Origin of the sequence: Streptomyces sp. NBC_01445, assembly GCF_035918235.1 — a bacterium.
GTDB lineage: Bacteria > Actinomycetota > Actinomycetes > Streptomycetales > Streptomycetaceae > Streptomyces.
On record NZ_CP109485.1, the window covers coordinates 4,474,862 to 4,929,425 of the forward strand.

The 454,564-nt window shown below is 70.1% G+C and carries 432 protein-coding genes, 4 tRNA genes, 3 rRNA genes, 8 pseudogenes and 2 riboswitches (2 of these 449 cut by a window edge); of the genes and pseudogenes, 146 read left to right on the forward strand and 301 right to left on the reverse strand.

Annotated features, from left to right (window positions below; all coding sequences use genetic code 11):
* A protein-coding gene (locus OG574_RS20255) for a sigma-70 family RNA polymerase sigma factor (protein WP_326774385.1) crosses the window boundary here: on the forward strand, positions 1-795 show its 3' portion. The gene continues 198 nt to the left of window position 1, outside the view; the window shows 795 of its 993 coding nt (coding positions 199-993); the start codon falls outside the window, past its left edge; the stop codon is at positions 793-795.
* On the opposite strand, the gene OG574_RS20260 is transcribed toward OG574_RS20255, so the two are convergent.
* Positions 697-1,068 (reverse strand): STAS domain-containing protein, encoded by a 372-nt coding sequence (locus OG574_RS20260; protein WP_326774386.1) that lies wholly within the window; start codon positions 1,066-1,068, stop codon positions 697-699. The genes OG574_RS20255 and OG574_RS20260 overlap by 99 nt on opposite strands.
* A gap of 187 nt (positions 1,069-1,255) precedes the next feature.
* Between OG574_RS20260 and OG574_RS20265 the strand changes: the two genes are divergently transcribed.
* Complete coding sequence (locus tag OG574_RS20265) at positions 1,256-2,179, forward strand: AEC family transporter (RefSeq protein ID WP_326774387.1); 924 nt, start codon at positions 1,256-1,258, stop codon at positions 2,177-2,179.
* Positions 2,180-2,237: 58 nt separating this feature from the next.
* On the opposite strand, the gene OG574_RS20270 is transcribed toward OG574_RS20265, so the two are convergent.
* The 7 genes from OG574_RS20270 to OG574_RS20300 all read right to left on the reverse strand — a co-directional run bounded on the left by OG574_RS20270 (position 2,238) and on the right by OG574_RS20300 (position 10,715).
* Positions 2,238-3,515, reverse strand: a complete 1,278-nt coding sequence (locus tag OG574_RS20270; protein ID WP_326774388.1) for a thymidine phosphorylase — start codon at positions 3,513-3,515, stop codon at positions 2,238-2,240.
* A gap of 93 nt (positions 3,516-3,608) precedes the next feature.
* Positions 3,609-3,998, reverse strand: a complete 390-nt coding sequence (locus OG574_RS20275; RefSeq protein ID WP_100594725.1) for a cytidine deaminase — start codon at positions 3,996-3,998, stop codon at positions 3,609-3,611.
* Entirely contained in the window at positions 3,995-5,284 is a 1,290-nt protein-coding gene (locus OG574_RS20280) for an ABC transporter permease (RefSeq protein WP_326774389.1), read from the reverse strand. Before OG574_RS20280 ends, OG574_RS20275 begins: the two co-directional genes overlap by 4 nt.
* On the reverse strand, positions 5,281-6,426 hold the full coding sequence (locus tag OG574_RS20285; protein WP_100594727.1) for an ABC transporter permease: 1,146 nt from the start codon (positions 6,424-6,426) through the stop codon (positions 5,281-5,283). Before OG574_RS20285 ends, OG574_RS20280 begins: the two co-directional genes overlap by 4 nt.
* Positions 6,423-7,991, reverse strand: coding sequence for an ABC transporter ATP-binding protein (locus tag OG574_RS20290; protein WP_384262329.1), 1,569 nt, complete (start codon positions 7,989-7,991; stop codon positions 6,423-6,425). The genes OG574_RS20285 and OG574_RS20290 overlap by 4 nt, the downstream gene beginning before the upstream one ends.
* A 193-nt stretch (positions 7,992-8,184) precedes the next feature.
* Positions 8,185-9,246 carry a BMP family lipoprotein gene (locus OG574_RS20295; RefSeq protein ID WP_326774390.1) on the reverse strand — a complete coding sequence of 354 codons (1,062 nt, stop codon included), beginning with the start codon at positions 9,244-9,246 and terminating at the stop codon, positions 8,185-8,187.
* 209 nt (positions 9,247-9,455) lie between these two features.
* Entirely contained in the window at positions 9,456-10,715 is a 1,260-nt protein-coding gene (locus OG574_RS20300; RefSeq protein ID WP_326774391.1) for an amidohydrolase, read from the reverse strand.
* A 195-nt stretch (positions 10,716-10,910) separates the two neighbouring features.
* Between OG574_RS20300 and OG574_RS20305 the strand changes: the two genes are divergently transcribed.
* Positions 10,911-11,042, forward strand: a complete 132-nt coding sequence (locus OG574_RS20305; RefSeq protein WP_326774392.1) for a hypothetical protein — start codon at positions 10,911-10,913, stop codon at positions 11,040-11,042.
* A gap of 9 nt (positions 11,043-11,051) precedes the next feature.
* On the opposite strand, the gene OG574_RS20310 is transcribed toward OG574_RS20305, so the two are convergent.
* From OG574_RS20310 to OG574_RS20330, 5 genes are all read right to left on the reverse strand, one after another.
* Positions 11,052-11,834, reverse strand: coding sequence for a glycoside hydrolase domain-containing protein (locus OG574_RS20310; RefSeq protein WP_326778552.1), 783 nt, complete (start codon positions 11,832-11,834; stop codon positions 11,052-11,054).
* Between the two features lie 182 nt (positions 11,835-12,016).
* Positions 12,017-13,105 (reverse strand): hypothetical protein, encoded by a 1,089-nt coding sequence (locus OG574_RS20315; protein WP_326774393.1) that lies wholly within the window; start codon positions 13,103-13,105, stop codon positions 12,017-12,019.
* Positions 13,106-13,191: 86 nt separating this feature from the next.
* Entirely contained in the window at positions 13,192-14,130 is a 939-nt protein-coding gene (locus tag OG574_RS20320) for an N-acetylneuraminate synthase family protein (RefSeq protein WP_326774394.1), read from the reverse strand.
* A 14-nt stretch (positions 14,131-14,144) separates the two neighbouring features.
* Positions 14,145-15,443, reverse strand: a complete 1,299-nt coding sequence (locus OG574_RS20325; RefSeq protein ID WP_326774395.1) for an N-acylneuraminate cytidylyltransferase — start codon at positions 15,441-15,443, stop codon at positions 14,145-14,147.
* Positions 15,444-15,469: 26 nt separating this feature from the next.
* Positions 15,470-16,786 (reverse strand): DUF6716 putative glycosyltransferase, encoded by a 1,317-nt coding sequence (locus OG574_RS20330; RefSeq protein WP_326774396.1) that lies wholly within the window; start codon positions 16,784-16,786, stop codon positions 15,470-15,472.
* A 198-nt stretch (positions 16,787-16,984) separates the two neighbouring features.
* On the opposite strand from OG574_RS20330, the gene OG574_RS20335 reads away from it, so the two are divergent.
* The 4 genes from OG574_RS20335 (at position 16,985) to OG574_RS20350 (ending at position 21,435) form a co-directional block, all read left to right on the forward strand.
* Positions 16,985-17,965: a glycosyltransferase family 2 protein gene (locus OG574_RS20335; RefSeq protein WP_100594735.1), complete on the forward strand. Its 981-nt coding sequence runs from the start codon at positions 16,985-16,987 to the stop codon at positions 17,963-17,965.
* Positions 17,962-19,299 carry a polysialyltransferase family glycosyltransferase gene (locus tag OG574_RS20340; protein WP_326774397.1) on the forward strand — a complete coding sequence of 446 codons (1,338 nt, stop codon included), beginning with the start codon at positions 17,962-17,964 and terminating at the stop codon, positions 19,297-19,299. The genes OG574_RS20335 and OG574_RS20340 overlap by 4 nt, the downstream gene beginning before the upstream one ends.
* The gene (locus OG574_RS20345) at positions 19,296-20,441 is read left to right on the forward strand and encodes an acyltransferase family protein (RefSeq protein WP_326774398.1); all 1,146 of its coding nucleotides are present in this window, start codon (positions 19,296-19,298) and stop codon (positions 20,439-20,441) included. Before OG574_RS20340 ends, OG574_RS20345 begins: the two co-directional genes overlap by 4 nt.
* A 94-nt stretch (positions 20,442-20,535) precedes the next feature.
* Positions 20,536-21,435, forward strand: a complete 900-nt coding sequence (locus OG574_RS20350) for a class I SAM-dependent methyltransferase (protein ID WP_326774399.1) — start codon at positions 20,536-20,538, stop codon at positions 21,433-21,435.
* A 20-nt stretch (positions 21,436-21,455) separates the two neighbouring features.
* On the opposite strand, the gene leuE is transcribed toward OG574_RS20350, so the two are convergent.
* Together leuE and OG574_RS20360 are read right to left on the reverse strand one after the other, a co-directional pair.
* Positions 21,456-22,112, reverse strand: a complete 657-nt coding sequence (leuE, locus tag OG574_RS20355) for a leucine efflux protein LeuE (RefSeq protein ID WP_326774400.1) — start codon at positions 22,110-22,112, stop codon at positions 21,456-21,458.
* A 65-nt stretch (positions 22,113-22,177) separates the two neighbouring features.
* On the reverse strand, positions 22,178-23,758 hold the full coding sequence (locus tag OG574_RS20360) for an acyl-CoA mutase large subunit family protein (protein ID WP_100594740.1): 1,581 nt from the start codon (positions 23,756-23,758) through the stop codon (positions 22,178-22,180).
* A 233-nt stretch (positions 23,759-23,991) separates the two neighbouring features.
* On the opposite strand from OG574_RS20360, the gene OG574_RS20365 reads away from it, so the two are divergent.
* Positions 23,992-24,840, forward strand: a complete 849-nt coding sequence (locus tag OG574_RS20365; RefSeq protein ID WP_326774401.1) for a L,D-transpeptidase family protein — start codon at positions 23,992-23,994, stop codon at positions 24,838-24,840.
* A gap of 258 nt (positions 24,841-25,098) precedes the next feature.
* Here the strand turns inward: OG574_RS20365 and OG574_RS20370 are convergent, their stop codons facing one another.
* The 9 genes from OG574_RS20370 to OG574_RS20410 all read right to left on the reverse strand — a co-directional run bounded on the left by OG574_RS20370 (position 25,099) and on the right by OG574_RS20410 (position 31,909).
* Entirely contained in the window at positions 25,099-26,244 is a 1,146-nt protein-coding gene (locus OG574_RS20370; RefSeq protein WP_326774402.1) for a hypothetical protein, read from the reverse strand.
* On the reverse strand, positions 26,244-26,930 hold the full coding sequence (locus OG574_RS20375) for an RNA polymerase sigma factor (protein WP_326774403.1): 687 nt from the start codon (positions 26,928-26,930) through the stop codon (positions 26,244-26,246). The genes OG574_RS20370 and OG574_RS20375 overlap by 1 nt, the downstream gene beginning before the upstream one ends.
* A 300-nt stretch (positions 26,931-27,230) precedes the next feature.
* A complete protein-coding gene (locus OG574_RS20380; protein WP_326774404.1) occupies positions 27,231-27,959 on the reverse strand; it encodes a hypothetical protein in 729 nt (242 codons plus the stop codon).
* Positions 27,956-28,573 carry an RNA polymerase sigma factor gene (locus OG574_RS20385; RefSeq protein ID WP_326774405.1) on the reverse strand — a complete coding sequence of 206 codons (618 nt, stop codon included), beginning with the start codon at positions 28,571-28,573 and terminating at the stop codon, positions 27,956-27,958. The genes OG574_RS20380 and OG574_RS20385 overlap by 4 nt, the downstream gene beginning before the upstream one ends.
* Positions 28,574-28,686: 113 nt before the next feature.
* On the reverse strand, positions 28,687-29,136 hold the full coding sequence (locus OG574_RS20390) for a hypothetical protein (RefSeq protein WP_326774406.1): 450 nt from the start codon (positions 29,134-29,136) through the stop codon (positions 28,687-28,689).
* A 152-nt stretch (positions 29,137-29,288) separates the two neighbouring features.
* The gene (locus tag OG574_RS20395; RefSeq protein ID WP_326774407.1) at positions 29,289-29,747 is read right to left on the reverse strand and encodes a hypothetical protein; all 459 of its coding nucleotides are present in this window, start codon (positions 29,745-29,747) and stop codon (positions 29,289-29,291) included.
* Between the two features lie 28 nt (positions 29,748-29,775).
* A complete protein-coding gene (locus OG574_RS20400) occupies positions 29,776-30,576 on the reverse strand; it encodes a hypothetical protein (RefSeq protein WP_326774408.1) in 801 nt (266 codons plus the stop codon).
* Between the two features lie 111 nt (positions 30,577-30,687).
* Positions 30,688-31,512, reverse strand: a complete 825-nt coding sequence (locus OG574_RS20405; protein WP_326774409.1) for a hypothetical protein — start codon at positions 31,510-31,512, stop codon at positions 30,688-30,690.
* Positions 31,513-31,690: 178 nt separating this feature from the next.
* Positions 31,691-31,909 carry a hypothetical protein gene (locus OG574_RS20410; protein ID WP_326774410.1) on the reverse strand — a complete coding sequence of 73 codons (219 nt, stop codon included), beginning with the start codon at positions 31,907-31,909 and terminating at the stop codon, positions 31,691-31,693.
* A gap of 118 nt (positions 31,910-32,027) precedes the next feature.
* Between OG574_RS20410 and OG574_RS20415 the strand changes: the two genes are divergently transcribed.
* Together OG574_RS20415 and OG574_RS20420 are read left to right on the forward strand one after the other, a co-directional pair.
* Positions 32,028-32,858, forward strand: a complete 831-nt coding sequence (locus OG574_RS20415; RefSeq protein WP_326774411.1) for a helix-turn-helix domain-containing protein — start codon at positions 32,028-32,030, stop codon at positions 32,856-32,858.
* Entirely contained in the window at positions 32,839-33,153 is a 315-nt protein-coding gene (locus tag OG574_RS20420; RefSeq protein WP_442816834.1) for a DUF397 domain-containing protein, read from the forward strand. Before OG574_RS20415 ends, OG574_RS20420 begins: the two co-directional genes overlap by 20 nt.
* Positions 33,154-33,162: 9 nt before the next feature.
* Here the strand turns inward: OG574_RS20420 and OG574_RS20425 are convergent, their stop codons facing one another.
* On the reverse strand, positions 33,163-33,732 hold the full coding sequence (locus tag OG574_RS20425) for a DinB family protein (protein ID WP_326774412.1): 570 nt from the start codon (positions 33,730-33,732) through the stop codon (positions 33,163-33,165).
* 92 nt (positions 33,733-33,824) lie between these two features.
* Positions 33,825-34,277: a hypothetical protein gene (locus OG574_RS20430; protein WP_326774413.1), complete on the reverse strand. Its 453-nt coding sequence runs from the start codon at positions 34,275-34,277 to the stop codon at positions 33,825-33,827.
* A 125-nt stretch (positions 34,278-34,402) separates the two neighbouring features.
* On the opposite strand from OG574_RS20430, the gene OG574_RS20435 reads away from it, so the two are divergent.
* On the forward strand, positions 34,403-34,834 hold the full coding sequence (locus OG574_RS20435; RefSeq protein WP_326774414.1) for a hypothetical protein: 432 nt from the start codon (positions 34,403-34,405) through the stop codon (positions 34,832-34,834).
* A gap of 148 nt (positions 34,835-34,982) precedes the next feature.
* Here OG574_RS20435 and OG574_RS20440 read toward each other — a convergent pair whose 3' ends face one another.
* Positions 34,983-36,203 (reverse strand): MFS transporter, encoded by a 1,221-nt coding sequence (locus OG574_RS20440; protein ID WP_326774415.1) that lies wholly within the window; start codon positions 36,201-36,203, stop codon positions 34,983-34,985.
* A 72-nt stretch (positions 36,204-36,275) separates the two neighbouring features.
* On the opposite strand from OG574_RS20440, the pseudogene OG574_RS20445 reads away from it, so the two are divergent.
* Positions 36,276-36,476: pseudogene (locus OG574_RS20445) on the forward strand (transcriptional regulator); the annotation flags it as partial.
* Positions 36,477-36,496: 20 nt separating this feature from the next.
* Here OG574_RS20445 and OG574_RS20450 read toward each other — a convergent pair.
* Positions 36,497-37,258 (reverse strand): hypothetical protein, encoded by a 762-nt coding sequence (locus OG574_RS20450; protein WP_326774416.1) that lies wholly within the window; start codon positions 37,256-37,258, stop codon positions 36,497-36,499.
* A 227-nt stretch (positions 37,259-37,485) separates the two neighbouring features.
* On the opposite strand from OG574_RS20450, the gene OG574_RS20455 reads away from it, so the two are divergent.
* Positions 37,486-37,863: a hypothetical protein gene (locus OG574_RS20455; RefSeq protein ID WP_326774417.1), complete on the forward strand. Its 378-nt coding sequence runs from the start codon at positions 37,486-37,488 to the stop codon at positions 37,861-37,863.
* 217 nt (positions 37,864-38,080) lie between these two features.
* Positions 38,081-40,759, forward strand: a complete 2,679-nt coding sequence (locus OG574_RS20460; protein WP_326774418.1) for an FG-GAP-like repeat-containing protein — start codon at positions 38,081-38,083, stop codon at positions 40,757-40,759.
* A 221-nt stretch (positions 40,760-40,980) separates the two neighbouring features.
* Here OG574_RS20460 and OG574_RS20465 read toward each other — a convergent pair whose 3' ends face one another.
* The 6 genes from OG574_RS20465 to OG574_RS20490 form a co-directional block, all read right to left on the reverse strand.
* A complete protein-coding gene (locus OG574_RS20465; RefSeq protein WP_326774419.1) occupies positions 40,981-41,376 on the reverse strand; it encodes a hypothetical protein in 396 nt (131 codons plus the stop codon).
* 15 nt (positions 41,377-41,391) lie between these two features.
* Positions 41,392-41,745, reverse strand: coding sequence for a hypothetical protein (locus tag OG574_RS20470; protein ID WP_326774420.1), 354 nt, complete (start codon positions 41,743-41,745; stop codon positions 41,392-41,394).
* Positions 41,745-42,302, reverse strand: a complete 558-nt coding sequence (locus tag OG574_RS20475; RefSeq protein WP_326774421.1) for a hypothetical protein — start codon at positions 42,300-42,302, stop codon at positions 41,745-41,747. The genes OG574_RS20470 and OG574_RS20475 overlap by 1 nt, the downstream gene beginning before the upstream one ends.
* A 74-nt stretch (positions 42,303-42,376) precedes the next feature.
* A complete protein-coding gene (locus tag OG574_RS20480; RefSeq protein ID WP_100594755.1) occupies positions 42,377-42,886 on the reverse strand; it encodes a hypothetical protein in 510 nt (169 codons plus the stop codon).
* A gap of 102 nt (positions 42,887-42,988) precedes the next feature.
* Positions 42,989-43,678 (reverse strand): DUF4328 domain-containing protein, encoded by a 690-nt coding sequence (locus tag OG574_RS20485; protein ID WP_326774422.1) that lies wholly within the window; start codon positions 43,676-43,678, stop codon positions 42,989-42,991.
* 116 nt (positions 43,679-43,794) lie between these two features.
* Positions 43,795-45,414, reverse strand: coding sequence for a beta-N-acetylhexosaminidase (locus OG574_RS20490; protein WP_326774423.1), 1,620 nt, complete (start codon positions 45,412-45,414; stop codon positions 43,795-43,797).
* 327 nt (positions 45,415-45,741) lie between these two features.
* Between OG574_RS20490 and OG574_RS20495 the strand changes: the two genes are divergently transcribed.
* From OG574_RS20495 to OG574_RS20515, 5 genes are all read left to right on the forward strand, one after another.
* On the forward strand, positions 45,742-46,341 hold the full coding sequence (locus OG574_RS20495; RefSeq protein ID WP_326778554.1) for a 2-oxo-4-hydroxy-4-carboxy-5-ureidoimidazoline decarboxylase: 600 nt from the start codon (positions 45,742-45,744) through the stop codon (positions 46,339-46,341).
* A 149-nt stretch (positions 46,342-46,490) separates the two neighbouring features.
* On the forward strand, positions 46,491-46,871 hold the full coding sequence (gene sdhC / locus OG574_RS20500) for a succinate dehydrogenase, cytochrome b556 subunit (protein WP_100594758.1): 381 nt from the start codon (positions 46,491-46,493) through the stop codon (positions 46,869-46,871).
* Between the two features lie 8 nt (positions 46,872-46,879).
* A complete protein-coding gene (locus OG574_RS20505; protein ID WP_326774424.1) occupies positions 46,880-47,368 on the forward strand; it encodes a succinate dehydrogenase hydrophobic membrane anchor subunit in 489 nt (162 codons plus the stop codon).
* 23 nt (positions 47,369-47,391) lie between these two features.
* The gene (gene sdhA, locus OG574_RS20510; RefSeq protein ID WP_326774425.1) at positions 47,392-49,146 is read left to right on the forward strand and encodes a succinate dehydrogenase flavoprotein subunit; all 1,755 of its coding nucleotides are present in this window, start codon (positions 47,392-47,394) and stop codon (positions 49,144-49,146) included.
* Complete coding sequence (locus OG574_RS20515) at positions 49,146-49,910, forward strand: succinate dehydrogenase iron-sulfur subunit (RefSeq protein ID WP_116510811.1); 765 nt, start codon at positions 49,146-49,148, stop codon at positions 49,908-49,910. Before sdhA ends, OG574_RS20515 begins: the two co-directional genes overlap by 1 nt.
* A 77-nt stretch (positions 49,911-49,987) precedes the next feature.
* Here the strand turns inward: OG574_RS20515 and OG574_RS20520 are convergent, their stop codons facing one another.
* Positions 49,988-50,422, reverse strand: a complete 435-nt coding sequence (locus OG574_RS20520) for an Lrp/AsnC family transcriptional regulator (RefSeq protein WP_100594762.1) — start codon at positions 50,420-50,422, stop codon at positions 49,988-49,990.
* 110 nt (positions 50,423-50,532) lie between these two features.
* Between OG574_RS20520 and OG574_RS20525 the strand changes: the two genes are divergently transcribed.
* The 6 genes from OG574_RS20525 (at position 50,533) to OG574_RS20550 (ending at position 55,001) form a co-directional block, all read left to right on the forward strand.
* Positions 50,533-51,462: an SMP-30/gluconolactonase/LRE family protein gene (locus OG574_RS20525; protein ID WP_326774426.1), complete on the forward strand. Its 930-nt coding sequence runs from the start codon at positions 50,533-50,535 to the stop codon at positions 51,460-51,462.
* 44 nt (positions 51,463-51,506) lie between these two features.
* Positions 51,507-51,908 (forward strand): VOC family protein, encoded by a 402-nt coding sequence (locus tag OG574_RS20530; protein ID WP_326774427.1) that lies wholly within the window; start codon positions 51,507-51,509, stop codon positions 51,906-51,908.
* 111 nt (positions 51,909-52,019) lie between these two features.
* Positions 52,020-52,430 carry a hypothetical protein gene (locus OG574_RS20535; protein ID WP_326774428.1) on the forward strand — a complete coding sequence of 137 codons (411 nt, stop codon included), beginning with the start codon at positions 52,020-52,022 and terminating at the stop codon, positions 52,428-52,430.
* Between the two features lie 5 nt (positions 52,431-52,435).
* Positions 52,436-52,945 (forward strand): thiol-disulfide oxidoreductase DCC family protein, encoded by a 510-nt coding sequence (locus OG574_RS20540; protein ID WP_326778555.1) that lies wholly within the window; start codon positions 52,436-52,438, stop codon positions 52,943-52,945.
* Between the two features lie 111 nt (positions 52,946-53,056).
* The gene (locus OG574_RS20545) at positions 53,057-53,728 is read left to right on the forward strand and encodes a TetR/AcrR family transcriptional regulator (RefSeq protein WP_326778556.1); all 672 of its coding nucleotides are present in this window, start codon (positions 53,057-53,059) and stop codon (positions 53,726-53,728) included.
* A gap of 82 nt (positions 53,729-53,810) precedes the next feature.
* A complete protein-coding gene (locus OG574_RS20550) occupies positions 53,811-55,001 on the forward strand; it encodes a D-alanyl-D-alanine carboxypeptidase family protein (RefSeq protein ID WP_326774429.1) in 1,191 nt (396 codons plus the stop codon).
* A gap of 236 nt (positions 55,002-55,237) precedes the next feature.
* Here the strand turns inward: OG574_RS20550 and OG574_RS20555 are convergent, their stop codons facing one another.
* Positions 55,238-55,744: a MarR family winged helix-turn-helix transcriptional regulator gene (locus OG574_RS20555; RefSeq protein ID WP_100594768.1), complete on the reverse strand. Its 507-nt coding sequence runs from the start codon at positions 55,742-55,744 to the stop codon at positions 55,238-55,240.
* Between the two features lie 94 nt (positions 55,745-55,838).
* Here OG574_RS20555 and OG574_RS20560 point away from each other — a divergent pair, with 94 nt between their 5' ends.
* On the forward strand, positions 55,839-57,152 hold the full coding sequence (locus OG574_RS20560) for an MFS transporter (protein ID WP_326774430.1): 1,314 nt from the start codon (positions 55,839-55,841) through the stop codon (positions 57,150-57,152).
* Here the strand turns inward: OG574_RS20560 and OG574_RS20565 are convergent.
* Complete coding sequence (locus tag OG574_RS20565) at positions 57,082-59,547, reverse strand: MMPL family transporter (protein ID WP_326778557.1); 2,466 nt, start codon at positions 59,545-59,547, stop codon at positions 57,082-57,084. The two genes, OG574_RS20560 and OG574_RS20565, sit on opposite strands and share 71 nt — an antisense overlap.
* 434 nt (positions 59,548-59,981) lie before the next feature.
* Between OG574_RS20565 and OG574_RS20570 the strand changes: the two genes are divergently transcribed.
* Positions 59,982-60,656: a response regulator transcription factor gene (locus OG574_RS20570; protein WP_227300528.1), complete on the forward strand. Its 675-nt coding sequence runs from the start codon at positions 59,982-59,984 to the stop codon at positions 60,654-60,656.
* A gap of 17 nt (positions 60,657-60,673) precedes the next feature.
* Positions 60,674-62,182, forward strand: coding sequence for a sensor histidine kinase (locus tag OG574_RS20575; protein WP_326774431.1), 1,509 nt, complete (start codon positions 60,674-60,676; stop codon positions 62,180-62,182).
* A gap of 106 nt (positions 62,183-62,288) precedes the next feature.
* Here the strand turns inward: OG574_RS20575 and OG574_RS20580 are convergent, their stop codons facing one another.
* The 3 genes from OG574_RS20580 to OG574_RS20590 form a co-directional block, all read right to left on the reverse strand.
* A complete protein-coding gene (locus tag OG574_RS20580) occupies positions 62,289-63,845 on the reverse strand; it encodes an ABC transporter substrate-binding protein (RefSeq protein WP_326774432.1) in 1,557 nt (518 codons plus the stop codon).
* Between the two features lie 252 nt (positions 63,846-64,097).
* Positions 64,098-65,417 carry a metallophosphoesterase gene (locus OG574_RS20585; protein WP_326774433.1) on the reverse strand — a complete coding sequence of 440 codons (1,320 nt, stop codon included), beginning with the start codon at positions 65,415-65,417 and terminating at the stop codon, positions 64,098-64,100.
* 54 nt (positions 65,418-65,471) lie between these two features.
* On the reverse strand, positions 65,472-65,711 hold the full coding sequence (locus OG574_RS20590) for an SCO4848 family membrane protein (RefSeq protein WP_234374403.1): 240 nt from the start codon (positions 65,709-65,711) through the stop codon (positions 65,472-65,474).
* Here OG574_RS20590 and OG574_RS20595 point away from each other — a divergent pair.
* Complete coding sequence (locus OG574_RS20595; RefSeq protein WP_326774434.1) at positions 65,650-67,173, forward strand: D-alanyl-D-alanine carboxypeptidase; 1,524 nt, start codon at positions 65,650-65,652, stop codon at positions 67,171-67,173. The genes OG574_RS20590 and OG574_RS20595 overlap by 62 nt on opposite strands.
* Before the next feature lie 57 nt (positions 67,174-67,230).
* Here the strand turns inward: OG574_RS20595 and OG574_RS20600 are convergent, their stop codons facing one another.
* From OG574_RS20600 to OG574_RS20615, 4 genes are all read right to left on the reverse strand, one after another.
* On the reverse strand, positions 67,231-68,151 hold the full coding sequence (locus OG574_RS20600; RefSeq protein WP_326774435.1) for a YihY/virulence factor BrkB family protein: 921 nt from the start codon (positions 68,149-68,151) through the stop codon (positions 67,231-67,233).
* Complete coding sequence (locus OG574_RS20605) at positions 68,139-68,654, reverse strand: GtrA family protein (RefSeq protein ID WP_442816835.1); 516 nt, start codon at positions 68,652-68,654, stop codon at positions 68,139-68,141. The genes OG574_RS20600 and OG574_RS20605 overlap by 13 nt, the downstream gene beginning before the upstream one ends.
* Before the next feature lie 65 nt (positions 68,655-68,719).
* The gene (locus tag OG574_RS20610; protein WP_326774437.1) at positions 68,720-69,775 is read right to left on the reverse strand and encodes a decaprenyl-phosphate phosphoribosyltransferase; all 1,056 of its coding nucleotides are present in this window, start codon (positions 69,773-69,775) and stop codon (positions 68,720-68,722) included.
* The gene (locus OG574_RS20615) at positions 69,772-70,281 is read right to left on the reverse strand and encodes a phosphatase PAP2 family protein (RefSeq protein WP_326774438.1); all 510 of its coding nucleotides are present in this window, start codon (positions 70,279-70,281) and stop codon (positions 69,772-69,774) included. Before OG574_RS20615 ends, OG574_RS20610 begins: the two co-directional genes overlap by 4 nt.
* A gap of 360 nt (positions 70,282-70,641) precedes the next feature.
* On the opposite strand from OG574_RS20615, the gene OG574_RS20620 reads away from it, so the two are divergent.
* Both OG574_RS20620 and OG574_RS20625 read left to right on the forward strand, forming a co-directional pair.
* The gene (locus OG574_RS20620; protein ID WP_326778558.1) at positions 70,642-71,979 is read left to right on the forward strand and encodes an FAD-binding oxidoreductase; all 1,338 of its coding nucleotides are present in this window, start codon (positions 70,642-70,644) and stop codon (positions 71,977-71,979) included.
* Between the two features lie 211 nt (positions 71,980-72,190).
* Positions 72,191-72,946: a decaprenylphospho-beta-D-erythro-pentofuranosid-2-ulose 2-reductase gene (locus OG574_RS20625; RefSeq protein ID WP_100594776.1), complete on the forward strand. Its 756-nt coding sequence runs from the start codon at positions 72,191-72,193 to the stop codon at positions 72,944-72,946.
* A gap of 36 nt (positions 72,947-72,982) precedes the next feature.
* Here OG574_RS20625 and OG574_RS20630 read toward each other — a convergent pair whose 3' ends face one another.
* Both OG574_RS20630 and trpS (OG574_RS20635) read right to left on the reverse strand, forming a co-directional pair.
* On the reverse strand, positions 72,983-73,564 hold the full coding sequence (locus tag OG574_RS20630) for a 2'-5' RNA ligase family protein (RefSeq protein WP_326774439.1): 582 nt from the start codon (positions 73,562-73,564) through the stop codon (positions 72,983-72,985).
* A 63-nt stretch (positions 73,565-73,627) separates the two neighbouring features.
* On the reverse strand, positions 73,628-74,641 hold the full coding sequence (gene trpS, locus OG574_RS20635; RefSeq protein ID WP_326774440.1) for a tryptophan--tRNA ligase: 1,014 nt from the start codon (positions 74,639-74,641) through the stop codon (positions 73,628-73,630).
* Positions 74,642-74,833: 192 nt separating this feature from the next.
* Between trpS (OG574_RS20635) and OG574_RS20640 the strand changes: the two genes are divergently transcribed.
* From OG574_RS20640 to OG574_RS20650, 3 genes are all read left to right on the forward strand, one after another.
* Positions 74,834-75,481, forward strand: a complete 648-nt coding sequence (locus OG574_RS20640) for an RNA polymerase sigma factor (RefSeq protein WP_199841823.1) — start codon at positions 74,834-74,836, stop codon at positions 75,479-75,481.
* Entirely contained in the window at positions 75,474-76,337 is an 864-nt protein-coding gene (locus OG574_RS20645) for a hypothetical protein (RefSeq protein ID WP_326774441.1), read from the forward strand. The genes OG574_RS20640 and OG574_RS20645 overlap by 8 nt, the downstream gene beginning before the upstream one ends.
* A 134-nt stretch (positions 76,338-76,471) precedes the next feature.
* A complete protein-coding gene (locus OG574_RS20650; protein ID WP_326774442.1) occupies positions 76,472-77,227 on the forward strand; it encodes a hypothetical protein in 756 nt (251 codons plus the stop codon).
* A 103-nt stretch (positions 77,228-77,330) separates the two neighbouring features.
* Here the strand turns inward: OG574_RS20650 and OG574_RS20655 are convergent, their stop codons facing one another.
* Complete coding sequence (locus OG574_RS20655) at positions 77,331-78,779, reverse strand: glycine hydroxymethyltransferase (RefSeq protein ID WP_326774443.1); 1,449 nt, start codon at positions 78,777-78,779, stop codon at positions 77,331-77,333.
* Positions 78,780-78,840: 61 nt separating this feature from the next.
* A riboswitch (ZMP/ZTP riboswitch) is annotated at positions 78,841-78,927 on the reverse strand.
* Between the two features lie 45 nt (positions 78,928-78,972).
* Between OG574_RS20655 and rocD the strand changes: the two genes are divergently transcribed.
* Entirely contained in the window at positions 78,973-80,271 is a 1,299-nt protein-coding gene (gene rocD, locus OG574_RS20660; protein ID WP_442816836.1) for an ornithine--oxo-acid transaminase, read from the forward strand.
* Positions 80,272-80,400: 129 nt separating this feature from the next.
* Complete coding sequence (locus OG574_RS20665; protein WP_326778560.1) at positions 80,401-81,246, forward strand: hypothetical protein; 846 nt, start codon at positions 80,401-80,403, stop codon at positions 81,244-81,246.
* Positions 81,247-81,462: 216 nt separating this feature from the next.
* Here OG574_RS20665 and pdxR read toward each other — a convergent pair whose 3' ends face one another.
* Positions 81,463-82,887, reverse strand: coding sequence for a MocR-like pyridoxine biosynthesis transcription factor PdxR (gene pdxR / locus OG574_RS20670; RefSeq protein WP_326774444.1), 1,425 nt, complete (start codon positions 82,885-82,887; stop codon positions 81,463-81,465).
* Positions 82,888-82,934: 47 nt separating this feature from the next.
* Between pdxR and OG574_RS20675 the strand changes: the two genes are divergently transcribed.
* Entirely contained in the window at positions 82,935-83,477 is a 543-nt protein-coding gene (locus OG574_RS20675) for a carboxymuconolactone decarboxylase family protein (protein ID WP_326774445.1), read from the forward strand.
* Positions 83,474-83,962, forward strand: coding sequence for a carboxymuconolactone decarboxylase family protein (locus OG574_RS20680; RefSeq protein ID WP_326774446.1), 489 nt, complete (start codon positions 83,474-83,476; stop codon positions 83,960-83,962). Before OG574_RS20675 ends, OG574_RS20680 begins: the two co-directional genes overlap by 4 nt.
* 120 nt (positions 83,963-84,082) lie before the next feature.
* On the opposite strand, the gene OG574_RS20685 is transcribed toward OG574_RS20680, so the two are convergent.
* The 9 genes from OG574_RS20685 to OG574_RS20725 all read right to left on the reverse strand — a co-directional run bounded on the left by OG574_RS20685 (position 84,083) and on the right by OG574_RS20725 (position 96,208).
* Entirely contained in the window at positions 84,083-85,024 is a 942-nt protein-coding gene (locus tag OG574_RS20685; RefSeq protein WP_326778561.1) for an ABC transporter substrate-binding protein, read from the reverse strand.
* Between the two features lie 53 nt (positions 85,025-85,077).
* Positions 85,078-87,048: an ABC transporter permease gene (locus OG574_RS20690; protein ID WP_326774447.1), complete on the reverse strand. Its 1,971-nt coding sequence runs from the start codon at positions 87,046-87,048 to the stop codon at positions 85,078-85,080.
* Positions 87,048-88,265, reverse strand: coding sequence for a quaternary amine ABC transporter ATP-binding protein (locus OG574_RS20695; protein WP_326774448.1), 1,218 nt, complete (start codon positions 88,263-88,265; stop codon positions 87,048-87,050). Before OG574_RS20695 ends, OG574_RS20690 begins: the two co-directional genes overlap by 1 nt.
* Positions 88,265-89,803, reverse strand: coding sequence for a GMC family oxidoreductase (locus OG574_RS20700; protein ID WP_326774449.1), 1,539 nt, complete (start codon positions 89,801-89,803; stop codon positions 88,265-88,267). The genes OG574_RS20695 and OG574_RS20700 overlap by 1 nt, the downstream gene beginning before the upstream one ends.
* Before the next feature lie 102 nt (positions 89,804-89,905).
* On the reverse strand, positions 89,906-91,408 hold the full coding sequence (locus OG574_RS20705) for an aldehyde dehydrogenase family protein (RefSeq protein ID WP_442816837.1): 1,503 nt from the start codon (positions 91,406-91,408) through the stop codon (positions 89,906-89,908).
* A 335-nt stretch (positions 91,409-91,743) separates the two neighbouring features.
* Entirely contained in the window at positions 91,744-92,736 is a 993-nt protein-coding gene (locus OG574_RS20710; RefSeq protein ID WP_326774451.1) for a malate dehydrogenase, read from the reverse strand.
* Between the two features lie 350 nt (positions 92,737-93,086).
* On the reverse strand, positions 93,087-94,262 hold the full coding sequence (locus OG574_RS20715; RefSeq protein ID WP_326774452.1) for an XRE family transcriptional regulator: 1,176 nt from the start codon (positions 94,260-94,262) through the stop codon (positions 93,087-93,089).
* Between the two features lie 625 nt (positions 94,263-94,887).
* Positions 94,888-95,310: a DUF3017 domain-containing protein gene (locus tag OG574_RS20720; RefSeq protein ID WP_326778562.1), complete on the reverse strand. Its 423-nt coding sequence runs from the start codon at positions 95,308-95,310 to the stop codon at positions 94,888-94,890.
* Between the two features lie 34 nt (positions 95,311-95,344).
* Positions 95,345-96,208, reverse strand: coding sequence for a bifunctional methylenetetrahydrofolate dehydrogenase/methenyltetrahydrofolate cyclohydrolase (locus OG574_RS20725; RefSeq protein WP_100594794.1), 864 nt, complete (start codon positions 96,206-96,208; stop codon positions 95,345-95,347).
* Positions 96,209-96,443: 235 nt separating this feature from the next.
* Here OG574_RS20725 and OG574_RS20730 point away from each other — a divergent pair, with 235 nt between their 5' ends.
* Positions 96,444-97,085 (forward strand): proline-rich domain-containing protein, encoded by a 642-nt coding sequence (locus tag OG574_RS20730; RefSeq protein WP_326774453.1) that lies wholly within the window; start codon positions 96,444-96,446, stop codon positions 97,083-97,085.
* Positions 97,086-97,738: 653 nt separating this feature from the next.
* On the opposite strand, the gene OG574_RS20735 is transcribed toward OG574_RS20730, so the two are convergent.
* The 3 genes from OG574_RS20735 to purN form a co-directional block, all read right to left on the reverse strand.
* Positions 97,739-99,769 carry a zinc ribbon domain-containing protein gene (locus OG574_RS20735; protein WP_326774454.1) on the reverse strand — a complete coding sequence of 677 codons (2,031 nt, stop codon included), beginning with the start codon at positions 99,767-99,769 and terminating at the stop codon, positions 97,739-97,741.
* A 369-nt stretch (positions 99,770-100,138) separates the two neighbouring features.
* A complete protein-coding gene (purH, locus tag OG574_RS20740; protein WP_326774455.1) occupies positions 100,139-101,701 on the reverse strand; it encodes a bifunctional phosphoribosylaminoimidazolecarboxamide formyltransferase/IMP cyclohydrolase in 1,563 nt (520 codons plus the stop codon).
* On the reverse strand, positions 101,698-102,363 hold the full coding sequence (gene purN / locus OG574_RS20745) for a phosphoribosylglycinamide formyltransferase (protein WP_100594959.1): 666 nt from the start codon (positions 102,361-102,363) through the stop codon (positions 101,698-101,700). The genes purH and purN overlap by 4 nt, the downstream gene beginning before the upstream one ends.
* 212 nt (positions 102,364-102,575) lie before the next feature.
* Here purN and OG574_RS20750 point away from each other — a divergent pair, with 212 nt between their 5' ends.
* Complete coding sequence (locus tag OG574_RS20750; protein ID WP_326774456.1) at positions 102,576-103,373, forward strand: hypothetical protein; 798 nt, start codon at positions 102,576-102,578, stop codon at positions 103,371-103,373.
* Positions 103,374-103,858: 485 nt separating this feature from the next.
* On the opposite strand, the pseudogene OG574_RS20755 reads toward OG574_RS20750, so the two are convergent.
* A pseudogene (locus tag OG574_RS20755) lies at positions 103,859-105,109 on the reverse strand (cell division protein PerM); the annotation flags it as partial.
* A 122-nt stretch (positions 105,110-105,231) separates the two neighbouring features.
* Here OG574_RS20755 and OG574_RS20760 point away from each other — a divergent pair.
* Positions 105,232-106,428, forward strand: coding sequence for a helix-turn-helix domain-containing protein (locus OG574_RS20760; protein WP_326774457.1), 1,197 nt, complete (start codon positions 105,232-105,234; stop codon positions 106,426-106,428).
* Positions 106,429-106,531: 103 nt separating this feature from the next.
* Here OG574_RS20760 and sucD read toward each other — a convergent pair whose 3' ends face one another.
* From sucD to OG574_RS20795, 7 genes are all read right to left on the reverse strand, one after another.
* The gene (gene sucD, locus OG574_RS20765; protein ID WP_326774458.1) at positions 106,532-107,413 is read right to left on the reverse strand and encodes a succinate--CoA ligase subunit alpha; all 882 of its coding nucleotides are present in this window, start codon (positions 107,411-107,413) and stop codon (positions 106,532-106,534) included.
* 21 nt (positions 107,414-107,434) lie between these two features.
* The gene (gene sucC / locus OG574_RS20770; RefSeq protein WP_326774459.1) at positions 107,435-108,616 is read right to left on the reverse strand and encodes an ADP-forming succinate--CoA ligase subunit beta; all 1,182 of its coding nucleotides are present in this window, start codon (positions 108,614-108,616) and stop codon (positions 107,435-107,437) included.
* Positions 108,617-109,139: 523 nt separating this feature from the next.
* Positions 109,140-110,525 carry a hypothetical protein gene (locus OG574_RS20775; RefSeq protein WP_326774460.1) on the reverse strand — a complete coding sequence of 462 codons (1,386 nt, stop codon included), beginning with the start codon at positions 110,523-110,525 and terminating at the stop codon, positions 109,140-109,142.
* A gap of 147 nt (positions 110,526-110,672) precedes the next feature.
* Positions 110,673-111,341 carry a hypothetical protein gene (locus OG574_RS20780; protein WP_326774461.1) on the reverse strand — a complete coding sequence of 223 codons (669 nt, stop codon included), beginning with the start codon at positions 111,339-111,341 and terminating at the stop codon, positions 110,673-110,675.
* 461 nt (positions 111,342-111,802) lie between these two features.
* Positions 111,803-113,002 (reverse strand): VWA domain-containing protein, encoded by a 1,200-nt coding sequence (locus tag OG574_RS20785; RefSeq protein WP_326774462.1) that lies wholly within the window; start codon positions 113,000-113,002, stop codon positions 111,803-111,805.
* On the reverse strand, positions 113,002-115,386 hold the full coding sequence (locus OG574_RS20790; RefSeq protein WP_326774463.1) for a DUF5682 family protein: 2,385 nt from the start codon (positions 115,384-115,386) through the stop codon (positions 113,002-113,004). Before OG574_RS20790 ends, OG574_RS20785 begins: the two co-directional genes overlap by 1 nt.
* On the reverse strand, positions 115,383-116,522 hold the full coding sequence (locus OG574_RS20795; protein WP_326774464.1) for an ATP-binding protein: 1,140 nt from the start codon (positions 116,520-116,522) through the stop codon (positions 115,383-115,385). The genes OG574_RS20790 and OG574_RS20795 overlap by 4 nt, the downstream gene beginning before the upstream one ends.
* A 179-nt stretch (positions 116,523-116,701) precedes the next feature.
* Here OG574_RS20795 and OG574_RS20800 point away from each other — a divergent pair, with 179 nt between their 5' ends.
* Positions 116,702-118,108, forward strand: coding sequence for an SWIM zinc finger family protein (locus tag OG574_RS20800; protein ID WP_326774465.1), 1,407 nt, complete (start codon positions 116,702-116,704; stop codon positions 118,106-118,108).
* Positions 118,109-118,170: 62 nt separating this feature from the next.
* Positions 118,171-119,811 (forward strand): DUF5691 domain-containing protein, encoded by a 1,641-nt coding sequence (locus OG574_RS20805; RefSeq protein ID WP_326774466.1) that lies wholly within the window; start codon positions 118,171-118,173, stop codon positions 119,809-119,811.
* A 101-nt stretch (positions 119,812-119,912) separates the two neighbouring features.
* Here the strand turns inward: OG574_RS20805 and OG574_RS20810 are convergent, their stop codons facing one another.
* A complete protein-coding gene (locus OG574_RS20810) occupies positions 119,913-120,329 on the reverse strand; it encodes a cobalamin B12-binding domain-containing protein (protein WP_100594811.1) in 417 nt (138 codons plus the stop codon).
* A gap of 431 nt (positions 120,330-120,760) precedes the next feature.
* Between OG574_RS20810 and OG574_RS20815 the strand changes: the two genes are divergently transcribed.
* Both OG574_RS20815 and OG574_RS20820 read left to right on the forward strand, forming a co-directional pair.
* Positions 120,761-121,756, forward strand: coding sequence for a lipase family alpha/beta hydrolase (locus OG574_RS20815; protein ID WP_326774467.1), 996 nt, complete (start codon positions 120,761-120,763; stop codon positions 121,754-121,756).
* Between the two features lie 96 nt (positions 121,757-121,852).
* A complete protein-coding gene (locus tag OG574_RS20820; protein ID WP_442816838.1) occupies positions 121,853-123,583 on the forward strand; it encodes a M23 family metallopeptidase in 1,731 nt (576 codons plus the stop codon).
* A gap of 56 nt (positions 123,584-123,639) precedes the next feature.
* Here OG574_RS20820 and pcrA read toward each other — a convergent pair whose 3' ends face one another.
* On the reverse strand, positions 123,640-126,150 hold the full coding sequence (pcrA, locus tag OG574_RS20825; RefSeq protein WP_326774469.1) for a DNA helicase PcrA: 2,511 nt from the start codon (positions 126,148-126,150) through the stop codon (positions 123,640-123,642).
* A 253-nt stretch (positions 126,151-126,403) separates the two neighbouring features.
* Positions 126,404-126,567: riboswitch (cyclic di-AMP (ydaO/yuaA leader) on the forward strand.
* A gap of 8 nt (positions 126,568-126,575) precedes the next feature.
* Here pcrA and OG574_RS20830 point away from each other — a divergent pair.
* Together OG574_RS20830 and OG574_RS20835 are read left to right on the forward strand one after the other, a co-directional pair.
* A complete protein-coding gene (locus OG574_RS20830) occupies positions 126,576-127,733 on the forward strand; it encodes a C40 family peptidase (protein WP_326774470.1) in 1,158 nt (385 codons plus the stop codon).
* A 27-nt stretch (positions 127,734-127,760) separates the two neighbouring features.
* Positions 127,761-128,708, forward strand: a complete 948-nt coding sequence (locus OG574_RS20835) for a tellurite resistance/C4-dicarboxylate transporter family protein (protein WP_326774471.1) — start codon at positions 127,761-127,763, stop codon at positions 128,706-128,708.
* A gap of 1 nt (position 128,709) precedes the next feature.
* On the opposite strand, the gene OG574_RS20840 is transcribed toward OG574_RS20835, so the two are convergent.
* Positions 128,710-129,063: a hypothetical protein gene (locus tag OG574_RS20840; RefSeq protein ID WP_116510905.1), complete on the reverse strand. Its 354-nt coding sequence runs from the start codon at positions 129,061-129,063 to the stop codon at positions 128,710-128,712.
* A gap of 293 nt (positions 129,064-129,356) precedes the next feature.
* On the opposite strand from OG574_RS20840, the gene OG574_RS20845 reads away from it, so the two are divergent.
* Positions 129,357-130,427 (forward strand): C40 family peptidase, encoded by a 1,071-nt coding sequence (locus OG574_RS20845; RefSeq protein WP_326774472.1) that lies wholly within the window; start codon positions 129,357-129,359, stop codon positions 130,425-130,427.
* Here OG574_RS20845 and OG574_RS20850 read toward each other — a convergent pair.
* From OG574_RS20850 to OG574_RS20860, 3 genes are read right to left on the reverse strand one after another with little or no spacing between them, the layout of a single operon-like run.
* Positions 130,411-131,097, reverse strand: coding sequence for a hypothetical protein (locus tag OG574_RS20850; protein WP_326774473.1), 687 nt, complete (start codon positions 131,095-131,097; stop codon positions 130,411-130,413). The two genes, OG574_RS20845 and OG574_RS20850, sit on opposite strands and share 17 nt — an antisense overlap.
* A 6-nt stretch (positions 131,098-131,103) precedes the next feature.
* Positions 131,104-131,823 carry a response regulator transcription factor gene (locus OG574_RS20855; RefSeq protein ID WP_326774474.1) on the reverse strand — a complete coding sequence of 240 codons (720 nt, stop codon included), beginning with the start codon at positions 131,821-131,823 and terminating at the stop codon, positions 131,104-131,106.
* Entirely contained in the window at positions 131,820-133,109 is a 1,290-nt protein-coding gene (locus tag OG574_RS20860) for an ATP-binding protein (RefSeq protein ID WP_100594961.1), read from the reverse strand. The genes OG574_RS20855 and OG574_RS20860 overlap by 4 nt, the downstream gene beginning before the upstream one ends.
* 162 nt (positions 133,110-133,271) lie before the next feature.
* On the opposite strand from OG574_RS20860, the gene OG574_RS20865 reads away from it, so the two are divergent.
* Both OG574_RS20865 and OG574_RS20870 read left to right on the forward strand, forming a co-directional pair.
* A complete protein-coding gene (locus tag OG574_RS20865) occupies positions 133,272-134,663 on the forward strand; it encodes a PspC domain-containing protein (RefSeq protein ID WP_326774475.1) in 1,392 nt (463 codons plus the stop codon).
* On the forward strand, positions 134,650-134,874 hold the full coding sequence (locus tag OG574_RS20870) for a hypothetical protein (protein WP_326774476.1): 225 nt from the start codon (positions 134,650-134,652) through the stop codon (positions 134,872-134,874). The genes OG574_RS20865 and OG574_RS20870 overlap by 14 nt, the downstream gene beginning before the upstream one ends.
* Before the next feature lie 123 nt (positions 134,875-134,997).
* On the opposite strand, the gene OG574_RS20875 is transcribed toward OG574_RS20870, so the two are convergent.
* The 3 genes from OG574_RS20875 to OG574_RS20885 all read right to left on the reverse strand — a co-directional run bounded on the left by OG574_RS20875 (position 134,998) and on the right by OG574_RS20885 (position 137,945).
* Positions 134,998-135,525 carry a DoxX family protein gene (locus OG574_RS20875; protein ID WP_326778564.1) on the reverse strand — a complete coding sequence of 176 codons (528 nt, stop codon included), beginning with the start codon at positions 135,523-135,525 and terminating at the stop codon, positions 134,998-135,000.
* A 126-nt stretch (positions 135,526-135,651) separates the two neighbouring features.
* A complete protein-coding gene (locus tag OG574_RS20880) occupies positions 135,652-136,917 on the reverse strand; it encodes a hypothetical protein (protein ID WP_398375416.1) in 1,266 nt (421 codons plus the stop codon).
* Between the two features lie 236 nt (positions 136,918-137,153).
* Positions 137,154-137,945 (reverse strand): class II aldolase/adducin family protein, encoded by a 792-nt coding sequence (locus OG574_RS20885; protein ID WP_326774478.1) that lies wholly within the window; start codon positions 137,943-137,945, stop codon positions 137,154-137,156.
* A gap of 130 nt (positions 137,946-138,075) precedes the next feature.
* On the opposite strand from OG574_RS20885, the gene OG574_RS20890 reads away from it, so the two are divergent.
* Positions 138,076-138,558 (forward strand): pyridoxamine 5'-phosphate oxidase family protein, encoded by a 483-nt coding sequence (locus OG574_RS20890; RefSeq protein ID WP_326774479.1) that lies wholly within the window; start codon positions 138,076-138,078, stop codon positions 138,556-138,558.
* Positions 138,559-138,636: 78 nt separating this feature from the next.
* Here the strand turns inward: OG574_RS20890 and guaA are convergent, their stop codons facing one another.
* Positions 138,637-140,223 carry a glutamine-hydrolyzing GMP synthase gene (gene guaA / locus OG574_RS20895; RefSeq protein WP_100594962.1) on the reverse strand — a complete coding sequence of 529 codons (1,587 nt, stop codon included), beginning with the start codon at positions 140,221-140,223 and terminating at the stop codon, positions 138,637-138,639.
* A gap of 321 nt (positions 140,224-140,544) precedes the next feature.
* On the opposite strand from guaA, the gene OG574_RS20900 reads away from it, so the two are divergent.
* Positions 140,545-140,838 (forward strand): chorismate mutase, encoded by a 294-nt coding sequence (locus OG574_RS20900; protein ID WP_100594826.1) that lies wholly within the window; start codon positions 140,545-140,547, stop codon positions 140,836-140,838.
* A 615-nt stretch (positions 140,839-141,453) separates the two neighbouring features.
* Here the strand turns inward: OG574_RS20900 and OG574_RS20905 are convergent.
* A complete protein-coding gene (locus OG574_RS20905; RefSeq protein ID WP_326774481.1) occupies positions 141,454-142,170 on the reverse strand; it encodes a hypothetical protein in 717 nt (238 codons plus the stop codon).
* Between the two features lie 312 nt (positions 142,171-142,482).
* Here OG574_RS20905 and OG574_RS20910 point away from each other — a divergent pair, with 312 nt between their 5' ends.
* The gene (locus tag OG574_RS20910) at positions 142,483-143,490 is read left to right on the forward strand and encodes an LAETG motif-containing sortase-dependent surface protein (RefSeq protein ID WP_326774482.1); all 1,008 of its coding nucleotides are present in this window, start codon (positions 142,483-142,485) and stop codon (positions 143,488-143,490) included.
* A gap of 108 nt (positions 143,491-143,598) precedes the next feature.
* Here the strand turns inward: OG574_RS20910 and OG574_RS20915 are convergent, their stop codons facing one another.
* The 7 genes from OG574_RS20915 to OG574_RS20945 all read right to left on the reverse strand — a co-directional run bounded on the left by OG574_RS20915 (position 143,599) and on the right by OG574_RS20945 (position 157,234).
* The gene (locus tag OG574_RS20915; protein WP_326774483.1) at positions 143,599-145,434 is read right to left on the reverse strand and encodes a GMC family oxidoreductase; all 1,836 of its coding nucleotides are present in this window, start codon (positions 145,432-145,434) and stop codon (positions 143,599-143,601) included.
* A 30-nt stretch (positions 145,435-145,464) separates the two neighbouring features.
* Complete coding sequence (locus OG574_RS20920; RefSeq protein ID WP_326774484.1) at positions 145,465-147,093, reverse strand: succinic semialdehyde dehydrogenase; 1,629 nt, start codon at positions 147,091-147,093, stop codon at positions 145,465-145,467.
* A 171-nt stretch (positions 147,094-147,264) separates the two neighbouring features.
* Positions 147,265-148,974, reverse strand: coding sequence for a serine/threonine-protein kinase (locus OG574_RS20925; RefSeq protein ID WP_326774485.1), 1,710 nt, complete (start codon positions 148,972-148,974; stop codon positions 147,265-147,267).
* Between the two features lie 70 nt (positions 148,975-149,044).
* On the reverse strand, positions 149,045-150,637 hold the full coding sequence (locus OG574_RS20930) for a serine/threonine-protein kinase (protein ID WP_326774486.1): 1,593 nt from the start codon (positions 150,635-150,637) through the stop codon (positions 149,045-149,047).
* Positions 150,638-150,738: 101 nt separating this feature from the next.
* On the reverse strand, positions 150,739-152,313 hold the full coding sequence (locus OG574_RS20935) for a serine/threonine-protein kinase (protein WP_326778565.1): 1,575 nt from the start codon (positions 152,311-152,313) through the stop codon (positions 150,739-150,741).
* A gap of 229 nt (positions 152,314-152,542) precedes the next feature.
* Positions 152,543-155,008, reverse strand: a complete 2,466-nt coding sequence (locus tag OG574_RS20940) for a protein kinase (RefSeq protein ID WP_326774487.1) — start codon at positions 155,006-155,008, stop codon at positions 152,543-152,545.
* Positions 155,009-155,137: 129 nt separating this feature from the next.
* On the reverse strand, positions 155,138-157,234 hold the full coding sequence (locus OG574_RS20945) for a serine/threonine-protein kinase (protein WP_326774488.1): 2,097 nt from the start codon (positions 157,232-157,234) through the stop codon (positions 155,138-155,140).
* Between the two features lie 114 nt (positions 157,235-157,348).
* Between OG574_RS20945 and OG574_RS20950 the strand changes: the two genes are divergently transcribed.
* Positions 157,349-158,380, forward strand: coding sequence for a serine hydrolase domain-containing protein (locus OG574_RS20950; RefSeq protein WP_326774489.1), 1,032 nt, complete (start codon positions 157,349-157,351; stop codon positions 158,378-158,380).
* Positions 158,381-158,595: 215 nt separating this feature from the next.
* Here OG574_RS20950 and OG574_RS20955 read toward each other — a convergent pair whose 3' ends face one another.
* Positions 158,596-160,302 carry a glycerol-3-phosphate dehydrogenase/oxidase gene (locus OG574_RS20955; protein ID WP_100594836.1) on the reverse strand — a complete coding sequence of 569 codons (1,707 nt, stop codon included), beginning with the start codon at positions 160,300-160,302 and terminating at the stop codon, positions 158,596-158,598.
* A gap of 285 nt (positions 160,303-160,587) precedes the next feature.
* On the opposite strand from OG574_RS20955, the gene OG574_RS20960 reads away from it, so the two are divergent.
* Positions 160,588-161,841: a nucleotide sugar dehydrogenase gene (locus tag OG574_RS20960; protein ID WP_326774490.1), complete on the forward strand. Its 1,254-nt coding sequence runs from the start codon at positions 160,588-160,590 to the stop codon at positions 161,839-161,841.
* Between the two features lie 109 nt (positions 161,842-161,950).
* Here OG574_RS20960 and OG574_RS20965 read toward each other — a convergent pair whose 3' ends face one another.
* From OG574_RS20965 to OG574_RS20980, 4 genes are all read right to left on the reverse strand, one after another.
* The gene (locus tag OG574_RS20965; RefSeq protein WP_100594838.1) at positions 161,951-163,075 is read right to left on the reverse strand and encodes a GuaB3 family IMP dehydrogenase-related protein; all 1,125 of its coding nucleotides are present in this window, start codon (positions 163,073-163,075) and stop codon (positions 161,951-161,953) included.
* A 114-nt stretch (positions 163,076-163,189) separates the two neighbouring features.
* Positions 163,190-164,695: an IMP dehydrogenase gene (guaB, locus tag OG574_RS20970; RefSeq protein WP_326774491.1), complete on the reverse strand. Its 1,506-nt coding sequence runs from the start codon at positions 164,693-164,695 to the stop codon at positions 163,190-163,192.
* A 356-nt stretch (positions 164,696-165,051) separates the two neighbouring features.
* Entirely contained in the window at positions 165,052-165,636 is a 585-nt protein-coding gene (locus OG574_RS20975; protein WP_324903690.1) for a sigma-70 family RNA polymerase sigma factor, read from the reverse strand.
* A gap of 253 nt (positions 165,637-165,889) precedes the next feature.
* Entirely contained in the window at positions 165,890-166,501 is a 612-nt protein-coding gene (locus OG574_RS20980; protein WP_003948568.1) for a response regulator transcription factor, read from the reverse strand.
* Positions 166,502-166,883: 382 nt separating this feature from the next.
* Between OG574_RS20980 and OG574_RS20985 the strand changes: the two genes are divergently transcribed.
* The gene (locus OG574_RS20985) at positions 166,884-167,222 is read left to right on the forward strand and encodes a WhiB family transcriptional regulator (protein WP_100594840.1); all 339 of its coding nucleotides are present in this window, start codon (positions 166,884-166,886) and stop codon (positions 167,220-167,222) included.
* A gap of 82 nt (positions 167,223-167,304) precedes the next feature.
* Here OG574_RS20985 and OG574_RS20990 read toward each other — a convergent pair whose 3' ends face one another.
* Complete coding sequence (locus OG574_RS20990) at positions 167,305-168,255, reverse strand: LysR family transcriptional regulator (protein WP_326774492.1); 951 nt, start codon at positions 168,253-168,255, stop codon at positions 167,305-167,307.
* An 80-nt stretch (positions 168,256-168,335) separates the two neighbouring features.
* Between OG574_RS20990 and OG574_RS20995 the strand changes: the two genes are divergently transcribed.
* The 3 genes from OG574_RS20995 to OG574_RS21005 all read left to right on the forward strand — a co-directional run bounded on the left by OG574_RS20995 (position 168,336) and on the right by OG574_RS21005 (position 170,827).
* A complete protein-coding gene (locus OG574_RS20995) occupies positions 168,336-169,034 on the forward strand; it encodes an MOSC domain-containing protein (RefSeq protein ID WP_326774493.1) in 699 nt (232 codons plus the stop codon).
* Between the two features lie 176 nt (positions 169,035-169,210).
* Positions 169,211-169,984 (forward strand): SDR family NAD(P)-dependent oxidoreductase, encoded by a 774-nt coding sequence (locus OG574_RS21000; protein WP_100594843.1) that lies wholly within the window; start codon positions 169,211-169,213, stop codon positions 169,982-169,984.
* A 135-nt stretch (positions 169,985-170,119) separates the two neighbouring features.
* Positions 170,120-170,827, forward strand: a complete 708-nt coding sequence (locus OG574_RS21005) for an ester cyclase (protein WP_326774494.1) — start codon at positions 170,120-170,122, stop codon at positions 170,825-170,827.
* A gap of 115 nt (positions 170,828-170,942) precedes the next feature.
* Here OG574_RS21005 and groL read toward each other — a convergent pair whose 3' ends face one another.
* The 4 genes from groL to OG574_RS21025 all read right to left on the reverse strand — a co-directional run bounded on the left by groL (position 170,943) and on the right by OG574_RS21025 (position 175,103).
* On the reverse strand, positions 170,943-172,562 hold the full coding sequence (groL, locus tag OG574_RS21010) for a chaperonin GroEL (RefSeq protein WP_326774496.1): 1,620 nt from the start codon (positions 172,560-172,562) through the stop codon (positions 170,943-170,945).
* Between the two features lie 110 nt (positions 172,563-172,672).
* The gene (gene groES / locus OG574_RS21015) at positions 172,673-172,981 is read right to left on the reverse strand and encodes a co-chaperone GroES (protein WP_073810087.1); all 309 of its coding nucleotides are present in this window, start codon (positions 172,979-172,981) and stop codon (positions 172,673-172,675) included.
* Between the two features lie 236 nt (positions 172,982-173,217).
* Complete coding sequence (locus tag OG574_RS21020) at positions 173,218-174,189, reverse strand: polysaccharide deacetylase family protein (protein WP_442816929.1); 972 nt, start codon at positions 174,187-174,189, stop codon at positions 173,218-173,220.
* Between the two features lie 5 nt (positions 174,190-174,194).
* Entirely contained in the window at positions 174,195-175,103 is a 909-nt protein-coding gene (locus tag OG574_RS21025) for a polysaccharide deacetylase family protein (RefSeq protein WP_326774498.1), read from the reverse strand.
* A gap of 124 nt (positions 175,104-175,227) precedes the next feature.
* On the opposite strand from OG574_RS21025, the gene OG574_RS21030 reads away from it, so the two are divergent.
* Positions 175,228-176,460: a class I SAM-dependent methyltransferase gene (locus tag OG574_RS21030; RefSeq protein ID WP_326774499.1), complete on the forward strand. Its 1,233-nt coding sequence runs from the start codon at positions 175,228-175,230 to the stop codon at positions 176,458-176,460.
* Here OG574_RS21030 and OG574_RS21035 read toward each other — a convergent pair.
* Positions 176,457-177,722, reverse strand: a complete 1,266-nt coding sequence (locus OG574_RS21035; RefSeq protein WP_326774500.1) for an RNA polymerase sigma factor — start codon at positions 177,720-177,722, stop codon at positions 176,457-176,459. The two genes, OG574_RS21030 and OG574_RS21035, sit on opposite strands and share 4 nt — an antisense overlap.
* Positions 177,723-177,785: 63 nt before the next feature.
* Entirely contained in the window at positions 177,786-178,142 is a 357-nt protein-coding gene (locus OG574_RS21040) for a YciI family protein (protein ID WP_100594848.1), read from the reverse strand.
* A gap of 182 nt (positions 178,143-178,324) precedes the next feature.
* Here OG574_RS21040 and OG574_RS21045 point away from each other — a divergent pair, with 182 nt between their 5' ends.
* Positions 178,325-178,921: a class I SAM-dependent methyltransferase gene (locus OG574_RS21045; RefSeq protein ID WP_326774501.1), complete on the forward strand. Its 597-nt coding sequence runs from the start codon at positions 178,325-178,327 to the stop codon at positions 178,919-178,921.
* 4 nt (positions 178,922-178,925) lie between these two features.
* Here the strand turns inward: OG574_RS21045 and OG574_RS21050 are convergent, their stop codons facing one another.
* The 5 genes from OG574_RS21050 to tsaB form a co-directional block, all read right to left on the reverse strand.
* On the reverse strand, positions 178,926-179,912 hold the full coding sequence (locus OG574_RS21050; protein ID WP_326778566.1) for an LCP family protein: 987 nt from the start codon (positions 179,910-179,912) through the stop codon (positions 178,926-178,928).
* A 130-nt stretch (positions 179,913-180,042) separates the two neighbouring features.
* Positions 180,043-180,300 carry a hypothetical protein gene (locus OG574_RS21055; RefSeq protein WP_326774502.1) on the reverse strand — a complete coding sequence of 86 codons (258 nt, stop codon included), beginning with the start codon at positions 180,298-180,300 and terminating at the stop codon, positions 180,043-180,045.
* Positions 180,297-181,394 (reverse strand): tRNA (adenosine(37)-N6)-threonylcarbamoyltransferase complex transferase subunit TsaD, encoded by a 1,098-nt coding sequence (tsaD, locus tag OG574_RS21060; protein WP_326774503.1) that lies wholly within the window; start codon positions 181,392-181,394, stop codon positions 180,297-180,299. Before tsaD ends, OG574_RS21055 begins: the two co-directional genes overlap by 4 nt.
* Positions 181,387-181,890 carry a ribosomal protein S18-alanine N-acetyltransferase gene (gene rimI / locus OG574_RS21065; RefSeq protein ID WP_100594968.1) on the reverse strand — a complete coding sequence of 168 codons (504 nt, stop codon included), beginning with the start codon at positions 181,888-181,890 and terminating at the stop codon, positions 181,387-181,389. The genes tsaD and rimI overlap by 8 nt, the downstream gene beginning before the upstream one ends.
* A gap of 17 nt (positions 181,891-181,907) precedes the next feature.
* The gene (gene tsaB, locus OG574_RS21070; protein WP_326774504.1) at positions 181,908-182,561 is read right to left on the reverse strand and encodes a tRNA (adenosine(37)-N6)-threonylcarbamoyltransferase complex dimerization subunit type 1 TsaB; all 654 of its coding nucleotides are present in this window, start codon (positions 182,559-182,561) and stop codon (positions 181,908-181,910) included.
* A gap of 108 nt (positions 182,562-182,669) precedes the next feature.
* Here tsaB and OG574_RS21075 point away from each other — a divergent pair, with 108 nt between their 5' ends.
* Complete coding sequence (locus OG574_RS21075; RefSeq protein WP_326774505.1) at positions 182,670-183,224, forward strand: hypothetical protein; 555 nt, start codon at positions 182,670-182,672, stop codon at positions 183,222-183,224.
* A 35-nt stretch (positions 183,225-183,259) separates the two neighbouring features.
* Here OG574_RS21075 and OG574_RS21080 read toward each other — a convergent pair whose 3' ends face one another.
* The 8 genes from OG574_RS21080 to OG574_RS21115 all read right to left on the reverse strand — a co-directional run bounded on the left by OG574_RS21080 (position 183,260) and on the right by OG574_RS21115 (position 190,780).
* Entirely contained in the window at positions 183,260-183,463 is a 204-nt protein-coding gene (locus OG574_RS21080; protein ID WP_326774506.1) for a hypothetical protein, read from the reverse strand.
* A gap of 135 nt (positions 183,464-183,598) precedes the next feature.
* Positions 183,599-184,114 carry a tRNA (adenosine(37)-N6)-threonylcarbamoyltransferase complex ATPase subunit type 1 TsaE gene (gene tsaE, locus OG574_RS21085; RefSeq protein WP_326774507.1) on the reverse strand — a complete coding sequence of 172 codons (516 nt, stop codon included), beginning with the start codon at positions 184,112-184,114 and terminating at the stop codon, positions 183,599-183,601.
* Positions 184,086-185,312: an alpha/beta fold hydrolase gene (locus OG574_RS21090; RefSeq protein WP_442816930.1), complete on the reverse strand. Its 1,227-nt coding sequence runs from the start codon at positions 185,310-185,312 to the stop codon at positions 184,086-184,088. The genes tsaE and OG574_RS21090 overlap by 29 nt, the downstream gene beginning before the upstream one ends.
* A complete protein-coding gene (alr, locus tag OG574_RS21095) occupies positions 185,284-186,444 on the reverse strand; it encodes an alanine racemase (RefSeq protein WP_326774509.1) in 1,161 nt (386 codons plus the stop codon). Before alr ends, OG574_RS21090 begins: the two co-directional genes overlap by 29 nt.
* A 250-nt stretch (positions 186,445-186,694) precedes the next feature.
* A complete protein-coding gene (locus OG574_RS21100) occupies positions 186,695-188,146 on the reverse strand; it encodes an NAD(P)H-hydrate dehydratase (RefSeq protein ID WP_326774510.1) in 1,452 nt (483 codons plus the stop codon).
* Positions 188,147-188,270: 124 nt separating this feature from the next.
* Positions 188,271-188,639 carry a holo-ACP synthase gene (locus OG574_RS21105; protein ID WP_100594859.1) on the reverse strand — a complete coding sequence of 123 codons (369 nt, stop codon included), beginning with the start codon at positions 188,637-188,639 and terminating at the stop codon, positions 188,271-188,273.
* A gap of 30 nt (positions 188,640-188,669) precedes the next feature.
* Complete coding sequence (gene glmS / locus OG574_RS21110; protein ID WP_326774511.1) at positions 188,670-190,529, reverse strand: glutamine--fructose-6-phosphate transaminase (isomerizing); 1,860 nt, start codon at positions 190,527-190,529, stop codon at positions 188,670-188,672.
* Positions 190,530-190,552: 23 nt separating this feature from the next.
* The gene (locus tag OG574_RS21115; RefSeq protein WP_398375446.1) at positions 190,553-190,780 is read right to left on the reverse strand and encodes a hypothetical protein; all 228 of its coding nucleotides are present in this window, start codon (positions 190,778-190,780) and stop codon (positions 190,553-190,555) included.
* Positions 190,781-191,022: 242 nt separating this feature from the next.
* Between OG574_RS21115 and coaA the strand changes: the two genes are divergently transcribed.
* Together coaA and OG574_RS21125 are read left to right on the forward strand one after the other, a co-directional pair.
* Entirely contained in the window at positions 191,023-192,012 is a 990-nt protein-coding gene (gene coaA / locus OG574_RS21120) for a type I pantothenate kinase (protein ID WP_100594970.1), read from the forward strand.
* A gap of 25 nt (positions 192,013-192,037) precedes the next feature.
* The gene (locus tag OG574_RS21125; RefSeq protein WP_326774513.1) at positions 192,038-192,988 is read left to right on the forward strand and encodes a DUF389 domain-containing protein; all 951 of its coding nucleotides are present in this window, start codon (positions 192,038-192,040) and stop codon (positions 192,986-192,988) included.
* 15 nt (positions 192,989-193,003) lie between these two features.
* On the opposite strand, the gene glmM is transcribed toward OG574_RS21125, so the two are convergent.
* The 3 genes from glmM to rplM all read right to left on the reverse strand — a co-directional run bounded on the left by glmM (position 193,004) and on the right by rplM (position 195,540).
* The gene (gene glmM, locus OG574_RS21130) at positions 193,004-194,362 is read right to left on the reverse strand and encodes a phosphoglucosamine mutase (RefSeq protein ID WP_326774514.1); all 1,359 of its coding nucleotides are present in this window, start codon (positions 194,360-194,362) and stop codon (positions 193,004-193,006) included.
* Between the two features lie 168 nt (positions 194,363-194,530).
* Positions 194,531-195,052, reverse strand: a complete 522-nt coding sequence (rpsI, locus tag OG574_RS21135) for a 30S ribosomal protein S9 (protein WP_100594864.1) — start codon at positions 195,050-195,052, stop codon at positions 194,531-194,533.
* 44 nt (positions 195,053-195,096) lie between these two features.
* On the reverse strand, positions 195,097-195,540 hold the full coding sequence (gene rplM, locus OG574_RS21140; protein ID WP_100594865.1) for a 50S ribosomal protein L13: 444 nt from the start codon (positions 195,538-195,540) through the stop codon (positions 195,097-195,099).
* A 430-nt stretch (positions 195,541-195,970) separates the two neighbouring features.
* Here rplM and OG574_RS21145 point away from each other — a divergent pair, with 430 nt between their 5' ends.
* The gene (locus tag OG574_RS21145; protein WP_442816839.1) at positions 195,971-196,828 is read left to right on the forward strand and encodes a hypothetical protein; all 858 of its coding nucleotides are present in this window, start codon (positions 195,971-195,973) and stop codon (positions 196,826-196,828) included.
* A gap of 4 nt (positions 196,829-196,832) precedes the next feature.
* Here the strand turns inward: OG574_RS21145 and truA are convergent, their stop codons facing one another.
* From truA to OG574_RS21335, 38 genes are all read right to left on the reverse strand, one after another.
* Positions 196,833-197,702: a tRNA pseudouridine(38-40) synthase TruA gene (gene truA, locus OG574_RS21150; RefSeq protein ID WP_326774516.1), complete on the reverse strand. Its 870-nt coding sequence runs from the start codon at positions 197,700-197,702 to the stop codon at positions 196,833-196,835.
* A gap of 79 nt (positions 197,703-197,781) precedes the next feature.
* On the reverse strand, positions 197,782-198,279 hold the full coding sequence (gene rplQ, locus OG574_RS21155; protein ID WP_100594869.1) for a 50S ribosomal protein L17: 498 nt from the start codon (positions 198,277-198,279) through the stop codon (positions 197,782-197,784).
* A 158-nt stretch (positions 198,280-198,437) separates the two neighbouring features.
* The gene (locus OG574_RS21160) at positions 198,438-199,460 is read right to left on the reverse strand and encodes a DNA-directed RNA polymerase subunit alpha (RefSeq protein WP_003966937.1); all 1,023 of its coding nucleotides are present in this window, start codon (positions 199,458-199,460) and stop codon (positions 198,438-198,440) included.
* A gap of 152 nt (positions 199,461-199,612) precedes the next feature.
* Entirely contained in the window at positions 199,613-200,017 is a 405-nt protein-coding gene (gene rpsK / locus OG574_RS21165) for a 30S ribosomal protein S11 (protein ID WP_003948617.1), read from the reverse strand.
* A 65-nt stretch (positions 200,018-200,082) separates the two neighbouring features.
* Entirely contained in the window at positions 200,083-200,463 is a 381-nt protein-coding gene (gene rpsM, locus OG574_RS21170) for a 30S ribosomal protein S13 (protein ID WP_100594870.1), read from the reverse strand.
* A 186-nt stretch (positions 200,464-200,649) separates the two neighbouring features.
* On the reverse strand, positions 200,650-200,763 hold the full coding sequence (rpmJ, locus tag OG574_RS21175; RefSeq protein ID WP_003974245.1) for a 50S ribosomal protein L36: 114 nt from the start codon (positions 200,761-200,763) through the stop codon (positions 200,650-200,652).
* A gap of 59 nt (positions 200,764-200,822) precedes the next feature.
* Positions 200,823-201,044 (reverse strand): translation initiation factor IF-1, encoded by a 222-nt coding sequence (gene infA / locus OG574_RS21180; protein ID WP_003948620.1) that lies wholly within the window; start codon positions 201,042-201,044, stop codon positions 200,823-200,825.
* Positions 201,045-201,236: 192 nt separating this feature from the next.
* On the reverse strand, positions 201,237-202,073 hold the full coding sequence (gene map, locus OG574_RS21185) for a type I methionyl aminopeptidase (protein WP_326774517.1): 837 nt from the start codon (positions 202,071-202,073) through the stop codon (positions 201,237-201,239).
* Between the two features lie 100 nt (positions 202,074-202,173).
* A complete protein-coding gene (locus OG574_RS21190; RefSeq protein ID WP_100594872.1) occupies positions 202,174-202,827 on the reverse strand; it encodes an adenylate kinase in 654 nt (217 codons plus the stop codon).
* Positions 202,827-204,140: a preprotein translocase subunit SecY gene (secY, locus tag OG574_RS21195; protein ID WP_326774518.1), complete on the reverse strand. Its 1,314-nt coding sequence runs from the start codon at positions 204,138-204,140 to the stop codon at positions 202,827-202,829. The genes OG574_RS21190 and secY overlap by 1 nt, the downstream gene beginning before the upstream one ends.
* Positions 204,141-204,421: 281 nt before the next feature.
* A complete protein-coding gene (gene rplO / locus OG574_RS21200; protein WP_100594874.1) occupies positions 204,422-204,877 on the reverse strand; it encodes a 50S ribosomal protein L15 in 456 nt (151 codons plus the stop codon).
* A 2-nt stretch (positions 204,878-204,879) separates the two neighbouring features.
* The gene (gene rpmD, locus OG574_RS21205) at positions 204,880-205,062 is read right to left on the reverse strand and encodes a 50S ribosomal protein L30 (RefSeq protein WP_041985698.1); all 183 of its coding nucleotides are present in this window, start codon (positions 205,060-205,062) and stop codon (positions 204,880-204,882) included.
* Positions 205,062-205,667, reverse strand: coding sequence for a 30S ribosomal protein S5 (gene rpsE, locus OG574_RS21210; protein ID WP_326774519.1), 606 nt, complete (start codon positions 205,665-205,667; stop codon positions 205,062-205,064). Before rpsE ends, rpmD begins: the two co-directional genes overlap by 1 nt.
* A gap of 42 nt (positions 205,668-205,709) precedes the next feature.
* A complete protein-coding gene (gene rplR / locus OG574_RS21215; RefSeq protein ID WP_100594876.1) occupies positions 205,710-206,093 on the reverse strand; it encodes a 50S ribosomal protein L18 in 384 nt (127 codons plus the stop codon).
* A 3-nt stretch (positions 206,094-206,096) separates the two neighbouring features.
* Positions 206,097-206,636, reverse strand: coding sequence for a 50S ribosomal protein L6 (gene rplF, locus OG574_RS21220; protein ID WP_100594877.1), 540 nt, complete (start codon positions 206,634-206,636; stop codon positions 206,097-206,099).
* Between the two features lie 21 nt (positions 206,637-206,657).
* Positions 206,658-207,056, reverse strand: a complete 399-nt coding sequence (gene rpsH, locus OG574_RS21225; protein ID WP_030221010.1) for a 30S ribosomal protein S8 — start codon at positions 207,054-207,056, stop codon at positions 206,658-206,660.
* A gap of 223 nt (positions 207,057-207,279) precedes the next feature.
* A complete protein-coding gene (locus tag OG574_RS21230) occupies positions 207,280-207,465 on the reverse strand; it encodes a type Z 30S ribosomal protein S14 (protein WP_003948630.1) in 186 nt (61 codons plus the stop codon).
* 5 nt (positions 207,466-207,470) lie between these two features.
* Positions 207,471-208,028, reverse strand: coding sequence for a 50S ribosomal protein L5 (gene rplE / locus OG574_RS21235; protein ID WP_100594878.1), 558 nt, complete (start codon positions 208,026-208,028; stop codon positions 207,471-207,473).
* Positions 208,028-208,351, reverse strand: a complete 324-nt coding sequence (gene rplX / locus OG574_RS21240; RefSeq protein ID WP_100594879.1) for a 50S ribosomal protein L24 — start codon at positions 208,349-208,351, stop codon at positions 208,028-208,030. Before rplX ends, rplE begins: the two co-directional genes overlap by 1 nt.
* Before the next feature lie 2 nt (positions 208,352-208,353).
* Positions 208,354-208,722, reverse strand: coding sequence for a 50S ribosomal protein L14 (rplN, locus tag OG574_RS21245; RefSeq protein WP_003974257.1), 369 nt, complete (start codon positions 208,720-208,722; stop codon positions 208,354-208,356).
* A 97-nt stretch (positions 208,723-208,819) separates the two neighbouring features.
* Positions 208,820-209,104 carry a 30S ribosomal protein S17 gene (gene rpsQ, locus OG574_RS21250; RefSeq protein ID WP_100594880.1) on the reverse strand — a complete coding sequence of 95 codons (285 nt, stop codon included), beginning with the start codon at positions 209,102-209,104 and terminating at the stop codon, positions 208,820-208,822.
* Positions 209,104-209,328 (reverse strand): 50S ribosomal protein L29, encoded by a 225-nt coding sequence (gene rpmC, locus OG574_RS21255; protein WP_059079052.1) that lies wholly within the window; start codon positions 209,326-209,328, stop codon positions 209,104-209,106. The genes rpsQ and rpmC overlap by 1 nt, the downstream gene beginning before the upstream one ends.
* Positions 209,328-209,747: a 50S ribosomal protein L16 gene (gene rplP, locus OG574_RS21260; RefSeq protein WP_030782563.1), complete on the reverse strand. Its 420-nt coding sequence runs from the start codon at positions 209,745-209,747 to the stop codon at positions 209,328-209,330. The genes rpmC and rplP overlap by 1 nt, the downstream gene beginning before the upstream one ends.
* Before the next feature lie 5 nt (positions 209,748-209,752).
* The gene (gene rpsC / locus OG574_RS21265) at positions 209,753-210,595 is read right to left on the reverse strand and encodes a 30S ribosomal protein S3 (RefSeq protein ID WP_116511058.1); all 843 of its coding nucleotides are present in this window, start codon (positions 210,593-210,595) and stop codon (positions 209,753-209,755) included.
* On the reverse strand, positions 210,595-210,942 hold the full coding sequence (gene rplV / locus OG574_RS21270) for a 50S ribosomal protein L22 (protein ID WP_026249422.1): 348 nt from the start codon (positions 210,940-210,942) through the stop codon (positions 210,595-210,597). Before rplV ends, rpsC begins: the two co-directional genes overlap by 1 nt.
* Before the next feature lie 42 nt (positions 210,943-210,984).
* Positions 210,985-211,266, reverse strand: a complete 282-nt coding sequence (rpsS, locus tag OG574_RS21275) for a 30S ribosomal protein S19 (protein ID WP_100594882.1) — start codon at positions 211,264-211,266, stop codon at positions 210,985-210,987.
* 12 nt (positions 211,267-211,278) lie between these two features.
* On the reverse strand, positions 211,279-212,115 hold the full coding sequence (rplB, locus tag OG574_RS21280) for a 50S ribosomal protein L2 (RefSeq protein ID WP_266561187.1): 837 nt from the start codon (positions 212,113-212,115) through the stop codon (positions 211,279-211,281).
* Between the two features lie 39 nt (positions 212,116-212,154).
* Positions 212,155-212,571: a 50S ribosomal protein L23 gene (gene rplW, locus OG574_RS21285; RefSeq protein ID WP_100594884.1), complete on the reverse strand. Its 417-nt coding sequence runs from the start codon at positions 212,569-212,571 to the stop codon at positions 212,155-212,157.
* On the reverse strand, positions 212,571-213,224 hold the full coding sequence (gene rplD, locus OG574_RS21290) for a 50S ribosomal protein L4 (RefSeq protein WP_100594885.1): 654 nt from the start codon (positions 213,222-213,224) through the stop codon (positions 212,571-212,573). The genes rplW and rplD overlap by 1 nt, the downstream gene beginning before the upstream one ends.
* A gap of 7 nt (positions 213,225-213,231) precedes the next feature.
* Positions 213,232-213,876, reverse strand: coding sequence for a 50S ribosomal protein L3 (rplC, locus tag OG574_RS21295; RefSeq protein WP_100594886.1), 645 nt, complete (start codon positions 213,874-213,876; stop codon positions 213,232-213,234).
* Positions 213,877-213,893: 17 nt separating this feature from the next.
* On the reverse strand, positions 213,894-214,202 hold the full coding sequence (rpsJ, locus tag OG574_RS21300) for a 30S ribosomal protein S10 (protein WP_003948644.1): 309 nt from the start codon (positions 214,200-214,202) through the stop codon (positions 213,894-213,896).
* A 472-nt stretch (positions 214,203-214,674) separates the two neighbouring features.
* On the reverse strand, positions 214,675-214,881 hold the full coding sequence (locus OG574_RS21305; protein WP_326774520.1) for a hypothetical protein: 207 nt from the start codon (positions 214,879-214,881) through the stop codon (positions 214,675-214,677).
* 129 nt (positions 214,882-215,010) lie between these two features.
* Positions 215,011-215,442, reverse strand: a complete 432-nt coding sequence (locus OG574_RS21310) for a hypothetical protein (protein WP_326774521.1) — start codon at positions 215,440-215,442, stop codon at positions 215,011-215,013.
* Complete coding sequence (locus OG574_RS21315; protein WP_326774522.1) at positions 215,442-219,719, reverse strand: DUF6531 domain-containing protein; 4,278 nt, start codon at positions 219,717-219,719, stop codon at positions 215,442-215,444. The genes OG574_RS21310 and OG574_RS21315 overlap by 1 nt, the downstream gene beginning before the upstream one ends.
* Positions 219,716-220,084: a hypothetical protein gene (locus OG574_RS21320; protein ID WP_326774523.1), complete on the reverse strand. Its 369-nt coding sequence runs from the start codon at positions 220,082-220,084 to the stop codon at positions 219,716-219,718. Before OG574_RS21320 ends, OG574_RS21315 begins: the two co-directional genes overlap by 4 nt.
* A gap of 129 nt (positions 220,085-220,213) precedes the next feature.
* Positions 220,214-220,519: a hypothetical protein gene (locus OG574_RS21325; RefSeq protein ID WP_326778567.1), complete on the reverse strand. Its 306-nt coding sequence runs from the start codon at positions 220,517-220,519 to the stop codon at positions 220,214-220,216.
* Between the two features lie 141 nt (positions 220,520-220,660).
* Positions 220,661-220,870: a DUF397 domain-containing protein gene (locus OG574_RS21330; protein ID WP_326774524.1), complete on the reverse strand. Its 210-nt coding sequence runs from the start codon at positions 220,868-220,870 to the stop codon at positions 220,661-220,663.
* On the reverse strand, positions 220,867-221,739 hold the full coding sequence (locus OG574_RS21335; protein ID WP_398375456.1) for a helix-turn-helix domain-containing protein: 873 nt from the start codon (positions 221,737-221,739) through the stop codon (positions 220,867-220,869). The genes OG574_RS21330 and OG574_RS21335 overlap by 4 nt, the downstream gene beginning before the upstream one ends.
* 166 nt (positions 221,740-221,905) lie before the next feature.
* On the opposite strand from OG574_RS21335, the gene OG574_RS21340 reads away from it, so the two are divergent.
* The 5 genes and pseudogenes from OG574_RS21340 (at position 221,906) to OG574_RS21360 (ending at position 226,513) form a co-directional block, all read left to right on the forward strand.
* Entirely contained in the window at positions 221,906-222,469 is a 564-nt protein-coding gene (locus OG574_RS21340; protein ID WP_326774525.1) for an ATP-binding protein, read from the forward strand.
* A 156-nt stretch (positions 222,470-222,625) separates the two neighbouring features.
* On the forward strand, positions 222,626-223,573 hold the full coding sequence (locus OG574_RS21345; protein WP_326774526.1) for a helix-turn-helix domain-containing protein: 948 nt from the start codon (positions 222,626-222,628) through the stop codon (positions 223,571-223,573).
* Positions 223,570-223,913: pseudogene (locus OG574_RS21350) on the forward strand (hypothetical protein). The gene OG574_RS21345 and the pseudogene OG574_RS21350 overlap by 4 nt, the downstream one beginning before the upstream one ends.
* Positions 223,913-224,260, forward strand: a complete 348-nt coding sequence (locus OG574_RS21355; RefSeq protein ID WP_326774527.1) for a hypothetical protein — start codon at positions 223,913-223,915, stop codon at positions 224,258-224,260. The pseudogene OG574_RS21350 and the gene OG574_RS21355 overlap by 1 nt, the downstream one beginning before the upstream one ends.
* Positions 224,261-224,440: 180 nt before the next feature.
* Complete coding sequence (locus tag OG574_RS21360) at positions 224,441-226,513, forward strand: PIG-L family deacetylase (RefSeq protein ID WP_326774528.1); 2,073 nt, start codon at positions 224,441-224,443, stop codon at positions 226,511-226,513.
* 124 nt (positions 226,514-226,637) lie between these two features.
* Here OG574_RS21360 and tuf read toward each other — a convergent pair whose 3' ends face one another.
* The 4 genes from tuf to rpsL form a co-directional block, all read right to left on the reverse strand.
* Positions 226,638-227,831 carry an elongation factor Tu gene (gene tuf / locus OG574_RS21365; RefSeq protein ID WP_100594894.1) on the reverse strand — a complete coding sequence of 398 codons (1,194 nt, stop codon included), beginning with the start codon at positions 227,829-227,831 and terminating at the stop codon, positions 226,638-226,640.
* Positions 227,832-227,968: 137 nt separating this feature from the next.
* A complete protein-coding gene (gene fusA / locus OG574_RS21370; RefSeq protein ID WP_100594895.1) occupies positions 227,969-230,095 on the reverse strand; it encodes an elongation factor G in 2,127 nt (708 codons plus the stop codon).
* A 39-nt stretch (positions 230,096-230,134) separates the two neighbouring features.
* The gene (gene rpsG, locus OG574_RS21375) at positions 230,135-230,605 is read right to left on the reverse strand and encodes a 30S ribosomal protein S7 (protein WP_116511074.1); all 471 of its coding nucleotides are present in this window, start codon (positions 230,603-230,605) and stop codon (positions 230,135-230,137) included.
* 2 nt (positions 230,606-230,607) lie between these two features.
* Positions 230,608-230,979, reverse strand: a complete 372-nt coding sequence (gene rpsL / locus OG574_RS21380) for a 30S ribosomal protein S12 (RefSeq protein ID WP_003948652.1) — start codon at positions 230,977-230,979, stop codon at positions 230,608-230,610.
* Between the two features lie 349 nt (positions 230,980-231,328).
* Here rpsL and OG574_RS21385 point away from each other — a divergent pair.
* Together OG574_RS21385 and OG574_RS21390 are read left to right on the forward strand one after the other, a co-directional pair.
* Positions 231,329-231,549, forward strand: a pseudogene (locus tag OG574_RS21385) (Crp/Fnr family transcriptional regulator); the annotation flags it as partial.
* A 394-nt stretch (positions 231,550-231,943) separates the two neighbouring features.
* Positions 231,944-232,240, forward strand: a complete 297-nt coding sequence (locus tag OG574_RS21390) for a hypothetical protein (RefSeq protein ID WP_326778851.1) — start codon at positions 231,944-231,946, stop codon at positions 232,238-232,240.
* 142 nt (positions 232,241-232,382) lie between these two features.
* Here OG574_RS21390 and OG574_RS21395 read toward each other — a convergent pair whose 3' ends face one another.
* The 10 genes from OG574_RS21395 to OG574_RS21440 all read right to left on the reverse strand — a co-directional run bounded on the left by OG574_RS21395 (position 232,383) and on the right by OG574_RS21440 (position 245,664).
* Entirely contained in the window at positions 232,383-236,282 is a 3,900-nt protein-coding gene (locus tag OG574_RS21395) for a DNA-directed RNA polymerase subunit beta' (RefSeq protein WP_326774529.1), read from the reverse strand.
* Positions 236,283-236,406: 124 nt separating this feature from the next.
* On the reverse strand, positions 236,407-239,892 hold the full coding sequence (rpoB, locus tag OG574_RS21400) for a DNA-directed RNA polymerase subunit beta (RefSeq protein ID WP_326774530.1): 3,486 nt from the start codon (positions 239,890-239,892) through the stop codon (positions 236,407-236,409).
* A gap of 674 nt (positions 239,893-240,566) precedes the next feature.
* Complete coding sequence (gene rplL / locus OG574_RS21405) at positions 240,567-240,950, reverse strand: 50S ribosomal protein L7/L12 (RefSeq protein ID WP_100594898.1); 384 nt, start codon at positions 240,948-240,950, stop codon at positions 240,567-240,569.
* Positions 240,951-241,061: 111 nt separating this feature from the next.
* Complete coding sequence (gene rplJ, locus OG574_RS21410) at positions 241,062-241,592, reverse strand: 50S ribosomal protein L10 (protein ID WP_100594899.1); 531 nt, start codon at positions 241,590-241,592, stop codon at positions 241,062-241,064.
* 331 nt (positions 241,593-241,923) lie between these two features.
* Positions 241,924-242,643, reverse strand: a complete 720-nt coding sequence (locus OG574_RS21415; RefSeq protein WP_326774531.1) for a hypothetical protein — start codon at positions 242,641-242,643, stop codon at positions 241,924-241,926.
* A 141-nt stretch (positions 242,644-242,784) separates the two neighbouring features.
* Positions 242,785-243,513 carry a 50S ribosomal protein L1 gene (gene rplA, locus OG574_RS21420; protein WP_100594901.1) on the reverse strand — a complete coding sequence of 243 codons (729 nt, stop codon included), beginning with the start codon at positions 243,511-243,513 and terminating at the stop codon, positions 242,785-242,787.
* Between the two features lie 83 nt (positions 243,514-243,596).
* Positions 243,597-244,031, reverse strand: a complete 435-nt coding sequence (gene rplK, locus OG574_RS21425) for a 50S ribosomal protein L11 (protein WP_100594902.1) — start codon at positions 244,029-244,031, stop codon at positions 243,597-243,599.
* Between the two features lie 177 nt (positions 244,032-244,208).
* Positions 244,209-245,117 carry a transcription termination/antitermination protein NusG gene (gene nusG, locus OG574_RS21430; protein WP_326774532.1) on the reverse strand — a complete coding sequence of 303 codons (909 nt, stop codon included), beginning with the start codon at positions 245,115-245,117 and terminating at the stop codon, positions 244,209-244,211.
* Between the two features lie 77 nt (positions 245,118-245,194).
* Positions 245,195-245,482, reverse strand: coding sequence for a preprotein translocase subunit SecE (secE, locus tag OG574_RS21435; RefSeq protein WP_100594904.1), 288 nt, complete (start codon positions 245,480-245,482; stop codon positions 245,195-245,197).
* A 109-nt stretch (positions 245,483-245,591) separates the two neighbouring features.
* Positions 245,592-245,664, reverse strand: a tRNA-Trp gene (locus OG574_RS21440).
* A gap of 190 nt (positions 245,665-245,854) precedes the next feature.
* Between OG574_RS21440 and OG574_RS21445 the strand changes: the two genes are divergently transcribed.
* Entirely contained in the window at positions 245,855-247,093 is a 1,239-nt protein-coding gene (locus tag OG574_RS21445) for a pyridoxal phosphate-dependent aminotransferase (RefSeq protein WP_326774533.1), read from the forward strand.
* Between the two features lie 197 nt (positions 247,094-247,290).
* Positions 247,291-248,319 (forward strand): adenosine deaminase, encoded by a 1,029-nt coding sequence (locus OG574_RS21450; protein ID WP_326774534.1) that lies wholly within the window; start codon positions 247,291-247,293, stop codon positions 248,317-248,319.
* Between the two features lie 18 nt (positions 248,320-248,337).
* On the opposite strand, the gene OG574_RS21455 is transcribed toward OG574_RS21450, so the two are convergent.
* Positions 248,338-249,063, reverse strand: a complete 726-nt coding sequence (locus tag OG574_RS21455; RefSeq protein WP_326774535.1) for a DsbA family protein — start codon at positions 249,061-249,063, stop codon at positions 248,338-248,340.
* 31 nt (positions 249,064-249,094) lie between these two features.
* The gene (locus OG574_RS21460; RefSeq protein WP_100594908.1) at positions 249,095-249,691 is read right to left on the reverse strand and encodes a TetR/AcrR family transcriptional regulator; all 597 of its coding nucleotides are present in this window, start codon (positions 249,689-249,691) and stop codon (positions 249,095-249,097) included.
* 88 nt (positions 249,692-249,779) lie between these two features.
* Between OG574_RS21460 and OG574_RS21465 the strand changes: the two genes are divergently transcribed.
* Entirely contained in the window at positions 249,780-250,412 is a 633-nt protein-coding gene (locus tag OG574_RS21465; protein ID WP_326774536.1) for an NAD(P)-dependent oxidoreductase, read from the forward strand.
* 37 nt (positions 250,413-250,449) lie between these two features.
* On the opposite strand, the gene OG574_RS21470 is transcribed toward OG574_RS21465, so the two are convergent.
* The 9 genes from OG574_RS21470 to OG574_RS21510 all read right to left on the reverse strand — a co-directional run bounded on the left by OG574_RS21470 (position 250,450) and on the right by OG574_RS21510 (position 255,775).
* Positions 250,450-251,565, reverse strand: coding sequence for a UDP-N-acetylmuramate dehydrogenase (locus tag OG574_RS21470; RefSeq protein ID WP_326778569.1), 1,116 nt, complete (start codon positions 251,563-251,565; stop codon positions 250,450-250,452).
* Between the two features lie 47 nt (positions 251,566-251,612).
* Complete coding sequence (locus OG574_RS21475; protein ID WP_100594910.1) at positions 251,613-251,993, reverse strand: DUF3291 domain-containing protein; 381 nt, start codon at positions 251,991-251,993, stop codon at positions 251,613-251,615.
* A 43-nt stretch (positions 251,994-252,036) separates the two neighbouring features.
* Positions 252,037-253,482, reverse strand: coding sequence for a DHA2 family efflux MFS transporter permease subunit (locus OG574_RS21480; protein WP_326774537.1), 1,446 nt, complete (start codon positions 253,480-253,482; stop codon positions 252,037-252,039).
* A 131-nt stretch (positions 253,483-253,613) separates the two neighbouring features.
* Entirely contained in the window at positions 253,614-254,183 is a 570-nt protein-coding gene (locus OG574_RS21485) for a TetR/AcrR family transcriptional regulator (protein ID WP_326774538.1), read from the reverse strand.
* A gap of 139 nt (positions 254,184-254,322) precedes the next feature.
* A complete protein-coding gene (locus tag OG574_RS21490; protein ID WP_100594912.1) occupies positions 254,323-254,751 on the reverse strand; it encodes a MaoC family dehydratase in 429 nt (142 codons plus the stop codon).
* 2 nt (positions 254,752-254,753) lie between these two features.
* Positions 254,754-255,206 (reverse strand): MaoC family dehydratase N-terminal domain-containing protein, encoded by a 453-nt coding sequence (locus OG574_RS21495; protein WP_326774539.1) that lies wholly within the window; start codon positions 255,204-255,206, stop codon positions 254,754-254,756.
* A 126-nt stretch (positions 255,207-255,332) separates the two neighbouring features.
* Entirely contained in the window at positions 255,333-255,497 is a 165-nt protein-coding gene (gene rpmG, locus OG574_RS21500) for a 50S ribosomal protein L33 (RefSeq protein WP_100594914.1), read from the reverse strand.
* An 87-nt stretch (positions 255,498-255,584) separates the two neighbouring features.
* Positions 255,585-255,657, reverse strand: a tRNA-Met gene (locus OG574_RS21505).
* 45 nt (positions 255,658-255,702) lie between these two features.
* Positions 255,703-255,775 (reverse strand) — tRNA-Thr (locus tag OG574_RS21510).
* 308 nt (positions 255,776-256,083) lie between these two features.
* Here OG574_RS21510 and OG574_RS21515 point away from each other — a divergent pair.
* Positions 256,084-257,346: an amidohydrolase family protein gene (locus tag OG574_RS21515; protein ID WP_326774540.1), complete on the forward strand. Its 1,263-nt coding sequence runs from the start codon at positions 256,084-256,086 to the stop codon at positions 257,344-257,346.
* 78 nt (positions 257,347-257,424) lie between these two features.
* Here the strand turns inward: OG574_RS21515 and OG574_RS21520 are convergent, their stop codons facing one another.
* Positions 257,425-258,498 (reverse strand): hypothetical protein, encoded by a 1,074-nt coding sequence (locus OG574_RS21520; protein WP_326774541.1) that lies wholly within the window; start codon positions 258,496-258,498, stop codon positions 257,425-257,427.
* 76 nt (positions 258,499-258,574) lie between these two features.
* Between OG574_RS21520 and OG574_RS21525 the strand changes: the two genes are divergently transcribed.
* Positions 258,575-259,231: an SDR family oxidoreductase gene (locus OG574_RS21525; protein WP_100594918.1), complete on the forward strand. Its 657-nt coding sequence runs from the start codon at positions 258,575-258,577 to the stop codon at positions 259,229-259,231.
* Between the two features lie 7 nt (positions 259,232-259,238).
* Here OG574_RS21525 and OG574_RS21530 read toward each other — a convergent pair whose 3' ends face one another.
* Entirely contained in the window at positions 259,239-259,463 is a 225-nt protein-coding gene (locus OG574_RS21530; RefSeq protein ID WP_326774542.1) for a hypothetical protein, read from the reverse strand.
* 262 nt (positions 259,464-259,725) lie between these two features.
* Here OG574_RS21530 and nadE point away from each other — a divergent pair, with 262 nt between their 5' ends.
* Positions 259,726-260,556 (forward strand): ammonia-dependent NAD(+) synthetase, encoded by an 831-nt coding sequence (nadE, locus tag OG574_RS21535; RefSeq protein WP_326774543.1) that lies wholly within the window; start codon positions 259,726-259,728, stop codon positions 260,554-260,556.
* A gap of 281 nt (positions 260,557-260,837) precedes the next feature.
* On the opposite strand, the gene OG574_RS21540 is transcribed toward nadE, so the two are convergent.
* From OG574_RS21540 to OG574_RS21550, 3 genes are all read right to left on the reverse strand, one after another.
* A complete protein-coding gene (locus OG574_RS21540) occupies positions 260,838-261,377 on the reverse strand; it encodes a hypothetical protein (protein ID WP_326774544.1) in 540 nt (179 codons plus the stop codon).
* Between the two features lie 337 nt (positions 261,378-261,714).
* Positions 261,715-262,134, reverse strand: coding sequence for a hypothetical protein (locus tag OG574_RS21545; RefSeq protein ID WP_326774546.1), 420 nt, complete (start codon positions 262,132-262,134; stop codon positions 261,715-261,717).
* Positions 262,135-262,241: 107 nt separating this feature from the next.
* Complete coding sequence (locus tag OG574_RS21550; protein ID WP_326774547.1) at positions 262,242-262,451, reverse strand: hypothetical protein; 210 nt, start codon at positions 262,449-262,451, stop codon at positions 262,242-262,244.
* Between the two features lie 538 nt (positions 262,452-262,989).
* Between OG574_RS21550 and OG574_RS21555 the strand changes: the two genes are divergently transcribed.
* The 7 genes and pseudogenes from OG574_RS21555 (at position 262,990) to OG574_RS21580 (ending at position 266,358) form a co-directional block, all read left to right on the forward strand.
* Positions 262,990-263,202, forward strand: a complete 213-nt coding sequence (locus tag OG574_RS21555; protein ID WP_326774548.1) for a hypothetical protein — start codon at positions 262,990-262,992, stop codon at positions 263,200-263,202.
* 56 nt (positions 263,203-263,258) lie between these two features.
* Positions 263,259-263,777: pseudogene (locus tag OG574_RS21560) on the forward strand (DNA primase); the annotation flags it as partial.
* Positions 263,774-264,103: a hypothetical protein gene (locus tag OG574_RS21565; protein ID WP_326774549.1), complete on the forward strand. Its 330-nt coding sequence runs from the start codon at positions 263,774-263,776 to the stop codon at positions 264,101-264,103. The pseudogene OG574_RS21560 and the gene OG574_RS21565, both read left to right, overlap by 4 nt.
* Positions 264,100-264,357: a hypothetical protein gene (locus OG574_RS52770; RefSeq protein WP_442816957.1), complete on the forward strand. Its 258-nt coding sequence runs from the start codon at positions 264,100-264,102 to the stop codon at positions 264,355-264,357. Before OG574_RS21565 ends, OG574_RS52770 begins: the two co-directional genes overlap by 4 nt.
* Positions 264,261-264,740, forward strand: a complete 480-nt coding sequence (locus tag OG574_RS21570) for a DUF3987 domain-containing protein (RefSeq protein WP_442816840.1) — start codon at positions 264,261-264,263, stop codon at positions 264,738-264,740. Before OG574_RS52770 ends, OG574_RS21570 begins: the two co-directional genes overlap by 97 nt.
* 34 nt (positions 264,741-264,774) lie before the next feature.
* Entirely contained in the window at positions 264,775-264,939 is a 165-nt protein-coding gene (locus tag OG574_RS21575) for a helix-turn-helix transcriptional regulator (RefSeq protein WP_442816841.1), read from the forward strand.
* Between the two features lie 59 nt (positions 264,940-264,998).
* Positions 264,999-266,358: pseudogene (locus OG574_RS21580) on the forward strand (tyrosine-type recombinase/integrase).
* 7 nt (positions 266,359-266,365) lie between these two features.
* Here OG574_RS21580 and OG574_RS21585 read toward each other — a convergent pair.
* Together OG574_RS21585 and OG574_RS21590 are read right to left on the reverse strand one after the other, a co-directional pair.
* A complete protein-coding gene (locus OG574_RS21585; RefSeq protein ID WP_326774550.1) occupies positions 266,366-266,782 on the reverse strand; it encodes a hypothetical protein in 417 nt (138 codons plus the stop codon).
* Between the two features lie 216 nt (positions 266,783-266,998).
* Positions 266,999-267,080: transfer RNA gene (locus OG574_RS21590), tRNA-Tyr, on the reverse strand.
* 216 nt (positions 267,081-267,296) lie between these two features.
* On the opposite strand from OG574_RS21590, the gene OG574_RS21595 reads away from it, so the two are divergent.
* Positions 267,297-267,785, forward strand: coding sequence for a YajQ family cyclic di-GMP-binding protein (locus OG574_RS21595; RefSeq protein WP_100598068.1), 489 nt, complete (start codon positions 267,297-267,299; stop codon positions 267,783-267,785).
* A gap of 217 nt (positions 267,786-268,002) precedes the next feature.
* Here the strand turns inward: OG574_RS21595 and OG574_RS21600 are convergent, their stop codons facing one another.
* The 13 genes from OG574_RS21600 to OG574_RS21660 form a co-directional block, all read right to left on the reverse strand.
* Positions 268,003-268,395, reverse strand: coding sequence for a YccF domain-containing protein (locus OG574_RS21600; RefSeq protein ID WP_100598067.1), 393 nt, complete (start codon positions 268,393-268,395; stop codon positions 268,003-268,005).
* The gene (htpX, locus tag OG574_RS21605; RefSeq protein WP_100598066.1) at positions 268,392-269,255 is read right to left on the reverse strand and encodes a zinc metalloprotease HtpX; all 864 of its coding nucleotides are present in this window, start codon (positions 269,253-269,255) and stop codon (positions 268,392-268,394) included. The genes OG574_RS21600 and htpX overlap by 4 nt, the downstream gene beginning before the upstream one ends.
* Positions 269,256-269,439: 184 nt before the next feature.
* The gene (locus tag OG574_RS21610; RefSeq protein WP_326774551.1) at positions 269,440-269,895 is read right to left on the reverse strand and encodes an MscL family protein; all 456 of its coding nucleotides are present in this window, start codon (positions 269,893-269,895) and stop codon (positions 269,440-269,442) included.
* A 49-nt stretch (positions 269,896-269,944) separates the two neighbouring features.
* Positions 269,945-271,492 carry an NADH-quinone oxidoreductase subunit N gene (locus tag OG574_RS21615; RefSeq protein ID WP_326774552.1) on the reverse strand — a complete coding sequence of 516 codons (1,548 nt, stop codon included), beginning with the start codon at positions 271,490-271,492 and terminating at the stop codon, positions 269,945-269,947.
* On the reverse strand, positions 271,489-273,063 hold the full coding sequence (locus OG574_RS21620; protein ID WP_326774553.1) for a complex I subunit 4 family protein: 1,575 nt from the start codon (positions 273,061-273,063) through the stop codon (positions 271,489-271,491). The genes OG574_RS21615 and OG574_RS21620 overlap by 4 nt, the downstream gene beginning before the upstream one ends.
* A gap of 6 nt (positions 273,064-273,069) precedes the next feature.
* Positions 273,070-275,064: an NADH-quinone oxidoreductase subunit 5 family protein gene (locus OG574_RS21625; RefSeq protein WP_326774554.1), complete on the reverse strand. Its 1,995-nt coding sequence runs from the start codon at positions 275,062-275,064 to the stop codon at positions 273,070-273,072.
* On the reverse strand, positions 275,061-275,477 hold the full coding sequence (gene nuoK / locus OG574_RS21630) for an NADH-quinone oxidoreductase subunit NuoK (RefSeq protein ID WP_100598061.1): 417 nt from the start codon (positions 275,475-275,477) through the stop codon (positions 275,061-275,063). The genes OG574_RS21625 and nuoK (OG574_RS21630) overlap by 4 nt, the downstream gene beginning before the upstream one ends.
* A complete protein-coding gene (locus OG574_RS21635) occupies positions 275,477-276,076 on the reverse strand; it encodes an NADH-quinone oxidoreductase subunit J family protein (protein ID WP_326774555.1) in 600 nt (199 codons plus the stop codon). The genes nuoK (OG574_RS21630) and OG574_RS21635 overlap by 1 nt, the downstream gene beginning before the upstream one ends.
* Positions 276,073-276,696, reverse strand: a complete 624-nt coding sequence (locus OG574_RS21640; RefSeq protein ID WP_100598059.1) for a NuoI/complex I 23 kDa subunit family protein — start codon at positions 276,694-276,696, stop codon at positions 276,073-276,075. Before OG574_RS21640 ends, OG574_RS21635 begins: the two co-directional genes overlap by 4 nt.
* Complete coding sequence (locus OG574_RS21645) at positions 276,696-277,664, reverse strand: complex I subunit 1/NuoH family protein (RefSeq protein WP_326774556.1); 969 nt, start codon at positions 277,662-277,664, stop codon at positions 276,696-276,698. The genes OG574_RS21640 and OG574_RS21645 overlap by 1 nt, the downstream gene beginning before the upstream one ends.
* Positions 277,661-278,815, reverse strand: a complete 1,155-nt coding sequence (locus OG574_RS21650) for an NADH-quinone oxidoreductase subunit C (protein ID WP_326774557.1) — start codon at positions 278,813-278,815, stop codon at positions 277,661-277,663. The genes OG574_RS21645 and OG574_RS21650 overlap by 4 nt, the downstream gene beginning before the upstream one ends.
* A complete protein-coding gene (locus OG574_RS21655; protein ID WP_326774558.1) occupies positions 278,812-279,444 on the reverse strand; it encodes an NADH-quinone oxidoreductase subunit B in 633 nt (210 codons plus the stop codon). Before OG574_RS21655 ends, OG574_RS21650 begins: the two co-directional genes overlap by 4 nt.
* Positions 279,435-279,812 (reverse strand): NADH-quinone oxidoreductase subunit A, encoded by a 378-nt coding sequence (locus OG574_RS21660; protein WP_326778570.1) that lies wholly within the window; start codon positions 279,810-279,812, stop codon positions 279,435-279,437. The genes OG574_RS21655 and OG574_RS21660 overlap by 10 nt, the downstream gene beginning before the upstream one ends.
* A 180-nt stretch (positions 279,813-279,992) precedes the next feature.
* Here OG574_RS21660 and OG574_RS21665 point away from each other — a divergent pair, with 180 nt between their 5' ends.
* The 5 genes from OG574_RS21665 (at position 279,993) to OG574_RS21685 (ending at position 286,804) form a co-directional block, all read left to right on the forward strand.
* On the forward strand, positions 279,993-281,171 hold the full coding sequence (locus OG574_RS21665) for a sensor histidine kinase (RefSeq protein ID WP_326774559.1): 1,179 nt from the start codon (positions 279,993-279,995) through the stop codon (positions 281,169-281,171).
* A gap of 123 nt (positions 281,172-281,294) precedes the next feature.
* A complete protein-coding gene (locus OG574_RS21670; RefSeq protein ID WP_326774560.1) occupies positions 281,295-282,644 on the forward strand; it encodes a sensor histidine kinase in 1,350 nt (449 codons plus the stop codon).
* A 175-nt stretch (positions 282,645-282,819) separates the two neighbouring features.
* The gene (locus tag OG574_RS21675) at positions 282,820-283,479 is read left to right on the forward strand and encodes a response regulator transcription factor (RefSeq protein WP_326774561.1); all 660 of its coding nucleotides are present in this window, start codon (positions 282,820-282,822) and stop codon (positions 283,477-283,479) included.
* A 321-nt stretch (positions 283,480-283,800) separates the two neighbouring features.
* Positions 283,801-285,732 carry a 2-oxoacid:acceptor oxidoreductase subunit alpha gene (locus tag OG574_RS21680; RefSeq protein ID WP_326774562.1) on the forward strand — a complete coding sequence of 644 codons (1,932 nt, stop codon included), beginning with the start codon at positions 283,801-283,803 and terminating at the stop codon, positions 285,730-285,732.
* The gene (locus OG574_RS21685) at positions 285,725-286,804 is read left to right on the forward strand and encodes a 2-oxoacid:ferredoxin oxidoreductase subunit beta (RefSeq protein ID WP_326774563.1); all 1,080 of its coding nucleotides are present in this window, start codon (positions 285,725-285,727) and stop codon (positions 286,802-286,804) included. The genes OG574_RS21680 and OG574_RS21685 overlap by 8 nt, the downstream gene beginning before the upstream one ends.
* A gap of 31 nt (positions 286,805-286,835) precedes the next feature.
* Here OG574_RS21685 and OG574_RS21690 read toward each other — a convergent pair whose 3' ends face one another.
* Positions 286,836-287,210, reverse strand: a complete 375-nt coding sequence (locus OG574_RS21690) for a winged helix-turn-helix transcriptional regulator (protein ID WP_326774564.1) — start codon at positions 287,208-287,210, stop codon at positions 286,836-286,838.
* A gap of 92 nt (positions 287,211-287,302) precedes the next feature.
* Here OG574_RS21690 and OG574_RS21695 point away from each other — a divergent pair, with 92 nt between their 5' ends.
* Both OG574_RS21695 and rarD read left to right on the forward strand, forming a co-directional pair.
* A complete protein-coding gene (locus OG574_RS21695; RefSeq protein WP_326774565.1) occupies positions 287,303-288,160 on the forward strand; it encodes an SDR family oxidoreductase in 858 nt (285 codons plus the stop codon).
* Between the two features lie 200 nt (positions 288,161-288,360).
* A complete protein-coding gene (gene rarD / locus OG574_RS21700) occupies positions 288,361-289,326 on the forward strand; it encodes an EamA family transporter RarD (RefSeq protein ID WP_326778571.1) in 966 nt (321 codons plus the stop codon).
* Here rarD and OG574_RS21705 read toward each other — a convergent pair.
* Positions 289,313-290,677, reverse strand: a pseudogene (locus tag OG574_RS21705) (MFS transporter); the annotation flags it as partial. The gene rarD and the pseudogene OG574_RS21705 sit on opposite strands and share 14 nt — an antisense overlap.
* 102 nt (positions 290,678-290,779) lie before the next feature.
* Here OG574_RS21705 and OG574_RS21710 point away from each other — a divergent pair.
* Both OG574_RS21710 and OG574_RS21715 read left to right on the forward strand, forming a co-directional pair.
* A complete protein-coding gene (locus tag OG574_RS21710) occupies positions 290,780-291,262 on the forward strand; it encodes a winged helix-turn-helix transcriptional regulator (protein WP_326774566.1) in 483 nt (160 codons plus the stop codon).
* 92 nt (positions 291,263-291,354) lie between these two features.
* Complete coding sequence (locus OG574_RS21715; protein ID WP_326774567.1) at positions 291,355-291,942, forward strand: flavodoxin family protein; 588 nt, start codon at positions 291,355-291,357, stop codon at positions 291,940-291,942.
* 15 nt (positions 291,943-291,957) lie between these two features.
* Here OG574_RS21715 and OG574_RS21720 read toward each other — a convergent pair whose 3' ends face one another.
* The 5 genes from OG574_RS21720 to OG574_RS21740 all read right to left on the reverse strand — a co-directional run bounded on the left by OG574_RS21720 (position 291,958) and on the right by OG574_RS21740 (position 297,645).
* Positions 291,958-292,863 carry an ABC transporter permease gene (locus OG574_RS21720; protein ID WP_326774568.1) on the reverse strand — a complete coding sequence of 302 codons (906 nt, stop codon included), beginning with the start codon at positions 292,861-292,863 and terminating at the stop codon, positions 291,958-291,960.
* Entirely contained in the window at positions 292,850-293,806 is a 957-nt protein-coding gene (locus OG574_RS21725; RefSeq protein ID WP_326778572.1) for an ABC transporter ATP-binding protein, read from the reverse strand. Before OG574_RS21725 ends, OG574_RS21720 begins: the two co-directional genes overlap by 14 nt.
* Positions 293,807-293,906: 100 nt before the next feature.
* On the reverse strand, positions 293,907-295,172 hold the full coding sequence (locus OG574_RS21730) for a LolA family protein (RefSeq protein ID WP_326774569.1): 1,266 nt from the start codon (positions 295,170-295,172) through the stop codon (positions 293,907-293,909).
* Positions 295,173-295,403: 231 nt separating this feature from the next.
* Positions 295,404-296,417 carry a CHRD domain-containing protein gene (locus tag OG574_RS21735; protein ID WP_326774570.1) on the reverse strand — a complete coding sequence of 338 codons (1,014 nt, stop codon included), beginning with the start codon at positions 296,415-296,417 and terminating at the stop codon, positions 295,404-295,406.
* A 217-nt stretch (positions 296,418-296,634) separates the two neighbouring features.
* A complete protein-coding gene (locus OG574_RS21740; RefSeq protein WP_100598042.1) occupies positions 296,635-297,645 on the reverse strand; it encodes a polyprenyl synthetase family protein in 1,011 nt (336 codons plus the stop codon).
* Positions 297,646-297,869: 224 nt separating this feature from the next.
* Between OG574_RS21740 and OG574_RS21745 the strand changes: the two genes are divergently transcribed.
* Positions 297,870-299,384, forward strand: coding sequence for a peptide MFS transporter (locus OG574_RS21745; RefSeq protein WP_326774571.1), 1,515 nt, complete (start codon positions 297,870-297,872; stop codon positions 299,382-299,384).
* 28 nt (positions 299,385-299,412) lie between these two features.
* Entirely contained in the window at positions 299,413-301,413 is a 2,001-nt protein-coding gene (locus tag OG574_RS21750) for a CocE/NonD family hydrolase (protein ID WP_326778573.1), read from the forward strand.
* Positions 301,414-301,464: 51 nt separating this feature from the next.
* Here the strand turns inward: OG574_RS21750 and OG574_RS21755 are convergent, their stop codons facing one another.
* The 3 genes from OG574_RS21755 to OG574_RS21765 form a co-directional block, all read right to left on the reverse strand.
* The gene (locus OG574_RS21755; RefSeq protein ID WP_326774572.1) at positions 301,465-302,289 is read right to left on the reverse strand and encodes an HAD family hydrolase; all 825 of its coding nucleotides are present in this window, start codon (positions 302,287-302,289) and stop codon (positions 301,465-301,467) included.
* Positions 302,290-302,377: 88 nt separating this feature from the next.
* Positions 302,378-303,580 (reverse strand): FAD-dependent oxidoreductase, encoded by a 1,203-nt coding sequence (locus OG574_RS21760; protein WP_326774573.1) that lies wholly within the window; start codon positions 303,578-303,580, stop codon positions 302,378-302,380.
* A gap of 81 nt (positions 303,581-303,661) precedes the next feature.
* Positions 303,662-304,915 (reverse strand): carboxylate--amine ligase, encoded by a 1,254-nt coding sequence (locus tag OG574_RS21765; protein WP_326774574.1) that lies wholly within the window; start codon positions 304,913-304,915, stop codon positions 303,662-303,664.
* Between the two features lie 213 nt (positions 304,916-305,128).
* On the opposite strand from OG574_RS21765, the gene fahA reads away from it, so the two are divergent.
* Positions 305,129-306,391 (forward strand): fumarylacetoacetase, encoded by a 1,263-nt coding sequence (fahA, locus tag OG574_RS21770; RefSeq protein WP_326774575.1) that lies wholly within the window; start codon positions 305,129-305,131, stop codon positions 306,389-306,391.
* An 82-nt stretch (positions 306,392-306,473) separates the two neighbouring features.
* Here fahA and recQ read toward each other — a convergent pair whose 3' ends face one another.
* The 15 genes from recQ to OG574_RS21845 form a co-directional block, all read right to left on the reverse strand.
* Entirely contained in the window at positions 306,474-308,450 is a 1,977-nt protein-coding gene (gene recQ / locus OG574_RS21775; RefSeq protein ID WP_326774576.1) for a DNA helicase RecQ, read from the reverse strand.
* A gap of 271 nt (positions 308,451-308,721) precedes the next feature.
* Positions 308,722-310,371, reverse strand: coding sequence for an NADH-quinone oxidoreductase subunit NuoN (gene nuoN / locus OG574_RS21780; RefSeq protein WP_326774577.1), 1,650 nt, complete (start codon positions 310,369-310,371; stop codon positions 308,722-308,724).
* On the reverse strand, positions 310,368-311,939 hold the full coding sequence (locus OG574_RS21785) for an NADH-quinone oxidoreductase subunit M (protein WP_326774578.1): 1,572 nt from the start codon (positions 311,937-311,939) through the stop codon (positions 310,368-310,370). Before OG574_RS21785 ends, nuoN begins: the two co-directional genes overlap by 4 nt.
* 5 nt (positions 311,940-311,944) lie before the next feature.
* On the reverse strand, positions 311,945-313,846 hold the full coding sequence (nuoL, locus tag OG574_RS21790; RefSeq protein ID WP_100598033.1) for an NADH-quinone oxidoreductase subunit L: 1,902 nt from the start codon (positions 313,844-313,846) through the stop codon (positions 311,945-311,947).
* A 14-nt stretch (positions 313,847-313,860) separates the two neighbouring features.
* Positions 313,861-314,160, reverse strand: coding sequence for an NADH-quinone oxidoreductase subunit NuoK (gene nuoK / locus OG574_RS21795; RefSeq protein ID WP_100598032.1), 300 nt, complete (start codon positions 314,158-314,160; stop codon positions 313,861-313,863).
* Positions 314,157-314,966 (reverse strand): NADH-quinone oxidoreductase subunit J, encoded by an 810-nt coding sequence (locus OG574_RS21800; RefSeq protein WP_326774579.1) that lies wholly within the window; start codon positions 314,964-314,966, stop codon positions 314,157-314,159. The genes nuoK (OG574_RS21795) and OG574_RS21800 overlap by 4 nt, the downstream gene beginning before the upstream one ends.
* The gene (gene nuoI, locus OG574_RS21805; protein ID WP_326774580.1) at positions 314,963-315,574 is read right to left on the reverse strand and encodes an NADH-quinone oxidoreductase subunit NuoI; all 612 of its coding nucleotides are present in this window, start codon (positions 315,572-315,574) and stop codon (positions 314,963-314,965) included. The genes OG574_RS21800 and nuoI overlap by 4 nt, the downstream gene beginning before the upstream one ends.
* The gene (gene nuoH / locus OG574_RS21810) at positions 315,567-316,949 is read right to left on the reverse strand and encodes an NADH-quinone oxidoreductase subunit NuoH (protein WP_326774581.1); all 1,383 of its coding nucleotides are present in this window, start codon (positions 316,947-316,949) and stop codon (positions 315,567-315,569) included. The genes nuoI and nuoH overlap by 8 nt, the downstream gene beginning before the upstream one ends.
* The gene (locus OG574_RS21815; RefSeq protein ID WP_326774582.1) at positions 316,946-319,444 is read right to left on the reverse strand and encodes an NADH-quinone oxidoreductase subunit G; all 2,499 of its coding nucleotides are present in this window, start codon (positions 319,442-319,444) and stop codon (positions 316,946-316,948) included. The genes nuoH and OG574_RS21815 overlap by 4 nt, the downstream gene beginning before the upstream one ends.
* Positions 319,441-320,796 carry an NADH-quinone oxidoreductase subunit NuoF gene (nuoF, locus tag OG574_RS21820; protein WP_326774583.1) on the reverse strand — a complete coding sequence of 452 codons (1,356 nt, stop codon included), beginning with the start codon at positions 320,794-320,796 and terminating at the stop codon, positions 319,441-319,443. The genes OG574_RS21815 and nuoF overlap by 4 nt, the downstream gene beginning before the upstream one ends.
* A complete protein-coding gene (gene nuoE, locus OG574_RS21825) occupies positions 320,793-321,671 on the reverse strand; it encodes an NADH-quinone oxidoreductase subunit NuoE (protein ID WP_326774584.1) in 879 nt (292 codons plus the stop codon). The genes nuoF and nuoE overlap by 4 nt, the downstream gene beginning before the upstream one ends.
* On the reverse strand, positions 321,668-323,002 hold the full coding sequence (locus OG574_RS21830; protein WP_326774585.1) for an NADH-quinone oxidoreductase subunit D: 1,335 nt from the start codon (positions 323,000-323,002) through the stop codon (positions 321,668-321,670). Before OG574_RS21830 ends, nuoE begins: the two co-directional genes overlap by 4 nt.
* Complete coding sequence (locus tag OG574_RS21835; RefSeq protein ID WP_100598024.1) at positions 323,002-323,742, reverse strand: NADH-quinone oxidoreductase subunit C; 741 nt, start codon at positions 323,740-323,742, stop codon at positions 323,002-323,004. Before OG574_RS21835 ends, OG574_RS21830 begins: the two co-directional genes overlap by 1 nt.
* A complete protein-coding gene (locus tag OG574_RS21840; RefSeq protein WP_006133126.1) occupies positions 323,739-324,293 on the reverse strand; it encodes a NuoB/complex I 20 kDa subunit family protein in 555 nt (184 codons plus the stop codon). The genes OG574_RS21835 and OG574_RS21840 overlap by 4 nt, the downstream gene beginning before the upstream one ends.
* Positions 324,294-324,306: 13 nt before the next feature.
* Complete coding sequence (locus OG574_RS21845; protein WP_007383963.1) at positions 324,307-324,666, reverse strand: NADH-quinone oxidoreductase subunit A; 360 nt, start codon at positions 324,664-324,666, stop codon at positions 324,307-324,309.
* Between the two features lie 714 nt (positions 324,667-325,380).
* On the opposite strand from OG574_RS21845, the gene OG574_RS21850 reads away from it, so the two are divergent.
* Positions 325,381-326,187 (forward strand): C40 family peptidase, encoded by an 807-nt coding sequence (locus OG574_RS21850; protein WP_326774586.1) that lies wholly within the window; start codon positions 325,381-325,383, stop codon positions 326,185-326,187.
* A gap of 84 nt (positions 326,188-326,271) precedes the next feature.
* On the opposite strand, the gene OG574_RS21855 is transcribed toward OG574_RS21850, so the two are convergent.
* Both OG574_RS21855 and OG574_RS21860 read right to left on the reverse strand, forming a co-directional pair.
* The gene (locus OG574_RS21855) at positions 326,272-326,598 is read right to left on the reverse strand and encodes a putative quinol monooxygenase (RefSeq protein WP_100598075.1); all 327 of its coding nucleotides are present in this window, start codon (positions 326,596-326,598) and stop codon (positions 326,272-326,274) included.
* A gap of 180 nt (positions 326,599-326,778) precedes the next feature.
* A complete protein-coding gene (locus OG574_RS21860) occupies positions 326,779-328,062 on the reverse strand; it encodes a geranylgeranyl reductase family protein (RefSeq protein WP_100598022.1) in 1,284 nt (427 codons plus the stop codon).
* A gap of 98 nt (positions 328,063-328,160) precedes the next feature.
* On the opposite strand from OG574_RS21860, the gene OG574_RS21865 reads away from it, so the two are divergent.
* A complete protein-coding gene (locus OG574_RS21865; protein ID WP_100598074.1) occupies positions 328,161-328,667 on the forward strand; it encodes a GNAT family N-acetyltransferase in 507 nt (168 codons plus the stop codon).
* 65 nt (positions 328,668-328,732) lie between these two features.
* A complete protein-coding gene (locus tag OG574_RS21870; RefSeq protein WP_326774587.1) occupies positions 328,733-329,074 on the forward strand; it encodes a PASTA domain-containing protein in 342 nt (113 codons plus the stop codon).
* Positions 329,075-329,104: 30 nt separating this feature from the next.
* On the opposite strand, the gene OG574_RS21875 is transcribed toward OG574_RS21870, so the two are convergent.
* The 6 genes from OG574_RS21875 to OG574_RS21900 all read right to left on the reverse strand — a co-directional run bounded on the left by OG574_RS21875 (position 329,105) and on the right by OG574_RS21900 (position 335,895).
* Positions 329,105-331,648: a zinc ribbon domain-containing protein gene (locus OG574_RS21875; RefSeq protein ID WP_326774588.1), complete on the reverse strand. Its 2,544-nt coding sequence runs from the start codon at positions 331,646-331,648 to the stop codon at positions 329,105-329,107.
* 168 nt (positions 331,649-331,816) lie between these two features.
* Complete coding sequence (locus OG574_RS21880) at positions 331,817-332,506, reverse strand: demethylmenaquinone methyltransferase (RefSeq protein ID WP_266673174.1); 690 nt, start codon at positions 332,504-332,506, stop codon at positions 331,817-331,819.
* 34 nt (positions 332,507-332,540) lie between these two features.
* Complete coding sequence (locus OG574_RS21885; protein WP_326774589.1) at positions 332,541-333,140, reverse strand: hypothetical protein; 600 nt, start codon at positions 333,138-333,140, stop codon at positions 332,541-332,543.
* A 7-nt stretch (positions 333,141-333,147) separates the two neighbouring features.
* Positions 333,148-334,347, reverse strand: a complete 1,200-nt coding sequence (mqnC, locus tag OG574_RS21890) for a cyclic dehypoxanthinyl futalosine synthase (RefSeq protein WP_326774590.1) — start codon at positions 334,345-334,347, stop codon at positions 333,148-333,150.
* A gap of 79 nt (positions 334,348-334,426) precedes the next feature.
* Positions 334,427-335,164, reverse strand: coding sequence for a prepilin peptidase (locus OG574_RS21895; RefSeq protein ID WP_326774591.1), 738 nt, complete (start codon positions 335,162-335,164; stop codon positions 334,427-334,429).
* A 35-nt stretch (positions 335,165-335,199) separates the two neighbouring features.
* Positions 335,200-335,895, reverse strand: a complete 696-nt coding sequence (locus OG574_RS21900) for a hypothetical protein (RefSeq protein WP_326774592.1) — start codon at positions 335,893-335,895, stop codon at positions 335,200-335,202.
* A 51-nt stretch (positions 335,896-335,946) separates the two neighbouring features.
* Between OG574_RS21900 and OG574_RS21905 the strand changes: the two genes are divergently transcribed.
* Complete coding sequence (locus OG574_RS21905; protein WP_326774593.1) at positions 335,947-336,453, forward strand: hypothetical protein; 507 nt, start codon at positions 335,947-335,949, stop codon at positions 336,451-336,453.
* Here OG574_RS21905 and OG574_RS21910 read toward each other — a convergent pair.
* Both OG574_RS21910 and OG574_RS21915 read right to left on the reverse strand, forming a co-directional pair.
* Complete coding sequence (locus tag OG574_RS21910; protein WP_326774594.1) at positions 336,431-338,116, reverse strand: serine/threonine-protein kinase; 1,686 nt, start codon at positions 338,114-338,116, stop codon at positions 336,431-336,433. The genes OG574_RS21905 and OG574_RS21910 overlap by 23 nt on opposite strands.
* A gap of 312 nt (positions 338,117-338,428) precedes the next feature.
* The gene (locus OG574_RS21915; protein WP_326774595.1) at positions 338,429-339,292 is read right to left on the reverse strand and encodes a menaquinone biosynthetic enzyme MqnA/MqnD family protein; all 864 of its coding nucleotides are present in this window, start codon (positions 339,290-339,292) and stop codon (positions 338,429-338,431) included.
* Between the two features lie 292 nt (positions 339,293-339,584).
* Between OG574_RS21915 and OG574_RS21920 the strand changes: the two genes are divergently transcribed.
* Positions 339,585-339,788 carry a cold-shock protein gene (locus OG574_RS21920; protein ID WP_006138897.1) on the forward strand — a complete coding sequence of 68 codons (204 nt, stop codon included), beginning with the start codon at positions 339,585-339,587 and terminating at the stop codon, positions 339,786-339,788.
* A gap of 120 nt (positions 339,789-339,908) precedes the next feature.
* Here the strand turns inward: OG574_RS21920 and OG574_RS21925 are convergent, their stop codons facing one another.
* Positions 339,909-340,472: a helix-turn-helix domain-containing protein gene (locus OG574_RS21925; RefSeq protein WP_100598012.1), complete on the reverse strand. Its 564-nt coding sequence runs from the start codon at positions 340,470-340,472 to the stop codon at positions 339,909-339,911.
* A gap of 85 nt (positions 340,473-340,557) precedes the next feature.
* Between OG574_RS21925 and OG574_RS21930 the strand changes: the two genes are divergently transcribed.
* The 3 genes from OG574_RS21930 to OG574_RS21940 all read left to right on the forward strand — a co-directional run bounded on the left by OG574_RS21930 (position 340,558) and on the right by OG574_RS21940 (position 343,075).
* Positions 340,558-341,421 (forward strand): AzlC family ABC transporter permease, encoded by an 864-nt coding sequence (locus tag OG574_RS21930; RefSeq protein ID WP_326774596.1) that lies wholly within the window; start codon positions 340,558-340,560, stop codon positions 341,419-341,421.
* The gene (locus OG574_RS21935; protein WP_326774597.1) at positions 341,418-341,732 is read left to right on the forward strand and encodes an AzlD domain-containing protein; all 315 of its coding nucleotides are present in this window, start codon (positions 341,418-341,420) and stop codon (positions 341,730-341,732) included. Before OG574_RS21930 ends, OG574_RS21935 begins: the two co-directional genes overlap by 4 nt.
* A gap of 293 nt (positions 341,733-342,025) precedes the next feature.
* Positions 342,026-343,075 carry an ATP-binding protein gene (locus OG574_RS21940; protein WP_326774598.1) on the forward strand — a complete coding sequence of 350 codons (1,050 nt, stop codon included), beginning with the start codon at positions 342,026-342,028 and terminating at the stop codon, positions 343,073-343,075.
* Here the strand turns inward: OG574_RS21940 and OG574_RS21945 are convergent.
* Positions 343,072-344,499, reverse strand: coding sequence for an MFS transporter (locus OG574_RS21945; RefSeq protein WP_326774599.1), 1,428 nt, complete (start codon positions 344,497-344,499; stop codon positions 343,072-343,074). The genes OG574_RS21940 and OG574_RS21945 overlap by 4 nt on opposite strands.
* 264 nt (positions 344,500-344,763) lie before the next feature.
* Between OG574_RS21945 and OG574_RS21950 the strand changes: the two genes are divergently transcribed.
* From OG574_RS21950 to OG574_RS21960, 3 genes are all read left to right on the forward strand, one after another.
* Complete coding sequence (locus tag OG574_RS21950) at positions 344,764-345,636, forward strand: helix-turn-helix domain-containing protein (protein ID WP_326774600.1); 873 nt, start codon at positions 344,764-344,766, stop codon at positions 345,634-345,636.
* A gap of 132 nt (positions 345,637-345,768) precedes the next feature.
* Positions 345,769-347,082, forward strand: coding sequence for a 3-oxoacyl-ACP reductase (locus tag OG574_RS21955; RefSeq protein ID WP_326774601.1), 1,314 nt, complete (start codon positions 345,769-345,771; stop codon positions 347,080-347,082).
* Between the two features lie 5 nt (positions 347,083-347,087).
* On the forward strand, positions 347,088-347,939 hold the full coding sequence (locus tag OG574_RS21960; RefSeq protein WP_326778574.1) for a MaoC/PaaZ C-terminal domain-containing protein: 852 nt from the start codon (positions 347,088-347,090) through the stop codon (positions 347,937-347,939).
* On the opposite strand, the gene OG574_RS21965 is transcribed toward OG574_RS21960, so the two are convergent.
* The 3 genes from OG574_RS21965 to OG574_RS21975 all read right to left on the reverse strand — a co-directional run bounded on the left by OG574_RS21965 (position 347,919) and on the right by OG574_RS21975 (position 350,717).
* Entirely contained in the window at positions 347,919-348,566 is a 648-nt protein-coding gene (locus OG574_RS21965; protein ID WP_326778575.1) for a TetR/AcrR family transcriptional regulator, read from the reverse strand. The two genes, OG574_RS21960 and OG574_RS21965, sit on opposite strands and share 21 nt — an antisense overlap.
* A gap of 125 nt (positions 348,567-348,691) precedes the next feature.
* Positions 348,692-350,038: a dicarboxylate/amino acid:cation symporter gene (locus tag OG574_RS21970; RefSeq protein ID WP_326774602.1), complete on the reverse strand. Its 1,347-nt coding sequence runs from the start codon at positions 350,036-350,038 to the stop codon at positions 348,692-348,694.
* Positions 350,039-350,420: 382 nt separating this feature from the next.
* A complete protein-coding gene (locus tag OG574_RS21975) occupies positions 350,421-350,717 on the reverse strand; it encodes a DUF4229 domain-containing protein (RefSeq protein WP_326774603.1) in 297 nt (98 codons plus the stop codon).
* A gap of 106 nt (positions 350,718-350,823) precedes the next feature.
* Between OG574_RS21975 and OG574_RS21980 the strand changes: the two genes are divergently transcribed.
* Positions 350,824-351,348: a GNAT family N-acetyltransferase gene (locus tag OG574_RS21980; RefSeq protein ID WP_326774604.1), complete on the forward strand. Its 525-nt coding sequence runs from the start codon at positions 350,824-350,826 to the stop codon at positions 351,346-351,348.
* A 90-nt stretch (positions 351,349-351,438) separates the two neighbouring features.
* Here the strand turns inward: OG574_RS21980 and mqnE are convergent, their stop codons facing one another.
* A complete protein-coding gene (gene mqnE / locus OG574_RS21985) occupies positions 351,439-352,602 on the reverse strand; it encodes an aminofutalosine synthase MqnE (RefSeq protein ID WP_326778576.1) in 1,164 nt (387 codons plus the stop codon).
* A gap of 90 nt (positions 352,603-352,692) precedes the next feature.
* Positions 352,693-353,148 (reverse strand): Lrp/AsnC family transcriptional regulator, encoded by a 456-nt coding sequence (locus tag OG574_RS21990; protein WP_100598000.1) that lies wholly within the window; start codon positions 353,146-353,148, stop codon positions 352,693-352,695.
* 172 nt (positions 353,149-353,320) lie between these two features.
* On the opposite strand from OG574_RS21990, the gene OG574_RS21995 reads away from it, so the two are divergent.
* Entirely contained in the window at positions 353,321-353,452 is a 132-nt protein-coding gene (locus OG574_RS21995; protein ID WP_267893758.1) for a hypothetical protein, read from the forward strand.
* Here OG574_RS21995 and OG574_RS22000 read toward each other — a convergent pair.
* The 4 genes from OG574_RS22000 to OG574_RS22015 are packed head-to-tail and all read right to left on the reverse strand — an operon-like array spanning position 353,449 to position 357,135.
* Positions 353,449-354,129: a UbiX family flavin prenyltransferase gene (locus tag OG574_RS22000; RefSeq protein WP_326774605.1), complete on the reverse strand. Its 681-nt coding sequence runs from the start codon at positions 354,127-354,129 to the stop codon at positions 353,449-353,451. The genes OG574_RS21995 and OG574_RS22000 overlap by 4 nt on opposite strands.
* Positions 354,130-354,160: 31 nt before the next feature.
* Positions 354,161-355,063 (reverse strand): menaquinone biosynthesis prenyltransferase MqnP, encoded by a 903-nt coding sequence (gene mqnP / locus OG574_RS22005; protein WP_100597998.1) that lies wholly within the window; start codon positions 355,061-355,063, stop codon positions 354,161-354,163.
* On the reverse strand, positions 355,060-356,511 hold the full coding sequence (locus tag OG574_RS22010) for a menaquinone biosynthesis decarboxylase (protein WP_100597997.1): 1,452 nt from the start codon (positions 356,509-356,511) through the stop codon (positions 355,060-355,062). Before OG574_RS22010 ends, mqnP begins: the two co-directional genes overlap by 4 nt.
* Positions 356,512-356,562: 51 nt before the next feature.
* Positions 356,563-357,135, reverse strand: a complete 573-nt coding sequence (locus OG574_RS22015; RefSeq protein ID WP_326774606.1) for a hypothetical protein — start codon at positions 357,133-357,135, stop codon at positions 356,563-356,565.
* Between the two features lies 1 nt (position 357,136).
* Here OG574_RS22015 and OG574_RS22020 point away from each other — a divergent pair, with 1 nt between their 5' ends.
* The 5 genes from OG574_RS22020 to OG574_RS22040 are packed head-to-tail and all read left to right on the forward strand — an operon-like array spanning position 357,137 to position 360,338.
* The gene (locus OG574_RS22020; protein ID WP_326774607.1) at positions 357,137-357,280 is read left to right on the forward strand and encodes a hypothetical protein; all 144 of its coding nucleotides are present in this window, start codon (positions 357,137-357,139) and stop codon (positions 357,278-357,280) included.
* Complete coding sequence (locus OG574_RS22025; RefSeq protein ID WP_326774608.1) at positions 357,270-358,370, forward strand: helix-turn-helix transcriptional regulator; 1,101 nt, start codon at positions 357,270-357,272, stop codon at positions 358,368-358,370. The genes OG574_RS22020 and OG574_RS22025 overlap by 11 nt, the downstream gene beginning before the upstream one ends.
* A gap of 58 nt (positions 358,371-358,428) precedes the next feature.
* Entirely contained in the window at positions 358,429-358,839 is a 411-nt protein-coding gene (locus tag OG574_RS22030; protein ID WP_326774609.1) for a PLD nuclease N-terminal domain-containing protein, read from the forward strand.
* Positions 358,836-359,294: a nucleoside deaminase gene (locus OG574_RS22035; RefSeq protein WP_326774610.1), complete on the forward strand. Its 459-nt coding sequence runs from the start codon at positions 358,836-358,838 to the stop codon at positions 359,292-359,294. The genes OG574_RS22030 and OG574_RS22035 overlap by 4 nt, the downstream gene beginning before the upstream one ends.
* Before the next feature lie 60 nt (positions 359,295-359,354).
* On the forward strand, positions 359,355-360,338 hold the full coding sequence (locus tag OG574_RS22040; protein ID WP_326774611.1) for an isopenicillin N synthase family dioxygenase: 984 nt from the start codon (positions 359,355-359,357) through the stop codon (positions 360,336-360,338).
* Between the two features lie 79 nt (positions 360,339-360,417).
* Here the strand turns inward: OG574_RS22040 and OG574_RS22045 are convergent, their stop codons facing one another.
* The 10 genes from OG574_RS22045 to hemL all read right to left on the reverse strand — a co-directional run bounded on the left by OG574_RS22045 (position 360,418) and on the right by hemL (position 370,422).
* A complete protein-coding gene (locus OG574_RS22045; RefSeq protein ID WP_326774612.1) occupies positions 360,418-360,966 on the reverse strand; it encodes an SRPBCC family protein in 549 nt (182 codons plus the stop codon).
* Between the two features lie 65 nt (positions 360,967-361,031).
* Positions 361,032-361,961, reverse strand: a complete 930-nt coding sequence (locus OG574_RS22050) for a CU044_5270 family protein (protein ID WP_326774613.1) — start codon at positions 361,959-361,961, stop codon at positions 361,032-361,034.
* Positions 361,958-362,539 carry an RNA polymerase sigma factor gene (locus OG574_RS22055; protein ID WP_326774614.1) on the reverse strand — a complete coding sequence of 194 codons (582 nt, stop codon included), beginning with the start codon at positions 362,537-362,539 and terminating at the stop codon, positions 361,958-361,960. Before OG574_RS22055 ends, OG574_RS22050 begins: the two co-directional genes overlap by 4 nt.
* A gap of 123 nt (positions 362,540-362,662) precedes the next feature.
* Positions 362,663-363,754, reverse strand: coding sequence for a c-type cytochrome biogenesis protein CcsB (gene ccsB, locus OG574_RS22060; RefSeq protein WP_326774615.1), 1,092 nt, complete (start codon positions 363,752-363,754; stop codon positions 362,663-362,665).
* Positions 363,751-365,451 (reverse strand): cytochrome c biogenesis protein ResB, encoded by a 1,701-nt coding sequence (resB, locus tag OG574_RS22065; protein WP_326774616.1) that lies wholly within the window; start codon positions 365,449-365,451, stop codon positions 363,751-363,753. The genes ccsB and resB overlap by 4 nt, the downstream gene beginning before the upstream one ends.
* Positions 365,452-365,454: 3 nt before the next feature.
* Complete coding sequence (locus tag OG574_RS22070) at positions 365,455-366,231, reverse strand: cytochrome c biogenesis CcdA family protein (RefSeq protein WP_326774617.1); 777 nt, start codon at positions 366,229-366,231, stop codon at positions 365,455-365,457.
* Between the two features lie 6 nt (positions 366,232-366,237).
* Entirely contained in the window at positions 366,238-366,858 is a 621-nt protein-coding gene (locus OG574_RS22075) for a TlpA family protein disulfide reductase (protein WP_326774618.1), read from the reverse strand.
* 99 nt (positions 366,859-366,957) lie between these two features.
* Positions 366,958-368,205, reverse strand: a complete 1,248-nt coding sequence (locus tag OG574_RS22080) for a hypothetical protein (RefSeq protein ID WP_326774619.1) — start codon at positions 368,203-368,205, stop codon at positions 366,958-366,960.
* 160 nt (positions 368,206-368,365) lie between these two features.
* Positions 368,366-369,061 carry a histidine phosphatase family protein gene (locus tag OG574_RS22085; RefSeq protein ID WP_100597987.1) on the reverse strand — a complete coding sequence of 232 codons (696 nt, stop codon included), beginning with the start codon at positions 369,059-369,061 and terminating at the stop codon, positions 368,366-368,368.
* Complete coding sequence (gene hemL, locus OG574_RS22090; protein ID WP_326774620.1) at positions 369,058-370,422, reverse strand: glutamate-1-semialdehyde 2,1-aminomutase; 1,365 nt, start codon at positions 370,420-370,422, stop codon at positions 369,058-369,060. Before hemL ends, OG574_RS22085 begins: the two co-directional genes overlap by 4 nt.
* Positions 370,423-370,706: 284 nt before the next feature.
* Between hemL and OG574_RS22095 the strand changes: the two genes are divergently transcribed.
* A complete protein-coding gene (locus tag OG574_RS22095; RefSeq protein ID WP_326774621.1) occupies positions 370,707-371,297 on the forward strand; it encodes a hypothetical protein in 591 nt (196 codons plus the stop codon).
* Positions 371,298-371,300: 3 nt separating this feature from the next.
* On the opposite strand, the gene OG574_RS22100 is transcribed toward OG574_RS22095, so the two are convergent.
* Positions 371,301-372,770 carry a sensor histidine kinase gene (locus OG574_RS22100; protein WP_326774622.1) on the reverse strand — a complete coding sequence of 490 codons (1,470 nt, stop codon included), beginning with the start codon at positions 372,768-372,770 and terminating at the stop codon, positions 371,301-371,303.
* Between the two features lie 2 nt (positions 372,771-372,772).
* On the reverse strand, positions 372,773-373,480 hold the full coding sequence (locus OG574_RS22105) for a response regulator transcription factor (protein ID WP_326778577.1): 708 nt from the start codon (positions 373,478-373,480) through the stop codon (positions 372,773-372,775).
* 210 nt (positions 373,481-373,690) lie between these two features.
* Between OG574_RS22105 and OG574_RS22110 the strand changes: the two genes are divergently transcribed.
* Complete coding sequence (locus OG574_RS22110; protein WP_326774623.1) at positions 373,691-374,965, forward strand: glycosyltransferase family 4 protein; 1,275 nt, start codon at positions 373,691-373,693, stop codon at positions 374,963-374,965.
* Between the two features lie 19 nt (positions 374,966-374,984).
* Positions 374,985-377,051: a hypothetical protein gene (locus tag OG574_RS22115; protein ID WP_326774624.1), complete on the forward strand. Its 2,067-nt coding sequence runs from the start codon at positions 374,985-374,987 to the stop codon at positions 377,049-377,051.
* Between the two features lie 10 nt (positions 377,052-377,061).
* Here the strand turns inward: OG574_RS22115 and OG574_RS22120 are convergent, their stop codons facing one another.
* From OG574_RS22120 to OG574_RS22130, 3 genes are all read right to left on the reverse strand, one after another.
* Positions 377,062-377,661, reverse strand: a complete 600-nt coding sequence (locus OG574_RS22120) for an FMN reductase (RefSeq protein ID WP_326774625.1) — start codon at positions 377,659-377,661, stop codon at positions 377,062-377,064.
* Positions 377,658-378,773 (reverse strand): LLM class flavin-dependent oxidoreductase, encoded by a 1,116-nt coding sequence (locus OG574_RS22125; protein WP_326774626.1) that lies wholly within the window; start codon positions 378,771-378,773, stop codon positions 377,658-377,660. Before OG574_RS22125 ends, OG574_RS22120 begins: the two co-directional genes overlap by 4 nt.
* A gap of 126 nt (positions 378,774-378,899) precedes the next feature.
* Positions 378,900-379,556: a TIGR03086 family metal-binding protein gene (locus OG574_RS22130; protein ID WP_326774627.1), complete on the reverse strand. Its 657-nt coding sequence runs from the start codon at positions 379,554-379,556 to the stop codon at positions 378,900-378,902.
* 78 nt (positions 379,557-379,634) lie between these two features.
* On the opposite strand from OG574_RS22130, the gene OG574_RS22135 reads away from it, so the two are divergent.
* Positions 379,635-380,201, forward strand: coding sequence for a GNAT family N-acetyltransferase (locus tag OG574_RS22135; RefSeq protein ID WP_326774628.1), 567 nt, complete (start codon positions 379,635-379,637; stop codon positions 380,199-380,201).
* Here the strand turns inward: OG574_RS22135 and OG574_RS22140 are convergent.
* Positions 380,182-380,613: a GNAT family N-acetyltransferase gene (locus OG574_RS22140; protein WP_326774629.1), complete on the reverse strand. Its 432-nt coding sequence runs from the start codon at positions 380,611-380,613 to the stop codon at positions 380,182-380,184. The two genes, OG574_RS22135 and OG574_RS22140, sit on opposite strands and share 20 nt — an antisense overlap.
* A 78-nt stretch (positions 380,614-380,691) precedes the next feature.
* Positions 380,692-381,147 (reverse strand): hypothetical protein, encoded by a 456-nt coding sequence (locus OG574_RS22145; RefSeq protein WP_326774630.1) that lies wholly within the window; start codon positions 381,145-381,147, stop codon positions 380,692-380,694.
* 265 nt (positions 381,148-381,412) lie between these two features.
* Here OG574_RS22145 and OG574_RS22150 point away from each other — a divergent pair, with 265 nt between their 5' ends.
* The 3 genes from OG574_RS22150 (at position 381,413) to OG574_RS22160 (ending at position 382,763) form a co-directional block, all read left to right on the forward strand.
* Positions 381,413-381,751: a YnfA family protein gene (locus OG574_RS22150; RefSeq protein ID WP_100599445.1), complete on the forward strand. Its 339-nt coding sequence runs from the start codon at positions 381,413-381,415 to the stop codon at positions 381,749-381,751.
* Between the two features lie 62 nt (positions 381,752-381,813).
* Complete coding sequence (locus OG574_RS22155) at positions 381,814-382,590, forward strand: SDR family NAD(P)-dependent oxidoreductase (protein WP_326774631.1); 777 nt, start codon at positions 381,814-381,816, stop codon at positions 382,588-382,590.
* Positions 382,590-382,763 carry a hypothetical protein gene (locus OG574_RS22160; RefSeq protein WP_326774632.1) on the forward strand — a complete coding sequence of 58 codons (174 nt, stop codon included), beginning with the start codon at positions 382,590-382,592 and terminating at the stop codon, positions 382,761-382,763. The genes OG574_RS22155 and OG574_RS22160 overlap by 1 nt, the downstream gene beginning before the upstream one ends.
* A gap of 20 nt (positions 382,764-382,783) precedes the next feature.
* Here the strand turns inward: OG574_RS22160 and OG574_RS22165 are convergent, their stop codons facing one another.
* Positions 382,784-383,977 carry an RtcB family protein gene (locus OG574_RS22165; protein WP_326774633.1) on the reverse strand — a complete coding sequence of 398 codons (1,194 nt, stop codon included), beginning with the start codon at positions 383,975-383,977 and terminating at the stop codon, positions 382,784-382,786.
* A gap of 212 nt (positions 383,978-384,189) precedes the next feature.
* Here OG574_RS22165 and OG574_RS22170 point away from each other — a divergent pair, with 212 nt between their 5' ends.
* From OG574_RS22170 to OG574_RS22180, 3 genes are all read left to right on the forward strand, one after another.
* On the forward strand, positions 384,190-385,086 hold the full coding sequence (locus OG574_RS22170) for a DUF3558 domain-containing protein (protein WP_326774634.1): 897 nt from the start codon (positions 384,190-384,192) through the stop codon (positions 385,084-385,086).
* A gap of 129 nt (positions 385,087-385,215) precedes the next feature.
* On the forward strand, positions 385,216-386,085 hold the full coding sequence (locus OG574_RS22175; RefSeq protein ID WP_326774635.1) for a DUF3558 domain-containing protein: 870 nt from the start codon (positions 385,216-385,218) through the stop codon (positions 386,083-386,085).
* A 199-nt stretch (positions 386,086-386,284) separates the two neighbouring features.
* Positions 386,285-387,547, forward strand: coding sequence for a DUF2637 domain-containing protein (locus OG574_RS22180; protein ID WP_326774636.1), 1,263 nt, complete (start codon positions 386,285-386,287; stop codon positions 387,545-387,547).
* A gap of 56 nt (positions 387,548-387,603) precedes the next feature.
* Here the strand turns inward: OG574_RS22180 and lysS are convergent, their stop codons facing one another.
* Complete coding sequence (gene lysS / locus OG574_RS22185) at positions 387,604-389,352, reverse strand: lysine--tRNA ligase (protein ID WP_326774637.1); 1,749 nt, start codon at positions 389,350-389,352, stop codon at positions 387,604-387,606.
* 158 nt (positions 389,353-389,510) lie between these two features.
* Here lysS and argS point away from each other — a divergent pair, with 158 nt between their 5' ends.
* The gene (gene argS / locus OG574_RS22190) at positions 389,511-391,277 is read left to right on the forward strand and encodes an arginine--tRNA ligase (protein WP_326774638.1); all 1,767 of its coding nucleotides are present in this window, start codon (positions 389,511-389,513) and stop codon (positions 391,275-391,277) included.
* A gap of 111 nt (positions 391,278-391,388) precedes the next feature.
* Here the strand turns inward: argS and OG574_RS22195 are convergent, their stop codons facing one another.
* Positions 391,389-392,657: a helix-turn-helix domain-containing protein gene (locus tag OG574_RS22195; RefSeq protein ID WP_326774639.1), complete on the reverse strand. Its 1,269-nt coding sequence runs from the start codon at positions 392,655-392,657 to the stop codon at positions 391,389-391,391.
* Between the two features lie 173 nt (positions 392,658-392,830).
* Here OG574_RS22195 and OG574_RS22200 point away from each other — a divergent pair, with 173 nt between their 5' ends.
* On the forward strand, positions 392,831-393,586 hold the full coding sequence (locus OG574_RS22200; RefSeq protein ID WP_326774640.1) for a DUF4232 domain-containing protein: 756 nt from the start codon (positions 392,831-392,833) through the stop codon (positions 393,584-393,586).
* Between the two features lie 73 nt (positions 393,587-393,659).
* On the opposite strand, the gene hemB is transcribed toward OG574_RS22200, so the two are convergent.
* The 6 genes from hemB to OG574_RS22230 all read right to left on the reverse strand — a co-directional run bounded on the left by hemB (position 393,660) and on the right by OG574_RS22230 (position 400,090).
* On the reverse strand, positions 393,660-394,649 hold the full coding sequence (hemB, locus tag OG574_RS22205; protein WP_326774641.1) for a porphobilinogen synthase: 990 nt from the start codon (positions 394,647-394,649) through the stop codon (positions 393,660-393,662).
* A 52-nt stretch (positions 394,650-394,701) separates the two neighbouring features.
* Positions 394,702-396,387, reverse strand: coding sequence for a uroporphyrinogen-III synthase (locus OG574_RS22210; protein WP_326774642.1), 1,686 nt, complete (start codon positions 396,385-396,387; stop codon positions 394,702-394,704).
* Positions 396,384-397,343, reverse strand: coding sequence for a hydroxymethylbilane synthase (hemC, locus tag OG574_RS22215; RefSeq protein ID WP_100599397.1), 960 nt, complete (start codon positions 397,341-397,343; stop codon positions 396,384-396,386). The genes OG574_RS22210 and hemC overlap by 4 nt, the downstream gene beginning before the upstream one ends.
* Complete coding sequence (locus OG574_RS22220; protein ID WP_326774643.1) at positions 397,340-398,707, reverse strand: glutamyl-tRNA reductase; 1,368 nt, start codon at positions 398,705-398,707, stop codon at positions 397,340-397,342. The genes hemC and OG574_RS22220 overlap by 4 nt, the downstream gene beginning before the upstream one ends.
* Positions 398,704-399,474 (reverse strand): redox-sensing transcriptional repressor Rex, encoded by a 771-nt coding sequence (locus OG574_RS22225; RefSeq protein ID WP_100599395.1) that lies wholly within the window; start codon positions 399,472-399,474, stop codon positions 398,704-398,706. Before OG574_RS22225 ends, OG574_RS22220 begins: the two co-directional genes overlap by 4 nt.
* 328 nt (positions 399,475-399,802) lie before the next feature.
* Complete coding sequence (locus tag OG574_RS22230; protein ID WP_100599394.1) at positions 399,803-400,090, reverse strand: glutaredoxin family protein; 288 nt, start codon at positions 400,088-400,090, stop codon at positions 399,803-399,805.
* A 127-nt stretch (positions 400,091-400,217) separates the two neighbouring features.
* Between OG574_RS22230 and OG574_RS22235 the strand changes: the two genes are divergently transcribed.
* From OG574_RS22235 to OG574_RS22245, 3 genes are all read left to right on the forward strand, one after another.
* Complete coding sequence (locus tag OG574_RS22235; protein ID WP_326774644.1) at positions 400,218-401,162, forward strand: HAD family hydrolase; 945 nt, start codon at positions 400,218-400,220, stop codon at positions 401,160-401,162.
* A 326-nt stretch (positions 401,163-401,488) separates the two neighbouring features.
* Positions 401,489-402,280 carry an ECF subfamily RNA polymerase sigma factor, BldN family gene (locus OG574_RS22240; protein ID WP_100599392.1) on the forward strand — a complete coding sequence of 264 codons (792 nt, stop codon included), beginning with the start codon at positions 401,489-401,491 and terminating at the stop codon, positions 402,278-402,280.
* A gap of 257 nt (positions 402,281-402,537) precedes the next feature.
* Positions 402,538-403,743 carry a DUF5667 domain-containing protein gene (locus OG574_RS22245; RefSeq protein WP_326774645.1) on the forward strand — a complete coding sequence of 402 codons (1,206 nt, stop codon included), beginning with the start codon at positions 402,538-402,540 and terminating at the stop codon, positions 403,741-403,743.
* Positions 403,744-403,824: 81 nt separating this feature from the next.
* Here OG574_RS22245 and OG574_RS22250 read toward each other — a convergent pair whose 3' ends face one another.
* The 12 genes from OG574_RS22250 to OG574_RS22305 all read right to left on the reverse strand — a co-directional run bounded on the left by OG574_RS22250 (position 403,825) and on the right by OG574_RS22305 (position 416,965).
* Positions 403,825-404,877 carry a lysophospholipid acyltransferase family protein gene (locus OG574_RS22250; protein ID WP_326774646.1) on the reverse strand — a complete coding sequence of 351 codons (1,053 nt, stop codon included), beginning with the start codon at positions 404,875-404,877 and terminating at the stop codon, positions 403,825-403,827.
* A 14-nt stretch (positions 404,878-404,891) separates the two neighbouring features.
* The gene (locus tag OG574_RS22255) at positions 404,892-405,953 is read right to left on the reverse strand and encodes an NAD-dependent epimerase/dehydratase family protein (protein ID WP_100599389.1); all 1,062 of its coding nucleotides are present in this window, start codon (positions 405,951-405,953) and stop codon (positions 404,892-404,894) included.
* A gap of 276 nt (positions 405,954-406,229) precedes the next feature.
* Positions 406,230-406,328, reverse strand: a complete 99-nt coding sequence (locus tag OG574_RS22260; protein ID WP_003948845.1) for a 30S ribosomal protein bS22 — start codon at positions 406,326-406,328, stop codon at positions 406,230-406,232.
* Between the two features lie 120 nt (positions 406,329-406,448).
* Positions 406,449-406,661 carry a helix-turn-helix domain-containing protein gene (locus OG574_RS22265; protein ID WP_159032723.1) on the reverse strand — a complete coding sequence of 71 codons (213 nt, stop codon included), beginning with the start codon at positions 406,659-406,661 and terminating at the stop codon, positions 406,449-406,451.
* Positions 406,662-406,790: 129 nt separating this feature from the next.
* Positions 406,791-407,606: a phosphatase gene (locus OG574_RS22270; protein ID WP_326774647.1), complete on the reverse strand. Its 816-nt coding sequence runs from the start codon at positions 407,604-407,606 to the stop codon at positions 406,791-406,793.
* 107 nt (positions 407,607-407,713) lie between these two features.
* On the reverse strand, positions 407,714-408,889 hold the full coding sequence (locus OG574_RS22275) for an acetoin utilization protein AcuC (protein ID WP_326774648.1): 1,176 nt from the start codon (positions 408,887-408,889) through the stop codon (positions 407,714-407,716).
* On the reverse strand, positions 408,840-410,069 hold the full coding sequence (locus OG574_RS22280) for an MFS transporter (protein WP_326774649.1): 1,230 nt from the start codon (positions 410,067-410,069) through the stop codon (positions 408,840-408,842). The genes OG574_RS22275 and OG574_RS22280 overlap by 50 nt, the downstream gene beginning before the upstream one ends.
* Before the next feature lie 138 nt (positions 410,070-410,207).
* The gene (locus OG574_RS22285) at positions 410,208-410,936 is read right to left on the reverse strand and encodes a VC0807 family protein (RefSeq protein ID WP_326774650.1); all 729 of its coding nucleotides are present in this window, start codon (positions 410,934-410,936) and stop codon (positions 410,208-410,210) included.
* Between the two features lie 136 nt (positions 410,937-411,072).
* Positions 411,073-411,717, reverse strand: a complete 645-nt coding sequence (locus tag OG574_RS22290; protein ID WP_326774651.1) for an HAD family hydrolase — start codon at positions 411,715-411,717, stop codon at positions 411,073-411,075.
* A gap of 71 nt (positions 411,718-411,788) precedes the next feature.
* A 5S ribosomal RNA gene (rrf, locus tag OG574_RS22295) occupies positions 411,789-411,905 on the reverse strand.
* Between the two features lie 89 nt (positions 411,906-411,994).
* Positions 411,995-415,118: ribosomal RNA gene (locus OG574_RS22300) — 23S ribosomal RNA — on the reverse strand.
* A gap of 319 nt (positions 415,119-415,437) precedes the next feature.
* Positions 415,438-416,965: ribosomal RNA gene (locus OG574_RS22305) — 16S ribosomal RNA — on the reverse strand.
* The 16S, 23S and 5S rRNA genes sit together here, the layout of an rRNA operon.
* 873 nt (positions 416,966-417,838) lie before the next feature.
* On the opposite strand from OG574_RS22305, the gene trpS (OG574_RS22310) reads away from it, so the two are divergent.
* Positions 417,839-418,837: a tryptophan--tRNA ligase gene (trpS, locus tag OG574_RS22310; protein ID WP_326774652.1), complete on the forward strand. Its 999-nt coding sequence runs from the start codon at positions 417,839-417,841 to the stop codon at positions 418,835-418,837.
* Between the two features lie 52 nt (positions 418,838-418,889).
* Here the strand turns inward: trpS (OG574_RS22310) and OG574_RS22315 are convergent, their stop codons facing one another.
* Positions 418,890-419,906, reverse strand: coding sequence for a GlxA family transcriptional regulator (locus OG574_RS22315; RefSeq protein WP_326774653.1), 1,017 nt, complete (start codon positions 419,904-419,906; stop codon positions 418,890-418,892).
* 74 nt (positions 419,907-419,980) lie between these two features.
* Between OG574_RS22315 and OG574_RS22320 the strand changes: the two genes are divergently transcribed.
* On the forward strand, positions 419,981-420,577 hold the full coding sequence (locus OG574_RS22320) for a cysteine hydrolase family protein (RefSeq protein WP_326774654.1): 597 nt from the start codon (positions 419,981-419,983) through the stop codon (positions 420,575-420,577).
* A 292-nt stretch (positions 420,578-420,869) separates the two neighbouring features.
* On the opposite strand, the gene proC is transcribed toward OG574_RS22320, so the two are convergent.
* From proC to OG574_RS22335, 3 genes are all read right to left on the reverse strand, one after another.
* Positions 420,870-421,682, reverse strand: a complete 813-nt coding sequence (proC, locus tag OG574_RS22325) for a pyrroline-5-carboxylate reductase (RefSeq protein WP_100597764.1) — start codon at positions 421,680-421,682, stop codon at positions 420,870-420,872.
* Between the two features lie 71 nt (positions 421,683-421,753).
* On the reverse strand, positions 421,754-422,491 hold the full coding sequence (locus tag OG574_RS22330; RefSeq protein WP_326774655.1) for an ABC transporter permease: 738 nt from the start codon (positions 422,489-422,491) through the stop codon (positions 421,754-421,756).
* On the reverse strand, positions 422,488-423,312 hold the full coding sequence (locus OG574_RS22335) for an ABC transporter ATP-binding protein (protein ID WP_326774656.1): 825 nt from the start codon (positions 423,310-423,312) through the stop codon (positions 422,488-422,490). Before OG574_RS22335 ends, OG574_RS22330 begins: the two co-directional genes overlap by 4 nt.
* Before the next feature lie 335 nt (positions 423,313-423,647).
* Here OG574_RS22335 and OG574_RS22340 point away from each other — a divergent pair.
* A pseudogene (locus OG574_RS22340) lies at positions 423,648-424,596 on the forward strand (SulP family inorganic anion transporter); the annotation flags it as partial.
* A 36-nt stretch (positions 424,597-424,632) separates the two neighbouring features.
* Here the strand turns inward: OG574_RS22340 and OG574_RS22345 are convergent.
* Entirely contained in the window at positions 424,633-425,406 is a 774-nt protein-coding gene (locus OG574_RS22345) for a class I SAM-dependent methyltransferase (protein ID WP_326774657.1), read from the reverse strand.
* 110 nt (positions 425,407-425,516) lie between these two features.
* Positions 425,517-426,044: an EamA/RhaT family transporter gene (locus OG574_RS22350; RefSeq protein WP_326774658.1), complete on the reverse strand. Its 528-nt coding sequence runs from the start codon at positions 426,042-426,044 to the stop codon at positions 425,517-425,519.
* Positions 426,045-426,222: 178 nt separating this feature from the next.
* Here OG574_RS22350 and OG574_RS22355 point away from each other — a divergent pair, with 178 nt between their 5' ends.
* A complete protein-coding gene (locus OG574_RS22355; RefSeq protein ID WP_326774659.1) occupies positions 426,223-426,930 on the forward strand; it encodes an alpha/beta fold hydrolase in 708 nt (235 codons plus the stop codon).
* Positions 426,931-426,977: 47 nt separating this feature from the next.
* On the opposite strand, the gene OG574_RS22360 is transcribed toward OG574_RS22355, so the two are convergent.
* The gene (locus OG574_RS22360; RefSeq protein WP_326774660.1) at positions 426,978-427,316 is read right to left on the reverse strand and encodes a peptidase; all 339 of its coding nucleotides are present in this window, start codon (positions 427,314-427,316) and stop codon (positions 426,978-426,980) included.
* Between the two features lie 158 nt (positions 427,317-427,474).
* Between OG574_RS22360 and OG574_RS22365 the strand changes: the two genes are divergently transcribed.
* The gene (locus OG574_RS22365) at positions 427,475-429,787 is read left to right on the forward strand and encodes a protein kinase domain-containing protein (protein ID WP_326778578.1); all 2,313 of its coding nucleotides are present in this window, start codon (positions 427,475-427,477) and stop codon (positions 429,785-429,787) included.
* A gap of 195 nt (positions 429,788-429,982) precedes the next feature.
* Here OG574_RS22365 and ilvD read toward each other — a convergent pair whose 3' ends face one another.
* From ilvD to OG574_RS22385, 4 genes are all read right to left on the reverse strand, one after another.
* The gene (gene ilvD, locus OG574_RS22370) at positions 429,983-431,836 is read right to left on the reverse strand and encodes a dihydroxy-acid dehydratase (RefSeq protein WP_326774661.1); all 1,854 of its coding nucleotides are present in this window, start codon (positions 431,834-431,836) and stop codon (positions 429,983-429,985) included.
* A gap of 153 nt (positions 431,837-431,989) precedes the next feature.
* Positions 431,990-432,622 (reverse strand): TetR/AcrR family transcriptional regulator, encoded by a 633-nt coding sequence (locus OG574_RS22375; protein ID WP_326774662.1) that lies wholly within the window; start codon positions 432,620-432,622, stop codon positions 431,990-431,992.
* Complete coding sequence (locus OG574_RS22380) at positions 432,619-433,443, reverse strand: sugar phosphate isomerase/epimerase family protein (protein ID WP_199842024.1); 825 nt, start codon at positions 433,441-433,443, stop codon at positions 432,619-432,621. Before OG574_RS22380 ends, OG574_RS22375 begins: the two co-directional genes overlap by 4 nt.
* A gap of 170 nt (positions 433,444-433,613) precedes the next feature.
* A complete protein-coding gene (locus OG574_RS22385; RefSeq protein WP_100597754.1) occupies positions 433,614-434,546 on the reverse strand; it encodes a Ppx/GppA phosphatase family protein in 933 nt (310 codons plus the stop codon).
* A gap of 317 nt (positions 434,547-434,863) precedes the next feature.
* Between OG574_RS22385 and OG574_RS22390 the strand changes: the two genes are divergently transcribed.
* Positions 434,864-435,604, forward strand: a complete 741-nt coding sequence (locus OG574_RS22390) for a hypothetical protein (RefSeq protein ID WP_326778579.1) — start codon at positions 434,864-434,866, stop codon at positions 435,602-435,604.
* A 32-nt stretch (positions 435,605-435,636) separates the two neighbouring features.
* Here OG574_RS22390 and OG574_RS22395 read toward each other — a convergent pair whose 3' ends face one another.
* On the reverse strand, positions 435,637-437,352 hold the full coding sequence (locus tag OG574_RS22395; RefSeq protein WP_326774663.1) for a BACON domain-containing protein: 1,716 nt from the start codon (positions 437,350-437,352) through the stop codon (positions 435,637-435,639).
* 244 nt (positions 437,353-437,596) lie between these two features.
* Between OG574_RS22395 and radA the strand changes: the two genes are divergently transcribed.
* Both radA and disA read left to right on the forward strand, forming a co-directional pair.
* Entirely contained in the window at positions 437,597-439,006 is a 1,410-nt protein-coding gene (radA, locus tag OG574_RS22400; protein WP_100597753.1) for a DNA repair protein RadA, read from the forward strand.
* A gap of 143 nt (positions 439,007-439,149) precedes the next feature.
* A complete protein-coding gene (gene disA, locus OG574_RS22405; RefSeq protein ID WP_100597752.1) occupies positions 439,150-440,274 on the forward strand; it encodes a DNA integrity scanning diadenylate cyclase DisA in 1,125 nt (374 codons plus the stop codon).
* Positions 440,275-440,606: 332 nt separating this feature from the next.
* Here the strand turns inward: disA and OG574_RS22410 are convergent, their stop codons facing one another.
* The gene (locus OG574_RS22410; protein WP_326774664.1) at positions 440,607-441,407 is read right to left on the reverse strand and encodes a hypothetical protein; all 801 of its coding nucleotides are present in this window, start codon (positions 441,405-441,407) and stop codon (positions 440,607-440,609) included.
* A 185-nt stretch (positions 441,408-441,592) separates the two neighbouring features.
* Here OG574_RS22410 and OG574_RS22415 point away from each other — a divergent pair, with 185 nt between their 5' ends.
* Positions 441,593-442,234: a phosphatase PAP2 family protein gene (locus OG574_RS22415; protein ID WP_326774665.1), complete on the forward strand. Its 642-nt coding sequence runs from the start codon at positions 441,593-441,595 to the stop codon at positions 442,232-442,234.
* Here the strand turns inward: OG574_RS22415 and OG574_RS22420 are convergent, their stop codons facing one another.
* Together OG574_RS22420 and OG574_RS22425 are read right to left on the reverse strand one after the other, a co-directional pair.
* A complete protein-coding gene (locus tag OG574_RS22420) occupies positions 442,235-442,882 on the reverse strand; it encodes a response regulator transcription factor (RefSeq protein WP_326774666.1) in 648 nt (215 codons plus the stop codon).
* Positions 442,879-444,477: a sensor histidine kinase gene (locus OG574_RS22425; RefSeq protein WP_326774667.1), complete on the reverse strand. Its 1,599-nt coding sequence runs from the start codon at positions 444,475-444,477 to the stop codon at positions 442,879-442,881. Before OG574_RS22425 ends, OG574_RS22420 begins: the two co-directional genes overlap by 4 nt.
* A 144-nt stretch (positions 444,478-444,621) precedes the next feature.
* Between OG574_RS22425 and OG574_RS22430 the strand changes: the two genes are divergently transcribed.
* The 5 genes from OG574_RS22430 (at position 444,622) to cseC (ending at position 449,169) form a co-directional block, all read left to right on the forward strand.
* Positions 444,622-445,518 carry an A/G-specific adenine glycosylase gene (locus OG574_RS22430; RefSeq protein WP_326774668.1) on the forward strand — a complete coding sequence of 299 codons (897 nt, stop codon included), beginning with the start codon at positions 444,622-444,624 and terminating at the stop codon, positions 445,516-445,518.
* A 181-nt stretch (positions 445,519-445,699) separates the two neighbouring features.
* On the forward strand, positions 445,700-446,248 hold the full coding sequence (locus OG574_RS22435; RefSeq protein WP_100597746.1) for a SigE family RNA polymerase sigma factor: 549 nt from the start codon (positions 445,700-445,702) through the stop codon (positions 446,246-446,248).
* Positions 446,236-446,892: a hypothetical protein gene (locus OG574_RS22440; protein WP_326774669.1), complete on the forward strand. Its 657-nt coding sequence runs from the start codon at positions 446,236-446,238 to the stop codon at positions 446,890-446,892. The genes OG574_RS22435 and OG574_RS22440 overlap by 13 nt, the downstream gene beginning before the upstream one ends.
* Positions 446,893-446,974: 82 nt before the next feature.
* Positions 446,975-447,691 carry a two-component system response regulator CseB gene (cseB, locus tag OG574_RS22445; RefSeq protein WP_326774670.1) on the forward strand — a complete coding sequence of 239 codons (717 nt, stop codon included), beginning with the start codon at positions 446,975-446,977 and terminating at the stop codon, positions 447,689-447,691.
* 98 nt (positions 447,692-447,789) lie between these two features.
* Positions 447,790-449,169: a two-component system sensor histidine kinase CseC gene (gene cseC / locus OG574_RS22450; RefSeq protein ID WP_326774671.1), complete on the forward strand. Its 1,380-nt coding sequence runs from the start codon at positions 447,790-447,792 to the stop codon at positions 449,167-449,169.
* 21 nt (positions 449,170-449,190) lie between these two features.
* On the opposite strand, the gene OG574_RS22455 is transcribed toward cseC, so the two are convergent.
* The 3 genes from OG574_RS22455 to OG574_RS22465 form a co-directional block, all read right to left on the reverse strand.
* Entirely contained in the window at positions 449,191-449,637 is a 447-nt protein-coding gene (locus OG574_RS22455) for a VOC family protein (protein ID WP_326774672.1), read from the reverse strand.
* A 52-nt stretch (positions 449,638-449,689) separates the two neighbouring features.
* The gene (locus OG574_RS22460) at positions 449,690-450,127 is read right to left on the reverse strand and encodes a helix-turn-helix transcriptional regulator (RefSeq protein ID WP_442816931.1); all 438 of its coding nucleotides are present in this window, start codon (positions 450,125-450,127) and stop codon (positions 449,690-449,692) included.
* Between the two features lie 174 nt (positions 450,128-450,301).
* Positions 450,302-452,011, reverse strand: coding sequence for an MDR family MFS transporter (locus OG574_RS22465; RefSeq protein WP_398378620.1), 1,710 nt, complete (start codon positions 452,009-452,011; stop codon positions 450,302-450,304).
* 151 nt (positions 452,012-452,162) lie between these two features.
* Between OG574_RS22465 and OG574_RS22470 the strand changes: the two genes are divergently transcribed.
* Positions 452,163-452,735 (forward strand): TetR/AcrR family transcriptional regulator, encoded by a 573-nt coding sequence (locus OG574_RS22470; protein ID WP_100597741.1) that lies wholly within the window; start codon positions 452,163-452,165, stop codon positions 452,733-452,735.
* Positions 452,736-452,803: 68 nt separating this feature from the next.
* Here the strand turns inward: OG574_RS22470 and OG574_RS22475 are convergent, their stop codons facing one another.
* Both OG574_RS22475 and OG574_RS22480 read right to left on the reverse strand, forming a co-directional pair.
* Positions 452,804-453,481: a M23 family metallopeptidase gene (locus OG574_RS22475; protein ID WP_326774673.1), complete on the reverse strand. Its 678-nt coding sequence runs from the start codon at positions 453,479-453,481 to the stop codon at positions 452,804-452,806.
* 1,054 nt (positions 453,482-454,535) lie between these two features.
* Positions 454,536-454,564 carry the final stretch of a hypothetical protein gene (locus tag OG574_RS22480; protein WP_326774674.1) on the reverse strand. The gene runs 280 nt beyond the window's last position, so the window shows 29 of its 309 coding nt (coding positions 281-309); its start codon lies off the right edge, out of view; its stop codon occupies positions 454,536-454,538.

The following is a 454,564-nucleotide window of genomic DNA, read 5'->3' on the forward strand; positions in this document are numbered from 1 at the left end:
ATCGCGACGAACGTCTGCCTGGACATGCTGAACGCGGGCAACAAGCGGGCCCGGCCGATGGACCTGACGGCGGCGGCGCCGCTCGCGCAGGCGGCTCTCACACCCCGGCCGGACAATGTGTGGCTGGAGCCGATGCCGGACGCGCGCGTGCTGCCGACCGTGCACGACCCGGCGGAGGCGGCGGTGGCGCGGGAGTCGGTGCGGCTCGCGTTCGTGGCGGCGCTGCAGCAGCTCCCGGCCAAGCAGCGGGCCGTGCTCATCCTGCGCGAGGTCCTGGCCTGGAAGGCGCAGGAGGTCGCCGAGCTCCTCGACACCTCGGTGGCGTCGGTGAACAGCGCGCTCCAGCGGGCCCGCGCCACGCTCGCCGAGGTCCCGGCCGAGAAGAAGAGCGCGGACGACGAGCTGGACGAGGAGCATCAGGCGCTCCTGGAGCGCTATGTCGCCGCGTTCGAGGGATACGACATGAAGGCGCTCACGGCGCTGCTCGCCGAGGACGCCATCATGACGATGCCGCCGTTCGACCTGTGGCTGCGCGGCACGCCGGACATCACGGGCTTCATGACGACGATCGGCGCCTCATGTGCCGACAGCCGGCTGGTGCCCGTCGAGGCCAACGGCTCGCCCGCGTTCGCCCACTACAAGCCCGACCCGGACAAGGGCGGGTTCTCGCCGTGGGCCGTCCAGGTCCTTGAGGTCTCAGAGGGCCGGATCACCGGACTCCACTGCTTCCTGGACACAGCGCGCTATTTCCCGCTGTTCGGCTTGCCGCTCCATCTCGACGACGAGACCGCCTAGGCCGGGCAGGCCGACCAGCTGAAGCAGGGCCCACAGCGCCGGGGACGGATCGCGCAGCCGCAGTCCTGACCCGGCTCTGCGGGCGGCGAGCTGCATCCGGGCGAGCGCGTCCACGGTGGCGAGATCGGCCGTGGTGACGGCCGCGAGGTCGCAGACGATGTCGCGCGCGGGGGCGCGGGCGCACGCCGTGCGCACCTGGTCGCACAGGTGCGGCACGTCGCCGCGGCGCAGGGGGCCGGCGGGAGCCAGGTCGGGAGGTCGGAAAGCTGCCACGCTAGGGAGACCGGCGCGGCGGCGGGAACTCATCGGCGGTCCGGCCGCGCGCCGAATGCCGTGCACCACGTTGCCCTGGTGTCGCGCGCATCACGTTGACCCTGTGTCGGGTGGCCTCCGAGGGTATGAGGATGCCCCTTGATCGCGTACCTGCTCAGCCGTCCGCACGACGCCGGCAGGGGGCATCGTGGCAGGGGTGCTGAACGGGTTCGCCGTCATCGCGGTGGTCATCGCCGTCGGCTTCCTGATCGGCAAGCGCGGCTATCTCGGGGACAACGGCCGCGAGGTCCTCACCAAGCTCGCCTTCCATGTCGCCACGCCCGCGCTGCTGTTCACCACGCTCGCGAAGGCCGACCTCTCGGTGATCCTGTCGCCGCGGCTGCTGGTGACGGCGCTGAGCACGGCGGCCGCCGCCGGGGTGTTCATCGCGGTGGGCGTCGCGCGCCGGTGGGGCGTGGGGCGGACGACGATCGGCGCCCTGTGCTCCAGCTACGTCAATTCGGGCAACCTCGGCATCCCCATCGCCGTGTACGTCCTCGGCGACGCCTCGCTGGTCGCGCCCGTGCTGCTCTTCCAGCAGATCGTGGTGACGCCGATAGCGATGACGGTCCTCGATCTCTCGGAGGCCGGGGAGACGCGGTCCCTGTGGCAGCGGCTCGTCACGCCGCTGCGCAACCCGATCGCGGTCGGGGCGCTCGCGGGCGTGATCGTGGCGGCGACGGGGTGGACGGTGCCGGGCCCCGTCTTCAACCCCGTCGATCTGATCGGCAAGATGTCCGTGCCGGTGGTGCTGCTCGCGTACGGGATCTCGCTGTGCGGGAGCTCGCTGCCAGCCCGGCGAGGTTCCGACCGGGTGCCGGTACTGCTGTCGGTGGCCCTGAAATCAGTGGGCCAGCCCGCGGTGGCGTGGGTGCTCGCGGCGGGCGTCTTCGGCCTGCGGGGCGCGTCACTCCTGGACGTGGTGGTGACGTCGGCGCTCCCGGCGGCGCAGAACCTCTTCACGTACGCCTCGCGCTACAACGTCGCGGAGAGACTGGCGAGGGAGTCGATCCTGCTGTCGACGCTGGCGTCGGTGCCTGCGCTGGTGGTGGTCGCGGCGTTGCTGGGGTGACCGAACGGGACCGGCAGAGGTCTGCCGATCCCGTTCACCCGTACGGGGAAACCTCAGGTCAGCCGATGCGTTCCCGCACGACCGGCGTGGGCTCGAATGCCGTGCCCGGGGCCGAGATGTCGTAGGAACCCTCGACGGACTCAAGGGCGTACTCGAAGCGCTCCGGGGTGTCCGTGTGCAGGGTCAGGAGGGGCTGGCCCGCGGTGACGGGGTCGCCCGGCTTGGCGTGGAGTTCGATGCCGGCGGCGGCCTGGACCGGGTCCTCCTTGCGGGCGCGGCCCGCGCCGAGGCGCCAGGCGGCAACGCCGATGCCGTACGCGTCGAGGCGGGTCATGACGCCGGACTTCCCGGCCACCACCACGTGCTGCTCACGGGATGTGGGCAGCGCCGCGTCGGGGTCACCGCCCTGCGCGGCGATCATGCGGCGCCAGACGTCCATCGCGGAGCCGTCGGCGAGGGCCTTCGCCGGGTCGGCATCCTTGATGCCCGCCGCGTCGAGCATCTCGCGGGCCAGGGCGAGGGTGAGCTCGACGACGTCGGAGGGGCCGCCGCCCGCCAGTACCTCTACGGACTCCCGGACTTCGAGCGCGTTGCCGGCGGTGAGGCCGAGGGGCGTCGACATGTCGGTGAGCAGGGCGACCGTGCGCACGCCGCTGTCGGTGCCCAACTCGACCATGGTGGAGGCGAGTTCGCGGGCGTCCTCGATCGTCTTCATGAACGCGCCGGTGCCGACCTTGACGTCGAGGACGAGCGAGCCCGTGCCCTCGGCGATCTTCTTCGACATGATCGAGGAGGCGATGAGCGGGATCGCCTCGACGGTGCCGGTGACGTCGCGCAGCGCGTAGAGCTTCTTGTCTGCGGGGGCGAGCCCGTCGCCGGCCGCACAGATCACGGAGCCGACGGTGTCGAGGACGTTCAGCATCTCGTCGTTGGAGAGCAGGGCGCGCCAGCCGGGGATGGACTCCAGCTTGTCGAGAGTGCCGCCGGTGTGGCCGAGGCCGCGGCCGGAGAGCTGCGGGACGGCGGCGCCGCACGCGGCGACCAGCGGGGCGAGCGGCAGCGTGATCTTGTCGCCGACGCCGCCGGTGGAGTGCTTGTCGGCGGTCGGGCGGGACAGGGACGAGAAGTCCATGCGCTCGCCGGAGGCGATCATCGCGGCGGTCCAGCGGGCGATCTCCGTACGGTTCATGCCGTTGAGGAGGATCGCCATGGCGAGCGCCGACATCTGCTCGTCCGCGACGACGCCGCGCGTGTACGCGTCGATGACCCAGTCGATCTGCTCGTCGCTGAGTTCGCCCCGGTCCCGCTTGGTCCGGATGACGGAGATGACGTCCATGGCGTTGTCCTTCCGCAGGTGGCAGCAGGCCGACTCTACGCGCATAGAGCGACCCGTTGAAAGTGGCCCCGCCCAACCGGGCGGGGCCGTAGGTCAGTTGAGGTGCTGGGGTCCGAACGCGTCGGGGAGCATCTCGCCGAGCGGGCGGATCCCCGATGTCGTCTCCAGGAGCAGCTCGGTGCCCCCGAACTCGTAGAGGAGCTGGCGGCAGCGGCCGCACGGCATCAGGATCTCGCCCTTGCCGTCCACGCACGTGAAGTGCGTCAGGCGGCCGCCGCCGGTGAGCTGGAGCTGCGAGACGAGCCCGCACTCGGCGCACAGGCCGAGCCCGTACGACGCGTTCTCGACGTTGCAGCCCGACACGGTGCGGCCGTCGTCCACGCGGGCCGCGGCGCCGACCGGGAAGGCCGAGTACGGCACGTACGCGCGGGACATGGCCTCGCGGGCCGCCTCCCTGAGTGCTTCCCAGTCGGCTTCCGTCACTTGCCCTGACCCTTCCGGTAGCGCATGCCGTCGGCCTTGGGCATCCGCAGCCGCTGCGCGGACAGGGAGAGCACCAGGAGGGTGACGACATACGGGGTGGCGCCGACGAAGTCGCCGGGCACCTCATCCGTCAGGAGGTACCAGACCAGGACAACCACGGCAATCACCGCGCTGATCGTGGCCTGGATCATGGCCTTGCGGTACGCCTTCCAGCCCGCAAGCAGAGCCAGCAGCACGACCAGCAGGAGCAGCAGCGCGTGGACGGTCTCGCCGCCGTTGCGCAGCTGGAGCGCGTCGGAGAAGCCGAACAGGCCCGCGCCCATGGCGAGTCCGCCCGGCCGCCAGTTGCCGAAGATCATGGCGGCGAGGCCGATGTAGCCGCGCCCGCCGGTCTGGCCCTCCAGGTAGCTGTGCGAGGTGACCAGCGCGAGGAACGCGCCGCCGAGACCCGCGAGTCCGCCGGAGATGGCGACGGCGGCGTACTTGTGCGCGTACACGTTGACGCCGAGGGACTCGGCCGCGACCGGGTTCTCGCCGCAGGAGCGCAGGCGCAGGCCGAACGAGGTGCGCCACAGCACCCACCAGCTGCCCACGAAGAGCAGCACGGCGAGGATCGTGATCACGGAGACGTTGGTGACCAGGCCGCCGAGGATGCCGGCGAGGTCGGAGACCAGGAACCAGTGGTGCTGCTCGATGGAGTGCAGTGCGCTGGACAGGCCCGGGATCGTGACGTCGCCGAGCGACTCGGCGGGCGGCGACTGCTTGGGGTTGCCGCCCTTGGCCGCGGGCTCGCCGTCGGCGAAGAACAGTTTGGCGAGGTACTGGGTGGCGCCCAGGGCGAGGAGGTTGACGGCGACACCGGAGACGATGTGGTCGACGCCGAACGTGATGGTGGCGACGGCGTGGATGAGACCGCCAAGGACACCGAAGCCGATGCCACAGACGAGGCCGAGCCAGGGGCTGGTCTGCCAGCCGAGCCAGCCGGCGCCGAACGTGCCGAGGATCATCATGCCTTCGAGGCCGATGTTGACCACGCCGGCCCGCTCCGACCACAGGCCCGCGAGAGCCGCGAGGCCGATGGGCACGGCGAGTCCGAGGGCGGCGCTGATCTGGCCGCCGGAGGTGAGCTGGTCGGCGCCCGTGATGACGCGGACGGCGGAGACCAGGAACAGCGCACCGACGACGATCATCAGGGTCTGGCCCGTGGAGAGCCGGCCGCGCGCCTTCTTGGCGCCGCTGACCGCGGGTGCCGCCGGCGGCGGGGTGTCGGTCGTCGTGGCGGTCATCCGGCCACCTCCTGCTTGTCGGTGCGGACGGCGGCGGCCTGCGCGGCGAGTTCGGCGCCGACCCGCTGCTGCTGGCGCTTGAGCCCGTAGCGGCGTACGACTTCGTAGGCGATGACGACGCACAGGACGATGACGCCCTGGATCACGCCGAGGATCTCCTTGTCGTAGCCCTGGAACTCCAGGTGGTTGGTGGTGCGCTCCAGGAAGCCCCACAGCAGGGCGCCGAGCGCGATGCCGACCGGGTGGTTGCGGCCGAGCAGCGCGATCGCGATGCCTGTGAAGCCGAGGCCCACCGGGAAGCTGTTGTCGTACTGGTGGCTGTCGTTGAGCAGCGTCGGCATGCCGACCAGACCGGCCACGGCACCCGAGATGACCATGCTGGTGGCGACCATCTTCTTGACGCTGACGCCGCTCGCGGCGGCCGCCGACTCGGACTGGCCGACCGTGCGCAGGTCGAAGCCGAAGCGGGTGCGGCCGAGGACGAACCAGTACGCGACGCCGACGAGCACGGCGATCACGATGAAGCCCCAGACCTGGCCGGCCGGTCCCGCGTCGATCATGAAGAAGTTCGAGGACTCGGGCAGCGGCTTGGTGGACACCAGGGTGCCCGCCTCGTCGAGCTGGCCGAGCTGCTCGGGCTGGAGGAGGTAGGCGATGATCGCGGTCGCGATCGAGTTGAGCATGATCGTCGAGATGACCTCGCTGACACCGCGGGTCACCTTGAGGATGCCCGCGATGGCGGCCCACAGGGCACCGGTCGCCATGGCGGCGAGCAGGATCAGCGGGATGGAGAGCCAGCCGGGCAGCGTGAGCGCCCCGCCGAGCACGGCCGCGACGAACGCGGCGAGCCGGTACTGGCCGTCGACACCGATGTTGAACAGGTTCATGCGGAAGCCGATGGCCACCGCGACACCCGCGAGGTAGTACGTCGTCGCCTTGTTGAGGATGTAGACCTGGCTGTCGCTCGCGGAGCCGTAGGTCACCATGTCGCTGAACGCGGCGAAGGGGTCCTTGCCGGTCGCCGCGATGATCACGGCGGTGACGACGAGTGCGGCGATGATCGCCAGGAGCGGGGCGGCGACCGCGAGGATCAGCCGCTCCTTGTCGATCCGGGACTTGCCCCGGGATATCAGTGTCTTCATCGGGCGTCCCCGCCTTCGGCGTCTTCCGTGTGCTCGAGGTGGCCGGAGGCCGCACCTGTCATGGCGGAGCCCAGCTCCTCCGGGGTGATGGTGGCGGGGTCGGCGTCGGCGACCAGGCGGCCGCGGTACATCACCCGCAGGGTGTCGGACAGGCCGATCAGCTCGTCCAGGTCGGCCGAGATGAGCAGCACGGCGAGGCCCTCGCGGCGGGCGCGGCGGATCTGGTCCCAGATCTGGGCCTGTGCGCCGACGTCCACACCGCGGGTGGGGTGGGCGGCGATCAGCAGCTTGGGCGCGTGGCTCATCTCGCGGCCGACGATCAGCTTCTGCTGGTTGCCGCCGGACAGGGAGGCCGCGGTGACCTCGATGCCCGGGGTGCGGACGTCGTAGTCGCGCACGATGCGCTCGGTGTCGGCGCGGGCGGCCTTGAGGTCGAGCAGCCCGCCCTTGGAGTTGGGGCGCTCGGTGACATGGCCGAGGACCCGGTTCTCCCACAGCGGCGCTTCGAGGAGCAGCCCGTGACGGTGCCGGTCCTCGGGGATGTAACCGACACCGGCTTCGCGGCGCTTGCGGGTGGGGGTCCGGGTGACGTCGGCGCCGTCCAGAGCGACGGTGCCGCGGTCCGGGGCCCGCATGCCCATGATGGCCTCGACGAGTTCGGACTGGCCGTTGCCCTCCACGCCCGCGATGCCGAGGACTTCGCCGCGGTGGATGGTGAAGCTGACGTCGTCGAGGATGACGCGCTCGACGCCGTCCAGGTCGGTCTGCGTGAGGCGCACCCCGCCCAGGTGGAGCATCGGGGTGTCGGTGACCGTCGACTCCTCGGTCTCCGGCGACGGCAGCTCGCTGCCGACCATGAGCTCGGCGAGCTGCTTGGTGCTCGTGTTCTTCGGGTCGGCCGTGCCGACCGTGGTCCCGCGCCGGATGACCGTGATCTCGTCCGCGACGGAGAGCACTTCGCCCAGCTTGTGGGAGATGAAGATGACCGTGAGGCCCTCGGACTTGAGCTCGCGCAGGTTGTCGAAGAGCGCGTCGACCTCCTGCGGCACGAGGACCGCGGTGGGCTCGTCGAGGATCAGCGTCCGGGCGCCCCGGTAGAGGACCTTGAGGATCTCGACGCGCTGCCGGTCGGCGACCCCGAGCTCCTCGACGAGGACGTCGGGGCGCACCCCGAGGCCGTACGCCTCCGATATCTCGCGGATCTTCGTACGTGCCTTGCCGCCGATGCCGTGCAGCTTCTCGGCGCCCAGGACGACGTTCTCCAGGACGGTGAGGTTGTCGGCCAGCATGAAGTGCTGGTGGACCATGCCGATGCCGCGCGCGATGGCGTCGGCGGGCGTGGCGAAGGTGACCTGGGTGCCGTCGACCGCGATGGTGCCCTCGTCCGGCTTCTGCATGCCGTAGAGGATCTTCATCAGGGTCGACTTGCCGGCGCCGTTCTCACCGCACAGGGCGTGGACGGTGCCCCGCCGTACGGTGATGTCGATGTCGCGGTTGGCGACGACGCCGGGAAAGCGCTTGGTGATGCCGCGCAGTTCGACGGCGGGAGGGCTGGACGCGTTGATGGCGCACTCTCCTCGGGGGACAGGACGTACGTACGGAAGGGGTGAACGGTCGCGCGGAGCCGCGCGGGGGCGCGTCGGCGACGGTAATACGCCAACCCATAGCTACACGCGTAGAGTTGACACATTGTTATGGCCCGGCGAGGGGAAGCTTTCGCCACTCCCCCCGCCGAGCCGGGCCCTCAGGGGCCTGAGGTCACGGGGTGGTCTTGACCTTGACCTTGCCGCTCGCGATCTGCTCCTTGGCGGCGTCCAGCTTGGCCTGGATGTCGTCGATGTAGCCGCCGGAGGTGGCGAGCGAGACGCCGCCGTCCTTCAGGGCGTAGGTGTTGGTGCCGGTCTTCGGCGAACCGTCCTTGACCGACTGGATCAGGTCGTAGACGCCGATGTCGACGTTCTTGACGACCGAAGTCAGGATCGAGGACTTGTACTTGGCCAGACCCGGGATGTTGTACTGGTCCGAGTCGACGCCGATCGCCCAGGCGCCCTTCGTGCCGGAGACGGCCTCGATGGCACCGTTGCCGGAGGAGCCGGCCGCCGAGTAGACGACGTCGGCGCCCTTGTCGAGCATGCCCTGGGCGGCTTCCTTGCCCTTGTCCGGGGAGGCGAAGCCGGAGGTGTCCGAACCGTGGCTCAGGTACTGGACGTCGACCTTGATCTTCGGGTTGGTGGCCTTGACGCCCTGGACGTAGCCCGCCTCGAACTTCTTGATCAGCGGGACGTCGACACCGCCGATGAAGCCGACGTGGTCCTTCTTCGTCTTCAGCGCGGCGGCGACGCCGGCCAGGTAGGAGCCCTGCTCCTCGGTGAAGACGATGGAGTCGGTGTTCTTGGCGTTCACCACGGAGTCGACGATGCCGAAGGTGGTCTTCGGGTACTTCGCGGAGACCTTGGTCATCGAGGTGGCGTACGCGTAGCCGACCCCGATGATGGGGTTGTAGCCGGCGTCGGCCAGGTCGGACAGGCGCTGCTCGCGGTCGGCCTCGGTGTCGGAGGTCTTGGCGGTCAGCTCCTTGAGGTCACCGCCGAACTCCTTCTTGGCCTTGTCGGCACCGCGCGCGGCGGAGTCGTTGAAGGAGTGGTCGCCGCGGCCGCCGACGTCGAAGGCGAGGCCGATCTTGACCCCGCCCTTCTTGCCGGAGTCCGACGAGGAGCCCGAGGACTCGTTGTCCGAGGAAGTGCCGCCACATGCGGTGGCGGTGAGAGCGAGTGCCGCGGTGGCTATGCACGCAGCAGAGATTTTGGCTACCCGGCGCAAGGGAGGCTCCTTCGACCTGACCTGAGCGCCGGGCTCCCGGCGCTGGTTTTCGGACGGATCGTAACGCGCGTAGATGTCAGATAAAGGGCCGTTCCGCAGCCGTTATCGGATTGACGCGAACGACGCCCGGCGGTCCGGTCTACGGGGCGTTACGGGGGTGGGTCGGGTGGGTTACGTGCCGCCCACACCGACCCTTTCCCCGCACCGATTTACGCCCCCTGCTCCCGTGCGGCCCCGTCCATCAGCGCCGCCGCGGTGAACAGCTCCACTCCTACGGTGATCGCCGACTCGTCGGCGTCGAAGTCGCCCTGGTGCAGGTCGCGTCCGCCGCGCTCGCCGGGGGTGCGCACCCCGAGGCGGGCCATGGCGCCGGGGACGTGCTCCAGATACCAGGAGAAGTCCTCGCCGCCCAGGCTCTGCTGGGTGTCCTCGACGGAGTGGGCGCCGCGGCGCAGCGTCATCGCGGCGGTCAGGAGGTCGGTGACCTCCGGGTCGTTGACCACGGGCGGCACCCCGCGGATGTAGTTGATCTCCGACTTGGCGCGGTAGAGGTCGGCGATCTCCTGGATCGCGCCGTGCACCAGGTCGGGCGCCTGCCGCCACGCTTCGAGGTCGAGGCAGCGGACGGTGCCGGACAGCTCGGCGTGCTGCGGGATGACGTTGCACGCGTGGCCGGATTCGATACGTCCCCAGGTCACGGCGAGGCCCGAGCGGGCGTCGATGCGGCGGGCGACGAGCGCGGGGACCTCGGTGGCCACCTTCGCGGCGGCGGTCACGAGGTCGGTGGTGAGGTGGGGGCGCGCGGTGTGCCCGCCGGGCCCGTCGAGCGCGACCTCGAGACGGTCGCAGGCCGAGGTGATCGCGCCGTGCCGCAGCCCGATCCGGCCCGCGTCGACCTTCGGGTCGCAGTGCACGCCGATGATCGACCCGACGCCTTCGAGCACGCCCGACTCGATGGCGTCGGGGGCGCCGCCGGGCAGCACCTCCTCGGCGGGCTGGAAGATCAGGCGTACGGGGTGCGGGAGCCGGCCCTGCCGGTGCAGCTCGGCGAGGACCAGGCCCGCGCCGAGCACGACCGTCGTGTGCACGTCATGGCCGCAGGCGTGAGCGCGGCCGGGCACGGTGGATCGGTAGGCGCAGCTCGCCTTGGTGTCCGGGATGGGAAGCGCGTCGATGTCGGCGCGCAGGGCGAGCATGGGGGGCCCGCCCCGCCACTCCCCCTCCGCCGTGCCGATGTCGCAGACGAGTCCCGTGCCGATGTCCAGAATGCGTGGAGTGAGCCCGGCCTTCTCCAGGCGGGCCCTGATCGCCGCCGTGGTGCGGAACTCCTGGTTGCCGAGCTCGGGGTGCATGTGCAAGTCGCGGCGGAAGGCAACCAGTTCGGCACGGAGCTCTTCGGACAGCGTGCCGGGGAGCGCTCCGGAGGGGACCACTTCCCCGGGCTGACCGGCCTCGGACTCTCGGGACATCAGTTGGTTCACCCTTTGAAGGGTAGGCCGGGGCGGGGGTCGGCCGCCCCACGATCAACAAAAGTTCAACCGAATTGGGGTAAGAAATGCGGCCGGAGTGCGCATGCGCTTCACGCGAAGTGGGTAGGACGTCTCTTTCGCGGCGAGTTGTCTTCGGCCCCTCCGTCACACGCCGCCTCGCCCTCCGCGGGCCCGATGAACTCGGACGTGCCCGCCTCCGAGGCGACCCCGGGAGGCGGGCACGGCCCGGCACTCCCTGACACCGGCCAGGTCGAGGGCGAGCAGCCCGGGCAGCGTCTGATCCCGGGCGCACCCCCGCCCACGTGATCTCGGCGGTCAGCCGACGATCGCCACCGGCGCGTCCCACGCGTCCCGGTCCACCGTGATCGTGTAACCGCCGCGCGACTCCTTGCTGTTCACCATGTACTGGTGGGCGCGGCGGTGGCCGGTCCACAGGGTGGAGGCGAAGGGCCAGTACGTCGTGGTCGTGTTGACCTTGTCCCAGAGCGCGTACCAGAGGATGTCCGGCATGTCCGTGCGGTTCGTCGTCGTGGCGACGGCCTTCGCGCTGGAGCTGCGGAAGCCGTAGAAGCCGGTCCGGTAGCTCTTGGTGTGCACGGCCTTGTCCCAGGCGCGGACGTAGGTGAGGACCGCGTTGTTGCAGGACGTGTTCGTCGTGTCGTACGACTCCATGTCCAGGTAGAGCGGGGAGCCGGCCTTCATGCCGAGGGCGGCGGCCTTGGTGACGGCGTCGGCGCCGTCCTTCGCGCCGAGCGAGGCGGCGGTGGACGCGGTCATCTTCTCGGGGTTCGCGCCGGACTGGCAGGGCGGCTGGGCACCCACGTAGAGCGGGATCAGCTTCCAGCCGGAGGCGCTGACCGACTTCACCCAGGACGCGGTGAGGTTGGGCTGGGCGCAGCCGCGGTTCTTGCCGCCGACGTAGACGGCGGCGGCGCCGTAGAAGCCGGTCTTCCAGGCCTTCATGGCGGAGAGGGAGGGGGCCGTGCAGGTGTCGAAGGCGCGGCCGGTGTACGTCTTGGCCGCGGGCAGCGTGGTGGCTGTCGCCGACTGGGCGACGATCGCTCCGGTGGCGGCCAGTGCCACGCCTGCGGCGGACATGGCGACGTAGCGGCGTCTCTTGGAGAGGCGGTGTCGGGGGTGCGTCACGGATTCCTCTGGGCGCTGTGTGCGGAGTGGGGGGTGCGGTGGGTTTGACCTGCCGGCGCCCCGTGGGGTTGCCCTTCGGATTGCCACGCGATCACCAAGGTCTGACCAAGATCGGGCCCGCGGGGGCCCGGCGGTCAGACGGCCGGGGCGACCGAGGCGAGGCGGTGTACGTCGCGTGCGGTGCCGGTGACGCCGGAGAGGAAGCCCTGGGCGCGCGGTGAGGCGTTCTCCGTCAGCCAGGCGGGGTCGATGTCGCAGACGGCGACGCGGACCTCGGTGCCGACGAGGGCCAGGGGCAGGGTGTGGACGACCGTCGAGGGGAAGCTGAGGATCGTACGGCCGATGGGGCCGCGGCGGGCGATCAGTTCCAGGGGGAGGTCGGGACGGACCACTTCGAGGCCGGTCTCGGTGGCGAGGCGGTGCAGCTTGTCCGAGCTCTCGCGGCGGTGGGCGAAGTAGCGCGTCGCGCCGTGAGCGCGGGCGAGGGCGCGGACGGCCTCCAGGTAGCGGTCCGGGTCGACGACGCCGGTCTCGACGAGGGACGTGCCGACGAGGTCGGCGCCCTTCGTCATGCGGGGCGGGCCGAAGCGGGCGCGGGTCCAGGTGAAGTCGTTGCGGGTGACGCGGACACCGTCGGGGACGGAGTCGATCGGCATGGCCGAGAAGACCTCGACGGTGCGGCGGGTGCCGTCGGGGGTGAGGCGGCGGCGGGCGGCGGCGGACACGGGCGCGAAGACGACGTCGCGCGGTCCGGGGCGGCCGCCGCGGCGGTGCCAGCGCACGAGGCGCTCACCGCGGGCGAGCTGGGAGACGAACTCCATGGTCGCGGTGCCGTCGTCGACGACGACGAGTTCGGGGGCCCGGGTGATCGTCAGCAGGAGCTGCACGTAGCGGGAGAACGGGTCGCCGATGACGATGCGGGCGGCCTTGCGCAGCGCGCCCGCGAGTCCGCCGATGGTGTGGAAGGGCGCGGTGGCGCCGCCGCGCGCCTCTTCCCAGCGGACGATGTGGCCCTCGTCGCGGGCGAGTTCGGCCATGCGGCGCAGCTGGCCGCGGGTCATGGGGTCCGTGGGCGACAGAACGACCAGGGTGATCCGGTCCGTCTTGTCGGTGCTCTCGGCGCGATGCGCCCATTCCAGGACGTTGAGGAGCTGGACGGGGCTCTCCACGAAACACAGGGTTCCGGAGCGGCGTCCGGAGCGTGCTGCTGACATGGGCGACATGGGCCCTCCGAGGGACCTGTGGGGGGTTGGGGCCCGTGGGCCGGCGCCCGGCTGGGCGCCGGCCCACACGGGCGGACGTCGGACGGTCAGACGCCGACCGGCTCGCCCGCGGCGACGGCGATCTCCGACTCGGCGACGACGCCCGCGACGCGGCGGAGCTTCTTCATCGGGCCGAGCTCCGACTCGTAGACCTTCTTGACGCCGTCACCGAGGGACGCCTCGATGGTGCGGATGTCGCGCACGAGGCGGGTGAGGCCCTGCGGCTCGACGGAGGCGGCCTGGTCGGAGCCCCACATGGCGCGGTCGAGGGTGATGTGACGCTCGACGAAGGTGGCGCCGAGGGCGACGGCGGCGAGCGTGGTCTGCAGGCCGGTCTCGTGGCCGGAGTAGCCGATCGGGACGTTCGGGTACTCGGCCTGGAGGGTGTTGATGACGCGGAGGTTGAGCTCCTCCGCCTGCGCCGGGTAGGTCGACGTGGCGTGGCACATGAGGATGTTGTCCGAGCCGAGGACCTCGACCGCGTGACGGATCTGCTTCGGCGTCGACATGCCGGTGGAGAGGATGACCGTGCGGCCGGTGGCGCGCAGGGCGCGGAGCAGCTCGTCGTCGGTGAGCGACGCGGAGGCGACCTTGTGGGCCGGGATGTCGAACTTCTCCAGGAAGGCGACGGCCTCGGTGTCCCACGGGGAGGCGAACCAGTCGATGCCGCGCTTCTTGCAGTGCTCGTCGATCTGGCGGTACTCGTCCTCGCCGAACTCGACGCGGTGGCGGTAGTCGATGTACGTCATGCGACCCCAGGGGGTGTCGCGCTCGATGTCCCACTGGTCACGCGGGGTGCAGATCTCGGGGGTGCGCTTCTGGAACTTGACGGCGTCACAGCCGGCCTCGGCGGCCGCGTCGATCAGCTTGAAGGCGTTGTCGAGGTCGCCGTTGTGGTTGATGCCGATCTCGCCGGTGATGTACACGGGCTGGCCGGGGCCGGCGGTCTTCGAACCGAACGTGCGCAGGCGGGAGTTGGTGCTCATGACTGGGGAGTTCCTTACTTGTTGAGGGAGTCGAGAGAAGGGCCGAGGATCCAGGTGGCGATCTCTCGGATCGCGCCGTCACCACCGGGGAGAGTGGTGACCGCGCGCGCGGCGCCTCGTACGACGTCGTGGGCGCTCGCGACCGCCACGGGCCAGCCGACAAGGCCGAAGCACGGGAGGTCGTTGACGTCGTTGCCGACGTAGAGCACGCGCTCGGGCGCGATGCCCTGTTCCTCGCACCACTGCTTCAGTGCGAGGTCCTTGCGGTCGATGCCGTGCAGGACCGGGATCTGGAGCTTCCTGGCCCGGGCGGCGACGACCGGGTTCTGTTCCGTGGACAGGATCAGCAGCGGCAGGCCCGACTTGCGCAGGGCCGCGATGCCGAGGCCGTCACCGCGGTGCACGGTGACGAACTCCCGTCCGTCGGAGTCGATCAGCACCTTGTCATCGGTCTGGGTGCCGTCGAAGTCGAGGACGACCGCGTCGATGTCTTCGGCGGTCGGGAGGGAGCCGGGCCTGTTCGCGTCGAAGAGCGGCGCGAGGGCCCGGGCGCGGGAGAGGTCGTGCGGGTCGTCGATCTCCAGGACCCGCGCGGGGTCGGTGCGGACGAGTTCCGTGCGGCCGAAAAAGCGGTGCTTGGCCTCGCGGAAGCCGCTCGCGTCCATGGCGTAGACCGCGCCGGTCTCCAGGAGGTCCTGGGGGCGGTCCTGGCGCATCTGGCGGAAGGACTTGTCGTGGTTGACGCCGTAGCCGCCGCTGGTGGCGGCGGGGGCGACGAGGGTGTCGGTGCCGCCCTCGACGGAGGCGCGCTCCACCGCGGGCGCGGCCGGCTCGTCATCGGCGTCGCGCCACACGAACCCGTGGAAGGGGGCGACGGTCAGGGCCGTGTCGGCGCCCTTCTCGACGATCGCGTTGACGACGCCGTCGATGTCCTCGCGGACGATGAAGGGGCTGGTGCACTGGACGAGGAGCACGACGTCGACCGCTGCGCCCTGGAGGGCCTCGTGGGCGTCGAGGGCGTGCAGCACGGCCGCCTCGGAGCTCGACTTGTCGCCGGCGATGGCGGCGGGCCGCAGGACGACCTCGGCGCCCGCCTCGCGGGCCACGGCGGCGATCGCGGCGTCGTCGGTGGAGACCACGACGTCCGTGACGAGCCGGGTGGCGCGGCACTCGCGGACGGTGCGGGCCACGAGGGGCACGCCGCCGACCGGGGCGAGGTTCTTGGCGGGCACTCCCTTGGAGCCGCCACGGGCGGGGATCACGGCGAGGACGCGGCGGACCGGTGCCGCTGTGCCCGCTTCCGGGTTGGTCATCAGGTCTCCTTGAGGGGTACGGGCGTTCACAGCTCGCCCATCCGCCGGATGACGGGCGCTACGCGCTGCACTCCGTGCCGGTAGGCGCCACGTGCGGCGCGGCGCACGATCTGCCGGACGGGGCCGGGCTCCTTGCCGGCGGCGGGTGCGCCGGGCAGCGGCGTCCCGTCGGGGGCGAGGTGGTGGCGGGCGAGGATGCGCGGCAGGTAGCCGGGGGCGGTGGTGAGGCTGTAGTAGGGGGCCAGGGGCGGGAGCCGGTCGGCTCCGGTCAGGCCGGTGACCCGGGCGCGGGCCGTGTCGAAGGCGGTGTCGTACGTGCCGTCGGCCGCGACGCCCTGGCGTGCCACCCACTCCTCGTCGGCCTTCGGCAGGTGGCCCGCGTCGAGCTGGTCCCAGGAGGCGAGGCAGCCGGAGCCGGTGAAGTGGTGGTTGCCGAGCGCCTCGCGCACCCCGAGGTCCGTGAGCAGGGCCGTGGGGATGCGCCGGTGCAGGGCTTCGAGCGCGGCCGTCGAGCTGACGGTGACCAGGAGGTCGGTGCGGTCGAGTACCTCGCCCATGTGCCCGTAGACGAGGCGGCAGTTGGCGGGCAGTCCGCCGTCGATCCGCTGGGCGAGCTTCTGGTAGGGCGCCTCTTCGATGTGCGTGGTGTGCTCGCCCGGCTTGCTGCGCAGCTTGAGCAGTACCTCGCGCTCGGGGTGCAGACGGGCGTGTCCGACGAGCCGCTTGAGCAGGTAGGCGCGGTCGGCGGGGGTGTCCGGTACGGAGGGCTGCGCGGCGAAGACGACCGTGTACGGGTCGTGCTTCTCCTCGTAGGGCGTGCCGCCGAGGAACGGCAGCGCGCACTCGGTCACCGAGGAGGCATCCGCGTCCACACCCTCGTACACGGCGCGGAAACGGTCCGCGTCATGGCGGGAGTTGGCGAGGACGAGGTCGGCGCCGTGCCGCAGGAGCAGCCCGTCGGCGAGCTTCTCGTAGACGACTCCCACGTAGCCGGTGACGACGACGGGCCGCTTGGCCCGGCCCTGCCAGGCCCGCGTGAGGCCGTGGAGCATGGCCTGGACGGCGCCGCCGACGAGGGCGAGGACGACGACGTCGTACCGGTCGGCGTCCTGCTCCATACGGCGCAGGAATTCGACGGCGGTGACTTCGTCGAGGCTGTCGGCGCGGACGCCGACCTCGTCGAGCTGGCGTGGTGTCGGGGTGGCCCGGCCGCGCAGGAGGAATCCGTTGAGCGGACTCTCGTCGGTGGTGAGGCGGCGCGCGGTGAGCGCGCCCCACTTCCACCGGGTGTCGGAGTCCGCGAGCACGGCGACCCGTCGGGTCTCAGAGGTACTTGCTGGCACACCGAAGAAGCTAGGAAGCGATTCCGATCGACGGCCCAACCGGAGTGCAACAAACGGTTAACAGCGCACCGACGAATGGGGAATCCGGCCGGGAAGTGCCCGGGAAGCAGGCGGGTTCACTATTCCGCCACGCGTCGTTCACCTGACATCTCACCATCGGTCAAGACGAATGCCGGGCCGCCGCCTAGCGTCCTTCACGTGGTCAAGCTCTCCGTCATCGTGCCGTTCTACAACGTGCAGCAATACGCGCCCGACACCCTCAGAAGTCTTCGTGCCAACGCGCGCGACGACTTCGAATTCATTCTCGTCGACGACTGTTCGAAGGACGAGACCCCGGACATTCTCGCGCGCGCCGAGCGCGAGCTGCCCGGCGCCGTCCTGGTCAGACACGAAAAGAACGGAGGCCTGGCCACCGCGCGCAACACCGGACTCGACGCGTCGCGCGGTGAGTACCTGACATTCCTGGACGGGGACGACTGGCTCGCCCCTGGATACTACGAGCGACTGCTCGCCTCCATCGAAGGCCTGGGCTGCGATTTCGTCCGTACGGACCATGTCCAGTGCACCGCGCGGGCCCGCACCGTCCACCGCGTGCCGACCGGCAGGCGCGGTGTCGTCATGGATCCGCGCGAGGCGATCCTGCCCGCCGACCGCTCGACGTCCGTCGACTACGCGTACGCGTGGGCCGGCATGTACCACCGGCGGCTCGCCGACGCCGGCCTCCTCCACTTCACCGACGGCCTGCGCACGGCCGAGGACAGGCCGTGGATCTGGCGGCTGCACCGCGAGGCGAAATCCTTTGCCGCGGTGGGACTTCTCGGCGTGTTCTACCGGCGCGGTGTCGCCTCGTCGCTGACGCAGATCGGCGATGTGCGACAGCTCGATTTCATCAAGGCGTTCGACCAGGTGGTGGCCGAAACGGCGCAGGACCAGGACGCGGAAAAACTTCTGCCGAAGGCCGTCCGTACGTACTGCGCGATTATTTCCCACCACCTGGGATCCATCGAAAGGTTCGAACCGGCAGTGGCGCGCAAATTGAAGACACTGAGTTCCGCGGCGCTGAAGCGCATGCCGCAGGACGTACTCGACGACGCGCTCGACTCGATGGACGTGCAGCGGGCGACGCGCCTGCGCCGGCTGCGGCGCCGCCCCGCCGCGGCGGGGGTGGCTGCCGCGTGACCACGCAGATCTTCTTCGCCTCCACGCTGTACGGGACCGCGACGCTCGCCGCGGCCCTCGACGCGGACTGCTTCGCGCCCGCGGACCGGCGCATCCTGCTCGTCGCCAACAACGCGGCGACCCCGGAGACGACGCCCGCCGTCGACGAGATGCCGGGCTTCGAGCGGCTGCGCGGCCGCTTCGACGACGTCGTGTCGTGGAACGAGACCATCGCGCCGTTCCACCCCGGCGGCTGGGCCCCGCGCCCCGACGACGTACCGCTGTGGGAGCGCCATCTGCGTCTCGCCTGGGACCTGGGCGACGACGACGTCGAGCTGGCCGTGGAGTCGATCCAGGTCAACCCGGCGATGGCCGTGGCGCAGATCTTCACCGGCGTCCCCGTCGACGTGTACGCGGACGGCCTGATGAGCTACGGCCCGACCCGCAACAAGATCGACCCGCTGGTCGGCACCCGCGTGCGGCGGCTGCTGCACCTGGACCTCGTACCGGACCTGAAGCCGCTGCTCCTCACGGAGTTCGGCGTGGAACCCGAGGTCGTGCCGACGGACGTCTTCGTGAAGGTGCTGGCCGAACTGGGTGATGTGAGCGGCGAGTTGCCGCCCGTCGGGCCCGAACCGGCCGTGCTGCTCGGGCAGTACCTGTCCGCGCTCGACATCCTCACCGCGCAGGAGGAGGAGGACCTGCACGTGCGGATGATGCGCGGCGCGGTCGCCCTCGGCCACACGCGGATCGTCTTCAAGCCCCACCCGACGGCGCCGGCCACCTGGTCGCGCACCCTGGAGGCGGAGGCGGAGAAGCTCGGCGCCGAGCTCACCGTCCTCGACACGCCCGTGCTCGCCGAGGTCCTGTACCAGCGGATGCGCCCGGCCCTGGTGGTCGGCTGCTTCTCGACGGCGCTGCTGACCGCGTCCGCGTTCTACGGCATCCCGGTCGCCCGCATCGGCACCGGCACCCTCCTCGACCGCCTCGCGCCGTACCAGAACAGCAACCGCGTCCCGGTCACGATCGTGGACGCGCTGCTGCCGGAGCTGTCGGAGCAGGCGGCCGTGACCGCGCAGGAGTCCGGCACGGCGAACGCCGAGCTGAACCAGCTGGTGCGCGCGGTCGGCTTCGCGATGCAGCCGAAGATCTACCCGGACCTGCGGGCCGCGGCCGAGCGGTATCTCTCGACGCACTTGAACGACCACACGTGGCGCTACTTCAAGCGCCGCCGGCTCACGTCCCTCGCGCTGCCTGGCGCCGTCCCGGCTCAGCTCGCGTTCATTCCGCGCAACGCGACGGTGCGCCGGGTCGCCCGCCGCGCGCGCTCGTTCAAGCGGGCTGCCCTCGGATGAGTACTTCACAGACGACGCTCCCCACGCTTTCTCCGGGAGCGGACGCCACGGTGCGGAGCGCGCGCCCCCGCGCGCACGCACCGCGGCTGAGAGCCCTGGACGGCCTGCGACTCATAGCCGCCCTGATGGTCGCCGCGTACCACTACGGCGGCCGTGACGGTGAGGTGTCCCAGGCCTGGGGCACCTCACCGAAGGTCCAGTTCCCGTCACTGCACCAGTGGTTCGCCTACGGCTGCCTCGGGGTGCAGATCTTCTTCGTCATCAGCGGCTTCGTGATCTGCATGAGCGGCTGGGGCAAGCCCCTGCGCTCGTTCTTCGCCTCCCGCGCGTCCCGACTGCTGCCGTCCTACTGGGCGGCCGTGATCCTGGTGACGGCGGTCTTCGCGCTGCCCGTGGTCGCGTACAAGGCGGTCTCGCCCAGTGACGCGCTCCTGAATCTGACGATGCTCCAGCAGCCGCTCGGCGTGGACCGGGTCCTCGGCGTCTGCTGGACCCTGTGGGCCGAGGTCCGCTTCTACGCGCTGTTCGCCCTGTGCATCGTCCTGCCGGGCGCGAACCGGCGCCGCGTCGTGCTGTTCTGCGCCGTGTGGACGCTCGCCGCCGCGATCACCCAGGCGTCCGGCGAGCCGACCCTCAAGGTCATCCTGATGCCGGAGTACGCGCCGTACTTCATCGGCGGCGTCGGCCTGTATCTGCTCCACCTCGACCGCCGCGACATGACCGCGTGGGGCATCGTCCTCGTGAGCTGGCTGATCGGTCAGCACTACGCGGTGGCCGCACTGTGGCATGCACCGAACCCTCACTTCTTCTCGTACCGGGGGTCGGGCTCGATCATCCTGATAGTGACCCTCGGCTTCGTGGCGGTGGGCGCGATAGCGCTCGGGCTGCTGAACCGGATCAACTGGGGATGGCTGACGGTCGCCGGTGCGCTGACGTACCCGTTCTACCTGGTCCACGAGCATCTGGGCTGGGTGGTGATCGAGATGCTGCACCGGCGTCTCGGGCTGCCGTCCGCCGTGACGTTCACCCTCACGGTCGCCGCGATGCTCACCCTCGCATGGCTCCTGAACCGCGTCGCGGAGAAGCCGCTTGCACCTTTCCTGCGCAAACAGCTGAACCCCACGCCCGCCAGGATTCACTGAGGGTTCATGCCCAGCGGAGTTTGCTGCCCGATTGGCGGATGCGATCTCTGAGCGCCTTGACCCTGTCGATCAGGAGCTCATAGGTTCGCGTCCCATGACTGCTGTGCACACCACCGCCCGGCGCCCGATCGACCTCGACGACGTCCCCGGCTGGTTCCCCCCGCTCGACCAACTCCTGTTCACCTGGCTCCTCGAACGGCAGGCGCGGCGGGAGGTCCGCGGGGATCTGCTGGAACTCGGCGTCTACATGGGCAAGAGCGCGGTCCTCCTCGGACAGCATCTGCACGGCACCGAGAAGTTCACCGTGTGCGACCTGTTCGAGGGCGACGCCCCCGACGAGGCGAACCAGGCCGAATCCACCAAGTCCTACGCCTCACTGACCCGGCAGGCCTTCGAGGAGAACTACCTCTCGTTCCACGACGAGCTGCCGAAGGTCGTCCAGGCACCCAGCTCCGTGATCTCCGACGAGGTCGACCCGGGCACCTGCCGCTTTGTCCACATCGACGCCTCGCACCTCTACGAGCATGTGTACGGCGACATCGGCGCCGCCCGCGAGCTGCTCGGCGCCGACGGCATCGTCGTCCTGGACGACTTCCGCTCCGAGCACACGCCGGGCGTCTCCGTCGCCGCGTGGGAGGCCGTACTCAACCGCGGCCTGCGCCCGCTCTGCCTGAGCACCCAGAAGCTGTACGCCACATGGGAGGACCCCGAGCCCCTCCAGGACGAGCTCCTCGGCATGCTCAGGGAGCGCGACGACATCGCCCTCAGCGTGCAGCAGGCGGCCGGTCACCGCCTGGTCCGCACGAAGTCGAAGGCGGTCAAGGCGCCCTCGTTCCCGCGCTCCCGCCACCATGTGGAGCACCTGGCGGAACCGAAGGCGGCCTCCGCCCCGGATCCGGCTCCCGTACGCAAGCGCAGCCACGCCCGCCGGATCGCCGTGGACCTGACGCCCCCGGTCATCACCCGGGCCGTGCGCCGCGCCCGCAGGGGCTAGGCCGAAAGCAGCCCGGGGCCTCAGGCCCCCGCGAGGGACAGCTTGACCGCGAAGCCCAGGAACAGCATGCCCGCCGCCGTGGTCGCGCCCGCCGAGAGCCGCCTGCGGCGCCGGAAGGCGTCGGCCAGGCGGGTACCGCTGAAGATCAGGGTGGAGAGGTAGAGGAAGCTCAGGACCTGGAGCAGCCCGCCGAGTACCACGAAGGACAGCGCCGGGTAGGCGTAGCCGGGGTCCACGAACTGAACGAAGAAGGAGATCAGGAACAGGATCGCCTTCGGGTTGAAGAGGCTGACGATCAGGGCGCGGCGGTACGGGTGCTCGTCACCGCTCCCGGTCACCGGCTCGGTTCCGCTCTCCACGGCGGGCTCACCGCGCTGCTTCCACAGCGCCCGCGCCGAGCGGATCATGCCGATCGCCATCCACGTCAGGTAGCCCGCTCCCGCGTACTTCACGACGAGGAAGAGCAGGGGCGTCGTCTGCAGCACGGAGGCCGCGCCGAGCGCGGCCAGTGTCATCAGGACCGTGTCCCCGGTGAAGACACCGGCGGCGGCCGCGTATCCGGTGCGTATGCCCTTGCGGGCGGCCACGGAGAGCACGTAGAGGGAGTTCGGTCCTGGCAGCAGGACGATGAGGACTAGACCGGCCAGATAGGTCGGGAGATTGATGACACCGAGCATGAAAGGGAGTGTCGCACGCCTATATGGCCATACGACACTCCCTGCTCAGAGGGTGATACGGGGCCTCAGAACGCGTCGGTCGGGATGTACGTGCCCCACACGTCGCGCAGCGCGTTGCAGACCTCGCCGACGGTGGCGCGGGCGCGCAGGGCGTCCTTCATCGGGTACAGGACGTTGTCCTCGCCCTCGGCCGCCTTCTTGAGCGCCGCGAGTGCCGCGTCGACGGCCGCCTGGTCGCGCTCGGCGCGCAGCTTCGTGAGGCGCTCGGCCTGCTGGGCCTCGATCGCCGGGTCGACGCGCAGCGGCTCGTAGGGCTCCTCGGCGTCGAGCTGGTAGCGGTTGACGCCGACCACGACGCGCTCGCCGGAGTCGGTCTCCTGCGCGATGCGGTAGGCGGAGCGCTCGATCTCGTTCTTCTGGAAGCCGTGCTCGATGGCGTTGACCGCGCCGCCGAGGTCCTCGACCTTCGTCATGAGTTCGAGCGCGGCGGCCTCCACGTCGTCCGTCATCTTCTCGACGACGTACGAGCCGGCGAACGGGTCGACGGTGGCGGTCACGTCGGTCTCGTAGGCGAGGACCTGCTGGGTGCGCAGGGCGAGGCGCGCGGACTTGTCGGTCGGCAGCGCGATGGCCTCGTCGAAGGAGTTCGTGTGCAGCGACTGCGTGCCGCCGAGCACGGCGCCGAGGCCCTGGACGGCGACGCGGACGAGGTTGACCTCGGGCTGCTGGGCGGTGAGCTGCACGCCCGCGGTCTGCGTGTGGAAGCGGAGCATCAGCGACTTGGGGTTCTTCGCGCCGAACTCCTCCTTCATGACCTTGGCCCAGATCCGGCGGGCGGCGCGGAACTTGGCGACCTCCTCCAGGATCGTCGTGCGCGCCACGAAGAAGAAGGACAGGCGCGGCGCGAAGTCGTCGACGTCCATGCCGGCCGCGACGGCCGTGCGCACGTACTCGATGCCGTCCGCGAGCGTGAACGCGATCTCCTGCGCGGGCGAGGCACCGGCCTCGGCCATGTGGTAGCCGGAGATCGAGATGGTGTTCCACTTCGGGATCTCGGCCCTGCAGTACTTGAAGATGTCGGCGATCAGCCGCAGGGAGGGCTTCGGCGGGAAGATGTACGTGCCCCGCGCGATGTATTCCTTCAGCACGTCGTTCTGGATCGTGCCGGTCAACTGGTCCGCGGGGACGCCCTGCTCCTCGCCGACGAGCTGGTACATGAGCAGGAGCAGCGCCGCCGGGGCGTTGATCGTCATCGACGTGGACACCTTGTCCAGCGGGATGCCGCCGAACAGGATCCGCATGTCGTCGATCGAGTCGATGGCCACGCCGACCTTGCCGACCTCGCCGGACGCGATCGGGGCGTCCGAGTCGTGGCCCATCTGGGTGGGCAGGTCGAAGGCGACGGACAGGCCCATCGTGCCGTTGGCGATGAGCTGCTTGTAGCGGGCGTTGGACTCGACGGCGGTGCCGAAGCCGGCGTACTGGCGCATCGTCCAGGGGCGGCCGGTGTACATCGACGGGTAGACGCCCCGTGTGAAGGGGTACTTGCCGGGCTCGCCGAGCTTCTCGGCCGCGTTCCAGTCGGCCAGCGAATCAGGGCCGTAGACCGGCTCGATGGGCAGTCCTGACTCAGACTCGCGCGCCATGGTGGTGCCTCCAGCTCGGGTGTTACTTGCCAGTTGGGTCGCCCCTCGCGACGGACTGTAGCGGCGCGCCTGCTCGCCATGGAGAGCCGCCGGCTGGGACCTTGCTCACAGCCCGTCCTTCACCTTTACTCCATCCCACAATGCGCGGCACTTACGCCGAGTTCGCAACCGGACGCGCGCGGGAAACATCTCTGTTGGCACATCGGACTAGTGGCGAGACTGCGGGGGCCCGGATGCGTGCGACCGTCATGCGTGGATCACTCGCCGTCGTCGGGGTCATCGCCCTGGCCGGCGGTTGCAGGACACAGGCCGTCGACACGGGGGGCAAGCAGCCGCCGAGGGCGGACGGCTCCGCATCACCGGCCCCCTCCGACGACGCGAAGGAGCCGGGCGCGAAGAAGCCGGGCGCCACCCCCTCCCGCACTCCGTCGGTGAGACCGACACCGCCGCCGAAGATCCTCATGGCGCGCGGCGCCAGCGGCGGCAAGGTGCGCGAACTCCAGGCCAGGCTGCGGCAGATCGCGTGGCTCTTCGAAGGGCCGAACGGAAAGTACGGCCCCGCGACGACCAAGGCGGTCGAGGGTTTCCAGGGCAAGCGGGGCCTGCCGCGCACGGGGAACACGGACACGGTGACCTGGGCGCGGCTCGTGAGGATGACGCACACTCCGACGCGCGACGAGCTGTACGCGTCCGGCGGGCAGCCCGCGGCGAAGCCGGACCGGCGCTGCATGACCGGCCGCGTCGTCTGCATCAGCAAGACCAGCCGCACGCTGACGTGGATGATCGACGGCAAGGCCCTGATGACGACGGACGTACGGTTCGGCTCGCAGTTCACGCCCACCCGCGAGGGCGTCTTCAGCGTGTACTGGAAATCCCGCCACCACGTCTCGACGATCTACCACACGGCCATGCCGTACGCGATGTTCTTCAGCGGCGGCCAAGCGGTGCACTACTCCGCGGACTTCGCGGCCCGCGGCTACAACGGGGCGTCGCACGGGTGCGTGAACGTACGGGACGAGGGGAAGATCGCGTCGCTGTTCGCGCAGGTCCGCAACGGCGACAAGGTCGTCGTCTACTGGTGACCTGCTGAGAAGTGGAGTGGGGCGCGGGCGGGACCGGGGGAACGTGTCCCGCCCGCGCCAGTGGCACAGAGCCGAAGGTACGGGGGGAACCCGCGGCTCGTGCACGGCCGATGACCAGTCGGCTCACTTGTTACTGCGCCATGCCGTCCAAAAACGTCACACCCGCCTCGGAAATTCTTTGTCTGCGCAGGTCAGGGCGGTTCAGAGCAGGTCTGAGCAGGCCGGCCCGAGCGAGCTCAGGGACGGCTGAGAACAGGCTCAGGACTGTGCGGGCGTGGCGCTGTACGAGGCCGAGGCCGTCGTGGACGGCGTCGTCGGCGCGGTGTCCGAGGCGTCGCCGCCGGGCTCGGACGGGACCCACGAGGCGGTCGGCACGGCGCCGCTGACGCCGGAGTCCTCGCCGTTCTGGCTGTCCTCGTCGCCGTTCTTGCCGCCGTTCTTGTCGTCGCCGTCCTTGCCGCTGCCGTCGTCGCCGCTGCCGGAGTCGTCGGTCTCTTCGAGGATGCGGGCGCAGAACCGGTCGGGGTCACGGTCCCGCTTCTTCGTGGTGATGCGCTTCGCCGCGGCCCTGAGGCGCTCCGTCTGGGAGTCGCTCAGGGCGCCGTCGCGGTACTTGCGGCAGGCGTCGACCAGGCGCTGCCGCCAGGCCTCCCGGTCCGCGGCGTCCGATTCGCGCAGGCCGGTGCCGGGCTGCGTCGCCGCCGGGCCGGCCCGGTCCGCCGTGTCGTCCTGGGACGGGGCGCCCGAGCCGGGCTCGTGCGAGTGGCCGTCGGGCACGGCGCTGCCCGAGCGTCCGCCGTCGGTCTCCGAGATGTCGGGCGACGGTGAGGCGAGGGGCTGTTCGGGAGACGCGGCAGCGGAGACGCTGGTGGCGGGCCCGGGTTCGTTCCGTCCGCCGAACGGCGACGGGAGCACTCCGGTTCCGGCCGCGACGGCGACGCCGCCGATCATGCATCCGGCGAGCGCGGCGGCCAACCCGAACCGCACCGGGCGGCCCCAGCGGACGGGCCGCGCGTCGGGTCTCGCGAGGCGGACACTGCCGACGTCGGAACCGGCGTGCCCTTCGGCGTCGGCATTTGCGTTCGCGTCGCTCTCCCGGCCCACGGGTCCGTGGAGCGAGGAGACCGGGGCGAGAGCCCCGCGGGGCCTGGCATGGCGTGCCTTCGGGGGCGCCGCGCCCGGCTCCTCCGCCACGGATTCGCGCGCCTTGCGGAACGCCGCCAACGCGGCCGCCTCGCCCCGCAGTTCGCCTCCGTCTACGCGTGTCACTGCAAGTGCGTCGAGTGTCTCGGCCAGACGGGCTGCCCGGGCACGGGTGACTGCGTCGACGGCTTCCAGGGGCTCACCGCGCAGCAGACGCTCGGCCGCGTCCCGGTCCAGCCACTTGTTGTGCTCGTCGGCCATCACATGTCCTTCTGCGTCCGCGTCCGCGAATGCGTCACACCGGCGGACGTCACCGCGTGCCCGCGCGGCTCTCTCGGGGGCGGTACGGCGTCGAGCGTGCCGTCCCGGCCGGCGTGCGCTGTCTGCACATGCGAACCCTCGGCACCGAGCAGCTCGGCGAGGCGCTTGAGGCCGCGGTGCGCCGCGGTCCTGACGGCACCCGGACGCTTACCGAGCGTCTGAGCAGCGCTCTTGGCGTCGAGCCCGACGACGACGCGCAGGACGACGGCCTCGGCCTGGTCCTGCGGAAGCTGGGCGATGAGCGCCAGCGTGTCACCGGTGGCGAGGAGTTCCATCGCCTCGTCGGCGGTGTCGGACACCGCGGGCCGACCGGTGAGTTCGGTCTCGTCCCCGCCTATGGCGGGGCGGCGTCCCCGCATCCGTATGTGGTCGAGGGCCCGGTTACGGGCTATGCGTGCGGCCCAGCCGCGGAAGCGGTCGGCGTCTCCGCTGAACCGGTCGAGGTCCCGGGCGATCTGCAGCCAGGCCTCGGACGCGACGTCCTCCGCGTCCGGTTCACCGACGAGTGTCCGTACGTACCCGAGCAGCCGTGGATGCACCGCGCGGTACACAGTCCGGAACGCGGTCTCGTCCCCGTCCTGCGCCGCATGCACCGCGGCCGTCAGCTCCGCGTCGTCCCCCAGCACTGCGCCACCCTTGCGCTTAAACCCTGCGCCGCTCACCGACGCGAACCAGCACGCTACGGCCTGATACGGCTCCCCGTCCACGTTTGGTACAACCCGCAACTAGCACGTGACACAACGCGGTGTGACAGAAAACGCACGCGCGGCGCTGAAGGTAGTACGGGCCGCCGCGCGGCCCGTACCGCGCGACGGCCGGGGCCTCTCCTGTGGGGGGTGGCGGCCTCGGCCGTCCCGGCGGTGCCCTTCGGAGGTGCCGCCCCCGCACCCTTACGCGCTGGGACTTCCCTGCTTCTTGGGGTTCCGCTACTTCTTGGGATTCTTCGCCCCGGTCGGCTTCGGGCCCGGGTGCCCGCTCTGCTGACCTTCGGCTTTCCCGCCGGCCGCTTTGTCGCTGCCGTTGCCGCCATTGCTGCTGCCGGTCTCCTGGCGGGCCCGCTCTGTCGCGCAGTACGCGTCCACGGACGCCTCTCCGCCCGCCTCCGCGAGGAAACGCTGCCAGGCGGGCGAGTCGAGCGCCTCGCCCCGGCCCCGTACGGATGCGTACGCGTGGCACTTGGCGAGGGTGTCACCGGCCCGGTCCGGGTGGCCGGGGGACAGGCCCGGCGCGTGGGACGGAGCGGGCACCGTGGCGGGTGGCCCGACCTGCTCGTGCGTGGGCCGCCCGGGGGAGCCGGCGGCGCTCCGCCTGGGCGTCGGCCGCTGTTCGGCGTCGTCGCCCGGGGCGTCCCCGACCGCGCCGATCCCGGCCATCGCGACGCCGCCCAGCGTGACACCCGCGACCAGCGTGCCCACGGTGGTGCGCAGTGACCAGCGGGCGAGGCCCCGGGGGCGCGGACGCCAGTCGTCGCGGCGTCGTGTCCTGGCCGAATGAGCTCCCTGGTCGCGGGCCTCGCGGAACGCTGCGACGGCCCGTTCCTGGGCGCCGTCCCGCTGTTTCGCCGAGCGTACGGCGGCGGCGAGCAGAGTCTCGAAGCCTCCGGCTCCTTCCGGGCCGGCCGACCCATGGTCCTGCCTGAGTGGGTTGTCAGTCATCTCGACTCCCCCAGCGTCGTGGGGCCGTCATCCGTCACACCTCGCGCGCCGAGCCGGTCCGCGAGTTTCTTCAGGCCCCGGTACGCGGCGGTCCGCACGGCGCCCGGGCGCTTGCCGAGGACGCGCGCGGCGGACGGCCCGTCGAGCCCGACGACGACGCGCAGGAGCACGGCTTCGGCCTGGTCGCGCGGAAGGTCGCCGATCAGCGTGAGCGCCTCTGCGGTGGAGATCGTCTCGAGGGCCTGGTCGGACGTGCTGTGGGTGCCGGGGAGTTCGAGCATGTCCTGTTCGAGGCCGGAGGGGCGCGGGCGCACCTTCTGGCGGCGCAGCAGGTCGAGGGCGCGGTGCCGGGCGATGGTGGCGGTCCAGCCGCGGAACCCGGAGCCGTCCCCGCGGAAACGTCCGAGGTCGCGGGCTATCTCCAGCCAGGCGTCGGAGGCCACGTCCTCGGCCTCGTCGCCGACGAGGCCGCGCAGATATCCGAGGAGGCCGGGCTGCACGAGCCGGTACGCGACCGCGAAGGCGGCCTCGTCCCCCTCCTGCGCCCGCGCCACGGCCATGCCCAGCTCCTCGTCGCGCGCGTGCGTGCGACGGGGCTCCCCACCCTGGCCCAACCGTTGTCCTCTTCGTACGTCTGCGTACTGACCTGACGCGGCACAGATCAATGCGTCCATGCCCTCACGGTCATCAGCGTCCCGGCCCACAGAAATGTCACTGGGCGCACATGTCACAGGGCGGCGCAGGTCTTGCCCTTCCCCCGGTCGCCGCCGCGTCCGTGGAGGGTCAGGTAGAAGGTCTGGAGGGATTCCTCGCGGCCGAGTTCGAAGCGGTTGACGACTTTGCCGAGGGGGTTCCACACGCGCCCGTCGGGCATGCGGACGCCGGCGGGCTGGCCGAAGTAGGCGCGCTGGGCGGCGTCGAAGTCGACCCATACGGCGCCGGCCCGCCGCACGAGCACCTCCCCCACATACGCTCCGATGCCGAACAGGGCCCCCGCGACCGACGCCCGGTCCGCAGTCCCTTTACGCAGGCCGTCGACGAGGAAGTCCGCGACGCGGAGGCTGGTGACGGTGTAGTCGAGCGGGAGCCGGTTGCGCGCGGTGGCGTGTGCGACGAACCCCGCGGCGTGCCGCCGCATGTCCGCCGCGTTCGGCTCAGGCTTGTGGCCAGCTCCCATGACGTCCGCCCCTCATCCAGTTCGGGGAGCGGCCTGCGCGACTCCCCGCCTGGCCCAGCGGCTGACACCACGCAAGCATCACGCTTCGCGCACATGTCGCTTCTCACATGAACAGTTACCCAAGCCCGCACAACCTTTGAGGCAGTTGCGCGTCAGTGCAGAAACCCGGCCAGCCGGTCCCGCGCAGGAACCGAAAGCCGGTCCACCGCCATGTCCTCGAGCGTGACGCGCAGCATCTCCGGCTGCATCAGGGGGATGGCCGCGACGAGGAGTTCCTCACTCGCGTACAGCGGCTCCACCAGCTGGTAGAACACGGCGGATGCCACGGGCTGGGTCGAGTTCAGGAGCAGATTCTCGGTGAACTCGGCGCATCGGCCGAGCAGTTCGGTGTCACGCTCCGCCTCGGGCATGAGCAGCTCGGGCCGGACCAGGTCGCGGAAGACCACGTCGCGCAGGAAGTCGTAGAGATCGAACCATTCGAGATCCCCGGAGACGGCCTGCTCCGCGGACATCCCCGCCACGGCCTCGATCCCCTCCCGGGACTCGGGGACCATGATCAGGAGGAGGCCGGGGATCTGGTGTCTGCCGATGCGGGACCCGGGCGAAGTCATTTCCCGGACCTTACGCGCTCCCCGGTCTTCAGCGCGGAACCGGCCCGGCCGCCTGCCCTCCGCCCGCGGTCGCGCTCTCCGGTCGTGGGTACATCAGCACCGCCGCGCACGCCACGGCGGGAAGTCCGACGGCGGGCACGGTCCACCACGGGATGCCGGTCCACACCGCCGGGAGCCCCACCCCGAAGCAGACAGCGATGCCGGTGAAGAACAGCCGCCTGCCGTACGGGTCCCAGGTGAAGGGCGCGTAGGCGCGCGGGCTGACCAGGCGTACCGCGCCGAACGCGAACGCCTGAGCCGCGAAGAACGCGGCGAGCATGCCCATGGCGGCGTTCATCTGGATCTCGTCACGGGGTGCCTCCGAGGTGTTCTGCCGGATGCCGTCCTTGCTGAGTACGACGATGTCGCGGCGCCAAGCGGTGGCGGTGACCCGGTCGCCCGGCTTCAGGCGCTCCAGGAGCGGCCCCGGGTCACCGAAGTCCACGACTCCCTGCCAGGAGTCCCCGTCCTTCAGCGTCGCCTTGTAGCGGGAAGTCTTCCCGACGTTCTTGATCTCCGCCTTCACCACGGTGAGATGCCAGGTGCTCAGGCAGTCCGTCGCCGTCGCACGAGCGGGGCACGGCTCGGCTGCCACGTAGTCCCGGTAGCGATCCCTGTCGGAGGGCAGCCACCATGAGAACGCGATGTAGCAGAGCACCGCCGACATCAGAGCCAGCAGGATCAGCAGCACGCCCGTGGACCGGATCCGGCCCGGAGACCGCCGACGGGCACCGTCCTTGTCCAGCCGCCCGCCCACGCCCTGAGCCGTAGCCCTCGCCCGTACCGTCATGGCCCACCCCCTCCGCCTCATCCTCCGTGAGACGGAAGCGGGGATACAACGAGGTCGGACGGCAGTCCGGGGGAGCTAGCGGCTTCCGCATCCCGGCAACAGGAAGCGGGCCTACAACCGTGCCGAGCCGTCAGGCACTCGCCCCCGCATGCACTCGCCGCAGAACTCCTCGTCGCCCTCGGGCCGGAACAAGCGCGCCTGCGTATGCACGCCCTCGCATTCCCGCAGTTGGGCGATACGTGGCTGTACGGGGCCGGGGCGGCGGGACTCTTCCTCGACGGGCGCCGGTGGTACGTCGCTCAGGATGTACCGCAGCAGGCCGCCCGGCTTATGGATCGGCTGCTTCGGGCCCGGCAAGCTGCGCCGCACATGTGCCCGTACGCCACCAGGTGTGTGCCCCGCCTCCAGCCAGGCGCTTGCCAGTGCCGCCAGCTGCGGCAGTATGCCGCGCGGCACACGGAGCCTCGGCTCCAAGTCCAGGATCATGGCGATGAGTTGGCGCCCGGCCTCCGTAGCCGCGGGCGCCGCGGGCGCCTCCGCCTCCGGAGGCGTCCCGGGATGGTGGGGGGTGTTCTCAAGAACGGGTTTTTCTGGATGACGGCCGACGGCCCGGCCGGTCGGCTCACCGGCGGCCGGGTTTCCGCCCGCCGGAGCCCCGTCCCGTAAGGCGAGCGCCTGCTCCGGCTTCAGCGGCACATTCGAGACGAGCTGCACGGTCGACCACAGTCCACGAACGCCCTGTTGGCGCCACTCGTGCAGATAGCCCTCGCGCTTCAGTTCGCCCTTGGCGCGGTTGAAGGCGCACTTGCCGATCCCGGCCTGACGGGCGGTTTTCGACAACGGGTCCTTGGCGTCACCAGGGAGCGACAACTGCCAGGTCAGCAACCGTACGGCGTCCGACGAGAGGCGCGGATGGCGGAGGATTTCGTTCGGCACCTGGCTGAAGAAACGGGCAGGCGCGATAGCATGACGGAGCATTTTCCGGTGGCGCTTTCCACTGGTGATGAAGGCCCTCTTCGCTGGCTGGAACCGGCGTTGAGGGCCGCCTCATGTGAGGCGTGCTGTCGCGCTCACCGTACCGCAACTTGCGTATGCGAACGGTCACTTGCCGTAATCACCACTGCCCGCCGTATCTCTGCGCACGCTCCCGCAGCCACGCCCGCACCCAGACCTCTTCACTCTCCGAGGCCGGCCGCAGGTCTCGCGCCGCGATCGTCGCCACGAAGTACACGAACCGCACGCGCCGCGATTCCCCGTCGACGCCGAGCGCCTTGCCGGGCCCGTAGACGTCCGTACCGGTGTGGGCGACGAACGCGCCTTCCCCGTGTTGCATCGACACTGCCTCTCGATCTCGCTCTGCGTAGGAATTCGGTCACAGAGTGAGGTCGCCACAGCTAGGCTCGCCAGTGGTCCGAGCGTGACAACCCAAGTCGCACATACGGGAGTTGCGGATGGCGATCGAGGACAATCCCGGTTCCCGGACGAGTTACGGGGATGAGCTGCGGCGGCGCCGGGAGGCCGCCGGGTTCACGCAGGAGGAGTTGAGCGCGCGGGCCATCATGTCGCGCACGCACATCGCCCACATCGAGGCGGGGCGCCGCCGGCCGTCACTTGAGGACGCGCGACGCCTGGACCAGGTGCTGACTACGGGCGGGGTATTCGAGAACTTCCTGCCCACGCAGGGAGAGGGCAGCGTCGCCGAACACTTCGCGGAAGCATTGGAGTTGGAGCGTCAGGCGACGGTGATCAGGGAGTATGCGCCGAAGCTTGTCCCGGGAGTCCTTCAGACGGAGGCGTACGCCCGCGAAGTCCTCCAGTCCGGCTTCCCGCCGAAGACGGATGAGGAACGTGACAGGCTCGTTGTCACACGACTGGACCGGGCGCGCATCCTGGACAACTTCGCTTCGCCTGTTGCCTGGTATCTCCTCGACGAGGCGGTACTACGACGCCCGGTGGGCGGCCCGGCCGTGATGTGCGAGCAGCTCTGTCACATCGCCGAGTTGGGCGAACGTCGCCGCATTCGCGTGCACGTGCTACCGCTCTCGGTAGGCCTGCATGCCCTCCTGGAGGGGTTCGTCTCCTTGATGTGGTTCGAGGACCTGCCTCCGGTCGCGTACGTCGAGGGCCTGAAGACGGGCCGGGTCCTTGAACTCCCGTCCGTGGTACGTGAATGCCAGGCGGTCTACGATCACGCCATGGGCGACGCGCTGTCGCACGGTAAGTCGCTGGCCCTGATCAGGTCCGTCGCGGAGGATTACGCACATGACGCACAGCAGCAGTGAGCAGCAGCGGCATCACATCCGTGTCACCGACGCATCGACCCTGCCCATGTGGCGCAAGTCCAGCTACAGCGGTGGCAGCAGCGGCGAGTGCCTCGAAGTCAGCGACGCCTGGCGCAAGTCCACGTACAGCGGCGGCGACAGTGGCCAGTGCCTCGAAGTCAACGACCACGCCTGCGCCGCCCACGTCCCCGTACGGGACAGCAAGAACCCTCACGGTCCGGCCGTCGTGTTCACCGGCGGCGCGTGGACGGCGTTCCTCGGTGCGGTGAAGGCGGCCGGCCGCCCGCGCCCCTGAGCGGCGGGCCTACTGGCCCACCCTCCCGTCGATGCACTCGCGCAGCAGGTCGGCGTGGCCGCAGTGGCGGGCGTACTCCTCGACCCGGTGCACCAGCAGCTCCCGGACCGCGATCCCGTCCTTCCCGAGACGCTCGCCCAGATCCGCGTGCCCCGCGAGCGCGGCGTCGGTCGCGGCCTGCTCGCGTTCGAGATCGGCGTACGCGGCGTCGATCACGGCCTGCTCGGCGACGGCGCCGTTGAAGTCCCCGTCGGGCTCGCCGTACAGCTTCGGCAGCGGTTCGCCGTCGGTTATCCAGTTGAGCCAGTCCCGCTCCGCCTCGGCGAGGTGCCGGAGGAGGCCGAGCAGCGACATCGTCGACGGCGGCACCGACCGCCGGGCGAGCTGCTCCGGGTCCAGGCCCTCGCACTTCATGCGCAGGGTCAGGCGGTAGTCCGTCAGGAAGGTCCGGAGCGTCTCCAGCTCGCCCTCCGCGCTGACGCCTTCGCTGCTGCGGGGGTCGTCGTCCGGGTCGGCCCACATGTCGGGGTAGACGCTCGCCTGGCTCCATCGTGCGGGTTGGTCAGTCATACGTCGCATGGTTGTCGGTGGGGGGCCTGGCTCGCCACTGATTTGCGGTACGCGTGTCCGACGGAGCCCTGCGGGACTGCGGACGTGCCGTCGCCTCGGAGCTACTCCTCGTCCTCGTAACTCTGGAACCAGTGCGTGTCGTAATAGCGGGCGACCGAGTGCGGATGCGAGCGCTCAGTGAGCATGCGGAAGACGAACTCGGCGGCCGTGCCGTCGAAACGGGTCCAGGAATCCGGGATGTCCTCCGACGCCAGGACGGGCCAGCGGTCGGGGTCGTCGCCTTCGGTGAGCCAGTAGTACTGGTCCACCTGCTCGGACGACGCCCACTCCAGGAGTCCGCCGGGGGCCGGGTAGATGCCGTACGGCCTCCACAGGCTCGTACCCGAGCGGGCCGCGAACCCGGCCAGATGCTCCGCGTTCTCCACGAAGTCCATGCCGGGGACATCGGACTCGGGCACGTAGAGGGTGAGGAAGCCGTCGAAGGCGCCGTATCCGAAGATCTCGGCAAGCTGCTTGAAGTCCGTGGGCAGCCGGGTGCCGAGCCGCGCCTCCACGCATCCCAGTCGACCGTACGGGCCTCACCCGCCCACCCGGTCACGGCCACGACCCGCTCGACCCACGTGGCGTCGTCGGACAGCTCCTCCACAACGGGCACGTCCCGCTCGGCGACGAGGACGACGTGCCGTATGTCGTCCCCCACCCGGACCGTCCCGGCCCCGATCCACTGGTCGGCGTGCGCCCAGGCTCGCATGTCGATCACGTCGGTGCCGAAGGGCGCGAGCAGGGGCAGCCCGGTCGTAGCGTCCACGGTGGGATCGGCGAAGCCGCGCATGGCGAGGTTGCGGGACGCCCCGTACCGGCCGCTGATCCCGTCGATCAGTTCGAGGAGGCCGAGCTCTTCGGAGAGGGCGAGGCATACGTGTCCCGAGCCGTGCCCCTCCTCGCAGCACTCGAAGCGCCGAGCGCCTTTGCCGACCAACCGCGTTACAGCATCAACGAGTTCATCCGGTTCCATGCCCGCCTCTCGCCTCCTGCTCTCGCCTCGCGCAAATCTGCTGTCTTCCTTGATCGCCCCCATGAGTGCCACCCAGCACATGGCGTAGCCGAGTGAGCGATTCACGAGCGACTCCTCCGGTTCTCCTCAGGGAAGCCGGGCCGGTTCTACAGCACGCCACCCTCAGCGCGCGAGCGGCCGGAGCTTTCGGACATCGCTACGCGTGCGGCGCGCTCCTCGCATCAGGACGCCTGTAGGAAACGCCCTAGTCCGTGACGGCGGGTTCCGGCAGGACGTCCGGGCGTGTCCCGGGGACGGTCGGCCGTCGCTCCTCACGCCTGCCCAGCGCCGCGAGAGCCAGCGTCACGGTGACCGAACCGGCCGCCATCAGCGTGATCGCCGTGGCGGAGGAGGTGAGTTGGGCCAGCGTGCCCGCGAGGAGGGCGCCGATGCCTTGGAGGGCGGCCATGCCGGTGGCGTGCAGGCCGAGGGCCTGGCCCGCGAGGTCGTCCGGGGTGAGGGACAACAGACGTTCCTGCAGGACCAGACTCGCGGCGAAACCGACGGAGGCGACGGTGACGGCCACCGCCGACAGCGCCACTCCCGGCCGCAGGACGAAGAACAGGTAGGGAGCCGCGAGGAGCAGTCGCAGCGGGGTCGCGAGACGGGGGCGCACCCCGGGCGGCACCAGGCGGCCCACCGCCATGTCACCCACGAACATGCCCAGCGCCCCGACCGCGTACAGCGTGCCGGCGGCTCCGGGAGCGTAGGAGACATAGAGCGAATCGCTGCCGACGATCAGGCCATTGGGGACCCACAGGCCCAGGTACGCCAGGCGGCGGGGGCGCGAGGACCACAGGAGGGCGTTGGTGCGCCAGGTCGCGGCGACGGACGGGCGGCCGGAGGAGCGCGGAGCCCGCGCCATGAGGCACAAGCGGGTGACGAGGGCCGACGTCACGTACAGCGCTGCCGCGAGGAGCAGACAGGTCCGTGGGGACAGGAGCGCAAGCAGTACACCGCCCGTCGCGAAACCGGCCATCTGCGTCAGGCCCCAGAGCATGTTGTAGATCGAACGGCCAAGCACATAGCCGTCCTTCGGCAGGATCTCGTTGAGCAGCCCCCCGCGCACTCCCCCGCCCAGCGACGCAACCAACCCCTGCCCGAGTACGACGACGAACACCGCCCAGACCGGCAGCCCGGGCAGCGCGAGGACCGCCGTGCCGGCCGCGAAGGCGAGGGCGAGGCCGGACAGGACCGCGCGCGGGGGCAGGCGGTCGGAGCCCGAGAGCAGGAACGCGCCCCCCAGCAACTGCGCCAATTGCGGCCCGAACATGCTCACCGCCGACAGGAGCGGGGAGCCGGTGGCCCTGAAGACCAGCGTGCCCAGGGCCAGGCCGCCGATCGTCTGGGCGGCGGCGAAAGCGGCGAAGGAGAGCAGGAACGGGGCGAACTCCGGCGTGCGGAACAGGGTGCGGTAGCTGCGCATGCATCGAAGTCTGGGAGCGGACTGGGGGTCGTGTTCACTGTTTCGCCGACACGCGAAAGGTCGTACGTGCGCATGGGCTTGTGGCAGATCGACGCGGACAGCCTCGCCCGCAGCCGGTTCGTGCTCCCGCCGTTCGCCGAGCCCTTCGCGAGCCTGAGGCTGCTGCACGCGGGAACCGGTTCCCATCCGGGCGAGGATGCCTGGCTGCGCACGCACCTGCCCGGCTACCGTGCGCGCCTGGCGGCCGAACCGGTGGCCGCACCCCTCGTACAGGTGGTCGGGCTGAAGGCCCGTCAGCCCACGTCCGCGGGCAGGCTGATGCTCTCTTTGAACACCCCGCCATTCACCTCGCTCACGTCCTGCCGGTAGTTGATGTACCCGTCGTCGTGCGGAATGAGGAAGGTGAACCCGAACCGATGGGCTTTGATCCGCCCGGTCCTGGCGTCCAGGGTCAGCGTCTCGTTGAACCAGGCGAGCGTGATCTCGGACTTGCTGGTGGCGATGCCGGCGCCCTGGAGCTGGGTGAGGATGGGGTCGAGCTCGCGGACGGCGGTCTTCACGTAGGCGCGGTCCTGTACGTCCTTCAACGCCGATGGCGGAAGCTTGATTTGAAGCTCGGCCGTGTCGCCCTTCTTCACCACGGTGACGTCCTTGTTGCCCGCCTTGAGATAACCCCGGTACGCGTCGATGGCGGCCACCGAGTCCTCGACCTTGTTCTCCATCGCGGGGTCGGTGGAGGCGCCCTTCTTCCAGGCGGCGGTCCCCTCCTTGACGTAGGTCGTACCGCCGACGACAAACACCTTCTCCGCCTTCTGTACACCCTTGCTGCTGGTGATGACACCCTGCGAACGGAAGGCCTCCGGCTTCCCGGTGCGCGACACAGTGGCCTCGTAGGACGCGCCGCTCTCCTGCTCCTGGAGCTTGAGGACCTCTTCGCCCTCCACGGCGAAGGTCCAGCCGGGTTCGGCGGCCATGGCTTTGTCGGCGAGGTCGAGGAAGTCGGCGGGGGTGGTGGGCGCGGAGGCTTTCGCCTCTCCCTTCGCCTTCTCCTGCACCTTCGCGTCAGCCTGCTTCGTTGCGGTGGGCCTGGCCGCGTCCGAGCCACCCGCCCCCGCGCCGCAACCGGCCAACACGACGCACAGGGGCGATATAGCCGTCAGACATCCCAGACGAAATCTCTTCACTTTGCGGCCTACTCCTCGTCCTCGTAACTCTGGAACCAGTGGGTGTCGTAGTACCTGGCGATCGAGTGGGGTGCGAGCGCTCGGTGAGCATACGGAAGATGAACTCGGCGACGGTGCCGTCGAAGCGGATCTACATCTGCCACATCGCCGCAGGCGCGAAGGGGTCCTGGCCGGTGGACGGGTCGGACGACGACGCGGATGCGCGATGCATCACGATCTCCTCCGCCCGGATGGACATCCGGATCTGGTCGCGTCTGCGGCCGTCCGTCGACCGGTTCGGGTCCGCCGTCACCGTCGCCGGTCTCACCGGGGACGGCGTCGCAGGCCTCGCGATCGGCGCCGAGGGCGAGAACGCGGGCGACGGGACCGTGATGACCGTGGGCGGCGGGACAGGTGCCTCTTACAGGCCCACCGCGCTCGGGACGGCCACCGGTGCCGGTATCGGTGACGAACCGGACCCGGTGACTTACGGGTGATTATCGGGCGATTTCCAGGTGGATTCCAGGTGACGTGCAGCACACCAGCACAACCAGTGACGTTTCCCGATGGTCGATCGCTGGATAGAGCAGCTACCCGTGTGACGGGTGAGGCATTTGTGAACTTATTCGAGGGGTGGGGCATTTGAGCCCGCGTAATCCGCGTGCGCGCAGATCACATGCGTACAAACCGCTGAGTCTCAAGCGCAGGGCCTGGGTGACGGTGGGGGCCGTCGTCCTCGGTGGCGCGGGCGTGGTGACGTACGCCGTCGCCAGCCCGGAGGCGTCCGGCGGCTCCGGCCCCTCCGCGACGACTCCGCGGCCGGTCAAGGTGCGCTCCGCCGAACTGAAGGCCGACGGCAGCACCAAGCGGGAACTCCCGCGCACCGGCACGGAGCCGTTCTCTCTGGTCGGGGTGACCTGGGACAAGCAGAGCGCCGAGCTCAAGGGCACCGCCCAGGTCCGCACGCGCAGCAGCGTGACCGGGAAGTGGACCGACTGGGTGTCCGTGAACACGGACTCGCACCTGCCCGACCCCGACACCGCCGAGAGCAAGAACGGCGTGCGGGGCATGTCCGAGTCCCGGTGGGTCGGGCCCTCGGACGGCGTCGAGGCCCGCGTGGTCGCCGCCGACGGGTCGTCGACCGCGCTGCCCAAGGGGCTCACCCTGGCGATGGTCGACCCGGGCGTCACCTCGAAGGAGGCCAAGGAAGCGAAGGCATCCGTCGCCTCCGGTGGGCCGCAGAACGCGGCGTACACCACCGACCTCGACGAGTCCCCCTCGCCGTCTCCCTCGGACTCCGCCACGGAGAGCCCCTCGCCTTCGGCGTCGCCCAGTGACTCGGCTCCGGCCGGCTCCCCGAGCCCGTCGGACTCCGCCTCGGCGAGCGCGAGCCCCAGCCCGTCGCCGACGCCCACCAAGCCCCCGGCCCCGCCCTCCACGGTGAAGCAGCCGCCGATCATCATGCGGTCGGAGTGGAAGCCGGACACCTCTCTCGCGGTCAACTACAGCCCGCCGGAGTACATCGACAAGGTCCAGGCCGCGTTCATCCACCACACCGTGGACGCGAACAACTACAGCTGCGCCGACTCGGCCAAGCTGATCCGTGCCGACTACGCGTACCACGTGAAGCCGGAGCCGGACGGCAACGGCTGGAAGGACATCGGCTACAACTTCCTGGTCGACAAGTGCGGACAGATATTCGAGGGCCGCGAGGGCGGCATCGACGAGCCCGTCCTCGGCGCGCACACGTACGGCTTCAACTCGTACTCGACCGGCATCGCGATCCTCGGCAACTTCGTGGACTCCAAGCCCTCACGGGCCGCGATGGAGTCCGCCGCACGCATCGCCGCGTACAAGCTCGGCCAGTACGGCGTCGACCCGAACGGCTCGGTGAACCTCGTCGCCGCCGCTGACACCGGCGTCTACAAGACCGGCCAGACCGCGACCCTGCGCACCGTCTCCGGCCACCAGGACGCGTACGCCACCGAGTGCCCGGGCAAGCAGCTCGAGGACCGGCTCGGCACGATCCGCTCCTTCGCCGCCGGCGCGGGCCGCAGCTCCGCCATCCCCACCGCCGACGTGAACCGCGACGGCATCAGCGACCTCGTCACCGGCCTGCCCAGCGCCTCCAGCGGCGGCCGCGTCGTCGTCGTGCCGGGCGGCGCGAGCGGCCCCGACAGCGCCAAGAAGATCTCGCTCACGCAGTCCAGCCCGGGCGTGCCCGGCACCGGTGAGACCGGTGACCAGTGGGGCGCCGCCGTGGCCACCGGCGACATCAACGGCGACGGCTACGCCGACCTCGCGATCGGCCAGCCCGGCGAGAACGACACCTCCTCGCACGCCGACCGCGGCGCCGTCACCATCCTGTACGGCCCCGCCTTCACCACCGGCGCGCAGATGAACCTCGACGAGGGCTTCTACGCCAACGGCGCCAAGTACGGCTCCGCCGTGGCAGTCGGCGACTTCAACGCCGACGGCAAGGCGGACGTCTTCGCGTCCTCCACCGGTACCGGCGGCACCTGGACCGCGCGCTACGCCGAGGGCCAGGAGAGCAGCTCCAACATCACCAGCGGTGACACGGCCCTCTCCTACGAGGACGCCACCAGCGGCGACTTCAACAAGGACGGCTACGCGGACGTCGCGCTCAACTACCGCGACTCGACCTCCGTCGGCCGGGTCGTCTGGTTCAAGGGCGGCAGGAACGGCCTGACCAAGGCCGGCACGCTCTCGGTCAAGGGCGGCCGCTCCATCGCCTCCGGCGACCTCAACGGCGACAGCGTCGACGACATCGTCATCGGCCAGCCCTACACCGCCGAGTCCGGCGCCTACGCGGGCGGCCAGGTCACCGCGGTCTACGGCTCGAAGATCACGTCCACGACGCCCGGCGGCCTCACCGCCACGGGCGCCAAGACGATCCACCAGGCCACCAGCGGTGTCCCGGGCGCGGCCGAGTCCGGCGACGCCCTCGGCAGCTCCGTCGCGGTCGGCGACTACAACGCCGACGGCTACGCGGACGTCCTGGCCGGCGCCCCGAACGAGGACATCACCCGCACCAGCAACCGTTCCAACGCGGGTACGTCGCTGCTGTTCAAGGGCTCGTCGACCGGCCTCACCGGCACCGGCGCCATCGCCGTATCGCAGGACGAGCCCGGTGTCCCCGGCTCGACGGAGACCAACGACAATCTGGGCTCCGCCGTCTCCCTCACCGACCTGACCGGCTTCGGCCGCGCGGACCTGGTGATCGGCGCCGCGGGCGAGGACGCGGGCAACGGCACACTCCTGTACGTCCCGAGCAATAGCACGGGGCTCGGCCTGTCGACGTCCAAGTACTACGGACTGACACAGCTCGGCACCGCGACGGGCAACCACCTGGGCACCACGCTGGCGCCGTAGGACTGTCCTGTAGAACCTCTCGCCGCGCGGCTCCCGACACTCTCGGGCAACCGCGCGGCGAGAGCCGTTTCGGCCCCCGACGGTCACGTCCGCTTTGTGCCCGCACTTGCGCCGCCACGCCCGAATGGGCTACTCACTACCTTCCACGGAATTGGACCCGACCGCAGGAGGGGGCGGCCGGGCCCGGTTCCGTTCGGGTCCGTGTCGTCGGATCCGTGTGCTCAGACTCCGGCGGTGTTCTCCTCGAACGACACCGCCACGAGCCGGTCGCTGAACCGCTTGGGGCTCTTGACCCCCTCGACCAGCGCGCGCTGCGCACGGACCGCCTCGTCGGTGAGTGTGACCGAGACGACGGGACAGTCCTCGATCCGGTTCGTGTGCGAGGGCGCGCAGCTGCCGATGTCCGCCCGCGTATGTCCCGGGCAGACCGCCCGTTCGGGCAGCTCGATCTCCAGATCCAGGTTCCCGATGTCCGTGAAGCGGTAGCCGCCCGAAGTCGGCGGGACAGGCCGCCGCTTCGCCCCCTTCGTCACCTGCGCCGTCAGCCCGCGAGCCGACGCGATACGGCCCTCACCGTGCGGCCCGTACACGTCGACCGTGATCCGCCGCCCGCCCACGGGGCGCGGCCAGCGTCAGCGGCCGCGCCCCGGGTCGATGACCGCGCTGACCGTGAAGGCATACGGCCCGTCGAAGTCCGGGCCCGAACGCGAGTACCCGTAAGAGGTGAGCACGAGCGCGGGCGCGGGCGCCTGCTCGCCCTCGCCGCGTGGCGCGGGCCTCGCAGTCCCGGGCGCACCGCACCCGGCCAGCGCCGCCGTGCTGCCGTCGGGCAGCGCGACATCCTTCAACACCCCTGGGACGACGTGGAGTCGGCCCGTCGGATCGTCCGGCATGCCCCGGTGCGCGGCCAGCGCGACGAGTGCCGCCACGACCGGTAGCGCGAGCGCCGCCCGCGCCCGCGGGGAGGGCCCGGAGATCCCGTGCATCAGACGCGGCCCCGCGCCCGCCGCGACACGACGGCCCGCAGGATGCGCCGGCCCTCCGTCGACACGTCGAGCGCCTGGCGCAGGCCGCCCGTGCCACGGCCCGCGAGCAGCTCAAGGATCCTGACCTGACGCCGAAGCTCGGCCGCCACCAGCGGGGACATGCCGTCCGTGCGGCCCTCGCGCCGGGACCGTACCGAGCCCGCGCCGTCCTCCATCGTGTCCAGCATGCGGTGGATCTGGAGCGCGCCGACCGAGCAGGCGTCGGCCCACTCGCGCAGCGCGGGCGCCGACGGGGTGTCCGGCACGGCGGCCAGCATGCGCCGGGCGAGCCCGGACGCCTCGTCCGCGTCGGCGTCCGGCCCGGCCGGGAACGCGGCCCGCGCCTTCGCCAGGCACTCGCCCCACTCCGGACCGCCCTCGGCGAGGCTTGCCCACAGCGGGCGCAGCGCCTCGTCGTCCTCGGCGCCCAGCAGCGGCACACAGCGGTCGAGGCAGGCGAGACCGCTGGCCGCGAGACCCCGCTCGTCGGCCTGCGCGATCAGCTCCACCAGGCTCATGAAGTACGCCCTTTCCCTGCCGACCCGGCATTTCGTCTCTACTGGGCTCTACTGCGTGCCGGGGCGCAGGAACGTCACAGCGGTGCGACGCCGAGCCGGTCCAGGAAGCGGAAGAAGAGCGGCTCGGCGAACGGGTCGGGGTCCTGGCCCAGGACGTCGGCGAGCGGACCCTGCTCGACGGTGCGGCCGCACTCCTGCGCCCACGCGACCGCGCGCCGCGCGGCGTCCGCGGGCTCCAGGAAGTAGTCCTCCAGGGTCAGTTCGTCCGCGGAGAGATATCCGGCCATGGCATCGCGCGCCAGACACGTGGTCCACGCGCCGCTCTCCGGCGCGGCCGCCTCGATGACGACGCAGTCGCTGTCCATGACGTAGCCGAACAGGGCGGGCGCGCCGGTCTCGGTGGCCAGCGCGTTCATGCTGCCGACGTCGTGGCGCCGGTCCCCGCCGTCCGGGCACTCCCAGACCTGCCAGCCGTCGGCCCGCCGCTCCAGGAGCGTGAGCCCGTCGCGCGCCCCGCCCAGCGCGTCGAGCTCGGCGAGCGGCCGCTGACTCCTGGCCACGACGTAATAGCCCCAGTAACCCATGCCGGTGTCCCCCCGGTGCCTTCGAAAGCGGCTGATCTCGGCTCGGGCCGAATACACCACAGCCGTACGTGGCTCCGCCACCGAAAACACAGATCCGGCGATTCAGGCAGGGAACGGCGCCATCGCGGGCCCGCGCAGAGCCTTCTCGTCCTGCATGCGGGTCAGGGCGCGGACGAACATGATGGCGGCGACGGCGGCAGCGATGTCGAGCGCGTCGGAGAGCATCAGCATCTCGGTGGCCGTCTTGATCTCGCCGATGCTTTCGGCCTTGTCGTACTGGCTGCCCGCGAGGCGGCCGATGACATTGCTCACCAGCCACAGCGACCACCAGCTGTTGATGACCTTGCGCGAGTACTTCCGCGGGATCAGGTCGGCCTCCGGAACGCTGGCGTCCCAGGTGTCGGTGGCGACCTGGCGCGGCGCCCACAGGTTCATGACGGGCACGAACCAGCCCCAGGAGGCCCAGCCGCGCGACCTGCTGTGCCCGTCGGGCCGGAACACCTCGGCGTTGATGCGCACCCGCCGGAACCACACGATGAAGACGACCGCGGTCGCCACCATGGCACACAGCTGTGCGACGGCCGCCGCCGAGTACAGCGAGTCGATGCGGTCGGCGTCCGCATCACTGCCCGCCGAGAAGCGCCCGGCCACGAAGTCCGCCGCGAGACTGCGCTGCTCGAACCCCACCCACAGCGCGAACAGGTCGATCGCGGCCGTCACCCCCAGCAGGACGACGACAGCCTTCGAGACGCCGACCGGCGACTTGAGCACAGGAAAAGTACTTTTGGACACGACGGACCCCCCACGGGTTCACGGTGAGCCGGTCGCGCGCATCTCCCCAGAGCGCGTCGATCACCGGCCAGCGGAACATACGGTTCAGGCCACCGCGCTGTCCACTGCTTAGCCGCTCAGGATCCCAGCCGGTTCGCGAGCGCCACGAACTGCGGCCACGTGAGCGGCGGTTTGCCCGGATACCAGAGCTTCTGGATCGTGGCCCGCAGCGGCATGCGGATGCCCTGCGCGACCTGCGCCTCCGTCTGCGAGTTCGCCAGGTCGCACCACACGGCGAACGTGCCGCCCAGGATCTGGCTGTCGTACCTCGCGGGCACCGGCGTCGTGCCGCGCACGACGAGCGGCGTCCAGCTCTCGTAGATCCGCTGCCCGGTCGGGTACACGAAGTTGTTGGGCTGACCGAGGACGTAGTAGAGGAACTCGTCGTTGTAGTTGGTCATCTTGCGGCCCTCGGCCAGGTACTCCTCCGGCGGGCGCGCCCCGATCTCCTTGCCCGTCCAGTAGGCGACCTCCAGGCTCTTGTCGGCCTTGACGACACCGCCCCGGAAGAACCCGTCGTTCCACGCCTTGAGGGAGCGGTCGAACGGCTTCATCGTGGCGACCCGGTCGTTCAGCCAGCCCGTCGTGAGGTCCTCGACCGTCGCGTTCGCCCCGTACTTCTTCTGGGCGGCGGCCGCGAGCTGCGGGAAGGACGCCTCGGGGTTCTTCACCGTCAGGGCCTGGTACTCGTCGCCGCCCAGGTGCCAGAACGCGCCCGGGAAGAGGGGAGCGTACTCACGCAGCAGATCGTCGACGATCTTCGCCGACTCGGGGTTCGAGATGTCGACGGCGCCGCGCGTCGCGACACCTGCCGTGTTCCGCAGCTGGAGCTCGGGGTGCGCCGCGATCACGGCGCCGAGGTGTCCGGGCGAGTCGATCTCGGGGATCACGGTGATGTGCCGCTCGGCGGCGAGCGAGACGATCTCGCGGACCTGCGCCTTGGTGAGGTGGTCGGGCGAGACGATCTCGGGGTGCGAGTCCGACTGGATGCGGAAGGCCTGGTCGTCGGAGAAGTGCAGACCGAACTGGTTGTACTTCAGGTCGCCGATCTCCCGGATCTGTTCCTTGATCCATCCGACCGTGAAGGGCTTGCGCGCGATGTCCAGCATGAATCCGCGCTGCGGCTTCGCCGGCGCATCCTTCACCACGCCCTCCGGCGCGGTCCCCCCGCCGTGCACCTCCTGCTTGAGCGTGCGCGTGCCGTAGAAGACACCCGCGTCACCCGGCCCCACGATCCGCACCCGGCCGTCCTTCACGGTCATCGTGTACGACTCCGGGTTGCCGCTCCCGCCGAGCGCCAGCTCCACGTCACCGGCGCCGGCCTTGACCTTGCCCGCGTACTTCAGCTTCAGCTCGTCGGCGATGAGCTTGCCCTCGTCGGAGAGCTTCGCGTCCCCGATGACGACCCGGCCGCCGGTGGGGCGCCACCCGGGCCCGCGCGCCGCCGCGTGCTCGCGCACGGAGGGGATGGTCTGCGGGGTTTTCGACAGGGCGTACGACTTCGAGGGCGAGGGCTCCGCCGAGGTCTGGGCCGAGTCGGAGGTGGGGGACGCGGACTTTCCGTCGGAGGGGCGCCCGGCACGGGTGGCGCTTGTGCCGCCCCCGTCCCCGGCGCAGCCGACGAGGACCATGGTCAGCGCGACCGTCCCCGCCGTGACGACTCCCGCGCCGACCGTCGATCGACTCCGCGTGCCCATCAGTGACCGCCCTCCGGTTTCGACAGCAACCTCGAGATCGAATTCCGCGTCCTAGGAGGCGACCGTAAGGCCCCGCTCCCCCGACCTCCCGTCCACCACACGCCCCCAAACTCTCCCGTCCGGGTGAAATCGGTGCATCCGCCAGACAGCTCCAAGCCCGGATCGCTAGCGTGTACGCACATCCGTCACACCCTCACCACATGTCCCGTGACACTCCTGACTGACGTCTCGTCCCAGTGTCAGCCCAGTCACGTCCCACGTCTCGCCGAGGAGCGCACGCTGCCTTCGCACCGTTTCTCCCGCCTCCCCGGGCATGCCGCCATACCGGTGCAGTGCTCACCAGGGCATGCGTCGCCGCCGCAGTCGTCCCCGCACGGCCTGACGCGGTTCAACACGCTGCCCGCGACCGAGGCCGAGCGCGCGCTCCTGACCTGCTGCGGATCACTCCACTGGGCCCGTCGCCTCGTCGCCCACCGGCCTTACCCGGACCTCGACGCCCTGCTCGCCGCCGCCGACGAGGCGGTCTACGACTTCGCGCCCGCCGACCTCGACGAGGCCCTGTCCCGCGAGTCGCTCCCCCTGACCCCGCACCGCTCGTACTCCGTCGCGCACACCGCGCTCGGCGCCGCGCACAGCGCGTACGAGAGCCGCTTCGGTCACGCGTTCGTCATCTGCCTCGACGGCTACGGGCCCGACGAGGCCCTGGACCAGCTCCTGGCCGGAATCCGGTCACGCCTTGGCAACGATCCCGAGGAGGAGCGCGTCCTGTCCTGGGACGAGCTGCGACGACTCGCCCGGGGACGACTCGCCCGGCTCGTACGGTCGCTCGATGCCCGGACAGAGCCCCAGGAAGCGATAGACCCGCAGGAACCAGCGGATTCCGGGCGCCCCGACAGCGCGTCCGATAGCCCGTACGTGGCTGTTTGATTGCCTGTTTGATCACACCGGCGGCCCCCGGGCGAGCGAGCCGACAACTCGTCGATACGATGACGAGCGGCCGGTGGACCGTACCCGGCCGGGCCCGACCGACAGAGAAGCCGGCGCGGCCCCAATCCCCGCTCCCGGAGGGTTCTTCCGTGCCGGCTGGAACGCTGTACCGCGGCCGGGAAGGCATGTGGTCGTGGGTGGCTCATCGAGTCACCGGTGTCCTCATTTTCTTCTTCCTGTTCGTACACGTCCTGGACACCGCTCTCGTCCGCGTCTCCCCCGAGTCGTACGACGACGTCGTTTCCACCTACAAGACGCCGATCGTCGCTCTCCTCGAGTACGGCCTCGTCGCCGCCATCCTCTTCCACGCGCTCAACGGCCTGCGTGTCATCGCCGTCGACTTCTGGTCGAAGGGCCCGCGCTACCAGAAGCAGATGCTCTGGACCGTCGTCGGCATCTGGGTCGTGCTGATGGTGGGCGCGCTGTACCCGGTCCTCGGCCACGCCGTCCGTGAACTCTTCGGGAGCTGACGCCAGACATGTCTGCTGACACCACCCCTGCGAAGACGCCCGGCGTCGGACCCGTCGAGGGCGTCGCCGTCTATGACGTCGACAACCCGGCGCCCTTCATCGAGGCCCCCCGCAAGCGCACCTCGAGGACCCCGCGCTCGACGCGCGGCAACTTCGAGATGGCCGCATGGCTCTTCATGCGCCTGTCCGGCGTCGTCCTCGTCGTCCTGGTCCTCGGCCACCTGCTCATCCAGCTCGTCCTCGACGGCGGCGTGAGCAAGATCGGCTTCGCGTTCGTCGCGGGCCGCTGGGCCTCGCCGTTCTGGCAGGGCTGGGACCTCCTGATGCTGTGGCTCGCGATGCTGCACGGCGCGAACGGCCTGCGCACGGTCATCAACGACTACGCCGAGCGCCCGAACACGCGCCTGTGGCTGAAGGGCCTCCTGTACACCGCCACGGTGTTCACGATCCTGCTGGGCACGCTGGTGATCTTCACCTTCGACCCGAACATCCGATAGGCACGGGGCTGAGGCAACCACTCATGAAGATCCACAAGTACGACACCGTCATCGTCGGCGCCGGCGGCGCGGGCATGCGCGCGGCCATCGAGTCGACGAAGCGCAGCCGCACCGCGGTCCTGACGAAGCTCTACCCCACCCGTTCCCACACGGGCGCGGCGCAGGGCGGCATGGCCGCCGCGCTCGCCAACGTGGAGGAGGACAACTGGGAGTGGCACACCTTCGACACGATCAAGGGCGGTGACTACCTGGTCGACCAGGACGCCGCCGAGATCCTCGCGAAGGAGGCCATCGACTCCGTCCTCGACCTGGAGAAGATGGGCCTGCCGTTCAACCGCACCCCGGACGGCACCATCGACCAGCGCCGCTTCGGCGGCCACTCGCGCAACCACGGCGAGGCCCCGGTCCGCCGGTCCTGCTACGCCGCGGACCGCACCGGCCACATGATCCTTCAGACGCTGTATCAGAACTGCGTGAAGGAGGGCGTGGAGTTCTTCAACGAGTTCTACGTCCTGGACCAGCTCATCACCGAGATCGACGGCGTCAAGCACTCCGCCGGTGTCGTCGCGTACGAGCTGGCGACCGGCGAGATCCACATCTTCCAGGCCAAGTCGGTCATCTACGCCTCGGGCGGCACCGGCAAGTTCTTCAAGGTGACGTCGAACGCGCACACCCTGACCGGTGACGGCCAGGCGGCCTGCTACCGACGCGGTCTGCCGCTGGAGGACATGGAGTTCTTCCAGTTCCACCCGACCGGCATCTGGCGCATGGGCATCCTTCTCACGGAGGGCGCCCGCGGTGAGGGCGGCATCCTCCGTAACAAGGACGGCGAGCGCTTCATGGAGAAGTACGCGCCCGTCATGAAGGACCTCGCGTCCCGTGACGTCGTGTCCCGCTCCATCTACACGGAGATCCGTGAGGGCCGCGGCTGCGGTCCCGAGGGCGACCACGTCTACCTCGACCTCACGCACCTCCCGCCGGAGCAGCTCGACGCCAAGCTCCCGGACATCACGGAGTTCGCGCGCACGTACCTCGGCATCGAGCCCTACACGGACCCGATCCCGATCCAGCCGACCGCGCACTACGCCATGGGCGGCATCCCGACGAACGTCGAGGGTGAGGTCCTGTCGGACAACACCACCGTCGTCCCCGGCCTGTACGCCGCCGGCGAGGTCGCCTGCGTGTCCGTGCACGGCGCCAACCGCCTGGGCACCAACTCGCTGCTCGACATCAACGTCTTCGGGCGTCGTGCGGGCATCGCGGCCGCCGAGTACTCCGAGAAGGCCGACTACGTCGAGCTGCCCGAGGACCCGGCTTCGATGGTCGTCGAGCAGGTCGAGCGCCTGCGCAACTCCACGGGCACGGAGCGCGTCGCGGTGATCCGCAACGAGCTCCAGGAGTGCATGGACGCCAACGTGATGGTGTTCCGCACCGAGCAGACGATCAAGACGGCCGTCGAGAAGATCGCCGAGCTGCGCGAGCGGTACCGGAACGTCTCGATCCAGGACAAGGGCAAGCGGTTCAACACCGACCTCCTGGAGGCCATCGAGCTGGGCAACCTGCTCGACCTGGCCGAGGTCATGGCGACCTCCGCCCTGGCGCGCAAGGAGTCCCGCGGCGGCCACTACCGCGAGGACTTCCCGAACCGCGACGACGTCAACTTCATGCGCCACACCATGGCGTACCGCGAGGTCGGCGACGACGGCTCCGAGTCCATCCGTCTGGACTACAAGCCGGTCGTCCAGACCCGCTACCAGCCGATGGAGCGTAAGTACTGATGGCTACCCCGACCATGGACAAGCTCGAGGCTCTCGAGGCGGACAACGGCTCGCACCTCATCACGGTCACCTTCCGCATCCGCCGGTTCAACCCGGAGGTCTCCGCGGACGCGGTCTGGGAGGACTTCCAGCTCGACATCGATCCGAAGGAGCGTGTCCTCGACGCCCTCCACAAGATCAAGTGGGAGCTCGACGGCTCGCTGACCTTCCGGCGCTCCTGCGCGCACGGCATCTGCGGCTCGGATGCCATGCGCATCAACGGCCGCAACCGCCTGGCCTGCAAGACGCTGATCAAGGACATCAGCCCGGAGAAGCCGATCACGGTCGAGGCCATCAAGGGCCTCACGGTCCTCAAGGACCTCGTGGTCGACATGGACCCGTTCTTCCAGGCCTACCGGGACGTCATGCCGTTCCTGGTCACGACGGGCAACGAGCCGACGCGCGAGCGTCTGCAGTCCGCCGAGGACCGCGAGCGCTTCGACGACACGACCAAGTGCATCCTGTGCGCCGCGTGCACGTCCTCGTGCCCGGTGTTCTGGAACGACGGCCAGTACTTCGGCCCGGCCGCGATCGTCAACGCGCACCGCTTCATCTTCGACTCGCGTGACGAGGCGGGCGAGCAGCGCCTGGAGATCCTCAACGACAAGGACGGCGTGTGGCGTTGCCGCACGACGTTCAACTGCACGGACGCCTGCCCGCGCGGTATCGAGGTCACCAAGGCGATCCAGGAAGTCAAGCGCGCGCTGATCACGCGACGCTACTGACCTTCCCGGTCGTACATCTCGTACAGCCCTGAGGGCCCCGCTCCCGGTTTCGCACCGGGGGCGGGGCCCTCGGCGCGTCACGTGACAACCGGCCGCTCGAAGAACGTCTCCAGGGCCACCGTCGCCTGCGTGCCGCTGACGCCCTCGATCGCGTACAACCGCCGGAGCACGTCCTGGAGTTGCTGCGTCGTCTCCGTTCGCACCTTCACCAGGACCGACGCGCTGCCGGCGATCACGTGCGCCTCCTGGATCTCAGGGATCGCGGCGAACTCCCCGGCCGACTCGCCCATCCACGACGACGACTCGACCATCACGAACGCGAGCACCCCCTGCCCGAGCGCGGCCGGGTCCACGTCGACGGTCGTCCGCCGGATCACGCCCCGCTCGCGCAGCTTGCGCACCCGCTCGTGGGCCGCGCCCGCCGAGAGGCCGACCTCCTTGCCGAGCGCCGCGTACGCCGTCGTCGCGTCCCGCTGGAGCAGCGCGACCAGCTTCCGGTCGATCTCATCCACTGCCACTGTGACCCACTCCCGCTCCGCCGACCATGGCGTAACCGTATCCCGTTCTGCCATAGTCCCATACGACAGGATGTCATTCGGTCTATAGTTCCTGGGGGATAACCATGTCTGGCCAGAACCAGCTCAGCGTGTACGAGATTCTGGACGAGCGCTTCCGTACCGGACGGTGCGCTTTCGGGGACGACAGCCTCACCACCCTGCACACCGGCAGCCGTTGGGCCGAAGGCCCGGTCTACCTGCCCGCCTGGCGCCAGCTCATCTGGAGCGACATCCCCAACGACCGCCTGCTGCGCTGGGACGAGGCGACCGGCGCGGTCAGCCTCTTCCGCACCCCCGCCGGACACACCAACGGCAACACCCTCGACCGCGAGGGGCGCCTCATCAGCGCCGAACAGGGCGGCCGCCGCGTCACCCGCACCGAGGCCGACGGCCGGATCACCGTCCTCGCCGACCGCTTCGAGGGCAAGCGGCTCAACAGCCCGAACGACGCGGTGGTCCGCTCGGACGGCTCGATCTGGTTCTCCGACCCGGACTTCGGGATCACCAGCGACTACGAGGGCTTCCGCGCCGAGTCCGAGATCGGCGCCAACAACGTCTACCGGATCGACCCCGCCACCGGCGAGGTGCGCCAGGTCGCCGACGGCTTCGGGGCGCCGAACGGCCTCGTCTTCTCGCCCGACGAGCGCCAGTTGTACGTCTCCGACACCCGGGCCGGATGCATCCGCGTCTTCGACGTCCAGGACGACGGCGAGAGCCTGAGTGACGGCAAGGTCTTCGCGGAGACCAGCGGCGACGACGGCCGCTTCGACAACATCCGCTTCGACGACGGCGGACGGCTGTGGGCCGCCGCCATGCACGGCGGTGTGCACTGCTACGACCCGGACGGCACGCGGATCGGCCGCATCAACGTCCCGGAGCCCGTCTCGAACGTCGCGTTCGGCGGCCCCAAGAACAACATCCTCTTCATCACCGCGACGACGTCCCTGTACTGCCTGATGACCTCCGTGACCGGCGCGCCACGTATCCGCCACTGACGATGTACCGTCCCGTTCGCCTGAAGCATGGCTAATCTGACGGTATGTCACTTGAGCTTGAGCTGCTCGGCTTCGACAACGTGCTGTTCCCCGTCGGCGATCTCGGCGAGGCGGTCTCCTTCTACGAGCGGGCCGGCTTCCACGTGAAGTTCCGCCTCGACGAGGCCGGGATCGCCCTCCTCGAAGCCGGCAAGGAGACGCCCGGCGTACTGCTGCGCGCGGAGGAGGACTTCGACCGCCGGCCTCCTTCGTGGCCTGGGCCGCGCGTATGGCTGGAGGTGCGCGACGCGAAGGCGGCGGCCCGCGCGCTGACGGAGGCCGGGATTCCGCCGGTCGACCCGCCGTTCTCCACCTCCACCGGTTACGTCGTGGAGTTCGCGGATCCGTGGGGCAACGTCATCGGCCTCACGGACTATCTCAAGCGGCCTGAACTGGCGCGGAGTTGATGGCCGGGCTCGTCGATCCCCGTCGGCCGACCCTCGCTTGAACATGTTCAAAAACAGGTCTACAGTCCTTCTCGACAGCGTTTTTGAACGCGTTCAAGGAGGGGTGGGGAAATGGACCTCACAGTCATCGCATACGTCGTCTACCTCGTCGTCAGCATCAGCCTGACCGTCTGGGTGGCGCGCACCCTGAGCCGTAACGGAAGGGTCTTCCTCGCCGACGTGCTGCACGGGAACGAGAAGCTCGCGGATGCCGTCAACCATCTGCTGGTGGTCGGCTTCTACCTCGTCAACCTCGGCTTCGTGGCGCTCTACCTGAGCGGGGACGACGACATCGCCGACACCCGCGGCATCTTCGAGGCCCTGTCGACGAAGCTCGGCGTGGTGCTCCTGGTGCTGGGGGTCATGCACCTGGGGAACGTGTGGGTGCTCAACAAGATCCGGCGGCGGGGGGTCATGGAGCGGGAGCAGCAGCCGCCCGTTCCCCCGCAGGGCTGGGCCGCGCCGCCGGTGGCCGGGGCGTGACGGCGATGAGCGGGGTCGCGGACCGGGGCACCACGGGGGCCCCGGTCCGCCGGCTCGTCCTCCTCTACGACGCCCAGTGCCCGCTCTGCACATTCCTGCGGAACTGGCTCGCCCGGCAGCGGCAGCTCGTCCCGCTCGACCTGGTGCCGGCCGGGTCCGAAGAAGCCCGGCGCCGCTGCCCCGGGATCGACCACATCTCCACGCTCTCGGAGATCACGCTCGTCGGCGACAGCGGCCAGATCTACCGCGGGCCCGCCGCCTGGGTCGTCACCCTGTGGGCGCTGTCCGAGTACCGGCCGCTGTCCCACAAATTCAGCACCCCGGCCGGCGCCCGCCTCGCGCGCGCCGCGGTCCTCGCCGCCGCCAAGTACCGCCAGGCGCACCGGGACCAGCAGGTCAGGAAGGCCGGGGGCAGCGCCTACCGCAGGGGGGACGGCTGGGTGTACGACCGCGTCGACGGCTGGACGTACTACGGCCCCGCGGCCTGCGACAGCGGCTGCCCCGTGCCCGATTAGGCTCTGAGCGTGCCAGCAGAGAAAGAGACCCCCAGCCCGGCAGCGGCCGAGAGCCCCGCGAAGAGTCCCGCCAAGAGTGAGCAGACGCGGGCGCTGATCCTGGAGACCGCGATGCGGATGTTCCGGGAGCGCGGCTACGACAAGACGACGATGCGGGCCATCGCGAAGGAGGCGGGGGTCTCCGTCGGCAACGCGTACTACTACTTCGCGGGCAAGGAACACCTCATCCAGGGGTTCTACGATCAGATCTCCGCGGAGCACCGGGCGGCCGTACGGCCCGTGCTCGACCGGGAGAGCGACCTGGAGAAGCGCATCGCCGGGGTGCTGCGCGCCTGGCTGGAGATCGCGGAGCCGTACCACGAGTTCGCGGCCCAGTTCTTCAAGACCGCCGCGGACCCGACCAGCCCGCTCAGCCCCTTCTCGCCCGAATCGGAGCACGCCCGCGAGACGGCGATCGACGTGCACCGCGAGGTGCTCGCCGGTTCGAAGGCGAAGGTTCCGGCCGAACTCGCCGCGATCCTGCCGGAGTTGATGTGGCTCTCCCAGATGGGGCTCGTCCTGTACTGGGTCTTCGACAGCTCCGAGGACCGGGAGCGCAGCCGGCGCCTCGCCGAACGGGGGGCACGCCTGACTACGCGCGGGGTCGCCCTCGCCCGGTTCCGGGTGCTGCGGCCGCTCGTCCTCGAGGTGCACGAGCTGTTCACGGACTTCCTGCCGGGGATGACGGAGGCGTCTACGGCGGCGCGGGAGAAGGGGAACGGGACGGGGAACGGGACGGGCTGATCTTCGGGGGGCTGCGGGGCTGACGGGAGGGCCGGCGGGGGGCTCTTACCTTTGGTTCATGCGCTGCTTGTACGGTCGTCTGATGCCCGGCTCCTCTTCATCGCACCACGTCAGCCGTCGCGCCGCGCTCGCCCTCGGTCTCAGCGCCGCGGCCTCCGTCACCCTGCCAGGGCCGCGCGCCGCGGCCGCGGTCTCCGCCGTCGGCGGGGAGCGGCTCGGCAGGTCCGGCGTCCAGGTGGCGTCCGGCACGCCCCGGCTGCCGAAGCTCGCCGCGCAGGCGTGGCTCGTCGCCGACCACGACAGCGGCGACGTCCTCGCCTCGTACGACGCGCACCGCGCGCTGCCCCCGGCGTCGACGCTCAAGATGCTGTTCGCGGACACGGTCCTGCCGAAGTTCGGGCGGGCCTCGGTCCACAAGGTGACCGCCGCGGATCTCGCCGGGATCCCGTACGGCAGCAGCCTCGTCGGCGTCCAGGCCGGGACCTCGTACACCGTCGAGCAGCTGTGGCAGGGCGTCTTCCTGCGCTCCGGGAACGACGCGGTGCACGTGCTCGCCAGCATGAACGGCGGGGTGGGCGAGACCGTCCGCCAGATGCAGGCCCGCGCGAAGGACCTCCAGGCGAACGACACGCATGTGGTCAGCCCCGACGGCTTCGACCACAAGGGGCAGGTGTCGTCGGCGTACGACCTGACGCTGTTCGCGCGCGCCGGGCTCAAGAACGAGGACTTCCGCGGCTACTGCGCCACGAAGACGGCCGACTTCCCGGCCGGGGGCAAGAAGACGTTCCAGATCCAGAACACGGACCGCCTCCTCACCGGGCAGGGGGTGGCCGCGTACCAGGGGCTCATCGGCGTCAAGAACGGCTACACCTCGCACGCCGGCAACACGTTCACCGGCGCGGCGACCCGCGGCGGGCGCACCCTGCTCGTCACCGTGATGCACCCCAAGTCGGGGTACGAGGCGGTGTACGAGGAGACGGCGGCGCTGCTCGACTGGGGGTTCTCGGCGGTGGGCAAGGCGGATCCGGTCGGCACGCTGGTCACGCCGCTGAGCGAGCAGCCCAAGGGCGCGGCGGCGGCCAAGCCGGGTGCGGGGGCGGCGGGCTCGGTGGGCGCTGCGGGCGCCCCCGTCGCCGCGTCGGCCACGTCTCACACGGACGACTGGGCGTTCGGCGGCTCGGCGGCGGTCGCGATGCTCGCGGGCGGCGGACTGCTGGCGCTGCGGCGTCGGGGGCGGGAGCAGCCGAGCGGACGTCGGCGGCGTCAGGGCTGACGCCGGGCCAGTGGCGGGGTGCGGCGTGAGGCTGACGCCGGGCCAGTGGGCGGGGTGCGATGTCAGGGCTGACACCGGCCATTGGGCGGGGCGCGGCGTCAGGGCTGGCGCGGCCCAGTGGCGGGGTACGGCGTGAGGCTGACGCCGGCCCAGTGAGCGAGGTACGGCGTCAAGGCCGGCACCGGCCCAGTGAGCGGGGTGCGGCGTCAGGGCTCACGTCTCTGGGGGCGTGCCCGTCAGGGTCGGCGGCCGCCGGGGCCCGATTCGGCGGCCACCATCACCCGCCGCAGCAGATCCGAGAGCTGCTTGCGCTCCTTCGCGTCGAGCGCGCCGAGCACCCGGTGCTCCTCGCCCCCGAGCCGGTCCATCGCCTTGCGCCAGATCGCGTGGCCCGCTTCGGTCAGCTCCACGTCGACCCGGCGCCGGTCGGTCCTGGACGGCGTACGGACGACGAGGCCGCGGCGTTCGAGGCCGTCGAGGCGGCCCGTGACAGAGGCCGGGGCGAGGCCCAGGTCCGAGGCGAGTTCCGAGGGCGCCGCGCGTCCGCCACGCCCCGCGAGCTTGTGCAGCGTGTCGTACTCGAACCGCTCCAGCTCCACGTCGACCAGGGCCTGTTCACGGATCCTGCGCAGATGCCGGGTGAGCTCACCGGCACGCGTGATCGCGCCCTCGACGTCCGGGTCGAGGTCCGGCATGACCGGCAGCCAGCGCGCCAGGTGCCCATCGGTCCAGTCGCGTTCCATGGGGGCAGTTTACGGCCAGATCCTTCGGTGCCAGATATTTTGATGCCCGATACTTCGTTGACGAATACTTCGGTGACGAAATACATTCGCCCGCATGCCGCGCCCCAGCCTCCGCCACCCGCTGTTGAGCAACGCCCGCTTCCGCCGCTTCTTCCTCGGCCGCCTCCTCTCCCTGGTCGGCGACGCCGTCATCCCCTCCGCCCTCGCCCTCGCCGTGCTGCGCGCCACCGGCTCGGCCTCGGCGCTCGCGCTGGTCCTGGGCTGCGCGATGGTGCCGCGGCTCGTACTCCTCCCTCTGGGCGGCGTGATCGCCGACCGCTTCAACCCGCGCATCGTGGCCCTGACCACCGACCTCGTACGGTGCGCCAGCCAACTCTTCGTGGGCATCGAACTCCTCTCCGGGAAACCGGAGTTGTGGCAGATCGCGGTCGCCGAGGCGATCGGCGGCGCGGCCTCCGCCTTCGCCATGCCGACGCTCGCCTCACTGATCGTCGGCATCGTCGGCGAGAAGGACCGGCAGGCCGCCAACTCCACCCTCGCCGTGGTCCGCAGCGGCACCCTGGCGGGCGGTCCGGCGCTCGCCGGGCTGCTTGTCCTGACCGCGGGTCCCGGGTGGGCGTTCGTGCTGGACTCCGCCTCGTTCGCCGTCAGCGCCGCCCTGCTCGCCACCCTGCGGCTCAGCCGCACCACGGCGCCCGCCGAGGAACGCCGCTCTCTCCGGTCCGACCTCGTCGAGGGCTGGCACGAGGTGCGCTCGCGCGGCTGGTACTGGACGAGCCTCGTCGCCCACGCCACCTGGAACGGCGCGGCAGCCGTGTTCGCCACCCTCGGACCGGCCGTCGCCGTCAAAGAACTGGGCGGCGACGGCGCCTGGATCATGATCGCCCAGGCCGGCGCCGTCGGCCTCCTCCTCGGATCACTCCTGTCCGGGCGGGCCCGCCCCCGCCGCCCGGTCCTCACGGGCAACCTGGCCCTGACCACGTACGTCCTGCCGCTGGGGCTGCTCGCCCTGCACGCCCCCGCACCGGCGGTCGCCGCCGCGTTCGGCGTCGCCCTGGCCGGCCTCGGCTTCTTCAATCCCCTGTGGGAGACGGCGGTGCAAACGGCCGTTCCCGCGTCGGTCCTCGCCCGCGTCACCTCGTACGACTGGCTGCTCTCGCTGGCCGCGATGCCCCTCGGCTACGTCCTCGCCCCGCTCGCCGCCGACGCCTGGGGCGAGGCGACCCCGCTGTGGATCGCGGCGGTGGCCGTGGGCCTGGCCTGCCTGGCCACAGCGGGGGTGCCCGGCGTCCGGCACTTCACGCTGAACACCCCTGCCAACGCCCCTGACGCAGATGTCAGTTCACCAGATCCGCACCGTCGTCCGTCAGCTCCACGTCGTACACCAGCGGACCGCCCCCGACGGTGATGTGGCGAGCGCGCGGCGCCACTCCGTGCGCCGTCACCGCCAGGACGTACGCCCCCGGCGCGGGCACCGACACGATGTACGAGCCGTCGGCGAGGGACGTGACGCGGTCGAGCTGGCGGCCGCCCCTGGAGACGAGGGTCACGGAGGCGCCGGCCAAGGGGTCGCCGTCGGGGGTGCGCAGGAATCCGTGGACGACCGTGGCTCCCCCGGTGCTGCTGCTCTCCACGGGCTCCGTGGTCTTGGCGAGGCCGGCGCTTTGGATGGGCTCGGTCGGCGGTGCGGCGGGCGGTTCGGCTGCCTCCACGGCCAGGTGCGGGAGCCGGCGGTCCAGCCAGTCCGGCAGCCACCAGTTGGAGCGGCCGAGGAGATGCATCGCCGCCGGGACCAGCGCCGTACGCAGGATGAACGCGTCGAGCGCGACCGCGGCGGCCAGCCCGATGCCCGCCATAGCGCCCTCCATGTCACCGCTCAGGACGAACGCGGAGAACACGCAGATCATGATGAGGGCCGCGCAGTTGATGACCCGGCTCGTCTCGGCGAGGCCGACGCGCACGGCCCGGGCGTTGTCCCCGGTGTGCACCCACTCCTCGTGCATCCGGCTCACCAGGAACACCTGGTAGTCCATCGAGAGACCGAACAGCAGCGACAGCATGATCACTGGCAGGAATGCGGTGATCGGCCCCTCCTTCCCGATGCCGAGGAACTCCGTCCCCCACCCCCACTGGAAGACCGCCACCAGGACGCCGAACGACGCGGCCGCCGCGATCAGGTTCATCAGCGCGGCCGTGAGCGGCACGACGAGCGAGCGGAACGCGATCAGGAGCAGCAGGAAGCCGAGCCCGATGATGGCGCCCACGAAGTAGGGCAGCCGGTCGCCGGTCACCGACGCGAAGTCCTTGAAGACGGCCGTCACCCCGCCGACGTGCGCCTCGACACCGGCTTCCGGGATCACATCGTCCCGCAGCCGGTCGATGAGCCGGTCCGTCCCGACGGACTGCGGGGACGTCTCCGGCACGACCTGGATGACCGTGATGCCCCCGGCGGGCGGGGCCGCGGCGGCCCGCGCGACGTCGTCCGTCGCACGGATCGTCCTGACCAGCTCCGTGGTGTCGGCGCCGCCCGGCACGACGACCTGAAGCGGCCCGTTGAAGCCGGGCCCGAAGCCCTCCGCGAGCAGGTCGTACGCCTGCCGGGTCGTCGTCGACTCCTGGTTGTTGCCCTGGTCCGTGGCGCCGAGCCGCAGCGACAGTACGGGCAGCGCGAGCACCGCCATGAAGACCAGCGCCATCGCCGCGATCGAGCGCGGGCGCTTTTGCACATACGCCGACCAGCGCGCCGCGGGACCGCTCGCCTCGGCGGGATCCGGACCCGCCGCCGCGAGCTTCCGCCGCTGCTTGCGGCTGAGGACGCGCGGGCCGAGCAGGCCGAGGAGCGCGGGCAGGAGGGTGATCGCCGCCAGGACGCTGAGCACGACCGTGAGGGACGTGGCGATGACGACACCGTCCAGGAAGCGCAGGTTCATGACCAGCATCCCGGCGAGCGCGATGCACACGGTGCCGCCCGCGAACAGGACCGCGCGCCCCGACGTGTTGAGGGCGCGCACCGCCGACTCCTCCGGTCCGAGCCCTAGCTGGATGCCGCGCCGGTGCCGGGTGACGATGAAGAGCGCGTAGTCGATGCCGACGCCGAGACCGATCAACGAGCCGAGCAACGGGGCCACTTCGGGCACGTTCGTCACATGGCTGAGCAGCATCGTCGCCATCATTCCGCTGCCGACGCCCATGATCGCGACGACGATCGGAAGCAGCATCGCGAAGAGCGAGCCGAAGGCCAGGAAGAGGACGACGGCCGCCGCCGCGATGCCGACCACCTCGGATACGCCGGTGGGCGGCTCCTGGATACGGGTGATGGCCTGGCCGCCCAACTCGACCTGGAGTCCGTCGCGTTCGGCACCCTGGGCCGTGTCGACGACTTTCTGGACGAGGTCCTTGGGGACCTCGTTCGCCTGGTCGGTGAAGGTGATCTGCGCGTAGGCGGTGCGGCCGTCGCGGCTGATCTGCGCGGCGCCGTTCCTCTCGTAGGGGCCCGCGACCTGGCCGACGCCCCGCATTCCGGCGATCTCCTTCAGCGCGGGCTCGATCCGCGACCGTACGGCCGTGTCCGTCACCGACCCCGCGTCACCGGACGCCCGCCACACCACGGTGTCCGTGTCGCCCGAACTCTGCGGGAACGCCTTCGTCATCAGGTCGTACGCCTGCTTGGAGTCCGTGTCGGGGAGGGAGAACACGTTCGAGTAGTCGGTCCCCGCCGAGGTGCCCGCGGCCCCCAGGCCGAACAGCGCCCCCACCCACAGCACCAGGACCACCAGGCGATGCCGGTAGCACCACCGTGCCAATGCCGTCACGTTTGCCACTCCTTCGGTCTTCCGTCACCGGGAGCGCGGCCGTAACTCCGGCGCGGGCTCCGCGGGTTCCCCCGGGCCTGCCTCGGCCTCAGCATCCGTGGGCGCGGGCGCACGGCGGCACGACGCGGCCATGACTCTCAAGGAACTCCAAGGGGCAGGCAGCGCCGAGCGGGGACGGGCGCGCCGATACTGGACTTATGAACGCTGGGGGTATGAGCGCTGGGCATGTGAACTCGGGGCACGCGAAGGGTGGACCTGCGGACTCGGGGCACGCGAAGGGTGGGCCTGTGAATGCTGGGCACGCGGACGCCGGTCCTATGACTGCTGGGCACGCGGACGCCGGTCCTATGACTGCTGGGCACGCGGACGCCGGGCCTGTGGGTGCCGGGCCCGTGCGCAACGCGGAGCACCCCGCGGGAGCCACCGTGCTCATCGTCGAGGACGAGCCGAGCATCGCCGACGTCCTCGCGATAGCCCTGCGCTACCACCGCTTCGAGGTCATGACCGCGGGCACCGTCCGCGAGGGCCTCGCCCTGGCCACACGTACCCGGCCCGACGCCGCACTCCTCGACGTGATGCTTCCGGACGGTGACGGCCGGGCGCTCGGGCGCGAACTGCGCGCCCGCAGGCCCGATCTGGCCCTCGTCTTCCTGACCGCGCGCGACGCGCCCGCCGAGATCGTGGGCGCGCTCGGTTTCGGCGACGACTACATCACCAAGCCGTTCAACATCGACGAGGTCGTGGCCAGACTCGGCGCCGTCCTGCGCCGCACCCGGTCGGCCGACGTCCTGCCCGAACGCCCGCCGCTGCGCTACGGCGACCTCGAACTCGACGAGACGGCCTACACCGTCCACCGCTCGGGCCACACGGTCCAGCTCACGCCCACCGAGTACGCGCTCCTGCGCTTCCTCGTGCGCAACGGCGGCCGCGTCGTGCCCAAGGAACAACTCCTGCGGCACGTATGGCAGTACGAGCACACCGCGGAGTCGACCGTCGTCGAGACCTACATCAGCTACCTGCGGCGCAAACTCGAAGCGCTGGGGCCGCCGTTGATCACTACGCGGCGGGGGGTCGGGTACGGGCTTGCGGGTGGGGCGTGAAGCGGGGGCGGGGGCACGTGCCCGGTCGGAGCCGGCGGTTCCACTCCCTGCGCGCCAAGCTCACCCTCGTCAACGTGGCACTGCTCGCCCTCGGTATCGTCGCCGCGACCGCCGTCAGCCTCATGGGCATGCGCCACTATCTCCTCGCGAACGTCGACGCCGAGCTGACCTCGTCCCGCACCTCGCTCCAGCGCACCGGTCTCACCCTCAAGCAGATCGAGTCGCTCAGCGAACTGGGCATCGCCCTCGACAAACTCTCCCCCGGCCCCAACTCCGGTGACTCCGGGGCGAGTTCACTGCCGCGCAACGAAACCGTGTTCGTGGCGATCGACCGGGCCGGCGAGCCCATCACCGTAGGCACCCTGCGCCCCACCGCCCGCCAGCGCGACCTCGCCTCCGCGGTCGACGATCCGAAAGCGCTCGCCACCGCCGACGAGCCGCGCGACGTCACTGTGCACGGCGACCCGTACCGCGCGGTGGGCGCCCGACTCGCCGACGGCACGACTGTGCTGCTCGCCACCTCGACGGCCAACGTCCAGACCGGCATCCACAAGGCGCTCAGGCTCGACATCGCCCTCGGCACGGGCCTGCTCGCGCTGCTCGCCGTCCTCACGATGATCGGCGTCAGCCACCGGATGCGGCCCCTCGAAGACATGGTCGAGACCGCGTCGGCCATCGCCGACGGAGACCTCGCACGGCGCGTGCCACCTCACCACGACACCGCCCTGGAGGTCGAACAGCTGCGGCTCGCCCTCAACTCCATGCTCCACCAGGTCGAAACGGCCTTCGAGACCCGCGAGCGCAGCTCCGCCCAGCTCCGGCGGTTCGTCGCCGACGCCTCCCACGAACTGCGCACGCCGCTCGCCGCGATCCGCGGCTACCTCCAGCTCTACGACAAGGGGATGCTCCGCGACCCGGCCGAACGCACCCGCGCCCTGGGCCGCGTCCACGCCGAGGCCGACCGCATGAGCCGACTCGTCGATGAACTCCTCACCCTGGCCCGCCTCGACCAGGGCCCCGAACTGCGCCTGCGGAACGTCGACCTGAGCCGGCTGGTCCGCGAAGCCGCCGACGACCTGCGCGTGCAGCAGCCGGACCGCCCGGTCCACGTCGCCGCGGACGGCGCGCTGCTCGTCCGCGGCGACGAGTCGGGCCTGCGCCAGATCCTCGGGAACCTCCTTGCCAACGTACGTACCCACACGCCGGAGGACGCCCCCGTCAGCGTCTCGCTCGAACGCGCGGACGGGACGGTGCGGCTGTGCGTGGCCGACGAGGGCCCCGGGCTTGACGAGGAGGACGCGGCACGGATCTTCGACCGCTTCTTCCGGGCGGGCGGGGGTGCCGGCAGCGGTCTGGGCCTGGCGATCGTGCAGGGGGTGGTGTCGGCGCACGGCGGCGAGGTGTCGGTGCGCACGGCTCCGGGGGCGGGGGTGCGGGTGACGGTGGTGCTGCCGGGGGGCGGGGGGCCTGTGGGCTCGGCTGTGGCTGAGGGGGTTCCCGTGAGTGAGGTTCCTGCTGGGGCTTAGGGGGGTCCCGTGAGTGAGGTTCCTGCTGGGGCTCAGGGGGATCCCGTGAGTGAGGTTCCTGCTGGGGCTCAGGGGGGTCCCGTGAGTGAGGCCTCGTCGGAGCCGGTCAGATCCAGCCGAGCTGCCACAGCCGGAACACCCCGGTCCCGTCCGACAGATACTGCCCGCCGGTGATGTCCTCCGTGCTGAGCACGTACTCCTTGCGCTGCCACAGAGGGATGAGCGGGACATCGCGTGCGACCGCTTCCTGGAGCTTGCGGAAGTCGCCCATGGTGCGGCTGCGGTCCTCGTACTGCTGACTGGCCTGGATCAGGCCGTCGACCTCTTTGCTGCTGTATCCGTTGTGCATGCCGGACCCGGTGCGCACGAGCTGCGCGGTGAACGTGTCCGGATCGGGGAAGTCCGGCAGCCAGCCGACCGCGTACGCGTCGAGCTTCCCGCTCGCGTACCGCGTCTGGAAATCGGTCCACTCGTAGTAGCGCAGGCTCACCTTGAACAGCCCGCTCGCCTCCAGCTGCCGCTTGATCTCCTTCGCCTCGGACGCGGACGCGGCGCCGCGCGAGTACGCGAACTCGAAGCGCACCGGCGCGCTCACCCCGGCCTCCTGGAGCAGCTTGCGCGCACGGGCGGCGTCCGGCTTCGGATACGCGTCGAAGAACGCAGTGGTGTGCCCGGTGATGCCGCGCGGGATCAGGGAGTAGAGGGAGTCGACGGTGCCTTGGTACGTCGAGGCGACCAGCCGGTCCCGGTCGAGAAGTGTGGCGAGGGCCTGTCGCACCCGGCGGTCGTGCAACGGGCGGCCCGTCCGCACATTGAGGACGAGATTGCGGGTCTCCGCGCTCTCGACCTCGGTGAGCCGCTCCCCCTTGTCGCTCGGCGCGTACGAGGCGAGCAGCGCGGGCGGCAGCTGCCGAGCGGCGACGTCGACCGAACGGGCCTTCCAGGCGGACTCGAGGGCGGCCGAGTCCTTGAAGTAGCGCAGGGTGGTGGGCTTCCCGACGCTCTTGACCGCGCCCTGGTAGCGGGAGTTGGGGACGAGTTTGGCCTGCTTGCCGGTCGTGTACGAGCTGAGGCTGTAGGGGCCGGTGCCGTCGACGCGGGTACGGGTACGCAGGCTGCGCGCCGGGTACTGGGTGCTGTCGACGATGGAACCGGCGCCCGTGGCGACCTTGAACGGGAACGTCGCGTCGGGCGAGGACAGCTGGAAGGTCACCGTCCGCGCCCCGCTCGTCTCGACCTTGCCGAGGGTGTCGAGCAGGGTGGCGGGGCCCACCGGCGAGTTGATGGCCTTCACCCGGTCGAAGGAGAACTTCACGTCCTTGGCCGTGACCGCGCGACCACTCGGGAACTTCAGCCCGTCACGCAGCTCGCAACGGTAGGTGAGCAGCCCTTGGCCGACGAACCCGCAGTGCCTCGCGGCATCCGGCACGGGCGCGGCGCCACCCGCGTCGAACGTCAGCAGTGACTGGAACACGTTGCTGTACAGCGCCCATGATCCGGCGTCGTACGCACCGGCCGGATCGAGCGACGTCACGGCATCGGTCGTCCCGACCGTGATCGTCTTGCCCTGCTCATCCCGATCCGGAAGCAGCTGCCATGCGCCGGCTCCGGCGGCGGCAAGCACCATGAACGTGGCAAATACCCGCATGCGAATCGACCGCATCGCGCCCCTCCCCAGTGACGTGGATCACTGAATCACAGGAGTTTGAGCCGTGGGAAGGGGAGGTGATGAGCTTTTGAAGACCTTGAGGCACCCTGTGAGCAACTTGTGCGCAAGGGGGTTTCGAGCCCGTTTCGGGGCGGGGTCTTTTGGGGGGTGGCGGGCTTTCGGGACGGTGGCCTTTGGGGGGCGGCGGGCTTTTCCGGGACGGTGGCTTTTTTTGGGGGCCGGGGAGATATCTCCCCGGCCCCCACCTCACGCCTGCTTCGACGCCAGCTCGACGAGCGTGATGTCCGAGGGGGCGCCCACCCGGACCGGCGGGCCCCAGGCGCCGGCGCCCCGGCTCACGTACAACTGCGTGTCGCCGTACCGCTCCAGGCCCGCGAGCGTCGGGTTCGCCGCGTCGGCGATGAAGTTGCCCGGCCAGAGCTGGCCGCCGTGGGTGTGACCCGACAACTGGAGGTCGACGCCGTGCTTCACCGCCTCGTGGATCATCACGGGCTGGTGGGCGAGGAGGACGGCGGCTCGGCCGGGGTCGCGGTCGCCGAGCGCCTTGCCGTAGTCGGGCCCGTCGCCGTAGTTCTCGCCGGTCACGTCGTTCACACCGGCCAGGTCGAACGCGCCCATCTCCACACGCGCGTTCTCCAGGGGCCGCAGGCCGATCTCACGGACGTGCTCGACCCACGGCTCAGCGCCCGAGAAGTACTCGTGGTTGCCCGTCACGAAGTACGTGCCGTGGCGGGCCCTCAGTCCCGCGAGCGGCGCGACGGCCGGCGCCAGGTCCTCGACACTGCCGTCGACCAGGTCTCCGACGACCGCGATGAGGTCGGGCTGCGTGGAGTTGATCGTGTCGACCACCTTCTGGGCGAACCCCCGCCCCAGAACCGGTCCCAGATGGATGTCGCTGACGACCGCGATCCTGAACCCGTGCGCCGAACGCGGCAGCCGGGCCAGCGGAACCGTGACCCGCTTCACCTTGGGCCCGCGCAGCACCCCGTAGGCACCGTTCCCGACGATCCCGGTGGCCGCGACGACGGCGGCACCACCGACAACGCGAGAGATAAAGAGCCGACGCGAGGGCTCGGACGCGACCGGGGATGTATCGGGCTTGGGGGTACTGGCGCTGGTGCTGGCGCTGGTGTTGGCGCTGGTGGGGGTGGGAGTGGAGGACGCGGCGGACGGCTCGTCGGGCTCGTGCGTCGGAACCAGTACGGGCTCCGGCAAGGGCCCCGCCTCCGTGCCGCCCGGCGCGGACCTGCGATCGAGGAAACGCCGCAGCAGGGGGCGCGCCACCTCACCCACGAGGACCGCGAGCACCAGATAGATGGAGAAGGCCATCCACAGGAACCCGGGCCAGGACAGGACCTGCTGCAACCAGAACGGCGCACCGGCCCGCTCGCCCGCCACCGCCGCGAACATCAGCAACGGCCCCAACACGAATACGACCGTGCCCGCTCGCCGCGCGAGACCAGCCCGAGCCGTGGTGTCGCGCACCAGGCGGCGCCACGCGTACCAGTGCAGACCGGCGAACACCGCGAGCGACGCAAGTCCTGCGATCACTAATACGGCGATCACGACGCCGCTCCCCCCGTTGCGTTCATCGCGGTGTCCGTTGCGGTGCTCTTCACGTCACGCCCGACGCAGGGCACGCAGTCCGCGGAACCCGATGACCCCAACCACCGTCCCCAAGACAAAGGAGACAACGGCGAGCGTCAGATGCACCCAGAAGTACGCGGTCGGGTCGCCGGCGTCGTCGAAGGCAAGCCCGCTCCCGTCCTTCCACAGGTTCTTGACGAAAGTGACCCAGATGACCCAGCTCCAGACACCGAAGGCGAGCAGGAACCAGGAGACGGGGCGGCTGAGCTTCATACCCTCAGTATCGCCAGTCCTCCGTCCGCACCGCCGCCGGGGTGGGGAGCAGGAGACACAGGACACCTCGGCGAAGACTTACCGGCCCCAGCCATGTACGTTCACGACCGTGCCTGCCTCGAATGAGTCGTATTTCACGACCGCCCCTGCCAAGACCGAGTCTCTTTTCGAGCGTTCCGGTCTGAAGCGTTCCGGTCCTCGGCGTGCCGGGCGCTGGTCCGCCGTAGCCGCCACGGTCGCCGCCTCCGCCACTCTCGTCTCGGTCTGCTGCGCATCACCCGCACTGGCAGACGACAAGCCGGGGACTTCCAAGGGCAAGGCGAAGCCGCCGGCCTCGATGTCGACGGTGGGCGGCGCACAGCTGGGCAAGCCGGGCACACAGGTGAATCTGGCGAACGGCGCCCCCGTTCTGCCCAAGGATCTGAGCGCACGCTCCTGGATCGTCACGGACGCCGAGTCGGGCCAGGTACTCGCCTCGCACAACGCGCACTGGCGCCTGCCCCCCGCCAGCACCCTCAAGATGCTCTTCGCCGACACGGTCCTCCCCAAGTTCCCCAAGTCGCAGACGCACAAGGTCGTCCCCTCCGACCTGGCCGGTATCGGCGAGGGCTCCAGCATGGTCGGCGTCAAGGAGGGCTTCACCTACACCGTCCACGACCTGTGGCTGGGCGTGTTCCTCCGCTCCGGCAACGACGCGGTCCACGTCCTGTCCGCCCTCAACGGTGGTGTCCCGCAGACCGTCAAGGACATGCAGTCGCACGCCGACGAGCTCCAGGCCCTCGACACCCACGTGGTCAGCCCCGACGGCTACGACTTCCCCGGCCAGGTCTCCTCCGCCTACGACCTCACTCTCTTCGCCCGCTCGGGCCTGCAGAAGGCGGACTTCCGCGAGTACTGCGCGACGGCGACAGCGAAGTTCCCCGAGTCACAGAAGAAGGGCAAGACCACCAGCACCTTCGAGATCCAGAACACCAACCGGCTCATCACCGGCGACATGGGCCTCGACCCCTACAAGGGCATCGCCGGTGTCAAGAACGGCAACACCACCAACGCCGGCGCCACTTTCACCGGAGTCGCCGAACGCAACGGCAAGGTCCTCCTCGTCACCGTCATGAACCCCGACTCCGGCGAGAACCAGGCCGTCTACCAGGAGACGGCCCGTCTCCTCGACTGGGGTTTCAAGGCCGACGGCAAGGTCACCCCGGTGGGACAGCTCGTCGCGCCCAAGAGCGCCGACACCGGCGGCTCCGACGGCTCCCCCGCCAGCCCGAAGGGTGACAAGGGGGCTGCGGCACCCGGCAAGGCGTCGACCGCCCACGCCTCCGTCCAGAACGGCTCCAGCGGCGTGGGTACTGCCCTGGCCATCACGGGCGGCGCCCTCCTCCTCCTGGCCGCGGCCGCCTTCCTCGTCAACCGCCGCTGGCCCCTGCCCGAACTGGTACGCCGCCTCCCCCGGCGCTGACGGGCCCCGCCCGGGGCGCCACCTCTGTCCGCCTCAAGTGCACCGGCACCGTCTGTCTCAGGCGGCGCCGGCCCGCGCCACCCCCGGCGGTTCCGCCCCCGGCTCGGCCTCGTCCAGTACCTCCGCATCGGGCCGCCCCCGCGTGGCCGTCCAGGCCGCGCAGAACAACAGCAGCTTCGCCGTGAAGTTGATCCACAGCATCAGGGCCACCGGCGTACCGAACGCCCCGTACATGCTCTTCGACGCCACCTCCTTCATATAGCTGCCGAGCAACAGCTTCAGCAGCTCGAACCCCGCCGCCCCGATCAGCGCCGCCGTCAACAGCTCCCGCCGATGCGGGTGAACACCCGGCAGCAGCGTCAGGACATAGAGCAGCAGCAGGAAGTCCGCGAGCACAGCGATCGCGAACGCCACCGCCCTGAGCAGCGCGCCGCCCCATCCGTCATGGGCGATGCCGAGCTGGTCCGCCGTCCACCCCACTGCGGTCGAGGCGAGCATCGATGCCGCCAGCGAGGCGAGCCCGGCCCCACCCAGCCCCACCAGAACCCCGGCGTCCGTGACCTTGCGCATGACCGGGTTCTCGTCCGGGTCCTCCAGCTCCCAGACGGCGCGCAGACACTCTCTTATCGAGCCGACCCACCCGATGCCGGTGAAGAGCAGCAACGCCCCCGCCACCAGACCCACCGTGCCCGCATTCGCGACGAGCGAGCCCAGGTCCAACTGGTCGGAGATGCCGGGTACCTGCTCCGCGATCTTGTCCTGGAGCGTCTTCTGCCGCTCCGCGCTGAGCGTGCCGGCCGCAATCGCCGCGGCCACGGTCAGCAGCGGGAACAGCGCCAGAAAGCTGATGAACGTCATCGCCGCCGCGAGCCGCGTCCAGTGCACCTGGTCGAGCCGCTCGTAGGCGCACCACGCGTGCGTACGCATAAGCCGTACGACGATCGGCCCGACGCCGGGGAGTCTCTTCAGCCAGTCCATGATCCGAGCCTGCCCTCCCTGACCGTTCTCGCACGTCTCGCCGGAATCGCCGCCCGGAAGACAAGGGTCCGAGTACCCCAGAACCGCAAAGCCGTGGCCAGCATCATGCCCACCCCCGCCCCGGACACCATGTCCGCGCGCTGCGACGTGAGCCCCAGCCCGTAGTGCGACACGGCGATACACAACAACTGCACCATCGCCCCCGCAACATTGACCGCGAAGAACACCCCGTACTGCCGCACCCGTGACACCTCGACCACCGCCCGGCGATAGGTACCGAGCGCGTTCCCCACGTACGCGACCGCGCAACCAGCAAGGAACGAGAGCGACTTGGCGGCGATCGGATCCCACCCCACCGGCCCTCTCAACCACACGAAGATCCCCAGGTCGGCGACGTACGCGCAGCTCCCCACAACCGCAAACCCCACCAGCTCGCGCCCAAGACTCTTCACCCCTGGCCACCCCCGAACCTCACCACGACCGCTCCTCCCCCACGCCCCCATGTGCCGCGCCCCCGGGACGGGCCTTCCCCCAGCACGCCCTCGCTCGACACGCCCTCACTCGACACTCACCAGTTGGCGACCGCGAGCCCGTACATCGCCACCCACACCAGGCCGATCACGGCCAGTGCTCTGTCCCGCAGAACGACGTCCTCCGGCTCACCCGCCGTGCCGCGGTCGGCGAAGACCGCGTAGCGCAGGACGGCGAGAATGAAGGCCATCATCGACAGCTGTCTCCACGGCAGCAGACTCGTTCTCGCCCCCCCGCCTTCCTCCATGGCCCAGAGGCAGTAGGCGAGAACGGCCACCCCTGCGGCGAGCTGCCAGACGAACCGCAGATAGCCGGTCGTGTACTCCGACAGCAACGCCCGCGTCGCCCCCGCCTTCCCGGCCATCTGCACGGCCTCGGAGTACCGCTTGGCCGACACCATGAACAGCGCCCCGAACCCCGTCGTGATCAGGAACCATCGCGACAGGGGAATCCCCAGCGCGAGCCCGCCGATCATGGCCCGCATCAGAAACCCGGTGGTCACCACGACAAGATCGACGACGAGAACGTGCTTGAGGCTGATGCAGTACGCCAGTTGCATCCCGACGTAGGCGGTCAGCAGCACCGCCGTCATAGGGGTGCACAGGGCCGCGGCCACCAGCGGCGCGAGAACCGCGAGCGCACCCCCGACCACATAGGCCACCGCCACCGGAACGCGCCCCGCGGCCACGGGCCTGTTCCGCTTGACCGGGTGCGCCCTGTCCGCCTCGGCGTCCCGCGCATCATTGATCAAATACACGGCGGAGGAAGCCGCCGTGAACAGCAGGAAGACCATGCCCAGTTGTGCCGCCGCGTGCCACGAGAACAGCTCACCGGCCGACGCCGGCGCGGCCACAACGAGCACGTTCTTCACCCATTGCCGCGGCCTCGCCGTCTTCAACAAGCCGGCCGGCAAGCCGAGCGTCGTCGCCGCGCGCGGCCCCGGCACCGACTGCCCCCGCGGCCGGTCCAACAACGCCGTGGGCGCCCCGTGCCGGGCCTGTTCGGACGCATGCGCCAACGACGTCCCGTCTTCCGCTCCCCCCGCGTCCATCGCGTCCCCCACCTCTTCCCTTCGCTCAGTCCGTTCCGTCATCGCCGGATACCCCCGGCCACCCAATGAGCCCCGAGCCGCGCGGCGACCGCCCCTAGCGCAGCCCCCGCGGCCACGTCCGACGGGTAGTGCACCCCGACGACCATGCGCGATACGCACATCGCCGCCGCCAACGGCGGGACGAGCCGCGCCCCCACCGGCCGCAACGCCCCGTACGCCACTGCCGCAGCGGCGGCCGAAGCCGCGTGCGAGCTGGGGAAGGAATGCCGCCCCGCCGTCCGCACAAGCGGTTCCACACCGATCTCCACGCCCGGCCTCGGCCTCCGGACGACCCGCTTGACCCCCATGCTGGCCAGGTGCGCCGCGGCGGTCAGCGCCGTACCGCGCAGCCACGCCCCTCGCCGCTCCCGGTCGACCGCTGCCCCCAGCAGCCCCGCGCCGAGCCAGAGCGCCCCGTGCTCCCCGCTGCAGGACAGTGCGCGCGCGGCCATTGCCACGCGCCGGTCCGTGCCGCAGTCGCGCAATGCCGACAGCAATCGGCGGTCCATGTCGTCCACCTGGCTCACTCTGCGGGTCAAAACCCCCATAACTCAGACAATTTTGGATGACATCCGCCCAATCACCCATTTCAGTGAGAGCTTGGTTCGTTTGGGGCGAAGGCCCTATCTATGGGCGATACCGTCGCATTCATGGCCGCCGATCCCGCTCCCCCCTCTGCCCGCACACCCACCGCCGCGCCCGGTGTCACACCCTCCGGCCCAGCCGCCCCTGCCGCGCCGCCCACCCCTGTGCCCGCACCCGCGCCCGTCTCGCCGGCCGTCCCAGCACCCAGCGCTCCCCCCACCGCTTCGCCTTCCCCCGACGCCGCCCACGACGGTCCCTCCGGCGGCATCCTCGACACCGTCCCCATGACCGGCTGGGGCCGCACAGCCCCCACCGCCGCCCGCATCGTGCGCCCCCGTTCCTACGCGGAAGCAGCAGCCGTGGTCCGTGCGTGCGGGACGTCGGGTCACCGGGGCAACATCGCCCGCGGCCTGGGCCGGGCCTATGGAGACGCGGCGCAGAACGCCGGCGGCAGCGTCCTGGACATGACCGGCCTGGACCGCATTCACGCGATCGACGCGTCCGGCGGGACCGTGCTGTGCGACGCGGGCGTCTCCCTGCACCGCCTGATGGAAGTCCTCCTCCCCCTGGGCTGGTTCGTGCCCGTGACCCCCGGCACCCGCTACGTCACGGTGGGCGGCGCGATCGGCGCCGATATCCACGGCAAGAACCACCACGTCTCGGGCTCGTTCTCCCGCCACGTCCTCGCCCTGGAACTGCTCACGGCCGACGGTGAGGTGCGGATCGTCGAGCGCGGCAGCGAGCTCTTCGACGCCACGACCGGCGGCATGGGACTGACCGGGATCATCCTCACCGTCACCCTCCAACTCCTCCCTGTCGAAACCTCGTTCATGTTGGTCGACACCGAACGTGTCGTTGACCTCGACGGCTTGATGGCCCGCCTCACCGAGACCGATCACCTCTACCGCTACTCAGTCGCCTGGATCGACCTCCTGGCCCGCGGTGCCTCGATGGGCCGCTCGGTACTCACACGCGGTGATCACGCCCCGCTGGATGCCGTTCCCGCACGGGCCCGCAGGGCGCCACTGACGTTCCGCCCCGGACAGCTCCCAGCACCGCCCGGATTCGTGCCCGAGGGGCTCCTGGGCCGGAGGACCGTCGGCCTCTTCAACGAGCTCTGGTACCGCAAGGCCCCTAAGTCACGCGTCGGCGAGATCCAGAAGCTCTCCTCGTTCTTCCACCCCCTCGACGGCGTACCGCACTGGAATCGCATCTATGGGCGCAGTGGATTCGTCCAGTACCAATTCGTCGTCGGATTCGGCCAGGAGGAAGCGCTTCGCCGCATCGTGCAGCGCATCTCCGAGCGCCGGTGCCCCTCCTTCCTGGCGGTTCTCAAGCGCTTCGGCGACGGGGATCCCGGCTGGCTTTCCTTTCCGATGCCCGGCTGGACGCTGGCCCTCGACATTCCTGCGAAGCTGCCTGGACTCGGCGCGTTCCTCGACGAACTCGACGAGGAAGTGGCCGCGGCGGACGGACGCGTCTACCTCGCCAAGGACGCGCGGCTAAGGCCCGAACTGCTCTCGACGATGTATCCCCGCCTCGACGAATTCCGCGCCCTGCGAGCCACGTTGGACCCGCGAGGCGTGTTCCGTTCGGATCTGTCCCGGCGCCTCGGACTCTGAATGGATCGGGAACGAGCGCCACGGCCAGGGCCCTCGCACATCCCGGCAATCGCTCCCCCACATCGCGCGCACGTCGTACCCCCTTACTCGGCACGGCCCCTCCGCACCGATTCACTTTTGGTACACCGCTCGGGCCGTCCTGGTTCCCATCCCGCCCCCACCGATTTCGGTCCCTCCTATTTCAGTCCCGCCTATTTGGAGTTCGGTTCTCATGAAGGACGCCTTCGGCACCCCCCAGTCCCTGCTCGTCCTCGGCGGCACCTCCGAGATCGCCCTCGCCACCGCCCGACGCCTCGTGGCGCGGCGGACCCGAACGGTGTGGCTGGCCGGCCGCCCGTCCCCCGCCCTCGACCGTGCGGCCGCCGAACTCCGAGACATGGGCGCCGACGCCCGTACCGTCGCCTTCGACGCGCTCGATTCCGAGGCCCACGAGGTGACGCTGGGCAAGGTGTTCGCCGAAGGCGACATCGACATGGTGCTGCTGGCGTTCGGGATCCTCGGCGACCAGGCCCGCGACGAGGACGAGCCGCTCTCCGCGGTGCGCGTCGCGCAGACCAACTACACCGGCGCGGTATCGGCGGGCCTCATCTGCGCCCGCGCCCTGCAGTCCCAGGGCCACGGCTCGCTGGTGGTGCTCTCGTCGGTCGCGGGCGAGCGGGCCCGCCGGTCCAACTTCATCTACGGGTCGAGCAAGGCCGGCCTGGACGCCTTCGCGCAGGGCCTCGGCGACGCGCTCCACGGCACCGGCGTGCATGTGATGGTCGTGCGCCCCGGCTTCGTACGGTCAAAGATGACGGCGGGCATGGCGGAGGCGCCGATGGCCACCACGCCGGAGGCGGTGGCACAGGCGATCGAGACGGGGCTCAGGCGCCGGTCGGAGACCGTGTGGGTGCCGGGGGCGCTGCGCATGGTGATGTCGGCGCTGAGGCATGTCCCGCGTCCGGTGTTCCGGCGCCTGCCGATGTAAGCCGCGTCGGACAGCGGCCGACCGACTCGCGTCGCGTCAGCGGGCCGGCTGTCGGCCCCGCTTCGAGCGGTCGGGACCCTGCGCGGGCACGGCCGGGCCGCCGAAGGGGAACTCGCGCAGCTTGCGCCAGATACCGTCGGCGCCCTGCTCGTACAGCGCGAATCCGGTGCACTGCCAGGCCGCCTCATATCCGGCGAGGTCCTCGTACGCCCGGTCCATCGCTTCCTCTGCGATGCCGTGCGCCACCGTGACGTGCGGGTGATACGGAAACTGCAGCTCACGCGCGACCGGACCCGACGCGTCACGTACCTGCCTCTGCAGCCATGCGCAGGCCTCGGCACCCTCCGCCACCTGTACGAACACAACGGGAGACAGCGGACGGAAGGTTCCCGTCCCCGCGAGCCGCATCGCGAAGTTCCGCCCCGCGGCGGCGACCTCCTCGAGATGGGCCTCGATCGAAGGCAGCGACCCGTCCTCCACCTCGGTCGGCGGGAGCAGAGTGACGTGCGTGGGGATGCCGTGCGCCGCGGGGTCACCGAAGCCCGCGCGCAGCTCCTGGAGCTGGCTGCCGTGTGGCTCCGGGACCGCGATCGAAACGCCGATCGTTACGGTCCCCACGTCGTACTCCTGTCGTCGTGCGGTGGGCGGGTGGCGGTCAGGCCGTTCAGCCGGGGCTGGGGCTCAGTGCTTCGCGGGCAGCAGCCCGACCTTGTCGTATGCCTGGGCGAGGGTTTCGGCGGCGACAGCACGCGCCTTCTCCGCGCCCTTGGCCAGGATCGAGTCGAGCGTCTCCGGGTCGTCCAGGTACTCCTGGGTACGGGTCCGGAACGGTGTCACGAAGTCCACCATGACCTCTGCCAGGTCCGTCTTGAGCGCACCGTACATCTTGCCCTCATAGTTCTGCTCCAGTTCCGGGATACCTGTGCCGGTGAGGGTGGAGTAGATGGCGAGGAGGTTGCTGACGCCCGGCTTGTTCTCCGGGTCGAACCGGATCACGGTGTCGGTGTCGGTGACCGCGCTCTTGACCTTCTTGGCGGTGACCTTCGGCTCGTCGAGAAGGTTGACGAGCCCCTTCGGCGTCGACGCCGACTTGCTCATCTTGATCGACGGGTCCTGGAGGTCGTAGATCTTCGCCGTCTCCTTGAGGATGTACGGCGCCGGGACCGTGAAGGTCTCGCCGAAGCGGCCGTTGAAGCGCTCGGCGAGGTCGCGCGTCAGCTCGATGTGCTGACGCTGGTCCTCGCCTACGGGCACCTGGTCGGCCTGGTAGAGCAGAATGTCCGCGACCTGGAGGATCGGGTACGTGAAGAGGCCGACGGTCGCGCGGTCGGCGCCCTGCTTGGCGGACTTGTCCTTGAACTGCGTCATGCGGGAGGCCTCGCCGAAGCCCGTCAGACAGTTCATGACCCAGCCGAGCTGCGCGTGCTCGGGGACGTGGCTCTGGACGAACAGCGTGCAGCGGTCCGGGTCCAGGCCGGCGGCGAGGAGCTGCGCCGCGGCGAGCCGGGTGTTGGCCCGGAGCTCCTTCGGGTCCTGCGGCACGGTGATCGCGTGCAGGTCCACAACCATGTAGAACGCGTCGTGAGACTCCTGCAGCGCCACCCACTGGCGGACCGCGCCGAGGTAGTTGCCGAGGTGGAACGAGCCTGCGGTGGGCTGGATTCCGGAGAGCACGCGGGGACGATCAGAGGCCATGCTCCTCATTGTCTCAGGTGTCTCTCATTGGTTGGAAACAGGTGGGGCGGCGGGTGTACGGCAAGTGCCGATCCGTGTACGGAGAGCCGTCGCCCACCCCGCCCGGCGTGTCGCCGGGATCTGGCTCCGAGATCTCCCTTCGGACGTGCCTGCGCAGCGAGTTCGGAAAACCTGTGCGACGGGTGGGAACCGATGCGCGGGGTGCGGTGTATCAACGATGTGAGGACACAGGGGGAGGTCCTGGAGGGGGGCCGCGTCGTCGACGACGAGCGTGCGGTGATCGCTCGCGTGCGCGCCGGAGATGTGGAGGCGTACGCGGTGTTGGTGCGCGCCTTCACCGGGCTGGCGCTGCGGGCGGCCCGGGCCCTCGGGGCAGGCGCGGACGCGGAGGACGTGGTGCAGCAGGCATTTTTCAAGGCCTACCGCGCCCTGGGACAGTTTCGGGACGACTCGTCGTTCAAGCCCTGGCTGCTCGCGATCGTCGCCAATGAGACGAGGAACACAGTGCGCTCGGCGGTGCGACAGCGTTCGGTCGTGGGGCGGGAAGCGACGTTGATAGAGGCCGAGCCGCTGATACCCGAGACCACGGATCCGGCGGTCGCAGCTGTCCACGACGAGCGGCGGACGGCTTTGCTAGCCGCGCTCGAGGAGCTGAGCGAGGAGCATCGGCTGGTCGTCACGTACCGGTATCTGCTGGAGATGGACGAGGCGGAGACGGCCGAGGCGCTCGGCTGGCCGCGCGGCACAGTGAAGTCGAGGCTCAATCGCGCGCTGCGGAAGCTGAAGCGGATTCTTCCGGCCGAGCTGGACCCGCGGGAGGGAGGTGATGAGCATGAGTGAGCCGCGCCACGAGGACGACGGGAGCCACGGCCCCGGCAAGGAGCGCGGGCCCCGCGCGGGCAGTGGGCTGCCGGATGAGCTGCGGGCGCTGGGCAGGTCCCTGGACGGTCTGGGCCCCGGCGGCGAGTCGATGGCCGAGCGGGTACTGGCGCAGATACTCGCCGAGTCGGTTCCGGCGCCGGTGGCCGAGCCGGAGGCGGCCCCTGCCCGGGTGCGGCGGGCGCGCCGCTGGGTACGGAAGCGGTGGCGGATGCTCACTGCGGGGATGTGCGGGGTGCTGACCGTGCTCGTGCTCACGCCTCCGGTGCGGGCCGCAGTCGCCGACTGGTTCGGCTTCGGCGGGGTGGAGGTCCGGTACGACCCCTCGGCCCTGCCGTCGTCCGGTGCTCATGTCCCCGGGTGCGGTACGTCGCTCTCGCTCGGTGAGGCCCGACGAGAAGCCGGATTCGAACCCCTGGTGCCGGACGAGCTGGGGATGCCGGACGCCGTCACGGTGACGCGGGAACCGAAGTCGCGTTTCTTGATCACGCTGTGCTGGCGCGAGGACGGGCACACGATCCGACTCGACGAGTACCCGGCCCAGCTCGACATCGGGTACACGAAATCGGTGCGTATGCAGCCGCGCTGGGTCGACCTCGGCCCGGATACGGGGCTGTGGTTCGCCCAGCCCCATCTGCTCAGTTTCTGGATGCTCGACGGCAACGGCGACCGGTGGACCCGCTCGGAACGCACCGCGGGCCCGACGCTCCTGTGGACCCGTCGGCAGCAGGTGACACTCCGCCTGGAGGGAATCGACTCCCAGCAGCGGGCGATGGAGATCGCACGGTCGGTACGGAAGTTGGACACCGTCCGCTGATGTCCGCGGGCTGAGCCGGCGGCTCCCGCACTCGAGAACTCACGCGCCAAAGTTGGGAACCCGGTCGGGTCGAGCGGTGTACCAGAAGTGAATCGGCACGGGCGGGCCGTGCCGGGACCAGCTGGGGGGAACGGATGCGAACAGTACGAAGGCTGGCCGCGCTGGCGGTGGCACTGACGGCGGCACTCGCCGCGCTGCTGCTGAGCGCGTCAGGGGCGTCGGCCGGCGGACCGACGAGCGTTCTGGTGGTGTCGCCCGAGAGCGGCCAGAGCGCGTCGCTCTACTTCAGTGACAAGAGGTACGGGCCGCTGGAAACCCTCCTGGGAGAGCCGGGCCAGGGCCGACGGGAGGAGCCGCCCGGCTTGGGCATAGGCGTGGGGCGTCAGCTCAATGTCACCTGGCTGGTGCACGACGTGCTGCCGTGGCGGGTCGACCGGGTCTATCCGGACTCGCCGGGCACGAAGGACGTCTGGATACACACAGCGACGCACGTGCCGGACTCCTACAACGGGTACTGGCACAAGGCGCAGAAGCCGGCAGAGCTGCGCGCGCTGCTGAAGGACCTCGGAGTCATGGGCGAGCGGTCCCAAAAGGGCGGGAGCCCGATCTTCCCGGCACCCTGGCAGTCGCCCGACCGGTCCAAGGAAGCGCTCGGTGGAGCTCCGGCTCCGGCAGCCGACAGCCGCGATGCCGGGCAGTCCGCAGGCGCGCGGGCCTCAGCATCCCGGGCGGGTGAGGGGACGGACTGGTGGTGGGCGATACCGGGGCTGGCGGCGGGTGCCGCGCTGGCTCTGGTGATGCGGCCGCTGGCCGGCAGGCTGCCGCGTCGTCGCGGGACGGGCGAGACCCCGCCGGACACCGGACCACGGCAGCAGCTGATCGACTCCTGAGAGTCGCCCTTCAGCTCTCACGGCCGCGAGTACGCACTGACCGGCCCGTCGGTGCGGCTGGTGACGGGCCGGTCAGGAGATCACGGAGCTAGGGGGCAAGCGATCAGGTGAGGTCGACTTCCGGGTAGAGCGGGAAGCCGCTCAGCAGGTCGGACGCTCGCGCGGAGACCTCGTCGGAGACCTTCTCGTCCAGGATGTGCTGGGCCTTGGAGGGCGCGCCCTTGCTGGTGGTGCCCGGTTCGGCGGCGGTGAGCACGCGGTCGATGAGGCCGGCGACCTCGTCCATCTCCGCGGTGCCCAGGCCCCGGGTGGTCAGAGCGGGGGTGCCGATGCGGATGCCGGATGTGTACCAGGCCCCGTTGGGGTCGGAGGGGATGGAGTTGCGGTTGGTGACGATGCCGGAGTCGAGGAGCGCGTTCTCGGCCTGGCGGCCGGTGACCCCGTAGGAGGTGGCGACATCGATCAGGTTGAGATGGTTGTCCGTGCCGCCCGTGACGAGGGTGGCGCCGCGGCGGGTCAGGCCCTCTGCGAGGGCGCGGGCGTTGTCGACGACGGACTGGGCGTAGTCGCGGAATTCGGGGCGGCGGGCCTCGGCAAGAGCCACGGCCTTGGCGGCCATGACGTGGGGCAGCGGGCCTCCGAGGACCATCGGGCAGCCGCGGTCGACCTGGCCGGCGAGCGAGTCGTCACAGAGCACCATGCCGCCGCGCGGGCCGCGCAGCGACTTGTGCGTCGTGGTGGTGACGATCTGGGCATGCGGCACCGGGTCGAAGTCGCCGGTGAGGACCTTGCCTGCGACGAGGCCCGCGAAGTGCGCCATGTCGACCATGAGGGTCGCCCCGACCTCGTCGGCGATCTCGCGCATGATGCGGAAGTTCACGAGGCGGGGGTACGCGGAGTAGCCGGCGACGATGATCAGCGGCTTGAAGTCGCGGGCGGTGGCGCGCAGGGCTTCGTAGTCGACGAGGCCGGTCTGCGGGTCGGTGCCATAACTGCGCTGGTCGAACATCTTGCCGGAGATGTTGGGGCGGAAGCCGTGGGTGAGGTGGCCGCCGGCGTCCAGGGACATGCCGAGCATGCGCTGGTTGCCGAAGGCCTGACGGAGCTCGGCCCAGTCGGCGTCGGAGAGGTCGTTCACGTTGCGGACGCCGGCCAGCTCCAGGGCGGGGGCCTCGACGCGCTGGGCGAGGACGGCCCAGAAGGCGACGAGGTTGGCGTCGATACCGGAGTGCGGCTGGACATAGGCGTGGCGGGCGCCGAAGAGCTCGCGGGCGTGTTCGGCGGCGAGGGCCTCGACGGTGTCGACGTTGCGGCAGCCGGCATAGAAGCGGCGGGCGATGGTGCCCTCGGCGTACTTGTCGCTGAACCAGTTGCCCATCGCGAGGAGGGTGGCCGGGGAGGCGTAGTTCTCGCTGGCGATCAGCTTGAGCATCTCGCGCTGGTCGGCGAGCTCCTGGCCGATGGCGTCGGCCACGCGGGGCTCGACGGCGCGGATCACGTCGAGAGCGCTGCGGAATGCTACGGATTCGGTGGAGAGGGTGGGCTCTGACATGACGGACCTCCGGACGGATGGGGCCTCCACTGCCCGAGCGAAGTCGAGAGCGGGAGGTTCACGGGTCGGCCCAGGCGCACGGCACACAGTTCACAGGCCGCTCCCCGATGGTCGGTCCCATCCCAGCGCGCCAGTCACGGCCCTGCGGGCCACCCTACCGGGCGCGCCGGGACGCGAGGTGTCCCGGTCCACGATGCGAGCGACGATAGGAAGGGGCCACAAGCCCACGTCTTCGCGTCATAAGAGCCGTAAGAACGGAGACCCCGTGACTGCTGTGACTCCTCCGAATGCCGTAACGGAAACCTTCATCATCGCCTCCGAAGCGCACAGTGCGCACAACTACCATCCGCTGCCCGTCGTGGTCGCCACGGCGGAGGGGGCGTGGATGACAGATGTCGAGGGGCGCCGGTACCTCGACATGCTCGCCGGCTACTCGGCTCTCAACTTCGGCCATGGGAACCGGCGGCTCATCGAGGCCGCGAAGGCGCAGATGGATCGGGTGACGCTGACGTCCCGCGCCTTCTACCACGACCGGTTCGCCGAGTTCTGCGCCCAGCTCGCGGAGCTGTGCGGCATGGACATGGTGCTGCCGATGAACACAGGGGCCGAGGCAGTGGAGACCGCCGTGAAGACGGCGAGAAAGTGGGGGTACCAGGTCAAGGGGGTGCTCGACGGCAGGGCGAAGATCGTCGTGGCGGGCAACAACTTCCACGGGCGTACCACGACCATCGTCAGCTTCTCCACGGACCAGGAGGCGCGCGCGGACTTCGGTCCCTACACGCCAGGGTTCGAGATCGTGCCTTACGGCGATCTGACGGCACTGCGCGGCGCTGTCACCGAGAACACCGTCGCCGTGCTGCTCGAACCGATCCAGGGGGAGGCCGGTGTCCTCGTACCACCGGCCGGATACCTGCCAGCGGTAAGGGAGTTGACCCGCGAGCGGAACGTGCTGTTCATCGCCGACGAGATCCAGTCGGGGCTCGGGCGGACCGGGCGGACGTTCGCCTGTGAGCACGAGGGCGTGGTGCCCGACATGTACGTGCTGGGCAAGGCGCTCGGCGGTGGGGTCGTGCCGGTGTCGGCGGTGGTGTCCAGCAGCGAGGTGCTGGGGGTGTTCAAGCCGGGTGAGCACGGGTCGACGTTCGGCGGGAATCCGCTGGCCTGCGCGGTGGCGCTCGAGGTCATCGCGATGCTGCGCACCGGGGAGTTCCAGCAGCGGGCGACGGAGCTGGGCGAGCATCTGCACGCGGAGCTCGGGCTGCTGGCGGGCACGGGCAAGGTGACGCAGGTGCGGGGCCGCGGGCTGTGGGCAGGGGTCGACATCGATCCGTCGTACGGGACGGGGAGGGAGATCTCGGAGAAGTTGATGGACAAGGGCGTCCTGGTCAAGGACACGCATGGGAGCACGATCCGGATCGCTCCCCCTCTGGTGATCAGTAAGGAAGACCTGGACTGGGGGCTCGACCAGCTTCGGGCGGTCCTGTCGGTCTGACGGTGGTGCGCCTCCGACAGGGACGGCCGACTCGTGGTCCGGCCGTTCACGGGGACGCCCCCGAAGGGTGGGCCGCCCACGGGCCGGCTGGTGCGAGGCACCCTCTACAGTCGCTTTGTGCTTCTTGGAATGGTTTGCGCGCTCGGGGCTGCGGTCTGTTTCGGTACGGCTTCCGTGTTGCAGGCGATGGCGGCGCGGGCCTCGGAGCCGGGGTCGGGATCCGGCGTCGACGCCGCATTGTTGCTGCGGGCGCTGCGGCAGTGGCGTTATGTCGCCGGGCTGGGACTCGACCTCCTCGGGTTCGTGTTGCAGGTCGTGGCGCTGCGGTCCATTCCGATCTATGCCGTCGGCGCGGCGCTCGCCGCGAGTCTGGCGGTGACGGCGGTGGTTGCCTCTCGGCTGCTGGAAGTGCGGTTGAGTGGTGTCGAGTGGGGCGCCGTCGGAGTAGTGGTGGCGGGGCTTGCGATGTTGGGGCTGGCGTCGGGGACGGAGGGAGACAAGGCCGGTTCGGACGCGTTGAGGTACGCGATGCTGGGGACAGCGCTGGGCGTGTTGTTGATCGGGGCGGTGGCCGGGCGGCTTCCGGGGCGGGGGCGGGCGCTCGCGCTGGGGCTCGGTTCGGGGTTCGGGTTCGGGGTGGTGGAGGTGTCGGTGCGGCTCATCGACGACGTGTCGCCCGGCGCGTTGCTGAGCAATCCGGCGACATATGCGCTGCTGCTCGGTGGGGGCTCGGCGTTTCTGCTGCTGACCTCGGCGCTGCAGAAGGGGTCGGTGACCACGGCCACCGCGGGGATGGTCGTGGGCGAGACAGTGGGACCGGCGCTGGTCGGGGTGATCTGGCTCGGGGATCGCACGCGCGAGGGGCTGGCCTGGCTGGCGGTTCTCGGGTTCGTGGTGGCCGTGGCGGGGGCGTTGGCTCTGGCGCGCTTCGGGGAGGCGCCGGTGGGGGACGCGTCCGCACCGGCCCGGGTCTGACCCGAACCCGTTCTGACCCGAACCGAACCCGTTCTGGCCCGACCCCACCCGAACCCGTTCCGGCCCGCCCCGAACCGAACCCGTTCTGACCCGACCCCACCCGAACCCGTTCTGGCCCGACCCGACCCTGAGCTGACCCGTCCCCGACCGCCCATGGCCGCCCGGCCCGATCGTGGGCCGCGCAAGCCGCGACGTCGACCGCCCGATGCCCGCCCCCTAAGGCAGCACCCGGCACAACGCCTCAAGTGCGCTGGGCCAGGCGTGGTCCGGTGGGGTTCCGTAGCCGACCACCAGGGCGTCCAGGGGTGGTTCGGCGGGGGCCGCTTCGTGGCGGAAGCTGGAGAGGCCGGCGACTCCGAGGCGCTGCCAGGCGGCGGCGCGGACCACGGACTGTTCGGTGCCGGGCGGGAGTTGGAGGACGGCGTGCAGGCCGGCGGCGATTCCGGTGGCGCGGACGTCGGGGGCGCGTTCGGCGAGGGCGGCGACGAGCTGATCGCGGCGGCGGCGGTAGCGCAGGCGGGCGCCGCGGACATGGCGGTCGTAGGCGCCCGAGTCGATGAACTCCGCGAGGGTCAGCTGGTCGAGGACGCCGCACGACCAGTCGGCGACGCCCTTCGCCTCGATCACCTCCCCGATGACGGAGGGCGGCAGCACCAGCCAGCCGAGGCGCAGGCCGGGTGCGAGGGATTTGCTGGCCGTGCCGAAGTAGACGACGCGGTCGGGGTCGAGGCCCTGGAGGGCGCCGACGGGCTGGCGGTCGTAGCGGAACTCGCCGTCGTAGTCGTCCTCCAGGATCAGTCCGCCGGTGCGGCGGGCCCAGTCGACGACGGCTGTCCGGCGGTCGGGGTGCAGTGCCCCGCCCACCGGGAACTGATGGGCGGGGGTCAGGAGGGCGGCGCCCACGTCCGGTTCGCCGGTCGCCAACTCATCGGTGCAGGTGCCGAGTTGATCGAGGGGAAGGGGGTGGGTGCGCAGGCCTGACCGCGTCAGGACGTCCCAGTGGATGTCGAGCCCGTATGTCTCCACGGCCACATCGCGCACGCCCCTGTTGTGCAGCACCTCGCCGAGCAGCATCAGACCGTGGACGAAGCCGGAGCAGATCACGATGCGGTCCGGGTCGGCGTGGACGCCGCGGGCGCGGGCGAGGTAGCCGGCGAGGGCGGTGCGCAGTTCGATGCGGCCGCGGGCATCGCCGTAGCCGAGGGCGTCGTTCGGGGCGGCGTTGAGGGAGCGGCGCGATGCCTTGAGCCATTCGGCGCGCGGGAACGAGGAGAGGTCGGGGGTGCCGGGGTGCAGGTCGTGGCGGAGTCCGGCAGGAGCGCGTCGGCCGCGTGTCGGGGCCGGCCGGGGCGCCTCCACCGGCCGCTCCGCGACGCGCGTCCCCGAGCCCTGGCGCGCGGTGAGCCAGCCCTCGGCGACGAGGTCGGCGTAGGCGTCGGCGACCGTGTTGCGGGCGATGCCCAGATCGGCTGCGAGCGTGCGGGACGATGGGAGGCGGACACCGGGGGCGAGGCGGCCGCTGCGTACGGCGTCACGGAGCGCGTCGGTCAGGCCTTTGCGCAGGCCGGAGCCGGTCGGCTCGACGTGCAGGTCGATACCGAGCGCTTGACCGGAGGGCGAAGTGGCCCAGGATTCCACCATGGAAATGGACCATACCCGTGGGCTACTCCGCTCGTAGGGTCAATGTCATGACGACGAACGAGAACTCCACCGACAGCACCAGCCCGACCACCGACGCCGGCCGGACCGCCAAGGAGTACGTCCACGAGCACGCGCCCCGGCTGGCCTGGGCCAAGCACGCTCCGGAGGTCTACAAGGCCATGATCCGGCTCGACGCGGAGGCCCGTAAGGGCGTCGACCCGGTGACGCTGGAGCTGGTCAAGATCCGCGCTTCGCAGCTCAACCACTGCGCGTTCTGCCTCGACATGCACTCCAAGGACGCGCTCGCCGCGGGCGAGAGCGTCGAGCGGATCATCCAGCTGGCCGCGTGGGAGGAGTCGCAGCACTTCTACACGCCCAGGGAGATCGCGGCGATCGAGCTGACCGAGGCGATCACCGTGCTCACCGACGGGTTCGTGCCGGACGAGACGTACGAGAAGGCGGCGAAGCTGTACGACGAGAAGGAGCTGACGCAGCTGATCGCCGCGATCACGGTGATCAACGCGTGGAACCGGTTCGGCGTGTCGACGCGGATGGTGCCCGGGCACTACACCGCGGGCGACTTCAAGTGACAGCCCGTACGACGCACTTGGACATGGGTGTGCGCGACGCGATGATCGCGCTCGGCGCCGCCGCGAAGAAGGGGCTCGGCGACCCGGTTCTCGCCGAGCTGGTGATGATTCGGGCCTCGCAGATCAACGAGTGCGCGTTCTGCCTGGACATGCACGTGGACCTCGCCGTCGAGAAGAACGGCGAGAGTGCGGTGGGGGTATCCCCTGCTCGAGCGAAGTCGACAGCTTGGGGAAGGATCGCGCTGCTCAATACCTGGGCGGAGGCCCCCGAGCACTTCACCGAGCGCGAGCAGGCGGCGCTCGCGCTGACCGAGGCCGTCACCGTCCTCACCGACGGGTTCGTGCCGGACGCGACGTACGAGGCGGCGGCCAAGCACTTCAGCGAGGCCGAGCTCGCCCATCTCCTCGGCGTGATCACCGTCATCAACAGCTGGAACCGGCTCATGGTGAGCCGCCGGATCGTGCCCGGCGGACCGCAGTGGTGACGTGCCCCCACGCCTCCACCCGCATAAGCCCGCATAAGCCCGCATAAGCCCGCACACAGACGTACCGGGTGCCCCCGTCAGGAAAGGCACCCGGCACGCGCGCGGGAAGGAGCCCTACGGCTACTTCGGCAGCCAGGACCGCCAAGTCGACTCGTGCTCGTCGATCCACTTCTTCGCCGCCTCGTCCGGCGACAGCTTCTGATCGGCGATGAGCAGAGAGACCTCGTTCTGGTCCTCGGTCGTCCACTTGAAGTTCTTCAGGAAGGCCGCCGCCTTGCCGCCGCTCTTCGAGAAGTCCGCGTTGAGGTACTTCTGCAGCGGCGTCTTCGGATAGGCGCAGGCCACCTTCTTCGGGTCGGCGTCACAGCCCTCCTTGTACGCGGGCAGCTTCACCTCCGTCATCGGCACCTTCTTGAACAGCCACTGCGGCTGGTACCAGTACGTCAGGAACGGCTTCTTGGCCTTGGCGAACTGCTTGATCTGGGTGATCTGAGCCGCCTCGGAACCGGAGAACACGACCTGGTACTTCAGCTTCAGGTTGTTGACCAGCGCCTTGTCGTTGGTGACGTACGACGGGGAGCCGTCGAGGAGCTGGCCCTTGCCGCCGCTCTCGGCGGTGCGCAGCTGGGACGCGTACTTGTTGAGGTTCTTCCAGTCGGTGACGTCCGGGTGCTGCTTGGCGAAGTACGTGGGGACGAACCAGCCGATGTGTCCGGTGACGCCGAGGTCGCCGCCGTTCACGATCGTCTTCTTGTCCTTGACGTACCGCTGCTCCTGGTCGGGGTGGCCCCAGTCCTCCATGATCGCGTCGACGCGGCCCTGGCTGAGCGCGTCCCACGCGGGGACCTCGTCGACCTGGACGGTGTCGACGCGGTAGCCGAGCTCGTGCTCGAGCAGGTACTGGGCCACCGCGATGTTGGCCTGCGCGCCGACCCAGGACTGGACCGACAGGGTCACCGTCTTGGCGCCCTGGGCGTTGGCGTACGGGGAGGACTGCTTGGTCATGTCGGCGGCGCCGCAACCGGTCGCCACCAGCAGGGTGCCCGCGGCCGCGAGCCCCATGGTCATCCTGCGTGCCCGCACCGGGCGGAAAGATCGAAGTGTTCGCATCGCGATCACGCTCCCTTCTTCGCGCGGCGTTCGGTCGGCTGGGTGACCCGGTCGAGCATGAGGCCGAGACACACGATCGCCGCGCCGCCGACGAGGCCGGTCGCCAGGTCGCCCTGTGCGAGGCCGAACACGACGTCGTAGCCGAGCGCGCCACCGCCCACCAGACCGCCGATGATCACGACGGCGAGGACGAGGACGACACCCTGGTTCACGGCCAGGAGCAGCGCGGGCCGGGCCAGCGGCAGCTGGACCTGGCGCAGTTGCTGCCCGCTCGTCGCGCCCATCGACCGGGCCGACTCCATGGCGGCAGCGTCGACGTGGCGCAGCCCCTGCGTCGTGATGCGGACGACGGCCGGCAGCGCGTAGACGACGGCGGCGGCGACCGCGGGGGCGCGGCCGACGCCGAACAGCGCGACCACCGGGATCAGATACACGAACTGCGGCATCGTCTGGAAGACGTCGAGCACGGGCCTGAGCACGCGTTCGAGTCGCTCGCTGCGCGCGGCCGCGATCCCGACCGCGAAGCCGACGACGAGCGTCACGGCGACGGCCGCGAGCACCTGCGACAGCGTGTCGAGGGACGGCTTCCACACACCGAGGACGCCGATGGCGGCCATGGCGAGCACGGCCGTCGCGGCGGTGCGCCAGGTGCCGATCAGCCAGGCCAGCGCGGCGACGATGAGGAGCACCGACCACCAGGGCAGCCACTGCAGACCGTCGCGGATCGGGTCGAGAACCCAGGTGGTGAAGTGCCCGGCCCAGTCGGCGGTTCCGCCGATGTAGGGGACACCGGAGTAGAGGTGGTCGGTCATCCAGTCGACGGCGTTGTTGACCGGGTCCGCGATGTTCACGGTCCAGGTGTCGGGCCAGTCGATCCGGTCCGCGAGGCGGGCCACGAGGGCGACGACCACCGTGAGAACGGCGGCGACGCCCCAGCCGTACGGGCCGTGCAGGCGGCGGCCGTCGGGTTCGGCGCCGAGGCGCGTTCCCGCCGCGGCCGTCGTGCGGTCCAGGATCACGGCGAGCAGCACGATCGGGATGCCGGCCGCGAGGGCCGCGCCGACGTCCACGGAGGCCAGTGCCTGGTACACGCGGTCACCGAGGCCACCCGCGCCGATCACCGACGCGATGACGGCCATCGAGAGCGCCATCATGATCGTCTGGTTGAGCCCGAGGAGGAGTTGCTTACGGGCGAGCGGGATCCGGGCCGTCAGGAGCCGCTGCCGCGCGGTCGCGCCGAGCGAGGCGACGGCCTCCATCACGCCGCCGTCGGCGCCGCGCAGGCCGAGCGCCGTCAGACGGGCCATCGGCGGGGCGGCGTAGACGACGGTCGCGAGGACGGCCGCGGGCACGCCGATGCCGAACACGAGAACGACCGGCAGCAGATACGCGTACGCGGGAAAGACCTGCATCGTGTCGAGGACGGGCCGCAGCGCACGGTACGTGCGGTCGGAGAGTCCGGCCGCGAGTCCGAGGACCACGCCGAGCACGACCGAGGCGAGAACCGCGACGATCATCAGCGCGAGGGTCTGCATGGTCGGCACCCACATGCCGAACGAGCCGCACACGAGGAGCGCGGCGACGGCGGCCGCCGCGAGCTTCAGGCCCGCGACGCGCCAGGCGATGAGCCCGGCCGCGGCGGTGACGCCGGCCCAGCCGGCCGCGAGGAGCACCAGGTACGCGCCGCGCACGCTCAGGACGACGGCGTTGCTGATGTGGCCGAAGAAGTAGAGGAACAGCGGGTGGCTGTCCCGGTTGTCGATGATCCAGTCACTGGTCTTGCCCAGTGGTTCGGTCAGGTCGACGGTGAGCGCGTGCGGCCAGCTGCCGCTCGCCCACTTGGCGTTCACGATCGGTACGAGGACGGCCGCGACGACGGCGAGCAGCAGGAGCTTGCCGAGGGCGCGGTGGCGCAGAAGCGCGCCGAAGCGCGGGGTGTCCGCCGCGGGGGCGGTGGCGGTACTGGCGGCGGCCATCAGGCGACCTCCTCGCCCGGCGGCGTGACGGGCGCGGGCGCGTCGGCCACGGCCGCACCGGAACCGGACCCGTCAGCCACGGGCGCACCGGAACCGGAGGCGTCGTCCGAGTCGGACCCGGCCACACCCCCGTCTCCGGAGGCCCCCGTCTCCGTCCCCGCCACCACACCCAGCAGCCGCGCATGGTCCACGACCCCCAGGCACCGCCCCTCGTCCATGACCCGCACCGCGAACCCGGTCCTGGCGACCGCCTCGATCGCCTCCGACACGGTCGCGCCGGGCGCGATGGCGGGGCCGCGATCCTGCTCGTCGGCGTCGGCGGGCCGCATCGCGCGGCGCACGGTCATGACCTGCTCGCGCGGCACGTCCCGCACGAACTCGCGTACGTAGTCGTCCGCGGGCGAGCCCACGATCTCCTCGGGCGTGCCCAGCTGCACGATCCGGCCGTCGCGCATCAGCGCGATCCGGTCGCCGAGCCGCAGCGCCTCGTTGAGGTCGTGCGTGATGAAGACCATGGTCCGGCCCTCCTCGCGGTGGAGCCGGATGACCTCCTCCTGCATGTCGCGGCGGATCAGCGGGTCGAGGGCGCTGAACGGCTCGTCGAACAGCAGCACTTCGGGATCGACCGCGAGGGCGCGCGCGAGCCCGACACGCTGCTGCTGACCGCCGGACAGCTGCCCGGGCCGCCGCTGCTCAAGGCCGTCGAGGCCGACCTTCGCGACGACCTCCGCCGCCCTGGCGCGCCGCTCGGCGCGGCCCACGCCCTGGATCTCCAGGCCGTACGCGACGTTGTCGAGCACGGTGCGGTGCGGAAGGAGCCCGAAGTGCTGGAAGACCATGGCGGCGCGGTGCCGGCGCAGTTCGCGCAGGCGCCCCTTGTCCATGCCGAGGACGTCCTCGCCGTCGATGGATATGCCGCCGGAGGTCGGCTCGATGAGCCGGGTCAGGCAGCGTACGAGGGTGGACTTGCCGGAGCCGGAGAGGCCCATGACGACGAAGACCTCGCCCTTGCGCACATCGAAGCTGACGTCGCGCACGGCGGCGGTGCACCCGGTGCGGGCGCGCAGCTCGGCGGCGCTCAGGCCGGCCAGCTCCGCGTCACCCGGCACCCGGTCGGCCTTCGGCCCGAAGACCTTCCACAGGTTGTTCACGGAGAACACCGGCGAACCCGCCTGCGCGTCCGTCGCCTCAGCGTTCGGCATCGTGTTCGTACTCATCACGCATCACCACCCAGCAGCTCGGCACACTTCTCCCCGACCATGAGCACCCCGATCATCGGGTTCACCGCCGGCATCGTCGGGAAGACGGACGCGTCGGCAATGCGGATCGCTTCCAGGCCCCGGATCCTCAACTCCGGGTCCACAACGGCGAGTTCATCATTCCTGGCGCCCATGCGACAGGTCCCGGCGGGGTGGTAGACGGTGTGCGCGACCTTGCGCGCGTACTCGCCGAGCTCCTCGTCGCCCACGACGTCGGGCCCGGGGCACACCTCGCGCTTGAGCCAGCCGGCGAGCGGCTCGGTCTTCGCGATCTCACGCGCGATCCTGATTCCGTCGACCAGCGTCCGGCCGTCGTAGTCGTCCTCGTCCGTGAAGTAACGGAAGTCGAGGGCGGGCTTCTCGGCCGGGTCCGCGCTGGTCAGGTAGAGGCGGCCGCGGCTGCGCGGCTTGGGGATGTTCGGCGTCATCGAGACCCCGTGCTCCGGCCTGACGTAGCCGAGGCGCTCCGGGTTGTCGGTGAACGGGATCTGGTAGAAGTGGAACATCAGGTCCGGCCCGCTCGCCTCCGGATCGCGCTGCACGAAGAGGCCCGCGTCGCTGTCCATGGCGGAGTTGTCGGGGATCGGCCCGTCCGTCTCCCACACGATCACGGACTCGGGATGGTCGAGCAGGTTCTCGCCGACGCCCGGCAGGTCGTGCAGGACCGGAATCCCGAGCTTCTCCAGGTCGGCCTTCGGCCCGATGCCGGAGTGCATGAGCAGCCGGGGCGTGTCGACCGCGCCGGCGCACACGACGACCTCGTGCCGCGCCTCGACGAGCAGCTCCTCACCGTCCTTCGTCCGTACGTGGACACCGCGCGCCCGCGTGCCGTCCATCTCCAGCCGGTACGCCCACGTCTCCAGCAGGAGCGTCAGGTTGGGCCGGTCGCCGGCCTCCATGTGCGGGTGCAGATAGGCGACCGAGGCGCTGGAGCGCTTGTTGTTCTCCGGGTGGTACGCGAGGTCGAAGAAGCCGACGCCGTCCTTGAACGGCGCCTTGTTGAAGCCGTCCACGCGCGGCACGCCCGTGGCGGTCTGCGCGGCGTCGACGAAGTCGCGGGCGATCGCGTTCCGGTCCTTCTCGTCGACCGCCACGATGTTGTTGCGCAGCTTGCCGAAGTACGGGTCCATCGCCTTGTGGTCCCAGCCCTCGGCTCCCGCCGCCGCCCACTCGTCCCAGTCGCCGGGCAGCGGCTTGAACGAGATGAGGGTGTTGTGCGACGAGCAGCCGCCGAGCACCTTGGCGCGGCTGTGCAGGATGTGCGAGTTCCCGCGCGGCTGCTCGGTGGTGGTGTAGCCGTAGTCGAGATCGCCGCCGAGGAGGCCGAGCCAGCGGCGCAGGGTCAGGACGTCGTCGCGGTCGATGTCGCTCGGGCCGCCCTCGATGACGGCGACGGTGACGTCGGGGTTCTGGGTCAGCCGGGACGCAATGACGGACCCGGCGGTGCCACCGCCGACGACGACGTAGTCGTACGTGTTCACGGACTTCTCAGGCATACGTCAACTCCAAGGTTCTGCGCGTAATGGGCGGTGCGAAGTGCGGTTGGTCGGCCCAGCGCGGAAGAAACGGGTGGTCAGCCCGGTGCGAGGGGTGGGTGGTCAGCCCGCGAACCAGCGCACGGGCTTCGGCGCCAGGTTCTGGTAGACGTGCTTGGTCTCGCGGTACTCGGCGAGCCCCGCCGGGCCAAGCTCGCGGCCGATCCCGCTCTTGCCGAAGCCGCCCCACTCCGCCTGCGGGAGGTAGGGGTGGAAGTCGTTGATCCAGATCGTGCCGTGGCGAAGGCGTCCGGCGACACGCCGCGCGCGCCCCGCGTCGGCGGTCCAGACGGCGCCCGCGAGCCCGTACTCGGTGTCGTTGGCGAGCGCGACGGCCTCGTCCTCGGTGCGGAACGTCTCGACCGTCAGGACGGGTCCGAAGACCTCCTCGCGGACGACGCGCATCTCGCGGTGGCACTGGTCGAGGACGGTGGGCTCGTAGAAGTACCCGTCGGCGGGCCGTACTTCACTGGGCTCGGGCCGCTTGCCGCCGCTGCGCAGGACGGCGCCCTCGGCGAGGGCCGACGCCACGTACGACTCGGTCTTGTTGCGCTGCTGCGCGGAGACGAGGGGGCCGCACTCGACGCCGTCCTCGGTGCCGCGGCCGAGCCTGATCTTCTCGGCGCGGCGGGCGAGTTCGGCGACGAAGCGCTCGCGCACGGACTCCTCGACGATGAGCCTGGCACCGGCGGAGCAGACCTGGCCGCTGTGGATGAAGGCGGCGTTCAGTGCCTGGTCGACGGCGGTGTCGAAGCCTTCCTCGGTCTCACAGGAGTCGGCGAAGACGACGTTCGGGTTCTTGCCGCCCAGTTCGAGGGCGATCTTCTTCACGTCGGCGGCCGCGGCCTGCGCGACCTTCGTGCCGCTGATCAGGCCGCCGGTGAAGGAGACGAGGTCGACGTCCGGGTGCTCGGCGAGCCGGGCGCCCACGGTGTGGCCCGGCCCGGTCACGATGTTCGCGACGCCCGCGGGAAGGCCGGCCTCCGCCAGGAGCTCGATGAGGACCACAGTCGTCAGCGGCGTGATCTCACTCGGCTTGATGACGAAGGTGTTTCCGGCGGCGAGGGCCGGGGCGACCTTCCAGCTGGCCTGGAGGAGCGGGTAGTTCCACGGGGTGATCAGGGAGCAGACGCCGACGGGCTCGTGCACGACGACGCTGTGGATCTCGTCGGACCCGGCGTCGACGACGCGCCCGCCGCCCTCTCCGACGACCAGATCGGCGAAGTACCGGAAGGCGTCGGCGACACAGTCGACGTCGACGCGCCCCTCCTCGACGGTCTTGCCCGCGTCGCGGCTCTCGAGCAGACCGATCTTCTCCCGGTCGCGTACGAGGAGATCGGCGACGCGGCGCAGCAGCGCGGCGCGCTCGGCGACGGGCGTCGCCGGCCAGGTTCCCTCGTCGAAGGCGCGGCGCGCGGCGGCCACCGCGGCGTCCGCGTCCTGCGTGCCGCCCTCGGCGATCAGTGCGAACGGCTGGGCATCCGCCGGGTCGAGAATCTCGCGCGTGGCCCCGGAGGCGGCGCTGCGCCACTCTCCGTCCACAAAAATGCTCTGGTTTTCAGACACGTCCCGTTTTGCCTTCCGTTCCCGAACAGTCCCCCTGAACATCGCGGAACTCCCTTTTCACGGGGAGCCTGCGACGTCGGAACCCCCTGCCCCTGGGATCGGAAAGCATGCACAACCCGTGGCTGAAAGTGGTCCGTGTCACGGCATACATGGCGAGTAAGTCCGAAATGTCGCCACTGGCGTCGCTACTCGGGGTACATGCCCCATGCAAACATGCCCTGTACAGACAAGCCGCGCACAAACACCGCGCCCCCGCCTGTCCGGATCGACCGGACGGACGGGGGCGCGGGTGAAGCCGCGTGCAGGTGACCAGAGGTACCTGCGGGACGCGTGGATCAGATGAGGCCGAGCTCGCGGACCGCGGCGCGCTCCTCCTCGAGCTCCTTCACCGACGCGTCGATGCGGGCGCGGGAGAACTCGTTGATGTCCAGGCCCTGGACGATCTCGTACTTGCCGTCCTTGGTGGTGACGGGGAAGGAGGAGATCAGACCCTCCGGGACGCCGTAGGAGCCGTCCGACGGGATACCCATGGAGGTCCAGTCGCCCTCGGCGGTGCCGTTCACCCACGTGTGGACGTGGTCGATCGCGGCGTTCGCGGCCGAGGCGGCCGAGGACGCGCCACGGGCCTCGATGATCGCGGCGCCGCGCTTGGCGACGGTCGGGATGAAGGCGTCGGCCAGCCACTGCTCGTCGCCGCCGATGGCCTCGATGGCCGGCTTGCCCGCGACGGACGCCTGGAAGATGTCCGGGTACTGGGTGGCGGAGTGGTTGCCCCAGATGGTGAGGCGCTTGATGTCCGCGACCGTCGTGCCGGTCTTCTTCGCGAGCTGCGTGAGCGCGCGGTTGTGGTCCAGGCGCGTCATGGCCGTGAAGCGCTCGGCCGGTACGTCCGGGGCGGCGGCCTGCGCGATGAGCGCGTTCGTGTTGGCCGGGTTGCCGACGACGAGGACCTTGATGTCGTCCGCGGCGTTGTCGTTGATCGCCTTGCCCTGCGGCTTGAAGATGCCGCCGTTGGCGGAGAGCAGGTCGCCGCGCTCCATGCCCTTGGTGCGGGGGCGGGCGCCGACGAGGAGGGCGACGTTGGCGCCGTCGAACGCGACGTTCGGGTCGTCCGAGATCTCGATGTTCTGCAGCAGCGGGAAGGCGCAGTCGTCGAGCTCCATGGCGGTGCCCTCGGCGGCCTTGAGCGCCGGGGTGATCTCCAGGAGGCGCAGGTTGACCGGCACGTCCGCGCCGAGCAGCTGGCCGGAGGCGATGCGGAAGAGCAGTGCGTAGCCGATCTGGCCGGCTGCGCCGGTGACGGTGACGTTCACGGGAGTGCGGGTCATGGCGTTCTCCGTATGACAGCAGGGCTTTTTTTGATCGATCTCTCGGCATCAAGAGATCCGCCCGTCAGGCTATCGCGCCCCGGACCCCCCGCACCTCCGGGTGCATGTGGCCCGCCCCACAGAACACCCGCTCCCCTCGACCGGAACAGGTGACGCGGAGCGAGAGGTGACGCAACGGCAGGCGGCCGCCTGCTCGGGAGAGGTGGGCAGACGGCCGCCTGTGGGGGGTGCCACTTGGTGACTACTCCCGTGGGGGTACTGCTCCGCCTGCCCCGGTCCGGGGCAGGCATGCCCCCATCTCGCAATGAATTCCGCGGCACCTCCGCCACGGTCCCGCGCTGCGCCCGTCCCTACTGCGTGCAGCCCTGCCGGCCCGCCTTCAGCGTCGCGCAGGCCTTCGCCTCGCTCGCCTTCGTGACGGCCACCATCGGGGTGTACGCGTCGAAGTCCGCGTTGACCGTGCCCTTCTGCACACCGGTGGTGCCGGCCTGCTGGATCCGGACCTCGTCGCCCGGCGCCGCCTGCGTGATACGCGCCCACGCGGCCCCGCACGTCTTGCTGTAGCGGACCTCGATCTTGGCCTGGCCGACGAGCACGGAGTCCGTGGTCCGCGCGAACTCGCCGCCGCAGCCCATCGCCTCGGGGTCCTTGCCGGTGCAGTCCTTGCCGCTGCACTCAACTCCCGCGGGCAGTTCGGGGGCGCTGCTGGTCGGCGTCGCCTCCGGCTTCGCGTCCTCGTCCTTGCCGCCCTTGCCCGCGTCCGTGAGGTACACGGCCGCGGCGATGACGACGAGCGCGCCCACGACGCCCGCGAGGAACATCGCCAGCCGGCGCTTGCGCCGCTGCCTGTCCGGCGAACCGCCGCCCGTCCCCGGCTGCCCGGCCGGTCCGCCACCGCCGCCGCCCGCGTAGGCCCCCGCGTTCGCGTAGGCCCCCGCCCCGCTCGCGTACGGAACGCCTTCCCCGGCGCGCTCCCCCGGACGGAACCCCTGCTCCCTCTCACTCCCGTACGGCACCGAGTCCGCCAGGGGAGCCTGCCCCTGTGGCGGCACGGTCGGCGCGACGCCCGCGGGCCCCGCGACGCCGGTCGTGCCGCCGCCGGACGGCCTGGCCGCCGTCCTGCCGCCGCCGCCCGCGCCCCCGCTGCCGTTCTTGCCGTTCTTGCCGTTCTTCGTGGCCGTCGGCCCGAACTCCCCGAGCGCTGCGCGCGCCTGGGAGATCCGTATCGCCTCCATCGTCATGTCGTGACGCATCTCGGAGCGGCTCCAGGCGCGCTCCGCGAGCTCCCACATGGTGGTCAGATGGACCGGATTGGTGCCCGTCACCTCGGCCAGGGTCACGATCGCGCGCTTCGGCGCGAGCAGCCGGCCGTTCAGATACCGCTCCCAGGACGTCTTGCTGTACCCGGTGCGGTCCGCGACCGCGGCGATGCTCAGACCGCTGCGGTCGACGAGCCTGCGGAGCTGGCTTGCGAACTCCCTGACCTGCGGGTCGAGTTCATCCGGTAGCGCCCTCCAACGAGGCATTGCTTCCCCCTATTCCCCCCGTACGTGCCCTGATCCCCCGCGCCGCACCGCACCCCTCGCGCTGCCCTCGGCCGGCGTTGGCTTCACCGGCCCACTCTGGCTACCCAGTGGGATGCGCGAAGCCAGGATGTCAGTTCCGGGGGCGGGGGCGCACGGGGGCATTCGATGGCGTTCGACCCGCCGGCGTGCACCGTTGCACGACCGGAGGCCCGCGGTCCAGTGTCCCACCGGGGTCCCCCACCCCCTCGCGGAACCCCGAACGCCCCAGCTCAGCGCCTGGGTCGCCCCGGACCGTCCCGATTGCCCACGTTAGCCCCGCTGTTGAGGCAGCTGACGGTAAATCCGCGAACTTGTCGATACATCAACACACTTCGACACAGGAGGAATGACGCATTACGGGAAGCGCCCGGCAGACCGATCGTTGCCGTCCTCGCACACCGTGGCGGAATGGTCACTTCCGTGCCACAGCGGCCCACTCAACCTTGAAGCCCACCTGACGCGTCCATGACTCTGGTGACCACGGCAGGGAGATCTCCTCGGAAGGACTCCGGCCCCAAAGAACGGCGGCGCCCGTCCTCCCTCGGGGGAGAGGACGGGCGCCGCCTTTGTGCGTGCGCTGCGGGCGTCAGCTGATCGTGAAGTGCAGCGTGTCGTTCAGGAACGGGATGACCAGGATGGGATTCGGCTCCACCATCAGCGCGAGCAGCACGATGACGACGCCCAGGAACCCGTACGTCACCATGTCGGTGAAACGGGAGCGCACCGCGAGCATGCCCACGGACGGGAGCGTCCAGCGCAGTACCGCACCGCCGATCAGGGCGACGCCGATCAGCAGCGTCCCGACGCGGAACACGTCGAACGCGGTGAGCAGCAGTCCGACGCCCACCAGCGAGATCACCGCGAGGATCGGCCACTGGCGCGCCGGGGCCGGGGCGTCACCCGGCGCCGCGCGACCGCCGCCCTCGGGGCGCGCGGTGTCCCTGGTGAAAAGCGGGAACCGGCGCGAGGCACGCCGCGGCTTCCCTTCGGCGTCCGGGGCCGACACCACACCCTCGGCGCCTTCCGGGGTGCCGGCGCCGGCGTCAGCCGACACCGTTCGCGTTCCGTTCGGCGGCCTCGACAACGTTCACGAGGAGCTGGGCACGGGTCATGGGGCCGACGCCGCCCGGGTTCGGGGAGATCCACCCGGCGACCTCGGTGACGCCCGGGTGCACATCGCCGACGATCTTGCCGTTCTCGTCACGCGAGACGCCGACGTCGAGCACGGCGGCGCCCGGCTTGATGTCCTCGGGCTTGATCAGGTGCGGGACCCCCGCGGCGGCCACGACGATGTCGGCGCGCTTGAGGTGGGCGGCCAGGTCACGGGTGCCGGTGTGGCACTGGGTGACCGTCGCGTTCTCGGACTTGCGGGTGAGCAGCAGCGGCATCGGGCGGCCGATGGTGACGCCGCGGCCGACGACCACGACCTCCGCGCCGTTGATCTCCACACCGTGCTCGCGCAGCAGCGTGATGATGCCGAAGGGGGTGCAGGGCAGCGGCGCCGGCTCGTTCAGGACGAGGCGGCCGAGGTTCATCGGGTGCAGGCCGTCCGCGTCCTTGGCCGGGTCCATCAGCTCCAGGATGCGGTTCTCGTCGATGCCCTTGGGCAGCGGGAGCTGGACGATGTAGCCGGTGCAGGCGGGGTCCTCGTTGAGCTCGCGGACGACCGCCTCGATCTCCTCCTGCGTGGCGGTGGCCGGCAGGTGGCGCTGGATGGAGGCGATGCCGACCTGGGCGCAGTCGCGATGCTTGCCCGCGACGTACTTCTGGCTGCCCGGGTCCTCACCGACCAGGACGGTGCCGAGGCCGGGCGTGACGCCCTTCTCCCTCAGGGCCGCCACACGGGCGGACAGATCGGACTTGATCGTGGCTGCGGTGGCCTTGCCATCGAGAATCTGGGCGGTCATGCCCCCATCTTCGCGGATGGGACCGCCCCGGTTCCAATCCGGGCGTCCCAGCTTGATCACCGTTGTTGCACTTCCACAACGCATACGGAATGCGGCTGGACAAATAAGCCGCACCTAAAGAACCATGAGCGGCAACAGTGCCGCGGGCAGTACCGGGGGGACGACCGCTCTGTAGACCTTTCCTCCACTTGGTGCCGCGCGTTGTCCCCGCACTAAGGCAACGGAGGAAAAAGCCATGAGTTTCGGCGACCCGAACAACCCCTACGGTCCGCCGCAGGGTCAGCCCGGCCAGCAGCCGGGCTACCCGCCGCAGGCACCCCAGGCGCCCCAGGGCCAGCCCGGCTACGGATACCCGCAGGCACCGCAGGGCGTCCCGCCGCAGCAGGGCTACGGCTACCCGCAGGGCCAGCCCGCGTACCCCGGCTTCCCCGGCGGCAACCAGATGCCGATCGAGATGCCCGGCCTGATGAAGACCGCGCGTGTGCTCCTCTTCATCCTCGCCGGCTTCCAGCTCCTGATCGGCATCATCCTGGGCGTCACCGTCGGCGCCGCCCAGGACGTGTCCAACGGCGTCGGCTCGGGCGACGCCACGGACACGCTGGCCGGGCTCGGGTTCCTCTTCGCCGCCCTCATGGTGGCCCTCGGCGCCCTGTCGATCTTCCTGGGCGTGAAGTTCAAGAACGGCGGCAGCGGCATCCGCATCACGACGATCGTCTACGCGTCGCTGATGATCATCGGTGGCCTCGTGAACCTCGTCAACGGCGGCGGCGGTTCGGCGACCTTCGGCGGACTCATCTCGCTCGCCATCGCCGGCATCATCCTCGGCTCCATGGTGAACAGCGCCGCGACCACCTGGTTCAACCGCCCGCGCTACTGATCGCGCTCGCGGCGAACCAGGGGTTTCCCGCCGTCACCCGTAAGGGCCGCGCTCTCCCGTCACAAGGGGAGCGCGGCCCTTCGCCGTCCCCCTAGGCTGTCGGGTTGTCCGGCTGGGAGAGGACTGGCTTTTGTACAGCATCGTCGTCGTGCCCCCACAGACCGAACCACCGTGCAGGGAAGCCCAGTTCAGGCTCGTTCCGGTGAGCGGCTCACCTTCTGTCCGTGCGGTCGGCCGCTACACCTGCGTGGTCTCCGGCCGGCTCCGGGAACCGGCCGAACTCCCGGGAAACCGCTGGGTCCTGATCGCCACCGGATACGTCACCTCCGCCGAGCGCGTAAACATGTCGCACCGGGGCCCGCGAAGCGCAGGGCCTTCGCGGCACGGATGGAGCACTACCTCAAGGAGTACACCCGCGCGGCGGCCGGTGACTCTCGCAGATCTGAGGTACCGGCGCGCGGCGGCCGCTGGGACGGTGACTCCACTCCACCGACTCGGTGGACGGAAGTCTCCATTCCCCCACCGGAACGTTCTCGAAGGCCACGCTGAACTGCGGCTACGGCCACCTGTGCATGACGGGCAACGGCACGAACTTCGACTTCTACAAGTGTCAGCGCTGGACGTCCACAACTGGACCGGGGACGGCCCGTTCATCAACCACCAGACGCCCGGCACCGTCGCCAAGTTCTACAACAAGGACGGCATCCGGTGGACGTCGAGGGCCTACGAGTCCGGCCGGGCGACGTGGGACCCGATCTGGTCCCTCCAGCCCTGCGGAGCGTCTCTAACCAGCTAAGCGATCCCATGTCAGACGTGGTGTCTGGCAACGGGATCGCCCACCGTGGTGGGGTGGCGTGGGCGTGCAGGTGGAAGCCCGCGCCCAGTGCCGCTCCTCGTGGCTGGTGCCGGTTGGTGGGTGTGCTGATCGTTGTCACGCCCTGGTGCCGGTGGGCTGCGCGGGGCAGCCGGGTCCGGTCCGTGTGAGCGTGTCCCTCCGGACGCTTGCCCGCCGGACCTGTGGGTCTGGTGGGGGAGGGTGTCCGGCGTCGCCTGGGCGTCGGACGTGTGGCTCGAGGCCGGGTGGGGCCGGTCTTGGACCGGTCGTTCCGGCTGGTCTTGTCGGCACTCGGCGTGATGACTGCACGGGTTTCGAGCTTGTCCACCACCGCGCGGATCACCATCGCGCCCCTGGCGCGGTCGGTGACGGTCTTGGTCTGGTGGGTGAGGCCGCGTGCCGCGATACGTCGCCACGCGCCGTGGTCGCGGTCGCCCTGCCACAGGCAGGAGGGGCAGAGGGCCCATTTCCAGCCGGGCGTGGTGGGCCGGTCGGGGGCTTTGCGGTGCCGCAGCGGGGTGAGGCACTGGGGGCAGTGCTTGGAAGTGTTGCGCGCCGGGACGGTGACGACGGCGATACCTACTTCGGCGGCGAGGTGGCGCATGCGGACCACGATCTGCCCGCGCACCTGCTGGGAGAGGCGGGTGTTCAAGGTACGGCCCATACCCTTGGCTTCCATCGACCGCAGGTCTTCGACATAGATCACCGTGGCCGAGGCGGTGATGGCCTGATCCACCGTCCAGCGGGCGGCAGCCCACGCCAGAGCGTCGTTGAGGTGGGCACGCCGGTCGCAGACATGCCGGATCTCGTCCCGCAGGATGTGGTGCCTGCCCGTCAAGGCGTGCTGTTCGTCTCCTGCGGTGAGCCGTTCGTAGTGGTCGGCCTTGGTGTGCAGGTGCTCGGACAAACGGCGCAGGCGGTGCTGTCTGGCGAGGATACCGGCTGCCCGGAACTGTCCGCCGGAGCCGAGGGCGGTGATCTGGCCGTCGTCGTGCAGGCGCGCGGCACCGACGGACAGCAGGGTGTTCAGGCCCCAGTCCACGCCCAGCGCGATGGTGTGCCCGGTCCGCCGCGTCCTGGGGACGGCGTGGGTGTAGGCGAGATCGGCACGGACTTGGCCGCCGTTCACGCGCAGGGTGGGCAGGTGGACAACCGCGCCAGCAGGGACAGTCGGGGGAAGCGTGATCGGGCAGGCCACCCAGGTCCAGTCCTTGTAGGAGGCGGGATCGGGGCGGGTGGGGAGCTGGAGGCGCAGCAGTGCGCGGCCTGGCTCGTCGGTGCGTTCGATGGTGGCCTGCTGCCCGTCGCACGCCGAGAGCAGCAGCATGCGTGCGATGCGGGGCGTGGCCTCCAGCTCGAACACATCGAGCGGCATCCGGCCCGTCATCCGGACGAACGCCGTCACCTGCCGAGTACGGGATTTGATCACATTCGACGGCAGGAACTGCCCGCCCGGCACCGCCCCGCGCACCGCGGCCCACTCCTCGGCAGTCCGCCTGTCCGGGGCACCCGGCCACGTAGTGAGGACCCCGGCCGTCAGGTCGGCACGCCACTTCGCCGCCCGCAGCACGCGCCCGGCCTGCTCCTGGGCCATCCGCACGATCCGGTCATTGGCCTTGACACCCCCGGCCGGTGCGGTGGTCCAGCCCAGACGGCGCAGCGCCATCCACGCGTTCGACGGCAGCGCCCGGCCCCCGGCATCCTCACCCGAGGCCAACACGTCCACATCGGCGCAATTCCAGTGCCGGGCCAGCAGGTCGGCGGCCATCACGGACACCAGACCGGCAGCCCATCCCACCCGCTCCGCCAGCACCGCTGCGGCGAGGACCTCGCCAGTTCTCTCATCCACCCCGGTACGCAGCAGGCTACGGGCACACGCGGTACGGGACGTCTCACCCTCACCGAGCGGAAGCCTCCGACTCACCCCCGCCCCTCCCTTCCCGCCCCCAGTGCTGTCATCCAATCAACGACACCCATGAGAAAAGGTCACGCATTCGATCTACGCACCCACATACGACACCGAGACCGCTAATGGACACACGGCATGACGCCGGCCCACGACACATCACTACGGATCCCAGAGGAAACAGGTGAGCCTGACAGCCACGGGCGACAGGGCCGACAGGGCCGACAGGGCCGACAGGTCACGGCACACGACCGCGGGCCGTGCCTTCACGGGGGAAGGCACGGCCCGCGGTCGTGTGCTGCTCGCTGAGACCTAGTGGAAGAAGTGGCGCGTGCCGGTGAAGTACATCGTCACGCCCGCCTTCTTCGCAGCCTCGACGACCTGCTCGTCACGGATGGAACCGCCGGGCTGGACGATCGCCTTCACACCGGCGTCGATCAGGATCTGCGGCCCGTCCGGGAACGGGAAGAACGCGTCCGACGCGGCGAACGAACCGCGCGCCCGCTCCTCGCCGGCCCGCTCCACGGCCAGCTTGCAGGAGTCGACGCGGTTGACCTGGCCCATGCCGACGCCGACCGAGGCGCCGTCCTTGGCCAGCAGGATCGCGTTGCTCTTCACCGCGCGGCACGCCTTCCAGGCGAACGCCAGCTCGTCGAGCTCGCCCGGGGACAGCGCGTCGCCCGTCGCGAGGGTCCAGCTCGCCGGGTTGTCTCCGTCGGCCTGGACGCGGTCGGTGACCTGGAGGAGCGCGCCGCCGTCGATCTGCTTCGTCTCGACGAGCGCCGACGGGCCCTGGTGGGCGCGCAGCACGCGGATGTTCTTCTTCTTGGTGAGGGCCTCGAGCGCGCCGTCCTCGTACTCGGGCGCGACGATGACCTCGGTGAAGATGTCCGCGACCTGCTCGGCCATCTCCTTCGTCACCGGCCGGTTGACGGCGATGACGCCGCCGAATGCGGACATCGGGTCACAGGCGTGCGCCTTGCGGTGCGCCTCGGCGACGCTCGACGCGACCGCGATGCCGCACGGGTTGGCGTGCTTGATGATCGCGACGCACGGGTCGTCGTGGTCGTACGCGGCACGGCGCGCGGCGTCCGTGTCTGTGTAGTTGTTGTACGACATCTCCTTGCCGTGCAGCTGCTCGGCCTCCGCGAGACCGCCGGTGCCGTCGACGTAGAGGGCGGCGGCCTGGTGCGGGTTCTCGCCGTAGCGCAGGACGTTCTTGCGCCCGTACGTCGCGCCGAGGAACTCGGGGAGGCCGCTCTCGTCGGCGGCCGCGTAGCCGTCGGCGAACCAGGACGCGACCGCGACGTCGTACGCCGCCGTGTGCTGGAAGGCCTCGCCGGCGAGGCGCTTGCGGGCGGTCAGGTCGAAGCCGCCGTCGCGAACGGCCGACAGGGCGTCGGCGTACCGGGCGGGGCTGGTGACGACGGCCACCGACGGGTGGTTCTTGGCGGCGGCGCGCACCATCGAGGGGCCGCCGATGTCGATCTGCTCGACGCACTCGTCGGGAGTGGCGCCCGAGGCGACGGTCTCCTTGAAGGGGTACAGGTTCACGACGACGAGCTGGAAGGGCTCCACGCCGAGCTCGGCGAGCTGGCGCTGGTGGTCCTCCAGGCGCAGGTCGGCGAGGATGCCCGCGTGGATCTTCGGGTGCAGCGTCTTGACGCGCCCGTCGAGGCACTCGGGGAAGCCCGTGAGCTCCTCGACCTTGGTGACGGGCACTCCGGCGGCGGCGATCTTCGCAGCGGTCGAGCCGGTCGACACCAGCTCCACGCCCGCCTCGTGCAGCCCGCGCGCGAGGTCTTCCAGACCGGTCTTGTCGTAGACGCTGACGAGCGCCCGGCGAATGGGCCGCTTGTTGCTCTCGGCGGTCACTGGATAACTACCTTTCGTCCCTCAATGCGATAGCCGTTGCGGGCCAGACGCCCCACGACATCGACGAGCAGCCTGCGCTCGACTTCCTTGATGCGCTCGTGCAGAGCGCTCGCGTCGTCCTCGTCCCGGACCTCGACCACGCCCTGGGCGATGATCGGGCCGGTGTCGACGCCGTCGTCGACGAAGTGGACGGTGCATCCGGTGACCTTGGCGCCGTACGCGAGCGCGTCGCGCACACCATGGGCTCCGGGAAAACTGGGGAGCAGGGCGGGGTGCGTGTTCACGAACCGCCCGCCGAACCGGGCGAGGAACTCCTTGCCCACGATCTTCATGAACCCGGCCGAGACCACGAGGTCCGGCTCGTACGCCGCCGTGGCCTCGGCGAGCGCCCGGTCCCACTCCTCGCGGGTGGCGAAGTCCTTCACCCGGCAGACGAAGGTGGGCAGCCCGGCGCGCTCGGCGCGCTCGAGCCCGGCGATGGAGTCACGGTCGGCGCCGACGGCCACGATCTCGGCGCCGTAACCCTCCGCGCCCTCGGCCGCGAGGGCGTCGAGCAGAGCCTGCAGATTCGTGCCTGATCCGGAGACCAGCACGACGAGCCGCTTGGCCACAGCGAGGGCCTTTCTCGGGAGTGCGTTTGTAGGGTCGCACAAAGGCTTCATGGTTCCCGATACGGGGAACTCTACGAAGCGGTCGACCGTCAGCAACGATACCGGCACATGGAGCGGCCCCCACGGGACGGGGGCGCGGCCGGAAGGTAGCGTCTGTGGCGGATTCGCCACCGAAGGAACGCCGCCCGCTTGCGGGGCGTTCACTTGAGAACGGGCTCGCCCGCAGCCGCGCCACGATCGATCTAGGGGAAGACGCACACCTGATGCCGGACCGAAGCCTCCGCCTGCCGCTGCTGCCCGCCGGCTCGACCCTGTTGCGCGAAGGCCGTCCCACGCCTCCTCCGCCCCAGGACACACCGCCCAAGTCCTCCGATTCCTCCAAGCCGTCCAAGCCGTCCAAGGACGACAACCCGTTCGCGCCGCCGCCGGAGGGCTCGCCCGACCGCCCGTGGCAGCCGCGCCGCCCCGAGGGCGGTCAGGACGGCCAGGGCGACGGGTCGGGCGGGGACCGGAACCCGTGGGGCGGTCAGTGGAGCGACCGGCAGCCGGGCCGCGCCCAGGGCGGCCGCTTCGGCGACCGTCCCGGCCAGGGCGGCGGTCCGGGCGGTCAGGGCGGACCCGAAGGCCCCCAGGGGCCCGGCTCCGGCATGCGCTGGGACCCGACGGACCCGGCCCAGCGCCGCGCTCGCTACGCACTGCTCTCCGGCATGTGGGGCTTCTTCTTCGCACTGTTCAGCTGGCCTTACGTGGCTCTGCTGCTCGGCGCGCTCGCCCTGTACTGGGGCATCACCGCCCTGCGCGCCAAGCCCCGCACGCCGAACCCGGACGCCCCGGCGCCCACCGGTCCCGCCGCCGGTTCGAGACCGCAGACCACGGCGGCCGTCAGCGGCCTGGTCACCGGCTCCCTCGCCCTGGCCCTGGTCGCCGCCACGTTCACGGCCCAGCTGGTCTACAGCGACTACTACACGTGCGTGAACGACGCGCTGACCAGCGCGTCCCAGAAGGCGTGCAACGACAAGCTCCCGAAGGAACTGCGCACACTGCTCGGCACGCGCGACTAGGGAGTGTCCAGCGGGCGGGGCTCTTCGGGGGCCGCGCCCGGGCCCCTGTTCGAGCCCGCCTCAGGTTCCGTGTCCCTGCTCGTGTCGGACGCCTCCTTGAGCGCTGCCCAGCGCGCTTCCCTCGTGGCCTCGCCCGGCCAGGCGTCGCCCGCCCGGACGGGCCCGTCCGGGAAGGGGAAGGGGTCCACGGAGAAGGGGTCGGCGGAGAACGGGTCCGCGGGGAAGAAGTCGTACGGCTCGAACGCGGCGTCGCCCGACGGGGTCCTCCCGGCCTGCGCCGCCCCCTCCCGGCGCCGTCGCGGCAGCCAGTTCCTCGGCGACGGGATCCGGGGGCGCCGCCACCACGACGGGGCCCGCTCCTCGAGGGATTCCTCGGTCCGCTCCTCGGCCCGCTCCTCAGCCGATTCCCCGGCCCGTTCCCCGCCCGTTTCGCCGACCCGCTCATCGCGCGGCACCCTGACCCGCCACGCCCGCAGCCCCACGGTCACCGGCACCCCCACCAGCGCCGTCCATCCCGCCGCCGCGAGCCCGGTCAGCCACCCCACGGGTCCGAACTCCGCGAGCCCCGCGACGCCCATCGGACCGCCGGCCGCCACCGCGAGCCCCGCGAAGGCCAGCCCGCACAGCACCGCCGCGACGCCCGCCGCCATCGCCGTACGCCCCCGCGACCACGCCTCGTCCCGCTCCCCGTGCCGGGGCGCCGCCGCCCCCGCCACGAACCACGCCACCGTCAGCCCGGCCACGACCGGCACCGCGCCCGCCGACCAGTTGAGCGTCGACCCGGGGCCCGGCTCCGGCACCGCCGCGAGCAGCGGGAAGGCGGGCAGCAGCGGCCCCGACGACACCCCGAGCGGCCCGGCCACACTCCCCCCGCCGAGCGCGAAGCCGGGACCGAGCGCGTACGCGGCGCCCCACACCGCCGCGTTCGGCACCAGCGCGGCGGCCAGCAGGAGCACCGCGGCCCGTCCCGACCACACGTCCGTGAGCTGCTCGAACGAATGCCGCACCGCCTCGGCGTGCCACAGCGTCGACGCCGCCACGACCAGCGCGCCGCCCGCCACGAGCACGAGCGCCCCGGCGGCCGCGGCCCGCGCGGCGACCGGCAGCAGACGGCGTACGAACACCTCGCGCTCGCCGTCCTGGACGGCGTCGAGACGATGGCGCCGGAGCGCGGGCAACGGGATGCGCGGGCGGCCGTGGGCCGTCCAGATCCCGGCGCCCGCGGCGGCCACGGCGACGACCGTCAGATGCGCGGTGACGCTCGGCCAGGACGGCCGCAGCTCACCGTCCGACGCGTAGAACGCGGCGCCGCCGCCCACCAGCAGATAGCCGATCACGATCCCGCCCCACGCGGTCCGCCAGGCCGTCTGCGGCGCGTCCCCGTCGTCGGCGCCCTCCACCGCGTCACGCGCCGCGCGGTGCAGCAGCCACACCGGAATCACCAGAAGGAGCAGTGGCGCGACGCCGATCGGCGCCGGGGTCCCCGAGAGCGTGTCCGTCCTGACGACCTCGGCGCCGTGCGCGAGCAGCCACAGCGCGGCGGCGGCGTGCAGGGCCCCGCCGGGACCGCTGTCCGGGTAGGGCGAGCTGATCCACAGCACCATGACGAGCACGGCGGACGAGCCGAGCCCGAGGCCGGCCGCGACGACCCCGCCGAACAGGCAGGCGGCGGGCCCCGGGGAGCGGTCACGCACGCGGGAGAGCAGGAGCGGCAACGACAGGCCACGGTCGGTCATTTGGGTCACGCGGCCATGCTCCCAACGACGCACGCTTTATTCGTGTAACAGGCGAAGACCGGATGTGTCGCTCAAGATACGTTTATGCACTTATTCACGCGAAAGGGTGTGTGGAGTCCCCTATGACGCAGAGCCCCGCCTCCCCGCTGCCAGCCCCCAACGAGCGCCGCAAGCTCCGCGAGTCGAAGTCCCTGACTCAGGCTCAGGTCGCCGCGCAAGTGGGCGTCACCCGGGAAACGTTCCGCTCCTGGGAATCCGGCCGGACCACCCCGAGGGGCCGCCAGGGGGAGGCGTACGCGACGTTCCTGGCGGACATCGAGGCGGAGAGACAAGCGCCGGCCGCCAAGGCAACAGTCACCGCCAAGGCAGCAGCCACCGCCACGACAGCCCCCGCCCGGACCAGACGCTCCGTCGGACGCCGGGACTCCGCCCCGCTCGACCGGGGCCAGGAGCGCGGCGGACGGTGGGGGCGACCCGCGGCCACAGCGGAAGCGGGCGGGAGCCCGAGCCCGACGGAGTCCCCGAAGGGCGCCACCGAGGCCTTCGACCGGCTCTACACCCACGCGGCCCCGGGTCTGGTCCGCCAGACCTACCTCCTCACCGGCCGCCGCACCCTCGCCAGGGAGTCCGTGGAGCGCGCCTTCCAGTTCGCCTGGCAGCGCTGGCCCGAGGTCGCCGTGGACCGCGACCCCGTCGGCTGGGTCAGGGCCGCCGCGTACGAGTACGCCATGTCGCCCTGGCACCGGCTCCGCCCGAGCCACCGGCACCCCGAGGCGCCGCCCGCCGACGCCGCCCACCGCGCGCTGCTCGACGTACTCCTGAGCCTGCCGTCCTCGTACCGCCGCACCCTGCTGCTCTACGACGGGGTCGGGCTCGATCTGCCCGAGACCGCCGCCGAGACGGAGGCCACCACGCCCGCTGCGGCGAAGCGGCTGCTCCACGCGCGGGAGGCCGTGGCCGAGCAGCTGCCCGCCCTCGCCGTACCCGACCAGCTCCACCGGCGCCTGACCGAACTCGCGGGCGCCGAGAAGCTCCAGGCGCCCAAGTCGACCCTGGTCCGCACGGAGGGCGAGCGCCGGACCCGCTTCTGGACCCGCTCGGCCATTGCCTTCACCGTCCTGATCGTCGGCGCGACGGCCCTCACGCTGCGCACCGCGCCGACCCGTTACGAACCGATCCCCGCCCCCGGCTCCATGATCACCGGAGTACCGCCGCGGACGGGGCCGGGACCGCTCACGCAGGCGGACAAGAAGCTGCGCGACAAGCTGCACAAGTCGACGCAGAGCAGCCCTCACCGCCTCGCCCCCGCGGCCGACTGAGCCCCGACGGGCTTCCCGTACCGGGTTCCCGTGCAGACGCGACGACAGTGGGCCCGCACCCCCGAAAGGGTGCGGGCCCACTGATGTCAGGCAGGTGGCGGAACTACGAGAGCAGCTCGCGCGCCAGCTTGGCCGTCTCGGTCGGCGTCTTGCCGACCTTCACGCCGGCGGCCTCGAGGGCCTCCTTCTTGGCCTGTGCGGTGCCAGAAGAGCCGGACACGATCGCGCCCGCGTGACCCATCGTCTTGCCCTCGGGGGCGGTGAAGCCCGCGACGTAGCCGACGACCGGCTTGGTGACGTGCTTGGCGATGTAGTCCGCCGCACGCTCCTCGGCGTCGCCGCCGATCTCGCCGATCATGACGATCAGGTCGGTGTCGGGGTCGGCCTCGAACGCCTCGAGGGCGTCGATGTGCGTCGTACCGATGACCGGGTCGCCACCGATGCCGACGGCGGACGAGAAGCCGAGGTCACGGAGCTCGTACATCATCTGGTACGTCAGCGTGCCGGACTTCGAGACCAGGCCGATGCGGCCCGGCTTCGTGATGTCGCCCGGGATGATGCCGGCGTTCGACTGGCCCGGGGTGATGAGACCGGGGCAGTTCGGGCCGATGATGCGGGTCTTGTTGCCCTTCGACTTCGCGTACGCCCAGAAGGCGGCGGAGTCGTGGACGGCGATGCCCTCGGTGATCACGACAGCGAGGGGGATCTCGCCGTCGATCGCCTCGACGACGGCGGCCTTGGAGAAGGCCGGCGGCACGAAGAGGACGGAGACGTTGGCGCCCGTCTTCTCCATGGCCTCCTTGACCGTGCCGAAGACCGGGACCTCGGTGCCGTCGAAGTCGACGGAGGTGCCGGCCTTGCGCGGGTTCACGCCGCCGACGATGTTCGTGCCGTCACCGAGCATGAGCTTGGTGTGCTTCATGCCCGTGGCACCGGTCATGCCCTGGACGATGACCTTGCTGTCCTTGGTGAGGAAGATAGCCATGGTGGTCTGAGTCCCTCTTCCTTACTTCGCAGCCGCGGCGAGCTCGGCGGCCTTGTCGGCCGCGCCATCCATGGTGTCCACACGCTGGACGAGCGGGTGGTTGGCGTCGCTGAGGATCTTGCGACCCAGCTCCGCGTTGTTGCCGTCGAGTCGCACGACCAGCGGCTTGGTGACCTCTTCGCCCTTGTCGGCGAGGAGCGCCAGGGCCTGCACGATGCCGTTGGCGACCTCGTCACAGGCGGTGATGCCGCCGAAGACGTTGACGAACACGGACTTGACGTCCGGGTCGCCGAGGATGATCTCCAGGCCGTTCGCCATCACCTGGGCGGACGCGCCGCCACCGATGTCGAGGAAGTTGGCCGGCTTCACGTTGCCGTGGTTCTCACCGGCGTACGCGACGACGTCCAGGGTCGACATGACCAGACCGGCACCGTTACCGATGATGCCGACCTCGCCGTCGAGCTTGACGTAGTTGAGGTTCTTGGCCTTGGCAGCAGCCTCGAGCGGGTTGGCTGCGTCCTTGTCCTCGAGCGCCTCGTGCTCGGGCTGGCGGAAGTCGGCGTTCTCGTCGAGGGAGACCTTGCCGTCAAGGGCGATGACCTTGCCGGAGGCGACCTTGGCGAGCGGGTTCACCTCGACGAGGAGGGCGTCCTCCTTGATGAAGGTGTCCCACAGGGTGACGAGGATGTCGGCGACCTGGTCGGCGACCTCGGCCGGGAACTTCGCCTGGGCGACGATCTCCTGGGCCTTCTCCTTGGAGACGCCCTCGTTGGCGTCGACCGGCACCTTCGCGAGGGCGTCGGGGTTCTCCTCCGCGACGACCTCGATCTCCACGCCGCCCTGGACGGACGCCATGGCGAGGAAGGTGCGGTTGGTGCGGTCGAGGAGGTACGAGACGTAGTACTCCTCGAGGATCTCCGGAGCGGTCTCGGCGATCATCACCTTGTGGACCGTGTGGCCCTTGATGTCCATCCCGAGGATGTCCGTCGCGCGGGCGACGGCCTCGTCCGGGGTGGCGGCGAGCTTGACGCCGCCTGCCTTGCCACGGCCGCCGACCTTCACCTGCGCCTTGACGACCGACTTGCCGCCCAGTCGCTCGGTGGCCTCGCGCGCCGCCTCAGGCGTGTCGATGACTTCACCGGCCAGCACCGGTACACCGTGCTTGGCGAAGAGGTCCCTCGCCTGGTACTCGAACAGGTCCACGCGCGTCCGTCCCTTTTCCGTGATCTCGCTGCGATCTCGCTGCTTTGTGGTCAGCTGTCTGCGTGGGCGTGCCGCGAAGGGCAACGTGACTGCGCTGTCACAAGGGAGGCGTAGGACGGAGTCCGGTACGCGGCATGTCCGTCTCGCAGGTTATCGCCGCTCGCCCGGGGTCCCTAAATCGCAGATCACACCTGAGCGGTGATAACAGTCACAGAGCAGGGCCCCACCGGCCTGGGGTGCGCCCGGTGGGGCCCCTGAGAGCCCCTGAAAGACCCGGTGGGAGGACCTGGAGAGCCCTGCCGCCGGGCTGGGAAGGGCCCGGGCGGGTGATCCTCACCCCAATGAGGACCACCCGCCGCCATCTGCCGGGCCGGGCCCGGCTTGTCACTCCGGTCCCCGGCTGCCCGCAGACGACGTATTCAGTCCGCTTCGGTCCGCCGACGCGTTCCGCGGTTGCGCCGGACGGACTACAGACCGGACGGGCTACAGATACGGACTTCGGACGGAGAGCCTCTGCGACGCCTCAGATACCGATGCCGTTGGCGGCGGCGTCCGTGGCGTTCGTCAGGTAGCTCGGGGCGACCGAGGCGGCCACGCCCTGGACGCCCTGGACCGCGTTCCCGGCGAGCGGCTGCGCGTCGGCGCCGACCGTGCCGGTCAGGTTCTGCGCGAACGGCGAGACCTCACCGACGACCCCGCCCGCGAACGGCGTCACGTCGCCGACCACACCGCCGGCGAACGGCATCACGTCGCCCACGACGCCCTGCGCCAGGTAGTCCGCGCTGCCGCCGACGCCCTGCACGACCGGCTGCACCTGGTCGTACACGGCCTGCACGAGGGGCTGGACCGCGCCGACGACCCCGCCCGCGAACGGCTGCACGTCGTCCGCGACGACCGACTGCGCGAAGGGCTGGACCTGGCCCACGACCCCGTCCGCGAACGGCGTGACGTGGCTGACGACGCCACCGGCGAACGGCGTCACGTCGCCGACCGCACCGCCCGCGAGCGTGCCGACGTCACCGACCGCCTGGCCGGCGACCGGGACCACGCCGTGCACGGCGGTCGCGGCGATGGGGGGAAGCACCGCGGCGGAGGTCTCGTCGACGACGGGACCGGCGGCCGTGGTCACTCCGCCGACGGTGCCGGAGGCGGTGGCCGGGACGTTCTGGGCGTAGCCCGGGACCTGCGCCGCGGTTCCGTACGCCTGGGCGGCGATGCCCTGGACCTGGGTGGTGGCGCCCTGGACGTGGCCCTGCGCGCCGGTCACCGTGCGGTCGACGTCGGGGGCGAACGCGGACAGGGGGCCGAACAGGTAGTCGATCTCCTGCGTGGCGCCGTCCTGTACGGCTCCGGCCCGGGCGCCGGCGTTCTGCGCGACGGCGTCGGCCGACACGTTCGGGACCCCGGCGGTGCGGGCGTGTGCGGCGCGGGCCGCGGCGGTGCGGGCGGTGTCGGCGACGCCGGTGACGCCCTCGACGTAGGTCCGGGCCTGCTGCTTGGCGTGCGCGGCGGCGGCCTCGACCCGGGCGTCGGTGTGGCGGACCGCGCCCTGGGCCCCGGCGACGGCGGGACCGGCCTGGGGCGCGGCCTTCGCGGCGGTGCCGGAGACGGTTCCGGAGACGTTGGAGACCGCGCCGGACGCGGTCGTCCGGGTCTGGCCGGTCACGCCCGCCACGGTGTCCTGGACCTTGCCGGTGACCGAGCCGACGGTGCCATGGGTGACGTCGTCGACGGCGCCCTGGACGTGGGAGACCGTGCCCTGGACGTCGGCGACCACGTCACCGGCCAGGTCCGGGACCGCCACGGAGTGGGCGGGCATTTCGTCGGCGCTGGCGGCGGCGGAGCCGAGCGCCCACGCACCGGAGACGCCGGCGGCTATCACGATGGAACGGCGGATGTTCTTGTTCATGCTTGCGTCAGATCCTTCGAATTCTCATGTCCGGTCCCGCGCTGGAGGTCCAGCGGTGGGCCGGCGGCGTCCGGCCGGAGTGGTCCGGCCGGCGGGCAGACCTGTGCCGCCCCCGCGCGGCAGGTCACGTGCGGGGAACGGGCTGCCCTAGCCGGGGAATTCGGGGATGTCTCGGTGCCTGTCGCGGGTGGGGGCGGCGTGGGAGGACCCCGTCGCTCCGGGCAGCAGCCGGGCCGTCGCGCCGCTGCCGAACGCTGCCGCGGCGAGATCGGAGTGCCGCGTCGTGCTGCCGTCCCCCGCCGACTGACCGACCGCGCTGCCACTCGGGAACGCGGGTGCGGGGGCGGGAGTCGGGCTGCCGGCCGCCTTTGTGGCCGGGGTTCGCGCGGGTACGGCGTTGTCGCCTGCCGAGGCGAACACGTCGCCCACGGGCACGGCTGCTTCTCGCTTGCGGGGCCTTGCGCGGTCACTGTGCCCGGCGGCCGCATGGGCTCCGGCGCTCGGAGCCGGTGCCGTGTGGGCGCCGTTCCCGGGCTGACCGGGGACACCGGGGGCGCCGATCTGCCCCGGAATGCCGGGCAGTCCCGGCATCGAGGGCGGACCCGGCAGGAACTGCGGCGGAGCCTCGGCGGCGAGCCCGCCGAGGAGCCCTCCGGCGAACTCCCCCACTTCCCGGACCTCTTCCCGCACCGCTCCCTGGACCGTTCCCCGCACGTCGCGCACTCCTCGTACGACGGGTGCGGCGACCTGAGTGCGGACCGGCTCGGTCACATGGGTCCGGACGGGCTCGACCACGCGATTCCGGGCGGGCTCCACGGCTTGCTCCCGCACGGCCCCGACTGCTCGGGAACCGCTGGCGGGAGACGTGCGGTGCGCCGCCTGCGCGGGGACGGGTGCGTGAACCGGCGTCCGAGCGGTTGCGTGAACCGCCTGCTCGCCCGCGGACCCCGTCGGCGGCAGAACTCCCTCCGCCGCATGCGCCCTTCCTCCGCACAGCAGGCCGAACACGATCAGGCCCCCCGCAAGGAACATCACCCGGAGCGCCACGTTCAGCGCACGCCGCCCGGCCGCTGCGCGCACGACGCGCAGAGCGGCAACAGGCAGAGCGACCGGGGAAGTCAAGGCGGGGAACCCTCCCGTACGAGGGGCGCGGGGACGCGGGACGCGTGGGCGCGGGGATGAGAAGAGCCGCGCCGATCCTTGCACGGGACGCCCGAGGTTGCGCAAGCCCCCTGTTACCGATGGGTAGTCATGTCCGGATTTACGGCGTCCCGCACCTACGACGCCCTGTTCGCCGGGTTCCCCGAGTCCGGTATCGGCAGCGGCCGCTTCTCGATCGCCGCCGCCATCACCTCCGGGAAAAGATCCGGCGTGCAGGCGAACGCCGGTGCTCCCAAGGCCGCGAGCGCCGCCGCGTGCTCCCTGTCGTACGCGGGTGCCCCTTCGTCGGACAGCGCGAGCAACGTGACGAACTGCACTCCTGACGACTTCATCGCGGCGACCCGCTTCAGCATCTCGTTCCGGATTCCCCCTTCGTAGAGGTCGCTGATGAGGACGACGACGGTCTCCGCGGGGCGCGTGATCTGTGACTGGCAGTACGCGAGCGCTCTGTTGATGTCGGTGCCGCCGCCGAGCTGCGTGCCGAACAGGACGTCGACCGGGTCGTCGAGCTGGTCGGTGAGGTCGACGACGGCCGTGTCGAACACGACGAGTCTGGTGTTGATGGACCGCATCGAGGCCAGCACAGCGCCGAACACGGAGGCGTAGACGACCGAGGCAGCCATCGAACCCGACTGGTCGATGCAGAGGATGACCTCCTTCTTCACCGACTGGGACGCGCGGCCGTATCCGATGAGCCGCTCGGGGACGACGGTGCGGTACTCCGGCAGGTAGTTCTTGAGGTTGGCCGCGATCGTGCGGTTCCAGTCGATGTCGTGGTGACGGGGCCTGTTGATACGGGCGCTGCGGTCGAGCGCGCCGGTGAGCGTCGCGCGGGTCCGCGTGACGAGGCGCTTCTCCAGGTCCTCGACGACCTTCCGCACGACGGCGCGAGCCGTCTCCTTCGTCGTCTCCGGCATCGCCTTGTTGAGGGAGAGCAGCGTGCCGACGAGGTGCACGTCGGCGTCGACCGCTTCCAGCATCTCCGGTTCGAGCAGGAGCGCGGACAGGCCCAGGCGGTCGATGGCGTCTCGCTGCATGACCTGGACGACGGACGAAGGGAAGTACGTCCGGATGTCGCCGAGCCAGCGCGCCACGGACGGCGCGGACGCCCCGAGGCCGGCCGAGCGGTGACGCCCCCGCTCGGCCTTGTCACCTCCCCCGTAGAGCGCGGTCAGGGCGCCGTCCATCGCCGCGTCCTGGCCGCCGAGCGCGCATCCGGTGCCGTCCGCCTCGTCCCCGCCGAGCACGAGCCGCCAGCGCCGCATCCGCTCGCCCCGGGCTCCCCCGCTGAGCTCGTCCACCTGGTCGACCGCCATCAGGCCACCCCCACAAGGTCGTTGTCACCCCGGCCGGAACCGGTTCCCGAGTCAGATCCGGTGTCGGCGTCGTCCGTCCCGAGCAGCAGCCGCAGCACCGGCAGCACCGCGTCCGCGCGCACCTGGTCGAGGCCGGGCGCGAACCCCGGCGGCGCCGTCCCCACGGCCGCCGTGGGTCCCGCCCCCGCGGGCCCGCGCCGCACCAGCTCCCCCAGCGTGCGTCGCACACCGGATTCGTAGGCGGAGAACGTGCGGCGCAGCAGCGGCAGTACGTCCGTGAACGCGTCAGCGGAAACTCCCGTCAGCCAGCCGTCGACGAGTGCGAGCAGCCGCTCGTCGTGTACGAGGAGCAGCCCGCCGCCGGATCCGCCGCCCACGAACCCCTCGATCCACGCGGCGGCCTCGGCGGGCCCGGTGCCGGGCGAGAGGGCGAGCCCCATCAGCCGCGCGGCCTCGCCCTCGGCCAGCTGTCCGTCGTCGAGGAGCAGCCGCGCGCACCGCCCCCGGATCACGCCGGCCACACTGTCGCGTACGGCGAGGACCCGCAGCACGGAGTGCCAGCGGCCTCTGTGTCCGGCCGTCCCGTCGTCCTCCAGGAGCCCCACCGCCGCGTGCACCGCGTCCACATGGCCGCGCATCTCGGCCGCGGCGTCCCCGTCGAGCCCCGCGCACGCGGGCGGCAGGCCCACGAAGACGCGCTCGGCGAGACCGGCCGCCACCTCGCTCAGCGCCTGGGTGTCCGTCCCTCGCACATCGCCGTAGCGCAGGGAGCGGACGAGGGCGGGCAGGGCCTGGGCGAGATGGCCGACGTCCGCGTCCATCGCGGCGCGGTCGGCGAGCACACGCATCACCACCGGGAGCGCATCCGGCAGTTCGGCGAGGAGGCAGCGCTCCGCGAGGGCGGTGACGTCGGCGAGGGCCGGCGCGCCGATCGCGTCCGCCTCGGCTCTGGCGGTGGCCGCCGAGAGCACGGTCGTCCCCCAGACCCCCGCCTCGGCGACGCGCACGGACAGCTCGGGCTCCCAGCGCAGCCGCCAGGTCTCCCGGAACGTGCCCGTGGAGGCGCGCATGGACCGTGCCGGTTCGCCCCAGCCGACGTCGAGGAGGCGGAGCCGGTGCAGGAGCCGGCTGCGCGCCGCGTCGGTCTCCCGGCGCAGGTCGAGCTCCAACTCCCGCTCCAGTGCCTCCGGTTTGAGCCGCAGGGAGCGCTGCAGCCGCGTGAGGTCGCGTTGCAGCGGCACGGCGGGCGCCGCGTCCGGGACCTCGCCGAGTACGTCCCCGACGACGAGCCTGTCGTGGACGAGCGACAGCGGTACGTCCGACCCCTCGCACATCACGGCGCGGACCGCGTCGGTCGTCTCGGTCAGCCCGGCCAGCGGACGGCCCCGCATCGCGGCGAGCGTCTCGGCGAGCCGCACCGCCTCGATGACGTGCGCCGACGACACGATCCTGTCCTCGTCCCTGAACAGCCCGGCGACCTTGGTCATCCAGCGTTCGACGGGCCGGTCCGGGGCGCTGAACAGATGCCCGTACCAGCCGGGCGAGTCGATACCCGCTCCGTATCCACCGGTCCGGGCGAGCCGGCGGTGCGTCCAGGGCACCCAGGTCATGTCGACCTTGGCCTTGGGCAGCCCCTTGAGGACGGCCCGGTCGGCGGCGACCGTGGTCTTCGTGCGCAGCGCGGGAACGTGCCAGGCGCCGCACACCACCGCGACACCGTCCCCGAACTTCTTCTGTGCGGTGCGCAGTTGAAGGCGCATATAGGCCTCCCGCACGAGGTCCCGCTCGTGCCCGCCGTCGCCGTACTCCTCCCGCAGCGCCCCCATCGCCTCACCGAGCGCCTCGAACGGCGCGAACGCGTCCCCCGACGCGCCCCGGTGCTCGATGACGTCCTCCCACCAGCGCTCCGGGTCGTCGTGCCCCGCGGTCTCGGCGAGTACGGCGAGCGGATCGACGCGCATCGCCTCCCTGGAATCCTCCTCGCCCTGGCCCGCGCCCTGCTCCCCGTCCCCCTCGGGGTCGTCCGGCGTCGCGCCCTGGTCGCGCAGGGCCAGGCTGTGCGCCGCCGGCAGGTCGATGAAGCGGACCGGAACGTCCCGCTCCAGGGCCCACCGGATCGCGACCCACTCCGGGGAGAACTCGGCCAGCGGCCAGAACGCGGAGCGCCCCGGCTCGTCCACGACATGCGCCAGCAGCGCGACCGGCGGCACCATGCCCTCGTCGGCGGCGAGGGCCACCAGGGCGTCCGCCTCGGGCGGCCCCTCGACCAGGACCACACTCGGACCCGCCGCGTCGAGCGCGGCCCGGACAGCCCTGGCCGAACCGGGGCCGTGGTGACGCACCCCGAGCAGCAGCGGTCCCTGCCCCCTCCCCCGCTCGCTCATACGCTCACCTCGCGGCACGCGCGGTAGAAGTCCTTCCAGCCGTCCCGCTCGCGGACCACGGCCTCCAGGTACTCCTGCCAGATCACCCGGTCCGCGGCCGGGTCGCGGACGACGGCCCCGAGGATGCCCGCCGCGACGTCGGACGGCCGCAGCACCCCGTCCCCGAAGTGGGCGGCCAGCGCGAGCCCGCTCGTCACGACCGAGATCGCCTCGGCCGTGGACAGCGTGCCGCTCGGCGACTTCAGCTTCGTACGCCCGTCCTCGGTGACGCCGCTCCGCAGCTCCCGGAAGACCGTGACGATGCGGCGGATCTCATCGGTGCCGTCCGGAGCGGCCGGCAGGTCGAGGGAACGGCCGATCTGGTCGACGCGGCGCGAGACGATGTCGACCTCCGCCTCAGCGCTCTCCGGCAGCGGGAGCACGACGGTGTTGAAGCGGCGGCGCAGCGCGCTCGACAGGTCGTTGACCCCCCGGTCCCGGTCGTTCGCCGTGGCGATCAGGTTGAAGCCCCTGACGGCCTGCACCTCCTGGCCCAACTCCGGTATCGGCAGCGTCTTTTCCGACAGGATCGTGATCAGCGTGTCCTGCACATCGGCCGGGATGCGGGTCAGCTCCTCGACCCGGGCCGTCATGCCCTCGGACATGGCGCGCATGACGGGGCTGGGCACGAGGGCGTCCCGGCTCGGGCCGTGCGCGAGAAGTCGCGCGTAGTTCCACCCGTAGCGGATCGCCTCCTCGGGGGTGCCCGCCGTGCCCTGCACGAGCAGCGTCGAGTCGCCGCTGACGGCGGCCGCGAGATGCTCGGAGACCCAGGTCTTCGCGGTGCCCGGCACACCGAGCAGCAACAGGGCGCGGTCGGTGGCGAGCGTGGTGACGGCGACCTCGACGATGCGGCGCGGCCCCACATACTTCGGCGTGATGACGGTCCCGTCGGGCAGCGTCCCGCCGAGCAGATACGTGGCGACGGCCCATGGCGAGAGGCGCCAGCGCTCCGGGCGCGGCCGGTCGTCCTGCGCGGCCAGCGCCGCGAGTTCGGCGGCGAAGGCGTCTTCGGCATGCGGCCGCAGCGCCTGCGCGGCGCCCCGGTCCCCCGCGGACGCGGCGCTCTTCTCGGTCGGTTCGACGGACACGGTCATGGCGATCCCCCTCGATTTCGGCCGGGCTCGGCCGGCACGTCCGGCACATCCCGAGCACTCGGCCGGGATGTGACTCCACCGTGCACCACGCCACTGACAATCACCGGTCGCACGCCGTTGACCTGTGCGAACACCCGCGCCACGGCCGATTGTCAGTGGCGGGACCTACCTTCGAGAACATGACTCAGCAGGGGGTGCGCTGGACGGCGGACCAGGTGCTGGCACTGGCGCCTGACGCCCCGTCACGCAAGGCGGGAAGCAAACTCGGCGTCGCCGGACCTTGGTCGGAGGCGGGAAGTTCGGGCGAAGGGATGGTGTGGGGGCTCTGCAAGGGCAGTGGCAGCAAGCCGTATCAGACGGTCGTGGATGTCGCGGACGCGGCGGGCCCGGCCTACAAGTGCAGTTGTCCGAGCCGTAAGTTCCCGTGCAAGCACGCCCTCGGGCTCCTCCTCCTGTGGGCGGGGGCGGACGGCTCGGTGCCGGACGCGCAGACACTTCCGGACTGGGCGGAGCAGTGGGCCGAAGGGCGCAGGAAGCGGGCGCAGACCAAGCGGGAGACGGATGCGGCCGGGGGCGCCGCCGCTGATCCCGAGGCCGCGCGCCGCAGGGCCGAGCGGCGCGCCGAGCGGGTCACGGCGGGCGCGAGCGAGCTGGAGCAGCGGCTCGCGGACCTGCTGCGCGGCGGCCTGGCCTCGGCCGAGCAGGCCGGTTACGGGATGTGGGAGGAGACCGCGGCCCGCATGGTGGATGCACAGGCACCCGGACTGGCCGCGCGGGTAAGGGAGTTGGGGTCGATACCCGCGTCCGGCCCCGGCTGGCCGGTGCGGCTCCTGGAGGAATGCGCGCTGCTGCACCTCCTCGACAGCGGCTGGCTGCGCCGCGACCTGCTCCCCGCCGGACTCTCGGCGACGGTCCGCTCCCGCGTCGGACTGCCGTCATCGGCGGAAGGGCGGCCCACCCGGGACCGATGGCTGGTCCTGGCGCAGTACGACCAGGCCGACAGCCGCCTCACCACACGCCGGACGTGGCTGTACGGGACGGAGGCCGGCCACACCGCGCTCCTCCTCTCCTACGGGGCGGCGGGCCGCGCCCCGGCGCTCTCACTGCCGGTCGGCCTTGCACTGGACGCCGAGCTCTGCGCGTACGCGGGCGACGGGCAGCTCCGCGCCGACCTGGGCGAACAGTTCACGGCGCCCGCCCCAAGTCCCGTGCGGCCCAAGGGGGCAGGTGTGGCGGAGGCGGCGGCTCGGTACGGGGACGCGCTGGGCCGCGACCCATGGCTGGAGTCGTGGCCGGTGACGCTGAGTCGGGTCATACCCACGCCGGATGAGGCGAGCGGTAGCGGTAGCGGCTGGCAACTGGCTGATGCGGACGACGACTTGGCGCGACCCCACCCGGCGCGACCGGCCTCGGAGCGGCTGGCGCTCCCGATCACGCCGCAGGCCGCTTCGAGCCCCGGGCTGTGGCGGCTGGCGGCGCTGTCCGGCGGAGCCCCCGTCACCGTCTTCGGCGAGTGCGGCCACCGGGGCTTCACCCCTCTCACGGCCTGGCCCGAAGGCCCGGGAGAAGCGGTGGCACTGTGCTGACGAGCCGGACGACAGAAACGACGGAAGCGACTACGCGGACCCATCCCCTGGAGAGGAGCGGCATGAACGGACCGTCGGCCGCCGGCGCCACGCCCACCAGCACCACCACGGGTGACCCATGGGAAGAGCTGGTCACCGTCGCCCTGCTCGGAACGGACCGGCGGACGCCGCCAGGACACTCGACCGGCGCCGACGCACCCACCGCGCTGCTCGACGCCGCCGCCGTACAGACCGTACGACGGCGGGCCGGGCTGCGGCCCGCACCCGCTGCCGCGCTTCCGGCACGGGCGGCGGACGACCCGCGGCCCCCGCTCCCCGCCCCCGCGCGACGCAGACTTGCGATGCTGCTCACCGACCGCCCCGGCACCGGAGGCGGCCGCCGCGGCACGGCCCCCGACCTCATGGAGTTGCTGCCCCAGTGGCTGGCCGGGGCCAACGCAAAGGGGTACGCGGCCCCTCCGGATCTCCTCCCCGCACTCCTCGACGCGGCGCGCGGGCGCACGGATCTGCGGCCGCTGGCCCTCACGTTCGCCGGCCCGCGCGCACTGTGGCTGGCCCGGCTGAACCCGGACTGGAAGTTCGCGCTCCGTGCCGCCCCCGGCGGCGGCACTGCACTCCCGGCGCCCGAGGAGGGGGCAGACGTGCAACGCCTGTGGGAGGAGGGCCTGTTCGCCGAACGGGTCGCGCTCCTGGCCCGGGTGCGCGCACACAGCCCGGACGCGGCGCGGGACCTGCTCGCAACCACCTGGGCCGCCGAGCGGGCCGAGGACCGGCTGATGTTCCTCGACTCGCTGCGGTCTGGGCTCGGCGACGCGGACGAGCCGTTCCTGGAACAGGCATTGTCCGACCGCAGCCGCAACGTCAGAGCCACGGCCGCCGAGCTGCTCTCCGCACTCCCCGGCTCGGCGCTGGCAGCCCGGATGGCCTCGCGCGCCGCCTCCTGCGTCGCCGTCGACCGCACCCAGGGCGCGGCGACGATCACCGTCGAGGCGCCGCACGAGTGCGACGCGGGCATGGAGCGGGACGGTGTCGCCGCCAAACCGCCGACGGGCCGGGGTGAACGCTCGTGGTGGCTGGGCCAGTTGGTCGAGGCGGCGCCGCTCGGCTGCTGGACCGCGCGGTTCGGCGGGCGCACGCCGGAAGAGATCGTCACGCTGCCGGTGGCCGACGACTGGCAGCGCGAACTGCACGCCGCCTGGTGCCGGGCCGCAGTGCGCCAGCGGGACGCCGTATGGTCGCGCGCGCTCCTCGGCGCACCCGCCTCACCGGACGCCGGAGGCCCGGGCGCCGTATCGCTGTCCGAACGGGCGAAGCTCCTCGGCGCACTCCCCGACGGTGAACGCGCCGAGTGGGTGGCGGGGTTCATCGCGACGCGCGGCCTGTCCGAGGCGTTCCAGCTGCTCGGGGTCTGCGCCCAGCCCTGGGCCGAGGCGCTCGGGCGGGCAGTGGTCGACGCGCTGAACATCGCGCGGGACGCGGGCAGTTACCCCTGGAGCTTCAGCGGCGTCATGGGCCTGGCCGAACGCTGCCTGGACCCCGCCGAAGCGTCCCGGCTCGAAGGCCTCACCGCCACCCCGGACGAACCGGAGGACGCGGCCCCCGGAGCCGGCGGCTACTGGTCGGAAGCGTTCCAGCGCCTGGTCAGCACGTTGCGCCTGCGGCAGGCGATGCGCGACGAGTTGAGAGGGGCGCAAGCGCGATAGGTACGGGGTGAGGCAGGGCAAGGGGACTGTCCGGTTCGGGCGGAGCAAGACCGCACACCGAACCGGCACCCCTGCGCCCTCACCCGGAGAGACCGGAGGAATCAAGCCCCGGCAGGCTGACGAACGTTCGCGTTGACCCAGTCCACGATCGACGCCGTCGTCGCGCCCGGGGTGAAGATCTCCGCGACGCCCTTCTCCTTGAGCGGAGCGATGTCCGCCTCGGGGATGATCCCGCCGCCGAACACCTTGATGTCCGCGGCGTCGCGCTCCACGAGGAGCTCGATGACGCGCGCGAAGAGCGTGTTGTGCGCCCCGGAAAGAATCGAGAGACCGATCGCGTCGGCGTCCTCCTGGATCGCCGTGTCGACGATCTGCTCCGGCGTCTGGTGCAGGCCGGTGTAGATGACCTCCATACCGGCATCACGCAGCGCCCGCGCGATCACCTTGGCCCCGCGATCGTGACCGTCGAGCCCCGGCTTGGCGACCACCACGCGGATCGGACCGGCTGCCACACCCATCACTGCCTCCATGAAGCGACTTCTACCCGATACCTGACCTGATGCGTACCCGGGAAGTGAACGAACGTTATCGACAGCATCCCGCAACCGGCCGTTTCGCGGTGCGGAGCGAGGGGGAAATCACACGTTGGGACACGTTCGCTGCGCGCCACAGCCGCCGCAGGCGGTTCAGAAGCCGCATACGGGGGCCTCTGGCGCAAGGGGAGCCGCAAAGAGACAGCCACACCGCCGCCGGCCGCGCGGCGGGCGGCACGGCGCATCGGCGCCGCGGTACGTACGGAGTTTTCGTAGCGCACCGCGACGGTCACACACGGGCACCATTCAGTCACAGCCCGCGTACGACGCGCATCGTCGGCCACCTCGGCGCATGCTTCCCATGAGGGCACACGGGAGACAGAGCCGTTTTCCCGGGTGCCGACGGGAGGTCGGCCATGAAGGTCACGAGCATCCTGCCTTTTCGCCCGCTCTGTCAGCTGATCCCCACCAGACTGGTGTTCCCCGCCAGACTGGCCGGGGTCTCCGTCTCGTTGTTGAAGGCGACCGCTCTCGAGGTCGCGATCCTCGCCGGGCACCTCCTGCTGTACCCCTCCGGCATCATCCAGGAGCGCAGGGCCGCCCCGGAGCTCCCTGCGCTCGGCTACACCCCCGCCCCCGAGGGCCTGGACGAGGGGGCCGACGATGCCTCGTACCTGACGGAGAGCGCCACGCTACCGGGGCATGAGGCCCAGAACGCCCACAGCACCCCCGACAGCCTCAGCGCCCGCCTGCCGGTCACCGAGAGCAAGCCGCCGGTTCTCCTGCTGCACGGCTTCATCGACAACCGCTCCGTCTTCCTCCTGCTGCGCCGTTCCCTCGCCCAGCACGGCCGGCACCACGTGGAGTCGCTGAACTACTCGCCGCTGACCTACGACATCCGCACCGCCGCCGCGCTGCTCGCCCGCCATGTCGAGGAGATCTGCGAGCGCACGGGCCACGACCGCGTGGACGTCGTGGGGCACAGCCTCGGCGGACTCATCGCCCGCTACTACGTGCAGTGCCTGGGAGGCGATCTGCGCGTACGCACCCTCGTGTCGCTCGGCACCCCGCACAGCGGGACCACGGTCGCGCCGCTGATGAACGCGCACCCGATCGTCCGGCAGATGCGCCCCGGCTCGACCGTCATCGAGGAGCTGTCCCGGCCTGCCCCCGGCTGCCGCACCCACTTCGTGAGTTTCTGGAGCGACCTCGACCAGATCATGGTTCCGCTGGAGACGGCCTGCATCGACCACCCCGACCTCATCGCGCAGAACGTCCGCGTCACCGGCGTCGGACACCTCGCGCTCCCCGTCCACCCGGCGGTAGCCGCCGGTATCCGGCAGGCACTCGACGCCGAGGAGACGGAAGGAGCGCGCTCCGCCGACGAGGTGGGCGGCCTGACGGTGGCCTGACCGTGCCCCCGGAACGGTCTCCGAACTGGCCAAACGTCGAACGATTCTCGAACGCAGGGCCAAAGCTCTGCCCACAGTCCGCCGAAAGACGGCCGAATGCCCGTTTCCTGCGAACGGGAAACCTGCCGAAGATTGTCGAGCCCGCGTACCGCCGGGTACAGTCACCGCACTGCTCTGGCAGCCCCTGTTGTCGAGGCGAAAGAGAAGTTGGTGAACGACCGTCACCTGTCGGGGACTCAGACCTCCCCGGCCCCGGCTCAGGACGCCGACTATGCGCCCTACGCTCCGTATGACCAGCAGAGCGCGCACTACGGCGACTACACCGGTTACGACGGCTACGCCACCGGCGGTTTCGCGGCCGATCCCCTCTTCGGGGACCTTCCCGGCGCGCAGAACACCGGCTCGTACGACAGCGGCCAGTGGGCGACCGGCGCGCACCAGACGCTGACGACGCAGGACCCCCAGCACCACGACCCGTACGCGGCGCAACAGCACGCCTCCGCGTACGGCACCGGCAGCTACGACACCACCGCCGTCTGGGGCACCGCCGCTCACGAGCAACTCGGCGGTATTCCGGCCCAGTCCGGACCGGACCATTCCGGCCAGTGGGACAACAGCGCGTGGGCCGACCAGACCGGGCAGTGGGACGCGAACGCCTTCGGGGCGCAGGCGCAGGGATTCACCACGCAGGACGCGTTCGCCACGCAGACCTTCCAGGCGCCGGCGGCCTTCGAGACCGGTACTTACGAGACCGGAACCTTCGACGCGCAGGGCTTCGAGACCCAGGCGTTCGAGGCTCAGGCCTATGAGACGCAGGCGTTCGAGGCCCAGCCCTTCGCAACACAGACCTTCGAAGCGCAGGCCTTCGACACCGGCGCGTACGACGCCACCGCGTGGAACTCCGCGGGCACCGAAGGCGACGACAACGACCTCGACGCACGGCACGACTACGGCCAACCCGACGCCTCCGAGCCCGAGTCGAGCCACAACGACGATCACCACGACAGCTACAGCGAGGGCCTCGACGACGTCGAGGAAATCGTCGCCCGCGACGAGCGGCCCGCCCCGGTCACCCCGGCCCAGCGCGCCCGCTCCCGCCGTCGCTCCCCCGCCAAGCGCTCCGCGCTGCTCACCGTCGCGGTGCCCTCGGTGTGCGTGATGGGTGTCGCGGGAGTAGCCGCGGCCTCCGTCGGCGGGCTCGGCGGCGACGACAGCAAGGACACGACGGCGGCCTCGGCACCGGACGCGACCGCCGTGAAGCCCTCCGTCGCCAACAACAAGCTCGACACGCAGCTCGCGGACCTCTCCGCGGACGCGGGCGACTTCGCCGACCGGGCGAGCCGCACCCAGGAACGTATCGACCTCAGGGCCAAGCAGCAGGCCGAGCGGAAGCAGGCGGCGGAGGAAGCGGCGCGCAAGGAGCGGCTGCGTCCCAAGTTCGTCCTCCCGGTCAAGCAGCGCGGGCTGAGCGCGTACTTCGGGCAGGCCGGTATCAACTGGATGTCCGTGCACACCGGCATCGACTTCCCCGTCTCGTACGGGACGCCGGTGATGGCCGCGACCGACGGCACCGTCCGTACGCAGTGGAACAGCGCCTACGGGAACATGACGATCCTGACGGCGAAGGACGGCACGGAGACCTGGTACTGCCACCTCTCCAGCCACGCCGTCATGAGCGGACCGGTCAAGGCCGGCGACCTCATCGCGCACTCCGGGAACTCAGGCAACTCCACCGGTCCGCACCTGCACTTCGAGGTGCGTCCCGGCGGCGGCTCGGCCGTCGACCCGCTGCCGTGGCTCCGCAGCCACGGGCTCGACCCGACGTAGCAGGGCCGAGCCTCCCGGCGGCAGCCTCCCTACAGCTTCGCCACCGGCCTACAGAGCTACAGCTTCTCCACCGGCGCGTACCGCAGCAGCAGGCGCTTCGGCTTGGGCTCGCCGAAGTCGACTGTCGCCTCCGCGTTCGCCCCTGTGCCCTTGACTCCGACGACCGTGCCGAGGCCGAACTGGTCGTGCGTGACCCGGTCTCCCACGGACAGCGCGACGACCGGCTTCTCCGTCGCCCGGCGCGTGGCGAACGCCGGTGTCGAGCGCGAGCGCGACGACGAGAGAGACGCGGCGATACCGCTCGTCGGACCCGCCGACTTGGCGGGCGCCATGGCGCCGGTCCGCTTCCACTCCAGATGCGTGTCCGGGATCTCCTCCAGGAAGCGCGACGGCGGGTTGTACGAGGGCTGGCCCCAGGCGCTGCGCAGCGTGGAGCGCGTCAGATACAGCCGCTCACGCGCGCGCGTGATGCCGACGTAGGCGAGGCGGCGCTCCTCCTCCAGCTCCTTGACCTGGCCGAGGGAGCGCATGTGCGGGAAGACGCCGTCCTCCATGCCGGTCAGGAAGACGACCGGGAACTCGAGGCCCTTGGCGGTGTGCAGCGTCATCAGCGTGATGACGCCGGAGCCGTCGTCCTCCTCGTCCGGGATCTGGTCGGAGTCGGCGACGAGCGCGACCCGCTCCAGGAACTCGGAGAGCGTACCGACGCTCGCCTCGCCCGCACCCTCGGCCGCGCCGTCCGCCGTCGCGCTCTCCTGCTCGAACTCCAGGGCCACGGCCGCGAGTTCCTGAAGGTTCTCGATGCGCGTCTCGTCCTGCGGGTCCGTCGACGACTGCAACTCGGCCAGATAGCCGGTCCGTTCGAGCACGGCCTCCAGGACCGTGGCCGGGCCCGCGCCCGACTCGACGATCGTGCGGAGGTCCTCCATCAGCGTGTTGAACCGCTTCACCGCGTTCGTCGAGCGGGCCGCCATGCCGTACGCCTCGTCGACGCGGCGCAGCGCCTGCGGGAAGGAGATCTTCTCGCGCTGGGAAAGCGCGTCGATCATCGCTTCGGCACGGTCGCCGATGCCGCGCTTCGGCACATTGAGAATGCGGCGCAGGGGGACGGAGTCCTCGGGGTTGGCGAGCACCCGCAGATAGGCCAGGACGTCCCTGACCTCCTTGCGCTCGTAGAAGCGGACTCCGCCGACGACCTTGTAGGGCAGGCCGACGCGGATGAAGATCTCTTCGAAGACACGGGACTGCGCGTTCGTCCGGTAGAAGATGGCGACGTCGCCGGCCTTCGCGTCGCGCGCGTCCGTGAGCCGGTCGATCTCGTCGGCGACGAACTGCGCCTCGTCGTGCTCGGTGTCCGCGACGTAGCCGGTGATCTGCGCGCCCGCGCCCGCGTTCGTCCACAGGTTCTTGGGGCGACGGGATTCGTTGCGCTCGATGACCGCGTTGGCCGCGGAGAGGATGGTCTGCGTCGAGCGGTAGTTCTGCTCCAGCAGGATCGTTGTCGCGTCGGGGTAGTCCTCCTCGAACTGGAGGATGTTCCGGATGGTGGCTCCGCGGAACGCGTAGATCGACTGGTCGGCGTCACCCACGACGCACAGCTCGGCCGGCGGGAGGTCGTCCGCGCGGGGCGGCTCGTCCTCCCCGCGGCCGCTGTCGGCCGACCCCACCAGCTCCCTGACCAGCGCGTACTGCGCGTGGTTCGTGTCCTGGTACTCGTCGACCAGGACGTGGCGGAAGCGGCGGCGGTAGTGCTCGGCGACGTCCGGGAAGGCGCGCAGGAGGTGCACCGTCGTCATGATCAGGTCGTCGAAGTCCAGCGCGTTCGCCTCGCGGAGGCGGGACTGGTACATCGCATAGGCCTGGGCGAGGGTCTTCTCGAAGCCGTCGGCGGCCTGAGCCGCGAAGTCCTCCTCGTCGATCAGCTCGTTCTTCAGGTTCGAGATCTTGGCGCTGAACGACTTCGGCGGGAACTTCTTGGGGTCCAGGTCGAGGTCGCGGCAGACCAGGGCCATGAGGCGCTTGGAGTCGGCGGCGTCGTAGATCGAGAACGACGATGTGAAGCCGAGCTTCTTCGACTCGCGGCGCAGGATGCGGACGCAGGCGCTGTGGAACGTCGACACCCACATCGCGTTCGCCCGCGGGCCGACGAGGGACTCGACGCGCTCCTTCATCTCGCCCGCGGCCTTGTTCGTGAACGTGATCGCGAGGATCTGGCCGGGGTGCACACCGCGCTCGCCGAGGAGGTAAGCGATGCGGTGCGTGAGCACGCGGGTCTTGCCGGAACCCGCGCCCGCCACGATGAGCAGCGGGGAGCCGCCGTGGACGACGGCCGCCTTCTGGTTCTCGTTCAGCCCGTCGAGGAGCGCCGCCGGGTCGAGCGCCGGGCGTGGGGCGCCGTCCCGGTAGTACTCGTCTCTGGCCGGGGGCACGTCGAACTTCCCGTCGAACAAGTCGTCCGGAACATGCTCCGGAGCCGTGTCGTCCTCGGGCGGCGGCGGGGCATGCTCCTCACTGGCCTTCGAAGCCGTGAGGTCCGCCAGGAAGCTGTCGTCAAAGAGGCTGCTCATCGCTCTACGAGTCTAGGCCGCCCCACTGACACCCACGGCCGTCCCGGAAACTTCCCCCGACTTCACGCGCCCGGCCACCTCTCGTAGTGCGGTAATTACCCTCAGCGAGGGTTACCGGAGGTCACGAACAAGATTGCCGAAGGTCACGAAAATGTATCGGGCATATCGAACATCAACCTTCACAGCAGCCACACGAGTTGGCTAGCGTGCTCCGCGGGCCGCCCGTCCCCCCGCCGGCAACCGCGCCGCGAGCGGGTCGCCCCCGCTGAGTTCAGTACGCCGAGAGGCATGAAACCGGGGACCCACGACCTTTGGGGTGAATCGGCCGACGACCCGTCAGGGCACGGCCGTAGGGCAGCCTTCCGAATCTCCGCCCGAACCCGACAGCTAACCCGGTAGGCGGTCATGGGAAGGAGACGCGACCCTTGGCGTCGCACCGCAAGCCGCGCACCAGAACAGCCGGCCCCCGCACGGCCCCCGTCGCCGGCATCACCACGGCGGCCCTCACCTCCATTGCCCTGCTCTCGCAGACCGCGACCGCCGCCCCCTCGGCGCCGCCGAAGCCGAGCCTGGAAGAGGTCCAGAAGAAGGTCGACACCCTCTACCACCAGGCGGGCGTGGCCACGGAGAAGTACAACGCGGCCAAGGAGCGCACCACCAAGCAGCAGAAGCGCGTCGGCGAGCTGCTCGACGACGTCGCGCAGCGCACCGAGAAGCTCAACAAGGCCCGCCAGGAGCTCGGCACCTTCGCCGCGGCCCAGTACCGCACGGGCGCCGTCTCCGACACCGCGACGCTGCTCCTCGCCGACGACGCGCAGGACTACTTCGACCAGGACCAGCTGATGAGCCGGCTCACGAGCCGCCAGAAGAAGGCCGTCGACGACTACCAGACCGAGCAGGCCGCCACCACGAAGAAGCGCACGGAGGCGGCCAAGAGCCTGGAGACGCTGACCACTTCGCAGGCCACGCTCAAGAGCACGAAGAGGGACGTCCAGCAGAAGCTCGGTGACGCCCGCGAACTCCTGTCGAAGCTGACCGCCGAGGAGAAGGCGCGGCTCGCGGCGATCGAGAAGAAGAAGCAGGAGGCCGCCAGGAAGAAGGCGGAGGAGCTGGCGCGTCAGCAGGCCGAGGCGGAGGCCAAGCGCAAGGCGGCCGAGGAGGCGCGCCAGAAGGAGAACCCGGGCACCGGCACCGGTTCGGGGACGGGCTCCGGGAGCACCAGCGGCGGTTACGCCACCAAGGCCGCGAAGGTCATCGACTTCGCCGAGTCCCAGATGGGCAAGCCGTACGTGTGGGGCGCCACGGGCCCGGACTCGTACGACTGCTCGGGCCTTACGCAGGCCGCGTGGAAGGCGGCCGGCATCACGCTGCCGCGCACGACCTGGGACCAGGTCAAGGTCGGCACGACCGTCACCACGGCCGACGCCAAGCCCGGTGACCTGGTTTTCTTCTACGACGACATCAGCCACGTCGGCATCTACATAGGCGACGGCAAGATGATCCACGCGCCGAAGCCGGGCGCGAACGTCCGCGTCGAGTCGATCTACTACATGCCGATCCACAGCGTGGTGCGCCCGGCCTGACCGCCTTCGTGGGGTTACGTTCGGGCGGTGCGCGGCCCGAACGCAACCCCACGTCCCGGACCCACGTGGTCCCAGCTCCCTCCGGCCGCCGGCGCCGCCGTCATGGCCACCGGCATCATTTCGGTCGGCCTGCGACTGACCGGTTACTCGGTGCTGTCCGGCATCATGCTGGTGCTCGCCGCCGCCCTCTGGCTGCTCCTCGCGGCGGACTTCGCGAACCGGCTGGTGCGGGAGCGCGACCGCTGGGAGTCCGAGGCGGACACCCCGCCCGCGCTCACCGCGGTCGCGGCGACGGCCGTCCTCGGCACCCGGATCTCCATGTTCGGCTGGCAGACCCTGGCAGAGGCGCTCCTTGCCCTGGCCGCGCTCGTCTGGCCGGTGCTCCTGATCAACGTCGTGCGGCACTGGAAGCCGCGGATGCCGGGGGCCGTGTTCCTCGGCTGTGTCGCGACGGAGGGGCTCGTCGTCCTGGCGGCGACGCTCGCGCCCGCGGTCGGCGCGCACTGGCTCGCGTTCACCGGGATGGTGCTCTTCTGGGGCGGGATCATCCTGTACTGCTTGGCGCTGCTCCACTTCGACCTGCGCGAGGTGGCCTCCGGCGCCGGGGACCACTGGGTCGCGGGCGGCGCGCTCGCCATCTCCGCACTCGCCGCGTCGAAGCTCGTCGCGACGGGCCTGTGGAACAGTGACGACACGGACGTCCTGCGCACCATGAGCTTCCTGCTGCTCGCGCTCGATGTGGTCTGGTACGTCGTGCTGGCGCTGGCGGAGGTGCGGTGGCCCAGGCCGCGTTACGACGTGCGGCGCTGGTCGACGGTCTTCCCGATGGGAATGACAGCGGCGGCGGCACTGTCCGTGAGCGCCGCCGCCGATGTGCCCTGGCTCAAGGGGCCGGGGCAGGTCCTGGTGTGGATCGCGGTGGCCGCGTGGCTCGCCACCCTGTTCGGGACGTTCAGGTCCCGAACAGCCGCCTGACTCAGGTCCAAAGGACCGCGATGAAGATGTTCGCGGTGGTCAGGAGGCCGACGAGGCCGAACAGCCCCTTGTCCACCTTCTCGTCGTCCCGCTTCACGTACACGAGGCCGAGGATCACGATCAGCAGCGCGAGCTTCACGCCGATCTTGATGTTGTTGACGGTGTTGTCGTCCGCCTGGTTCAGACCCACCAGGACGACACCCGTGACCAGCATGGTCAGCGCGCCGTGCAGCATCGCCGGGACGAACCGGGCCGTTCCCTTGCCCATCGCCTTCATCTGGGTGAGGAACCCACCGAGGAGCGAGGCGATGCCGATGATGTGCAGGCCGACGAAGAGGTGGATGAGTACGTCCATGACCGGCGAGCCTAGCCGGGGCCTCACTGCCTCCATGAACCGGCCCGCACCGGTCCCACGCCGGTCACATACGGTCACACCCGGAGCACAAGGACCAGTTGCGGACAATCCGTCACCAACCCGTGACGGTCAGGTTTAGCGTCCTTCCTCAGGTGACCGGCTCCCCACCCCCGCCCCGCTCAGGGGCGGCAGTCGGGCACCTACCGCCGAGAAAGGTCCGGCGGCGGCCCGCTTCCCCTGTGCGGGCCGCCGCCGGACGCGTAAGCAGTACGTACCGGAAGGACGTGCCCCTCGTGTCGGCAGCGCACCGCAAGCCCCGACAGCGCTCGCTCACCGGCCCCACGGCCCGCACCGCGGCGACCCTGGCTCTCGCCTCCGCGGCGACCGCCACCGCCCTGGACGGCGCGGCGCACGCGGATCCCCGGCTCACCCCGAGCCAGGTGAAGGCGAAGGTCGACCAGCTCTACCAGGAGGCCGAGAAGGCCACCGAGAAGTACAACGGCGCCAAGGAGAAGGCGGACAAGGCCGAGAAGAAGCTCGGCTCCCTGCGGGACGAGGCGGCCCGCAGGACGGACCGGCTCAACACCCAGCGCGAGGCGCTCGGTTCGGCCGCCGCCGCGCAGTACCGCACCGGCGCCCTCGACCCGGCGGTCCAGCTCGTCCTGTCCTCCGACCCTGCCCGGTACCTCGACAACGCGGCGCTCGCCGACCGGCTCGGCACCCGGCAGGCCTCCGCGGTCGGGCGCGTGCAGCGCGAACTCCGGCAGATCGACCAGCTGCGCTCCGAGGCCGACGGCCGGCTCGCCGAGCTGCGCAAGCGGCAGGGCGAGCTGAAGAAGCAGAAGAAGACGGTCACCGGGAAGCTGGCCGAGGCGAAGCGTCTGCTCGACCAGTTACCGGCGGCCGAGCGCACCGGCGTCGGAGCAGGCGCCGGCGACAGCGGCGCGGCCGGCCGCGCCTCCCGCTCGGACTCCTCCCGCGAGGTGCCGTCCGGCGCCCTGCCCAAGGCCCCCGACTCCCGCACGGCGGCGGCCATCGCCTACGCCTACAGCGCCCTCGGCAGCCCGTATGTGTGGGGCGCCACGGGCCCGAACGCCTTCGACTGCTCCGGCCTCACCCAGGCCGCGTACCGCTCGGCGGGCATCTCCCTGCCGCGCACCACGTACTCCCAGATCAACGCGGGCCCTCGCATCCCACGCTCCCAACTGCAGCCGGGCGACCTGGTGTTCTTCTACTCGGGCATCAGCCACGTGGGGCTCTACATCGGCAACGGCAAAATGATCCACGCCCCGAACCCGAGCGCCCCGGTCCGCATCGCCCCGATCGACGAGATGCCATTCGCGGGGGCTACGCGGGTGGCGTGACGAGAGTGCCGTTCCGGTGCTCACGCGCCATGTGGGCGTACGCGAGGTCCGCCACTTCGGCCAGCACCTCGGGGGCCGCGGAGCCGCAGTGCGCGCGCAACTGCGCGGCGAACGCCTCCGAGTCCCGGCAGAGGGCGAGCGCCTGTGTCACCTGGGCGATCAGCTCCGGCAAGACCTCGGCGCAGTAGGGGTGTTCGCTCTCTGTCGCCGCGCGGATCGGGTCCTCCTCGTCCGGGAAAGCCGGGTCGAGCCAGGTCTCGAGGCCGAGCAGCCGCGGAAATCTCACCGCCAGCTCCCAGCCGGCGAGCGGGATCTCCTCATACGTCGCCTCGGGTTCGCGGCACGCCATCCTCAGGAGCGTCGCCAGGTCGTTCATGAACTCGGGCACAGTCCTCTTTCCCGCCGCACGGCTCCACAGGGTGCGGGCGGCCGGCGGGCAGGTCGAGAAGAACTCCTCGATGAACGTGTGGGCCAGATAGTCGAGTTGCGCCGCGGCCGGCTGCAGCGGCCAGGTCCATGACGGGCGGGTGTACTCCACCCCCTGAATGCGCCGGTAGCGCAGCACCTGCCACTCCAGCGGATCACCCGATTCGGCCGCGTCGGCCGCGAGACCGACCAGGTGGAATATGGCGCCGCTGCTCAGCGCGGACTGCGGAAGACGCGTCGTCACCGCCCGTCACACCAGCCGTCGCGCCGTAGCCCACCGCGTCAGCTCATGGCGGTTCGACAGCTGAAGCTTTCTGAGGACCGCCGAGACATGGGACTCGACCGTCTTGACCGAGATGAACAGTTGCTTGGCGATCTCCTTGTACGCGTAACCGCGGGCGATGAGGCGCAGGACCTCACGCTCGCGCTGCGTGAGGCGGTCGAGGTCCTCGTCGACCGGCGGGGCGTCCGTGGACGCGAACGCGTCGAGGACGAAGCCCGCCAGACGCGGCGAGAAGACCGCGTCGCCGTCCTGGACGCGGAAGATCGAATCGACCAGGTCCGTGCCGGTGATCGTCTTGGTGACGTACCCGCGGGCGCCACCGCGGATGACCCCGATGACATCCTCCGCGGCGTCCGACACGGAAAGGGCCAGGAAGCGGACCGGGTTGTCGGCCGCTGCCATCAACGGGGCGCAGCGGCGCAGGACTTCGACGCCGCCGCCACCGGGAAGGTGCACGTCGAGGAGGACGACCTCGGGGCGCGTGGCCGTGATGACCGTGACCGCCTGGTCCACGTCCGCGGCCTCGCCGACCACCTCGACGCCCGTCGTCTCCGTGCGGCCGATCTCCGCCTGGACGCCGGTGCGGAACATCCGGTGGTCGTCGACAAGGACCACGCGCGCGTGACGGCCGACCGGCTCCGCCTCGTTCGCCGCGGTCGCGTCCGGCTTGACCTGCTCGTCACTCATGGGGTCTTCTCCGCCCTCTTCATGGTCAGTTCGACCTCCGTGCCGCCGTCCGGCACCGCGCGCAGCCGCGCCGTGCCGCCGTTGCGCTCCATCCGGCCGATGATCGATTCTCGTACGCCCATCCGGTCCGCGGGAATCGAGTCGAGGTCGAAACCGGGGCCCCGGTCGCGTACGGACACGAACACCGTCTCCTCCTCGACCTCGGCGTAGACCTGGACCGCACCGCCCTCGCCACCGTACTTGGCGGCATTCACCATCGCTTCCCGCGCAGCCTGCATCTGTGCCGAGAGACCGTCGTCGAGCGGGCAGTCGCCGACCACCACCACCTCGAGGGGCACCCCGTGCTTGTCCTCGACCTCGGCCGCGCTGCGCTTGACCGCCTCCGCGACCGTGCCGGGCTCCTCCGCCTCGTCCTTCCCGTTCCCCTCCGGTCTGTAGAGCCAGGCCCGCAGGTCTCGCTCCTGCGCGCGGGCCAGGCGCCGCACCTCGCTCGCGCTCTCCGCGTTCCGCTGGATCAGCGTGAGGGTGTGCAGGACCGAGTCGTGGACATGGGCCGCGACCTCCGCCCGCTCCTGCGCGCGGATCCGCATGAGGCGCTCCTCGGACAGATCCTGCGTCATGCGCACGAGATAGGGGCCGGCGAGGAGGGCGATACCGACGAGGACGGCGAGGGCGGCCTGAAGGATGGAGCCGAGGTGCTCGGCCGACCCCTGGAGCACGAAGATCCCGGTGACACCGGCCCCGACGAGTACGACACCCGCCGCGGCCCGCGCCAGATTCAGCGTCCGCTTGCGGCGGCCGACCTCCATCCAGCGGGCCCGGCGCGCATTGTCCGCCTGGCGCCAGACGAGGGCCACGCCCGCGCCGACGAGGAGCGTCGGCCACAGATACGCCTTCGCGTTCCCCGCCAGATTCACATTGCCGACGAACACCATCGACACGACGACCATGAGCAGCAGGGCGACGATCTGCCCCTTGTCCGGCTTGCGGGCGACGAGTCTGCGCCGCCCGTCCGTAGCCGTCTCCGTGGTGAAGGCAGGGGTCCGCTCGCTGCCCACGCCTCCGACGCCGAGCGGGACGAAGAACCAGAACGCCGCGTACAGGAGAGCGCCGAGGCCGTCCGCCATGAACAGGCCCACGAAGACGAGCCGCACCCAGATCACGGGCAGGCCGAGATGCCCGGCGAGCCCCCGCGCCACTCCGCCGAGCCAGCGTCCGTCGCTGGAGCGGTAGAGCTTGCGCGGCGGCCGCGGTCCGTCAATGGGTGGTGCTGCGGCTTCCGGCATGCCATTGATGGTCACACGTGGGGCGGACCCCGGGCATCAGGGTTCAGCCCGGAGACTCCCCTGATCTCCGGCCCGGCCCCGAGCGCCGTCAGGGGCGATATCAGGGTTGGTCCAGGGTCGTCCCGACTGCCGCGGCGGGCCTCGGCCCGTCACGATGGACGCATGACAGATCACCAGCACGCCTCGACGGGAGCGCAGGCCGGGCAGCCGCAGGACGCGGTGCCCGGGCGCGGCTCCGGCGGTGCGTCCGCGCCGCCCGCACCGGGACAGGAGCCCGGCGTCCCCGCGCCGCCGAGCAAGTTCCGGCGCGACCGGCGGCACGGGACGCTGGGCGGAGTGTGCGCGGGACTCGGCCGGCACTGCGACATGGATCCGGTGATCTTCCGGATCGGCCTCGCCGTGCTCGCCGCGACGGGCGGGCTCGGCCTGATCTTCTACGGTTTCGCCTGGCTCTTCGTCCCGTACGACGACGAGGAGGAGAACGAGGCGCGCAAGCTCCTCTCCGGCCGCGTGGACGGCCCGGCGCTGACGGCCGTGCTCTTCGCGCTCGTCGGCTGCGGGCTCTTCCTCTCCATGCTGAACAACGGCGGAGTGCTCACATTCGCCGCCGTCCTCGCCCTGCTCCTCGCGGGCGCGGGGTACTGGTCCCAGCAGCGCCGAGCGGCCGACCCCGACCCTCTGGCCGCGCAGACCGTGGCCGACGCGCCGCCCGAGGCGCAGGCGCCGCCCGTCACCGGGGCGCCGTCCTGGTGGCGGGACCCGATAGTGAAGGACGGCACGCACGTCGGAGGGACCGGGTACTTCTGGGGGCCCGACAGCGGCGTCGACATCCGGTACGAGCCCACGGCGCACGGACACCGGACGGCGTGGGGCCCCGACGTCTCCTCCCGCGGCCCGGAAGGCGGGGCACCCAAGCAGCGCGGGCCGCGCTGGATCGGCGGCTGGACGTTCCTGCTCGCGCTGGCCGCGGGCTGCGCGGGCACGGCGGCGACCTGGGACGGCCACCCGCTCGGCACGGCCCTCCAGGCCGGTCTCGCGAGCGCGCTCGTCGTCTTCGGTCTGGGCATCGCGCTCAGCGCCTTCGTCGGACGGACCGGCGCCGGCTCGATCGTCCTCGCGGTCATCACGGCGGGCCTCCTCGCCGCGTCGGCCGCGCTCCCCTCCAACATCACCACCCACTGGATGCGCACCAACTGGACCCCAGCCTCGGTCGCCCAGGTGGAGCCGGTATACGAGCTGGGAACGGGCGTCGGCACGCTCGATCTGAGCGGGATCGATCTCGGCAAGGGCAAGACGCTGACGACGAGAGCGGAGGTCGGGGCGGGGCAGCTCAAGGTCATCGTGCCGAAGGACGCGACGGTCGTGCTGCGGGCCGAGGTGGGCGTCGGTGACGTCCGGCTGCCGGACGAAAAGACACAGGACGTCGACATCCGTCCGAGACAGGAGCAAAGGGTGACCCTCACACCGCCGGTGGGCAGCAAGGACGGCGGCACGGTCGAGCTGCGACTCGAAGTCGGTGTCGGACAGGCGGAGGTGGCCCGTGCCACGTCATGACTTCCAGCCGGGAAAGCTGATCGCGGGCCTGTTTCTGACCGCGGCCGGAGTCCTCTACCTGGGCGCCGCGCTGGGCGGCTGGGAGGTGGAGTGGTTCGCGGTGATCCCCCTGGTCACCGTCGGCCTGGTCCTGGCCGGAGCAGCGGGCACAGCAACCTACGCGATCCGTCGCCGCCAAAGACCCCACCCGACGGACTCCAGCTCCCCGTAAGACCGGAAACGGCGCGCGGGCGCCCGTCAAGGGGCGCAGGGAACCGCGCGCCCAGCCACAACCGGCCAGCAGCCAAAGGACGCGACACGGGCCCCCGAAGCCCCCGCCGCACAAAGAAACACGTCAGCCGAGCCCACCCCGGGCCCGGCGTCGAGCCGCAAGCATCGCATCCACCGAAAACACCGAAGCCCCCGCAAGCACCAGCGGCAGCCAAGCCATCAGATAGGCAAGATCATTGCCGAGGTAGTACGGCTCGGTGGCCCAGCTCACCGTCAGCCACAGGCTGAGCGAGATCAGCATGCCGCCCACGGCGGCGAGCCGGGCGAGCAGACCGATCAACGTGCCGATGCCGACGGCCAGTTCGCCGAAGGCGATCGCGTAACCGAAGCCGGTCGGGCTCTTGAGCGCCAGGTCGACCATGGCGGGGATGGCGGAGATGTCCCGCACTCCGCGCATCTGCTCGCCGATCGACCCCGATCCGGTGGCGTGGAAGAACGCGCTGTCGGTCAGCTTGTCGAGCCCCGCGTAGATGAAGGTGACGCCGAGGAAGATCCGCAAGGGAAGGAGTGCAAATCGTTGGGCGTTGTCCCGCCAGCTGCCCCTGCCGTTGAGGTAATTGGTATGGATGTCCGTCCGCATGCCATGAGTCATCGCCCGTCCGCCGCCCTCTCCCACCCGCATCAGTGCCCGCAAAATTGCCCGTCACCAGACCCTACGTACGAGCGGGCGCGACTGTTCAGTAACGTTCAGCTATTGCCGCAGGCCGGACACGGGCACTCAGTCCGAAACGTCGATCGCGCACCGGTTCGTCTCCACGCCCGCCGCGGTGACGACCTGGACGTCGACCCGCCCCGGCTCGACGTCCACGGGGACCGGGACCGTCAGGGTCGAGTCGGTGGGGTTGGTGAAACCGCCCTGAACCGGGACGAGAGGCACATGGACGTGCACGGGACCGATGCGGACGATCATCCGGGAGAGCCGGTCCGCGGTGGCCGCGCCCGGCGGCACGAAGCCGGCCCCGCGGATCTCGATGTCGTCGCCGGTGCGGATCGGCGCGTCCAGGTCCCCGGCCTCACGGGACCGCACGACCGAAAGGATCACGGGCCGGCCGCCCTCCGCGTACTTGGCGGCGAGGTAGGTGGCCGCCGAGACCAGGACCAGCAGGGCGAGGCCCCACGGCAGATCGGGCAGCTGTCCGGGGCGGCGGGCGAGGCGCGCCGCTACGAAGACGAGCGCGACGGCCGAGATCAGCACGTACTGGATGTCGGCGAAGGTGCCGCGTCCGGAGTCGTCCGTGAGCAGGTCGGCGGCGCGCGGCCGGTCCGCGCGCACCTTCTGCAGGCGCTGGCCCAGCACGCGCATCCACACGACCCGCCGCACCAGGACGGCGACCCCGCAGACGACGGCGAGGACGGTCACGACCCCGGCGCCCCGGGCGAGTTCAAGGCCGGAGATCAGCGCGTCCCGTTCGCGGTGGCCGGAGGCGCCGGCCAGCTCGCCCGCCAGGACGAGCACCGCGTAGACCACGACGAGGACCCAGCAGGCGGCGACGGCTCGGGAGGTGGACAGGCGGTTGTCCTCGCCGACGACCGGGGCGAGCACCCCGCCGGCCGCCCGGTGGACGTAGGCCGCGCCGGTCAGGAGGCCGCTCACGACGACCGCCGCGAGCAGTCCCGCCGTGCGCGCCGGCGTCCAGCCCGCGCCGATCGCCGTGAGCGCCTGCACGATCAGGAGCAGCGCGCACCCGCCCCACACCACGCCGACCGTGCGCGGCCACAACCCGGCGAGCCACGCGTCGCCCTCGGCGCGCCCGCGATCGGCCATGCCCCGCGCGGACTGGGTCAGCTCGTCCGAGACCCACTGGCGGGACGCGCCCGCCGAGTGCGCGACGGCAGCGGGCAGCCCCTGCCCGGCCGCCAGTTCGTCCCGTTTCGCAAGGAACGCGGCCACGGCCCTGCGGTGCCCTTCGCGCGCCCCGTGCGGGCAGTCGCCGCAGGTGCAGCCCCCGCTGTGCGTTCCCTCTCGCGCCTCCTGGACCGCCACCCGGTACGCCCGCCTTCCCATCCGGAGCCCGCCCGACCCGAACGGCCTCGCGTCAACTTCCGTGTAATGACTGGGAATTGTGCCGTACGCCAGGCCGTCCAGGGCCGCCAGGTCCGGTCAGAGCGGGTGAACAGTGAACGCCGGTGTTGACCCCCGAGGCCACAGCCACGGCTCAAGGACGACGGCCCCGGCTCAAGACACCGCTGCCCCGACTCGAGACGACACCGGCCATCCGCTCAGGACAGCAGATCCGGCTCCGCGCTGCTGATCTCCTGCCACAGGGGCTGATGATTGATCCACGCCACCAGGTCGCCGCCCAGCTGATCCCGTGACGCCACGGCCTGGCGGTGGTCGATCAGAATCGGGCGGCCCGCGGCCCGCGCCGCGAGCTGCACCTGGCAGGAGCGCTCCATCGACACGAACCACCACGCGGCCGAGTCGACGGACTCGCCCACGGTGAGCAGCCCGTGGTTGCGCAGGATGAGCGCCTTGTACGAGCCGAGCGCGGCCGCGATCCGCCGCCCCTCGTCCGGGTCCACGGCCACGCCGGTGTACTCGTCGAGCAGCGCGTGGTCCTCGTAGAAGGCGCACGCCTCCTGGGTGATCGGGTCGAGCAGATCGCCGAGCGTGGACAGCGCCCGCCCGTACAGCGAGTGGCAGTGCGCGACGGCGACCACGTCGGGCCGCGCCCGGTGGACCTGGGCATGGACGGTGAACGCGGCCTGGTTCACATGGCGGCGGCCCTCGACGACCTGCCCGTCCCCGTTGGCGAGGACCAGGTCGGACACGGTGACGTGCTTGAACGGCATCCCGAAGGGATTCACCCAGTAGCAGTCGTCGTACTCCGGGTCCCGCACCGTGATGTGCCCCGACACCCCGTCCTCGTAGCCGAGACGCCCGAAGATGCGCAGCGCGCCCGCGAGCCGCTCCATGCGATGCCGACGCTCGTCGGCCGGGGAGCCATGGATGGGGGGCATCGCGAACTGGAGGTGTTCGGTGGGGACCGGCGGCGGCGTCTGCGTGGACATGGAGCGGAAGTTACCTCCGAGGAGCGCAGGAGGACAGAGGCGGGCGGTGAAGAGAGTGCGCCGAACTCGTCGTGGGCGGCGCCACGCATACCGGACAGCAGGTGTCGGGTATCCGCGCCAGACTCGGCGTATGACGTCGAACTGGGCCACTTTCACCACGGCCGAACCGGACCTCGCCAAGACGGTCGAGGAACGCTTCGGTCGGTTCCAGCACCACATCCTGGCGACCCTCCGCAAGGACGGTTCGCCGCGCACGAGCGGACTGGAGGTGCGGTTCCTGCACGGGGAGTTCTGGCTCGGCATGATGCCGGGCTCGCTCAAGGCGCGCGATCTGCTCCGGGACCCGCGCTTCGCCGTCCAGGCCAACCCGGGCGACGGCACCGGCATGGGCGGCGGGGACGTACGGATCTCAGGACGGGCGCTGCTGGTCGAGGACCCCGAGGTCATCGCCTCGTACACGGACTCGGTCCAGGTCCCCGACCCGGACGACTTCCACCTCTTCCGCACTGAGCTGACCGAGGTCACCCGCACCTTCATCGAGGACGCGAAATACCTGGTCGTACAGGTGTGGAAGCCGGGCGGCGAGCCAGTGCGCACCCTGAAGCGCACCTGAGCCGCCCCCCAGACATGAAGGCGCCGCCCACTCCATGCGGCAGTGGGCGGCGCCTTCACACACGGTGTCGGGGAGCGACTACTCCCACTCGATGGTGCCCGGCGGCTTGCTCGTGACGTCGAGCACGACGCGGTTGACGTCCGCGACCTCGTTCGTGATGCGGGTCGAGATCTTCGCCAGGACGTCGTACGGCATGCGCGTCCAGTCCGCCGTCATGGCGTCCTCGGAGGAGACGGGGCGCAGGACGATCGGGTGGCCGTAGGTGCGGCCGTCGCCCTGGACGCCGACGCTGCGGACGTCCGCGAGCAGGACGACCGGGCACTGCCAGATGTCACGGTCGAGACCGGCCGCCGTCAGCTCCTCACGGGCGATGGCGTCGGCCTCGCGCAGCAGGTCGAGCCGGTCCTTGGTGACCTCGCCGACGATGCGGATACCGAGGCCGGGGCCCGGGAACGGCTGGCGCTGGACGATCTCGTCCGGCAGGCCGAGCTCGGCGCCGACCATGCGCACCTCGTCCTTGAAGAGCTGGCGCAGCGGCTCGACGAGCGCGAACTCCAGGTCCTCGGGGAGGCCGCCCACGTTGTGGTGGGACTTGATGTTCGCCGTGCCGGTGCCGCCGCCGGACTCGACGACGTCCGGGTAGAGCGTGCCCTGGACCAGGAACGCGACGTCCTCGCCGTCGGCCGCGCCCTCGGCGACGATCTCCGCCTGCGCCTGCTCGAAGACGCGGATGAACTCGCGGCCGATGATCTTCCGCTTGGTCTCGGGGTCGGAGACCCCGGCGAGTGCGTCCAGGAAGCGCTGGCTCGCGTCGACGACCTTCAGGTTCGCGCCGGTCGCGGCCACGAAGTCCTTCTCGACCTGCTCGGTCTCGCCCTTGCGCATCAGGCCGTGGTCGACGTACACACAGGTCAGCTGGGATCCGATGGCCTTCTGCACGAGGGCCGCGGCCACCGCGGAGTCGACGCCGCCGGACAGGCCGCAGATCGCGCGCTTGGTGCCGACCTGCTCGCGGATCGCGGCGACCTGCTCCTCGATCACGTTGCCCGTGGTCCAGGTCGGCTCGATGCCGGCGCCCCGGTAGAGGAAGTGCTCGAGGACCTGCTGGCCGTACGTGGAGTGCATGACCTCGGGGTGGTACTGCACGCCGTACAGCTTCTTGGCGTCGTTCTCGAAGGCCGCGACCGGCACGACGTCCGTGGACGCGGTGACGGTGAAGCCCTCGGGCGCGGCCGAGCAGGCGTCGCCGTGCGACATCCACACGGACTGCTCGGCCGGGGTGCCCTCGAAGAGGGTGGAGCCGGGGCGGGAGACGGTCAGCGGCGTGCGGCCGTACTCACGGGCGCCGTTGTCGTCGACGGTGCCGCCGAGGGTCGTGGCCATCAGCTGGAAGCCGTAGCACATGCCGAAGACGGGGACGCCGGCCTCGAAGATGGCGCGGTCCAGGCGCGGGGCGCCCTCCGCGTACACGGACGAGGGGCCGCCGGAGAGGATGATCGCCTTCGGGTTCTTGGCGAGCATCTCCTCGACCGGCATGGTGCTCGGCACGATCTCGCTGTAGACGCGGGCCTCGCGGACGCGGCGGGCGATGAGCTGGGCATACTGCGCACCAAAGTCGACGACCAGAACGGTGTCAGGGGCGGCAGCGGGGGACGCTGATGGCACGGCGGCGGCCTTCCGGCGGTGGAACACGAGCAGGGGTCTGTTTTGTCGATTCTAACGGGCCCGGACGGACACTCTTCGTCTCATCCCACGGACGCGGTGGCCGGGGCCATCGCGCCGGGGCATACTGGTCTTGTGACCAAGCACCGCATCGACTTCCTCTTTACCTATGGCAACCGGCCCGCCGGCTGCCGAGGTCGAGCTGCTTGATCACCTGACAAGCGACTTACCGGGCGCCCCGGGCCGACAAGGCCCGGGGCGCTCTGTCATCTCCGGTCCTTGCCACTCCAGGACACCCGTCCCCATACGACGAGGAGCCCCAAGATGACCACCACCGCGACCCCCAGCGAAAAGACCGGCGCCCACACCTCCGAGGCCGCCGACGTGATCACCGGCGCCCGCGAGCGCATCGACTCGCTCGACGACCGGATCATCGGCCTGATCCAGGAACGGATGGCCGTCTCGGCCGTCATCCAGGAGGCGCGCATCACCTCCGGCGGGCGCCGCGTGAACCTGGCGCGCGAGCTGGAGGTTCTCGGCCACTACAGGGACGCACTCGGCAAGCCCGGCACCGGCCTCGCGATGACGCTCCTGGAGCTGTGCCGGGGCCGGGTCTGAGGCCTACTCGACGCACCCACGTTCGGATCCGCTCTCACCCGTACGGCGCGTGACCGGTGCGCGGCACCCTTCGTTGGTCCCGATGTCCGTGCCAGCCAGGGGCGGGCCCGCTCAATCCACGCGTGGCTCCGCTGGAGCGATGAGACGTAGGGATCCATGCCGTACGTCGTGGGACCTCGCTCCAGCGTTTGTGACCGGACGGCAGGGGACAGCAGCCCGGTCACCCAAGAGAACGACCGGTCCCGGGGACGCCCGGGGCCGGTCGGCCTCCCAGCAGAACCCCTTCGCCCCTGTGGTCGAAACGGTCGGTCGAAACGGTTGCGCGCACGACAGACCCGCGAGCACGATGCGGAGCCCCCCACACCCCACAGAGCCCCAAGTCCCGGGCTTCACAAGTGAATTGCCGCAGGCCCGCCCCATCCGTGCGCCACCGCGCGCCGGCGTGGCGACCCCTGGCAGACCCGCACCAGCGGCGCAACCCCCCGGCGCCGCTCCCCGGCACCGACGCCGCCCTGACGTCGGTGCCGAAGGCCAAGGGCCCCGCGGACGCGTCCGCGGGGCCCTTCGCTGTGCTCACCGAGCCAAGCCGAACTTGCCCGGTCCGGACAGCCGAGGTCAGACGGCCTTCTCCAGCTTCGCGAGCTGCGCGTCGACGATCACCTGCGGCACGTCGGTCTTGCTCGAGTCCAGCATGTTCATGGTGTAGAAGGCCACGACCGTCGAGCCGCTGCGCACCACGGTGAAGGTCATCGGGACCTTGTCGCCGTCGATGACACCCTTCACGTCGTACGAGACCGCCTCGTCACCCGCGTCGGGCGCGGGCCGCGCCTTGACGCCGCTGTACTTGTAGTCGACGTGCTCGTACGCGGTGCAGCTCTTCGAGGCCGTGCGCAGGTCCTTCATGACCTTGGCGGCGTCGGCACCGTCGTACGCGAGCAGCGCCAGCGAGGTCACCTTGGGGTCGAGCTCGTCCGTCGCCATGAGCGTGCGCACGACCCGGTCCTTCGCCGTCGGCTGCGTCGAGAACATGAACATGTCGGCGAGCGGCTGGCACGAGGCCGGCTTCGCGGCGACGCTCTCGGTCGGCGGCAGGTCGTCCTTGCCCACCTTCTCGACCTTGTAGCCCTTGACGTCGCCCGTACCGACGACGGCCTTCTCCAGCTCGGCCGCCGTGAGCGCCTTCGCGCCCTCCTCGGCGGGCTTCGCGGGTGCCGTGGTCTTCTCCGAAGCGGCCGGCTTCTTGGCGTCGTCGGTGGTCTCGGAGGACCCCCCGCACGCAGTCGTCACACCCAGGGCCGCGACCACGGCAGCGGCCGCCACGGCACGTCTCACACCTGACTTCACATTCCCACCTTCGCCCTCTGCGGCACGGGGCCACCCGTCGGCCCGTACCGAGGCGCCATCCAAGCCCGCCACCAGCCCCCTTTGCCAGCGCTTTGCGTAACGATCGGAGATCGCCGTAAAGGTTGTACGGGGCACTGAGTGACCCAGCTCACATAAGAATCGTGTGAGGTCGAGGGCAACCATTTCCCGGGGTTGCCGGTCACTTGTGCGGAACCAACGGCCACACCCGCGACCCCACAACGCGGAGGCCTCCCAGCTCGTACTGCGCCGCAGCAGTACGCCGGACTTTCCGAGGTCTTCATGAAGCTTCGCCGTGCCCTGGCCGCCGCGGCCGCGACGGCTGCGATAGCCCCGATCGCGCTCCTTTCGGCGCCGGCCGCGTTCGCGGACGAAACTCCCGACACGACGACCGTCACGACCGAGACGCCGTCGACGCCGGCCGAAACGCCTCCGTCGACCCCGGCCACGCCGTCGTCGCCCGAAACCACTCCGTCCACCCCCGAGTCGCCGTCGACGCCGGCCTCCACGCCCGCGACGACCCCCGCCTCCACCCCGTCGGGTACGCCGTCCGACTCCACGTCGCCGTCGCCGTCCGCGACGCCGTCCGACGAGCCGACCGATCCGACCGGCATCTGCGAGGAGGACAACGAGGGCTACCAGTCCAAGCTGTCCGTCTCCATCAGCGGCCTGCCCGGCAAGATCGCGGCCGGCAGCGGCTGGCACGGCTTCACCCTCAACGTGAAGAACCCGACGAAGACCGACCTCGACCAGGCCATCTTCTACGCGGGCGTCGGCCCGAACGACGAGAACGCCGAGAACCCGTACAAGGCGAGCGAGGTCCGCCTCCAGGCGAAGGTCGACGGCACCTGGGTCGACATCGACGACGGCGACGGCTACTCGTTCGGCTTCCTCGACCTGTCGGGCATCAAGGCCGGCAAGTCCGTCAACTATCAGCTCCGCCTGAACGTGAAGGCCGGCGCCCCCATCGGTGAGGGCCTGACCATCGGCGGCGGCTTCTACAACGACGACGAGCTGAACTGCGAAGGCGAAGCCTCCGCCAGCTACCTCATCCAGATCGTGAAGCCGGGCACGGACACCGACGGGACCAAGCCGCAGGAAGGCGGCAAGGTTCCGATGCCGACCGAGAAGCCGAACGACAACAACACCCAGGAGGTGACCGGCAGCCTCGCTGAGACCGGTTCGTCCTCCATGGTCCCGACCATCGGCCTGATCGGCGGCGTCGCCGTCGTCGCCGGTGCCGGTGCCGTGTTCACCGTGCGCCGCCGCAAGGCCGGCGCCACCGCGTAACACCCCGTAGGGGCTGCGCACACGGCAAGGACCTGCGCTCGGAGGGGGGCGCAGGTCCTTTCGTGTGTCCGGGACTGTTCGTGTACCCGGGGCTGCCGGGCCGCGTGGTTACTTCTTCTTGGGCGGGACCGCCGGCATCCCCAGGAACGGCAGCTTCAGCGCGCCGAACGCGTCCTGTGGGACCGCCGGGTTCTTCGGCGCCACGGCCGACAGCCGCGCGTACGCCACGCCCTGCGCCGGACGCGGATCCTCCTCGCCCTTGTTGGGCCAGTACGACATCGCGCGCTCGGCCTGGGCCGTGATGGTCAGTGACGGGTTCACGCCCAGGTTCGCCGTGACCGCGGCGCCGTCGACGACCGAGATGCCCGGGTGCCCGTAGACGCGGTGGTACGGGTCGATGACACCCGTCTCCGGGGAGTCACCTATCGGGCAGCCGCCCAGGAAGTGCGCGGTCAGCGGGGTGCCCATCAGCTCGCCGATGTTCGAGCCGGCGAAGCCGTTGATCTCGGCGGCGATCGTCGACGCGGCGTCCACGGCGGCCTTGATCTGCTTGGGGTTGGGCGCGCCATGGCCCTGCTCGGCCGTGAGCAGGCCCTTGCCGACGCCGTCCGGCTTCAGATAGGTCGTCAGCGAGTTGTCGAGTGACTGCATGACCAGGCCGATGATGGTCCGCTCCGACCAGCGGTGGTTGGAGAGCGAACGTGCCATCAGGGTCGGGTGCTTGGCCACGTTGGCGAGCCACCCGGCCACGCGGGACGAACCCTGCGCGTACGGGACCTGGAGGATCGTCATGCCGCCCATCGCGTTCGAGCCCTTGCCGTAGCGGACCGGCTCGATGTGCGTGTTCTCGTCCGGGTGGATCGAGGACGTGATCGCGACGCCCTGCGTGAAGTCGACCTTGGGCTTGCCGTGACGCTTCTTGTAGCGGCGGTTGTTGGTCTGGGCGCCGACGAGCGCCTCGGAGTTCGTCCGCGTCAGCTCGCCCAACCTGGCGGAAAGGTACGGCAGTTGGCCGCCCGCCTTCATGCGGTGCAGCAGGGTCTGGGTGCCGTACGTGCCGGCCGCGACGATCACGCGCCGGGCCTTGAACGTACGGCCCGCGCCCTTCTTCTTGTCGTCCGTCGGGAGCGTCTGGACCGCGTAGCCACCCTGCGAGTCGTCGGTGACGGAGACGGCCGTCGTCATCGGGTGCACGACCGCGCCCGCCTTCTCGGCGAGGTACAGGTAGTTCTCGTTGAGGGTGTTCTTCGCGCCGTGGCGGCAGCCCGTCATGCACTCGCCGCACTCGGTGCACGCCTTGCGGGCCGGGCCCGCGCCCCCGAAGTACGGGTCGTCGACCTGCGTGCCGGGCGCGGCCTTCACCGAACCGGCCCCGTCCTCGCCGCAGGCGTCCTTGCCGTCACCGAAGAAAACACCCACCGGCGCCATGTGGAACGTGTCGCCGATGCCCATGTCCTCGGCCGCCGCCTTGAGGTGGACGTCGGCCGGGGTCATGGTCGGGTTGAGCCGCACGCCCAGCATGCGCTGCGCCTGGTCGTAGTAGGGCTTCAGCTCCGCCTGCCAGTCGGTGATGTCCTTCCACTGCGGGTCCTCGAAGAACGGCTTCGGCGGCACGTAGAGCGTGTTGGCGTAGTTCAGCGAGCCGCCGCCGACGCCCGCCCCGGCGAGGACCATCACATTGCCGAGGAGGTGGATGCGCTGGATGCCGTACATGCCGAACTTGGGCGCCCACAGGTAGTTCTTGAGGTCCCAGGAGTTCTTGGGCAGCGTGCCGGGCTCGAAGCGGCGGCCCGCTTCGAGCACGCCGACGCGATAGCCCTTCTCGGTCAGGCGCAGGGCGGACACGGAGCCGCCGAAGCCGGAGCCCACGACGAGGACGTCGTAGTCGTACGCGGCGTCGTCGTCGCTCCCGGCTTCACTCCGGACAGAGTTCTCCTGTGACACTGGCTCTCCTCGTTGAGAACGGGTGGTGCTCTAACGAAGACGGAAGGTCTTCATCGCCTTCAGGCTGCGGCTCATGAACGCCGCGTACTTCTCGTCGGTCATCCCGAACGACGGCGCCATCGGCATGATCCGCTGGTGCGCGACGGTCTGCGCCTCGGTGTACTTGAGGATGCCCTCGGAGCCGTGGCGGCGGCCGAGGCCCGAGTCCTTCATGCCGCCCATCGGCGACTGGACACTGCCGTACGCGGGCGCGTAGCCCTCGTTGATGTTGACGGTGCCGGTGCGCAGCCGGGAGGCGACGTCGTGACCGCGCCTGGCGTCCTTCGTCCAGACCGAGGAATTCAGGCCGTACGGCGTCCCGTTGGCCAGCGCGATGGCCTCGTCCTCGTCCGTGAAGCGGTAGATGGAGACGACCGGGCCGAAGGTCTCCTCGTTGCACACGGCCATCGGGGCCTCGACGGCGTCGAGGATGGTCGGCTCGAAGAAGTAGGGGCCGATGTCGGGGCGCGCGACGCCACCGGCCACGAGCTTCGCCCCCTTGGCCACGGCCTCGTCGACGTGCCGCGTCACCGTCTCCAACTGCCGCTCGCCGACCAGGGATCCCATGTCCGCGCCGTACGCGAGGGACTTGCCCAGGCGCATCGCCTTGGTGCGCGTGGCGAACCGCTCGACGAACGCGTCGGCGATCGACTCGTGGACGTAGAGCCGCTCGATGGAGATGCAGAGCTGGCCCGCGGAGGAGAAGCAGGCGCGGACCGCGCCGGCCGCCGCCTTGTCGATGTCGGCGTCCGCCAGGACCAGCATCGCGTTCTTGCCCCCGAGTTCGAGCGAGACGCCGACGAGGCGCGCGGCGGCACCCTGGGCGACCTCGCGGCCCGTGCGCGTGGAGCCGGTGAACGAGACGTAGTCGGCGTGCTTGACCAACTCGGGCCCCACGACCGGGCCTTCGCCGAGGACGACCTGGAAGACCTCGGCGGGCAGCCCCGCCTCGATGAGCAGGTCACGCGCCCACAGCGCTGTCAGGCAGGTCTCCGTGTCGGGCTTCATGACGACCGCGTTGCCGGACACGAACGCCGGGAGCGCGTCACCGACGGACAGCTCGAGAGGGTAGTTCCAGGGGGCGATCTGGCCCACGACGCCGCGCGGCTGGCGCAACTCGGTGACCTTGGTGAGGGTCGGGACGGCGCCCGTGTGCCGCTTCGGCTTCAGGTAGGCGGGGGCCTTGCGGCCGTAGTGGCGGGCCGCGACGGCCACGGCCTGGACCTCTTCGTGCGCGTGCAGGCGCGCCTTGCCGGTCTCCAGCTGGATCAGGTCGAGGACCTCAGCCTGGCGGGCGAGCACCAGGTCGTGGAAGCGCAGCAGCACGGCGGCGCGCTGCCGCGCGGGCACCTTCGCCCAGACGGCCTGCGCGGCGCGGGCGCGCTCGAAGGCCTCCGTGACGTCCTCGGGCGTGGACTCGGGCAGGTCCGCCAGCTTCTCGCCGGTGAACGGCGTGTGGTTGGCGGTGCGGCCCGAGCCGGCCACACCCTTGGTGAGCTGGGCGACCAGCTCGGGCGTCACCACGTCGGCCGCGGTGCGCGCGCCCTGCGGGGCGGGGGCGACCGGGTTCGTGCCGGTCTTGTCCGTACGGTCCTTGGAGATGGCCTGCGAGTCCGTCATGGCGCGAGCGTAAGGGCCCGTCAACGTTTTGGGTACCCACGGGTAACGAGGTTTCACCAAGCACTCACACGCCGCCAGCGATCGCTGGCAACAAAGGCGCTGATCAGGGCGTTGTCAGGGCCTTCGCCGGGAGTTCGTCGATGTTCGCCGATGTCCGCCGATACTCGCCGATCAGACTTTGTCGATGTCGAGATTGGCGATCGCCGCCTTCGCCACCTCACGCCCGCGCTCGGTGAAGTCGCCCTTGCCCGGGTAGTCGATCCAGAGCTGGTACATGTCGCCCGACTTGGTCTTGTAGTAGAAGACCTTCGCCTCGCGCGGCTTGAGCTCGTCGGAATCGCTGTCATCCGTGTAGGTGATGGTGTTCTCGGCGGACTCTCGGTCGTTGTACGTGGTCTTGGCGGTCCGACTGCGCGGAGCGGGCTTGTCCGCCATCTTCGAGTTGTCACCCTTGTTGATCTCGTCGGAGTCCTTGTAGGCCTGCGCGGACGCGGAGCTCGCGATCCCGTTCACGCTGTCCTCGGACTTCTTCTTGAGCGAGAGGGTGATGGAGACCGCGTAGCTCGGATCCCGGTAGGAGACCCAGTGATCGGTCTTGATGATGCTGTTGTCCGCCTCGAATCTGACGTACTCCGGCGGCGCCGCGAACGTCGCCGCGACCGTCTTCTCCCGATGGTCCTGCCACCCGTCCGGCAGCGGGCCCGCGAACGGGTTCGCGATCACCAGGTACGCCACCACCGCCGCCGCGACGACCGCGGCGCCGACGCCGAGCAACGCCTTGCGGCTGAGGCTGACGCCCTTGCCGCCGGGGCCCGCGAGCTGGACGACCTGGGTGGGCGGCTGCACCGGCGGGTTGGCCGCGCGCTCCAGGAGGTCGCGCACGCGCGCCGCGTTCGGGCGCCGGGCCGGGTCCTTGGCGAGCAGGCCGTTGATGGCCTCGGCGAGCGGGCCCTGGGCCGCGGCGGGCGCCGCCGGGGTCGCGTTGATCACGGACTGGAGCGTCGCCGGCGTGTTGTTGCGGCGGAACGGCGAGACGCCCTCCGTCGCCGCGTACAGGACGACGCCGAGGGACCACAGGTCGGACGCGGGGCCCGGGCGCTGGCCGAGGACCCGCTCCGGGGCGATGAACTCGGGCGAGCCGACGAAGCCGCCGGTGTCCGTCAGATTGGTCTCGCCCTCGATCTGGGCGATGCCGAAGTCGGTGAGGACCACGCGGTCGTGGCGGCCGAGCATCACGTTGTCGGGCTTCACGTCGCGGTGCAGGACACCCGCGGCGTGCGCGGCCTCAAGGGCGCCCAGCACTTCGAGGCCGATCCGCGCCGCCTCGCGGGCGCTGAGCGTGCCCTCCTGGAGCACGTCACCGAGCGTGCGCCCCTGCACGAACTCCATGACGATCCAGGGTTGTCCGTCCTCGACGGCGACATCGTGGACGTTGACCACGGCCGGGTGGTCGAGCCGGGCCGCCGCGCGCGCCTCGCGCCGCATCCGCTCGAAGACGGTGGTCCGCTCGCGCTCCGGCAGATGGTCGGGGACGCGCGGCTCCTTGACCGCCACCTCGCGGTCCACCGTCTCGTCCTTGGCCCGCCACACGGTGCCCATGCCGCCGTGCCCGAGCTTGCTCAGGAGCCGGTAGCGCCCGCCGATGAGACGCCCCGCGCCCGGCTCGGCCTCCGCGCTCTGCCGCGGCGGGACGACCTGGGTGGGCGACGGCTGGTGCGGGGGCTGCGGCTGCGGCTGCGGCTGCGGCTGCGGCTGCGGATACGCGGTGGGAGGCTGGGCGTACGGGTTCCCCTGCTGGGGCGTGTGCGGCGGCTGCGGCGGCTGGAGTCCGAAGCTCGTCGGATCGTTCGGGCCGTAGGCGGGTCCCCCGTTGTTACTCATGCCTCCATGCCTACCGTGCGGGACGCCTCCGGATCCACTCGGGTCACTCACTTGTGACCGCCCCGATGCCTCAGCCGCCCCCGGAGGGCACGAATGTGGCGACCGCCGTGTCGAAGTACCGCTTGGCCTCCGCTACCCGGCCGACCGGCGCCGACACCCACACGTCGTACATCCGGCCGCCCTGCTCCCAGCACAGGTCGTACGTGTGCCTCGCGCCCTCCGCCGTGCTGAAGCCGTTCCACGTGAACCGCCAGAGCGCGGCGGGCCGGCCGCCGTGAGTCGTGTCGGTGACCGAACCGTCGCGGTAGCCCGGGTTGTTGGCGGGCCCCTTCGCGTCGGAGCGGCGCTGCACGGCGCCGGGCCCGCCCGGGTCGGGGGCCGCCTCCTTGATGCCGATCCTGAACGTGTCGCCCGGCGACATGTAGAAGATCCGGGATCCGTCGGGCTTCCTGCTGAAGTCGTCCGGCACGGCCAGGGAGAACCCCTCCGGGTCGACGGCCGTGCGGTAACCGGCGGGGGACGCGGGCCGCGTGCCGGTCTGCTGCTCCGTGACGGTGACCGTCGGACGGGGCTCCGACGCCGAGTCCGAGGGGGACGCCGTGTCGCCCGTGGGGCCCGGCGCGGACGCCGTGGGGCGGTGGGTGCCGCCGCCATCGCCCCCGTTCACGAGCAGCGCGGCCGCGGAGACGCCTGCCCCGGCCATCGCGGCGACGAGCGCGGCGGCCGCGAGGACCACGCGAGCGGAACGCTTCTGCGGGGGCGCGGGAGCGGGCGCCGTGAGGCTGTTCCTGGCGGTGGGCGTGTAGCCGCCCATGGACCGCGGCGTCGTACCCGTGGCGACGTACGCGCGAAGGAGCCGGTCGGCCTCGTCCAGGCCGAGCCTGCGCTCCGGATCGCGCTCGAGGAGGCCCCGTACGACGGGCAGCAGCGGCTCGGCCTCGGCGGGCGGGCGGATCTCGCCGACGACCACGGCGTGCATGATCCCGCCCAGCGAGTCGCGCCGGAACGGCGACTCGCCCGTCAAGGCCGCGCACAGCATCGCGCCCAGCGACCACAGGTCCGACTCGGGGCCGGTCCGCTCCCCCGACATGCGCTCGGGCGCCGTGTACTCGGGCGAGCCGACGAAGGAACCCGTCTCGGTGAGCGTCGTCGCGCCGCTGACCTGCGCGATCCCGAAGTCCGTGAGCACAACGCGCTCGCTGCCCGCCTCGACGAGCACGTTCGCCGGCTTCAGATCGCGGTGCAGCACCCCCGCCGCGTGGGCGACCCGCAGCGCGCCGAGGAGCGCGATCCCGATCCGGGCCGCCTCCCGCGCGTCGACGGGCCCGGTCCGCGAGAGCCGGTCGGCGAGCGAGCCGCCCTCGATCAACTCCATGACGATGTACGGGCGTTCGCCGTGCTCCACGACATCGTGGACGACGATGACGTTCGGGTGGCTCAGCTGGGCGACCGCGCGGGCCTCGCGCAGGGTGCGGTCCTTCTGGCGGCGGGCCTCGTCGGCGGAGAGCGTCTCGTCGAGTACGAGTTCCTTGACTGCGACGCGCCGCCCGAGCAGCTGGTCGGAGGCGCGCCACACGACGCCCATTCCGCCCCGGCCGATGCGCGCCTCCAGCCGGTAACGCCCGGCGATCACACGGACGTTGTCCTCCCCCTCGGTCCCCATGCGTTCCATCATGCCGCACGGAACGGGCGCCGGAGGGGCGTGCTCCGGGCCGTCAAGGGATCAACGAAACCGCAGGGCCGGCGCCCGCGGGCCACGGGCGGCTACGGCTCCCAGCCCCGCAGGATCGCGTCGAACTGCTGCCGCCCCTCGTCCCAGTCGGCCTCCGGCACGGACAGATAGATGGCGTACTCGGTGCCGTCGTTCTCGACGTACGTCTGCTCGATCGCGTGCCGCGGGCCCGACGTCGTGTCCTTGTTGCCCGCGGTCCAGGTGAACTCCCACAGGGATCCCGGCCGGTCGCGGTAGGTGTTGGGCTGCAGATTGACCTGCTGGTAGTCGGGTAGCCCGGGCGGCTTCGTTACCTGCCGCTCCAGGTCCAGCTGGTGGTGGTACGAGTCGGGCCAGTCGGGGGACTTGTCGACCGCTATTCGCACGAAGTGCGCGCCGCCGTCCGGCGTGTAGTCGACCTGGGTGCCGTCCGCCTGCCGCTTCCAGTCCTTCGGCAGCATGAGGCTGTAGCCCTCGACGTCGTCGACGCGGACCCAGTCGTCCGGAATGCTCCCGGACTTGTGCTTGCCGTTGCCCGAACCCGCCGATGTGCTCGGGGCCCCGTCCTTGCCGGAGTTCGAGTTCGACGAGGTCCGGTCGTTCAGATAGTGGTTCGCGGCGAACACGCCACCGCCGCCGACGAGAGCCGCCGCCAGGGCCACGGCGACGACACGCGGCCACTTGCGGCTACCGGAGGCGCGGGCCGCGGGCGTCACCGGCTGTCGCACGCCTATCGCAGTCGACTGCTCCGTGGGCGTCGGCTGTGCCGGGACATGCACCTGTGTGGGTACGTACGCCTGCGCCGCGTCGGAACGGCGCCCCTCGGCGGCCTCGGCGAGCATCGTCTCGGCCTCGTCGGCGGACGGGCGCGCGGCCGGATCCTTGCGCAACAGCGCCTGGATGACGGGCGCGAGGGCGTCCGCGTACGTGAGTTCGCCCGGCTCCTCCTCGACGACGGCCTGCATCGTGCTGATCGGCGACGTGCGCCGGAACGGGGACTTGCCCTCCACGGCCGTGAACAGCGTGGCGCCGAGCGCCCAGAGGTCGGACGCGGGTCCGGGCGCGGCGCCGCTGACCCGCTCGGGCGCCAGATAGTCGACCGAGCCGACGATCTCGCCGGTCCGCGTGATCGTCGAGTCGCCCTCGACCTGCGCGATCCCGAAGTCGGTGAGCAGCACCCGTCCGTCGCGGGCGAGCAGGACGTTGCCCGGCTTGACGTCGCGGTGCAGCACCCCGGCCGCGTGCGCGGCGCGCAGCGCCCGCAGTGTCCACAGGCCGATGCGGGCGGCCTCGCGCGGCTGGATCCGGCCATGTTCCTTGACGGCGTCCGCGAGCGAGGGGCCCTCGACGAGCTCCATCACGATCCACGGCCGGTCGTCGTGCTCCAGCACGTCGTGGACGGTGACGACCGCCGGGTGGTTGATGCGCGCGGCGGCCCGCGCCTCCGTCTGCGTCCGCGCGAGCAGCACGGCGCGGTCGGCCTCCTGCACGTACTGGGCCGCCGTCAGTTCCTTGACAGCCACGGCCCGGTGCAGCACTTCGTCGTGTGCCCGCCACACCCGGCCCATGCCGCCTCGCCCGATCGAGTCACCGAGTCGATAGCGGCCCGCGAGGAGCAGGCCCTGCATCTGATTCACGTTCCCCCGCAGGCGCATTGGTCGTGCCAGGGCCGCTCATGGCCTTGACAGAGCCACATTAGGGAGCGGCCCAGGCCCAGGGAACCGCCGGGGGTGCACGGAGACCGCACTGTGACGCTTGTCGCCTGCCGGGACGGGGCCGACAGGTCATCAACTGGGTGTATTCCGTGCGCCCGTACGTCACCGGGCGTTGTCTCAGCCCGTGCACCGGGCAGGGTTCTCAACCAGTGCTCTGATACGTCGCCGACGCCTGCTCGTACAGGCGCGTCACCTCGTCGCGTTCGGCTTCGGGGCCCCGCAGTTGCACCACGTGGTAGCGGCCGCCCACGATCATCGCGAGGTTGCGTACGTACGTCTCTCGACCCGCCGAGTTCTGCCACGTGAACTGGCCCTCGGCCATGGCCCGACCGCCCACGTCGATCCGGCGCATCCCGGAGGACGTCGCCCACGTCGAGTCGCGGAACGGCTGCAACTCGCGCTCCTTCTCCCGCTGGTACGTCATCGGGTCGCTGCCGTACGCGGAGGTGCTGTCGCGGCCCGGGACGACGACGAGCTCGAAGTCGCCGTGCGTGTACAGGACCTGACCCTGTCCGTTCCTGCCCTGCCGGTTCCAGCCCTTGGCGACGGCGACGCGGAACCCTTCGGGGTCCTTGCGCAGCGTGAAGCCCTGCGCGACCTCGGGCTCGGACGAGTCGGTCTGCGGATCGGTGGCGGAGGGGGTCGACGAGCTGTTGCCGCCGTTCTTGCCCGCGGATTCGCCCGCCGACGGCGTCGGCGTGGACCTGCCGCCCTCGGGCGCGGGCCGGCCCCCGCCGGTGGCGCCCGCGTGATCCTTGCCGCCATCGCCGGGCGTGCCGCCGCTCGGCTCGGCCTTCGGCATGAAGAGCACGGCATACGCGACCGCGGCGGCCAGGCCGAGCAGTACGAGAACGAGCAGGGTGCGGCCGAGCGAACGGGGCTTGCTGGGACCGCGCTCCGACTGGGGGCGACGCTCTCGCTCCGACTGGGGGCGAAGCTCCGGCCTCGTGTGCCGCTCAGCCTGCTGCGGCTGCGCCTTGGCCCGCTTGTGCCGCGCATGCCCGGGCCCAGCTCCGGCCTGGGCGGAGGAGCGCCAGCGGCGCCTGCGCACGAGCTCGCCCCGGCGCCGTACGACCGGCAGCCGCGTGGCGTCGAACGGGGGTGCGACCACGACGTTCGCGCCCGCCTCAGGCTCCGGCGCGGACCGCACCAGCGACCTGAGCCACCCCCGCAGCTCCTCGAAGTCGAGCCGCTCCGTGGGGTCCTGACGCAGCAGCGACTCGACGACGGGCCGCAGCGGCCCGCACTCCTCGGCGAACGCGGGCGGCTCGGCGCACACCATCTGCACCAGCTCACCGGTGTTCTCCTCCGGGTACGGGGCATGCCCCTGGACCGCCCGGAAGAGGAGGGCGCCGAGGGCCCACAGGTCGGTGGCCGGGCCGATCGGGGCGGCCAGCTGCCAGTTCTCGTGGACGGGCCCCGCCTGCTCGGGCGCCCAGCGCTCCGTGACGGGCCCGACGACGGTCATCCGCGCCTGCCGCGCACGGTCGGCGGCGAGGGCGGTGGCCGGCCCGCGACCGGCCGTCGACGCCGTCTGCTGCGCGGGGATGAGCTGGTCCCAACGCGTGCTCTCCGGGGCGGAGTCGGGCCCCTCAAGAGCGGTGGGCTCGGCCTGCTCCATGCCGGGCCGCGGGATCGCCCCGTGCCAGGGGCGCTCGGCGGAACCGCGTACGCCGTAGGGGTCGTCGATCCGGCCGGACTGCGCGTCGCCACAGTGTGTCCCGGCGCCGGACTCGCCCCCGGACTCCCCGCCCGGCCCGCGCTGCGGCGGCCCCGGCGTCCCGTCCGTGTCCACACCCCCGCGCGCGGCGGCCCGCGCACCGGCCCGGTACGCGGCTATCGCCCCCGCGCGCGCGGCCCGCGGGTCACTCCCGGACTCAAGGGCGGCGGGCCGGGACGGCGCGGGGGCAAAGGGAGCGGGAGGCGTGTAGGGGGACGCGGGAGCCGAAGACTGCGGGTCCTGCGGCTCCGAAGGTGCCGCGGGCGGCGCCGGCGTCGGGTCATAGCCGCACAACGCCTCCTCCGCCGCGCCGGCCGCGAGTCCGGTGAGCACGATCCGGCCGTCGTCGCACACGAGAACCGTGCGGGCGGTGATGTTCCGGTGGACCCAGCCGTGGGCGTGCAGCGCGCGCAGGGCGGTGAGGACGTCGGACGCGACCTCGGCCGCCCGGTACGGGGACAGCGGCTCCTCGGCGAGCAGCGCGGCGAGCGGCCGCGCGGAGACGACCTCACTGACGATCCACAGCGAGCCGCCCTCGGCGAACACGTCGAAGACCTGGTCGAGCCGCGGATGGTCGGGGATCTGGGCGGCGGCCTGCGCGGCCTCGATGGCACGGCGCACCGCGGGATCCGTCGGCCTGCGCGTGGTCCGCGCCGCGTCCCCCCGCTCGCGCCGGCCACGCGACTCACGCGGCACGAAGCCGTCCGGGAGCCCCTCGGCGTCGAGCACCTCGGCCTCGACGACCTCGGGTAACGGCACCTGTCTGACCAGGACCTCCTGGCCGCTGTAGGTGTCGAACGCCCGCGTCGATGCGAACTCGTACGCGTCGGCGGGCGACAGCGGCAGGCGGTAGCGGTCGGCGAGCACTCGCCCCGCGTAGTCCTCCACGACGCGTCCCCCTGTCCGCCCGGTGGTCAATTCCGTTCGCTTTGCGCCCTGTTGTGCGCAGTGATGCGTACCGATGCGACTGCGCACGGTCCGCAAGCACTCACGATACGTGCCGGACCGCTGTCAGGCTCAGGACTTCGGCTCGAACGTCTTGGTGAACGTCTCCCAGGCGGCCTTGCGCTGCGCACCGTCCCAGTCAGCGGCCTTGGCCGTGTACATCAGGCCGTAGCCGAGACCGCTGTTGACCACGAAACCGCGGTCTACGGAGCGGTACTTGGTGCCCCCGTCGACGTAAGTGAACTCCCAGTCCGCCGTGTTCCAGTCGCGGAAGTCGACGGCCGCGATGCGTATCCGGTCGTACTGGGCGCGGCGCATGTACTGCTCCTGGTTGCGCCAGTCCTGGACCGGGTTCGACTTGGGCGTCGTCGTCCAGCCGACGAGCAGCTTCTGCCCGTCGGGACCCGTGAAGCGGGCCCCCGCCGCGCTCGTCGAGGTGTACTTCCAGCCCTTCGGGAGCCCGATGGAGAAGCCCTGGTCGTGCTTGTACGTCGAGGCGGCGCCGCCGGCGCCGGGGACCCCGCCGCCGCCGCTGGTGCTCTCGGGCGACGCCCCCTGGCCGGCGTCGCCGTCCTTGCCGGTGTCCGAGCCGGAGCCCTTGCCCTTGTCGGAGCCCTTGCCGCCGTCCTGCGCCGCGCCGCTGCCGGAGCCGCTGCCCTTGTCCTTGCTACCGCTACCGCTACCGCTACCGCCGCTGCCTCCGGTCGCTCCCGCGGACGCGGCCTTGTCGCCGCCCTTGGCGGCACTGCCGTCGTCGCCACCGCTGAACGCGATGCCGATGACGGTGCCGATCACGGCGAGCGCGACGAGCACCGCCACGATCACGAGGGTGCGCCGCGGAACCACGTCCGTGAGCGAGGCCCTGGTCGCGGGCGTACGCGGCGGCCCGGCGGGCTGCGCCGGGATACCCGAACCGCCCTGCCCGACCGCGGGATGCGCGGAGGCCTCCGCCGTAGCGCCGGACGCTTCTCCGCCACCCTTGCCTGCCGCTGCGGCCGCCGTCGCGGCGGTGGCCGCAGCAGCGGCCTTCCGCACCGTCCGCAGCGCACCGCGCAGCTTCTCGGCGGCCTCTTCGCCCCTCTTGCCCGCGCCATCGCCCACGGCGACACCGGAAGCGGATCCGGATCCGGCCTCCGCGGAACCAGAAGTGGCGGCAGCACTGGCGCCCGCAGCAGCCCCTGCCCCCGAACTCCCCTTACCGAAGCGCACCTTGGGCGTCTTCGACGCCTTCGGCGCCCTGGACGTCTGCTCGGGAATGGGCGGCAGCGGCACGACCTTGGTCGCGTCGACCGGCTCGGGCTCCTCGTCCTTGGGCTCGGGGGCGTGCAGGACGTCGTTGAGGAGCGCCCGCGCCCCGGCGTCGTCGAGCCGCTGCTCCGGGTCCTTGGCGAGCAGCCCGTAGATGACCTTCTCCAGTGGCCCGGCGTTCTTGGGCGGGTCGACCGGCTCGGTCATGACGGCAGTCAGGGTCGCGATGGCAGACCCCTTGTCGTACGGAGGAACGCCCTCCACCGACGCGTACAGCAGTCCGCCGAGCGACCAAAGGTCGGCTGCGGGACCGGGCTTGTGCCCGCGTGCCCGCTCCGGCGAGATGTACGAGGGCGCGCCGACGAGCATGCCGGTGGACGTGATCGAGGGGTCGCCCTCGACCTGGGCGATGCCGAAGTCCGTGAGGACGACGCGCCCGTCCTCGGCGATCAGCACGTTCGACGGCTTCACGTCGCGGTGCAGGATGCCCTCGCGGTGCGCGGCGCGCAGCACGTCGAGGATCGCGAGACCGACCTCGGCGGCGCGCCGCGGCTCCAGCAGACCGTCCTCGCGGATCTGCTCCGCGAGGGACTTGCCCTCGACGAGTTCCATCACGATCCACGGCCGGTCGTCCTCGTCGACCACGTCGTAGACCGTCACCGCGCTGTTGTTCCGGATCCGCGCGATCGCCTTCGCCTCACGCAACGTACGCGTGATCAGGCGACGCTTCTCCTCGTCGTCGATGCTCGACGGGAACCGCAGCTCCTTGACGGCGACCGTCCGGCCGAGCGTCTCGTCCTTCGCCCGCCACACGGTGCCCATGCCGCCGCGGCCGAGGACTTCTCCCAGCCGGTAGCGCCCGGCGAGGAGACGTGCACTCTTGTCCTGACGAGCTGTGCCCGCCTGCTCCGCCTCCGACATGCGTCCCCTCTGCAACCCGCCCTGACAGAGCCTTCATTGTCCCTTACCCGGGGACCACTCCACGCCCAGGGTCGGCCGTCCCGCAAGATGGACCGCACACAGGGAGGAACCGTCATGCCCGTACTTCGGACACTGCTGGCGATACCCCTGGCAGCAGCCCTGTTCTGTATGTTTCCGGGCAGTTCCACGACACTCGCGGCCCCGGCCACGGACGCCACTCTTCCGTTGCTGGTCACGGAGGGCAAGGCCCCCGCCGCGGCGCTGCTCGCCCGCGAGGGCAGGACGACACGCTTCGTACGCACCGGCCCCACGATCCGCCGCACCGACCACTTCCGGGCCGGGAGCATCACGAAGTCGTTCATCGCAACGGTCGTGCTGCAACTCGCCGCCGAACACCGCCTGCGCCTCTCGGACACGGTTGACGATCACCTCCCGGGTCTCCTACGTGACCACGCCGTCTCCCTCCACTCGCTTCTCACCCACACCAGTGGCCTGCCCGACTTCACGGCGCGCACGCACGGCAAAATCCCGGTATCCCCCGGAACCGCCGTACGCCTGGCCGAGGCCGACCCGCCGAAGCCCCGCGGCCACTGGTCGTACTCGAACACGAACTACGTCCTGCTCGGCATGGTCATCGGCCAGGTCACGGGCCACTCGTACGCGACCGAGGCCCGCCGCCGCATCATCGAACCGCTCCACCTCACCGGTACGTCGTTCCCCGGCACTCACACCGGCCTACCCACCCCGCACGGCCGCGCGTACGACGCGAAGGGCCGCGACGTAACCATCCTGAACCCACGCGTGGCCGGCGCCGCAGGCGAACTGATCTCCACCCTCACGGACCTGAACCGCTTCTACACGGCCCTCCTGAAGGGCGTCCTCCTCCCGCCACGCCAACTCGGCACGATGCTCAACACCCGCACCGCGCAAGGCCGCTACGGCATGGGCCTCTACCCGACGAAACTCCCCTGCGGACTGACGGTCTGGGGCCACAACGGCCGAATCGAAGGCAGTTACGTCCGCACAGCGGCAACGAAAACGGCGTCGAGAGTCATCACGTTCCGCACCGACACAGCCACGGTGACGAACACCCCCCAACTGGAACGCCGCCTATTGACGGCAGAGTTCTGCGAACCCGACACCTAAAGACGAGCACGCCGTTTCAGCCCGCCCGGCGCCTGAGGACAGGCCAAGCCCGAACCCCCAGCCCGTCCGGCGCTTGAGGACGAGCCCGAACCCCCAGCCCGTCCGGCGCTTGAGGACGAGCCCGAACCCCCAGCCCGTCCGGCGCTTGAGGACGAGCCCGAAGGGCGAAGGGGGGTCTGGGGGCACAGCCCCCAGCGCAACCCCGGCCCACCCCATCACAGCGGCACAATATCCGGCGCCCCCAATCGCGCCGCATCGGCCGAGAGGTCATCAGGTTGACGCTGAGACTCCCGCTCAGCCTGCACCCGCTTCTCGTAATGCTCCACCTCACGCTCGATCTGGTCCTTGTCCCAGCCGAGCACCGGAGCCATCAGCTCCGCCACTTCACGCGCACACCGCGTCCCCCGGTCGAACGTCTCGATCGAGATCCGCGTGCGCCTCGTCAGCACATCGTCGAGATGCCGCGCCCCCTCGTGCGAGGCGGCGTAGACGACCTCGGCCCGCAGATAGTCGTCGGCGCCGGTGAGGGGCGCGCCGAGCCCGGGGTCGGCAGCCACCAGGTCGAGCAGCTCCTCCGCCAACGACCCGTACCGGTTGAGCAGATGCTCCACCCGCACCACATGGAGCCCGGTCCGCGCGGCGATCCTCGCCCGCGCGTTCCACAGCGCGTGGTAGCCCTCGGCGCCGACCAGCGGAACGTCCTCGGTGACGCAGTCGGCAACGCGCTGGTCGAGCCCGTGCACCGCCTCGTCGACGGCGTCCTTGGCCATGACCCGGTACGTCGTGTACTTGCCGCCCGCCACGACGACGAGCCCCGGCACGGGGTGCGCCACCGTGTGCTCGCGCGAGAGCTTGCTCGTGGCGTCGGACTCACCGGCGAGCAGGGGCCGCAGGCCCGCGTAGACCCCCTGGACGTCGTCGCGCGTGAGGGGCACCGCGAGCACCGAGTTCACATGCTCGAGCAGATAGTCGATGTCGGCGCTGGAGGCCGCGGGGTGCGCCTTGTCGAGGTCCCATTCCGTGTCCGTGGTGCCCACGATCCAGTGGCGCCCCCACGGGATCACGAACAGGACGCTCTTCTCAGTACGCAGGATGAGCCCGGTCGTCGAGTTGATCCGGTCCTTGGGCACGACGAGGTGAATGCCCTTGGACGCGCGCACGTGGAACTGGCCCCGCTCGCCCACCATCGCCTGCGTGTCGTCCGTCCACACGCCCGTCGCGTTCACGATCTGGCGGGCGCGGATCTCGTACTCCCCACCGCCCTCCACGTCCTCGACGCGGGCGCCGACGACGCGCTCGCCCTCGCGCAGAAACCCCGTCACACGCGCCCTGTTGGCGACCTTCGCCCCGTACATCGCGGCGGTCCGCACCAGCGTCGCCACGTACCGCGCGTCGTCCATCTGCGCGTCGTAGTACTGCAACGCACCCACGAGCGCGTCCTTCTTGAGCGCGGGCGCGACCCGCAGTGCGTGACGCCGGCTCAGATGGCGGTGCATGGGCAGTCCGCGCCCGTGCCCGCGCGCCATCGACATCGCGTCGTACATGGCGACGCCCGAGCCCGCGTACAGCCGCTCCCAGCCCTTGTGCTGGAGGGGATACAGGAACGGGACCGGCTTCACGAGGTGCGGGGCGAGCCGCTCAAGGAGCAGCCCGCGCTCCTTCAGCGCCTCGCGCACGAGCGCGAAGTCGAGCATCTCGAGATACCGGAGCCCGCCGTGGATCAGCTTGCTCGACCGGCTCGATGTGCCGGAGGCCCAGTCCCGCGCCTCGACCAGGCCGGTGGACAGACCGCGGGTCGCGGCGTCGAGCGCGGTTCCCGCGCCGACCACCCCCGCGCCCACGACCAGGATGTCCAGCTCCCGCTCGGCCATTCCCGCGAGCGCCTCGGCACGCTCCGCCGGTCCCAGTGTCGCTGTCCTCACTGCTACCTCCCGCTGTCGGTCAGTCGGCGTCGGTCCAGTCGGGCCCACCGGTGTCACCTGTTCGGTGCGCCCCCGCTCTCATTCCCCATTCACCGATTCTGACCGCCGTGCACGACTTCAGCCACCACTCACCCGCAGCCTGTGGACAACACTCCCGGATTCCCGGCCCCGCAATACCGCATAACGGTCATATTTACTCCTAGTCTGACATTGCGCTCGTCCATCTTGTCCACAGGACTTGCGCTCCCCTCCCGCTCCGGCTATTGGGAAGGACGGCCCACTTCCATGCCCGCAGATCTCGCCGTCATCGGACTCGGTCACCTCGGCCTGCCCCTCGCCCAGGCCGCCGTCGCCACCGGCATCGCGACCATCGGCTACGACCCCGCACGCGCCACCGACCTCGCGGCCGGCCGCCTCCCCGGCGACGGCGCCGAGGGAACCCTGACCGCCGCCGACATCCGCCGGATGCTCTCGGGGGGCTTCCGGCCGACCGCCGACCCCGTCGAACTCGGCCGCGTCCGCACCGCCGTCATCTGCGCCCCCGCGCCACTCGGCGCGGACCGCTCCCTCGACCTCGCGCAGCTCACCGACGCCACGCGCGCCCTCGCCGCCCGCCTGCGCCCCCACACCACGGTGATCATCGAGACCCCGGTCGCCCCCGGCACCACCGAAGGCGTCCTGCGCCCCCTCCTGGAGGACGGCTCGGGGCTGCGCGCCGGCCGCGACTTCCACCTCGCCTACTCCCCCGGCCGCCTCGACCCCGGCAGCCGCACGCACGCGTACGCCACGACCCCCAAGGTCATCGGCGGCCTCACCCCCGCCTGCACCGAGTCCGCCGCCGCCTTCTACGGCCGCCTCTCCGACAAGGTCGTACGCGCGCGTGGCCCACGCGAGGCCGAGACCGTCCAGCTCCTGGAGACCAACTACCGCCACGTCAACATCGCCCTGGTCAACGAGATGGCCGTCCTCTGCCACGACCTGGGCGTCGACCTGTGGGACGTCATCCGCTGCGCCGAGACCAAGCCCTTCGGCTTCCAGGCGTTCCGCCCCGGCCCCGGCGTCGGCGGCCACGGAGTGCCCCAGGACCTCTCACGCCCGCCCCTCCCGGTCCGCCCCCTGCGCATGGTGGAACTGGCCCAGCAGGTCAACCACCACATGCCGCAGTACGTGATCCAGCGCGCCGCCACCCTCCTCAACGAACACGGCAAATCGGCCCGCGGCGCCCGCGTCCTGCTCCTCGGCGTCACGTACAAGCCCGACGTCGCCGACCTGGAGGGCACCCCCGCCCATGAGATCGCCACCCGGCTGATGCAACTGGGCGCGGCGGTCAGCTACCACGACCCGCACATCCCGTCGTGGAACGTCCTCGGCCACCCCGTCCCCCGCGCGGACTCCCTCTACGAGGCAGCCGCCGACGCCGACCTGACGATCCTGCTTCAGCAGCACCGCACGTACGACCTCCAGGGCCTGTCCGTGAAGGCCCAGCTCCTCCTGGACACCAGGGGCGCCACCCCGACAGGCGCGGCCCACCGCCTGTAGAGGCCCTCCACGAAGAGCTGTACCGGCCCTCTACGGAGACCTGTAGCGGCCCTCTACGGAGATGGGGCCCGCACCGAACCGGTGCGGGCCCCATCTCCGTAAAACTGCGTCAGCGGCGGTGCTGCGAGTCCGCCACCGTGACCTCGACCCGCTGGAACTCCTTGAGCTCGCTGTAGCCGGTCGTCGCCATGGCGCGCTTGAGGGCGCCGAAGAAGTTCATCGAACCGTCCGGGGTGTGCGAAGGCCCGGTGAGGACCTCCTCCGTCGTACCGACGGTCCCGAGGTCGACCTTCTTGCCGCGCGGCACGTCCTCGTGGACGGCCTCCATGCCCCAGTGGTGGCCCTTGCCGGGCGCGTCCGTGGCGCGCGCCAGCGGGGAGCCCATCATCACGGCGTCGGCGCCGCAGGCGATGGCCTTCGGCAGGTCGCCGGACCAGCCCACGCCACCGTCGGCGATCACGTGCACGTACCGGCCGCCGGACTCGTCCATGTAGTCACGGCGGGCGGCGGCCACATCGGCCACGGCGGTCGCCATCGGCACCTGGATGCCCAGCACGTTGCGCGTGGTGTGCGCGGCGCCGCCACCGAAGCCGACGAGCACACCGGCCGCGCCGGTGCGCATCAGGTGCAGCGCGGCCGTGTACGTGGCGCAGCCGCCCACGATGACCGGCACGTCGAGCTCGTAGATGAACTGCTTCAGGTTCAGCGGCTCGGCGGCACCGGAAACGTGCTCGGCGGACACGGTGGTCCCCCGGATCACGAAGATGTCGACGCCCGCGTCCACGACCGCCTTGGAGAACTGGGCGGTGCGCTGCGGCGACAGCGCGGCGGCGGTGACGACACCGGAGTCGCGCACCTCCTTGATGCGCTGCCCGATCAGCTCCTCCTTGATGGGAGCCTCGTAGATCTCCTGGAGGCGGCGTGTGGCGCTCTCCGTGTCCAGCTCGCCGATCTCGTCGAGGAGCGGCTGCGGGTCCTCGTAGCGGGTCCACAGGCCCTCGAGGTTCAGCACGCCGAGGCCACCGAGCTCCCCGATCCGGATGGCGGTGGCCGGCGACACGACCGAGTCCATGGGAGCGGCCAGGAACGGCAGCTCAAAGCGGTAGGCGTCGATCTGCCAGGCGATCGAGACCTCCTTCGGGTCGCGCGTACGGCGGCTCGGTACGACGGCGATGTCGTCGAAGGCGTACGCCCGGCGGCCGCGCTTGCCGCGCCCGATCTCGATCTCAGTCACGTGTGTGGCCTTTCCCTCTGCGTTTCAGCGCCTTCCAGTATCCCCGACATACGCGCCAGGGGCGGCCCCGGGAACCCCGGGACCGCCCCTGACCCTGTCTTCGACTGTCGGCGACTACTTGCTGCGGCTGTAGTTCGGCGCTTCGACCGTCATCTGAATGTCGTGCGGGTGGCTCTCCTTGAGGCCCGCGGACGTGATCCGGACGAACCGGCCCTTGGTCTCCATCTCGTCGATGGAGGCGGCACCCACATAGCCCATCGTCTGGCGCAGGCCGCCGACGAGCTGGTGCAGCACGTTGGCCAGCGGGCCGCGGTAGGGCACCTGGCCCTCGATGCCCTCGGGCACGAGCTTGTCGTCGGAGGCGACCTCGGCCTGGAAGTAGCGGTCCTTGGAATACGACCGGCCCTGCCCACGGGACTGCATCGCCCCGAGGGAACCCATGCCGCGGTACGACTTGAACTGCTTGCCGTTGATGAACATCAGCTCACCCGGGGACTCCTCACAGCCCGCGAGAAGGCTGCCCAGCATCACCGTGTCGGCACCGGCGGCGAGCGCCTTGCCGATGTCGCCGGAGTACTGCAGACCGCCGTCACCGATGACCGGGACACCGGCGGCACGCGCGGCGAGAGCCGCCTCGTAGATCGCGGTGACCTGCGGGACACCGATACCGGCGACCACGCGCGTGGTGCAGATGGAGCCGGGGCCCACACCGACCTTCACGCCGTCGACACCGGCGTCGATCAGGGCCTGCGCGCCGTCACGCGTCGCGACGTTGCCGCCGATGACGTCGACGCCGACGCTGGACTTGATCTTCGCCATCCAGTTCAGCGCGTTGCTGTTGTGTCCGTGCGACGTGTCGACGATGAGGAAGTCCGCGCCCGCCTCGGCCAGCGCCTGAGCGCGCTCCAGGGCCTCAGGGCTGGCGCCCACCGCGGCACCGACGAGGAGGCGGCCCTCGGCGTCCTTCGCGGCGTTCGGGTACTGCTCGGCCTTCACGAAGTCCTTGACCGTGATGAGGCCCTTGAGGACGCCCGCGTCGTCGACCAGCGGAAGCTTCTCGATCTTGTGGCGGCGCAGCAGCTCCATGGCGTCGACGCCGGAGATGCCGACCTTGCCGGTCACGAGCGGCATCGGCGTCATGACCTCGCGCACCTGCTGGCTGCGGTCGGACTCGAACGCCATGTCGCGGTTGGTGACGATGCCGAGCAGCTTGCCCGCCGGGTCGGTCACCGGGACGCCGCTGATGCGGAACTTCGCACAGAGCGCGTCGGCCTCGGCCAGCGTCGCGTCCGGGTGCACGGTGATCGGGTCGGTCACCATGCCGGACTCGGAACGCTTCACGAGGTCGACCTGGTTGACCTGGTCCTCGATCGACAGGTTGCGGTGCAGCACGCCGACGCCACCCTGCCGCGCCATGGCGATGGCCATGCGGGACTCGGTGACCTTGTCCATCGCCGCCGACAGCAGCGGAATGTTCACGCGCACGTTGCGGGAGATGCGGGACGAGGTGTCGACCGCGTTCGGGAGGACCTCGGACGCGCCCGGCAGCAGCAGCACGTCGTCGTAGGTCAGCCCGAGTGTCGCGAATTTCTCGGGCACTCCGTCGACGTTTGCAGTCATGACACCTTCCCCAAATGGCCTTGATCGGTGCGGATGTCCATGCTAACGGGATCTGGAGGTGTCTCATTCCACGATCAAGATCACCAAGCAGATTTGTACGTTCACACGTGCGCAGCCCGCGCCCTGCACAGGGGGAGTACCACGCGCGCGTGGCGCGTCTCACTCATCAGGTCACTGCTTGGGGCGCTGCTTGAAGCACTGCTCTGCTCGCACTCGCTGTTTCGGCTCGCTGTTTCGGCTCGCTGTTTCGGCTCGCTGCTTCGGCTCGCTGCTTCGGCTCGCTGTTTCGGCTCGCTGCTTCGGCTCGCCGCTTCGGCTCGCCGCTTCGGCTCGCCGCTTCGGCTCGCCGTCTCGGCTCACTGCTCGGCGAGCGCCCGCAGTCGGCTGAGTGCGCGGTGCTGGGCGACACGGACGGCACCCGGCGACATGCCGAGCATCTGTCCCGTCTCCTCGGCGGTGAGGCCGACGGCGATACGGAGCAGTAGCAGCTCGCGCTGGTTCTCCGGAAGGTTGGCGAGGAGCTTCTTCGCCCACTCCGCATCGCTGCTGAGCAGGGCCCGCTCCTCCGGTCCGAGCGAGTCGTCGGGCCGCTCCGGCATCTCGTCGGAGGGCACGGCGGTGGAACCGGGATGCCGCATGGCGGCGCGCTGCAGATCGGCGACCTTGTGCGCGGCGATGGCGAAGACGAACGCCTCGAAGGGGCGCCCGGTGTCCTTGTAGCGCGGCAGCGCGAGGAGCACCGCGACACAGACTTCCTGCGCGAGATCCTCCACGAAGTGCCGTGCGTCACCCGGCAGTCGGGTCAGACGGCTGCGGCAGTAGCGGATCGCGAGGGGGTGGACGTGCGCGAGAAGGTCGTGCGTGGCCTGCTCGTCGCCCTCGACGGCGCTGTGGACCAGTGCACCGATGGCTCCTGGGCCGGCTGCCTCGTCGTCGCGCATCGGTCCATGGTGCCTTGGCGGCGTCCGGTCCGTGGCACCGCGTCCGTAGTTGTGCACTGAAGCGTTATGAGTAGGTGCGCCGGAACTCATCTCGTGCGCCCTCCCCTTCCGCTCGACCGACTCGCCCCTGAGGAACTCCACAACTCAAGGATGCGGCATGTCCGGCGAAACGAGGACCGGCGGCCGTCCGCAGCCCCGTCCGCCCTGGGGCGGACGGGGATCGCTGTGCCCCCGCGGCGGCGCATCGTGGGCCTTAGCGGACAAGGCCCCAGCGGAATCCGAGCGCCACGGCGTGCGCGCGGTCCGAGGCGCCGAGCTTCTTGAAGAGGCGGCGTGCGTGCGTCTTGACCGTGTCCTCGGAGAGGAAGAGCTCGCGCCCGATCTCCGCGTTGGACCGGCCGTGGCTCATGCCCTCGAGCACCTGGATCTCACGCGCCGTGAGCGTCGGCGCCGCACCCATCTCGGCCGACCGCAGTCTGCGCGGCGCGAGCCGCCACGTCGGGTCGGCGAGCGCCTGCGTGACCGTGGCACGCAGTTCGGCGCGCGAGGCGTCCTTGTGCAGATAGCCGCGGGCACCGGCCGCGACGGCGAGCGCGACACCGTCCAGGTCCTCGGCCACGGTGAGCATGATGATGCGCGCACCGGGATCGGCGGACAGCAGCCGCCGGACCGTCTCGACGCCACCCAGACCGGGCATGCGTACGTCCATCAGAATCAGGTCCGAGCGGTCGGCGCCCCAGCGGCGGAGTACTTCCTCGCCGTTGGCCGCGGTCGTCACGCGCTCCACGCCGGGGACGGTCGCGACCGCGCGGCGGAGCGCTTCTCGGGCAAGCGGGGAGTCGTCGCAGACGAGGACGGATGTCATGACCGTCCTCCGCAGCTGATGCGCGTCACCTTGGGCCTCCAGGCTGGTACGAATCGTCACCTGTGCGGTCGACGCTCTCGGACACATGCCCGAGCGCTTGTTCTTTCAACCGCCTCCGCACTCTCAACGACGGTCACCCGAAAGAGTTACGGGTTCGGCGGTCTGCTTCGGCACTCTACGTGAGGGACCGGATACAGAGCAGTCGGCGCAAGCGACCCACAAGGTTTCGCCACAAGGCATGCCCCATTTAGCCGTTTTTCTTCACTTTCAGTGGTGTCTGAGGCTAGATTCGTAATGAGTCATATTTTCATCTCCTTAGACAGTAGATGTACGGTTCTTGGGCACCGTATCCGCGTCAGAACGGCTACAAGGGGACACAGCAATGGCAGATTTCTCCCGCCTTCCCGGACCGAACGCAGATCTATGGGACTGGCAGCTCCTCGCGGCTTGCCGCGGGGTGGACAGCTCGCTCTTCTTCCATCCGGAGGGGGAGCGGGGAGCGGCGCGCAGCGCGCGCGAGAACTCGGCCAAAGAGGTTTGCATGAGGTGTCCGGTGCGCGCGGAGTGCGCTGCTCATGCGCTCCAGGTGCGCGAGCCGTACGGCGTGTGGGGCGGGCTGACCGAGGACGAGCGCGAGGAGCTCATGGGCCGCGCCCGCAACCGGCTCGTCGCCGCCGCACCGGCGTCGGCGGGCGGCGCCCCGCCCGTGGTGAACAACTGACGGAAACGTTTCTTCACGGTGGGCACGCAGTGGCGTGCCCGCGGGCTTGTCAGGGCCCGATCACGGGTTCGTCAGGGCCCGATCAGCGGGCCGCGGCCCGCGCCAGGTGGTCGAGCGTGGCTGCCACGGCCGGCACCTGGGCCAGGTCGGGCAGTGTGAGGGCGACGATCTCGCGCTGCACAGCCGGCTCCACCGTCACTGTGCGTGCACCCTTGGGGCGTACGGATTCGATGGCGAGTTCCGGCAGGACCGCCACACCGAGGCCCGCGCCGACCAGGCCGATCACCGCCGGATAGTCGTCGGTCGCGAAGTCGATGCGCGGCGTGAATCCCGCACCCTCACAGACCTCCACCAGCTGCCGGCGACAGCGCGGGCAGCCCGCGATCCAGGGCTCGTCGGCCAGCTCGCCGATGGAGACCGCGTCGGACTTGGCGAGACGGTGCCCCTCAGGGACCAGGCCGACGAGACGGTCGGCCAGCAGCGGACGTACGACGAGGTCGTCCCAGTCCTCCGCCGCCTGCGCCCCTTCTCCCACCCGTCTCCCACGACCGCCCTCGTCCTGAGACGCTTCGCGCCGCCCCTCGTATCTGAAGGCCAGAGCCACGTCGCAGTCGCCCTCGCGCAGCATCTCGACCGAGCGCGGCGGCTCCGCCTCCACGAGGGAGACGCGGGTGCCGGGGTGCGCGGCGCGCAGGGCGGCCAGCGCAGTGGGGACGAGCGTGGAGCTGCCGCTCGGGAAGGAGACGAGGCGGACTCGGCCGGCGCGCAGGCCCGCGATGGCAGCGACCTCTTCCTCCGCCGCGGTCAGCCCGGCCAGGATGCCCGCCGCGTGCCGCACCAGGGCTTCACCCGCCTGGGTGAGGCGCATTTCGCGGCCGGTGCGGATGAGGAGCGGGGTGCCCGCCGAGGATTCGAGGGCCTTCATCTGCTGGCTGACCGCGGGCTGGGTGCAGCCGAGCTCGCGGGCGGCCGCCGAGAAGGAGCCGGTGGCGGCAACGGCGCGCAGGACACGGAGGTGACGGGCCTCGATCATTCCTCAAGCATAAGGGAGCCTTGGATGCAGCGGGAAATATTGCGTCGACGCTTTGGCGCCACGTCGCTTAGCGTGCCGTCATGAAGCTTCTGTCTCTGAATGTGGGTCGCCCCGAGGCCAGCGAGCACACCGACCAGGCCGAGGGGGTGACCGGAATCGACAAGCAGGCGGTGCCGGGCCCCGTCCGGGTGGCGGCGCCCGGGCCCAAGGGGGTCGGCGCAAGCGGTCTCGAAGGGGACGCCGTGTGCGACATGCGCCATCACGGCGGCGACGACCAGGCGGTCTACGCCTTCGCTCGCGAGGACCTCGACGAGTGGCAGGGGACGCTCGGCCGCGACCTGCGCAACGGCTCGTTCGGCGAGAACCTCACGACCGAGGGTGTCGACGTGACGGGCGCGAAGATCGGCGAGCGCTGGCGCGTCGGCTCCGACCTGGTCCTCGAGGTCGCCTCCGGCCGGATCCCCTGCCGCACGTTCCAGGGCCACCTCGGCGAGAAGGGGTGGGTCAAGCGTTTCACCGCGCGGGCCGCCCCGGGCGCGTATCTGCGGGTGATCGAGCCGGGCGCGATCCGGGCGGGCGACACGATCGAGATCGTGCACCGGCCCGACCACGAGGTGACCGTCGCCTTCCAGTTCCGCGCCGTCACGACCGAGCGGGAGCTGCTGCCGCGGCTGCTCGTCGCAGCGGACGCGCTCGACCCCGAGGCCGTCGAGACGGCTCGTATGTACGTGGCCAAGTACGGAGACGGGGGCGCGGGGGGCGACGCGACGCAGGGGTAGAGCGGGCCTGGCCGCGTGGCGGTAACGGACTTGGTCCGCACGGCGGTTGGGGCCTGGCCGCACGCCGGCCGCGACACTCGCCAGACCACGTGCGGGGGCTCCCGAGCGTGGTCATGCCCACGGCGGTCACCGGGGGTGTCCGGCGGATCATGGCCGGGGCCCCCTAGCCTGGCCCCATGACTACCGCTCTGATTACGGGATCCACCTCGGGGATCGGTGCCGCGTTCGCGCGCCGGCTCGCCGCGGACGGCCACGACCTCGTCCTGGTGGCGCGTGACACCAAGCGGCTGCGGGAGCAGGCCACCGAGCTCCACGACCGGCACGGCATCGAGGCCGAGGTGCTCACGGCGGACCTCGCCACCGACGAGGGCATCGGCGCGGTCGAGGCACGGCTGACCGACCGCAAGCGTCCGGTGGACCTGCTGGTCAACAACGCGGGCTTCGGCAACAAGGGCCAGTACCTGGAGGTCCCGCTCGCCGACGAGTTGACGATGCTGAAGGTGCACTGCGAGGCGGTCCTGCGGCTCACGTCCGCCGCGGTGGCGCCGATGCGTGAGCGCGGCAGGGGCGGCGTGGTGAACGTGGCGTCGGTGGCGGCGTTCGTGCCGCGCGGGACGTACGGCGCGTCGAAGGCGTGGGTCGTGCAGTTCACGCAGGGCGCGGCACGGGACCTGGCCGGCAGCGGTGTGCGGCTGATGGCGCTCTGCCCGGGCTTCGTCCGTACGGAGTTCCACGAGCGGGCCGCGATGGGCACCGACAACATCCCCAAGTGGATGTGGCTCGACGCCGACAAGCTGGTGGCGGCGGCGCTCTCCGACCTGGCGCGCGGCAAGTCGCTGTCGATCCCGGATCCGCGGTACAAGACGCTGATGGGCGTCGTGAAGCTGGCGCCGCGCGGGCTGCTCGGCGGGGTCACGGCGAAGACGGGTCGCAAGTACGGGCCGCAGTAAGGCGCGGCGGGTTCGGGGCCGGGGCAGGGAGGGCCTCGGCCCCGAACCCGATCCCGCCGGCTCGTTACACGGCGGTGGGAAGATAGGGCTGTCCGGACCTTACGCAGGGGGCTCAGGGGGGCCGGAGGCGGCGTCATGACGTTTGTGCAGGTCATCGACTGCAAGACCAGCCGATTCGACGAGATGGACCAGCTCATGGACACATGGGCGGAGAAGACCCAGGGGAAACGGACCGCGACACACAGCGTCATCGGCAAGGACCGGTCCGACGACACCCACTTCATCGAGATCGTCGAGTTCCCGTCGTACGAGGAGGCGATGCGGACCTCGAAGCTTCCCGAGACCGACACGATCTTCCGGCAAATGGTCGCCCTCTGCGACGAGATGCCCACCTTCACCGATCTGGACGTGGTGCGGGACGAGCAGTTGTACGCGGGCAACGCGCGCCGGTTCTTCGAGACGGTCGCCACCGAGGGTGAACTGCCGCCGCTCGACGGCCTGCTCGCGGAGGACTACCACGGCCACGATCCCGGCAACGTGACGGACACCATCGGTCTCGATGCGACGCGGCGCGAGATCGAGATGTACCGCGGCGGGTTCGACTTCGAGTTCACCGTCGACGACCAGATCACCGAAGGCGACCGGGTGTGCACGCGGTGGACCTTCAGCGCCGAGCACAACGGCAACTTCATGGGGATCCCGGCGACGGGCAAGCAGGTCACGATGACCGGCGCGACCATCTTCCGGTTCCAGGAGGACGGGAAGATCGTCGAGGGCTGGTGGCACGAGGACCGGCTGGGGCTGATGGCCCAGCTCGGCGCGCTCGACGAACTCGAGGGCTGACCGGCGGCCGTGTCGCGGGGTGCAACGCCGAGGCCCGGCCCCGCGACAAGCGCGGAACCGGGCCTCGTACGAACAGGCGCCAGTGCGACCGGCGCCGCACTAGATGCTCAGTGCACTAGTGGGAGTGGCCGTGACCGCCGGCCTCGGGCTCCTCCTCCGCCGGCTTCTCGACGACCAGGGTCTCGGTCGTGAGCAGCAGCGAAGCGATGGACGCGGCGTTCTCCAGGGCGGAGCGGGTGACCTTGACCGGGTCGATGACGCCGGCCTTGACCAGGTCGCCGTACTCGCCGGTCGCGGCGTTGAAGCCCTGGCCCTTGTCGAGCTCGGCGACCTTCGAGGTGATGACGTAGCCCTCGAGGCCGGCGTTCTCGGCGATCCAGCGCAGCGGCTCGACGGCGGCACGGCGCACGACCGCGACACCGGTGGCCTCGTCGCCGGTCTTGTCGAGGTTGCCCTCGAGGATCTTGACGGCGTGCACCAGAGCGGAGCCACCACCGGAGACGATGCCCTCCTCGACCGCGGCGCGGGTCGCGGAGATGGCGTCCTCCAGACGGTGCTTCTTCTCCTTGAGCTCCACCTCGGTGGCGGCGCCGACCTTGATCACGCACACGCCGCCGGCGAGCTTCGCGAGGCGCTCCTGGAGCTTCTCGCGGTCCCAGTCGGAGTCCGTGTTCTCGATCTCGGCCTTGATCTGGTTGACGCGGCCCTCGACGTCACCCTTGACTCCGCCACCGTCGACGATCGTGGTGTCGTCCTTGGTGATGGTCACGCGGCGGGCGGTGCCGAGCACGTCCAGACCGGCCTGGTCGAGCTTGAGGCCGACCTCCTCGGCGATGACGGTGGCACCGGTGAGGGTGGCCATGTCGCCGAGCATCGCCTTGCGGCGGTCACCGAAGCCGGGCGCCTTGACGGCGACGGCGTTGAACGTGCCGCGGATCTTGTTCACGACCAGGGTCGACAGGGCCTCGCCCTCGACGTCCTCGGCGATGATCAGGAGCGGCTTGGAGCCACCGGCCTGGATGACCTTCTCGAGCAGCGGCAGCATGTCCTGGATGGAGGAGATCTTGCCCTGGTTGATCAGGATGTACGGGTCCTCGAGCACGGCCTCCATGCGCTCCTGGTCCGTCACGAAGTACGGAGACAGGTAGCCCTTGTCGAAGGCCATGCCCTCGGTGAAGTCCAGCTCGAGCCCGAAGGTGTTGGACTCCTCGACGGTGATGACACCGTCCTTGCCGACCTTGTCCATCGCCTCGGCGATGAGCTCGCCGACCTGCGAGTCCTGGGCGGACAGACCGGCGACAGCGGCGATGTCGGCCTTGTCCTCGATCGGGCGGGCGGTCGCGAGGAGCTCCTCGGACACGGCCTTGACCGCGGCGTCGATGCCCTTCTTCAGGGCGGCCGGGGAAGCGCCGGCGGCGACGTTGCGCAGGCCTTCCTTGACCAGGGCCTGGGCGAGCACGGTGGCGGTGGTGGTGCCGTCACCCGCGATGTCGTTGGTCTTGGTCGCCACCTCCTTCACCAGCTGGGCGCCGAGGTTCTCGTACGGGTCGTCGAGCTCGACCTCGCGGGCGATCGTGACACCGTCGTTGGTGATGGTGGGAGCGCCGAACTTCTTGTCGATGACGACGTTGCGGCCCTTGGGGCCGATCGTCACCTTGACCGTGTCGGCAAGCTTGTTGACGCCGCGCTCGAGGGCGCGACGGGCGTCCTCGTCGAACTTCAGGATCTTCGCCATGGAGCTGTTAGTCCTCTCGAACGAACTGCGCCCCCGACGCCCGGCATGCTGAGAAGAGTCGCAGCTGAGTAGCGGGGTGCCAGGGGCGCAGAACTAAAACAGTGGGTGAATTACTTCTCGACGATCGCGAGCACGTCGCGAGCCGAGAGGACGAGGTACTCCTCGCCGTTGTACTTCACCTCGGTGCCGCCGTACTTGCTGTACAGCACGATGTCGCCGGTCTGCACGTCGAGCGGCAGGCGCTCGCCGTTCTCGAAGCGACCCGGACCAACGGCGAGGACGACGCCCTCCTGGGGCTTCTCCTTCGCGGTGTCCGGGATGACCAGGCCAGAGGCGGTGGTCTGCTCGGCGTCGAGCGGCTGGACCACAATGCGGTCCTCGAGCGGCTTGATGGCAACCTTGGAGCTGGTGGTCGTCACGATCCGACCTCCCCCTTCGGAGATCACGGGGTTAACTGTCTGAGGTGGCGACCAGGTGGATCCGTCGTCGCGGGTGCCGGACCTGCCCGTCGCTATTGGCACTCTCCAGTGGGGAGTGCCAGGGCCGAGACTATGACTGCGATTAGCACTCGGTCAAGCGGAGTGCCAATTCAGTGAGGGCGAGTCCTCCGCACGGCCCCTCCGGCGCGTCCGCCACAGCCCCTCCGGCCCATCCCTCACAGGTAGTTCTCGAGCCTCCCCACCGTGAACCCCTGGGCCTGGATACGGCGCAGCAGCCGCACCGTCGTCCCGGTGAGCGTCGCGCCGTGCGGCCCGGCACGGTCAGCGAGCCGGGCCCGGACGATGTCGCCGGGACGCAGCCGGTCCCCGTCACTCAGGTCCTCGCCCCGCGTCGAGGCGCGCCACAGGACGACGGCGTCGACCCCGCAAGTGGCGGCCGCGCGCAAGGTGTCCTGGTCGTACTCGCCGAAGGGCGGGCGGAAGAGGCGGGGGCGGGTGCCGAACGGGTTCTTCAGCCGGTCCTGCTGGCCGCAGATCTCGGCGTGCTGCTCGGCGTACGGGAGCGAGCGCAGAAAGTGGTGGTTCAGGGTCTGGTTCTGCACACCCGCGCCGAGGGCCCGCAGCGTGCCGAAGCGGTCGTGGCCGGGGCCCGCGACGCCGTCCGTGAGGAAGACGCTGACGGGCAGCCTCAGGTCCCGGACCATGTCAGCGAAGTGCGGGTCGCGGTCCACGCCGTCGTCGAAGGTCAGGAAGACGACGCGGTCCTTGGTCCGGACGCGGTCCACGACGGGCGGGAGTGTGTGCGAGCCCCGGCCGGCCGCGTGGCGTGCCGGAGGTCTCGGCGCCGGGGCGAGCGGCGCGGAGAGCCCCCAGCGGCGATAGGCGTCCGGAGTGACGCCGCCCTGAGGGGAGTGGAGAGGCGCGGCGTGACCAGGCCCCCCAGCCGCCTCCCCGGCGCCGAGCGCGCCCCAGGACGACCCGCGCCCCACACCGACGGCCGGTGTGGCCGTCGGTTCCGGGTGGCGCGAGTGGCGGACCTTCTCGGCCGCTTTCCTGCTGAGCCGCTCGATCGGGTCCACGGACGGGGCGCACCCGGTGAGCAGCGCGGGTGCGAGGACACCGGCGGCCAGGGCGGCGGCCAGCAGTCGCCGCGGCCAGGTGCGCGCGGGGGCCCGTCGCGCCCGCACGGACCTCACAGGTAGTCCTCCAGCCGGGCCACCGCGTACCCCTTGTCGGTGACGTACTTCATGAGCCGGCGGACCATGTCGGGCATGGTGCCCTTCCACTCCCCGCGGCCGCGGAAGTGGCTCAGGATGATGTCGCCGGGGTGGAGGTCCTGGTCCACCTCGCGCCACTCGACGTGGTCGACGAACATCTCTTCGTTCCAGATCGGCGCGTACTTGATCCCGCAGGACTTGGCCGCGCGCAGCGTGTCCCGGTTGTAGTTGCCGTAGGGCGGGCGGAAGAGGACGGACCGCTTGCCGTACTCCTCCTCCATGATGTTCTGCATGCCGCAGATCTCGCGCTTCTGCTCCGCGTAGGACAGCCCGGGCAGGTAAGGGTGCGTCAGCGTGTGGTTGTTCAGGGTGACGCCGCGGGACTGCATCTTCCTGAAGTAGTCGTAGTTGTCCTCCACCAGGTAGTTGCTGAGGAAGGCGGTGTACGGGATCTTCAGGTCGCTCATCATCTTCAGGAACGCCGGGTCCTTCTCGGAGCCGTCGTCGATGGTGAGGAACACGACCTTGTCCTTGGTGGGCACGGTCGTGAAGACGGGCGGCAGGTCCTCCTGGCCGCGGACCTCGAAGCCCTTGCGGGCCCTGATCACCGGCTTGTCGGCGGGCGGGGGCGGCGCGAGGAGCGGCGGCTCGGCGAGGCGCCACTTCTTGGCCATCGCGACCCGGGCGGCGCCCAGCTTGCCCGCGTAGGAGTCGAGGGCGCGGCCGCCGGGCGGCCCGTGGAGGGGCTGCTGGCCGGGCGCCGGCCGGACGGCCTCAGCGCCGACGGGCGCGGCGCACCCGGAGGCGACCGCGCAGGCGGCGAGCACAGCGATGCAGGCCCGCGTACGGCCGTGCCGGACCCCTCGGCCCAGCGTCCCCTTCATGGCCCTTTTGTCGTTTTGTCGTACAAGTCGCATGGCGCCGAATCCTCACAGCTCACGGCGCTGATCAGGGCCCGACACCGCGGCCGGGCGCGCACCGTCCACCGACTGGCCCACAATGGGCCTGGTGAACGACCTCGCCTCCTTCAGCTCACTGCTCTCCGCGGAGGGCCAGGCGCTCCTCGACGACGTACGGGACATCACCCCCGGCCAGGAGCTCGCCGTCGCCACCCGGCTGCGCCGCGACCACCCGGCGGAACTCGTCTCGGCGGCCATCGCCCAGGCCCGGCTGCGACAGCGCGCCGCGGCCAAGTTCGGCGAGGCGGACGCGAGCCGCATGTACTTCACGGCGAACGGCGTCGAGCAGGCGACCCGCACGAGCGTCGCCACCCACCGCGCGCAGGAGTTCAAGGCGCTCGGGGTGCGCTCCGTCGCCGATCTGTGCTGCGGCATCGGCGGCGACGCGATCGCCCTGGCCCACGCCGGGATCTCCGTACTCGCCGTCGACCACGACCCCCTGACCTGCGAAGTCGCCCGGGCGAACGCTCAGGCTCTGGGCCTCGACGGGCTGATCGAGGTCCGCGAGGCCGATGTCACCCAGGTCGACACGGAGCCGTACGACGCGGTGTTCGTCGACCCCGCGCGCCGGGGCGGCGGCAAGGGGGGCGGCCGGATCTTCGACCCGGAGGCGTACTCCCCGCCCCTGTCCTGGGCGGTCGGCGCGGCGCTCGGGGCCCGGCACGCGGCCCTGAAGATCGCGCCCGGCATCCCCCACGAGGCGATCCCCGATGCGGCCGACGCCGAGTGGATCTCGGACGGCGGGGACGTGAAGGAGGCCGTGCTCTGGTTCGGCACCGAGCCGGGCCGCATGCGGGCGACGCTGCTCCCCGGGCCGCGCGCACTCATCGGCAGCGGCCTCCCCGACCCCGAAGTGCGGCCCGTGGGACGGTACTTGTACGAGCCCGACGGCGCCGTCATCCGCGCCCACCTGGTCGCCGACGTGGCCGAGGAGGTGGCGGGCGGGCTGATCGACGAGACGATCGCCTACGTCACGTCCGACACGCTGCACGCGACGCCGTACGCCACCGCGTACGAGATCACGGACCAACTCCCTTTCAACGTAAAGAAGTTGAAGGCGCTGCTGCGGGAGCGCGAGGTCGGGATCCTGACGGTGAAGAAGCGGGGGTCGGCGGTGGAGCCGGAGGAGCTGCGCCGCAAGGCGCTGCCGAAGCGGCACGGCCCGAACGCGCTGACGGTCTTCCTGACCCGCGTCGCGGGCGCCCCGACGATGCTGCTGGGGGCGCCCGCGCAGGCGGCCACGGGTGAACCCGCCGCCACCCGGCGCGGAGCGACGCCCTAACGACACCCCTCCGCCCGAGCCAGCAGCAGCCCCCGCTCCCGCTCGTTACGGGTCAGCGAAGCGGCCCGCTCGAACTCGGCCCGTGCCTCCTCGTACCGCCCGAGCCGCTCAAGCAGGTCCCCGCGCACGCTCGGCAGCAAGTGGTAGTCGCGCAGCGCCGGTTCATCGGCCAGGGCGTCCACCAGGGCGAGGCCGGCCGCGGGGCCCTCGGCCATGGACACCGCCACCGCCCGGTTCAGCTCGACGACGGGTGACGGCGCCCTGGCGGCGAGCAGCCCGTACAGAGTCGCGATCCCCTGCCAGTTCGTCTCCGCGTACGTGTGGGCGTGCGCGTGGCTGGCGGCGATCGCGGCCTGGAGGGCGTACGGGCCGGGGACGCCGCCCGTGGACACCGCGTCCGCGCGGCCGAGCGCGGCGAACCCGCGCCGGATCAGGAGCTGGTTCCAGCGCGTACGGTCCTGGTCCCTGAGCAGGACGGGCTCGCCCGAAGGGCCCGTACGGGCGGCCGAGCGCGAGGCCTGGAGCTCCAGCAGGGAGGCCAGGCCGTGCACTTCCGGCTCCTTCGGCATCAGACCGGCCAGGAGCCGGGCGAGCCGCAGCGCGTCCTCGCACAGGCCGGGGCGCAGATAGTCGTCGCCCGCCGTGGCCGCGTACCCCTCGTTGAAGATGAGGTAGATGACCTCGAGGACCGAGCCGAGGCGGGCCGCCCGCTCGGGGCCGTAGGGCACTTCGAAGGCGACGTTCTTCGTGGCGAGGGTGCGTTTCGCACGCACGATGCGCTGGGCGACCGTCGCCTCGGGGGCCAGGACCGCGCGGGCGATCTCGGCCGTGGTCAGGCCGCCGAGCAGGCGCAGCGTGAGCGCGACCCGGGCCTCGGCGGACAGGACCGGGTGGCAGGCCGTGAAGACGAGGCGGAGCAGGTCGTCGTCGATGTCGTCCGGGTCCGCGGGCTCGTCCAGGTGGGGCGGCGCGGCCTCCAGGTCACGGCCGACCTCCGCCAGCTTGCGCGCGTACCGCTCCTTGCGGCGCACGAGGTCGATCGCCCGGTGCTTGGCGGTGGCCATGAGCCACGCGCCCGGGTTGTCGGGAACCCCCTCGCCCGGCCACTGCTCCAGGGCCGCGACCAGCGCGTCCTGCGCGAGTTCCTCCGCTATGCCCACGTCCCGGACGATGCGCGTGACGCCGGCGATGATGCGGGGCGCCTCCAGACGGAAGACGGTCTCGATGGCGTGGGCCGCTTCGGCAGTACGTTCTGCTGTCACGGCCCACCATCAGACACCCCCGGCCGTACGGCGGCCAAGGGCCTGTCCGGCGTGGCTCAGCCCTCAGCCCTCGGCGATCTCCCGGATCTCGGAGGTGACCGTCCAGTGCTCCTCGTGCACCTTCAGGAAGCGCTTGGTCCACTCCAGGATCTCGGCCCGGTCCTTGGCCTGGATGATCGCGTAGCCGCCGATGACTTCCTTGGACTCGGTGAAGGGCCCGTCGGTGACGGTGATCTCGCCGTTCTCGTAGTGCACGCGGGTGCCCTCGGACGACGGGTGGAGGCCCCCGGTGTCGAGCAGCACGCCGGCCTTGGTCATCTCCTCGATCAGCTCGCCCATGCGCTGCATCAGAGCCTCGCTGGGGCCCTCGGCAGGGGCCTTGCTCTCGTCGATACGGACCAAGGTCATGTAGCGCGGCATGGCGGACTCCTCGTTCGGTGCGGTCGGGGCTTCTCCCCGCTCTCGTCTACGCGTCGAACGGGATCAGGGCGGATCGACACGCTCGCGGAAATTTCTTCGGGAAGTTTTCCGGCCCCTCCCCGGCAACCCCCCAGCCCTCCCCTCACCCGCGCCTTACCGCCCCCCTGCCACCATCACGCCCCATGCCCTTCGACCACAACGACCACTACCACCGGCTCCTCCTGCGCCAGCTGCCGAACGAAGGCCGCAAGGAGGGCCGCCGCGCCCTCGACATCGGCTGCGGCACCGGCCGCTTCGCGCGGCGCCTGGCGGGCCGTGGCTACCAGGTCGACGCGCTCGACACCTCGGCCGAGGTCATCGCCGAGGCGCAGGCCATGGGCGGCGGGCCGCGCTACCGCCGGGCGGACGTGACGGCGACGGATCTGCCCGAGGGGCACTACGACGTCATCACCTGCCTGGCGAGCCTGCACCACATGCCGTTCGCGACGGTGACGCGGCTGCGCGCCGCCCTCGCTCCCGGCGGCGCGCTGCTCGTCCTCGGCTGCTACGCGGGCAGGACGCCCCGCGACCTCGTGGCCGTCCCCGCGAACGCGGCGGCCCGCGCCGCGGTCCACGTGGCCGACCGGCTGCGCGGCGCCCCGCGGCCACTCCTCCGGGCACCCGTGCGCCGGCCCGACATGACACTCACCGACATCCGCACCGAGGCCACCCACCTCCTCCCCGGCAGCCGGGTACGTCAACTCCTGCTCTGGCGCTACCTGTTGACGTACAACGCCTGACGCGTCACCGGAGCGAGGCCCACAGCTTTCCGGCCTCCGGCTCGTTTGCGACGACACGGTTGGGGTCGGACGGCGCCGGGAGCACCGGCATCATCACTGTCTTCACCTCATCGGCCGACAGCCCCTTCAAGCTGCCCGCCAGGGCCTGGAGTTCGCCGAGGGAGTCGAGGCCGGTGTCCGTGGTGAGGCTTCCGGTGAGGGCGTCGGCGACCTTGTAGAGGCGGGCCGGGTTCGTCAGGAGATCGCTCTCCGAGACCTTCTCCACCAGCGCCTTGACCAGCTGCTGCTGGAGTTTGATGCGGCCGAGGTCGCTGCCGTCGCCGACGCCGTGCCGGGTGCGGGCGAAGGCGAGGGCCTGCTTGCCGTCGAGGTGGTGGTAGCCCGCGTCGAGCTGGAGGTGGCTCAGATCGTCATCGATGTCCGCGGTCGTCGTGACATCCACGCCGCCGAGCGCGTCCACGACCGACGCGAAGCCGGAGAAGTCGATCTCCAGATAGTGGTCCATGCGGACGCCGGTGAGCTTCTCCACCGTCTTCACGGCACAGACGGGACCGCCCACGGAGTAAGCGCTGTTGAACATGGCACCGTACGTGGCCTGCGTGGTGCCGCCGGACGAGGCCGGGCACGCGGGCCGCTCGACGAGAGTGTCGCGGGGGATGCTGACGACGGTCGCCGACGAGCGGCCGGCGGCGAGATGGACGACCATCGCGGTGTCCGAGCGGGCGCCCTCGCTGTGGCCGCCGCCGAGCGCGGAGTTCTTGCGGCCGCTGCGCGAGTCGGAGCCGAGGACGAGGATGTTCAGCGCCCCGGCGGGCGGCGCGGTCGCCGAGGGCTCCGGCGTGGCCGGTGCCCGCTTCGGGGGCCGGTCGTCGCCGAGCGCGCTGTCGATGTCGACGCCCCGGATGTTGTGGTCCAGATGCCAGTACGCCCATGCGGCCCCGCCCCCGGTGAGGACGAGCACGCAACCGGCCACGACACCGGCCGTCTTCACCAAACGCCCACGACGGCGCTGTATTCGCTTCACAGGGCGAACATAAGTCGGAATTATTACAACGGTAAACCAGTTAGGCGCCGTTATTCGGGAATCTCAGACGGTTCTCACGCCCCGGGACGATGCCACCTCAGGCGGGAGCGACCGCCTCGAACCGCCACCGATGCACCGTCCGGGTCACCAACTCGCCCTCAGGGTCGGGCAGTTCGGGCAGCTCGGCATCGTACGCCGCGTCCCACCAGGTGATGACGAGGACCCGGTCCTGCGGGGCACGGAAGAACTCGCGCCGCAGCGGCTCGGCCGCGAGGACCTGCCCCCGCGCCCAGGCGAGCAGCTCCTCGCCCCGCCCCTCGGCCGCCCGGGCCTCCCACATCAACGCGACGGTCATGAGTACAGGTTGTCCTTCGCGACCTCGTGCACATGGTCGTGGTCGTGCGTGTGCCCCGGCACGTGCGTCTCCGTCACCGGCAGCGACGAGTCGGCCGACAGGTCCCAGGCGGACGCGGACCGGTTGCGCGCCACCATCTCGGCGCCGAGGGCCGCGACCATCGCGCCGTTGTCCGTGCACAGCTTGGGCCGCGGCACGCGCAGCCTGATCCCGGCGGCCTCGCACCGCTCCTGGGCCAGGGCCCGCAGCCGCGAGTTGGCGGCCACACCGCCGCCGATCATCAGGTGGTCGACGCCCTCGTCCTTGCAGGCGCGCACGGCCTTGCGGGTCAGCACGTCGACGACGGCCTCCTGGAAGGACGCCGACACATCCCGGACCGGAACGTCCTCACCGGCGGCGCGCTTCGCCTCGATCCAGCGCGCGACGGACGTCTTCAGGCCGGAGAAGGAGAAGTCGTACGCGGGGTCACGCGGCCCGGTGAGCCCGCGCGGGAAGGTGATCGCGTTCGGGTCGCCCTCCTTCGCGTACCGGTCGATGACGGGACCGCCGGGGAAGCCGAGGTTCAGCACCCGGGCGATCTTGTCGAAGGCCTCGCCCGCCGCGTCGTCGATGGTCGCGCCGAGGGGCCGCACGTCGGACGTGATGTCGGAGGAGAGCAGCAGCGACGAGTGCCCGCCGGAGACGAGCAGCGCCATCGTGGGCTCGGGCAGCGGCCCGTGCTCCAGCTGGTCCACGCAGATGTGCGAGGCGAGGTGGTTCACGCCGTAGAGCGGCTTGCCGAGCGCGTACGCGAACGCCTTGGCCGCCGAGACGCCCACGAGGAGCGCGCCCGCGAGCCCCGGGCCCGCGGTGACGGAGATCCCGTCCAGGTCGGAGGCGGCGACCCCGGCGTCCTTCAGGGCGCGCTCGATGGTCGGCACCATGGCTTCCAGGTGCGCGCGCGAGGCGACCTCGGGGACGACGCCGCCGAAGCGGGCGTGCTCGTCGACGCTGGAGGCGACCGCGTCGGCGAGCAGCGTGTGGCCGCGGACGATGCCGACACCGGTCTCGTCGCAGGAGGTCTCGATGCCGAGGACGAGCGGTTCGTCAGCCATTTTCGGTTCCTTGTACGGGTGTCACGGAGGTCGAGGGGTCGGTCAGACGCATCACGAGCGCGTCCACGTTGCCCGGCTGGTAGTAGCCGCGGCGGAAGCCGATGGGCTCGAAGCCGAAGCGCTGGTAGAGCTTCTGCGCCCGGGTGTTGTCGACCCGCACCTCGAGCGTCACCTCGGAGCACTCGAAGTCGGTCGCGTGGCGCAGCAGGACGGTGAGGAGCCGGGCGCCGAGCCCGGTGCCCCACTGGTCACGGGCGACGGCGATGGTCTGCACGTCGGCCCCCACGCCGGAGCCGCCTTCGTAGTCCGTGCCGGACGCGGCGAGGCCCGCGTACCCGACGAGACGGTCGCCGTCGTGGGCGACGACATAACGGCGGGTCGACCCGGCGCCGCGCGCGTGCGCGAGCTCGGACCAGAACATGCCGCGGGACCACGCGTCGTCCGGGAAGAGATCCTTCTCGAGCGCGTGCACGGATTCGATGTCCCACCAGCGCATCTCGCGCAGAGCCGCGCTCACTTCGGGGTGACCACCTTGTAGTTCTTGGGCACCTGCGCGTCGGGCCGGCGCAGATACAGGGGTCGCGGCGCGTCGAGCTCCTCGCCGGCGGCGAGCTTCTCGGCGGCGAGCGAGGCGAGGGCGGCCGCCGACACGTTCTCGGGGGCGCGCGCGTCCGGGAACGTGTCCGGGTACAGCACGGCACCGGCACCGACCGCGGGAAGGCCCGCGACCTGCTCGGCGATGTCGGCGGGGCGGTCGACGGCGGGCTCGGTGACCCGGGTGCGCGGATCCTCGTAGCGCGCCCAGTACACCTCCTTGCGCCGCGCGTCCGTGGCGACGACGAAGGGCCCGTCGAACTCCGCGCCGTACGCGAGCGCGTCCAGCGTGCACAGACCGTGGACGGGCACACCGAGCGCGAGGCCGAAGGTGTCGGCGGTCATCAGGCCGACGCGGAGGCCGGTGTAGGGCCCGGGGCCCACGCCGACGACGATGCCGGTGACGGCGTCGAGTCTGACGCCGGCCTCGGCGAGTACCCGGTCGACGGCGGGCAGCAGCAGTTCCCCGTGCCGACGGGCGTCCACCTGGCTCGATGCGGCGACGACGGAGGAGCCGTCGTGCAGGGCGACGGTGACGGCGGGGGTGGCGGTATCCAGCGCGAGCAGCAGCACACAAACAGCCTACGGCTCCGGCGCCCCGCCCACGGCCGCCCCGGTGAGCCGCACGCCTGCTGCTACCGTCACCACAAAGACGTACGGGCAGGAGAGGTGGGCACACAGGTGGCACGGAGCAGCTCGGGATTCGTGGCCGGGCTCACCGCGGCGGCGCTCGCCGTGGTCGGCTTCCTCACCTACCAGGCGTCGGCCAGCGCGCCGGACAGCCTGGCCCCGCCGGAGACCGCGGAATCCCCTTCCACGGCCGCGTCCCACTCCCCCGAGGAGAAGAAGGACCGGACGGAGGTACCCGAGCAGTCCGGCACCGGTGAGCGGGTCGTCTACTCCGTGAGCGACGACCGGGTGTGGCTGATCGCGGAGGGCGGCAAGGCGCAGCGCACCTTCAAGGTGACGCCGAGCACCGTGAACCCGCCGGCCGGGAAGTACCTGGTGACGTCGCGTTCGGCTGCGATCACCGGCAGCGACGGCGTACCGATCGAGCACGTGGTGCGGTTCGCGAATGTCGACGGCATCACGATCGGCTTCAGCGCCGCGGTCGACGGCTCGATGCCGGCACCGGACCCGGCCAAGAAGACGGGCGGCATCCGCGAGAGGCGGGCGGACGGCGACGCGATGTGGGAGTTCGCGACGATCGGCAAGAAGATCGTCGTGGTCCAGTAGGACCCTCCGTCACCTGACCCACGCCACAGAAACGCTCACGCGGCATCACGCCGCTCATCACCGGCTTCCTCCCCCCTGCCCTCCCCCTGCTCAACGGGCGGAGTGGAGATGGCGGACGCGGCGGCGCAGGACGCGAGCAGATCGCTCATGGACAGCCCCGAGGCGGAGATCCCGGACATGTCCCCGTGCCCCGGCGCCACACGGGGCTGCTGCGGCACGTCACGTTCTGAAGCCGACATGGATGCCTCCTGGGCTCCGGGGCAGCAAAGTTAGGTAGACCTAACCAGGACTGGTATCCATGTGACCACGCGGAGCGCGCGCCGCGCAACATTTTGCCGACGCCATGTCGGAACGTTCGGGTGAAGGTACGAGAGTCAGGCGGCCAGAGCCTCCAGGCCCGCGCCGGCCCAGCGCGCCCCGAGGCCACGCAACGTCACCGAGCGCACCTCGTCGTCGGTGTCGCCCGTGGCGCGGTGGATGACGACATGGAGCCGGTCGTCGGCGAGGTCCTCCACCTTGCCGTCGCCCCACTCGACGACGATCACGGAGTCGGTCAGCGAGACGTCGAGGTCGAGGTCCTCCATCTCGTCGAGTCCGCCCCCGAGCCGGTACGCGTCCACGTGCACCAGGGCGGGCCCGTCGCCGAGCGGCGGGTGGACGCGGGCGATGACGAAGGTCGGAGAGGTCACGGCGCCCCGCACACCGAGGCCCTCGCCGAGCCCGCGGGTCAGCGTGGTCTTGCCCGCGCCCAGCTCGCCGGTGAGCATCACGAGGTCGCCAGGGCGCAGCAGCTTGGCCAGGCGACGGCCCAAGTCCCCCATGTGGACGGGCGAGTTGACGGTGATCGAGGCGGTGGCGGCGTCAGCTGCCGGGCTGTGCGGTGTCTCCATAACTTCCCACGGTAGCCCCTGCGGGAACGGCTCCCGTGCGCGCGAGGAGGTCGGCCAGCCGGTCGGTGACGGCCTCGGGGTGCTCCAGCATCACCAGGTGCCCGGCGTCGGGCACGAGCACCAGCTCGGCGTCGGGCAGCAGCCCGGCGATGGCCTCGCTGTGCTCACTGGGGGTGACGAGATCCTGGTCGCCGGCCAGGACGAGTACGGGGAGCTGCGCGAACCGCTCGATGGCCTCGCTCTTCTCGTGCTCCTGAAAGGCGGGGTAGAACTCGGCGACGACGTCGATCGGCGTGCTCTCGATCATGCGCTCGGCGAAGCGGGCGACGGCGGGATCGACGTCACGGGAGGCGAACGAGTAGCGCTTGATGATGCCGGCGAACAGGTCGGCGGTGGCGCGGCGCCCCTTCTCCACCAGGTCGGCGCGCTGGCCCAGAATCTTCAGGACGCCGGGGAGCACGCGCCGCACGGCGTTGACGCCGACCACGGGCAGCCCGTAGCTGACCTCGCCGAGCCTGCCGGAGGAGGTCCCGACGAGAGCGACGCCGACGACGCGCTCGGCCACGAGCTCGGGAAACTGGTCGGCGAACGCCATCACGGTCATGCCGCCCATGGAGTGCCCGACGAGGACGAGCGGCCCTTCGGGGGCGGCTGCGTCGATGACGGCCTTCAGGTCGCGCCCGAGCTGGTCGATGGTGACGTCGGGCCCGCCGTCGGCCTGCTCGACCCCGCGCCCCGACCGCCCGTGGCTGCGCTGATCCCAGTAGACGGAACGCACCACGCCCCGCAGGGCGGCACGCTGGAAATGCCAGGAGTCCTGGTTGAGGCAGTACCCGTGACTGAATACCACGGTGACCGGCGCGGGCGCCTTGCGACCGAAAAGCCGGAGTCTGCGAGGTGCGGCACCGCCCTCGGACTCCACTTCCTCGACCTCGTAATAGAGCTCGGTGCCGTCCCCGGCGTAGGCCTTGCCGGGGGTGCCGCGCAGGGACCCGAACGGGCCGGAGGCATCCAGCGCGAGCCGCGCCTTCCTGCGCATGCCGCGGCCGACGGTGAGCCGCTCGACGGCGACACCGGCCGCGGCACCGGCCGCGACGACGCCTATCGCGGCGCCGGCGAGCCCGGCGACCCGCCAGCTCGCGACACCCGCCGCGGCCTCGGCGCTGCTCTCACCCACGTGCCGCTCCTCCGTCCACATAGACGCGCGGAACACGCGCCCCGATCCGGGTGACGATCTCGTACGCGATGGTGCCGGCGGCCTGCGCCCAGTCCTCGGCGGTCGGCTCGCCCCGGTCGCCGGGCCCGAACAGCACGGCCTCGTCCCCGGCCCTCAGCTCGTCGCCGCCGAGATCGACGACGAACTGGTCCATGGCGACGCGTCCGGCGACGGTCCGCAACTTGCCCCCGACGAGTACGGGCCCGGTCCCCGAGGCATGCCGGGGAATCCCGTCCCCGTACCCGAGGGGGACAAGCCCCAGGGTGGTCTCGCCCGGGGTGACGTAGTGATGCCCGTAACTGACGCCGAGCCCGCCCGGGGCGTGCTTCACCAGGGCGAGCGAGGCCGACAGGGTCATGACGGGCCGCAGCCCGAAGTCCTCGGGGGTGCCGATCTCGGGGCTGGGCGAGATCCCGTACATGGCGATGCCGGGCCGCACCAGATCGAAATGGGTCTCGGGCAGAGTCAGAGTCCCCGGCGAATTCGCGATGTGCCGGACCTCGGGCCGAACCCCGGCCCCCTCCGCGAAGGAGACCATCTCGCGAAATCGATCCAACTGAGCGGCGATCGACGGATGCCCCGGCTCATCGGCACAAGCGAAATGGGACCAGAGCCCGGAAACGGCAACAAGCCCCTCGCGCTCCGCGGCAACGGCAGACCGCACGAGCTCGGGCCAGTCACCAGGCAGACACCCATTACGTCCGAGCCCCGTATCGGCCTTCAACTGAATACGAGCGGGACGCCCCACCACCCGAGCCGCAGCAACAACCTCGTCCAGAGCCCACATACCGCTCACGGACATGTCGAGATCGGCCTCGATGCCCTCGCGCCAGGGCCCGCCGGGCGTCCACAGCCAGCACATGACGCGCCCCTCGATCCCCGCGGCACGCACCGCGAGGGCCTCCTCGGGCGTGGCCGTACCGATCCAGGTGGCACCGGCCTCCCGCGCGGCGCGCGCGCAGGGAATCATGCCGTGGCCGTAGGCATCAGCCTTGACCACAGCCATGAACTCGGCCCCGGGCGCACGATCGCGCAGGGACCGCACATTGGCCCGCAGAGCGGCCAGATCGATCTCGGCCCGGGCACGGCCCACGGCAGGTGCTCTCTCAGTCATCGTGCGCCCAGTGTCTCAGAGCCCTCTGACACCCCCACGTGACCACCACTCCCCAAACCCCCCACACCCACTCAAATCACCAGGCCGCCGGCCACCTCACAGCGAAGAACCCAAGACCGCCCGCCACCCGCCCGACGGCCCAGACGGGGCGGGGCCCCCGGGGCGGCCCCGCCCCAAAGACGGCGAAGCGCCCTCACGGAGCGAAGCGCAAGCCCACCGAGCCAAGCCCGACCCAGCCCGAGCCCCCGCCCTAGAAGCCGCGCCGAACATCCCCCCAGGCCCCAGCAATCCCACCCGCCACATCCTGAGCAACAACAGGCGCCCCACCGGACACCCGCCGAGCGGCAAGCCCATGCAGATAGGCCCCCACAGACCCGGCATCGAGAGCCCCGAGCCCAGCGGCAAGCAGCGACCCGGCGAGCCCGGACAGAACGTCACCGCTGCCGGCGGTGGCCAGCCACGCGGTACCAGTGGAATTGACCCGCACCAACCGCCCTCCGCCCCCGGCGGAACCCCCACCCCCGGCAACCAGGGTCGTGGACCCCTTCAGAAGAACGGTCGCGGAGAACCGACCGGCCAACTCCCGCACAGCGGCAAGCCGTTCCGCCTCCACCTCCTCCCGGGAAACCCCCAACAACGCGGCGGCCTCCCCCGCATGAGGCGTAAGCAAAGTAGGCGCGCCCCGCCCCCGAACGGCCTCAGGATCGGCGAGCCTCAGCCCATCGGCGTCGATCAGAACGGGCACATCGGCCCCCACGACATCCGCGAGCCCGGACGCGTCATCACCGAGGCCGGGCCCGGCCACCCACGCCTGCACGCGCCCCGCCTTCCTGGGCGCGCCCTCGGACACCAGAGTCTCCGGGAACCGGGAGACGACGGCGCCGGCCGCAGGCCCGACGTACCGAACGGCCCCGGCCCCACCCCGCAAGGCCCCGGCCACGGCAAGCACGGCGGCGCCGGGATACCGGGCGGACCCGGCGACGATGCCCACGACACCGCGCCGGTACTTGTCGCTCTCACCGGTGGGCTCAGGCAACAGCCGGGCCACGTCATCGTGCTGAAGGGCCTCCAGATCCCCCTCGCCGGGAACCGGTTCAAGCCCAATGTCGACAAGACGAACGGCACCGGCGTACTCCCGCCCGGGATCAACAAGAAGCCCAGGCTTGTACGCACCGAAGGTGACGGTCACATCGGCGCGGACGGCCTCCCCGTCGACCTGCCCCGTATCGGCGTCGACGCCGCTGGGCAGATCCACAGAAACGACAACGGCACGAGAATCCAGGGCAGCACGGACAACAGGAAGAGCACCCGCACGAAGCCCACCCCGCCCCCCAATGCCCACGATCCCGTCGACAACGAGATCGGCCCCGGCAAGAACCCGCTCAAAGCTGTCGGCGACGCGCCCCCCGGCGGAAAGGAAGGCGGCAAGCCCGGCACGGTGCACCCGCTCGGAGTCCAGCAGGACGGCGGCAACCCCGGCGCCACGACGGGCAAGCCGGGCACCGGCGTAGAGGGCGTCACCCCCGTTGTCCCCGGACCCGACGAGGAGCACGACCCGGGCCCCGTACACCTTGCCGAGGAGCTCGGCGCAGACGACGGCGAGCCCGGCGGCGGCGCGCTGCATCAGGGCGCCTTCGGGAAGCCGCGCCATGAGGGCACGCTCGGCGGTCCGTACGGTGTCCACGCTGTAGGCAGTACGCATGAAACCGAGTCTCCCGCAAAGAAGAACCCCGCGCGCGAAGCGCACACCCAAACCGGAACCGGCCCCAGAACCGAGGCCGGACCCGAAGCCGGAACGAAGCCCTCCAGCCCCTGCCTCCGGGCCTCTACCCCTCGGCGATCACAACAGCGGACGCAATCCCCGCATCATGACTGAGCGACACATGCCAAGACCGCACCCCAAGCTTCTCGGCAGCGGCGGCAACGGTCCCGGTGACCCGCAGCCGCGGCTGCCCACTCGCCTCGACACAGACCTCCGCATCGGTCCACCGCAACCCGGCCGGCGCCCCCAGCGCCTTGGCCAGCGCCTCCTTGGCGGCGAACCGCGCGGCAAGAGAGGCGACACCCCGCCGCTCCCCACTGGACAGCAGCAACTCCCGGTCGACAAAGAGCCGTTCGGCCATTCCGGGCGTACGCGCGAGCGACGCCTCGAACCGCTCGATCTCGGCAACGTCGATCCCGACCCCAATAATCAAAGCCAGCCCCTAGTGATCAAATCCAGCCCGTCACTCCACCGTCACGGACTTGGCAAGGTTCCGAGGCTGATCGACCTCGTTCCCCCGCGCAGTGGCCAGCTCGCAAGCAAACACCTGCAACGGCACCGTCGCAACCAGCGGCTGAAGGAGCGTAGGGGTGGCAGGGATCCACACGAGATGGTCGGCGTAGGGGACGACCGCCTCGTCGCCCTCCTCGGCGATCACGATGGTGCGCGCCCCGCGGGCCCGGATCTCCTGGATGTTGGACACGATCTTGTCGTGGAGGACGGACCGCCCCTTGGGCGACGGCACGACGACCACCACAGGCAGGTCCTCCTCGATCAACGCGATGGGCCCGTGCTTGAGTTCACCGGCGGCGAAGCCCTCGGCGTGCATATAGGCGAGTTCCTTGAGCTTCAGGGCGCCTTCAAGGGCGACGGGATAGCCCACGTGCCGCCCCAGGAAGAGCACGGTCCGCTTGTCGGCGAGCGACCGGGCCAGCGCCCGCACGGGCTCCATGGTCTCCAGAACGCGCTCGACCTCACCGGAGATGTCGGCCAGGTCCCGGATCACCGCACGGATCTCGTCCCCCCACTTCGTGCCGCGCACCTGCCCGAGGTACAGGGCCACGAGATAGCAGGCGACGAGTTGCGTGAGGAACGCCTTGGTGGAGGCGACGGCGACCTCGGGCCCGGCGTGCGTGTAGAGCACGGCGTCGGACTCGCGGGGAATGGTCGAACCGTTCGTGTTGCAGATGGCGAGGACGGTCGCACCCTGTGCGCGGGCGTGCCGCAGCGCCATCAGCGTGTCCATGGTCTCGCCGGACTGGGAGATGGCGATGACGAGCGAGCGCCCGCCCAGAATCGGGTCCCGGTACCGGAACTCACTCGCGAGCTCCACCTCGCAGGGGATCCGGGTCCAGTGCTCGATGGCGTACTTGGCGATGAGACCGGCGTGGAACGCCGTCCCGCACGCCACGATCACGACCTTGTCGACTCCCTTCAACACGGCCGCGGGGATACGGAGTTCATCGAGCGTCAGCGCCCCGTCGACGCCGATGCGCCCGAGCAGCGTGTCGGCGACCGCCTTCGGCTGCTCGGCGATCTCCTTGAGCATGAAGTAGTCGTAGCCGCCCTTCTCGGCGGCGGAGGCGTCCCAGTCGACGTGGTACGACCGCACCTCGGCGGGCCGCCCGTCGAAGTCGGTGACGGTCACCCCGTCCCGTACGCCGTCCCGGCGCAGCTCGACGACCTGGTCCTGGCCCAGTTCGATCGCGGAGCGCGTATGGGCGATGAAGGCGGCGACGTCGGAGGCGAGGAACGCCTCGCCCTCCCCCACGCCCACGACGAGCGGCGAGTTGCGCCGGGCACCCACGACGACGTCGGGCTCGTCGGCATGCACGGCGACCAGCGTGAACGCCCCTTCGAGGCGCCGGCAGACGAGCCGCATGGCCTCTGCGAGGTCCGCGCACACGGAGAACTCCTCGGCGAGCAGATGCGCGACGACCTCGGTGTCGGTCTCGGACTCCAGGACGTGCCCGCGCTCGGCGAGCTCGGCGCGCAGCTCGGCGAAGTTCTCGATGATGCCGTTGTGGACGACGGCGACGCGGCCGGCGTTGTCGAGGTGGGGATGCGCGTTCACGTCGGTGGGGGCGCCATGGGTGGCCCAGCGGGTATGGCCGATGCCCGTGGCCCCGGCCGGCAGCGGCCGCTCCACGAGCTCCTTCTCCAGGTTGGCGAGCTTGCCCGCCTTCCTCGCCGAGGCGAGGCCGCCGTCGGCGAGCACCGCGACCCCGGCCGAGTCGTAACCCCGGTATTCGAGCCGCTTCAGCCCGGCGAGCACGACGTCGAGCGCCGACTGAGATCCGACGTATCCCACGATTCCGCACATGGCGGCAGCCTAAGGCCGCGCGGTCAGCAGCCCCAGACGATCCGGTCCCGCGCGTCTTCGAGCAGACGCAGGTACTCCACTTCCTCGCAGCGCGGCTTGCTGCCCATCTCGTAGAGGTCGAGACAGTCGTCGAGATCCTCGCGCAGGTCCTCGTCGGGCAGGTCGAGGGCGAGCTCGCTGCGCACCTGACCGGCGAAGTCGTCGTCAATGAGCCCGGGTCTGCGCCGGACGAGGTCACGCAATCGGGGCACGGCCATAACGGTTCCCTCCCACCCGGACGGCGCGGCTCTGCGCCGGGTGCCGGGAACGTATCCCCGTTCCCCCGCCCGGTCCAGACCTGCGACCACGGAAACCCGCGAATTCCGGCACCAATCACGCACAGAAAGCCCACCGCACCCCCACCCGCGGCACCTCACGGCCCCCAAGGTGACGCACCCCACCCCCCACCCCGTCCACACAGCCGTAACAATGGACTGTGATCTCTTCGGTCTCCGTGCCCCCGACGGCACCCCGGAGCGCCCACCGGCACAAGCCGGAGGCGACTCCCTACGTCGACCTCACCCGCACCGAGTGGAGCGCGCTGCGCAACAAGACGCCGCTTCCCCTCACCGCCGATGAGCTGGAGAAACTGCGCGGCCTCGGCGATGTCATCGACCTCGACGAGGTCCGGGACATCTACCTCCCGCTCTCGCGCCTCCTCAACCTCTACGTCGGCGCCACCGACACCCTGCGCGGCGCCCTCAACACCTTCCTCGGCGAGACCGTCGAGAAGGCGTCCCAGTCGGGCACACCCTTCGTCATAGGGGTCGCCGGTTCGGTGGCGGTGGGCAAGTCGACCGTCGCCCGCCTCCTCCAGGCGCTGCTGTCCCGCTGGCCGGAGCACCCGCGCGTGGAGCTGGTCACCACGGACGGCTTCCTGCTGCCGACGAAGGAGCTGGAGCGGCGCGGCCTGATGTCGCGCAAGGGCTTCCCCGAGTCGTACGACCGACGCGCCCTGACCCGCTTCGTCGCCGACATCAAGGCGGGCAAGGACGAGGTCTCGGCGCCCGTCTACTCCCACCTGATCTACGACATCGTGCCCGGCCAGAAGCTCACGGTCCGCCGCCCCGACATCCTCATCGTCGAGGGCCTCAACGTCCTTCAGCCGGCCATGCCCGGCAAGGACGGCCGCACCCGCGTCGGCCTCGCCGACTACTTCGACTTCAGCGTGTACGTGGACGCGCGCGCCGAAGACATCGAGAGCTGGTACCTCAACCGGTTCAAGAAGCTCCGCCAGACGGCGTTCCAGAACCCGTCCTCGTACTTCCGCAAGTACACGCAGGTCTCCGAGGAGGAGGCGCTCGACTACGCGCGGACGACCTGGCGGACCATCAACAAGCCGAATCTGCTGGAGAATGTGGCGCCCACGCGAGGCCGCGCGACGCTCGTCGTGCGCAAGGGCCCCGACCACAAGGTGCAGCGGCTGAGCCTGCGGAAGCTGTAGAAAACCGGAGAGCTACGCTGCGCGCATGCTGCACCTGCGACTGATCACCCCGGCCGACAAGACCGACGCGGTGGCCCGCCTGATCGAGAGGACCGTCGGCACCACGCATCTCGTGGTGGTGCCGGGCGCGGCCCGCGACCCCGAGGGTGACGTCGTGATGTGCGACGTCGCCCGGGAGGCCGGCGACGAGCTGATCAGCGGGCTGCGCGGCCTCCACATCGACACGACGGGCTCGATCGCCGTCGAGAACATCGACCTGTCGCTGTCGAGGCTGGCCGACAGGGCGGAGGACGAGGCGCCGGGAGAGGGCGCGGACGCGGTCCTGTGGGAAGCACTGACGGACGCGACACACGAGGAGTCGACGCTCAACGTCACCTACGTGGCGTTCCTGGCCGTCGCGACGATGCTCGCGGCCTGCGGTGTGATGCTGGACAACGCGATCCTGATCGTCGGCGCGATGGCCGTCGGCCCCGAGTTCGGGCCCCTCGCCGGGATCTCCACGGCGCTGGTGCAGCGCGCCCCGCGCCTGGTGTGGCGATCGCTGTGGGCGCTGCTGGCGGGATTCGCCGCCGCGATGGTGCTCACGGCCGGGTTCAGCTGGCTCCTTGACCTGTTCGGCCTGTTCACGCGCTCGATGGTCGAGGCGGACCGGCCGAACACGTCGTTCATCTGGAAGCCGGACTGGATGTCGTTCGTCGTGGCGTTCCTCGCGGGCATCGCCGGGACGCTGTCCCTCACGTCGGCGAAGTCGGGCGCCCTGATCGGCGTCGCCATCTCGGTGACGACGGTCCCGGCCGCGGCGAACGCGGCGGTGGCGTTCGCGTACAGCGACTACGCCCAGACGTGGGGCTCCACCGCGCAGCTCCTCGCGAACCTCGGCGGCATCGTCCTGGCCGGCACGCTCACCCTGCTCGCCCAGAAGTGGTTCTGGGCGAAGCAGCGCAAGCGTGCCACTCCTGCGGCCGGACCTGCCTAGGTCCTCCGAACTGCCTTATCCGAGCGTGGACTTGACGACATCGGCGAGGCGCCCGGCGATCGAGCGGGCCTGCTCGATGTCGGCGGCCTCGACCATGACGCGGACCAGCGGCTCCGTGCCGGACGAGCGCAGCAGCACCCGGCCCGTCGCGCCCAGCTCGCGCTCGGCGTCGGTGACGGCGGCGGCCAGCTCGGCGGACGTCGTGACGCGGGACTTGTCGACGTCGCGCACATTGACCAGGACCTGCGGGAGGCGCTCCATGACGGAGGCGAGGTCCTGGAGGGTGCGGCCGGTCTGGGCGACGCGGGCCGCGAGCAGCAGACCCGTGAGCGTGCCGTCGCCGGTCGTCGCGTGGTCGAGGATGATCACGTGCCCGGACTGCTCGCCGCCGAGCGCGTAGTCGTGCTCCTTCATCGACTCCAGGACGTACCGGTCGCCGACGGCGGTCGCCACGAACTCGATGCCCTCGCGCTCCATGGCCAGCTTGAAGCCGAGGTTCGACATGACGGTCGCGACAACGGTGTCCTGGCGCAGGGCGCCGTGCTCCCGCATCGACAGGGCGAGCACGGCGAGGATCTGGTCCCCGTCGATCTCGGCGCCCGTGTGGTCGACGGCCAGGCAGCGGTCGGCGTCACCGTCGTGCGCGATGCCGAGGTCGGCGCCGTGCTTGATGACGGCGGCCTTCAGCAGGTCGAGGTGGGTGGAGCCGCAGCCGTCGTTGATGTTCAGGCCGTCCGGGTCGGCGCCGATCGTGACGATCTGGGCACCGGCCTGCGTGAACGCCTCGGGAGAGACCTTGGCCGCCGCGCCGTGCGCCTCGTCCAGGACGATCCGCAGGCCGTCGAGGCGGTTGGGCAGCACACCGATGAGGTGGGCGACGTACTGGTCGAAGCCCGCGTCGTACGAGTTCACACGGCCGACGCCGGAACCGGTCGGGCGGTCCCACGGCGCACCGGTGCGGTGCTGCTCGTAGACCTGCTCGATCCGGTCCTCCAGCTCGTCGGCGAGCTTGTGGCCGCCGCGCGCGAAGAACTTGATGCCGTTGTCCGGCATCGCGTTGTGACTGGCGGACAGCATCACGCCGAGGTCGGCGCCCAGCGCGCCGGTGAGATGCGCCACCGCGGGGGTGGGCAGCACGCCGACCCGCAGGACGTCGACGCCCGCGCTCGCCAGACCCGCGACGACCGCCGCCTCGAGGAACTCGCCCGAGGCCCGTGGGTCACGACCGACCACGGCCACCGGACGGTGCCCCTCGAACGTCCCCGCCTCGCCGAGCACATGTGCCGCCGCCACGGAGAGTCCGAGCGCGAGCTCGGCCGTCAGATCCGCGTTGGCGACACCTCGTACGCCGTCCGTGCCGAACAGTCGTCCCACTGGTGTCCTCCGAACTTTCGCAATTCTCGAAGAAGCGTCGGAAATCATCCGAGCATGCAAACTTATGAGCACCTTGTGCCGTTATAACGCCCAGCGCCGCTATATACGAACGCCCCGGCGGCACACAGCGTGCCGCCGGGGCGAACGAAACGAACAAGCAGCAGCGATTTAGCGCTTGCTGTACTGCGGGGCCTTACGGGCCTTCTTGAGACCGGCCTTCTTGCGCTCGACCGCACGGTCGTCACGCTTGAGGTAACCGGCCTTCTTGAGGGCGCCGCGGTTGTTGTCGACGTCGGCCTCGTTCAGCGCACGGGCGACACCGAGACGGAGCGCACCGGCCTGACCGGAGACGCCGCCACCCGAGATGCGGGCGATGACGTCGTAGCGGTTGTCGAGCTCGAGCACCTTGAAGGGCTCGTTGACTTCCTGCTGGTGGACCTTGTTCGGGAAGTAGTCCTCGAGCGTGCGCCCGTTGACCTTCCACTTGCCGGTGCCGGGCACGATGCGGACACGCGCGATGGCGTTCTTGCGACGGCCCAGGCCGGCGGCCGGCTGCGGGTCGCCGAAGCGCGCGGCGTTCGACTCCGAGGTGTACTCACCCTCGACGGGGACCTCGGACTCGGTGGTGTACTGCTCGACGTCGACAATCTCGGTCTCTTCGACCGGCTGCTCAACGGTGGTCTCGGCCACGATTCTCCTCAGATTCTTTTCTGTCTTTGGGGGTGTGGCCGGAACTACTGCGCGACCTGGGTGATCTCGAACGGCACCGGCTGCTGGGCAGCGTGGGGGTGCTGGTCGCCCGAGTAGACCTTCAGCTTCGAGAGAACCTGACGGCCCAGGGTGTTCTTGGGGATCATGCCCTTGATGGCCTTCTCGACGGCCTTCTCCGGGTTCTTGTCCAGCAGCTCGTCGTAACGAACGGAACGCAGACCGCCCGGGTAACCGGAGTGGCGGTACGCCATCTTCTGGGTCTTCTTGTTGCCGGAGAGGTGCACCTTGTCCGCGTTGATGATGATGACGAAGTCACCAGCGTCGACGTGGGGGGCGTAGATCGGCTTGTGCTTGCCCCGCAGGATGTTCGCGGCAGTGGTCGCCAGACGACCCAGGACGACATCCTGGGCGTCGATGACGTACCACTGGCGAGTGATGTCGCCGGGCTTGGGGCTGTACGTACGCACTTAGCAGCCTTCTTCTTCTTCAGTGGATGGGTGCTGAAAGTGGCATCACTGAAGCGATCGTGCAGCTGGGGACGACAGTGCCGGGTTCAGCGCCCGTATGCCGCCCACTGGTAACTGCTCCAGGGAACCTGCGCATGGCCCCTCACGCGAGAGCGAGCAAGCCAATACACACAACGATTAGGCAGGATACCCGCGCTTCCCCGTGCGGGTCAAAACGCGGACCTGGACACCGGCACCGCCGAATCCGCCGCACTGGGCGGCCCTGCCGTCTACCAGACTAACCGCACGTCGCCGCAGGCAGCGCCGCACGAGCGTGACCCCCGGCACACAGGAAGCGCACACACAGCACACACAAGATCGACCAGACCCTGCGCACACCCGTCCCCACCGCGCCGCAGCACCCCCTGCGCGTCGGTCTAAGATGCGCCCCATGAGCTTTGGGCAGGGGGGACCCCAGTGGGGTTCCGGGGACAGTGGTGGTTCACAGGGACCGGACTGGGCGGCACTCGCCGAAGCGTCCGAGACACGCGCGCGGCGCCGCCGCTGGCTGATGATCGGCGGTGGCGCGCTCGCCACGGTCGCCGTCGGCTCGGCCGTCGCGTTCGCGATCGTCTCCGCCAACGGCAAGAACTCGGCCTCGAACAAGCCCGCCGACCAGCTGCCGACGACCGCTGACATCCCCAGCGACACGGCCCCGGCCGACCCGACGTTCGCGGAGACCACGCCCCCGCCCCCGCTCGACCCCAAGGACTTCATCTCCAGCGCCAAGAAGGATAAGGCCCCGCTCGGCGCGGACACCCTCTTCCCCGGCACCAAGCTGACCGTCAGCGACCGCGTCTACAAGAAGGGCGCGACCGCCAGCACGAAGAGCTGCGCCTCGGCCACCCAGGGCGCGCTCGGCGGCGTCCTGACGGGCAACGACTGCACGCGCCTGATCCGCGCCACCTACGCGAAGGACGGCGTCGCGGTCACCGTCGGCGTCGCCGTCTTCGACACGGAGGCCCAGGCCACCAAGGCCAAGAACCAGTACACCAAGGGCACCGTGACCTCTCTGTCCGGCTCGGGCGTCCCCGCGTTCTGCCGTACGACGATCTGCCGCTCGACCACCAACTCGTACGGCCGCTACGCGTACTTCACGACCGCCGGGTTCACCAGCGGCGGCCGGGACGTCACCACCAAGGACCGCGCGGTCTTCACCACCGGTGACGACCTCGCCGAGTTCACGTTCCGCCAGATCACCCGGCGCGGCGAGGCGCAGGCCTCCGCTGCGGCCGAGGCGCCCCAGTAGGGGCTCAGCAGCACCCCGGTTCCGAGAAGGGCGCCCCCGGCAGCGTCCGCCTGTTCCTGGCTTCCTTGCTGCGCGCCGCGAGCAACTCGTCGGCCGGGTAACCGACTTCCTCCAGCGTCAGGCCGTGCGGCCGCACCACGTGCACCGCCGAGTCCCGTACGCCGGCGGCCAGGACCTTCGCGGGCCAGTCCGGCGTCCGGTGCCCGTCACCGACGAACAGCATCGCGCCGACCAGCGAGCGCACCATGTTGTGGCAGAACGCGTCGGCCCGGACGGTCGCTTCGAGGATCCCGTCGGGCGACCGCTCCCACCGCAGCTCCTGGAGCGTACGGATCGTCGTCGCGCCCTCGCGCCGCTTGCAGTACGCGGCGAAGTCGTGCTCCCCGAGCAGCTTCTCCGCGGCGGCGTTCATCGCGTCGAGATCCAACTCCCAGTCGTGCCACAGCACATGACTGCGCAACAGCGGATCGACACCGCCCGGGTTGTCGGTCACCCGGTACACGTACCGACGCCACACGGCGGCGAACCGCGCGTTGAACCCGCTCGGCGCCTGAGCCACCTTCCACACCCGCACATCGTGCGGCAACCGTCCCGCGAGCCGGCGCAGGAGCTTGTCCTGGTGCTCGGCCCAGACGTCCTCCGGCAGATCGACATGCGCGACCTGCCCGCGCGCGTGCACCCCGGCGTCGGTCCGCCCGGCCACGGTCAGCTCGTACGTCTGCGCGGACCGGGTCACGGTCTTCAGCGCGTCTTCGATCTCACCCTGCACGGTCCGCCGGCCACTGGCCTGCTTCGCCCACCCGGAGAAGTCCTTGCCGTCGTACGACAGATCAAGCCGCACCCGCACGAACCCGGGCTCTACCTCGTCACTCACACACAGATCCTCTCAGGCAAAGGCAATACGAAAGCGGGCCCGCCCCGAAGGGCGGACCCGCTCACATCAAGGCAGAGCCTCAGGCGTCCTTGGACTCCTCAGCGGCCTCGACCGCTGCGGCGTCCTCGACGACCTCGGCGGCCGGAGCGGCAGCCTCGGTGTCCTTGGCGGCACGCTTGGTGGCGGCCTCGGCCTCACCGGTGGCCTGCTGCGCAACCGTCAGCGCCTCGACCAGCTCGATGACAGCCATGGGCGCGTTGTCGCCACGGCGGTTACCGATCTTGGTGATACGGGTGTAACCACCCGGACGGTTCTCGTAGCGCGGGGCGATCTCCGTGAAGAGCGTGTGGATGACGCTCTTGTCGGTGATGACCTGGAGCACCTGACGGCGGTTGTGAAGGTCGCCCTTCTTCGCCTTGGTGACCAGACGCTCCGCGTACGGACGCAGACGACGGGCCTTGGCCTCGGTCGTCGTGATCTTGCCGTGCTCGAAGAGCGACTTCGCGAGGTTCGCGAGAAGCAGCTTCTCGTGCGCAGCACTGCCGCCCAGACGGGCACCCTTGGCGGGACGCGGCATGGTGTTTCTCCTAGATGTCTGCCCCGGCCGTATCAGGTACCAGGGTCAGTGTCCGAGCGGGCGGATGCCCGTCGGAGACCCGCGCCCGTAAGGGCGCGGGGAACTGCGCACCAGCCGAAGCTGACCCGCAGCCGAAATCCGGCGTCCTCGCGGAGCGCCTAGTACTGCTCGGTCTCGACGAAGCCCGCGTCCGCGTCGTCGTCGGCGCCGAAGGCGTCGGCGGCGGCGGTCGGGTCGAAGCCGGGAGGCGAGTCCTTGAGCGCAAGACCCATGCCGGCCAGCTTCGCCTTGACCTCGTCGATCGACTTCGCACCGAAGTTGCGGATGTCGAGCAGGTCCGCCTCGGAGCGGGCGACGAGCTCACCCACGGAGTGGATGCCCTCGCGCTTGAGGCAGTTGTACGACCGAACGGTGAGCTCGAGCTCCTCGATCGGCAGCGCCAGATCAGCGGCCAGGGCGGCGTCCGTGGGGGACGGGCCCATGTCGATGCCCTCGGCGTCGATGTTCAGCTCGCGGGCGAGACCGAACAGCTCGACCAGGGTCTTACCGGCCGACGCCATGGCGTCACGCGGACGCATGGCCTGCTTCGTCTCGACGTCGACGATCAGCTTGTCGAAGTCGGTGCGCTGCTCGACACGGGTCGCCTCGACCTTGTACGTGACCTTCAGGACCGGCGAGTAGATCGAGTCGACCGGGATGCGCCCGATCTCCTGACCGACCTGCTTGTTCTGAACGGCGGAGACGTAGCCGCGACCGCGCTCGACGGTCAGCTCCATCTCCAGCTTGCCCTTGCCGTTGAGCGTGGCGAGGACGAGGTCGGGGTTGTGCACCTCGACACCGGCCGGGGGCGCGATGTCGGCGGCGGTGACCAGACCCGGGCCCTGCTTGCGCAGGTACATCACGACCGGCTCGTCGTGCTCCGAGGAGACGACCAGCTGCTTGATGTTCAGGATGAGGTCGGTGACGTCTTCCTTGACGCCCGGCACAGTGGTGAACTCGTGCAGGACACCGTCGATACGGATGCTGGTGACAGCAGCGCCGGGGATCGACGACAGGAGGGTCCGGCGAAGCGAGTTGCCGAGGGTGTAACCGAAGCCCGGCTCCAGCGGCTCAATGACGAACCGAGAGCGGAACTCGTCGACGACCTCTTCGGTCAGCGACGGGCGCTGAGCAATAAGCATGAAGGAATCCTTCAGTCAGGGGCACCCACTATTTGATGCCCTGATGCCACCGGGTGATGGCCCGGTGTTGATGCAGTAACAAGGGTACGGGCGATACGGCCCCTAAGAGCCGTACCGCCCGAAAACCTCAGACCAAGCAGTCGTACGTCAGGTCAGACGCGGCGACGCTTGGGCGGACGGCAGCCGTTGTGCGGGGTCGGCGTGACGTCCTGGATCGAACCGACCTCGAGGCCCGTGGCCTGGAGGGAGCGGATCGCGGTCTCGCGGCCGGAGCCCGGACCCTTGACGAAGACGTCAACCTTGCGCATGCCGTGCTCCTGGGCGCGACGCGCGGCCGACTCGGCGGCCATCTGCGCGGCGAACGGAGTGGACTTGCGCGAGCCCTTGAAGCCGACGTGGCCGGCGGAGGCCCACGAGATCACGTTGCCGGTCGGGTCCGTGATGGACACGATCGTGTTGTTGAACGTGCTCTTGATGTGAGCGTGCCCGTGGGCAACGTTCTTCTTTTCCTTGCGGCGCACCTTCTTGGCAGCGCCCTGACGACCCTTGGGGGGCATCTATTACTCCTACGGGAGGTGGTCGGTCCTGCAGCGACAGCTGTCGATAGACCGCTGAGCGAGGACTACTTCTTGCCCGGCTTCTTCTTACCGGCGATGGCGCGACGCGGGCCCTTGCGGGTACGAGCGTTCGTGCTGGTGCGCTGACCGCGGACGGGCAGGCCACGACGGTGGCGAAGACCCTGGTAGCAGCCGATCTCGACCTTGCGGCGGATGTCGGCCTGGATCTCGCGACGGAGGTCACCCTCGGTCTGGATGTTCGCGTCCACGTACTCGCGGATCTTGATCAGGTCCTCTTCGGACAGATCACGAACGCGGATGTTGCGGTCCACACCGGTGGCGTCCAGCGTCTGCTGGGACAGCGTGCGGCCAATGCCGAACACGTAGGTGAGGGCAACCTCTACGCGCTTGTCGCGCGGGAGGTCAACGCCTTCAAGGCGTGCCATTCAAGGCTCCTGTTGATACTCGGAGGTCTTCAGCAGAACCGTTCCCAGGTGCCGTACGAGGTACATCCTGGGTCCCCGGCCTCCGACCGGGGGTGTCGCCCTCCATTACCAATGGATCTGAAGAGGGACGGGTCCTGCATGTGTGCTTACTTGCGTCGCGCGAAACTCTGCGAATGCAGTAGTGCGTCAGCCCTGGCGCTGCTTGTGGCGCGGGTTGTCGCAGATAACCATGACCCGGCCGTGACGGCGGATCACCCTGCACTTGTCGCAGATCTTCTTGACGCTCGGCTTGACCTTCATTGGGTGAGGTTCTCCGGGTCAGTGCCACCACCCCGCGCGAGGCAGGGTGCGGGCAAGATCTACTTGTACCGGTAGACGATCCGGCCACGCGTCAGGTCGTACGGAGACAGCTCCACCACGACCCGGTCGTCAGGGAGGATACGGATGTAGTGCATACGCATCTTGCCGCTGATGTGAGCCAGGACCTGGTGGCCGTTCTGGAGCTCCACCTTGAACATGGCGTTCGGGAGAGACTCGACGACAGTGCCTTCGATCTCGATGGCACCTTGCTTCTTGGCCACGCTTCGCCCTTCGAATCGACTACCTTGATCGACTCAGCACGTACATGCAGGCATGCGTGTGCACGAGAGCCGACGAGTCAGTCTACGTCAGGGCCCCCGGAAAGACGAATCGGGGAAGTTTGCCCCACACTCAAGATCATCATGCAAGGGGATCCGGAGCAGCGGCAACACCGTCCGCAGTAGCGGCTGTCGTCAGGCCAGAGGGTCGGGTGCCGCAGTAACACCGAGCTCGGCCAGCTTCGCCTTGCCGCCGTCGGGCGCCGTGAGGACCAGCGGGCCCTGTTCGGTCAGCGCGATGGAGTGCTCCCAGTGCGAGGACCAGGTGCCATCCGTGGTGATGACCGTCCAGTCGTCCTCGAGGACCTCGGTGCGCGGGGTGCCGAGGGAGACCATCGGCTCGATCGCGAGGCAGAAGCCGGGGACGAGCTTCGGACCCTTGCCGCGGCGGCGCTCGACGTAGTTCAGGAGGTGCGGGTCCATGTGCATCTCGGTGCCGATGCCGTGGCCGCCGTAGTCCTCGACGATGCCGTACTTGCCGCCGCCCGGCTTGGGCTGGCGGCGGATGTAGGACTCGATGGCGCGGGAGATGTCGACGAGCCGGTTGCCGTTCTTCATCGCGGCGATGCCGGCCCACATCGACTCCTCGGTCACCCGCGAGAGCTCGACCAGCTCCGGAGCGTGGCCGGTCCCGACGAACGCGGTGTACGCGGCGTCGCCGTGCCAGCCGTCGATGATCGCGCCGCAGTCGATGGAGATGATGTCGCCGTCCTTGAGGACGGTCTTCTCGTCCGGGATGCCGTGGACGACGACCTCGTTGACCGAGGTGCAGATGGTCGCGGGGAATCCCCCGTAGCCGAGGAAGTTCGACTTGGCCCCGTGCTCGTCGAGCACCTTGCGCGCGACCTCGTCCAGGTCCCGGGTGGTGGCACCGGGCACCGCGGCCTCACGCGTCGCCGCGTGGATCGCGGCGACGACCAGCCCCGCCTCACGCATCTTGGCGATCTGCTCGGGGGTCTTGATCTGCACCATGGGGGCCTGCGCTCTCCGTCTTCCGTCCTACGGGCTTACCTGGACAACACTACGGCCGCGGCGCCCTGTACGGGCACCGCGGCCGGAGCAGCGTAACGACCTACTTGTCGCGCTTGAGGGCCTCCATGGCCCGCGCGGTCACCTCGTCGACCTTGCCGAGCGCCGAGATCGTCCGCACCAGGCCCTGGGCCCGGTAATAGTCGATGATCGGCTCGGTCTGCGTGTGGTAGACCTCGAGCCGCTTGCGAACGGTGTCCTCGCTGTCGTCCTCGCGCTGGTACAGCTCGCCGCCGCAGACGTCACAGACGCCTTCCTGCTTCGGCTGCTTGTACGACACGTGGAAGACGTGCGCGGAGTCCTTGCGGCAGATGCGGCGGCCGGCGATGCGCTTGACCACCTCGTCCTCGGGGACCTCGAGGTCCAGGACCGCGTCGAGCTTCACTTCGTCCGCCTTGAGGGCGACGTCGAGCGCCTCGGCCTGCGAGACGTTGCGAGGGAAGCCGTCGAGCAGGAAGCCGTTCACGGCGTCCGGCTGCTCCATGCGGTCCTTGGCCATCCCAATGGTGACTTCGTCGGGAACCAGGTTGCCGGCGTCCATGAACGCCTTCGCCTGCTTGCCCAGCTCCGTGCCCTGGCTGATGTTGGCACGGAAGAGGTCGCCCGTGGAGATGTGCGGAATCGACAGGTCCTTGGCAAGGAACGCGGCCTGCGTTCCCTTGCCCGCACCGGGCGGCCCGACGAGGACGATACGCATCAGCGGAGGAACCCTTCGTAATTGCGCTGCTGAAGCTGGCTCTCGATCTGCTTCACCGTCTCCAGACCGACACCCACGATGATGAGGATGCTTGTCCCACCGAACGGGAAGTTCTGGCTTGCCCCGAAGCCAACCAACGCCATCGTTGGTACGAGAGCGATCAGACCCAGATACAGCGAACCCGGCCAGGTGATCCGGTTGAGTACGTAGCTCAGGTACTCAGCGGTCGGCCGGCCAGCCCGGATGCCCGGGATGAAGCCACCATACTTCTTCATGTTGTCCGCGACTTCCTCGGGGTTGAACGAGATCGCCACGTAGAAGAACGCGAAGAAAACGATCAGGAGGAAGTACGAAACGATGTAATAGGGGTGATTTCCCTTGGTCAGATGGTCGTTGATCCAGGTCTTCCACCCGGAACTGCCTCCCGCGAACTGCGCGACGAGGGCCGGGATGTAGAGCAGCGACGAGGCGAAGATGACAGGGATCACACCCGCCTGATTGACCTTCAGCGGGATGTAGGTGGACGTACCGCCGTAAGACCGGCGACCGATCATGCGCTTCGCATACTGGACAGGAATGCGGCGCTGCGCCTGCTCGACGAACACCACCAGGCCGACCATCACGAGGCCCACCAGGATCACGGCGCCGAACTCGATCCAGCCGCCGGCGAGGTCACCGGTCGTCTTGATGGTCCACAGGGCGCTCGGGAAGGTGGCGGCGATCGAGATGAACATCAGGATCGACATGCCGTTGCCGATGCCGCGGTCGGTGATGAGCTCACCGAGCCACATGACAATGCCGGTACCGGCGGTCATCGTGACGACCATCGTGATCGTCACGAAGATCGACTGGTCCGGGACGATCTGGTTCGCGACGGGGCAGCCCTGGAAGAGGGCGCCGCTGCGAGCGGTCGCGACGAGGCCGGTGCCCTGGAGGATGGCGAGCGCCACGGTCAGGTAACGGGTGTACTGCGTGATCTTCGCCGTACCCGCCTGACCCTCCTTCTTCAGGGCCTCGAGCCGCGGGATCACGACAGTGAGCAGCTGCAGGATGATGCTCGCGGTGATGTACGGCATGATGCCGAGCGCGAAGATCGTGATCTGCAGGAGCGCGCCACCACTGAACATGTTGACGAGACCGAACAGCCCCTGCGTGCCTTTGTTCGCGTCCATACATGTCTGGACGTTCGAGTAGCTGACTCCCGGGATCGGCACATGCGTACCCATCCGGTAGATCACGATGATGCCGAGCGTGAAGAGCAGCTTCTTGCGCAGGTCGGGCGTCTTGAACGCCCGGGCGAACGCGGTGAGCACGGTGCCTCCTGCGACCCCCGCGCACGTGCGTCAGAGGTGACGGTCTTGAGGTTCGATGAATGAAGGAATGCGTAACAGTCAAGCACCGGGTGAAGATCCATCAGACTCGTCGCCTTCAGGACACACCGCCCGGCCCGGGGCGTCAGCCCCAGACGGATACAGCACAGTGCAGGCCACCATACCGGCGACCATGCCCCCCTTGGAACGACCAACCGGGGATGCCCCATATTTGGGGCATCCCCGGTTGGGAATCGCTCATGTCATCGAGACGTCTGAAAAGGTCAGACGAGCTCGGTGACGGTACCGCCGGCGGCGGTGATCTTCTCCTTGGCGGAGTTGGAGACGGCGTCAACCGTCACCTGCAGCGCCACGGTGAGCTCACCCTGGCCGAGGACCTTGACGAGGCTGTTCTTGCGAACGGCACCCTTGGCGACGAGACCCTCAACGGTGACCTCGCCACCTTCCGGGTACAGCGCGCTCAGCTTGTCGAGGTTCACGACCTGGAACTCGGTCTTGAACGGGTTCTTGAAGCCCTTGAGCTTCGGGAGACGCATGTGGAGGGGCATCTGGCCACCCTCGAAGCGCTCCGGAACCTGGTAACGGGCCTTCGTGCCCTTGGTACCACGACCGGCCGTCTTACCCTTGGACGCCTCACCGCGACCCACACGGGTCTTCGCGGTCTTGGCGCCCGGGGCGGGACGGAGGTTGTGGATCTTGAGCGGGTTGTTCTCCGCCATGATCAGTCGACCTCCTCGACCGTCACGAGGTGCCGCACGGTGTTAGCCATGCCGCGGAACTCGGGACGATCCTCCTTGACGACCACGTCGTTCAGGCGCTTGAGCCCGAGCGAACGCAGGGTGTCGCGGTGGTTCTGCTTGCTGCCGATGTACGACTTCGTCTGCGTGATCTTGAGGCGAGCCATTACGCACCCGCTCCCGCACGTGCACGAAGCAGAGCCGCGGGGGCGACGTCCTCGAGGGGCAGACCACGGCGAGCCGCGATCTCCTCGGGACGCTGCAGGCCCTTGAGGGCCGCCACGGTCGCGTGCACGATGTTGATCGCGTTCGACGAGCCGAGAGACTTCGACAGGATGTCGTGAACGCCGGCGCACTCGAGCACGGCGCGCACCGGGCCACCGGCGATAACGCCGGTACCGGGAGCAGCCGGCTTGAGCAGGACGACGCCCGCAGCCTTCTCGCCCGTGATCGGGTGCGGGATGGTGCCCTGGATACGGGGGACCTTGAAGAAGTGCTTCTTGGCCTCCTCAACACCCTTGGCGATGGCGGCCGGCACCTCCTTGGCCTTGCCGTAACCGACGCCTACCGTGCCATCGCCATCGCCCACTACGACGAGCGCAGTGAAGCTGAAGCGACGGCCACCCTTGACAACCTTGGCGACACGGTTGATCGCGACAACGCGCTCAACGTATGCGGTCTTCTCGGCGGCAGCAGCGCCACCGTCGCGACCCTTCCGGTCCCGCCGCTCGCCGCCACCGGCACCGCTTCCGCGGCGCTGGGGTCCAGCCATTGGAATTACCTCTCTTCGTTTTCCGCTAGCTACGGAACCGGATCAGAACTTCAGACCGGCTTCGCGGGCGGCGTCCGCCAGAGCGGCGATGCGCCCGGCGTACTGGTTACCACCACGGTCGAACACGACAGCCTCGACGCCCGCGGCCTTGGCACGCTCGGCGACCAGGGCACCGACCTTGCCGGCCTGCGCGGACTTGTCGGCCTCGACACCACGGATCGAGGTGTCCAGGGTCGACGCCGACGCGAGGGTGTGACCCTTAACGTCGTCGATGACCTGGGCCACGATGTGGCGGTTCGAACGCGTCACGACCAGGCGCGGACGCTCGGCCGTACCCGAAACATGCTTACGGATACGAATGTGACGGCGCTTGATGGCAGCACGCTTGTAAGCGTCGCCCTTAGCAATCTTGACACCGTATGCCATGGCTTACTTACCCGCCTTTCCGACCTTGCGGCGGATGACTTCGCCTTCGTACTTGACGCCCTTGGCCTTGTACGGGTCGGGCTTGCGCAGCTTGCGGATGTTGGCCGCAACCTCGCCGACCTTCTGCTTGTCGATGCCCTCGACCGAGAACTTGGTCGGCGACTCGACCTTGAAGGAGATGCCCTCGGGCGCCTCGATCACGATCGAGTGGCTGTAGCCGAGCGAGAACTCCAGGTTGGAGCCCTTCGCCAGGACGCGGTAACCGACACCGCTGATCTCGAGCTTCTTCACGTAACCCTGGGTCACGCCGGTGATCATGTTGGCCACCAGCGTGCGGGACAGGCCGTGCAGAGCCTTGTTCTGACGCTCATCATTGGGACGGGCGACGTTCAGCACGCCGTCCTCGTCCTTCGTGATGACGATCGGAGCGACGATCGTGTGGCTGAGGGAACCCTTGGGGCCCTTAACCGAGACCGTACGACCGTCGATGGTGACGTCCACGCCGGCGGGAACCGTGATGGGGAGCTTGCCAATACGCGACATTAGCTATTCCTCCGTTCCCGACTACCAGACGTAGGCGAGGACTTCCCCACCTACGCCCTTCTTGCCTGCCTGCTGGCCGGTCAGGAGACCGTGCGACGTGGAGATGATCGCCACGCCGAGGCCGCCGAGGACCTTGGGCAGGTTGGTGGACTTCGCGTAAACCCGGAGACCGGGCTTGGAGATCCGCTTGATGCCCGCAATGGAGCGCTCACGGTTCGGGCCGAACTTGAGCTCGAGGACGAGGTTCTTGCCAACCTCGGCGTCCTCGGTCTTCCAGCCCGTGATGAAGCCCTCCTGCTGGAGGATCTCCGCGATGTGAGACTTGATCTTGCTGTGCGGCATTGCCACGGTGTCGTGGTACGCCGAGTTCGCGTTACGCAGACGAGTCAGCATGTCCGCGATCGGATCAGTCATGGTCATGAATTGGCCTTCGGCCTCTCTCGCCGGGGTTTCCTGTATGCGCCATCCCTCTCCCCACACAGAGGCGGGACGGGTGCGGTGCGGGGACCTACGGCGTAGTAAGTCGGTATGGGCGGCGGGCGCCCAACCCCACAAGCCTACGGCATGTGAAGGGGGGCTCCCGCCGTCCAAATACTTACCGAGAGCGTCCGGTAATTCCCAAGTCCCTAAGGACAGAAGGGGATTACCAGGAGCTCTTGGTCACGCCCGGCAGCTCGCCACGGTGAGCCATCTCACGAAGGCACACGCGGCACAGGCCGAACTTGCGGTACACGGAGTGCGGGCGGCCGCAGCGCTGGCAGCGGGTGTAGCCACGCACACCGAACTTCGGCTTACGAGCAGCCTTGGCAATAAGAGCCTTCTTCGCCATCTCGGTTACGCCTCCTTGAAGGGGAAGCCGAGGTGACGAAGGAGCGCGCGGCCCTCAGCGTCGTTGGTCGCCGTGGTGACCACGGTGATGTCCATACCCCGGACGCGGTCGATCTTGTCCTGGTCGATCTCGTGGAACATGACCTGCTCCGTGAGACCGAAGGTGTAGTTGCCACGGCCGTCGAACTGCTTGGGAGACAGACCACGGAAGTCGCGGATGCGCGGAAGCGCGAGCGACAGGGTGCGGTCCAGGAACTCCCACATGCGGTCGCCACGGAGCGTGACGTGGGCACCGATCGGCTGACCCTCACGCAGCTTGAACTGCGCGATGGACTTGCGGGCCTTGGTGATGGCCGGCTTCTGACCGGTGATCGTGGTCAGGTCACGGACGGCACCGTCCATGAGCTTGGAGTCACGGGCGGCGTCGCCGACACCCATGTTGACCACAATCTTGACGAGGCCCGGGGTCTGCATGACGTTCTCGTACGAGAACTCTTCCTGCAGCTTGCCCGCGATCTCCTCGCGGTACTTCGTCTTGAGACGCGGAGTCGTGGTGGTAGCCATCAGATGTCCTCACCCGTCCGCTTGGCAACGCGAACCTTGTTGCCCTCGTCGTCGAAGCGGTAACCGACACGCGTGACGACCTTGTTGCCGTCCTTCTCCACCACGAGCTGAACGTTGCTCACGTGGACAGGGGCCTCGGTCGTGACGATGCCACCGGCCTGCGAACCGCTGGCGGTGGGGCCGGCCTTGGTGTGCTTCTTGACCCGGTTGACACCCTCGACCAGGACGCGGTCCTCGCGGGGGAAGGCCGCGATGACCTTGCCCTGCTTGCCCTTGTCCTTACCGGTGATGACCTGTACCAGGTCGCCCTTCTTGATCTTCATGCTTACAGCACCTCCGGCGCGAGCGAGATGATCTTCATGAACTTCTTCTCGCGCAGCTCACGGCCCACCGGGCCGAAGATACGGGTGCCGCGAGGGTCGCCGTCGTTCTTCAGAATGACGGCGGCGTTCTCGTCGAAGCGGATGTACGAGCCGTCCGGACGGCGGCGCTCCTTGACGGTGCGAACGATGACCGCCTTGACGACGTCACCCTTCTTCACATTGCCGCCGGGGATCGCGTCCTTGACGGTGGCGACGATGACGTCACCGATGCCCGCGTAGCGGCGACCCGAGCCACCGAGAACACGGATGGTGAGAATTTCCTTCGCACCCGTGTTGTCGGCGACGCGCAGTCGCGACTCCTGCTGGATCACGTCTATCTCCTGATTGTCTGCCGGTTCCCCCGGGGCAGTTCAGTGAACTGCCCCGGGAGCCTGGCGGAACGAACTCTGAGGGATACCCCTCAGAGAATTACTTGGCCTTCTCGAGGATCTCGACGATGCGCCAGCGCTTGGTCGCCGACAGCGGACGCGTCTCCATGATGAGGACGCGGTCGCCGACGCCGGCAGCGTTCTGCTCGTCGTGCGCCTTGAGCTTGTTCGTACGGCGGATGACCTTGCCGTACAGCGCGTGCTTGACGCGGTCCTCGACAGCGACGACGACGGTCTTGTCCATCTTGTCGCTGACGACCAGACCCTCACGGGTCTTGCGGAAGCCGCGGGCGGCAGTCTCTTCAGTCACGTTGCTCTCGCTCATCAGGCGTTCTCCACCGTCTCGATGCCCAGCTCGCGCTCACGCATGAGGGTGTAGATCCGCGCGATGTCCTTGCGGACGGCCTTCAGCCGACCGTGGTTCTCGAGCTGACCGGTCGCCGCCTGGAAACGGAGGTTGAACAGCTCTTCCTTGGCCTCGCGGAGCTTGTTGAGGAGCTCCTCGTTGCCCAGTTCGCGCAGCTCGGACGCCTTGGTACCGGCCGACATCACGACTCACCTGCCTCGCGCCGAACAATCCGGCACTTCATCGGAAGCTTGTGAGCAGCGCGGGTAAGCGCCTCACGCGCAATCTTCTCGTTCGGGTAGGACAGCTCGAACATCACCCGACCCGGGTGAACGTTCGCGACCCACCACTCGGGGGAACCCTTACCGGAACCCATGCGGGTCTCGGCGGGCTTCTTCGTAAGCGGGCGGTCCGGGTAGATGTTGATCCAGACCTTGCCGCCACGCTTGATGTGGCGGGTCATCGCGATACGAGCCGCCTCGATCTGGCGGTTGGTCACGTACGCCGGCGTGAGGGCCTGAATGCCGTACTCGCCGAACGCAACCGTCGTACCACCCTTGGCCTGACCGCGGCGCTTGGGGTGGTGCTGCTTGCGGTGCTTGACCCTACGGGGGATCAGCATTTCGGTCAGGCCTCCGTTCCGGTGCTCTCAGCCGGAGCGGCAGCGGCGGGCGCGTCAGCCTTGGGGGCCTCGGCGGCCGGAGCCGACTGCTGCTGCGGCTTGCGGCCGCGGCCGCCACGCTCGCCACCACGGCCACCGCCGCGGGCCGGACGGTCGTTGCCGCCGCCACGGGCCGGGCGGTTACCCGCACGGGCCGCAGCGTTCTCGGCGCGGACCTCGGCGATGTTCTTGACGTCGCCCTTGTAGATCCAGACCTTCACACCGATACGGCCGAAGGTCGTCTTGGCCTCGAAGAAGCCGTAGTCGACGTTCGCGCGGAGCGTGTGCAGGGGCACACGGCCCTCGCGGTAGAACTCCGAGCGGGACATCTCGGCGCCGCCGAGACGGCCACCACACTGGATCTTGATGCCCTTGGCGCCGGCCTTCATCGCCGTCTGCATGCTCTTACGCATGGCGCGACGGAAGGAGACGCGGGAGGACAGCTGCTCTGCAACGGCCTGAGCAACCAGCTGAGCGTCGGTCTCGGGGTTCTTGACCTCGAGGATGTTCAGCTGGACCTGCTTGCCCGTGAGCTTCTCGAGGTCACCGCGGATGCGGTCGGCCTCGGCGCCACGGCGGCCGATGACGATGCCCGGACGAGCGGTGTGGATGTCCACACGCACGCGGTCACGGGTGCGCTCGATCTCAACCTTCGAGATACCGGCGCGCTCCATGCCGGAGGTCATCATGCGACGGATGGCTACGTCTTCCTTGACGTAGTCCTTGTACAGCTTGTCGGCGTACCAACGGGACTTGAAGTCCGTGGTGATACCGAGCCGGAACCCGTGCGGGTTTACCTTCTGGCCCATTACCGGGTTCCTTCCTTGCTGCTGACGACCACGGTGATGTGGCTGGTCCGCTTACGGATCCGGTAGGCACGGCCCTGAGCACGCGGACGGAACCGCTTCAGGGTCGGGCCCTCATCCACGTACGCCTCGCTGATGACCAGCGAATTGGCGTCGGTGTGGTCGTAGTTGTGTGCAGCGTTGGCAATGGCGCTGTCCAGCACCTTGCCAACCGGCACGCTCGCGGCCTGCGGGGCGAAACGCAGGACCGCCTGAGCCTCCGTGGCATCCATGCCACGGATGAGGTCCACCACTCGGCGGGCCTTCATGGGCGTGACGCGGATGTACCGCGCCTGGGCCCTGGCTTCCATGGTTGTCCCTTCAGTGTTCGTCATAGTCGATTCCACCCCGCCTTAGCGGCGCTTCGACTTCCGGTCGTCCTTGACGTGACCCCGGAAGGTGCGCGTCGGCGAGAACTCGCCGAGCTTGTGGCCGACCATCGACTCGGTGACGAACACCGGGATGTGGATCTTGCCATTGTGCACCGCGATGGTGTGACCCAGCATGCTGGGGATGATCATCGAGCGACGGGACCAGGTCTTGATGACGTTCTTGGTGCCGGCTTCGTTCTGTACGTCCACCTTCTTTACGAGGTGGTCGTCGACGAAGGGCCCCTTCTTGAGACTGCGCGGCATCTAAACCCGCTCCTAGCGCTTCTTGTTCGTCTTGCGGCGGCGGACGATGTACTTGTTCGAAGCCTTCTTCGGCGAACGAGTACGACCCTCCTTCTGACCCCACGGGGAGACCGGGTGGCGACCACCGGAGGTCTTGCCCTCACCACCACCGTGCGGGTGGTCAACCGGGTTCATCGCCACACCGCGAACGGTCGGACGAACGCCGAGCCAGCGCTTGCGGCCGGCCTTGCCCCAGTTGATGTTCGACTGCTCGGCGTTGCCGACCTCGCCGATGGTGGCGCGGCAGCGAACGTCGACCAGGCGAATCTCGCCGGACGGCATGCGCAGGTGGGCCATCTGGCCCTCCTTCGCCAGCAGCTGCACGGAGGCACCTGCGGAGCGGGCGAACTTGGCACCGCCACCGGGACGGAGCTCGATCGCGTGGATCGTGGTACCGACCGGGATGTTGCGGAGCGCCAGGTTGTTGCCCGGCTTGATGTCGGCCCCAGGACCGTTCTCGATGCGGTCGCCCTGCGACAGGCCACGCGGAGCGACGATGTAACGCTTCTCGCCGTCGGCGTAGTGCAGCAGCGCGATGCGCGCGGTGCGGTTGGGGTCGTACTCGATGTGCGCGACCTTCGCCGGCACGCCGTCCTTGTCGTGACGACGGAAGTCGATCACTCGGTAGGCGCGCTTGTGTCCGCCACCCTGGTGGCGAACGGTCACACGACCGGCGTTGTTACGGCCGCCCTTGCTGTGCAGCGGGCGGACCAGCGACTTCTCCGGCGTGGACCGCGTGACCTCGACGAAGTCGGCGACGGAGGAGCCACGGCGGCCCGGCGTCGTCGGCTTGTACTTGCGGATTCCCATTTCTCAGTCCTCGTCCGATATTCGGACCAAGGCGCTCCGTTAGGAGGCCTGGCCGAAGATGTCGATACGGTCGCCCTCAGCGAGGGTCACGATCGCGCGCTTGCTGTCGGCACGCTTGCCGAAGCCCGTCTTGGTCCGCTTGCGCTTGCCCTGACGGTTGATCGTGTTGACTCCGGTGACCTTGACCGAGAAGACCGCCTGGACGGCCTGCTTGATCTGGGTCTTGTTGGCACGCGGGTCAACAATGAAGGTGTACTTGCCCTCATCGAGGAGCGCGTAGCTCTTCTCGGAGACGACCGGCTTGAGGAGGACGTCACGGGGATCCGTGAAGCTCTTGCTCAGCGGCGTCTCAACGGTGTTCTTGCCCTCGGCCTCGTGGCGCTTCGCCTTGGCGATGCGCGCGGCCTTGGCGGCCTTGGCCGCCTTGGGGGCGATGCTCGGGTGACGCGTAGCCATCAGGCTTCGCTCCCTTCGGTGTCAGTGGCCTGCGGGCCGGACACGAAGGACTCGAAGGCGGCCTGGGTGAAGACCACATCGTCCGAGACGAGAACGTCGTACGTGTTCAGCTGGCCCGGCTCCAGGATGTGGACCTGGGGCAGGTTGCGAGCGGAGAGCAGCGCGGCCTCGTCGGCACGGTCGATCACCAGGAGCAGGTTCTTGCGCTCCGAGATCTTGGCGAGCAGCGACTTGGCGGCCTTGGTGGAGACTCCGCCGTCGACCACGCCGGTGACGACGTGGATGCGAGCGTTGCGGGCCCGGTCGGTGAGGGCGTGGCGCAGGGCCGCGGCCTTCATCTTCTTCGGGGTCCGCTGCGAGTAGTCACGCGGCTGCGGGCCGTGGACGACGCCACCGCCGGCGAACTGCGGCGCACGGGTCGAACCCTGGCGCGCGCGGCCGGTGCCCTTCTGGCGGTAAGGCTTGCGCCCACCACCGCGGACCTCGCCGCGACGCTTGGTCTTGTGCGTGCCCTGACGGGCAGCGGCCAGCTGGGCGACGACGACCTGGTGGAGAAGCGGGATGCTGATCTTCTCTACGTCGAAGATCTCCGCGGGGAGCTCGACCGTCCCGGCCTTGTCGCCTGCAGGCGAAAGGATGTCAATGGTGCTCATCGGTTCCTCAAACCCCCTTGGCCGCGGTGCGGACCAGGACGAGGCCACCGTTCGGACCGGGAACTGCGCCCTTGATGAGGAGCAGACCCTTCTCCGCGTCAACGGCGTGAACGGTCAGGTTCTGGGTGGTGACCCGCTCGTTGCCCATGCGACCCGCCATGCGCATGCCCTTGAAGACACGGCCGGGAGTGGCACAGCCACCGATGGAACCGGGCATGCGGTGCACACGGTGGGCACCGTGGGACGCCTTGCCACCCTTGAAGTTGTGGCGCTTCATGACACCGGCGAAGCCCTTGCCCTTGCTCTTCGCGGTGACGTCAACCTTGACGCCGGCCTCGAAGACCTCGGCAGTGATCTCCTGGCCCAGCGTGTACTCGCTGGCGCCGGGGGTACGGAGCTCCACCAGGTGGCGGCGCGGGGTTACATCGGCCTTGGCGAAGTGGCCCTTGAGGGGCTTGTTCACCTTGCGCGGGTCGATCTCGCCGAAGGCGATCTGGACCGACTCGTAGCCGTCAGTGTCGTTCGTACGGACCTGGGTCACGACGTTCGGACCGGCCTTGACCACGGTGACCGGGACGACACGGTTGTTGTCGTCCCAGACCTGGGTCATGCCGAGCTTCTCGCCCAGGATGCCCTTGATCTGCTTAGCCATTCTCAGCTCACCGATCCCTAGAGCTTGATCTCGATGTCGACACCGGCCGGAAGGTCGAGTCGCATCAGAGAGTCAACGGTCTTGGGCGTCGGGTCGAGAATGTCGATCAGGCGCTTGTGCGTGCGCATCTCGAAGTGCTCGCGAGAGTCCTTGTACTTGTGCGGCGACTTGATGACGCAGTACACGTTCTTCTCAGTGGGCAGCGGCACCGGGCCTGCGACCGACGCACCAGTGCGGGTCACCGTCTCGACGATCTTCTTCGCCGAGCTGTCGATGACCTCGTGGTCGTAGGCCTTAAGCCGGATGCGGATCTTCTGTCCCGCCATGGCTACTAGTAGTCCTGTCTCTCGAAACGCTCTGGAACCTGGCAGGTCCTATTCCGTCCTCCTCCGACCCACGCGGTCGGGCGTGTCGCAGTCTCACTGACAGAAATATCCATACGGATTTCCCTGCTCGGGAGCTGCAGCCCTGGGACCGCGAAGCCGGGGGAAGAAACCCACCGGGCGCCTGGCTGAACGACCTCACTGCACTTCCCGGAAGATTCCCGTACGTCCGCCCTAGCGCTGCCTGCGGATCTTTCGACCTTCTGGCAGATGGGGCGACGAGTACTGTGGGACTCGCTTCCGGTCCTCCCGGCGGGAGGCGTGCAGCATCGGCACTCAACCGAGCAACCCCGATAGTCTGCCACAGAGCGGCTGCGCCTGGCCAATCGAGCCGTAGAGAGTACCCCTGGGGTGACGAAGGTCAAACCGGGGCCGGGCGGGGACCGCAGCCGAGGACCGACCCGCTCGGCGGGACTCAGCGGGAAGCCGCGTCACCCCAGCCCTCCAGGAACCGGCCCAGCTGGTTGCGCAGCACGTCGCTACGGGCGTCTTCCGGCAGGTCGGGGGCGCGGGCCCTCAAGGGCCGCAGAACCTCCAGGGCGGCCGCTTCGCCGTCCTGCATGCGCCCGATGGTCGCCTCGCCGAACGTGTTCAGGCAGTCACGCAGGGACGTCCGCCACACCGTCCGGAGCGGGTCGGGAGGGGGCGGTCTAAGCAGGGCGCGATCCGCAGCCGCAGTACGTCCTGAGGTGAGGTCGAGAGCCGCGGCCCGTGGACAGTGACGGCACCGAGTCTTCCATCGTCACAACTCTCAAGCATCATCAGCCAGGCGGGGGAACGAGGCCAGGGCGGCACCGAGGTCTGCCGCGGCCGAGTCCTCCGCAGGGAGAGCGAGAGCGAGTCGGTCGGCAGCGCGCAGGACCGCCTCACCCAGTTCGGGAGCGGACGCGCGAGCGATGACGCCGACCTTCGACGCGACGGACAGACCCTTCCTGGTACGCCGGAACACCAGCCCGAAGGAAGTGTCGACGCCGGTAAAGGAGAGGGTCCCGGCATCGCCGCGCAAGAAGTCGCCGAGGCTGTCCAGGAGTTGGGTCACGGAAAGGTAGATCATCATGCCTTGGTCGGGGGTGTGGCCGGCCGAGTCGGCCGTTCCGAGGTCCCCAGTGACAGACATGTCGCCCAGGTCGAACCCACTGGGTTCGCCCTGATCCGGCCGCACGGTGAACTGCACAGTGATCATCAGGTGTGACTCTTTCCTACCGGGAAGAACGTGATGATGCGGTTTCCATCATCCGAGTCGACCACCAGCCGGTACCGGGCGCGCATTCCGTTGACGGTCATCCTCTTCTCAAAGGTTTGTATCCGGCGTGCCGGGTCCGACACTCGAGTGCCCTTTTCAATCATTGTCTGCGCGGCCTGCTCCACCTGGGGACGGGTGGTCGTCGGCGGCATGAGGTCGCCGTGGCCGCCGGCGGCGGTTCCCGCGATATGGCGCTCGTCGATGTGCTGCCAGCCCTCCTTGGTGTTCCCGTTCTCCAGCCTCGGGCCTGTGCGGCACAGCGCGAGTCCGTAGGGGTCTATCCAGGTGAGGGGGTGAGGGCCGTACCAGTACGGATTGGGCCCGGCCCCCAGGCCCAGCGGGTCGGGCGAGAAGTAGCGGCCGGTCTCACCGTCGTAGTACCGGAAGTAGTTGTAGTTCAGACCGGTTTCCGTGTCCGCGTACTGCCCCGGGAAGCGCAGGGGGCAGTCGACGGATGTGGAGTCGTTGGGGGCGGGGAGCGGGGTGCTCCAGAGCGTGGTACGACGCTGCCAAGTCAACTCACCTTCGGGGGACACCAGTTCGTTCGGCGTGCCGACGGCGTCGGTGATGACCGCATGAAAGCGAGTGGTGGGGTGGCACGTGGTCTCAGCCGCCAGTTTGATGAGGAAGGATCCGCTCGGGAGCGCTGTCCGGGGACTGCGGTCGGTCTGGGTGAGGGGGCGGTGCGTGCCTGGGGCGTAGTCCCAGGCGGTGACCCGGCCGTCGGGTGCCGTCTGTTCGGCCAGGCGCGCATCGTCCCAGGTGAAGTCCGTGCGGTCGGTGACCGAGCCGTCCTCCGCCATGCGGTACTTGGAGATGCGGCGGCCGAGCGGGTCGTACGTATATCCCCAGCACTCGCCGTCCGGCGTGACCGCCTGGGTCAGGCGGTCCTCCGCGTTCCAGGTGTAGGCCCAGGTCTGCTGCCGGCCGTTGAGGAGCTTGCGGGTTTTGCGGACCTGGCGGCCTTGGGCGTCGTGTTCGTAGGTGGTGTGCCCGGCGCGGCGGATGAGGGTGCCGTCGAAGGCGCGGTCTCCGGGCGTCTCGTGGGCCGGGGCCGTGGCATGGGTGAGGTTGCCTGCCGTGTCATAGGCGTACGTCTCGGTCCAGCCATGGGCATGTACGCCCGTGACCCGGCCTGTGGGGTCGAGGTCGAACTTCCGGGTGCCCGACGTGAGTTCGCGGATCTCGGTGAGGTACCCGTCGGCACGGTAGGCATAGGCGCGGTGCTGGAGGAGGCGGCCCGCCTCCCTGCCGCCGGGCGATGACGTCAGGGACTGGATGGTGAGGCGGTCGGCAGTGTCCCAGGCCTGGGCGAGTGTCACCTTCTCGCCGATGCGGCGGTGCGTCTCGCGCCCTGCCGCATCGTAGGCGAAGGTCAACGTCCCGGCGTCGGAGCGGAGTTCGGTGGCCCGTCCCGCCGGGTCGTACGTCCAGTGCGAGGTCAGTCCGGACGGGGTCGAGCGTCGAATGCGGCGGCCGAGGGCGTCGTAGGCGTAGGTGGTCGCCCGTCCGTTGACGGCCTCCGACAGCGTGCGGCCGAGAGCGTCGTACGAGGTGATGACGTCAGCGTCCGCGTTCGCCGCACGGATCAGTTCGCCCGCCGCGTCGTATTCGTACGTCGTCACCTCGCCCGAGTCGGTGCGCTGCTCGGTCACCCGGCCGAGCGTGTCCCGCGTGAAGCGCAGCGTCTCGCCGGCGCCGTTGGTGCGCGAGGTCACGCCGCCCGCCGCGTCGTGCGCGTAGGTCAGGGTGCGGCCGTTGAAGTCGGTCTCCGCGACCAGGCGCCCCGCCTCGTCGTAGCTGTAAGACCAGGTCAGGCCCTGGGGGTTGGTGACACCCGTCAGCCGTAGTTCGGTGTCGTAGGCGAAGGCGTAGGTTGCGCCGTCGGAGTCTGTCCGGGTGGCGGGGACGTCGAAGTGGGTTGGGGTGTGGCGGGTGATGTGGCCTGCCTGGTCGGTGTGGGTGAGGAGGTTGCCCTCGCCGTCCCAGGTCCAGGTCTCGCGGGTACCGTCGGGGTGTTCGCGCCACTCGGGCTTCCCCTCCGTCGTCCACCCCGTGCGAGTGGTGTGGCCCAGAGGGTCGGTGACCTCTGCCACCCTGCCGAACGCGTCGCGGCGAACCACCGTGACGTGGCCGAGCTCGTCCGTCACGGTGATGGGCAGTCCGGCCGCGTTCGGCGTGACGCTTCGCGTATGTCCCAGTGCGTCCGTGACGGCGGTCAGGTGCCCGGACGCGTTGTAGACGATGCGGGTCCCGGCTCCGAGCGGATCGGACGTGGCAAGCAGATTGCCGAGTTCGTCGTAGGTATGGCGCCAGGTCGCCCCGCCCGGCTCGACGACCTCCAGAGGCTGGCCGTGCGCGTTGTACGTCGCCCCGGCCACAGACCCGTCGGGCAGCGTGACCGCGATGAGGTGTCCGGCGTCGTCATGGCCGTAGCGCGTGGTGCGGCCCAGCGGGTCAGTGACGGTGAGCGGCTTGTCGCCGTGCTCGTCCCACTGGGTGCGTGTGGTGTGGCCGAGCTGGTCGGTCTCCTCCTCGACCAGGCCCTCAGCGTTGTACCGGTGTGTCGAGAGGTGGCCGAGCGAGTCGGTGTACGTGGTGGTGCGGGCGGCGTCGTCGTAGGCCAGGCTCCCGGAGAGGAAACCGTCGATGCCCTCGGTGCGGACGACCCGGCCGCGTGCGTCGTACTCGTACGAGAACCACGTCCCGTTGCGGTCGGTCCACTTGGTGACGCGGCCGTCCGAGTCGTACGTGAATCGCAGGGGCAGGTCGCTGGAGTTGATGACCTCGGTGAGGTTGCCCGCTTCGTTGTAGCCGTAGCGCATGACGGTCGTGCCGCCCTCGCGGGAGACGTCGGCCGTGTACGCGTCGGGGGCCCGGTCGAGGAGGCGCAGGGCCGTGATGCGTGGGCCGTCCGTGTCCACGGCGACGTAGTAGCCGCCGGAGTGGCGCAGGCCGACGGGGATGCCGTCGTCGTCGCGCTCCACGTCGATGCGCATGCCGTTGCGGTCGCTCCACGCGTCCACCGGCAGGTGGAAGACGCCGAACGAGCCGGACGGGAACGGGGTGGTGAAGGAGCGGGTGACTCCCGTGCCCGGGTCGGTGATCGTCATGACGCCGTCCGGCTTGCCGTCCCACTCCAGCGGCCAGCGCGCACCCTTGACCGGCAGGGCGGGCACACCCGGCTCCGGGACCGGATAGACGAGCCTCATGCCGTCCGCCGCGGCGAACACGACGCCCTCGCCGTCGATCTGCACGCACTCGTCGAGTGTGGATATCCAGGTCGGGCCGAAGCAGACTCCCCCGCGGTACGACGACAGGTGGGTGCGCTGGAAGAGGAGAGGGAGGGACGCCGGCAGCGACAGGTCCGTCTGCGTCATCAGCATCGCGCCGGTCGCCACGTCGATCGGCTCGCCCACGCACGGTGTGCGCTCCGCCTTACGGGCGGCCGGGCCCAGCTCCACCAGGTCGGGGCGGAGCGACGGCGGGCGCAGCATCAGGGGCGTCGTGCTGGAGAACGCCCCCTCCATACCCGCCTTCAGAACGCCGCTGCCCGCGCCGAGCGCACCGCCGTAGAGCATGCCGTCCGTGGCTGCCTTGTTCACCTCGTCGAGGCTGAAGCCCTTCTGCAGACCGGTGATCATCTTCAGCGGCTGGGCGATGGCCGCGTCCACGGTTACCGATTCGACTCCACCGAACGCTGCCGCGATCAGGGTGCCGGCCGCGATCTCGGCGACCGTCGCGGAGACGGCAACGCCCATGGTGGCGCCGAGCTCGATGATGACGTCGGCCGCCGCGACGGCCGCTCCTGAGGCCAGGCCCGCGGTGAAGAAGGCCAGTGCGACGCCGCCCGCGATCACGGCGGCGTCGATGCCGATCTGGGTCCAGAGTTTGTTGATCGCGTCGTCGATGGCGTCCGCGAACTTGTCGAGCGCCTTCGCCATCCCCCGCGCCGAATCGGCCAGGTCGCTCAGCCAGCCCGCGTCCTGGCCCTTGGCGTAGCGGCCCCAGAACTTCTCGAACGCCTCGATCGACTCACCCTTGTTGTGATGGATGAGGGAGGACGCGCTCTTGTGCGCCGGTGCGCGTACGTCGTCGACGGCGTCGGCGAAGGTCCGCCAGGCAGTGGCCGCGGAGCGCAGGGAGTCGGCGTCGGCGTCCGGCCACCACAGGCCCAGGTGCAGGAGGATCTTCTTTGCCTCGTCCTCGATGCTCACCGGGAACCCTCGCTGTCGGCGCCGTCCTTCGGGGGCTTCACCTTGGTGAACATCCCGGCAATGAGGTCGTCGTTGTCCACGTGCCCGTCGGACAGGTCGACCAGCGCCTCGTGGATGCTGGTCAGGCCGAGGACGAGGATCCCCGTGGAGCTCTCGATCTTCTTCTGCTGCGGCGAGTAGACGTCCCCGAACTCCTTGCCCTGCTTGTCATCGCCCCAGGGCTTGCCCAGGTTGTCCAGGGTGGTGACGAGGGTGGTGAGTGCCTTGCTCAGATTCTTGGCCTGCTCGTGGAACACCGGCGCCGAGGCCTTGATGTCCGCGGTTTTGATGTCCAGCACCATGCCGTCGCCGTTGCCGTCACTCATGCGCTGCCGTTCCCCCGTCGTTCGCGCGTGCGACTCATGACCCTAGGGGAGTCGGTTCAAGGGAAGGTCAATCCGTCACCATGGAACGGCAATAGGCCAGTGGAGCCAGGGAGCTGTGCCGGTCTCGGCTCAGCCCAGGTGCCAGAGCGCGTACGTCGCCACGAGCAGGATCAGCCCCGCGAACGTCATGAGAGCACCCAGGAACCGGAGATAGCCCACCGACCCGAAGACAGTGGTCGGCGCGGCGTCCAGCGCTCCCGGCATCCCCAGGATCCCCGCGTTCCTCTGCCGGATCCGCTCGGACCGTCGGGTGGTGATCCCCCGCACGTCGAACGCCCAGTTCACCCCGCACCACAGGCAGACGAGGCCGGCGAGCGAGAAGATGGCGAGGACGACGGGCGACGGCCCGTGGACCCCTGCGGCAAGTACTGACACGTCAGTCAAGGTCGGATTCTTTCGAACGGTCCGGGGCACCGGAGTGGTGGAGCAGCCAGGGCATGGCTGAGTGATCGTTGCCCTCCATGGTGACGATCACCTCGCGGTACGTCGAATCCCCCAGCCGACAGGGACGACGATTCAGCTCCCAGACGCGTACGTCACGAACTCGGCCCAGGCGTCAGCCGTTACGGCGAAACGGGCGGCGTGGGCGTTCTTGGAGTCGCGGACGTGGACCGTGCCGGGGCTGGTGGCGACCTCGACGCAGTCGGCTTCGTTGCCATCGCTGCTGTAGCTGCTCTTGAACCAAGCCAGCTCAGGGGCGCCCTGTGCGGAAGCCTTGCGGATCATGTCTCTCCCAGCAGTTGCTCGATGAAGGCCAGGGTCTCCCGTGGCGAGAGAGCCTCAGCGCGGATGATGCCAAATCGCAGTTCAAGGATCCGCAGCTGCTTCGAGTCGCTCACAGGGCGACCTCCGAACGCCCCTTCAGAGCGCCCCACGGCCGTACCGTCCTGGAACTTCAGCACCTCGATCTTCCCGTCCATACCGGGATGAGCCTCTCGGCGAGTAGGCATCACCTGAAAGGTGACATTGCGCAACTGCCCGACCTGCAGCAGGTGTTCGAGCTGTCCGCGCCACTCCATTGTGCCTCCGATGGGGCGCCGGAGCGCCGACTCCTCTTGTACGAAGCTCAGGGCAGGGGCGGATGGCCGCCCGAAGATCGACTGCCGAGCCATGCGAGCCGCCACGCCATGCTCCACCTCATCCTGCGAATACGCAGGCTGCCGAGCCTCGAACAACGCCCGTGCGTGCCCCGGCGTCTGCAACAGCCCATGCAGGCCGTGCGCCACGTAGACCCCGATCTCGACGGCCCGCGCCTCCATGCCCGCCAGATCCCGCACCTTCTTCGGATACCGAACCTCCGCCACGTCCGGTTTCATCGCGGCGATGAGCCCGCCCGCCCCCAGCACCTCGTCCGCCCTGTCCAGGTACTCCGACCTCGGGATCCGGCGGCCCGCCTCGACCTTGTAGACCAGGTCCTCCCCGTACCCGATGGCCGCCCCGAACTCGGCCGCCCGCAGCCCGGAGGCCTCCCGCTGCAGCTTCAGCTGCCGCCCCACCATCGCCACGACGGCCGCGCCCTGCTCGTCGTCCGGATCCACCTCCCACCCGGGTTCATCCGCCCCATTGCTTACCACCTGCACTCGATCCACGCTCACCCGCGCCCACCTCCGACGTACCGCTGCCGCACCCCGCGCATCGACGACCCCTACCCGTACGACCCCTCTGGACAGCCCGGACACCACTGGACAAGCTCCGGACAGTCACCGTACGTACCGGCGTCGTCACTTTTCACGCTATGCGTGCGCGGCCACGCTGAGTGACGTGAATCTGGAATCCGCCCAACTCTCCTGCCCCGCGCGGCACTTCAGGGTCCTTCTCTCCCCCACGCCGCGCGGCGCCCGCCTCGCGCGCCTACTGGCCGTCGAGTGGCTGCGGTGCCGTGACCTGCCGTACGGGGTCACGGACGCGGCCGAGCACGTCGTCGCCGAGCTCGCGGCGAACGCCGTCGCCCACGCCCGCCTGCCCGGCCGCGACTTTCTCGTCGTGCTCCGCGCCGACATTCACGTACTCCGTATCGAGGTGACGGACACCAGGGGCGACAGACTCCCGCCCCTTACGCGACAACCACCCGCCCCCGGCGCCGAATCCGGGCGCGGCCTGTTCCTCGTCGAGGCGCTGGCCGATCGCTGGGGCGTCGCGGAGGGACCCGTTCCACGTAAGACGGTGTGGGCGGAACTGGATCTCGTACGACCGGAGCTCGTGAACGCGGGCTCCGGTGCTCCATGCGACAACCCCAAAGGAACAACGGACGAGGAAAAGGAACCGAGCCAAGCCCCACCTGCCCCGCCGTCGGCAGCCGCCCGGACCACTCACTCACACAGGTGAATGTCGCCAACTCGGCTGGCCAAAGCCCCTGTTGACTGCCATACGCTCAGCGCGAGACCCCAGCATTCAAAACAACCGCAGACATGCGACGGCCCCCGGCCGGGACTCGCAATCCCGATCGAGGGCCTGACCACCGAGGAAGAATCGAGCTTCCCGATGGGTACCCAGAACCCTAGCGCGCCCCCGCGCGCCCAGTCCCGCGTTGCCGGGAAAGCCCGCCCGAAACGGGGCCCCGCGCCCCTCGGCATCACCCACGCCAACACCCGCCACGCCACCCGCTTCACGGTGATCGGCAACCACCTGGCCCAGCACCGCGAGCTCTCGCTCGTCGCGATCGCGCTGGCCGTCCACATCCAGTCCCTGCCGACCGGCGCCCGCGTGGACATCAAGACCCTCACCGCCCGCTTCCCCGAAGGGGCGACACGTATCGCCGCCGCCCTGCGGGAGTTGGAGGCCCACGGCTACCTCCGGCGCGAGCGCCACCGCGTACCCGACGGCCGCATCGTCACGCGCACGGTCTCCTGCAACCAGCCGGGCCGCGCCACCCACGCACCGGCCGCCGCGCCGGAGCCCGCCTCGGAGCCATCGGCGGGCGACGACGTACCGACCTGCCCGGCGCCGCAGCCTCGCGCCAAGCGACCGCCCCGGCCCCTGACCGTCCCCCACCCCGCCCACGCCTCCCCGCTCCTCCTCCAGACCGCCGCCGACCTCCTCGCGGGCCTGCACCGCGCCGACCCCCGGCTCGCGCTCTCCGCCCTTGATGCGCAGCGCCTCGCACCCGGCGTCGCCGCCTGGCTAGAGCGCGACCTCGGCCCCGCCGCCGTACGCCACGCCCTGACCAGCGATCTGCCAGGCGATCTGCCCGGCGAGGGCCTGCGCCACCCGGCCGCCTTCCTTGCCCACCGGCTGACAGCGCTGCTGCCACCGCCGCCCCCGTTCCGGGCCCCGGCCGCGTCCCCGCCTCCCGCCCGTCATCCGCTCCGGAACTGCGACGAGTGCGACCGCGCCTTCCGCGGCCCCGAGCCGGGCAAGTGCCGCGAGTGCCGCGCGCCGGACCGAACCGGCGATTCGCCTGCAACGAGCCAGCCGGACAGGACACCATGAACACGCAGGCCGAGTACGGACATGAGCTGGTTCCCCGCCCCGAGCAGACCCCCGACGCCCTGCGCGCAGCCCTCGCCGCCGTCGCCCCCGCGCGCATGCCGGAGATGCAGCGGACCAAGGACGAGGCCTTCGCCAAGGCCGTCGAGTGGCAGTCCCTCAGCCCTGTGCAGAGCTGGGTGCTTGCCTGGCCCGGGACATCGAGATCGCCCGTCGCCCCGACCTGACCGCCCGGCACGCCCGCGCAACGCGGGATCTGGAGCACGAGGACGCGACTGTCGCTCATGAAGCACTGCGTGAGCTGAGCGCCGTGCTGGACGAGGCAAGGAACCCACTGCGCTGATGACAGACCCCGCCCGCCCCGCCGCTCCCGCCCACCCCGTCCCTCCCGCCGACTCGGACGACGACCGGGGCTGCCTCCGGGTGGTCCTCGCCCTGCCGTTCGCCGTGCTCACCCTCATCGCCGCGTACTTCTGCTGGATGGCCCTCACCATCCGGCCCGCCGGGGTCTGGGACGACGACGCGTACCGGGGGATCGTCCTGTCCTGCGTCGCCACGATCGCGGCTGCCGGGTCGGCCGTGGTGCTCTGGCTGCTCCCGTCCGTCCGGCGCGTCATGGGGTGGGCGTGGGTCGCGCCCGCCCTGCACCTCGGAGTCACCGCCGCCGCGCGGTGGGCCGTCGGCGGCTGAGGACGCGTGACAAAGGCCTCGTAGCAACGGGAAACCAAGAGTTCCCCAAGAGCCCCAAAACGTGTGAACAGAACATGTCCGTGCATGGAACCTGACCCCACTGACGAGCCTCTTCTCGGCTGAAGCACCGAGAAGCAGCGCACATTCCGACCGCTGCGTACGGCGGACGGAGGACAGCGCATGGGAGACAAGAGTGCCCAGAGTGAGGCCGGCGACGGTCGAATAGGTGGCACCCGACGCCTGCCCGGGCGCCGCGCCATACTCATCGGATCCGCCGCCGTCGCCACCGCCACCGCGGCAGCCGTCGTCGGCCACACGGCCGCAACCGCGCCCCCGGCCCGTGCCACCGCCCCCTCCCCCGCCTCCGGCCGCCCCGCCGCCGAGGGCGAGCACGCTCTGCTGCTCCAGGTCCTCGCGCACCCCGACGACGACCTGTACTTCATGAACCCGGACACCAGCCAGGCCTTCGCCGCCGGCGTCCCCCTGGTCTGCGTGTACGTCACGGCGGGCGAGGCCGACGGCGTCAACAAGATCCCCGGCCGCCCGCACCCCCCGGCCGACAAGTCCGCGTACGCCGCCGCCCGTCACCAGGGACTCCGCCAGTCCTACGCGACCCAGCTCGGCCTGCCCGTCTTCAGCGGCTGGCGCACCGAGGTCACCACGCTCGCGGGCGGGCACCGGGCCGAGGTGAACACGCTGGAGCACCGGGGCCGCCGCGTCGAGCTGGTCTTCCTCGATCTGGCGATGCACACACCGGCGGGCCACATGGGCGCACCGGCGCTGTGGCGGGAGAGCGGTCTGCCGCTGCGCACGGTCGTCGTCGACGGGTCACCCCTGCGCCGGGCACAGATGTACGACTACGACGGCCTCGTCGACGTACTCGTGGGCCTCTTCGAGCGCTACCGGCCCACCCTCGTGCACACGCTCGACCCGGACCCCGACATCCAGGACAGCGATCTGCGTACGCGGATACGTGACAGCGAACAGCCCGGTTTCTCCGACCACGCCGACCACACGGCCGTGGCCGCCTTCACCTGGGCCGCGCTGATCCGCTGGTCGCAGACCGCGGCGGGTGGACCACCCCCCTTCGCGGCCACCGCCTTCCGCGGCTACTACAACCACCACTGGCCCGAGAACCTCCCCGAGGCCGTGCTGCACGCCAAGGCTGCGCACCTGATGCCCTACGGCGCGGGTCCCGACTGGCAGTGCGGCAACCCCTCCGGCTGCGGCGACTACAACGTCGGCGGGGGCCGCCCCCTCACCAACCGCAAGGGCTGGGTCCGCTCGACGCACTACCGCTACCCGGGCCCACGGATCGCCCTGGCCCAGGAACCGGACGGCAAGCTGTCCGGCTACGGCGTGCTCGGAATGCGTGCCGTCCGGTGGCACGAGACGACGCAAGGAGTCTTCGGCCGGCCGACGGACCTCGGCGGCGGCCCGCTCGCACCGGCCCTGGGTTCCGCCACGCTCCGCGACGGACGGCAGCTGCTCCTCGGCCTCCGGCTCGCGGCTCTGGAAGGGCGCGGCGGCTCCGACCTGCGCGAGGTCGTGGTCCTCGAACAGCGTGCCACCGGCGGGGAGTTCGGCGCCTGGACCGGTCTCGGCAACCCGGAGGCCGACCCCGTGCGCGGCCGCCGCATCGGCGTCCCCGTCGCCGTCACCGCCCGCGACGGGCAGGTCCATCTCTTCGTACGGGACGCGGACCAGGGCATCAGTACACGGGTACGCGGCCTCGACGGGCGCTGGTCTCCGTGGCGCGGCCTCGGCGGCGGGCCCGTGCAGGACGGTCTGACCGCGGTCGTCGGCGAGGACGGCGGCGTCCATGTGTACGCGCCGGGACGCGACACCGTCCACCACTGGACTCCGGAGGGGCCCGCGCCACTCGCCGGGCTGCCGGTGCCCGCGGACGCCGTCGCCTCCGCGGGCGGCCGGCTCTTCTACCGGGCCCCCGCCTCGTCGGCGCTGACGGCGACGGCCGGGCCACCGGTCGACTTTCCGGGTTACGGCCCCGTGACCGCCGACGGCCCGTACCTCCTGGGCCGGGACACCAGCGGAACGCTCCAGCTCCTGCGCCGGGGCCGGAGCGGTCGGATCCAGCGGGCCGCGCGCGACCTGGTCACCCTCGACGGACTCGCACTGCGCGCCACCCGGAACGGTCCCGCGGCCGCGGGCCTCTCCCCCGCCGCCCGGCCGTGGCTGTGGCGCCCGGACAGCTCCACCGGCACCGGGACCGGCACCGCCCGCAAGATCTGAGCCCCAAAAAAGGGAAACAGCGCAAAAGAGACAGCGCATCGCATGCGAAAGGGCCCGTACGACCGAAGTCGTACGGGCCCCTTCTGGTGCTCGCTGGAGCTACCAGGTCAAACCGTCAAGGAAATTACTTGACGATCTTGGTGACCTGGCCGGCGCCCACGGTCCGGCCACCCTCACGGATGGCGAACTTCAGGCCCTCTTCCATGGCGACGGGCTGGATGAGCGCAACGTTCATCTCAGTGTTGTCGCCCGGCATGACCATCTCGGTGCCCTCGGGGAGGGTCACAACGCCGGTCACGTCCGTCGTGCGGAAGTAGAACTGCGGGCGGTAGTTGTTGAAGAAGGGGGTGTGACGGCCACCCTCGTCCTTCGACAGGATGTAGGCCTGGGCCTCGAACTCGGTGTGCGGCGTGACCGAACCGGGCTTGATGATGACCTGGCCGCGCTCGACGTCCTCGCGCTTGATGCCACGGAGGAGCAGACCGACGTTCTCACCGGCCTGGCCCTCGTCGAGCAGCTTGCGGAACATCTCGATGCCGGTGACCGTGGTGGTGGTCTTCTCGGTCTTGATACCGACGATGTCGACGGTCTCGTTGACCTTGAGGACACCACGCTCGATGCGGCCGGTGACGACGGTGCCACGACCGGTGATCGTGAAGACGTCCTCGATCGGCATCAGGAACGGCTTGTCGACGTCACGCTCGGGCTGCGGGATCGACTCGTCGACGGCGGCCATGAGGTTCAGGATCGACTGACCCCACTCCTTGTCGCCCTCGAGCGCCTTGAGCGCCGAGACCTTGACGACCGGCAGGTCGTCGCCCGGGAACTCGTACTCGGAGAGGAGCTCACGGACCTCGAGCTCGACGAGCTCCAGGATCTCCTCGTCGTCCACCATGTCGGCCTTGTTCAGGGCGACAACGATGTACGGAACGCCGACCTGGCGGGCCAGGAGCACGTGCTCCTTGGTCTGCGGCATCGGGCCGTCGGTGGCGGCGACCACGAGGATGGCGCCGTCCATCTGCGCGGCACCCGTGATCATGTTCTTGATGTAGTCCGCGTGACCGGGGCAGTCGACGTGCGCGTAGTGACGCGTCTCCGTCTGGTACTCGACGTGCGCGATCGAGATCGTGATACCGCGCTGGCGCTCCTCAGGAGCCTTGTCGATCTGGTCGAAGGCCGAGGCCTCGTTCAGGTCCGGGTACGCGTCATGCAGCACCTTGGTAATGGCGGCCGTGAGGGTCGTCTTACCGTGGTCAATGTGACCGATGGTGCCGATGTTGACGTGCGGCTTAGTCCGCTCGAACTTCGCCTTCGCCACTGGGTCCTCCTGTGGAGTGGTTCTGTACGCCTTGCTTCATCGGCGCCAGGTGATCTTTGCTGGGAAACCCGCCGCCGGGGTCCGGGGTTACGAACCCCGGCGGTCGGTGTCAAGCCTAAAGCGTGAACTCGGGTGAGTTACTCGCCCTTGGCCTTCGCGATGATCTCCTCGGCGACGTTCCGCGGAACCTCGGCGTAGGAGTCGAACTGCATCGAGTAGCTTGCGCGACCCGACGTCTTGCTGCGGAGGTCGCCGACGTAGCCGAACATCTCCGAGAGGGGCACGAGGCCCTTCACGACACGGGCGCCGCTGCGCTCCTCCATGGCCTGGATCTGGCCACGGCGGGAGTTGATGTCGCCGATGACGTCACCCATGTAGTCCTCGGGCGTGGTGACCTCGACGGCCATCATCGGCTCGAGCAGCACGGGGCTGGCCTTGCGCGCGGCCTCCTTGAACGCCTGCGAACCGGCGATCTTGAAGGCGAGTTCGGAGGAGTCGACCTCGTGGTAGCCACCGTCGAGAAGGATGACGCGGACGCCAGTCATCTCGTAGCCGGCCAGGATGCCGAACTGCATGGCCTCCTGCGCACCCGCGTCCACCGACGGGATGTACTCCCGGGGGATGCGGCCACCGGTGACCTTGTTGACGAACTCGTACGTGGCGTCGCCGCTGTCGATCGGCTCGATCGCGATCTGCACCTTGGCGAACTGACCGGTACCACCGGTCTGCTTCTTGTGGGTGTAGTCGTGACGCTCGACGGCCTTGCGGATCGTCTCGCGGTAAGCGACCTGCGGCTTGCCGACGTTCGCCTCGACGCGGAACTCGCGCTTCATGCGGTCGACGAGCACCTCGAGGTGAAGCTCGCCCATACCACCGATGATGGTCTGGCCGGTCTCCTCGTCCGAGTGAACCTGGAAGGAGGGGTCCTCCTCCGAGAGGCGCTGGATGGCGACACCCAGCTTCTCCTGGTCGCCCTTGGACTTCGGCTCGATGGCGACCTGGATGACCGGCGCCGGGAAGTCCATGGACTCCAGGATCACCGGCTGCTTGTCGTCACAGAGCGTCTCACCCGTGGTGGTCTGCTTCAGACCCATGACGGCGACGATGTCACCGGCGCCCACCGACTCGATCTCCTCACGCTTGTTCGCGTGCATACGGTAGATCTTGCCGATGCGCTCCTTCTTGCCCTTGACGGAGTTCAGCACGGCGGTGCCGGACTCCAGGCGGCCCGAGTAAACCCGGACGAAGGTGAGCTTGCCGAGGTGCGGGTCGCTCATGATCTTGAACGCCAGCGCCGAGAGGGGCTCCTCGTCGGACGGCTTGCGCTTGACGACCGTCTCCGCGTCCTTGACGTCGTGGCCCTCGATGGCCTCGACGTCCAGGGGCGACGGCAGGTAGCGCACGACGGCGTCGAGCAGGGGCTGAACGCCCTTGTTCTTGAACGCGGTGCCGCAGAACACGGGGGTGACGGTGGTGTCGCCGCCCTTGCCGGAGGCGATGGTGATGCGACGGATCGCCGCGTACAGCTGGTCCACCGAGGGCTCAGTGCCCTCGAGGTACAGCTCCATCATCTCTTCGTCGTTCTCCGCGACGGCCTCGAGCAGCTTGCCGCGCCATTCCTCGGCAGCCTCGGTGTGCGTGGCCGGGATGTCGACGATGTCGTACGCCTCGCCCTTGGCCGCCTCGGCGGACCAGACGAACGCCTTCATCGTGACGAGGTCGACGACACCCTGGAAGTCCATCTCGGCGCCGATGGGCAGCTGCATGACGAGCGGGGTCGCACCGAGGCGGTTGACGATCATGTCAACGCAGCGGTGGAACTCGGCACCCGTACGGTCGAGCTTGTTGACGAAGCAGATACGCGGCACGCCGTAGCGGTCCGCCTGACGCCAGACAGTCTCGGACTGGGGCTCAACACCGGCAACGCCGTCGAACACCGTCACGGCACCGTCGAGGACGCGGAGCGAACGCTCCACCTCGACGGTGAAGTCCACGTGGCCCGGGGTGTCGATGATGTTGATGGTGTGGTCGACATCGTTCAGCGGCCAGTGACAGGTGGTGGCAGCAGAGGTGATCGTGATGCCACGCTCCTGCTCCTGCTCCATCCAGTCCATGGTCGCGGCGCCGTCGTGGACCTCACCGATCTTGTACGAAACACCGGTGTAGAACAGGATCCGCTCGGTGGTCGTCGTCTTGCCCGCGTCGATGTGAGCCATGATGCCGATGTTGCGCACCTTGGCCAGGTCAAGTGAAGTGGTAGCCATATCGGCTCAGTCTTCTCTCGGTCTCGATGTGGGTAGCGACTACCAGCGGTAGTGCGCGAAGGCCTTGTTGGACTCGGCCATCTTGTGGGTGTCCTCACGCTTCTTGACGGCAGCGCCAAGACCGTTCGAGGCGTCGAGCAGCTCGTTCATGAGGCGCTCGGTCATGGTCTTCTCGCGGCGGGCGCGGGAGTAACCCACGAGCCAGCGCAGCGCGAGCGTGTTGGCGCGACCGGGCTTGACCTCGATCGGCACCTGGTAGGTGGCGCCACCGACACGGCGGGACTTGACCTCGAGGGTCGGCTTGATGTTCTCCAGCGCGCGCTTCAGCGTGATGACCGGGTCGTTGCCCGACTTCTCACGCAGACCCTCCATGGCGCCGTACACGATGCGCTCGGCGGTGGAGCGCTTGCCGTTCAGCAGCACCTTGTTGATGAGGGAGGTCACCAGAGGAGAACCGTAGACCGGGTCAATGATGACCGGGCGCTTCGGGGCGGGGCCCTTACGAGGCATTCTTACTTCTCCTTCTTGGCGCCGTAGCGGCTGCGGGCCTGCTTGCGGTTCTTGACACCCTGGGTGTCGAGCGAGCCGCGGATGATCTTGTAACGAACACCAGGCAGGTCCTTCACACGGCCGCCACGCACGAGCACGATGGAGTGCTCCTGCAGGTTGTGTCCCTCACCCGGGATGTAGGCCGTGACCTCGATGCCGCTGGTCAGACGCACACGCGCGACCTTACGGAGGGCCGAGTTCGGCTTCTTCGGGGTGGTCGTGAACACACGCGTGCAGACGCCGCGACGCTGGGGCGAACCCTCGAGTGCGGGCGTCTTGTTCTTCTCGACCTTGTCCTGCCGGCCCTTCCGGACCAGCTGCTGGATCGTAGGCACTACTTCTCCGGTTTCTGTGTGCCGAATAGTAAAGCTAACCTGGAACATTTCCCGACCCACGCGGTCGGGTGTGTCGAATACTGTGAACTCCCGCCGCCAAGCGGGAAGGGCGCAGATTACGGCGGCCCATCGCGGACTCCCGTAGCGGCTGACGACACGCACAGGAGCCCAGGCACACCCCAGGCACAAGGTCTGAGCGTACCTACCTCATCGGGTTCGGTCAAAACAAATGCAGTCCACCGCGACACGCCGGACTTGTCGCACCCCGCCCGAAGCACCTCCTGGACAGTGTGCGGCCCCCCGCGGACACATCAAGGGATCTTGCCGGGTCCCGCGGGGATCAGGGGCGATGGCGGTGTCTGACTTACCGGGCGACGAGGCGCTGGACGACCGGGTGCCGCTTCTGGCGCGGCTGGAACGGGAGGACCGGGCGGCGTTGCTCGCCATCGGCCGCGTTCTGCGCTACACCCCGCGCAGCGTCGTATGGCTGCTCCTGCGGGGCTGGACCGAAGTGACGGCCATCGCAGCCACGGGTACGAGGCCCTCCTCGCTCTGCGCGGCCCCGGCGAGCATCAGTACGGAGTCACCGGCGGCACTGTCCAGGGCGACGTGATCCAGCGCTTCGGAGGCCGAGGCGACGCCCCCGGGCCGGTCTCCGGGCCCGTTCCCCGCGAGTACGTGGAAACGCTCGCGCCGGTGTTCCGGAGCTGTCCCTGCCGTACGCGTACGGGGCTTCTGAGAGTCCTGAGAACCTCCGCAAGCCGGGGTTCCCGAACCGGCCCGGGAACCCACCTCCGCAGACTGCGGCAGCACCCCCTGTCGACCCCGACGAGCTCGCTGGCCGCACCGGACGCATACGTGCGGGACGTGGAGGACCAGGCTGCCGAGGGCGGTGGCGTCCGCGCTGCGCCGCGCGCCGATATGGGGACGGGCCGGAGTGGACGGGAGCGCGTATCAACTCTGGGTGCGCCGGCTGGCCTCGTACGCCGACCGTCTGTCCGTCGGCGTCGCCGCCGTGCTGCTCGGCCTGATCGGACCCTGCGCGGTCGCGTGGGCGACAGCCACCTACGGCCTCGTGTTCCTCCCCCTCGTCACGCCCTGTCTGGCGGCCGCCGTCTCGCGCCGCTCCGAGTTGCGGGCCGATGAGCATGCCGCGGCACTGGGCTTCGCTCCACAGCTCATGGCCGTCCTGATGAGGCAACACGGCAGAGAGCAGTCGCAGAGCGCGGCCGGGGGCCTCCACTGGAGAGGACGGGAATGATCGCCCGGCTCCTCGCCGCGCACCCCGACGTGCACACCAGGCAGCACCGTCTCCAGGCACATCTCGACAGCCGGCGCTGACAAACGCCGAAGGGCGCCCACCCCGCAGAAGCGGAGTGGGCGCCCTTCAGCAGACATACGCCTTACTGGTTGTACGGACCGTAGTCGTAGTCCTCCAGCGGAACGGCCTGGCCGGAGCCCGTGCCGAACGGCGAGTAGTCGATGTCGTCGTAGCCGACGGCCGAGTACATCGCGGCCTTGGCCTCTTCGGTCGGCTCGACCCGGATGTTGCGGTAGCGGGACAGACCCGTACCGGCCGGGATGAGCTTACCGATGATGACGTTCTCCTTGAGGCCGATGAGGCTGTCGGACTTGGCGTTGATCGCCGCATCCGTCAGGACTCGGGTCGTCTCCTGGAAGGAGGCGGCCGACAGCCAGGATTCCGTCGCCAGCGAGGCCTTGGTGATACCCATCAGCTGCGGACGGCCGGAGGCGGGGTGACCGCCCTCGGTGACCACACGACGGTTCTCGGTCTCGAACTTCGAGCGCTCGACGAGCTCGCCCGGCAGCAGCTCCGCGTCGCCGGACTCGATGATCGTCACACGGCGCAGCATCTGCCGGATGATGATCTCGATGTGCTTGTCGTGGATCGACACACCCTGCGAGTTGTAGACCTTCTGGACTTCGCCGACCAGGTGGACCTGGACCGCACGCTGACCGAGGATCCGCAGCACGTCGTGCGGGTTCGTGGCACCGACGGTGAGCTTCTGGCCCACCTCGACCGCGTCGCCCTCGCCGACCAGGAGACGGGCACGCTTCGAGATCGGGAACGCCGTCTCGTCGCTGCCGTCGTCCGGGGTGACGACGAGCTTCTTGGTCTTCTCGGTCTCCTCGATCCGGACGCGGCCCTTGGCCTCCGAGATCGGGGCGACACCCTTCGGCGTACGAGCCTCGAAGAGCTCGACGACACGGGGCAGACCCTGGGTGATGTCGTCACCGGCCACACCACCGGTGTGGAAGGTACGCATCGTCAGCTGGGTACCGGGCTCACCGATGGACTGGGCGGCGATGATGCCGACCGCCTCACCGATGTCGACCAGCTTGCCTGTGGCCAGCGAGCGTCCGTAGCAGAAGGCACAGGTGCCGACCGCGGACTCACAGGTCAGGACCGAGCGGGTCTTGACCTGCTCGACGCCGTTGGCGACCAGCGCGTCGATCAGGACGTCACCGAGGTCGACGTTGGCCGGCGCGATGACCTTGCCGTCGATGACGACGTCCTCGGCCAGCATGCGGGCGTACACCGAGGTCTCGACGTCGTCCGTCTTGCGCAGCGTGCCGTCGGCTCCGCGCTCGGCGATCTTCAGCTTGAGGCCACGCTCGGTACCGCAGTCCTCTTCGCGGATGATGACGTCCTGCGAGACGTCCACCAGACGACGGGTCAGGTAACCCGAGTCGGCGGTACGCAGGGCGGTGTCCGCCAGACCCTTACGGGCACCGTGCGTGGAGATGAAGTACTCCAGAACGGTGAGGCCCTCACGGAAGGACGCCTTGATGGGACGAGGAATCGTCTCGTTCTTGGCGTTGGACACCAGACCACGCATACCCGCGATCTGACGCATCTGCATCATGTTTCCTCGGGCACCCGAGTCAACCATCATGAAGATGGGGTTCGTCTTCGGGAAGTTCGCGTTCATCGCCTCGGCAACCTCGTTGGTCGCCTTGGTCCAGATCGCGATGAGCTCCTGAGTGCGCTCGTCCTTGGTGATCAGACCGCGCTCGTACTGCTTCTGGACCTTCTCGTCCTGCTCCTCGTAACCCTTGACGATGGCCTTCTTGGCCTCGGGCACGACGACGTCGGAGATGGCCACGGTGACACCGGAACGGGTCGCCCAGTAGAAGCCGGCCGCCTTCAGGTTGTCGAGCGTCGCCGCCACGATGACCTTGGGGTAGCGCTCGGCGAGGTCGTTGACGATCTCGGAGAGCTGCTTCTTGCCGACCGAGTAGTCGACGAACGGGTAGTCCTCGGGCAGCAGCTCGTTGAAGAGCGCACGGCCCAGCGTCGTACGCAGACGGAAGCTGTCGCCCGACTGGTACTCCGCCTCACCCTCCTCGGCAACCGGCGGGGTCCAGCCGCGCGGCGGGATGGTGCCCACCGGGAAGCGGATGTCGACGGCCGACTGCAGCGCGAGCTCGCCGGCGTCGAACGCCATGGTCGCCTCGGCCGTGGAGCCGAACGCACGGCCCTCGCCCTTGACGTCACGGAGCTCACCGTCGGTGGTCAGGAAGAACAGACCGAGGACCATGTCCTGGGTCGGCATCGTGACCGGACGGCCGTCGGCCGGCTTGAGGATGTTGTTCGAGGACAGCATCAGGATGCGGGCCTCGGCCTGCGCCTCCGCGGAGAGCGGCAGGTGCACGGCCATCTGGTCACCGTCGAAGTCCGCGTTGAACGCGGTGCAGACGAGCGGGTGGATCTGGATGGCCTTGCCCTCGACCAGCTGCGGCTCGAAGGCCTGGATGCCGAGGCGGTGCAGCGTCGGCGCACGGTTCAGCAGAACCGGGTGCTCGGCGATGACCTCTTCCAGGACGTCGTACACGACCGTGCGGCCGCGCTCGACCATGCGCTTGGCGCTCTTGATGTTCTGCGCGTGGTTCAGGTCGACCAGGCGCTTCATCACGAACGGCTTGAAGAGCTCCAGCGCCATGGCCTTCGGGAGACCACACTGGTGCAGCTTCAGCTGCGGGCCGACGACGATGACGGAACGCGCCGAGTAGTCGACTCGCTTGCCGAGCAGGTTCTGACGGAAACGACCCTGCTTGCCCTTGAGCATGTCGGACAGCGACTTCAGCGGACGGTTGCCGGGGCCCGTGACCGGGCGACCACGACGGCCGTTGTCGAAGAGCGCGTCGACGGCCTCCTGAAGCATGCGCTTCTCGTTGTTCACGATGATCTCGGGGGCGCCGAGGTCAAGGAGTCGCTTCAGGCGGTTGTTGCGGTTGATCACGCGGCGGTACAGGTCGTTCAGGTCGGAGGTCGCGAAGCGGCCACCGTCCAGCTGCACCATCGGACGCAGGTCCGGCGGGATGACCGGCACGCAGTCGAGCACCATGCCCTTGGGGCTGTTGCTGGTCTGCAGGAACGCGGAGACGACCTTGAGGCGCTTGAGCGCACGGGTCTTCTTCTGGCCCTTGCCGGTACGGATGATCTCGCGGAGGCGCTCGGCCTCCTCCTCGAGGTCGAAGGACTCCAGGCGCTTCTGCAGGGCAGCGGCACCCATGGAGCCGTCGAAGTACGTGCCGAAGCGGTCACGCAGCTCGCGGTAGAGCAGCTCGTCACCTTCGAGGTCCTGGACCTTGAGGTTCTTGAAGCGGTTCCACACCTCGTCGAGGCGGTCGATCTCGCGCTGCGCACGGTCGCGCAGCTGCTTCATCTCGCGCTCAGCACCTTCGCGCACCTTGCGGCGCACGTCGGCCTTGGCACCCTCGGCCTCGAGCTCGGCCAGGTCGGTCTCGAGCTTCTTGGCGCGGGCCTCCAGGTCGGAGTCGCGACGGTTCTCGATGTGCTGACGCTCCACCTGGACGTGCGCCTCGAGGGAGGGCAGGTCGCGGGTGCGGCGCTCCTCGTCCACGAACGTGATCATGTACGCCGCGAAGTAGATGACCTTCTCGAGGTCCTTCGGGGCGAGATCAAGCAGGTAGCCGAGGCGCGACGGAACGCCCTTGAAGTACCAGATGTGCGTGACAGGGGCGGCCAGCTCAATGTGGCCCATCCGCTCACGACGCACCTTGGCGCGAGTGACCTCGACGCCGCAGCGCTCGCAGATGATGCCCTTGAAGCGGACGCGCTTGTACTTACCGCAGTAGCACTCCCAGTCCCGGGTCGGACCGAAGATCTTCTCGCAGAAGAGTCCGTCCTTCTCGGGCTTGAGGGTGCGGTAGTTGATGGTTTCAGGCTTCTTGACCTCGCCGTGCGACCAGGTCCTGATGTCGTCCGCGGTGGCAAGGCCGATCCGCAGCTCGTCGAAGAAGTTGACGTCGAGCACTGTGCGTCAATCCCTCTTTCGGGGTTGTGCCCCTCGCGTTAGCGAGAAATAAGGCGCTTCATCATGGTCTGAACGGTCCCGGGGATGGCCGGGGGCTCCTTGTGGGAGCCCCCGGCCAGGCCCGTCAGACCTCTTCGACGCTGCTCGGCTCGCGCCGGGACAGGTCGATACCGAGCTCCTCCGCCGCGCGGAAGACGTCCTCGTCGGTGTCGCGCATCTCGATGGACATGCCGTCCGAGGACAGCACCTCCACGTTGAGGCAGAGCGACTGCATTTCCTTGATGAGCACCTTGAAGGACTCGGGAATGCCCGGCTCGGGAATGTTCTCGCCCTTGACGATGGCCTCGTAGACCTTCACGCGGCCGGTCACGTCGTCGGACTTGATCGTCAGGAGCTCCTGGAGGGCGTAAGCGGCACCGTAAGCCTCAAGCGCCCACACCTCCATCTCACCGAATCGCTGGCCACCGAACTGAGCCTTACCACCCAGCGGCTGCTGGGTGATCATGGAGTACGGACCGGTCGAACGGGCGTGGAGCTTGTCGTCGACCAGGTGGTGCAGCTTGAGGATGTACATGTACCCGATCGAGATCGGGTCCGGGAACGGCTCACCGGAGCGGCCGTCGAACAGGTTGGCCTTGCCGGACGGCTGGACCAGACGGTCACCGTCGCGGTTCGGGATCGTGGCCTCGAAGAGACCGGAGATCTCGTCCTCACGCGCACCGTCGAAGACCGGGGTCGCGACGTTGGTACCGGGGGCGACCTGGTCGGCGCCGATGGCCTGCAGGCGCTGGGCCCACTCGTCACCGAGGCCGGAGACGTCCCAGCCGCGGCTGGCGAGCCAGCCGAGGTGGATCTCCAGGACCTGTCCCGGGTTCATTCGGGACGGCACACCCAGCGGGTTGAGGATGATGTCGACCGGAGTTCCGTCCTCGAGGAACGGCATGTCCTCGATCGGAAGGATCTTCGAGATAACACCCTTGTTGCCGTGGCGGCCGGCGAGCTTGTCACCGTCCGTGATCTTGCGCTTCTGCGCCACGTAGACACGAACCAGCTGGTTCACGCCCGGCGGCAGCTCGTCGCCCTCTTCACGGTCGAAGACGCGGACGCCGATGACCTTGCCGATCTCACCGTGCGGCACCTTCAGCGAGGTGTCGCGCACCTCGCGCGCCTTCTCACCGAAGATCGCGCGGAGCAGGCGCTCCTCCGGCGTCAGCTCGGTCTCACCCTTGGGCGTGACCTTGCCGACGAGGATGTCGCCGGCGACGACCTCGGCACCGATACGGATGATGCCGCGCTCGTCGAGGTCGGCGAGGACCTCTTCGGAGACGTTCGGGATGTCCCGGGTGATCTCCTCCGGGCCGAGCTTGGTGTCACGGGCGTCGACCTCGTGCTCCTCGATGTGGATCGAGGAGAGGACGTCGTCCTGCACGAGGCGCTGCGACAGGATGATCGCGTCCTCGTAGTTGTGACCCTCCCACGGCATGAACGCCACGAGCAGGTTCTTGCCGAGCGCCATCTCGCCGTTCTCGGTCGCGGGACCGTCGGCCAGAACCTGGCCCTCGATCACGCGGGCGCCCTCGTCCACGACAACCTTCTGGTTGACGGAGGTGCCCTGGTTGGAGCGCGAGAACTTCGCGAGGCGGTACGTGGTGTACGTGCCGTCGTCGTTGGCGGTGGTGATGTAGTCCGCGGAAACCTCCTGGACCACACCGTCCTTCTCCGCCTTGAGCACGTCGCCCGCGTCAGTGGCGCAGCGGTACTCCATGCCCGTGCCGACGAGCGGCGCCTCGGACTTGATCAGCGGCACGGCCTGACGCATCATGTTCGCGCCCATGAGGGCACGGTTGGCGTCGTCGTGCTCGAGGAACGGGATCATCGCGGTCGCGACCGACACCATCTGGCGCGGCGAGACGTCCATGTAGTCGACGTCGTCGCCCGGGATGTAGTCGATCTCGCCGCCACGACGGCGGACCAGGACGCGGTTCTCGGTGAACCGCATGTCCTCGCCGAGGCCGGCGTTGGCCTGGGCGATCACGAAGCGGTCTTCCTCGTCCGCGGTCAGGTAGTCGACGTCGTCGGTGACGACACCCTCGACGACCTTGCGGTACGGCGTCTCGACGAAGCCGAACGCGTTGACGCGACCGTAGGAAGCCAGCGAACCGATCAGACCGATGTTCGGGCCTTCAGGCGTCTCAATCGGGCACATACGGCCGTAGTGGGACGGGTGCACGTCACGGACCTCGAAGCCGGCCCGCTCACGGGAGAGACCACCCGGGCCAAGCGCCGACAGACGGCGCTTGTGGGTGAGACCCGACAGCGGGTTGTTCTGGTCCATGAACTGCGACAGCTGGCTGGTGCCGAAGAACTCCTTGATGGAGGCGACGACCGGCCGGATGTTGATCAGTGTCTGCGGCGTGATCGCCTCGACGTCCTGAGTCGTCATGCGCTCGCGGACGACGCGCTCCATACGAGCCAGACCCGTGCGGACCTGGTTCTGGATGAGCTCGCCGACGTTACGCAGACGACGGTTGCCGAAGTGGTCGATGTCGTCGGTCTCGACGACAATCGAGACACCGCTGTCGCCAACGGTCTCGGTCTCACCGGCGTGCAGCTTCACCAGGTACTTGATCGACGAGATGATGTCCTCGACGGTCAGGACGCCGGCGTCCAGCGGGGCTTCGCCGCCCAGCTTCTTGTTCACCTTGTAGCGGCCGACCTTCGCGAGGTCGTAGCGCTTCGGGTTGAAGTAGAGGTTCTCGAGCAGCGTCTGCGCGGCCTCACGGGTCGGCGGCTCGCCCGGACGCAGCTTGCGGTAGATGTCGAGGAGCGCGTCGTCCTGGCCCTGGGTGTGGTCCTTCTCCAGAGTGGCGCGCATGGACTCGTACTCGCCGAACTCCTCGAGGATCTGCTCGGTCGTCCAACCGAGAGCCTTGAGGAGAACGGTGACGGACTGCTTGCGCTTGCGGTCGATGCGGACACCGACCATGTCGCGCTTGTCGATCTCCATCTCGAGCCAGGCACCCCGGGACGGGATGACCTTGGCCGAGAAGATGTCCTTGTCGGACGTCTTGTCGATCGAGGAGTCGAAGTAGACGCCCGGCGAGCGGACGAGCTGCGACACAACGACACGCTCGGTGCCGTTGATGACGAAGGTGCCCTTGTTGGTCATGAGCGGGAAGTCGCCCATGAAGACCGTCTGGGACTTGATCTCGCCGGTCTCGTTGTTGGTGAACTCGGCGGTGACGAAGAGCGGGGCGCCGAACGTGAAGTCGCGCTCCTTGCACTCGTCGATCGAGTTCTTCGGTGGCTCGAAACGGTGGTCGCGGAACGTCAGGGACATCGACCCTGAGAAGTCCTCGATCGGGGAGATCTCCTCGAAGATCTCCTCCAGACCGGACTTCCTGGGGACGTCCTGTCCGCTGTCCAGAGCCGCCTCGACACGAGCCTTCCACGCGTCGTTGCCGAGCAGCCAGTCGAAGCTTTCGGTCTGCAGCGCAAGAAGGTTCGGAACCTCGAGGGGCTCCTTGATCTTTGCAAAGGAAATGCGCAGCGGGGCGGTGCTGGCGCCGTTGTTCGTATTCGCGGTCGAGGCAGTGCGCGAGGCGGCCAAGAGGGGGTCCTTCCGAGGGCTCGGACTCACTACGCGCGTACCGGTCCCAAGCTGGCACGGAGGCAGAAGCTTCCCGAATCGGCCCGTGAGGGCCAGGTCAGGACGGTTTCAGTCCAAGGTGCTGGAGCGAGGGCATGCCCCTGGTGACGGGCAGGGAGCAGCTAACAGGCAGCGCAAAGGGTCAGTGTAGCCACTTGGCTCACTGATGTCCAGTGCGGGTTTTTTGAGACCCTCGTTGTCCTCAACGACCCTCGTCAGACCCTCGTTGTTCTCAACAGCTGCAACACGTCACCACGTCACTCGTGGCGCGCACATCCTTACTGCCCTCTTCGTCGTCGATCCATGCCTCGGATCCGGATCGTTGTGACGACGCGTCCTGAGAATTGCGCGCTGCGTGCGGTTCGTCAAGGCCCCGTCCTGTGCGAACGGGGCTGCCCCGACCCCGCACTCACCAGCAGGCACCCGCAGGCACCGGCTCCAGGCACCGGTTCCAGGCACAACGAAGATCACCATACTCGTCGGGACCGTCAGTGCAAGGCAGCCGAACTGGAGCGCCGAGCGGCCGTCCGAAAAGCCTGAAGGGCGACCACCCAGTTGGGTGATCGCCCTTCAGTACGTTCGCGTTACAGCCCTACGCGAGAGCCGCTCAGCAAGGAGTCAGCAGACTCCCGAGGTCACTTGACCTCGACGGAGGCGCCGGCGCCCTTGAGGGACTCGGCAGCCTTCTCCGCGGCGTCCTTCGCGACCTTCTCGAGGACGGGCTTCGGGGCGCCGTCGACGAGGTCCTTGGCCTCCTTGAGGCCCAGGGAGGTGAGCTCGCGCACGACCTTGATGACCTGGATCTTCTTCTCGCCGGCGCCGGTGAGGATGACGTCGAACTCGTCCTGCTCCTCGGCAGCCTCGGCGGCCGGGCCACCGGCGGCGGGGCCGGCAACGGCGACGGCCGCGGCGGCGGTGACGTCGAACTTCTCCTCGAAGGCCTTCACGAACTCGGAGAGCTCGATGAGGGTCATCTCTTCGAACTGCGCGAGCAGGTCGTCCTGGGACAGCTTCGCCATGATGGCGTCCTTCCACTAATTCGGCAGGTGCCGGAGTTACATGTAGGCGGGCGTACGTTCGGCCCGCTGCGACCGTCGCCCTGGCGGGCAGCGATCATTGCGCGAGCCGAGTTACTCGGCACCGCCCTGCTCGTCGCGCTTGACGCGAAGCGCCTCCGCAGTGCGGACGAACTTCGACGGGAGCGCCTGGAAGACCTGAGCAGCCTGAGTCTGCTTGCCCTTCATGGCGCCCGCCAGCTTGGCGAGCAGAACCTCGCGGGACTCGAGGTCCGCGAGCTTCTTGATCTCATCGGCGGACAGCGCCTTACCGTCAAGGACACCGCCCTTGATGATGAGGTTGGGGTTGTCCTTGGCGAAGTCACGAAGACCCTTCGCCGACTCCACCGGGTCACCGGTGACGAAGGCAACCGCTGTCGGACCCGTGAACAGGTCGTCCAGCGTGTTGATCCCGGCCTCGTTGGCCGCGATCTTGGTCAGCGTGTTCTTCACCACGGCGTACTCGGAGTTCTCACCGAGAGAACGGCGCAGCTGCTTGAGCTGGGCCACGGTGAGACCCCGGTACTCGGTCAGCACGGCGGCGTTCGAGCTGCGGAACTTGTCCGTGAGCTCGGCTACCGCGGCAGCCTTGTCGGGCGTCGGCATAGAGCGTCGGCCTCCTTCCGGGTGATGAGGACCGCTCAGAAGGGGCTGTACAAAACAAAACGCCCCGGCGCAGGCGCACGGGGCGTAGCTCTACCGGAACGAGTCCGGGAACTTTCCACAGTCACCTGCGCAGGTCGTCCGCTTTCAGCAGATCCTTCGGTCACCGGTTCCTCTTGCGAGGGCACGGCAACGACCAGCGGTCTTTGGCTTCCTGAGGAGATTACGTGACGGGGTCCGCCTCAGGCAAATCCGCCCTTGTCGGCCCCCCGCCGGGGCACTCAACCGCTGGTCGCGCGCGGTCCGCTCGCCTTGGCCGTCGCCCTCTTCCCTGTCATGCAGTGGGCTTTCGACCGACGACGTCCTTGAAGTCGACCGTGTCCCGCGCCGGCGGGCGCTCGGCCGAGGCGCGGGCGCCGTAGTCGGCGTAGTGCACGGTCCCGGAGAAGGCTCCGGAGTCCGTACGGGCCCGCTGGACGCGCTTGACCAGTAGGTGTCCGCGGTCGATCCAGACGTCGACGCGCTGCCCGTCGGCCGTGCCCGTGTAGTGCGTGGCGCGGACGCCGCGCACGGTCTCCCGGCCCACCTCGCGCGCGTTCCCCGAGGACAGCAGCAGTTTCAGGGAGGCCGCCGGTGAGAGGTCGGCCCCGGGGTCGTACGGGTATCGGATCCAGTGCTTGCCGTCCGACAGCGCGGCGAACTTGTCGGTCATGCGCGTGTAGTACGCGTCCGGCAGGAAGCGGGACTGGGACGGGGAACCGCCCATGAGCCGGGTCGTCGACGCCATCGAGCCGCCGGTCGCTGTCACCCTCAGGGTGCCGCGCAGCCCGCCCGACCAGCGCAGGACGCCCACGCTCCGCGAGGACAGGCTGGTGCCCGTACTGCTCGTCGCCTCGATCCTGGCGGACCCGGCGGCGGCGACCTCTGAGCGGGCGGCCCGCAGCGCCCCGGTGACGCTCTCGTCGCCCTTGGGTGCCTCGTGCGAGCCGCAGGACACCAGGCCGGCCACCGCCAGGCAGACCGTCGCGTGCCGCACCCATGTCCTGCCGTTCATACGCTCCCCCCGCCGAACCCCAGGTCGACCCCGCACGCTAGCGGAGCCCACCGGTGCCCGGAGGGGTTAGCGGGAAAACGGGAACGGGCCCCGCACCTCGAAAGGTGCGGGGCCCGAGCCGACTTGGCCGAGCTGTCAGGCTCAGACCGCAGCCGGGTCCTCCTCGACGAGGAGGTTGCGGGTGCGGTTCGGGTCGAGCGGAACGCCGGGGCCCATCGTGGTGGCGATGGCGGCCTTCTTGATGTAGCGACCCTTGGCGGCGGACGGCTTCAGACGAAGGATCTCGTCCAGGGCCGCGCCGTAGTTCTCCACCAGCTGGGTGTCGTCGAAGGACACCTTGCCGATGATGAAGTGGAGGTTCGAGTGCTTGTCGACGCGGAACTCGATCTTGCCGCCCTTGATCTCGTTCACGGCCTTGACCACGTCCGGGGTCACCGTGCCGGTCTTCGGGTTCGGCATGAGGCCACGGGGGCCGAGCACGCGGCCGAGGCGGCCGACCTTGCCCATGAGGTCCGGGGTGGCGACAACGGCGTCGAACTCGTTCAGGCGGTTGCCCTTGGAGATCTCGTCGATGAGCTCGTCGGAGCCGACGATGTCGGCGCCAGCGGCTTCCGCGGCCGCAGCACGGTCACCGGTCGCGAAGACCAGGACCCGGGCGGTCTTGCCGGTGCCGTGCGGGAGGTTCACGGTGCCACGGACCATCTGGTCGGCCTTGCGCGGGTCGACACCCAGACGCATGGCGACCTCGACGGTGCCGTCGAACTTCGTCGCGGAGGTCTCCTTGGCGATACGGACGGCCTCGAGCGGGGCGTAGAGCTTGTCCCGGTCGATCTTCGCGTCCGCAGCGCGGAGAGTCTTGCTGCGCTTCACTTCTACTCCTGGATTCAGGGATGGAGTTCGTGGTCCGGGCCGGCGCTGGCCCTGCCACTGGAGGTCTTACGGGGTGGAGGGGTTCAGCCCTCGACCGTGACGCCCATGGAACGCGCGGTACCGGCGATGATCTTCGCGGCGGCGTCCAGGTCGTTGGCGTTCAGGTCGGCCATCTTGGTGGTGGCGATCTCGCGGACCTGCGCGTCGGTGATCTTCGCGACCTTGGTCTTGTGAGGCTCGCCGGAGCCCTTCTCGATGCCCGCGGCCTTGAGGATCATCTTGGCGGCCGGGGGCGTCTTGGTGATGAAGGTGAAGGAGCGGTCTTCGTAGACCGTGATCTCCACCGGGATGACCCAGCCACGCTGCGACTCGGTCGCGGCGTTGTAGGCCTTGCAGAACTCCATGATGTTGACGCCGTGCTGGCCCAGCGCGGGACCAACCGGCGGGGCCGGGTTGGCGGCACCGGCCTGGATCTGGAGCTTGATAAGCCCCGTGACCTTCTTCTTCTTGGGAGGCATTGCTCTCTCCGGGTCCTAGTGAGAGTTTTCAGCCAACCACCCGGTCATCCGGATGGAGGCATACCGCACAACGATAACGGGTATCCGTGTGCGGCTAAAAACCGAGCAGGTCAGACAGGCTGTGAGAGCCCGTCTGACCTGTTCGGAAGTGCTTGTTCCAGAAGGTGCCGGAAGGGGCTAGTTCTTCTGGATCTGGTCGAAGCTGAGCTCGACCGGGGTCTCCCGGCCGAAGATCTCGACGAGGCCCTTGACCTTCTTCGAGTCGGCGTTGATCTCGTTGATCGTCGCCTGCAGCGTCGCGAACGGGCCGTCGGTGACGGTGACCGAGTCGCCGACCTCGAAGTCCAGGACCTGGACCTCGACCTTGCGGGACGGAGCCGGCCTGCCCTCGGCCTCGGCGGCCTCACGGGCGGCCTTCTCCTCGGCCTCCGGGGCGAGCATCTTGACGATCTCGTCCAGGGTCAGCGGATACGGGTCGTAGGCGTTGCCCACGAAGCCGGTGACGCCGGGGGTGTTGCGGACGACGCCCCAGGACTCGTTCGTCAGGTCCATGCGCACCAGCACGTAGCCGGGGAGCTTGTTCTGACGGACGGTCTTGCGCTCGCCGTTCTTGATCTGCGCGACCTCTTCCTGCGGCACCTCGGCCTGGAAGATGAAGTCCTCGACGTTCAGCGAGACGGCGCGCTGCTCGAGGTTGGTCTTCACGCGGTTCTCGTAACCGGCGTACGTGTGGATGACGTACCACTCGCCGGGCAGCGTGCGCAGTTCCTCGCGCAGGGCGACGATCGGGTCGACCGGCTCGGACTCCTCGGCGGCTTCCTCGACGGACTCCTCGTCGGCCTCGGCCTCGGGGGCGTCCTCGGCGGACTCCTCGTCGGCGTCGTCCTCGGCGGCGTGCTCGAGGGACTCCTCGGCGGCTTCGACCTCGTCCTCGACGTGCGCGTCAGCCTCAGTGGCTGCCTCTTCGGCAGCCTCGGCCTGGACCGTGTCCTCGGCGTTCTCGGCGTCCGCCGCCTCGACAATGTCGAGCTCGTCCTCAGCGGACTCGACGGGCTCGATCGCCTCGTTCAGGTTCGGGTCAGACACTGTGGCTGCTTCTTCCTGGATACATAGGGGTGGAACACGCGAAAGGGGCGCCGGGTACGGCGCCCTTCGCTCTCGGCTCAGCCGAAGATGTACTTGACGGCGTGGTTGAAGCCATAGTCAATCACGGTCACCAGACCGATCATGATGACGACGAACACAATCACCACGCTGGTGTAGGTGGTGAGCTGGTTCCGAGTCGGCCAGACAACCTTGCGGAGTTCCGCGACGATCTGGCGGTAGAAGAGCGCGAGACGGCCGAAGGGGCCCTTCTTTCCGCGCTTGCCACCCTTACGGGGCTTCTTCTGGGACTCCGGCGCCTCATCCTGGGCATCAGGCATGTCGATGGAGCCCACGGCGTCCGTCACGCGTCCTCACCTGAATTCCGGGTCGTGGCCGTGCCGCGCCCGGTTGAGCCGCACGGCGGTGCATTTGCAGTACGTACATGCGCACACGTCCTGGCGAAGGAGTGTGTAGCAGGGCCGGAGGGACTTGAACCCCCAACCGCTGGTTTTGGAGACCAGTGCTCTACCAATTGAGCTACGACCCTTTGTCTGCCCCAACGTACCGCATCCTTCCGACTGCACGTTGTGTGCCGGAAGAGAGCGGCCGGTGAAGGCCAACGAGCAGTGAGTGTACGTGTTCCGCGGCCCTCCGTCGAACAGAAAGAAGCGGGCCAGTCGTTGATCGTCCGTGAAACCCGTGTGCCGGCCGGGTTTCCGGTCTGGAACGATGGGGTTATGAGCGCTGCTGCTACTCCTTCCTCTTCGCCCACCGAGCGCCGGGTCTCCGCCCGTATCGGCGCGATCTCCGAGTCCGCGACCCTCGCCGTCGACGCCAAGGCCAAGGCCCTCAAGGCCGCCGGGCGTCCGGTCATCGGTTTCGGCGCGGGCGAGCCCGACTTCCCGACCCCGGACTACATCGTCGAAGCGGCCATCGAGGCCTGCAAGAACCCGAAGTACCACCGGTACACGCCCGCCGGCGGTCTGCCCGAGCTGAAGGCCGCGATCGCCGCGAAGACGCTGCGCGACTCCGGCTACGAGGTCGACTCCTCGCAGGTCCTGGTGACCAACGGCGGCAAGCAGGCCATCTACGAGGCCTTCGCCGCGATCCTCGACCCGGGCGACGAGGTCATCGTCCCGGCGCCGTACTGGACGACGTATCCCGAGTCGATCCGTCTCGCCGGTGGTGTCCCGGTCGAGGTCGTGGCCGACGAGACGACCGGGTACCGCGTCTCCGTGGAGCAGCTGGAGGCGGCGCGCACCGAGCGCACCAAGGTCGTCCTGTTCGTGTCGCCGTCGAACCCGACGGGCGCGGTCTACAGCGAGGCCGACGCCGAGGCGATCGGCCGCTGGGCCGTCGAGCACGGCCTGTGGGTTCTCACGGACGAGATCTACGAGCACCTGGTCTACGGGGACGCCAAGTTCACGTCCCTGCCGGCGCTCCTGCCCGAGCTGCGCGACAAGTGCATCGTCGTCAACGGCGTCGCCAAGACGTACGCCATGACCGGCTGGCGCGTCGGGTGGATCATCGGCCCGAAGGACGTCGTGAAGGCCGCGACCAACCTGCAGTCGCACGCCACGTCGAACGTGTCGAACGTCGCGCAGATCGCCGCGCTCGCCGCCGTGTCCGGTGACCTGACGGCCGTCGCGAAGATGCGCGAGGCCTTCGACCGCCGCCGCAAGACCATCGTGCGGATGCTGAACGAGATCGACGGCGTGTTCTGCCCCGAGCCCGAGGGCGCCTTCTACGCGTACCCGTCGGTGAAGGAGCTGCTCGGCAAGGAGATCCGCGGCAAGCGTCCGCAGGACTCCGTCGAGCTGGCCGCGCTGATCCTGGAGGAGGCCGAGGTCGCGGTCGTCCCGGGTGAGGCCTTCGGCACGCCGGGCTACCTGCGTCTGTCGTACGCCCTGGGCGACGAGGACCTGGTCGAGGGTGTCTCGCGGATCCAGAAGCTGCTCGCCGAGGCGCGCGACTGACGCGTCTTCCGCGTGATGCGGGCCGTCTCCGGGATTCCCGGGGGCGGCCCGTTTTTCGTCCGGACCGTCGTCCGGACCTTGGGTCGGTTCTTCGGCCGGTTCTTCGGTCGGTTCTTCGGTCGGATCTTCGTTCGGACAAGGCCACGAAGGGAGAAAGCCGCTTCCCGCGCGGCGGGTGTGTGCGGCAAGATCCTGGAATGGAGCGTGTACCACGTGATGTAAGGCAGCTGCCCAAGGCCCATCTTCATCTGCACTTCACCGGGTCGATGCGGCCCACGACCCTGCTCGAACTCGCCGACAAGTACGGCGTCAGGCTGCCGGACGCCCTGACCGGGTCCGAGCCGCCGAAGCTGCGTGCCACCGACGAGCGCGGCTGGTTCCGCTTCCAGCGGCTGTACGACGCCGCGCGGTCCTGCCTGCGCGAGCCCGAGGACATTCAGCGGCTGGTGCGCGAGGCCGCGCTGGAGGATCTCGCGGACGGGTCGGGGTGGCTGGAGATCCAGGTCGACCCGACGTCGTACGCGCCGCGGCTCGGAGGGCTGATCCCCGCCCTGGAAGTCATCCTGGACGCCGTCGAGACCGCCTCGCGCGACACGGGTCTCGGCATGCGGGTCCTGGTGGCCGCGAACCGTATGAAGCATCCGCTGGACGCGCGCACTCTGGCCCGCCTCGCCGTGCGGTACGCGGACCGCGGCATCGTCGGCTTCGGGCTCTCCAACGACGAACGGCGGGGCATGGCGCGGGACTTCGACCGCGCGTTCGCCATCGCCAGGGAGGGCGGGCTCCTGGCCGCGCCGCACGGCGGCGAGCTGACCGGGCCCGCCTCCGTACGCGACTGTCTGGACGACCTGGAGGCGACGCGGATCGGGCACGGAGTGCGGGCCGCCGAAGACTCCCGACTCTTGAAGCGTCTCGCGGACCGGCAGGTGACCTGCGAGGTCTGCCCGGCGTCCAATGTCGCGCTCGGCGTCTACGAGAAGCCGGAGGATGTACCCCTGCGCACTTTGTTCGAGGCAGGGGTGCCGATGGCGCTCGGCGCCGACGACCCGCTCCTGTTCGGCTCGCGTCTGGCCGCCCAGTACGAGATCGCGCGCCGTCACCACGACTTCGACGACGCCGAACTGGCCGAGCTGGCGCGGCAGTCGGTGCGCGGTTCGGCGGCGCCGACGGACATCAAGGCGAAGCTGCTGTCAGGGGTCGACGACTGGCTGACCGCCACCCCCTGAGCAGGCCCGGTGCGTCTGTCACTCCGGCAGGGTCGACGTCATGACCGCCAGCGGAACGTACTTGGGGTCGAACATCAGGTTCCACCGGTCCTCGCTCATGAGGGTGCCGTTCACCGCGAAGGCCGGGGTGCCGGGCGCCTTGTCGGCCTCGTAGGCCTTCTCGGAGGCGGTGACGAAGGAGTGGTACTTCATGCCCTTCACCGCCGCGTCGAACTCGGCGCCGCGCAGGCCCTTCACCCGCGAGGCCATGCGGAGCAGGAACGCGTCGGTGTAGCCGTCGACGGCCTCCTCGGGCTGCTCCTGGAAGAGGAGGTCGTGGTACTCGACGAACTTCCCCTTTTCCAGCGCGGCCCGCAGCGCGTTGGCCGCCTTCTTCGAGCCCTTGCCGCCGAGCCGGTCGTCGAGGAACGACGCCAGGGTGTACTCGGCCCTGACCTCGCCGTGAAGGGTCATCTTCCGCAGCGCGCCGGCGCCGCCGTCCTCCTCGAAGTCACGGCAGACGGGGCAGCGCAGGTCCTCGTAGAGCCGTACGACGGTGTCCGCCTTCGATGACCCGACGACGACCGTCGTACCGTCGGCCGCGAGGTGTTCGGGCAGCTGCCCGGAGCTCGCAAACCGCTCGGGCTTCCTGGCGTCGGTCGCGTCCCCGCCGGACGGTCCCCGGCCGCACCCCGCGGCGAGTACTCCCGTCAGCGCCGCCACCAGTACCGGTATGGCGGCCCGGCGCCCTCTTCCACGCAGCATGATCTTGCCCTCCCCAGAAAGAATGGGGACTCTATGCGATCCCTGTGAGCAGGGTGCGGGCGAGGCCCGCGGCGAACTCGTCCAACGGCTGCGGAGGCTTGCGGTCGGGGGCCATGTCGTACGCGAACGCGCGCTGGGCGCAGGCTCCGAGGAGGAGTGACGCGGCGGCGTAGGTGTCGGCGTCGCGGCTGACGCGGCCCGCGTCCTGCTCGGATCTGAGGTAGGCGTCCAGACCCTGGATCGGTCGGTGGGGGCCCGTGCCCATCTCGCGCAGCGCCTCCTCGTGACGGCGCTTGAGCTGGGGTTCCGCGTACAGGGAGGCGGCCATCGGGAACGTCTGCTCGTAGAAGAGGGCGGCCTCGCGGGCGATCTCCGTGAGGTTCTCCTCGACGCTCTTCGCGCCCGGCTTCCTGGTGAGCTCGGTCAGGAGCGGTCCGAGCTTGGGCAGCCGCTCGCTGAGAACGGTCACGAACAGCTCTTCCTTGTTCGCGAAGTACTTGTAGAGCGCTGCTTCCGAACAGTCCGCCGCTTTGGCGATCTCCTTGGTGGTGGCGCGGGCGAGGCCGATGCTCAGCATGAGTTCATGGGCGGCGTCGACGATGCGGACGCGGGCCGGCTTCTGATGCATGCGGACTCCAACCGAGCTTGACGAGCAGGTGCGTATCCACTCACTCTAGGGGGTGAGTGAACACTTACCCACCCTAGGAGGGTGTGCCATGAGGATCACTGTCTTCGGCGCGACCGGCGGTATCGGCCAGGAAATCGTCCGGCAGGCACTGGCATCAGGACATCAGGTCACCGCGGTGGTCCGTGACCCCGCGCGGTTCACGGTGACGGGTGCGGACCTGGAGGTGTTCCGGGCGGATGTGCGGGACCCCGAGGTGCTGCGCCCCGCGGTCGCCGGGCGGGACGCGATCCTGTCCGGGCTCGGCGCCCGCAGGCGCGCGGACGCGGGCATCACGGCCGAGCTGACCCGGTCGGTGCTGGGGGCGGTGGAGGCCGAGAGCGTACGGCGTCTGCTCGTCGTCAGCGCGGCGCCGGTCGGCCCCGAGCCGGAGCGCTCACCGCTCCTCGACCGCGCCATGATCGGCGCCATCAGTTCGCTGCTCAAGCCCGTCTACGACGATCTGCGGGCCATGGAGGGCGAGCTCGCGGCCAGCGCCACGGACTGGACCTCCGTGCGCCCGCCGAAGCTCACGGACAAGCCGCTCACGGGCACGTACCGGACCGTGGTCGGCGGGAATCCGCGCAGCGGCCGGAGCATCTCGCGGGCCGACGTGGCCCACGCGATGCTGGCGATGATCGACGACCCGGCGACGGTGAAGCAGGGCGTGGGGGTCGCCTACTAGCGGGTCGCCTGGTCAGAAGGTCAGGTGGTCAGGAGGGTCAGAGAGTCACGCCCACCGTGACCGGCTCGTTGACCAGCGTCACGCCGAAGGCGTCGTGGACGCCGGCCACGACCTCGCGGGCGAGCGCGAGGAGGTCGTCGGTGGTCGCCTCGCCGCGGTTGGTGAGGGCGAGCGTGTGCTTGGTGGAGATGCGCGCGGGCCCGCTGCCGTAACCCTTCGTGAAGCCCGCCTTGTCGATGAGCCAGGCCGCCGAGGTCTTCACGCGGGCCTCGCCGGCCGGGAAGGCGGGCGGGGCGGTGTCGGGGCCGAGACGGTCCGCCACGCGCGCGTGGAAGGCGGCGAACTCCTGCTCGGTGAGGATCGGGTTGGTGAAGAACGACCCGGCCGACCAGGTGTCGTGATCCTCGGGGTCGAGCACCATGCCCTTGCCCGCGCGCAGCTTCAGGACAGTCTCGCGGGCAAGGACCGCGGGGACCCGGTCGCCCGCCTCGACACCGAGGGTGCGGGCGGTCTCGGGGTACTTGATGGGGGCGCTCATGCCGCCCGCGTCCTCGAGCCCGAACCGCACCCGCAGCACCACGAAGCGGTCGGGATCGGCCTTGAAACGGCTGTGCCGGTACGAGAACGCGCACTCCTCGTTCGGAATGGTGACCGTCTCGTCGGCCTTCCGGTCGTACGCGATCACTTCGGTGATCGTCGACGAGACCTCCTGGCCGTACGCGCCCACGTTCTGGATCGGCGTGGCGCCGGCGGAGCCCGGGATTCCGGCGAGGCACTCGATGCCCGCGAGACCGGCCTCGACCGTGCGGGCGACCGCGTCGGTCCACACCTCGCCGGCCGCGAGCTCAAGGTTCGTACCGTCGAGCGAGAAGCCCTTCGTGGCGATCCGCAGGGCGGTGCCCGCGAAGCCCTTGTCGCCGATGACCAGGTTGCTGCCACCGCCGACGATCAGCAGCGGGGTGCCCGCCGCGTCGGCCTCACGGACGGCGGCGATCACCTCGTCGTCGGTCGTCGCCGTCAGCAGCCGGGCCGCGGGGCCGCCGAGACGGAAGGTGGTCAGGGGGGCGAGGGGGGCGTCGTGGAGTTCCTGCACGCGCTCAAGAGTACGAGAACGGCCCCGCCGGTCGTGGCGGGGCCGTTCGTCTCCTTCAATACCTGGCGAGTCTTCTCCTTCGATACCTGGCGAGCTCGCCTCACGGCTCATGTCAGGCGCCGCAGCGCCTCCGCCCAGTCGAGCGGCAGCTCGTCCGTGGTGGTCTGCCAGCGCACGAACTTCGCGTCCTTCATCTGTGAGCGCAGACCACCAGCCGCCGGGCCGTGGGGCGCCGAGCCCGCGAAGCGCTTCAGCGCGTCCGGCGACTCCCAGGCGGACAGGGTCCAGAAGGTCCGCCGCAGGGGAGCCGCCTTCACCGAGGCTCCGTACGCGCCGGGCGCCTTGCTCACCTGGCGCCAGACAGAGGGGGTCTTCGCGAAGAAACGGAGGGCTCCCCACAGGGTGCGGGTCTCGAAGCGGGAAGCCATGACGTGGGCCTCGGCGCCGGCCGGCGGGGTGTTCGGGACGGTCCAGGGCAGTGTGGGCATGACGGGCTCCTTCGAAGAGTGCCGGTTCGGTGCGGGGCCGATCTCAGTTCGACGCGGTCTCCAGGACAGGGGCGGATCGGGGCTCGGGCTCGCTCCTGGGGCCCTCGGCCGCGCGCCGGCGGGAGGGGATGAACAGGGCCGCGGCTCCGGCGACGGCCACCGTGGCCGCGCCCACCCACAGCGCGGGCTGGATGCCGTCCACGAAGGTCTGCGCGGAGTCGTAGCCGCCCTGCGCCGCGAAGATCGACGACATCACGGCGATACCGAGCGCTCCGCCCACCTCGCGCAGCGCGTTGTTCGCGCCGGACGCGATGCCCTGCTCCTGCGGGCTGACGCTGGACATGACCAGGTTGGACGCGGGGGCGAAGTAGAGGGACATCCCGATGCCGCTGATGATCAGGGCGGGCAGCTGCGCGGTGTACGAGGCGTCGGCGGCGACCACGGAGGCGTAGTAGGCGAGGCCCGCGGCCTGAAGGAAGAGGCCGGTGGCGACGACCAGGCGGCCGCCGATCCGGTCGGACAGGTACCCCGCGATCGGCGAGACGAGCATCGGCATGCCGGTCCAGGGCAGCATCCGCAGGCCCGCCTCGGTGGGCGAGTAGCCGAGGACGCCCTGCATGTACTGGCTGAGCAGGAAGATCGAGCCGAACATCCCGAGGAACATCAGCAGGCTGGCCGCGTTGATCCCGGCGAAGGCGCGGGAGCGGAAGAGGCGCATCGGCAGCATCGCGTTCCTGGCGCGGGTGCCGTGCAGCGCGAAGGCGACGAGCAGGGCGCCGCCGGCGGACAGGCCCAGCAGGACGAGTCCGCTGGTCCAGCCGTCGCGGGGCGCGCGGACCAGGGCGTACACGATGCCGAAGAGGCCACTGCTGGCGAGCACTGTGCCGACCAGGTCGAGCCGGGCGCCGGTGCCGTACGACTCGCTGAGGCGCAGCCGGGCGAGCGGGAGGAGGGCGAGGCCGAGCGGGACGTTCAGCCAGAAGATCCAGTGCCAGGAGACGTGTTCGGTGAGGCTGCCGCCGATCAGCGGCCCGCTCGCGACCGCGAGCCCGTTGACGGCGCCCCAGATCCCGTACGCCATCCCGCGCTTCGCCGCCGGGACGGCCGCAGTGAGCAGAGTGAGCGTCAGCGGCATCATGATCGCGGCGCCGACGCCCTGGACCGCGCGGGCGGCGATCAGCGAGTCGATGCCGGGCGCCATGGCCGCGGCGGCGGAAGCGCCGGCGAAGACGGTGAGACCGACGAGGAAGAGCCGGCGGCGGCCGAACCGGTCCCCCAGGGCCGCGCCGAACATCAGCAGCACGGCGAAGGTGAGCGTGTAGGCGCTGACCGTCCACTCCAGGTCGTCGAGCGCGCCGCCGAGGTCCTTGCGGATGGAGGGCAGAGCGGTGGTGACGACGAGGTTGTCGAGGGCCGCCATGAACCCGGCGACGCTGGTGATGACGAGGGCCCAGACGGCTCCCCCGCGGCGTGCTGTCTGCTGTGACATCGTTCCCCCAGAACGTTGGTTAGTTATTGATGACTAACTTTCAAGGGTAGGAAGATGCCAAGGACCTCCCCGGACACCCACCCCTGGTTCACATGCTCAGTTGCCGATTACTGCTGGTGCTGCAGTTACCGCTAGTGCTCCAGGCTCCCCATGGCGCGAGCCGAGGGGTACAGCCCTTCCCAGATCCGGTGCTCCGGGGGGAAGCCCATGGAGACCAGAACATTGATCAGCATTCCGTAGGCCATGAAGGTCGTCGTCGTGTCCACGTCCGCCCCCAGAGGCAGATGCGCCGCCTCCCAGAGCTTCATCCACTCAGCGCGGACCGCCTCGCCGAACTCGCGGTCACCGGCAGCCTCCGCGGCGGCGACCGCGACGTACACCTGCATCTGCATCATGAGCCGCTCGGGGTCCTTGGCGATGACGTCGGTGTACGCGTTCGCCATGGCGTGCAGGGCCTCCTCGCCCTCCAGACCTTCGGAGGCCTCGGCGAAGAGCCGCGTCGCGTCCTGCACACAACGGGTCGCCGCCGCGAGGAAGATGGCCTTCTTCCCCGGGAAGAGCCGGAACAGATACGGCTGCGAGACACCCACCCGCTTGGCGATCGCCTCAGTAGAGGTGCCGTAGTAACCACCCCTGGCGAACTCGCTCATCGCCGCGCGGATGACGCTCTCGCGTCGCTCGTCTGCGCTCATCCTGACCATGCGGCTAAGTTAGTGGTCAATCACTACCTATGTCAAGCGTCACATCTCGACTCCCGCGAAGGCGTACGAGTCCTGCCTACGAGTAAGGGGCACCCCGCAATGGAGGGTGCCCCTTACTCAGGTTCCTACGGAGCAGCCGTTACGCCAGCTGCACAACCGCCCGCGACATGCCGAGCACTTTCTGGCCCGCGCTCGTCGCGACGAGGTCGACGCGGACGCGACCGTCGTCGAGCTTGGCGGCGACCTTGCCGCTGACCTCGATCGTCGCACCCTTGTCGTCGTTCGGGACGATGACGGGCCTGGTGAAGCGCACGCCGTACTCCACGACAGCGGCCGGGTCGCCGACCCAGTCGGTCACGACGCGGATCGCCTCGGCCATGGTGAACATGCCGTGGGCGATGACGTCCGGGAGCCCGACCTCGACCGCGAACTTCTCGTTCCAGTGGATCGGGTTGAAGTCACCGGAGGCGCCCGCGTACTGCACGAGCGTGGCGCGGGTCACGGGGAACGTCTGGGCCGGCAGCTCCGTGCCGATCTCCACATCCGCGTACTGAATCGTCGTCGTCATGGTCACGCCCCCTCGGCCGCGCGCGACACGAGCTTGGTGTGGGCGGTCACGACGTGCTCGCCGGTCTCGTCGTGGACCTCGCCGCGGATGTCCAGGATGTCGTTGCCCGCCAGGGACTTGATCGCCTCGATGGTCGAGGTCACGGTGAGCCGGTCACCGGCGCGCACCGGGCGCGCGTACACGAACTTCTGGTCACCGTGCACGACGCGGCTGTAGTCGAGGCCCAGCTGCGGGTCCTCGATCACCTGGCCCGCGGCCTTGAACGTGATGGCGAACACAAAGGTCGGCGGAGCGATCACATCGGGGTGGCCGAGCGCCTTGGCCGCCTCCGGATCGACGTAGGCGGGATTGGTGTCCCGCACCGCCTCCGCGAATTCACGGATCTTCTCCCGGCCGACCTCATAGGGGTCGGTGGGCGGGTAGGACCGTCCCACGAAGGACTGGTCGAGCGCCATGGACTCGGCACCTCCTGGATTTGCGCTGTTGCCGGATGTTGCCGGATCTTACGGCCGGCCGCCCACACGCGATAACGACATGAGGCCGCCCCCTCGAAAGGGGACGGCCTCATGTACGAGCCTGAGTCAGCGCGTTTCGCGGTGCGCCGTGTGCTGGTTGCAGCGCGGGCAGTGCTTCTTCATCTCAAGACGGTCCGGGTCGTTACGCCGGTTCTTCTTGGTGATGTAGTTCCGCTCCTTGCACTCCACGCAGGCCAGCGTGATCTTCGGGCGGACGTCGGTGGCAGCCACGTGAGTGCTCCTTGGACGGACGGTTGACGGATGAACGCATGAATAGTAGCCGACCGGAGGACCGACCCCACAATCGGCTACTGTGTGTAGCGGTGACCGGACTTGAACCGGTGACACAGCGATTATGAGCCGCTTGCTCTACCGACTGAGCTACACCGCTTTGATGCGATGCCCCTCACCCGAAGGTGAGGGAACTTCACACCAGAGCCCCAATACGGAATCGAACCGTAGACCTTCTCCTTACCATGGAGACGCTCTACCGACTGAGCTATTGGGGCGAGCGATGAAGACATTACACGCTCGCCCGCCGATCGCCCAAATCCGTTTCGCGGCCGCCCCCCAGGGGCAGGACCACGGCCGTTCCGGAGCCGCAACAACCGCCCACGACCGCCTCATCGGCACCACGCACCACAGCAGTACGACTATTGCGCTCCTCCGCGAAGCTATTGCGCTCCTCCGCAAAGCGGGCCTGCCGCAGCTCTAGGCTCGACCCGCGCTGCGTGATCTTGTGCGCCCCTTCCGGCCCGCCTCCGGTCCGGGGCGGCCCCCGCCCACGCGGCCGCCGCCCCCGAACCCCAGGAGCGCGATGCCCGACAGCCAGCCGCAGCACCCCCGCTCCCCCGGCAACGACTCCGCCGCCGAGAGCACCGCCCTCCTCCTGTGCGGTGCCCGGCTCACCGACGGCCGGACCGTGGACGTGCGGCTCGACGACGAGCGCATCGAGGCCGTCGGCACGGCCGGCAGCCTCACCGCCCCCTCCGCGCGCGTGGACCTCGGCGGCTACCTCCTGCTCCCTGCCCCCGCCGAACCCCACGCCCATGGCGACACGGCGCTGTCCGAGGAGACGGAGGGGCCGGTGTCGTACGACGGGCCCGACGTGCAGCGGCGGGCCACCGAGGCCGCGCTGCTCCAGCTCGGGCACGGGGCCACCGCGCAGCGCGCGCATGTGCGGATCGGAGATCTGCAGGGCCTCGGCCCGATGGAGGCGGTGCTCCAGGCGTGGCGGTCGCTGCGCGGCCTGGCCGATCTGCGGACCGTGGCGATGCCCCGGCTCCTGACGGGCCTCGCGGGGGCCGACGGCCTGTCGATGCTGCGGGACGCGGTGAAGATGGGCGCGTCCGTGGTGGGCGGGTGCCCGGATCTCGACCCCGACCCGACCGGCTACGTGGAGGCGGTCCTCGAGGTCGCGGCGGAGCACGGCTGCGCGGTGGATCTGCATACGGACGGCGGTGATCCGGCACGGCTCGGGCGGATCGCGACGATGGCCGGAGGGCTGCGGCCCGGCGTCACGATCGGGCCGTGCGGCGGGCTCGGGCGGCTGCCGCGCGAGGTCGCCGCGCGCACCGCCGACCGACTCGCCGCCGCGGGCGTCACGGTGGTCTGCCTGCCGCAGGGCGGCTGCGCGGGCGTCGACCGTCGCGGCACGGCTCCCGTACGGCTCCTGCGTGCGGCCGGCGTGCGGGTCGCGGCGGGCAGCGGGGCGCTGCGCGACATGGCGAACCCGGTGGGGCGCGGCGATCCGTTGGAGGCCGCGCACCTGCTGGTCTCGCGCTACGGGCTGCGCCCCGAGGAGGCGTACGACTGCGTCAGCGGGGCAGCGCGGGCAGCGCTCGGGCTGCCCGAGGTGCGGGTGGAGGCGGGCTTCCCCGCGGAGCTCGTCGCCGTGCGCGGCGACCGGCTCGCGGGTGCGCTCTCACTCGCGTACAGCCGGATCGTGGTGCACCGGGGGCGGGTGGTGGCGCGCACCAGTGCGGTGCGGGAGTACTGCGACTCGGCGTCGGCGCTCGATCTGCCGCGGCAGGGGCGAGCGGGGATGCCGATGGAGGGCGGGGGCTGCGGGCAGGAGTGAAAGGGCCCGCCCGCACGCGGGCCCCCTTGACTCCTGTGAAGCCCATCTGCCGCCCTCCCCCGGGGCGTTGACCAACTGTCAGAAGCCGCCCATCGGGGTGCCCATCATGAACGGGTTGCCGCCCGCGAGCTCGCCGAGCGGGACCTCGGTCGCGCCGGACGGTGCGCTGATGTCGCCCGCCTTGCCGAACTTGAGCACCAGCGGGACCTTGGCGCCCTTCTTGCCGTCGGCGAGGGTCGCGAGGTCGAAGGAGATCTTCGACAGCGTGCCGTTGGTGATGGAGAAGTCGACGGCCACCTTCTTGGCGGGGGCGTCCTTGAGGTCCTTGGCGGTGGGAAATCCGGCGCCGGGCGGCAGTTCGTCCTTCAGGGGGCCGAGCTTGTCGAAGAGGTCCGTCAGGAGCTCGCGGAAGGACGCCTTGGCGACGATGCGCTCCGTGCCGTCCTTGGTGCCGGCGCTGCGGAGCGTGACGTCGTCGGCGATGACGCCGCGCAGGGCCTTGAGGACCTTCCGCTGAGTCTTCTCGTCCACGCCGCCGGAACGCTTGGAGTTCTCGCCCGACGTGCTCTTCCGGACGTCCGAGACGTCCACCTTGACCCACTCGCCTTCGAGGGCCTTCGCGAGCCCCTCCTCACCCTTCGGGAGGTCCTTCGACGAGGGGAGGGGGAAGCCCATGAGCTCCGACGACTTCTGCATGTCGAGGCGGAAGTAGACGAAGTCTCCGGCGAACCGGTACTCGGCCAGGGTGCCGCCCTTGACCGACACCTTCGCGCCCATCCCGACGAAGTCCTTCTCGCCTGAGTCGGACAGCGGCTTCTTCGACCGTACGGAGAAGGTGACGTGGGCACCGGCGAACGCCTTGGCGATCGTCGGCGGCATGGCCTCGTCGCCCTGTCCGCCGGCCAGCTCCATGAGCGCGTCCGGCTTCGCGTCGAGGCCCAACTCGAAGGACAGCGACTTCTGTTCGCCGAGCTTGTCGGCGGCCTTGTCGATCTTCTGACCGGCCGTCAGGTTCTCGACGGTGCCGCAGGCGGAGGTGGTCGCGAGCAGCAGGGCGGCGCAGGCGGCCGCGGTGAGGGTGGTGGTGCGTATGGCGCTGATGTCTGTCTCCCGCAGAGGTCCGATGAGAGACCCGGCGGCCGTCGGCGGCACGGGTCGCTGATGAGACCCACGAGGCGCCCGCAAGGTTGCGCGGCGAACGGGGTCGGCCCGGCGTACGGTCGGAAGCATGCGCATTGTCATCGCTGGTGGTCATGGTCAGATCGCGCTGCGGCTCGAGCGTCTGCTCGCCGCACGCGGAGACGAGGTCGCGGGCGTCATCCGCCGCGCCGAGCAGGCGGACGACCTGCGGGAGGCCGGGGCCGAGCCCCTTGTGTGCGACCTGGAATCGGCGTCCGTGGAGGAGGTCGCCGGGCTTCTGGAGGGCGCGGACGCGGCGGTGTTCGCGGCCGGCGCGGGGCCGGGCAGCACGGCCGGGCGCAAAGACACGGTGGACCGCGGGGCGGCCGTGCTGTTCGCGGACGCGGCGGAGCGGGCCGGGGTCCGGCGGTACGTCGTGGTGTCGTCGATGGGCGCGGACCCGGCCCATCAGGGTGACGAGGTCTTCGACGCGTATCTGCGGGCCAAGGGCGAGGCGGACGTGTCCGTACGGGCCCGGTCCGGTCTGGACTGGACGATCCTGCGTCCCGGGATGCTCACGGACGACGCGGGCACCGGACTCGTACGTCTGGAGGCGTCCACCGGGCGGGGTCCGGTGCCGCGGGACGATGTGGCGGCGGTGCTCGCGGAGCTGGTGGACACCCCCGCCACCGCGGGGCTGACGCTGGAGCTGATCTCCGGGTCGGCGCCGGTGATGGTGGCGGTCAAGTCGGTCGCGGGGAACTGAGCGCGGTTCAGAAGAGCGGGAGCTGGCCGGGCACTGTCGGGACCACGTAGCCGTCGAGGGACGGCTGCGCGGCGCCGAGCTGCGCCGGCCTGCGGGAGCCGGGGCAGGACACGAGTTCGCCCGCGCTGCGGGCCCCGGGCGGGTCGTGGCGGGCGAAGCGGCCGGCCACGACGGCGATGTCGCGGCGGCACTCGGGGCAGTTTCTGCGGCGAGACGCCGACGGTACGGACATGGGATCAGTCTGCGCCACGGGGCGTCCGAGGATCCGAAGAAGCCCTCTCCGGACGGCGATGTCACGGTCCGCGGGGCTTCCTGAGGCTTCCCTGAGGGCTTCCCTGGGAGCTTCCCGCCATGTGGCGGCGCCGGACTCACAGCCTGCCTCGTCCACGTCCCGTCCACGTCCCGTCCCGGCGCATCCCGCGCCCCCTGGCCTCCCGGGTACCCCCAGTAGGGTGGGCGCGACAGCACCCCATGAACCGGAGCAAGGAGCAGACGTGAGCGAGTCGGCGTCTAACGACCTGCAGCAGGAGATCGCCCGGGAGCTCCAGGTCGCCGAGACCTTCGAGGCCGAGCGTGAGATCGAACGGCGGGTGGCCTTCCTCACCGAGCGGCTGACCTCCACCGGCCTGCGCTCCCTCGTGCTCGGCATCAGCGGCGGTGTCGACTCCACCACCGCCGGCCGGCTGTGCCAGCTCGCCGTGGAGCGGGCCCGGGCCGCCGGACACGAAGCGCGGTTCTACGCGATGCGGCTGCCCTACGGGATTCAGGCCGACGAGCACGACGCCCAGCTCGCGCTCTCCTTCATCCGGGCCGACCACGTACTGACCGTGGACATCAAGCCCGCCAGCGACGCCGCGATCGAGGCCGCACTGGCCGCCGACGTGAGCTTCCGCGACGAGGGCCACCAGGACTTCGTGCACGGCAACATCAAGGCCCGGCAGCGCATGGTCGCCCAGTACGCGGTGGCCGGCGCGCACAACGGCCTGGTCGTCGGCACCGACCACGCCGCCGAGGCCGTCTCCGGCTTCTTCACGAAGTTCGGCGACGGCGCCGCCGACCTGGTCCCGCTGACCGGCCTGACCAAGCGCCGGGTGCGCGCCGTCGCGGACTCGCTGGGCGCACCCGCCGAGCTGGTGTGGAAGGTCCCCACGGCCGACCTGGAGACCCTCGACCCGGGCAAGGCCGACGAGGACGCGCTCGGGGTCACCTACGACGACATCGACGACTTCCTGGAGGGCAAGCCGGTCGACGGGCGGGCCTTCGAGACGATCGTCCACCGCTACCGCCTCACCGACCACAAGCGCCAACTCCCCATCGCGCCCTAGAAGGCTCTGCTCGCCGGGGATGCAAAGAACCCCCTCCGAACTGCGTTTCCGCAGTTCGGAGGGGGTTCTCCACTATGTGGCGGCGCCAGGATTCGAACCTGGGAAGGCTGAGCCGGCAGATTTGCAGTCCCCACAGGCGAGTGGGTCTGACCTGGCCCTTTTCTGAGGGACTAGCGCGTTGCCCCACGCTGGCCCCGCTAGGGCGTGTCCGGCGCTATGGATGCGGTCGAGGCGATGGCTGATCCGGAGGGCCGGGCTAAGGCGATCTGTGAGGTGCTGGCCTAGATGTCGCCGACGGCGAACTGCTCGATCGTCGCGCCGTAGTCGGTGAGGCCCCCGACCACGCAACGGGCGCCGAGCTCGGTCAGGTTGCTGGTGGTGCGGCCGCTGCCACGTGCGGTGCCTCCCGCGAAGGCGCCGGTGGCGATGGAGCCGCCTTCCAGGGAGAAGGACTGCGTGTCGCCGCGGAACGTCGTCTGGTCGATGACCGTGCGGGTTCCGTCGTTCCAGTAGATCGTCGCCTTGGCGTAGCCGGGCCCGATGGGGCCGGGGCACTGGGCGGGAAGGCTGGCTTGGAATTGGATCGAGCCGCCGGTGATCTTCGGGTGGGATTTGGATGTGCAGTTGCCCATGTCGCCATTGGCGGACAGCTGCAACGTCTTCTTGGCGAAGGTGATGCCGGGGTTGTACTGCACGCTGAGGGCGCCGCCATTGCAGACGACATGGCCGATGTCGGCCGGGGCTGCGGCCGATGCCTGGCCGAGGGGGGACAGAGCGATCGCCGCGGCGGCAACAGCCGCCGACATGAGGGGACTACGCACGTGAGGGCCTCGTTCCAACTAGCTGGATGGGGCGAACACGGGAAGCGAATCCGATTTCGCATGGGCCAGCCCGCGCCGCACCATCGGGCCGTCACAACGCCACCCGACCGGAGCACGCACCGCAACCGTGCAGGTCAGGCGCCCGGCAGCGAGGCCGGGCACCTGCTTCCACTTCGGCGGTCGCCAGCCCTGGCTCGGCGACCGCGCCGCTCAGTCAATTTCCACGATGAGCGGTACGCCCCCGCGTCAGGCCCAGTTCGCACATGCGGCCTGATCGCACAGGTACTCAGTATCGAGCTAAGCCGATAGACCGGTTAGTGACCCACGAGTGGTGTGACTAGAGGACGGCGACGGTGAACGTGACGTCAACCGGCTGGTGGTTGTCGCTGTAGACGCTGGTTACCGAGATGATGTCGGTGCCGCGGGGGCAGCCAGTCACACCGTATCCGGCAGTCCGCACGGTGACGCTGGCGCCGCCGTTGTTGGCTGTGGCGAGGATCGCCGCATTCTGCAGGTCGTCGATGTCCGGGTCCGACACCTTGAGGCAGTACGTCCCTACCTTGGGGTGCGTTACCTCGGAGATGTTCTTGGCTGCCAGGAGCGTGCCGGGCTCGTGGACCATCGCGGCCGCGCGGGCGTAGGGGGCGTACATGTCGGCCGGTACCGCGTTCGCCGTGCCGGCCAGGACGGGAACCGACACCAGGGCGGCGACCGTGACGGCGATGGCGCGACTGCGCCTGGTGATGCTGTGAGACATGGGAGTACTTCCTTCTTGTCGGCTGCGTTGCCCCGGAGGTTGCCGGGGAGCGGCCAGGTTGCCCTGGGACGGGCGGTCCCCGGGTCCCTGCTGTTCGGACGGGATGATCAGGGGACGAGGAGCATGAAGGGCACGTCGACGTAACTGCCGCTGGCGGTGCCGATGTAGACGGTCACCGTGTCGTCCGCGTTCGAGCACTCGGGGGACGGGGTGGTGCGCACCAGCGCAGCTGCAAAGGGCGAGCTGCCCGCAGCTACCAGGGTCACGACCGGGGTGCTGCGACTGACGTCGATCTTCGTGGCGTCGTCGAAGGTCACGCAGTACAGGCCGACACCGGGTTTGGTGACTGACTTGATTCCCTTGGACTGGGCGCGGGTTCCGTCCGCGTTGATCTGAGCGGATGCCTGCGCGTAGCTTGGCCTTGATGGGTGAATCGTCCGCGATGGCCACACCCCCGAGGACTCCTGCGGACACGAGGGCCACCGCTACGGCTGTCCCGATGACTCCCCGGCGGGTCCTGGCGGTCTTGATCATGATTTCCTTCCCTGACTGGGCGTGATCGCCATGGCGACAGGATCACTGTCTGTGTATATATGGATACAGACAGTGACTAGCAGCCGGCGGGCAAATCACTCACCCAAAGAGATCAAGAACGGCCCTTTCCGGGAGGAAGGTCAACGGCAGCTGCACCGGCGCCTGCCCCCACTGCCGGCCTGACACCGAGCTAGGCATTCAGGACTGAGAGAAGCCTGGCCGGAAGGAAGGGATGGAGACCGGGCGGGGCTCCGCGGAAATCCTCCGAGGCCAACACCCGTACCGCATGCACGCACCGGCCATTCGGGTGACCATGGACGCATGGCGACGGCGCCGATAGTCGTGCACCCGCCGCTCGGCACGGGCGGCCGGCGGGTAACCGCGCGCGGACAGATCCTCGGCCTCGCCTACTCAGATGGGGACGTCATCGAGTTCCTGCGCCGCGCGGGCCTGCCGGACGGGGAGGACCTGCTTGAGGATCCGTCGTGGGTGAAGTGGCACGGCGGCCGGGCGCACCACTACGAGGCTGCATAAGAGGCAGCGCGCTGGAACCAACCGGTACGCGTGGGAGAGATCGTTTCCTGCCATGGGGCGTCCACGGTGGGCACCTGGGGCCGATGCGCTCCGCGAACGCCGTACGCCCCGGCGTCGACATCAAGTCTCGTATGTCCTACACCCGTTGGCTCGGCATCGGCACCGGCACCGGCACCGGCACCATGGCGCCCCTGCCGCTGGCCGTCCTGGCCCTGGTCGAGAGGGAAGAGACCACCGCCCCCGCCCGGGGGGAGGTGGTCTCTTCCCTCCCCAGGCGCGCGACATGGGATGGGGCCGTGGCCACCGGCTGCCGCCACACAGAGAAGTACGTCCGCACCGGCCTCGAACGCGGACTGGCCCTGGTGAGGTCCCGTCCCGAATCCGGCGCGGCCTCGCAGGCGTTCGGGGTGGCCCAGTTCCTCGCCAAGCAGCACGCCCAGTGCCCCGGCCCCTGCGGCCTGGACGCGCTCGGGCAAGAGGTCATCGCCGCGGCTGTCTCCGTTGGGGTCCCCGAGCCGTATGCGGCCCGCGCGATCGGCAACGGGCTCAACGCCGATGCGGGGAGGGCAGCATGAGCCCTCACCCCCGCTCCCCGCGTGCCGCCGAGCGACGGCACCTGCGGCTGGTCGTGGGCGACCGAGAGGGCGTCGCCGAAGGCGTCCCCATTGCTGTTCGCCCTGACCCGCAGACGAACGACGGATACCAGCCCCGGTCCGTTCTGCACGTCGTGGCGCCCCCGGACTGGCACGTGGCCCCGTCAGCCCACTCGTGGTGCTCCTGCGGCCGTGAACGCCAAGCCATCGGCCGCGCCGCCGTACTGCGCCTCGTGGCCGCCCACAACGAACACCGCGACACCTGCCCGCAGCTCGCCACCACCAGGGAAGGAGGCAAGGCCGTATGAGCATCCCCAACGACATGAGCCCCGACCTGTGGGAGGGGCTCGATCACATCGCCCCCGAGCAGATCACCGGACCCGCGTGGGACGAACCCGTCCCGCTCAAGGCCCGCCCGCCCCTGCCCGCCTTCCCCGTCGACACCCTCCCGCCTGGCTCGGGGACATGGTTCGAGGCGTCGCCGAGGAAACCCAGACCCCCATCGACCTCGCCGGATGCCTCGCCCTCGCGGTCATCGCCACCGCCGCCGGCGGGCGCGTGAAGGTCTGCGTGCGCGGCCACTGGCGCGAGCCAGTGAACATCTACACCGCCGTGGCTCTGGACCCCGGAAACCGCAAGAGCGCCGTGTTCGACCTCATGGTGCGCCCCCTGCTCGACGCCGAGAAGGCACTCATCGAGCTGTCCGGGCCCGTGCGGGCCGAGGCCGAGACCCTGGCCCGCCTCGCCAAAGCAGCCGCAGAGAAGGCCGCACAGAAAGCCGGAGCGGCCGAGCCAGGGTGCTCGCCTTCCAGAAGGTCACCGAGGCCCGACTGGGGCAGGACGGAAGCTTCGCTCCGATCGTCAAATGGGCGTCCAAGCGGGACGGGGCCGTGGCACGGATCGCGGGCCTGCAACCCCCTCCCAAGAGGTTCTGTCAGGTTTTAGTTCAGTTCTGTCAAAGATCCCGACCCGTCCATACATGCAGGTCAGAGGCCATGCGTCGAGGTTCTGTCAGTCCGCCTTCTACCGCATGCGCGCCCGCGGCCAAGCCCCCCGCCTCCAGAGGCTGCCCAACGGGCACCTCCGTGTCAGCCGAGACGACCTCGATGCCTGGTGGGCTGCCTGCGAGCAGCGCGCTGCCTGACATCGCCCTTTGAGCCCGCCCCGGATCTCCGGGGCGGGCCCTTTTGATTTTGGAGAAGCATGGGCACGACGTACGACGTCCGCATCTGGGCTGTCCGGCAGCACAAAGACCGTAAGCAAGCCTCAGCAGAGCTGCGTTGGAGGACAGGCGACACTCCGCACTCTCAGACGTTCCAGACCAAGACACTGGCCGAAGGCCGCCGCGCCGAACTTCTTCGCGCGGTGCACGCTGGCGAGCCGTTCGATGAGGGAACGGGCGTACCGGTCAAGGAGCTTCGGGACCGCAACGACGTGAGCTGGTATCAGCATGCCCTCGACTACATCGCGATGAAGTGGCCCCACTCCCCCGGGTCGACCCGCCGCACGCTCGCAGAAGCGATGGCCACCGTCACCCCTGTGCTCGTGAAAGACACCAAGAGCATGACCGATGCCAGGACAGTGCGCGCAGCCTTGTACGGCTAGGCTTTCAACATGAACCGCCGCGGCGAGGAACCCCCCGCCGACGTGGCCAAGGTGCTCGACTGGTTCGAGCGGAAGTCACTCCCCAGATCGGCGCTGTCCGACCGGATGCGCGTACGGACAGCACTCGATGCGCTCACCAAGAAGCTGGACGGTACGACGGCCGCTGCGAGCACCATTCGCCGGAAGCGGGCCATCTTCCACAACGCCCTTGGCTACGCGGTCGACGCCGATCGCCTCGCCGCCAATCCGCTACCCCAGGTCCGGTGGAAGGCACCCGAGCAGGTCTCGGACGAGGTGGATCCCGCCTGTGTGCCGAGACCGCGCCAAACGGCGACACTGCTCAGTGCCGTGCGTGCACAGGGCCCGAGGGCGCCGCATGGTCGCCTTCTTCGGATGCATGTACTTCGCGGCGGCACGGCCGGCGGAGGCGATCGGGCTCCGCTTGGCAGACTGTGACCTCCCACGCCGTGGATGGGGCACGCTGCGGCTGCGCGAGACGCGCCCCCGCTCTGGGTCCGCGTGGACCGACACGGGCGAGTCTCACGACAGGCGGGGACTGAAGCACCGGCCGCGCAAGGCGGTCCGAGTGGTCCCCATCCCCCCGGACCTGGTCGCGCTGCTCCGCTGGCACGTCACGGCGTACGGGGTGTCACCCGACGGCCGTCTGTTCCGCACGCTGAGAGGCGGCATCATCCAGGACACCGGCTACGGCGATGTGTGGGCCGAGGCTCGCCGGCGGGCGCTCTCTCCAGCGCAGTACGTGTCTACGCTGGCCAAGCGCCAATACGACCTTCGTCATGCCGCCGTGTCGACATGGCTGAGTTCCGGAGCCTAGCCACAGGCGGTCGCGCAGAGAGCGGGGCACAGCGTGGCCGTCCTGTTCCGCGTCTACGCGAAGTGCCTGGACGGTGCGGAGGCCACAGCCAACGCTCGGATCGAGGCCGCGTTGAAGGGCTAGTGCCGCATCAGGCAACGTTCGCCCTGGTGAGGAACCAAGCCAACACAGCCACGCCGATGGGCAACGCAACAAGGTAGCCGACGAGGATACCGACGCCCGGATCAGCCAGCGCAGGAAAGACCCAGTTCACTGCTGCAGCCACGAGCAGTCTCACCGTTGCCAGCGCAAGGAGAGCGGCGACAACAGCAAGCCGACGCGGCGGACCCGCCCCGCGATACAACTCAGCCGCAGGCCCGATCGCGATCAGGCCCGTCACGAGGAGGACGAAACCAGTGTCGGGCAGCCACCCGAACGGCCACCCCACCAGAGCGACCAACCCGGAGACAGCGAGGCCGCCCAGCTCCAGCGCGACGGTGGCCACTACCGGGTGGTCCCACGAGGGGCCTCGGATCGAGCCGCTCCCACTGTCCTTCTCATCGGCCACGTCGTCAGAGTAGCCATCGACAGGGCGAACGTTGCCTGATGCGGCACTAGTAGCAGCCCATGGGGCGCCCCACAGGTGCCCCACACGCACTGGTCAGCACGCGACACAGGGTGAGACACAGTGGGGCAATACGCCTAAAGCGGATCTGCCGTCCGAGGAAACGACGAGAGGGCCCGTTCCCAGCGTATTTGCTGGTCACGGACCCTCTCGGTCGTGTGGCGGCGCCAGGATTCGAACCTGGGAAGGCTGAGCCGGCAGATTTACAGTCTGCTCCCTTTGGCCGCTCGGGCACACCGCCATGGGTTTGCTGCTTTGGATCTCCGCTGTGGGGCGGTGCTCCGTGGCAACGACGTAAACGATACCTGATGGACGGGGGTGCTTCGCCACCCGATTGATCGGTACTCGGGGGCGGGGTGATGGCTAGGCTTTGCGGATGCGGCCCAGGGAGCCAGGGCCGTGGATGACGCATCCAGACGCAAGCCGTTTCACAACCCGATACAAGGAGCCACAGGACATGGCCGACTCCAGTTTCGACATCGTCTCGAAGGTCGAGCGGCAGGAGGTCGACAACGCCCTCAACCAGGCCGCCAAGGAGATCTCGCAGCGCTACGACTTCAAGAACGTCGGCGCCTCGATCTCGTGGTCCGGCGAGAAGATCCTGATGGAGGCGAACTCCGAGGACCGCGTCAACGCGATCCTCGACGTCTTCCAGACCAAGCTGGTCAAGCGCGGGATCTCGCTGAAGGCGCTGGACGCTGGAGAGCCGCAGCTCTCCGGCAAGGAGTACAAGATCTTCGCCTCCATCGAGGAGGGCATCTCGCAGGACAACGCCAAGAAGGTCGCGAAGCTCATCCGTGACGAGGGCCCCAAGGGCGTCAAGGCGCAGGTCCAGGGCGAGGAGCTGCGGGTCAGCTCGAAGAGCCGCGACGACCTCCAGGCCGTGCAGGCGCTGGTCAAGGGCCACGACTTCGACTTCGCGCTGCAGTTCGTGAACTACCGGTAGGAACAGCGGGTCAGGACAGCGGGTTACCGCAACTGTCGCCGAAGCAGGCGCAATCGCCCTGACGTGACGGTCTGCCGCCGCTCCCGGTGCGAGGCCGGTGGGACTGGAGTCCCACCGGCCACAAGGCACTCCAGGTTGTTGCGGCGGCAGAACCCACGCGGTCAGCGCAGGTTCCACCCTCGAAGTCCGGTGAGGGACCCCCGGCATGCGCTCCCGGCTACCGTGATGCGAACGGCTGGTCCGTACGGACGATTTCGCGGCCGAGCGGCATCAGGGAGACCGGGATCAGCTTGAAGTTGGCGATGCCCAGGGGGATGCCGATGATCGTGATGCACTGCGCGATGCCCGTCACGATGTGGGCGAGGCAGAGCCACCAGCCGGCCAGGATCAGCCACAGCACGTTCCCGATACAGGACGGGGCGCCCGCGTCGTGGCGCTCGACCGTCGTATAGCCGAACGGCCACAGCGCGTACACGCCGATCCTGAACGCCGCGATGCCGAACGGGATTCCAATGATCGTGATGCAGAGGATCAGGCCCGCGAGCAGGTAGCCGAGGAACAGCCAGAAGCCGCTCAGCACTAGCCAAATGATGTTGAGGATTGTCTTCACGAGTGACGACCTGCCATCTGCTCGAGCCGGGCGATGCGCTCCGCCATCGGCGGATGCGTGGAGAACATCTTGGACATGCCCTGCCCGGGGCGGAAAGGGTTCGCAATCATCATGTGGCTTGCGGTCTCGATCCGCGGCTCCGGGGGGAGCGGCAACTGCTTGGTGCCCGCGTCGAGTTTGCGCAGGGCGCTCGCCAGAGCCAGCGGGTCGCCGGTGAGCTGGGCGCCCGACGCGTCCGCCTCGTACTCCCTGGAGCGGCTGATGGCGAGCTGGATGACCGTGGCCGCGAGCGGGCCCAGGATCATGATCATCAACATGCCGAGCAGGCCCGGACCGTCGTCGTCGCTCGACCGGCCGATGGGGATCAGCCAGGCGAAGTTGACCAGGAACATGATCACCGAGGCGAGGGCGCCGGCGACGGACGAGATCAGGATGTCGCGGTTGTAGACATGGCTCAGCTCGTGCCCGATGACACCGCGCAGCTCGCGCTCGTCGAGGATCCGCAGGATGCCTTCGGTGCAGCACACCGCGGCGTTACGGGGATTGCGCCCCGTCGCGAAGGCGTTGGGGGCTTCCGTCGGCGAAATGTACAGCCGGGGCATCGGCTGGCGGGCCTGCGTCGACAGCTCGCGGACCATGCGGTAGAGCGCGGGGGCCTCGAACTCGCTCACGGGGCGCGCACGCATCGCGCGCAGGGCCAGCTTGTCGCTGTTCCAGTACGCGTACGCGTTCGTCGCGAGGGCGATGCCGAGGCCCACGATCAGCCCCGTACGACCGAAGAAGCTGCCGATGACGATGATGAGGGCGGACAGTCCCCCGAGGAGTACGGCGGTCTTCAGCCCGTTGTGCCGGCGGTGCACGGTACGCCCTCCATGTGGTGCGGCAGGGGAACCCTCTGCTTGCTGGTGCTGGGTGCTTCCACGGTCCAGTGGACCCTCCTGTACTGGTCAACGCCAGACGAGGAGGACGAGTTCCCTTGTGCGCGCGGAGGGCGAGGAGGGCGCGTGTAGGCCGTACGGGTGGGGGGTGGCCCGCCGGCCAGGGTCAGCGCTGTTCGGGGAGCCCGGCGAGCGCGAGGGCCTCGGGGTCGGCCTTGAGCTCGCTGGTGCAGTGGGAGCAGCGGGTGGCGATCGCGGGGATCTGGCTGAAACAGCGCGGGCAGTCGCGCAGGGCGGCCTTGATGTCGACCGGCTTGCCGCGGTCGAGGCGGGCCTGGAACTTCATCATCGGGACGACGACGAGGAAGTAGAGCACCGCCGCCGTGATCACGAAGGCGATCGCCGCGGCGACGAACTTGCCGTACGGGAAGTCCGTGCCCTCGACCTGGAAGTGCGCCTTGCTGAAGTCGCCGGTCGAGCTCGTCGCGAGGCCGATGAGCGGGGCGATGAACGCCGTGCTGAAGCCCGTGACGACGGCGGTGAAGGCGGAACCGACGGCGAGGCCGATCGCCATGGTCACGATGTTCCCGCGAAGGATGAAGTCCTTGAACCCGCTCAGCACGGCAGTGTCTCCCTGGTGTACGACGTTTGGGGGGTCGCTATGAGGGTGCCTAGAAGAGGCCCGTCGAGGCAAAACGGAGCACCATCTGAGGTGCGCCCGACAGGGCGACCCCGATGACGGCGGTGAGCCCGATCGCCGCGGTGAGCGGGGCCGGGATCCGCTGTAGCGCCTGCTCGCCCTCGGCGGGGCGGAACAGGGTCGCCGTCCACTGAAGGTAGTAGTAGAGCGCGATCACGACGTTGACGGCCATGACGACGGCGAGCCAGCCGAGGCCCGCGTCGACGGCCGCCGAGAAGACGGTGACCTTCGCGAAGAGGCCGATGATGCCGGGCGGCAGGCCCGCGAGGCAGAGCAGGAAGAAGCCGAGGACCAGGGCGGCCAGCGGCCTTGACCGGTACAGGCCGCGGTAGTCGCTGATGCGGTTCAGGGGCTTCGTACGGGCGACGAGTGCGGCCACGGCGAAGGCGCCGAGGTTCACGGCGGCGTACATGAGGGCGTACGCGACGGTGGAGCCGATGGCCTTGTCGGCGTCCTTGGAGTAGGCGGCCGCCGCGATCGGGACGAGGAGGTAGCCGGCCTGGCCCACCGAGGACCAGGCGAGCAGGCGTACCGCGCTGTACGCGCGCGTGGCCTGCTGGCGCAGGGCCGCCACGTTGCCCACGGTCATGGTGAGCGCGGCGAGCGCGGCGAGCGCCGGACCCCACACATCGGCGTAGGACGGGAAGGCGACGACGGTGACGAGGATGATCCCGGAGAAGCCGACCGCCTTGCCGATCACCGACAAGTAGGCGGCGATCGGGAGAGGGGCTCCTACGTAGGTGTCGGGCACCCAGAAGTGGAAGGGGACGGCGGCGGTCTTGAAGGCGAAGCCGACGAGGGTGAGGGCGACGCCCGCCTGAGCCAGGGTGTGGAACTGCCCGTCGACCTGCGTCAGGGCGGTGGCGATCCTCGTGAGGTGCAGGGTGCCCGTCGTCGCGTAGACGAAGCTCACGCCCAGGAGGGTGACCGCGGTCGCCGTGACCGAGGACAGGAAGAACTTCAGGGCAGCTTCGGAGGAGCGCCGGTCGTCACGCTTGATGCCGACGAGGGCGAACGCCGGCAGGGACGCCACTTCCAGGGCGACGACGAGGGTGGCCAGGTCGCGTGAGGCGGGCAGCAGGGCGGCGCCCGCGGCGGAGGACAGGAGCAGGAACCAGAACTCCCCCTCGGGGAGCGGCGCCTTGGCTGGCGTGTTCTTCGCGTCCTTGATGCCGGTGATGGACAGCAGCGCGGTCAGCAGGGCGCCGGCCAGGACGAGGAACTGGATGACGAGCGTGAAGTGGTCGGCCGTGTAGCTGCACGCGGCCTGCTCGCCCTTGAGCGTCTTGAGGCAGAAGGTCGAGCGGTCGCCGTCCAGGAGCGGCAGCAGCGCGAGCGCGGCGGCGGCCAGACCCGCGACGGAGACCCAGCCGAGCAGCGCCTTCCTGCGCTCGCCGAGGAACAGGTCCGCGACGAGCACCACGAGGCCGACGACCGCCGCGATGGTGGGCGGCGCGATCGCGAGCCAGTCGACGGACTGGACGAGGGACGCCACGGACGGCGCGGCGACGGCGGTCACTGGATGCCTCCTGCGAGGAGCTTCTGCACGGCCGGGTCGGTGAGGCCGATCAGGGCCGCGGGCCAGAGCCCGCCGACGACGGTGAGGGCGACGAGCGGGGTCCAGGCGGCGAACTCGTAGCCCTGGACGTCGGCCAGCTTCGGCGCCTCGGCCTCGTGCGGGCCCATGCAGACGCGGCGGACGACGGCGAGCATGTACGCGGCGGTGAGCAGGGTGCCGAACGCGGCGATCGCCATGAACGTGAGGAACGCGGGGCGGCTCAGGCCGGCGGCCGGCTTGAACGCTCCGAACAGGGCGAGCATCTCGCCCCAGAACCCGGCGAGGCCCGGCAGCCCGAGGGACGCGACGGCGGCGAAGGCGAGGAGGCCGCCGAGGCGGGGCGCCTTGCCGTAGAGCGCCATGCCGCCCTGCTGGGCGAGTGTGTCCAGGTCCGTGCTGCCCGTGCGGTCCTTGAGGGCGCCGACGAGGAAGAACAGCAGGCCGGTGATGAGGCCGTGGGCGATGTTCGCGAAGAGCGCGCCGTTGACGCCGGTCGGGGACATCGTCGAGATGCCTAGCAGGACGAAGCCCATGTGCCCGACGGACGAGTACGCGATGAGGCGCTTGAGGTCGCCCTTGGCGCCGGGCCGTGCGAGGGCCAGGCAGGCCAGGGACCCGTAGATGATCCCGACGACGGCGAACGCGGCGAGGTACGGCGCGAAGGTGCGCATGCCGTCGGGTGTGATCGGCAGCAGGATCCGCACGAATCCGTACGTGCCCATCTTCAGCAGCACGCCGGCGAGGAGGACCGAGCCGACGGTGGGCGCGGCGGTGTGGGCGTCCGGCAGCCAGCTGTGCAGCGGCCACATCGGCGTCTTGACCGCGAGCCCGATCCCGATCGCCAGAACGGCGGTGACCTGCACGGACGTGCTCAGGCCCCGGCCGTTGTCAGAGGCGAGTGCCACCATGTCGAATGTGCCGGACTTGAGTCCGATGAGGAGGAGGCCGAGCAGCATCACGACGGAGCCGAGGAGCGTGAAGAGGATGAACTTCCAGGCAGCCTTGGCCCGTTGCTCACCGCCCCAGCGGGCGATGAGGAAGTACATCGGGATGAGGACCATCTCGAAGGCGAGGAAGAACAGCAGCAGATCGAGCACGGCGAAGGTCGCGAGGGTGCCGGACTCGAGGACGAGGATCAGCGCGACAAATGCCTTGGGGGACGGGCCTGTCGGCATTTTGAAATAGCTGTACAGCGCGCAGAGGAAGGTCAGCAGCGCGGTCAGGACCAGGAGGGGGAGCGAGATGCCGTCGATGCCGAGGTGGATGCGCACGTCGAGTGCGGGGATCCAGCTGATGTCGGTCGTGGCCTGCATCTTTGACGGGTGGTCATGGTCGAAGCCCAGCGCGAGGACGATCGCGGCGATGAGGATCACGCCGGTCACGGTCACGCCGTGGCGGAGCACGGCCTGGTCCGGGGACTTTCCCTTCAGCCCGGGCGGGGCCGGGAGAAGAGCGGCGGCGGCGCCGATGAGCGGGCCGGCGACGATCAGTGCGAGAAGGAACTGCATCACGGATTCGCTGATATCGATCACGGCTGCTCACGCTCCGGCGGTGGCGACGAGGACGACGGCGATCGCCAGGACGACGGTCCCTGCGAGCAGGGCGCTGAGATAGGTCTGCACGTTGCCGGTCTGGGCGCGGCGGACGGCCCGGCCCAGCCAGTTGGGTACGGCGGCGGCGCCGCGGACATAGGTCTCGACGACCTCGCGGTCGAGGAAGCGGACCAGTGAGGCCGCGGCCAGGACGGGCCGGACGAACAGGACCGCGTAGACGGCGTCCAGGTGGAAGCCGGTGGCCGCGTGGCGGTGCAGCGGGCCGAGCAGGAGACGGCCCGGGTCCGCCGGGTCGGGGGCGTAGGCGATGTCCCCGTACGCGGCCGTGTGGGTGGCGATGGCCTCGGCCTCGACGAGGCCGCCGTCCGCGTCGGGGTGGGCGGCGACGGCGCCGAGCGGGACACGGGCGGCGAGGGCCGTGGTGTGGCGCCAGGCCGCGTAGGTGACGATCCCGCCGACGAGGGCGACGCCCGTGCCGAGGACGGACGTGGTGAGGGTCGGGGTCAGCGAGCGGCCGTCGAACCAGTCGGGCAGGACGCCCACGGTGAGGCCGAAGGCGAGCGAGGGGATCGCCAGGACCCACAGGACGGCGTTCATCGCGACGGGCTGCCTGCCGTGGTCCGGGGCCTCGGCTCCGTGGCCGCGGAAGGCCAGGAGCCACAGGCGCGTGGCGTACGCGGCGGTGAGCAGGGCCGTGAGGAGGCCGGACACGAGGACGATCCAGCCCGCGGAGGACGGGATCGCCTCGGCGTGGCCGGTGGCCGCGTGCTCGGCGGAGCCGAGGACGGCCTCCTTGGAGAAGAAGCCGCTGAACGGCGGGATCGCGGCGAGCGCGAGGAGCGCCACGGTCATCGTCCAGTAGGCGTCGGGGACGCGGTCGCGCAGGTCCTTCATGCGGGACATGGCGGCGAGCGAGTTCGTGCCGGCGGCGTGGATGACCACGCCCGCCCCGAGGAACAGCAGCGCCTTGAAGGCGCCGTGCGACAGGAGGTGGAAGACGGCGGCGCCGCGGTCGCCGACGGCGAGGGCGCCGGTCATGTAGCCGAGCTGACCGATCGTCGAGTACGCGAGGACGCGCTTGATGTCGTCCTGCGCGAGGGCGGCGAGCGCCGAGCCGGTCATCGTGACGGCGGCCATGACGGCGAGGACGACCAGGGCGGCGCCGGAGGCGGCGAAGACGGGGAGGAGCCTGGCGACGAAGTAGACACCGGCGGCGACCATCGTCGCGGCGTGGATCAGCGCGGAGACCGGCGTGGGGCCGGCCATCGCGTCGGGCAGCCAGGTGTGCAGTGGGAACTGCGCGGACTTGCCCGCCACACCGGCGAGGAGCAGCAGGGCGATCAGCGTGGGGTGGTCGAGGCCGCCGCTCGCGACGGCACCGAGCACCGTCGTGATGCGGAAGGACCCGGCGTCCACGGCGAGCGCGAACAGGCCGATCAGGAAGGGGACGTCGCCGAGCTTGGTGACCAGGAACGCCTTGAGGGAGGCGGCGCGCGCCTCCGGGGTCTCCCAGTAGTGACCGACGAGGAAGTACGAGCAGATGCCCATGACTTCCCAGCCGACGAGCAGCACCATCAGGTCGCCCGAGTAGACGACGAGGAGCATCGCGGAGGTGAAGAGCGAGACGAGCGCGGCGTACGAGGGGTAGCGCGGGTCGTCGCGCAGGTAGGCCGTCGAGTAGATCTGCACGCACGACGCGACGACGCAGACCAGTACGGCGACGAGCGCGGCGAAACCGTCGATGTGCAGGGCGAGCTCGATGGGAACCGAGCCCGTCGGGGTGAGTTCGGTGGCCGAGTCGATGCTCCGGCCGCCGCCCTGGCGCACGGCGACGAGGACGGCGAGGGCGAGCGCCGCGAGGGTCGGCAGTACGGCGAGGGGCCGTACGAAGCCGGGGGCGGTGCGGCCCAGGAGCAGTCCCGCCGCGGCGGCGAGGAACGGGAGGAGGGGGACGAGTACGGCGAGGGTCGTGGTGGTCACGCGGTGGCCTCGGCCTTCTCGTCCGTCGCGGCCCCGGCGCCGGCGTCCGCTGCGGATCCGTCCGGTGCAGAGCCGTCGGGTCCGCCGTCGTCCGGGGACTCGGCGGTGTCGCGGAGCTTGTCGATGTCGGAGGTGCCGCGGCCGCGGTACACGGCGAGCACGATCGCCAGACCGATGCCGATCTCTGCGGCGGCGATGGCGATGGTGAAGAGGGTCAGCGCCTGGCCGGAGTGGAGGGTGTCGCGGGCCGCCTTGCTGAGCCAGACGTCGAAGGCGACGAGGTTGAGATTGACGGCGTTGAGCATCAGCTCGACGGACATCAGAACCAGGATCGCGTTGCGGCGGGCCAGCACTCCGTACAGGCCCGTGCAGAAGAGCAGGGAGGAAAGGACGGCGGGATAGGCGAGGTGCATCAGCGGTTCCCCTCCCGGGCCTTGGAGTTCATGTCCTGTGCCTTGGCGGTCTTGCGGGAGAGGACGATCGCGCCGACGAGGGCCGCGAGGAGCAGGACCGAGAGGGCCTCGAAGGGGAGCACCCAGTGCTGGAAGAGGATCGATCCGGTCACCGCGGTGGTGCCCTGGGGAGCGCCGTCGAGGTCGACCCACGTGGTGCGGAAGGCGTCCACGACGACCCAGACGAGGGCGGCGGCCGCGGCGACGGCGACCGTCAGCGCGGCCCACCGGTTGCCCGAGTCGGCGTCCGGGGAGCGGCCGATGGGCGCCCGCGTGAGCATCAGCCCGAACAGAAGGAGGACGACGACGGAGCCGACGTAGATGAGGACCTGCATCCAGGCGATGAACTCGGCGGTGAGCAGCAGGTATTCGACGGCGAGGCCGCCGAGGGCGACGACCAGCCACAGGGCCGCGTGCACGAGCTGCTTGGTGGTGACGGTGACGATCGCGGCGCCGAAGGTGACCAGGCCGACGAGGAGGAACGCGATCTCGACGCCGGTCGGCGAGAGGAAGCCGTGGGTCTGCGTGGCCGCGGTGGCGGCCGCTGCGATGAGGCTCACGCGGGTCCCTCCTCTCCGGGGGCGGGTTCGTCGGGGGCGGGTTCCTCAGAGGCGGAGGCGGGTGCTTCCGAGGCCGGTGCCTGGGCGGCTGCGGCCTGAGCGGCGGCCAGCTTGTCGGCGGCCTTGCGGGCGGCGGCGAGTTCCTTGGGTTCCTCGGCCGCCGGGTCGAGCGCGGGCGGGGCCGGGACCGTCCACATCCACTCGCGCAGCCGGTCGCGCTCGTGGGTGAGTTCGTGGATGTCCGTCTCCGCGTACTCGAACTCCGGGGACCAGAACAGCGCGTCGAAAGGACACACCTCGATGCAGATACCGCAGTACATGCACAGGGCGAAGTCGATGGCGAAGCGGTCGAGGACGTTGCGGCTGCGCTCGCGGCCGCCCTCGACGGCGGCCGGCACCGTCTCCTTGTGGGAGTCGATGTAGATGCACCAGTCGGGACACTCGCGGGCGCACAGCATGCAGACCGTGCAGTTCTCCTCGAACAGGCCGATGACGCCACGGGTGCGGGGCGGCAGTTCGGGCTGGACGTCCGGGTACTGCTCGGTGACGGTCTTACGCGTCATCGTGCGGAGGGTGACGGCGAGGCCCTTGGCGAGACCTGCGCCTGGGATCGGAGCCACTAGTTGATCGCCACCTTCACGATTCCGGTGAGCGCGATCTGCGCGAGTGCGAGGGGGACGAGGAGGGTCCAGGAGAGCTTCTGAAGCTGGTCCTCGCGGAGACGGGGGTAGGTGACGCGCAGCCAGATCACGACGAACGCGAGGACGGCCGTCTTCAGCAGCGTCCAGACCCAGCCGAGGCCGTCGGCGCCCCACGGCCCGTGCCAGCCGCCCAGGAACAGGACGGTGGTGAGGCCGCACAGGACGACGATCCCGGCGTACTCGGCGAGCAGGAACAGGGCGAAGCGCAGGCCCGTGTACTCGGTGTACGCGCCGAAGATGATCTCGGAGTCGGCGACCGGCATGTCGAAGGGCGGGCGCTGGAGTTCGGCGAGGCCCGCCACGAAGAAGACGAGGGCGCCGACGATCTGCCACGGCACCCACCACCACTCGAACGCCTCGATGATGCCGGGCAGCGAGACGGTGCCGGCGGCCATCGCGACCGAAGCGGCGGCGAGCAGCATCGGCAGTTCGTAGGCGAGGAGCTGAGCGGCGGTGCGCAGGCCGCCCAAAAGGGAGAACTTGTTGGCCGATGCCCAGCCCGCCATGAGCGAGCCGAGCACTCCGACGCCCATGACGGCGAGCACGAAGAAGATGCCGGCGTCGACGACCTGGCCGACCGCGCCCTCGCTCGGGCCCACGGGGATGGCCAGCAGGACGAGGAGGTACGGCAGGAGGGCGACAGCGGGCGCGAGCTGGAAGATGCGGCGGTCCGCGTCGGCGGGAACGATGTCTTCCTTCTGCGCGAACTTCACGCCGTCGGCGACGAGCTGGGCCCACCCGTGGAAGCCGCCCGCGTACATGGGGCCGAGGCGGCCCTGCATGTGCGCCATCACCTTGTGCTCGGTCTGGCCGACGACAAGGGGCAGGACGAGGAAGGCGACGAAGACGACGATGAGCCGCAGAGCGACGTCGAGCACGTCGTTCACTCCGTTCCTCCTGAGGGGGTTTCGGGGGTGTCGGGGGTGGCGTCGGGGGTTTCTTCGGCATCCGGGGTTTCGGGGGTGGCCGGTGCCTCCGGTGCCGTCTCCGGGGTGGCCGGTGCCTCAGGCGTGGGCTCCTCCGGGGCGGCCGGTGCCTCAGGCGTGGGCTCCTCCGGGGCGGCCGGTGCCTCAGGCGTGGGCTCCTCCGGGGCGGCCGGTGCCTCAGGCGTGGGCTCCTCCGGCGCGGCCGGTTTCGGCTCGTCGAAGGCCGGGCGGGCGTGGTGCCAGGGCGCGTCGCCGGTGGCGCCGGGCTTGCCCGCGGCGTCCGGCTTGGGCGCGGCAGGGGTCTCAGGCGCCGCAGGGGCCCCAGGAGTTGCAGGTGTCTCAGGAGTTGCCGGCGTCTGCGAAGCCGACCCCTGCGACGCACTCCGCGAACGCCTCGGCGGCGCGGCAGCCGCCGCATCCGTGCCCGGCGTGGCGGCCTGACTGGCCGACCCCTCCCCCGCCGTGCGCGTCCGCCGCACCGGACGGTCGCCCGCCGCGCGGCCCGCGCCACGGGCCGGACGGGCCGGGGCGGGCGGAAGCTGGCCCTTCAGCGGACCCCACTCGTTCGGATCCGGAACACCCGGCGGCAGCATCTGCCGCCGCTTCGGCCCACCGTGCCCCGCACCCGCCGCGGGCTCACCCGGCTCCTTGGCCCCCGGCCACGCTTTCACGACGCGCGCCGCAAGCACGAAGTCCTTGCGCAGCGGGTGGCCCTCGAAGCCGTCGGGAAGGAGGAGCGGCACCAGGTGCGGGTGGCCCTCGAAGCGGACGCCGAACATTTCGTGCGTCTCGCGCTCGTGCCAGCCGGCGCCCGCGTACACGTCGACCGCGGTGGCCAGGACGGGGGCGTCGTGCGGCACGGTGGTGCGCAGGAGCAGGCGGCGTACGGGAGACAGGGCGACGACGTGCGCGCAGACGTAAAAGCCCGTGCCGGGCTCGTCGACCGCGCTCAGCCAGTCGAAGTAGGTGCAGCCCAGCGTGGTGCGGGCCGTTTCGAGGGCGGCGATCCAAGTGTCCGCGGGAACGTCGACGGTGAGGACCTCGTACGACTCCTCGGCCGTGGCGTCCGGGCCGAAGAGCTCCTCGACGGGTCGGGGCAGCCAGCCGGTCACCGCTCACCCTCCCCGGATTCGTCGCGCGTGGGGACCGGCGGCTTCACGAGACCGCTGCTGAGCGCGGCCGCCGAAGGCCGCCCGGCCGCCGTGTCAGCCGAGGCGTACCGCTCGCCCAGCGACTCGCGCGCGATCTTCTCCTGAAGCTTCAGAATCCCCTGGAGCAGCGCTTCCGGCCGGGGCGGGCACCCGGGCACGTACACGTCGACCGGAATGATCTGGTCGACGCCCTTGGTGACCGAGTACGAGTCCCAGTACGGGCCGCCGCAGTTGGAGCAGGCGCCGAACGAGATGACGTACTTGGGCTCGGGCATCTGCTCGTACAGGCGCTTCACGGCCGGGGCCATCTTGTCCGTGACCGTGCCGGAGACGACCATCAGGTCGGCCTGGCGCGGGCCCGGCGCGAAGGGGATGACGCCGAGGCGGATGAAGTCGTGCCGCGCCATGGACGCCGCGATGAACTCGATGGCGCAGCAGGCCAGGCCGAAGTTGAAGACCCAGAGCGAGTAGCGGCGGCCCCAGTTGAGGACCACCTTCATCGGCTCGGGGGCCAGGCGGGACAGCACGCCCAGCTTCTTCGGGCTGACGGGATCCGGCAGGAGCACGGGCTCCGAGGGGGTCACGTCCATGTGAGGACGCCCTTCTTGTATGCGTACAGCAGGCCCACGGCGAGGAAGCCGAGGAAGATGAACATCTCCACGAGCGTCGCCGCGCCGAACTGCGGATCGGCGAAGACGGTCGCCCACGGGAAGAGGAAGATCGAGTCGACGGCGAAGATCACGTAGAGGAATGCGTAGACGTAGTAGCGGACCTGGGTGTGGGCCCAGCCGTCGCCGACGGGGTCGACGCCGCACTCGTACGTCAGGAGTTTCTCGGGGGTCGGCACCACCGGCCGCAGCAGCCGTCCCGCGCCGAAGGCGACGGCCACGAACAGGACGCCCACGACGGCGAGCACGCCGACGACGGAGTACGTCTGGAAGTAGTCCGCGGCGATCATGGTCGGTTCCGGCACGTCCGCCCCTCGCTCCGTGGTGTTCGACGATCTGTACGCACGGGAGTCTAGGGCCTGTTAAAGAGACGGTAAGCAGGCGTCCAGGGTTGAGGTGGGGTTATCCCCCGTCGGGTCCGGCAGCCCGCCTCATGGCGCCCCGGCGCCGCGCCGGGCACGCTGTCGCATATGACCGCTCGCATCGTCACCACAGAGCCGGACGCGGACCGCCCGCCGGCCCCGCGCTTCGCCTTCGGCCGGCACACCTGGAAGGAGATCGCGTATCTCCTCAGCAATCTGCCGGTCGCCGTGCTCGGCTTCACGTATGTCGTGACGATGCTGGCCATCGGCGTCGGCCTGGCCGTGACGGTGATCGGCCTGCCCGTGCTCGCGGCCGGTCTGCTCGGCGCGCGTCAGCTCGGGAAGGCGGAGCGCGGGCGGGCCCGCGCGCTGCTCGGGCTGCGCATCGAGGAGCCGAGCCCGCTGCCGCGCAGGCGCGACGAGGGCTTCTTCGGCCGGCTGTGGTCCGGCCTCAAGGACCCGGTGGGCTGGCGGGCGATGCTGTACGAGTTCATACGGCTGCCGTGGGGCGTGCTCACGTTCGCGATCACACTGACCGGGCTCTTCGTGCTGTGGCCGGTGCTTCCGTTCATCGTGCGGGGGCTGACCAACGCGGACCGGGCGATGGCGCGGGCGCTCCTGTCACCCTCGGACGAGCTGGAGCGGCGGATCGCCGAGCTGGAGTCGGACCGCGGCGTCGTCGTCGACACGGCCGCCGCCGACCTGCGCCGCATCGAGCGCGACCTGCACGACGGCGCGCAGGCCCGCCTGGTCAATCTCGCGATGGGCCTCGGCCTCGCGAAGGAGAAGCTGCTCGAGGACCCGGACGCCGCTGCCGCCATGGTCGACGAGGCACACGGCGAGGTGAAGCTGGCACTCCAGGAGCTGCGCGATCTGGCCCGCGGCATCCACCCGGCCATCCTGACCGACCGCGGCCTGGACGCGGCCCTGTCCTCCGTGGCCTCGCGCTGCACGGTCCCGGTGAAGGTCACGGCCGACCTGCCTACGCGGCCCGCCGCGGCGATCGAGGGCATCGCGTACTTCACGGTGTCCGAGCTGCTCCAGAACGTCAGCAAGCACAGCAGGGCGCGGTCGGCCTCGGTCGACGTGTGGCGCTCCGGGGACCGGCTGCTGATCCAGGTGGGGGACGACGGGCACGGCGGCGCGAGCCTCGACAAGGGCACGGGCATGTCGGGCCTCGCGGACCGGCTCGGCGCGGTGGACGGTCTGTTCGTCGTGGACTCGCCGGAGGGCGGCCCGACGACGGTGACCGCCGAGCTGCCCTGGCGCGACCGCACGCCTGCCTGAGCGGCACCACGGGGGTAGGGAAAACCCCCGGCCCAAGACGCCGACCGGCTCCATGGCCGCGAGGCGCCGCCGCGAGGAGTCTGGAAGTACCAGGCGGACGAGCAGAACGGACGGACCCCACCGATGATCACGCCCACGCAGTACGGACAGGGACATGGCTACCGCGACGACGCGGTGGCCGGGGAACGGCGTCACCTTCTCCCGGCCGGGCTGCGCGCGCCGTTCGAGGGCCGTACGTTCCGCGAGTTCGGCTATCTGCTCCTGAGCCTCCCGATCAGCATCATCACGTTCGTGTACGCGGTGACGATGGTGTCGCTCGGCGCCGGCCTGCTGATCACGTTCCTCGGCATCCCCGTGCTGGCCGGCGCCCTCGCCGGGGCGCGCGGGTTCGCCGCGATGGAGCGGGCCAGGGCGCGCGCGCTGCTCGGCATCGACGTCGGCACCCCGGCTCCGCTGCGGCCCCGCGCCCACGGCCCGATGGCGTGGATGGGCGCCCTCCTCAAGAGCGGCGAGTCCTGGCGCAACCTGCTGTACACGGTCGTGCACTTCCCGTGGGCGGTCTTCGCGTTCAACGTCGCGCTGGTCTTCTGGACGGTCGGCTGGTCCCTGCTCACGTATCCGCTGTGGCAGTGGGTCTTCCCCATGTACGCGGGCCAGGGCGGCATCCAGTTGTACGGCGACGGCGCGCACAACGTGTACCTGGACAACCCCTTCGAGATCACCGTCACCGCGGCGGTCGGCCTGCTGATCACGCTCGCGACGCCGTGGATCATCAGGGCGCTGGCCTCCGTGGACCGGGCGCTGGTGAGCGGGCTGCTCGGCCCCTCACGGCTCGCCACGCGCGTCGTGGAGCTGGAGTCGGACCGCGGCGTCGTCGTCGACACGGCCGCCGCCGACCTGCGCCGCATCGAGCGCGACCTGCACGACGGCGCACAGGCCCGTCTGGTCAGCCTCGCGATGGACCTGGGTCTCGCCAAGGAGAAGCTGACGGAGGACCCGCGGGCGGCGGCGCGCATGGTGGACGAGGCGCACGGCGAGGTGAAGACGGCACTCCAGGAGCTGCGGGACCTGGCCCGCGGCATCCACCCGGCCATCCTGACCGACCGCGGCCTGGACGCGGCCCTGTCCTCCGTGGCCTCGCGCTGCACGGTCCCGGTACAGATCGAGGTCGACCTGCCCGCACGGCCCGCGCCGGCCATCGAGGGCATCGCCTACTTCACGGTCAGCGAGCTCCTGCAGAACGTCAGCAAGCACAGCCGGGCGACCCGCGCCACGGTCGACGTGTGGCGGGTCGAGGACCGGCTGATGCTCCAGGTGATGGACAACGGCGTGGGCGGCGCCGACGCCTCCGCCGGTTCCGGCCTCGCGGGGCTCGCCGAGCGGCTCGACGCCGTCGACGGGATCCTCCTGGTGGACTCGCCGACGGCGGGCCCTACGCGGATCACGGCCGAACTGCCGTGGCGGCGCGCCTGACGACCAGCTCCCGCGTGTGCGGTGCACCCTTCCCCGGGGCGCACCGCACACGCGTGTCCTCCCTCTTCCCGGCGAATCCCGGCACCACTGCCCAGGACCGTCCGGATGCTGGGATGCTGATGACTGTTGAACGGGTGGGACGGGCTGTGGGGGGCCGAGAAACGTGGAGGACAGAGTGCGAGTGGTCATCGCCGAGGATTCAGTGCTGCTCAGGGAGGGCCTGACCCGGTTGCTGACCGACCGCGGGCACGACGTGGTGGCGGGCGTGGGCGACGGGGACGCGCTGGTCAAGACCATCACCGACCTGGCCGCGCAGGACGCGCTGCCGGACGTGGTGGTCGCCGACGTGCGGATGCCGCCGACGCACACCGACGAGGGCGTGCGCGCCGCGGTCCTGCTGCGCAAGAAGCACCCGGGGCTCGGGGTGCTGGTCCTTTCGCAGTACGTGGAGGAGCAGTACGCGACCGAGTTGCTCGCCGGTTCCAGCCACGGCGTTGGCTATCTGCTCAAGGACCGGGTGGCCGAGGTGCGCGAGTTCGTGGACGCGGTGGTGCGAGTGGCGCAGGGCGGTACGGCGCTCGACCCCGAGGTGGTGGCCCAGCTCCTGGGGCGCAGCCGTAAGCAGGACGTGCTGGCGGGGCTGACTCCGCGTGAGCGCGAGGTGCTGGGCCTGATGGCCGAGGGCCGGACGAACTCGGCGATCGCGCGTCAACTGGTCGTGAGCGACGGCGCGGTGGAGAAGCACGTCAGCAATATCTTCCTGAAGCTGGGGCTGTCCCCGAGTGACGGGGATCACCGGCGTGTTCTGGCGGTGCTCACCTACCTGAACTCGTGACGACCTGACACCCTGTCAGATATGGCGGGAATCGACCGGTGGACTCCGGGGCGCTCCGGGGCCGGCTTCCGGGTCGACTCGGAGTCGACCCGAAGTCGACCCGGATTCGGTCCTAGAACCAAAGGATGAGTGGGCGCGTCTTCGAACAGGGGGCCATGGGGGTGGGTAAATCATGACAAACAAGGTCATCAGGGTGTCTCATTGTCGCGTCCACCATGCGAACCACCCAGGGAAGGCGACCCTTACCGACGTAGGGTGGGCCATGGAGAGGCCGGTCGGCCGGCCACTCCCGCAGAGCCGCCTCGAGGGAGGTCCAGTTCAGTGACCAGCCAGGTCAGTAGCCCGGCCGAGCAGGCCGATGGGGCAGTGGTCCGAGAGCAGCGCAGACACGCGAACGGCAAGGACGTACGGCGTCTGGACCGGGTCATCATCCGGTTTGCGGGTGACTCGGGCGACGGGATGCAGCTGACGGGTGACCGGTTCACCTCGGAGACTGCGTCGTTCGGGAACGACCTGTCCACGCTGCCGAACTTCCCCGCCGAGATCCGAGCGCCCGCAGGGACACTGCCGGGCGTTTCTTCGTTCCAGCTGCATTTCGCGGACCACGACATCCTCACGCCGGGCGACGCGCCGAACGTGTTGGTGGCGATGAACCCGGCCGCGCTGAAGGCGAACATCGCGGATGTGCCGCGCGGCGCGGAAATCATCGTCAACACGGACGAGTTCACCAAACGGGCGATGCAGAAGGTCGGTTACGAGACCTCCCCGCTGGAGGACGGTTCGCTGGACGGGTATCACGTCCATCCGGTGCCGCTGACGACGCTCACGGTCGAGGCGCTCAAGGAGTTCGAGCTGTCCCGCAAGGACGCGGGCCGCTCGAAGAACATGTTCGCGCTGGGTCTGCTGTCGTGGATGTACCACCGGCCCACCGAGGGCACGGAGCGGTTCCTCAAGTCGAAGTTCGCGAAGAAGCCGCAGATCGCCGCGGCGAACATCGCCGCTTTCCACGCGGGCTGGAACTTCGGTGAGACGACGGAGGACTTCGCGGTCTCCTACGAGGTCGCGCCCGCCTCGTCCGCGTTCCCGACCGGCACCTACCGCAACATCTCCGGGAACCTGGCCCTGTCCTACGGGCTGATCGCGGCGTCCCGGCAGGCGGACCTGCCGCTGTATCTGGGCTCGTACCCGATCACTCCGGCCTCCGACATCCTGCACGAGCTGTCGAAGCACAAGAACTTCGGCGTGCGCACGTTCCAGGCGGAGGACGAGATCGCCGGGATCGGCGCGGCGCTGGGCGCGTCGTTCGGCGGCAGCCTCGCCGTCACGACCACCTCCGGCCCCGGCGTGGCCCTGAAGTCGGAGACGATCGGACTGGCCGTCTCCCTCGAACTGCCGCTGCTGGTGGTGGACATTCAGCGCGGTGGCCCCTCCACCGGGCTGCCCACCAAGACGGAGCAGGCGGACCTGCTCCAGGCGATGTACGGGCGCAACGGTGAGGCGCCGGTTCCGGTGGTCGCGCCGCGCACGCCCGCCGACTGTTTCGACGCGGCGATCGAGGCGGCCCGGATCGCGATCACGTACCGCACCCCGGTCTTCCTCCTCTCCGACGGCTACCTGGCCAACGGCTCGGAGCCGTGGCGCATCCCCGAGATCGACCAACTCCCCGACCTGCGCACCCAGTTCGCCTCCGGCCCGAATCACACCGAGGCCGACGGCACCGAGGTGTTCTGGCCCTACAAGCGCGATCCGCAGACGCTGGCCCGTCCGTGGGCGATCCCGGGCACGCCGGGTCTTGAGCACCGTATCGGCGGGATCGAGAAGCAGGACGGCACGGGCAACATCTCCTACGACCCGGCCAACCACGAGCTCATGGTCCGCACCCGCCAGGCCAAGATCGACGGCATCGAGGTCCCGGACCTGGAGGTCGACGACGCCTCGGACGAGGCCAACACCCTTGTCCTCGGTTGGGGTTCGACCTACGGACCCATCACCGCCGCCGTACGCCGGCTGCGCACCACCGGCGAGCACATCGCGCAGGCCCATCTGCGCCATCTGAACCCGTTCCCGCGGAATCTGGGCGAGGTCCTGAAGCGTTACGAGAAGGTGGTGATCCCCGAGATGAACCTCGGCCAGCTCGCCACCCTCGTCCGGGCGAAGTACCTGGTGGACGCCCACTCGCACAACCAGGTCAACGGCATGCCGTTCAAGGCTGAGCAGCTCGCCACGGCTCTCAAGGAGGCCATCCATGGCTGACACCGGCACGAAAGGCACGGGCACGATCGAGGCGCTCTCGCTGGTGCCCAAGGCCGAGGCCGAGCAGTCCATGAAGGACTTCAAGTCCGACCAGGAAGTGCGCTGGTGCCCCGGCTGCGGCGACTACGCGATCCTCGCGGCCGTCCAGGGCTTCATGCCCGAGCTCGGTCTGGCGAAGGAGAACATCGTCTTCGTCTCGGGCATCGGCTGCTCGTCCCGCTTCCCGTACTACATGAACACCTACGGGATGCACTCCATCCACGGCCGCGCCCCGGCCATCGCGACCGGCCTGGCGTCCTCGCGCCGCGACCTGTCCGTGTGGGTGGTCACCGGTGACGGCGACGCCCTGTCCATCGGCGGCAACCACCTCATCCACGCCCTGCGCCGGAACGTGAACCTGAAGATCCTCCTGTTCAACAACCGGATCTACGGCCTCACCAAGGGCCAGTACTCGCCCACCTCCGAGGTCGGCAAGATCACCAAGTCGACGCCGATGGGCTCTCTCGACGCGCCCTTCAACCCGGTGTCCCTCGCGCTCGGCGCGGAGGCGTCGTTCGTGGCCCGTACCGTCGACTCCGACCGCAAGCACCTCACCGACGTGCTGCGCCAGGCGGCCGCCCACCCGGGCACCGCCCTGGTGGAGATCTACCAGAACTGCAACATCTTCAACGACGGCGCCTTCGAAGTCCTCAAGGACAAGCAGCAGGCCGAGGAGGCGGTGATCCGCCTGGAGCACGGGCAGCCGATCCGCTTCGGCACCGACCTCGCCAAGGGCGTCGTGCGGGACCCGCAGACCGGTGACCTGGAGGTCGTCGACGTGACCGAGGACAACCAGTCGCAGATCCTCGTCCACGACGCACACGCGGCCTCGCCCACGACGGCGTTCGCCCTGTCCCGGCTGGCCGACCCGCACACCCTGCACCACACGCCCATCGGCGTCTTCCGCTCCGCCGAGCGGCCCGTCTACGACGTGCAGATGTCCGAACAGCTCGACGAGGCGATCGAGCAGAACGGCAAGGGCGACCTCGGCGCGCTGCTCGCCGGGGGCGACACCTGGACCGTGGTCGGTTAGGCGGACCGCCCGACGACACAGCCCGCGCCCCTTATGGGGCGCGGGTTTCGTCGTATGCCGCCCTGGCCTCCGTCACCGCTTCCATGCGGCGTTCCGTCCACATCGCGAGCGTTCTCACCTGTTCCGCCGCCTCGCGGCCGAGATCGGTGAGCGAGTAGTCCACGCGTGGCGGGATGACCGGCTTCGCGTCGCGGTGCACCATTCCGTCACGCTCCAGGGTCTGGAGCGTCTGCGTGAGCATCTTCTCGCTGACGCGGCCGATCTCCCGGCGCAGCTCGCTGAACCGGTACGAGCGCTCCTCAAGGGCGATCAGGACGAGGACGCCCCAGCGGCTGGTGACGTGTTCGAGCACGAGCCGGTACGGGCACAGCTCTTCGCCGTCGGCGCCCCACTTACTTACCGCCATGCCAGTACCTTACTTCAAAGTGGGTACTTTCCAATAGTTAGCGCCCGGCGTAAGCTCAGCGCCATAACCAGTCACCAAGGGAGATTTCAGACATGAGCATCGTCGTCACCGGAGCCACCGGACGCCTCGGCCGTCTCGTCATCGACGGCCTCCTTGCCGCCGGCGTCCCGGCGGAGAGCGTCGCCGCCGTCGTCCGCGACAAGGACAAGGCCGCCGGCCTCGCCGCCCGCGGCGTCGAGCTGCGGATCGCCGACTACAGCGCGCCCGGGACGCTGGCCGGCGCCTTCGCCGCCGGGGACCGGGTCCTGCTGATCTCCGGCAGCGAGGTCGGGCAGCGCGTGGCGCAGCATCAGGCCGTGATCGACGCCGCGAAGGGCGCAGGCGTCGCGCTGCTCGCGTACACCGGCGTCCTCGGCGGGCCCGAGGCCGACTTCGACCTGGCGGCCGAGCACAAGGTGACCGAGCAGGCGATCCTGGACTCCGGTCTGCCGTACACGTTCCTGCGCAACGGCTGGTACCACGAGAACTACACCGAGAACCTCGCCCCGGTCCTGGAACACGGCGCCGTCACCGCCTCCGCGGGCGAGGGCCGCGTCGCCTCCGCCTCCCGCGCCGACTACGCCGCCGCCGCGGTCGCCGTCCTCACCGGCGAGGGCCACGAGAACCAGGCGTACGAACTGAGCGGCGACGTCGCCTGGTCCTTCGCCGAGTACGCCGCCGAGCTGTCGAAGCAGACGGGCCGCACGATCGCGTACAACTCCGTCACGCCCGAGCAGAACCGCGAGATCCTGCTCGGCGCCGGACTGCCCGCACCCTTCGCCGACATCCTCGTGGGCGTCGACACCGCCATCGAGCAGGGCCTGCTCGCCACCACCAGCGGCGACCTGTCCCGGCTGACCGGCCGCCCCACGACCCCGCTCGCGGACGCGATCAAGGCCGCGCTCGCCTGAGAAACGGACGGTCTCCCACCTGCACGGACGTCCTGTCATGACCGTATAGAGATACGGACATGACAGCCGGTGCCCCGCGGCGCTACCTTCATGAGTGGCCGCCACGGGGCGTCCGCGTGGGTGAAGGAGGGGCCGTGGAGGCTGGGCAGTCGAGGAGCGAACAGCGCACAGGACTGTTGAACGGCATCGCGGCCTATGGGATGTGGGGCCTGGTGCCCCTGTTCTGGCCCCTGCTCAAGCCCGCCGGCGCCGGTGAGATCCTCGCCCACCGCATGGTGTGGTCGCTGGCCGTGGTCGGCATCGCCCTGCTCTTCGTACGCCGCTGGGCCTGGGCCGGTGAGCTGCTGCGCAACCCGCGCAGGCTGGCGCTCGTCACGGTCGCCGCGGCCGTCATCACGGTCAACTGGGGCGTCTACATATGGGCCGTGAACGCGGGCCATGTCGTCGAGGCGTCACTCGGCTACTTCATCAATCCGCTGGTCACCATCGCCATGGGCGTCCTGCTCCTGGGCGAGCGGCTGCGGCCCGCGCAGTGGGCGGCGGTCGGCGTCGGCCTCGCCGCGGTCCTCGTCCTCGCCTTCGGATACGGGCAGCCGCCCTGGATCTCCCTCTGCCTCGCGTTCTCCTTCGCCACGTACGGCCTGGTGAAGAAGAAGGTGAACCTCGGCGGTCTGGAGTCGCTCGCCGCCGAGACCGCGATCCAGTTCGTGCCCGCGCTCGCCTATCTGCTGTGGATCGGCTCGCAGGGCGAGTCCACGTTCGGCAACGGCGCGGGCCACGCCACGCTGCTCGCGGCGACGGGCCTGGTCACCGCGATCCCCCTGGTCTGCTTCGGCGCCGCCGCCATCCGCGTACCGCTGTCGACGCTGGGGCTGCTCCAGTACCTGGCGCCGGTCTTCCAGTTCCTGCTCGGCATCCTGTACTTCCACGAGGCGATGCCCGCCGAACGCTGGGCGGGCTTCGCTCTCGTCTGGGTGGCGCTCACGCTCCTGACGTGGGACGCCCTGCGGACGGCCCGGCGGGGGCGGATCGCGCTTGCCGAGCAGGAGGCGCGGGTGACGGCTCCGGAGTCGGTACCGGAGTCGGTACCGGAGTCGATTCCGCAGACGCAGGTTCAGCCGCAGACGCAGCCTGAGACGGATCCGCGGCGCGAGCCGGCCGCCTGATCCCGCGCGCCGACACGAGCGCGCCCAGCGTCACCATCACCACCGGCACCACGAGGGCCGCGCGGAAGGCGGAGAGCGTGTCGGCCGCGCCGGCCCCCTTCGAGGCGAGCCCGTACACGGCTGTCACCGCCGAGATGCCGAGCGCCGAACCGAACTGCGTCGACGTGTGGAGCAGCCCGCCCGCGAGCCCCTGCTCCTCCTCCGCGACCCCGTCCGTCGCCGCGATGGTCAGCGGACCGTAGGCGAGCGCGAACGCGGTCCCGGCGAGGATCAGGGTCGGGAACATGGCGGCGTACGTCCAGTCCATGCCGACCGGCAGGAAGAGCCCGTACGCGAGGATCGCCAGCAGGAAGCCGCCGAGGACGACGCGCGCGTTGCCGAAGCGCCCGACCAGGCGCGGGGTGAGCGTCGGCGCGAGGACCGCGTCGCAGCCCATCACGACGAGCGCGATCGCCGTCTGCAGGGACGACCAGCCGCGCAGCTCCTGGAGGTACAGGGTCAGCACGAACTGGAACCCGAAGAACGCGCCGACGAACAGCAGTGCCCCCAGGCCGGCGCGGACCACCGTCCCCGTACGGAAGATGCCGAGCCGCACGAGGGGCGCCCCGCTGCGCCGCTCCACGGCGACGAAGACGCCGCCGAGCGCGAGCCCCAGGGCGACGGCGGCGGCCGTCAGCGGCCAGTCCGTGAGCCCGTGTTCGAGCCGCACGACGCCATAGGCGACCAGCAGCATGGCGCCCGCCGCCGCGGCCGCTCCGGCCATGTCGAAGCCGCTGCGCCGCCGCCCGGGCGCGGCCTGCGCGGGAATCAGCCGCACCGCGGCGGCCAGGATCGCCCCGGCGAGCAGCACGGGCGCGAAGAACACCCACCGCCAGCCGAGCTCGGTCAGCAACCCGCCGACGACGAGCCCGAGGGAGAAGCCGCCCGCGGCCGTTCCCGCGAAGACGAGGAGCGCCTTGTTGCGCTGCGGCCCCTCGGCGTACGAGGTGGTGATGAGCGACAGCGCGGCCGGCGTCATGAACGCGGCGGAGGCGCCGGTGACGAAGCGCGCGACGATCAGCATCCACCCCTCGGTCGCGAAGCCGCCGAGCCCGGAGAAGGCCAGGAAGACGGCCAGCCAGAACAGGAACATCCGGCGCCGCCCGAGCAGATCGGCCGCCCGGCCGCCGAGCAGGGTGAATCCGGCGTAGCCGAGGACGTAGGCGCTCATGACCCACGCGGCCGTTCCGGTGCCGAGCCCCAGATCGGACCGGATCGAGGGGATCGCGACGGCGAGCATGGCTACGTCGACGCCCTCCAGAAAGATCGTTCCGCAGAGGACCAACAGCAGTGCCCAGGCGCGAGTACCCATGACGAGTCGGCTCCTCAAGTCGTATACAGGGATGGGTGGTTACGCGACAGAGGGTCGGTTCCCTCTTGTAACCACCTCGATCCTGCGGCAGCATCGACGGGCATGGAAGAAGGCACTTCGAAGTCACCGAGTAACTGCGCGAGCACCGCCTCCGGCGCCGGCTACGGCGACGCGGACCCCTTCCAGTGGGACACCCGCGAGGACTGCGAGGTGCGCCAGATCCTCGACCGGGTCGCCGACAAGTGGTCCCTGCTCGTCATCGCGCTCCTCGAACACCGCCGGCTGCGCTTCACGCAGCTGCGCCGCGAGATCGACGGGATCAGCCAGCGGATGCTGACGGTCACGCTGCGGCAGTTGGAGCGGGACGGCCTGGTGAAGCGGACGGTGCACCCGGTGGTGCCGCCCCGGGTCGAGTACGAACTGACGCCGCTCGGCGGCACGCTGCACGAGACGATCCGGTCCCTGGTGACGTGGACCGAGCACCACCAGGGCGAGATCGCCGCGGCCCGCGCCGCGTACGACACCCGGGCGCAGGAGGAGGCAGCGGCAGCCGCCGGAGCGACGGTCGGCACGAGCGCTCCCTGAGCCGTGGGCGGGCCCCCTGGACGAAATTACTTGCGCATGCATAAACTGCACATGCAGGTAATCGGCGCGACCAACCGACCCCGGAGTGCCCCATGTCCCGCACGTTCCTCTTTCTGCTCGGCAGCAGCCGCGGCGAAGGCAACACCGAGATCCTGGCCCGCAAGGCCGCCGAGCAGCTCTCCCCCGAGGTCGGGCAGCGCTGGATCGACCTCGCCGCGCACCCGCTCCCCGACTTCGAGGACCTTCGCCACGACAGCGACCACACCCGGCCCGCCGGCGACAACACGGCGCTGCTCCTGGACGCGACCCTGGAAGCCACCGACATCGTCATCGCGTCGCCGCTGTACTGGTACTCCGTCTCGGCCCCCACCAAGCGCTACCTCGACTACTGGTCGGGCTGGCTGCGCACCCCCGGCATCGACTTCAAGGCGACGCTCCAAGGGCGCACCCTGTGGGGCGTGACGGCGCTCGCCCACGAGGAGCAGGTCGTCGCGGACCCGCTGGTCGGCACGCTGCGCAACTCGGCCGCGTACATGGGCATGCGCTTCGGCGGTGTCCTGCTCGGCAACGGCAGCAAGCCCGGCGACGTACTCAAGGACGAGGAGGCGCTGCTGCGCGCCAAGACGTTCTTCGCGCCCGAACGGCAGCCGGAGATCGCCCGTTTCCCGTACGACGCGTAGCAGTGCGGCAGTCGGCTACGCCGTGACGTCCTTCGTCGTGAAGCGCGCCCACGCCGCCGAGCCGAACACGGCCGCGTACAGGCCCTGCAGGCCCAGGTTCTTGAGCAGGTCGTCCCAGTAGACCGGCTCGCGCATCAGGTCGGCGAAGGACAGCCAGTGGTGCGAGAACAGATACGGCTGGATCGCGTGCAGCTGGGGGATCTGGTCGAGGATCTGGACGGTGATGAGCAGGCCCACCGTCGTCGCCATCGCCGCGATCCCGCTGTTCGTGAGCGTCGAGACGAACAGTCCGAGCGCGGCGATCCCCACGAGTGACGCGGCCACGACGAGGGCGATCAGCAGAGCCCGTACGAGACCCTCGCCGAAGCCGATCCGGGTACCGGAGATCGTAACGAGGTCGCCGAGCGGGAAGAGCAGGGCACCCGTGGCGAGCGCCGTCGCCGCCACGACCAACGTCGCGACCAGGCAGAACGTCATCGTGGTCGCGTACTTGGTGAGGAGCAGGCGGGTGCGGCCCGCGGGGGCGACGAGCAGATAGCGCAGCGTCCCCGCGTTCGCCTCGCCGGCGATCGCGTCGCCCGCGATCACCCCGACGGCCATCGGCAGGAAGAACGGGAGCGTCGCGGCGAGCGAGGTGAAGACCAGGAACAGGCCGTTGTTGGTGATCTGCGCGATGAACGCGGGCCCTCCCCCGCCGCCGCCCGCGGCCGGTGAACCACCGCTCGTCTCGATCTTCACGGCGATCCCGACGAGGATCGGCACCCCGGCCAGGACCGCGAGCAGGGCGATCGTCCGCCAGCGGCGGAACGTGGTGACCAGCTCGCTGCGGAACAGGCCGAGCGTCCAGATCCTCTTCCGCACGGGCGCCGCGTCCTCGGCGGCGGCGACGGTGGTGGCGGCCGTGGCCTCAGCCTGCGACATCGAATCCCTCTCCCGTCAGGGCCACGAACGCGTCCTCCAGCGAAGCCCGTTCGAGTCCGAAGCCGCGGACGCGGACGCCCGCGGTGACCAGGGCGGCGTTCAGCTCGGCGAGGTCGGTGCCGGGACCGGGCGGCTCGCCCGTCACCTGGTCGTCCGTCACGGTCAGGTCCGCGATGCCCCGCTCCTTCAGGACGCGCGCCGCGTCGCCCGGGTCGGGGGTCGTGACCACGAGCCGGCCGCGGGCCCCCGCCGCGAGCTCGGCGACCGGGCCCTGCGTGATGAGCCGGCCGCGCGCCATCACGGCCGCGTGCGTGCAGACCTGCTCGATCTCGTCGAGGAGGTGCGAGGAGAGGAAGACGGTCGTGCCGTCCGACGCCAGCTCCCGTACCAGGGAACGGATTTCGCGCATGCCCTGCGGGTCGAGGCCGTTCGTCGGCTCGTCGAGCACGAGGAGCTTGCGGGGCTGGAGCAGCGCGGCGGCGAGCCCGAGGCGCTGCTTCATGCCGAGCGAGTACGCCTTCGCCTTCTTGCCCGCGGCTGCCGTCAGGCCCACCCGGTCCAGAGCGGTGGCGACGCGGGCACGCCGGGTGCGGGGGTCGGCGGCCGGGTCGGCGGAGTCGTACCGGATCAGGTTGTCCCGGCCGGACAGGAACCCGTACAGGGCGGGGCCCTCGATGAGCGCGCCGACGTGCGGGAGGACCGCGCGGGTCGCGCGGGGCATGGGGCGGCCTAGGACGCTGGCCGCGCCGGACGTCGGCTCGATCAGGCCCATCAGCATGCGGATGGTGGTGGTCTTGCCCGAGCCGTTCGGCCCGAGGAAGCCGAAGACGCTGCCGGCGGGGACGGTGAGGTCGAGGCCGTCGACCGCCGGCTGGGCGCCGCCGTAGCGCTTGGTGAGGGCCCGCGTCTCGATCACGGACTCCTCGGCAGTGCTCGCCGCCATCTCGCTCCCGTCGTGCCCGTCGGTTCTGGTGGAGTGCGGGAGTGGAGGCACCGGCACCGGCGCCTCCACTCCTGACTGCCAACTCTCGTGGCGCGTACGGCTACTGCGCCGCGTTCGCCGCCTTCACGAGCGCGTCCTTGGTGACCGCGCCCGCGTAGACCTTGCCGTCGTCCGTGATCAGCGCGTTGACCAGGCGGGTCGAGAAGACCGTGCCCGAGCCGAACTTGCCCGTCACATGGTCGCCGAGCGCATCCATGAACTTCTGCGCCTCCGGCGGGACGTCGCCCGAGCCCGAGCCGCCCGTCGGCAGACCCTGCCCGCCGGGCAGCTTCAGCTCGGCGATGGACGTCCAGCCCTCACCGATGACCTTCATGTCGTTCATGCCGCCGCCCTGAGCGTCCTTCAGCTCCTTGGGCATCCCCTTGGGGAGGTCCTTGGGCAGGTCCTTCGGCGCGTGGGACTTGTCCTGCGCCTTGAGGTCGTCGCCCTCGGTGACCTTGGTGCCCTTCGGCGGGGTGAAGTCGAACGTCGAAGCGGCCGGCTTGGCGAAGTCCACCTTGGTGAAGCCCGCGTCCACGACCGCCTTGCCGCCGCCCGCGGGCGTCAGCGTGAACTTCAGCGGCACACCGGTCTTCGCGTCCACCGAGATGGTGATCCCGCCGACCGTCGAACCGGCCTGCTTCGGCTTGACGAGCAGCTTGTACGCATCACGCCCCGCGACCTGCGAGGTTCCCTCCACCGAGATCGACGTCGTCTTGCCGGACGCCTTCAGGACCTCGTCCGCGAGCTCCTTGGGCGTGGCCGGGACGCCCTTGGGCGTCTCGCCCTTGCCGTGCTTCTCGGCCCGGTCACCGGCGGCAGCGGCGCCCTTGGAGTGGTACGCCTCGTTCGACGCACTGTCGTAGGCCCAGACCTCGTCGCCGTTGTGGATCACGCTGTACTCGGCCGCGTTGTCCAGGACCGACAGCTTGTGCCGGTCCGGGCCGTCCGCCGCGACGCGCAGCGTGTGCGTGCCGGAGGCGAGCTCCATCAGCTTGGACTGCGGGTCGGCGGAGGAGCCCCCCTTGCCGTCCACACCGTCCGAGGAGCCGCCGGCGCCCGGGGTGAAGCCGCCCGCCATACCGCCCAGGGACGGGAGTCCGAGATCCGTGGAGATCTTCACCGTGCCGGACATCTGCTGCACGTCCGACTTGGCGATCTTCTCGATGAGTTGCTGCGCGCTGAGCTTCGGCAGATCGGGGTTCCCGGAGTCGGCCAGCGCGGGGACGAGCCCGATCGTCGCCGCGGCCACCCCCACCACCGCGACCGGGACCACATAGCGGGTCGCCTTGCGACGACCGGCGCTTTCGGATTCGTACGGTGCCATGTTGTTGCCCTACCTCCGTGTTGGGCGGCGGCCTACCGTCCTTGCTCGTCTGTCCACCCCAAGCCGCCATTCTCACCCGAACTGGTCGGGAGTGGTGCTATCAATCTGACCAAATCGGCCGGGCGGAAGCGTCAGACCCCAGGATCAACTCCGCGTACTCCCGCGGTATGACACGAGAGGGCGGCGCCTCCCCCATCCCGTAGGGGAGACGCCGCCGGTTCCGCGGGTCGGTCAACGCTGTACGAACACGTAGTCGGCCCGGTACGGCACGCCGACGACCGTGCCGGGGTCGCAGCTGCCCGCCGGGGCGACTCCGCCGACCGTGTTCAGGCGCAGGATCTCGGCGGTGCCGGAGAGCAGCCCGTGCCGCTTGCCGGTCTGCGTGGCCCTGAGGTCCAGCTCAGGGATGTTCCCGTCACCGTTCGGGGTCTTGCTGATGAGCTTGCCGGTGACGGCGCTGCGGTCGGGCGCGATCCACTGCGGCGTACCGGAGTTGGGCGCCGTGAAGGTGTGGGCGATGTTGCCGCCGAGTACGGCGCGCACGTCGCGCTGCGCGAAGGCGTACGCGCCTGACCCGTCGTCCGCCTTCCGGCACTGATAGATCTGCCGGCCGCGCACGACCGAGGCCTGTACGTGCGAGAGCGCGTCGCGGAAGGCGAAGTCCGTGCTGACCTTGTGGAGCCGACCCCGGACGGCGCCGCCCGGGAACTCGGCGGTGTGCAGATTGGCGTAGAACCCGCCGGGGTTCTTCGTCAGGCGGCCGAGCAGGGCGCGGTCCTTGACGGTGACGGAGCCGGTGACCTGGTGGTTCCTGATCCTGCCGAGGAGGCCGGTGAAGTCGACCTTCACCCCGCCGTTCGTGCCCTTCGCGCCCTCGTGGATGTGGAGCATGGTGGGCTTCGCGGTGCCCCGCCACTTGACCGCGACCGACACCCGGTCGCCCTTGACCTTGATGAACTCGAGGGCCGCGCCGTCCTTGTCGCCCACGGCGGGGCCGCCCTTGACCGGTACCTCCGCCGCGCCCCTGAGACCGGCCGCGAAGAGCGCGCCGCCCCGCCCGCCGGAGAGCGAGCCGTGGGCGTCGAGAGACTGGACGCCGTGCGCCGCGTGGCCGGAGCCCTCGCGCTCGCCGTTGTCCGCGACGGCCGGCAGAACGGCCGCCGTCACGCCGGCTGCGGCAGCGGCCGCCACCCCGGCGAGCACGAGGGTCTTGCGCCGCTTCGAAATCGTTCCGAGAGTGCCCATGATCGTTGTTCCCCCTGTCGGAGCCGGCACCCCCTGCGCCGGCTTCCAGGCATGAGTACGGAACGAATCTCATCTTGGACTCAATCCAATAATGTGACCTGCGCCACACCACGATCCGGTCGAGTGGAACCCGCAAGGACCACGGTCCCGGGGTCGAGCAGCAACGGCCACTGACCTCACCGGCCCGCGCGCGGCGGCCCGGTGAGGCGGAAGGGCATCAGCCCGCCCGGTGCACCACCGCGTCGCACAGCTCCAGGAGAGCCGCCTTCGCGCCGCACTCGGGCAGCGGCGCGAGGGCCGCCCGCGCCTCCTCCGCGTACCGCACCGTGTCCTTGCGGGCCTGCTCCAGGGCGGGGTGGACGCGCAGTCGCGCGAGCGCCTCGGCGTGGCGCGCGTCGTCCGTCAGGTCGGAGTCGAGGAGCTCGCACAGGGCGCGGTCCTCGGGCAGGCCGAGCTGCTCGGCGCGCTCGCGCAGCCGAAGGACCGGCAGCGTGGGGATGCCCTCGCGCAGGTCGGTGCCGGGGGTCTTGCCGGACTCGTGCGAGTCGGAGGCGATGTCCAGGACGTCGTCGGCGAGCTGGAAGGCGACACCGAGCCGCTCGCCGTACTGGGCGAGGACATCCACGATGCGCTCGTCGGCGCCCGACATCATCGCGCCGAACCGCACGGCCACGGCGATCAGCGAGCCGGTCTTGCCGCCCAGGACGTCGAGGTAGTGGTCGACCGGGTCGCGGCCGTCGCGCGGTCCGGCCGTCTCCAGGATCTGCCCGGTGACGAGGCGTTCGAAGGCCTCCGCCTGGATGCGGACGGCCTCGGGCCCGAGGTCGGCCAGCATGTGCGAGGCGCGCGAGAAGAGGAAGTCGCCGGTCAGGACCGCGACGGAGTTGCCCCAGCGGGTGTTGGCGCTGTCGACGCCGCGGCGCACGTCGGCCTCGTCCATCACGTCGTCGTGGTAGAGCGTCGCGAGATGCGTGAGCTCGACGACGACGGCGGCGGGCACGACACCCGGCGCGTACGGATCGCCGAACTGCGCGGCGAGCATCGCGAGGAGGGGCCTGAAGCGCTTGCCGCCCGCACGGACGAGATGCTGCGCGGCCTCCGTGATGAAGGGGACCCCGCTCTTCGTCGCCTCGAGCAGACCCTCCTCGACAGCCGCCAATCCGGCCTGGACATCGGCTTCGAGAGCCTGGTCCCGCACGCTAAGACCGAAAGTCCCGACGACGGTCACGAGAGGTTCTCCTGTCTGCTGACGATCACATGGCGAACTCGGTCGATCATTTGGTCGATGACACGGTTTGTCGATGTGTCGCTGCCATCACTCAAGTCAGCGTATCCGGTCGCGTTTCGATCACAGTGGGGGCCTGCCCGCACAGACCAGGCCGAGCGGCCCACGAACACCCCCGGTATGTTCTTGATCAGCTCATACGACCGAGAAGACCGGGAGTCTCGCTTTTGTCCCGCACCACGGCCGAGGCCGAGCCGAACGAACCGCTGAGCGACCAGCCGCCGCCGGGCGACGACCACGCGTTCTTCGGCCAGCCTCGCGGCCTGCTCACACTGTCGGGTCTCGAGGTCTGGGAGCGTTTCTCGTTCCTCGGCATGCAGGCCATCCTCGTCCTCTACTTCGCGGACACGGTGGCACACGGTGGCCTGGGCATGTCCGCGGGGACGGCGGCCTCCGTATCGGCAGCGTACGGAACGCTCGTCTACCTCGTCTCGGTGGGGGGCGGCTGGCTCGCCGACCGGATCCTCGGCTCGTACCGCGCGGTCCTGTACGGCGGCATCCTGATCGCCTGCGGCCACTACGCGATGGCGGTGCCGACGGCGGCCATGACCTGGGTCGGCCTCGGCCTGATCAGCGCGGGAACCGGCCTGGTCAAACCCAATGTCGCCACCATGGTCGGCAAGCTCTACCGCACCGACGACGAGCGCCGCGACGCCGGCTTCGCGCTGTACTACATGGGCATCAACATCGGCGCCTTCGCGGGCCCGTTGGTCACCGGCTGGCTCGGCGACCACAAGGGCTGGCACTGGGGCTTCTCGGCCGCCGCGATCGGCATGACGTTCGGACTCATCCAGTACGTCGCCGGGCGACGTCACCTGGCCGGGCGCAAACACGCCGCCGAGTACGCACTGCCGCCCGAAGGGATGCGACGCGCGGTTCGGATGATGATCGCGGGCGCGGTCGTCGTCGCCGTACTCGCCGTGATCCTCGTATGGGCCGGCTGGCTGACGATGGACCGCTTCGTGGACGTCCTCACGGTCATCTCGGTCATCGCGCCGGTCGTGTACTTCGCGGTCATGTTCCGCAGCCCTCGCGTGAGCGCCGAGGAGCGCGGCAGGCTCAAGCCGTACGTCGTGCTCTTCCTGGCCTCCGTGGTCTTCAACTTCATCCTGTTCCAGGCGTACTCGACGATGATCCTGCTGGCCTCGACGAACGCCAGGACCGAGATCCTCGGCTTCCACTTCCCCGCCAGCTGGTACGCGTCCGCGCTCGGCGCCTTCGAGGTCGCGCTCGCCCCCGTGGTGGCCGGCCTGTGGGCCCGGATGGGACCGCGCCAGCCGCACGCCTCCAACAAGATCGCGTTCGGTGTGATCCTGGGCGGTCTGTCGTTCCTGCTCATGGTCATCCCCACCTCGGGCCACAGCGGGGACACGTACAAAATGGCCGCCTGGTGGATCGTCGGCTCGTATCTGCTGCTCGGCCTCGGCGACATCCTCCTGGAGACCTCCGGCATGTCGGCGACGACGAAGCTCGCTCCGAAGGCCTTCTCCAGCCAGACCATGTCCCTGTGGTTCCTGTCGCTCGCCCTCGCCAACGGCATCCAGGCACAGACCGTGAAGCTCTACGGCGAGGTCTCCAATCCCGCGTACTTCGGTGTCAACGGCGCCATCGCCGTCGTCATCGGCCTGGCCGTGATCGCGCTCGCGCCGTGGCTGCGCAGGACCATGCACCCCGTTCACTGAGGTAACTCCCATGTCAGAAACCCCGGCCATCACCATCCGCACCTCCTTCCCCTACGAGACGACCCGCGAGGACGTTCGCGTACCCCTGCCGGACGGCACCACACTGTTCGCCCGCATCTGGCGTCCGGTGACCGACGAGCCGGTGCCCGCCATCCTCGAGTACCTCCCGTACCGCCTCAGCGACTGGACAGCGCCGCGCGACTGGCAGCGCCACCCCTGGTACGCGGGCCACGGCTACGCCTCCGTACGTGTCGACGTACGCGGGCACGGCAACTCGGAGGGCCTGCCCGGCGACGAGTACGACACGACGGAGCTCGCGGACGGGGTCGCCGTCGTCAACTGGCTGGCCGAACAGCCCTGGTGCAGCGGCAAGGTCGGCATGTTCGGCATCTCCTGGGGCGGCTTCAACTCCCTCCAGATCGCGGCCCTCGCGCCCGAGCCGCTCAAGGCGGTCGTCACGGTCTGCTCGACGGACGACCGCTATGACAACGACGTGCACTACATGGGAGGTTCCGTCCTCGCGGTGGACATGCACGCGTGGGCGGCGACCATGCTCGCCTTCGTGTCGCGGCCGCCCGACCCCCAGTTCGTCGGCGAGGGCTGGCGCGACATGTGGCTGGAGCGCCTCGAAGCGGTCGACCCGTTCATCCACACCTGGCTCGGCCACCAGACGCGCGACGCCTACTGGCAGCACGGCAGCGTCTGCGAGGACTACACCGCCGTACGCGCGGCCGTCCTCGCGGTGGGCGGCTGGCACGACCCGTACCGCGACACCGTCCTGCGCCTCGTCGAGAACCTGCCCGACCAGCAGGTGCGCGGGATCATCGGCCCCTGGTCGCACCAGTACCCGGACCGCGGCCTGCCGCCGGGCCCCGCGATCGGCTTCCTCCAGGAAACCCTCCGCTGGTGGGACCACCACCTCAAGGGCGCCGACAACGGCGTCATGGCGGAGCCCAAACTCCGCTCCTGGATCAGCGACTCGCACCCGCCCGCCACCGTCTACCCGACGCTGCCCGGCCACTGGGTCGGCGACCCGTCCTGGCCGTCCCCGAACGTCGCGCCTCTCGCGTACGCCCTTCAGGGCCCGCCCGTGATCGTGAAGTCACCCCAGCAGACGGGCCTGGACGCCGGCCGCTTCTTCCCCTTCGGCAACGACGCGGACCTGCCGCCGGACCAGCGGGACGAGGACGCGAAGTCGGCGTGCTTCGAGTTCGAGGTGCCCTCGGATCTGCAGGTCCTCGGCCGGCCGCAGGTGACGCTGCGGATCACCAGCGAGGTACCGCGCGGGCAGGTCGCCGTCCGGGTGTGCGACGTGGCGCCGGACGGCTCCTCGACGCTCGTCACACGCGGCGTCCTGAACTTCTCCTCTCGCGAGGGCCGGGACAAGGCCGTCGCCTGGCCCCCCGGCACCACGGACGAGGTCTCCTTCGAGCTGAACGGGATCGGTCACACCTTCCCGGCCGGGCACCGCATCCGCCTCGCGGTGTCGTCCGCTTACTGGCCGTGGATCTGGCCGCAGCCCGGATCCGAGGCCGGCTTCACCCTCGACCCGGCGGGCAGCACCCTCGAACTGCCGGTCAGGATGGTCGACGCCGAGAACGGCGCCGACATCGGCTTCGAGCCACCCGAACAGTCCGAGCCCATGGGTGTCGTCTACCCGGCCACCCTGGACGAACAGCGCCCCGAGCGCCTCTGCGTCCGCGACGTCGCCAAGGGCGAATGGCGCCTCGAGGTCGACCCGCGCTACGGCGGCACCCGGGTCTACCCCGACGGCCTCGAATTCACCGAGGACGCCGTGGAGACGTACGTCATCCAGGAGGCCGACCCACTCAGCGCGCGCACCCGTTCCGACTGGTCGATCCGCCTGCACCGGCCCGAGCTGGCATGGGACGTGACGATCAAGACCCGCTCCGAGATCGCCTGCGACGCGACGGACTTCATCACCAGCAACGAGGTGGTGTGCCGGGACGGCGGCGAGGTGGTCTTCCACCGGACATGGGAGCAGCGGATTCCGCGTACGGCGGGGTGAGGTGGGGTGGGTGGAGGTGAGGGTGGCCCCGGCCGATACGGGGCGGCCGGCCTACGCCCAGCCCCCGAACTCCCGCTCCAGGACAACCCCCACCCCGTCCTCCTCATGGGACAGGGTGACCTCGTCGGCCGCCGCCCTGAGTTCGGCGTGGGCGTTGGCCATGGCGACGCCGTGGCCGGCCCACGCGAACATCGGCAGGTCGTTCGGCATGTCGCCGAAGGCGATCGTGCGCTGCGGCGTCAGACCGAGCCGTTCGGCAGCCAGCGCGAGCCCCGTCGCCTTGGTGACGCCCCACGGCTGGAGCTCCACGGTGCCGGGGCCCGACATGGTGACCGTCGCCAGATCGCCGACGACCGCCCGGGCCACCGTCGCCAACTCGTCGTCGCTCAGCCGGGGATGACGGAGCAGCACCTTGCTGATGGGCTCGGCCCACAGCTCCTCGCGGCGCTCGATCCGCACGGCGGGGAGCGTGGGGTGCGGCATCACATAGCCCGGCTCGATGAGCGTCAGACCGTCCGTACCGTCCTGATCGACCGCCGCGTCGACCTGGCCGACCTCGGCCTCGATCTTGCCGAGGGCCTGCTCGGCGAGGTCGCGGTCGAGGGTCAGGGACCACACGATGCGGTCCGTCGCCGCGTCGTACAGCTGGGCGCCCTGGGCGCAGACCGCGAGGCCGGTGCCGCCGAGCTCGCCGAGCAGCGGCCGCACGCGCGGCGCGGGCCGCCCCGTCACCACGAGGTGCCGGGCCCCCGCGGCTGCCGCGGCCGCGAGCGCGTCGCGCGTCCGTTCGGAGACCGTGTCGTCGCCGCGCAGCAGCGTCCCGTCCAGGTCTGTGGCGATGAGTTCGAACGGAGCGGAGCGAAACGGAGCGGGCATGATCGAGAGAATACGGACCGCTCCGCCGGGTCACTGCGCCCGGTCACCCCCTCCGTCGTCCCGCCCGTTCACCCCAGCGCGGGGCGCCTCACGCGTGTGCCGCCGCGAGATGCTTCACCAGCCGCGGCGACGCGAACTCGGTGCCGCACACGAACCTCATCACCGGCCCGAACGACGACCCGCCCAGCATGCCCGTGAAGTAGAGCCCCGGCACCGAGGACACATAGCCCGCCCCCAACTTGGGGGTACCCCGGCTGGCGGCGATCCGGGTCCGCAGACCGTCGCCGAGGAAGTCCATCGCGGCGAGGTCCACGCGGTAGCCGGTCGCGGCGATGACGTGGTCCGCGGTCAGCTCCTCGCGGCGCCCGCCGGGGGCCCGCACCGTGAGGACCGCGCCTCCGTCCGCCGCGGCGGACCCCACGATTCCTTCCACCTCGCGCACCCGCACCTTGTCCTCGAACCGCTCGCGCAGCCACCACGCCCCGAGCGGCCCGAGCACCCGCCGGACGAGGAAGTGCCGTGCCTGTGGCGGGAGATGGCGGTACGGATGCGGGTAATACGTCAGCGCGTACAGCGACCAGGCCCGGCCGAACGGCGTCTCGGGGCGCAGCTTCGGCTGGTCCCACGGCGGCGCGCCGAATCGTACGGAGCCCTGGCCGCGCGCCACGATCCGCACGCTCGCCCCGGCCTCCGCGGCGAGCGCGGCGGCCTCCAGGGCGGACTGCCCGGCGCCGACGACGACGAGTTCCCTGCCGGAGAAACGGGACAGGTCGTGGTGCTGCGAGCTGTGGGAGACGGGGCCTGTGGGGGCGGGGCCGTCGGGCGCCGCCGCGGCGAGCTCGTGCGGCAGGTGGTCGAGGCCCGAGAGGCCGGTGGCGACGACGACCGCGCGGGCCGTGAACTGCTCACCGGAGTCCAGCTTGACCTCGAAGTTCTCGTGTCCGCGCCGGTCCACCGACACGACCCTGACCCGCTCCAGGTCGGGCACGAGCTTCTGCTGGAACCAGTCCCCGTAGGCGACGAACGTCTCGACCGGGACGATGTCCTCGTCCGTCACGAGGCGCGGGATCCCCGCGGCGTCGCAGTAGTCGACTAGGTCGTGGCCGCGCTGCGGGGCATCGATGTTCGAGGCGGACGGCACGGACTTCAGGAGCATTCCCGCGGGCATGTGCGAGCGCCAGCTCACCATGGGGTCGCCGAAGACGCGTACCGGAATGCCGCGTGCCCTCAGATGGGCGGCGGTCGACAGGCCGTACGGGCCCGCTCCGATGACAGCTACCGGATGAATCACGAAGTCCCCTCCCCAGGGAAGAACATTTGCTTCCTACTTCGCGTTGACACTTGGCACTTGGTACTCAGTGGTGGTCGTGCGCTAATTGGTCCTGGTCGTGCCGCCGCCTCGGCGGTTGGTCCGCCACAGCTGGTGGAGGTGGCGGGCTCCTGGGCCCACGAAGCGGGCGAGCATCGTGAACAGGGGCCGCAGGTCGTCGGTGGCGAGCCAGGCGAGCTCCGTGCCCGTGGCGCGGGCCGGGGCGTGCGGGGTCGTGTAGCCGCTGCGGCGGTAGGCGATGAGAGCGGGCAGGTCGATGTTCTCCACCACGTACCGGTGGCCCGCGCGCTGTTCCCCCTCCGGGACGGCGCGGCCGGTCAGGTCGAGGTGCAGGGCACGGACGACGTCGATCCCGGACTCGCTCTCGAAGAGCCGGAACTGGGCGCCCATGCGCGGATTGAAGTCGAGGAGCTTGTACTGGCCGTCGCGCCGGTCGAAGCGCAGGTCGAGGTCGATGACGCCGGTGAAGCCGATCTGTTTGATGAAACGCGCGGCGAGGTCCGCGAGTTCCGGATTGTCGACGACGTACGCGTTCGCCGTCATGCCCGCGTGCGGCGGCCAGGAGCGCACCTTGACGCCGGTGAAGAGGGCCAGTGGCGAAGAGTCCGCGTCGAAGTACGCGTGCACGATCCAGTCCTCGGCCTGCTCCCTCGGCAGGTACTCCTGAAGGATCACGCCGGGCTGCCCGCCCCAGTCGCGGGCGAGTTCGAGCAGGCCCTCGGGGGTCGCGATCTTCGTCGTGCCGTTCACCGCGGGCTGTTTGCGGCGGGTGAACGCCTCCCGGTTCTTGGCGACCACCGGGAAGCGGACCGACGCGGCGAACTCCTCGATGTCGGCGTACGACTCGGGGAACGAGGCCGCCGGCGACGCGACACCGTGCTCCACGCACAGTTCGTGCAGCCCCTGCTTGCTGGCGAGGCGGCGCGGCAGGTCCTGCTCGACGCGGGGGAACAGGAACTTCCCCCGGTCCGCCAGTTCTTCCTGGTGCTCGGCGATGAGGACGGCCGCCTCTTCGTCGGTCGGGATCAGGACCGTGGGCCTGCCGATCCGGCGCGCGATGCGCAGCATGCCCTCGACGAGCCGCTCCGGTTCCTCGGCCCCGGTGGTCCGCCAGGGAAAGGCCCGGCGCAGATAGCGCGAGGACGCCGCGGGCGTGTAACGGTCCTCCGTGATCGCGTACATGGGCACGCCGAGGCGGCCCAGGCTGCGGATTGCTCCCACTCCTCCGTGATGCAGTGGATAGTCACCGAACTTGACGATCAGGCCCGGCACGTCCCGGTCGCATTCGAACGGCACGCTGCTGGCGCTCCTGGCCACGGGTCCCCCCACGTGTCCTGTCCCCCTTCGGACCCGGACCCACCCCGCCCGCGTCCCCCGATAGGACGCTAAGCCGGAATTGACCACTCCAGCAAGGCTTATCCGGACATTGCGAACTCTTTAGACACTGCCCCAACGCGCCGCTGCCACGTAACGTGTGGCCCACCCATATGGAAAGCGAGGCAGGTACGCATGTCCGAGCAGACCCCGCTCACCCCCCTCGACCTCCCCGAAGGCGACCCCTTCGGACCGCACAACCTCCCGTACGGGGTGTTCTCCCTGCCGGGGGAGGCCGTGGAAGCGCGCCGGGTCGGCGTGCGCCTCGGCTCGTACGTGCTGGACGCGGGCGCCGCGGCGGCCGCGCTCGGCTCGCCCTACGTCTCCCTGCTCGCCCGTCCCACCCTGAACCCGCTCATGGCGGCGGGCCGCACCGCCTGGTCGGACGTGCGCCGCGCGCTCACGGCCTGGGTCACGGTCCCGGCCCACCGCGAAACCGTGCGCCCCCTGCTGCACCCGCTCGCCGAAGTCACCCTGCACCTCCCCTTCGAGGTCGCGGACTACGTCGACTTCTACGCTTCGGAGAACCACGCCCGGAACCTGGGCCGGATGTTCCGCCCGGACGAGGAGCCTCTGAAGCCCAACTGGAAGCATCTGCCGGTGGGTTACCACGGTCGCGCCGGGACGGTCGTGGTCTCGGGCACGGACGTGGTCCGCCCCTCGGGCCAGCGCAAGCCCCCGGCCGACCCGGCCCCGGTCTTCGGCCCGTCGGTACGGCTCGACATCGAGACGGAGCTCGGCTTCGTCGTCGGGACGCCGTCCGCGCAGGGCACGCCGGTGCCGCTGTCCGCGTACCGCGACCACGTGTTCGGGCTGTGCCTCCTCAACGACTGGTCGGCGCGCGACATCCAGTCCTGGGAGACCGTGCCGCTCGGCCCGCACCTCGGCAAGTCGTTCGCCACGTCGGTCTCGGCGTGGATCACCCCGCTGGACGCGCTGGACGAGGCGCGTGTGGCGCCCCCGGAGCGCACATACCCGCTGCTGCCGTACCTGGACGACACGGCACCCTCCCCCGACGGCATCGCGGACGAGCCCGGCGGCTACGACCTGCACATCACTGTCACCCTCAACGGCCATGTCATCTCCGAGACCTCCTCCGCCTCCCTGTACTGGACGGCGGCGCAGATGCTGGCGCACATGACGGTGGCCGGCGCCTCCCTGCGCACGGGCGACCTGTACGGCTCCGGCACCATCAGCGGCGCCTCGGAGAACGCACGCGGCTCCCTCATCGAAATCACCTGGAACGGCCGCGACCCCATCGAACTCCCCGACGGCAAGCGAACGTTCCTCGAGAACGGTGACGTGGTCACGATGACGGCCTGGGCCCAGGGCCCGGACAACACACGCGTGGGCCTCGGCGAAGTGACGGGGCGGATCGTGGCGGGCGCCACGGCATGAGAGGCCTGAGGCGGCGCTGTCAGGGGCCCGACGGCGGGGCGCCGTCAGTGGCCTGAGGGCGCCGTCACCACCGTCACCACCGTCACCAGTCGATGTCCTCCGGCTCCTGCTCGTCCTCGGGCCAGCCGGGATCCGGCTCCGGCGCCTCCCCGGCGGCGGAGTCGGCCGGGGCTGCCGGGCCGCTGGAACCGGCGCCGTCCAGGCCCGCCAGGACGCCGAGCACACCCTCGCCCCACGTCGCCAGCTTCTTCTCGCCGACGCCGCCGATCGTGCCCAACTGGCCGATGGACGTCGGGTGTTGGAGGGCGATCTCCTTGAGCGTCGCGTCGTGGAAGATGACGTACGCCGGGACCCCGTTCTCCTTCGCCTGCGCGCCGCGCCACGCGCGCAGCGCCTCGAACACGGGCAGCAGCTGCTCCGGCAGGTCCGCCGCGGGCGACTTCGCCTTGCGGTCCCGCGAGGCCGACCGGGACGTGGCGGGGCGCGGCGCCTCCTTGCGCAGCCGCACCTCCCGCTGGCGCCCGAGGACGCTCCCGCTCTCCTCGGTGAGCACCAGCGTCCCGTACTCGCCCTCGACCGCGATGAGTCCCTGCGCGAGCAACTGCCGTGCCACGCCCCGCCATTCGGCCTCGCTCAGGTCCTCGCCGATGCCGAAGACGGAGAGCTGGTCGTGGTCGAACTGGATGACCTTGGCCGTTCGCCGGCCCATCAGGATGTCGATGACCTGGCCCGCGCCGAACTTCTGCCTGCGCTCCCGGTCGAGACGCACCACCGTGGAGAGGATCTTCTGAGCGGCGACGGTGCCGTCCCAGGTCTCCGGCGGCGAGAGGCACGTGTCGCAGTTGCCGCAGCTTGCCGCCTGCGGCTCCTGGCCGAAGTACATGAGGAGCTGGGACCTGCGGCACTGCGCCGTCTCGCACAGCGCCAGCATCGCGTCGAGGTGGGACCCCGCCCGGCGCCGGAACGCCTCGTCCCCCTCCCCCATGTTGATCAGCTTCCGCTGCTGGACGACGTCCTGCAGCCCGTACGCCATCCAGGCCGTGGACGCGAGCCCGTCACGCCCGGCGCGGCCCGTCTCCTGGTAGTAGCCCTCGACGGACTTCGGGAGATCGAGATGCGCGACGAACCGGACGTCGGGCTTGTCGATGCCCATGCCGAACGCGATGGTCGCGCAGACGACCAGGCCCTCCTCGCGCAGGAACCGGGACTGGTGCGCCGCGCGGGTCCCCGCGTCCAGGCCCGCGTGGTACGGGACCGCCTCGATGCCGTTGCGGCTGAGGAACTCGGCCGTCGCCTCCACCGACTTGCGCGACAGGCAGTACACGATGCCCGCGTCGCCCTCGTGCTCCTGCTTGAGGAAGCTGAGGAGCTGCTTCTTCGGGTCCGCCTTCGGCACGATCCGGTACTGGATGTTGGGCCGGTCGAAGCTCGCCACGAAGTGCTTCGCGTCCGGCATGCCCAGGCGCTCGGTGATCTCCTGGTGCGTGGCGTGCGTCGCCGTCGCCGTGAGCGCGATGCGCGGCACGTCCGGCCAGCGCCGGCCGAGGACGGACAGGGCCAGGTAGTCCGGGCGGAAGTCGTGCCCCCACTGCGCCACACAGTGCGCCTCGTCGATCGCGAAGACGGAGATCCTGCCGCGGGAGAGCAGGTCGAGCGTGGAGTCGAGGCGCAGCCGCTCCGGCGCCAGATAGATGACGTCCAGCTCGCCCGCGAGGAACTCGGCCTCGACGGTGCGACGCTCGTCGAAGTCCTGCGTCGAGTTCATGAACCCGGCGCGCACGCCCAGCGCGCGCAGCGCGTCCACCTGGTCCTGCATGAGGGCGATGAGGGGCGAGATCACGACGCCCGTGCCGGGCCTGACCAGGGCCGGGATCTGGTAGCACAGGGACTTTCCGCCGCCGGTCGGCATCAGGACGACGGCGTCCCCGCCGTCCACGACGTGGTCGATGATCGCTTCCTGCTCGCCGCGGAACGCGTCATATCCGAAGACGCGGTGCAGCGTCTCCAGCGCGCCGCCGCGCATCGCCGTCGCCACGCCGGGCTCCGTCACCTCGCTCATGCCACCGATCCCATTCATCGCCCTGTCCCCCGTACGTCCATACTTTGTGGTTCGACCACTGCTGCCACGATAGGGCTCCGCACCGACAGCCCGAAAAGTTATCCACAGGCTGGGGGTGAAGTCACCTCCCGGCCGGGGGTCCGGGGGTCGTCCCCCGGGAAGGCGCAGCCACAGGCTGGGGGTGAAGTCACCTCCCGACCGGGGTCCCGGAACGCCTCCGCCCGGCATCCCTCGCGGGGACACCGGGCGGTGACGACGGTGCGTGGCGCGGTTACCGCACGAACACGCTCGCCTGGTTCGCCAGGTCCAGGAAGTACTGCGGCGCGAGGCCCAGCACCACCGTGACCGCCACACCCACCGCGATCGTGGTCATCGTCAGTGGCGAGGGCACTGCGACCGTCGGGCCGTCCGCCTTCGGCTCGCTGAAGAACATGAGCACGATCACCCGGATGTAGAAGAACGCCGCGATGGCCGACGAGATCACACCGACCACGACGAGCGCACCGGCCCCGCCCTCCGCCGCCGCCTTGAACACCGCGAACTTTCCGGCGAAGCCCGAGGTCAGCGGGATACCGGCGAAGGCGAGCAGGAACACCGCGAAGACGGCCGCGACCAGCGGCGAGCGGCGTCCGAGCCCCGCCCACTTCGACAGGTGCGTGGCCTCGCCGCCCGCGTCCCTAACCAGCGTCACCACGGCGAACGCGCCGACGGTCACGAAGGAGTACGCGCCCAGGTAGAAGAGCACGGACGAGATGCCGTCGGGCGTGGTGGCGATGACACCGGCGAGGATGAATCCGGCGTGCGCGATCGACGAGTACGCGAGGAGCCGCTTGATGTCGGTCTGGGTGATCGCGACGATCGCGCCGCCCAGCATCGTGATGATCGCGATGGCCCACATGACCGGCCGCCAGTCCCAGCGCAGGCCGGGCAGGACGACGTACAGGAGCCGCAGGAGGGCGCCGAAGGCGGCGACCTTCGTGGCGGCCGCCATGAAGCCGGTGACCGGTGTCGGCGCGCCCTGGTAGACGTCCGGGGTCCACATGTGGAACGGCACGGCGCCGACCTTGAACAGCAGGCCCATGACGACCATGGCGACGCCGATGAGCAGCAGCGCGTCGTTCCCCATGGTGTCGGCGAGCGCCGGGTCGATGTTCTGGATCGATCCGTCGACGACGTCGGCGATCGTCGCGTACGACACGGAGCCCGCGTACCCGTACAGGAGGGCGATGCCGAACAGGGTGAACGCCGAGGCGAAGGCGCCGAGGAGGAAGTACTTGACCGCGGCCTCCTGCGACACGAGCCGCTTGCGGCGGGCCACGGCGCACAGGAGGTAGAGCGGCAGGGAGAAGACTTCCAGGGCGATGAACAGCGTCAGGAGGTCGTTCGCCGCGGGGAAGACCAGCATGCCGCCGATCGCGAAGAGCGCGAGCGGGAACACCTCGGTGGTGGTGAACCCGGCCTTCACGGCGGCCTTCTCGCTGTCGCTGCCGGGCACGGACGAGGCCTGCGCGGCGAACGAGTCGACGCGGTTGCCGTGCGCCTCCGGGTCCAAGCGGCGCTCGGCGAACGTGAAGATCGCGACGAGGCCGGTCAGCAGGATCACGCCCTGGAGGAACAGGGCCGGGCCGTCGACGGCGATCGCGCCCATGGCCGCGATGTGCGCCTTCGTGGTGCCGTACCCGCCCGCCGCGAGCCCGACCACCGCGGCGAACGCGGCGGCCAGGGCGACGACGGCGAGGAACACCTGGACGTAGTAGCGGGACTTGCGCGGCACGAACGCCTCGACAAGGACCCCGAGGACCGCCGCACCGATGACGATCAGGGTGGGCGACAATTGACCATATTCGATCTTTGGCGCGTCGATCTTGGAAATGGGATCGGCCGCCGTTGTCCACAGGCTGTGGACGGCTGCTGCGCTCACTTGGCCGCCTCCACCGCTGGCTTCGGGTCCTTCTTGTGTACGTCGGACAGGGTCTGCTTGACCGCCGGGTTCACCAGGTCGGTGACCGGCTTCGGGTAGACGCCCAGGAAGATCAGCGCGGCGATCAGCGGAACGACCACCGCGAGTTCCCGCACGCGCAGGTCCGGCAGGGCCGAGACCTCCGGTTTCACCGGGCCCGTCATCGTCCGCTGGTAGAGGACGAGCGTGTAGAGCGCGGCGAGCACGATGCCGAAGGTCGCGATGATTCCGATCACCGGGTAGCGCGAGAACGTGCCGACCAGGACCAGGAACTCACTCACGAAGGGCGCGAGGCCCGGCAGCGAGAGGGTCGCGAGGCCGCCGATCAGGAACGTGCCGGCGAGCACCGGGGCGACCTTCTGCACGCCTCCGTAGTCCGCGATCAGGCGCGAGCCGCGGCGCGAGATCAGGAAGCCCGCCACCAGCATCAGGGCGGCCGTCGAGATCCCGTGGTTGACCATATAGAGCGTCGCGCCCGACTGGCCCTGGCTCGTCATCGCGAAGATGCCGAGGACGATGAACCCGAAGTGCGAGATCGACGCGTACGCCACCAGGCGCTTGATGTCCCGCTGGCCGACCGCGAGCAGCGCCCCGTAGACGATGCTGATGAGGGCCAGCACGAGGATGACCGGCGTCGCCCACTTCGAGGCCTCCGGGAAGAGCTGGAGGCAGAAGCGGAGCATCGCGAACGTGCCGACCTTGTCGACCACCGCCGTGATGAGGACGGCGACCGGGGCGGTGGCCTCCCCCATCGCGTTCGGCAGCCAGGTGTGCAGCGGCCACAGCGGCGCCTTCACCGCAAAGGCGAAGAAGAAGCCGAGGAAGAGCCAGCGCTCGGTGCTGGTCGCCATGTGCAGCGAGCCGTTGGCCCGCGCGGCGGCGATCTCCTGGAGCGAGAAGTTCCCCGCCACCACGTAGAGACCGATCACGGCCGCCAGCATGATGAGGCCGCCGACGAGGTTGTAGAGCAGGAACTTCACGGCGGCGTACGAGCGTTGGGCCGCCGCGTTCTCGTCGCTGCCCGCGTGGGCACGGTCCCCGAAGCCGCCGATGAGGAAGTACATCGGGATGAGCATGGCTTCGAAGAAGATGTAGAAGAGGAAGACGTCGGTGGCCTCGAAGGAGATGATCACCATCGCCTCGACGCCGAGGATCAGGGCGAAGAAGCCCTGCGTCGGGCGCCACCTCGAACTTCCCGTTTCCTGCGGGTCGGCGTCGTGCCAGCCCGCGAGGATCACGAACGGGATCAGGAGGGCGGTGAGCGCGATGAGCGCCACCGCGATGCCGTCCACGCCCAGCTCGTACCGCACCCCGAAGTCCTTGATCCAGGAGTGGGATTCGGTGAGCTGGTAGCGGGCGCCGCCGGGCTCGAAGCGCACGAGCACGACCGCGGCCAGCACCAGCGTGGCGAGCGAGACGAGCAGCGCCAGCCACTTCGCCGCCGTGCGCCGCGCGGCCGGTACGGCAGCCGTGGCGATGGCTCCCACGGCGGGGAGCACCGCCGTCGCTGTCAGCAGAGGAAAGGACATTGCTATCAGACCGCCCTCATCAGCAGGGTCGCGGCGACGATGAGTGCCGCACCGCCGAACATCGAGACGGCGTACGAGCGGGCGTAGCCGTTCTGGAGCTTGCGCAGCCGGCCGGAGAGCCCGCCGACCGAGGCCGCCGTCCCGTTGACCACGCCGTCGACCAGGGTGTGGTCGACGTAGACCAGGGAGCGGGTGAGGTGCTCGCCGCCGCGGACCAGGACCACGTGGTTGAAGTCGTCCTGGAGGAGGTCACGGCGGGCGGCCCGGGTGAGCAGCGAGCCGCGCGGGGCGACGACCGGGACCGGGCGCCGGGCGTACTGGAGGTAGGCCAGGCCCGCGCCGATCACCAGGACCACCATGGTGGCGGCGGTGACGGTCGTGGCACTGATCGGCGCGTCCCCGTGGCTGTGCTCGGTGACCGGCTCCAGCCAGTGCAGGAAGCGGTCGCCGATGCTGAAGAAGCCACCCGCGAAGACGGATCCGACCGCGAGCACGATCATCGGGATCGTCATGGACTTCGGCGACTCGTGCGGGTGCGGCTCGTGGCCCTCCGCGTCCGGCTGCCAGCGCTTCTCACCGAAGAAGGTCATGATCATCACGCGCGTCATGTAGTACGCGGTGATGGCCGCGCCGAGAAGGGCCACCGAGCCGAGGATCCAGCCCTCCGTGCCGCCCTTCGCGAACGCCGCCTCGATGATCTTGTCCTTGGAGAAGAAGCCGGACAGACCGGGGAAGCCGATGATCGCGAGATAGCCGAGCCCGAACGTGACGAACGTGACCGGCATGTACTTCCTGAGGGCGCCGTACTTCCTCATGTCCACCTCGTCGTTCATGCCGTGCATGACCGAACCGGCGCCGAGGAAGAGGCCCGCCTTGAAGAAGCCGTGCGTCACCAGGTGCATGATCGCGAAGACGTAGCCGATGGGGCCGAGGCCCGCGGCCAGCACCATGTACCCGATCTGCGACATCGTCGAGCCGGCCAGCGCCTTCTTGATGTCGTCCTTCGCGCAACCGACGATCGCACCGAACAGGAGCGTGACCGCACCCACGATGACGACGACGAGCTGTGCGTCCGGTGACGCGTTGAACACCGCGCCGGAGCGGACGATCAGATAGACACCGGCGGTCACCATGGTCGCGGCGTGGATGAGGGCCGAGACCGGGGTCGGGCCCTCCATCGCGTCACCGAGCCAGGACTGCAGCGGCACCTGGGCGGACTTGCCGCACGCGGCGAGCAGCAGCATCAGGGCGATGCCCGTCAGCGTCGCGCCGCCGCCCTGGTGCTCCTCCGCCGCCTTCAGGACCGGCGCGAAGGCGAACGTCCCGAACGTCGTGAACATCAGCATGATGGCGATCGACAGGCCCATGTCGCCGACGCGGTTGACCAGGAAGGCCTTCTTCGCCGCGGTCGCCGCGCTGGGCTTGTGCTGCCAGAAGCCGATCAGGAGGTACGAGGCGAGGCCCACGCCCTCCCAGCCGACGTACAGGAGCAGGTAGTTGTCGGCGAGGACCAGGAGCAGCATCGCCGCGAGGAACAGGTTCAGGTAGCCGAAGAAGCGGCGGCGCCGCTCGTCGTGCTCCATGTACCCGATCGAGTAGATGTGGATCAGCGTGCCCACACCGGAGATCAGGAGCACGAACGTCATCGACAGCTGGTCCAGCTGGAAGGAGACGTCGGCCTGGAAGCCCTCGACCGGGATCCAGCTGAACAGGTGCTGGGTGAAGGTGCGGTCGTCGGCGCTCTTGCCGAGCATGTCGGCGAAAAGGAGGACGCCGATGACGAAGGAGGCGGCCGAGAGCAGCGTGCCGAGCAGATGGCCCACACGGTCCAGCCGCCGTCCGCCGCACAGCAGTACGGCCGCTCCGAGCAGTGGCGCCGCTACCAGCAGCGCAATCAGGTTTTCCACTGTGCAGCGACCCCTTACAGCTTCATCAGGCTGGCGTCGTCGACCGAGGCCGAGTGGCGGGAACGGAACAGCGACACGATGATCGCGAGCCCGACCACGACCTCCGCGGCGGCGACGACCATCGTGAAGAAGGCGATGATCTGGCCGTCGAGATTGCCGTGCATCCGGGAGAACGCGACGAACGCGAGGTTGCAGGCGTTGAGCATCAGCTCGACGCACATGAACAGAACGATCGCGTTCCGCCTGATGAGCACGCCGGTGGCGCCGATCGTGAACAACAGGGCGGCGAGATACAGGTAGTTGACCGGATTCACTTCGACGCCTCCTCGGTCCGCTCAAGGCGCTCGGCCGAGCGCTGCTCCAGGGCCTTCAGATCACCGAGCGCCTCGTCCGACACATCGCGGATCTGACCGCGCTCGCGCAGCGTCTGCATGACCGTGAGCTCCGACGGGGTGCCGTCGGGGAGCAGGCCCGCGATGTCGACCGCGTTGTGCCGGGCGTAGACACCCGGGGCGGGCAGCGGCGGGAGGTGCTTGCCCTCGCGCACGCGCTGCTCGGCCATCTCCCGCTGCGTCCTGGCCCGCTCGATGCGCTCTCGGTGCGTGAGCACCATGGCTCCGAGGGTGGCCGTGATCAGCAGGGCGCCGGTGATCTCGAAGGCGAAGACGTACTTCGTGAAGATGAGGGCGGCGAGCCCTTCCACGTTCCCCCCGGCGTTCGCCTTGCCCAGTCCGCTGAACTGGTGGAGCGAGGCGTTCCCGATGCCCGCGAGGAGCAGGATCCCGAAGCCGAGTCCGCACAGCAGGGCCAGCCAGCGCTGCCCCTTGATGGTCTCCTTCAAGGAGTCCGCCGCGGTGACACCGACGAGCATGACCACGAAGAGGAACAGCATCATGATCGCGCCGGTGTAGACGATGATCTGGACGACGCCCAGGAAGTACGCGCCGTTGGCCAGGTAGAAGACCGCCAGGATGATCATGGTCCCGGCGAGGCACAGCGCGCTGTGCACCGCCTTCTTCATCAGGACCGTGCACAGGGCGCCGATGACGGCGACCGTGCCGAGGACCCAGAACTGGAAGGCCTCGCCCGTGGAGGTCGTGTAGGCGGCGAGCTGGCTCATGCCTCCGCCCCCTCGGATTCGGGCTTCTCGCCCTTGGAGACGGCGACCTGACGGACCGTGCCGGGCGCGGCCTCCGTCACCAGACCCCGGTAGTAGTCCTGCTCGTCCGTGCCGGGGAAGATCGAGTGGGGCGATTCGACCATGCCCTCCTCGAGCCCGGCGAGCAGCTGCTCCTTGGTGTAGATCAGGTTCTCGCGGCTGCTGTCGGCGAGCTCGAACTCGTTCGTCATCGTCAGCGCGCGCGTGGGGCACGCCTCGATGCACAGGCCGCACAGGATGCAGCGGGCGTAGTTGATCTGGTAGACGCGGCCGTAGCGCTCGCCCGGCGAGTAGCGCTCCTCGTCGGTGTTGTCCGCGCCCTCCACATAGATGGCGTCCGCGGGACAGGCCCAGGCGCACAACTCGCAGCCGATGCACTTCTCCAGGCCGTCCGGATGACGGTTGAGCTGGTGCCGGCCGTGGAAGCGCGGGGCCGTGGTCTTGGGCTGCTCCGGGTACTGCTCCGTCAGCCGCTTCTTGAACATGGCCTTGAAGGTCACGCCGAAGCCGGCCACGGGATTCTGGAAGCCGGGCTTGGTCTGCCCGCCCTCCGTCGACTCCTCAGCCATGGGACGCCTCCTTTCCGTCACTGGGACCCTCACCGGTTCCGTCACTGGCAGTATCCGGTCCGCCACTGACAATCAACTCCCGCTCCCCGCGCGGGCGTCGGCGCGGCACGGCCGGCGGAGTCTGGCCGGGCAGCGGCGGGACCGGGAAGCCGCCTGCCATCGGGTCGAAGGCCGCGGCCCGTTCGGCCGCCTCCCGCGCCTCGCGTTCCTTGCCGCCGCGGTCCCTGAAGATGTCGACGAGGAACGAGAGCAGCAGCAGGGTGAGAACGCCTGCGCTCACGTACAGGGCGATGGGCCAGAAGGAGTAGTTCTCGTTCCGCAGGGTCCGCACGGTGGCGACGAGCATCAGCCAGACCACGGAGACCGGGATGAGGACCTTCCAGCCGAGCTTCATCAGCTGGTCGTAGCGCACGCGCGGGAGCGTGCCGCGCAGCCAGATGAAGAAGAACAGCAGCAGCTGGACCTTGATGACGAACCAGAGCATCGGCCACCAGCCGTGGTTCGCGCCCTCCCAGAAGGTGGACACCGGCCACGGGGCCCGCCAGCCGCCCAGGAAGAGCGTCACCGACACGGCCGAGACCGTCACCATGTTCACGTACTCGGCGAGCATGAACAGCGCGAACTTGATGGACGAGTACTCGGTGTTGAAGCCGCCGACGAGGTCGCCCTCGGACTCCGGCATGTCGAACGGGGCGCGGTTCGTCTCGCCGACCATCGTCACGATGTAGATGAGGAACGAGACCGGCAGGAGCACGATGTACCAGCGGTCGTGCTGCTGGGCGACGATCTCCGAGGTGGACATCGACCCGGAGTAGAGGAACACCGACGCGAAGGCCGCGCCCATCGCGATCTCGTACGAGATCATCTGGGCGCAGGACCGCAGACCACCCAGCAAGGGGTAGGTCGATCCGGAACTCCAACCCGCGAGCACGATCCCGTAGATGCCGACCGAGGCGACCGCGAGGATGTAGAGCATCGCGATCGGCAGGTCGGTGAGCTGCATCGTGGTGCGGTGGCCGAAGATCGAGACCTCGTTGCCGGAGGGCCCGAAGGGGATCACGGCGATCGCCATGAACGCCGGGATGGCGGCGACGACCGGGGCCAGGATGTAGACCACCTTGTCGGCGCGCTTGACGACGACGTCTTCCTTCAGCATCAGCTTGATGCCGTCGGCGAGCGACTGGAGCATGCCCCAGGGGCCGTGCCGGTTGGGGCCGATGCGCAGCTGCATCCAGGCGACGACCTTGCGCTCCCACACGATGGAGAAGAGCACGGTCACCATCAGGAAGGCGAAGCAGAAGACCGCCTTGACCACGACCAGCCACCAGGGATCGCGGCCGAACAGCGAGAGGTCTTCCAGAGCGAGCGGGATCATGACTGCACCTCCTTGGCCTCGTCGATGCCCGCGGGACCGATCCGGACGAGTGCGCCGGGCACGGCCCCCGTGTCGGAGGCCACGCCCCCGCCGGTGGAGTTCAGCGGAAGCCACACGACGCGGTCCGGCATCTCCGTGACCTGGAGCGGGAGTCGGGTCGTCCCCGCCGGTCCGGTGACGGCGAGCTCGTCGCCGTCCTTGACGCCCGCCTCGGCAGCCGTGGCGGCCGACACACGCGCGCGTGCCGCGTGCCGCGTGCCGGCGAGCGCGTCGTCCCCCTCCTGGAGACGGCCCTGGTCGAGCAGCAGCCGGTGCCCCGCGAGGACGGCCTCACCGGACGCGGGCCGCGGCAGCTGCGAGGCCGTCTCCAGCGAGTCCGTCGCGCGGGGCCCGCTCCACCCGCCGAGGCGGTCGAGCTCCCCCCGCGCGGCCCGCAGGTCCGGCAGTCCCAGGTGTACGTCCATGGCGTCCGCGAGCATCTGGAGCACCCGCGCGTCGGCGGGCGCCAGGGATCGCGTCATGTGGTCGGGCTTGAGCGCGGCCTCGAAGAGGCGTGCCCGGCCTTCCCAGTTGAGGAACGTGCCCGCCTTCTCGGCGACCGCGGCGACCGGGAGCACGACGTCCGCGTGGTCGGTGACCTCGCTGGGACGCTGCTCCAGGGAGACGACGAACGCCACCTCGTGCAGTGCTTCACGCGCGCGTGCCGGGTCGGGCAGGTCCGCGACCTCGACACCGGCGACGACCAGGGCCCGCAGCTCGCCGCCGGCGGCGGCCTCGACGATCTGGCCCGTGTCGCGCCCGTAGCGGTGCGGGAGTTCGGACACTCCCCAGGCGGCGGCCACCTCTTCCCGCGCGCGCGGGTCGGTGGCCGGACGTCCCCCGGGAAGCAGCGACGGCAGGGCGCCCGCCTCGATCGCGCCGCGCTCCCCGGCCCGGCGCGGAATCCACACCAGCTGGGCGCCGGTCGCCGTGGCGGCCCGTACGACGGCGGTCAGGGCGCCCGGCACGGACGCGAGCCGCTCGCCGACGACGATGACGGCACCCTCGGCACGCAGCGCCTGGGACGCCTCGGCGCCGCCGTCCTCCAGGCCGGAGCCGGAGGCGAGTGCGTCCAGCCACTCGGTCTCCGTGCCCGGAGCGGCCGGCAGCAGCGTGCCGCCCGCCTTCTCCAGGCCCCTGGTCGCGAACGGGGCGAGCCCGAACGTCCGCTGGCCGTGCCCGCGCCACGCCTTGCGCAGCTTCAGGAAGACGCCGGGCGCCTCCTCCTCGGCCTCGATCCCGACGAGGAGGACGGCGGGCGCCTTCTCCAGAGACGTGTACGTGACCCCGACACCGTCGAGGTCACGCCCGCGTCCGGCGACCCGCGCCGCCAGGAAGTCGGCCTCCTCGCTGCTGTGCACGCGCGCGCGGAAGTCGATGTCGTTCGTGTCGAGCGCCACGCGCGCGAACTTGCTGTACGCGTACGCGTCCTCGACGGTGAGCCGGCCACCGGTCAGGACCCCGGCGCGGCCGCGGGCCGACAGCAGACCCCGGGCCGCGACGTCCAGGGCTTCGGGCCAGGAAGCGGGCTCGAGGACACCGTCCGCGTTACGGACGAGCGGCGTGGTCAGCCGGTCGGGCTTCTGCGCGTAACGGAACCCGAAGCGGCCCTTGTCGCAGACCCACTCCTCGTTGACCTCGGGGTCCGGCGACGCGAGGCGCCGCATGACCTTGCCGCGCCGGTGGTCCGTGCGGGTCGCACAGCCGCCCGCGCAGTGCTCGCACACGCTGTGCGAGGACACGAGGTCGAAGGGCCTGGAGCGGAACCGGTACGCCGCCGAGGTCAGCGCCCCGACCGGACAGATCTGGATCGTGTTCCCGGAGAAGTACGACTCGAAGGGGTCGCCCTCGCCGGTGCCGACCTGCTGGAGCGCGCCGCGCTCGAGCAGCTCGATCATCGGGTCACCGGCGATCTGGTTGCTGAACCGCGTGCAGCGTGCGCAGAGCACACACCGCTCACGGTCGAGCAGGACCTGGGTCGAGATCGGGACCGGCTTCTCGAACGTCCTCTTCTTCCCGTCGAAACGGGAGTCGGACTGGCCGTGCGACATGGCCTGGTTCTGCAGCGGGCACTCGCCGCCCTTGTCGCAGACCGGGCAGTCCAGCGGGTGGTTGATGAGGAGCAGCTCCATCACTCCCCGCTGCGCCTTCTCGGCGACGGGCGAGCTGAGCTGGCTCTTGACCACCATGCCGTCGGTGCAGGTGATGGTGCAGGACGCCATCGGCTTGCGCTGGCCCTCGACCTCGACGATGCACTGGCGGCAGGCGCCGGCCGGGTCGAGCAGGGGGTGATCGCAGAAGCGGGGGATCTCGATGCCGAGCTGTTCGGCGGCGCGGATCACCAGCGTGCCCTTGGGCACGCTGATCCCGATGCCGTCGATCGTCAGCGAGACGAGATCTTCCGGCGGCACCGCCGCCTCACCGCCCCCGGAGGGAGCGCCTGTGGTTACCGTCATGCGTTCACCTCCGTGCGCTGGTCCGCCCAAGCGGTCGACTTGGCGGGGTCGAAGGGGCAGCCCTTGCCCGTGATGTGCTGCTCGTACTCCTCGCGGAAGTACTTGAGCGAGGAGAAGATCGGGGACGCGGCGCCGTCGCCGAGCGCGCAGAACGACTTGCCGTTGATGTTGTCGGCGATGTCGTTCAGCTTGTCGAGGTCGGTCATCAAGCCCTTGCCGGCCTCGATGTCGCGCAGCAACTGCACGAGCCAGTACGTCCCTTCACGGCACGGTGTGCACTTGCCGCAGGACTCGTGGGCGTAGAACTCGGTCCAGCGGGTGACCGCCCGCACGACGCAGGTCGTCTCGTCGAAGCACTGGAGCGCCTTCGTGCCGAGCATCGATCCCGCGGCGCCGACGCCCTCGTAGTCGAGGGGCACATCGAGGTGCTCGTCGGTGAACATCGGGGTCGAACTGCCGCCGGGCGTCCAGAACTTGAGGCGGTGACCGGGGCGCATGCCGCCGCTCATGTCGAGCAGCTGGCGCAGCGTGATGCCGAGCGGCGCCTCGTACTGGCCGGGGTTGGTGACGTGCCCGCTGAGCGAGTACAGCGTGAAGCCCGGGGACTTCTCGCTGCCCATCGACTTGAACCAGTCCTTGCCGCGATTCAGGATCGCGGGAACCGACGCGATGGACTCGACGTTGTTGACAACAGTGGGGCACGCGTAGAGCCCCGCGACCGCGGGGAAGGGGGGACGGAGCCGCGGCTGGCCACGGCGGCCTTCGAGCGAGTCGAGCAGTGCGGTCTCCTCGCCACAGATGTACGCGCCCGCGCCCGCGTGCACCGTGAGTTCGAGGTTCAGCCCGCTGCCCAGGACGTTCTCGCCGAGGTAGCCCGCCGCGTAGGCCTCGCGCACGGCCTCGTGGAGCCGTCGCAGTACGGGGACGGTCTCGCCCCGCAGATAGATGAAGGCATGCGAAGAGCGGATCGCGTAGCACGCGATCACGATCCCCTCGATGAGGGAATGCGGGTTCGCGAAGAGGAGCGGGATGTCCTTGCAGGTCCCGGGCTCCGACTCGTCGGCGTTGACAACTAGATAGTGCGGTTTGCCGTCGCCCTGCGGAATGAACTGCCACTTCATTCCGGTGGGGAAGCCCGCGCCGCCGCGGCCTCGCAGGCCCGAGTCCTTCACATAGGCGATCAGGTCGTCCGGCGACATGGCGAGCGCCTTGCGCAGACCCTCGTAGCCGTCGTGCCTCCGGTAGACGTCGAGGGACCAGGACTTGTCCTCGTCCCAGAACGCCGAAAGGACCGGCGAGAGCAGCTTCTCGGGGCTGGTGTCGTTGTTGATCTCGGCTGCCAAGGTCATCACTCCCCCTCCTCGGCGACAGGTCCCGCCGGGTGGGCCGGATCGGAGGACGACGTGTCCTGCGGCGCGTCGTGCGAACTCAGGTGCTCGGCGGGCGACGTGTCGTGCGGTGCCTCGTTGTCGGCGTCCCGATGGGGGCCTCCGTCACGCGGATGGACCACCCGCGCGGGGGCGGCCTCCCCCTTGGCGAGGCGCAGGCCGATCAGCGAGGCAGGTCCCGCGCTGCCGCTCGCCTCGACGGCGCCGGGCCGTTCGTCCGGGAAGCCGGCGAGGATCCGCGCGGTCTCCTTGTACGTGCACAGGGGGGCACCGCGGGTGGGTTCGACCCGCGCGCCCGCGCGCAGGTCGTCGACCAGGCGCTTCGCGCTGCCCACCGTCTGGTTGTCGAAGAACTCCCAGTTCACCATCACGACGGGCGCGAAGTCGCAGGCCGCGTTGCACTCGATGTGCTCGAGGGTGACCTTGCCGTCCTCGGTCGTCCCGCCGTTGCCGACGCCCAGGTGCTCCTGGAGGGCCTCGAAGATGGCGTCGCCGCCCATCACTGCGCACAGCGTGTTCGTGCAGACCCCGACCTGGTAGTCACCGCTCGGCTTGCGCCGGTACATCGTGTAGAAGGTCGCGACGGCGGTGACCTCGGCGGTGGTCAGGCCCAGCATGTCGGCGCAGAACTGCATGCCCGTACGCGTGACATGGCCCTCCTCCGACTGCACGAGGTGCAGCAGCGGGAGGAGCGCGGAGCGCGATCCCGGGTAGCGGGCGATGATCTCGCGCGCGTCCGTCTCGAGCCGGGCTCGGACGTCGTCCGGGTAGTCGGGCGCGGGCAGTTGGGGCATGCCCAGGCTGACGCCCTGGCCCTGCTCGGAAGGAGTGGTGGTCACCGGTCGACGCCTCCCATCACGGGGTCGATGGACGCGACGGCGACGATGACGTCGGCGACCTGGCCGCCCTCGCACATCGCCGCCATGGCCTGAAGGTTGGTGAAGGAGGGGTCTCGGTAGTGGACCCGGTAGGGGCGGGTGCCGCCGTCGGACACGACGTGCACCCCGAGCTCCCCCTTGGGGGATTCGACGGCGGAGTACGCCTGCCCGGCGGGGACCCGGAAGCCCTCCGTCACCAGCTTGAAGTGGTGGATCAGGGACTCCATGGAGGTGCCCATGATCTGCTTGATGTGGTCGAGCGAGTTGCCGAGGCCGTCCGGGCCGAGCGCGAGCTGCGCCGGCCAGGCGATCTTCTTGTCGCCGACCATGACCGGGCCCGGGGCGAGCCGGTCCAGGCACTGCTCGACGATCCGCAGCGACTGCCGCATCTCCTCCAGGCGGACCAGGAAGCGTCCGTAGGAGTCGCAGGTGTCGGCGGTCGGGACCTCGAAGTCGTAGTTCTCGTAACCGCAGTACGGCTGCGACTTGCGCAGGTCGTGCGGGAGGCCCGCCGAGCGCAGGATCGGTCCGGTGGCGCCGAGGGCCATGCAACCGGTGAGGTCGAGATAGCCGACGTCCTGCATACGGGCCTTGAAGATGGGGTTCCCGGTGGCGAGCTTGTCGTACTCGGGAAGGTTCTTCGACATCTTCTTCACGAACTCGCGGATCTGGTCCACCGCGCCGGGCGGCAGGTCCTGGGCGAGTCCGCCGGGCCGGATGTACGCGTGGTTCATGCGCAGGCCGGTGATGAGCTCGTAGATATCGAGAATGAGTTCACGATCACGGAAGCCGTAGATCATGATCGTCGTGGCGCCGAGCTCCATGCCGCCGGTGGCGATGGCGACCAGGTGCGAGGACATCCGGTTCAGCTCCATCAGGAGCACCCGGATGATCGACGCGCGGTCGGGGATCTCGTTCTCGATGCCGAGGAGTTTCTCGACCGCGAGGCAGTACGCCGTCTCGTTGAAGAACGGCGTCAGATAGTCCATGCGCGTCACGAACGTGGTGCCCTGCGTCCACGTGCGGTACTCGAGGTTCTTCTCGATGCCCGTGTGCAGATAGCCGATGCCGCAGCGGGCCTCGGTGACCGTCTCGCCGTCGATCTCCAGGATCAGCCGGAGCACGCCGTGCGTGGACGGGTGCTGCGGGCCCATGTTGACGATGATGCGCTCGTCGTCGGCCTTGGCCGCGGACTGGACGACCTCGTCCCAGTCGCCGCCGGTGACCGTATATACGGTCCCCTCGGTCGTCTCGCGCGCCGAAGCGGCCGATGCCGCAGAAGAAGTAGACATCAGGAGTACGACCTCCGCTGGTCCGGAGCCGGGATCTGGGCGCCCTTGTACTCGACGGGGATGCCGCCGAGGGGGTAGTCCTTGCGCTGCGGGAAGCCCTGCCAGTCGTCCGGCATCATGATCCGCGTCAGCGCCGGGTGGCCGTCGAAGACCAGACCGAAGAAGTCGTACGTCTCGCGCTCGTGCCAGTCGTTCGTCGGATAGACGGCGACCAGCGAGGGGACGTGCGGATCCGCGTCGGGGGCGCTGACTTCGAGACGGATCAGCCGGTTGTGGGTGATCGAGCGCAGGTGGTAGACGGCGTGCAGCTCGCGGCCCTTGTCGTCCGGGTAGTGCACCCCGCTCACGCCCGTGCAGAGCTCGAAGCGCAGGGCCGGGTCGTCGCGCAGCGTCTGGGCGACGCGCACCAGGTACTCGCGTTCGATGTGGAACGTGAGCTCGTCGCGGTCGACGACGGTCTTGTCGATGGCGTTCTCGGGGACGAGGCCCTGCTCCTCCAGGGCCCCCTCCAGCTCGTCGGCCACCTCGTCGAACCAGCCGCCGTACGGCCGCGTGGCGGCGCCCGGCAGCCGTACGGAGCGGACGAGGCCGCCGTACCCCGAGGTGTCGCCGCCGTTGTTGGCGCCGAACATGCCGCGCTGGACGCGGATCTCCTCGCCCTGGTCGCCGCGCTGCCCCGGGAGGTTGGCCGCGCTGAGGTCCTTCTCGGGGTTGACCCCGTTGCTGTCCGCGTCGCTCACCGCAGCAGCCCCTTCATCTCGATCGTCGGGAGCGCCTTGAGCGCCGCTTCCTCCGCCTCACGGGCCGCCTCCTCGGCGTTCACGCCGAGCTTGGAGGACTGGATCTTCTGATGGAGCTTGAGAATCGCGTCCATCAGCATCTCCGGCCGCGGCGGACAGCCGGGCAGGTAGATGTCCACAGGGACTACGTGGTCGACGCCCTGCACGATCGCGTAGTTGTTGAACATCCCGCCCGACGAGGCGCACACGCCCATCGAGATGACCCATTTGGGGTTCGGCATCTGGTCGTAGACCTGCCGCAGGACGGGCGCCATCTTCTGGCTCACGCGCCCGGCCACGATCATCAGGTCCGCCTGCCGCGGCGAGCCGCGGAAGACCTCCATGCCGAAGCGCGCCAGGTCATAGCGTCCGGCGCCCGTCGTCATCATCTCGATGGCGCAGCACGCCAGGCCGAACGTGGCCGGGAAGACGGATGACTTGCGCACCCAGCCCGCGGCCTGCTCGACGGTGGTCAGCAGAAAGCCGCTCGGCAGCTTTTCTTCGAGTCCCATGGCTTAAGGCCCCTCAGTCCCATTCCAGGCCGCCGCGCCGCCATACGTACGCGTACGCGACGAAGACGGTGAGCACGAAGAGCAGCATCTCCACGAGCCCGAAAACACCCAGGGCGTCGAACGTGACGGCCCAGGGGTAGAGGAAGACGATCTCGATGTCGAAGACGATGAAGAGCATCGCCGTCAGGTAGTACTTGATGGGGAAGCGCCCGCCGCCGGCCGGCGTGGGGGTCGGCTCGATACCGCACTCGTAGGCCTCGAGCTTGGCCCGGTTGTATCGCTTTGGACCGATAAGCGTGGCCATGACCACGGAGAAGATCGCAAAGCCTGCCCCGAGGGCTCCCAGTACGAGGATGGGCGCATACGCGTTCACCGCTCCTCGCTCCTCTCAGTCGGCGCTGACTGCTGGCGGATACGTGGGGCCCGCCTCCCGCTCCCCGCGAAGCCACCCCCGGTCGCACGAAGATCGCTCACATGTGAAGCAGGTCACAAGCCCAACTGCCCCGCATCCTATGCCTGCCGGTCTGTGATCTGCGACACGGGGTGCGCCAACAGCTTTGTGATCTCCACCACCTGACGAAGGATCATGAAGTCGGATGAGCGGTGATCTTCACACGCGAAGCGCCTGAGTGATCACCAGACGTGACATCTTGGCGCGTTACCCCAGGTGACAGCGCTGGCTCACTATCAAGAGGTGGCGCGCCCAGGCAAATTGGTGCTGGACAGAACTGGCTGATAGTGGACGCCGTTCACACATCAGAGGGAGAGGTGTGGACGTAAGTGGACGCGGGCACGCGCTCACGAGGAGCGTCCGACCGCGAAGGCGGCCCCATTGTGACCTGCGTCACGGCGACCGTTATCGTTTGGAAACCGGGCTTGGCCATCGGTATCAACGAGTGGTAGGCCGAGGGCAATTCGGGCGTATTACAGAAAGCCCATGATCACAGGCTTGATCAGCCCTGTCCGTATTGCCCGTTACGGCGTCAATAAAGGCCGCCGCGCCCGGGATTCAAACGTTCTCACGACAACTGTGGCGCACCACACGTTTCTTGAAGGAACCATGGAGGCCCTGATAGCGGTTGTACTCATGTCCCACACCGCTCACATACCCAGCCACCGGAAGCCCCGTCGCAGCGCGTCGAAAATCGCCCTGCGCGCCGGAGTTGCCGGTGGCGTACTCAGCACCCTGGCAGTGGCCGGTGCGTCCGGCCCGGCGTTTGCCGCCGAGCCGGTGACCGAGACCATCGAGATGCCGACCATCACGGCGGACCTCTCCGCTCAGGTCGCCCAGTCGGCGGACGCCACCCAGCAGGCCGCGAACTCCTATGCGCTGCAGGCCGAGCAGGACCAGGCCGTCGCAAAGGCCGCGAAGCAGGCCAAGTCGGACCAGGCCCTCGCCGAGAAGAAGGCGGAGGCCAAGAAGAAGGCCGAGGCCGAGGCGAAGCGCAAGGCCGAGGAAGCTCGTGCGTCGCGCTCCGCCGAGCGCACGACCCTCTCCACCGCCTCCTCCGCGAAGTCCGACGTCGTGGCCCCCGCCAGCGGCAGCGTCGCGTCCGTCATCGCCTTCCTGAAGGCGCAGCTCGGCGACGCGTACGTCATGGGCGGCACCGGCCCCAACTCCTGGGACTGCTCCGGCCTGACCCAGGCCGCGTTCGCGCAGGCCGGCATCAGCCTGCCGCGCGTCTCGCAGGACCAGTCGACGGCCGGCACCCCGGTCTCCCTCGACAGCCTGCAGGTCGGCGACCTCCTCTACTGGGGAGCCGCGGGCTCGGCGTACCACGTGGGTGTGTACATCGGTAACGGCCAGTACCTGGACGCCGCGAACCCCTCCAAGGGCGTCGTCATCCAGGACCTGTCCGGCTACCCGGCGAGCGGTGCGGTTCGCGTTCTCTGAGATTTCACGGCAAAGGGCCATCACCCCCTCTCGGGAGTGATGGCCCTTTGCCGTATAACCAGCAAATCCTGTATAGCTCGCGAATCAGCTCTTCGGTGACAATTCACCCATAGGGCCCCAACTGCCGCCCGGGATCTCCGTGTTGATGATCTCCGGTACGGAGGCGATCAGACCGGACATCGTCTCCAGGCCGGCCTTGAAGTGGTCGGAGCCCACGTGCGCGGCCCCCGCGTCCCCGTCCCGGAAGCCCTCCAGGAGGACGTACTGGTTCGGGTCCTCGACGCTGCGGGACCAGTCGAAGAAGAGGTTGCCCTCCTCGGCGCGCGTGGCACGGGTGAAATCGGCGGTGTGCTCCAGCCAGGAGTCGGCGTACTCGGGCCGGGCGGTGAACTTCACGGCGATGAAAATCATGCAACCAGGGTGCTCCGTGCCGCCCCGCTCGGCCAGTTCGGCGCGCACGATTCCGGGAGCGCCGGAAAAGCCGTGCCTACGCGGCGCGGGCCGAGCGCCGCAGGAGCGCCGTGAGCGCCCGCTGCCGGCCGCGGAACGCGACGGCCGGCAGAGCCCACCGACAGGGCGCGTCCGGGCCGCTCACGCCTTCGGCGCCACCTTGCTCAGGCCGTTGATGATGCGGTCCATCGCGTCGCCGCCCGTCGGGTCGGTCAGGTTGGCGAGCATCTTCAGCGTGAACTTCATGAGCACCGGGTGCGACAGGCCGCGCTGCGTCGCGATCTTCATGACCTTCGGGTTGCCGATGAGCTTCACGAAGGCGCGGCCGAGCGTGTAGTAGCCGCCGTAGGTGTCCTTGAGGACCTTCGGGTAGCGGTGGAGGGCGAGTTCGCGCTGGGCGTCGGTCGCGCGGGCGTGTGCCTGCACGATGACGTCGGCCGCGATCTGGCCGGACTCCATGGCGTACGCGATGCCCTCGCCGTTGAACGGGTTCACCATGCCGCCCGCGTCGCCGACCAGGAGCAGGCCCTTGGTGTAGTGCGGCTGGCGGTTGAAGGCCATGGGCAGGGCGGCGCCGCGGATCGGCATCGTCATGTTGTCCGGGGTGTAGCCCCAGTCCTCCGGCATCGAGGCGCACCAGGCCTTCAGGACCTCGCGCCAGTCGAGCTCCTTGAAGGCGGCGGAGGAGTCGAGGATGCCGAGACCGACGTTCGACGTGCCGTCGCCCATGCCGAAGATCCAGCCGTAGCCGGGCAGCAGCCGGTCCTGGGCACCGCGGCGGTCCCACAGCTCCAGCCAGGACTCCAGGTAGTCGTCGTCGTGGCGGGGCGAGGTGAAGTACGTGCGGACCGCGACGCCCATCGGGCGGTCCTCGCGCCGGTGCAGGCCCATCGCGAGGGACAGGCGGGTCGAGTTGCCGTCCGCGGCGACGACGAGGGGCGCGTGGAAGGTGACTTCGCGCTTCTCCTCGCCGAGCTTGGCGTTGACGCCGGTGATGTGGCCCGTGCGGTCGTCGATGATCGGGGCGCCCACGTTGCAGCGCTCGTACAGGCGCGCGCCCGCCTTCTGCGCCTGTCGGGCGAGCTGCTCGTCGAAGTCGTCGCGCTTGCGGACGAGTCCGTAGTCCGGGTAGGAGGCGAGATCCGGCCAGTCCAGCTGGAGCCGGACGCCGCCGCCGATGATCCGCAGACCCTTGTTCCGCAGCCAGCCCGCCTCTTCGGAGATGTCGATGCCCATCGACACGAGCTGCTTGGTGGCCCGCGGGGTGAGGCCGTCGCCGCACACCTTTTCCCTGGGGAACGCGGTCTTCTCAAGAAGGAGGACGTCGAGTCCGGCCTTGGCCAGGTAGTACGCGGTCGTCGAACCGGCTGGCCCGGCCCCGACGACGATCACATCTGCGCTGTGCTCGGAGAGGGGCTCGGTCACGGCGGGTTCTCCCGAAGACTCGAAATCTGCGTGCCGCGCGGCACCGGATGTGGGCAGTCTATGCAGCGGTACTGATCACCCAGCCGAAGGGCCGCCCTGTGAACCGAGCTCTGCCTGATGTACAGCTGCGTGTCCCCACCGACGAGGACGCCTTCGCCTGGCACCGCGTCTTCGACGACCCGGAGGTCATGGAGTTCCACGGCGGGGCCGCTGCCGAGCTGTCCGTGTACGAGGAGCTGACCGCCCGGCAGCGCCGGCACGACGCGGAGCGCGGCTTCTGCCTGTGGACGATGACCGACCCGGACGGCGACGTCATCGGCTTCACGGGCGCGCAGCCCTGGCCGCACGCCTGGGGTCCGGCGGGCGAGATCGAGATCGGCTGGCGGCTCGGACGCGCGCACTGGGGCCGCGGCTACGCGACGGCCGCCGCGCAGGCGACGCTGGAGCGCGTACGGGCCGCAGGTGTACGGAGCGTGGTGGCGATGGTCGACTCGCGCAACGAACGCTCGGTGGCGGTGACGCGGCGCCTCGGCATGGAGCCCGCCGAAACGTTCACCGTCCCGGGTGACCCACGCACGGGCCTCTGCTTCAGGCTCGCCTTGTAGGCCCTGCCGCTTCCGGTCGGGCGTCCGGCGGAGCTACCCTTCGGGTACCGCTGGGGGTGAAGTCTGTGCGCATTACACCCAAGACGCCCGAAGTGCGCGTACCGAAGTTCGTCGGCCTCATGGCCGTCGACGCGCGCGAGGCCGCGGCGGCGCGCGGCGTGCAGCTGGCCGCGCCCGACCGCCCCGACTTCCGTCTCACCGTGGTCGACTACGTCGTACGCCAGTACCCACTGCCCGACACCGAGGTGCCCCGCGGCGCCGTCGTCACCGTCTGGTTCGACCTGACGGACGGCGAGGGCCACGGTGGCTCCGGGGTGAACGAGCCCCGCATGCCGGGACCGCGCGGCGGCGGGCTGCAGCGTGAACTGGACGAACCGGGCGGGACGTACTCCGTGGCCGGCACGTAGCGCTCGGCATGCAGCGGCGCCCGGCCGGGGTCAGTTCGTCAGGCGCCAGGACTCCAGGCCGGTCCGGTACGTCTTCTTCAGGTCGGCCCACACGTCCTGCTGCCCCACGAGGAAGATCGTGTACTCGGTGCCGTCCTCGGCGACGTACGACTGGTCGATGCCGTGCATCGTCCGGCCGCCCTCGTCGCGGTAGGTGTACTCCCAGATCGCGCCCTGCCGCCCCTGGAAGGTGTTCCGGCGCAGGTCGATCCGCTGGTAGTCCTGCTTCTTCCTGTCCTCCTTGGCGTGCTTCTCCATGTTGAGGACGTTGTCGTACGAGGTGTAACCCGCGTTCGGGATGACGCCGATGAGGTAGTGCTCGGCGCCGGTGCTGCCCGCGTAGGTGATCTGGCTGCCGTTCTCGACGCCCTCGCGCGACCACACGTCGGGGATCACGAAGGAGAAGCCCATGGGGTCGGCGACCTTGCGGTAGCCGGACGGAACGGTGGCGTCCGGGGTCGCGTCCGGCGCGGGGTCCGTGGCCTGGTCCGGCGTCGCGCTCGGGGTGGGGCTCGGCGCCGGGGTCGGCTGCTGCGACGTGGCGGGCTGCTCGGTGCTGACGGCGGGCCTGTCGTCGCGGCCCGCCTTGTCGTCCTTGCCGCCGCTGTCCTGGAGCAGCAGCACGCCGGCCGTCACACCGCCCCCGATGACGAAAGCGCCCGCGATGGTGGCGACCCAGATCCCGGCGCGGCGCGGGGACTTGGCGGGCGCGGCGTCCGGCCGCACACCTAGCTGGAAGGTGTGCGGGTCGTAGACGGGGGCGGGGGCGGCCGGGCCGGGGGTGGGCCCGGGAGGAGGCGTGGGTGTGGGCGCGGGAGCGGCGGTGGCCGTCGGCAGGGCGGCCGCGACGGCGGGGCTCGGCGGGTCGATGGGGGCGGGCGGCTCGCTGGGGGCGGGCGGCTCGGCGGGCGCTTCCGGCATGGCACTCACCGGCGCCGGGGCACCCGGCGCGGACCCGAACGCCCCCGGCGGCACCTGCGGTTCCGGCACGATCCCGGTCCGCGCCCCCGCCATCTGCATCAGATACGGCGCGAGGAACGCCGCCGCGAACACCCACAACAGCCCGAACAGGAGCGCCTCCGCCATGCCGAGGCCGACGCCGGCGCTGCCCGTGCCGCTGCCGCCGAGGTCGGACGCGGCCCCGGTGGCCCGCACCCCGAGGCCGCCGAGCGCGCCGAGCAGCAGGAAGAGACCGAGGAAGATCCCGGCGGAAAGGAGCTGTTCACGACGGTCGGCCGACCTGCGCGCGGCCATCACGCCCACGGTCAGCGCGCAGACGGTGCCGAGGGACAGCGCCCCCACGACCGCCCAGGCGTTGGTGGCGTCGCCGAGCTCGGAGAGCCCGAACGACTGGTGCTGGTAGCCGCCCCCGTACGTCGAACTGCCGCCCGCCTCGAAGGAGATGGGCGCGCCCCAGCCGAGGCCGAGCGCCATGGCGCCGAGGTTCGGCAGTACGAGCAGGGCGAGGACCAGCGGCGACAGGTCGGCCTGGCCCAGGTCGGAGACGTCGGAGACGTCGCCCAGGCCGTCGATCTGGGCGATGCCGATGAAGGCGGCGACCGAGCAGATCACGAGGACGACGGCGAGCGCGCGCAGCGCCGTTCCGGTGGCCCGCACCAGCGCCAGCGCCCCCGGCCGGGCGGCGAGCCACTGGGCCAGGTCGTCCCGGTGCAGCATTCCGGCGGCGACGGTGAGCGAGATGAGGAGCGCCCCGAGCGCGGCGAGCACCGGCGACGACGAGATCCGCACGCCCTGGATCGACGGCTGCGCGAACAGGCCGAGTACGAGGACGCCGACGGTCACCAACAGGGCGACGCGCAGGGCGGCTTCGAGCCCTGGCGTGCCGGGGACGGGGGTGGGGCGACCGTCAGGGACGGCCGCGCGGGCCCGGAGGCGCGAGCGCAGGACGCGTACGCCGATCCAGAGCGCCAGGATCCACAGGGCGGTGACGGTGAGAGGGACGAGGGAGAGCGCGGCGCCGCCGCTGAGCTCCGCCCCCATGTCACCGCCCCCGGAGCCGAACGGCGAGTCCCCGCCGCCGAAGGGCGAGGAGCCTGAGGAGGCCGACACCTCGAAGCCGCCGCCGAGCGACTGGAGCAGCAACGCGAGCGAGATCCGCATGCGGTCGCCGAACCCGACGACGACGTCACTGCCCTGCCCGTACGACGGGATGGCGAGGGCGACAGCGGCGATCACCAGGAGTCCGACGGGCCACAGCGCGGCCTGCGCCGAGCCGGCCCAGTCGCCGCGGAAGGCACGCCCGAAGAAGGCGCCGACGGGCGAGGGCCCGCCGGGGGCGAACGCGGGCGGCGGCGGGGCGGCGGGCGGCGCGAGCGGCGGAATAGGCGGCTGACCGGGCTGACCGGGCTGACCGGGCTGACCGGGCTGACCGGGCTGACCGAAGGGTGCGGCGGGAGGCGCCGACGGAACCTGAACATCGGGCTCGCGCTCCGACGTTCGTTCCTGCCCGCACTTCATGCAGAAGCGGGCCTCGTCGGGAGCCTGGGCTCCGCAGTGCGGGCAGAACGACGCCATGGGAAGTGCTCCGTCATCCGGGAAAGTCGTACCGTCACCAAGGGTGACCGGCAGTCACCACGTACTCAACGGACACATCTTTCCCGGTGACCGGTTCCCCGTGACGGGGAATCGGCACAACGGACAGGCACCGAACGGGACTTGAAGGCCCGCCGCTCAAAGGACCGGCTACTTGACGCCCCGGTGCAGCGCCACGACGCCACCGGTCAGGTTGCGCCACGCCACGTCCGACCAGCCGGCCTTCTGGAGGCGGGCCGCGAGCGCCGGCTGGTCGGGCCAGCTGCGGATCGACTCGGCGAGGTAGACGTACGCGTCCGGGTTCGAGGACACGGCGCGGGCCACCGGAGGCAGGGCGCGCATCAGGTACTCGGTGTACACGGTGCGGAACGGCGCCCACGTCGGCTGCGAGAACTCGCAGATCACCACGCGCCCGCCGGGCTTCGTCACCCGGTACAGCTCGCGCAGCGCCGTGTCCGTGTCCTGCACGTTCCTGAGGCCGAAGGAGATGGTCACGGCGTCGAACGTGTCGTCCTTGAACGGCAGCTTCGTCGCGTCGCCCGCGGTGAACGGCATCCACGGGTGCCGCTTCTTGCCGACCTGGAGCATCCCGATCGAGAAGTCGCAGGGCACGACGTACGCGCCGGCCTGCGCGAACGGCTGCGAGGACGTAGCCGTACCGGCCGCGAGGTCGAGGACCTTCTGCGCGGGTCGCGCGTCGACTGCCTTCGCGACCTCCTTGCGCCACAGCCGGGCCTGGCCGAGCGAGAGCACGTCGTTGGTGAGGTCGTACCGGTCCGCCACGTCGTCGAACATCGAAGCGACTTCGTGCGGCTGCTTGTCCAGGGATGCGCGGGTCACGCGTCCATTGTGGCAGTACGCCCCCGGGCAGGCGTCAGCGGCGCCGGTACACCAGGCGTCCTTCGATGACCGTGGCCACACAGGTGGCCGGGCCGAGCCGGACGAGCGAGGCGCGGTCCGGCACGTCGAACACGGCGAACCTGGCCGGTCCGCCCACGGTCAGCGGCGGCAGCAGGACGAGCGGCGCCGGCGAGAAGGACACCGGCCCCGGCTGGTTCGGCGGGCGCTGCCCGAGCGCGAGCCCGGCCCTGCGCACCGCGTCCACCACCGCGCGCGAGCGCAGCTCCCCGGCCACGGCGACCGTGCCGTGGGCGAACAGCTGCTGGATGCCGCGCCGCGCGCTGGCCCCGACCCGGGACGGATCGGCACGGAAGATCTCCCGCGCGCGCTCCCCGACGACCGGCCGCGTGCCGAACTCGTCGGCCTCGCGCGGGTCCGGGTGGTACGTGCCTTCGAGGATCTCGGGCCCGTACGGGTTGAGCAGGCCGGGCGTGAGGATGCCGGGCCACCGCCGCACCCGCGCCTGCGGGCGGACGGCGGCGAGGTCCTCGTACGGGCCGAGGGCGGCGACGGACGCGCCGTCGACCAGGACCGCGGCCTCGGGCGAGGCCTCGGCCACGTGAATCGTCAGCAAAAGGGCCTCAGTTGGTGGAGACGAGCTTCAGCTCGGGGTGCGCCGTGCCGCCCTCGATCGCGGTGGACGAGATGTGCGACTGGACGCGGTCGTCGACCGGGTCGTTCGCCGGGTCGTCGTGCACGACGAGGTGCTCGTACGTCGTGGCGCGCTGCGCGGGGACGCGGCCCGCCTTGCGGATGAGGTCGATGATCTCCAGGCGGTTCGAGCGGTGCTTCGCACCGGCCGAGGAGACGACGTTCTCCTCCAGCATGATCGAACCGAGGTCGTCGGCGCCGTAGTGCAGCGACAGCTGGCCGACCTCTTTGCCGGTGGTCAGCCAGGAGCCCTGGATGTGGGCCACGTTGTCGAGGAAGATCCGCGCGATGGCGATCATGCGCAGATACTCGAAGAGCGTCGCCTGCGTACGGCCCTTCAGGTGGTTGTTCTCCGGCTGGTACGTGTACGGGATGAACGCGCGGAAGCCGCCCGTACGGTCCTGTACGTCGCGGATCATGCTCAGGTGCTCGATGCGCTCGGCGTTGGTCTCGCCGGTGCCCATCAGCATCGTGGACGTCGACTCGACGCCGAGGCGGTGGGCCGCCTCCATGATCTCCAGCCAGCGCTCGCCGGACTCCTTCAGCGGGGCGATCGCCTTGCGGGGGCGGGCCGGGAGGAGCTCGGCGCCGGCGCCCGCGAAGGAGTCGAGGCCGGCCGCGTGGATCCGCTCGATGGCCTCCTCGACGGAGACCTTGGAGATGCGGGCCATGTGCTCGACCTCGGACGCGCCGAGGGAGTGGATGACCAGCTGCGGGTACGCCTGCTTGATGGCGGAGAAGTGCTTCTCGTAGTACTCGACGCCGTAGTCCGGGTGGTGGCCGCCCTGGAACATGATCTGGGTGCCGCCGAGTTCGACGGTCTCGGCGCAGCGGCGCAGGATGTCTTCGAGGTCGCGCGTCCAGCCCTTGGCGGTGTCCTTGGGCGCGGCGTAGAAGGCACAGAACTTGCACGCCGTCACGCAGACGTTCGTGTAGTTGATGTTCCGCTCGATGATGTACGTCGCGATGTGCTCGGTGCCGGCGTAGCGGCGGCGCCTGATGGCGTCGGCGGCCGCGCCGAGCGCGTGCAGGGGGGCGTCGCGGTAGAGGTCGAGCGCCTCTTCGGGGGTGATGCGTCCACCCGCGGCGGCACGGTCGAGGACGGTCTGAAGGTCGGCCTTCTCGGTCACCGGGCGTCCCTTTCGTTTCGTTCGTAAGGGTTGTGGACGGACCGTCTCAGCGTACGCCAGCACGTCCTGCCGCCCGACGTCAGGCGGCGTACGCGCCCATCAGTACGCCCGCCAGCGCGCCCGCGAGCAGGAACGGCCCGAACGGGATCGCCGTCCTGCGGCCGGCCCGCCGGGCGATCACGAGACCCGCGCCGTACAGCGCGGCGAACAGGAATCCGGCGAACGTGCCGATGAACAGGAGCCCCCACCCGTACCAGCCGAGCACCGCCCCCAGGCCGACCGCCAGTTTCACGTCGCCGAACCCCATCCCCTGGGGGTGGATGAGGAAGAGCACGAGGTAGCCGCCGCCGAGCGCGACCGCGCCGAGCAGCGCCGTCGGCCAGTCGCCGCCCGGCTCGGGCAGCAGCGCGGCCAGGCCGAGCAGGACGGGGGCGGCCGCGGCGAGGGGCAGGGTGAGGACGTCGGGCAGGCGCTTCACCCGGGCGTCGACCACCGCGAGGAGCACTGCGGGCGGGACGAGGAGGAGCCAGGCGCCCAGTTCGGGGCGGATGCCGGTGGCGGCGGCGAGGGCGGCGCAGACGGCGGCGGAGAGCAGTACGGGCATCGGGGCGCCCGGGCCGAGGGCCCTGCCGCACTCCCCGCACCGCCCGCGCCCCAGCCATCCGCGCACACCGCCCGGCAGCGGATGCCCGTCCGGGCAACTCGCCCGCCAGGTTTCGTCCGGCTCCACGGACAGCCGGTACGCGGCCCGCGGCACGAACAGCCCGGCCACGGCACCCCAGACCGCCCCGGCCACGACCAGCAACAGATCCACCATCCCCACCTCTTCCCCCCCGCCCCTGTCGGCGTCGCCTACCGGCCGAGCACCGCCAGCGCGAACGCGAGCCGCCGGTCGAGCCAACCGGCCTGCGGCACATACGACTTGACGCCGTCGACGTACCCCTGCGTCAGTACGGTCTCCTCGCCGGCCCGCCATGTCACCGGCTTCGCCGCGCGCATACCGGACTGGTCGCCGCCCTCGGCGCCCAGGCTGAGCACGGAGTCGACGACGCTGCCGACGAGCGCGCCCGCGCCCCGCACCGCACCGTCCTTGCCGCGCGTCGCGATGTCCTTCGCGCTGCCCTTGGCCCAGTGGTAGCGGGCGACGGCGTCGGGCCGGTCCGGCTGCCGCAGCCAAAGCCCGTGCTGGACAGCGCGCTTCACGGCGGAGGTGCGGTGGACGTGGCCGAGTTCGGCGCCCGCCGCGTCGGTGACCAGATGCGCGTCGCCCGCCGCCGTCACCGTGCACACGAGCCGCTGCGCGCCCCCGGCCTCGTACAGCTCATGAGGTCCGCCGTCCTCGCCGTCCCCCACGACGTACGCCGCCGGGGCGAAGTGGCGCACGCCCGCGACCGCCGTGGGGACGCGTACGGCGAGGCGGCCCTTCACCGGCTTGCGCGGGAACGAGGCGACCCTCTCGACGTCGGTCACCACGAACCGGCTGACGTCCTCCCACGCCACCGGCTCGACCAGCGGCCCGGCCGCACTCCTGTTTCTGCCGAATCCCATGCCCCCTGCTCCCCCTCTGTGTGTCCCCCCGCACCGTGACACACTCCCCGGATGCCACGCCCCTCCAAGCCGCCCAAGCCTCCCCGGCCGCGCAAGGCCCGTGGTGGCAACGCCCTGTTCGGCTGTCTGATCTTTCTCGTGATCGGCGGCGGCATCGTCCTCATGGCGGTCGGCGCCTTCCTGTGGGGCGAGACCGTGTGGCGGTGGGCGGACGACGCGTGGCCCGGCGGTGTGCACGCGTTCGCGGTCGTGCTGGGGGCCGTGTTCCCGGCCCTGGTGTGGGCGTTCGCGTTCTCCGGGTTCCGCGTCAACAGCGGGGCGGGCAAGGGGCGTTCCCCGCTGCACCTCGCCGCGGCCGTCCTTGAGGGGATCGCGCTGGTGCTCCTGCTGAGCCTCGTCGTCGACACCTGGCCGCCGTCGGGCCGCGGCTCGTCGAGCCCGAGCTGGGTGTTCGACCACCACCCCTGGGTCTGCGGTACGGGCCTGGCCGCGACGCTCGCCGCGGCGGCGGCCCTGGTCGTGGGGTACATCCGCGTCAGCCGGCGCGCCGCATCGTAGCGACGGGGTCCCCCGCGCGCGGGTTGTCCGTCTCGTAGGTGAGACGGTCGCCCGACTTCGACTTGATCAGGCGGACTTCGTGGCGGCCGGTGGTGCACTGCCCGCCGTTCGACTTCTTGGCGATGCCCGTGGCGACGATCCGGTCCTTCTCGACCCGCTTGAGGACGAGGACGTCCTCGCAGACTGCGCCGATCGGGTCGGTCTGGTGGAACGTGCCGAACTCCTCGCCGATCCGGCCCTGTTCGACGGTGACGCGGAACGTGCCCATCGGCAGCGTGCCGCCGAGGCCGGTGCCGGGGCCTTCCCAAGTGCCCACGAAGGAGGCGGGGACGGTGCCCTTCGGGGCGGAGGCGGAGGCCGTCGCCGCGGGTGGACGGCCGCCCGCGGTGTCGCTCCCGCCCTTCGAGGAGCCGGGCAGCAGGTCGAAGAGGAACACCGAGCCGAGGGCGACGGCGGCGAGCGCGCCCGCGACACCGAGCGCGACCGTGCAGCTGATCCTCCGCCCGCTACCGCCTGAGCCCGGCACGGACGTCGCGGCCACACTGACGGAGAGCTTCCCGGCACCCGGCACCTCGGTGCGCGGCGCGGGGACGGCGGCGTCGGCGGGGGCAGAGTCGGCGGGCGCGTGCACGGGCGGGACGACCGGTCCGTACGCGGGATCGGGCGGCCCGAACACCCCGGCGGGCGCCCCCGCCGCGTCCGACGGCCAGTCGACCGACGGCTCGCTGAATCCGACCGGCCCCGAACGCTCCGCGGCACCCGCCGGCGCCGCGCCCTCCAGGTCCAGAAGCGCCACCGCGCTGCGCCCCACCTGCTCCACCAGCGCGCCCGGCAGCCACCCCGCCGCCACGAGCCGGGCCGCGCCCTGCGGGGCGAGAGCGCTCGCCACTTCCTCGGGCGTGGGCCGCGCGGCCGGGTCCTTCGCCAGGCACGCGGCGGCGACGTCGCGCAGTTCCCCGCGCGCCAGGCCGAGTTCGGGCTCCTCGTGCACCACCTTGTAGAGGAGCGCGGCCGACGAGTCGCCGGAGAACGGGGAGGTGCCGGTCACCGCGTAGACGAGGACCGCGCCGAGGGAGAAGACATCGGCGGCGCCCGTGACTCCCTTGCCGAGGATCTGCTCGGGCGCCATGTATCCGGGCGACCCGATCGAGACGCCGGTGGAGGTGAGGGAGGCGGTGCCGTCGGTGGCGCGGGCGATACCGAAGTCGATCAGGCGCGGGCCGTCCACGGTGAGCAGCACGTTCGACGGCTTCACGTCGCGGTGGACGAGCCCGAGGCCGTGCACCGCCGCCAGCGCCTCGGCGAGGCCCGCACCCAGGACCCGTACGGAGTGGTCGGGCAGGGCGCGCTCCTTCACGGCCTGCGCGAGGGAGGGGCCGGCCACGTAACCGGTCGCCACCCACGGCACGGACGCCTCCGGGTCGGCGTCGAGGACCGGCGCGGTCCAGGCGCCCCCGACCCGCCGCGCGGCGTCCACCTCGCGCCGGAAGCGCGCCCGGAACTCCTCGTCGAGCGCGAAGTGCGGATGGACGACCTTCACTGCGACGGTGCGGCCTCCGGCGCTGCGCCCCAGATAGACGCGGCCCATGCCGCCGGAACCAAGCCTTCCGAGCAGCCGGTAGGGCCCGATCGTGGTCGGTTCGCCGGCTTCCAGCGACTGCATGGCCTGGCCTCCCCCTGTGCCCACGCTCCGGTCGGGCCAGGGTAGTCCTCCCCTGTCACGCCCTCCCGTATGTCACGCCTTCCCGTAGTCGCCGCCTCGCGGAACGCATCGCTCCGATATCCGCGCGCCCCGTGTATTCAAAACGTTCACCGGTGAAATTCCTGACGTTCACAGCCGATCGTCACCGAACAGCCCGTTGTTTCCGGATAGCCGGAATTGCCCCGCACGCGAGAGGGACGGCACGCAGAAGGCGTACGCGAATTCCCGCGGGGGAATTCCCGTACGCCTTCCGGGGACGGCGGAGCTACCGCGTCAGGGGTGCAGCAGATCGACCCGGACATCGGCCGCGAAGCCGGTCGTCGGGCCCACCCGTCGGGCGAACTCCGTGACGCCCTCCAACTGCCGCGCGCCGAAGCGGAAGTCGAGCGTCGTGAAATAGCGCTCGAGGACCTGCTCGTCGAAGACCTCCCAGCGCGAGGCCTGCTCGGCGACCTTGGTGACCTCTTCCAGGGACACGTCCCGGGAGGCGAGGAACGCCTCGTGCACCTTGCGCGTGATGAGCGGCTCGCGCTCCGCGTAGTCCTTGCGGGCGGCCCACACGGCGAAGACGAACGGCAGTCCCGTCCACTCCTTCCACAGGGCGCCCAGGTCGTGGACCTGGAGCCCAAGGCGCGGCGCGTCGTGGAGGTTGGCGCGCAGGGCCGCGTCCCCGATGAGCACGGCCGCGTCCGCGTCCTGCATCATCAGGCCCAGGTCCGGCGGGCACGTGTAGTAGTCGGGCTGCACGCCGAAACGGTCGGCGAGCAGCAGCTGCGCGAGACGCACGGACGTGCGCGAGGTGGAGCCGAGCGCGACCCGCCGCCCGTCGAGCTGGTCGAGAGGTACCTGCGAGACGATCACGCAGGACATCACCGGGCCGTCGCAGCCGACCGCGAGGTCGGGGAAGGCGACGAGCTGGTCGGCGGCCTTCAGGAACTCGACGAGGGTGATGGGCGCGATGTCGAGGTCGCCCTGGACGAGGCTCTCGCTGAGCTTCTCCGGGGTGTCCTTCGTGAGCTCGAGGTCGAGGAGCGTTCCCGTCCTGGCAAGTCCCCAGTACAGGGGCATGCAGTTGAGGAACTGGATGTGGCCGACTCGTGGCCGGTTGCGCTGCGGGGTCTCGGGAGAATTGTCCACATCGCGAGGCTAGACCCCATGCGGTACGGTGCAGGCTTCAGGGTCCCCGAGTCGGCTCTGTCAACCCTTTGACGCCCCGTGTCAAACCTCCGGGTGACGTGATCTTTCCCTCTATTGCATTCCGGTGCCTGCGTGCTAGGCTCGCCCGCAAGTTGCAGTTTGGTTTCCCTTGCAGTACAGAGCCTGCGGAGCATGTGACCGCGGGCTCTCGTCGTTTTCAGACTTTTGCAGTTGTTCGCAAGTGCATTTGCAGGTTCTGGAGCAGGGCGACCCTTTGGCCCAAGGAGGGCTTATGGCTACCGGAACCGTGAAGTGGTTCAACGCTGAAAAGGGCTTTGGCTTCATTGCCCAGGAAGGCGGCGGCCCGGACGTCTTCGTCCACTACTCCGCGATCAACGCAAACGGCTTCCGCTCCCTCGAGGAGAACCAGGCCGTGAGCTTCGACGTCACGCAGGGTCCGAAGGGCCCGCAGGCGGAGAACGTCACCCCCATGTAAGTGGGGCGTCCCCAGGTTTGCCCTTGGGACGTCGTGACTCCGGAACGGATGCAGTACCCAAGGAGCCCCGCTCCGCCAAGTGCCCCGGCACGAGGCGGAGACGGGGCTCCTGCCTTTTGCTCACGCGTACTGCATGACCAGGACGCACGTCGTACCCGGCTCCAGGGCGCGGCAGGTGTGCGGGACGTCGCCGGGGTACGACATGTAGTCGCCCGGGCCGAGTTCGACCGGGTCGTCCTGGGGTCCCGCGAGGACCCGGCCGGTGCCCACCACGATGTGCTCGACAGCGCCCGGCATATGAGGCTCCGAGTCGCGGGGCGCGCCGGGTTCGACCTGAAGGAAGTAGAGGTCGCGCCGGGAGCCCGGCGGGTTCGGTGAGAGCAGCGTCGCCGCGTAGTCGGCCTGCTCCGACGGGACCGCGACCCCCTCGCCCGCCCTGATGACCTGGACGACGGGGCGGGGCGCGTCGAGCAGCAGACTCGGCGGCACGTCGAGCGCGACGCTCAGCGCCCAGAGCGTCTCCAGACTCGGGTTCCCGCTCGCCGACTCCAGTTGCGAGAGCGTGGACTTGGCGATCCCCGCGCGCTTGGCCAGCTCGGACAGGGAGATCCCGGCCCGGCCGCGCTCCCGGCGCAGGGCCGCGGCGATCCGGTCGAGGGGGAGGCGGGGGGTCTGGCCGGCCATGCTGCTCCTACTCACCGTTCGTTCGCTGGGGCGGACCGGATCGTTCGCCTTGACGAACAGACGGTCCTGTGCCCATTCTACGAGTATGCGTTCGCCACACCGAACAGATGGTCCTCCTGAACGAACAGCCGGGGACCGGGCCGTACCCTCGGACCCCGCCGCCGCTCCCGCCCACAGCGACCGGCGGCTCCTGCGCGACATCGCGCTCGTCTGCCTCGCCGACGCCGTCGTGGGGGTCTCCTTCGGCGCGATCGCGGTCACCGGCGGGCTGCCCGTCTGGGTTCCCGTACTGATGTCGTTGATCGTCTTCGCCGGGTCGGCGCAGTTCAGCACCGTCGCCGTACTCGCGGCGGGTGGCGGTCCCGTGGCCGCCGCGGCGACCGGGCTGCTGCTCAACACGCGTACGGCGGCGTTCAGTCTGGCCGTCGCCGACGCGCTCGGCCGGTCCTGGCCCGCGCGTCTCGTCGGCGCACACCTCGTCACCGACGAGACTGCGGCGTTCGTCCTCGCCCAGCGGGATCCCCGGCGGCGCAGGGCGGCGTTCTGGATATCGGGCCTCGGGCTCTTCGCGGCCTGGAACCTCAGCGTGCTCGCCGGGGCGCTGGCGGGCTCCGTGCTCGGGGACACGGCCAGGTTCGGTCTGGACGCGGCGTTCCCGGCGGTGCTCCTCGCCCTCGTGCTGCCCGCGCTGCGCGGCGGGGCCGGGGTGCGACGGGCCGCGGCGGCCGGTGCGGTGATCGCGGTCGCCGCGACTCCGGTGCTGCCCGCGGGGATGCCGGTCCTGCTGGCGCTGACGGGCCTGCTCATGGCCCGCACGCCCCGCCGGGGAACCCCGTCCCTCACGCCCCGCCGGGGAACCCCGTCCCTCACGACCGGACGGGGAACCCCCTCCCCTACGACCGGCCCGGAAGCCCCTGCCCGTACGACCTCCCCGGGAGCCTCCTCGTGAACGCCACGCTCGTCGCCGTCCTCGTCCTGGCCGCCGGGACCTATGCCTTCCGGCTCGCCGGGCCCCTGCTGCACGGGCGGGCCGAACTGCCCGCGCGGGTGCAGGAGTTGCTGACCGTCGGGGCGACCGTGCTGCTGGTGGCGCTGCTCGCGACGGGGGCACTGACCGAGGGACACGGGTTCGCCGGGTGGGCCCGGCCCGCCGGGGTGCTGGCCGGCGGGCTGCTCGCGTGGCGGAAGGCGCCCTTCGCCGTCGTCGTCGTGGTGGCCGCCGCGACGACGGGCCTCCTGCGGCTCGCGGGCGTGTCGTAACGACCCCTGCGTGTACGGGAATCCGCTCCCGATCGGGCGAGTTGCGCCTCCGACTCGCTCCCGGACGAGCCGATTCGGCAATGTACGGACGGATAGCGGACCCGACCGGTCACGCGGACCGCCTTCGTGGGAACCGCCGCTACTCTGATCGGCCCGCGTCACCGACCGGACCCCGGCGCAAAGGTTGGGTATACCGATTTCTGCGCCCGCACCGATGCCGGGGCCCGCCCGGCACATGCTGGCCGCATCCGACCGGAACGCAGCACGACGCAGCACGACGGAGGCACCAGAACATGCCGGAGCTCCTGCACACCCGGGCCGCGGGACTCGTCGGCAGGGGCGGCGCCGCGGCCGCGCTCGAACGGCTGCTGCGCGAGAAGCGCCTGGTGACGGTCGCCGGGCCGGGCGGCGTCGGCAAGAGCGCGCTCGCCGCCGAAGTCGTACGGCGCATGCGCCGCGAACCCTGGTCCGCGAAGGGCACCGCCGACCTGGCCACGCTCGACATCCCCGGGCTCGTGCCGCACGCGCTCGCCCGCGCCCTGCGCCTCGACCGCGATCCCGCGGTGCCGCAGCTCCCCGCGCTGGCCGCCGCGATCGGGCGGCGCCCGGCGCTCCTCGTCGTCGACACCTGCGAGCGGCAGGCCGCCGAGTGCGCCGCCACGCTGCTGCACCTCGTACAGGCGTGCCCGGAGCTGCGTGTCATCGCCACCAGCAGGGTCCCGCTGGACACCCCGGTCACGTTCCCGCTGCCCCCGCTCGCCCCCGACGTTGCGGCCCGCCTGCTCAGGACGGCCGCGCTGGCACTCGGCGCGCCGCGGGACCCGGACCCCGAGCCGGCCCGCCGCATCTGCGCGGCGCTCGGCGGTCTGCCGCTCGCCCTGCGCATCGCCGCGGGCCAGCTGAAGGGTCACAAGGCCGACGATCTGCTGTCGCTGATCGGCCGCCCCGAGCGCCTGCTCGACCTGCCCGCCCCGATGCCCGGACTGCCGCACCGGCTGCGCACGCTGCGCGCCTCGCTGCGCTGGAGCCAGCGGCTCTGCCCGCCCGGCGAGCGGCTGCTGTGGGCGCGGGCCTCCGTCTTCACGGGACCCTTCACCCTGTCCGACACGGTGACGGTGTGCGCGGACGACCGGCTGCCGCCCGACGAACTCGCCCGTGCCTTCGAGGGGCTCGCGGCCCACTGCCTGATCACACCCGAACCGTCGGGCCCCGGCGCCTTCCGCATGACGGCGGCCACGCGCGCGTACGGCAAGCATCTGCTGGAACGGCTCGGCGAGGACGCCGAGTTCCGGCGGCGCTGCCTGGCGCACTGCCTGCACAACGCCCCCGCCTTGCCGTCCTAGCCCTTCTTCCTGGGCAGGGCCCAGGCCGCCAGCGCCGCCGTCACGCACAGGAGCCCGCCCGCGACGACCAGGCTGGTACGCATGCCCCCGAGGGAGAATCCGTCGCTCGCGCCGCCCGCGATGAGGGAGCCGAAGAGGGCGACGGCGAGGGCGCCGCCGGTCTGGCGGAACGCGTTCAGGAGGCCGGAGGCCGTGCCCGCGCGGGCCGCCGGGACGCTGTCCATGAGCAGGGCGGTGAGCGCGGGGACCGCGAACGCGCCGCCCATGCCCGTCGGGACGAGCAGCAGAAGTATCAGCCAGACCGGGGTGTCCGCGGCCAGCGGCAGGAGGCAGAACATGCCGAGGGCGAGGACGGCCTGTCCGGTCACGATGACGGGACGGCGGCCGAAGCGTTCGGCCATCGGCGGGGAGATCAGGTTGGTCGACGTGATGATCGCCGCCAGCGGTACGAACATGAGGCCGGCCTCGGTGCCGGACATGCCGCGCAGCTGCTGGTAGTAGAGGCCGAGCAGGAAGATCGCGCCGTAGAAGGCCACGTTGACCGCGAAGCCGATGGCGAGGGACACGCTCACGTCGCGCCGCCGCAGCAGGGGCAGCGGGACCATGGGCGCGCGGTGGCGCTTCTCGGCGGCGAGGAAGGCGAGCGCCCCGGCGACGGCCACGGCGAGTGCCGCGAGGACCGACGGGGCGGTCCAGCCGGCGTGGCCGCCCTCGATGACGGCGAAGGCGAGCCCGGCGAGCGCGAGGACCGCGGTGACCTGACCGGCCAGGTCGAGCGGGGCGGGACGGCGCGGGGAGCGCGGGACGCGGACGAGGAGGGCCAGGATCAGGGCGCCCACGGGCAGGTTCAGGAAGAAGACGGCGCGCCAGCCGGCGGCCTCGGTGAGGATGCCGCCGAGGACAGGGCCTACGGCCATGGCGACCGAACCGCCCACCGTCCACAGCGCGATGGCCCGAGCGCGATGCCGCGCGTCGTCGTAGGCCTGGCGGATCAGCGCGAGCGAGGCCGGCATCACGATGGCAGCGGCGCCGCCCTGGACGACACGGGCCGCGACGAGCGTGCCGATGCCGGGCGCGAGGGCGCAGGCGAGCGAGGCCAGGGTGAACAGTCCGACGCCCCAGGCGTAGGCCCGCCGCGCACCGGCCCGGTCGGCGAGCGCACCGGCGGAGAGCATGAGCGCGGCGAACATCAGGGTGTACGCGTCGACGATCCACTGAAGCCCGGTGATGCCGCCGTGCAGCGACGTACGGATGGCGGGCAGGGCGATGTTCACGGCGGACACGTCGATGGAGATGACGGTGAAGCCGAGGAGCGCGGCGACGAGGGCGTGACCGGACGCCTGTACAGGTGCCGGCGCACCGGCCGCCGGGCTGGGGGCACGGGTCGGGTTCCGCTGGTCGGGGCGGGTGGCGGCGGACGGCATGTTCGGGGCTCCTCGGGTGGAGAAACGGGTGGGCGACGTGGTCCGTCGTTCCTCCCCGGTCAGGCTTCGTGCGGGCGGCTCCGGCGACCGCGTCCGCGGCCCGGTGTCGTGCACCCCCTGGGTCCGCGGTGGCCGGGCCGCCCGCAACGGGATCAACTCTGCGCGGAGTTGGCGCGAGGTGGCAGGGCGCCGTTCACCGGGGCGCGCTGTTCCTGGTCCTGACACGGCCCCCCACAGACGTCGCCGAGCAGGGAGAATGGGGGTATGGCTGGTGGAGCGACGCAGGACGGCACGGAACTGGGCAGGTACCTCAAGGCGCGGCGAGCGCTCGTGAGCCCCCAGGACGCGGGGCTGCCCGCGGGAGCGGGGATCCGGCGGACGCCCGGCCTGCGCCGCGAGGAGCTGGCGACGCTCTCCGGCGTCAGCGTCGACTACTACACGCGGCTGGAGCGCGGCCGCGAGACGAACCCCTCCACGGCCGTGATCGACGCCATCAGCCGAGCCCTGCGGCTGTGCGGCGACGCGCACGAACGCCTCCACGACCTGGCCGAGCTGGCTTCGGGCCGCCTCACCGAGCCCCACCCCACGACCGACCGCACGGTGCGCGACTCGGTCCTGCGGGTCCTGGAGGCGCTGAGCCCGCTGCCCGCGTACGTGGTGAGCCGGCACAACTACGTGCTGGCGGCGAACCCGGCGGGCCGCCGCCTCCTGCCCGGCCTGTGGGACTGGCCGGACGAGGAGCGCAACATCACGCGGTATCTGTTCCTGCACCTCGTGGGCCGCAAGCTCTACGTCCCCTGGGAGGAGACGGTCGCGCAGTCGGTGGCGCACCTGCGCGCAGTGGGCGGCAAGGACCCGAACTCGCCGGAGCTGGCCGCTCTCGTCGGTGAACTCGTCCTGAAGTCACCGGAGTTCGCGAGGCTCTGGGACCGTTACGAGGTTCTGGAGCGCGGCGGCGGCACCAAGACGTTCGCGCACCCCAAGGTCGGCGCGATGACCCTCACGTTCGAGGTCATGCAGCTGGCGCGCACGGGCGGGCAGCGCCTCGTCACCTATCAGGCCGAGCCCGGCAGCCCGGACGAGGCGGCGATGCTGCGCCTGGACCCGGCGGCCCGCCCGGACCGCCGGGAGTCCTGAACTCCCTTACACCACAGTCACGTTCGAGTGTCCTCGCACACCGGGCGCGCAGAGCGTTCCATCTCGACCAATTCCTGACCGTTGAGTAACCTTACTCGGAAGTAAATTACTGACCGAGCAGGGAGCTGGACCATGGCCGACCGCTATCTGAACTTCACCGGCACGGCCCCGGGCCGCTTCCTGACCCGTCGCCTGGGCCTCCCCCAGCCCGCACAGCTGCACCGCTGGACGCCCGAACGGCCCGCGCTGGACAGCCCGTTGCTCCATCTCACGGCTGGCGAATCCGTGCACACGGCGGAGCTCGCGGGGCTGCTTGCGCGCACCGGCCTCGATGTGCGGGCGGCGGCCGAGCGCCCCGCCGCGATCGTCCTCGACGCCACGGCGGTCACGGACATTCCCACGCTCGCCGAGGTGCACGCGGCCCTGCACCCGGTCGCGCGCTCGGTCGCGTCCAGTGGCCGGATCGTGGTGCTCGGCGCCCCGCTCTCCCGCGACGACCACCACCAGGCCGCCGCCCAGCAGGCACTCGAAGGGTTCGTGCGCTCCCTCGGCAAGGAGACCGGCCGCGGCCGCACCGTCACCCTCGTACGGGTCGAAGGGCCCGTGGCAGCCACCGAGTCGACGCTGCGTTTCCTCCTGTCGCCCAAGTCCGCGTACGTCAGCGGCCAGGTGATCGAGGTCGCTGCCGGCGACACCACAGCGCCCGCCGACTGGGCGCGCCCCCTGGCCGGCCGCACGGCCCTGATCACCGGCGCCGCGCGCGGCATCGGCGAGGCGGTGGCGGAGGTCCTCGCACGGGACGGGGCCCGCCTGATCCTCCTGGACGTACCGTCCGCGCAGGCGGACCTCGAGGCATTGGCCGCCCGCCTCGACGCCACCGCGCTGCCCCTTGACATCACGTCCCCCGACGCGGCCGAGCGGATCGCGGACGCCGTCCCCGCCCTGGACACCCTCGTCCACAACGCGGGCATCACCAGGGACCGCACCCTGGCCAAGATGCCCGCCGACCGCTGGACCACGGTCCTCGACGTGAACCTGGCGAGCGTCCTGACCACCACGGACGCGCTGCTCAAGTCAGGCACGCTCAGCCACGGCGGCCGCATCGTCGCCACCGCGTCCATCGCCGGTCTCGCGGGCAACGCGGGCCAGACGAACTACGCGGCGAGCAAGGCGGGCATCGCCGGACTGACCCGGGCCCTCGCCCCCAAGGCACTCGCCGAACACGGCGTCACGGTCAACGCGGTGGCACCCGGCTTCATCGAGACGAGGATGACGGCCGCGGTCCCGCTGTTCATCCGCGAGGCGGGCCGCCGCATGAACTCGCTCCGGCAGGGCGGGCTACCGGTGGACGTGGCGGAGACGACGGCGTGGTTCGCGCACCCCGCCTCCGGCGCCGTCAACGGCCAGGTCGTCCGGGTCTGCGGCCAGAGCCTGCTCGGGGCGTGACGACCATGACGACCGTCACGCTCACCGCCGCCCCGTCCCTGCCGCCCCTCCTCGCCCGCGGCGCCCTCCTCTCCCCCCTCAAGCGCCCGCGCCCCGGCGCCGAGGCCCCCGTGACCCGCCTGGTCCTGCCCGCCGCACGCGCCGACCGCACCCGCCTGGCCGCGTACCGCGAGGTGTGCGGCTTCGACCGGGACTCCGCCGCGCTCCCGGTCACGTATCCGCACGTCCTCGGCTTCCCCCTGGCGATGCGGATCATGGCGGGGCGGCGCTTCCCGCTCCCCCTGCTCGGCCTCGTCCACACCTCCATCACCGTCACCCAGGGGCACGACCTGCCGGTCGACGAGGCGTACGAACTCTCCGTATACGTCAAGGAGTTGGCGCCCCACCGGCGCGGCACCGAGGCCACCGTCGTCACCGAGCTGCGGGCGGGCGACACGCGCGCGTGGACCTCGACCAGCACCTACCTGGCGCGCCACCGCACCGACACACCCCCCAGGGACGACGCGACGCCCGATGAGCGTCCCGAGCCGCTGCCCGCGGTGGCCGAGTGGAAACTGCCCGGCGACCTGGGCCGCCGCTACGGCGCCGCGTCCGGCGACCGCAACCCCATCCATCTGCACCCGCTCACGGCCCGCCTCTTCGGCTTCCCGCGCGCCATCGCGCACGGCATGTGGACCGTCGCCCGCTGCATCGCCGAACACGGCGCTGAGGGCGAGGTGCAGGTGCGCGCCGCGTTCAAGGCACCCGTACTCCTGCCGGCGAGCGTGACGTACGCGTCCCGGGGGCCCGCCTTCGAGCTCCGCTCGGCGACGCGCACCCATGTCACGGGCGAGGTGCTACGCGCCGGGGGCGGGTGACCAGCGCCGGCCCTCCATCAGGTTCCCGAGGCCCGACCAGGCGAAGTTCATCAGCGTGGCCGCGGCCTCCTTGGCCGTGACCGACGGGTCCGTGTTGGCCCAGCCGGCCAGCGACTCCGCGGCCCCGACCAGCGCCTGCGCGAGCCCGGCGACCTCGCGGTCGGGCAGCGCGGGATCGCCGTGCGCCTTCCTGGCCGCCGCCGCGAGCAGCCCGGTCACGAACGCGACGATCTCCTCCCGCACGGCCGTGACCTCGACGACGAACGGCTCACCGCCCGTCCGCGCGTGGCTGTGCAGGACGGCCCAGCCGTCGGGGTGGTGCGCCGTGTGCGTGAAGAACGCCCGGAGCCCGTCCCACAGCTGCCGGTCGGCTCCCCCGCCGCCGGAGACACCCTCGCGTACGGCAGCGATCAGGGCCGCCGACTCGCGCTGGATGCACGCCGAGAAGAGCTCTTCCTTGGAGTTCAGATAGAGGTACACCAGCGGTTTCGACACCCCGGCGAGCTCCGCGATGTCGTCCATCGACGCGGCCCGGTACCCACGCTCCCCGAACACCCGCACCGCCGCGTCGAGCATCTGACGCTCCCGCACGGCCCGCGGCATCCGCTTGACCCTCACTTCTCCCACCACGGCCCCCGCCTCTCTCCACACCGCGTCCGCCCGCAAGCGTAGCCACCACAACGCACACACCCCGCACCACGACCGGAGGGAACCGGCGGGTGCGGGGTGCGGACGGGTACGAGCCTGGGGACTCAGGCGGCGGCACCCACCGCCTGAGGCTCGTCCTCGTGCTGGCTCTCGACCACGAGCTCCTCGACGGGAGACGCGGTGGCGTTGTCGTACTTCACGCGGTCCAGGATATTCTCGCGGGCGGCCACGATGACCGGCACGAGCGCCTGTCCGGCCACGTTCGTGGCGGTGCGCATCATGTCCAGGATCGGGTCGATGGCGAGGAGCAGGCCCACGCCCTCCATCGGGAGGCCGAGCGTCGACAGGGTCAGCGTCAGCATGACCGTGGCGCCGGTGAGTCCGGCGGTCGCGGCGGAGCCGATCACCGAGACGAACGCGATGAGCAGGTACTCCTTGATGCCGAGCTGTACGTCGAAGATCTGCGCGACGAAGATCGCGGAGATCGCCGGGTAGATCGCGGCGCAGCCGTCCATCTTGGTCGTCGCGCCGAACGGCACGGCGAAGGAGGCGTAGTTGCGCGGGACGCCGAGGCGCTCGGCGGACTGCTGGGTGACGGGCATCGTGCCGACGGAGGAGCGGGACACGAAGGCCAGCTGGATCGCGGGCCAGGCGCCCTTGAAGAACTGGAGCGGGTTCAGCTTGGCGACGGTCGCGAGGAGCAGCGGGTAGACGCCGAAGAGGACCAGGGCGCAGCCGACGTAGATGTCGATCGTGAACGTCGCGTAGTTGCCGAGGAGGTCCCAGCCGTACTGGACGATGGCGCGGCCGATGAGGCCGGCGGAGCCGATCGGGGCGAGCAGGATGACCCACCACAGGGCCTTCTGCAGCAGCTCGAGCACCGACTCGGACAGGGAGAGGATCGGCTGGGCCTTCGGGCCGATCTTCAGGATGGCGACACCGGCGACGACCGCCATGAAGACGATCTGCAGGACGTTGAGCTCGGTGAACGGCGTGACGACATCGGTCGGGACGATGCCGGTCAGGAAGTCCAGCCAGGAGCCGGCGTGGTCGGGCTTGGAGCCGTCGGCCGGGGTGAGGTTCGAGCCGTTGCCCGGGTTGGTGATCAGGCCGATCGCGAGGCCGATGACGACCGCGATCAGCGAGGTGATCATGAACCACAGGAGGGTGCGGCTGGCGAGCCGCGCGGCGTTGTTGACCTTCCGCAGATTGGTGATGGACACCAGGATCGCGAAGAAGACCAGCGGGGCAACGGCCAGCTTCAGGAGCTGGATGAAGATGCCGCCGACCTTGTCGAGGGTCGTGGCGAGCCAGGACACGTCGTAGGTGCGGGCGACGTAGCCGAGCACGAGGCCGACGACCAGGCCGAGCAGGACCTGGGCCCAGAAGGGGATGGGTATCCGGAAGCGGGGCTTCTGCTTCTCGGACGCGGACGCGGTGTTCGCGGACACGGACACACTCCAGTGATGACGCGCGGGTGGGGTTGGACGTAAGGAAGCGGCCACCGCGGGAGGAAGAACCAGGGGCGCCGCTGCATCGGGGGGAGTCGCTTCAGAGGCGACAGGCCGCGGACATGCAACGGCAGAGGTCGACATGCAGGCGCGCCACGAGCGGAACGCTCATGGGCATGCGGGCTGCGGATGTCTTCATGTCAATCACGTTAACACTCATGCTTTGAGAACATCAAAGGGGTTCTTTGGGGAAGAAATGACCCGCTCCATGACACTTGGGCCTGGAAAACGCAGGTGGCCCCGGCATCGAGCGATGCCGGGGCCACCTGCGTTGTGACGAAGCTTACGAGTCCCTTACACGGGACTTCGGGGACGAGGTGCGTTACGAGGCGCTCTGCGCGCGGGCCGTGTCGTCCGCGATGTCTTCCTGCGTGCGGTTGCGCTCGTAGTTGGCCTTCGTGCGGTCGACGCGCTCGACGATCTTGACCGAGGCCCGGTCGCGCTCCTTGCGCAGCACGACGTAGCTGATCGGCGCGGAGATGACGAGACCGAGCAGGGCGATCCACAGGAAGTACGAGCCGCCGGCGCCGCGGGGCACGATGCCTGTCGAGGCGAGGCCCCAGACGACAAGGAAGCAGCCCGCGAAGATCCCGAAGCGCATCAGCGTGTAGCGGAGCATGTCAATCCACTCTTCCGTTCCGAATCGGTCCTACGCACCACCAAGTGAAGCATGCGGCCCCGGAAGGGCATTGAGCGGTACCGCAAGTAATGGTTAGAGTGACCCAATGACCCTTACGTTTCAGCTGGACCCGTCGATCGATCCGGCGCTGCGGGACGACGTCCTCGCGCTCTGGGCCGACGTGTCCAACGCGGGCGGAGCGGTCGGCTTCGTCCCGCCCGTCACCACCGAGGACATCCGCCCCGAGCTGGTCAGGCACCTCGCCGCGATGGCCGAGGGCCGCACCCGGCTCCTGGTCGGACGCGACGAGGAGGGCGCTGTCGCGGCGACGGCCTTCTTCACGTACAACCAGCACCGCCTGCAGAAGCACTACATCTGGCTGTACACGGTGATGATCCACCCGCGGTACCAGGGCAAGGGGTACGGGCGGGAGCTGATGGCCGCCGCGGCCGACGCCGCCCGCGCCTTCGACGGCATCGAGGCGATCCGCCTCACCTGCCGCGGCGGCACCGGCGCCGACCGCTTCTACGCGGCGTGCGGCTACAAGGAGGTCGGCCGCGTCCCCGGCGCGATCCGGGTGGCCCCCGGCGACGACCGCGACGACATCACGATGCTGCTGCCGGTGACATGACATGGGCGAAGAGGGGCCCCGGCAAACCGGCCGGAACCCCTCTTCGCGATCGCGCCTGTCGTCAGAGACGTCGTCGGATCAGAGACGACGTCAGACCCGCATCGCCTGCGGCGTCTCGCGCCGCGCCGGGTCCGGGCCGTCGTACTCGCGGATGATCTCGTACCGGGTGTTCCGCTCGACGGGCCGGAAGCCGGCGTCGCGGATCAGGTCGAGCAGGTCCTCACGGGTCAGCTTGTTCGGCGTCCCGTAGTTGTCCGCGTCGTGCGTGATCTTGTACTCGACGACCGAGCCGTCCATGTCGTCGGCGCCGTGCTGGAGCGCGAGCTGGGTGGTCTGCACGCCGTGCATGACCCAGAAGCACTTCACGTGCGGCACGTTGTCGAACAGGAGCCGGGAGACCGCGAAGGTCTTGAGCGCCTCGGCGCCGGTCGCCATGGTCGTACGCGCCTGGAGGCGGTTGCGGACCTTGCCGTCCTTCATGTCGACGAAGTCGTGCTGGTAGCGCAGCGGGATGAAGACCTGGAAGCCGCCGGTCTCGTCCTGGAGTTCGCGCAGGCGCAGCACGTGGTCGACGCGGTGACGGGGCTCCTCGATGTGCCCGTACAGCATCGTGGACGGGGTCTTGAGACCCTTCTCGTGCGCGAGGCGGTGAATCCTCGACCAGTCCTCCCAGTGGGTGGCGTGGTCGACGATGTGCTGGCGGATCTCCCAGTCGAAGATCTCCGCGCCGCCGCCGGTCAGCGACTCGAGACCGGCGTCGATCAGCTCGTCGAGGATCTCGGAGGCGGAGAGCCCGGAGATCGTCTCGAAGTGGTGGATCTCCGTCGCCGTGAACGCCTTCAGCGCGACGTTCGGCAGCGCCTCCTTGAGGGCCTTCAGGGAACGCGGGTAGTAACGCCAGGGCAGCGTCGGGTGCAGGCCGTTGACGATGTGCAGCTCGGTGAGGTTCTCGTTCTCCATCGCCTTGGCGAGGCGGACGGCCTCCTCGATGCGCATCGTGTACGCGTCCTTCTCGCCCGGCTTGCGCTGGAACGAGCAGTACGCACACGAGGCGGTGCACACGTTCGTCATGTTGAGGTGGCGGTTGACGTTGAAGTGGACGACGTCGCCGTTCTTGCGCGTGCGTACCTCGTGGGCGAGTCCGCCCAGCCAGGCCAGGTCGTCCGACTCGTACAGCGCGATGCCGTCCTCACGGGACAGCCGCTCGCCGTCCCGCACCTTCTGCTCCAGCTCGCGCTTGAGCCCTACGTCCATTGCCATTGCTCCTCACCAAAGACTGCGGCCAACCGTACTCCCCCACCCTTCGGGCGGGAGGGGCCCCCATCAGGCACTACGTGCCCGCCCCTACTCCTCCTCCGGCAGCTCCCCCACCCGGTTCTCCCACTTGGTGGACAGCACGATCGTGGTGCGCGTGCGCGAGACGCCCTTCGTGCCGCTGAGCCGGCGGATGGTGCGCTCCAGGCCGTCCACGTCGCCGACCCGCACCTTGAGCATGTACGAGTCGTCGCCCGCGATGAACCAGCAGTCCTCGATCTCGTGCAGGTCCTTGAGCCGGTGCGCCACGTCCTCGTGGTCGGCGGCGTCGGAGAGCGAGATGCCGATCAGGGCGGTGACGCCGAGGCCGAGCGAGGGCGAGTCGACGGTCGCGCGGTAACCGGTGATGACGCCGGCCGCTTCGAGACGGTTGATGCGGTCGGTGACGCTGGGCCCGGACAGGCCTACGAGGCGTCCCAGCTCGGCATACGAGGCGCGGCCGTTCTCGCGCAGAGCCTGAATGAGCTGCCTGTCCACGGCGTCCATAGGTCCATGCCTTTCATTATTCTGCGTTGACGCGAGTTTACGTGTAGAATCTAAGGCGTGCAGGGCATTGACCCTGTGAATCTTTCAGCCGAAACCCGGTTTCACCTTCGGCTGACCTTCCAAGCGATCTTCGACTACCGATCAAAGACGATCATTCAGGAGTGTTGCCACCGTGTACACGATCGAGATGGCCTACGCCCGTATGCGCGAGCTGCAGGACCAGGCCAACCGCTCGCGTGCCCACCAGTCCGCCGTCGAGGCGCGTGCCGCTGAGAAGCGGGCCGCGCGCGCCAAGAAGCGCTAACGGTCCGGAGAGCCGCCCCCGAGCTCTCCCTGCCACCGGCGGTAGAGCCGATGCGGCACCCCCGCAGCGTCGAGCGCCCGCCCGGCGACGAAGTCCACCAGATCCTGGATGTGCGTCGCCCCCGCGTAGAACGCCGGAGAGGCGGGCAGCACCACGGCGCCCGCCTCGTCCAGCGCCACCAGATGCTTCAGCGTCTGTCCGTTCAGCGGTGTCTCGCGCACCGCGACGACCAGCCTGCGCCCTTCCTTGAGCGTCACGCTCGCCGCGCGCTGGAGCAGATCCTTCGACAGGCCGAGCGCCACGCCCGCCACGCACGCCGTGGACGCGGGCACGATGATCATGCCCTTCGCCGGATACGACCCGGACGACGGTCCCGCCGCCAGATCCCCGGCGGACCAGTACCTGACCTGGTCGAGCCGGTCGCCCACCGCGAACGTGTCCGGCTTCCCGTCCGCCCCGCGCGCCAGCCACTCACCCAGGTCCTCGTGCCAGTGCGCGTCCCGGAACGCGATACCCGTCTCGTCGAGCAGCGTCAGCCGCGAGGCCCGCGAGACGACGAGGTCCACGCTCTCCCCCGCGTCGAGCAGCGCGCGCAGAACCGCGGCGGCATACGGGGTCCCCGACGCGCCGGACACCCCCACGATCCAAGGCCGGCGCCCAATTTCTCCTGCGGTCATGCCGTCGAGCCTATCCGGCACCCGGCCGCGGTCAGACAGTCAGGCCGCGCACGAGGAGGTCGAGCAGCGCGCACACGAACAGGGCGATCCCGATGAAGCCGTTGACCTGGAAGAAGGCCCGGTTGAGCCGGGAAAGGTCGCGCGGCCGCACGATCGTGTGCTCGTAGAGGAAGGCGCCCGCGACGATGACGAGGCCGAGCCAGAAGAACGCACCCGCGTCCGTGGCGAGGGCGTACCAGACGAACAGCGCCGTGGTGAGCGTGTGGCAGCCGCGCGCTCCCCAGATCGCCGCCGGGATTCCGAAGCGGGCCGGCACCGACATCACGCCGACCTCGCGGTCCGTCTCCACATCCTGGCAGGCGTAGATGAGGTCGAAGCCGCCGATCCAGATGCCGACCGCGAGCCCGAGGATCACCCCGTCCCACGACCACTCGCCGGTGATCGCCAGCCAGGCGCCGACCGGCCCCATCGCCTGGGCGAGACCCAGGATGGCCTGCGGGAAGTTCGTGAACCGCTTGCCGTACGGATAGACGACCATCGGGATCACCGCGATGGGCGCGAGCGCCAGGCACAGCGGGTTGAGCAGGGCGGCCGCGCCGAGGAAGACGACGAGCGCGATGAGCGCGCCGGTCCAGGCGGACTTCACGGACATCGCGCCCGTGACGAGTTCGCGGTGCGCGGTCCTCGGGTTACGGGCGTCGATCTCGCGGTCGATGATCCGGTTCACGGCCATCGCGAACGTGCGCAGGCCGACCATCGCGATCGTCACGAGCAGCAGCCGCCACCAGTGGATGTTCCCGTCCATCCGGAACATCGCGGTGAGCGCCGCGATGTACGCGAAGGGCAGCGCGAACACCGAGTGCTCGATCATGACGAGCCGCAGGAACGCCTTGGTGCGGCCCGGCTGCGGGATCGCGGCGGAAGCGCTGGTCACAGGCCGTACTCCTTCCAGCGGCGGTCGACCGTCGCCGCCGTCTGCGGGTCGGACAGCACCATCTCGGGCCAGCCGCCGTCCCGCGTGTAGCCCTCCTCGGGCCACTTCTTCGTCGCGTCGATGCCCGCCTTGCCGCCCCAGAACTGCTGGTACGACGCGTGGTCGAGGTGGTCGACGGGACCCTCGGCGACCGTCAGGTCACGGGCGTAGTCCGTGTTCCCGAGCGCCCGCCACGCGACCTCGTGCAGATCGTGCACGTCGCAGTCCGAGTCGACGACCACGATCAGCTTGGTCAGCGACATCATGTGGGCGCCCCACACGGCGTGCATCACCTTCTGCGCGTGTTTCGGGTACTTCTTGTCGATCGAGACGATCGCGCAGTTGTGGAAGCCGCCCGACTCGGGCAGGTGGTAGTCCACGATGTCCGGCACGATGATCTTGAGGAGCGGCAGGAAGAAGCGCTCCGTGGCCCGGCCGAGGGGACCGTCCTCCGTGGGCGGGCGCCCCACCACGATGGACTGCAGCAGCGGACGCTTGCGCATCGTCACGCAGTCGATCGTCAGCGCGGGGAAGGGTTCTTGCGGCGTGTAGAAACCGGTGTGGTCGCCGAACGGGCCCTCGGGGAGCATCTCCCCGGGCTCCAGCCAGCCCTCGAGGACGACCTCGGCGTTCGCCGGCACCTGGAGCGGCACCGTCTTGCAGTCGACCATCTCGATCCGCTTGCCCTGGATGAACCCGGCGAAGAGGTACTCGTCGATGTCCCCGGGCAGCGGCGCCGTGGACGCGTACGTCACGGCGGGCGGGCAGCCGAAGGCGATCGCGACCGGCAGCTTCTCGCCCTTCCTGGCGGCCACCTGGTAGTGGTTGCGGCTGTCCTTGTGGATCTGCCAGTGCATGCCGATGGTGCGCCGGTCGTGGCGCTGGAGCCGGTAGAGCCCGAGGTTGCGGATGCCGCTCTCGGGGTCCTTGGTGTGCGTGAGGCCGAGGTTGAAGAAGGAGCCGCCGTCCTCGGGCCAGGTGAACAGGGCCGGGAGCTGGTCCAGGTCCACGTCGTCGCCGCGCAGGACGACCTCCTGCACCGGCGCGTCCTTCACCTTCTTCGGCGGCACGTGCACCATCGAGCCGAGCTTGCCGAACGCCTCGCGCACGCCCACGAAGCCGTGCGGCAGCTCGGGGCGCAGCAGGCCGCCGATCTTGTCGCTGATCTCCTCGTAGGACTTCAGGCCGAGCGCCTTGAGCAGGCGCCGGTCGGTCCCGTACACATTCATCGCGAGCGGCATCGAGGAGCCGCGCACGTTCTCGAAGAGGAGAGCGGGGCCGCCGGACTTCTGCACCCGGTCGACGATCTCACCGACCTCCAGATAGGGGTCGACCTCGGCCTTGATGCGCTTGAGGTCACCCTCGCGCTCCAGCGCCCGGAGCAGGGAGCGCAGATCGTCGTAAGCCATGCGTGCCAGTTTGGCATCCTCCCCGGCGGATCTTCGCCGGGGCTTCCCCCTTCAGCCGTCCGCCGTGGCCCGCTCCCTGCGGCTCGCGACGATCACCGGGTAGCGCATCGTGAACATCACCGGCAGGACGAAGGTGACCACCTTGATCGCGATCGCTGCGGCCGTCGCCCTCGGGTCGGCGTGGATGAGGAGCGCGAGCGCGCCGGCCGCGACGGCGAAGGACACCGCCCACACCCAGGTGATGACGGCGTTGGTGCGGAAGAACGCCGGGGTCTTCCAGACGTGCTCCGGCGCGATACGGCGGGCGATGCCCAGCGTGAAGGGCCTGTGGACGGCCAGCGAGCCGAGCGCCGTCAGGGCGAGCCAGGCGTCGACGAGCGCCGGGCCGTAGGGAATGAGGGCCGAGTCGGGACGTGCGTACGAGAGGAGCGTGATGCCCGCGAAGAACACGGCCGCACTCAGCTCGATGACCATCTCGTCCCAGGCCTTGCCGGAGCGGCGGTCGTGGATGATCACTACGCAGGCGATCGCGAGGCCCCACTCGGCGCCGCTGCGCCAGTCGTCGCTCGTCGCGATGAAGGCGTAGACGATCCATGGGGCGAAGCTGATGAGGTAACGGTTCACGATGGTCCCCCTGAAGCCGGTGGTGGGTAAACAACAGCCCAAGAGCGGCGTCGAAGACCCCGCTCCCGGCAACCATGTCGATCATGTCTCCGGCAAGCCGCACCGCCAAGCTCCGGCCGATGGCGTGAAGTTGCATGGCAACTAGTCCCGCCGGCTCCTCCGGTGCGCCGCGTGATGTTCCCGGGGCAGCAGGTGCGGGCTTCGACGTACTCGACGACGTCAGTGCCGCCGCGTACGGGCACGCGGCCGCCGCGGGACGGTTCGACCGGGCGGACATCGCCGACGTCCTCGGACTCTCGGAGGACGAAGTCGGCACTGCCGAAGGGGTGTTGACGCGTCTTCGGCTGCTGCGGCCCGCGCCCGGCGACCCGCGGACCCTGGTCCCCGTCGGCCCGGACGCGGCCGCCGCCGATCTCGTCGGCACCACGGAGCGGCAGATACGGGAGCTGCAGGACGCCGTCACCGACGTACGCGGAAGGCTGCTTTCGCTGACGCCCGCCTACTTCGAAGGGCGCAGGCTGCGCAATCGGCACGAGGCGTTCGACCTGCTCGAGGACGGCGACACCGTGCAGTCGGTGCTCAACGGGCTGAGTGCGCGCTGCCGCAGCGAGTTCCTCGCCGTGCAGCCCGGCGGGGCACGGCCCCCGTCGGTGCTCGGCCGCGCCCGCAACAGCGCGCTCGCCATGCTGGAGCGCGGCGTGCGCATCCGCAGTCTCTACCAGCACACCGCGCGCGGGGATCTCGCCACCCGCGCCTACGTGCGAGACGTGACGGCGGCGGGCGCCGAGGTCCGCACCGCCGACCGGGTCATCGAGCGCATCCTCATCTACGACCGGGAGACGGTCTTCATCGCGGACCGGCGCAAGGCCGTCCGCCCGCCCGCCGCGGTCGTCGTGCGAGAACCCGCCCTGGTCGCCTTCATCTGCTCCGTCTTCGAATATCTGTGGGACGGGGCCAGTTCGTTCGAGCCGGACGCGCTGCCCGGCCCTTCCCTCACGGACGATCTCAAGCGGTCGATCCTGCGGCTGATGGCGCAGGGACACAAGGACGAGACGATCGCCCGCAAGCTCGCCATGTCGGTGCGCACCTGCCGCCGCCACATCTCGCAACTCACCGAGGAGCTGGCGGCGGACAGCCGTTTCCAGGCGGGCTACAACGCGGCGATGTCCGGACTGCTCGACGACCACCCCGCTCAGGACGGGGATCACCCGGATGACGGCCACCCGCTACCCTGACCCGGTCACCGGGGGGCCTGCGTCGTCCCCACGCCGCTCCTTGGGGGATCGCGACACCATGCTCCGCTACTTGCCGTTCCTGCTGGTCCTGGCGTTGTGGATCTACGCCTTCATCGACTGCCTGAACACTCCGGAGGAGGAGGTCAGGGGCCTGCCGAAGGTCGTGTGGGTCATCATCATCCTGCTCTTCGGCGAGGTGCTCGTCGGCCCGATCGCCTGGCTCGTCGCGGGCAGGCACCGGCACGCGCCCGCGAACGGCTCGACACCGTCCGAGTGGCACCGCAGCCACCGCACCACGTTCGTCGCACCCGACGACAACCCCGAGTTCCTGCACTCCCTGCGCGAGGAGGCTGCGTCTTCTGAAGAAGTGAAGGACGAGTCGCTCCTCAAGAACTGGGAGGCCGATCTGCGCCGCCGCGAGGAGGAGCTCAGGAAGCGCGAGGGCGAGCAGGGCGGGGAGCCTGCGTGAGCGCCTTCGACCCCGAACTGGCGCGGACCTGGCTGGCCACGGCCGTCGAGGAGGCGCGGGCGGGGCTCGCCGAGGGCGGCATCCCGATCGGCGCGGCCCTCTACTCGGCGGACGGGAAGGTCCTCGGGCGCGGGCACAACCGCCGTGTGCAGGACGCGGATCCGTCCGTGCACGGCGAGACCGACGCCTTCCGCAACGCGGGCCGGCAGCGCTCGTACAAGGGCACGACGATGGTGACGACGCTCTCGCCGTGCTGGTACTGCTCCGGTCTGGTGCGGCAGTTCGGCATCACGCGGGTCGTCGTCGGTGAGGCTCGGACGTTCCACGGAGGCCACGACTGGCTGGCCGAGCACGGCGTGGAGATCGTGATGCTCGACGACCCCGAGTGCGTCGCGATGATGGAGGAGTTCATCGCGGCCCGTCCCGAGCTGTGGAACGAGGACATCGGCGAGTAGGGCGGATCCGGCCGCTCGGGCCTCGTTGCCCGCGTGCCGCGCCGCGTCCACAGTGGAGCCATGACGGAACCCCGTGCGCCACAGCCCCGTATCCCCACGATCGATCTGCGGCCCTGGCTCCTGGGCGGTCCGAACGCGCGCGCCGGAATCGCCCGTACCGTCGACGAGGCGCTGCGGACGGCCGGATTCCTGCTGGTCACCGGGCACGGCGTGGACCCAGGGCTGCGCTCCCGGATCCGGGAGGCGGCGCGCGGCTTCTTCCGGCTGCCGCCCGCGGTGAAGGAGTCGTACGCCGTGAAGGTGGGCGGGCGCGGCTGGCTGGGCCCCGGCACCGAGGCGAACGGCTACGCGGAGGGCACCGAGACCCCGCCCGACCTCAAGGAGTCCCTGTCGTACGCCTCCGAACTGCCCACCGGGGACGCGGAGATCGACGCGGAGTGGTTCCTGCCCAACACCTGGCCCGCTGAGACGCCCGAGCTGCGCGCGCTCGTCGAGACGTATCTGGGGCGGATGCGGGAGCTGTCCGACCTGCTGCTCGAACTCCTCGCGGTCGCGCTCGGCGAGGAGGAGGACTTCTTCACCCGGCACACCACGCACCCCACTTGGGGCTTCAACATCAACTGGTACCCGGGCAGGGACGTCGTGGGCGAGCCCGAGGAGGGCCAGTTCCGCATCGGCCCGCACACCGACTTCGGGACCGTCACGGTCCTCGACCGGCAGGCCGGCAAGGGCGGGCTCCAGGTCCACACCGACGAGGGCGGCTGGCAGGACGCGCCGTTCGACCCGGACGCGTTCACCATCAACATCGGTGACCTGATGGCGCGTTGGACCGGCGACCGCTGGCGCTCCGGCCGCCACCGCGTCCTGCCGCCCCCGGCCGACCTGCCCGCCGAGGAGCTGATGTCGCTCGTCTACTTCTACGAGTGCGACCCGCGCACGACCGTCGAGTCCGTGCCCGCGCCGAAGGGCAAGGTCGCGCACGAGCCGGTCGACTCGCACACGTATCTGCGGGCGAAGCTGGACACGATCACTGTGGAGCCTTGATCACTGCGGCGTCCGATCACTGCAGCGTCTGATCACCGCAGCGTCCGATCACCGCAGCGTCCGATCACCGCGTATCCGATCACTGTGGAGCCTTGAGATATCCGTCCCGGAGCTCCTGCCATCGGGACGGGGTCCAGGCCGCCCAGGCCCGCTCGTCCGTCGGGCGCCCGTCGAGCGCGGCGGCCAGGTGCTCGAAGTGGTCGTGCCAGGCGGCCAGGTAGTCCAGGCGCGCCACGTCGTCGCCGTCGATCTCGCCAGTGAACCGCAGGGTCGTCGCGTCGGGGGCCGTCGGCTCCAGGTGGAAGCGCAGGCGGCCGTGCGGGCCTTCGAGCGTGTACTCGGCGACGCGCTCGCCGTCCCACGCGGTGACCCGGCCCTGGTGGGCGCGCCCGTTGTTGAGCCACCGCAGCGTGACCGCACCGCCGAGCCGTGGTTCGAGCACATCGGCGGCGGCCAGCCACCCCGGCAGACCCTCCGGGGTGGCCACCGCCGCCCAGACCTCCTCCACGGGATGCGGAAGAGGGATCGTGAAGTGCAGGGTGTGGGTGTGACCCTCGGTCCGGCTCGTGCCGGGCGCGACAGGTGTGGCAGGTGCCGCGGGCTCGGTGGGGTGGCTGGATTCGGTCATACCTCCAGGCTGGCGCGCCCGCGCGCTTCGCGCACCCGTACGGACCGGGATCCGCTGCCCCGTGCCTAGGGCCGCTGCCCCGGCTTGTCGACGACGGCCCGGTCCACGACCGCCGTATTGCTCGTGACCTGGCCCTTCTTCACCCCGCCCGACCAGGCTTCGGTGGCGACGGTGCGCTCGCCCAGGAACTCATGGGTCTTCACGTCGAAGATCCACTCGTCGCGGCTGGGGTTGTCGGGGTCCTTGCGGGCCACGGCGATCCCGGGGCGGCCCGCGGCGTCCTTCACCCCTTTCACCACGGTCACGCCGGGGATCCTGGCGGCGGCCCGGTAGAGCGCGGCGCCCACCTCCGGCGGCACGAGCGCATCCCTGATCAGGTCGCCGACCAGCACGAACATGGCCTGGTCGGCCTGCTGGCCGCTGTGCTCGGGGCCGGTTCTGCGCAGCCAGCGCAGCATCGCGTCGGGGTCGGTGGGCAGGGTGGACAGGTGCCGGTAGCTGGTGGACGTCTCGTAGCCGGGCTTGCCCGGGACCGGCCCGGTTTCGGTCGCCCACTGGCCTCGGCCCTTCTCGCGTACGAGTCCCTTGCGGGTGCCGTCCACGGACTGCCAGGTCTCCAGCCGGTGCAGCGGTGGGATCTTCGTCTTCATGCCCTCGCCGCTCTGCGAGTACGACACGAGGCTGTCGACGTAGACGAACTGGTCGTCGCGGATGCGGGCGGGCGCATCGGAGTGCTCGGCGGCGAGCGCGACGTCCTCCAGGAGCGCCACGGCCTCCTTGGTCGGCGGCGGGGCGCTCGCGCCGTCCGACGGCAGCGCGACGAAGGTGACGGCCGCCGCGGTCGCCACGGCGACGGCGGCGAACGCGGGACGCAGCCACTTCCGGCGCGGCGGTGCCTGCGCGGGTGCTTCGGTCTCCCGGATCTCGGTCATCAGATGCTCCTTGAGGAGTCGGTGCCGGCCCGGCGGAAGGTCCTTCTCAGGAAGCGTGTTCATCGGTTTCCCTCCTGTATGGGCCCGGCCACGGGAGCGTGGCCGCCTTTCATCTGTCCGTCGGGGCGCGGGAGTTCCATGGCACGGGCGAGTTTCCCGCGGGCTCTGAAAAGCCGGGAGCGGACCGTGCCGACGGGGACGTCGAGCGCTCTGGCGGCGGACGGGTAGTCGAGGCCCGACCAGACGCACAGGGCGAGCACCTCGCGTTCGGGGCGCCGCAGTGTGGCCAGCGCGGTGTGGACGAGGGCTATGCGGGCCTGGTCGTCGATGCGGCCCGCGACGTCGTCGGCGAAGTCGGCCTCGGCTTCCGCGCGCGGGAGGCGGGAGACCGCGGCGGCGTGTCTGCGGGTGGCGCGGCGCAGGTTGCGCGTGACGTTCGTGGCGACGCCGAGCAGCCAGGGCCGCAGCGAGCCGCCCTCGGGCTCGACCCTGTCGCGCAGCCGCCAGGCTTCGAGGAAGGTCAGCGAGACGACTTCCTCGGCGGTCGACCAGTCGCCGGTCAGGCTGTAGGCGTGGTTGTAGACGGATCGGGCGTAAGCGTCGAAGAGCTCGCCGAACGCGTCGGCGTCACCGTCCCTCACCCGGGTTCTGCGTGCTTGATGTGCCCCCTGATTCTTCTTCACGCCCCCATCTGTCCGTACGACGAAGGCCGGTTCCCGTGACTCACGTCACATGGGAACCGGCCGTCGTGGGCTGTCTCGGTGTCAGACGCCGGCGTAGGAGTGCTTGCCGGTGACGAAGATGTTTACGCCGTAGTAGTTGAACAGCCAGCAGGCGAAGGCGATGAGGGCCAGGTAGGCGGCCTTGCGGCCCTTCCATCCGGCGGTCGCGCGGGCGTGCAGGTAGCAGGCGTACGCGACCCAGGTGATGAACGACCAGGTCTCCTTGGGGTCCCAGCCCCAGTAGCGGCCCCACGCGTCGCCGGCCCAGATGGCGCCCGCGATGATCGTGAACGTCCACAGCGGGAAGACGGCCGCGTTCACGCGGTAGGAGAACTTGTCGAGCGAGGCCGCGGCGGGCAGGCGCTCCATGACGGAGGTCGCGAACTTACCGGGCTTGCCGCCGTTCGCCAGCTTGTTCTCGTACGAGTCGCGGAACAGGTAGAGCAGCGTGCTGACCGCGCCGACGTAGAACACCGCGCCGCAGAAGATCGCCGTGGAGACGTGGATGTACAGCCAGTACGAGTGAAGGGCGGGAACCAACTGGTCGCTGGCGGTGTACAAGACAGTGACAGCGAGGCCGAGATCGAGGAGGACCGTGGTGACCAGCGGGAGGCCGAGCCAGCCGATGTTCTTCTTCGCCACGAGCAGGCCGAGGTACACGGCGACAGCGACGGTGGAGAAGGTGATGTTGAACTCGTACATGTTGCCCCACGGCGCACGCTGCACGGAGAGCGCGCGGGTGAGCACCCCGCTCGCCTCGACGAGGAACGCGAGCACGGTGAGGGACACCGCGATACGGCCGTAGAGGTCGCCCTGCTCGTCGCCGCCGGAGGCGCCGGGGCCGTCCGGCACGTCACGCGTGCCGGAGACGGCGCGCGTCACGACGCTGGGCCGCTCCAGGACAGCGGTGCCGCCGTTCTTCTCCTTGACCTGCACCTTCACGGAGCCGGCCGCGGCCTGCGCGGTGGCCTTCTGCGTCAGCGCGGCAGCGGTGCGGCCGACCTTGCTGCGGCTGCCGAAGACCCACTCGGCCATGTGCGCGAAGAAGGCCAGGAGGTACACGGCCATCGACGAGTAGATCAGCACATTGCTGATGTGCGCGAGATTCTCGTTGGTTGCGGCGGCGAGATTCACTTCTCAGCCCCTTCGGCAGGAACAGCAGGTTGGGGATCGGCGGCGCTGGGCGCCCGTTCGTGGAGGTGTGCGGCCAGGTCGCCGAGTTCTTCGGCCACCTTCGAGGACTCACTGCGGCCGAGACCGCCCATCTCGACGACGGTGACTCCGTCGGCTCCGGGGGTCGCCCGGACCCAGACGCGGCGGCGCTGGATGAACAGGGAGCCGGCGAGGCCCGCGATGGCGGCGAGCGCTCCGGCGAGGGCCCAGCCGTCGCCGGGCTGGTGGGTGATCTGGAAGCTCGCCCACTGCTTGATGTCCTTGTCGAACGTGATCGACCCGGCACCGTTCGGAAGCTTCATGGTCTCGCCGGGCCGCAGCCGCGTCTTGAGCAGCTCCCCCTTCGAGTCCGTGAACTTCTTCATCTTGGAGGTGTCCAGTTGGTACACGTTCTGCGGGATCCCGGAGTCGACACCCAGGCTTCCGTGGTACGCGGACAGCGCGAGGACGGGGTAGTCGAGCGCGGGGAACTGGGAGAACATGTTGCCCTTCCCGGACCCCGCGAAGGTCGGCACGAAGAAGGCGTTGAAGCCGAGCTGTTCCCGCTTGCCGTTCTTGTCGCGGTAGCCGTCCATGACCTTGACGGCACCGGTGGAGGTGACGTTCGAGTCGATGGGCAGCAGCGGCACGGCCTGCCGGGAGACGATCTTGCCGCGGCCGTCCCGGACGGTGACGGTGGGCGCGTAGCCGTGGCCGTTGAGATAGACCTTGGTGCCGTCGATCTCCAGGGGGTCGTTGACCTGGATCGCGGTCTTCTGCTCCTTGCCGGTCGCGCCGACGCTGTAGGTGACGTTCGCTCGGTAGACGCGCGGGCTCCCCTTGTTCGGCCCGTTGCGCTCGTACGTCCCGTCGAACTTGTCGAGCTGAAAGCTGAACGGCGTCAGGTCGGTGTCGGAGTTGAAGAGGTTGCCCGACTTGAAGTCGTCGTACATCGGCAGGGCGTTGGAGAAGCCTCCGTCGCCCTCGACCATCAGCTTGCCGCCCTCGGACTTGAAGAGCTGGCCCCAGGCGAAGGCGATCAGCATCACGATCAGCGCGATGTGGAAGATCAGGTTGCCGGCCTCGCGCAGATAGCCCTTCTCGGAGGCGACGGAGTCTCCGGAGACGTGGGCGCGGAAGCGGCGCTTGCGGAGGATCTCGAGGGCCGCCGCGCGGACCTGCTCGGGCTCGGCGTCGGTGCGCCAGGTCGCGGACGCGGGCAGGTGCGTGAAGCGCTTGGGGGCACCCGGGGCGCGCCCGCGCAGCTGCCCGACGAACTGCCAGGTGCGCGGGACGATGCAGCCGATGAGGGAGATGAACAGCAGGATGTAGATCGCGGAGAACCACACCGAGCTGTAGACGTGGAACAGGCCCAGCTTGTCGTAGACCGGCGAGACCGTGGTGTGCGCGTCCTTGAACGTCTGCACCTTCATCTCGTCGACCCCGGACTGCGGGATCAGCGAGCCGGGGATCGCCCCGAGCGAGAGCATGAAGAGCAGGATCAGCGCGACGCGCATCGAGGTGAGTTGCCGCCAGAACCAGCGGACCCAGCCGATGACGCCAAGGCGGGGCAGGTTCGGGCCGCGGTCCTCCTGCGGCGCGGTGGACAGGTGCGAGCCGGCCGCGCCGAGCTCGTCGCCGCCCACCTCGCCGGTCTTGCCGGATTCAGTCGTGCTCATGAATCAGATTCCCACCGTGAAGCCGTTGGACCAGGACTGCATCTGCTGGACGAGGGTGTCCCAGGCTCCTGTGAGCAGCAGCACTCCGGTAAAGATCATCATGATGCCGCCGATGCGCATCACCCAGGCGTAGTGCTTCTTGACCCAGCCGAAGGCGCCGAGCGCCTTGCGGAAGGCGACCGCGGCGAGCACGAAGGGGACACCGAGCCCGGCGCAGTACGCAACGGTCAGTATGGCCCCGCGCCCCGCGCTCGCCTCGTTGAACGACAGGGCGGTCACGGAGGCGAGCGTCGGACCGATGCAAGGGGTCCAGCCGATGCCGAACAGGGCGCCGAGCACCGGAGCGCCGATCAGCCCGGTCACCGGCCGCTTGTGGAAGCGGAATTCGCGCTGCGTGAGCCAGGGCATCATGCCCATGAAAAAGATCCCCATGAGGACCATCAGGACACCGAGGATCTTCGTGAGGGTGTCCTGGTACTCCTGGAGCGTCTCGCCGAAGTAGCCGAAGAGGGCCCCGCCGGAGACGAAGACGGCGGTGAAGCCGAGGACGAACAGTCCGGCGCCGAGCGCCATCCGGCCGCGCCGCGCGTCGGCCAGGTCGGTGCCGCTGACCCCTGTCACGTAGGACAGATAGCCGGGCACGAGAGGCAGGACGCAGGGCGAGAAGAACGAGAGGAGGCCGCCGAGCACGGCGATCGGCAGAGCGAGCAGGAGCGTACCGCTCTCGACGGTGTTTCCCACTCCGCCTTCAGCGGCGAGAGCGGTGAGCGTGGCGTGCACCGTCGCTCACTTCTCCGCGATCACGGGGTCGACCATCTTGCGCAGCTTGTCCTCGCTGAGCGCGCGCAGCGAGCGGGCGGCGATCTTGCCGTCGCGGTCGATGACAAGCGTGGACGGGATGGACTGCGGGTTGAGGGTGCCCTTCTCGAACCGCAGCATCAGCTTGCCCGAGGGGTCGTAGAAGCTCGGGTACGGGATGTTGTGGTCCTTCTCGAACTGGAGGGCCGGTTCGGTCTGCGGATCACGGGTGTTGATCCCGATGAACTGGACGTCCTTGCCCTTGGTCTCGTTCGCGACCTTGGCGAAGTAGTTGGCCTCGGCGCGGCACGGCGGGCACCAGGAGCCCCACACGTTCAGCACGATGACCTTGCCCTTGTAGTCGGCGAGGTCGAGGGGCTTGCCCTCCAGATCCTTGCCGTCCAGCTTGGGCGCGGGGTGACGGTCACCCTTGTCGACGGTGGAGATGCCGCCGGAGTTCGTCACGAAGTTGGTGTTGTTGCCGCCGCCCGACGTTCCGCCGGAGCTGCATGCGGAGAGCGTCAGCGCAGCGACCGCGGCCCCCGCGGCGAGGAGGGCGGTACGGCGCTTGGATGCAGCGAGGGGGGAAACGCGGCAGTCGGCACTCATGTGAAAAGTTTCGCATGTCTGTTTAGGGGATCTTCCGCACCCCCCTTGCGTACGGAAAACCCCATTTCAGAAGGGGTCATTCAGGGTGCGGCGCGAGGCTCACGCCGCGGCTTTCAGATAGCTCTTCCAGCCGCCGTCGGGGCGCACTCCGACGTCGAGCGAGCGCAGCTTGTCGAGGACCTTCGGGTCCTGGACGTCCAGCCAGTCGACGAACTGCCGGAAGGAGACGAGGCGTACGTCCTTCTGGCCGGCCATGTGCTTGAGCGCCTCTTCGACGGAGTCCATATAGATCCCGCCGTTCCACTCCTCGAAGTGGTTGCCTATGAAGAACGGCGCCCGGTTCGTCTCGTATGCCCGGTTGAAGCCGGCTATGTAGGCATCGGTCGACTGCTTGCGCCAGCGCGGGTAGTTGTAGGCGGGCGCCCTGGTCGTGTTCACCGACTGGTTGGCCAGCATGTTGTAGTCCATCGAGAGGACCTCGAAGGTGTGCCCGGGGAACGGCACGGCCTGCAGCGGCAGATCCCACACCCCGCCGCGCTTGGAGGGCCAGCGCTGCCGGCCGCCCGGCGACGAGGCGTCGTAGCGCCAGCCGAGCTCGCGGGCCGTGGGCAGCAGATTGTCCTGGCCGAGCAGACAGGGCGTGCGGCCGCCGACGAGTTCCTTCTCGTAGTCGAAGGGCAGCGAGGGCAGGTCGTGCCAGCCCGTGTTCGTACGCCACTCCTTGACGAACGACTTGGCCTGGTCGATCTCGCTGCGCCACTGCGCCGGGGTCCAGTTGGCGACGGTGCCGGTGCCCGCGCAGAAGTGGCCGTTGAAGTGCGTGCCGATCTCATGGCCTTCCAGCCAGGCCCGGCGGACGTACTTCAGCGTCTCCTTGATGTGGGCATCGGTGAGATAGCCGATGTCGGAGGCGCCGACCCCGTTGTTCGGCGGGCGGTAGAGCCGCTTCTTCGACTCCGGCAGCAGATAGAGGCCGGAGAGGAAGAACGTCATGTGCGCGCCGTGGTTCTCGGCCAGTTCGAGGAAGCGCGGGAACAGGCCGTTGCCGACCTCGCCCGCGCCGTCCCAGGAGAAGATCACGAACTGCGGCGGCGTCTCGCCGGGTTCGAGGGGGACCGGCTTGCCCGGCTGGTTCGGCTGCTTGCCGGTGTACGACGTCGAGCCGTCGCCGATCGGCCGGGCCGCGGGCTTGTCGGGCTTACCGGCGCCGCCCTCGCCCTGGTCGCCCAGCGGCACGGACGCCGCCCCGCCACCCTGCCCGTTACTGGTACCGCACCCGGCGAGCGCGGCGGCCGCCGCCGCACCCGCCCCCAGCCCGATCAGTCCCCTTCGTGTGATGTCCGGCATTCCCTGGTCCCCATTCGTCGCGCCCCGTCCCGTACGAGACGGGCACCCCCTTAGAGGGCGCGACGAACACCGCGGTTCCGGCACGGAGAACAAAGTTGGGCAATGCCGACGGCTTTGCGCCGAATGTTCCGAGTGCCGAATGTGCTCAGAACCGAAGGCGCTACGCGCCGAACGCCTTGTCCTTCCCCTTCACGGGCTTGGCACCCGCGAGGAGATGGGCGGGCACGAGATCGCGTGCGGGCTCCGTGTAGCCGACGGACACGATCTTGTCCCCGCGATAGGTGAACGTCGTGAGCGAGGCGAGCGTGCACTGCCGCTTGCGCGGGTCGTGCCACAGCCTCCGCTTCTCCACGAAGCTGCGCACGATCCAGATCGGCAGCTGATGGCTGACGCACACCGCCTCGTGACCGCGCGCCGCGTCCTTCGCCGCGTCGAGGGCGCCCATCATCCGCACGACCTGCTCGACGTACGGCTCGCCCCACGACGGTTTGAACGGGTTGACGAGGTGCTTCCAGTTCTCCGGCTTGCGCAGCGCGCCGTCGCCGACGCCGAACGTCTTGCCCTGGAAGACGTTGCCCGCCTCGATGAGCCGGTCGTCGGTCGCCAGGTCGAGCCCGTGCGCCTTCGCGATCGGCGTCGCCGTCTCCTGCGCCCGGTCCAGCGGGGAGGCCACGACATGGGTCACATCACGCGAGGACAGGTGCTCGGCGACCCGGTCGGCCATCTGCCGGCCGAGCTCGGAGAGGTGGTAGTCGGGCAGGCGCCCGTACAGGATCCCCTCCGGGTTGTGCACCTCTCCGTGCCGCATCACGTGGACGACGGTGATGTCCTGGTCGGACTTGCCGGCAGTGGTCATGCTTGCGTGGCCTCCGCAGCCGCGCGCGCGGCACCGGGGAGCGCGGCGGCGATGCGCTCGACCGCCCGCTCGTCATGGGCAGTGGAGACGAACCAGGACTCGAAGGCCGACGGCGGCAGATAGACGCCCTGCTCCAGCATCGAGTGGAAGAACGCGGTGAAGCGGAAGGACTCTTGGCGCTTCGCGTCCTCGTAGTTGCGCACCTCGTTCTCCGTGAAGAACACCGAGAACATGTTGGAGGCGCTCTGCACGCGGTGCGCGACGCCCTCCTTCGTGAGCGCGGCGCCCACCAGGGTGCGCAGCTGCTCGGAGACCGCGTCGATCTTCGCGTACGCGGCGTCGTCGAGCAGCCGCAGCTGCGCGACGCCGGCCGCCGTCGCGACCGGGTTCCCGGACAGCGTGCCCGCCTGGTAGACGGGTCCGGCCGGGGCGAGGTGCCCCATGACGTCCGCGCGGCCACCGAACGCGGCGGCCGGGAAGCCACCGCCCATGACCTTGCCGAACGTCATCAGGTCGGGCGCCACCCCGTCGACGCCGTACCAGCCGGCCTTCGACGTGCGGAAGCCGGTCATGACCTCGTCGGAGATGTAGAGCGCGCCGTTCTCCCGGCACAGGTCCGCGAGTGCCTGGTTGAAGCCTTCGAGCGGCGGGACGACGCCCATGTTGCCCGGCGACGCCTCGGTGATGACACAGGCGACCTGGCCCTCGTTCGCGGCGAACGCGGCCCGCACGGCGTCGAGGTCGTTGTACGGGACGACGATGGTGTCGCCCGCCTGGGCACCGGTCACACCCGGGGTGTCCGGCAGCCCGAGGGTCGCCACACCCGATCCCGCCGCGGCGAGCAGCGCGTCCACGTGCCCGTGGTAACAGCCGGCGAACTTGATCACCTTGGCGCGCCCGGTGAACCCGCGGGCGAGCCTGATCGCGGACATGGTCGCCTCGGTGCCACTGGACACCAGCCGCACCTGCTCGACCGGCGCGATCCGCGCGACGATCTCCTCGGCCAGGGCCACCTCGCCCTCACCCGGCGTACCGAAGGACGTACCGCGCGCGACGGCTTCCTGGACGGCCGCGATGACCTCGGGACGGGAATGGCCGAGGATCATCGGCCCCCAGGAGCAGACGAGGTCGACGTACTCGCGACCGTCGGCATCCGTGAGGTACGGACCGGTACCGGACACCATGAACCGGGGCGTACCGCCCACGGCACGGAACGCGCGTACGGGCGAGTTCACGCCGCCCGGCGTCACGAGGGCCGCACGGTCGAAGAGACCCTGCGAGACCGGTGCTTCATAGGGGTACGGTGCGGTCGCGCCCGACGGCGGCGCCGCGGACCCGGGGATGTTGTTCGCCTCTGCCATGCCTCTCAGCGTACGGGCAGGCTCTCCGGAGCCCGGCTCATCCCCTGCTTCTCTGGCCACGGCGGGAACCGACTACCTAAACTCCCAGGGGACGGGCCGCTCGCGGACAGTTCACGCTGCACGCCGGCACGGGGGTTCGCTCCCCGGCCCGCGCGGGTGGTTCACCGCACGTTTCGGCGAGTGACCGTGGGGGAGGTCACTGACACGATGATCGGGTTGCGCGGTGGTGGCCGCGCGGCCTAGAAAAGGGGCCAGGCGCCCTGGAAAAGCAGTCGGGTGGAGATATGCATCGCGGTGGCGGACTGGGCGAGGGGACCGACGACCTGGGCCCCCGGCGTGCCCGGCGGGGAAAGCACCGGCGCGACGCGGAGGCGGCAGCGGAGGAAGCGGACGCCGGGCAGGCACTGAGCGGGACCGGGAGCAGGAATGGTGGCCGGGTGGGGGTGACGTACAAATACTTCGGCGCGCCCGACGGCGCCACGGCGGCCCGTGTCCCCATCTCGATGCGCCCCGAGGAGCTCGGCGGTGACGAGCTCGGCATGGGCGGCATGTTCACCAAGATCAAGCCGGAGACGATGGCCGCGATGGTCCTCACCGGCATCGAGGGCATACCGCTGCACAAGGTCCCCCCGCTGGAACTGGTCGTCCTGCACCCCGACTACGCGGTCGTGAAGCTGCCCATGACGGTCGTCGACCCGCTGCGCGGCGTCGGCGAGGAGGCCGTGGGCGCCGCGGCGTTCATCTGGTCGACGGTCCCGGACCGCGGCGGCCCGCGCGACGCGTTCTACGTGTACCAACTGCTGCACGAATGGCAGGACTTCAGCCACCGGCTGCACGACGCGGGACACCAGGCCTACTGCCTCGTCTGGCCCTGACCCTCACTCCTCGTCGGGCAGCACACCCCGCACCGTGAACCCGATCGCCGCTCCCCCACCCGGACGCGCCTTCGCGAACGGCGCGCCCCCGTGGGCCGCAGCCACCTCCTGGACGATGGACAGGCCGAGGCCGGAGCCCGGCAGGCTGCGGGCGGCCGGCGCGCGGTAGAACCGGTCGAAGACCCGGTCCAGATCCGAGTCCGCGATGCCGGGACCCCGGTCGAGCACCTCGACGCGCACGCCGTCCGGGAGGCCTCCCGTGACCACGATCTCGATCAGCTCCGTGCCGTCGCGGTCGAACTTGGCGGCGTTCTCCACCAGGTTCGACACTGCGCGCTGGAGCGAGGCCGGCCGGCCCCGGACCACCGTGTCGCCCCGCGAACGCACCGTGACCGTGCGGCCCGTGCGGCGGCGCGCGAGGACCGCCGTGTCCTCCGCGGTCTCGGCGAGCGCCACCTCGACGACCGGCTCGTCGTCCTCCTTCCCCGCGGCCAGCTCCACCAACTCGTTGACCAGATCGGTCAGTTCACGCGACTCCTGCGCCAGGTCGGCGATCAGCTCCTCACGGGCGGCGGGCGGCAGGTCCTCGATACGGCGCAGCAGCGAGATGTTCGTACGCAGCGAGGTGAGCGGCGTGCGCAGTTCATGACCGGCGTCCTGCACCAGGCGGCGCTGGTCCTCCATCGAGCGCGCAAGACGCCCCAGCATCCGGTCGAAGGAGCGGCCCAGGCTGCCCACCTCGTCGCCGCCGGTCACCGGCACCCGCACATCGAGGTGCCCCGTCCCCGCCACGTCCTCCGCCGCCTCCGCGAGCGTCACCAGACGCCCCGTGATCCGGCGCGCCAGCCACCAGCCGACAAGTCCCGCCGCCACGATCACGGAACCCGCCAACAGGCCCGTGCGCTGCTGGAGATCACGCAGCAGGTCCTCCGTGTCGCTGAACTCCTGCGCGACCTGCACGGCGCCGCGCCCGCCGCCCAGCGACACGGCCGTCATCCGGTACTCGTCCCCGCCGATCTCCACATCGCGCCGCGAGCCGCCCTTCTCCGCCCCGTCGGCCTCCTCCGTCACACCGGCGTGCGCCTCGTCGGCGGTGCGCCGGTCCGCCGCGTTCACGGGCAGCCGCGGGCTGCCGCGGTCGACGACCCGGCCGCCGGGCCCGAGCACCTGTACGTCCGTACGGGCCGGCCGGATCAGGTCGTCGCGCGGCCCGTCGTGGTCGGGGTCCCCCGACGCGAAGTCGTACGGGGTGAGCTCGGCGTCCTTCACCTGCTGCCGCAGATCGGTGACGACCTCGTCGAACACGGCCTGCTGGTCCACGCGGACGAGCCGCGCCGCGGCGTCGTAGGAGAGGAAGCCGACCAGGACGGTGACGGCCGCCGCGACGGCCGCGAACGACACGGCGAACGTCGTCCGCAGGGACCGGGCGCGCGGTCGCCCGTGCAGGAACGCGCGCAGGCGGGGGCGCGGCATCCTCAGTCCTCCCGCAGCACGTAGCCGACGCCGCGCACGGTGTGGATGAGGGAGGTCGTACCGGGTTCGTCGACCTTGCGGCGCAGATAGCCCACATAGACGGCGAGGTTCTTCGACCCGGGACCGAAGTCGTAGCCCCAGATGCGGTCGTAGATCGTGGCGTGGTCGAGGACGATGCCCGCGTTGCGCACGAGCAGCTCCAGGAGGTCGAACTCGGTACGGGTGAGCTCCAGCTCGCGCTCCCCGCGCCAGGCCCGCCGCGCCTGCGGGTCCATTCTGAGGTCGGCCGCCGCGACCTGGCCGTCGGGCTCGGGCGACGCATCGCGCCCGCCGTTCCCGTCGTCGGAGGAGGCGCCGTTGCTGCGGCGCAGCAGGGCACGGAGCCGGGCGAAGACCTCATCCACGTCGAACGGCTTCACGACATAGTCGTCGGCGCCCGCGTCCAGGCCCGCGATCCGGTCCGGCGTCTCGACGAGCGCCGTCAGCATCAGGATCGGCGTGCGGTCCCCCTCGGCACGCAGCACCCGGCACACCTGAAGACCGTCGATGCCCGGCATCATCACGTCCAGCACGAGGATGTCGGGCGCGCTGCGGTGCGCCTGCGCGATCGCCTCCACCCCGTCGGCGACGGCCGTGACCTCGTAACCCTCCAGAGTCAGGGCCCGCTCCAGGGCATGGCGGATGGCACGGTCGTCCTCGGCGAGCAGCACGGTCGGGGACGCGGCGTGGGGCGTGGCGGACGCAGCGGTAGGGGACACGCGTTCCAGTGTGCCCCCCGCGCCCGGCGGCGTACCCCCTGACCAGGGGCCCGTCGGGCGCCTTCTTACCCGCCTCTCACCCAGGCGCGAACGGTGGCTTACCTGGCTGGACCAGGCTGCCGCCGTATGTTGCGGGCAAAGCGCCCGCCGGGAGGGTTGTCCATGAAGATCGTGTTCCTGCTGCACAACGCGTACGCGATCGGCGGGACCGTGCGAACCACGCTCAACCTCGCCGCGGCGCTCGCCGGGCGCGGCGGCCACGAGGTGGAGATCGTCTCGATGTCCCGGCATCGCGAGGTGCCGCGCTTCACGGTCGACCCGGCCGTCTCACTGGTCCCACTCGTCGACACGCGTATCGGCGGCGTCGACACGCGGTACGCGGCGTACGAGGAGCCCGCACGGGACTTTCCCGCCGCCGAGAAGCGGCACAAGCAGTACACCCGTCTGCACGATCTGCGCGTGCGTGAGTACCTGGAGCGCTGCGACGCTGACGTCGTGATCGGTACGCGCCCCGGCATCAACGTATATCTGGCGATGTACGGCCCGCGCACCGCACTGCGGATCGGGCAGGAGCACCTGCGCCACGACGCGCACAGCAAGAAGCTCCGGGCGGTGCTCGCCCGCCACTACCGCTCCCTCGACGCCGTCGTCACCATGACCGCGGCGGACGCCGAGGTGTACCGGGCGCGCATGGCCCTGCCGGGCGTACAGGTCCTTTCGGTCCCCAACATCGTGCCGGAGGCGCCCTGCCCGCCGTCCGACGGCGCTGCCAAGGTCATCGCGAGCGCCGGGCGTCTCGCGCCGGGCAAGCGCTTCGACCTGCTCCTGGAGGCGTTCGCGGCCGTCGCCGCGCAGGAACCCGAGTGGCAGCTGCGGATCTACGGCGGCGGGCCTGAGGAAGCGAAGCTGCGCGATCTCATCGCCGGGCTCGGACTGACCGGGCGCGCCCACCTGATGGGGGCGCGCTCGCCCATCGAGCCGGAGTTCGCGAAGGCCTCGATCGTGGTGTCCGCGTCAGATGCGGAGTCCTTCGGGATGACGCTCGTCGAGGCGATGCGATGCGGGGTTCCGGTGGTCAGCACCGACGCGCCGCTCGGCCCCGCCGAGATCATCACCGACGGCGTCGACGGCCGGCTCGTGCCGGTCGGGGACGCGCGGGCCCTCGCCGAGGCGGTCGTCGGCCTCATCCACGACGCGCCGCGCCGGCACGCCATGGCCCGCGCCGCGTTCGCCTCCGCCCGCCGCTACGACCCCGATCCGATCGTCGCCCGGTACGAGCTCCTGTTCGCCGAACTCCGTGAGACGCGGCGCCTGCGGTCGTGGCAGCGGCTGCGCTCTCGCGCGGCCAACTGGGCCCGTCGCAAGGCCCGTTCGACCCACGGCCCGGCGCGGACCGCGTCCGCGCGCGGCGCCCGCTCGGACCCACGCCCCACGTGACGCACGAGCGGGAAGGCACATGACGACCAACGACACCCAACTCGGCACCCCAGAACCGGCCCGCCCGCAAGGCCCCAAGGCCCCCGGAGCCAAACGGGACCGGGCCACCGAGGGCCGGGGCAGGCGGGCCGACCAAAACCGGCGGCGGCCCGCCCCCCGGCCCGACCCCCAGCCGGGTACGGCAGCCACGACTGCCCGACCGGAGGCGAGCCGACCGGAGCCCGGAGCCACGGCCCTGCCCTGGGCCGAACGCCCCTCCACACCAAGCCTCACCACCCCCCGACCACACCCGGCCCCACCACCCGACACCCATCCGGACACGGACCCGGCAACCACCACCGCCCAGCCCGACACCGATCCGCCCAAGCCCCGAGCCACGGCCCTGCCCTGGGCCGAACACCCCTTCACACCAAGCCTCACCACCCCCCGACCACACCCGGCCCCACCACCCGACACCCATCCGGACACGGACCCGGCAACCACCACCGCCCAGCCCGACACCGACACGGCAGCCACCACTGCCCAGCCCGGGAGCGACATGCCGGCCACCGCCCCCGGCCGCCACACCGAGCCCAGCCCCCGAGCCGCCACAGCGGCCCCCGGAGCCACCGCCCGCACCGGCGCCACCGCCATCTCCCACCCCCCGTCCTCCCCCGCCACCACATCTGACGCTCCCGAGCGGCGCCCCCGCACCACCCCCTGGCTGGCCCTCGTCGCTGTCGTCTACGCCCTCGTTCAGTTCGTGCTCGTCGTGCCGGCGTTCGCGCACGCGCTCGGGTGGGACGAGGCCGTGTATGTGTCGCAGTACGACCCGCGCGTCCCCGCCGCCTTCTTCAGCGCGCCGCGCTCCCGTGGCATCAGCTTCCTGACCGCGCCGTTCATCGCGGTCACCCCGTCCGTGCCCGTCCTGCGCATCGCGCTCACGCTGCTCTCCTCGGCCGCCCTGTACGCCGCGTTCCGCGTATGGCGTCCCGTCGTCGGGGCCCGTACCACCGCCCTCGCCGCGCTGCTGTTCGCGGGGCTGTGGATCACCCAGATCTCCGGGCCGCAGGCCATGCCCAACCTCTGGGTCGCGTTCGGCTCGGTCGCCGCCACCGGCTGGTTCCTGCGCGCGGTGATCCGGCGCGAACCCCACGCGAACCGGTGGCTCGCGGGCTGCGTCGCCGTGACCGCCCTGTTCCGTGCCCCGGACGCCGTCTGGCTCGCGCTGCCCCTGATCGCCACGGCCCTGTTCCGCGGCCGCCGCACCCTGCCCTACCTGGTCGGCGGACTCGTGACCGGCCTCGCCCAGTGGGTCGCGGAGGCGTACATCCGCTTCGGCTCCGTACAGGAACGGCTGCACGTGTCGAGCGCCACCGAGGGCGACATGGGCCTGCACCTCAACTTCGACAACGCCTGGTCCAGCCTCAACGGCCCCCTGTTGTGCCGCCCGTGCACGGCGACCCTGCACTCCCCCGGCCTCACCCTGTGGTGGCTGGCCCTGCCCGTCCTCGCCGCCGCCGCACTCGCCTACGCGGTGCGCGAGCGCCGGCTCCTGGCGACCGCGCTCCCCGTGGCCGTCGCCGCCGCGCTCGCCGTGCCGTATCTGCTCATGATCGACTACTCGGCCCCGCGCTTCCTGCTCCCGGCCTACGCGCTCCTCGCCCTACCGGTCGCGAGTCTGGTCACGCGCCTGACCTCGCGACGCGCCCTCGTCCTCGCAGGACTGATCGTCGCGGCGCAGTTCGCCTCGCAGGCCACCGTCCTGACCGAGGTCACCGCGGCGACCGCCACCACGAACCAGCGCTACCGCGCCGCCGCCGACAGCCTGCGCACCCTCGGTCTGCGCCCGCCCTGCCTGGTCTCGGGCCCGCGCGCCCTCCCCATCGCCTACGACGCGGGCTGCGCCTCCGCCCAGATCGACGGCAACAACGTCTCGACGACCGTCGCGGGCATCCTCGGCCGCGCCGCGAAGGTGCCGACCGCCGTCCTCACGGAAAAGGGACAGCGCCCACCGCACTATGCGCGCGACTGGACGCCGTACCCCCTGCACCACACCCGCGGCTGGACGGCCTGGCTCGCGCCGGCCGTCCCGCAGGGCCCTTGACCACTTCCTGCTACGTCCGCAGCGCGGCAAGCTGCCGCTCGAAGGGGATGACGTCGTCGCCCCACTCCACCGGCGCCGGGCGGGCCGCCGCGAGGCCGGTCATGAGCCGCGCGAGCTCACCGCCCGCCCGTTCGACGCGCTGCTCAAGCCCCTCCGCTCCCCAGTCCTGCAACGCCGCGTACACGGCGGTCGGCGCGACCACGGCCCGCAGATGCGCGAACAGCGGGCGCATCGCGTGCTCCAGGACGAGCGAGTGCCGCGGCGTCCCGCCGGTCGCCCCGACGAGCACCGGCTTCCCGGTGAGCACGTCCTTGTCGAGCACGTCGAAGAACGATTTGAACAGACCGCTGTACGAGGCCGAGAACACCGGCGACACGGCGATCAGGCCGTCCGCCCCGGCCACCGCGTCGAGCGCCTCCTTGAGGGCGGGCCCGGGGAACCCGGTGACCAGGTTGTGCGCGATCTCGACGGCCAGGTCACGCAGTTCGACAACGGTCACATCGACATCGGCGCCCGAGACCTGCGAGGTCACCGCCTGCGTGAGCCGGTCCGCGAGGATCCTGCTCGACGACGGGGCGCTCAGCCCCGCCGACACGACGACGAGCTTCATACGGACGGCACCTCCTTCTCGTTCTCCTGCTGAGCCTTCTGCTCCGCCTCCGCGACGCGCGACGCGTGCGTCGGCGCGTCCGGCACGTTCGCCGGGCGGCTGTTCGCGAACTCCTTGCGCAGCACCGGGACGACCTCCTCGCCGAGGATGTCGAGCTGCTCCAGGACGGTCTTGAGGGGCAGACCGGCGTGGTCCATCAGGAACAGCTGGCGCTGGTAATCACCGACGTGCTCCCGGAAGCCGAGCGTCCGCTCGATCACCTGCTGCGGAGATCCCACGGTCAGCGGGGTCTGCGAGGTGAAGTCCTCGAGGGAGGGGCCGTGTCCGTAGACGGGCGCGTTGTCGAAGTACGGGCGGAACTCCCGCACCGCGTCCTGCGAGTTCTTGCGCATGAACACCTGGCCGCCGAGCCCGACGATCGCCTGCTCGGGGGCACCGTGCCCGTGGTGGGCGAAGCGCCGGCGGTAGAGGTTCACCATCTGCTTGGTGTGCTCCATCGGCCAGAAGATGTTGTTGTGGAAGAACCCGTCGCCGTAGAACGCGGCCTGCTCGGCGATCTCGGGCGAGCGGATCGAGCCGTGCCACACGAAGGGCGCGACCCCGTCCAGCGGGCGCGGCGTCGAGGTGAAGGACTGCAGCGGCGTACGGAACTTGCCGTCCCACGTCACGACGTCCTCGTCCCACAGGCGGCGCAGCAGGGCGTAGTTCTCGAAGGCGAGGTTGATGCCCTCGCGGATGTCCTTGCCGAACCAGGGGTAGACCGGGCCGGTGTTGCCGCGGCCCATCATCAGGTCGACGCGGCCGTCCGCGACGTGCTGGAGCATCGCGAAGTCCTCGGCGATCTTCACCGGGTCGTTCGTGGTGATCAGCGTCGTGGAGGTGGAGAGGATCAGGTTCTCGGTGCGGGCGGCGATGTAGCCGAGCATCGTGGTCGGCGACGACGGCACGAAGGGCGGGTTGTGGTGCTCGCCGGTCGCGAAGACGTCGAGCCCGACCTCCTCCGCCTTCAGCGCGATGGCGAGCATCGCCTTGATGCGCTCGTGCTCACTCGGCGTACGGCCCGTCGTCGGATCGGCTGTGACATCACCGACGCTGAAGATCCCGAACTGCATGGCTGCTCACCCTTCGAGGTTGTTGACGATTCAACTATACGCTCGAACAGTGACAGTGCCGCCCCTATTCCCGGGCCTCGGCCCACGGGCCTCCCCGGCCTCGGCCCGTGAGCCTTCCCCAGGCCCTCAGCGCGCGGGCGGAGCCCACCGCGGATCCCGGCCCGTCGCCGCGAGCAGCCGCTCGAACGCCGACGCGTCCGCGGGCTCCGGCACCGCCTCCCCGAACACCCCCATCGACCGCGCCGTCGGCGCCAGCTCCGCGACGGTCCCGGCCAGCCGCTCCACGAGGGCGAGCGCCTCCCCCTCGGGCACGTACTCCTGCCCGGTCGCCCGCGCCAGGTCCCAGACGTGCACCGTCAGATCGAGCAGCACCATGGAGCCGACCGTGGCCGCCGGCATGTTCATCGCCCCGGTCTTCCCCTCCTCGGCACCCGGTGCCGACCAGGCCGCCACCAGCTTCCGGGCCTCCTCACCGAACCGCTCACGCCAGTCGGGCCCCTCGGCCACCCGGTCCGCGGCGGACTGCGTGAAGTCGGAGTCCTGCTTCGCGGCCAGCCGCTGGAACTGCTCCATCACCTGGAAGACGTGGTTGACCAGGGCCTTCACGTCGTACTCCGCGCACGGCGTCGCCGCTTCGAGGCGGTCGTCGGGCAGGGCGCGGACGACCGGGACGGCCCGCTCCGCGGCCACGCCCAGAAGATCACCGATGCCGCGCGGGTTCTCCTGACTGTCGTCGTTCCCGTGACTCTCGTTGTTCTCGTCGTTCTCGTGGATGTCATTCATGCCGCCAAGCTACGAGCCGGAACCCGGCCCGTCCCGAAGAACGGCGACATACGATCCGGCTCGTCACCGATGAGCCGGATGACGCACAGCACCGAACACAGGACGGCCGCGGAAAAGATGACGGACATAGGCCTCGTGCCCTGGACGGACGACGACTTCGATCTCCTGCTCAAGAACAACGCGCCCGAGATGACGGCCCACCTCGGCGGCCCCGAGACCCTCGACCAGCTCATGGACCGCCACCGCCGCTACCTCGCCCTGTCCACGCTCGACGGGCACGGCCGGATGTTCCGCATCACCGCGGGACCCGACGCCCCCGCGGCGGGCTCCATCGGCTACTGGGCGACACCGTGGCAGGGCGAACGCATCTGGGAGACCGGCTGGGGCGTCCTGCCCGGCTACCAGGGCCGCGGCATCGCCGCCGCGGCCGCCCGCCTCGTCGCCGCCCACGCGGCCGCCGACCGGGCGCGCCTGCGCCATCTGCACGCGTTCCCGCCCGTCGACCACCCCGCGTCGAACGGCGTCTGCCGCAGCGCGGGCTTCACCCTGCGCGGCCCCTGCGACCTCGAGTACCCGAAGGGCCGCGCGATCCGCTGCCACGACTGGCACCTCGACCTGCGGACCCTCAGCCGAGCCTCTTCGTGAAGTGGAACGCCGTGATGTCCATACGCTCCCGCAGATAGAAGCGGTGCGCGTCCGTCCGGCGCGTCCCCGAGTCCAGCTGGAGCGTGCGGCAGCCCAGTTCGCGCGCCCGATCCTCCAGATACGCGAGCAGCGCCCGGCCCACGCCGCCCGACCTGGCCCGCTCGGCGGTCACCAGATCGTCGACGTACAGCTTGCGCAGCGCGCTCGTGTTGGCGGCCACGCGCCACCCCGCGACGCCCGAGCACGACCCGTCGTCGGTGTACGCGGCCGTGAACCGCAGCCCCTGCGGATACCCCTCTGCGTACACCTCGGAGAACAGCTCGTCGGTCAGGTGCGGGCGCAGCTCCTGGAGCACGGGCAGGACCTCGGCGCCGAGGCGCGGATCGCCGGGCTCCATGTCAGTGATCTTCATACCCGAACCATAGGAGCCACGCCCCGGACCCCACACCCCTGTCTCAGAAGCGGCACCAGCTCAGAAGTGTCAGGAGTGTCAGAAGTAGTAGACGTCCCCGGTGTCCAGGGCCAGGACCTGATGGGTGCTGTTCTGCGGATTGTGGTCCGCAGAACCGCCGCTCCACATCGTGTCGATCCGCACCGTCACCTCCGAAGGCGCCCCCGCCAGCCGCACCGGCACCCTGATCTGCCCGCCCCTGCTGTCCGCCGGCAGCGCGCCCGTGCGGCACAGCACCGTCCGCGCGTCGGCCCGCACACACATCGGCGGCAGCCACCGCGCGTCCGCGACCGGCGCCGACCAGCGCAGCCGCACCGTGGCGTCGGTCACCGCCGACGGACCGTGGTTCTGCGGGATCAGCCAGGTCTCCACCCGGCCCCGGGACATGGTGACCTGCCCGTGATACGCCAGATCGACCTCCGGGACGGACCGCGGCAGAGGCCCGTCGGCAACGGCGGGACCAGCCCCCAGCACCACGACAGCGCTCAGCCCCACAGCCCCGATCCCACGCCCGACTCCACGGCCTGTGCCACGCCCCATTCCACGCCCAATTCCACGCCTCACCAGCATGTTCTCTCCGCCTTCTCGTCACCGCCGCAGATCACCGACCAGGAGTCACCGACCACGCATCACCGGTCACGAATCACCGGTCACGGTCAGGCGGGTCTCCTGATGTATCCCACGCATCCCGCCCCGCAGGCGCCGTCCAACAGGTGACGGTGTGGCGGCCGCGCACGAGCGCCATGGCAGCCTGTCCCCCATGCTCGTCGCCCGCTCCGCGCTCCTCTTCGTCGTCGCCGCCCTCTTCGAGATCGGCGGCGCCTGGCTCGTCTGGCAAGGCGTACGCGAACACAGGGGATGGGCGTGGATCGGCGCGGGCGTCATCGCCCTCGGCATCTACGGATTCGTGGCCACGCTCCAGCCCGACGGCGAGTTCGGCCGCATCCTCGCCGCGTACGGAGGCGTCTTCGTCGCGGGCTCGATCGCCTGGGGCATGGTCGCGGACGGCTACCGGCCCGACCGCTGGGACGTCACCGGAGCCCTCGTCTGCCTGGCCGGCATGGCCGTGATCATGTACGCGCCCCGCGGCGGCCGGTGACACCACCGCGCGCCGCCTGCCTATCCTGGCGGGAGTCGATCGCCCGTCCGAGGAGACAAGCCATGACCGCCGCCGCGCCCGCAGCCGCCTCCCGCATCGCCGTCATCACCGGCGCGAGCAGCGGAATCGGCGCAGCCACCGCACGTCAGCTGGCGGCGGCCGGATACCGGGTCGTGCTCACCGCGCGCCGCAAGGACCGTATCGAGGCGCTGGCCGCGGAGATCAACGACGCGGGCCACCAGGCCGCGGCCTACGCGCTCGACATCACGGACCGCGCCGCGGTCGACGAGTTCGCCACGGCCTTCAAGACCATCGGCGTCCTCGTGAACAACGCGGGCGGTGCGCTCGGCGCGGACCCCGTGGCGACGGGTGACCCCGCCCAGTGGCGCCAGATGTACGAGACGAACGTCATCGGCACGCTGAACGTCACGCAGGCCCTGCTCCCCGCGCTCACCGCGAGCGGCGACGGCACCGTCGTCGTCCTCTCCTCCACCGCCGGCCTCAGCACGTACGAGGGCGGCGCCGGCTACGTGGCCGCCAAGCACGCCGAGCACGTCCTCACCGAGACCCTGCGCCTGGAGATCGTCGGCACCCCGGTCCGCGTCATCGAGGTCGCGCCCGGCATGGTCAAGACCGAGGAGTTCGCCCTCACCCGCTTCGGCGGCGACACCGAGAAGGCCGAGAAGGTCTACGCGGGCGTCGCCGAACCGCTCTCGGCGGACGACGTGGCCGACACCATCACCTGGGCGGTCACCCGCCCCAGCCACGTGAACATCGACCTGCTCGTCGTCCGCCCCCGCGCCCAGGCCTCCAACACCAAGGTCCACAGGGAGCTGTGATGCCCCCGGACACCCCGGACCCGCTGGAGATCCTGGAGCGCGAGGCGGACGAGCGCCGCCGCGCAGAGGAAAAGCGCGGCGAACGCCACATGTGGTGGTACCTGGCCTACTTCCTCTTCGGCATCCACCTGGTCGCCCTGGTCATGATCTACGCGGTCACGCACGCGAAGTAGGCGCGCGGGCCGAGGGCGGTTCAGCCCTTGACGCAGACGACCTGCTTCAGCTTCGCGACGACCTCGACCAGATCGCGCTGCTGCTCGATGACCTTCTCGATCGGCTTGTACGCGCCCGGGATCTCGTCCACGACGCCGGAGTCCTTGCGGCACTCCACGCCCCGCGTCTGCTCCTCCAGGTCCTTCGTCGAGAACTGCTTCTTCGCGGCGTTCCGGCTCATCCTGCGGCCGGCGCCGTGCGACGCCGAGTTGAACGACGCCACGTTCCCGAGGCCCTTCACGATGTACGAGCCGGTGCCCATCGAGCCGGGGATGATCCCGTACTCACCGGAACCCGCGCGGATCGCGCCCTTCCGGGTGACGAGCAGGTCCATGCCGTCGTAGCGCTCCTCCGACACGTAGTTGTGGTGGCAGGAGATGACCGGCTCGAACGTCGGCTTCGCCTTCTTGAACTCGCGGCGAATCACGTCCAGGGAGAGCGCCATCATGACCGCGCGGTTGTACTTCGCGTACTCCTGCGCCCAGAACAGATCGTTGCGGTACGCCGCCATCTGCGGGGTCTGCGCGATGAACACCGCGAGGTCGCGGTCGACCAGCCCCTGGTTGTGCGCGAGCTTCTGCGCGACGCCGATGTGGTGGTCGGCCAGCTCCTTGCCGATGTTCCGGGAACCCGAATGGAGCATGACCCAGACAGAATTGTCCGTATCGAGGCAAAACTCCCAGAAATGATTTCCGGAGCCGAGCGTCCCCATCTGCTTCGCGGCGCGCTCCTCGCGGAACTTCACCGCGTCCGCGACGCCCTCGAACCGGCCCCAGAAGTCGTCCCAGGCCCCCACGCCGAAACCGTGCAGCCGCCCCGGATCCACCGGGGCGTCGTGCATGCCGCGGCCCACCGGGATCGCCTGTTCGATCTTCGAGCGGAGCCGGGACAGGTCGCCAGGCAGGTCATTCGCCGTCAGGGACGTCTTCACCGCCGACATGCCGCAGCCGATGTCCACGCCCACCGCCGCCGGGCAGACCGCGCCGTGCATCGCGATGACCGAGCCGACCGTCGCGCCCTTGCCGAAGTGCACATCGGGCATCACTGCCAGACCCTTGATCCACGGCAGCGTCGAGACATTGCGCAGCTGCTGCATCGCCACGTCCTCGACCGACGCCGGATCCGTCCACATCCGGATCGGGACCTTCGCCCCCGGAACCTCTACATACGACATGGTGTCCTCGTCCCCCCGTACGCTCCCGTACGTTCGCGTACCCAATCAAAAGTCAGTAATCGCAAATACCGGCGCCAAGGTCGACGAATGGGATATCGGACCGGCGTTCACAGCAGTGCGTGCGATACACATTGTGTCCATCGGCCGTCCTGTGACGGCAACCGAATATGCGCGTCCGACGACGCGTCACCTTGTCGAGAGGGGCCATCACCGTGCAGCGGAAGGCGTACGTACCCGGCGTCGCCGCGCTCCTCGCAGCGCTGCTCACCGGCTGCACCGGAGGCTCTGGGGCCACCGGTGACGCGACCGACTCCAAGCCCGGTGACGTCGGCACCAGCGCCGCGGCCGCCCGGCCCGGCAAGTACCGCACCCTGCCCGAGCCGTGCCGTCAGCCCGACAAGGGCACCCTCGACAAGATGCTGCCCGGCATCAAGGAGTTCCCCGAGGGCGACCAGCGCGACAAGGCGTACGAGGGCGCGGCCACGGTCACGTACGACACGGACCGGCGCGTGGGCTGCCGCTGGAAGGACGACGGGGCGGACGCGACGCATCTTCTGCTGGTCGACTTCGAGCGGGTCGTGTCCTACGACAACGCGGTGAGCGACGACACGGAAGCCGGCCAGGTCTTCGCTGCGAAGCAGACCGAGGCGCATCTGCCGGACCCGGTCCCCACGGACCCGACGTCGCCGACCACCTCCCACTCCTCCTCCGCCGGCACCGACAAGGACACCGCGGACGCCGAGAACGGCACCGAGAAGGGCACGGCGGACGAAGAGAAGAACTCGGGCAAGACCGACGAAGAGGGCTCCGAAGAGGCGTCGGTCGACGCCTCGTCGAGCCCGCCGGACGACTCCGTGCCCGGCGCCGACCTGCAGCCCCGCGCTCTCGAGGGACTGGCCGACGAGGCGTTCCTCAACGACCAGCTGACGGCGTCCGCGTCCACGGGCGGCCACCGCACGGTGACTGTGGTGTTCCGCACGTCCAACGTCATCGTGACCGTCGAGTACGAGCAGCAGCCGGGCACCTCCGCGAAGGTGCCGGACAGCAAGGAAATGCAGGACAGGGCGCGGGAACTGGCCCGCAAGCTGGCCGGGACGCTGAGCGAGTAACCGGCGGTACGGCGGGCGCACGGGTCCGCGGAAGCGGAGCCGTGCGGCCCGGCTTGGGCGTACGGTGGCCCATCGGACCCGGGCCGCACCTCTCGGGTACGTACCAGGCAAACCGGAGAATAAGGAACCATGCACCGACCGACCAAGCGACTCACCCGCATATTTGTCTGCGCAGCCGCCGTGCCGGTGATCCTCGTGGCATCCGGCTGCTCCTCCGACTCCGGCGACGGGGCCGACAAGGGCTCTTCGAAGGCGTCGGCGTCCGCGAGTGACGCGGCCGCCAAGGTGAAGGCGGCGGCGTACGACTCGCTGCCGCAGCCGTGTGCCGCGATCTCGAAGAAGACGCTCGACTCTCTCGTGCCGGAGGCGAAGTCGGGCAAGGCGGGCTCCTCCGACGACGAGTCGGTGCGGGGCACCTGCTCCTGGTCGAGCCTCGACAACAAGGGCGTGAAGGGTTCGCAGTTCCGCTGGCTGAACGCGTCGCTGATGCGCTTCGACTCGGACGCGGCGCGCGGCAGCGGCAACAAGCTGGCCCACGCGTACTTCACCAAGCAGGTGACCGACGCGCAGTCCGTGGACGGCGCGAAGTCCCCGAAGTCGGAGCCGGTCAGCGGCACGGGCGACGAGGCGACGGCGGTGACGTACGAGCTGAAGAAGAAGGAAGGCACCTTCAAGCAGCAGACGGTCGTCGCGCGGGTCGAGAACGTCGTCGTGACGATCGACTACAACGGTGCGGGTCTCGCGGGCGAGAAGACGCCGGGCGCCGACGAGCTGGTGAAGGACGCCGAGAAGGCCGCGAAGGAAGCCGTCGCGGCGGTCGTCGCGGCGAACGGGGCGGGTGGCTCGGACACCGCCGGTTCCGCCTCGGCGAAGCCGTCGGACAAGACCTCCACGAAGCCGTCGGCCAAGCCGTCCGAGAAGTCCTCCGCGAAGACTTCCTCGAAGCCCTCGGCCAAGTCTTCGGACGAGCCCTCGGACAAGGCGTCCGCGAAGTCGTGACCCCGTAGGCATCCGGCCGCCAAGTGGCCCTCCGCGGCCATCGGTCGACTTCCGGCAGGCCCCAACTCACCTGCCGGTCACGCCTTTTGCGGAGCCCGGTCCCTTATGGGGCCGGGCTCCCGCCGTACCCGGCCACGGACCGCCACGCCGATGTGCGAGGCTGTTGCGCGCAACAAGGCGTACAGGGAGGGGAGCACGTGTGGCCGCGCCACAGCTGACACGGACGCACCGCATACTCATCGGCGTGGTCGTCGCCGGTGCGGTGGTCATCGCCGGCATCGGTTTCGCGGGTTCGTACGCGGCCGTTCGCTCACTCGCGCTCCAGAAGGGGTTCGGGAACTTCAGTTATGTGTTCCCGATCGGCATCGACGCGGGTATCTGCGTACTGCTCGCCCTGGACCTGCTGCTGACCTGGATCCGGATACCGTTCCCGCTGCTGCGCCAGACGGCGTGGCTGCTGACCGCCGCGACGATCGCGTTCAACGGCGCGGCCGCGTGGCCGGACCCGCTCGGCGTCGGCATGCACGCCGTCATCCCGATCCTGTTCGTCGTCTCGGTCGAGGCGGCGCGGCACGCGGTGGGCCGGATCGCCGACATCACGGCCGACAAGCACATGGAGGGCGTGCGCCTCACACGCTGGCTCCTCTCCCCACTGCCCACGTTCCTGCTGTGGCGCCGCATGAAGCTGTGGGAGCTGCGCAGCTACGAGGCCGTCATCAAGCTGGAGCAGGAGCGGCTCGTCTACCAGGCGCGGCTGCGGTCCCGCTTCGGCCGCGCCTGGCGCCGCAAGGCTCCCGTCGAGTCCCTGATGCCGCTGCGCCTGGCGCGCTACGGCGTCCCGCTCGCGGAGACCGCCCCCTCGGGCCTGGCCGCCGCCGGCATCGAGCCGGCGCTGCTGCCCCCGGCCCCGGCACCGGCCGCCCCCACTCCCGTTCCCGAGCTGGAGCGCCCCGCTCCGGCGGCCACCGGTCCGCAGCCGGCTCCGGTGGAGCCCGGGACTCCGGCCGAGGCGGCGGCCGTCGCTGCCGCTGCCGCCGGTGAGGAGTCGAGCCCGTGGTTCGCGCCCCCGCCGCAGACGATGTCGTACGACGGTGGCTACGACCCGACATACGACCCCGAGCAGCAGTACGAGCAGTGGTACGAGGAGCAGCCTCCGGCCGAGGCCTTCATCCCTGCGCAGTCGGTCCAGGAGCCGGAGTTTCCCGTTCCGTCCGGGCCCAACCGCACGCGCCAGCTCGGTGAGGGGATCACGGAGACCGGCGACGCGGCGCCCAGCGACGAGGACCTCTACCAGGTGTTCCGGAAGTCGATAGACGGCGAAGGCGGCCCCACACCCGGCACGTTCCACGCGAACGTCGAGGCGACGTACGGGCTGAATCTGGAGCCGCGTGAACTGCAGCGCTACATGGAGGCGTTCATGCAGCGCCTGAACAGCGAGTTCATCGAGGACCACATCGCCTGACCCGCCGTGTACGCGAAAGGGCCGCACCGGAGCATCCGGTGCGGCCCTTTCCCCGTTTACGCGCCGAGCAGCTTGCGCACCCGGTCCGCGCCCACGGCGAGCAGCAGCGTGGGCAGCCGCGGCCCGGTGTCACGGCCGACGAGCAGGTCGTACAGGAGCGCGAAGAACGACCGCTGGGCCGTCTTGATCTCCGGCGGCAGCTCCTTCGGCGTCGCGTCCGGCGAGAAACCCGCCCGGACCTTCGGCACGCCGTAGACGAGGTGCGTCAGGCCGTCGAGGGACCAGTGCGAGTCCAGGCCGTCGAGGAGGAGCCGCAGCGACTCGCGGGCCTCGTCGTCGAGCGCGGCCAGCGCCTGCGTGTCCGGCTCCTCGCGCACGAGGGTGCGCGACTCGGCGGGCACGTACTTGCTGATCCACGTCTCGGCCCGGTCCAGCCTCGGCCGTACCTCGTCGAGCGCGGTGACCGGGTTCTCCGGGTCGAGCTCGCTGAGGATGCGCAGCGTCTGGTCCTCGGCGCCGGCGGTGATGTCGGCGACGGAGGCCAGCGTGCGGTACGGCAACGGCCTCGGGGTGCGCGGCAGTTCACCGGCCGCGGTGCCCACGGCGCGCGTGTACGCGGCGGCGTCCGCCGGCAGGACGGAGCCGTCGGCGACCTTGGAGGCGAGCTTGTCCCACTCGTCGTAGAGCCGCTGGATCTCCTGGTCGAAGGCGATCTTGAACGACTGGTTGGGCCGGCGGCGGGCGTACAGCCAGCGCAGGAGCTGCGGCTCCATGATCTGGAGCGCGTCGGCCGGGGTCGGGACCCCGCCCTTGCTGGACGACATCTTCGCCATGCCGCTGATGCCGACGAACGCGTACATCGGGCCGATCGGCTGCTTGCCGCCGAAGATCCCGACGATCTGCCCGCCGACCTGGAACGACGAGCCCGGGGACGAGTGGTCGACACCGGACGGCTCGAAGATCACGCCCTCGAACGCCCAGCGCATCGGCCAGTCGACCTTCCAGACCAGCTTGCCGCGGTTGAACTCGCTCAGCCGGACCGTCTCGCTGTGGCCGTCGAGCGTGCAGGTGTAGGACAGCTCCGTCGTCTCGTCGTCGTACGACGTGACGGTGGTCAGGTCCTTGCCGCACTCGCCGCAGAACGGCTTGTACGGGTAGTAGCCGCCCGCGCCGCCGCTGCCGTCGTCCTCGTTCGCCGCGCCGGAGCCCTCGGCGGCCTCCAGCTCGGCCTCGTCGACCGGCTTCTGCTGCTTCTGCTGCTGCTTCGGCGGGGCCTTCTTGGTCCGGTACTGGTCGAGGATCGCGTCGATGTCACCTCGGTGCTTCATCGCGTGCAGGATCTGCTCGCGGTAGACACCCGACGTGTACTGCTCGGTCTGGCTGATGCCGTCGAACTCGACGCCCAGGTCGGCGAGCGCCCCGGTCATCGCGGCCTTGAAGTGCTCCGCCCAGTTCGGGAACGCCGATCCGGCGGGCGCCGGGACCGACGTGAGCGGCTTGCCGATGTGATCGGCCCAGGACTCGTCGACGCCGGGGACACCGGCCGGGACCTTGCGGTACCGGTCGAAGTCGTCCCAGGAGATCAGGTGCCGGACCTCGTACCCGCGGCGGCGGACCTCGTCGGCGACCAGGTGCGGGGTCATGACCTCGCGCAGGTTCCCCAGGTGGATGGGGCCGGACGGGGAGAGTCCGGACGCGACGACGACCGGTTTGCCCGGGGCACGACGCTCCGACTCGGCAATGACCTCGTCCGCGTAACGGGAGACCCAGTCGGTGGTCTCTGTGCTCTGAGCCACGATCGGCACGTCCTTCTTCCTCATACGTGGTGTGCGTCAGGGACGCCTGACCGTTCCATTCTCCCAGCTGCGCCCCCATCCGCGAAAACCGCTTTTCACCGCGTGGGATACTGAGCTTCTCTGTATATGGAGAAACCCAGGCACCCGAGCAGAACGGCACCTCACCCATGGCCTCGGTCACGTCCCTCACCGCTTCCGTCCACCAGCGTCTCGCGGACGCCCTCTCGGCTGCCCTGCCGGAGGCCGGCGCCGCCGACCCGCTGCTGCGACGAAGTGACCGGGCCGACTTCCAGGCCAACGGGATCCTGGCCCTCGCGAAGAAGGCGAAGGCGAACCCGCGCGAGCTCGCCGCGACCGTCCTGGACGCCCTCCCGGCCAACGACGTGATCAAGGACGTCGAGGTCTCGGGGCCCGGCTTCCTGAACATCACGATCGCCGACAAGGCCATCATCGAGACCCTGGCCGCCCGCGCCGCCGACGACCGCCTCGGCGTGCCGCTCCAGCAGGACGCGGGCACTACGGTCATCGACTACGCCCAGCCGAACGTGGCGAAGGAGATGCACGTCGGCCACCTGCGCTCCGCCGTGATCGGCGCCGCGATGGTCGAGATCCTGGAGTTCACCGGCGAGAAGGTCGTCCGGCGCCACCACATCGGCGACTGGGGCACCCAGTTCGGCATGCTCATCCAGTACCTCCTGGAGCACCCGCACGAGCTGGACCACGAGGGCGGCAAGGAGGACGGCGAGGCGGCCATGTCGTCGCTGAACCGGCTCTACAAGGCCTCGCGCGCGCTCTTCGACTCCGACGAGGAGTTCAAGGCCCGCTCGCGGGACCGCGTCGTGGCCCTCCAGGCCGGGGACGCGGAGACCCTCGCCCTGTGGCAGCGGTTCGTCGACGAGTCGAAGATCTACTTCTACTCGGTCTTCAACAAGCTCGACATGCAGATCGACGACCCGGACGTGGTCGGCGAGTCCGGCTACAACGACATGCTCGAGGAGACCTGCCGGATCCTGGAGGAGTCGGGCGTCGCGGTCCGCTCCGAGGGTGCGCTGTGCGTCTTCTTCGACGACGTCCTGGGCCCCGACGGCAACAAGGTCCCCCTGATCGTCAAGAAGTCGAACGGCGGCTACGGCTACGCCGCCACCGACCTCTCCGCGATCCGGGACCGCGTCCAGAACCTCAAGGCGTCGACGCTCCTGTACGTCGTGGACGCCCGGCAGTCGCTGCACTTCAAGATGGTCTTCGAGACGGCCCGCCGCGCCGGCTGGCTGAACGAGGACGTGAAGGCGCACCAGCTGGCCTTCGGCACCGTCCTCGGCAAGGACGGCAAGCCGTTCAAGACCCGTGAGGGCGAGACGGTGCGCCTGGTGGACCTCCTCGACGAAGCGATCGACCGGGCCACGGCCGTCGTGCGCGAGAAGGCGGAGAAGGTGGGCCTGGCCGAGGAGGAGATCGTCGAGAACGGCACGTACGTCGGCATCGGCGCGGTCAAGTACGCCGACCTGTCGACCTCCGCCGTGCGCGACTACAAGTTCGACCTGGACCAGATGGTGTCGCTGAACGGCGACACGAGCGTGTACCTCCAGTACGCGTACGCCCGTATCCGGTCGATCTTCGGCAAGGCGGGCGACCGCAGGCCCGTCGCGCACCCAGAGCTCGAACTGGCCCCGGCGGAGCGGGCGCTCGGCCTGCACCTGGACCAGTTCGGCGAGACGCTGGCCGAGGTCGCGTCGTCGTACGAGCCGCACAAGCTGGCCGCGTACCTGTACCAGCTGGCGTCGCTGTACACGACGTTCTACGACCAGTGCCCGGTCGTGAAGCCCGCGCCAGCGCCGGAGGTCGCCGAGAACCGGCTGTTCCTGTGCGACCTGACGGCCCGCACCCTGCACCAGGGCATGGCGCTCCTGGGCATCAGGACGCCCGAGCGCCTCTGACCCGGCCTCGGCCTTCCGATAACCGGTAGTCCGATACGCCGACCGAGTCCGATACGCCGACTGTGCCCCGCCGGAACTCTCCGGCGGGGCACAGTCGTTCGGGCGCGGCGGCTATCCGTCGACGCGCTCGCCCCAGCTGCCCGCCCCGATCGGGTAGTCGTAGCCGGGACGGCCGACGTCGGCGCTGGTGCGGAAGGCCCGCCCCTGGTTGTCGATCTTCAGGACACCGTGGCGTGAGCCGCTCGACCACTTCAGCTCCAGGACCCAACTGACGTCGTGGGCCTTGGTGTTCGCCTTGATGTAGAAGACCTCGGGGTCGCTCTCACTGACCTTGTACGGGAAATCGCGCTGCCCGTTCTTCGGCTCCGAGACCGGGCGGGGCGCGTCGAGATCCACGCCGAACGACTTCGTTTCCACGTTGCCCCCGCAGCCCACGCCCATCGAGTAGTCGTTCCACGCGAGCGGCGCACCGGACTTCATGACGCGGACGTCCAGGTCCTCAAGAACCACGGTGTCACTGCCGGTCCCCTGAACGGTGAGCTTGATGAGCTGCTCCCCCGACGCGACCGCACCGAGCACGCCGACCCAGTTCGGGGCGTCCTGTTCGAGGGGCGGCGGGGGCACCTTGACCGGCGGCCGGTCGATCAGGAAGTGCTGGCTGCACGGACTCTCGTAGACATACGGCGTGGTGGCGACGGTCAGCGGAGTGCCGGTGGCCGCACCTGCCGCCGGGTCGGACGGGGTGCCCGGCGCGTCACCGGCCGGGTTGTCACTGCGGGACGGGCTCGCGGACGGCTTGCGCTCGTGGCCCGCCGACGGGGACGCCTTGCCCGACGGGTCCGCGGAGCGCGCTCCCGGCGTGGCGGACGAGGTGGCCCCGGCGTGGTCCTTCCGGTCTCCGCCGCCGTCACCACCACCGTCTCCGGCGAGGTGCACGGCGAACGCGCCGGCTCCCCCGGCCACGACGACGGCAAGAGCGGCGGCGAGCACGACCACGCGCCGGGAGCGGCGCCTCTCGGGGGCGGGTACGGGCTCCGCATCGGGCACGGGCGCCACTGGTTCCACCGCCACAGCCACCGGCTCCACCGCTACCACAGCCGGCTCCTCCGATGCCGCCGCCGGCTTCGTCCTGCGCGCCGCGTCCGCGAGGACCCACAGCCGGTGCAGCTCGACGAGCTCCTCGGGACCGGCCTTGCACAGCCGGGCCAGCCTCTCGACCGGCGCGTAGTCGACCGGCACCGCGTCCCCGTTGCAGTACCGGTGCAGCGTCGACGTACTCATGTGGAGCCGCTTCGCGAGTACGCCATAACTCAGCCCCGAGCGCTCCTTCAGCCCTCGCAGCAGCGCCGCGAACTCGGCCGTCGCGTCAACCTCCGCCACCGTTCCCCACCCCCCTCATTCCAGTCCGGCGTTCCAGGGCACGGTCGTTTCCCCAGGTCAGAGCCGATACGAACGTTCCAGCGTCCCAAGTGGTCCTGCGGTGCTGGCGATTGGGACGGATCACCGCACAAGCTCTGGTCATCCAAGCACGCCGCTTCCGAAGGGGATCACCAGTGTCCATCGCCGCACCCACCCGCTCCCGTGTCCGCCTCCTCACGGCCGCCGCCACGGTCGCCCTGGCCGCACTCTCCCTGACCGCCTGCAACAACGGGGACGGGGTCCGCGACGAGGGCGCGTCGCAGCACCCCTCGAACTCGGTGCCGGCCGACGGCGACAACGGCAAGGACGCGAACGCCGGATCGACGACGGGCTCCGGCACAGGCACCGGCACGAGCTCCGGCACAGGCACCGGCACGAGCTCCGGCACCACAAGTGCCGCCACCACCAAGCCGAAGCCCCAGCCCGCCTCCACCGGCAAGAACAACCCCACCGCCTCCACCGCCCGCGTCACGTGCAACGGCTCCACGGTCAAGGTTGCCGCCCAGTCCGTCACACGCCCCATCAACCACCTGCTCCTGACGGTGACCAACACGGGCTCGAAGCGCTGCGATCTGTACGGCTACCCGGCCGTCCGCTTCGGCGAGGCCCAGGCGGTCCCGCCGGTGATCGACGACTCGCAGCCGCAGGCGGTGGTGTCCCTGTCGCCGGGCCAGTCCGCCTATGCGGGCGTCGCACTCTCCGGCGGCGACGACGGCGGCGGTTCCAACGGGCGTACGGAGAACACACTTGAGGTCTTCTTCCAGGGCCGCAACACGAACGACGGCGGCCCCGGCGCCAAGGCCGCCCTGCCCGCGAAGGGCGTCTACATCGACGACTCGCTCAAGGTCACGTACTGGCAGCAGTCGATGAGCGACGCCCTGAGCTGGTGAGCGGGAGAACGAAAAAAGCTGCCCCGCCGGTCACGTACCGGCGGGGCAGCGGAAGTTCAGGGGTCGGGCGCGGTCACAGGCCGCGTGCGACCTCCGTCGCCCAGTACGTGAGGATCATCTTCGCGCCGGCCCGCTTGATGCCGAGGAGCGTCTCCAGGATGGCCCGGTCACGCTCGATCCAGCCGCGCTGAGCGGCGGCCTCGATCATCGCGTACTCGCCGCTGATCTGGTACGCGGCCACCGGCACGTCCACCGAGTCGGCGACCTTGGCGAGGATGTCGAGGTAGGGTCCGGCCGGCTTGACCATCACCATGTCGGCGCCCTCCTCGAGGTCGAGCGCCAGCTCCCGCAGGGACTCCCGCACGTTGGCCGGGTCCTGCTGGTACGTCTTGCGGTCGCCGGTCAGCGACGAACCGACGGCCTCGCGGAACGGCCCGTAGAACGCCGACGAATACTTCGCGGTGTAGGCGAGGATCGAGACGTCCTCCTTGCCGATGGTGTCGAGCGCGTCGCGGACGACCCCAACCTGCCCGTCCATCATGCCGCTGGGGCCCACGACATGGGCGCCCGCGTCGGCCTGGACCTGCGCCATCTCCGCGTACCGCTCCAGCGTCGCGTCGTTGTCGACGCGCCCCTCGGCGTCCAGGACGCCGCAGTGCCCGTGGTCCGTGAACTCGTCGAGGCACAGGTCGGACATGACGATGAGGTCGTCGCCGACCTCGGCGCGCACGTCGCGCAGCGCCACCTGGAGGATGCCGTCGGGGTCCGTACCGGCCGTCCCGAGGGCGTCCTTCTTCGCGTCGTCCGGTACACCGAAGAGCATGATCCCGGAGACCCCGGCCTCCAGCGCCTCGACGGCCGCCTTCTTCAGGGTGTCCCTGGTGTGCTGCACGACACCGGGCATGGACCCGATGGCGACCGGCTCGCTGATGCTCTCCCGCACGAACGCGGGAAGGATCAGGTCGGCCGGGTGCAGCCGCGTCTCCGCGACCATGCGCCGCATGGCGGGGGTGGTGCGCAGCCGCCGCGGCCGCGCACCCGGGAAGGATCCGTACTCAGTCACACCAACACTCCACGTCGATCTGTACGCCGGGCTGTGCCCACGGCCGCTCGGCCTACGGTGCCGCCCGACGTCTCCGGGCCCCCGGCCGCCGCTCGCTCGGCCGGGACACAGGATCCCCCGCCTCGAGCGCGGCGGCACGCCGCCGCGCACCGAAGTCGGCCAGCGCCTGCGCCAGCCGGTGCACCGACGGCTCCGGGGACATCACGTCCACGCGCAGCCCGTGCTCCTCGGCGGTCTTGGCCGTCGCGGGGCCGATGCACGCGATCACGGTCACGTTGTGCGGCTTCCCGGCGATACCGACCAGGTTCCGCACGGTCGACGACGACGTGAACAGCACGGCGTCGAACCCGCCGCCCTTGATCGCCTCGCGCGTCTCCGCCGGCGGCGGCGACGCACGCACCGTCCGGTAGGCGGTCACGTCGTCGACCTCCCACCCGAGTTCGATGAGCCCGGCGACGAGCGTCTCGGTGGCGATGTCTGCGCGCGGCAGGAAGACACGGTCGATCGGGTCGAAGACCGGGTCGTACGGCGGCCAGTCCTCGAGGAGACCGGCGGCGGACTGCTCACCGCTCGGCACGAGGTCGGGCTTCACACCGAACGCGACGAGCGCGGCGGCGGTCTGCTCGCCCACCGCGGCGACCTTGATCCCGGCGAAGGCGCGGGCGTCGAGCCCGTACTCCTCGAACTTCTCGCGCACGGCCTTGACCGCGTTCACCGAGGTGAAGGCGATCCACTCGTAGCGTCCGGTGACGAGGCCCTTGACCGCGCGCTCCATCTGCTGGGGCGTGCGCGGCGGTTCGACCGCGATCGTCGGCACCTCGTGCGGCACGGCGCCGTACGAGCTGAGCTGGTCGGAGAGCGACGCCGCCTGCTCCTTGGTCCGCGGTACGAGCACCTTCCAGCCGAACAGCGGCTTGGACTCGAACCACGAGAGCTGGTCGCGCTGGGCGGCCGCGGAGCGCTCGCCGACCACGGCTATGACGGGGCGACCGCCCTCCGGGGAGGGCAGCACCTTCGCCTGCTTGAAGGTCTGGGCGATCGTGCCGAGCGTCGCGGACCAGGTCCGCTGGCGCGTCGTCGTACCGGCGACCGTGACGGTCAGCGGGGTGTCCGGCTTGCGGCCCGCCGCGACCAGCTCGCCGGCGGCCGCGGCCACCGCGTCGAGCGTCGTCGAGACGACGACCGTGCCGTCGGACGCGCCGACCTCGGTCCAGCAGCGCTCGGAGGCGGTGCGGGCGTCGACGAACCGCACGTCCGCGCCCTGCGCGTCCCGCAGCGGAACACCGGCGTACGCGGGCACACCGACAGCCGCCGCGATGCCGGGCACGACCTCGAAGGAGACCCCGTCGGCCGCGCAGGCCAGCATCTCCCCGGCCGCGTAGGTGTCGAGTCCGGGGTCGCCGCTGACGGCACGTACGACCCGCTTGCCGCCCCGCGCGGCCTCCATGACAAGATTGGCGCAGTCCCTCAACGCGGGGACCACGGCGGCAGTTGACGCATCGTCAGCAGCCGCCTGCCCGGGTGCGCCCGGGATCTCCGCGCCGAGGACGGTCACGCCCGCCTTCGCGTGCGTGCGGACGACGTCGAGCACTTCGGGCTCGGCGATCAGCACATCCGCTCGGGCGAGCGCCTCCACGGCGCGCAGCGTCAGTAGTCCTGGATCTCCGGGACCGGCACCGAGGAAGGTGACGTGCCCGGTTGCCCAGGTGGCCGAAGGGTCAGAGGTGGTGGGGCTCAAAGTGCTCGCTCCCCCATCAGACCGGCCGCGCCCTTGGCGAGCATCTCGGCAGCGAGTTCGCGACCGAGCGCCAGCGCCTGGTCTTCCGTCTCGGGCACGGGACCGGTGGTGGACAGCTGCACCAGCGCGGAGCCGTCGGTCGTACCGACGACACCCCGCAGGCGCATTTCGTTGGCAATCTGCCCGTCGGCCAGCAGGTCGGCCAGGGCACCCACAGGTGCACTGCAGCCGGCCTCCAGGGCGGCGAGCAGGGATCGCTCGGCGGTCACGGCGACTCGCGTGAACGAGTCGTCGAGCTCTCCGAGCATGGCGGCGAGGTCCGCGTTCGACGCGGAGCACTCGACCGCCAGTGCCCCCTGGCCGGGGGCGGGAAGAACAGTGTCGACCGCGAGGAAGTCCGTCACTTCCCCGATGCGGCCGATCCGGTTCAGTCCGGCGGCGGCGAGCACGACGGCGTCGAGCTCCCCGTTGTGCACGTAACCGACGCGGGTGTCGATGTTCCCGCGGATCGGCACGGTCTCTATGTGCATGCCGTGGCTGCGCGCGTACGCGTTCAGCTGCGACATGCGGCGCGGCGCACCGGTACCTATGCGCGCCCCGTCGGGGAGCTGCGCGAAGGTCAGCCCGTCGCGGGCGACGAGTACGTCGCGCGGGTCCTCGCGCAGCGGCACGGCCGCCAGCGTGAGGTCCGGGTGGGGCGTGGTCGGCAGGTCCTTGAGGGAGTGCACGGCGAAGTCGACGTCGCCGCGCAGCAGCGCCTCGCGCAGCGCCACGACGAACACGCCGGTACCGCCGATCTGCGCCAGCTGCTCGCGGGACGTGTCCCCGTACGTGGTGATCTCGACCAGCTCGACGGGCCGTCCCGTCACCTGCCGTACGGCCTCAGCCACGCGCCCCGACTGGGCCATGGCGAGCTTGCTGCGCCTGGTCCCGAGCCTGAGTGCCCTGTCCGTCATGATGCCCGGCCTCGATTCTTGGCTACCGGCTCGTTCAGCTCGTTCAGATCGGCCCGCGAGACGGCGGCCACCGCCTCCGGGTCGAGGTCGAAAAGGGTCCGCAGCGCGTCCGCGTACCCGGCACCGCCGGGCTCGGCGGCCAGCTGCTTGACCCGTACGGTCGGCGCGTGCAGGAGCTTGTCCACCACGCGCCGCACGGTCTGGGTGATCTCCGCGCGCTGCTTCTCGTCGAGCTCCGGCAGGCGCCCGTCGAGCCGCGCGATCTCGCCGGTGACCACGTCGGCGGCCATCGTGCGCAGGGCGACGACGGTCGGCGTGATGGTCGCGGCGCGCTGAGCGGCGCCGAACGCGGCGACCTCGTCGGAGACGATGCCCCGCACCTGGTCCACGTCGGCGGCCATAGGCGCGTCGGCCGAGGCCTCGGCGAGGGACTCGATGTCGACGAAGCGCACGCCGCCGATGCGGTGCGCGGCGCCGTCGATGTCACGCGGCATCGCGAGGTCGAGCAGCGCGAGGCCGCCCGTACGTCCCTCGGTGGCGCGCAGGATCTCGGCCTCGCTCAGCACGAGTCCGGTCGCTCCGGTGCAGGAGACGACGACATCGGCACGTGTCAGTTCGTCGCCGACGGCGTCCATGGGAACCGCGCGCGCGGCCACTCCGGTGCCGCCGGGCTCGCTCAGGATCAGCGCGAGCCGCTCGGCGCGCTCCAGCGTGCGGTTGGCGACGACGATCTCGGCGACACCGGCGCGCGCGAGCGTCGCCGCGGCCAGCGAGGACATCGAGCCCGCGCCGATCACCAGCGCACGCTTGTCCTTGGCCCATACATCTACAGGGCGCCCGGCGGCCAGCTGCTCCAGGCCGAACGTGACCAGGGACTGACCGGCACGGTCGATCCCGGTCTCCGAGTGGGCCCGCTTGCCGACCCGCAGGGCCTGCTGGAACAGGTCGTTGAGGAGGCGGCCCGCGGTGTGCAGCTCCTGGGAGCGCGCGAGGCCGTCCTTGATCTGGCCGAGGATCTGGCCCTCGCCCACGACCATCGAGTCCAGCCCGCACGCCACCGAGAACAGGTGGTGAACGGCCCGGTCCTCGTAGTGCACATAAAGATAAGGAGTGAGCTCCTCGAGACCGACGCCGCTGTGCTGGGCGAGCAGCGTCGAGAGCTCGGCGACACCCGCGTGGAACTTGTCCACGTCGGCGTACAGCTCGATGCGGTTGCACGTCGAGAGCACCGAGGCCTCGGCGGCGGGCTCCGCGGCGAGCGTGTCCTGGAGCAGCTTCGCCTGGGCGTCCGCGGAGAGCGCGGCGCGCTCGAGGACGCTCACGGGAGCGCTGCGGTGGCTCAGGCCTACGACGAGGAGACTCATGCCGGCATCACGGCGGGGACATCCCCGTCGGGTCCCTTGCGGGCCGGCTTCGCCGCGGCGGCCGGGGGCTCGGCGCCGGCCTCGTCCACCGTGTCGTCCTGGCCCTCGCCGGCCTTGCGCTGCTCGTGGAAGGCGAGGATCTGGAGCTCGATGGAGAGGTCGACCTTGCGCACGTCGACGCCGTCCGGCACGGACAGGACGGTCGGCGCGAAGTTGAGGATCGAGGTGACACCGGCGGCGACGAGCCGGTCGCAGACCTGCTGGGCCGCGCCCGCGGGCGTCGCGATGACGCCGATGGAGACGCCGTTGTCGTCGATGATCTTCTCGAGGTCGTCGGCGTGCTGCACGGCCATGCCCGCGACGGACTTGCCGGTCATCGCCGGGTCGGCGTCGATCAGGGCGGCGACACGGAAGCCACGCGAGGCGAAGCCGCCGTAATTGGCCAGAGCGGCGCCGAGGTTACCGATACCGACCATCACGATCGGCCAGTCCTGGGTGAGGCCGAGCTCGCGGGAGATCTGGTAGACGAGGTACTCGACGTCGTAACCCACACCGCGGGTGCCGTAGGAGCCGAGGTACGAGAAGTCCTTGCGCAGCTTCGCGGAATTGACCCCCGCGGCGGCCGCGAGCTCCTCGGAGGAGACCGTGGGAACCGAGCGCTCCGACAGGCCGGTGAGGGCCCGGAGGTACAGCGGAAGGCGGGCGACGGTGGCCTCGGGAATTCCTCGGCTGCGGGTCGCCGGTCGGTGAGTTCGGCCAGTTGCCACGGTGCTCCTGCGGGTAGAGCGGGGCTGCGGGCGGTCGTACGTCCCAGGACCGCCCCGTCGAATGCAGGCTATGTCTTTGTGAACGCGTGCACAAAGATGGTGTCCGATTTGCCCGGGCAACGTGACCGGGGTCACGCGCCCCTGGCGCGCGCATATGGAACCGGCGCGCAAGCCGCTTCGTTGCCTGCATGAAGGGGGCAAAACCGTACACTCTCCTCTACGATCCGCGCCCCCGAGACCAAACCGCCCCCGATTCTAGGCGCCTTTCCGGACCACTTGGACTGCTCAGTCAGTGACGGTCGCTACTCGCGCGCGGACCACTGACACCTCAGCCCGTCAGTGCACGCCGAAGTCGATCTTCGTTCACCTTCCAGAAGTCATGCTGTGCTCCGTCCACGAGCACCACGGGGATCTGCTCCCAGTACAAGCGGTACAGCTCCTCGTCCTGGTTGATGTCCTTCTTCTCCCAAGACGCACCGAGCTCGCCGCACACCTTCTCGATCACCTCCTGCGCGTCGTCACACAGATGGCAGCCGGGCTTCCCGACCAGGGTGACCAGACGCTCCTCGGGGTTCTTCTTCTCGCTCCGGCGAAAAATGGGGCTCATACCGGCCATTCTCGCTCCGCCGACGCCTCCTGACACACCTCTCCCGCCAGTTGTTTAACGACTCGGTCGCGGAGAGTTCACAGCGCCGAATCCTCACGACTCCGGAACCACCGAACAGACTGGCTATGCTCACGACATGGCCGCTCTCGGATGGCTCACACCCCGTAGGCGCTCCGCCACCGCGCGGAGCGTATTGGCTGGCGAGGCCTCGGCCGAGGCCGCCCGCAAGTCGTCGCAGGAGCTGGAACAGCTCGGCGAGGCGACACAGCCCGATGAAGGCACCCCGGAAACGGAGTTCCCTGTCGTCGGCGACGACAAGGCCGCCGCCTTCTTCGACCTCGACAACACCGTCATGCAGGGCGCCGCGATCTTCCACTTCGGCCGCGGCCTCTACAAACGGAAGTTCTTCCAGCGCCGCGAACTGGTCAAGTTCGGCTGGCAGCAGGCCTGGTTCAGGATCGCCGGGGTCGAGGACCCCGAGCACATGCAGGACGCACGCGACAGCGCGCTGTCCATCGTCAAGGGCCACCGCGTCGCCGAGCTGATGTCCATCGGCGAAGAGATCTACGACGAGTACATGGCCGAGCGCATCTGGCCCGGCACCCGCGCCCTCGCCCAGGCCCACCTGGACGCGGGCCAGAAGGTGTGGCTCGTCACCGCCGCCCCCGTGGAGACCGCGACGATCATCGCCCGCCGCCTCGGCCTGACCGGCGCCCTCGGCACGGTCGCCGAGTCCGTCGGCGGCGTCTACACGGGCAAGCTCGTCGGCGAACCCCTGCACGGCCCGGCGAAGGCTGAGGCCGTCCGCGCCCTCGCCGCCGCCGAGGGCCTCGACCTGGGCCGCTGCGCCGCGTACAGCGACTCGCACAACGACATCCCGATGCTGTCGCTCGTAGGACATCCGTACGCGATCAATCCGGACACCAAACTGCGCAAGCACGCACGCGAACGTGACTGGCGGCTGCGCGACTACCGCACGGGCCGCAAGGCCGCGAAGGTCGGCATCCCGGCCGCGGCGGGAGTCGGCGCACTGGCCGGCGGCACGGCCGCCGCGGTGGCCCTGCACCGGCGTCGCCGCTGACCCGCGGCGCTCCCGGGCACGAGCGCCAATCGCGTCCCCTTACCCCCGCACGGCTCCCGCCAGTCCCGTTGGTTCAACTCGGCCACAACACGCCCCGCGCTCAGACGGAACATGACCTAATCCGATCAACAAGCGGTCACTCTCCGGCACTTGAATCGACTCCGTTCAGTTACGGAAGCGACGTAATCGGTGATTTGAGCAACTGGGTGTAGCGCTCCTTGCACGAAGCGTTATTCTCCTCAGACGCAAACCGGTACCCACACGTCAACACGACGAGTGAACGGTCCCGCACTGCACGTGATGGAAGCTCTGCCTCTGGGAGTCCCGTGTACCCACACGTCGGGGTTGACGCCTCGGGCCTGGCTACGCTGCGCGCAACGGTCTCCGACCGCTTGCGCGGCTTCGTCCCCACCGCGTACGCCGTCCCCGCCCTCGCCGTCGCGGCACCCGCCGCGAACGGCCCTACCGGTCCTTGCTATGCCCTGGCTGACGGGAGCACCACGGTCGGAAGACGAGCCCGATCCGGTTCCGCCGGTACGTCCACCGCACGCCGCCCCGCCGCGGACAGCGACAGCGCCCGCATGATGGATCTCGTCGAGCGCGCCCAGGCGGGCGAGGCCGACGCGTTCGGCCGTCTCTACGACCAGTACAGCGACACCGTCTACCGCTACATCTACTACCGCGTCGGCGGGAAGGCGACGGCCGAGGATCTCACCAGCGAGACCTTCCTGCGGGCCCTGCGCCGCATCGGCACCTTCACCTGGCAGGGGCGCGACTTCGGCGCCTGGCTGGTCACGATCGCGCGGAACCTGGTCGCCGACCACTTCAAGTCGAGCCGTTTCCGCCTCGAAGTGACCACCGGCGAAATGCTCGACGCGAACGAGGTCGAGCGCAGCCCGGAGGACTCCGTCCTCGAATCCCTGTCGAACGCGGCCCTGCTCGACGCGGTGCACCGGCTCAACCCCCAGCAGCAGGAGTGCGTGACCCTGCGCTTCCTGCAGGGCCTCTCGGTCGCCGAGACCGCCAAGGTCATGGGCAAGAACGAGGGCGCGATCAAGACCCTCCAGTACCGCGCCGTACGCACTCTGGCGCGCCTGCTCCCGGACGATGCCCGTTAGCGACCGGTGGGGCCCACCCCACCCGCCGCGTCGCTCCGTATCCGTCAACTCACCTTCTGTGAGGGGCAGATGGGATCGCGGTCCGATCATCCGCCGTCCGTAACCCAAGTGCCGCGTCGCTCGTTATGCGGGATGCAGGCTCCCTGTGGTCACTCCCCGACTGCTTCCACTCACTCGATCGTGTGGAAGTACTCAGGGTGTGCAACCCTCAGGACCCCCTGGGGAGTCGACCGTCATGACGAGAGGAGGTGCCGCCAGTGATCGCGAACGTATCGGCACACCGGCGGGCGAACGCCTTCGCCCAGGCCCTGGAGGAGCAGTCCGACCGGGCAGCGGCGGCCGTACAGCAGGAAGAGCCCCCCGCCGAACAAGGCGAGCAGGGCAAGCTGTTGGCGCTGGTGACCGGACTGGACGAACTTCCCAAGCCTGAGCTTGACCCCGAGGTCAAGGTGGTTCAACGAGCCCAGCTCGTGGCCGCCATGGAGGCCATGCTGCTCGAGGGCACGGCTGCGGGAGGCGCGGGGCCAGGCCCTTCCGTGCCCGAGCAGCGCGCGCGCAAGGGCGCTCACCGGGCGAGCCCGCTGCGGAAGTTGCGACCCCGCTCACGCCTGTCCAAGGGCATCGCGGCCGGCGGCCTCACCGTCGGTGTCGCCGCGGGAGCCTTCGGCGGCGTCGCCGCTGCCAGCTCCGACGCCCTCCCCGGTGACCATCTCTACGGACTGAAACGCGGGATGGAGGACCTGAAACTCGGCATGGCCGACGGCGACTCCGACCGCGGCCGGATCTATCTCGACCAGGCCTCCACCCGCCTCAGCGAAGCGCGCCGGCTCATGGAGCGCGGCCGCAGCGGACAGCTCGACCACGAGTCCCTCGGCGAAGTCAGGCGCACGCTCTCCGGCGTCCAGTACGACGCCTCCGAGGGCCACCGCCTGCTCCTCGAGGCCTACCGCAGGGACGGCTCGCTCGGCCCCATCCAGGCCCTGTCGTCGTTCACCCAGTCCCACCGTGAGAACTGGGACGCCCTGCGCGACCGCCTGCCCGTACAGCTCGGCGACGTGGGCGCGCAGGTCAGCTCGGTCTTCGACGCCATAGACCAAGAGGTCGACCCGCTGCGGTCCCTGCTCCCGCAGCCCCCCGAGCAGGACGGCCGCAGCGGCGGCCGGCCCGGCGTCCACGACCGGACGCCCGGCTCCTCCGGCAACGACCGCTCCACCCCGACGGCCGGCGGAGCGTCGGGCGCCCACCAGGACAGCTCGGGCAAACCCCGGCCGTCCTCCTCCGGCACCCACGACGACGGCCTCCTCGACGACACCACCGGCGGCCTCCTCGACCCGCCCAAGGACGACACCAGCCCCACCCCGTCCGAAGGCAGACACACCACCCCGAAGCCCGACGTCACGCTCCCGCCCCTCCTCCCAGGCCTGCTGCCCGGCCTGGGAATCGACAGCGAGGACGTGGATTAGTCACTTCGTCACGTGTTACGTGAAGGGGGCGGCCACCGGATCCGGTGGCCGCCCCCTTCACGTATGTCCTTGGCGGAACTCTCAGAAGAACACAGACCGCCGCTGCACGAGCAGCTTGTACAGCGTGTGCTGGATCTGCTCCCGCACCTGGTCCGTCAGGTTGAACATCAGCATCGGGTCCTCCGCCGCCTCCGGCGGGAAGCCGTCCGTCGGGATCGGCTCGCCGAACTGGATCGTCCACTTCGTCGGCAGCGGCACCGCACCCAACGGCCCGAGCCACGGAAACGTCGGCGTGATCGGGAAGTACGGGAAGCCAAGGAGCCGAGCCAGCGTCTTCGCGTTGCCGATCATCGGGTAGATCTCCTCCGCCCCGACGATCGAGCACGGCACGATCGGCGTCCCGGCGCGCAACGCCGTCGAGACGAACCCGCCACGCCCGAACCGCTGGAGCTTGTACCGCTCGCTGAACGGCTTGCCGATGCCCTTGAACCCCTCCGGCATCACCCCGACCAGCTCGCCCTGCTCCAGGAGCCGCTGCGCGTCCTCCGCACAGGCCAGCGTGTGGCCGGCCTTGCGCGCCAGCTCGTTGACCACCGGCAGCATGAACACCAGGTCCGCGGCCAGGAGCCGCAGATGCCGGTTCTGCGGATGGTTGTCGTGCACGGCGACCTGCATCATCACGCCGTCCAGCGGCAGCGTCCCCGAGTGATTGGCGACGATCAGCGCACCGCCGTCCGCCGGGATGTTCTCGATGCCCTTCACCTCGACCCGGAAGTACTTCTCGTACAGGGGCCTCACCAGGGACATCAGGACCTGGTCGGTGAGTTCCTTGTCGTAGCCGAACTCGTCGACGTCGTAATCGCCCGTCAGGCGCCGCCGCAGGAACGCGAGGCCGCCCGCGATGCGCCGGTCCAGGCCACCGCCGGCCTGCGCCCGCTCCCGCGGCTCCGCCTCCCGCGCGGCGGCGGGCGGTGTCGGCTCGTGGTCCTGCTGCTCGGGCAGCGGCGCGACCTCGCGTACGGCCGCGGGCTCGCCCTTGCGCCGGCCACTCGCGCCACGGCGGCGCGGAACCACCTTGCCGGCGCCGGTGCGCGAGCGGTCGTCGTCGAACGGAATGACCTTGGCATCCGCCATCGTTGATGCGCTCCTCAGCTGGCGCTCTGCGTCGGGGGGTGACCGCCGCCCAGGAAGGGCAGCGAGGCGAGCCGGTCGACGGCCCCCGCGAGGGCCTCCGGCGGCAGGAGTCCGGGCCCGCGGCCCCGGACGAACTCCGCGAAGGTCTCCGCCGTCGTGTACTCGGGCCGATAGCCCAGCGTCTCGCGCATCTGGACCGTCGACACGACCCGCCCGTGCGTGAGCAGCCTGATCTGCTCGGGCGAGAAGTCCGTCGCGCCCAGCGTACGCAGGGCCGATCCCACCCAGGTCACGGCCGGCAGGAACACCGGCACCGTCGGCCGCCCCAGCCGACGCGAGCACTGCGACAGGAGCAGCACCCCGTCACCGGCGACATTGAACGTGCCGCTGTTGAGCGTCCCCCGCGCCGGCTCGTGCGACGCGATCCGCAGCACCTCGATGACATCGTCCTCGTGCACGAACTGGAGCCGCGGGTCATAGCCGAGGACGGTCGGCAGGACCGGCAGCGAGAAGTACTCGGCGAGCGGCGAATCGGCGGCGGGACCGAGGATGTTCGCGAACCGCAGCACGCACACCGCGACATCGGGCCGGCGCCGGGCGAACCCGCGCACATACCCCTCGACCTCCACGGTGTCCTTGGCGAAGCCGCCGCTGGGCAGCGACTTGGGCGGCGTCGTCTCGGTGAACACGGCCGGATCGCGCGGCGCGGACCCGTACACGTTCGTACTGGACTTCACCACGAGCCGCTTGACCGCCGGCGCCTTCTGGCAGGCACCGAGCAGCTGCATCGTGCCGATGACGTTGGTCTCCTTGACGGAGCCCCGGCCGCCGCTGGCCAGCGGGGTACCCGTGACGTCCAGGTGGACGACCGTGTCGACGGAGTGCTCCGCGAGCAGCCGGGCGATCGCGGGCTGCCTTATGTCCGCCTGGAGAAACTCGGCACCCCCCAGATGATGCGCGGGGGCCACCGCGTCCACGCCGATCACCCGGTCCACCTCGGGATCACGCTGGATGCGTCGTACGAAACGGCCCCCGAGCTGCCGGGCCACCCCGGTCACGAGCACGACCTTGCCCAAGATCAGCGCCTACCTTCCGTCGCCGCCCTGCCGCGCCCCAGTTCCGCACCGCCTGGCTCTCGCCGCCACGTTAGCGGTTCGATGTTGCGCTGTGATGACCGCGCGATGCAGGAAGTGACGACAGCCACAGACGTACGCACAGACCGAGGTCGCCGGGACGTGGCCCTACGTTCCCACACGAGCCCGCGAAAGGGGCCCTATAAGGGCCGTGGAACGACTGTGGCCCCTCCACCGGACGGTGGAGGGGCCACAGAGCGCGCTTGATGCAGCGGTCGCTTACTTCTTGTTGCGACGCTGCACGCGGGTGCGCTTCAGCAGCTTGCGGTGCTTCTTCTTGGCCATCCGCTTACGCCGCTTCTTAATAACAGAGCCCACGACTACCCTCGCTCACTTCTCTTCACTCGGTGCGGGGCGTCTGGGCCCACACGACCTACGTCGGCCTAGCCTACCCGGCCCAGCGCTGAGCCTGTAATCGAGGGATCCCGGAGGATGCCGTCAGGCTGTCTCCACCCCCACGTAGGACTCGCGGAGGTACTCGTGAACCGCTTGTTCCGGGACTCGGAAAGACCTTCCGACCCGGATCGCGGGCAGATGACCACTGTGCACCAGCCGGTACACGGTCATCTTCGAGACTCGCATCACCGAGGCGACTTCCGCCACGGTCAGGAACTGCACCTCGTTCAGAGGCCTACTCTCACCAGCAGCCATGACACACCTGAACCTTCCGCACTCGACGGCCACCGGCTTCCCCTTCCGGTGACTCAACGTCGTTGCGTGCTCACTCCCCAGACTAGGGGCGTGTGGTGCGAGTGGGGAAGAGGAGCAGCGGATAGCCGCCTACTGTGACAGACACGCTCGATTGAGTACATAGCGAGTAAGCGGTCGGTAGTAATCAGACCGCACAGCGTCATCAAGCGGAACGACTACGGACACCTGCCCCTCGGCCTCACCCACGAACAACGCGGGGTCATCCGTATCCGCGAGCCCGATCGCGTCGAACCCCAACTGACCTGCACCGCAGACCCATCCATGGTCGCCCACGACCAGTTCCGGCAGCAGCCCGCCGGCCTGCGCGGCGGCCGCCAGCACCGTGCGAACCGGGAGGGGTGAGTGGGTGTGTGCGCCGGTCTCACTCCCCGGCTCACGCGCGCCGGGTTCCCGCACCAGCGCGACTCCACGGACGTAGTCGAGGTCGTACGTACGTAGGCCGAACCGGGTCGTTATGTCGACACTCTCACCCTGCGCGGGGGTGAGGACGGGACATCCCGCCGCCGACACGGCGTCCGCCAACGCGGCGTAGAAACCGAGGAGTCGATGCGGGTGACCCGTCCCGAAAAGCACCGGGACGCGACCCCGCGCAGCCTCGCCGAGCCGCTTCGCGAACGCGTCGAGCGCCGCCAGCGTCCGCTCCGGGTCGATCACGTCGCACCCCGAGGTGTCCCCCGGATCGCCCGATACCCCGCACTTGTCGGCCATCAAGGCGAGCAGATCCCGCTGACCCCAGCTCCACTCGGGGTCGAGGCCCAGAAGTATCCGGGGATCCCTGGCCGCGAAGAGCCGATAGCTGCGCAGACTCACCTCACGGGAGGTCGCCACGGGCCCGGCCAGACGGGCAGCCAGCAGATGCGCACGCAGCGCTCCGGTGCTCAACACCCGTGTGATGCTGGCGCATTGGGGCCCTTGCCACCTCTAAAACCCCGAAAACACCCCACACTTGGCGTAACGCCCCGTACCCTCACCGGCCGCCCGCCACCACGCTGCTACGGCAACAGCCCCCGCAGCGGGAACACCGAACGCCGCGTCGCAAGAACCGCCTGGTCGAGCCGGTCCGCCGGGTCGTACCCCAACTCCCACTCCTTGTACGAGACCGGCCACCGCCCGTCCGTCATCCGCGTCGGAGCCAACTGCCGCGTCCTGGCGAACGCTTCCTGCCGCCAGCTCTCCGGAATCACCGTCTCGGGCGCCACCTCGTGCCCCGCGGCGATCCCCACCAGGTGCGACCAGGACCGCGGCACCACATCCACCACCGCGTACCCGCCACCGCCCAGCGCGACCCAACGCCCGTCCGCATGCTCGTGCGCCAACTCATGGCAGGCGACCTGAACGGCCCGCTGCGCGTCGAGCGACACCGCCAGATGCGCCAACGGGTCCTCGAAATGCGTATCGGCCCCGTGCTGTGTCACCAGGACCTGCGGCCTGAACTCCGCCAGCAGCTCAGGCACGACGGCATGAAAAGCCCGCAGCCACCCCGCGTCCCCGGTGCCGGCCGGCAGCGCCACATTGACCGCCGACCCCTCCGCCGGACCGTCGGCACCCGTCTCCTCCGGCCACCCGGTCTGCGGAAACAGCGTCCGCGGATGCTCGTGCAGCGAAATGGTGAGCACCCGCGGGTCGCCCCAGAACGCCGCCTGTACGCCGTCCCCGTGATGCACGTCCACATCCACGTACGCGACCCGCTCGGCACCCAGCTCAAGGAGACGAGCGACGGCCAGTGCCGCATCGTTGTAGATGCAGAACCCGGCAGCACCTCCGGGCATCGCATGGTGCAGCCCGCCCGCGAAGTTCACCGCATGGAGCGCCTCACCCCGCCAGACGGCCTCCGCCGCGCCCACGGACTGCCCTGCGATCAGCGCCGACACATCGTGCATACCGGCAAAGGCCGGATCGTCGACCGTCCCCAGCCCATAGGCCCCGTCCGCCGAGGCCGGATCGGCGGACGCGGCCTTGACCGCCTCCACATAGTCCTGGCGGTGCACGAGCCGCAGCGTCGACTCACCCGCCCGTTTGGCGGCGACGACGTCCACCTCACGGTCGAGCCCAAGAGCCCCGACGAGACTTCTCGTCAGGGCCAGCCGGACCGGATCCATCGGGTGATCCGGGCCGAAGTCATAGCCCGTTACTGCCTCGTCCCACATCAGCTGTGCGCGGCCGCTCATGCCCGTCACCGTATCGGTCCGCTCCAGGGGCGAAAGAACGGGCGTACACGAGTGTCACGAGCACCAACACCATGGGAACGAGCATCGCCCCCCGGTAGTTCCACGCATCGCCCAGAGCGCCCACAAGGGGCGAACCGATCAGAAATCCTACGTAGTTGAAGACATTCAGCCGCGCGATCGCCGAATCCGAAGCGTTCGGGCCGTAATTCTCAAAAGCGTGCCTGCCCGCAGCGGCGAACGTCTGCGGCACGATCACACACAACCCGAGCCCCAGCAGCGTGAACCCGAGCATCCCCACCCAGGGCCCCGGCGCCACCGCCACGACCGCGAACCCGAGCGCCGCCACCACGGCCCCGAACCGCACCACCACGACCGCTCCGAACCGCCGCACCCCAAGATCCCCGAGCGCCCGCCCCACCAGCGTCATCACCATGTAGACGTTGTACGGAACCGTCGACAGCTGCTCCGAACTCCCCAGCACGTCCTGGAGGTACTTCGCACTCCAGTTGGAGACCGTCGAGTCCCCGATGTACGCGACCGTCATCACCAGACACAGCGGCAACAGCAGCTTGAACACCACCGGGCCACCCGTGGCGCCCTGCGCACCCTCACCGGCGCCGCTCTCCCCGTCGACGTACCAGCGGCTCCCCACGAACGCCGCCGGCATCAGCAACACCACCACCGGCAGATACGACACGAACAGCGACAGGTCCCAGTGCGCCCCCACCCACGCGAGCGACGCCCCCACGATCCCGCCCAGGCTGTACGCCGCGTGAAACCCGAGCATGATGCTGCGCCCGTACGCCCTCTGCAGGCTCACCCCGAGCATGTTCATAGACGCGTCAAGCGCACCCACCGCGAGCCCGAACGCCCCCAGCGCCAGGGCCACTTGCCACAGCGAGTCCCCCGCCCCGACCCCGAGCAGCGCCAGCAGCACGACCGGCTGCGACCACCGCAGGACCCGACTGGGCCGTACCCGCTTGACCAGCTTCTCGGTACACACGCTCCCGACCCCGGCCAGGATCGGCACCGCCGCGAGAAAGACGGGCAACAGCCCATCCGATATGCCGTACTGATCCTGAATCGCCGGTATTCGAGTCACCAGGAGCGCGAACGCGGCACCCTGCACAAAGAAACTGAACGCCAGCGAACCTCTGCCACGCCGCAGCACTTCTGTCATGGCCGCACAGCGTATGCCCCAGATCTACCGGTGGGTAGATAGATCTCGATGCATCTCGAACGAAAGTTCCCGGCCGCCGTCAACGGGCGACCGGGAAGAAGGTGAGAGCTGCGGAGGTGCCGGGGGTACCGGAGAGGGTCAGGCAACCCGCTCCACCTCACCCCGCCGACTCACCAACTCCTCCTCGACCATCCGCTCCATCGACCCCACAGCCAGACGCCCACTGACCCGGAAGGCCAGGACCACGGCACCCGCCATGATCACATTGCCGAGCCAGACCATCGTGTCGACCGGCAACGTGTACGCCCCCACGATCCGCACCACGCACTCGGTGACCAGCGCCAGACCCCACACCGCCGTGAACATCCGCTCGGCCCGCACGAAGCGACCCGGCCCTGCCGACAGCCGCTCCCAGGCCGCGGTCCGCTCGGCATCCCCCTTCGTCACGAAGGGCTTGAGCGCGGACGTGAGAAGCGGCTTGCCGGCCACGACCGACACCAGCATCGAGATGCCCACGACACTGCTGATCCCACTGTCCTTGGCCAGCATGAGCCGAGGGTCACCCGTCACCGTGCTCAGCAGCAGCCCCACCATGTTCACGACGAGGATGACCCCGGCCAGCACATTGAGCTGCCGCTCCCGTAGCACCCCCCACACGGTCCGCAGCGCCGGCAGCACACTGCTCCACCCCAGGGCGGCCAGCGTGCTCATGCCGAACCCTTTGCTCAGCACGTAGTACGAGGCCATCGGCACGACCACGTCCACGACCAGCGGCCTGAGGCTTCCCAGGAGGGCCGCACGGTCGCTCTGCGGGGCGGCAGCCGCCTCAGCGGACTTGACCGGTGTCTCTGCAACGAGCTGGCTCATGATCGGGTTCCCTCCGTCGTCACTGCGTACGTCCCGTTCTCGATGTACTCAGCTTCGTGGAGGACCCCCACCGCCCAACAGAAACGATCGTCCGGAGCTCGCGGTGACAAATGTCAGGGCGGACCGTACGGAGATGTCATGCCAGCAGGTCAGGCAACTCCCGCATGTCACCGAACAGTTCGGTGGCCGCACCCAACCGGCTCCCGGGCGTCATGGCCGTGAACCCGTACACGTCCATCCCGGCAGCCATAGCGGCCTGGACGCCGAGCGGACTGTCCTCCACGACCGCACACCTCTCCGGCGCCACACCCATGCGCTGGGCCGCGTACAGGAAGAGATCCGGCGCCGGCTTCCCTCGCCCTACATCCTGCGAACTGAAGATCCGCCCGTCATCGAACCACTTGTCGTGCCCGGTCTTGCGATGCCCGACGCGGATCCGCTCATGACTCCCCGAGGACGCCACGCAGTACGGCACTCCATCGGCGGCCAGCTTCTCCAGGACCTCCCCCGCCCCGGGCACGGGTTCCAGCTCCCGCTCGAAGGCGGCGAATACCCGCCCGTGAAAGACCTCATCGAAGTCCTCGGGCAGCCGCTGCCCGGTCCGCTCCTCGACAAGATCGTGTACGCGGTGCATGGCGGCGCCCATGTAATCCCTAAGGGATTCCTCGTACGAGGTGGGATGCCCGAGTTCGGTGAGATAGCCGGCGAGAAGCTTGTTGGAAATCGGCTCGCTGTCAACGAGAACGCCGTCATTGTCGAAGATGACCAGGTCGTATCGCATAGCTCGACTCTAAACGCAGAAAACCCCCGTAACAGGATTCTCATCCGTTACGGGGGCTTTCTTCAAAAATAGTTCGGCGGCGTCCTACTCTCCCACAGGGTCCCCCCTGCAGTACCATCGGCGCTGTGAGGCTTAGCTTCCGGGTTCGGAATGTAACCGGGCGTTTCCCTCACGCTATGACCACCGAAACACTATGAAACTGTCAACCGCACCACGCTCTGTGACAAACGTGGGGTTGTTCGTGGTTTCAGAACCAACACAGTGGACGCGAGCAACTGAGGACAAGCCCTCGGCCTATTAGTACCAGTCACCTCCACCCGTTACCGGGCTTCCAGATCTGGCCTATCAACCCAGTCGTCTACTGGGAGCCTTAACCCCTCAAGGGGGTGGGAATACTCATCTCGAAGCAGGCTTCCCGCTTAGATGCTTTCAGCGGTTATCCTTTCCGAACGTAGCCAACCAGCCATGCCCTTGGCAGGACAACTGGCACACCAGAGGTTCGTCCGTCCCGGTCCTCTCGTACTAGGGACAGCCCTTCTCAATATTCCTACGCGCACAGCGGATAGGGACCGAACTGTCTCACGACGTTCTAAACCCAGCTCGCGTACCGCTTTAATGGGCGAACAGCCCAACCCTTGGGACCGACTCCAGCCCCAGGATGCGACGAGCCGACATCGAGGTGCCAAACCATCCCGTCGATATGGACTCTTGGGGAAGATCAGCCTGTTATCCCCGGGGTACCTTTTATCCGTTGAGCGACGGCGCTTCCACAAGCCACCGCCGGATCACTAGTCCCGACTTTCGTCCCTGCTCGACCCGTCGGTCTCACAGTCAAGCTCCCTTGTGCACTTACACTCAACACCTGATTACCAACCAGGCTGAGGGAACCTTTGGGCGCCTCCGTTACTCTTTAGGAGGCAACCGCCCCAGTTAAACTACCCATCAGACACTGTCCCTGATCCGGATCACGGACCCAGGTTAGACATCCAGCACGACCAGAGTGGTATTTCAACGACGACTCCACAACCACTGGCGTGGCCGCTTCAAAGTCTCCCACCTATCCTACACAAGCCGAACCGAACACCAATATCAAACTGTAGTAAAGGTCCCGGGGTCTTTCCGTCCTGCTGCGCGAAACGAGCATCTTTACTCGTAGTGCAATTTCACCGGGCCTATGGTTGAGACAGTCGAGAAGTCGTTACGCCATTCGTGCAGGTCGGAACTTACCCGACAAGGAATTTCGCTACCTTAGGATGGTTATAGTTACCACCGCCGTTTACTGGCGCTTAAGTTCTCAGCTTCGCACACCCGAAAGTGCACTAACCGGTCCCCTTAACGTTCCAGCACCGGGCAGGCGTCAGTCCGTATACATCGCCTTACGGCTTCGCACGGACCTGTGTTTTTAGTAAACAGTCGCTTCTCGCTGGTCTCTGCGGCCACCCCCAGCTCGGAGAGCAAGTCTCCTCACCAGTGATGGCCCCCCTTCTCCCGAAGTTACGGGGGCATTTTGCCGAGTTCCTTAACCATAGTTCACCCGAACGCCTCGGTATTCTCTACCTGACCACCTGAGTCGGTTTAGGGTACGGGCCGCCATGAAACTCGCTAGAGGCTTTTCTCGACAGCATAGGATCATCCACTTCACCACAATCGGCTCGGCATCAGGTCTCAGCCTTAATGTGTGACGGATTTACCTATCACACGGCCTACACCCTTACCCCGGGACAACCACCGCCCGGGCTGGACTACCTTCCTGCGTCACCCCATCACTCACCTACTACAAGTCTGGTCCGTCGGCTCCACCACTTTCCTTTCCCCGAAGGGTCCGGAACGGCTTCACGGACTTAGCATCGCCTGATTCAATGTTTGACGCTTCACAGCGGGTACCGGAATATCAACCGGTTATCCATCGACTACGCCTGTCGGCCTCGCCTTAGGTCCCGACTTACCCTGGGCAGATCAGCTTGACCCAGGAACCCTTAGTCAATCGGCGCACACGTTTCTCACGTGTGTATCGCTACTCATGCCTGCATTCTCACTCGTGAACCGTCCACAACTCGCTTCCGCGGCTGCTTCACCCGGCACACGACGCTCCCCTACCCATCCCAGCGGGCGTTGGCCCTACATGCTGGAATGACACGACTTCGGCGGTACGCTTGAGCCCCGCTACATTGTCGGCGCGGAATCACTAGACCAGTGAGCTATTACGCACTCTTTCAAGGGTGGCTGCTTCTAAGCCAACCTCCTGGTTGTCTGTGCGACTCCACATCCTTTCCCACTTAGCGTACGCTTAGGGGCCTTAGTCGATGCTCTGGGCTGTTTCCCTCTCGACCATGGAGCTTATCCCCCACAGTCTCACTGCCGTGCTCTCACTTACCGGCATTCGGAGTTTGGCTAAGGTCAGTAACCCGGTAGGGCCCATCGCCTATCCAGTGCTCTACCTCCGGCAAGAAACACACGACGCTGCACCTAAATGCATTTCGGGGAGAACCAGCTATCACGGAGTTTGATTGGCCTTTCACCCCTAACCACAGGTCATCCCCCAGGTTTTCAACCCTGGTGGGTTCGGTCCTCCACGAAGTCTTACCTCCGCTTCAACCTGCCCATGGCTAGATCACTCCGCTTCGGGTCTTGAGCGCGCTACTGAATCGCCCTATTCGGACTCGCTTTCGCTACGGCTTCCCCACACGGGTTAACCTCGCAACGCACCGCAAACTCGCAGGCTCATTCTTCAAAAGGCACGCAGTCACGACTGCATGTGCAAGCACATACAGCGACGCTCCCACGGCTTGTAGGCACACGGTTTCAGGTACTATTTCACTCCGCTCCCGCGGTACTTTTCACCATTCCCTCACGGTACTATCCGCTATCGGTCACCAGGGAATATTTAGGCTTAGCGGGTGGTCCCGCCAGATTCACACGGGATTTCTCGGGCCCCGTGCTACTTGGGTGTCTCTCAAACGAGCCGCTGATGTTTCGACTACGGGGGTCTTACCCTCTACGCCGGACCTTTCGCATGTCCTTCGCCTACATCAACGGTTTCTGACTCGTCTCACAGCCGGCAGACTGTGAAAGAGAGATCCCACAACCCCACATGCGCAACCCCTGCCGGGTATCACACGCATATGGTTTGGCCTCATCCAGTTTCGCTCGCCACTACTCCCGGAATCACGGTTGTTTTCTCTTCCTGCGGGTACTGAGATGTTTCACTTCCCCGCGTTCCCTCCACACTGCCTATGTGTTCAGCAGCGGGTGACAGCCCATGACGACTGCCGGGTTTCCCCATTCGGAAACCCCCGGATCAAAGCCTGGTTGACGGCTCCCCGGGGACTATCGTGGCCTCCCACGTCCTTCATCGGTTCCTGGTGCCAAGGCATCCACCGTGCGCCCTTAAAAACTTGGCCACAGATGCTCGCGTCCACTGTGCAGTTCTCAAACAACGACCAACCACCCGTCACAACCCACCGAAGCAGATTTTTACCGGGGTCGGCATCGAAGGACAGGCTTCACAGCCCGTACCTTCAGACACCCAACAGCGTGCCCGACCCGGTCCCGCCCGGAGATCATGCTTTCCACGCTCCGAAGAGCAGTACTCACAGCCTCCGACCCGTGAACCCGGTCGAATAGTCAACGTTCCACCCTTGAGCAACCACCGCCGGACGTTTGCCGGCGAAATGGCTCTTGGACCACCAGGCAGAACCCGGCAGCCAAAGTGCTCCTTAGAAAGGAGGTGATCCAGCCGCACCTTCCGGTACGGCTACCTTGTTACGACTTCGTCCCAATCGCCAGTCCCACCTTCGACAGCTCCCTCCCCACAAGGGGGTTGGGCCACCGGCTTCGGGTGTTACCGACTTTCGTGACGTGACGGGCGGTGTGTACAAGGCCCGGGAACGTATTCACCGCAGCAATGCTGATCTGCGATTACTAGCAACTCCGACTTCATGGGGTCGAGTTGCAGACCCCAATCCGAACTGAGACAGGCTTTTTGAGATTCGCTCCGCCTCGCGGCATCGCAGCTCATTGTACCTGCCATTGTAGCACGTGTGCAGCCCAAGACATAAGGGGCATGATGACTTGACGTCGTCCCCACCTTCCTCCGAGTTGACCCCGGCAGTCTCCTGTGAGTCCCCATCACCCCGAAGGGCATGCTGGCAACACAGAACAAGGGTTGCGCTCGTTGCGGGACTTAACCCAACATCTCACGACACGAGCTGACGACAGCCATGCACCACCTGTATACCGACCACAAGGGGGGCACCATCTCTGATGCTTTCCGGTATATGTCAAGCCTTGGTAAGGTTCTTCGCGTTGCGTCGAATTAAGCCACATGCTCCGCTGCTTGTGCGGGCCCCCGTCAATTCCTTTGAGTTTTAGCCTTGCGGCCGTACTCCCCAGGCGGGGAACTTAATGCGTTAGCTGCGGCACCGACGACGTGGAATGTCGCCAACACCTAGTTCCCACCGTTTACGGCGTGGACTACCAGGGTATCTAATCCTGTTCGCTCCCCACGCTTTCGCTCCTCAGCGTCAGTAATGGCCCAGAGATCCGCCTTCGCCACCGGTGTTCCTCCTGATATCTGCGCATTTCACCGCTACACCAGGAATTCCGATCTCCCCTACCACACTCTAGCCTGCCCGTATCGACTGCAGACCCGGGGTTAAGCCCCGGGCTTTCACAACCGACGTGACAAGCCGCCTACGAGCTCTTTACGCCCAATAATTCCGGACAACGCTTGCGCCCTACGTATTACCGCGGCTGCTGGCACGTAGTTAGCCGGCGCTTCTTCTGCAGGTACCGTCACTTTCGCTTCTTCCCTGCTGAAAGAGGTTTACAACCCGAAGGCCGTCATCCCTCACGCGGCGTCGCTGCATCAGGCTTTCGCCCATTGTGCAATATTCCCCACTGCTGCCTCCCGTAGGAGTCTGGGCCGTGTCTCAGTCCCAGTGTGGCCGGTCGCCCTCTCAGGCCGGCTACCCGTCGTCGCCTTGGTGAGCTTCTACCTCACCAACAAGCTGATAGGCCGCGGGCTCATCCTGCACCGCCGGAGCTTTCAACCCCCTCCCATGCGAGAGGGGGTGTTATCCGGTATTAGACCCCGTTTCCAGGGCTTGTCCCAGAGTGCAGGGCAGATTGCCCACGTGTTACTCACCCGTTCGCCACTAATCCACCCCGAAGGGCTTCATCGTTCGACTTGCATGTGTTAAGCACGCCGCCAGCGTTCGTCCTGAGCCAGGATCAAACTCTCCGTGAATGTTTTCCCGTAATCGGGACTACACCACGAGAGCGGAACCGTCGGGAGGAATAATCCCCACGATTCACTGCGTCCTCGCTAGTGCGCCTCACCCCGGTGTGGGAGTGAGGACTTTTTCAAAGGAACCTCCAACCCACCAAAGGTGGGCCGGGGTTGTCAATCTGGCGTTGACTTTTGGCACGCTGTTGAGTTCTCAAGGAACGGACGCTTCCTTTGTACTCACCCGAGAGACTCTCTCAGGCTTTCCTCCGGGCAGTTTCCCTTCGGTCTTGCGTTTCCGACTCTATCAGACTCTTTCGTGTCCGATTTCCTCGGTGCCTTTCAGGTTTCCGCTCCGGCCTTTCGGCTTTCGCGTTTCCCTTTCCGGCGGTTCCGACTCTATCAGATCCTTTCGGGCCTGATTCCCAGTCAGCGGGGCTTGTCTTCACGACTGTTGGGCCGTTCCGACGAGTGAGACTTTAGCGGAGTCCTGCCTCCCGAGCTAATCGGGGGCGTTCTTTCGAACACGGATTCCTCATTTCGCAAAGACGCATGAAAACGAGCCGTGGCGCATCTCAGAGAGAAGCGACATCGATCGTTGAATGGTTCTTGCGGAATGGCCACCCGGGGACCGGTCAGGGACCGGAGCTCACGTCGGGCAACTCGGAGAACACTACGTACCGGGCCCAGGTGTGTCAACTTCACGCCTGTGAGGTCTACTCTTGGGCTCGTGACTACGCATGCGCACACCCAGCAGTGGTGGGCCGCCTGACGGCGGCCGGCACAAGCATGCACCCAACGGCCGCCGCCTCGGCGGCCGTTCTTGTATCTCCCTCCTGGAGACCACGGAGCCCGGCAGCCGGGCCGCGGCGGTCCTGACCAGGAGGTGGAGTGATGACGCGAATCTTCAGCGGGGTCAAGCCGACCGGGCATCTGACGCTGGGGAACTATCTGGGCGCCGTACGTCAGTGGGCAGAAGTCGATCAGCACAGAGCTGACGCGCTGTTCAGCGTCGTCGATCTGCACGCGCTGACCGTGGATCACGATCCCGGGCGGGTGCGGCGACTCAGTAAGCAGGCGGCGACGCTGTTGCTTGCCTCGGGGCTCGATCCCGAGGTGTGCACCGTGTTCGTGCAGAGTCATGTGGACGAACACGCCCGGCTGTCGTATCTGCTCGAGTGCGTCGCCACGGACGGCGAGATGCGGCGGATGATCCAGTACAAGGAGAAGTCCGCGCGCGAGCGGGAGCGGGGCGGGAGTGTTCGGCTGTCGCTGCTCACCTACCCCGTGCTCATGGCGGCGGACATCCTCGCCTACGGGGCGGACGAGGTTCCTGTGGGTGATGACCAGACGCAGCACGTCGAGCTCACCCGGGATCTCGCGGTGCGGTTCAACCAGCGGTACGGGCACACCTTCGTGGTGCCGCGCGCGACGCCGCCCGCGGTCGCGGCGCGGGTCAAGGACCTCCAGGACCCGACTTCCAAGATGGGGAAGTCGCACGACAACGGCGCCGGGATCGTCTATCTCCTCGACGAGCCGGACGTTGTGCGGAAGAAGATCCTGCGGGCGGTGACGGACAGCGGCGCGGAGGTCGAGTACGACCGCGAGGCCAAGCCCGGGGTGTCGAATCTGCTGGAGATTCTGGCCGCTTGTGAGGGTGGGAACCCGGAGGGCCTGAGCGGTGTATATGAGTCGTATGGCGCGCTGAAGAAGGCGACCGCGGAGGCCGTGGTGGAGCTTCTGGCGCCCCTGCAGAAGAGGCACAAAGAACTGGTTGCGGATCCCGCGTATGTAGAGGAGGTGTTGCGGCGCGGTGCTGAGCGGGCGAGGGAGATGGCGAAGCCAACCGTGGACGCCGCCTATCGGGCGATCGGGCTGCTTCCCGCTGCCTAAGCGTCCCTATATAGGGGCGTCCTAAGGAGGACCGTTCTTAGGAGCGGTGTTCTTAGGAGTGGGTGACGGGCCGCTGGGCGAATGAGGCCCGGTAGGAGCGTGGGCTGGTGGCGAGGCGCGATGCGAAGTGCTGGCGCATCGTGACCTCGCTGCCGAAGCCCGCGCGGCGTGCGACTTCGGGCATGGGGAGGTCGGTGCGTTCGAGCAGCTTCTGCGCTGCCGCCATGCGCTGGTCCAGAAGCCAGCGCAGCGGGGTGGTGCCGGTCGCTCCGGTGAAGTGACGGGCGAAGGAGCGCGGGGACATGCCGGCGCGCGCGGCGAGGCCGGCGACGGTGAGCGGTTCGTGGAGGTGCTGGAGTGCGTATGCGCGTACGGAGGTGAGCGCATCGGCGTCGCGGTCGGCTCGTGGCGTGGGGTGCTCGATGAACTGGGCCTGCGTTCCGGTGCGGAAGGGGGCCGTGACCATGGACCGGGCAATGGTGGCGGCGGTCTCCGCGCCGTGGTTCCTGCGGACGAGGTGCAGGCAGAGATCGATGCCGGCGGCTGTGCCTGCGGCGGTCCAGATGTTGTCGTCCTCGATGAAGAGGGCGTCAGGTTCGACGGTGACCAGGGGGTGATGGGCGCGGAGCAGGTCGACGAGGTTCCAGTGGGTGATCGCGCGGCGGCCGTCCAGTAGGCCGGCTTGGGCGAGTGTGAAGGCGCCGCCGCAGAGGGCGGCGATGGTGACGCCGCGGGCGTGGGCGCGGCGCAGGGACTCGAGGACAGGTTCGGGCGCAGGGGTGAGGTGGTCGTCGAGGCCAGGGACGACGAGCAGATCGGTGGCGGGCGCGAGGCGTGTCAGCCAGGTGAGGGTGCGATCGGGGGTGAGGGTGAATCCGCCTCGCATGGGGACGGGCGTGCGGTCTTCGGCGACGCGGCGCAGGTCGAAGACAGGGACGCCGCGGTCGGTGCGGTCGGTGCCCCAGACCTCGGTGATGACGGAGACGTCGAAGGCCCGGATGCCGGGGAAGGCGAGGAGGGCGATGCGCTGGGCGGGGTGCGCGGGTGAGTGCGGGTCTGCGTGCGGCACAGTGGCAGTAAATCATCGATCGCTGTCTTTTGCGTCTCTGGGGTAGGCGCGCTCCGGGCGGGAGCATCGTGGGCATGGAGATCGCAGACAACGCAGCGCTGATCGTGGTGGACGTGCAGAAGGGATTCGAGGAGGAGGGATTCTGGGGACCGCGGAACAACCCTGCGGCTGACGAGAACATCGCGTCGCTGATCGACGCGTGGCAGTCGACAGGGCGGCCGGTCGTATTCGTGCGGCATGACTCGCCGAAGCCGCAGTCGCCGTTGCGGCCCGGGTATGCCGGGAACGGTTTCAAGGAGTACGTGGAGGGGCGGCGTGGGAAGGGGGACGGGGCGGAGCTCCTGGTGACGAAGTCCGTGAACTCGGCGTTCTACGGGACGCCGGACCTGGACGCGTGGCTCAGGGCGGCCGGCATCGGACAGTTGGTGGTGGCCGGGATCCAGACCAACATGTGCGCGGAGACGACAGCGCGGATGGGCGGGAATCTGGGGTATGAGGTGCTGTTCGCGCTGGACGCGACACACACCTTCAACCTGGAGGGCCCGTTCGGCTGGCACCGCACAGCGGAGGAGCTGGCACAGGCGTCGGCGGTCTCACTCCACGGGGGCGGCTTCGCCCGGGTGGTCACGACGACGGAGGTCGTGGCTTGGGCGGGGGCGCTTCGCGTGTGACGGTCGGGCGCGGGCGCCTCGGGCATGACCGTCAGGCACGGGCGCCTCAGGCATAACCGTCAGGTGCGGGTGGGGAGCCCTGCCGGTGAGGATCGGTGCCGGGTGGCGTGTTGCCGGCGGGCGGGCGCCGTCGCACCGGTGCGGGGCGTCGCCGTAACGGTGTGGCCCGTCGGCCGTGCCCGTGTGATTCGCAGCGCCGTGTGAGGGCTGCTCTCGCATCGCCCGTCCTTCTCACGACGCCGCCCGCGCAGCACTCGGGCGCGGGCGGCGGTGGAGGGCGTAGGTCGGTGGGTCAGCTGTTGCCGGAGGCCAGCTCTCGGCTGCGGTCTCGGGCGGCCTCCAGGGCGGCGATCATGGCCGCGCGGACTCCGTGGTTCTCGAGTTCGCGGATGGCGTTGATCGTGGTGCCGGCGGGGGAGGTGACGTTTTCCCGGAGCTTGACCGGGTGCTCGCCGCTGTCGCGGAGCATCGTCGCGGCGCCGATCGCGGACTGGACGATCAGGTCGTGGGCCTTGTCGCGGGGCAGGCCGAGCAGGATGCCCGCGTCGGTCATGGCCTCGACCAGGTAGAAGAAGTACGCCGGGCCCGAGCCGGACAGGGCGGTGCAGGCGTCCTGCTGGGACTCGGGGACGCGGAGCGTCTTGCCCACGGCGCCGAAGATCTCCTCGGCGTGGGCGAGGTGGGCGGCCGTGGCGTGGGAGCCGGCGGAGATGACGGACATGGCCTCGTCGACGAGGGCGGGCGTGTTCGTCATGACGCGCACGACGGGGGTGCCTTCGGGCAGGCGCTCCTCGAAGAAGGTGGTGGGGATGCCCGCCGCGCCGCTGATGATCAGGCGGTCGGCGGGGAGGTGCGGGGCGAGTTCCGTGAGGAGCGTGCCCATGTCCTGGGGCTTGACCGTGAGGATCAGGGTGTCGGCCTGCTTGGCGGCTTCCGCGTTGGTGACCGGGATGACGCCGTAGCGGGTGCGGAGCTCTTCGGCGCGTTCCGGGCGGCGGGCCGTGACCAGGAGGTTGGCCGGGGCCCAGCCGGCCCGGATCATTCCGCTGAGCAGGGCCTCGCCGATCTTTCCGGTGCCGAGGACTGCGACGTGCTGCTGGGGCATGGAGGCCACCCTTCGGGGCGCGGGGTGCGGTGCGGTTGCGTCCGTCGGGGTCATCCTCGCATCGGCGGCGGTCAGGCCGTACGGCGGCGGAGAGTTGCGGCGCCGAGGGCCAGGACGAGGACGGCACAGCCGGCGACGACGGCCGCGTCGCGGATGAAGTCGGCGGTGAGGTCGGTGTGGCGGAGGACTTCGTTCATGCCGTCGACGGCGTACGACATGGGGAGGACGTTGGAGATCGCTTCGAGGACGGGCTGCATCTTGTCGCGCGCGATGAACAGGCCGCACAGGAGCAGTTGGGGGAAGATCACCGCCGGCATGAACTGGACGGCCTGGAACTCGGAGGCCGCGAAGGCGGAGACGAAGAGGCCGAGGGCGGTGCCGAGCAGGGCGTCGAGAAGGGCGACCAGGAGCAGGAGCCAGGCGGAGCCGGTGACGTCGAGACCGAGGCCCCACAGGGCGAGGGCCGTCGCCAGGACGGACTGGACGACCGCGAGGGCGCCGAAGGCGAGGGCGTAGCCGGCGATGAGGTCGCCCTTGCCGAGGGGCATCGCGAGGAGGCGCTCGAGGGTGCCCGAGGTGCGCTCGCGCAGGGTGGCGATGGACGTGACCAGGAACATCGTGATGAGCGGAAAGATGCCGAGGAGGGAGGCACCGATGGAGTCGAAGGTGCCGGGGCTGCCGTCGAAGACGTAGCGGAGCAGGAAGAGCATCACGCACGGGACGAGCAGCATCAGGGCGATGGAGCGCGGGTCGTGGCGGAGCTGGCGCAGGACTCGGGCTGCGGTGGCGAGGGTGCGGGCTGCGTTCATCGGGGGCTCCGCTGGAGGGTGTTGGCCTGGTCGACGAGGTGGAGGAAGGCGTCTTCGACGGTGTCGGCGCCGGTGGCGGCCCGCAGGGCGTCGGGGCTGTCGTCGGCGAGGATCTCGCCTTCGCGCATGAGGAGGAGGCGGTGGCAGCGTTCGGCCTCGTCCATCACGTGGGAGGAGACGAGGAGCGTGGCGCCGCGCTCGGCGGCGATGGAGTGGAAGAGGTTCCACAGGTCGCGGCGCAGGACGGGGTCGAGGCCGACGGTCGGTTCGTCGAGGACGAGGAGTTCGGGGGTGCCGAGGAGGGCGACGGCGAGGGAGACGCGGCTGAGCTGGCCGCCCGAGAGATTGCCTGCCAGGGCGTCGGCGTGGGAGGTCAGGTCCACTTCGGCGATGACGCGGGCGACGTCGTCACGGCGGTGGGAGGCGGCGGCGCGGCCCGGCTGGAGTACTGCCGAGAAGTAGTCCAGGTTCTGGCGCACAGTCAGGTCGGCGTATACGGAGGGGGCTTGGGTGACATATCCGATGCGGGAGCGGAGTTCTGCGGAGCCCGCCGGGTGGCCGAGGACGGTGAGCGTGCCGGTGACCTTGGCCTGGGTTCCGACGATCGCGCGCATGAGCGTGGACTTGCCGCAGCCCGAGGGGCCGAGGAGACCGGTGATCTGACCTCGGGGCACGGCGAAGTTAAGGGCGTGCAGGACGGGGCGGGGGCCTCGGACGACGGTGAGGCCGGCGGCGTATACGGCGGCCGCCGGGGGTTCCGGCGAAGCGGCGGAAGAGGGGGAGGGGTCCGGGGAGGATGACCCCTCGGGAATATTCATCATGTGATGAATATTCCTCCGGTGAGGCCGGACCGTCAAGCGTCTCGGGGGCGCAATGGCGGCGCCGGCGCTCGCGGGGTCGACCGGAAGCGGGACGTCCGCGGGCGGGTGACTCCGCGCTCCAGGGGACATCAGGACGTAACGGAAGTTCGGCCCGTCCTCAACTCCCTTACGTGACAATGGATTTCGGTGCCGGGGTCTCCCCCACTGCCGGCGCCCACGCATCTCCCCCGGAGGTGCGCTTCAGATGCGTCCCGTTCGTCATGCACGTCATGTCCGTCAGGTGCCTGGTTCCCGATCCCTCGCCCGCCCTTCCCTCCCCCGTGCCGATCTGGGCGCTGCCCGGCAGCAGCCTGCAGGTCAGCGGGCCGGCGGCCGAGCTGACCGTCCTCGTTCACGAGGCCGTGCACACCCATGGCCCTGCCGCGCTCGGCGTCCTGGTGGCCGCCGCCGGGCTCCTGCAGATCGGGCTGGGGGTGCTGCGGCTCGGGCGGTGGTTCCGGGCGGTGTCCGTCACCGTTGTGCAGCGGATGCTCGCGGGGATCGGCCTCGTACTCGTCGCAGGTCAGGTGTACGCGAAGGGGGACGCCGCGTCCGTGCCCGCGAGCGGGGTGGGCAAGGTGCTCGGGCTCGCGGCGCTGCCCGGTGCGTCGGATCCCGTCGCACTCGCGGTCGGCGTCGGGACCGTCCTCGTACTGGTGCTGTGGCCCCGCTGGCGGCGGGCGGCGCGGCTGCTGCCCGCGCCGCTGGCCGCGATCAGGCCGGCAGCCGTGGTGACCGGGGCGTTCGGGTTACCGGTCCGACGCGTGGAGGTGCGCGGGCTGTTCGACGCGGTGCAGCTGCCCTCGCCGGCGAGTGCGGGGCTCCTGGTGCACGCGGGCTGCAAGCCGGTCCCGGTACGGGAGTTGCTGCCGGTACGGGAGATGGTGCCGGTGTGGCGTGAGCATCAGGGTGAGGCGGTGGTGCTCGCGGTGACGGCGTTCGCGATCGTCGCCACGAATCTCTTCGAAGGGGTGCTGGTGGGGCTCGCGCCCGCCGTCGCGAAGACGGCGTGGGACATCAGCCGCGTACAAGTCCGGACCGAGGACCGGGGCGGCCGGGCTGGTCGTACGGGTGGCCGGCAACGCCGCGTTTCTGCGGTTGCCGAAGCTGCTCGACGCGCTGGAGGCCTTGCCTGCCGACCGGGACGTGCGGCTGGAGCTGGACGGGCTGAGGCATCTCGATCACGCGCGCGCCACGGCGCTGGAGGGGTCGGTGGCGGGGCGGGTGCGGACGACGGTGTCGTGAGGTTGTGGGTGCGGCCGACCTCGTAGCGGCTGTGGGTCAGGTGCGGATGGCCACCAGGAGTTCGACCACGTAGGTCTCCTCCACCGTGCCGTCCGGGAAAAGCTCGCCGACCCGGGCGCGCTCCTCGGTGAGGAAGGCCTGCGCGTCGCCCTCTTCGAGGACAAGGAACGCCGAGTGGCTGCCGATGTTGGCGAGGTGCGTGTCCAGCGGGACATGCCGGCTCCACCGCACGTGGCGCAGCGTGACCTCGCCGCGTCCCGGCAGGGCCGTAAGACCGGACAGTTCGGTGGCGCGGGCCTCGTCGGGCCGCTGCCTGGCGCCCGTCTCCACACCCACGTGGCGCGCGATGCGCTCGTGCTGCGCGGCGATCCACGGGACGTCGAGGGCAACGGTGTTCCACCACAGCGCGAGCGCGCCGCCCGGGCGCAGGACCCGCATCGCCTCGGGGGCCGAGCGGGCCGGCTCGGTCCAGTGCCACGACTGGGCGTAGGTGAGGAGGTCGAGGGAGGCGTCAACGAGCGGGAGGGCGTTGCCGTCGCCCCGCACGATCGGCACGGCGGGCAGGGTCTGGCGGAACTCGAGCGCCATGCCCTCGCCCGGTTCGACGGCGACCACGCGTGCGCCGCGCGCGTGCAGGAGGGCGGTCGAGATGCCGGTGCCCGCGCCTACGTCGGCCACGCGGGCGCCGGCGAGGGGCCGTCCGGCCGCTTCCTCGACGGCCTCTAGGAGGGCGGGCGGGTAGGACGGGCGGTTCGCGGCGTACTGGGCGGCGGCGATGTTGAACGAGTCAGCGCGCGAGACAGTGGTCATGCCGCCATCCTGTCCTGCGCGGGGGACTCTCGTCAGTACGTGGTGTGCGGCTCGGGCGGTGCCTCGTCGCCCGTACGCGCGGGGGGCTTTGTTTGCGCCCGGGGAGTGTGTCAGCCCTTGCGCTTCTTCTTCGACGGGTTGCCGGTGCGGCGGGTGCTGCGGCGTTCGTACTGTTCGCGGGCGGTCGCGTACTCCTGCCTGCGGAGTTTCTCGCCCGGGGCCTCGGAGAAGCAGCGCAGGCAGTACGCGAGCAGTACGCCGACGAAGCCGATCGACATGAAGCCGCGCAGGGACGCCTGCGCCTCGGGGTCCGGGCGCTTGGAGAAGCCGTCCCACGTGCGGCGGAAGGCGAGGGCGCTGCAGATCGCGAACATCAGGACGACGAGTACGTTCACGAAGGAGCCGACGTCGGCGATGGCCAGGCCCTCGTACGCGAAGCGCAGCACGAAACAGCCGGCCGCCGCGCCGACGAGCGCGCCCGCGGCGACCGCTGCGCGGCGCCAGGTGTAGCCACCGTCGTGCTCGACCCAGGTCCTGCCGAAGAAACGGATCTCCTCGGGCTGGGGGCCTGCGGGGATGCCGCCGTCTGCTTCCGGGGTCTCGGGGGCGGGGCTGAGGGTGCCGGATTCGTCGCTCACAGGTCGATTATGGCGGGCTCCGGCGGCGGCTTGGGGTCCGGAGGTCGGGCTTGGGGTCCGGAGGTCAGGCTTGAGGGCCGGAGGTCAGGCTTGAGGGCCGGAGGTCAGGCTTGGGTGGGGCTTGGGTGGTGCCAGGCGGGTCCGGTGGATTGTCAGACCCCTCCCCTACATTGCCCGTATGACGAATTACGTACTGGTCGCAGGGGCGTGGCTCGGGGCGTGGGCGTGGGACGACGTGGTGCCGGACCTGCGTGCGGCGGGGCACGGCGCGCACGCCGTGACGCTCACCGGGGTCGCCGACAAGCTGGGTCTTCCGGCGGGGCAGAAGACCCATGTCCAGGACATCGTCGACGAGGTGGAGCGCCTCGGACTCCGCGATGTCGTGCTGGTCGGGCACAGCTACTCGGGCATCCCGGTCGGTCAGGCCGCCGAGCGGATCGGTGACCGGCTGAGGCGCGTGGTGTTCGTCGACTCGAGTGTTCCGGCGGACGGGGAGTCCTTCGTGTCCGCGTGGTGGCAGGGGCCGGCGGCGCTGGAGGCCGTACTCGCCGCGAACGACGGTGACTGGCCGCCGCTGACTGCGCCCGAGTGCGAGGGGCAGGGGCTCGACGATGCCCAGATCGCGCGGTTCGTGAGCGGGGCCACGCCGCACCCGGGGGCGTCCCTGTCGGAGCCGGCCGTGCTGTCCCGCCCGCTGGGCGAGCTGCCGGCGACGTACATCAAGTGCCTGCTCGACGGGCCGGAGCCGAGTGATGACGTGGCCGAGCTCCTGCGCGGCGAGAGCTGGCGGCTGCGGGAGATGGACACGGGGCACTGGCCGATGTTCTCCCGGCCGCGGGAGCTGGCGCGGATTCTGCTTGAGGAGGCCGGGGGCGAGCAGCGGTAGCCAGGCCGGTTGAGGGGCGGGAGCCAGAGGCCCCCGCCCGCCGTCCGCTACGCGCAGCGCGGGGCCACGTAACCGTCGTTGCCTGTCTTCACATACGCGTCCGACACGTACTGACCATTGGCGATGTTGTCCCAGAGGTTCGTCGTGCCGTATGTGCCGCTGATGCTCTCGCCCGGCTTCTGGCAGTTGATCGGCACGCGGGCGTCGAGCGGCAGGACCTTGACCAGCTGGTAGTGGGTGCCGGGGCCGCTGCGTACCTTCAGGCGGACTCCGGGGGCGACCGGGTAGCGGATGGCGAGCGCGTCGGCGTTCAGCTGCTCCGCAGTGCCCCCTGCCTCATCCGCCGCGATGCCCTCAACCGTTCCCGCGCCGTCCTCAACAGCCATGTCGGTCTCCCCCGTTGATCACTCTGACGTCTCTGACATCTCTGAACACGCGTACGTGCCGCGCGACCCGCGCAGGCTAGCAAGCCCCTCCGACATCGCACGCACCATCGACTAGGCTCCGTGCGTCGCGCTTGCGGACACAGACACGGGGGTGGGCGATGCCGCCGCTGCGCAGCACCGGGCCGGGCCGGGAAGCGGAACATCCTGAGTACGCCGGGCAGTACCGTCTTGAGTCATGCCTCGGCGCGGGCGGCATGGGTGTGGTGCACCTGGCGACGTCCGCTTCGGGGCTGCGTCTCGCCATCAAGGTCGTACATGCCGAGTACGCGGCGGATCCCGAGTTCAGGGCCCGTTTCCGGCAAGAGGTAAACGCCGCGCGAAGGGTCAGCGGCGCCTTCACCGCGCCGGTGGTCGACGCCGATCCGAATGCCGAACTGCCGTGGATGGCCACGCTGTTCATCCCCGGCGACACGCTCGCCGAGCGGGTGAAGCGGAACGGCGCGCTGGCGTCCGACGACGTCCGCAGGCTGGGTGCGGGGCTCGCCGAGGCGCTGCGCGACATCCATCGTGTCGGCGTCGTGCACCGCGATCTCAAGCCGAGCAACGTCCTCCTCGCCGCCGACGGCCCGAAAGTCATCGACTTCGGCATCTCCCGCCCGACGGACAGCGATCTGCGTACCGAGACGGGCAAGTTGATCGGCTCGCCGCCGTTCATGGCGCCCGAGCAGTTCCAGCGGCCCCGTGAAGTGGGACCCGCCGCGGATGTCTTCGCCATGGGCGCCGTGCTGGCCCACGCGGCGACGGGGCGCGGGCCCTTCGACTCGAACAGCCCGTACATCGTCGCCTACCAAGTCGTCCACAACGAGCCGGACTTGGCCGGGGCGCCCGAGGACCTCGCGCCGCTGATCAGGCGTTGCCTCGCGAAGGAACCCGGGGAGCGGCCCCTGCCCGCCGAGATCATGGAGGCGCTGCGGCAGCCTTCCCCGGCCGGGACGGGAACCGGGACCGGCGCTGGGACAGCGGGTTCTGGGGCCGGCGCGTTCATACCGGCCCAGCGGCGCCCGAGCGGGCAGCGGTACCCGGACAGGCAGTCGGACGCGGACGGCGGACGCGAGGAGAGCACCCGGTGGACCCGGCGCATCCGCCGCCAGGACGGGCCCGCGCCCGCATCCACACCCGCCGGCCAGGACTCCCCCGCGTCCCGGGCGGACCAGCCCACCCACCCGCGGCCGGGCGAAAGAGCCACGCCGAAGTCACCGCGGCACCGTCGCCGCTGGGCACTGACGGCAGGAGCCGTACTCGCGCTGGCAGCGGCCGGCGCAGGCATCGCGCTGTACACGGCGGAGGGCGGTGGCGGGACCGGATCCGGCGGGACGGCCGTGCGGCAAGCCGGATCCTTCAAGCCCTGGCACAAGAACCTCGGTGGAGCGAGCGCCACCGCCCCGGCGTGCGCCTCCGGGCCGGGCGCCCTCTACTGCGTCAGCGGCGGCGGCAGAACAACGCGGCTCGACCCGCTGAACGGCCACGTCGTGTGGGCCTCGGCCGCGCCCCGCGAGCGGCACCCCTCCGGCACGACCGCGCAGCGGTCCGCTCCGGCGGCGCCCACGCTGTCCGGAGGACTGCTGCACCTGGTCGACGACGGCCGGATCAGGGCACTGGATCCCCGTACGGGCGAGGAGCGTTGGGACGTCGACGCGTCCGCGTACGAGGCCGTGGAGCACGGCGTGGACACGACGCTGCTGATCGGATCGGGCGGTACCGTGCGCGCCCTGAACAGCGCGACCGGCGAGCCGCGGTGGACGAAGCGCGTCGGCGGCCTCGGCACCCAGTGGATCGCTGGACCGCGCGGCGACGGCGACTTCTTCGCCGTAACGGCGTCCGCCGACGGAGGCACCACGTCGGTCAGCGCGATCGGCGCCCACGGGGGCGCCGTGCTGTGGACCGTCCGGGCCGCGGGCAGCCTCAGCCCCTTCGGCGCATCGGACGAAGCCGTGTACCTGCTGTCCACCGACACGGACCTCCTGGTGGACGCCGTCGTACGGCTCGACACCGGCGACCGGACCGCACACCGCTTCCCCCTGACGACGCCCGCGGACCAGGCCGAGGCCACGGAGAGCGGCGGCATCGCCTACGTATACGGAGCCGGCGGCTCACTCGTCGCCGTCGACACCACGGCGACGAGGCCGCAGGACGCGGTCAGCTGGCGCCTGGAGACCTCGGTCAGCCGCCCCTCGCGGCCCGTCGTGTCGGACCGGTCGCTCTACCTCACCGCACCCGACGGCCGCCTCCTCGCCACCGACGCCCGTACCGGCAAGCCCCTGGGCCAGACGCGCCCCCGACTCGGGAGTGAACCCGGGCGGGTGGCCGGGGAGTTGCCCGCGCCCGTCGTGGGTGAGGCAGGGCGCGTCTACGGGAGTGCGCCGGACGGGAGTGTGTTCGGGGTGGACGGGCGGGAGCCCGGGCGCTGGTGACGTGGGCCGGGGCAGCACTCAGGTCAGGCACGGTCGCCGTACAGACGTAAGGACAGTCGCCGTACAGACATGAGCCCGCCCGGCAGCGAAATCGCCGCCGGGCGGGCTCACATCAGCGTCGGTATCGGCAGTGGCACTGGCCGATGCGGGCTCGGACAGAGTCACGCCACCGCCTCATCCGGCGGCAGTCGGTCCTCAGCCCAGCTTCGAGACGTCCCGCACCGCGCCCTTGTCCGCGCTCGTGGCCATCGCGGCGTAGGCGCGCAGCGCCGCCGAGACCTTGCGTTCCCGGGCGACCGGGGCGTAGACGCCGTTCAGGGCCTCGCGGCGGGTGGCCAGCTCCGCGTCGGGGACGAGGAGTTCGATCGAGCGGTTCGGGATGTCGATGCGGATGCGGTCGCCGTCCTGGACGAGGGCGATCGTGCCGCCGGACGCCGCCTCGGGCGAGGCGTGGCCGATGGACAGGCCCGACGTGCCGCCGGAGAAGCGGCCGTCCGTGATCAGGGCGCAGGTCTTGCCGAGGCCGCGGCCCTTGAGGAACGACGTCGGGTAGAGCATCTCCTGCATGCCGGGACCGCCCTTGGGGCCCTCGTAGCGGATGACCACGACGTCGCCGTGCGTGATCTCCTTCTTGAGGATCTTGTCGACGGCGTCCTCCTGCGATTCGCAGACGACCGCCGGACCCTCGAAGGTCCAGATCGACTCGTCGACGCCCGCCGTCTTCACGACGCAGCCGTCGACCGCCAGGTTGCCCTTGAGGACCGCCAGGCCGCCGTCCTTCGAGTACGCGTGCTCGGCGGACCGGATGCAGCCGTTCTCGGCGTCCACGTCGAGCGCCTCCCAGCGCTCCGACTGGGAGAACGCCTCCGCCGAGCGGACGCAGCCGGGGGCCGCGTGCCACATCTCGACGGCCTCCGCGGACGGGGAGCCCCCGCGCACGTCCCACGTCTTCAGCCAGTCGGACAGCGACGGGCTGTGGACGGAGTGGACGTCCTCGTTCAGGAGGCCGGCCCGGTACAGCTCGCCGAGGAGGGCGGGGATGCCGCCGGCGCGGTGCACGTCCTCCATGTAGTACGTGCGGTCCTTCGCCACGTTCGGCGCGACCTTGGCGAGGCACGGCACACGGCGCGAGACGTCGTTGATCTCGTCCAGACCGAAGGCGACGCCCGCCTCCTGCGCGGCGGCCAGCAGGTGCAGGATCGTGTTGGTGGAGCCGCCCATGGCGATGTCGAGGGCCATGGCGTTCTGGAAGGCCGCGAAGGTGGCGACGTTACGCGGCAGGACCGACTCGTCGTCCTCCTCGTAGTAGCGGCGCGTGATGTCCATGACGGTGCGGGCCGCGTTCTCGTACAGCGCCTTGCGGGCCGTGTGCGTCGCGAGGACCGAGCCGTTGCCGGGCAGGGAGAGGCCGATGACCTCCGTCAGGCAGTTCATGGAGTTGGCCGTGAACATGCCGGAACAGGAACCGCAGGTCGGACAGGCGTTCTCCTCGATACGGAGGATGTCCTCGTCCGAGATCTTGTCGTTCACGGCGTCGGAGATCGCGTCGACCAGGTCGAGCGTGCGGACGGTGCCGTCGACCAGGGTGGCGCGGCCGGACTCCATCGGGCCGCCGGAGACGAAGACCGTCGGGATGTTCAGGCGCAGGGCCGCCATCAGCATGCCGGGCGTGATCTTGTCGCAGTTCGAGATGCAGATCAGGGCGTCGGCGCAGTGCGCCTCGACCATGTACTCGACGCTGTCCGCGATCAGGTCGCGGGAGGGCAGCGAGTAGAGCATGCCGCCGTGGCCCATCGCGATGCCGTCGTCGACGGCGATCGTGTTGAACTCGCGTGCGATGCCGCCCGCCGCCGTGATCGCGTCGGAGACGATGCGGCCGACCGGCTGCAGGTGGGTGTGGCCGGGCACGAACTCGGTGAACGAGTTGGCCACGGCGATGATCGGCTTCCGGCCGATGTCCGCACCGGGTACCCCGGAGGCGCGCATAAGGGCGCGCGCGCCCGCCATGTTGCGTCCATGGGTGACTGTGCGGGACCTCAGCTCGGGCATCGTCGCTCGCTCCTTCAAGGGCCCGCATACGGGCCCGTGCGGCAGATAGGGCTGCTATCGAGCGTACGCCGCCGATCCAGGATCCGGACAGAGCGTCCGGAATGCGGGACGGGCGTCTCGCTGTATGTCCCGTTCAGCCGGCCGGAGCCCTCGTCACTCCCCCGTCAGATGCCCCTGCACCACCGGCGCCACCCGCTCGACGATCCGCTCCATGTCGGCCGACGCCAATGGTTCCACCTTGATCACGTACCGCAGCATCGCGACCCCCACGAGCTGCGCCGCCGCCAGCTCCGCCCTGAGCTCGGCCTCCTCGGACGGCAGGTCGAGCTGCCCGGCGATCTTCCGCAGCAGCTGTACGGCGACCAGGCGCCGGAAGACGGCCGCCGCGGTCTCGTTGTTCACGGCCGAGCGGACGATCGCGAGGAGCGGGGCACGGGTCGCCGGGTTCTCCCACACGGAGAAGATGAAACGGGTGAGGCGCTCGCCGACGCCGTCCGTCGGGCCGTCCTCGATGGCGGCCGGCGCGTTCAAAGCGGGGGCGAAGGCGACCTCGATGGACGCCTCGAAGACCTGCTCCTTCGTACCGAAGTAGTGGTGCACCAGTGCCGCGTCCACGCCCGCCGCCTTGGCGATGCCGCGTACCGACGTCTTCTCGTAACCACGCTCGGAGAACTCCGCGCGGGCCGCCTCCAAGATGCGATCGCGGGTCGCGGGGCCCGCCGCCTCCGTCTGCGTACGGGAAGGCCGCCCCCTGCGGCGTACGGGAGGGACGTCCGGGTCGGTCATGAGCGGGGAACCCGGACCGCCGACGCGAGGTGGAGCCGGGTGAAGGCGAGTGCCTCGGCGAGGTCGGCCTCACGTTCGGCGCTGGACATGGCGCGGCGGGTGTTGACCTCGATGACGACGTGCCCGTCGAAGCCGGTCAGGGCGAGGCGCTCCAGGAGCTCGGCGCAGGGCTGCGTGCCGCGGCCGGGGACCAGGTGCTCGTCCTTGCTGGAGCCGCCGCCGTCGGCGAGGTGGACGTGGCCGAGGCGGTCGCCCATGCGGTCGATCATCGACATCGCGTCGGTGCGGGCCGTCGCGGTGTGGCTGAGGTCGATCGTGAAGTGCCGGTAGTCGTCCTTGGTGACGTCCCAGTCGGGGGCGTACGCGAGCATCTCGCGGTCCCGGTAGCGCCAGGGGTACATGTTCTCGACAGCGAAGCGGACTTCCGTCTCGTCGGCCATGCGCCAGATGCCGTCGACGAAGTCGCGTGCGTACTGGCGCTGCCAGCGGAAGGGCGGGTGGACGACGACCGTGGACGCGCCGAGCTTCTCCGCCGCCGACTTCGCGCGCTGGAGCTTGGTCCACGGGTCGGTGGACCAGACGCGCTGCGTGATCAGCAGACAGGGCGCGTGCACGGCGAGGATCGGGACCTGGTGGTAGTCGGAGAGCCGGCGCAGGGCCTCGATGTCCTGGCTGACGGGGTCGGTCCAGACCATGACCTCGACGCCGTCGTAGCCCAGGCGTGCCGCGATCTCGAAGGCCGTCGCCGTCGACTCCGGATAGACCGAGGCCGTCGACAGGGCGACCTTCGCATCCGGGATGCGCACCACTGGTTCTGCCACGGAGACAGAGTACGGGCCCCGGCTGAGCCCCGGGGAGGTGGCCGGCGGGCGGGCGCTGTGGGGTGCGCCTCAATTGGGCATCCCCGGCCGGCGGCCCCGGGCAGTGGCGGGAGCCGCCGCGGCCGGGGTGCCCGTGACCGCGACCCGGCCGCGGCCCGCGGTACGTCCCGTCAGACCCCCGGCATGTGGTCGAGCCGCCTGAGGATCACGCCCTCCCGGAGCGCCCAGGGGCAGACCTCCAGGGTTTCCACCCCGAACAGGTCCATGGCACCCTCGGCCACCAGCGCGCCCGCGAGCAGCTGGCCCGCTCGGCCCTCCGAGACCCCGGGGAGTTCGGCGCGCTCCGCCTCCGTCATCGCGGCGAGGCGCGGCACCCAGTCCTCCAGGGACTTGCGCTTCAGGTCCCGCTGGACGTACAGCCCCTCGGTGGAGCGGGCCGCTCCGGCCAGGCGCGCGAGCTGCTTGAACGTCTTGGACGTGGCGACGACGTGATCGGGTTTGCCGAAGCGCGTGAACTCCCCGACCGAGCGTGCGATCTGCGCCCGCACGTGCCGGCGCAGCGCCTTGATGTCCGCGGCGTCCGGCGGGTCACCCGGCAGCCAGCCCGCCGTCAGGCGCCCCGCCCCGAGCGGCAGCGACACCGCGGCGTCGGGCTCCTCGTCGATGCCGTACGCGATCTCGAGTGAGCCGCCACCGATGTCCAGGACAAGCAGCTTCCCGGCCGACCAGCCGAACCAGCGGCGGGCCGCGAGGAAGGTGAGCCGGGCCTCCTCCTCGCCGGTGAGGACGCGCAGCTCGACGCCGGTGTCCTCCTTGACCCGGGCGAGGACCTCGTCGGCGTTGCTCGCCTCGCGTACGGCGGAGGTGGCGAAGGGGACGAGGTCCTCGACGCCTTTGTCCTCGGCCGCCTCCAGGGCGTCCCGCACGGTGGCGGTCAGCCGGGCCACGCCGTCGGGGCTGATGGCGCCGCGGTCGTCGAGGAGCTGCGCGAGCCGCAGCTCCGCCTTGTGCGAGTGCGCGGGCAGCGGTCGCGCGCCCGGGTGTGCGTCCACCACAAGCAAGTGCACCGTGTTCGAACCCACGTCGAGGACACCGAGTCTCATATACGGAACGCTACTGCGCCTGGGGCGGGCGTCAGTCCCCGAGGGCACCGCAGCGCGCTTACCCTGGAACCGTGCCAAAGACGAAAAAGGTCAACGCCGACAAGCGCGGTAAAAGCGACAAGGAAGCCAAGTCGGCCAGTAAGCCGTCCAAGGCGCCGAAGTCGAAGGAATCGGGAACTAAGGGGTCACCGCTGAACGAGTCATCAGCGAAGACGGCATCTTCGAAGGGCTCAAAGGGGGCGTCCGCGAAGGGCACGTCTTCAAAGGGCACGTCTTCAAAGGGCAGGGCGAAGGGTTCCGTCCCGGACGAGAAGGGTCTGGACTTCGCCCGCGCCTGGGTCGAGTTCCCCGACCCCGCGGACGACGAGCAGATCTTCCGCTGCGATCTGACGTGGCTGACTTCGCGCTGGAGCTGCATCTTCGGGAGCGGCTGCCAGGGCATCCAGGCGGGCCGCGCGGACGACGGCTGCTGCACGCTCGGCGCCCACTTCTCCGACGAGGACGACGAGAAGCGCGTGGCCGGCTTCGTGGCCCGGCTCACGCCCGACATCTGGCAGCACCACGAGGTCGGTACGGAGACGGGCTGGGTCTCCAAGGACGAGGACGGCGAGCGCCAGACCCGCCCGTACAACGGCTCGTGCATCTTCCAGAACCGTCCCGGCTTCAAGGGCGGCGCGGGCTGCTCGCTGCACATCCTGGCGATCAAGGAGGGCCGCGAGCCCCTGGAGACCAAGCCGGACGTGTGCTGGCAGCTCCCGGTCCGCCGGACCTACGAGTGGATCGACCGGCCCGACGACACCCGCGTGCTCCAGGTGTCCATCGGTGAGTACGACCGCCGCGGCTGGGGCCCGGGCGGCCACGACCTGCACTGGTGGTGCACCTCGGCGACGTCGGCCCACGGCGCGGGCGACCCGGTGTACGTCTCCTACCGGCCCGAGCTGACCGAGCTCATGGGCAAGGAGGGCTACGACCGCCTCGCCGAGCTGTGCGAGGAGCGCCTGGCCTCCCAGCTGCCGCTGCTCGCGCCGCACCCGGCGGATCCCGCCAGCGCTTCCTAGCCCCCTGTCCCCGCCGGCCGGCGGGGACCGCGCTAGCCGCCGCTCGGGCTCGCGCCGCCGCCGCTCGGCGGCGGTGACGAGTCCGTGGGGGCCGACGGGCTCGGTGACGGGTCGGACGGCGTGGGGCTCTGGTCGGACGGAGTGGGGTCCGGGTCGGACGGGCCGGGGTCCGACGGCGTGGGGTCGGACGGCGTGGGGTCCGACGGGCCGGGGCCCGGGTTGCCCGTGTTCGACGGGTCGGGGCCCGGGTCCGAGGGGCCCGAACTCCCGTGTCCCTCTATTGAGATGACGGCCCCGGAGGGGTCGATGCCGATGCGCGCCGACCAGTGACCGGCGGGCTCCCGGTCGTGATCGACGTACACCCGGATCGTGAACGACTCGCCGGGCCGCAGCGTTCCCGACGTGCTCGTCAGATAGAGCCAGCTCGCTCCGGTGTGCGCGGACCAGTGGACCGGTGAACTCCCGGACGCCGTCAGCGTGATGAGGGTCGCGGAGCCGCTCGGCTGCGCCTCGACGGTGAGCCGGCCCGGGCCCGAGTGCGAGGGGCCGCCGGGGCTGATGACCTCCACGGAGACGTCCGGGGAGCGGCTGCCCGCGGTGAAACGGGGGTCCGGGGTCGTGCGCGCGTTGCCCGCGTTCTCGTACGCGCCGTCCACGCCGTTGCCGTCGAGCCCGCCCGGGTCGCCGGCCTCGCTCGCGCTGATCGAGCGCCCGTCCTGGCTCTCGCCCGTCTGCGGCGCTCCCCGGTACGCCGCCCACAGCGCCAGCACCGGAGCGGCCACGACGGTGGCGACGACCGTCGTCGTGACGGCACGCGCGCGTAGCCGGTCTCGGCGGGCGGCGCGGTCCTTGGGGTCCATCGGGAAGCCGCGCCGGTCGAAGCGGGGTGCCGCGCCGCGCTGGGGGCGGTTGCCATGGGCCATCGCCCCGTGCAGGGCCGCGCGCGGGGCCGTCGCGAGGGGCAGGGCGGCCGGGGTGACCGTGGTGCCGGGCCAGGCGCCGGGGGTGGCGCGCTCGGCGGTGCGGCGGCAGCGGGGGCAGTCGTCGACGTGCCGGACCAGCTCGCGGCGCAGGGCGGAGCTCAGCAGCAGCTGATTGTCCCCGGTGAGGCGGGCGACGCTCGGGCAGGTGCCGGTCTCCACCACGGCCAGCGCGGCGCGGGTGCGTTCCACCTCGCAGGCGGCGGAGGCGAGCAGCTCGCGGGTGAGCGCCGGGTCCGTGCCCAGCGCGGCGGCGACCTCTCGGGGCGACAGCTGGTGACGTACGGCCAGCTCCAGCGCCTCGCGCTGCTCGGGTGTCGTACCGGCCGCCTCCGGCCAGGCCAGGAGCGCCAGCTCTCGGCGGCGCTGCGCCTGGATCTCTTCGGAGGGGGTCTCTTTGGCGGGCGGGGTTTCGGGGTGGGGCCTGCCCGATGCGTGCGTCCCCTGTCTGCGGCGCTTCGCCTCCGCGAGCGCCCGCAGGCACGACCAGCGCGCGAGCGCGTACAGCCACGCTTTGCGGTCGCTCTCGGATTCGGGGCCGCGGGAGCCGCGGCGTTCGCCGAGCGCGAGGGCGTCGCCCAGCGCCGCGAGGGCGTCGTCGTGATCGCACAGGACGGACAGGCAGTACGTGAACAGGCCGTCCAGATAAGGCTCGTAGCGCGATGTCGGGCGCTGGGGTACGGTCCGCGGCGCAGGTCGCCCGCGCCCGTCGCGGTGCGCCCGGTGTGCGCCGGTGGTCTGCGTGGGAGTTTCCGGCCTGCTGGTCATCACCCGTGCGACCGTAGGCGGATGGTGCCGCACCCTTCCTCCCCCTTGGGGACATTTAATCCGTACGGGTGAAACGATCCCTCAAAGGGGGACGCGAATACTAAATTCCGTTCAGGGGAACATGCGCTCGGCGCATTTTTGTGCGCCGGGGGGCGCATGGGCGCACACCCGGCGCGGGGCTCCCCTGAGGGGGCGGGTGGCGGTCGGCGCCGGGTTGTCAGTGGTCTCGGTTACGGTTCGGTGCATGGCTGCCCGTACGAAATCCGGCAAGGACCGGCCGTCCTACCGCTGCACCGAGTGCGGCTGGCAGACGGCGAAATGGCTGGGTCGCTGCGGCGAGTGCCAGGCGTGGGGGACGGTCGAGGAGTACGGCGTGCCCGCCGTGCGGACGACCGCGCCCGGCCGGGTCACGACGTCCGCCGTCCCGATCGGCCAGGTCGACGCCCGGCAGGCCACCGCCCGCTCCACCGGCGTGCCCGAGCTCGACCGGGTCCTGGGCGGGGGCCTCGTACCCGGCGCCGTCGTCCTGGTCGCGGGCGAGCCCGGCGTCGGCAAGTCCACCCTCCTGCTCGACGTCGCCGCCAAGGCCGCCAGCGACGAGCACCGCACCCTGTATGTCACGGGTGAGGAGTCGGCCAGCCAGGTCCGGATGCGCGCCGACCGCATCAAGGCGATCGACGACCATCTGTATCTCGCCGCCGAGACCGATCTGTCCGCGGTCCTCGGCCACTTGGACGCCGTCAAGCCCAGCCTCCTGATCATGGACTCCGTGCAGACCGTCGCCTCCCCCGAGATCGACGGCGCCCCCGGCGGCATGGCCCAGGTCCGCGAGGTCGCCGGCGCGCTGATCCGCGCCTCCAAGGACCGCGGCATGGCCACCCTCCTCGTGGGCCACGTCACCAAGGACGGCGCCATCGCCGGCCCTCGCCTCCTTGAACACCTCGTGGACGTCGTCCTCTCCTTCGAAGGCGACAGGCACGCGCGCCTGCGCCTCGTCCGCGGTGTGAAGAACCGGTATGGGACGACCGACGAGGTCGGCTGCTTCGAGCTCCACGACGAGGGCATCACGGGACTCGCCGACCCCAGCGGGCTGTTCCTCACCCGCCGCGACGAGCCCGTTCCCGGGACGTGTCTCACCGTCACCCTGGAGGGGCGGCGGCCCCTTGTCGCCGAGGTCCAGGCCCTCACCGTCGACTCCCAGATCCCGTCCCCCCGGCGTACGACGTCCGGCCTGGAGACCTCTCGCGTCTCGATGATGCTCGCCGTGCTCGAGCAGCGCGGGCGGATCAGCGCCCTGGGAAAGCGGGACATCTACTCCGCGACCGTCGGCGGCGTGAAGCTCTCCGAGCCCGCCGCGGACCTCGCCATCGCGCTCGCCCTCGCCAGCGCCGCCAGCGACACCCCGCTCCCCAAGAACCTCGTCGCGATCGGTGAAGTGGGCCTCGCGGGCGAGGTCAGACGGGTGACCGGCGTGCAGCGCCGGCTCGCCGAGGCGCACCGGCTCGGCTTCACCCACGCCCTCGTGCCGAGCGATCCCGGCAAGGTGCCCGCCGGTATGAAGGTCACCGAAGTCGCCGACATGGGGGATGCTCTGCGCGTGCTGCCCAGGAGCCGTCGCCGAGAGGCCCCACGGGAGACGGAGGAGCGCCGGTAGACTTTGCCCTGGTCTCGCCCGTGCGTACGAACCCTGGGCATTCAAGATCTGCAAGTTCCGCAGGATCTGCGACATCTGTGACATCTGCGATGTCTGCAATAGATGTCTGCAATATCTGTGACATCTGCGACCGGAGGAGTGCAGTGGCAGCCAACGACCGGGCAGCAGCTCCCGGCAAGTCCGGCGGGAGCTCCGGCGCCGATGGGCTGATGCGCGCCTCACTGAGCGCCGTCGCGCCCGGTACGGCGCTGCGTGACGGCCTCGAGCGAATCCTCCGCGGCAACACCGGCGGACTCATCGTTCTCGGCTGGGACAAGACCGTCGAGTCGATGTGTACCGGCGGTTTCATCCTGGACGTCGAGTTCACCGCGACGCGCCTGCGCGAGCTGTGCAAGCTCGACGGCGGCATCGTCATCGACAAGGACATCACCAAGATCCTTCGGGCGGGCGTCCAGTTGGTGCCGGACCCCACGATCCCCACGGAGGAGACGGGCACGCGGCACCGCACGGCGGACCGCGTGAGCAAGCAGGTCAGCTTCCCTGTGGTCTCCGTGTCGCAGTCGATGCGGCTCATCGCCCTCTACGTGGACGGGCAGCGGCGCGTTCTCGAGGACTCGGCCGCGATTCTCTCCCGGGCGAATCAGGCGCTGGCGACTCTCGAGCGGTACAAGCTCCGCTTGGACGAGGTGGCCGGGACGCTCTCCGCGCTCGAGATCGAGGATCTCGTTACCGTGCGCGATGTGACCGCGGTCGCTCAGCGGCTGGAGATGGTGCGGCGCATCGCCACCGAGATCGCCGAGTACGTGGTGGAGCTCGGGACGGACGGGCGACTGCTCGCCCTTCAGCTCGACGAGTTGATCGCCGGCGTCGAGCCCGAGCGGGAGCTCGTCGTTCGGGACTATGTGCCGGAGCCCACCGCCAAGCGCTCCCGGACCGTTGATGAGGCGCTGTTCGAGCTCGATGCGCTGACGCATGCCGAGCTTCTTGAACTGTCCACTGTGGCACGCGCGTTGGGGTACACCGGGTCTCCGGAGACCCTCGACTCGGCCATTTCGCCTCGCGGGTTCCGGCTGCTGGCGAAGGTGCCCCGGCTGCCTGGGGCGATCATTGACCGGCTTGTCGAGCACTTTGGCGGGTTGCAGAAGCTGCTCGCCGCCAGCGTCGATGATCTGCAGGCTGTGGACGGCGTCGGGGAGGCTCGTGCCCGGAGCGTGCGGGAAGGGCTCTCGCGGTTGGCCGAGTCTTCGATCCTTGAGCGGTACGTCTAGGCTGCCGCCGGGCTGGGGCGTGGGGGCCTCGCCGTTTTCTTCGGGTGCGGGGGCGCAGCGCTGTCCTCAGGTGCGGGGGCGCAGCGCCGTTTTCAGGTGCGGGGCCGCAGCGCCGTTTTCAGGTGCGGGGCCGCGCCGGGATGTGCGTGCTCGCTGTTCTACGGGGCCTCGTCACCCAGCTGATTACCTGCACGTGGTGCTGGTGGCTCCGCGCGCACATCCCGCCACGGCCCCTCCCGTCTCGTACCCGGCCGGTGGCCGGTGGGCCGTTCGTCGGCCCTTCTGTCTCGTACGCGACTGATCGCCGGGGGCACGTCGGGCGGCTGTGCCTGTCAGTCCTTGGCCAGTACGAAAGATGCCTGAGTCTTGGGGAGTTGGGCTGCCTTCGCCTCTACCAGGTAGGTTCCTGGCGTTGCCGGGCCTGCCGTCGGGGTTGCGCACTGAGGGGCGCTTGCCTTGCGGTCCCATTCGATCGTGTGCGTGATGTGGGCGCCTGCCGGTACGCGCAGCAGGAGGCTGCCGGAGCCCTTGGGGCAGTCGCCGGAGGACCAGATCTCGTCGTCGCTGGAAGCCTGAGTGATCGTCAGGACCGCGTTCTTCGGGCCGAGATCGACCTTGCAGTCCTTCGCCGTCGTGTTCTTGGCCGTCAGCTCGAACTTCGGCTTCTCTCCGGGCGCGTACGAGTTGTGGACGCTGCGCAGCGTCAGGGTCACGCCGCCTGTCGTGCAGTCGGGGAGGCTCGAGCCCGCGGGGAGTCGGTCGCCCGCGCCTGTGCCGCCCTTCGCGTCGTCATCGGATCCCGCCCCTGAGCCGGCTGTGTCCGAGCCTGAGCCGTCACCGTTGTCGCCGTCCGAGGAACCGCCGTCACCACCACCGCCGCCGCCCGACTCGTCGCGGCCGCCCGGGTGTTCGCTGATCGCGGGTCCGGACCCGGAGGGGCCGGGCGTGATGGAAGAGGGCGCGGTGTTCTTGCCGTTCGAGCCACCGGCGCTGTTCCTGCCGCCTCCGCCACCGGAGTTGACGGCCCATACGATCAGCAGCGCGAGCAGCGCCACCATGGACAGCAGAACGGCCCTCCGTCGCCAGTAAATGGTGGAGGGAAGCGGCCCGATCGGATTGCGCAGAGATCCCACGGCGCAAACTGTACGAGAGATCCGTCCGTTCTCCCGCCCCCACCCGCCGCCACGGCCCGCGAGTTTTGCGGATCATAGTCCCGGGCGGCCGTTCCGGCGCGGGGACAACCCCTGTCTTTCGTCAGGTACGGGACGAGACCATCGCCGGATGTGACCGCGTACGGGCCTTACGTACCGTCCGTGACATGGGAATCTTCGACTCCGGCCTCTATCGCGACATCACCGGCTTCGCCCACGGCACCCCGTCGTGGTTCCAGCACCTCATGGAGGTGTTCACCGAGCTGGGGCTGCTGGTATTCGCCCTGCTCTTCGTCGTGGCCTGGTGGCGGGCCCGGCGCGGTGATCCACGGGCCCTGACCGTCGCGGTGCTCGCCCCGCCGGCCACCGGCGTCGCCTACGTGTGCAGCGAGCTGGTCAAGTCCGTTGTCGACGAAGAGCGTCCCTGCCGGGCCGTCTCCGGCGCCCTGAACTCTCTTGTCGCGTGTCCGCCGCACGGTGACTGGTCGTTCCCCAGCAATCACGCCACCATCGCCGCCGCTGCCGCTGTCGGTCTCACCCTCGCCTGGCCCGCCATCGGCCGGCTCACCGTTCCCGTCGCCCTCCTCATGGCCTTCTCCCGCGTCTTCGTCGGCGTCCACTACCCGCACGACGTGGCGGTGGGGCTGGGGGTCGGGGCTCTTGTCTCGTTCGTCGTGGTGCGGCTTTGTGTGGGGGGTGGGGTTCGGGTCGTTGTTGCGATGCGGGGGTCCGGGAATGGCGTTGTTCGTTGGTTCGCCGGGCCGGGGGTGGTTGGTGCGTATGTGGCTGTCGGCGGTCATCGGCAGTGATCAGACCAGGCCCGCCTCGTACGCCACGATGGCCGCCTGCACTCTGTTCTTGACCTCCAAGCGCTCCAGGACCGCGCTGACGTAGGCCTTCACCGTGCCCTCCACCAGGTGCAGGCGGCGCGCTATCTCAGGGTTCGAGAGGCCCGCGCCCACCAGGCCCAGCACCTCGCGTTCGCGTGGGGTGAGCGTGGCCACTCGGGCCCTGGCCGCCGCCTCTCGGCCCAGGCGTTGTGCCCCGAAGCCGTCGATGACATGGCGCGCCACCTTCGGCGACAGGAACGCCGCACCGTCCGCCACGGCCCTGACCCCCGCCATCAGTTCATGCGGGTCACCGGACTTGAGGAGGAATCCGGTGGCCCCGCCGGCCAGGGCCCGGGCCACGTACGCGTCCTCCGAGAACGTCGTCAGCATCGCCACCGCCGTGCCCGGCACCGCTCGTACGATCTCCTCCGCCGCCGCCAGGCCGTCCAGGCGTGGCATGCGGATGTCCAGGAGCGCCACGTCGGGGCGGTGGGCCTGCGTCAGGCTCACCGCCTCACGGCCGTCCGCCGCCTCTGCCACCACCTCGAAGTCGCCGCCCGCCGCCAGGATCGCGCTCACGCCCGCCCGGATCATCGCCTCGTCGTCCGCCAGCAGCACTCGGATCATTTCCGCTCCTTTCGGTTCTGTCGGTGTAGCTGGTCCGCTGTGCCCGGCTTGGGGATCACGCTCTTTTCTGCTAGTTCGTGGTTTTTATTCTTTCTGAAGCAGAGTCTGAAGTGGTCCACCGGGGCGAAGAGTTCGCCGCTCGCCCTGTAGTAGCGGCAGTCCGTCCCCGGTGGAGGCGGGGTTGGAGCTCTGTCCACCGGTGGGTCGCTGATCGTGCGGTCCGGCAGCCGCGGGACCGTCTCCTCCAGCGGCGTTCCGATCTTCAGGGCCGTGTACGCCGTCGGCGTCAGCACCGCGTGCGTCTTCGTGTACGCGTACCAGGCGAACGCCCCGCCGATCAGGACCGCACCCATCGCTGCCGCCGCTCCGAACGCCACCCCGACCCGGCGGTGGGCCAGGCGCCTCGCCGATGCGAAGAGGGCGCCCGGTGCTGTGGTGTCGGGGGTGGGCGTCTTCCCGGTGGGGATGGTGGCGCTGACGCGGTAGCCCTCCTCGTGCGGGCCCGCCTCGAATGAGCCGCCCAGCGCCGCCACTCCGGCGCGCAGGCCTATGAGACCCGTACCGCTGCCCGCCGGGCCCGGGCGGTGCCGGGGGCGGCCGTTCGTGATCTCCACCGTCGTTCCGCCTTCGTTCTGCGTGTGTTCGACGGTGACGGGGGCGCCGGGTGCGTGTCTCGCCGCGTTCGTGAGTGCTTCTTGGATCACTCGGTAGGCGGTGCGGGTTGTTGTGTCGGGGCTGGCGGTGCGGGGGGTTGCGTCGGGGCCGGTGTCCTGGGGGTCTTGCAGTGTTACCGGGAGGCCTGAGTCCGCTGCTCTTTCGATCAGGGCCGCGATGCTTTCGCCCGGTGGGGCCAGGGGCGCCGGCTCGTCGTCCTCGCGCAGCAGGCCGACTATGCCGTGCAGGCGTTCCGTCGCGTCCGATGCCGCCGCGCGCAGTTCGGCCGCCGCCGTGCGGTGCGCCTCGGCCATGTCCGGTGCCACCTGGAGCGCGCCCGCGCGCAGTGCGATGAGGCTCAGTTCGTGGCCCAGTGAGTCGTGCATGTCCTGGGCGATCCTCGCCCGCTCCCGCAGTCTCGCGCGGTCGGCGACGATTCTGTGTTCGCGTTCCAGCTGTTCCGCCCGAGCCCAGCCCGCCGCCGTCAGCTCGCGGCTCTGGCGCCAGTAGCGGCCGATCAGCCAGGGGAAGACCCCGCCGAACAGCAGCGTGCCCATGAGGACCAGCCACTCCGCCGCCGGGTCGACCTGGCGTACCGCGATCTTGGCCGTGCCCGCCGCCGCCACCGCCGCGAACGAGAGCAGTGCGACGCCCGTCGCCGTGCCGCGCAGTCCGAGCAGGAAGGCGAAGGCCGCCAGCGCGCAGCCGTACGACGCGGTGAAGAGGGAGGTGGACGTGGCGAGGCCCGGCGCCGCCGCGAGCAGGAACGCCGTCGCGGGCCAGGTGCGGTGCAGCGCGGTCGCCGCGGCCAGGATCGCGAGGCCGGTGAGCTGGGCCCACAGCGGGGTCCGCTCGTTCAGGCCGAGGCGCTCCGCGGCGACTGCGGGGACGGCCAGGGCCGCCCAGAGCAGGGGGCCCGTACTGCGGGCTGGTGGTCTCACATCTTCCGAAGGTACAAGCGGCGGTCGAGCCGCCGCCCCTGCCGATCGTCAGGGGTGGGCGTCAAGCGCGCGAGGCCGAGCCAACCCGTTTGCGTCGCAGGGTGTCCGCGCCGTCCCCGCTCCCCGTGGCAGGATCGTCCTGCCATGACTGCGCCCACGAACACCAGCACCGAATCCCTGCACGCCCCCGTCATCGACTGGTTCGCGGAGAATGCCCGCGACCTGCCGTGGCGCCACCCCGACGCGGGTCCCTGGGGTGTGATGGTCAGCGAGTTCATGCTCCAGCAGACGCCGGTGAGCCGCGTCCTTCCCGTGTACGAGCAGTGGCTCGCGCGGTGGCCGCGCCCCGCCGATCTGGCCAAGGAGGCGCCCGGCGAGGCCGTGCGCGCCTGGGGCAGACTCGGCTATCCCCGCCGCGCCCTGCGGCTGCACGGCGCGGCCGTCGCCATAACGGAGCGGCACAACGGCGACGTACCCGCCGCTCACGCCCAGCTCCTCGCGCTGCCCGGCATCGGTGAGTACACGGCCGCCGCCGTGGCTTCCTTCGCGTACGGGCAGCGGCACGCCGTCCTCGACACGAACGTGCGGCGTGTGTTCGCGCGCGCCGTGAGCGGTGTGCAGTACCCGCCGAACGCCACGACCGCGGCCGAACGCAAGCTCGCCCGCTCCCTGTTGCCCGAGCAGGAGTCGACGGCCTCGCGCTGGGCCGCGGCCTCCATGGAGCTCGGCGCCCTCATCTGCACGGCGAAGAACGAGAGTTGCCACCGCTGTCCCATCGCCGCCCAGTGCGCCTGGCGGCTCGCCGGCAAGCCCGACCACGTCGGTCCGCCCCGGCGCGGGCAGACGTACGCGGGCACGGACCGGCAGGTGCGCGGGAAGCTGCTCGCCGTGCTGCGGGAGGCCGTCTCGCCCGTTCCCCAGGCGGTGTTGGACCGCGTGTGGGACGAGCCGGTGCAGCGGGCGCGCGCCCTCGACGGGCTCGTGGCGGACGGGCTCGTGGAGCCGATGCCGGACGGCTTGTACCGGCTGCCTCTGAGCTGACGGGCCTACGGGTTTACCCACGTCTTACGTCTGTTACACAACCGACGGACAGCCGTGCGCCCGCCGCATGCTGAAGCGGACAACCCCGTGACAACGCCTCCGTAGCTTCTCCCCTGTACCGATCACCTACAGGTGACGGACAGGGAAAGCGCGAACGGTTCGCGAACGGGAGGCGGTTGGCATGGCGCACGGCGAGGTGCTCGAGTTCGAGGAGTACGTCCGCACTCGGCAGGACGCCCTGCTGCGCAGCGCCCGGCGCCTGGTGCCGGACCCCGTCGACGCCCAGGACCTGCTGCAGACCGCGCTGGTGCGGACGTTCGGCCGCTGGGACGGCATAGCCGACAAGCGTCTCGCCGACGCCTATCTGCGCCGCGTCATGATCAATACGCGTACGGAGTGGTGGCGCGCCCGCAAGCTCGAAGAGGTGCCCACCGAGCAGCTGCCCGACGCGAGCATCGACGACTCGACCGAGCAGCACGCCGACCGCGCGCTCCTCATGGACATCATGAAGGTGCTGGCTCCCAAGCAGCGCAGTGTCGTGGTGCTGCGACACTGGGAGCAGATGTCCACAGAGGAGACGGCCGCCGCACTCGGCATGTCGGCCGGAACCGTGAAGAGCACGCTGCACCGGGCGCTGGCCCGGCTCCGCGAGGAGCTGGAGAGCCGGGACCGCCACGAGTCCGGCCACGGCGCGCTCGAACGGGAGGAGACGGAGCGTTGCGCGGCCTAGGCATACGTGCCGCTCAGGTCCTGAAGGCGGGGGGTACGGCGGTGGCCGCGCTCGCCGCCATCGGCCTTTTCCTCGGCGCCCTCACGGCCTGCTCGGCCGGCGGCACCGGAGCCCGCGACGAGGGGCCCGCCCGCTCCGACCCGGGGGCCTCGGCCGCCCCGAAGGCCGTGTCGTCCTCCCCGGCCTCCCCCGCGCCCAAGCAGGTGAACGCGGTCCGGCTCGTCAAGGACGACCCGTCGGTGAGCACGGAGGTCAAGCGCGACCTCAAGCCCTGTGTGGGGGACGAGTACCCGGTCGACGTGTCCTACGGGAAGCTGACGGGGAACACGTCGAACGACGTCGTGGTCAACGTCATGACCTGCGGAGACGCCGTCAGCATCGGCAGCTACGTGTACCGCGACACCGGCGGCAGGTACGAGAACGTCTTCATGGCCGAGGAGCCTCCGGTGTACGCGGAGATAGACCGGGGCGACCTCGTCGTCACCAAGCAGGTGTACGAGAAGGGCGACTCGGTGGCGTATCCCTCGGGTGAGGACGTCCTGACGTACCGCTGGACCACCGGCCGGTTCGTCGAGCAGGACAGGACGCACAACGACTACAGCAACGCGGTGAACGGGGACACGCCCGAGCCTTCCGACAACTGAGCGGCCGGGCCGGGCAGCCCCGACCATGCGGATGATGGACACCCTCACAATTCGGACGACGTAACAGGAGCAGCGGATTCGGATGGCAGAGCACACCCACGTCCTCTTCGTCGAGGACGACGACGTCATCCGCGAGGCCACCCAGCTCGCCCTGGAGCGGGACGGCTTCGTGGTCACGGCCATGCCCGACGGCCTCGCGGGCCTCGAGGCGTTCCGCGCCGACCGGCCCGACATCGCGCTGCTCGACGTGATGGTGCCGGGCCTGGACGGCGTGAGCCTGTGCCGCCGCATCCGTGACGAGTCCACCGTCCCCGTGATCATGCTGTCGGCACGGGCCGACTCGATCGACGTGGTGCTCGGCCTGGAGGCGGGCGCGGACGACTACGTGACCAAGCCGTTCGACGGGGCCGTCCTCGTGGCGCGGATCCGGGCCGTCCTGCGGCGCTTCGGGCATGCGAGCGGGTCGGCGTCCGGCGCGGCGCCGGCCGTCCCCGACGCCTCCGCCGGGAACGGCGGTGTCCTGCAGTTCGGCGATCTGGAGATCGACACCGAGGGCATGGAGGTCCGCAAGGACGGGGCCACGGTCTCGCTGACACCGACGGAGATGCGGCTGCTCCTGGAGTTCTCGTCCGCGCCCGGCACGGTCCTCTCCCGCGACAAGCTCCTGGAGCGCGTGTGGGACTACGGCTGGGGCGGGGACACCCGCGTCGTCGACGTCCATGTGCAGCGGCTGCGCACGAAGATCGGCCAGGACCGGATCGAGACGGTCCGCGGCTTCGGCTACAAGCTCAAGGCCTGACGGGCCGTGCCGGGGCGGGGTGTTGGGAGAACCGTTGACTCGGTCGGTCCGTGGGCCGGCCGGGTCATCCACTGTCCGACGAGGAACGGGATCGGGATATGAGGGGGGCCGCCGCGACCGTGCGCGCCCGGCTCGGGCAGCCGCTGCGGCTGCCGCTGAGACGGCTGCGCCCGGCGCTGCACACCGGGGTGCGCTGGAAGATCAGCGTCGCCATCGCCCTGGTGGGAGCGCTCGTCGCCCTCGCCCTGAGTCTGGTCGTGCACAACGCGGCGCGCGTCTCGATGCTGGACAACGCGCGCGACGTGCAGGACGAACGCATCCAGTTCGTGGCGCGCCAGTACGAGGCCACCGGGCGCGGCCTCCCCGTCGGCTTCAAGGTCGACGACCCGGGCATACCCCCTGACCTGCGGAAGAGGGCGATGGCCGGCCGGCGCGCCACCTTCGTCTCCGAACAGGCCGGCGGCGTACCCGACATCTGGGCCGCGGTCCCGCTGGGCGACGGGCGCCTGCTGTCCGTGCACACCCGCTTCACCGACCGCAGCGCCACCGTCATGAAGGACCTCGACCAGGCCCTGATCATCGGCTCGATCTCGGTGGTCTTCGGCGGCTGCGCCCTCGGAGTGCTGATCGGCGGACAGGTGTCACGGCGCCTGCGCAAGGCGGCGCTCGCGGCCCGGGAGGTCGCGCAGGGGCGGACCGACGTACGGGTCGGGGACGCCATCGGCGGCGTCGTACGCGACGAGACCGACGATCTCGCACAGGCCGTCGACGCGATGGCCGACGCCCTGAAGCAGCGTCTTGAGGCCGAGCGCCGGGTCACCGCGGACATCGCGCACGAGCTGCGTACGCCGGTGACCGGGCTGCTCACCGCGGCCGAGCTGCTGCCGCCCGGACGCCCGAGCGAGCTGGTCAAGGACCGGGCCCAGGCGATGCGCACGCTCGTCGAGGACGTGCTCGAAGTCGCGCGTCTGGACAGCGCGGCCGAGCGGGCCGAGCTCCAGGACCTGCTGCTGGGCGAGTTCGTGACGCGGCGGATCGGCGCGCGCCACGCGGACGTACGGGTGAGCGTGGTGCACGAGTCGGAGGTCACCACCGACCCGCGCCGCCTCGAACGCATCCTCTTCAATCTCCTCGCCAACGCCGCGAAGCACGGCAAGCCGCCCGTCGAGGTCAGCGTCGAGGGCCGGGTGGTGCGCGTGCGCGATCACGGACCCGGGTTCCCGGAGGAGCTGCTCGACGAGGGGCCGAGCCGCTTTCGTACAGGCGCGGCGGACCGCGCGGGCCACGGGCACGGCCTCGGCCTGACGATCGCGGCGGGCCAGGCGCGCGTGCTCGGCGCCCGCCTCACGTTCCGCAACGTGCGCCCGCCGGGCGCTCCGTCGGGGACTCCGGCCGAGGGCGCGGTCGCCGTGCTGTGGCTGCCGGAACACGCGCCGACAAACACGGGAAGCTTCCCGATGCTGCGGCTGCCGGACTGAGGGCGGCTCCGAACGAGAGCCCTAGCTGGTGGCCCACTCCTTGTCGAGGTCGAGCCCTTCGTTCCGCTGCGTGAACGAGAACCAGTTGCCGGAGTCGTCGCGGAAGATCGCCTCGGTCCCGTACGGGCGCTCCTGCGGCTCCTGGAGGAACTGGACCCCGCGCTCCTTGAGCTTCGCGTAGTCCCCGTGGATGTCGTCCGTGACCAGGACGCCGGCCCCGAGGATGCCCTTGGAGACCAGCTTCTTCACGGCCTCGGCCGACTCGGGGTCCATCGCGGGCACCCCGGGCACCATCAGCGTCAGCTCGACGTCCGGCTGGTCCTTGGCGCCCACGGTCAGCCAGCGCATGCCGCCCTCGCCCATGGTCATGTCCGTACGCACCTCGAGCCCCAGCTTCTCGGTGTAGAACTCCTTGGCCCGGTCCTGGTCGAGAACCCAGACGGTGGAAATGGCGAGTCCCTTGATCATGATGCGCTCCGCGTTGCTCGGGCCACGCGCCGGGGAGTCCGGCCGTGCCCTGTCACCGTAGGCAGTCACCCCCCGCCCCCGCTTCTCCAGAATTGCGCTCCTCGCCGGCCCCCGGACCCGTACCGCCGGAAGGCCCCCTGCCGGGGAAGCCGCCGGCCCACAACATCGCGTAACACCCGGGGATGAGCGCCGCCCCGCGCCCCACATGCTTCGCCCGGTACCCGCTCGGCGTCAGGCCCGTCTGTCTCTTGAACCGGGACGAGAACGTGCCGAGGCTGCTGAACCCCACCAGGCCGCAGATCTCCGTGACCGACAGGTCCGCCGTTCTCAGCATCTCCTCCGCCCGCTCGATCCGTCGGCGCGTCAGATACTGCCCGGGCGTCTCCCCGTACGCCTCCTTGAAGCACCGCACGAAGTGGTAGCGCGAATAGCCGGCATGCGCCGCCACCGCGTCCAGGTCGAGGTCCGCCTCGGCCCAGTCGCGGTCCATCGCGTCCTTGGCGAGCCGCAGCTGCCGCAATTTCTCCACGCCATCGATGCTGGCACGCCCCACTGACAACGGCCCCGCTCCAGCAGGCCACAGCCCCCGGCACGGCGAAGGCCCCCGGTGCACATCAGCGCACCGGGGGCCTTCATCAAGCCGAGGAGGATCGGGACGACCCGCTCAGACGGTCTCGGAGACCGTCCTGCCGTCCGCCGCGGCGTCCCCGGCCGCGCCCCCCTCGACCGGCTTCGCGTCGGCCGTGGCCGTACCGGCCTTGGCCATGTCGACCGGCTGCGCGTCCGCCGGACCCGCGGCCTCGGGAGAGCTCGGCGCCTCCTTGGCGGGGCCCGCGCCCCGCAGCGGCACCTCCTTCACGAAGACCGCCGCGATCAGCGCCAGAACCGCGATGACCGAACCGAGCAGGAACGCCGAGTGCGTACCGGCCGACACCGCGTGCAGGTAGGCGTCACGCACCACGTCCGGAAGCTTGGCCAGACCCTCGGCCGTCAGCTGCGTGGAATGCTCCGCGACCTTGCCGCCCGTCGCCCCGGCCCGCTCGGCCATCACGTCCTGGACGCGGTTGTTGAAGAGCGCGCCCATGATCGCGACGCCGAAGGAGGAGCCGAGCGTACGGAACAGGGTCGTGGAGGACGAGGCGACGCCCATGTCCTTCATCTCGACGCTGTTCTGCGCGACCAGCATCGTGATCTGCATCAGGCAGCCCATGCCCGCGCCGAGCACGGCCATGTACAGGCCGGAGGTGAGGCGCGTCGTCTCCGTGTCCATCTGCGCGAGCAGGAAGAGTCCGGCCACCATCAGGACGCTGCCGACCAGCGGGAACACCTTGTACTTGCCGGTGTTGGTGGTGACGCGGCCCGCGACCAGCGAGACGACCATCATCGAGAGCAGCATCGGCAGGAGCAGCAGACCGGAGTTGGTCGCGTTCGCTCCCTGCACCGTCTGCTGGTAGAGCGGCAGGAAGAGGACGGCGCCGAACATCACGAAGCCGGTGATGAAGCCGATGAGGGACATCACCGTGAAGTTGCGGCTGCGGAAGATGTGCAGCGGCATGATCGGCTCGGCCGCCTTCGTCTGGACGAAGAGGAAGCCGACGAGCGCGGCGACACCGATCGCGGCGAGCTCCATGATCACGGCGGAGCCCCAGGCGTACTGCGAGCCGCCCCAGGTCGTCACGAGCACGATCGAGGTGATGCCGACGGTGAGCAGCGCGGCGCCGAGGTAGTCGATCTTCCCCTTCGACCGCTTCTTCGGCAGGTGCAGGACCGCGGTGACCATGGCGAGGGCGACAAGGCCGAGCGGCAGGTTTATGTAGAAGGACCAGCGCCAGCCCCAGTTGTCGGTGATGGCGCCGCCGACGAGCGGTCCGCCGATCATGGCGAGCGCCATGACGCCGGCCATCATGCCCTGGTACTTGCCGCGCTCCCGCGGCGGAATCAGGTCACCGATGATGGCCATGACGCCGACCATCAGGCCACCGGCGCCGAGACCCTGGATCGCGCGGAACGCGATGAGCTGGTTCATGTCCTGGGCCATGCCGCTGAGCCCGGAGCCGATCAGGAAGATCACGATCGAGGTCAGGAAGGCGCCCTTCCTGCCGTACATGTCGCCGACCTTGCCCCAGATGGGGGTCGAGGCGGCGGTCGCGAGCGTGTACGCGGTCACGACCCACGAGAGGTGTTCGAGGCCGCCCAGGTCGCCGACGATCGTGGGCATCGCGGTGCCGACGATCATGTTGTCGAGCATCGCGAGCAGCATCGCGATCATCAATGCCATCAGGACGACGCGCACGCTGCGCGGCTGCCGCTCCTTGGTGGCCGCCTTGCCGCCCCCGCCGGTGTCCACCGCCGCCACTGTTCCGGTCTCCGCCATGATCCCCACTCCCCAGTTACTTACTTACCTGCCGACACTTACTTGCCGCCCGGCAAGTTGACTACACTGAGGGAAGATAGAGCGCTAACTAGCCGGGCGTCAAGTAAGTTTTCTCCCAAGGCCCGCCACCAGCACGAAGGAGCAGCCACAGATGGGCAGCAGCAAGCAGCGCCGCGGGAACACGCGGCAGCGCATCCAGGACGTGGCGCTGGAACTGTTCGCCGAACAGGGCTACGAGAAGACCTCGCTGCGCGAGATCGCCGAGCACCTCGACGTCACCAAGGCAGCGCTCTACTACCACTTCAAGACCAAGGAAGACATCGTCGTCAGCCTCTTCGAGGACCTGACGCGTCCCATCGACGAGCTGATCGAGTGGGGCCGGGAGCAGCCCAACACCCTGGAGACCAAGCAGGAGCTCATGGAGCGCTACAGCCTGGCGCTGCACGGGGCGGGACCGCTGTTCCGCTTCATGCAGGAGAACCAGGCGACCATGCGCGAGCTGAGCATCGGCGAGCTCTTCAAGGACCGCATGAAGGCGCTCCTCGACCAGCTCCTGCCGGAGGACGCCACCCTGACCGAGCGGGTCCGCTGCTTCAGCGCGATCTTCTCGATGCACGCGGGCCTGTTCGTCCTCAAGGACGTCGAAGGCGACCCCGAGGAAAAGCGCAAGGCCATCCTCGAGGTCGCCACCGATCTCATCACCCAGGCGCAGCGGGGCGCCTGAGTTCTGTCATGCAGTTGTGCTCTTCGTGCAGGTGAGCTCATTTACGCAGCTGAGCTTGCTTGTGCAGGTCAGACGCTGACGCCGACCGAGCGCAGGAAGTTGACCGGGTTGACCGCGGAACCGTAGTTCGGGGTCGTGCGGATCTCGAAGTGCAGGTGCGGGCCGCTGGAGTTACCGGTGTTTCCGGAGAGCGCGATGTGCTGACCGGTGGAGACCGTCTGGCCTATGTGCACGTCGATGCGGGACAGGTGCGCGTACTGCGAGTACGTGCCGTTGCCGTGCTTGATCACGATGGCGTTGCCGTACGCCGGGCCGTCGCCGCCGCCGTTGGGGCCGGCCTTGACGACGGTGCCGCCGTGGGCGGCCATGACGTTCGTGCCGATCGGCACGGCGAAGTCCTGGCCGGAGTGCTTGTGCGACCACATGTTGCCGCCGAGGCCGAAGCCCGCGGACAGCTTGTAGCTCTTGACCGGGTCCATCCAGCTGGCAGCCTTCTTCGCGGCGGTCTTCTTGACCGTCGCGGCGTTCTGCTTCACCTGGTCGGCGGCCTTGGCCTGGGCCTTGGCCTGCGCGTGAACGGAAGCCGCGGCGACGCCGGGCAGCGCGACGCTTCCCTGAGTGCTTTCGGCGGCAACCGCGGCCCCGGCCCCCAGCAGCGCCGTGGCTCCCAGGGCGACGGTCACGACGGCCGCCCGAGTACGGAGCAGGGACGAGCCGGAAGAAAGAGTCATGGTGCGCTTCGACATTCGGGATTACCTCCGCGTTGATGACAGGGACAGACCGGCACTCGTTGGTGACGTGCCGGGCTGGCTGTTCATTGGTAACCCGGGACCCCATCTCGACTCAAAGGCCCCATCTACTACCCAAAGCCGTACCAAAAGGTCGGGACTTCAACCTCTTGACGGCCGCCGAAGACCCCCTACGATCTGTCGGTTTTATGCCCTGATTCCAGGTTTAGGGGCACTTCGCGCCCTTGCGTCCCGGGCCCCATCGGTCGCGCACCCCACCGATCCAAGAAACGGACATTTCGGTATAACCCATCGATGCCGCAGCAACCCCCCGCCCTCGCAACGCATCCACTATTGCGGCTAGTACCGGACAAAACGCCTGTGCGGCATGTCACCGGGAGGCAAGATCCAGAGACCCGCGAATGTGACGCGGGCTACGCTGAAGCGCCTGGTTTCACGGCCTTCGGGAGAAGCTCAGATGGATCCCGCAGTCCTCGGCACGCGCCTGGCGTGGAGCGTGCTCTCGCCTCTGGCGAAGCAGCTCCTCACCCGCGACGGCCCGGCTCGGGCCTGGTGGACAAGCCCGTACGCCTCTAGGGCCTCGTCACCTTCCGCGGCGAGAAGCGGACCCTCTGGGAGAAGGAGGTCAGGCACTGGCCGCCCGTCTGGTGCGGAAGGCCGTGCAATCCCCGGGCGAGCCCCCGTTCCCCGCGGACGAGCAGGAGGCGGTCACGTCGGCCTCGCCCGCAGGCTCCTCGCCCTCGGCGACCTGGACACGGACGACCTCCAGGCGGTCCGCCGCGGCCACTGGCAGCTGGCCCACACTCTGCGCGAGTCGGCCACCGGCAGCCGGCCCGCACGGTGCGCGAGTCGGCCACCGCGCCTGGCCTCACCGCCGACGCCCTGTGCCCTCCACCGCGCGCCGCGAATATCTGCCGCCGCGCCGCAAGGCCCTGTATGACGCCGCACTCCAGATGATCCTCACCGGCCGCGCCCGCCAGCGCGGCATGGGCGGCCTCGACGGCCTCGAACCCGACACCGAGGACCAGACCGAACTCCTCCAGCGCCTCGCCTACGCACGCGTGCGCGCGGGCCGCACCG

Excerpts from the sequence above, each read along its gene's own strand:
- OG574_RS20270 (WP_326774388.1), bottom strand. The coding sequence starts at position 3,515 with ATGGACGTCATCTCCGTCATCCGGACCAAGCGGGACCGGGGCGAACTC.
- OG574_RS20280 (WP_326774389.1), bottom strand. The coding sequence starts at position 5,284 with ATGACCGCCACGACGACCGACACCCCGCCGCCGGCGGCACCCGCGGTC.
- OG574_RS20285 (WP_100594727.1), bottom strand. The coding sequence starts at position 6,426 with ATGAAGACACTGATATCCCGGGGCAAGTCCCGGATCGACAAGGAGCGG.
- OG574_RS20300 (WP_326774391.1), bottom strand. The coding sequence starts at position 10,715 with ATGTCCCGAGAGTCCGAGGCCGGTCAGCCCGGGGAAGTGGTCCCCTCC.
- OG574_RS20305 (WP_326774392.1), top strand. The coding sequence starts at position 10,911 with ATGAACTCGGACGTGCCCGCCTCCGAGGCGACCCCGGGAGGCGGGCAC.
- OG574_RS20310 (WP_326778552.1), bottom strand. The coding sequence starts at position 11,834 with ATGTCCGCCGCAGGCGTGGCACTGGCCGCCACCGGAGCGATCGTCGCC.
- OG574_RS20315 (WP_326774393.1), bottom strand. The coding sequence starts at position 13,105 with ATGTCGCCCATGTCAGCAGCACGCTCCGGACGCCGCTCCGGAACCCTG.
- OG574_RS20320 (WP_326774394.1), bottom strand. The coding sequence starts at position 14,130 with ATGAGCACCAACTCCCGCCTGCGCACGTTCGGTTCGAAGACCGCCGGC.
- OG574_RS20325 (WP_326774395.1), bottom strand. The coding sequence starts at position 15,443 with ATGACCAACCCGGAAGCGGGCACAGCGGCACCGGTCCGCCGCGTCCTC.
- OG574_RS20345 (WP_326774398.1), top strand. The coding sequence starts at position 19,296 with ATGAGTACTTCACAGACGACGCTCCCCACGCTTTCTCCGGGAGCGGAC.
- OG574_RS20350 (WP_326774399.1), top strand. The coding sequence starts at position 20,536 with ATGACTGCTGTGCACACCACCGCCCGGCGCCCGATCGACCTCGACGAC.
- leuE (WP_326774400.1), bottom strand. The coding sequence starts at position 22,112 with ATGCTCGGTGTCATCAATCTCCCGACCTATCTGGCCGGTCTAGTCCTC.
- OG574_RS20360 (WP_100594740.1), bottom strand. The coding sequence starts at position 23,758 with ATGGCGCGCGAGTCTGAGTCAGGACTGCCCATCGAGCCGGTCTACGGC.
- OG574_RS20365 (WP_326774401.1), top strand. The coding sequence starts at position 23,992 with ATGCGTGCGACCGTCATGCGTGGATCACTCGCCGTCGTCGGGGTCATC.
- OG574_RS20370 (WP_326774402.1), bottom strand. The coding sequence starts at position 26,244 with ATGGCCGACGAGCACAACAAGTGGCTGGACCGGGACGCGGCCGAGCGT.
- OG574_RS20380 (WP_326774404.1), bottom strand. The coding sequence starts at position 27,959 with ATGACTGACAACCCACTCAGGCAGGACCATGGGTCGGCCGGCCCGGAA.
- OG574_RS20390 (WP_326774406.1), bottom strand. The coding sequence starts at position 29,136 with ATGGGAGCTGGCCACAAGCCTGAGCCGAACGCGGCGGACATGCGGCGG.
- OG574_RS20395 (WP_326774407.1), bottom strand. The coding sequence starts at position 29,747 with ATGACTTCGCCCGGGTCCCGCATCGGCAGACACCAGATCCCCGGCCTC.
- OG574_RS20400 (WP_326774408.1), bottom strand. The coding sequence starts at position 30,576 with ATGACGGTACGGGCGAGGGCTACGGCTCAGGGCGTGGGCGGGCGGCTG.
- OG574_RS20410 (WP_326774410.1), bottom strand. The coding sequence starts at position 31,909 with ATGCAACACGGGGAAGGCGCGTTCGTCGCCCACACCGGTACGGACGTC.
- OG574_RS20415 (WP_326774411.1), top strand. The coding sequence starts at position 32,028 with ATGGCGATCGAGGACAATCCCGGTTCCCGGACGAGTTACGGGGATGAG.
- OG574_RS20420 (WP_442816834.1), top strand. The coding sequence starts at position 32,839 with ATGACGCACAGCAGCAGTGAGCAGCAGCGGCATCACATCCGTGTCACC.
- OG574_RS20425 (WP_326774412.1), bottom strand. The coding sequence starts at position 33,732 with ATGCGACGTATGACTGACCAACCCGCACGATGGAGCCAGGCGAGCGTC.
- OG574_RS20440 (WP_326774415.1), bottom strand. The coding sequence starts at position 36,203 with ATGCGCAGCTACCGCACCCTGTTCCGCACGCCGGAGTTCGCCCCGTTC.
- OG574_RS20455 (WP_326774417.1), top strand. The coding sequence starts at position 37,486 with ATGAACTCGGCGACGGTGCCGTCGAAGCGGATCTACATCTGCCACATC.
- OG574_RS20470 (WP_326774420.1), bottom strand. The coding sequence starts at position 41,745 with ATGCACGGGATCTCCGGGCCCTCCCCGCGGGCGCGGGCGGCGCTCGCG.
- OG574_RS20475 (WP_326774421.1), bottom strand. The coding sequence starts at position 42,302 with ATGAGCCTGGTGGAGCTGATCGCGCAGGCCGACGAGCGGGGTCTCGCG.
- OG574_RS20480 (WP_100594755.1), bottom strand. The coding sequence starts at position 42,886 with ATGGGTTACTGGGGCTATTACGTCGTGGCCAGGAGTCAGCGGCCGCTC.
- OG574_RS20490 (WP_326774423.1), bottom strand. The coding sequence starts at position 45,414 with ATGGGCACGCGGAGTCGATCGACGGTCGGCGCGGGAGTCGTCACGGCG.
- OG574_RS20505 (WP_326774424.1), top strand. The coding sequence starts at position 46,880 with ATGTCTGCTGACACCACCCCTGCGAAGACGCCCGGCGTCGGACCCGTC.
- sdhA (WP_326774425.1), top strand. The coding sequence starts at position 47,392 with ATGAAGATCCACAAGTACGACACCGTCATCGTCGGCGCCGGCGGCGCG.
- OG574_RS20515 (WP_116510811.1), top strand. The coding sequence starts at position 49,146 with ATGGCTACCCCGACCATGGACAAGCTCGAGGCTCTCGAGGCGGACAAC.
- OG574_RS20525 (WP_326774426.1), top strand. The coding sequence starts at position 50,533 with ATGTCTGGCCAGAACCAGCTCAGCGTGTACGAGATTCTGGACGAGCGC.
- OG574_RS20530 (WP_326774427.1), top strand. The coding sequence starts at position 51,507 with ATGTCACTTGAGCTTGAGCTGCTCGGCTTCGACAACGTGCTGTTCCCC.
- OG574_RS20535 (WP_326774428.1), top strand. The coding sequence starts at position 52,020 with ATGGACCTCACAGTCATCGCATACGTCGTCTACCTCGTCGTCAGCATC.
- OG574_RS20540 (WP_326778555.1), top strand. The coding sequence starts at position 52,436 with ATGAGCGGGGTCGCGGACCGGGGCACCACGGGGGCCCCGGTCCGCCGG.
- OG574_RS20545 (WP_326778556.1), top strand. The coding sequence starts at position 53,057 with ATGCGGATGTTCCGGGAGCGCGGCTACGACAAGACGACGATGCGGGCC.
- OG574_RS20550 (WP_326774429.1), top strand. The coding sequence starts at position 53,811 with ATGCCCGGCTCCTCTTCATCGCACCACGTCAGCCGTCGCGCCGCGCTC.
- OG574_RS20555 (WP_100594768.1), bottom strand. The coding sequence starts at position 55,744 with ATGGAACGCGACTGGACCGATGGGCACCTGGCGCGCTGGCTGCCGGTC.
- OG574_RS20560 (WP_326774430.1), top strand. The coding sequence starts at position 55,839 with ATGCCGCGCCCCAGCCTCCGCCACCCGCTGTTGAGCAACGCCCGCTTC.
- OG574_RS20580 (WP_326774432.1), bottom strand. The coding sequence starts at position 63,845 with ATGCGGTCGATTCGCATGCGGGTATTTGCCACGTTCATGGTGCTTGCC.
- OG574_RS20595 (WP_326774434.1), top strand. The coding sequence starts at position 65,650 with ATGACCCAGCTCCAGACACCGAAGGCGAGCAGGAACCAGGAGACGGGG.
- OG574_RS20590 (WP_234374403.1), bottom strand. The coding sequence starts at position 65,711 with ATGAAGCTCAGCCGCCCCGTCTCCTGGTTCCTGCTCGCCTTCGGTGTC.
- OG574_RS20600 (WP_326774435.1), bottom strand. The coding sequence starts at position 68,151 with ATGGACTGGCTGAAGAGACTCCCCGGCGTCGGGCCGATCGTCGTACGG.
- OG574_RS20605 (WP_442816835.1), bottom strand. The coding sequence starts at position 68,654 with ATGGGGGCGTGGGGGAGGAGCGGTCGTGGTGAGGTTCGGGGGTGGCCA.
- OG574_RS20610 (WP_326774437.1), bottom strand. The coding sequence starts at position 69,775 with ATGACGGAACGGACTGAGCGAAGGGAAGAGGTGGGGGACGCGATGGAC.
- OG574_RS20615 (WP_326774438.1), bottom strand. The coding sequence starts at position 70,281 with ATGGACCGCCGATTGCTGTCGGCATTGCGCGACTGCGGCACGGACCGG.
- OG574_RS20620 (WP_326778558.1), top strand. The coding sequence starts at position 70,642 with ATGACCGGCTGGGGCCGCACAGCCCCCACCGCCGCCCGCATCGTGCGC.
- OG574_RS20625 (WP_100594776.1), top strand. The coding sequence starts at position 72,191 with ATGAAGGACGCCTTCGGCACCCCCCAGTCCCTGCTCGTCCTCGGCGGC.
- trpS (WP_326774440.1), bottom strand. The coding sequence starts at position 74,641 with ATGGCCTCTGATCGTCCCCGCGTGCTCTCCGGAATCCAGCCCACCGCA.
- OG574_RS20640 (WP_199841823.1), top strand. The coding sequence starts at position 74,834 with ATGCGCGGGGTGCGGTGTATCAACGATGTGAGGACACAGGGGGAGGTC.
- OG574_RS20645 (WP_326774441.1), top strand. The coding sequence starts at position 75,474 with ATGAGTGAGCCGCGCCACGAGGACGACGGGAGCCACGGCCCCGGCAAG.
- OG574_RS20650 (WP_326774442.1), top strand. The coding sequence starts at position 76,472 with ATGCGAACAGTACGAAGGCTGGCCGCGCTGGCGGTGGCACTGACGGCG.
- OG574_RS20655 (WP_326774443.1), bottom strand. The coding sequence starts at position 78,779 with ATGTCAGAGCCCACCCTCTCCACCGAATCCGTAGCATTCCGCAGCGCT.
- rocD (WP_442816836.1), top strand. The coding sequence starts at position 78,973 with ATGCGAGCGACGATAGGAAGGGGCCACAAGCCCACGTCTTCGCGTCAT.
- OG574_RS20665 (WP_326778560.1), top strand. The coding sequence starts at position 80,401 with ATGGTTTGCGCGCTCGGGGCTGCGGTCTGTTTCGGTACGGCTTCCGTG.
- pdxR (WP_326774444.1), bottom strand. The coding sequence starts at position 82,887 with ATGGTGGAATCCTGGGCCACTTCGCCCTCCGGTCAAGCGCTCGGTATC.
- OG574_RS20675 (WP_326774445.1), top strand. The coding sequence starts at position 82,935 with ATGACGACGAACGAGAACTCCACCGACAGCACCAGCCCGACCACCGAC.
- OG574_RS20685 (WP_326778561.1), bottom strand. The coding sequence starts at position 85,024 with ATGGGGCTCGCGGCCGCGGGCACCCTGCTGGTGGCGACCGGTTGCGGC.
- OG574_RS20690 (WP_326774447.1), bottom strand. The coding sequence starts at position 87,048 with ATGGCCGCCGCCAGTACCGCCACCGCCCCCGCGGCGGACACCCCGCGC.
- OG574_RS20695 (WP_326774448.1), bottom strand. The coding sequence starts at position 88,265 with ATGAGTACGAACACGATGCCGAACGCTGAGGCGACGGACGCGCAGGCG.
- OG574_RS20700 (WP_326774449.1), bottom strand. The coding sequence starts at position 89,803 with ATGCCTGAGAAGTCCGTGAACACGTACGACTACGTCGTCGTCGGCGGT.
- OG574_RS20710 (WP_326774451.1), bottom strand. The coding sequence starts at position 92,736 with ATGACCCGCACTCCCGTGAACGTCACCGTCACCGGCGCAGCCGGCCAG.
- OG574_RS20715 (WP_326774452.1), bottom strand. The coding sequence starts at position 94,262 with ATGCCTCGTTGGAGGGCGCTACCGGATGAACTCGACCCGCAGGTCAGG.
- OG574_RS20725 (WP_100594794.1), bottom strand. The coding sequence starts at position 96,208 with ATGACCGCCCAGATTCTCGATGGCAAGGCCACCGCAGCCACGATCAAG.
- OG574_RS20730 (WP_326774453.1), top strand. The coding sequence starts at position 96,444 with ATGAGTTTCGGCGACCCGAACAACCCCTACGGTCCGCCGCAGGGTCAG.
- purN (WP_100594959.1), bottom strand. The coding sequence starts at position 102,363 with ATGAAGCCTTTGTGCGACCCTACAAACGCACTCCCGAGAAAGGCCCTC.
- OG574_RS20750 (WP_326774456.1), top strand. The coding sequence starts at position 102,576 with ATGCCGGACCGAAGCCTCCGCCTGCCGCTGCTGCCCGCCGGCTCGACC.
- OG574_RS20760 (WP_326774457.1), top strand. The coding sequence starts at position 105,232 with ATGACGCAGAGCCCCGCCTCCCCGCTGCCAGCCCCCAACGAGCGCCGC.
- sucD (WP_326774458.1), bottom strand. The coding sequence starts at position 107,413 with ATGGCTATCTTCCTCACCAAGGACAGCAAGGTCATCGTCCAGGGCATG.
- OG574_RS20775 (WP_326774460.1), bottom strand. The coding sequence starts at position 110,525 with ATGAACAAGAACATCCGCCGTTCCATCGTGATAGCCGCCGGCGTCTCC.
- OG574_RS20785 (WP_326774462.1), bottom strand. The coding sequence starts at position 113,002 with ATGGCGGTCGACCAGGTGGACGAGCTCAGCGGGGGAGCCCGGGGCGAG.
- OG574_RS20790 (WP_326774463.1), bottom strand. The coding sequence starts at position 115,386 with ATGAGCGAGCGGGGGAGGGGGCAGGGACCGCTGCTGCTCGGGGTGCGT.
- OG574_RS20795 (WP_326774464.1), bottom strand. The coding sequence starts at position 116,522 with ATGACCGTGTCCGTCGAACCGACCGAGAAGAGCGCCGCGTCCGCGGGG.
- OG574_RS20800 (WP_326774465.1), top strand. The coding sequence starts at position 116,702 with ATGACTCAGCAGGGGGTGCGCTGGACGGCGGACCAGGTGCTGGCACTG.
- OG574_RS20805 (WP_326774466.1), top strand. The coding sequence starts at position 118,171 with ATGAACGGACCGTCGGCCGCCGGCGCCACGCCCACCAGCACCACCACG.
- OG574_RS20810 (WP_100594811.1), bottom strand. The coding sequence starts at position 120,329 with ATGGGTGTGGCAGCCGGTCCGATCCGCGTGGTGGTCGCCAAGCCGGGG.
- OG574_RS20815 (WP_326774467.1), top strand. The coding sequence starts at position 120,761 with ATGAAGGTCACGAGCATCCTGCCTTTTCGCCCGCTCTGTCAGCTGATC.
- OG574_RS20820 (WP_442816838.1), top strand. The coding sequence starts at position 121,853 with ATGCCCGTTTCCTGCGAACGGGAAACCTGCCGAAGATTGTCGAGCCCG.
- pcrA (WP_326774469.1), bottom strand. The coding sequence starts at position 126,150 with ATGAGCAGCCTCTTTGACGACAGCTTCCTGGCGGACCTCACGGCTTCG.
- OG574_RS20840 (WP_116510905.1), bottom strand. The coding sequence starts at position 129,063 with ATGGACGTACTCATCCACCTCTTCGTCGGCCTGCACATCATCGGCATC.
- OG574_RS20855 (WP_326774474.1), bottom strand. The coding sequence starts at position 131,823 with ATGAGTGACGAGCAGGTCAAGCCGGACGCGACCGCGGCGAACGAGGCG.
- OG574_RS20860 (WP_100594961.1), bottom strand. The coding sequence starts at position 133,109 with ATGCCGGAAGCCGCAGCACCACCCATTGACGGACCGCGGCCGCCGCGC.
- OG574_RS20865 (WP_326774475.1), top strand. The coding sequence starts at position 133,272 with ATGACAGATCACCAGCACGCCTCGACGGGAGCGCAGGCCGGGCAGCCG.
- OG574_RS20875 (WP_326778564.1), bottom strand. The coding sequence starts at position 135,525 with ATGACTCATGGCATGCGGACGGACATCCATACCAATTACCTCAACGGC.
- OG574_RS20885 (WP_326774478.1), bottom strand. The coding sequence starts at position 137,945 with ATGTCCACGCAGACGCCGCCGCCGGTCCCCACCGAACACCTCCAGTTC.
- OG574_RS20890 (WP_326774479.1), top strand. The coding sequence starts at position 138,076 with ATGACGTCGAACTGGGCCACTTTCACCACGGCCGAACCGGACCTCGCC.
- OG574_RS20900 (WP_100594826.1), top strand. The coding sequence starts at position 140,545 with ATGACCACCACCGCGACCCCCAGCGAAAAGACCGGCGCCCACACCTCC.
- OG574_RS20910 (WP_326774482.1), top strand. The coding sequence starts at position 142,483 with ATGAAGCTTCGCCGTGCCCTGGCCGCCGCGGCCGCGACGGCTGCGATA.
- OG574_RS20920 (WP_326774484.1), bottom strand. The coding sequence starts at position 147,093 with ATGACGGACTCGCAGGCCATCTCCAAGGACCGTACGGACAAGACCGGC.
- OG574_RS20925 (WP_326774485.1), bottom strand. The coding sequence starts at position 148,974 with ATGAGTAACAACGGGGGACCCGCCTACGGCCCGAACGATCCGACGAGC.
- OG574_RS20930 (WP_326774486.1), bottom strand. The coding sequence starts at position 150,637 with ATGGGGACCGAGGGGGAGGACAACGTCCGTGTGATCGCCGGGCGTTAC.
- OG574_RS20935 (WP_326778565.1), bottom strand. The coding sequence starts at position 152,313 with ATGCAGGGCCTGCTCCTCGCGGGCCGCTATCGACTCGGTGACTCGATC.
- OG574_RS20945 (WP_326774488.1), bottom strand. The coding sequence starts at position 157,234 with ATGTCGGAGGCGGAGCAGGCGGGCACAGCTCGTCAGGACAAGAGTGCA.
- OG574_RS20950 (WP_326774489.1), top strand. The coding sequence starts at position 157,349 with ATGCCCGTACTTCGGACACTGCTGGCGATACCCCTGGCAGCAGCCCTG.
- OG574_RS20960 (WP_326774490.1), top strand. The coding sequence starts at position 160,588 with ATGCCCGCAGATCTCGCCGTCATCGGACTCGGTCACCTCGGCCTGCCC.
- guaB (WP_326774491.1), bottom strand. The coding sequence starts at position 164,695 with ATGACTGCAAACGTCGACGGAGTGCCCGAGAAATTCGCGACACTCGGG.
- OG574_RS20975 (WP_324903690.1), bottom strand. The coding sequence starts at position 165,636 with ATGCGCGACGACGAGGCAGCCGGCCCAGGAGCCATCGGTGCACTGGTC.
- OG574_RS20980 (WP_003948568.1), bottom strand. The coding sequence starts at position 166,501 with ATGACATCCGTCCTCGTCTGCGACGACTCCCCGCTTGCCCGAGAAGCG.
- OG574_RS20985 (WP_100594840.1), top strand. The coding sequence starts at position 166,884 with ATGGCAGATTTCTCCCGCCTTCCCGGACCGAACGCAGATCTATGGGAC.
- OG574_RS20990 (WP_326774492.1), bottom strand. The coding sequence starts at position 168,255 with ATGATCGAGGCCCGTCACCTCCGTGTCCTGCGCGCCGTTGCCGCCACC.
- OG574_RS20995 (WP_326774493.1), top strand. The coding sequence starts at position 168,336 with ATGAAGCTTCTGTCTCTGAATGTGGGTCGCCCCGAGGCCAGCGAGCAC.
- OG574_RS21000 (WP_100594843.1), top strand. The coding sequence starts at position 169,211 with ATGACTACCGCTCTGATTACGGGATCCACCTCGGGGATCGGTGCCGCG.
- OG574_RS21005 (WP_326774494.1), top strand. The coding sequence starts at position 170,120 with ATGACGTTTGTGCAGGTCATCGACTGCAAGACCAGCCGATTCGACGAG.
- groL (WP_326774496.1), bottom strand. The coding sequence starts at position 172,562 with ATGGCGAAGATCCTGAAGTTCGACGAGGACGCCCGTCGCGCCCTCGAG.
- OG574_RS21025 (WP_326774498.1), bottom strand. The coding sequence starts at position 175,103 with ATGAAGGGGACGCTGGGCCGAGGGGTCCGGCACGGCCGTACGCGGGCC.
- OG574_RS21040 (WP_100594848.1), bottom strand. The coding sequence starts at position 178,142 with ATGCCGCGCTACATGACCTTGGTCCGTATCGACGAGAGCAAGGCCCCT.
- OG574_RS21045 (WP_326774501.1), top strand. The coding sequence starts at position 178,325 with ATGCCCTTCGACCACAACGACCACTACCACCGGCTCCTCCTGCGCCAG.
- OG574_RS21055 (WP_326774502.1), bottom strand. The coding sequence starts at position 180,300 with ATGACCGTCGCGTTGATGTGGGAGGCCCGGGCGGCCGAGGGGCGGGGC.
- tsaD (WP_326774503.1), bottom strand. The coding sequence starts at position 181,394 with ATGGCTGACGAACCGCTCGTCCTCGGCATCGAGACCTCCTGCGACGAG.
- rimI (WP_100594968.1), bottom strand. The coding sequence starts at position 181,890 with ATGCGCTGGTGGGACATCGAATCCGTGCACGCGCTCGAGAAGGATCTC.
- OG574_RS21080 (WP_326774506.1), bottom strand. The coding sequence starts at position 183,463 with ATGTCGGCTTCAGAACGTGACGTGCCGCAGCAGCCCCGTGTGGCGCCG.
- tsaE (WP_326774507.1), bottom strand. The coding sequence starts at position 184,114 with ATGGAGACACCGCACAGCCCGGCAGCTGACGCCGCCACCGCCTCGATC.
- OG574_RS21090 (WP_442816930.1), bottom strand. The coding sequence starts at position 185,312 with ATGTGGACGGAGGAGCGGCACGTGGGTGAGAGCAGCGCCGAGGCCGCG.
- alr (WP_326774509.1), bottom strand. The coding sequence starts at position 186,444 with ATGACTGAGAGAGCACCTGCCGTGGGCCGTGCCCGGGCCGAGATCGAT.
- OG574_RS21100 (WP_326774510.1), bottom strand. The coding sequence starts at position 188,146 with ATGCGTACTGCCTACAGCGTGGACACCGTACGGACCGCCGAGCGTGCC.
- glmS (WP_326774511.1), bottom strand. The coding sequence starts at position 190,529 with ATGTGCGGAATCGTGGGATACGTCGGATCTCAGTCGGCGCTCGACGTC.
- OG574_RS21125 (WP_326774513.1), top strand. The coding sequence starts at position 192,038 with ATGCTGCACCTGCGACTGATCACCCCGGCCGACAAGACCGACGCGGTG.
- OG574_RS21145 (WP_442816839.1), top strand. The coding sequence starts at position 195,971 with ATGAGCTTTGGGCAGGGGGGACCCCAGTGGGGTTCCGGGGACAGTGGT.
- rplQ (WP_100594869.1), bottom strand. The coding sequence starts at position 198,279 with ATGCCGCGTCCCGCCAAGGGTGCCCGTCTGGGCGGCAGTGCTGCGCAC.
- OG574_RS21160 (WP_003966937.1), bottom strand. The coding sequence starts at position 199,460 with ATGCTTATTGCTCAGCGCCCGTCGCTGACCGAAGAGGTCGTCGACGAG.
- rpsK (WP_003948617.1), bottom strand. The coding sequence starts at position 200,017 with ATGCCCCCCAAGGGTCGTCAGGGCGCTGCCAAGAAGGTGCGCCGCAAG.
- rpsM (WP_100594870.1), bottom strand. The coding sequence starts at position 200,463 with ATGGCACGCCTTGAAGGCGTTGACCTCCCGCGCGACAAGCGCGTAGAG.
- rpmJ (WP_003974245.1), bottom strand. The coding sequence starts at position 200,763 with ATGAAGGTCAAGCCGAGCGTCAAGAAGATCTGCGACAAGTGCAGGGTG.
- map (WP_326774517.1), bottom strand. The coding sequence starts at position 202,073 with ATGGTGCAGATCAAGACCCCCGAGCAGATCGCCAAGATGCGTGAGGCG.
- OG574_RS21190 (WP_100594872.1), bottom strand. The coding sequence starts at position 202,827 with ATGCGTATCGTCCTCGTCGGGCCGCCCGGTGCGGGCAAGGGAACGCAG.
- rplO (WP_100594874.1), bottom strand. The coding sequence starts at position 204,877 with ATGGCGGAGAACAACCCGCTCAAGATCCACAACCTCCGTCCCGCCCCG.
- rpmD (WP_041985698.1), bottom strand. The coding sequence starts at position 205,062 with ATGGCTCGCCTCAAGATCACGCAGACGAAGTCGTACATCGGCAGCAAG.
- rpsE (WP_326774519.1), bottom strand. The coding sequence starts at position 205,667 with ATGGCTGGACCCCAGCGCCGCGGAAGCGGTGCCGGTGGCGGCGAGCGG.
- rplR (WP_100594876.1), bottom strand. The coding sequence starts at position 206,093 with ATGGCATACGGTGTCAAGATTGCTAAGGGCGACGCTTACAAGCGTGCT.
- rplF (WP_100594877.1), bottom strand. The coding sequence starts at position 206,636 with ATGTCGCGTATTGGCAAGCTCCCCATCACGGTTCCCGCCGGCGTGGAC.
- rpsH (WP_030221010.1), bottom strand. The coding sequence starts at position 207,056 with ATGACCATGACTGATCCGATCGCGGACATGCTGACTCGTCTGCGTAAC.
- OG574_RS21230 (WP_003948630.1), bottom strand. The coding sequence starts at position 207,465 with ATGGCGAAGAAGGCTCTTATTGCCAAGGCTGCTCGTAAGCCGAAGTTC.
- rplE (WP_100594878.1), bottom strand. The coding sequence starts at position 208,028 with ATGGCTACCACCACGACTCCGCGTCTCAAGACGAAGTACCGCGAGGAG.
- rplX (WP_100594879.1), bottom strand. The coding sequence starts at position 208,351 with ATGAAGATCAAGAAGGGCGACCTGGTACAGGTCATCACCGGTAAGGAC.
- rpsQ (WP_100594880.1), bottom strand. The coding sequence starts at position 209,104 with ATGAGCGAGAGCAACGTGACTGAAGAGACTGCCGCCCGCGGCTTCCGC.
- rpmC (WP_059079052.1), bottom strand. The coding sequence starts at position 209,328 with ATGTCGGCCGGTACCAAGGCGTCCGAGCTGCGCGAACTGGGCAACGAG.
- rplP (WP_030782563.1), bottom strand. The coding sequence starts at position 209,747 with ATGCTGATCCCCCGTAGGGTCAAGCACCGCAAGCAGCACCACCCCAAG.
- rpsC (WP_116511058.1), bottom strand. The coding sequence starts at position 210,595 with ATGGGCCAGAAGGTAAACCCGCACGGGTTCCGGCTCGGTATCACCACG.
- rplV (WP_026249422.1), bottom strand. The coding sequence starts at position 210,942 with ATGGAAGCCAGGGCCCAGGCGCGGTACATCCGCGTCACGCCCATGAAG.
- rpsS (WP_100594882.1), bottom strand. The coding sequence starts at position 211,266 with ATGCCGCGCAGTCTCAAGAAGGGGCCCTTCGTCGACGACCACCTCGTA.
- rplB (WP_266561187.1), bottom strand. The coding sequence starts at position 212,115 with ATGGGAATCCGCAAGTACAAGCCGACGACGCCGGGCCGCCGTGGCTCC.
- rplW (WP_100594884.1), bottom strand. The coding sequence starts at position 212,571 with ATGGCTACGCGTCACCCGAGCATCGCCCCCAAGGCGGCCAAGGCCGCC.
- rplD (WP_100594885.1), bottom strand. The coding sequence starts at position 213,224 with ATGAGCACCATTGACATCCTTTCGCCTGCAGGCGACAAGGCCGGGACG.
- rplC (WP_100594886.1), bottom strand. The coding sequence starts at position 213,876 with ATGGCTAAGCAGATCAAGGGCATCCTGGGCGAGAAGCTCGGCATGACC.
- rpsJ (WP_003948644.1), bottom strand. The coding sequence starts at position 214,202 with ATGGCGGGACAGAAGATCCGCATCCGGCTTAAGGCCTACGACCACGAG.
- OG574_RS21310 (WP_326774521.1), bottom strand. The coding sequence starts at position 215,442 with ATGATCACTGTGCAGTTCACCGTGCGGCCGGATCAGGGCGAACCCAGT.
- OG574_RS21320 (WP_326774523.1), bottom strand. The coding sequence starts at position 220,084 with ATGAGTGACGGCAACGGCGACGGCATGGTGCTGGACATCAAAACCGCG.
- OG574_RS21330 (WP_326774524.1), bottom strand. The coding sequence starts at position 220,870 with ATGATCCGCAAGGCTTCCGCACAGGGCGCCCCTGAGCTGGCTTGGTTC.
- OG574_RS21345 (WP_326774526.1), top strand. The coding sequence starts at position 222,626 with ATGGGTACCCAGAACCCTAGCGCGCCCCCGCGCGCCCAGTCCCGCGTT.
- OG574_RS21355 (WP_326774527.1), top strand. The coding sequence starts at position 223,913 with ATGACAGACCCCGCCCGCCCCGCCGCTCCCGCCCACCCCGTCCCTCCC.
- OG574_RS21360 (WP_326774528.1), top strand. The coding sequence starts at position 224,441 with ATGGGAGACAAGAGTGCCCAGAGTGAGGCCGGCGACGGTCGAATAGGT.
- fusA (WP_100594895.1), bottom strand. The coding sequence starts at position 230,095 with ATGGCTACCACTTCACTTGACCTGGCCAAGGTGCGCAACATCGGCATC.
- rpsG (WP_116511074.1), bottom strand. The coding sequence starts at position 230,605 with ATGCCTCGTAAGGGCCCCGCCCCGAAGCGCCCGGTCATCATTGACCCG.
- rplL (WP_100594898.1), bottom strand. The coding sequence starts at position 240,950 with ATGGCGAAGCTGTCCCAGGACGACCTGCTCGCGCAGTTCGAAGAGATG.
- rplJ (WP_100594899.1), bottom strand. The coding sequence starts at position 241,592 with ATGCCGACGCCCGACAAGGCTGCCGCGGTAGCCGAGCTCACGGACAAG.
- OG574_RS21415 (WP_326774531.1), bottom strand. The coding sequence starts at position 242,643 with ATGAACGGCAGGACATGGGTGCGGCACGCGACGGTCTGCCTGGCGGTG.
- rplK (WP_100594902.1), bottom strand. The coding sequence starts at position 244,031 with ATGCCTCCCAAGAAGAAGAAGGTCACGGGGCTTATCAAGCTCCAGATC.
- OG574_RS21445 (WP_326774533.1), top strand. The coding sequence starts at position 245,855 with ATGAGCGCTGCTGCTACTCCTTCCTCTTCGCCCACCGAGCGCCGGGTC.
- OG574_RS21450 (WP_326774534.1), top strand. The coding sequence starts at position 247,291 with ATGGAGCGTGTACCACGTGATGTAAGGCAGCTGCCCAAGGCCCATCTT.
- OG574_RS21455 (WP_326774535.1), bottom strand. The coding sequence starts at position 249,063 with ATGCTGCGTGGAAGAGGGCGCCGGGCCGCCATACCGGTACTGGTGGCG.
- OG574_RS21460 (WP_100594908.1), bottom strand. The coding sequence starts at position 249,691 with ATGCATCAGAAGCCGGCCCGCGTCCGCATCGTCGACGCCGCCCATGAA.
- OG574_RS21465 (WP_326774536.1), top strand. The coding sequence starts at position 249,780 with ATGAGGATCACTGTCTTCGGCGCGACCGGCGGTATCGGCCAGGAAATC.
- OG574_RS21475 (WP_100594910.1), bottom strand. The coding sequence starts at position 251,993 with ATGCCCACACTGCCCTGGACCGTCCCGAACACCCCGCCGGCCGGCGCC.
- OG574_RS21480 (WP_326774537.1), bottom strand. The coding sequence starts at position 253,482 with ATGTCACAGCAGACAGCACGCCGCGGGGGAGCCGTCTGGGCCCTCGTC.
- OG574_RS21485 (WP_326774538.1), bottom strand. The coding sequence starts at position 254,183 with ATGGTCAGGATGAGCGCAGACGAGCGACGCGAGAGCGTCATCCGCGCG.
- OG574_RS21490 (WP_100594912.1), bottom strand. The coding sequence starts at position 254,751 with ATGACGACGACGATTCAGTACGCGGATGTGGAGATCGGCACGGAGCTG.
- OG574_RS21495 (WP_326774539.1), bottom strand. The coding sequence starts at position 255,206 with ATGGCGCTCGACCAGTCCTTCGTGGGACGGTCCTACCCGCCCACCGAC.
- OG574_RS21515 (WP_326774540.1), top strand. The coding sequence starts at position 256,084 with ATGCCCGACAGCCAGCCGCAGCACCCCCGCTCCCCCGGCAACGACTCC.
- OG574_RS21525 (WP_100594918.1), top strand. The coding sequence starts at position 258,575 with ATGCGCATTGTCATCGCTGGTGGTCATGGTCAGATCGCGCTGCGGCTC.
- OG574_RS21530 (WP_326774542.1), bottom strand. The coding sequence starts at position 259,463 with ATGTCCGTACCGTCGGCGTCTCGCCGCAGAAACTGCCCCGAGTGCCGC.
- OG574_RS21545 (WP_326774546.1), bottom strand. The coding sequence starts at position 262,134 with ATGTCTCACAGCATCACCAGGCGCAGTCGCGCCATCGCCGTCACGGTC.
- OG574_RS21555 (WP_326774548.1), top strand. The coding sequence starts at position 262,990 with ATGGCGACGGCGCCGATAGTCGTGCACCCGCCGCTCGGCACGGGCGGC.
- OG574_RS21565 (WP_326774549.1), top strand. The coding sequence starts at position 263,774 with ATGAGCCCTCACCCCCGCTCCCCGCGTGCCGCCGAGCGACGGCACCTG.
- OG574_RS52770 (WP_442816957.1), top strand. The coding sequence starts at position 264,100 with ATGAGCATCCCCAACGACATGAGCCCCGACCTGTGGGAGGGGCTCGAT.
- OG574_RS21570 (WP_442816840.1), top strand. The coding sequence starts at position 264,261 with ATGGTTCGAGGCGTCGCCGAGGAAACCCAGACCCCCATCGACCTCGCC.
- OG574_RS21575 (WP_442816841.1), top strand. The coding sequence starts at position 264,775 with ATGCAGGTCAGAGGCCATGCGTCGAGGTTCTGTCAGTCCGCCTTCTAC.
- OG574_RS21595 (WP_100598068.1), top strand. The coding sequence starts at position 267,297 with ATGGCCGACTCCAGTTTCGACATCGTCTCGAAGGTCGAGCGGCAGGAG.
- nuoK (WP_100598061.1), bottom strand. The coding sequence starts at position 275,477 with ATGCACCTCGCCTATCCCGCCGTCCTTTCCTCCCTGCTCTTCTGCACG.
- OG574_RS21655 (WP_326774558.1), bottom strand. The coding sequence starts at position 279,444 with ATGGACGTGACCCCCTCGGAGCCCGTGCTCCTGCCGGATCCCGTCAGC.
- OG574_RS21660 (WP_326778570.1), bottom strand. The coding sequence starts at position 279,812 with ATGATCGCCGCGGACTACTTCCAGACGTACTCCGTCGTCGGCGTGCTC.
- OG574_RS21665 (WP_326774559.1), top strand. The coding sequence starts at position 279,993 with ATGACCGCTCGCATCGTCACCACAGAGCCGGACGCGGACCGCCCGCCG.
- OG574_RS21670 (WP_326774560.1), top strand. The coding sequence starts at position 281,295 with ATGATCACGCCCACGCAGTACGGACAGGGACATGGCTACCGCGACGAC.
- OG574_RS21685 (WP_326774563.1), top strand. The coding sequence starts at position 285,725 with ATGGCTGACACCGGCACGAAAGGCACGGGCACGATCGAGGCGCTCTCG.
- OG574_RS21690 (WP_326774564.1), bottom strand. The coding sequence starts at position 287,210 with ATGGCGGTAAGTAAGTGGGGCGCCGACGGCGAAGAGCTGTGCCCGTAC.
- OG574_RS21695 (WP_326774565.1), top strand. The coding sequence starts at position 287,303 with ATGAGCATCGTCGTCACCGGAGCCACCGGACGCCTCGGCCGTCTCGTC.
- rarD (WP_326778571.1), top strand. The coding sequence starts at position 288,361 with ATGTGGGGCCTGGTGCCCCTGTTCTGGCCCCTGCTCAAGCCCGCCGGC.
- OG574_RS21710 (WP_326774566.1), top strand. The coding sequence starts at position 290,780 with ATGGAAGAAGGCACTTCGAAGTCACCGAGTAACTGCGCGAGCACCGCC.
- OG574_RS21715 (WP_326774567.1), top strand. The coding sequence starts at position 291,355 with ATGTCCCGCACGTTCCTCTTTCTGCTCGGCAGCAGCCGCGGCGAAGGC.
- OG574_RS21720 (WP_326774568.1), bottom strand. The coding sequence starts at position 292,863 with ATGTCGCAGGCTGAGGCCACGGCCGCCACCACCGTCGCCGCCGCCGAG.
- OG574_RS21725 (WP_326778572.1), bottom strand. The coding sequence starts at position 293,806 with ATGGCGGCGAGCACTGCCGAGGAGTCCGTGATCGAGACGCGGGCCCTC.
- OG574_RS21730 (WP_326774569.1), bottom strand. The coding sequence starts at position 295,172 with ATGGCACCGTACGAATCCGAAAGCGCCGGTCGTCGCAAGGCGACCCGC.
- OG574_RS21735 (WP_326774570.1), bottom strand. The coding sequence starts at position 296,417 with ATGGGCACTCTCGGAACGATTTCGAAGCGGCGCAAGACCCTCGTGCTC.
- OG574_RS21755 (WP_326774572.1), bottom strand. The coding sequence starts at position 302,289 with ATGCCCGCTCCGTTTCGCTCCGCTCCGTTCGAACTCATCGCCACAGAC.
- fahA (WP_326774575.1), top strand. The coding sequence starts at position 305,129 with ATGTCCGAGCAGACCCCGCTCACCCCCCTCGACCTCCCCGAAGGCGAC.
- recQ (WP_326774576.1), bottom strand. The coding sequence starts at position 308,450 with ATGAGCGAGGTGACGGAGCCCGGCGTGGCGACGGCGATGCGCGGCGGC.
- OG574_RS21785 (WP_326774578.1), bottom strand. The coding sequence starts at position 311,939 with ATGTCCTTTCCTCTGCTGACAGCGACGGCGGTGCTCCCCGCCGTGGGA.
- OG574_RS21800 (WP_326774579.1), bottom strand. The coding sequence starts at position 314,966 with ATGAGCCAGCTCGCCGCCTACACGACCTCCACGGGCGAGGCCTTCCAG.
- nuoI (WP_326774580.1), bottom strand. The coding sequence starts at position 315,574 with ATGGCTGAGGAGTCGACGGAGGGCGGGCAGACCAAGCCCGGCTTCCAG.
- nuoH (WP_326774581.1), bottom strand. The coding sequence starts at position 316,949 with ATGATCCCGCTCGCTCTGGAAGACCTCTCGCTGTTCGGCCGCGATCCC.
- OG574_RS21815 (WP_326774582.1), bottom strand. The coding sequence starts at position 319,444 with ATGACGGTAACCACAGGCGCTCCCTCCGGGGGCGGTGAGGCGGCGGTG.
- OG574_RS21830 (WP_326774585.1), bottom strand. The coding sequence starts at position 323,002 with ATGTCTACTTCTTCTGCGGCATCGGCCGCTTCGGCGCGCGAGACGACC.
- OG574_RS21840 (WP_006133126.1), bottom strand. The coding sequence starts at position 324,293 with ATGGGACTCGAAGAAAAGCTGCCGAGCGGCTTTCTGCTGACCACCGTC.
- OG574_RS21850 (WP_326774586.1), top strand. The coding sequence starts at position 325,381 with ATGTCCCACACCGCTCACATACCCAGCCACCGGAAGCCCCGTCGCAGC.
- OG574_RS21855 (WP_100598075.1), bottom strand. The coding sequence starts at position 326,598 with ATGATTTTCATCGCCGTGAAGTTCACCGCCCGGCCCGAGTACGCCGAC.
- OG574_RS21875 (WP_326774588.1), bottom strand. The coding sequence starts at position 331,648 with ATGGCGTCGTTCTGCCCGCACTGCGGAGCCCAGGCTCCCGACGAGGCC.
- OG574_RS21895 (WP_326774591.1), bottom strand. The coding sequence starts at position 335,164 with ATGGTGGATCTGTTGCTGGTCGTGGCCGGGGCGGTCTGGGGTGCCGTG.
- OG574_RS21900 (WP_326774592.1), bottom strand. The coding sequence starts at position 335,895 with ATGGGATTCGGCAGAAACAGGAGTGCGGCCGGGCCGCTGGTCGAGCCG.
- OG574_RS21905 (WP_326774593.1), top strand. The coding sequence starts at position 335,947 with ATGCCACGCCCCTCCAAGCCGCCCAAGCCTCCCCGGCCGCGCAAGGCC.
- OG574_RS21910 (WP_326774594.1), bottom strand. The coding sequence starts at position 338,116 with ATGCAGTCGCTGGAAGCCGGCGAACCGACCACGATCGGGCCCTACCGG.
- OG574_RS21920 (WP_006138897.1), top strand. The coding sequence starts at position 339,585 with ATGGCTACCGGAACCGTGAAGTGGTTCAACGCTGAAAAGGGCTTTGGC.
- OG574_RS21925 (WP_100598012.1), bottom strand. The coding sequence starts at position 340,472 with ATGGCCGGCCAGACCCCCCGCCTCCCCCTCGACCGGATCGCCGCGGCC.
- OG574_RS21930 (WP_326774596.1), top strand. The coding sequence starts at position 340,558 with ATGCGTTCGCCACACCGAACAGATGGTCCTCCTGAACGAACAGCCGGG.
- OG574_RS21940 (WP_326774598.1), top strand. The coding sequence starts at position 342,026 with ATGCCGGAGCTCCTGCACACCCGGGCCGCGGGACTCGTCGGCAGGGGC.
- OG574_RS21945 (WP_326774599.1), bottom strand. The coding sequence starts at position 344,499 with ATGCCGTCCGCCGCCACCCGCCCCGACCAGCGGAACCCGACCCGTGCC.
- OG574_RS21950 (WP_326774600.1), top strand. The coding sequence starts at position 344,764 with ATGGCTGGTGGAGCGACGCAGGACGGCACGGAACTGGGCAGGTACCTC.
- OG574_RS21955 (WP_326774601.1), top strand. The coding sequence starts at position 345,769 with ATGGCCGACCGCTATCTGAACTTCACCGGCACGGCCCCGGGCCGCTTC.
- OG574_RS21960 (WP_326778574.1), top strand. The coding sequence starts at position 347,088 with ATGACGACCGTCACGCTCACCGCCGCCCCGTCCCTGCCGCCCCTCCTC.
- OG574_RS21975 (WP_326774603.1), bottom strand. The coding sequence starts at position 350,717 with ATGCTCCGCTACACGCTGATGCGCTTCGGGATCTTCGCGGGCTGCTTC.
- OG574_RS21980 (WP_326774604.1), top strand. The coding sequence starts at position 350,824 with ATGACCCTTACGTTTCAGCTGGACCCGTCGATCGATCCGGCGCTGCGG.
- mqnE (WP_326778576.1), bottom strand. The coding sequence starts at position 352,602 with ATGGACGTAGGGCTCAAGCGCGAGCTGGAGCAGAAGGTGCGGGACGGC.
- OG574_RS21990 (WP_100598000.1), bottom strand. The coding sequence starts at position 353,148 with ATGGACGCCGTGGACAGGCAGCTCATTCAGGCTCTGCGCGAGAACGGC.
- OG574_RS22000 (WP_326774605.1), bottom strand. The coding sequence starts at position 354,129 with ATGACCGCAGGAGAAATTGGGCGCCGGCCTTGGATCGTGGGGGTGTCC.
- OG574_RS22010 (WP_100597997.1), bottom strand. The coding sequence starts at position 356,511 with ATGGCTTACGACGATCTGCGCTCCCTGCTCCGGGCGCTGGAGCGCGAG.
- OG574_RS22020 (WP_326774607.1), top strand. The coding sequence starts at position 357,137 with ATGGTCCCCCTGAAGCCGGTGGTGGGTAAACAACAGCCCAAGAGCGGC.
- OG574_RS22025 (WP_326774608.1), top strand. The coding sequence starts at position 357,270 with ATGGCAACTAGTCCCGCCGGCTCCTCCGGTGCGCCGCGTGATGTTCCC.
- OG574_RS22030 (WP_326774609.1), top strand. The coding sequence starts at position 358,429 with ATGCTCCGCTACTTGCCGTTCCTGCTGGTCCTGGCGTTGTGGATCTAC.
- OG574_RS22040 (WP_326774611.1), top strand. The coding sequence starts at position 359,355 with ATGACGGAACCCCGTGCGCCACAGCCCCGTATCCCCACGATCGATCTG.
- OG574_RS22045 (WP_326774612.1), bottom strand. The coding sequence starts at position 360,966 with ATGACCGAATCCAGCCACCCCACCGAGCCCGCGGCACCTGCCACACCT.
- OG574_RS22050 (WP_326774613.1), bottom strand. The coding sequence starts at position 361,961 with ATGAACACGCTTCCTGAGAAGGACCTTCCGCCGGGCCGGCACCGACTC.
- resB (WP_326774616.1), bottom strand. The coding sequence starts at position 365,451 with ATGAGCACGACTGAATCCGGCAAGACCGGCGAGGTGGGCGGCGACGAG.
- OG574_RS22075 (WP_326774618.1), bottom strand. The coding sequence starts at position 366,858 with ATGAGTGCCGACTGCCGCGTTTCCCCCCTCGCTGCATCCAAGCGCCGT.
- OG574_RS22080 (WP_326774619.1), bottom strand. The coding sequence starts at position 368,205 with ATGCCGGACATCACACGAAGGGGACTGATCGGGCTGGGGGCGGGTGCG.
- OG574_RS22085 (WP_100597987.1), bottom strand. The coding sequence starts at position 369,061 with ATGACCACTGCCGGCAAGTCCGACCAGGACATCACCGTCGTCCACGTG.
- hemL (WP_326774620.1), bottom strand. The coding sequence starts at position 370,422 with ATGGCAGAGGCGAACAACATCCCCGGGTCCGCGGCGCCGCCGTCGGGC.
- OG574_RS22095 (WP_326774621.1), top strand. The coding sequence starts at position 370,707 with ATGCATCGCGGTGGCGGACTGGGCGAGGGGACCGACGACCTGGGCCCC.
- OG574_RS22100 (WP_326774622.1), bottom strand. The coding sequence starts at position 372,770 with ATGCCGCGCCCCCGCCTGCGCGCGTTCCTGCACGGGCGACCGCGCGCC.
- OG574_RS22110 (WP_326774623.1), top strand. The coding sequence starts at position 373,691 with ATGAAGATCGTGTTCCTGCTGCACAACGCGTACGCGATCGGCGGGACC.
- OG574_RS22115 (WP_326774624.1), top strand. The coding sequence starts at position 374,985 with ATGACGACCAACGACACCCAACTCGGCACCCCAGAACCGGCCCGCCCG.
- OG574_RS22120 (WP_326774625.1), bottom strand. The coding sequence starts at position 377,661 with ATGAAGCTCGTCGTCGTGTCGGCGGGGCTGAGCGCCCCGTCGTCGAGC.
- OG574_RS22125 (WP_326774626.1), bottom strand. The coding sequence starts at position 378,773 with ATGCAGTTCGGGATCTTCAGCGTCGGTGATGTCACAGCCGATCCGACG.
- OG574_RS22130 (WP_326774627.1), bottom strand. The coding sequence starts at position 379,556 with ATGAATGACATCCACGAGAACGACGAGAACAACGAGAGTCACGGGAAC.
- OG574_RS22135 (WP_326774628.1), top strand. The coding sequence starts at position 379,635 with ATGACGCACAGCACCGAACACAGGACGGCCGCGGAAAAGATGACGGAC.
- OG574_RS22140 (WP_326774629.1), bottom strand. The coding sequence starts at position 380,613 with ATGAAGATCACTGACATGGAGCCCGGCGATCCGCGCCTCGGCGCCGAG.
- OG574_RS22150 (WP_100599445.1), top strand. The coding sequence starts at position 381,413 with ATGCTCGTCGCCCGCTCCGCGCTCCTCTTCGTCGTCGCCGCCCTCTTC.
- OG574_RS22155 (WP_326774631.1), top strand. The coding sequence starts at position 381,814 with ATGACCGCCGCCGCGCCCGCAGCCGCCTCCCGCATCGCCGTCATCACC.
- OG574_RS22160 (WP_326774632.1), top strand. The coding sequence starts at position 382,590 with ATGCCCCCGGACACCCCGGACCCGCTGGAGATCCTGGAGCGCGAGGCG.
- OG574_RS22165 (WP_326774633.1), bottom strand. The coding sequence starts at position 383,977 with ATGTCGTATGTAGAGGTTCCGGGGGCGAAGGTCCCGATCCGGATGTGG.
- OG574_RS22175 (WP_326774635.1), top strand. The coding sequence starts at position 385,216 with ATGCACCGACCGACCAAGCGACTCACCCGCATATTTGTCTGCGCAGCC.
- argS (WP_326774638.1), top strand. The coding sequence starts at position 389,511 with ATGGCCTCGGTCACGTCCCTCACCGCTTCCGTCCACCAGCGTCTCGCG.
- hemC (WP_100599397.1), bottom strand. The coding sequence starts at position 397,343 with ATGACGGACAGGGCACTCAGGCTCGGGACCAGGCGCAGCAAGCTCGCC.
- OG574_RS22220 (WP_326774643.1), bottom strand. The coding sequence starts at position 398,707 with ATGAGTCTCCTCGTCGTAGGCCTGAGCCACCGCAGCGCTCCCGTGAGC.
- OG574_RS22230 (WP_100599394.1), bottom strand. The coding sequence starts at position 400,090 with ATGGCCGGTATGAGCCCCATTTTTCGCCGGAGCGAGAAGAAGAACCCC.
- OG574_RS22235 (WP_326774644.1), top strand. The coding sequence starts at position 400,218 with ATGGCCGCTCTCGGATGGCTCACACCCCGTAGGCGCTCCGCCACCGCG.
- OG574_RS22250 (WP_326774646.1), bottom strand. The coding sequence starts at position 404,877 with ATGGCGGATGCCAAGGTCATTCCGTTCGACGACGACCGCTCGCGCACC.
- OG574_RS22265 (WP_159032723.1), bottom strand. The coding sequence starts at position 406,661 with ATGGCTGCTGGTGAGAGTAGGCCTCTGAACGAGGTGCAGTTCCTGACC.
- OG574_RS22275 (WP_326774648.1), bottom strand. The coding sequence starts at position 408,889 with ATGAGCGGCCGCGCACAGCTGATGTGGGACGAGGCAGTAACGGGCTAT.
- OG574_RS22280 (WP_326774649.1), bottom strand. The coding sequence starts at position 410,069 with ATGACAGAAGTGCTGCGGCGTGGCAGAGGTTCGCTGGCGTTCAGTTTC.
- OG574_RS22285 (WP_326774650.1), bottom strand. The coding sequence starts at position 410,936 with ATGAGCCAGCTCGTTGCAGAGACACCGGTCAAGTCCGCTGAGGCGGCT.
- OG574_RS22290 (WP_326774651.1), bottom strand. The coding sequence starts at position 411,717 with ATGCGATACGACCTGGTCATCTTCGACAATGACGGCGTTCTCGTTGAC.
- trpS (WP_326774652.1), top strand. The coding sequence starts at position 417,839 with ATGACGCGAATCTTCAGCGGGGTCAAGCCGACCGGGCATCTGACGCTG.
- OG574_RS22320 (WP_326774654.1), top strand. The coding sequence starts at position 419,981 with ATGGAGATCGCAGACAACGCAGCGCTGATCGTGGTGGACGTGCAGAAG.
- proC (WP_100597764.1), bottom strand. The coding sequence starts at position 421,682 with ATGCCCCAGCAGCACGTCGCAGTCCTCGGCACCGGAAAGATCGGCGAG.
- OG574_RS22330 (WP_326774655.1), bottom strand. The coding sequence starts at position 422,491 with ATGAACGCAGCCCGCACCCTCGCCACCGCAGCCCGAGTCCTGCGCCAG.
- OG574_RS22335 (WP_326774656.1), bottom strand. The coding sequence starts at position 423,312 with ATGATGAATATTCCCGAGGGGTCATCCTCCCCGGACCCCTCCCCCTCT.
- OG574_RS22345 (WP_326774657.1), bottom strand. The coding sequence starts at position 425,406 with ATGACCACTGTCTCGCGCGCTGACTCGTTCAACATCGCCGCCGCCCAG.
- OG574_RS22355 (WP_326774659.1), top strand. The coding sequence starts at position 426,223 with ATGACGAATTACGTACTGGTCGCAGGGGCGTGGCTCGGGGCGTGGGCG.
- OG574_RS22360 (WP_326774660.1), bottom strand. The coding sequence starts at position 427,316 with ATGGCTGTTGAGGACGGCGCGGGAACGGTTGAGGGCATCGCGGCGGAT.
- OG574_RS22365 (WP_326778578.1), top strand. The coding sequence starts at position 427,475 with ATGCCGCCGCTGCGCAGCACCGGGCCGGGCCGGGAAGCGGAACATCCT.
- ilvD (WP_326774661.1), bottom strand. The coding sequence starts at position 431,836 with ATGCCCGAGCTGAGGTCCCGCACAGTCACCCATGGACGCAACATGGCG.
- OG574_RS22375 (WP_326774662.1), bottom strand. The coding sequence starts at position 432,622 with ATGACCGACCCGGACGTCCCTCCCGTACGCCGCAGGGGGCGGCCTTCC.
- OG574_RS22385 (WP_100597754.1), bottom strand. The coding sequence starts at position 434,546 with ATGAGACTCGGTGTCCTCGACGTGGGTTCGAACACGGTGCACTTGCTT.
- OG574_RS22395 (WP_326774663.1), bottom strand. The coding sequence starts at position 437,352 with ATGACCAGCAGGCCGGAAACTCCCACGCAGACCACCGGCGCACACCGG.
- radA (WP_100597753.1), top strand. The coding sequence starts at position 437,597 with ATGGCTGCCCGTACGAAATCCGGCAAGGACCGGCCGTCCTACCGCTGC.
- OG574_RS22415 (WP_326774665.1), top strand. The coding sequence starts at position 441,593 with ATGGGAATCTTCGACTCCGGCCTCTATCGCGACATCACCGGCTTCGCC.
- OG574_RS22420 (WP_326774666.1), bottom strand. The coding sequence starts at position 442,882 with ATGATCCGAGTGCTGCTGGCGGACGACGAGGCGATGATCCGGGCGGGC.
- OG574_RS22430 (WP_326774668.1), top strand. The coding sequence starts at position 444,622 with ATGACTGCGCCCACGAACACCAGCACCGAATCCCTGCACGCCCCCGTC.
- OG574_RS22435 (WP_100597746.1), top strand. The coding sequence starts at position 445,700 with ATGGCGCACGGCGAGGTGCTCGAGTTCGAGGAGTACGTCCGCACTCGG.
- cseB (WP_326774670.1), top strand. The coding sequence starts at position 446,975 with ATGGCAGAGCACACCCACGTCCTCTTCGTCGAGGACGACGACGTCATC.
- cseC (WP_326774671.1), top strand. The coding sequence starts at position 447,790 with ATGAGGGGGGCCGCCGCGACCGTGCGCGCCCGGCTCGGGCAGCCGCTG.
- OG574_RS22455 (WP_326774672.1), bottom strand. The coding sequence starts at position 449,637 with ATGATCAAGGGACTCGCCATTTCCACCGTCTGGGTTCTCGACCAGGAC.
- OG574_RS22460 (WP_442816931.1), bottom strand. The coding sequence starts at position 450,127 with ATGGACCGCGACTGGGCCGAGGCGGACCTCGACCTGGACGCGGTGGCG.
- OG574_RS22465 (WP_398378620.1), bottom strand. The coding sequence starts at position 452,011 with ATGGCGGAGACCGGAACAGTGGCGGCGGTGGACACCGGCGGGGGCGGC.
- OG574_RS22470 (WP_100597741.1), top strand. The coding sequence starts at position 452,163 with ATGGGCAGCAGCAAGCAGCGCCGCGGGAACACGCGGCAGCGCATCCAG.
- OG574_RS22475 (WP_326774673.1), bottom strand. The coding sequence starts at position 453,481 with ATGTCGAAGCGCACCATGACTCTTTCTTCCGGCTCGTCCCTGCTCCGT.